Genomic DNA, 328,430 nt, shown 5'->3' on the forward strand with positions numbered 1-328,430 from the left:
CATGTCGGCATTCGCCGAAAGCGAGACCGAGGGCGTCGACTCGCTCGACGACGTGCCGAAGTATGTGTTCTCCTCCACGCTCAAAGAGCCGCTCACCTGGGCGAACTCCACGCTTGTGAGGGAGGATGCCGTCGCATTCGTGCGCACGCTGAAGGAGACCTCCGACCGGCCGCTGCGGACTCTCGGCAGCGTATCGCTGTGCCGTGCGCTGCTGCTGGCCGGACTGGTCGACCGATACCGGGTGGTCATCTTCCCCGTCATCACGGGTGCCACCGGCCAGGAGCGCATTTTCGACGGGTACCCCGACGTGCGCCTGGATCTCATCGAATCGCGCACCTTCGACGACCGCAGCCAGCTGCTCGAGTACATCCCCACGGTTCTCGACGCGCCTCCCGGAGGCTGAGTTCATGGGCATCCACGTCGACGACGAGACGCGCGAGCGGGTGCGCGCCGCCTTCGCCGAGGTCGAGCGAGCGGACTTCCTTCCGGACGAGGTGAGGCACCTCGCCGACGCCGACCGCCCGGTCATGATCGGATGGGATGCCACGAACTCGCAGCCGTCGACCGTCGCCCGGATGCTGGAACTGCTCGCCGTCCGTCCCGGTGATCGCGTGCTCGACGTCGGCAGTGGCTCGGGCTGGACGACGGCGCTGCTCGCGCACCTCGCCGGCCCCGACGGGACCGTGATCGGCGTGGAACGGGTGCCGGAGCTCGTGGAGTTCGGCCGAGGCCGGCTGTCCACGGCGGACATCGACGCCCGCATCGAGCAGGCGACCACCGGGATGCTGGGGCTCCCGGCATCCGCGCCGTTCGACCGCATCCTGGTCTCCGCCGATTTCGGACGCGTGCCGGACGCGCTCATCGACCAGCTCGCGGACGGCGGACGTATGGTCGCGCCGGTCTCCGGAGCGATGACCGTCACGGATGCGAGAGACGGCCGCGTGCGGCGCCGGCACGATGCCGGGCTCTACAGCTTCGTTCCGCTGAGGGAGGACTGAGGGGCAGCGCCGCGTGGGCGGTCAGGGCCGTACGCGGACCGTTCGGCCCTCGAAAGTGACGAGGTCGCCGTCGTGGAGTTGACGCCCGCGGCGGCGCTCCTCCTCGCCGTTCACGTCCACGTAGCCGTCGATGATGACCTCTTTGGCGTCTCCGCCGGAGTCGAGCAGGCCCGAGAACTTGAGGAATTGGCCGAGGCGGATGACATCGCCTCCGATGGATACGTCGTCGATCGGATCGTTCGTCATGGCTGAATGCTAACTTTTCCGGCGCCGTCAGACGAAGCGCACGGTGTGCTGCAGCCGGGTGCGGACGTCGAAGAGCTCATTGCCGCCGATGTCGCGGGCACCGGGAACGCCCTGGCGCAGCACCATGCTCAGTGCGCTGCGGCGCACGACGACGACGGGCACGCCGCGCACCTTGCCGAGAGCGGTGACGGCCTGGTCGAGGTCGTCGTCGGGCAGGACGATGATCGCCCCGCCGAAGCGGACCTTCGCGGCGCGGGCGACGACCCGCATGCGTCCGAGGAGGGTGGCGACCGGTGCTCGCCCGTCGACGCCGCGACCGATGATCTCGCCGCGTCGGAAGCGGACGACCTCGGCGAAGTCCTCCGACATGACCCCGTACAGGCCGGACGGGCTGAGGACCAAGTGATCGAGCTTGTCGGCGGGATCGGTTCCCACGGCGACGTCGTGCCAGACCGTGAATCCCATGCCGAGGTCGGAGACGGTGCTCGCGGTCGCCTCCTCCGCGAGGGCGTCGGCGAGCAGGCGCCGGATCTCGAGCGGCGCGCTTCGCACCAGCGCCGGGTCGTACGGGTTGGGGACGTCGACGCCGTGGCCTGCCCATTCCCGGATGAGTGCGAGGTAGCGCTCGCGGCGCCAGCCGCCGGGGTGTCCGTATGCGCGTGCCTTCGGGCGGGTGTCGGTGCGCGGCGCCGGCGCGCGCCAGCCGCTCCAGTCCTGCTCTTCGGTGGTGGTGCTGGATGTCGTGGCGAAGCCGTGGCCGCGGTCATAGGCGGCGCGCCCCTCCGGGGTGCCGACCAGTTCCCACGCCCGCTGGACCTGGATGAACGCGGAGGCGTCACCGCCGGCATCCGGATGGGTCTGCCGCAGACGAAGGCGGAACGCACGCTTGATCTCTTCGGCAGTAGCGCTCGGATCGACGCCGAGCACCTCGTATGCGGAGGCGGAGAGCGGGCTGTCGAACATCAGTCCCTATTATCGTCGGCACTGCTGATGCGCGGGTCGGGCATGATCGTGTCGATGTGCGGTTTGGCGCCCGCCTGCGCTCGCCACCAGACGAAGAAGCCGATGGCGGTGAAGACGCCGTAGAAGACGTACATGAACCCGGTGGCGTAGTACCCCGCGCTGAACAGCAGAGGCACCCCGACCACGTCGACGGCGATCCAGATGAGCCAGAACTCCGTCCACCCCTTGGCCATCCCGTAGGTCGCGAGCAGCGAGCCGACGAAGGTCCAGGCGTCCGCCCACACCGGTTCGTAGGAGCCGAGCACGCGGAACAGGGGAGTGAGGGCGACGGTGCCGATGACCAGGGTGAGGACCAGCCCGACGCGCGCGCCGTTCGAGGCCCAGCGGGGCGTGACCTGGCCGGTATCGGCTGCCGCTTGTCGCCAGCGGATCCATCCGTAGATCGCGACGGCGATGAACATGACCTGACGTCCGGCCTGGCCGAGCAGGTTCGGCAGCGAATGCTCTGGGCTGAGGATGGAGCCGAGGAAGACGGTGAGCAGCAGCAGATTGCCGACGATGCCGACCGGCCACGCCCAGATCTTGCGACGCATACCGCCGAGGGCGCTGGCGAGGCCGAAGATGTTGCCGACGACCTCGCGGATGAGGAGCGTCTGCCCGCCGGGCAGCATCCACTGCGAGTTGAAGGCGTCGACCAGCCAGCGCAGCAGTTCCATCGTGATCCCCCTCGGAGTCGTCTTCTCCGGGGGCGATGAGGGCAGTGCGTCGCGTCACCGCGACAGCTCCGCCATCGTGCTTCTCCCATCCAGACTGTGACTGTCGGTACCGGAATTCCACCGGTTCAACCTCGGCCCCGTAGGGGCCTCGGGTCGCGGACTTTGACCGCCGGTTCGGAATTTCACCGACCCCGGAGCACGTGTGTGTTCAGGGGAACTCTACTCCTTGCGGTCCGCGTTCCTGGATGGCCGGGGGCGTCTGCGTAGTGTGATCGCATGGACAAGACCGAGATGATCGCGTACGTGAGCGAGCAGCGCCACGCGGTGGTGTCGACCCTGGGCGCGGACGGCCGCCCACAGGCCGCCTACCTTCCGCTCACCGCGACGGATGCCGGCGAGCTGGTGTTCGACGCGAAACTGGACTCGCGCAAGATCTCCAACATCCGGCGCGACCCGCGCATCGCCGTCGTCATGGGGGGCGCGGATGGTGCGACGTTGCAGATCGAGGGACACGCCGACGTGCTCGACGGCAGTGAGGCCGCGCGTTATGGCGAGCAATACCTGCGCGCCTTTCCTGAGTTCACTGATTCGGTGCGCGGCCGCTCCGTCGTGATCGTGCGGGTTCGTCCGGAGTGGGCACGGTTCAGTGATTTTCGCGGTGTCGAAGCGGCTGTGGAAGAGGTGCCGCTGCCGGAGAATCGCCTCTGATCCGTGAGGAGACACGCGAGCCCCGTCACCTCCGCAACGGCTTGTCGCAAAGAAGGTCAGTGGGCCGCGACCTGCGCGGGCGACTCGCCGCCCTCGGTGAACGAGGGGCGCTTGCCCAGCATCCGCCCGATCAGGAGCACCACGCCGACGACGATCAGCCCGACGATGAGCCCGGCCACGGCGGACACGATCGTCTCGCCGATCCACGCGATCACGCCGCCCGCCGGAGCGAGGAAGTCATGGATCCCGTGCAGCATGTCGCTGAAGAACACCACGCCGACCTCGCCGAGATTCGCCAGCAGCAGGTGACCGCCGACCCACAGCATCGCGACGGTTCCGACCACGCTGATGACCCGGAACACCGCCGGCATCGATCGCACGATCCTGGTGCCCGTGTGCCGCACGCGTCGGGACGGGTTCTTGGCCATCTTCAGCCCGATGTCGTCGATCTTGACCAGCAGCGCCACGGCGCCGTACACGATCAATGTCATCAGCAGTGCGATCACCGCGAGGATGACGAGCGTCATCCCGAGGCTCAGTCCCGCGTCGAGGTTCGACAGCGAGATGAGCATGATCTCGGTGGAGAGGATCAGGTCGGTGCGGATCGCCCCGAACACGAGTTTGTTCTCGTTGCGGGGGCCGTCATCCGCGTGTTCGTGATGGAACCCGAACCACTCCAGCACCTTCTCCGCGCCCTCGAAGCACAGGTACGTGCCGCCGATGATCAGCAGGAACGGCAGCACCCACGGTGCGAACGCGGTCAGCAGCAGCGCGATCGGGATGATGATCACGAACTTGTTCACCAGCGAGCCGAGGGTGATCTTCGCCACGACGGGCAGCTCGCGCGCGGGTGTGATCCCCTGCACGTACTGCGGCGTCACAGCGGCGTCGTCGATGACGACTCCGGCGGATTTCGCGGACGCCTTCAGCGCCGCGCTCAGGATGTCGTCGACGACAGCGAGCAGACCAACCGACATGCGTCCCCCTGTGAGGCCTCACCGAACTTCAGGAAAGCAACACTACTGCCACCTCACGAGCGTCCCGTGAACTCATCCATCGACGAGTACACCTTGAACACCTGGCGGGCCAGGACGTCCCATGCCCTCGTCGGCAGAACTCCGCGCAGCGCCATCGACAGCTTCACCGTCCACGGCCGCAGCACCATCGGTGTTCCGCGCAGCATCCCGTTCCATGCGACCGCGGTCGCGTGCCGGGGCGTCATGATCGGCGTGAGCAGCGGCCCCCGCGCGCCCGCGAACATGCCCGTCGAGATGTAGCTCGGGCAGAACGTCGTCACCTTGACATGCCCGTGACCGTGCGCGGCGAGTTCGAGGCGCACCGATTCGCTCCAGCCGATCATCGCCCACTTGGATGCCGCGTACACGCTCATGTTCGGATTGGCCAGGGTTCCGGCGGCAGAGGCGATGTTGAGGATGCGCTTGGGGCGGGTCGTGTCGGCGATCATGTCCGGCAGCACCTCGCGCGTGAGCCACATCGCCGCGAGCGTGTTGATACGCATGGTCGCCTCGATGTCGCGTTCGGGATCGTGATCCCAGAACGCCTTGCCGCGCACGATTCCGGCGTTGTTGATCACGACATCCGGTGCGCCCACGTCTGCGCGCACGCGCTGCAGACCCGAGACGATCTCGTCGTGGCGCGACACGTCCACCCGGTAGGCGCGCACGTCCACGCCGGAGCGGGAGAGGTCGGCGGCGAGAGCGGTGGCGGCATCCTCATCGATGTCCCACAGCGCGACGGCGCGAGCACGCGCGGCGACCGCGCGCCGGGCGTAGAGCTCACCCATGCCGCGGGCGGCGCCGGTGATGAGGACGAGAGCGTCGGTGATCGGGTTCTCAGTCATGCGTGAAACCGTACGGGGTGCCCGCTCCCGGCCGGGGATCGTTGTGACAGACCGAACATGCCGGCGGCCTTTCGTCGGCCGTGGACGCTCGAAATCGACGAAAACCATCTCACACGCGGGCGGTCACCCGACCCGCGATCGGATGCTGAGACCGGGCTTGCGCTGATGCACCGAGAAGTAGCGCAGCCCCTCTTCGCCGGCGATGAACCTGCGCTGCGACCTCGGGGGCAGCCAGACGATTCCGCCGGGTTCGAGGGCGATGGCATCCGTCTCGGTCTCGAGCGTTCCGGAACCCGTGAGCACCACGATCAGGACGTCCAGCTCCGGTCCGGTGTGCGTGCGGATCTCGTCGCCGGCCGGCAGCGCGATCACGTTCGCGTCGAGACCGCGCTCGGCGGGCTCGAGGCGCCAGGCCGATCCGGCCTCGGCGGCGGAAGCGGTGAGGGCGTCGCCCACGATGCGGGGCATCTCGCGTGCGGCAGCAGCAGCGTCGGCATCCATGGGTGTCCTCCGATCGGGGCGTTCCTCCCAGCCTGGCATTCGAAGCCGTGAACTCACAGCGCGCGTTCAGCCCCACGGGACCAAAACCGGCACCGCTGCGGTTGCAATCAGTGACGCCGCAGCCAGCGACGCTGGAAGAGGACCGGACGAAGAGGAGTACGGTCGGTACGCAGCCTCTTCGACGCCACCACCAAGGAGAACGCAATGACAGACCCCGGCACCATCACCCGCACAGCCGGCACCGAGACCGCCGTCCTCGCCGGCGGCTGCTTCTGGGGCATGGAAGACCTCATCCGCCGCCAGCCCGGCGTGCTCGACACCCGCGTCGGCTACACCGGCGGCGAGAACGCCAACGCGACGTATCGCAACCACCCCGGTCACGCCGAGGCGGTGGAGATCGTGTTCGACCCGGCTGCGACCACGTATCGCGACATCCTGGCGTTCTTCTTCCAGATCCACGACCCGTCGACGCTCGACCGCCAGGGCAACGATGTCGGCTCGAGCTACCGTTCGGCGATCTTCCCGCTCAGCCCCGAGCAGGAGCAGGTCGCTCGCGACACGATCGCCGACGTCGACGCCTCGGGCCTCTGGCCCGCCAAGGCCGTCACCGCGATCGAGCCGGAGGGCCCGTTCTGGGAGGCCGAGCCCGAGCACCAGGACTATCTGATCAGGATCCCGAACGGATACACCTGCCACTTCCCGCGTGCGGGCTGGGTGCTTCCCAAGCGCGACGCCTGAGCCCAGGTCGCAGAAACCGCCGCCACGGGATGCCGTCAGCGGCGGTTTCTGCGACCTGAACCGCGCGCGGCGGCCATCAGCCCCGGAGCGTCTCGATGTCGATCACGAAGCGGTAGCGCACGTCGGATGCCAGCACTCGAGCCCAGGCCTCGTTGACCTGGTCGGCCGAGGTGATCTCGACCTCGGGGGCGATGCCGTGCTCGGCGCAGAAGTCGAGCATCTCCTGGGTCTCGGCGATGCCGCCGATGTTGGATCCCGCGAACGAGCGCCGACGGCCGATCAGCGTGCCGGCACGAACGCCCATCGGCTCGGACGGAGCGCCGACGTTGACGAGCGTGCCGTCGAGCGCGAGCAGCTTCAGGTGCGCGTCCAGGTCGATCGCGGCGGACACCGAATTGATGATCAGGTCGAACTCGTTCCGCAGGGTGCGGAACGTCTCGCGATCCTCGGTCGCGAAGTAGTGGTCGGCGCCCAGCTTCAGCGCGTCGTCCCGCTTCGCCTCGGAGCGTGAGAGCACCGTGACCTCCGCCCCCATCGCGTGGGCGATCTTGACGGCCATGTGGCCGAGCCCGCCGAGACCGATCACGGCGACCTTCTTGCCGGGGCCGGCGTTCCAGTGGCGCAGCGGCGAATAGGTGGTGATGCCGGCGCACAGCAGCGGCGCCGCCTTCTCGAACGGGATCGCCTCCGGCACGCGCAGCACGAAGCCCTCCGTGACCACCACGGAGGTGGCGTACCCGCCCTGGGTGATCGTGCCGTCGACGTCCTTCGCGGCGTACGTTCCGGTCGCACCGTTCTCGCAGTACTGCTCGGCCCCTGCCGCGCAGCTCGCGCACTCGCCGCAGGAGTTGACCAGGCATCCGACGCCGACCCGGTCGCCGACGGCGAAGTTCGTGACCTCGGATCCCACCTCGGCGACGGTGCCGACGATCTCGTGTCCGACGGTCAGGGGATACGGCTGCGGACCCCAGTCGCCCTGCACCGTGTGGATGTCGGAGTGGCAGATGCCCGCCCAGCGGATGTCGATGCGCACATCCTTCGCGCCGACGTCGCGGCGTTCGACTGTGCCGGTGAACAGCGGATCGGTGGCGGAGGGCGCGACGATGGCAGGAATCACAGTGGACATGTTCCGAGCGTAGACCGGATGCCGGTACCCCGGCAGTCGTCAGGTCTCGGTCGTGCTGAGGAAGGCCAGTGCAGCCTCCTTGAAGGCCCGCGAGCCCGGAGCGTTGAAGTGGTGGCGGCCGGGGATCTCGAAGAACCGCCCGTTCGGCGCGGCGCTCGAGAGCGTACGCGAGCCCTCGATGATGGCATCCTCGGATCCCGTCGCGAACAGGATCGGCCGCGTCGGGGCGTTCGCCGGGTCGGGATCGACGGTGCGAGTGGTCCGCATGCCCTCGGCGAGGGCGAGCAGGGAGCGCAGGTCGTTGCCTGGCACCCGCTCGGTGAGCGCGATGTAGTTCTGCGTCGTCCGGTCGGTGACCGACGTGCCGTCCGCGACGTACGCGCGCACCTGGTCGAGGTCGAGTCTTTCGAGCGGGATGCCGTCGGGCACGCCGCCCAGCACAGCGCGCTCGATGCGCTGCGGAAGGTCGCGCACGACCTCCCAGCCCACCCGTGACCCGAGCGAATACCCGACGTAGAACGCCTCCTCGACGAGGTAGGTGTCCATCACGGTCTCGACATCGGCCACGAGCGTGCGGATCGCATAGGCGTCCGGCTCGTGCGGCTTGTCGCTGGCGCCGTGGCCGCGCTGGTCGAGCGCGAGCACCCGGTAGCCGGCCCTGGTCAGCTCGCGCACCCAGCCGGTGAGCACCCAGTTGTCCCGGACGTTCGAGGCGAAGCCGTGCACGATGACGACCACCGGCGCATCGACATCGCCCCAGGTGTAGGTCGCCAGGCGCGTTCCGTCGGCGGCGTAGACGAGCTGCGGATCCGGCATCCGCGACAGTTCGGAGAGAGGTACGGCCACCCCTCCATCATGGCCTCATGCGCGTGCGACGGCGGTTTCTTGGACCCGTTTCAGTAACATCATCCTTTCGGCTGATGCGGGGCTGCGCCGAAGACCGTACCTTGAGAGTGACGGAGGCGACCGGGGGGGTCAGAATGTCAACGATAGGTGTGGTGCGCGACCTTGCAGAGGTCTTCCTGTGGATCGGACTGGCGGGAGCAGGACTCGCCATGCTGTGCGCGATCGCCGTGGTCGTGGCGCTCGCTCTCGGAGCCGCAGGTGTGACCGGGGGAGCGGTGGCGGTGTGGATCGGCGGAGCGATGCTCAGCCTGACGCCGGGCTTCTCCGGCCAGTGGATTCCCGCGCTCGTCGCGGCCGGCGCCCTCGTGGCGGCGCTCGTGCTCGGTGCGATCGCGCGCACGGTGGTCCGAAGGTTCGAAGCGCGTCCCAAGCCTGAACCGGTGGCAGTGACCGCGCCCACTGCGGCACCCTCCGCACCCCGGCGAATCGTCGGCGTGCGCACTGTCGCTTCCGAATCGATTCGATAGACTGGGGCGCCCGCCGGTCGCCGGCGGCCGATCCCCCGATCTCCGTTCCGGAAGCTCTTTCTCCGTATGGCCACCTCCCTCACCACTGGCCGCCCCTGGCGCGTCATCCTCGCATTCTCCGTGCCGCTGCTCATCGGCAACGTCGTGCAGCAGCTCTATCAGGTCGTCGACACGATCGTCGTCGGGCGCGAACTCGGCGTGAACTCGCTCGCCGCTGTCGGCGCCACCGGAAGTCTGCTGTTCCTGCTGCTCGGCTTCGCGTGGGGCATGACCAGCGGTTTCGCCATCCCGACCGCGCAGGCGTTCGGCGCGAAGGATGCCGCGGCGGTCCGCCGCTCGGTCGCCACCGGCACGCTGCTCTCGGCGGTCGCCAGCATCCTCATCACCATCGGCGGTCCGCTGCTGGCAGAGCCCGTCCTCGTGCTGATGCGCACGCCCCCCGAGCTGCTCGCCGAGGCGACCTTGTTCACGCAGATCAGCTTCCTCGGCGGCGGCGCGACCATGTTCTTCAACTACCTGTCCGCCATCATCCGCGCGATCGGCGACTCGAAGACGCCGCTGATCTTCCTCACGATCGCCTGCGCGCTGAACGTCGTGCTCGTCATCGTCCTGGTCGGGCCGGTCGGCTGGGGCGTCGCCGGAGCGGCGCTCGCGACCGTGGTCGCGCAGGCGGTCTCGGTGCTGCTGTGCCTCGAGTTCGTCAGGCGCCGGATGCCGGTGCTGCACGTGCGGCGCGCGGACTGGAAGATCACCAGGAACGACATCGCCGACCATCTGCGGCTCGGACTGCCGATGGGCTTCCAGGCGTCCATCATCGCGATCGGAACGCTCGTCGTGCAGGTGGCGCTCAACGTCCTCGGTGCCGAAGCCGTCGCGGCGTACACGACCGCGTCGCGCGTGGACAGCCTCGCCACGGCGCTGCTCGCATCCCTGGGCCTCGCCGTGTCGATGTACGTGGCGCAGAACTTCGGCGGCCGGCGCCCTGACCGCATCCGCACCGGCGTGAAGCAGGCGACCGTGATGGCGATCATCGCCTCGCTCGTGCTCGGCGTCGTGCTCATCGCGTTCGGCACACACCTGGTGCGGCTGTTCGTGGGCGAAGGGTCGGACGAGGTCGTCGAGCTCGCCCACCTGATGCTCATCATCAACGGCTCGACCTACGCGCTGCTGGGCGTGCTGTTCGTGCTGCGCGGTGCGCTGCAGGGTCTCGGACAGGCGATGATCCCGACCATCACCGGTGTGGTCGAGCTGTTCATGCGCGTCGGCGCCGCAGTGGTGCTGGGCGCTCTGCTGGGCTTCGGGGGCGTCGCGATGAGCAACCCGCTCGCCTGGGTCGGCGCAGTCGTGATCCTGATCCCGGCCTACGTGCGCGCGCACCGGGCGCTGGCGAAGATGCCGGTCGATCCGCTCGAGCCGACGCTGACCACCCCGATCGCCATCGTCGGACCGGACAACAGCTCGCTCAACGTGGATGTCGTGGTCACGCAGGCCGTTCCCGTGGTCGTCGAGCGGCGCTGGAAGAAGCTCCTCCGTCGCTGAGAGGGCGCCGCTACCCGAGCACGCCGCGGCCGTCGCGTAACTCGAAGACCAGCTGCGTCTCGGTGCCGCGGACGACCGGATGCACCGTGATGTGCTCGAGCACGATGTCGCGGAGCGCGGTGGCATCCTGCACGGCGACGTGCACGAGGAAGTCGTCGACGCCGGCGACGTGGAACACCCGCAGAACCCGAGGCGTCGCGACGAGTGCGTCGAACAGCGCGTTGACCTTCTCGCCGGTGTGGTTGGCCAGGCGTACCTTGATGATCGCCTCGAGCGGATAGCCGAGCGCGGCGTCGTCGAGCCGGATGCGCGTGCCGCGGATGATGCGGCGATCGCGAAGGCTGCGCACCCGGTGCGCACAGGTGGACTCGGCGAGCCCGAGCTGCTGCGCGAGAGCCTTGTTGGTCAGGTCGGCGCGCGCTTCGAGCGCGGCGAGGATCTCGAGGTCGATCTCGTCGAGTTGCGGTTTCGTCAATCTCGTCTCCTCCGTGGCGTCGCTGCCTGCTGAAGAATGCCATTCTGGCCGATTTCGTGGCGGATGCTGTCGAATTGCCCCATCCGGATTGCGGTTCCGGCAACGTGGAAGCATGAGTCTGCATCCCGACACCGTTGCCGTGCACAGCGGGCGCGATGACCTCGCCGCCCTCGGCGTGCACGCCCTGCCGATCGATCTGTCCACCACGAACCCGTTGCCCGACGTCGAGCGCGGCGGCGACTCCTATGAGGCGATGGCCGGCGGCGGCCGCCCGATCGATGACGGCAGTCTGGTGTACGCCCGCCTGTGGAATCCGACCGTCGCGCGGTTCGAGGATGCGCTTGCCGAGATGGAGCACGCCGAGGCATCCGTCGCCTTCTCCTCGGGCATGGCGGCGATGACCGCGGCGATCCTCGCGATGACCTCCGCGACGGGCAGGCGGCACGTCGTGGCCGTCCGGCCGCTGTACGGCGGCACCGACCATCTGCTCGGCACTGGCCTGCTCGGCACCGAGGCGACCTACTGCCATCCGTCGGAGGTGGGTGCCAGCATCCGCCCCGACACCGGACTCGTCATCGTCGAGACGCCCGCGAACCCCACGCTCGACCTCGTCGACATCGCGGCCGTCGTCGCGGCAGCCGGCGACGTCCCCGTGGTCGTGGACAACACCTTCGTGACGCCGATCCTGCAGAACCCGCTCGACCACGGGGCGGCGATGTCGCTGCACAGCGCGACGAAGTATCTCGGCGGCCACGGCGACGTGATCGCCGGCGTCGTCGCGTGCAGCGAGGAGATCGCCGAGGCGCTGCGCCGGGTTCGCGCGGTGACCGGTGGCCTGCTGCATCCGCTCGGTGCCTACCTTCTCCACCGAGGCCTCACCACACTGCCGGTGCGCATGCGCCAGCAGCAGGAGAACGCGCGGCAGATCGTGCAATGGCTGATCGATCAGCCCGAGGTCGACGAGGTGTTCTTCCCTGGGCTCACCGGCGACCCGCAGGGCATCCTCGATCGCCAGATGCGAGGCACGGGAGCCATGATCGCGATGCGCATGCGCGGGGGATACGCCGCCGCGAGCGCCGTGGCCTCCGCCGTGCAGCTGTTCACGCACGCCGTGTCGCTGGGCGGGGTGGACTCGCTCATCCAGCATCCCGCAGCGCTCACCCATCGTCCCGTTCCCGCCGACGCGCGTCCGGATGCCGACGTCCTGCGCCTGTCGATCGGCCTCGAGAACGCGGGTGACCTCATCGCCGATCTGTCGCATGCTTTCGCGCGGTTGTCCACCCCTGTCTCTCCCTTCGGGCAGAAGGTAGCGTCGCACCTGTAGGCCGACATCCCGCCGTCGAGCGGAGATACGCAACCGAGCAGGAGGCATCATGCGTGCAGTCGTTTTCGAGAAGTGGAAGACCCCGCCGACCGTCAGCGAGGTCGACAAGCCCACACCCGGTCCCGGCGAGGTTCTTCTGAAGGTCGCCGGTGCAGGCGCCTGCCACTCCGACGTCGCGGTCTATCAGGACTACGACGAGAGCATGGGCATGACGCAGCTCGAGCCGTCGTACATCCTGGGTCACGAGACATCCGGGTGGATCGAGGAGCTCGGCGAGGGCGTCACCGGACTGGCCAAGGGCGATGCGTTCCTGGTCTACGGTCCGATCGGCTGCGGGCACTGCGCTCCGTGCTCCCGCGGCCAGGACACCTACTGCGAGAACGTCGCGGACATGCCGTACATGGCGTCGGGCCTCGGCCGCGACGGCGGCATGGCCGAGTACATGACGGTTCCGGCGCGCAATCTCGTGCCGCTGGGCGACGCGGACCCGTACGCGGCGGCACCGCTGGCGGATGCCGGCCTCACCCCGTATCACGCCATCAAACTGTCGCTGCCGAAGCTGGCAGGCGGAGGGAAGACGGCCCTCGTGATCGGGCTGGGCGGACTCGGGCTCGTCGCCGTGCAGATCCTCAAGGCGATCACGGGAGCCACGGTCATCGCGACCGACATGAAGCCGGAGGCCATGGCGCGCGCCGAGGAGTTCGGCGCGGTCACCGTTCCCGGCGGTGAGGGGCAGGCCGACCGCATCCGCGAACTCACCGGCGGCAAGGGCGTGACGGCGGTCTTCGATTTCGTCGGCGTCGCGCCGACCATCGCGCTCGCCGCATCCGTCGTCGCGCGCCAGGGCCGGCTGACCGTCGTGGGCATCGCGGGCGGCGAGTTCGCCTGGAACTTCTTCAAGGTGCCGTACGAGGTGGACTTCACCAGCACCTACTGGGGCACGATCGAGGAGCTTCATGAGGTCGCCGCGCTCTACCGTGCGGGACAGATCTCGCCGGATGTCGAGTACTACGAGATGGATGACGCCCTCGAGGCCTATCGCAAGCTCGAGGCCGGTGAGCTCTCAGGCCGAGCCGTGGTGACCCCGAACGGCCGCGCCGCCTGACCTGAGCGCATTCCGCTGGCGCAAGCGCCTGCCGATCACGCCCTGACGCGGTGAGAACAGATACACGAGGGCGAACACGCATCCCTGCACGACGACCACGAGCCCGCCGGATGCCGCGTCGATCCAGTAGCTGAGATAGATGCCGACGACGCTGCACGCCGCCGAGAGGACGGGTGCGATCACCAGCATCCGCCCGAACCGGTCGGTCAGCAGGTACGCCGTGGCGCCGGGGATGATCAGCATCGCCACCACCAGGACGACGCCGACCACCTGCAGCGCGACGACGGCGGTGAGCGCCAGCACGCCCAGCAGCAGTGCGCCGAGCATCCGCGGTGAGAGTCCGATCGCGAAGGCGTGGGTCGGGTCGAACGCGTAGAGGGTGAGGTCGCGGCGTTTGACGACGAGCACGGTGAACGCGACGGCGGCGAGGATCGCGATCTGCAGCAGATCGGCATCCGAGACGCCGAGGATGTTGCCGAAGATGATGTGGTTCAGGTCGGTCTGGCTGGGGGTCATCGAGATCATCACGAGTCCCAGCGCGAACAGGGTGCTGAACACGATGCCGATCGCGGCATCCTCCTTGACCCGGCTCGTGCCGCGGATGAGACCGATCAGTGCCACCGCGAGCAGCCCGAACACCAGGGCGCCGATCGCGAACGGAGCCCCGAGCACGTAGGCGATCACGACGCCGGGCAGGACGGCGTGCGAGACGGCATCCCCCATCAGCGACCACCCGACCAGCACCAGCCAGCACGACAACAGCGCGCACACGACCGCGGCGATCACGGTCGTCACCAGAGCGCGCACCATGAAGTCGTACTGCAGGGGCTCTGCGATCCAGTCCCAGATCATGACGGTCCCCCCTGGTCGCCGCTCGGGTCGAGACCGAACGCCCGCGACAGGTTAGCCGGCTCCAGCGCTGCATCGACCGAACCGTGGAACAGCACCCGACGCAGCAGCAGCACGGCCTCGTCGGCGAGCGAGGGCAGCGCGTGCAGGTCGTGCGTCGACACCAGCACGGTGCTTCCGGCTGCCGCGAGCTCGCGCAGCAGACGGACGATGGTGGCCTCGCTGCGCTTGTCGACGCCCGCGAACGGTTCGTCCAGCAGCAGGATGCCGGCGCCCTGCGCGATGCCGCGGGCGACGAAGGCGCGCTTGCGCTGGCCGCCGGACAGCTGCCCGATCTGCCGGTCGGCGAGGTCGGTGAGCTCGACCCGCTCCAGCGCCTCGGCGACGGCATCGCGATCCGCCGGTCGCGCTCGCCGCAGGAATCCCTGACGCCCGTACCTGCCCATCATCACGACGTCGCGCACCGAGACGGGGAACGCCCAGTCGACGTCCTCGCTCTGGGGCACGTACCCGACGCGGCCGCGCCGGCGGGCGGATGCCGGGTCGCCGCCGTCGATCGTCACGGTGCCGGATGCCGGATGCACCAGCCCCAGGATCGTCTTGAAGAGCGTCGATTTGCCGGAGCCGTTCATGCCGATCAGTCCGGTCACGCGCCCCGATTCGACCGTCAGGGACACATCGTCGAGGGCGAGCACATCGCCGTAACGGACCGTCGCGCCGGCGACCTCGATGCTGCTCACGATCCGCTCCCCGAACCGCCTCGGCTCGTGAGACCGGCGACGATCGTGTCGGCGTCGTGGCGCAGAAGGTCCAGATACGTCGGCACCGGACCGTCGGTCATGGAGAGGGAATCGACGTACAGGATGCCGCCGAAGTCCGCGCCGGTGGCCTCGACCACCTGCTGCATCGCGCGATCCGAGACGGTCGACTCGCAGAAGACCGCCGGCACGTCGTTCTCCTCGACGAACTCGATCGTGGCTGCGATCTGCCGTGGAGTCGCCTGCTGCTCGGCGTTGACCGGCCAGATGTACGCCTCGGTCAATTCGGCATCCCTCGCGAGGTAGGAGAAGGCGCCCTCGCAGGTGACCAGCGCGCGCTGCGCCTTCGGCAGTTCGGAGAGCTCCGCGACCAGATCGTCGTGCACCCGCTGCAGCTCGCCCTTGTACGCCTCCGCGTTGGCGGCGTAGTCGTCGGCGTTCCGCGGGTCGAGATCGGCGAAGGCGGCGGCCATGTTGTCGGCGTAGATCTGCACGTTCAGGGGGCTCATCCAGGCATGCGGATTGGGCTTGCCGGCGTAGGCGTCCGCCGTGATGTCCATCACCTCGATGCCGTCCGAGACGACCACGTGCGACACGTGCACCGAATCCATGAACTGCGCGAACCAGGCCTCGAGGTTCAGCCCGTTGTCGAGGATCAGCTCGGCCTCTGCGGCTTGACGCACATCTCCGGGGGTCGGCTCATAGCCGTGGATCTCGGCGCCGGGCTTGGTGATCGACTCCACGCGCAGATGGTCGCCGGCGATGTTCTGTGCGATGTCGGCGAGCACGGTGAAGGTCGTCAGCACGACGGGGCGTTCGTCGCGCGGAGCATCCTGAGTCGAGCATCCCGTGAGCGCGGCGGTGCCCAGAAGCGCGAGCGCGGCCAAGCGACGGACAGATTTAGGCACACCGAAAATCTATCTTTTAGGCGTGACGAAAACAACTGTCGTCCACGTTGTCGGCCGTGCACCTGTTGACATGTCGTCAACAGGCTTTGGAGGGTCAGCACATAAAACGGAGTCTCACCGCTCGCGAAACTTGGTTCCCGGCGTCAAAGTCCCGGTCCGCCGCGCGATCCCGCCCATACACTCGCCGTGGCAACGACGCCACCGACCTCTGGAGCCTCAATGACGAGTTCTACGCCCCACGCGCACGGCAATGGCATGCGCATCACCGTCACCATCCTCGGACTGCTACTGGCAGCGATGGTGATCATCTTCTTCATGACCACGGGAAAGATCGCCGCGGGAGCGGCCGAGCTCTCCGACGGAACGGTGACCGCGCGGGACGGCTCATCCGACCTCGCCGCCGGTGCCGAAGAGCTCTCGGCCGGTGCCGACAAGCTCGCCTCGGGAACGGAGGAGCTCGCCGCCGGCGCGACGACCGCCCACGAGGGATCCGAGAAGGTCGCCGCGGGCGCCCTGAGCGCACAGGCCGGCGCCGATTCACTGGCCGCCGGCGCGGGCACTCTCGCCGCGGGCGCCTCGAGCGCAGAGACAGGGGCCGGTCGGCTCAGCGCGGGAGCGCAGTCGGCGCTCACCGGTGCGCAGGATCTCACGGCGGGTCTGCTCAAGGCCGACGTCGGCGCCCAGTCGGCGATCGCCGGGGCGCAGAAGCTCTCCGGCGGCGCGCAGGGCGTGGATGCCGGCGCCAAGTCCGTGGTCGCCGGAATGACCGCGCTGTCGGACGGTGTCGCGGGGGCGCATCAGTACTCCAGTGCCGTGTCCACGGCCGCGAGCGGCTTCAGCGCGCAGCTCTCGGACGCCGTCACCCCCGAGCTGCAGACTCTCGCGAGCGATGGCGCAATTGCAGCGATCACCGCGGCGGCGACCGACGCCCCGGTGAACTCGCAGAAGCTGGCCGACTCCCTCGCCGCACTCGCTGCCGCGAACCCCACAGATATGCAGCTTCAGCAGCTCGCCGCGCTTGCGGCGGGAGTCGATGCGCAGGTCGACGGCATCGCCGGAGCGGCAAAGGTGGCACCGCAGCTGGCGAAGGGAACCATCGCAGCGGCCAGCGGCGCGCAGCAGGTCGCCGGCGGGGTGAACGCGATCGTGAACGGCGATGCCTCGAAGGGCTGGCCCGGCACGGTCGCACTGGTCGACGTCAAGAAGGGCGCACCGGCGCTTCTGGAGGGTGCCAAGACCCTTAAGGCGGGCACCTCCCAGCTCTCCGCCGGTGCGCAGCAGCTCGCCACAGGCCTGCAGCCGCTCAAGGCGGGAACGTCCGAGCTCACGGCGGGCGCCAGCCGTCTCGCGGGCGGTCTCACCACGCTCTCAGACGGTGCGGCGTCGCTGCACGACGGCTCCGTGCGCCTCAACTCGGGTGCCGCCAGCCTGGACGAGGGCGCGACTCGGCTCGCCGAGGGCGCGGCGACGCTGCAGCGCGGTGCCGCCGATCTCAACACCGGTATCGGCAAGCTCTCCGAGGGCGCGGAGACCGCGGCGTCCGGCTCGAGCGATCTCGCCGACGGCGGTGTCAAGGTCAAGACGGGTGCCGCCGATCTCGCCGCCGGCAACGGACTCATCGCCGACGGGTCCGGCACGCTCGCCACGGCGACCGCCGGGGCGGCGCCGTCGATGCTGCCCTGGATGCTCGGGGTCGCCCTCATCGGGCTCATCGGAATCGGACTCTGGGTCGGTCACCGCATCAGCCACCGGCGAGCGCTCGCCGCGGCGTAGGTGACCACGGTCCGCGGGACGGGGCGCACAGCCCCGCCTGCGGACCGCCGCTCTGCTCACGGCGGAACGGCTGTGAGCAGATTCCGGCGCGGGCACTCGTGGCCAGGCGCAGGCTGAAGCCATGAGTGAAGAGAACCCCGTCCCGCAGTTCAGCCCCGAGGCCAGACGCGCCCTGTTCCACGACCGGATCCTGGTGCTCGACGGCGCCCTCGACGACGACAACGGCACGCTGCTGATGACGCAGCTGCTCACCCTGTCTGCCGAGGATCCCGCGGCCGACATCGCCCTGTGGATCCACTCGCCGGGCGGCTCCGTGCCGTCGATGCTGGCGATCCGCGACATCATCCAGCTGATCCCCAACGACGTTGCCACCCTCGCGCTCGGAGTCGCCGCGAGCGCAGGGCAGTTCCTCCTCTCCGGCGGCACGAAGGGCAAGCGCCGGGCGCTGCCCCACGCCCGCGTCCTCATGCATCAGGGCTCGGCGGGCATCGGCGGCTCCGCCGTCGAGATCGAGGTGCAGGCCGACGATCTGCGGCAGATGCGCGACACCGTGCTCGGACTCATCTCCGACGACACCGGTCAGCCGGTGGAGCGCATCTTCGAGGACTCTCTGCATGACCGCTGGTACACCGCCGACGAGGCACAGGAGTACGGCTTCATCGACGAGATCGTCACGTCGATCGCCGAGGTCTTCCCCCGCCGCCGCGCACGGGTCGGATTGGGATCGGATGCCGCGGCATCCGCCCGGGAAGGAGCGAACTCATGAGCAGCTACACGATCCCGAACGTCATCGCGCAGCATCCCCGAGGTGAGCGCGTGATGGACGTCTACTCGCACCTGCTCGCCGAGCGTGTCATCTACCTCGGCACCGGAATCGACGCCGGCGTCGCGAACGCGCTGATCGCGCAGCTGCTGCATCTGGACGCCGACAGCCCCGACACCGGCATCCAGTGCTACATCAACAGCGAGGGTGGCGACCCCGGCGCCGCGCTCGCGATCTACGACACGTTGCAGCACATCCGCCCGGCCGTCGCGACGACCGTCGTGGGCCAGGCGATCGGGCCGGCGGCGCTCCTCGTGGCGGCCGGGGCGGCGGGGCAGCGGGCGGCGCTCGCCCACGCCCGTATCGTGCTGCACCAACCGGCAGGACAGTCGCGCGGAGCGATCCCCGACCTCATCATCGCCGCCGACGAAGTCGTGCGAGTACGTTCCGATCTCGAGACGATCCTGGCGAGGCACACCGGCCGAACCGTGCAGGACCTGCGTGCCGACACCGACCGGGATCGGGTGTTCACGGCATCCGCCGCCCTGGACTACGGCCTCATCGACACGGTCCTCGGCGAGCGGACGGCGGCCTGACTCAGGCCGCGAGGGCGAGTGCGCCTCGGCCGGCGGACACGGCAGCGGATACCGGCGCCGAGACCGCACGCAGCTCGTCGGCCACGCTGCTGGCGAGCTCGATGAGCGTCGTGTCCAGGGCCCCCGCGATCGCGGCGATCATCTCGCTGGACGGCTCCTTCAGCCCGCGCTCGACCTCGGAGAGGTACTGCGGCGAGACGCCGGCCTTGGCAGCCGTCTCGCTGAGCGTCTCCTCGTTTCCGTGCCGCCGACGACGCAGCTGATCACCGAGCACGTGACGCCAGAGCGGCTCGGGCCTGCTCGGCGGGCGGTGATTCGAGGGACGGGGGAACGCGACGATCTCGGCCATGCCTCACGCTAACCCCGCGATCGGATGCCGTGACAGCGGTTCTGCTCAGAGCAGAACGCCAGGCCGCGTCAGCCGGCCAGCCGCTCCGCGAGGAACGCCGCCTGCTTCTCCCACTGCACGCCGAGGCCGCCCTCGTGCTCGTTGAAGGCGTACTCGACGATGTCCGCGACACCGCCCCAGTGGTTGCGTGCGGCATACACGGTCGACGGCGGGCACACCGGATCCATGAGCGCCACGGAGAAGAGTGCGGGCGCGGTGGCACGGCGGGCGAGGCTCACACCGTCGAAGTACGACAGCGTCTGGAAGGTGCGCTCGGCGGCACCCCGGTGGACGGAGAGGTAGCGGACGATCTCACGATAGGGATCGCGGTCTGTCAGCCCGACGGAGCGCTCGAAGTGGCACAGGAACGGAACATCGGGCATCGCGGCGATCAGTCCGGTGGAGAGCGCGGCGGCGGCGATCGTGATCCCGCCACCCTGGCTCGTGCCGGTGACCGCCACCCGTGAGGCGTCGATCCGGTCGAGCGAGCGGATCGCATCGATCGCGAGAACCGCGTCGGTGTACACCCGGCGGTAGTAGTACTCGTTCGGGTCGTGGATCCCGCGGGTCATGAACCCGGGGATGGCCGGTCCGGAGCCATACGGATCGGGAGTGACGCCGCCGGTTCCCCACCCGCTGCCCTGGCCGCGGGTGTCCATGAAGAAGTGCGCGTAACCGGATGCCGCCCATCCCAGCCGCTCGTGCGGCAGCCCGCGGCCGCCGCCGTACCCGTTGTACTCGACGACGGCAGGAAGAGGCTCGTCCACATCCGCAGGCAGCAGAAGCCAGCCGCCGATCGGGTCGCCACCGAAACCGCTGAAGGTGACGTCATAGACCTCGACGGACTGCAGCGGCGAGTCGATGCGACGCAGCCGGATGGGCTGGGCGAGCGCGCGGGACTCCGCGAGCGTCTGCTCCCAGAAGTCGTCGAGATCGGCGGGCTCGGCCACCTCGGGCCGGTAAGTGCGCAGCTCTTCTGCGGGCAGGTCGAAACGCGGCATCGCGGGATCCTTCACTCGGGGGACTTCGGCAGTTTAGCGACTGAGCAGCGACCGGCCAGGACGACGACCGGCCGCCTATCCGCCCTCACGGTTCCGATACAGAGTTGTGCTCATTAGGCTGGTGCCCGAGCCTCACGACTCGTCTCCCCCTGTCTGCTGCGAGCCGAACGCCCTGCGCCGATCACTGGTGCCATGGAGCGCGCGGCGAGCATCGCTCCGAAAGGTGTCCCATGAACGACTCCGAGAACCGCACCGACGAGCAGGGGGCGGACTTCTTCGACCAGCTCGCGCAGGGGCAGACCCGCGAACAGGGCAGCTTCACGATCGGCTTCCGCGGGTACGACCGCGGAGAGGTGGATGCCGCGATCGCGGGTCTGCGCATGCAGGTGCAGCGCGCGGATGCCGAACTCGCAGAGGCCCGCGCCGGCGTCGACCGCGACGTCGAGGCCGTGCGGTCGGAAGTCGAAGCCGTCCGCTCGGAGAGTGAGGAGCGGATCGCCGAGAGCGAGGAGCGCATCGCCGAGATCGAGAAGCAGCAGCAGGAGCGCATCGACGAGGCCCGAGCCGAAGACGAGAAGCGGATCGCCGCCCTCGAGGCCGATCTCGCCGCCGCCCGCGCGCAGGTCGACGAAGCCGAGCAGCAGGTCACCGCGCTGTCGAACGAGCTCGTCGACAGTCCGCGCAGCGAAGAGGACACCGAGGGGTCCCGACTGCAGTTCGAGGCCGTTCTCCGGGTCGCCGAGGAGCAGGCCTCCGTCCTGATCCAGAACGCGGCCGTCCAGGCCGAGCGTCTGCTGGAGGCCGCACGCGAAGAAGCCGACGGCCGTCGCGCAGAGCTCGCCGCCGAGGTCGACCGCGTCACCACCCAGGCGCAGCACGACGCCGACCAGGTGCGGCTGCGCATCGACACCGAGTACACGGCGCACGAGGCGCGCATCGAGCGCGAGGCCGCGCACGCCACCGAGAAGGTCAACCAGGCCGAGCAGGAGGCCGCGACCATCCGCACCGAGGCCGAGAAGGGCGCGGCCGCGCTGCGCTCGATGGTCACCCGTGAGACGACGCAGCAGCGAGCGGATGCCGAACGCGAGGTCCGCGAGATGAATGCACGCGTGCTCGAGTTCGAAGAGACCCTCACCCGCCGGCAGGACGACGCGCAGCAGGAGTTCCTGCTGCTGCACAACCAGGCCGTCGCGCACGCCGAACGCATCACCGCCGACGCGAACGAACAGGTCACCTCGTCGCTGGAGCACTCCAAGCGCATCTCGGCGAAGGCCGACGACTACGAGCGGCTCATGCGCTCGCAGGCGCAGGCGATCGAGGCCGACGCGCAGGTGCGCGCCCGCGAGACCCTCGATCGCGCGCGCCAGAAGGCGCAGAAGATCGTCAGCACCGTCACGGGTCACACCACCGACGTGCTGCGCGATGCCGAGGACCGCACCCGCCAGCTGCGCTGGCAGCAGCAGCAGCTGAACAGCTTCATGGCCGAGGTGCGAGAGCTGATCCGCCCGGAGGGCGTGGTCGACACGGATGCCTCTGACGGCGACACCGAGGATGCCGACGACGTGGACGCCCTGGAAGAGGGCGACGAGGTCATCGAGATCGCACCCGAGGACGAAGAGGACGACTCCGAGGAGTCCGACGACGACGAAGACGAGGACGAGGACTCCGACGAGGACGACGACTGACCGGGCTCAGAACCTCTCGGAAGGGCACCGCGGCGAATCTGCCGTGGTGCCCTTCCTATGTCCGGGCGGTACACGCCACAGCATCCGGATAATGCGAAAAACCGCCAAATAATGCGCATTATGGCCGTGACGGCGACAGCACCGCCTGCGTACGATCGGGCGCTGTAACGCTGGGCATCCGCCCTGCCTGAGCGGCGCCGACGCCGGCGCCGAAAGGAGCAGTCCATGGCCATTCGAAGACGAATCGCCGCGGCGACAGCCGCATTGGCGCTCGTCATGACCGTGTTAGTCGCCGGTGCCGGTGCGAACGCGGCATCTGCAGCGACAGACGACGAGCTGCCGGTCTTCACGACGCAGGGACCGATCATCGATCGGTTCACCGATGACACCTGGAACCCGGGCAATGAGTTCATCTTCCCCTCGGTGTTCCATGCCGGTGAACATCTCGATGATCCGCTCGGCGAGTGGTACGTCTACTACGCCCCGCACGATGCGCCGGGCGGCATAAACCTCATGTACGCCGATTCGCTGAACGGGCCATGGACGCAGTACGAGACCAATCCGCTCGTGTCGAACGTGTGGGAGGGCATCTACGACGTCTCGCATGTCTCGGCGCCGGATGCCGTCTGGAACGAGGACACCGGCCAGGTGTTCCTGTACTTCCACGGCGAGAACACCACCGACCGCTATGCGACCTCGGCCGACGGCGTGCACTTCGACTACGGCGGGGTCGTGATGACGACCGAGCAGTTCGGTCAGAACGCCACCGAGACCTCGTACAACCGCATCTTCCCGAACCCGTTCCCCGAGAACGGATGGGAGTACGCGATGTTCTTCATGGTCAACGACACCTCGAACGTGCGCCGCATCGGGCTCGCCTACTCGCACGACATGGTCGACTGGGAGGCCCAGCCCGGTTGGGTCGTCGAGCCCACCGCGGTGGAGGGCACGAACGTGGCCGGCCCCGAGATCTGGGAGTGGAACGGCGTGCAGTACGTGCTCTACGGATCGAGCTCGGGGACGATCTTCGCGAAGCGGCTGGATGAGAATCTGCGCAGCGTGGGCGATCCGATGCCCCTGTACATCCCGAGTCCGTTCCCGCCGGAGGAGGGCCGCACCAGCTCACCGCAGATCGTCGAGGAGGACGGCGTCACCCACCTGATCTTCGAGATCGGCGGACGCAGCGGCACCACGCTCGCCCACGCCGTGCTCGACCCCGACGGAGTCCGCGATCCGCTCAACACCCGCCCGGACGATCCGATGTACGAGCAGTGCACAGCAGAGGGATCCGACGAGTTCGACGGTGAGTCGCTCGCAGACGCCTGGTCGGTCGTCCGGGACGGCGCCGATCGCATCCGCGTCGAGAACGGCGCGCTCGTGCTCTCGTCGCCGACGACGTCGATCGACGGGGCGACGATCCCGCAGCTGCCCGTGCCGGATGGCGCGTGGGAGGTGACGACCGAGCTGGAGTATGCGCCGGCCGCGCAGTATCAGCAGGCCGGACTCGTGCTCTACCGCGACGACGCGAACAACGCCAAGCTCGTCTGGTCGTTCGCCAAGCAGGGCCAGCGGTTCGACTTCACCTGGAAGAACAACGGCAAAGAACGATTCGACAGCTGGACATGGGAGGACAGCGTGTTCCCGCCCGCCGACATGGGCGGCACCGTGTGGCTGCGAGTGACCGGTGACGACGAGTGGATCACGGCATCGCTCTCCACAGACGGCACGAAGTTCATCCGGATCGGGCAGCCGATCGAGACGGACGTGCTCGCACCCACCGGTGTCGGCGTGTCCGCCTTCAGGGGGGCGACCGCTGCGCCCGACATCGATGCCCGGTTCGACTGGCTCCGGTTCACCCCGAACGAGGACGAGCTGGCCGCGTGCGCAGAGGGCACGGACCCCGGAACCGACCCGGGCACGGACCCCGGAACCGACCCGGGAACCGACCCGGGAACTGATCCCGGAACGGACCCCGGAACCGACCCGGGAACGGATCCCGGAACGGACCCGGGGACCTCCGGCCCGGAGGGTGCCGTGGCATCCGCCTCGGTCGCGCAGGGCGAGACGCAGACCGTCTCGGCCGGCGGGTTCGTACCCGGCGAGCGTGTCACCGGGGTGATGCGTTCCGATCCGCTTCCGCTGGGCACGCGGATCGCGGACGCCGACGGCTCGGTGTCGTTCGCATGGACGATCCCTGCTGACACCGAGCCGACGGCTCGGTGTCGTTCGCATGGACGATCCCTGCTGACACCGAAGTCGGCACCCACACGGTGACGCTGACCGGTGCGCAGTCGGGAGCGGTGACGATCTCCTTCGAGGTGACCGGCGCAGCGGTGAGCGGTGGCGACGCGAGTCTCGCGTCCACCGGTGCCGACTCCATGCCTGCCCTGTCGCTCGGCGCGCTACTGCTCCTGCTCGGTCTCGGGGTGGCGCTGGTGGCACGTCGCCGCAGAGTCTGACCCCGAACCCGGCCGTGACGTGATGCGATGCGGATCGCCCACGCCACGGCCGGGTGGTCATAGCCTTGGGTCATGTCACATCTTGTGAGCGCGAACGAGCTGGCAGAACTGATCCGTGCGGGAGGCGTGCGCACCCTCGACGTGCGCTGGAAGCTGGGCCGTACGGATGGCCAGGACCAATATCTCGCCGGTCACGTCCCTGGTGCGGTGTTCGTCGATCTGAAGGACGAATTGTCCCGGCACGGCCGGCCGGACGAGGGACGGCATCCCCTCCCGTCGACCGAGCAGGTCCAGAACGCCGCCCGCCGGTGGGGAATCGACGACGGCGACACGGTCGTCGCCTACGATGACGCCGGCGGAGGGCCGGCCGCGCGCGCCTGGTGGCTGCTGCGGAAGGGCGGCGTCGACGTGCGCGTGCTGGACGGCGGATGGGCGGCCTGGCAGGCAGCGGGCGGCGACATCGAGAGCGGATCCGTCGAATACACCGCGGGCACGGTGACCCTCGACGACATCTCGGCCGACAGCCTCACGATCGACGACGCCGCGGCCTTCCCCGAGCGCGGCGTGCTCATCGATGTGCGCGCCGCAGAGCGGTTCCGCGGCGAGACCGAACCCATCGATCCGATCGCCGGGCACATCCCCGGGGCCGTGAACCTTCCCGACACCGTGCACGTCGCCGAGGACGGAATGCTGCGCGACCTTGACGAGATCCGCGCCGCATTCGCCGAAGCGGGCGTGACCGAAAGCACTCCGGTCGCCGCGTACTGCGGCTCCGGAGTCACGGCGGCCCACACGGCACTCATCCTCGCCGAGGCCGGGATCGACGCGAAGCTGTTCCACGGGTCATGGAGCCAGTGGTCGAACTCCCCCGACCGCCCGATCGCGACGGGGGAGTAGCGACAGCTCCGCTTACCCCTTCAGCCCGGAGTGCGCGAGCCCCTGCACGAACTGCTTCTGCGCGAACAGGAAGACCAGCAGCACGGGCACCACGGTGAGCGTGGTCGCCGCGAGCTGCACGTTCCACATCGGGCCGCCGTAGGCGTCCACGTACTGGGTCAGCGCTTGCGGCAGCGTGAACATGTCCTTGCTGGAGAGGTACACGATCGGCTCGAGGTACAGGTTCCACGACTTCAGGAACGTGAAGATCGCCACAGCCGCCAGCGCAGGCCGGGACAGCGGGAACGCGATCCGCCAGAAGATGCCCCATCGTCCGAGGCCGTCCATGCGTCCCGCCTCCTCCAGCTCGGTGGGGAGACCGAGGAAGAACTGCCGCATGATGAAGATCGACAGCACCGCAGGGGCTCCGAAGATCGGGATGACGATGAGCGGCCAGTGGGTGTTGATCAGTCCCATGCCGTTCACCAGACGGAACAGTGGCACGATCGTCACCTCGCTGGGCACGAGCAGTCCGACCAGCACGATCAGGAAGAGCGCGTTCGCGCCGGGGAAGCGGATCCGCGCGAACGCGTAACCGGCCATCGCCGCGACCAGCAGCGTCCCGACCGTGACGATGACCGCGATGTAGAGGCTGTTCCAGTACTGCTGCGCGAACGGCTGCAGCCGGAAGACCGCCCCGTACGCATCGAAGCTCGGATTCTCCGGCCAGAGCGTCGGCACCTTCCGCAGGATCTCGCTCATCGGCTTCAGGCTGGAGGTCGCCATCCACCAGGTGGGGAGGATGAACGGGATGCTGATCACCGCGAGCAGCACGATCAGGGCGACCGAGGTCCACCGGCGCTTCGTCCGGGAGGAACCTGCCGGAACGCGGCGAGGACGGTGTGCCGATTCGGTGACGACGGCGGTGGTGTCCAGATCGTCGGGGGCCGTCGGGGCATCAGTTCTCATGGAACACCCACCTCTTTCGCGTCTGCCATTGGATGAGGGTGAGGATCAGGACGATGACGAACAGCAGCACCGAGACGCCGCTGGCGTACCCGAAGTCGTTGAACCGGAACGCCTGCTGATACAGGTAGTACACGAGCACCGTCGTCGAGTTGCCGGGGCCGCCGCCGGTGAGCACGGCGATCTGGGCGAACACCTCGAGGGAACCGACGATGGTCAGGATCGACACGAGCAGGATGGTCGGACTGATCATCGGGAGCGTGATCGACCGGAACCGGCGCCATGCGCCGGCGCCGTCGATGCGTGCGGCCTCCATGATCTCCTCCGGCACGCCCTGGAGCGCCGCCAGGAAGAGGATCATGTTCATGCCGACGTTCTTGAACACCTGGACGATGATCACCGAGAGCATCGCGGTGAAGTCCTGACGCAGCCAGTTCGGGCCGTCGATGCCGATCAGCGAAAGGAAGCCGTTGATGCCGCCGTCCGCCTGCAGCAGGAAGCTCCAGACGATCGTCCACGCGACCAGCGACACCACGACCGGCGAGAAGAAGAAGGTGCGGAAGGTCGTCGTCCCCGGCAGCTTCTGATTCAGCATCACTGCGAGGAACAGCGCCAGGGCGATGTTCACAACGACCAGCCCGATCGAGAACCACAGGCTCGCGAGCAGCGAGTCGTGCAGACCCTGGTCCGACAGCATCCGCTCGTAATTGTCGGTGCCCGAGAACACGAAGGTGTTCGCCAGCACATTCCAATCGTGCAGCGAGAACCAGGACACGGCGACCAGCGGCGCGATGACGAACGCAAGCGCCCCGAGCACGGCCGGGGCGACCATCGTGTAGCCGACCACCCAGTCGCGCCGTGCGAGGGCGGAGCGACGCGGGCGACCAGCCGCGGAGCGGCGAGGACGGTCCGGCTGTCCCCTCCGCTCCGCGGTATCGGCCGTCGACCTGACGGCGGTGGAGGTCATGCGCTCTCAGCCCTCCAGCAGCGGGGTGATCGTGGCGCAGGTGTCCTCGAGCACGGCCTCGACGTCGGCGTCAGCGGTCCACAGCGCGTCGAGCTCGGCGCGGACGACATCTTGCAGCTTCGCGAAGTTCGCGTGCGTCGGCTTGGTGACGGCATCCTGGATGCCTTCGACGACCACAGCCTGGAGCTGCTCCTCGCTGAGCTTCGGGTTGGCAGCTCCCAGCGTCTGGGCGTTCAGCAGCGACTCGCGCGGCGGCGGGAAGTACGTCGCGAGCTTCTCGGCGTTCTCCGGATTGGTGAAGTAGGCCAGGAAGTCCGCGGCGATGGTGGGATGCTCCGCGTTCGCGAACACGCCGATGCCGGCCTGCCCGATCACGTTCTGCTTGCCCTCGGGCCCGGCGGGAAGCGGGACGATGTCCCAGGCGAACGAGTCGTCCAGGGCGGATGCGCGGCTGATCTGCGTGATCGTCATCGCCGACTCTCCGGCGAAGAAGTCGGCGGTCACGCCGGGGCCGGGGATCGCCTTGTCGGCGAAGACCGCGTCATGGACCCACGTCATGGCGTCGACCATGGCCGGATCCGTGAACGTGCACTGCGTGCCATCCTCGCTCCACGGGGCGGCATCCCAGCCCTCCGCGAACGGGATCGGCTCGAACGTGACCTCGGCGACGAGATCCGGGTTCTCCGCGATGTAGGCGTCGGCGATCTCCTGGAACAGGGCCAGTTGCGTCTCGTCGGCTGTCCAGACCGCCATGCGCAGGTCGACGGGCTCGTCGGGCGTCTCGGCCTCGCCCGCGGAGCCGCTGCATCCGGCAAGGACCAGGGCGACGGCGGCGATGCCGGCACCCGCCGTCAGCGACAGGCGTCGTCGTGAGGTCTGAGGGCTCATGCTTTCTCCTTCTCTGTGGTTTCTTCTGTGTGATCTCGGGTCGGGGTGCGAAGTCAGTAGGCGTACACGCGGCCGTCGGGCCAGTGCCGCTCGATGCCCGTGGCATCCAGTTCGGCCTGGTAGTCGGCGAGCTTCCCGGAATCGGCGTGCACCTCGTGCGGGGTCGTCCCGCCGGCGGCGCAGTAGGCGGCCAGGTGGCCGGCGGCCTCGCCGATGTTCCACTCCACCGGGTGCAGGCGATAGCAGCCGTTGGTGATGTGCGTGGTGCCGATGTTCTTGTTGGCGGCGAGCAGGTTCACGGTGCGCTGCGGGATGAGCGCGCCCAGCGGGATCTCGAACGGCGTGGATGCCACGTCGATGTAGGTGTCTCCGCCGGTCGAGGGGTGCAGGTCGATCCGGTACATGCCGACGCCGACCGACTCCTCGTACCTGGTGGCTCCGGCGTCGCCGCGGACCGCGTACGACACGTCGTTCTCAGTGATCGTGGTGAGGGCACGGATGCGGCGCGACTCGCGGTGGTACGGGGCCTGGGCGAGACCGTCCGCAGAGCCCATCACGTCGGGCCGGAGCCGGAGCCCCGGGAAGCCGGTGCCGCCGTCGGGGCGGGGCGCCTCGGTCTGCATCCAGTACAGCATCGACAGGCTCAGTTGCCGTGCGTCCTCGTAGCGCTCGAGTTCGGTCTCGCGCGGGACGTCCAGCACGTGTTCGAGGAAGTAGTCGATGCTGGGCCAGTTCACCAGCGAGATGTCGCTCTTGTAGAAGCCGGGAGTGAACAGGTCGCGGGCGGCGATGCGCCGGAAGAACCAGAGGTTCTGGTCGCCGGCGTTCTTGGACTGATCCGCGTCGACGGCGAGGGCGTCATCGCCCGGGTTCGGGTCGAAAGCGCGGGTGTCGATCGCGAGGGTGCGCGGGTTGGGCGCCGTCCACGACAGGAGCGGGTGCCCCTGCCACGCCGACGGGGCGTACTCGCGCCAGAAGTCGTAGCGGGCCGGGCGCTCGATCGTGTGGTCGCCTTCGATGTGCTCGACGGCGAAGCACACGCTGAGAGCCTGCACGTTGTCGGGCTGGGCGGACTCCGGTGCGCTGGGCTCTCCGGTCTCTGCCCGCGACTCGAAGCCCGTCACGTAGTCGGTGCCGGTCAGGGGCAGCAGCTCCCCGGTCTCGGTCGCGTCGAGCACGTAGGCGGCACGGACGGTGATGTCCTCCTCGCCGATCTCGGAGGCGAGAGTGACGGAGGTCACGCGCTCCTCGTTGGTCGTCGCGGCGATCGGCCGGCGGCGCCGGAGCAGCGTGATCCGCCCGGCAGAGCGGTGAGGCGCGAGCATCTCCTCCAGTACGCCCACCGCGATGCGCGGCTCGTGGCACAGCTTCGATACCCAGCCGGCGCCGGGGTTCAGGTCGACGCGGTCGCGTGCCGCGTCGATGAGCGGGTAGCGGCGGCGGTACACGTCGCGGATGCCGTCGCGCAGCGCCCGGTAGCGGGCGGTGATGCCGAACTCCTCGACCCACGGGTGCTCATCCGGCGGCACCGCCTGTGAGGTGAGCTGGCCGCCGATCCATTCGAACTCCTCGGTCAGGATCACCTTCGCTCCGCGGTCGGCGGCGGCGAGGGCGGCGGCGACGCCGCCGAGGCCCGCTCCGACGATGAGGATGTCGGTGGTGAGGTCAGGATCGGTCACGAATGGGTCCTTCGGTTTCGGTGCGGATGGATGCCGGAGCCGGGGCGAGCGATTCGCCGTCGGCCTCGGGACAGTCGAGGATCTGGTGCAGGTCGGCGTCGTCCAGCGCAGTGGCGCTCGGGCCGCGGCCGCCTCCCCTCTCCCGCTCGACGATGCGGGAGAGGAGCACGAGGGCGCGCGCGCCCATCTCCTCACGGGGGACGGTGAACCCGGACCACCGGCGGGAGCCTCTGCTCTGGTGGATCGGCTGGCCAAGCAGCAGCATCGAGATATCCCGCGGCACGTGCAGGCCGCGTGCCTCCAGCGCCTCCGCGAGCTCGTCCGGTGCGTTGTCGGGGGCGACGAGGATGCCGGTGAGCCGGCGCTCGGCGATCTCCTCCGCACCGACAGCCACGTCGTGTACGTCGACGAAACGCAGCGGCAGCCCATGAGCGCGCATGGCCTGGCGATAGCCCTCGACACGGTCCAGCGTCGACTGATCGGAGCCCTGGAGTCCCGCATACCCGATGCGCCGGTGACCCGCAGCGACGAGGCGTTCGACCTGGCGCGCGGTGGCTGCGACGTAGTCTGCGCCGACGTACGGGAGGACGCGTCCCTCACTGGCGCGCTTGCCGACGAACACGAACGGGTAGTTGGTGTCGAGCAGATGCTGGAGCTCGCCCTGGTCCTCGTGCTGTCCCAGCAGCAGGCATCCGTCGGCGATGCCGAGGCGCTGCCACCCGTCTCGGGCGAGCTGGCGCCGGCCGTCGACCACGCGTGCGGAGGTGAACAGCAGCATGTCGACGCCGAGCTGCTCTGCGGCGTGCTCGATGCCGACGAGGAACGCTCCGTAGAAGTCCTGGCCGCCGCGGGGGAACGTCGCTTCGTAGGTGAACACGCCGAGGATCTGATTGCGGCCGCCGGCCAGACGCTGGGCGACCGGGTTCGCGGAGTAGCCGGTGATGCGGATGGCGTCGAGGACGCGGCTGCGCGTCTCTTCCGAGATGCGCACCCCGGCGGGGGCGCTGCCGTTGAGGACGAAACTCACGGTGGACTGGCTGACGCCGGCCATCGCGGCGACATCGGCCTGCGTGAAGCGGTGACGCGGCATCGATCCTCCTCGATCGGACGCTCAGGGCGGTGGGGAACTCGGGTGTGACGAGAAAGCAGTCTGCTGGCGAGGCTGCGGAGGGGTCAAGCTGATAATGCGCATTATTTGCGACGAGCACGGGCGTGCGAGGCCGAACCACGGCAGCCCGAATTCGTATTATCAGGACGGGCGGAACATCAGTCCCGCTCGTCGTAGCCCCATCGCAGCACGAGCATCCCCGGTCCCCAGTTCTGGCGAACCTGGTGGATCGACGTCGCCCCGTCAAGGTCGAGCGGGGTCACGGTCGTGGCGGAGGGCGTCTCCTCGACCTCTTCGATCCATGCCGGCAGGGCGTCGGGGTGAAAGCGGGTCCACAGCACCAGTTCGCGCGCCCGGCGTGCGACGCCGTGCCCGGTCTCATGAGTGGACGGATACCCTGGCGGGAACTCCAGCTTCCACTCCAGCATGGTCGTCTGCGCCGGGCCGAGCGGACGCTCGAGTTCGAACATCGCGCCGTGCACCTCGCCGCTCGGATGGGAATGGCGCCGCGAGATGTGTCCGCCCGAGACGACACTGAAGATCGGCGCGGGGGTGCGGACGCCGGGCGTGAGGTCGAGGTATGGCACGTTCGTGATCGTGCCCGACGTGCATTGCAGCAGGGTGCGGGTGGTGCGCGAGATCACGCTTCCGTCGGCGGCGACCTCGGTCACAGCCGTGGTCGACACGTCACGACCGGGGTCCATCGCAGGGGCGCCGAGTGCGATGAACGTCTCGGTGGTCGCCTGTTCCAGGCGGGCCTGCTCGAGCGGGTACTGCGGCGTTCCGATCGGCCCGACGCGCTGGTTGGGGCCGATCTGTGAGAGCAGAGTGCCGACCTCGAGCCCGAGCAGCGTCTCGAGTTCCTCGACAGCGGCGAGGGACTGGGCGCCCTCAGGGCGGCGGGCGCCCGAGCGCCAGTAGCTGAGTGTGGCGGCAGCCACCGGGTTGCCGCTCGCCGCGAGCCGTTCCCGAAGCCACGCCAGAGTGACGCGGCGGGCATCGATCGCGGCCCGCAGGGTCGCTGAGAATTCCGGACGATGCTCCGTAGGGGTGGTGTGCTCTGCCGGCATCACAGCCCTTCCCTGGGTATGTGACGGGTGACGACGTAATCTCGAGCATACGACCAGACCAGGATGCCTCGGGCCCGAGGCGCCCTGCGCCGGTCGAGCGGTAGGACGTGGCAGTTGGGCCCGATTCTGCACACGCCTCCGCCGACGCAGCGCTCTCCTGCGTGCAATGCGGGGTTCGTGGATCGTTCTGGGGGAGCATCCGCTGAGCCCCGCATGTGCGCGCGGGGCGATCGGTCTGCCCGGTCAGCGCCCGTGCCGCTAGCCTCATGGTAGGAGGACTCACCATGAGCGCAAAGATCGTCGTCGGCATCGAACAGACTTCTGCAGGGGAGCGCGCGCTCGCGTGGGCCGCCCAACGGGCGCACCAGTTCGAACGTGAGCTGCTGATCGTCTCCGTCATCGGCGGTGCGCTGGGCGTGGTCGGCGAGGGCGAACTGCTCGCGGAATCCGAGCGACTGACCGATGAGTGGCTCACCGCTCAGGCCGATGCGCTGCGCCCGACCGGCCTCACGGTGGCAACCGCCGTGCTTCATGGCGACCCGGTGACACAGCTCGCCGAGGCCTCGGCCGGCGGTGAGATGCTCGTGATCGGCAGCGATTACCGCGGCCCCGATGAGGGTCCTGCTCGCGGCATCCGCGGCATCCGTATCGCGTCTGCCGCAGCGGTGCCGGTCGTGGTCGTACCGGATCGCGATGTCACCGGGGGCACGGGGGTCGTCGTCGGCGTGGACGGCTCGCCGGTCTCGGAAGCGGCCATCGCGTTCGCGGCCGCCGAGGCGGACCGCCTGCGCGAACCTCTCATCGCGGTGACGGTCTGGACGCCGATGGCCGCGAAGCCGCGCAACGCGCTGATGTACTCCGACGCGTACCTGGAGGCCCTCGAACACGCAGCCGAGGAGACCCTCGCCCTGTCGATCGCCGGTCTTCGCGGAAAGTACCCCGACCTCGAGATCCTGACGAAGGTGCTGCGCGGGTACCCCTCCGCGATCATCAATGATCTCGCCGCCGAGGCCCGACTCGCAGTCGTCGGCTCCCACGGCCGCGGTGCGATCGCCCGCTTCTTCCTCGGCTCGATCAGCCACGAGGTGCTCACGCACCTGCGGACGGCGACAGCCGTGGTGCGGTAGGGCCGCCTGCCGCAGCCGGTGCTCCCCCTCCGCGGCCCCGCGTAGACTGGAGGGACCACTTCGGACCGAGGAATCGTCATGTCTGCCCCAGCTCGCGCGTTCACCGTGCGCCACGTCCAATTGCTGCGCGCGCTCTTCGCAGCGGCGGCAGCGCTCATGATCACGTTCTCGCCGGATCATTCCGCCGTCATCGGCTTCTCCGTCTTCGGCGGGTTCGCCGCCGCGAGCGGGTTCATCCTGATCCTGGCCGCCTGGGTCGTGGCATCCGCCGGCAACCGTTGGCCCTTCATCCTCCTGGCCGCCCTCGACCTCGCCGCCGCAATTGTGAGCGGCATCCCGACCTGGCGCACGGATGCCGCATTCTTCATCGTCGTGATCGTCTGGGCCGCGGCGACCGGTCTGGTCGAGCTCATCGCCGGTCTTCGCGCACGACGCACCGATCCCGGTGCGAAGGATGCCATGACGATCGGTGCGCTGGGTCTGGTGCTGGCCGTCGTCCTCCTGCTCATCCCGGCCGATTACGTCCTGCAGTACTCGGTCGGCCCCGAAGCGCTGACGCTTTCCGGGATCATCCTCGCCGTCGGCATGTTCGGCGGGTACTCGGCGATCGTCGCGGTCTTCCTCGCGATCGCTGGGTTCTCGCCACGCCGCGCCGCGCCGGTGAAGGATGCTGAGACCGCCGACGCCGCGAGCGATTCGGTCGACACGGGAGGAGCCGCGTGAGCGAGAAGAAGTCCACCCGCCGGGAGCTGCTGCGTCCGCTGCATCTGCTCGGCATCGCCCTGGCCGCCGGCGTGTTCGCCACGGTCGTGACCCTCGTGTCGACGGGGGCCTTCACGGCACGCGTCAACAACGCGATCGCCAGCGGCACGTATCAGGGGCTGACGCCGGTAGGCCTCGGCCTCGTCGTCGGCGGAGGCGCGTTCATCGTGACGCTGCTGATCATGTCGATGCTGATCCTCGCCGTCGACCCTCGCGAGTATCAGGAGAAGACCCTCGACCGGCCCGTGCTGTTCGACGAGGAGTCCGACGGCACGCCGTCCTCCGACGCCAAGAGTCAGGGTTCCGCTGGCGCCGAGCCTTCGGCATCCTGACCCGCGGAGCGCGCCCTACTTAGCGAGGCGCTCGGCGATGCCCGTGTAGGTCACCGGAGTGAGAGCGAGCAGACGCTGCTTCGCGGCATCCCCGATCTCGAGGGTCTCGACGAACTCGGCCAGTTCCGCAGCCCCGACGCGGTGCCCGCGGGTGAGCTCCTTCAGCAGCGCATAGGGGTCGCTGATCGTGGAGCGGCCGGCGACGACTTCGGCACGGATGACCGTCTGGATCGCCTCGGCGAGGACCTCCCAGTTGTGGTCGAGGTCATCGAGCAGCACCTCGCGGGCGAGCGAGATCTCGCCCAGCCCGCGGCGCAGGTTGTCCAGCGCGAGCAGTGAGTGCCCGAACGCGACGCCGATGTTGCGCTGCGTGGTCGAGTCGGTGAGGTCGCGCTGCATCCGCGAGGTCACCAGCGTCTGCGAGAGCGAGCCCAGCAGGGCCGCCGAGAGCTCGAGGTTCGCCTCGGCGTTCTCGAACCGGATCGGGTTGATCTTGTGCGGCATGGTCGACGACCCGGTCGCGCCCGCGACGGGGATCTGCGTGAAGTAGCCGATCGAGATGTAGGTCCAGATGTCGGTCGCCAGGTTGTGCAGGATGCCGCCGGCGTGACGCACCCGGTCGTACAGCTCGACCTGCCAGTCGTGCGATTCGATCTGAGTGGTGAGGATGTTGAAGCCCAGACCCAGTCCCTCGACGTACTCGCGTGCGATCGTCGGCCAGTCGGCGTCGGGGTCGGCCGAGAGGTGCGCGGACCAGGTTCCGGTCGCGCCGGAGAACTTCGCCAGGTAGTCGGATGCCGCGATCTGCTCGCGCACGCGCTCCAGGCGCCACGCGAAGACCGCGAGCTCCTTGCCCATCGTCGAGGGGGTGGCGGGCTGTCCGTGCGTGCGGGAGAGCATGGCGGCATCCGCGTGCTCCACCCCGAGTTCGCGCAGCTTCGCGATCACGGCATCCAGCGCCGGCAGCCAGACGTTCTCGACCGCGCGCTTGACGGTCAGGGCGTACGAGACCGAGTTGACGTCCTCGCTGGTGCAGGCGAAGTGGGTGAGCTCGGCGATGGCGTCCAGGCCCAGCAACGACAGGCGGTCGCGCACGAGATACTCGACGGCCTTGACGTCGTGACGGGTGACGGCTTCCTTCTCCGCCAGCCAGTCGATCTCGGCCTGGCCGAAGTCGCGGTACAGGCCGCGCAGGCGATCCTTGTCAGCCTCGGCGAGCGGCGCGGTGCCGAACATCGACCGATCGGTCAGCGCGATGAGCCACTCGACCTCGACCTCGACCCGAGCGCGGTTCAGGCCCGCCTCGGAGAGGTAGTCGCCGAGCGGGGCGACGGCCGGACGGTAGCGTCCGTCGAGGGGGCTGAGCGGCTGGACGGGGAAGGCGTTCGGGGAAGTCAGGGGAATCCTCCTGATCGGGCCCCTCAGATCCGGGGCGTGGAGCGGGGCGTCGTGCGGCTCTGACGAAGCGCGGGCTCGAGCTGCCGGAACAGGCCTCGGGTCGCGGTCTCAATCATAGCCAGCACCGCGTCGAACATCGTGGTGTCCGCGTAGTAGGGGTCGGGCACATCGAGGCCGTCGGCGTCGCGATCGTAGGCGAGCAGCAACGTCACCTTGCCCTCCTGATCCTCGTCACGCGCCCACTCCCGGAGGATCCGCTCGTGCGTGCGATCGAGGGCGACGACGAGATCGTTCTCCTCGAAGGATGCCGCGGTGAACTGCTTCGCGCGGTGCTTCGAGCCGTCGTAGCCGCGGCGGTCCAGCGCCTCGAGGGTGCGCTCGTCGGCGCGCTCGCCGACGTGCCACTCGCCCGTGCCCGCGCTGCTGGAGACGATGAGCGGCCCCACTCCCTGATGCTCTGCCAGATCGCGGAACACCGCCTCGGCCATCGGCGAGCGGCAGATGTTCCCCGTGCACACGAAGATGACGCGGAAGGGATCGGACGGGGACACCCGTCCATTCTGCCGCTCACGGCCGCTTGTGCACACCTTCGAATACGTCGTCGCGTCTTCTTCTGCACATCGTCGTCGCGACCGGACCTGTACCCGGTTCGCGGATTTCGCGGTTCGGCGGGTCGCCGGGGCGGCGCATCCTGGGGGCATGCTCAACATCATCGCGGCCGACGGGTGGAGTTCGGATGCCCTCTGGTCCTGGTACTGCGCCCGTCGCGCCCTGGGCGAAGCGCTCTCCGCGCTCGAGGACGCCGGTGCCGCGCTGCTGCCCCTCGTCGACGCCAGCGAATGGCACGCCAAGGGCGTCATGGCGCTGCACGAGCTCATCGTCGAGGCGAGGGCGCGGACCGCCTCGGAGGTCGGCGAGCTGAACAGCAGGCTCTGGGAGATCGACGCCCTGGCGGCCTCATGAGCGACGGACTGGAGATCACCCACGGCGGCGCGATCGCCGTTGACCCCGAGGCGCTGCGCACTGTCGCCGACGCGCTGGTCGCGCTGGCTCCGAGGTTCGCGGATGCCGCGTCCGCTGTGCGCCGAGCGCACGGGTGCCTGGTGAATCTGCCGATGGCTGCGACCCGGGTCGACACGGTCGCGTTGTGGGGGAGCGCGGACCGCGCGGAGGAGTTGCACGAGGAGTGCCGCACGGCGGGGGAGAACACGCGGCTGATGGCCGACGTCTACGAACTCGTCGAGCGACGGGCCGAGCTCGATGCTCTCGCGATCCAGGGAGCGCCGCCGACGGATGCCCTTCTCGACCGGATCGCGGAGCTCGAGGCATCCGACCCGCGCGTCGTCGAGATGGAGAAGTGGTTGATCGCAGAGTGGGAGAAGAGGCGGTTCGAGGGGCTGGACGAGCAGTTCGATCTGGGCAATCTGTGGCCCGGTCACGGCGTGGGCTCCGACCTGGGGGTGATCATCGGGTTGGCGGCGGCGATCGGCGCTTCGGGGATGGGAAGGCTTCCGCCGAAAGCGACGCTGTCGGGCAGCGGTGGGCCGGTTTCGGTGACGCCGGTGCGGACGACTTCACCGATCGGCCCGCCTACGAGCATCGCCGAGGCGCTGCGGCGGTTCCCCGATTCGTCCGGCGCGCAGCTCAAGGTGGAGAAGTACACGATGGCGGACGGGACCAGCCGTTTCATCCTGTACTCGAAGGGCACGCAGCCGAGCAGCGTCATCGACCCGGACGAGCCGTTCGACATGCAGTCGAATCTCGAGCTCTACACCGGACAGGAGTCGGCTTCGTATGCGGCGACCGTCGATGCCCTGAAGGCGGCCGGCGCACAGCCCGGTGACGAGGTCCACGTCTACGCGCACTCGCAGGGTGCGATGAATGCCGCGTACCTGTCATCGGGCAGCGAGTTCGACGTCAGCGTGCAGGTGACCGCAGGAAGCCCGCTCCGTCCGACGCTCGACGAGGATCAGCTGCTGATCGCACTGGAGCACACGGATGACATGGTGAACAGCCTCGCCGGGGGCGGGTTGCCCGGCGGGTCGGGATCGCCCGACAGTCTCGTCGTCACACGTGTCGGCGACCCCGCTGTCCACGTGCACGACGTGTGGCTGCATCCGCACATGATGGAGGGCTACACCGAGACCGCCGAGATGGTCGACGCGTCCGACGACGTACGTCTCGAGGCCTGGCGGGACAAGACAAGAGAACTGGGCGAGGCCGTGTCGATCGAGTCGACGGAGTACGTCGCGAAGCGGGAGTGATCGCGTCAGTCGCGGCGCTTGCGCTTCTGCGGGCGCAGGATGGCTCCGAACACGGCGTTGATGATCGTGATGATGATCGCCGCGACGACGCCCCACCAGAACGACTCGACGGTCAGGCCCCAGCCGAACCCGGAGGTGATCCACGCGGTCAGCCAGAGCAGGAACCCGTTGATGATGAAGCCGATGAGGCCGAGGGTGAGGATGTACAGCGGGAACGCCACGATCTTGATGACCGTTCCGATGATCGTGTTGACCAGGGCGAAGATGGCCGCGACCGCGAGCAGCGTCAGCACGAGCTGCAGCGTCTCGCCCGGGGCGAACGGCCGGATCTGCACCTGCAGCGCAGGGATCAGCGTCACCACCCAGATGGCGAATGCGTTGACGATGACTCGGATGATGAAGCGCATGGTGCGTTCAGTCTGGCACGATCGCGTTCACAGCGGGCAGGTGCCGCAGAATCTGCGACAGTTCGAAGCAAGGAGCCGTCAGCGGATGTGCGCGCCGAACGCCTCGGCGATCTCTGTGAGGCTTGCCTGATTCTGCGCAGCGCGGAGCACGAGCGCGAACGCTGTCTCGACGTCCATGTCGATCACCACGCCGTTCAGTTCAAGAAACGTCAGAGTGATCACCCACGAGAACCGCTTGTTTCCGTCGAAGAGTGGATGGTTCTGACTCAGCGACGAGAGCAGGGCCGCTGCTTTGACTTCGAGTTCGGGGTACGCCTCGGTGCCGAACATCGAGCTGGAGGGCCGCGCGAGGGCAGACGACAGAAGTCCGATGTCGCGCACGTGAAGACCCAGCGCTTCGAGCACACCGACCGCATGTGGGAGCTCGACGTAGACGGTCATGCGTCTTCGAGCTTCTTCATCAGTTCGGAGTATCGATCGGCCACATCGAGTGCGATGGTCACTGCCTGCTCGGTCGTCACTTCCTCGCGGAGGAAACGGTCGGCAGCTTGGATGAGAAGCGCATGCTTCGACGTGTGCCGCCGAGCTGCGAGCTCGCCGAGGCGCTGATCCAGCTCTTCCGGAAGCCGCACGTTCATCGCCATACCAAAATGGTACCACCGTGAATCCCGTCGGCACCAGGCTTCCACGCTCGTAGACTCGGACTCGTGACCGAGCCGATCCTTCCCCGCATCCGCCCAGAGATCGCCGCCCTCGCGCCGTACCGGCAGGGCAAGCAGGCGGGCCCCGATGCGTTCAAGCTCTCCAGCAACGAGAACCCGTTCGAGCCGTTGCCCTCGGTGCTCGAGGCGCTTCGGGGAACGACCCCGGTCAATCGATACCCGGATGCCACTGCCACCCGCCTGCGCGAGCGCCTCGCCGCCCGCTACGGTGTGAGCCTCGACGAGGTGCACGTCGCCAGCGGCAGCGTCGCGATCCTCTACCAGCTCGTGCAGGCCGCGGCGTCCGTTGGCGACGAGGTCGTCTACGCGTGGCGCTCCTTCGAGGCGTACCCCGGGCTGGTGCTGGTCTCCGGCGCGACCGGCGTGCAGGTTCCACTCGCCGAGGGCGGCCGTCACGACCTCGACGCCATGGCGGATGCCGTCACCGACCGCACACGCGCCGTCATCGTCTGCACGCCGAACAATCCCACCGGACCCATCGTCACCGGCGCCGAGTTCGAGGCGTTCGTGAACCGCGTGCCGCAGGACGTCCTCATCATCCTCGACGAGGCGTACGCGGAGTTCGTCACCGCAGAAGGCGCTGTCGACGGGCTCGGTGAGCGGGTGTTCGAGCAGCACCCTAACGTCGTCGTGCTGCGCACGTTCTCCAAGGCGTACGGGCTCGCCGGACTCCGAGTCGGCTATGCGGTCGGTCACGCGAAGGTCCTGGATGCCGCCCGCTCCACCGGCATCCCGCTGTCGGTCACCTCCGCCGCCGAGGTCGCGGCGATCGCGAGCCTCGACGCAGAGGCCGAGCTGCTCGATCGCGTCGCCGTGATCGTCGACCGGCGTACCGCGCTCGCCGAGGGACTGCGCGCCCAGGGGTGGGACGTGCCAGACACGCAGTCGAACTTCGTCTGGCTGCCCGCCGGCGCGCGCACGGACGAGATCGCCGACGCCTTCCGCGCCGCCGACATCGTGGTTCGGCCATTCTCGGGCGACGGCATCCGCATCTCCGTCGGCGAGCAGGAGTCGATCGAGAAGGTGCTGCGGGTGGCCGCGGCAGCCCGGCAATAAGGCGCCATTCTCTGCATTCCGGGCACTTGCAAGGGCGTCCTAGCTATACGTGACGGGGCATGCGAGGGCGGCTAGCGTGGAACGGTGACCTCGTCAGAGACCTCAATCGTCCGCGTACTGGAGGCGGACGGCCGCTACGCGCCGAACGCCGCCGCCGAGCAGTACCTCCCCCTGATCGAAGCGATCAGCGATGCGGAGCTGGAGCAGTTCTACCGCGACATGGTCGTCATCCGCGCCATCGACAACCAGGCGACCAACCTGCAACGACAGGGGCAGCTCGCCCTGTGGCCGCCGAGCCGCGGTCAGGAAGCGGCGCAGGTCGGTTCGGCCAGGGCCGCGCGCGCCCAGGACACGCTCTTCCCGTCGTACCGCGAGCACGCGGTGACTCGCATCCGCGGAGTCGACACCCTGGGGATCATCAAGCTCATGCGCGGGGTCTCGCACGGCGGCTGGGATCCGACCGATCCGGTGAACGGCAACACCCGGCTGTACACGCTGGTGCTCGGTTCGCAGACGCTGCACGCCACCGGCTACGCCATGGGCCTGAACTTCGACGGCCGCTCCGGCACCGGCGACCCTGAGCGCGACGAGGCCGTGATCGTCTACTACGGCGACGGCGCCTCCAGCCAGGGCGACGTGCACGAGGCGATGGTCTTCGCCGCCAGCTATCAGGCACCGACAGTGTTCTTCCTGCAGAACAACCAGTGGGCGATCTCCGTGCCCGTCTCGACCCAGACGCGAGTGCCGTTCGCGCAGCGCAGCAGCGGTTATGGCATCCCGAGCGTCCGCGTCGACGGCAACGACGTCCTCGCCAGCTTCGCCGTCTCGCGAGTGGCGCTCGACGAGGCGCGTGCGGGCAAGGGGCCACGCGCGATCGAGGCCGAGACGTACCGGCTCGGCGCGCACACGACCAGCGACGATCCGACCAAGTACCGCACCAGCGACGAGGAGAAGTCCTGGGAGCTGCGCGATCCGATCGCGCGCATGCGTGCGTTCCTGGAGGGCAAGGGTGCTGCGGTGTCCTTCTTCGAAGACGCGGATGCCGAGGCGGCCGCCGCCGCGGACGACCTGCGCGTTCGCACCCTCGAGCTCGGCCCGCCGCCCGCGAACACGGTCTTCGACCACGTCTACAGCGAACCGCATCCGCTGATCGACGAGCAGCGCGCGTGGCGCGAACGATACGAGGCCTCGTTCGAGGGAGGAGCGCAGTGACGCTTGAGACGATGCCCTTCGCGAAGGCGCTCAACGCCGGGCTGCGCAAGGCCATGGAAGACGACCCTCGCGTGCTCATGATGGGCGAGGACATCGGCAAGCTCGGCGGAGTGTTCCGCATCACCGAGCATCTGCAGCGCGACTTCGGCGAGAAGCGCGTGCTCGACACCCCGCTCGCCGAGTCCGGCATCGTCGGCACGGCCATCGGGCTGGCGATGGCCGGGTTCCGTCCGGTGATCGAGATCCAGTTCGACGGGTTCGTGTTCCCCGCGTTCGATCAGATCACCACACAGCTCGCGAAGCTCACGAACCGGCACGAGGGTGCTGTGTCGATGCCCATCGTGATCCGGATCCCGTACGGCGGACACATCGGCGCCGTCGAGCATCACCAGGAGAGCCCTGAGGCCTACTTCGCGCACACACCCGGACTGCGCGTGGTGTCCCCGTCGACGCCGAACGACGCGTACTGGATGATCCAGGAGGCCATCGCCTCGAACGACCCGATCATCTTCATGGAGCCCAAGAGCCGCTACTGGCAGAAGGGCGAGGTCGAGATCGAGCAGTCGGCCGCGCCGCTGCACGCATCGCGCGTCGTGCGCACCGGGACCGACATCACCCTGGTCGGTCACGGCGCGATGGTCACCACGCTGCTGCAGGCCGCGGCGATCGCCGAGGGCGAGGGGACGAGCTGCGAGGTCGTGGACGTGCGCTCGCTGTCGCCCGTCGACTACGGCCCCATCCTCGACTCCACCCGCAAGACGGGCCGGATGGTCTACGCGCAGGAGGCGTCCGGCTTCACGAGCGTGGGCAGCGAGATCGCCGCCACCGTCATGGAGCGCGCGTTCTATGCGCTGGAGGCTCCGGTGCTGCGGGTGTCGGGCTACGACACCCCGTTCCCGCCCGCCAAGCTCGAGGGGACCTTCCTGCCGGATGCCGACCGCATCCTCGAAGCGGTCGACCGATCCATGGCCTACTGACTCTCCGATCGAAGGGCACCTCATGACAACGCAGAACTTCAACCTCCCCGACGTCGGCGAGGGTCTGACCGAGGCCGAGATCGTGGCCTGGAAGGTCGCCCCCGGCGACACCGTCGCGATCAATGACGTGCTCGTCGAGATCGAGACGGCGAAGTCGCTCGTGGAGCTGCCGTCCCCGCATGCGGGCGTCGTCGGCGAACTGCTGGTGAGCGAGGGGACGACCGTCGAGGTCGGGTCGCCGATCATCAGCTTCGTGTCGGATGCCGGGCCCGCGGCCACCCCGCCCAACCCCGCACCGGCGGGCGAGGAGACCGGAGGATCGGTCCTGGTCGGCTACGGCACCGGCGCCGGTGCGACCTCGCGCCGTACCCGTCCCGCCATTCGCCCGGTGCGCTCCTCGGTGGGCGTGATCGCGAAGCCGCCGATCCGCAAGCTCGCCCGCGACCTCGGCGTCGACCTGTCGTCGGTCACCCCCACCGGGTCCGATGGCGAGGTCACGCGTGACGACGTCGTGGGGCACGCGGCGCAGGCGAGCGTGTTCCGCAACATCGAGACGCCGGAGTGGGGCGACGTGCGCGAGGAGATCGTGCCGGCGCCGTCCAGCGCGCCGGTCGGGCTCGCGCGCGGCATCGCGCCGACGCAGAGCCAGATCGGAGCGGATGCCGAGCGCACCGAGTCCATCCCGGTCAAGGGCGTGCGCAAGGTCAGCGCCTCGGCGATGGTGCAGAGCGCGTACTCCGCGCCGCATGTCACGGTGTGGAAGGAAGTCGACGCGACGCGCTCGATGGAGCTCGTCAAGCGTCTCAAGGCCTCGCCGGACTACGCCGACATCAAGGTGTCGCCGCTGCTGATCGTCGCCCGCGCCGTGATCTGGGCCGTGCGCCGGAATCCCATGGTCAACGCCGCCTGGGTCGAGACCGAGAACGGTGCCGAGATCGCCGTGCGGCACTACGTGAACCTCGGCATCGCCGCCGCGACCCCGCGCGGGCTGCTCGTCCCGAACATCAAGGACGCGCAGGAGCTCAGCATGAAGGACCTCGCCCGCGCCCTGAACCGCCTCACCCTCACGGCCCGCGACGGCAAGACGCCACCGGCCGACCAGCAGGGCGGCACGTTCACGATCACCAACATCGGCGTGTTCGGGATGGATGCCGGCACCCCGATCATCAACCCCGGCGAGGCCGGGATCCTCGCCATGGGCACGATCAGCCAGAAGCCGTGGGTCGTCGACGGCGAGGTCCGCCCGCGTTACGTCACCACGGTCGCCGGATCGTTCGACCATCGCGTCGTGGACGGCGACGGCATGAGCCGATTCATCGCGGATGTCGCCGCGATTCTTGAGGAGCCCGCGCTACTGGTCGACTGACGCTCCTCGATCCGCCGGGCGTGCAGCTCCGGCTACGCGCGCACGCTGAGCCGCTGCTCGGCCAGCTGAGGAACGGCGCGCTCGCGCGCGGCGCGGCGGGCCGTCACGACCGCCCCGACCGAGACGACCTCCGCACCGAGCGTCGAGGCGAGGATCTCCGGGGCGGGCAGGTGCAGCTCCTCGGGCAGGATGCGTCGTGCGGCGGCGAGCACCGGTTCGATGCTCTCGGCGACCGCGCCGCACACGACCACTCGCGCGGGGTCGTACATGCTGCCGAGCACTCCGACGATGCGGGCGAGGGTCGCGCCGACGCGGTCGGCGACGAGTACGGCATCCGCATCTCCTGACGCGGCGAGCGTGAGCACAAGACGCGGATCGATGCGGTCTTCCGCGACCAGGCGACCGAGGGCACCGTCCGTCGAGACGTCTCCCGCGGCGACGGCGTGCCGCGCGACATCCTGGACGGAGTACGGCAGGCCGACGGCCGATCCGACGCCCATGATGTGGTCGAAGACGACACCTTCGCCGACACCGCCGTGCGCGCCGTGCAGCACATGCCCGTCGACGACGACTCCGCCGCCGTACCGCTCGCTGGCGAGCAGGGCGACGTAGTCCCGGCATCCGATCGCTGCCCCGAGCGCCCCCTCTGCGATCGCGGCGAGTTGAGCGTCGTTCTTGACCTCGACGACGGGCGCCCATGCGCTCAGCGCCTCGGCCAGGCCGGGGTTGGTGCGCTCCCAGAACCCCTCCGGATGCGGGGGCGAGATGCCGTTGCGGTCGACAGGCGCCGCCACTCCAGCACATACCGCCAGCACGTGGTCAGGGCTGACTCCCGCTTCGTCGAGCGCAGTTCTGACCTGCTCGACGATCAGCTCTCGTCGCACCGATGCCGGCTGCGTCCGGTCGACCTCGACCCGATGGTGCACAAGCGTCCGGTCGAGGGCGTCGGCGACCGTCACGGCGAGGTGCGTATAGCCGGCGTCGATGCCGACGACGGCGCCGAGGTCGGGGGAGATGGCGAAGCGTCGCGCGGGGCGGCCGGAACGGTAGCTGCCCGCGACCCGCGCGTTGGGGAGCTCGTGCAGCACATTCGCGCCGAGCAGCGTCTCGATGGCGTCGATCGCCGTCGACCGGGTCAGGGCGGTGTGCGCCATCACATCGGTCGCGGTGAACTCACCGCCCTCCCAGGCGAAGTCGAGCACGGCCCCGACGCTTGCGCGGCCGGTGCCGAGATCTGCGGAGACTTCTATCACGCCTCTTGCCTTCCTGTCACCCGAGTGAGAGAGTACCGTTCATCAGAGTAAATTCGCTCATTAGATTTACTTTGTGAATCTATCGGTCGGAAGGACGAAGGTGTCTGAGAAACGAATACGGTTGGCCCGGCTGACCGCTGGGGCCATGGGGCTCGCGATGGTCGGTGCCGCGCTCACGAGCTGCGCCGCGGGCTCAGGAGCGGAGACCATCCGCTTCACCTTCAGCAAACGCGAGGCCATCGAGTTCATGACCGATCTCGTCTCCGAGTACAACTCCTCCCAGAGCGACGTCAGGGTCGAGATCGACACATCCGGGGTCGACGTCGTCTCCGCGAGTTTCGTGCGCGGCAACCCGCCGGACATCATGCTCGGCAACTACAACTACGAGATCGCCCGGTTCGTGCAGCGGTGCGCCCTGACGGATCTCTCCGACACGGATGCTGCGGCGAACATCCGCGACGATCTGCAGCCCCTCATGGACCAGTACGGCTCCTGTGAGGGCCGCACGAGCGCCCTGCCGTACTCGGTGATGGCGGCGTCCGTCATCTACAACAAGGAGATCTTCGACGCTCAGGGCCTCGAGGTGCCGCAGACCTGGGATGAGCTCATCGCCGTCTGCGATCAGCTGAAGGCCGCCGGCATCGACCCGTTCTACGGCACCTTCAAGGACGACTGGACCGTCGGTCAGGGCTGGTACGACTACACCGCGGGCGGATCGGTCGATGTGATCGAATTCTTCGACGCGCTCGCCGAAGAGGGTGCCGAGGTCGGACCGGACTCGGCCGTGTCGTTCCAAAAGGATTTCGCAGAGCCCATGGAGCGCATGATGCAGCTCGTGGACGGCTACACGAACGCGGATGCTGCAAGCCGCGGCTACGGCGACGGCAACCTCGCCTTCGCCAACGGCGAGGCGGCGATGTACTTGCAGGGGCCGTGGGCCTTCAGCGAGATCGCCAAGACCTCGCCCGACCTGCCGCTCGGCACCTTCCCCCTCCCGATGACCGACGACCCCGCCGACCTGGGGGTGCGCGTCAACATGGATCTCGCCGCGATGATCCCCGAGGGCTCGCGCCATCAGGAGGCCGCGCGCGACTTCCTCGAGTTCCTCTACGAACCACAGAACATCGAGGAGTACAACGCCTCCCAGCTCGGCTTCACCCCGACGAAGGACGCCCCAGCCCCGGACGACCCGCGCATCGAGGGGATGATCGAGTACTACGACAACGGTCAGATCTATCAGGGGCCGTCCGTGCTCGTGCCCAAGACGTTGCCGATCTTCAACTACGCCCAGGCGATGGTGCTCGGCGCGTCCACGGAATCCACGCTGCGCACCATGGACGCCGACTGGGCCCGCATCGCCTTCCGGGCCCCCATCCCTTCCACTCAGGACAACGCGAACGGCGAAGCATCAGCGATCGGCGAGACAGAGGAGTCCGCGCCATGACCACCACGAGCACGAGCACGACCGCCATCGTGACCGGCGGTGAGCGCAAGCTCCGCCGCCACACGCGACGCGTCGAGCCGATCTACTACCTGTTCCTGCTGCCGACGCTCGTGATCTTCACTCTCGCGATCACGGTGCCCGGGGTGGTCGGCATCTTCTTCAGCTTCACGGACTCGATCGGGATCGGCGAGTGGAGCTTCAACGGTTTCACGAACTACATCGCGCTGTTCAGCGACCCGGCGATCCTGCAGAGCTACCTCTTCACGTTCGGCTTCTCGATCGCCACCGTGATCGTGGTCAACGTGATCGCGTTCCTGCTCGCGGTCGGACTCACCTCGCGCATCCGCTTCAAGACCGGGCTGCGGACGATCTTCGTCATCCCGATGGTGATCTCGGGCATCATCATCGCCTACGTGTTCAACTTCCTCTTCTCGAACTCGCTCCCTACCGCCGGGGCCGCCATCGGCATCCCGTGGCTCGAGACGAGTCTGCTGGCGAACCCCGATCTCGCGTGGGTCGCGATCGTCATCGTCACGGCATGGCAGGCGGTGCCGGGAACACTGCTCATCTACATCGCGGGTCTGCTCTCGGTCCCCGGCGAGGTGTACGAGGCGGCGAGCATCGACGGCGCGAGCAAGTCCCAGCAGCTCACCCGCATCACCATCCCGCTCGTCGCCGGTTACGTCGTGATCAACGTGATCCTCGGGTTCAAGGGCTTCCTGAACGCCTACGACATCATCGTCGGACTCACGAACGGCGGACCGGGAACCTCCACCCGCAGCGTCGCGATGACGATCATCGCGGGCTTCAACGGCGGCGACTACGCCTACCAGATGGCCAACGCGACCATCTTCTTCATCGTCGCCGTGCTCATCTCCCTCCTCCAGCTGTCGCTGACGCGCGGAAGGAACGCACTCTGATGTCGACGCAGACCATCACCACCGTCACGGCCGACGGCAAGAAGCCCCGCATGAGGATGGAGCGCGTCAACTGGTCGGGCACGATCATCCTGATCCTGTGCACGGTCACCGTGCTGCTGCCGCTGTACGTGACCATCTCGATGTCCCTGAAGACGACGGAGCAGGCGGTCGATGGCAACGCCTTCTCGCTGCCGGCGCCGTTCAGCTTCGACGGGTTCGTCGAAGCGTGGAACCTGACGAAGTTCCCCGTCGGAGCCGGCATCTCGTTGCTGGTCACCGCTGGCACCGTGGCAGCGACGATCGTGCTCGCCGCGTTCGCCTCCTACGCGATCGTCCGCAACTGGGACCGCCGGCTGTTCCGCTACTCGTTCTTCTACCTGCTGGCGGCGATGTTCATCCCGTTCCCGGTGGTCGCGCTGCCGCAGATCCAGCTCACCGGACGCGTCGGGCTCGACAACCCGCTCGGGGTGATCATCCTCGCCACGATGTTCCAGCTGAGCTTCAGCGTCCTGCTATTCACGGCGTTCCTGCGCTCCATTCCGATCGAACTCGAGGAGAGCGCTCGCATCGACGGCGCCTCCACCTGGCAGACGTTCTGGAGGCTGATCTTCCCGCTGCTCGCGCCGATGAGCGCGACGGTCGGCATCTTCGCCTTCCTCTACGCGTGGAACGACTTCATGATGCCGTCGCTGATCATCTCCGACCCGGCGCTGCAGACGCTGCCGGTGCGTCAGAACCTGTTCCAGAACCAGTTCAGCAACAACTACAACGTGTCGTTCGCCTCGTATCTCATGGCTATGGCACCCGCGATCCTGGCCTATCTGTTCACGCAGCGCTTCGTCATGGAGGGCGTCACGCAGGGCGCCGTCAAGGGCTGAGCCAGACCACCACAAGGAAAAGGAGCACCACACCTCATGACCGACTCGCTTCTCACCGAGATCCGCGAAGACGACACGACGGCAGCGTGGTGGCGGCAGGCCGCCGTCTACCAGATCTACCCCCGCAGCTTCGCCGACGCGAATGGCGACGGGATCGGCGACATCCCCGGCATCCTCTCTCGCGTCGACTACCTGGCTGAGCTGGGCATCGATGCGGTCTGGCTGAGCCCGTTCTATCCCTCCGCGCTCGCCGACGGAGGATACGACGTCGCCGACTACCGAGACGTCGACCCGCGGCTGGGAACGCTCGCCGATTTCGACGCGATGGTCGAGGCGCTGCACGCGCGCGGCATCCACGTCGTCGTCGACATCGTGCCGAACCACTCGTCCGACCAGCACGAGTGGTTCCAGGAGGCGCTCGCCGCCGGCCGCGGCTCGGCTGAGCGCGAGCGGTACATCTTCCGCGAGGGAGTCGGTGCCGACGGTTCAGAACCGCCGACGGACTGGGTGTCGGTGTTCGGCGGCAGCGCCTGGGAGCGCGTCGAGGACGGGCAGTGGTACCTGCACAACTTCGCCAAGGAGCAGCCCGACTTCAACTGGGACCACCCCGAGGTGCGGGCGGACTTCCTCGAGACGCTGCGCTTCTGGTCCGATCGCGGGGTCGACGGGTTCCGCATCGACGTCGCCCACATGCTGACGAAGGACCTCAGCGAACCGTTGCCCTCGCGCGACGAGCTCGACGCCATCGACCGCACGTCGGGCAGCCATCCGCTCATCGACCGCGACGACGTCCACGAGATCTACGCCGAGTGGCGCCAGCTGTTCAACTCGTACGATCCGCCGCGCACCGCTGTGGCCGAGGCCTGGGTCGACACCCCGGAGCGTCGGGCGCGCTACGCCTCGGCCGAGGGGCTCGGGCAGGCGTTCAACTTCGACCTGCTGGTGGCGGACTTCGATGCGGCCCAGTTCCGCGAGATCATCGTCGACAATCTCGAGCAAGCGCAGCGCACCGGATCATCGACGACATGGGTGCTCTCCAACCACGACGTGACCCGCCACGCCACCCGGTACGGCCTCGCCCCGCTGCAGGGACGCGCCGTGAAACAGGGTGCCGAGTGGGTCGCCGCCGGAGGTCCGGTCGAACTGCTCGACCGAGACCGCGGACTGCGGCGCGCGAATGCCGCGTCGCTGCTGCTGCTGGGTCTGCCGGGCAGCGCCTACCTCTACCAGGGTGAGGAGCTCGGCCTGCACGAGGTGGCCGAAATCCGGCCCGAGGATCGTCAGGATCCCGCATTCTTCCGCGGCGCCGAGTTCGACGGGCTGGGGAGAGACGGATGCCGGGTGCCGCTGCCGTGGACCGCCGACGGCGTCTCCTTCGGCTTCGGTTCAGCACCCGCGCATCTACCCCAGCCGGACTGGTTCGCCGCCCACGCGGTGGATGCGCAGGCATCCGACCCCTCGTCGACCCTGTCGCTGTACCGCGAGGCGCTGCGCCTGCGGCACCCGCTGCAGACGGGGGAGACGCTGGAGTGGATCGAGACCGGTCGTGCGGACGTGCTGCGATTCGCGCGCCCGAATGGATGGCAGGTCGTGACGAACTTCGGGTCCGAGCCCTTCGACCTCGGCGAGGATGCCGCGGACGTCGTGCTGACGAGCAGGGCGCTGGAGGGCTCGACGCTTGCAGCGGAAACGACCGCCTGGATCGCTCCGGGGTCCGATCGCCACTGATCGCATTTGATAACGGTTCTCATTAGCGTTTAGAGTGGGAACATGAAGAAGCCCGTCGTCGTCCTCGCCCTCGCATCCGTCACCGCCCTCGGGCTGGCCGGATGCTCCGCCCCGGCATCGGGGGAGGGCGGCGACGACGGTCTCATCCACGTCACCGCCAGCACCAACATCTACGGATCGCTGGTCGAGCAGATCGGCGGCGAGCGGGTCGACGTCACCACGATCATCGACTCGGCATCACAGGACCCGCACTCCTACGAGGCCACGGCCCGCGACCGCCTCGCCGTGCAGGATGCCGACCTGATCGTCGAGAACGGGGGCGGCTATGACGCCTTCATCGACACGCTGCTCGACGGCTCCGACGCGCACGTGTTCACGGCGGCGGAGTTCTCGCACGACTTCCCCGGCAACGAGGGTCACGACGAGCCGGATGCCGGAGCCGATGAGGACGCGCACGACCACGATCACGCCGATGAGGAGGAAGGCCACGAGGGCCACGACCACATCGAGGGCTTCAACGAGCACGTCTGGTTCGATCCGCACACGATGATCCACGTCGTCGAGGGCCTCGCCGAGGAGCTCGGCGAGATCGACCCCGATGGCGCCGAAGACTTCGCCGCCGCCGCCGACGAGATCATCGCCGACCTCGAAGGGGCCGAGGCGGAGCTCGAGACCATCAAGACGGAGGCGGACGGGGCAGGTGTGTTCATGACCGAACCGCTCCCCGGATACATCGCCGTGGCCGCCGGCCTCACCGATCTCACGCCCGAGGGCTTCGCCGAGTCGGTGGAGGAGGGCAGCGACGTCGCGCCGGCGACTTTGCTGGATGCGCTCGAAGTCATCGAGAGCGGTGACGTGAAGGTGCTGCTCACCAACGCGCAGACCGGCGGGGCCGAGACGGAGCGCGTCGAAGCGGCCGCTGAGGCCGCCGGCATCCCGGTCGTGGCGTTCACCGAGCTGCTCGAGGACGGATCGTCGTACTCTGAATGGATGCACGACGCGATTCAGAGCCTCGCCGACGCACTCCGTTCGTGAGTGCGGCCCTTCGGCCGCTGAGCCCGTCGAAGCGTCAGGGACCGGGAGAGAGGCCCATCCTCGAGATCGAGGGTGCGGCCCTGCGCCGCGACGACCGCGAGCTGTGGTCCGGCCTCGATCTGACCGTCGAACCCGGCGAGTTCATCGCGGTGCTCGGACCATCCGGATCAGGCAAGACCACCCTGCTGCGCGCGATCCTCGGCCTGCAGCCGCTGAGCGGCGGACGCATCCGGGTCGCCGGACAGCCCGTGCAGCGCGGCAACCCGCGCATCGGATACATCCCGCAGCAGCGTCCCCTGCCGCCCGACACCAGCATGCGCGCCCGTGACGTCGTCGCCCTCGGTGTGAACGGTACCCGCTTCGGGCTGCCGATCCCGCGCCGAGGCGACCGGGCCCGGGTCGACGCCCTGCTCGAAGGAGTCGGTGCGTCGCACTACGCCGATCGCCGGGTCGGACTCCTCTCCGGAGGGGAGCAGCAACGGCTGCGGGTCGGCCAAGCACTCGCTGACAAGCCGACGCTGCTGCTGTGCGACGAGCCCCTGTCGAACCTCGACCTCGCCAACCAGGTCGGCGTGACCGAGATCATCGACCGGCAGCGCAAGCAGCGCGATGCCGCCGTGCTCTTCGTCACGCACGACATCAACCCGATCCTCGGCCGCGTCGACCGCATCCTCTACATCGCCGGCGGCCGGTTCGTGCTCGGCACCCCGGACGAGGTGCTGCAGAGCCGCGTGCTCACCGATCTCTACGGCACCCCCGTGTTCGTGCTGCGGGCAGGTGACCGGCTGGTCGTCGTCGGCGCCCCCGACGCCGAGGCGCATCACGAACACCACGATCACGACGCATCCGCCGACTCCGCGAACGAAGGCGGATTCGCATGATCGCGCCGCTGTTCGACTGGGGGGACGTCTTCTCGTTCCAGGACTACGGCGCGCTCGTCGCGCTGCTCGCGAACTCGATCGTCGCCGGCGCCGTGCTCGGCATCGTCGGCGGCCTCATCGGCGTCTTCGTCATGCAGCGCGACCTCGCGTTCGCCGTGCACGGGGTCAGCGAGCTTTCGTTCGCCGGCGCCGCGGCGGCGCTGCTGTTCGGCGGCAGCGTGGTCGCCGGATCCCTCGGAGGGGCGCTCGTCGCGGCGATCCTGATCGGCATCCTGGGGTCGAAGGCTCGTGACCGCAATTCGATCGTCGGCGTGCTCATGCCGTTCGGCCTGGGCCTGGGCATCCTGTTCCTGTCGCTGTATGACGGACGCACCGCCAACCGGTTCAGCCTGCTCACCGGACAGATCGTCTCGGTCTCCAGCCCGGACCTCGGTTGGCTGATCGGCATCAGCGCGTTCGTGCTCGTGGGCCTCCTGCTGATGTGGAATCCGCTGCGCTTCGACTCGCTCGACCCTGTTGCGGCATCCGCCCGCGGCATCCCGACGCGCTTCGTGAGCCTGGCGTTCATGGTGCTGCTCGGCCTCATCGTCGCCGTCAGCGTTCACATCATCGGCGCGCTGCTGGTCATGGCGCTGCTGGTGACGCCGGCCGCTGCGGCGATGCGCGTGAGCGCAGGCCCGCTGGCCGTGCCGCTGCTGGCGGCGCTGTTCGGTTTCGTCTCGGCCGTCGGCGGCATCCTGCTCGCGCTCGCCGGGACCCTTCCGGTCAGCCCGTACATCACCACGATCTCGTTCCTGATCTATGTCGGATGCTGGGTCGCGCAGCGTATTCGGAACCGGGTGCGCCGTTCCGCTGCTCCCAGGACCGGCACAACGCTTCCGGCCTAGAATCTCGGGTATGGCTCAGCGGAACACCTGGCAGCGCGAACGCGTGCGCGAAGCGCTCGGCGACGCGCGCGGATTCGTCAGCGCCCAGAGCCTGCATGCCACCCTCCGCGAGGAGAACACCGGCATCGGACTCGCCACCGTGTACCGCGCCCTGTCGGGCCTCGCGGCATCCGGTGACGCCGACTCGCTGCAGAGCCCCGAGGGCGAGGCGCTCTACCGCGCCTGCTCGACCGAAGGCCACCACCACCACCTGATCTGCCGCTCCTGCGGGCTCACGGTCGAGATCGAGGCGAAGGACGTCGAGGCCTGGGCCAAGCGGACCGCCTCCCTGCACGGATTCAGCGAAGCCGAACACGTCGTCGACATCTTCGGCCTGTGCACGCCGTGCGCCAAGCAGCGGGCGGCCGCCGAAGGCTCGGCGTGAGCACCAGCGCGCCCACGCGGACGCCGCGTACGGCCCAGGCTCCGCACCCTTCGAGAGGGTCCGGGCGCTCGCCGTGGATCGGTGTCGCGATCGGCGTGGTCGTCATCGCCGCGCTCTTCCTGATCGACCGGTTCGCCCCCGCGCTGTTCCAGGATGCGCTGCCCACCCGGGCGCAGGACGGTCTCACGCTCGCCCTGAGCGTCCTGATCGAGGCGCTGCCGTTCGTGGTGCTCGGCGTCGTGCTCTCGATCGTCGTGCAGGTGTGGCTGCCGCCGAACCTGATCCAGCGCTGGCTGCCGCGCAGCGGCTGGGCGCGCAGAGCCGTGCTGTCGCTGCTCGGGATGCTGATCCCGGTCTGCGAGTGCGGGAACGTCCCGTTCGCCCGCGGCCTCATGATGCGCGGTCTCGCACCCGCGGAGGCGATGACCTTCCTCATCGCCGCCCCGATCGTGAACCCCATCGTGATCATCACGACGCACGCCGCGTTCGGTTTCGACGGCGGCATCCTCGTCATCCGCCTCATCGGCGGCTACCTGATCGCCAACCTCATCGGCTGGATCTACAGCCGTCACCCCGACCCCGACGCCATGCTCACCCGTCAGTTCACCGCGACGTGCGAGCGGGTCACGCACGAGCACGGCACACCGACCCGCCGGAGCCTGACGCAGTTCATCATCGAGCTGCGCGCGGTCATGCCGGCGCTCGTGATCGGCTCTGCGCTCGCCGGTGCCGTGCAGGTGCTCGTTCCGCGCGACATGCTCCTCGCGATCGGATCGAACCCCGTGCTGTCGATCGTCGCGATGATGGCGCTGGCGATGACGGTCGCGATCTGCTCGAACGTCGACGCCTTCTTCGCCCTGTCGTTCGCGTCGACGTTCTCGTCGGGCGCGCTGATCGCGTTCCTGCTCGTCGGACCGCTGGTCGACATCAAGATGCTCGCGCTGCTGCGCACCACCTTCACCGCGCGCAGCCTGGTGGGCGTGGTCGCGGTGGTGCTCATGAGCGCGTTCGCGATCGGGATCGGGGTGAACGTCTTTGGCTGAGTCGCGCACGATCCGCTGGTCCGCCGTCGGTACCCGCTGGCTGGGCATCGGCCTCGCCTCGATCATCGCCGTCGTCACACTCGGGCTGGGCTTGTCCGGTCAGCTCACCCTGTACATCAGCCCCGAGTCGATCTGGTTCGCCTGCGCGGGTGCGGTCGTCGTGCTCCTCGGCGCGATCTGGTCGTTCACGCTGCCGCTCGGAACCGAATCGGATCACGGCCATGACCACGGGATGCCTTCGGCGGCGGTCACTGAGCCTGTCGAAGTGTCCACGGCATCCCGCCGTCGCACGCTGACTCTCGTCGGCACCGTCTCGGCGGGCGTCGTCGCGAGCGGTGTCGTGGTCGCGGCACTCGTGCTGCCTCCCGCGTCGCTGTCGGTGGAACTTGCGATGTCGCGCGCCGATGCCGACCCGACGCTGTTCGCCGGTGCCGACACTCCTACTCTCGGCGTCGCCGACACCACCACCTTCGGCGTCGGGGAGTGGTCGAGCGTCTTCGCGACCGCGTCCCGTCCCGAGGCATACGACGGCTCGCCCGTCACGCTGGTCGGGTTCGTCACGCCGGGCGACGCGGATGCCGTCAACCTGACCCGCATGATCATCACCCACTGCGTGATCGACGCGCAGCCCGCCGCGGTTCCGGTGACGATGGATGCCGACGAGTACGGCACTGGACAGTGGGTCGAGGTCACCGGCACGGTCAAGGCGGACGCCGACGGATCGCTGCGGGTGCTCCCGACGTCGGTCGTGACCATCGATGAGCCCGGGGACCCGTATGAGTACTGAGGACCGGTCCGGGGCAGAGCCGCCGCGGACGCGCGCCGAGGCGCGCGCCGCGCGCGAGGCCGCCGAGCGGGCGGCTGCGGAGGCTGAAGAGAGGCTTCGACTCCCTTCGGTCGCTCACCCCGTTTCGTCTGCGGAGGCTTCGCCTCCTCCGCTCAACGAACCGCAACAGCAGCCCGCGCAGCCTCCGCTCAACGACCCGCGGGGGGAGTCTCCGCAGAACGACCCGCAGCCCTCCCCGCGCGACCGGCGTCGGTTCCTGTACACGATCCTCGCGGTCGTCGGCGTGCTGGCCGTCGTGGTCGTGGGCCTCGGCGCGGTCAGTCTGTTCCAGGGACCCCGGATCAGTCAGGTGCAGGTCGACCCGCGCGAGGCGATCCAGGTGTCGGGCAGTCGCGTCATCCTCACCGCGAACCAGGCGCTGGAGGAGATCGACGAGTCCCAGGTCACGGTCGAGCCGGCGGTGCCGTTCACCGTCGACGCCGCAGGGCGCAACGTCGGCATCCGCTTCACCGTCCCGCTCGACGACACGACCGAATACACCGTCAAGGTGGCGGGAGTCACCGGAAGCGGGGGCGGACCGGCATCCGACCTGTCGACGACGTTCACGACCCCCGCCGCCGAGATCTTCCTGCTGAACCGCTCCGACGATGACGACTCGATCTTCCGCACCGACCTCACCGGTGAGAAGGCCGTCCCGGTCTTCACCCACCCCCGCATCAACGACTACCGGGCGACATCCACTTCGCTGGTCGTCGCGGTCGAGGACGGCGACAGCTCCCGCATTCTCGTCATGGATCGCGATGGCGAGAACGTGCGCGAGCTCCCTCTTCCCGGCGACGGCTACGTGAGCTCGGTACAGGTGTCCGAGCGCGGCGGACTGGTCGGCTACACGTACTCCGACAAGGACCTCACTGAGGACAGCGGCCGGGCCAGCGTGCTCGTGACGCAGCCGCTGAGCGGCGAAGGCGAGCCGCAGATCGTCACGGTCGGCGAGGAGGAGGCGAGTATCGCCGAATGGCAGTTCGTGCCCGACTCGGCGGCCGTGCTGTTCATCGACTTCGCCGGCACGCTCTCCCTCGATGACCGCTCCGGCGATGCCGGGGCGCAGAACATGGGGCTCGCGATGCGTCTGCTCGGCGTCTCGCGCGGCACGTACACCGCCGTCATCGAGCGCGTCGACCAGAGCATCGTGGAGCTGAACCTCGCCGACGGCTCGGAGGAGCCGCTCGCGGCATCCGATCCCGACTACGGCCCTGCGACCGAGATCACCCCGTTCCCCGGCGGAACGCTGCGCCATGTCGTCGCCCGCGATGCGGACGGGCTGCCCACCGGGCAGGCGATCATCCGCGTCGACGAAGAGGGCAAAGCCGAGCCGCTGATGGACGTCGAGTCCGGAAACGCGATCCTGCAGGCCTGCGCGTCGCCGAGCGGGCAGTACGCCGCGGTGACGGTGGCGCCGAACCTACCCGAGAACGCCTACGACGACATGCTCGTCCCGCTGCCCAAGACCCTCGAGACGCACCTGTTCGACCTGCGAAGCGGCGAGGAGCTCGTCGCTCTGACCGGCTTCGACGCGTCGTGGTGCCAGATGGCGCCGTCGTTCTGATGACGCTGCGCCGTGCCACGAGGAGCGAGCTCGAGGGACTGCCGCTCGAGGTCGCACCGCGCCTGCTCGGCGCGGAGCTGCGCACCGTCGTCGACGACGTCGAGGTACGGCTGCGCATCACCGAGGTCGAGGCCTACCACGGCCAGGGGACGGGAGACGTGGCCGACCCGGGATCGCACGCCCGCATGGGCCGCACGGCCCGCAACGCCACGATGTGGGGCGAGCCGGGTCACCTCTACGTGTACCTGAGTCACGGCATCCACTCGTGCGTGAACGTCGTATGCGGGCCGGAAGGCACCGCGGGTGGTGTGCTGCTGCGCGCCGGCTCCGTCATCGAGGGGGCGGATGCCGCGGCGCTGCGCTCGGGTCGTGCAGGGCGCGACCTCGCGCGCGGTCCCGGCCGATTGGGGCAGGTGTCAGGCCTGCGGCATCCGGTTCATGACGGGGTCGATGCCGTCACCGGATCGGAGCTGAACGGCGCCCGAGCCGAGTTGTGGTGGGGGTCTGAACCCGCCGGCGTCGTGTCCGGGCCGCGCGTCGGCGTCGCGGGTATCGCAGGGACGGATGCCTTCCCCTGGCGCTTCTGGATCGAGGGGGAGCGGAGCGTCTCACCGTTCCGCTGGGGCCGCGGCGCTGCCGAAGCGCAGGCCATGCTAGACTGACTCCTTGTCTGTGCACACTCCTGTGCACAGTTCGTGTGCTGTCCGATTCCGCAGGGGTCGGCGGCGCGCAGACAAGGGATCTTGGGTGAGGCCGTCCGGTCTCACGGTAATGAAGGAGTAATCACATGGCAGCAGTGTGCCAGGTGACAGGAGCTGTTCCCGGCTTCGGTCACAACATCTCGCACTCGCACCGCCGGACGAAGCGCCGCTTCGACCCGAACGTGCAGAAGAAGACCTACTACGTGCCCTCGCTCGGTCGTAAGGTCACCCTGAACGTGTCCGCCAAGGGCATCAAGGTGATCGACGCGCGTGGCATCGAGAAGGTCGTCGCGGACCTCAAGGCGAAGGGTGTGAAGCTCTAATGGCCAAGAAGGCTCAGGACGTACGTCCGATCATCAAGCTCCGTTCGACGGCGGGCACCGGTTTCACGTATGTGACCAAGAAGAACCGTCGCAACACCCCCGACCGTCTCGTGCTGAAGAAGTACGACCCGGTCGTCCGCAAGCACGTCGAATTCCGAGAGGAGCGTTGATCCATGGCTAAGAAGAGCAAGATCGCTCGCAACGAGCAGCGCAAGGTCATCGTCGAGCGCTACGCCGAGCGTCGCCTCGAGCTGAAGAAGACCCTCGTCGACCCGAACGCCACCGACGAGGCCCGCGAGGCCGCTCGCGTCGGCCTGCAGAAGCTGCCGCGCAACGCGTCGCCGGTGCGCGTGCGTTCGCGCGACGCCATCGACGGACGCCCCCGCGGAATGCTGACCAAGTTCGGCATCTCGCGCGTGCGCTTCCGCGACATGGCCCACCGTGGCGAGCTGCCCGGTGTGACCAAGTCGAGCTGGTAAGCATCGCTTGAGAAGGGGCGAGGATCTTCGGATCCTCGCCCCTTTCGCGTCCCGGAGGCATCCCGGCGCAGCCCGAAAAGTGTGACTGGAGTGACGAAAGTGACTCGACACGCCCAGAAATCCTCCAAAACCCGCGAAATGACGCGGAAATACGGGCATCGGTTGATACATTCGAGGCGGTCACTCGACCAACGGGCGGCACCCGCCACCCGAACCACAACTGATGCGACGTGAACTTCGTCGCTGGAGGATGACATGGCTGACAAGTCCATCACCAAGACCGAGCTCGTCGCGAGCATTGCTTCCGCCACCGGCCAGAGCCAGGCCACCGTCTCGGGCGTCCTCGACTCGCTCTTCGCCACGGTCTCTGACGCTGTTGCCAAGGGCAGCAAGGTCTCCATCCCGGGCTGGATCTCGTTCGAGCAGGTCGACACCGCTGCCCGCACCGGCCGCAACCCGCAGACCGGCGCCGAGATCAAGATCCCGGCCGGCAAGCGCGTCAAGGTCACCGCTGGCTCCAAGCTCAAGGCTGCCGTCAAGTAAGACAGCTTCCTTCACGAAGGCCGTCCCATTCGGGGCGGCCTTCGTGCGTGGCGCTGGTGCTGCGGATGCGAGCTTAGGCTTGAGGGGTGAGTTCTCCCGGCCCGCGCACCGCGCAATCGACGAGCGCGAGCGGCGCCCCTTCGTCGTCGTACCGCTCCGCCGGCATCCTGATCCTGGGCACGAGTGCGGCGATCGCTCTCGTCGCGGCGCTCGTCTTCGGCGGCGCTGCCGCACCGCTCCTGATCGGCGACCCCGGCGACGTGATCCGCTGGAGCCTTCCGGTCGCGCGCCTGGTCAACAACCTCAGCGCCGCCCTCATGATCGGGCCCATGGTGCTCGCCCTGTTCGCCCTGCGCGCCGGTGAGAAGCCGTTCGAAACGGCCATGGACACGGCATCCATCGGCGCTGCGCTGTTCACGATCTCGTCCGCGGCGACAGCCTTCCTGACGTTCCTCGCCGCGTTCAACCCGCAGATCAGCCTGGAGGACCAGTTCGGCGAACAGCTGGGACGGTACCTGCTGGAACTCCCGCTCGGCCAAGCCTGGCTGATCACCACGATCATGGGCGCGGTCGTCACCATCCTCGCCTTCGCCTGGCGGAGCTGGACGCCCACACTCATCACCACGGTGATCGCCCTCGCCGCTCTGCTGCCGATGGCCCAACAAGGACACTCGGGGGAGCTCTCCGGGCACGTCGTCGCGGTGAACTCGATCCTGCTGCACACCATCGGAGCTGCCGTCTGGCTCGGCGGCGTCATGCTGCTCGTGGTGCTGCACTTCACGAAGGGCTTCGACGAGCAGGACCTCGTCCGCCGGTACTCAAGCATCGCGATCGCCGCGTTCTTCGTCGTCGCCGTGTCCGGCATCGTCCGCTCGACCGTCGGCCTCGGCGGCTGGGACGGGCTCTGGTCCCCGTACGGCATCATCATCATCGCCAAGGCCGTGCTTCTGGGCGGGATCGGCCTGCTCGGCGCCTGGTACCGCATGCGCCTCATCCCGCGCATGCGCGGTGAGCGCGCTTCGCGGTGGTTCTGGATGCTGATCCTCTGCGAGGTCGCGCTGATGGGACTGGCCTCCGGCGCCGCCGCTGCGCTCGCCCGCACACCTCCGCCCACTGGTGAGTCCGCAGCGACCCGCCAGACCCCCGCCGAGATCCTCACCCGCTCGTCGCTGCCGCCCGAGTTCACGCTCGAGCGGTGGTTCACCGGCTGGGACTACGACATCCTCTGGGCGCTGGCAGCCGCGCTCGGTGCGTTCTTCTACCTCGCCGGAGTCTGGCGCCTGCACAAGCGCGGCGACCGCTGGCCGATCCAGCGAACCATCTTCTGGATGCTCGGCCTCCTTCTGCTGGTCTGGGTCACCTGCGGCCCGATCAACCTGTACCAGGAGTATCTGTTCAGCGTGCACATGCTGGGCCACATGATCCTGTCGATGGCCATCCCGCTGCTGCTGGTCTCCGCGGCGCCGATCACGCTGGCGCTCCGCAGCATCCACAAGCGGGACGACGGCACGCGCGGCGGACGCGAATGGATCCTGTGGGCGGTGCACTCGCCGTTCTCGCGCGTGGTGACGCACCCGTTCGTCGCCGCAGGCATCTTCGTCGGATCACTGTGGGCCTTCTACTTCACCGACCTCGTGCGCTGGTCCATGTACGAGCACCTCGGCCACGAGTGGATGATCATCCACTTCCTCATCTCCGGCTACCTGTTCGTGATGAGCCTGGTCGGCATCGACCCCGTGCCGTACCGGCTGCCGTACCCCGGCCGCCTGATCACCCTCATCGCCGTCATGGCCATGCACGCCTTCTTCGGCATGGCGATCATGATGCAGGAGGGGCTGATGGTCGCCGAGTGGTTCGGCTCGATGGGTCGCACGTGGGGGCCGACCCCGATGGAGGATCAGTACATCGGCGGCGGCATCGCCTGGTCGGTCGGCGAGATCCCGACACTCATCCTTGCGATCACCGTGGCCATCCAGTGGAGCAGAGACGACACGAAGGTGCAGCGCCGCCGCGACCGCCACGCCGATCGCACAGGGGAGGCCGAGCTCGAAGAGTACAACGCCAAGCTCGCCGCCATCGCCGAACGCGACCAGCGCGCGGGACGCTGAGTCAGCTCTCGCCCGGGGAACCCACCCTGATCGATGCCGACCCGTCGGGGAGGATCGTGATCGTCCCGTTCACGCGGAACGGAATGTCCTCCGAGACGTGCTCGATCGAGCCGTCGAACAGCGATCGGATGTCGGCCTCGATGTGCGCGACCGCGTTGGTCGGGGGGATCATCCACTGTGCGCCGTCGGGCTCGACGGAGACGACCGGCTGCGCGGCGATCGACCACACCGGCGGCTCGACGAGCCGGTTGTCCACCTTGAGCCCGAACGGGCAGGCGGTCGGCTGCAGAACCTGCTGCGTCGTGCACTCGGTGAGGAACTCCTCGACCCGGGTCTGCACGACGTCGACGAACTCCTCGGTCGGCACGGTCTGCAGCTCGACCGGCGTCTGCGTGAGCGGCGAATCGGCGAGGATGCTGATGCCGGGCGACTTCGCGATTGCGGTGTCGACCGTGACCGAGTACAGCCCCGGGGTGAAGACCAGCAGAGGCAGCGGATCTGCCGCGACGGCCTCGGTGCCGGCAGACGACACCTGACGCCGATCGACCTCGAAGCCGTTCACGGCGAACTGGTCGGCGCCGAGAACCGTGAGAGAGACGGCAGCCAGCGGCGACTGCGTGAAGCGCCAATTCGGTGTCACACCCGCCCAACCGTCCTGCTTCACGTGGAAGGTGCTGGTGCCCGGGTGGGAGGCGACGACGTAGGACACCGTCACGGAGGTGACATCGCCCTCGGTCTTCTCGGCGACGATCTCGACATCGGCGAGCGGTGCGAGCGCCGCCTTGCGCAGCAGCGCCTCTGATGCCGTCGCAGAAATGCCCGACTCCTCGAGCGCACTGTGGTCGATCGACACCCCTGGGACCCTCAGCGCATCGGCGGCACGGCCTGTCGCGAGCAGATCGAGGTACCGGCCGACGAAGGCCGAGGGGCCGTAGAACTCCTTGTACAGCATGCTCGTGCCGGCACCGAGAGCGGCGATGAGCAGCACTCCGATGACGGCCAGGGCCGTCAGATCGAACCACAATCGGCGGCGCCTGGGCGTCGTCGAGGGCTGATCCATGGCGCCAGTCTAGGAGGGTCGGCCTGTGACAGTGCCGAGCGTCAGGCCGAGCGGCGACGTACCATGAGAGTCGTGTCTTTTCCCGCCCTCTCCGACGAACAGCAGGAGTTGTTCCGTCTCATCGAGGACACCAGGGAGCACGTCTTCATCACCGGCCGCGCCGGAACGGGCAAGTCGACGCTGCTGCAGTACTTCGCCTGGAACACGCAGAAGCAGATCGCGATCTGCGCGCCCACCGGCGTCGCCGCCCTCAACGTCGAGGGACAGACGATCCACTCGCTGTTCCGCCTTCCGATCGGCCTGATCGCCGAGAGCGAGATCGAGCAGAACGACGCCACCCGCCGCATCCTGAACGCCATCGACACTCTCGTGATCGACGAGGTCTCGATGGTGAACGCCGACCTCATGGACGGCATGGACCGTGCCCTGCGCCAGGCCCGAGGACGCCGCGCCGAGCCGTTCGGCGGCGTGCAGGTCGTGATGTTCGGCGACCCGTACCAGCTCGCGCCGGTACCGCCCCGCGGCGACGAACTGCGCTACGTGCAGGATCACTACCGGTCGTTCTGGTTCTTCGACGCGAAGGTGTGGGCCGGGGCGACCATGGGGGTCGCCGACGGACTGATCGATCTCGGCCGGCACGGCGCACCGCTGCACGTGCGCGAGCTGGTGCAGATCCACCGGCAGTCCGACGACGGCTTCAAGTCGATGCTGAACGCCGTGCGCTACGGGCGGGTGACGGCCGAGATCGCCGAGGTGCTCAATCGCCAGGGCACCCGCACGCCGCCCGACCCGGAGCCGGGCGAGATCCCGATGATCACGCTCGCGACGCGCAACGACATCGTCAACAACATCAACCGGCGTCATCTCGCCGCGCTCGCGGGCAAGGAGCAGACCGCCAGGGCCGAGATCAACGGCGACTTCGGACGTGGCGACGGCAACTATCCCGCGGATGCCGAGCTGAAGCTCAAGGTCGGTGCGCAGGTCATGTTCCTCCGCAACGACGTCTCGATGACGGGGGAGCCGCCGCGGTGGGTGAACGGCACGATCGGCACCGTCAAGCGCATCCTCGGCGGCTCCGTGCGGGTCGAGATCGACGGTGAGGATGTCGATGTCGAGCCCGCCGTCTGGGAGAGGTTCCGCTACTCGTACGACGCGAACTCGAAAACGCTCAGCCGCGATGTGATCGCGGAGTTCATGCAGTTCCCGCTGCGGCTCGCGTGGGCGGTGACGATCCACAAGTCGCAGGGCAAGACCTACGACCGCGCGGTCATCGACCTCGGCGGCGGGGCGTTCGCTCCCGGTCAGACCTATGTGGCCCTGTCCAGGCTCACCTCGCTCGATGGCCTGTACCTGTCACGCCCGCTGCGACCGAGTGACATCCGCGTCGATCAGGACGTGCGCCGGTTCATGCGCGAGGCGTGGGAGGCACGCCACTCTTCGACGCCGGAAGTGTCCGGACCGAAGGCCTAAGCGGCCAGCCGGCTCCGGTCGAGGTCCTCGAACAGCTCGGTGTTGAACCGGTAGGCCAGCAGCACCTCGTCGATCACGCGCTCGCGTTCCGCGTCATCCCACGGGGCGGCATCCAGCTGCTCGCGGTAGACGTCCTTGAACGCTGCCGGGTCGGCGATGTCGTCGAACAGGTAGAAGCCGACGCCGTTGGTCTCGAATCCGAACCGGCGCTGCATGACCCGGCCGATGAAGATGCCGCCGGACAGGTCGCCGAGGTAGCGCGTGTAGTGATGCGCGACGAAACCGCCCGGCCAGGTGGCGCCGACCTCGTTGATGCGGGCGACGTAGCGCTCGGTGGTGGGGAGCGGCGCGATCACCGAGCGCCACCCTTCGCCGAGCAGGAAGGCGAGGTCGGCCTCCAGCGCGGGCAGGCGGGTGAGCTTCTCGCTGATGAACACGGATGCCACCGGGTCGCGGCGCATGCGTTCGCCCGCGGACTCGAGCGCCTCGTAGATGAAGTAGTGCTGAGAGACGAGGGCGATGTAGTCCTCGCGCGACCCCTCACCCTTGAGCAGATCCGCCATGAAGCCGGCGTGCTCGCTGCGCGAATGCGAACCGGAGGAGCGCTCGCGGAGGGCGGCGGAGAAGGAGAGGATTTCAGCCATGGCCTCAGTGTAAGGGCATCCTTACCTAATTCGGAACCCTCGACGGCTGTTCGAGCGTCAGGCGTGCGGGCGGGGCTGGATGCCGAGCTTCTCGCATGCGGTGTCGTAGATGGCGACGACCTCGCGTCGCACGGCCGGGCGCTCATCGATGGGGCCGCTGGGCCACGGCACGCGCAACTCCTCCGCGACGCCGGCGCGGGTGATCTGCCATACGCCGCCGTCGCCGTCCAGATCGGTCATCACGGCGTCGGTGATCGGCAGGTCGGATGCCGTCGCGAACGCGCGCGCGATGAGGATGTTGTCGTCGGCGTGGTCGCCGTTCATGTGGCGGAGGATTGCCGAGACGACCTCGGGCTCGAAGATGTGGGGCATGGTCATCACTGTACGTCTGCCGGGAGCGGGCCGAACCGCACGATGTTTGCGGGGGCGCACCATAGACTCTTCTGACAGACCACCCTGGAGCTTCCTTCATGCATCTTCTCTCGCCCCGACGCTGGCGCGCCGCCGCCGCGGGTGCCGTTGCACTCGCTCTCGTCCTGACCGGATGCTCGTCTGAGGAGTCGTTCTCGTACACGCCACCCGAGCAGGTCGACCAAGCACTGCCCGAGGACACCACGGCCCAGCTGCAGGGCGCCGTCGAGAACGCCATGGCGAAGTCGGGCGCGACAGGGGCGATCGTCGGTGTCTGGGTGCCGTGGAGCGGCACGTGGGTGACCGGGCTCGGCACGCAGTCCGTCGAGGATCAGACCGAAGTGACCGCCGAGATGTCGTTCCGCGTCGCGGATGTCACTCGCCTGATGACCTGCGACGTGCTGTACGCGCTCGCCGACGAGGGCGTCGTCGAACTCGACGACCCCGTGACGGAGCACGCATCCGGGGTTGCGCAGCTCGAAGGGATCACGCTGCTCGACCTGTGCAACGGCACGAGCGGAATCGGATCCTCCGAGGCGGCCATCAAGAGCGCGTGGCTGAACACCCCTGAGCGGGTGTGGGCGCCACTCGAACTGGCGTCCTTCGGCCTCGGCCAGACCCCGGTGGAACCGCACACGACCTACCGCGACTCCGACGCCGGCTACCTGCTGCTGGGACTCGCGCTCGAGCGAGCGGCCGGCATGAACGCCGCTGAGCTCATCGCCAAGTACATCTCCGCGCCGCTGGACCTCGCTGGCACCTCGCTTCCCGGCGCCTCGCCCGCCGAACCCGGTGACAACCCCCTCAGCGGCAACTACCTGAAGACGATCGAGGGCGGCTACGACTGCACGGCGCCGGTCGACATCACGACGCTCTCCGCGAGCACGGGCTTCACCGACTCGGGTGCCGTCTCGACGATCGGCGACCTCGGCCGCTTCGTCCAGGCATCCGCGCGACAGGCGCTGCGCGAGGGCGCGGAACCGGATCAGTTCGCTTCGCCCCTGCCCACGTCTTCAGGCGCGCCGTCCTGGTATCAGGCGGCCGGCGGTGCGTTCCTGGTCGGGCCCCTGATCGGTCAGCACGGCTGGACCCCGGGTTATGCGACGGCGGCGTACTCGGACCCCGAGACGGGATTCACCGTGGCCGTCGTGCTGAACAACTCGACGGCCGGGGGCGGCCTGGCCGCCTACCTTGCATGGGAACTCGCGGCCATCGCGTCGAAGGCACCGGCGGCCGACGGGCAGACGGCACCCGAGTTCGGCCTGCCGTTCACGGCCGAGCAGTACCACGAGACGATCTCCGGCCTCACCATCTGCGCCACGCCGCCCGCAGCGGAGTGAGCCTGCCGGTCGCCCATCTACTGTGGGGGCATGTCCCAGACGGAGAAGTCTGATCGCGTTCGCCGGATCGTCGTCCTGCTCACGGTGGCCGGGTCGATCGTCGCCGCCCTGTTCGGCTCGGGTCTGTTCGGCGGTGCGGGAATCTCGGATGCTGCCGGCGGCGCGTTCGCCGCTGATGCCACCGTGCTCGCCCCCGCCGGCTTCGCGTTCTCGATCTGGTCGGTGATCTACCTCGGCCTCGTGGCGTACGCGGTCTGGCAGTTCGTGCCGGCGCAGGCGTCGAAGCCGCGGCATCGCGCGGTCGGCTACGGGGTCGCGGCATCCGCTCTGCTGAACGCCGTGTGGATCATGTGCGTGCTGGCATGGCGGATCGCCGAGTCGTTCGTCATCATCATGATCCTGCTCGGGGTGCTGCTGACGACGTTCGTCCGTGTGTGCCGGCGGCCGCGGCGCGGCACCGCGGCGGAGATCGTGCTCATCGACGGCATGATCGGCCTGTACCTGGGCTGGGTGACGGTCGCGGCTGCCGCCAACCTCGCGGCCTGGCTGGCCGATGTCGGCATCGCAGAGTGGTCGGAGGCGCCGGGAGTGCCCGGCACGCTCACGCTGATCGGCGCGGGGCTGGTCGCCCTGTTCACCGCCTGGCGCGGAGGCCGATGGGCACCCGCGGCGGCGACATCGTGGGGGCTGCTGTGGATCGCGATCGGACGCTGGGCCGAGGATCCCGCAGCGCCCGTGGTCGCGTCGACGGCCGTGGTGCTCGCCGCGCTGGTGATCCTCCTGAGCGCCGCGCGGTTCTGGCATCGCACGCGCAATGGCGATAGTCAAGGCCTTGCCGCTGACGGTGGCGACGCCGATACCGTGGCGGCCAGGAGGTCATGATGGCAACGACTAAGACAACCACGACGACGAGGCGCTCGGCACGGGGCGGTACCGGAGAGAAGAGCACGCGACGCCAGAACGCCGAGAAGGGCTTCGTCGCACCGAAGCAGCTCGGCGAGAATCTGCAGGCGGTGCTGGTCGATCTGCTGGAGCTCTCGATGCAGGGCAAGCAGGCGCACTGGAACGTGGTCGGCCGCAACTTCCGGGACACGCACCTGCAGCTCGACGAGATCGTGGATGCTGCGCGCCGATTCAGCGACACCGTCGCCGAGCGGATGCGGGCGCTGCATGCCATTCCGGACGGACGAAGCGACACCGTGGCATCCACGACGACCCTCCCGGAGTATCCGCAGGGCGAGATCGACACGGCCGAGACCGTCGACCTGATCACGGTTCGCCTCGAGGCTGTCGTCGGCACGATGCGCGAGGTGCATGACGAGGTCGACGAGGAAGATCCGACCAGCGCCGACATCCTGCACGCGATCATCGAGGCGCTCGAACAGCTGGCGTGGATGGTCAGCGCTGAGAACCGCAAGCCCGCCGCGCGCAGCTGAGCGCATGGTCACCACCGATCGCACGGCGATCGTCACGGCCGCGGACTCCGGCATCGGCCGGGCCGCGGCCGTTGCGCTCGCCGCAGACGGATTCGATGTCGGGATCACCTGGCATACGGACGAGGCGGGCGCCGAGGCCACCGCTGCCGAGGTGCGCGAGCACGGGGCGCGGGCCGTCGTCACGCACCTCGACGTCGCAGACATCCCCGCCTGTGGCGACGTCGTGGATGGTCTCGTGCAAGAGCTCGGCGGACTGGACGTCTTCGTCAACAACGCCGGCGCGGGCATCCAGACGCCGTTCCTCGACGTCGAGATCGACCAGTGGCGGCACGTGCTCGACGTCGACCTGACCGGAGCGTTCGTCTGTCTGCAGCGTGCCGCCCGACACATGGTCGCGGCGGGCCGAGGAGGGCGTCTGATCGCCGTCACGAGCGTGCACGCTCATCAGCCGATGGTCGGCTCGAGCGCCTACGACGCCGCGAAGCACGGTTTGAGCGGGCTCATGAAGAACATCGCCCTCGAGCTCGGCAGCAGTGGCATCTCCGCGGTCAGCGTCGCGCCCGGCGAGATCGCCACGGCGATGACCGGAAACGAGGACGTCGATCCGAACACCGTGCGTCGACCCGGCATCCCGATGGGACGTCCAGGCGATGCGCGCGAGGTCGCCGCACTGATCGCCTTCCTCGCGTCGCCGAAGGCGGCGTACATCTCCGGTGCGTCCGTGGTCATCGACGGCGGGATGCTGCAGATGGGCCCGCAGGCCGGTGCCGATCTCACGAGCGACGAATGGCGCACCGTCTGAAAGCCCCTTCGCCTGGCGAGATCCGCGTCGGCACGTCGGGGTGGAGATACGCGAGCTGGCGCGGCGACTTCTATCCGCGCGGGCTCGCCCAGCGCAGAGAGCTCGAGTACATCGGATCGCGGTTCTCGACCGTGGAGCTCAACGGCTCGTTCTACTCGCTGCAGCGACCGTCGAGCTACCGGCGATGGCGCGACGCCGTGCCGAGCGGATTCGTGTTCGCCGTGAAGAGCTCCCGCTACGTCACGCACATGCTGCGGATGCGCGGCGCGGAGACCGCGCTCGCGAACTTCTTCGCATCCGGAGTTCTCTCGCTCGGGGAGGCGCTCGGTCCGGTGCTCTGGCAGCTGCCGGAGCGGCAGGAGTTCGCGGCCGACGTCATCGACGAGTTTCTCGGGATGCTGCCGCGCTCGACCGGCGCCGCGTTGGATCTCGCTCGGCGCCATGACGAACGGCTGGAGGGACGCGCCTGGCTCGAGATCGATGAGGACCGTCCGATCCGGTACGCCCTGGAACCGAGGGCGGAGAGCTTCCGCGAGGCGGGGGATCTGCTGCGCCATCACGGGGTGGCCATGGTCACGGCCGACACCGCGGGTCGCTTTCCGCGTTTCGACGAGACGACGGCGGACTTCGCCTACCTCCGCCTGCACGGTGCGCAGGAGCTCTACCACAGCGGATACACCGCTGAAGAGCTCGATGGTTGGGCGCAGCTCATCGACGAGCTGTCCGGGAACGCTGAGTCACCGCGCGACGTCTACGTGTACTTCGACAACGACGCCCGAGGTCACGCACCGCACGACGCGCTCGCGCTCGCGGCCAAGGTCGCGGCGCGGCTCAGTTGAGCGGCCAGCCCGTGTACGCCTCGGCGAGGTAGGTTCGGCCGGCCTCGGAGTCCGTGACCGAGCGCAGCTCGCCGAGCTGGCGGCGACGGTCGAACTCGCCCGACTCCGGCAGCTGGTGGAGCATGCTCGTCATCCACCAGGAGAAGTGCTGCGCCTTCCAGATGCGCTTCAGAGCGAGCTCGGCGTATCCGTCGATGAGGCGATCGTCGCCCTCGCCGAGCAGGGCTCGCAGCGCGCGAGAGAGCAGTACGACGTCCGCGATCGCGAGGTTCATGCCCTTGGCGCCGGTGGGCGGCACGGTGTGCGCGGCATCGCCGACCAATGCAGCGCGGCCGCGTCGCAGTTCGTGCGCGACGAAGCTGCGGAAGCGCAGCACGTCGCGCTGGAAGATCGGCCCCTCCTTGAGCGTCGTGCCTGGCACGCGCGACTGCAGGGTTTCCCAGATCTCCGCCTCGGACATGGCGAGCGGGTCGGCATCCGGCTCGCACTGGAAGTACATCCGCTGCACCTCGGGGCTGCGCTGGCTGATCAGCGCGAAACCGTTGTCGGAGTTGCTGTAGATCAGCTCGTCCGCGCTCGCCGGTGCCTCGCACAGGATGCCGAACCACGCGAACGGGTACTCGCGGAAGTAGCCGCTGCGCGAGTCGCCGGTGATCGCAGGGCGCACGACGGACCTCGAGCCGTCTGCTCCGACCACGAAGTCCGCATCGATGATGAGTTCGCTGCCGTCGGCATCCGTGGCGATCACACGGGGGCGATCGGTGTCGATGCCTTCGACGCGGGATGCCGTGACCCCGAACCGCAGATCCTGCCCTGACGCGACCCGCAGCGCGAGCATGTCCTTCAGAACCTCGTGCTGCGGGTAGAGCCAGACGCTGCGGCCGACGAGGCCGGGGAAGTCGATGCGATGCCCCTCGCCCTGGAAGCGCAGTTCGATGCCGTCATGGCGATCGCCGACCGTGTGCACTCGGGTGTTCGGATCGATCGCGGTGAGCAGGTCGACGGTGCCCTGTTCGAGGATGCCGGCGCGGATGGTCGACTCGATCTCCTCGCGGGAACGCTGATCGATCACGACCGATTCGATGCCGGCGTCGGCGAGCAGGTGGGACAGGATGAGGCCGGCGGGGCCGGCGCCGACGATCGCGACCCTGGTTCTGATCGGCTCGGTGCTCATGTCGTCTCCTTCGACGTGTCATTCGACAGTGGATGCTGCGCACCAGTGTCCCCCGCGGAGCGATGATCGAGCCGAGAATCCCGTTGAATGGGATCCAGCAACTCCAGCATCCTGCGAAAAGTTCATCCGCGGGTCGTTGAGCGGAGCGGCCGCAGGCCGCGAAGACGAAACGGGCTGAGCGACCGAAGGGAGTCGAAGCCGCCCCCGGCGCTCACCGCCCGCTGCCCAGCTCCTGTTCGATACCCCGTGCGGCAGCCAGCAGCGCGTCGACCGCGGGAGCGGGCGCACTCTCGCGCGGTAGCACGACCGAAAGCGCAGCCACCACCTCGCCGCGGTTGCGCACCGGCACCGCGACACCGGTCGACACCCGTTCGATGGATCCGGGCGCTACCACGAAGCCCTGTCGCCGGATCGTGGTGAGCAGGCGCCGCAGCACACCAGCATCCGTCACCGTCTCCTGCGACACCGCGCGCAGGGGAAGGCTCATCACACGCTCTCGCAGCGCCGGGTCGGCATGCGCGAGCAGAACGAGCCCGGATGACGACGCGTGCAGCGGCAGGCGTCCTGCGATCCGGGTGATGTTGGCGCCGGCATCCGGGTGTGAGAGGCGCTCGAGGAAGAGCGCCTCCTCATGCTCGAGCACGGCGAGCTGGGTGTGCTCACGGATGACCGTCTGCACCTGCTCCATGTGCGGCAGCGCCGCCTGGCGCAGGCGCAGCGCGCTCGATCCACGCAGAGCCAGCTCCCACAGCCGCATCCCGAGCCGGATGCGCATCTCCTCGTCGCGCTCGAGGAGCCCGGCCGCGACGAGATCGCCGACGATGCGATGGGCGGTAGACGATGGAAGCCCGGTTCTCTCGGCGATCTCGGTCGCCGTCTGCATCGTGCGTTCCGTGGTGAACGTGTCGAGCACGCGCACGATGCGCTCGGTCATCGAGTCGCCGGAGCGGGAGTTCGCCATGGGGGTACCTTCTCATGCCGCATCCGTGTACTATCGTTGGCACCCCAACTATTTCGGTGTGCAACGTGAGCGCCCCGCAGTGATCGAAGGAGATCCCATGCAGTTCCACCGCGACGGATACCGCCCCGGCGATCCGGATCTCCTGCCGGCGGCGCCGCAGGTGAAAGACCGCACCCCGGAACTACCGGACGCCGTCGACGTGCTCATCGTTGGCACGGGTCCTGCCGGCACCGTGCTCGCCGCCCAGCTCGCGGCGTTCCCCGACATCACGACGCGCATCGTGGAGCGCCGGCCCGGACCGCTCGAAGTGGGGCAGGCCGACGGCGTCGCATGCCGGACCGTCGAGATGTTCCAGGCGTTCGGCCTCGCCGACGCGCTGGTCCGCGAGGCGTACTGGGTCAACGAGGTGCGATTCTGGGGTCCGTCCGAGGCGGACCGCTCGAAGATCGTCCGCACCGGCTGGGTGGAGGACACCCCTGAGGGGCTCAGCGAGTTCCCGCACGTCATCGTCAATCAGGCGCGCATGCAGCAGTTCCTGCTCGAGCACGCCGCGAAGTCGTCCAGCAGGCTCGAGGCCGACTACGGCATCGAGTTCGTCGGCTACGAGATGAACGACAGCGACCACCCGGTCACCGCTCAACTGCGCCACACCGACGGCACAGAGCTCGCGGTCCGCGCCAAGTACGTCGTCGGCTGCGACGGCGCGCGCAGCAACGTGCGCCGTGCGCTCGGCATCCGCCTCGAGGGCGACGCCGCCAACCACGCCTGGGGCGTCATGGACGTGCTCGCCACCACCGACTTCCCCGACTGGCGCACGAAGAACGTCGTCCAGTCCGCCGGCAAGGGGAGCCTCCTGATGATCCCCCGCGAGGGCGGCAACATGGTGCGCTGCTACGTCGACCTCGGTGTCGTCGAGGCCGGGGATGCCGAGATCCGCAAGACGACGGCGGAGCATCTGGCGGAGGTCGCGAACGCCATCCTGCACCCGTACTCCATCGACGTGCAGCAGGTCGCCTGGTCGAGTGTCTACGAGGTAGGTCAGCGGGTCGCCGCCCGCTTCGACGACCTGACGCCCGAGTCGCAGGCGGATGCCACCCCTCACCTGTTCCTCACCGGCGACGCCTGCCACACGCACAGCGCGAAGGCCGGTCAGGGCATGAACGTGTCGATGCAGGACGCGTTCAACCTCGGCTGGAAGCTCGCCGCCGTCCTGCAGGGACGATCGGATGCCGCGCTACTGCGCACCTACTCGGAGGAGAGGCAGGCGATCGCCGCGGACCTCATCGCGTTCGACAAGCACTGGTCGGCGTTCATCGCGCAGCCCGCGCTCGACCCGGAGCACCCGGAACTCGGCGGCGTCACTCCCGCCGACATGCAGGCCGAGTTCGCGCGGCAGGGCCGGTACACCGCCGGTGTGGCGACGCAGTACACGCCGTCATCACTGACCGGTGCGGCCGACTACCAGCACCTCGCCACCGGCTTCGAGATCGGCACCCGGTTCCACTCGGCGCCGGTGCGGCGGGTGGCCGACGCCAAACGGATGGAGCTCGGCCACTCGCACCGCGCCGACGGGCGCTGGCGCGTCTACGCCTTCGGCGACTCCTCGGGCGCGGCTCTGGAGGAGTTCGCGACGTGGCTGACCGAGGGGGAGGAATCGCCGGTGCGCCGGTTCACCGCAGCAGGTGCGGATATCGACAGCGTGATCGACGTCCACGGCGTCTTCCGCGGTTCGCATCGCGACCTCGACGTGACCGGACTGCCGGAGATCCTGCTGCCGACCTCCGGGCCACTCGGTCTGCAGGACTGGGAGAAGGCGTGGGCGGCGGATGCCGCGGTCGACATCTTCGCCGAGCGCGGGATCGCGGCCGAGGGCGCCGTGGTCGTCGTCCGGCCCGACCAGTACGTCGCGCACGTGCTGCCGCTGACGGCGCGGGACGAGCTGCGGGACTTCTTCGCGGGATTCCTGCTGCCCGTGGAGGTGCCGGTCGCCGGCTGAGCCGCGCCCGGTCTCGATCTGTCGCAGCAGCGCATCGCCCATGGTTCCCCGGCTGAGAGGATGGATGCCGTGATGACCATGGCCGACCTCCCCGAGCCGCAGCGCCACGTCGGCAACCTCATCCGCCGGGCGCAGCAGCTGCACTTGGCGACATGGGCGCGGGTGGCCTCGCCCGAGATCACGAGTGCGCAGTACAGCATCCTCGCGGTGCTCGCTCGAGTCGGAGAGGCGAGCCAGCGGGAGCTCTGCGATGAGGTGGACCTCGACCGTTCCACGATCGCCGACCTCGTACGCCGGATGGAGAAGGCGGGACTCATCGCGCGCCAGCGCGCGGCAGGTGACGCGCGGCGCAACGTCGTGACCCTCACCGAGCACGGTGCGGCCGAGCATGCGCGGCTCGTGCCGCGGGTGGTCGAGGTGCAGCGTGAACTCGTCGGGCACCTGGATTCCTCCGAGGCTGCAGCCCTGTTCCGGGGGCTCTGGCAGATGCTCGAGCGGTCGGACGTCACGGATCGTCCCGCATGACTCAGCAGATTCTTCGGGAAACGGCGTGACGTCGGCACGAGTGCGCCCGATCCCGGCCGGTTCTCCGGAGTTGTGCGGAAGCGGGGAGAGGTAGCCTCGACCTATGCCGTCATCCGCATCCGCGACTCCGTGGCAGCCGCTCGAGCCGACCGCGGTCGCGCAGCTGCTCGCCCCGGCATCCGTGCGCTGGTGGCTGTCCGGCGGAGCAGCCCTCGACCGCTGGCTGGGTGCTCCGATCCGCGATCGCGTGAACATAGACGTCAGTGTCACCGCCGGTGACCTCGCCGCGCTCGTCGCGAGCCTTCCGGCCGGATTCAGCGCCTGGGCGCCGGGTGAAGGCGACGACGAGATCATCCCCTTCGCGGATGCCCCTGCAGACACCGACCTGCAGCCGGTGCTCATCCGCGATGACGACAAGGGCGCATGGGTGCTGCAGGTCAACGTCGAGGACGGCGCCCCGCGCGCCTGGATGTACAAGCGCGATCCGCGCATGACGCTGCCCTGGGATCGCGCGGTGCTCGACCTCGACGGCATCCCGACCGGCGCCCCCGAAGTTCAGCTGGTCTGGAAGGCGCTGCGCCCGCGCCCGGAGGACACCATCGACAAGGATGCCGTGCTGCCGACGCTCTCCGACGAGGCGGTGGCATTCTACGAGACAGCGCTGCTGCGGATCCATCCGCACTCGACCTGGGCGATCCACGTGCGCAGCCCGTTCGCGCCGGCGAAGGCCAGCTGGAACCGCCGCAAGTCCTGACCCCGAGAATTCCCTTGCCGCCTGAGACGGCTGCTGGCAGCACCATTCTCGCCGTGCAAAGCAGTTCTCGGGCTAGATCGACCGCCGCCGGTACTCGCCGGCGGCGACGGCGTCCAGGACCACGGCGCGGAACCACTTCTGCGTCGGCGACAGGCTCGCTTCTCGCCGCGTGTACAGCGACACCGGCGTGCTCTGCGCCGGCCACGGCAGGTCAGAGATCTGCAGTCCGCCGAACCACCCGCTGAACACCTCGGCGACGTGCCTGGGCAGCAGCACCACCAGATCGGTGGCCTCGAGCACCGCCGGCACCGTGGAGTACTCCTCGACGGTCAGCGCCACCTGGCCCATCAGTCCGTGCTCGGTGAGCACCTGAAGGGGGAAGACGTGTCCGCCGCGCGCGCTCACGCGCACGAAGCGCCGCCCCGCGAACATGTCCGGCGCGGTGCGGGGAAGCGGATGCTGCCTCGACGACAGCGCCACATACTCCACCGCGCGCACGTGCGTCCGCCACAGTCGAGGACTGCCGATCATCGACACCGTCATGGCCAGGTCGATCGACCCGCGGATGAGTCCGTCCTCCACCTGGTCAGAGTCCAGCCTCGCCACCTGCAGGTGCGGGCTCGCGGCCTCGCGGGCCAGCGCCTCCATGATCGGCGGCAGGAACGTCTGCTCTCCGATGGAGGTGAGACCGAGCGCCAGCTCACCGCTGAACCCCGAGGGCTCGAACGCATCCGGATCGCTCACGGTCTGATCGATCTGCGCGAGCGCCTCGTGCAGCGGGGCAAACAGCGCCGTCGCCTTCGCCGTCGGCACCATGTCGTGCCCCTCGCGCCGGAACAGCTCGTCGCCGAACTTCTCGCGCAGCCGCCGCAGCGTGTAGCTCACGGTCGGCTGCGTGACATGCAGCCGCTCGGCGGCGGCGGTCACGCTGCGCAACTCGTAGAGCACGACGAACGTCCGCAGCTGGTTCAGATCGGCCAGGGCCATACATAGAGAATATCTATGGCAAACGGGATCGGCATCTATTGGACTGTATGAGATGGGCGACCTAGAGTCGTGAGCAACAGCATCCGAGTGACAAGGACGACACGCGTTGATCATCGACATCCACGGCCACTACACGACCGCGCCCGCGCAACTGGGCGCCTGGCGTGACCTGCAGATCGCGTTCACGAAGGGCGACGGCGAGGCGCCGAACCCCGCCGACCTGCACATCAGCGACGACGACATCCGCGAGACCATCGAGGCCAATCAGCTGCGCCTCATGAACGATCGCGGCAGCGACATCACCGTCTTCAGCCCGCGTGCCTCGTTCATGGCCCACCACATCGGCGACCTCGAGGTCAGCAAGACCTGGGCTCGCATCTGCAACGACCTCGTCGCCCGCGTGAGCGAGCTGTTCCCCGATCGCTTCCTGATGGGCGCGATGCTGCCGCAGTCGCCCGGTGAGGACCCGAAGACCACGATCGACGAGCTGACCCGCGCCGTCGAAGAGCTCGGCGCTGTCACCGTCAACCTCAATCCCGACCCCTCCGGCGGCAAGTGGTCGGCCCCCGCGCTCACCGACCGCTCGTGGTACCCGATCTACGAGAAGCTCGTCGAGTACGAGATCCCCGCGATGGTGCACGTGTCGACGACGTGCCGCCCCGACGTGTTCCACACCACCGGCGACCACTACCTCGGCGCCGACACCACGGCGTTCATGCAACTGCTCAAGGGCGACCTGTTCACGGACTTCCCCGACCTCAAGCTCGTCATCCCGCACGGCGGCGGCGCCGTTCCCTACCACTGGGGGCGCTTCCGGGGCCTCGCGATGGTCCTCGGCAAGCCCGAGCTCGAAGAGCACCTGCTGAACAACGTCTTCTTCGACACCTGCGTCTACCACCAGCCCGGCATCGACCTGCTGACCGACGTCATCCCCACAGACAACATCCTGTTCGCCAGCGAGATGATCGGCGCCGTCCGCGACATCGACCCGCGAACCGGACACTACTTCGACGACACCAAGCGCTATGTCGACGCGACGACCAGCCTCAGCGACTTCCAGCGCGAGCAGGTGTTCGAGGGCAACGCCCGCCGCGTGTACCCGCGCCTCGACCGCGCCCTGACCGCGCGCGGACTCTGAGAGGAACCACCATGAGACTGAACAACCTCGGCATCGTTCGCACGAACATCCAGCGCCCCGACCCCGACGACGTCGCACGCCTGTCGCAGTTCGGCGTGGCCACGATCCACGAGGCGATGGGCCGCGTCGGGCTCATGCGCCCCTACATCCGCCCCGCCTACACCGGCGCGAAACTGTGCGGACCCGCCGTCACCGTACTGCTGCAGCCGGGCGACAACTGGATGTTCCACGTCGCCGCCGAGCAGGTTCAGGACGGTGACGTGATCGTCGCCGGCTGCACCACCGAGAGCGAGGACGGATTCTTCGGCGAGCTGCTGGCCTCCTCGCTCACCGCTCGCGGATGCAAGGGTCTGGTCATCGACGGCGGCGTCCGCGACGTCGCCGACCTCGAGAAGATGGACTTCCCGGTCTTCTCCCGCGCGATCAACTCCAAGGGCACGGTCAAGGCCACCCTCGGGTCCGTCAACGTCCCCGTCGTCGCAGCCAACGCCCTCGTGAACCCGGGTGATGTGGTCGTCGCCGACGTCGACGGCGTCGTCGTGGTGCCCCGCGAGCTCGTCGGCGCAGTGGCGGATGCCAGCCAGAAGCGCGAAGACAACGAAGAGGCCAAGCGGCAGAAGTTCCGCGATGGCGTACTCGGACTCGACCTCTACGGCATGCGCGAACCCCTCGCGGCCGCCGGCCTGGAATACGTGGAGGACTGACGATGGCGCACGTCATTGCAAAGCACGGCGAGACCTCCGGCGACTTCACCAAGACCGAGGGCTGGCTGGACTGGTACGACGGCCCGACGAAGCCGACGTTCACGCTGCCCGAGGGCGCCGTCGACGCGCACTGCCACGTCTTCGGACCCGGTGCCGAGTTCCCCTACGCTCCTGAGCGCAAATACACGCCCTGCGACGCCTCGGCCGAGCAGCTGTTCGCCCTCCGCGACCACCTCGGCTTCGACCGCAACGTCATCGTGCAGGCCACCTGCCACGGCGCCGACAACAGCGCGCTCGTCGACGCCCTGAACCGCAGCGAGGGCCGTGCCCGCGGCGTCGCCACCGTGCGCCGCGACGTCACCGATCAGCAGCTCGCCGAGCTCCACGCCGCCGGCGTCCGCGGCGTGCGCTTCAACTTCGTCAAGCGCCTCGTCGACCGCGTGCCAACCGACTCGCTCGAGCAGATCGTCGCGAAGATCGCCCCGCTCGGGTGGCACGTCGTGATCTACTTCGAGGCCGAGGACCTTCCCGAGCTGTACGACTTCTTCTCCAGCATCCCGACCGACCTCGTCGTCGACCACATGGGCCGACCCGACGTCACCAAAGACCCGAACGGCCCGGAGTTCGAGCTGTTCCTGCGGTTCATGCGCGAGAACGCGAACGTGTGGACCAAGGTCTCGTGTCCCGAGCGCCTGAGCGTCTCGGGACCCCGCGCCCTCGACGGCGAGCAGCACGCGTACACCGACGTGGTGCCGTTCGCCCGACGTGTGGTCGAAGAGTTCCCCGACCGCGTGCTCTGGGGAACCGACTGGCCGCACCCCAACCTCAAGGACCACATGCCTGACGACGGGCTGCTGGTCGACTACATCCCGCAGATCGCGACGACCCCCGAGCTGCAGCGCAAGCTCCTCGTGGACAACCCGCGTCGCCTGTACTGGGAAGACTGAAGGAGAGACACCATGGCACTCGACAAGCCGTACAAGAACGTCCCCGGCACGACCATCTACGACGCCGAGCAGGCGCGCAAGGGATATCACCTGAACCAGCTCGCGATGTCGCTGATGAAGCCGGAGAACCGCGCGCGCTTCCTCGCCGACCAGCCCGCCTACCTCGATGAGTGGCCGCTGAACCCCGTGCAGCGCCAGGCCGTGCTCGACATGGATCTGAACACCATGATCGCCGAGGGCGGCAACATCTACTTCCTCAGCAAGATCGGCGCCACGCATGGTCTGAGCTTCCAGCAGATGGCCGGCTCCATGACCGGCATGAGCGAGGCCGCCTACCGCGACATGATGGTCGGCGGCGGACGCCGCCCCGAGGGGGCGCGCCTGAAGGACCTCGACGGGTGGACCCCGCCGTCGACCGAGAAGGCGACGACCATGCGCCCGGACGCCCCGGCGAAGTACACCTCGGCGCTGTTCACCTCGCATGTGCCTGCCATCGGGGCGGCGATGGACCTCGGCAAGACCGAGGAGCCGTACTGGAAGCAGGTCTTCGACGGCTACCAGTGGACCCGCAAGTGGGCCAAGGAGAACACTCCCGACGTCGTCATCCTGGTCTACAACGACCACGCGACGGCCTTCGACGCGAGCATCATCCCGACGTTCGTGCTCGGCACCGGTGCGGAGTACCCGGTCGCCGACGAGGGCTACGGCCCGCGTCCTGTGCCCGACGTGAAGGGATACCCGGAGTTCGCCGCGCACCTCGCGCAGTCGATCATCCAGGATGACTTCGACCTCACCCTCGTCAACGAGATGGTCGTCGATCACGGTCTGACCGTGCCGCTGTCGCTCGTCTACGGCGAACTCGGCGTCGACGAGGAGTGGCCGGTGAAGGTCATCCCGCTGGCCGTCAACGTCGTGCAGTACCCGGTGCCGTCCGGGCGCCGCTGCTACGAGCTCGGCAAGGCTCTGCGGCGCGCGATCGACAAGTGGGACGGCGAGGAGCTGAACGTGCAGATCTGGGGCACCGGCGGCATGAGCCACCAGCTGCAAGGTCCGCGCGCCGGCCTCATCAACAAGGAGTGGGACAACGCCTTCCTCGACCACCTCATCGCCGATCCGCTGGGCCTGACCGAGTGGCCGCACATGGAGTACGTCGACGAGGCGGGTTCCGAGGGCATCGAGCTGGTGGACTGGCTGATCGCCCGCGGCGCGATGGACGACCAGTTCGGCGGCGAGGAGCCCTCCACGGATCACCGGTTCTATCACGTGCCGGCATCCAACACCGCTGTCGGCCACCTCGTCATCTCGAACCCGGTCGGCAGGGCGACCGTCGCCGCCGAGGACGCGGTGGAGTCGGTGGGCGCGCCCGCCGCGGAGCCGGCCGAGACCGCAGCCGTGGCGAACGCCTGACACCTGACACCTGACACCGAATCTCGAAAGGGAGAGCGAATGAGCGACAAGATCCGCATCGCCGTCGTGGGCGCGAACGGCGCCTTTGGCATGAAGCACCTGGATGGCCTTGCCAACATCGATGACGCCGAGGTGACCGTCGTCGCGGCCACCTCGCAGGAGAAGGCGGATGCTGTCGCGTCGAAGTACGGCGTCGCGAACGCGGTCGTCGGACTCGAAGCCGTCCTCGAGCGCGACGACGTGGATGCCGTGATCCTCGCCACCCCGACGGGTCTGCACGCGAGCCAGACGCAGGCGGTGCTCGCCGCCGGCAAGCACGTGCAGGTCGAGATCCCGCTCGCCGACTCGCTGGCGGATGCCGAGGCCACCCTGGCTGCGGCCGAAGCATCCGACCGGGTCGCGATGGTCGGCCACACGCGCCGGTTCAACCCCTCGCACCAGCTCGTGCACGACCGCATCCAGGCGGGCGAGTTCAACGTGCAGCAGATGGACGTGCAGACGTACTTCTTCCGCCGCACGAACACGAACGCGAAGGGTGAGAAGCGCTCCTGGACCGATCACCTGCTGTGGCACCACGCGGCGCACACGGTCGACCTGTTCGCGTACCAGGCGGGCAAGATCGTGCAGGCGAACGCAATCCAGGGCCCGATCCACCCCGATCTCGGCATCGCGATGGACATGTCCATCCAGCTCAAGAGCGAGTCAGGTGCGATCTGCACGCTGTCGCTGTCGTTCAACAACGACGGTCCGTTCGGCACGTTCTTCCGCTACATCGGCGACACGGCGACCTACGTCGCCCGCTACGACGACCTGTTCGACGGCAAGGACGAGCAGATCGACGTCTCCGACGTCGCCGTCAGCATGAACGGCATCGAGCTGCAGGACCGCGAGTTCATCGCCGCGATCCGCGAGGGCCGCGAGCCGAACTCGTCGCTGCGTCAGGTCATCGACTGCTATCGGGTGCTCGGACAGCTGGAGGAGCAGCTCGCGTGACGCCGGTGCAGAGCGAGCCACGGACGCTGCCGCGGATGGGCCTGGGGTGCATGAACCTCAGCCACGCCTACGGCATCCCGCCGTCGCCCGAAGAGGGTCTGGCGGTCTTGCTCGGCGCACTTGACGCGGGTGTCACGCACCTCGATACGGCCACGCTCTATGGTGCAGGTCGCAACGAGGAACTGGTCGGGCGTGCTCTGAAGGGACGCCGCGACGAGGTCGTGCTCGCCAGCAAGGGCGGCATGGCGATGGTCGACGGCGTCCGTGTCATCGACGGCCGGCCTTCGACTCTTCGTGAGCAGGTGGATGCCTCGCTCGCGCGGCTCGGCGTGGAACACATCGACCTGTACTACCTGCACCGCTGGGACAAGAAGGTGCCGATCGCCGAGAGCGTCGGCGCGCTCTCCGAGGCGGTGGATGCCGGCAAGATCGGTGCCATCGGACTGTCGGAGGTCTCCGTCACCCGCCTGCGCGAAGCGCAGGAAGTCGTGCCGATCGCGGCCGTGCAGAACGAGTACTCGCTGTGGACGCGCAACGCGGAGATCGCGATGCTCGAGGCGACGCGAGAGGCGGGCGTCGCGCTGGTGGCGTTCTCGCCGGTCGGCCGCGCCTTCCTCAGCGACAGCGTGGGGGACCCTTCGAAGTTCGCGGAGAAGGACATCCGCCGGCCGATGCCGCGGTTCTCGTCTGACAACTGGCCCGCCAACGAGGCGCTGCTGCCGGCGTGGCGATCGTTGGCAGCGGAAGCAGGCGTCACCCCGGCGCAGCTCGCCCTCGCCTGGCTGCTCTCCCGGGGCGACCATGTGGTGCCGATTCCCGGGACGACGAGTCTCGCGCACGCGGTCGAGAACCATCGGGTGCTGTCGCTGTCGGTGGATGCCGGGCTGCTGGCTCGCGCGGGCGCGCTCATCAACCAAGACACGGTGTCCGGCTCCCGCTACGCTGCCGGCCCGGCCTCCGAGGTCGACGCCGAGACCTTCGAGGATGCCGCATGAAGGCGATCTCTTCGATGGCGACAAGGCTCGTGCTCGCCGACCTGATGGCAGCGGCTGCTGCCGAGCGACTGGCGCGCGTGGATGTGGAATCGGTCGGGGGAGTGGACGCCGCCGGGCGGGTGGCCGCCGGCGAGGCGTTCGACCTAGTCTTCCTCGCGTCGGGTGCTCTGTCACGCCTGGCCGCCGACGGGCACGTGGATGCTGAGACCGTGACACCGCTCGTACTGTCGCAGGTGGCGATAGCCGTGCCATCCGGGTCGTCCGAGAAGGCGGTGCGGCCGGATGGCCCTGCTTTCGCCGATGCGGCCGGGTTGCGCGATGCGCTGCGGAATGCGACCCGGGTCGGCTATTCGACCGGGCCCAGCGGAACGGCGCTGGCGAAGATGATCGACGACTGGGGCATGAGCTCCGAGCTCGGCGATCGGCTTGTGCAGGCTCGACCGGGCATCCCCGTGGCACGCTCATTGGCTGACGGCGAGGTCGATCTGGGGTTCCAGCAGCTCAGCGAGCTGGTCGGACAGCCGGGTGTCCGCATCCTCGGTGTGATGCCGGACGACTGCGCCATCGACACCGTCTTCTCCGGGGGAGTGGCGACGGCATCCGCCGACCAGGCCAGGGCGCGCAAAGTGCTGACCTTCTTCGCATCCGCGGCGGTCGCCCCGATCAAGGCTCAGCACAGCTTCGGGGTTCCTGCCTGAACTTCAGTTGCCGCGGCTGAAGCGGCCCGGCGTCTCTGACGCACCGGGTACGCTGTGAGCGCGCACCGAAGGAGCTGCCATGACCAGGACCCACATCTACGACGCCGTGCGGACGCCGTTCGGTCGCGCGGGTGGGGCGCTCGCCGGCATCCGTCCCGATGATCTCGCGGCGACGGTGATGCGGGCGAGTGTCGAGCGCGTCGGCCTTGATGCTGCGCGGATCGACGATGTGATCTTCGGCGATGCGAACCAGGCTGGCGAGGACAACCGCAACGTCGCCCGGATGGGGGCGTTGCTGGCCGGTTTCCCGACGACCGTGACCGGAGTGACCGTGAACAGGCTGTGCGCGTCGAGCGTGGAGGCGGTCGTGCAGGGTTCGCGCGCGATCGAGACGGGGGATGCCGAGATCATCCTCGCCGGCGGCGTGGAGTCGATGAGCCGGGCGCCGTTCGTCGTGGAGAAACCCGCGAAGCCCTTCCCGGCGACCGGCAACCAGACGATGTGGAACACCGCGATCGGCTGGCGGATGACGAACCGCGCCCTGCCGAACCACTGGACCATCTCCAACGGCGAGGCCGCGGAGAAGACCGCCGCCACGTGGGGGATCAACCGCGAGGATCAGGATGCGTTCGCCGTGCGCTCGCACGAGCTGGCGGCAAAGGCCTGGGCCGACGGGATCTATGACGGCGAGATCGTCCAGGTGCCGGGAGCCGAACTAGCCCGCGACGAGGGCATCCGGGACGGATCGACCGTCGAGAAGCTCGCCGGACTGAAGACGCTGTTCGCCCAGGACGGCACGGTCACCGCGGGGAACTCCTCGACGATCAACGACGGCGCCTCCGCCGTGCTGCTCGGGGCCGAGGGGGCGCTGGAAGCCGAGCCGCTGGCCCGGATCACCGGCCGGGGCGCGCACGGCGTCGACCCGGACGAGTTCCCGACCGCACCGATCGAAGCGGCGAACAAGGCCCTCGCCCGGGCCGGCCGCACCTGGTCGGAGGTCGACTTCGTCGAACTGAACGAGGCGTTCGCATCCCAGTCGCTGGCCTGCCTGCGCGGCTGGCCGGACCTCGACCCCGAGAAGCTGAACATCCACGGCGGGGCGCTCGCGATCGGACATCCGCTGGGCGCCTCCGGCGGCCGGATCATCGGCCACGCCGCGCACGAACTCGCCCGCCGCGGCACCGGCGTCGCCGTCGTCGCGATCTGCATCGGCGTCGGCCAAGGGCTCGCCGTCGTCCTGGAGCGCTGAGCGGATCCTGCGGGCGGTCGGGCGGCTTCGACTCCGGTGCTGCGCACCTCCGCTCAACCCGTTTCGTCGCGGTTGCCTTCGGCTCCCTTGCTCAATGACCCGCCCAGAAGACTCTTCCAAGAACGCCCCGCGTGGGACTGATCAGGTTCAGTTGCGGGTCGTTGAGCGGAGCGGCCGCAGGCCGCGCAGACGAAACGGGGTGAGCGAGCCGAAGGCGAGTCGAAGCCTCCACACCCCGATCCGCTCAGACCTACGCCGAAGCCTCCACCCACCCCGAACCGCTCAGCCCCACGCCGAAACATCCGTCCACAGCATCCGCGTAGGCTTTTCCCATGCAGCTGAACGAGACGCGCGCCTGGAACCGCTTCTACGCCCCGGGCACCCCGATCGACATCGAACCGGTCACCGGATCCCTCAGTGACCTGCTCGACGAGCGCGTGGCGCAGTGGTCCGACCGCCCCGCGATCGCGTTCTTCGACCGCACGCTGAGCTACCGCGAGCTCGGCGACCGGGTCTCCCGCGTCGCGAACGGCCTTCGCGAGATGGGCGTCAAGGCCGGCGACCGCGTCGCCCTGATCATGCCCAACGCGCCCCAGCACGTCATCGCCTTCTACGCCGTGCTGCGCCTTGGCGCCGTCGTCGTCGAGCACAACCCCCTCTACACCCGCGACGAACTCGAGGTGCAGTTCCGCGACCACGGCGCGGACGTCGTCATCACGTGGGACAAGGTCGTGCCGACGCTGCGTGCGCTGCCCGACGACATCCGTCCGCGCCGCATCGTCGCCGTCGACGTCACCCGCGCCATGCCCTTCGCCATGCGACTAGCGCTCAGCCTCCCGATCGCGAAGGCCCGCGAGTCCCGCGCCAAGCTGACCGCACCGGCCCCGGGCGCGATCCCGTTCACGAAGCTCGAGAAGAGCGCGCCGCTGCCGGGCGATCACCCGCGGCCGAAGGCCTCAGACCTGGCATCCCTGCAGTACACGTCCGGCACCACCGGCACCCCGAAGGGCGCCATGATCACGCACGCGAATCTGTGGGCGAACGCCCGCCAGGGTGCGGCATGGATGCCGGAGTTCACCCGCGGCGACGGGCGCATCTACGGGCTGCTTCCGATGTTCCACTCCTTCGGCGTACTGCTCTCGGTCATCTACTCGGTCGAGACCGGCTCCTGCGCCGTGTTGTTCCCGACCTTCGATCCGGAACTGGTGTCGAAGGCGGCGAAGAAGTTCCCGCCGACCTTCGTGCCGGCCGTCCCGCCGATGTTCGACCGGCTGGCCCGCGTGGCCAAGGAGGGCAAGCTCGACCTCTCCGGCGTCGTCTACGCGATCTCCGGCGCGATGACCCTCACGCCCGCGATCGTGAAGCGCTGGGAGGATCAGGCCGGCAGCATGCTCAACGAGGGCTACGGACTCACCGAGACCAGCCCCGTCGCACTCGCCAATCCGTTCACCGACCTCCGCAAGATCGGTGCCATCGGCATCCCGTTCCCGTCGACCGACATCAAGGTCGTCGACCCGAACGAGCCCACCCGCGAGGTTGAACTCGGCGAGTCCGGCGAGCTGCTGATCCACGGCCCGCAGGTGTTCCAGGGCTACTGGAACCGCCCCGAGGAGACCGCCGCCACCCTACTCGAGGGTGGCTGGCTGCGCACCGGCGACCTCGTCGTGCAGGACGAGGACGGCTTCGTCACGGTCGTCGACCGCAAGAAGGAGATCATCATCACCGGCGGCTTCAACGTATCGCCCAGTGAGGTCGAGCAGGTGTTGGCGACGGTGCCCGGTGTCGCGGCATCCGCCGTCGTCGGCATCCCGCGCGGCAGCGGAGCAGAGGTCGTCACGGCCGTGGTCGTGCTCGAGGACGGCGCGAGCTTCGACGAGGATGCCGCCCGCGAGACCGCCCGAGAGCACCTCGCAGAGTACAAGCGCCCGAGCGCCTACTCGGTGTGGGAGGAGCTGCCCACCTCGCTCATCGGCAAGGTGCTGCGCCGCCGAGTGCGCGACACGCTGATCGCCGATCGCAAGGCCACCCGCGCCGCCGAGGAGTGACCTGCCCTGGTCCCCGGACGCTTCGACAGGCTCAGCGACCGGCCTGGCGTCTGTCGCTGAGCCTGTCGGTCCCTGAGCCTGTCGGTCCCTGAGCCTGTCGAAGGGCCGACCGGCCTGCTCACCGGCCGTCGAGCACGAACCGGTCGCGCGCGGCGTACACGCCGATCCATCCCTGCAGTGTCATCGTGACGAGGAGGATGGTGAGCGCGAGCGTCCAGCTGCCGGTGATCGCATGCACTGCGCCGAACAGTGCGGGCCCCACCGCTGCGATCGCGTAGCCGACGGCCTGCGACATCCCCGACAGCGCGGAGGACGCTCCGTGATCGCGGGCGCGCTCGGCCATCAGCGTGAGCGAGACGCCGAGCGACATGCCGGAGAACACGCCGAGCGGCACGACCCAGAATCCGATGGCATCCGGCCAGAGCATGAGACCCGCGATGCCGGCGATGCCGAGCAGGGGGAGCGCCGCGGGGGTCAGACGCGCGCCGCGACCGCGCATCGCGAGGGCGACCGTGAGGGAGCCGACCAGCGAGAAGACCTGGTAGACCATGACGTCGATGCCGGCGAGAGTATCGCTGCGCCCGGTGTCCAGCGACATCGTCGCGATCCAGGTGACCAGCACGTAGAAGGTGGTCGACTGCACGCCCATGTATCCGGCGACCTGCCAGGCGACCGGGTCGCGCCAGATCCCCAGGCGGGATGCCGGCACCGGCGCCGCTGCGCGCATCGCCCTGATCTCGTGCCTGCTGACGAGCCACCACGCGAGAAGCGCCAGCGGGGCGACGGCGGCTCCGGTCAGCAGCAGTGACAGTCGCCAGCCGGTACCGGTGTCGCTGCCGGTCGCGTTCGCGATCGGAACCGCGAGCCCGGATGCCACCGCACCAGCACCGCCGAGGATCGCCGAGTAGACGCCCATCATCATCGGCACGCGCAGGGGGAAGTCGCGCTTGATGACGGCCGGCAGCAGCACGTTGCCGATCGCCAGGGCGATGCCGATGATCGCAGTGCCGATCCACAGCCAGGCGGTGGACCCCGGCAGGGAGCGCACGATCGTACCCGCGGCCAGCAGTCCCATTGCGGCCAGCACGGCGCCCCCGAGCCCGAGCCGGCGTCCGAAGCCGTGCGCGAAGGGCGAGACGATCGCCCAGGTGATCAGCACGATCGTGGACAGCGATCCCAGCAGGGCCAGCGGGATGCCGGTGTCCGCGGAGATCCGATCGATCACCGGTCCGACCGCCGTCACCGCCGGGCGCATGAGAGTCGCGACCAGACACAGCGCGATGATCGCGAAGAGCAGCGGCCTGCGCTCGCGTCGCTCGCGCTGCTTGCGCTCGGTCATCTCGGTCCTCTCACGCACGTTCAGGTCGCAGTCCCTGCCGTTACGAGCATGCCGTAGCGGCAGAAACTGCGACCTGAAGCAGGGGTGTCAGGCGCTCGCCGGCTGCTGCGCGCCGCCGGCGTTCGTCTTGGCCCGCTGGATCTCACCGTAGATGTGGCGACGCAGTTCGACGAACCGAGGGTCCGACCGCGTGGTCAGCTGGTCGCGCTCGTCGGGCAGGTCGATCGTGACGTCGTCCTGCACGACCGTCGGCCGGTTCGAGAGCACGATCACGCGCTGACCCAGGTACACCGACTCGTCGATGTCGTGCGTGACGAACAGTACCGTGACGCCGAGTTCCTTCCAGATCTTGCGGACCAGGTCCTCCAGGTCGGCGCGCGTCTGCGCGTCGACCGCCGCGAAGGGCTCGTCCATCAGCAGGATCTGCGGCCGGTACGCGACAGCGCGGGCGATCGCGACCCGCTGCTGCATGCCGCCCGACAACTGCCACGGGTACTTGTCCGCGGCATCCGACAGGCCGACGGCCTCCAGGGCCTCGCTGCATCGCTGGTGGCGCTCCGCCTTCGGCACGCCGGCGCTCTTCAGGGGCAGCTCGACGTTCGCCTGCACGCTCATCCACGGGTAGAGGCTGCGCCCGTACTCCTGGAACACGACCGCCATGGTCTTGGGCGGGCCGGTGATGGCCTTGCCCTCGAGCTCGAGGCGACCGGCGGTGGGCGGGAGGAGACCGGCGATGCACTTCAGCAGCGTCGTCTTTCCGGCGCCGGACGGGCCGACGATGCAGACCAGCTGCCCCTGCGGGATGCTGAAGGTCAGATCGCGGATCGCCTCGATGGCCTCGGCCTGCGGCGTCGGCGCGGGATAGATCTTACGCAGCCCCTCGACGAGGAGGACGGGGGTGGTGGCGTTTTCAGGGCTCACGTTGGACTTCTCTCAATCCGTGGTACCAGCGGAGGATGTAGCGCTCGGTGTAGCGGAACAGGACCGCCAGGCCGAGACCGATCAGGCCCAGCAGCAGGATGCCGCTCCACATCTCGGGGATGGCGAAGTTGCGCTGGAATTGGACGATGGTGAAGCCGAGGCCGGCAGAGGTGTACCAGAGTTCGGAGATCACCATCAGGATCAGGGCGATCGACAGGCACTGGCGGATGCCCGCAAGGATCTGCGGTGCCGCCGCGGGGAGGATCAGGTACCTCAGGCGCGCCATCCGGCCGAGCCCGTAGCTGCGCGCCGTGTCGCGCTGCACCTCGTCGGTGGCGCGCACGCCTTCGACGGTGTTCAGCAGCACCGGCCACAGGGAGCCGAAGATGATCACGAACACCTGCATCCGCCAGTTGACCCCGATGATGATCATCAGCAGCGGCAGCAGCACCGGTGGCGGGATCGCGCGGAAGAACTCGAGAAGTGGCTCAAGCAACTGGCGCAGGGGTTTGAACGATCCGATCAGCAGGCCGAGTCCGACGCCGACGATGATCGACCCCGCGATTCCGAGGAACAGACGCCCGATGCTGGGCAGCACGTCCTCGGTGAACCGTTCGCCGAACCAGGTGTCGAAGAAGGTCGTGATCAGCTCGCCCGGTGTCGGGACGAAGAAGCTCGGGCTGACGATCGTGGAGATCCACCACAGCAGGATCAGGACGATCGGAAGGGCCAGCAGGAAGAAGAGAGAGATGAGGAACTTCATCCGGCCACGTCCATTCGCACCGAGGTGTGCCACGCGAGCACGCGGCGCTCGATGAATCGCGCCACGAGGTTGATCGCGACGCCGATGAGGCCGGTCGCGAGGATCAGGGCGTACATGCTCGTGATCGCTCCGCCCTCACGCGTCTCGGCGATCTGCTTGCCCAGACCGGGAGTCCCGATGATGAGCTCGGCGGTGATCGCGAGGATCAGCGCGACCGCGGCGGCAAGGCGCACACCGGTCATGAGATACGGCAGCGCGGTCGGCCACGTGACGTGGCGGATGCGCTGGAATCTGCTGAGCCCGTAGCTGCGAGCCGTGGCATCCGCGACAGGGTCGACGTCCTTCGCGCCGTAGATGACCTGGATCAGCACCTGCCAGAACGCGGCATACACGATAAGGAGGAGCCCCGCCTGGATCTTCGTGCCGAACAGCAGCACGGCCAGCGGGATGAGGGCCACCGACGGCACCGGGCGCAGGAACTCGATGGTCGAGTGGGTCAGACGCTCGAGAAAGCGGCTGGACCCGATGAGGAAGCCGATCACGGTCGCCGCGGCGACCGCGATGATCAGGCCCAGCGACCAGCTGAGCATGGTGGATCCGACGTCTCGCCAGAATGCCCTGTCGATGACGTACTGCCCGAACCGGACGAGGACCTCACTGGCGGGTGGCACGAATCGGGTGTCGACCAGGCCGAGTCGCGAGACCGTCTCCCAGAGTCCGAGGAAGGCGACCACGCCGATGGCGCCCAGCCACGCGCCGGCTCCGGAGGAGGTGCGGCGGCGGAGCCGCCGCACCTCGCTCACAGTGTTGAGGACAGCTGTCACGGCAGCAGGTTGTCGAAGTCCGGCTCGGCCTTCAGGACGCCGTACTCCACGGCGGCGGCGGCGAGCTTCTCGCTGGAGGCGCGGTCGAACTCGGTGGGGTACGTGGGAAGAGTGATCTCGGCCAGTACGGCGGGGTCGGTCTTGGTGTACGTGCCCATGATCTCGCGGACGACGTCGGGGTTGGAGTCGGCGAACTCGAGCGACTTCTGCATCGCAGACTGGAACTTCTCCAGCAGGTCGGCGTCGACGCTGCTCAGCGCGAAGTACGCGGCGATGTCGAGCTTCGGGTCGAAGTCGGCGTATGCGTAGGTGACGACTTCGAGACCCGCCTCGGTGGCGGCGGTCACGAAGGGCTCGACCACGAACGCGGCATCCACCTGATCGTTCTCGACGGCGGCGATCGCGTCGGGGAACGGAACCTCGACGAAGTCGATCGTCGAGGAGTCGGCTCCGGCCTCGTCGACGACGGAGCGCACTGCGGTGTCGTTGATGTTGCCGACGCTGTTGCTTGAGACGGTCTTGCCTGCGAGATCCGCTGGCGAGGCGATGCCGGAGTCGGGCTTGGTGACGACCGCGCCCATGTCCTTCGAGGTGTCGCCAGTCGTGGCGACGGCGGCGCTGACCATCTTGATGTCGAGGCCCTGGTCGGCCGCGACCATGAGCGAAAGCTGGTTGCTGAAGCCGAACTCGTAGTCGCCGGAGACGACGGCCGGGACGATGGCGGCGCCACCGGTCGCGGTCTCGATGGTGAGGTCGATGCCCTCTTCCTCGAAGAAGCCCTGATCGTCGCCGACGTAGATCGGCGCGGTGTCCGCGATCGGGATCACCCCGACCGTGACAGGGATCAGGTCTGCCGAGCCAGCGGAGTCGCCGTCACCGGAATCTCCGCTCGTGGGGGCATCCGAGTCGGTGCATCCGGTCAGAACCAGCGCGGTGATCGCCGCAAGGGCGAAGAAGCCTGCCTTTTTCATGTCACTCCGTCGTGTCAATGGGGGAAGCGAGCGGATGCTGTCCCGCTCGATTGCCTGAACGTATCCACCCACATGAGCCGTTGTCAATAATGTTCGCGAGATTGATAACAATCTGCAGTCGGGGTGCCTCAGCGTACAGCGGGAGCTTCCACGAATGACCGCAGGGTGGTGATGACACTGCCCACGTGGATCGACATTGCCGCTGCGGCGCCCTCGGGGTCGCGGGTGCAGACGCCGTCGATGATCGCCAGGTGCTCTGGCAGTGACAGGCTGGGTCGGCCCGGCACGAGAAACAGCCGGAACTGGTGCCGCACCATCTGACCGTGCAGCTGCGCGAGCACCTGGGTGGCGGCGGAGTGGGCCGCGATGTCGCGGAGGCTGGAGTGCAGGGTCGAATTGAGCTCCGAGTAGCGCATGAGTTCGTTGTGCTCCACGGCGGAGCGCATCTCCTCGCCCAGTTGCCGGAGGAAGCCGATCTGCTCGTCGCTCACCCGTTCCGCGGCCCGGGCGGCGACGAGACTCTCGACGGCCTGGCGGATCTCGGTGATCTCGATCGCCTCTTCGACCGTGATCTCCCGGACCCGTGCCCCCCGGTTGGGCTGCAGCTCGACCAGCCCTTCGGAAGCGAGCTGGATCAGGGCGTTGCGCAGCGTGAAGCGGCTCGCACCGTACTCCTCGGCGAGATCGGCTTCGATCAGGCGCTGGCGCGGTGCGTAGGCGCCCCGGAGGATCGCCTCCCGCAGCTGGTCACGGACGTCTGAGTTGTCGGGCACTCGAGGGTTCCTCTCGGTAGCAAGATTGTCGACAATCTAGCCCATGCCGCCCGGCGCTGACTACGCCGGAGTCTTCGGCTCCCGCGTCAGTCCGCCAACCACGCGTCCGATGGCCGAGCTGCGCCGCGCCGCGCAGGGCACGGGCGGCGTCGCACGGTCGCCTGACGCAGAGGAAACCGGGCCCCGTCGATGACGGGGCCCGGTTGGTCCTGTTCGGGTCAGACGCGGTTGCGTCCGCCGATCACCCTGAAGAGGAAGGCGATCAAGGCGATGACTCCGACGATGAGCGCGACCCACAGCAGCCAGTTGAGCGCGGAGCTGAGGCCTCCGACGATCGCGAGGATGATTGCGACGACGATGATGACCACCAGAGCGATGTTCATGGGGAGTCTCCTTCGGTTGTGAGATACCGATGCTGGCACGCCGAGTGCTCGCTGACAGTGGGGTTGACGACCGGGTTCACGCGGTGCTAGCGCGTGCCGGGCGCACGTGGCACGCGCGATATCACGGGGAACGCCGCGTCACCTGCGGGTTCTTCAAGGTGGGGCGTATAGCTTTGAGCGCGTTCAATCGGCACACGTTCCATCCGCACAGGGGAGTGACATTGTCCAGCCGAAAGAAATCGATCACGCGCCGCAGACGACTTGAAGTCGACGACGTCCTCGTCGTCAAGAAATCGAGACTGCGAACCGCCATATCCGGAACCGTCGTCGGCAACTTCATGGAGTGGTTCGACTTCGGCATCTACGGCTACCTGGCCGTGACGCTGACGGTCGTATTCACCTCGGACGCCCCCGGAGGCCTCGGCCTGCTGCTCACCCTGTTCGGATTCGCGATCTCGTTCCTGGTGCGTCCGCTCGGCGGGTTCATCCTCGGGCCGCTCGGCGATCGGATCGGCCGGCAGCGCGTGCTGTTCCTGACGATGACGATGATGGCGATCGCGACCGGACTGATCGGTCTGCTGCCGACCTCCGACCTGCTCGGCCTGTGGGCGATCGTCCCGCTGTACTTCCTGAAGATGGTGCAGGGCTTCTCGACCGGTGGCGAGTACGCCGGTGCGACGACGTACGTGTCGGAGTTCTCGCCCGATCGTTCGCGCGGCTACTGGTCCTCGTTCCTCGACGTCGGCTCGTACGTCGGCTTCGCCGCCGGCGCGTCGACGGTCGCCCTCACCACCTGGATCGTGGAGGGCATCTCGGGCCCGGACGCGATGACCGACTACGGCTGGCGCATCCCGTTCCTCGTCGCGATCCCGTTGGGCGCGGTGGCGATCTGGTTCCGCCTGCGCATCCCGGAGACCCCGGCCTTCGAGGCCGAGGAGCACGACGGTCGCGCGGCCGACGGCAGCGATCCGCTCGGGCGCCTGGGCATCCTCGGCATCTTCCGCCACCACTGGCGGGTGATCCTGATCGGTATCGCGCTGGTGTCCGCGACCAACACGGCCGGCTACGCGCTGACCAGCTACATGCCGACGTACCTCGAGACCGAGGTCGGCGTCTCCAATCTCATGGCCGCGGTGGCGACCGTGCCGGTGCTCATCGTGATGAGCGCGTGCCTGCCGCTGATCGGAAAGCTCTCCGACCGGATCGGGCGCAAGCCGGTGTACGGCATCGCCGTCGTCTCGACCATCGTGCTGATGGTGCCGGCGTTCACGATCATGCAGATCGGTCAGGAGTGGGCGGTCATGCTGGCGCTCGCGATGGTCGCGATCCCCGTCGCGTTCTACGTCGCGATCGCGGCATCCGCTCTGCCGGCGCTGTTCCCCACCGCCTCCCGGTTCGGTGCCATGGCGATCGCGTACAACCTCGCGGTCTCGCTGTTCGGCGGTACGACCCCGCTGTTCAGCCAGGCGCTGATCGACCTCACCGGGAACACCTACATGCCGGCGTTCTACATCATGTTCTTCGCCGCTCTCGGCGGCATCGCGATGCTGTCGATGAAGGAGACCGCCAAGCGCCCGCTGATGGGCTCGTTCCCGACGGTCGAGACGAGGGCCGAGGCCAAGGAGCTCGTCGCAGAGCAGGACGAGAACGAACTCCTCGACACCGGCACGATGCCGTTGGACATCATCCTTCCGGTGAAGGAGGGGACGACGGACGCCGCGAGCCTCGGGGATGCCGACCCGGAGGCCGAGGCGTCGGGGAAGCACCCGGAACCGGTGTGACCGGGCGCGTCCAAGCGGCGTCCGGTTGACCCCGCACGCCGCTCGGGTGTTGCCTGGTGGCATGGACATCGTCACCTCCGCAGACGGAACACCGATCGCCACCCACTCGGTCGGCGAAGGCCCGGCCATCGTCATCGTGAACGGCGCGCTCTCGCGGGCGCAGGACGCCGCCGAAGTCGCGCGTGCGATGGCCGACGCGGGACTGCGCGCGGTCACGTACGACCGGCGTGCGCGGGGCGACAGCGGTGAGACGCCGCCGGCCGCACCCGAACGCGAGGTCGAGGATCTCGCCGCCGTGGTCGCGGCGGCATCCGAGACCGGGACGGAGGCCGGTGGCGGAGCTGCGGTGCTCGGGCATTCCTCGGGTGCGATCCTCGCCCACTTCGCGGCCGGAGAGGGCGTGCCGATGACGCACCTGTTCCTCTCCGAACCGCCCTTCCGCTTCGGACAGGGCGACCCGGCGGCGGATCTCGCCGACCGCCTGCGGGCGATGGCGGACGAGGGGCGTCCAGGGGATGCGGTGGTCGCCTTCCAGCGGGAGGCCGTCGGCCTGCCGGATGCCGCCATCGAGCAGTTCCGCGCCTCGCCGCTGTTCGACGCGACGGCGCCGCTCGGCGCATCCACGGTCTATGACGTCCTGGTGACGCAGCGCGCGTCGATGCCGTCGTCCGCGATGCGCGAGGTGCGGATGCCGGTGACGATCCTCTGCGGCGTCGAGACGATGCCGTTCCTGATCTCGGCGGCCGCTCGGCTCGCGGAGCTGATGCCCGATGCCGAGTACCTCGAGGTGCCCGAATCGGTGGGTCACGGCATCCATCCCGAGGCCACCGCCCGGATCGTCGCGGAGCGTCTGGAGGCATGACCGCGCACCGATTCGACGCGATCACGGAAGCCGACCTGCGGGCCGCCGGCAGCGTCAAGTGGACGATGTTCCCGGACACCATCGGCGCGTTCGTCGCCGAGATGGACTTCGGCGTCGCGCCCGCCATCACGGACGCGATCGACGAGTCGCTGAAGGCCGGGCTGACCGGATACCTCCCGCAGCATCTCGCGACCGCGCTCCAGGAGGCGACGGCCCGCCGATACGCCGAGCACCACGGCTGGAACCTCACGCCCGACCAGGTGCGCCTCATCCCCGACGTCATCGTGGCGCTGGAGTTCGCGATCGAGAACTTCACGAAACCGGATGCGGCGATCATCGTGCCCACGCCCGCGTACATGCCGTTCCTGTCAGTGCCGCCGCGGCATGGCCGCAGGGTCATCGAGGTGCCCAGCATCCAGGTGGACGGCCGCTGGGTGATGGATCACGAAGGTGTCGCGGCGGCGTTCGCCGACGGTGGCGAGCTGCTCGTACTGTGCAATCCGCACAACCCGCTCGGCACCGTGGCGACGCGTGACGAGCTGCTGCGGATCGCCGACACGGTGACGGATGCCGGCGGGCGGGTGTTCTCGGACGAGATCCACGCTCCGCTCGTCTACGCGCCGGGCGCGCACATCCCGTACGCGTCGGTGTCGCCCGAGGCCGCAGCGCACACGGTCACGGCGGCATCCGCGTCGAAGGCGTGGAACCTCGCCGGACTCAAGTGCGCGCAGATCATCTTCTCGAACGCCGAGTCGCTGGAGATGTGGGAGGCCGACGGCGGCTGGATCGGTCACGGAACCTCGACGACCGGCGCGGTCGCGAACCTCGCCGCGTACACGGCCGGCGGCGACTGGCTGGACGACGTCGTGGACTATCTCGACGGCAATCGGCGCCTCCTGGTCGAGCTGGTCGCCGAACACCTGCCGGGCGTTCGGGTGACGATGCCGGAGGGGACGTACATCGCTCTGCTCGACTTCCGGGAGACCGGTCTGACCGGTGATCTGGCCGCGTGGTTCCGGGAGCACGCGGGGGTTGCGATGACCGACGGGGCCGCGTGCGGCGAGGCGGCGATCGGATTCACCCGATTCGTGTTCGCGACGCCGCGACCGGTGCTGCGCGAGGCCGTGGAACGGATGGGCCGGGCGCTGCGCGAGCGCTGAGGTCGCCGGAGCGCTCAGGCGCGGGCAGCGATCGCTGCCGCATCCACGCCCGGAGGAAGCGCCCCATAGAGGGCGCCGCCGAACGGGTCGCCCGACAGGCGCGTCGCGCAGAAGGCGTCGGCGACGGCGTGCGGCGCGTGACGCACGAGCAGCGATCCCTGCAGTGCGAGGGCGAGCGCGCCGACGAGGCGGCGTGCCGCGGCATCCGGCTGTGGATCGGAGGCGACGTCGCCGGCGAGCCGGCGGGTGTGGGCGATCCAGTCGTCCAGGCGCCTATCGACGCCGGCGGCGCGTGCCACTTCGGCGTCGAAGGCGGCGAGGGAGTCGCCGTCCCGGCCGAGCGCCCGGAGCACATCGAGCGCGATCACGTTGCCCGATCCTTCCCACACTGCCATCACGGGCTGCTCGCGATAGCGCTTGGCGAGCGGGAAGGCCTCGGTGTAGCCGTTGCCGCCGAGGCACTCCAGGGCTTCGTAGGCGTGGCCGGGTCCGCGCTTGCAGATCCAGTACTTCGCGACGGCGGTGGCGAGGCGGCGGAAGGCGATCTCCTCGCCTGTGGCGTCGTCGTCGTGCGCGCGGGCGAGCCGCAGTGCGGTGGCGGTGGCGGCCTCGGTCTCGAGTTGCAGGTCGGCGAGCACCGTCGTCATCGCGGGCTGGTCGATGAGCGTCCGGCCGAACGCCGCCCGGTGCCTGGCGTGCCAGGCGGCCTCGGCGGTGGCCTGGCGCATGCCCGCGGTGGAGCCGAGCACGCAGTCCAGCCGTGTGCGGGCGACCATGTCGATGATGGTCCGCACGCCGCGGCCCTCCTCGCCGACCAGCGTGGCGACGGCATCCTCGTACTCGACCTCGCTCGACGCGTTGGCGCGATTTCCGAGCTTGTCCTTGAGGCGCTGGATGCGGATGCCGTTACGCGCGCCGTCGTCGAGGACGCGGGGCAGCAGGAAGCACGACAGCCCGCCGGGCGCCTGCGCGAGCACGAGAAAGGCGTCCGACATCGGCGCGGAGCAGAACCACTTGTGGCCGTTCAGCACGTACCGGTCGTCGCCGATCGGCGTTGCGGTCGTCGTGTTCGCGCGAACGTCGGAGCCGCCCTGCTTCTCGGTCATCGCCATGCCGAACAGGGCGCTGTGCTTGCCGGCTCTCAGCTCGGGGTCGTACGTCGTGCTGAACGTGCGCCGGAGCCACTCGCTTTCGTCGTGCTGCTGCAGCACCGGGACCACGGCGTGCGTCATCGAGACGGGGCAGGCGTGCCCCGGTTCGATCTGCGCGTAGAGCATGAAGGTCGCCGCCCGCGCGACGTTCGCGCCGGGCATCGGCTCGACGTACGCACCGGTGTGCGCGCCGTCGGCGACGGCTGCGCCGATGATGCGGTGGTAGGCGTCGTCGTACTCGACCTCGTCGACGCGATGTCCGTAGCGATCGTGCGTGTGCAGGACGGGCTCGTGGCGGTTCGCGCGTTCCGCGTCGCGTTGGAAGGATGCCGCGCCCACCCGCTGTCCGGTCAGATGCAGCCGATGGTGGGCCCAGGCGGCGTCGTGCCGCTCGACGCCTTCGACCAGGGCGGCGTTCGTCGCGTACTCGTCGAGGTCGACGCGGGGAGGTGGCTGATTCACGACATCGTGAGGCATGAGGCCATCGAATCAGAAATGTTCGACGAGGTGGTGTCACTTCCAAAGCTATCCCGGACTAGGGACGGGCCGACTGCCGGGTGTTCGGACCGACAATTCTGCCAGCCTGGACGGTCGTGTCGGAGGCGCTGTCCACAGCTACTCCAGACAAACCCGGCGGGCAAATACCAGATGATGCGCAATTTCGGATTGAACCGCCTCAGGTTCTCTGCCGCTCCTATGCGGGGAGCGACTCTCGGGTGAGAGTCGCGTAGTAGGCCTGCTCGAACTCGTTCGGGCTGACCATGCCGAGGCTACCGTGGAGGCGTCGGTGGTTGTACCAATCGACCCATCCGCCGGTCGCGAACTCGACGTCCGCGATCGTCTTGAACGGGCCTTCGTGGAACACGGTGGTGCCGATGCATTCGGCCTTGTAGACGCCATTGATCGTCTCCATCAGCGCGTTGTCATACGCGTCGCCGACGGACCCGATCGATGGTGCGATTTCCTCCAGTGCGAGGTGATCGGTGAGCCGAATCGAGGTGTACTGCGACCCGGCATCGCTGTGATGAATCAGCTGTTTCGCAGCGATGGCGTGGCCTTGCCGGTCTCGTTCCCACAACGCCATGCGCAGCGGGATCATGACCAGATCGACGTGTTTGCTGGTCTGCGCGTGCCAGGCCACGATGCGTTGCGAGTACACGTCGAGGATGAACGCGAGATACACCCACCCGGCCCAGGTGCGGACGTAAGTGAAATCGGTCACCCAGACGCGGTCCGGTGCGGTCGCGGTGAAGTCCCTGTTCAGCAGGTCACCGGCGCGGATGCCGTCCTTCGCGGGGATCGTCGTGCGGATGCCCTTCGCACGAGTCACCCCGGACAAGCCCAGCAGCCGCATCGACCGGTCAACGGCGCCCCAGGATGCGTCAGCGATCCGGGTGCGGCGGATCAGCGCGGTCATCTTTCGCCGCCCATACAAGCCCTCCGGGGTCATCTTCCGACGTGTCGTCCCGTCAGCCAGCGTGACGGTCATCCAAGCGGCGTCGCGGACCGCATCCACGACCAGTGCGTCGGTGACCGTCTTCGCTGAGATGGTCCCTTGTTTCCATGCCCGATAGGTGCGCGCAGCGATCCCCACGCCCTGCTCACGCAGGACACGGGTGATCGACTGAGTATTCGCTCTTCTGAGGGCCACTGATATTGCGGTTCAGGGTCACCCGCTCATCGTCGCGATCGCGTCGGTGAGGGCCACCGAATATTCGGGTTGAGGGCCATCCTTCCTAGGCTCCTTCTGCCGCGTGGCTGATCACGCGGCAGAAGGAGTGATTCGGATGGTACGCAAGATCAAGGCGAAGCTGGTGCTCAGGCTTCGCGCGGATGGGTTCACGGGGCGGCAGATCGCCGCGCAGGGCATGTCGCGCACGAGCGTGGCGGCGGTCATCGACGCCGCCGACCGGGAAGGGATGGGCTGGGACGACGTCGCCGATCTGGAGGAAGCCGAGGTGTATGCGCGGTTGTTTCCCGGCCGGGGTGAGCATGACAGTGTTCACGCGCAGCCGGACTGGGACGGGGTGCATCGGGAGCTTGCTCGTGTCGGGGTGACGTTGAAGCTGCTGCATGGCGAGTACGTCGACACCTGCCGGGCGGCGGGGTCGACGGCGATGGGCTACGACAGGTTCTGCAAGTCCTACCAGCACCACGTCCTTGTGTCCGGCGCGGCGTCCCGCGTCGGACACAAGGCTGCGCAGACGGTCGAGGTCGACTGGTCAGGCAAGACGATGGCACTGACTGACCCTGTCACCGGGGCCCAGACACGGGTCTACTTGTTCGTCGGCACGTTACCGTTCTCCCGCTATTCGTTCGTGGAGCCGACGCTCGACATGCGGCAGGACACTTGGCTGCGCGCCCACGTCGCCCTGTTCGACTGGTTCGGAGGAAGCGTTCCGCGGATCGTCCCGGACAACCTCAAGACGGGAGTGATCTCTCACCCTGCGGAGGGTGAGGTGGTGCTCAACGATGCGTATCGGGAGCTCGCGGCGCACTACTCCGCGGCGGTGCTGCCGGGCCGGGTGCGTAAGCCGAAGGACAAGGCGAGTGTCGAGAACACCGTCGGCAACATCGCGACCTGGGTGATCGCGGCGCTCCGCGACCGGAGCTTCGCGAGCCTGCCGGAGCTGCGGGCCGCGGTCTATGAGCGCGTCGCCGCTTACAACGCGGAACCCTTCCAGAAACGAGCCGGGTCCCGGCTCAGCGTGTTCGACGCGGAGGAGAAGCCGTTGCTGCGGCCGGTGCCGGCGGTTGCGTTCGAGATCTGCCGGTGGTTCTACGGGCGTCGGGTTCAGAAGAACGGGCACGTGGTGTTCGAGCGGAACTTCTACTCCGTCCCCTACGCCCACATCGGCCGGGCTGTCGATCTGCGGGTGACGGACGCGACGATCGAGATCTTCGCCGGGCAGGAGCGGCTGACCAGCCATCTCTTCGCACCCGCGGGGGTGGTGAACGAGTACCGCACCCACGACAGTGACCTGCCTGACGGTCCCCGCTACCGGCAATGGGACGCCGACCGCGTTCGCGAGTGGGTGGCCAGGGTCGGAGAGAACGCCACGACGGTCGTGAACCGGATCTTCGAGTCGGTTCCGGTCGACGAGCAAGGTCTGGATGCCGCGCTAGCAGTGCTGCGACTCACCCGCCGCTACTCTGCCGCGCGGGTCGAAGCTGCCGCCGGCATCGCCCTCGCATCCCGGGTGAGATCGCCGCGCTACGCGCACCTGTGGCCGATCCTCGAGACCCGGCAAGACGATCCCGGCAACCGCGACGCGTGGTCGACACCCGGGGCTGAGCCGGAGCCAACGGGATACGTTCACGGCGCGGACTACTACTCGGGAGCGACCCGGTGAGCCTCTTGGACTCCGAGACCAAGCGGAAGCTGCGGGAGATGGGGGTGACGTCGCTGGTCGACGCGTTCGAGGTTCAGGACGACACCCTCACACTCGGGATGGTGTTCGAAGAACGCGTCAAGCTCGCCGTCGACGACGCCCACGCCACCTTCACCCACGCCAAGGTCGAAGGGCTGATCCGGCGGGCAGGGCTGCGATATCCGAACGCAGACCTGCGACGCGTCGACATGCTCGAGCAACGCGGCCTGGACCGGGGAGTGATCTCGCAGCTGGGCACCTGCCAGTTCATCACCCGGCAGCAGAACGTCGTGTTCCAAGGGTTCACCGGGTCCGGGAAGTCCTACCTCGGCTCGGCGCTGGCCAAGCAGGCATGTCAGCACCGCTATCGGGCGCACTACGTCCGCATGCCCGACCTCGAAGAGTCCTGGGCGACAGCTCGGGACCGGCCGGCGGGGAAGGAGAAGTGGCTCCGCAAATACGCCGCGTTCACGCTGCTGGTGATCGACGAGTGGCTGCTCGACAGTCCCGATGACAGCGTCCGCGGCATGCTGCTCGAGCTCCTCGAACGCCGCTACGACACAACATCGACGGTGTTCTGCACCCAGTACGCCAAGAAGGACTGGCACCAACGCCTCGGCGGCGGCGTCCACGCCGACGCGATCATGGACCGCATAGTCCACAACACCATCTGGATCGAAACCGGCGGCACCAACATGCGCGAACACACCGCCATGACGACCTGACCGACGCCGGTGAGCGCCGCCACGACGGGTGGCGCTCACCGGCAATATCCAGTGGCCTCGAATCCCAATATCCAGTGGCCCTGAACCGCAATACTCAGTGGCCCTCACGCCTCCAAATACTCACTGGATTTCGTACCGCACCTTCCTCTGCTGAGCATTTGACGTCTTGAGCCCACGCGATCGCGCGGTTCAGAGCCCAGCGATCGCGCGGGAGGGAGCGAGTAGCGGTGTGTTGACAGCCACTGGCTCCCTCTCGCGGGCCTCACCGGTCTCACCGCCGCCGTCACCCCGTCGGAGCGCAATCTTTGACTTCTCGATCGACACGGGAGACTGGACGTGTCCGTAATATCGGACAACTAACCGATTTACTGAACAAAATGCTAGCTTGGGCGTACCTTCAAGGAAAGGAGACTCATGAGAGAAGAAGTACGCTGGGGTGTCCTCGGCGCAGCATGGATCAACGACGCGACCATTCCCGGCATCCTTTCCGCGCCCAATGCGAGTCTCGTCGGCGTCGCAAGCCGGCGCCCGGGTGTATCGGAAGCTGAGGCTCAGCGATGGGGTGCCTCGAAGACGTTCGGTGCCTACGAGGCTGTTCTTCAGGATCCGGACGTCGATGCGGTCTACATCCCGTTGCCGAACACTCTGCACGTCGAGTGGACGCTTGCGGCACTGGAGGCTGGCAAGCACGTTCTCTGTGAGAAACCCATCGCGTTGTCCAGTGAGGACGTGCAGCGGATCGCGGATACCGCGGACCGCACTGGCCGTCTCGTGATGGAAGCGTTCATGTACAGGTTCGCGCCCCGCTGGCGTGCCGCTATCACTGCACTGCGTGAGGGGCAGGTGGGGGAGCCTCGAGTTGCTCGCATCGCTCTCGGGTTCAAACAGCACTATGACGAGTACAACATCCGCTTCGACCCCGCCGCCGGTGGAGGAGTGCTGTGGGACCTCGGCTGCTACGCCATCGACATGGCCCGTGCAGTCTTCGACTGTGAACCCACCGCGATCACGGGAACCGGCTGGACGCGTCCCGGCGAGAGTGTCCTCACCTCCGCTGATGCACTGCTGTCGTTCCCGGACGGACGTACCGGGATGCTGAGCGTCTCCTTCGATTACTCGAATCCGATGAGCCAGGTAGACGTGGTGGGAACGGATGGCTGGATCAGCCTCCCTGGCAGCGGCATGCGCCGTGAGCCTCACACGTACATGATGTCGCATCGCTATGGGGACGAGCCTTACATCGACGGCATCGAGCCACGGTCGCAGAAGTTTCTGTACACCGACACCTATGCCGGCGAAATCGAGCACCTCAGTCGAGCCATTCTCACTGGACAGCCCCTCGAGCGGTCCATCCGTGATTCGCTATCAACCACTCAGACCATCGAGGCATGGATCGAGTCCGTGGAGAAGAATCTTCCAGTTACGCTGACTGCCTGATCGGACATCCTCCTCGAGCCAGGCGGATGTTACTGCGCCACCTCGCCGAAGGTCGCACCTCCGTGAACGGAGAGCGTCGTCGCCAGACGCAGCAGAGCGGTCGACACCTCGCGCACCGAGGCCGACGGTGCGTTCCGCGGAAGCATTGCCGTGACCCACACGGGGGGCGCTGTCGCTGCCCCGCGAGATATCGGCGACTCCACGACAGTCATGCCATCGGCGTGCTCTGCCACGGTGACACCAAGTTCTGGGTTGGTCTCCCGGACGCCGTCGGACGTTGAGCGCAGGCCCGGGTAAGGAGTGAGCGGCAGCGGGTCGGCCCCATGGATGACTTCGAGGATGAGATCGGCATCGTCGTGCGCCATCGAGAGGAAGACCGTCAGCCCGGACAGGATGATCGAGCCGCGGACCTGAGCCGCGAGCAACTGTACGAGGCCCTTTTCCTTGACCAGCTCATCGATGAGCTCGACGAACCTCACCCCCAGCTTGTACCGGCCGTCCGCGACGCGCTGGAGGAGGCTCTGCTCCGCGAGGGAACTGCAGAGGTCGCCGACGGTGGACTTGGGGAACGACAGAGTGCGTGCGAGATCGGTGAGCGAGCGCGCATCCTGGCTGGAGGCGATCTCGTCGGTGAGACGGGCGATCTTGTGTGCCGCGGTCACCCGATCCTGCGATGCCAGTGTTCCGTTGTTGGTTGTTGCTGTCACCACGGACGGTACTCCTCAGCGGTCTCCGGGGTTACGACGGTCGTTGCGAGCTGCATCAGCCTGTTCGTGGGCATGTTCCCTTCGCGGGTGTCCACCGCGAGTTCCAGCGCAGTCCGGACCATGGCGCCGGGTTCCTGCGCAACGGAAGCGTGCAGCATGCCTCCCGCGAGCATGTTCTCCCGAGCCCAGGATGATCCGTCGACACCGAATATCGGAATGCGGATGCCGCGCTCGGTGAGGGCCTCCTCGATGCCCTGGCTCACGGGATCGTTGATCCCGAAGATCGCATCGGGGAGCTCATCGAGCTTGTCGAGGAGTTTCTGCGTGGAAGCCTGACCCGACGCGGTCGTGTTCAGACTCGGTTCCATGCCCACGATGCGCACGCCGGGAATGTCACGCAGATAGTTCTCGAGGCCCACGATACGGTCAGCGACCGCCGTGATGGCAGTTCCCCCGATGACGGCCACTCTCCCCGTCCCGCCGAGGAGGTCTGATATCAGGCGCGCGATGAGATGACCTGCTTGCACGTTGTCTGTCGTCACTGCCGCATCCACGCCAGTCGTGCGGCCGTTCACCGAGACGAGGGGGATACCTGCCGCCCGCGCGTGCGCGGCCGCACTCTCCAATCCGTGCGAGCTGACAGGGTCGATGATGATCACCTCCACGCGTCCGTCCACGAACTGCCCGATATCGTCGCGCTGTGCGGCTAGATCTCCCGCGGCGTTGCGCACGAACAGACGGCCGCCTCGCTCCTGCGTGGCGTCTTCGAGTGCGGTGCTCTCTGCCCTGTAGTAGGCGCTGTCGGCGGCGACGGAGAAGCCGACCCGACGGACCACACCGAGGTTTCGTCGGGCGAGGGCGGCGAGTTCAATGAGGCGGGGGCCGATCTTAAAACCTCCGCGCGAACTCTGGGCGATCCAGCGCTCACTTTCGAGTTCACGCAGCAACTGCTGAGTCGTGCTCTTGGGGATCGCGGCAGAACGAGCGATCTGACTGAGCGTCAGCGGATCCGTCGAACTCGCGATCGCGTCTAGCACTGCAGAAATCCGTGGTGCAGCAGGGACCTTTGCCACTGTCGACTCACCTCCCTCCTCAGCGTCAGCCGCACGGGGACTTGACACGCTGATCATCGTCTCATTATCTTCAATGTACACGATGTCGGGCAGCGGTCCGGTATTATGAACAACTCGAATCAACGGAGATTCCGGTCTGGGTACCGCAGGTACCTTCGGAGCGGGGTGTCTCCAATAGGAGGAGCATCGCCACGATGAGGAAGTTCATCAACAACCCCGAGCAATATGCCCTGGAGACCATGGAAGGTTTCCTCGCTGTAGCAGGCGACGGTCTCGAAAAGTTGGACGACACGCTCGCCATCTACCGCACCGACATGCCAGACAAGGTCGCTGTGGTGTCCGGCGGCGGAAGCGGACACGAACCTGCATGGCTCGAATACATCGGGCTTGGGTTCGCGGACGCGATCTGTGAAGGAGACATCTTCGCGGCCCCGCCACCTGCCACCATCGTGAAGGCCGCGAAAGCTGTCGAGCGCGGGCGCGGCGTCCTGCTCGTGTACAGCAACTACTCCGGCGACAAGCTCAACTTCGACCTCGCCGGCGAACGCCTGACCGCCGCAGGTATCGAGAACCGTGCCGTGCGGATTGCCGACGACATCAGCTCTGCACCCCTCTCCGAACGAGATCAGCGGCGCGGCATCGCAGGTGTCTTTTTCTCGTCGAAGATCGCCGGCGCTGCCTCCCAGGAGATCGCCGACCTCGATGAGCTCGCCGATATCGTCCAGCGCGCAGCAGACCGCACCCGCAGCATTGCAGTCGCAAGCGGCTCCGGCACCGTTCCGGGAAAGGACGAACCGACCTTCACCCTTCCGGAGGGTCTGATGGAGATCGGCATGGGCAATCACGGTGAAGCCGGCGTCCGCCGGTCGGAGATGCTCTCCGCCGATGAGACGACCGATCAGATGATCGAGCTCCTCGAGCAGGACCGGCCGCTGCCGGCTGGGAGCCGCGTCGTTGTCCTCGTCAACGGTCTGGGGGCAACGACCCGCGCCGAGATCCTGATCGTCTCCCGCCGTGTCAGCCAGGTACTGGAAGCCAAGGGGCTCGAGATACACGACTTCATCACCGGCGAATACACCACAAGCCAGGAGATGCACGGCTTCTCGATCACGCTGTTCGAGCTCGACGAGCATCTGCAGCGCTACTACGACGCCCCGGGACGGACGACGTTCTTTAACAATGGCCACGCGCCGGTTTCGCACGGTGCCGCATGAACACCCTGACGACTGACCAGCTCGCCGCCATGCTCACGTACGCGTCCGGGGTGATCGTGGACAACGAGGACCTTCTCTGCAGCCTTGACCGCAACATCGGTGATGGGGACCATGGCCTCGGTATGGCCCGCGGGTACCGCACAGCGGCAGCTGAAATAGCCACCACCCATCACGATACCGTCGGCTCCCTGCTGAACGCTTTTGGCGAAGCGCTCGTGGACTCCATGGGGGGCGCGTCCGGCGTCCTCAACGGTCAGCTGTTCGTCGCCGGTGCATCGCGCCTCGCTGGCGTCAAGGAACTGACCGTCGACGGCTGGGCGCAGCTCGTCGCCGCCGGCCTCGCCGACATCCAGAAGCGCGGTGGCGCAGCAGTGGGAGACAAGACGATGGTGGACGCGCTCGTCCCCGCGTCCCAAGCGCTGGCAGATGCTGCAGCACAGCATGACTCCTTTCCCCAGGCGCTCCACTCGGCCGCTGGTGCAGCGCGCGCGGGAGCGGCATCCACCTCCGACTTCCGCGCCAAATACGGTAAGGCTCACGCGCTCGGCGATCGTGCCATTGGGCACGTCGACGCCGGCGCCACCTCCATGTCCCTGTTGTTCGGCGCGTTTGCGGACTGGGCGGCGAACGGGGAGCGAGCATGACCAGCCTCGGGCCGCTCCTGCGGCGGAGTGAAACGTGGCTGATCGTCCTCATTGCACTCCTCACCATCGCGATGACAGTCGCGAACCCGTCGTTCATCTCCGTCGAGCGGGTCTTCGACATCCTCAACAGCAGCGCCCTCATGGGCATCTTCGCTTTGGGAGTGCTTCTAGTCCTCATCTCCGGCGGCATCGACGTGTCTTTCCCCGCCATCGCCATCGCCGCGATGTTCATCACGACCACGGTCCTCAACGCCATCGGGTTCACCGGCGACGTTCTCGTCGCCTTCCTGATCGCGGCGGTGATCGGTCTCGCCCTCGGAGCGATCAACGCGTTCGTCGTCGTCCGGTTCGCGATGCCCACCCTGATCGCCACCCTCGCCACCGCCAGCGCGATCAGAGGACTCATGGTGACGCTGATGGGGGCCACGATCATCAGCATCCTCCCTATCGGGATGACAGCGTTCGGCCGTCTGCAGCTGCTTGAGAGCCGCAGCGACAGCGGAGAGAGATTCGGCCTTTCGCCCAGTGTTCTTATCCTTGCCGCCACGGCCATCGCAGCGTGGCTGCTACTGAATCACACTCTGCTTGGCCGGAAGATTTTCGCCGTCGGCGGAGACGCGTCAGCTGCGGAGCGGGCAGGCATCAACGTTCGCGGAGTTAGGGTGTTCGTGTTCTGCACCTCCGGCGCTCTCGCCGGAATCGCGGGCATCGTTCACGCCACCAACACCGGGACCGCCAACCCTCTCGACCTCGGCTCCACCGACCTCGTCGTTATCGCCGCGGTCGTCCTCGGAGGCGCACGTATCACCGGTGGGCACGGAACAGTGATGGGGACTCTCCTTGGCGTGTTGCTCATCAACGTCATCAACGCCGCACTCATCTCGCTGCGGATCCCCAGCTACTGGCAGACGCTCGTTGTCGGTGCCCTGCTGGTCCTCGGCGTCTCCATCACGGCACTGAGCGCCCGCTCTCCGCTCCGGAAGAAGTCGGTGCCCCAGCGTCAGGAAGAGCTCGTCGTATGAACGCCATTACCCAGTTCGCAGATCGTGTGACAGGACAGTTGACCCGTCGACGCGGAGGAGAGGGCACAACAGTCCTCACCCTCGCGCTGCTCATGGTCTTCACCTTCGTGGCCGCCAGCGTCATCCTTCCGGGGCGGTTCCTCAGCGCACGCAACCTCGAGGGCATCGCCATGCAGCTGCCTGAGTTCGCGCTTCTCGCCATGGCCGTCATGGTTGCCATGCTCAGCGGAGGCATCGATCTGTCCATCGTGGCCGTGGCCAACCTCGCCGGGGTGAGCGCCGCCCTCGTCTTCGCTGCCGACGGGTGGAGTTCGGCTCTACCGCCCATAGTGCAACTGATCGGCGTCGTGCTCCTTGCTCTAGTGATCGGCGCTGCCTGCGGTCTCGTAAATGCGCTCCTCATCGACAAGGTCGGCATCTCACCGATCCTCGCAACCCTGGGGACCATGCAGATCTTCACCGGTCTCGCCGTCGTCGTCACCCGTGGCACCACTGTCACCGGGCTCCCCGCTATCCTCAGCGAGGTCGGCACGCTCGCCGTCGTGGGGATTCCGATGCTGTTCCTCGTGTTCGTGGTCGCGTTCGCGCTCCTGCTGCTCATCCTGTCCCGGACGGCGACGGGCCTGAGGATCCATCTGTTCGGAACGAACCCGACGGCAGCACGCTACGCCGGTCTTCGGAGCACTGGCATCCTGATGCGCGCATACATGATTAGTGGCACGTTCGCCGCCGTCGCCGGTCTCATCATCGCCTCACGAGCGAACTCCGCCAGCGCCGACTACGGCTCCGCGTACCTGCTGATGGCGATCCTCGTCGTCGTCCTCGCCGGTGTGAACCCCGATGGTGGTTTCGGATCGGCATGGTCATTGCTGTTCGGGCTCGTCCTCCTGCAGGTGATCTCTAGTGCATTGAGCCTGCTCGGCATGCCGATCTTCCTCACCAACTTCGCCTGGGGCGCGATGCTGCTCGCCGTCATGGCGATCCGCTACCTGATCAGCCATCGTAGGCACCCCCTCAGACGACACGTACCCCCGGTCGATTCCACTGCCGCGATCTCCCTCGCCAGAACCACCAAGAGATAAGGAAAGCAATGAACAACGCAGAGCTCGTCGAGCACAACAAGAACCGCAAAATCTACCAGATCGCGGTTGTCACCCGCGACATCTACCGCACGATGGACGCCTGGATCGAAAACCTCAAGATCGGACCCTGGACCGTCCTCACGTTCACGAACGAAACGATGGACTACCTCCGCGTTGGGGGCGAAGAGGTCACTGAGCCCTACAAGTTTCTGATCGCCATCTCGCGGGTCGGCGACATGGAGTTCGAGATCATCCAGCCCGTCTACGGCCCCACGATCTATGACGCCTTCCTCAACGCCAAGGGCGAAGGACTGCATCACATCAAGGAACAGGTCTCCGACGAGAAGCTTCCCGGTGTGCTCTCCGAGTACGCCAGCAAGGGCATCGAGGTCATGCAGACCGGTCAGTTCGACATCGACGTGCACTACTACCTGGATAGCGCGCACAAGGTCGACTTCATCTACGAACTCGGCAACTGTCCCGTCTACGACCTTCCCGCCGACATGTACACGATTTATCCCGATCCCGGTAACTGAACGAGTTCGAGCCGAGTAGCGAAGATAGGACTGACAATGAAGACATCCGCTCGTCTGATGGCCGCTGTGGCCGCCGCGACTCTCGTCGCCACTGTAACCGCAGGCTGCAGCCAGGTAGGGCAGGGAGGCTCCGGCTCCGGCTCCGGCTCCGGTGACGCCACCCACCAGATCACGTTCGTCAACAAGATCGACGGCATCGCATGGTACGAGCGCAGCAAGCTCGGCCTCAACCAGTACACGGATGAGACGGGAAACCCGACGACCATGGTCGGCCCGGCTGGCGCGGACCCTGCCTTGCAGAACCAGGTCATCCAGCAGCAGATCGCCGCGGGCGCGGACGGGCTCATCATCAACCCCGTCTCCAGCTCCGCGAGCGACCCGGTCGCCAAGCAGGCGATGGACGCTGGTATCGCTGTGATCTCGCACGAAGCCACCGATATGCAAAGCGTGGACTTCGACATCGAGGCATTCGAAGCGAAGCCCTACGGCGAGAACATGATGAAGCAGCTCGCCGAACTCATGGGGGAGAAGGGTCAGTACGTCGCCTGGGTCGGAAGCCTGTCTTCCAAGTCGCACAACGCGTTCATCGACGCAGCCGTCGCGTACCAGAAGGAGCACTACCCGGATATGACCCTCGTCACGGACCGCATCGAAGACAACGAGGACCAGCAGGGCGCGCAGGACAAGATGGTGGAGCTCATGGCCACTTATCCCGACCTGAAGGGTTCGATCTCTTGCTCCATGTCGGCGCTGCCCGGCATCGCCCGTGCCGTGGAGGACAAGGGCAAGGAGGACCGCATCGCCGTGGTCGGGACCTCCCTCGTCTCTGTCGCCGGCCAGTACCTGAAGACCGGCGCTGCGGACCACATCATGTTCTGGGATCCCTCCGAGACCGCATTCGCGGCCGCTGCGCTCGCGAACCTGGTTATCGAAGGACGCTCCGATGAGGTCGTCAACGGCATCGACCTCGGCATCGATGGATACCACTCCGTGAAAGTCGACGGGAAGGTGGTCTACGGCGACAAGTGGATCGACGTGACCGCCGAAAACATGGACGAGTACGACTTCTAAGAAGCCACGGTGGGGGTGGGCGCCATCCGCCCCCACCGGTGAAGGAGCGCATATGAGCAACCCGGTTATCGAGATCCGCGGCATCGAGAAGTACTACGAGGGAATTCGAGTCCTCGGCCCCGTCAACCTCTCGATCAGGCCCGGCGAGGTGCACTGCTTGGCCGGCGTGAACGGATCCGGAAAGTCCACACTGATCAAAGTGATCTCCGGCGTCATCGCTCCTGAAGCCGGTGACGTCCTTGTCGGCGGTGAACCGCTGACGCTCGGTCGGCCCCGAGAATCCATCCGAGCAGGCGTGCAGGTCATCTATCAGGATGCCCTGGTGTTCCCGAATCTCACCGTCGCGGAGAACATCGCTCTGTATGACTGGCTGGACACAGGGAAAAAGTTCGTTCGGCCACGCGACGCGATCAGCACCGCGAAAGCGGCCCTCGACCTCATCGGCATCACGATGGACCTGTCGGCGATCGGGGAGGACCTCTCGGTCGCCGACCGTCAGCTCGTCGCCATCAGCCGCGCCATCCAACGCGACGCAAAGTTCATCATCATGGATGAGCCCACGACAGCACTCACCCGAAAGGAGGTCGACGGCCTACTCCGGGTGATCCGCACACTCAAGACAGCCGGTGTCGCGGTCCTGTTCGTCAGCCACAAGCTCGCCGAGGTGCTCGACGTCTGCGAGAAGGTCACTGTCCTCCGCGACGGGCAGATCGTCTCGGAGGGTCCCGCTGACGCTTACAACACGAGCACACTGTCCCACGCGATGACCGGACGCGACATCGCCCCCGATCCGTACCGACCGACGGACCTCGCTTCCCGCCCCACTGTCGTCGAAGTCACCGACCTCGTCAGGGCTGGGACGGATGCACAGGTCTCTTTCACTATCAGCGCCGGAGAGATCGTCGGGCTCGTGGGCTTGTTGGGCTCCGGGCGAACAGAGCTGGCGACTACTCTGTTCGGTCTGCGGCCCATCGACTCTGGATCGATAGTCATCGATGGCGCACCCGTCCGAGTGCGTCATTCCAAGGACGCCATCGCCGCGGGGATCGCCTACGTCCCGGAGGATAGGGCCGTGCAAGGAGTGTTCTCCGGGCAGTCGATCGCAAAGAACATCGTCGCGTCCTCGATCGGGCGTATCGGATCTCGTCTCGGGCTGCTCGCTCCTCGCACCGTCGACGGCGTCGCACGAACCTGGATCGAGAGGCTCAGCATCAAGACGCCCCATGAGAGTCTCGCCATCGAAAAGCTCTCCGGCGGGAACCAGCAGCGCGTCCTCCTCGCACGCTGGCTGGCGACATCTCCGCGCTTCCTCATCCTGGACGGTCCCACGGTAGGCGTCGATGTTGGTTCCAAAGAGGAGATCCACCAGCTCATCCGAAGCCTCGCCGCAGAAGGCATCGCCATCCTCATCATTTCCGACGACCTGGAGGAGATCGTCGACAACAGCAGCCGAGTCCTAATCATGCGTGACGGACGTATTGTTTCCGATGCGCCGGCGGATCAACTCGACGTCCTCCAGCTGGAATCCGCCCTCGTTGCCGCCTGAGATCACATCCGCAACCCGCACACCGAAGAAGGAACCATGACCACCAACACCCCAAGACTAAACCGCCTGTTTGCGAACGACGGACGGTGCCTCGATGTGGCCGTCGACCATGGCCTCACCAACGAGCACTCGTTCCTGAACGGCATCGAAGACATGACCCGAGTCGTCGACGCTCTCGTCGCCGCCGGTCCCGACGCTATCCAGCTCACCCCCGGCATGGCCCGGCATCTGCAGAACCTTCCCGGTAAGGAGAAGCCGTCGCTTGTGATGCGTACTGACTCCTCCAACGTCTACTACGACGAACTGCCGCGTTTCCTGTTCTCGCAGGTCCTGGAAGGCGCCGTCGAACGAGCCGTCGCTCTCGACGCGACCTGCGTGGTCGTCAACCTCCTGCTCCTCCCGGACCAGCCCGAACTGCATCACCAGAGCGTAACCAACGTCGCCAGGGTGCGACGGCAGTGCGATCTGTACGGGATGCCATTGATGGTGGAACCGCTTGTCATGCTCCCGAACTCCATCGCCGGCGGCTACCAGGTCGACGGTGACCTTACCAAGATCACCACCCTCGTCCGGCAGGGTGTCGAGCTCGGAGCGGACATTATCAAGGCAGACCCATGCACTGATGCCTCCGATTTCCATAAGGTCGTCGAGACCGCCGCGGGAATTCCCGTGCTCGTACGAGGCGGCGGCCTCGCAAGCGATCAGTTGGTCCTCGACCGCTCGGCGGAGGTCATGCGCCAGGGCGCAAAGGGCCTCGTATACGGGCGCAACATCATCCAGCACAGCAATCCAGTCGGCATGGTCAAGGCGTTGATGAGCATCATCCACGACGACTCAACCGGAGACCAAGCGATGAGCATCCTGCAGGAGCACTCCGCAGAGAATACAGACGCTGCGTGACGGACATGGACGAGAACCTTGACATCCCCCGCACGATGCGGGCCGCCGTGTGGGATGGGGTCGACCCCTCGTTAAGCATTGAGACGATCCTCACCCCCCAGCCGCGATCGGGGGAGGTTCTCGTCCGTGTCGCCGCCTGCGGGGTGTGCCATACCGACCTGCACGTCCTGAAAGGCGAAGTAGCATTCCCCGCACCGGCAGTCCTCGGACACGAAGTCAGCGGAATCGTCGCTGCTGTCGGAAATGGCGTGGTGGATTTCGCGCCAGGTGACCGAATCGTGGGCGCGTTCGTCATGCCGTGCGGAACATGCACCCAATGCCGAAAAGGTCGCGACGATCTGTGTTCGACGTTCTTCCAGGAGAACCGACTCGGCGGCAACCTCCTCGACGGGACGTCTCGCCTTGCACGCACGGACGGTAGTCGACTCTCCATGTATTCGATGGCCGCTCTCGCCGAGTATTGCGTCATTCCTGCGACTGCAGTGACCGCACTGCCTGACGCACTGCCTCTGGAAGAATCGGCCGTTCTCGGCTGCGCCGCTTTCACGGCATACGGTGCCGTGTCGTCCTCGGGGATGGCCGCAGGCGATGTCGTCGCTGTCGTTGCCACCGGCGGCATCGGCTCGAGCATCGTGCAGGTCGCTTCACACCTCGGCGCGAAGAAGATCATCGCGGTGGACGTTAACGATGAGAAGCTCGACGCAGCCCGCGCACTCGGGGCTACTGACATCATCAACTCGCTCACAACCGACGCGGTTACCGCGCTGCGGGATATCGCCCCAGACGGCGCCGACATCGTGTTCGAAGCGCTCGGCCGCCCGGAGACGTTCGAGCAAGCCGTATCGCTGCTCGCGGACGGCGGACGAATGGTCGCGGTTGGCATCGCCGCAGGAGCAGCTACCGCCCGCGTCCCGATCACGCCTCTCGTGCGTCGCGGTCAAGTCGTCAGCGGATCTTTCGGTGCACGAACCCGACGAGACCTCCCGAGGGTCGCCGAGCTCGCTGCCGACGGCGGATTCGATGTTGGCCGTGCCGTGACCCGCCGGTTCGACTTGGAAGACGCCGACCAGGCCTACCAGGCCCTCTCACATGGGGAGATCACCGGCCGCGCAATCGTGATCCCCGGATTCCATACCAGACAGACGGAAGACAGCAATAATGACCAGCACTGAACCCACATACACCGCGACACAGCAAGAAGCGACCCCCATTCCGCATTGGATCGATGGCGCTGCCCACACCTCCGCGTCGGGGCGTACCGCGCCAGTCTACAATCCCGCCACAGGTGCAGTGAGCGCACAGGTCGCACTCGCCGATGACGCCGAGGTCCGTTTGGCTATCGCATCCGCGCAGCGGGGCTACTCGGTGTGGAGCACATACTCAGTGGCGAAACGACAGACCGTCATGTTCGCGTTCCGTGAGCTTCTCAACGCCAGAAAGAGCGATCTCGCGGCGATCATCACCTCCGAGCACGGGAAGGTGCTCTCCGACGCCATGGGCGAGATCTTGCGTGGGCAGGAAGTCGTCGAGCTCGCATGCGGATTCCCGTCGATCGTGAAGGGCGCGTACAGCGAGAACGTGTCGACGGGCATCGACGTCTACTCCATCAAGCAGCCGCTGGGCGTGGTCGGGATCATCTCGCCCTTCAACTTCCCGGCAATGGTTCCGATGTGGTTCTTCCCGATCGCGATCGCGGCCGGCAACGCGGTTGTCCTGAAGCCCAGTGAGAAGGATCCGAGCGCGGCATTGTGGATCGCGCAACTGTGGAAGGAAGCAGGGCTCCCGGATGGGGTCTTCACCGTTCTGCAGGGCGACAAGCTCGCGGTCGACGGTCTGTTGAACAGCCCGGTCGTGCAGTCGATCTCCTTCGTGGGCTCGACGCCGATCGCGCAGTACATCTACGAGACTGCCTCTAAGAGCGGTAAGCGGGTGCAGGCGCTGGGTGGTGCGAAAAACCACATGCTCGTCCTCCCCGACGCCGACCTCGACCTCGTCGCGGACCAAGCTATCAACGCCGGCTACGGCGCGGCGGGTGAGCGCTGCATGGCCATCTCCGTGGTTCTGGCTGTCGAGCCGGTCGCGGACGAGCTCATCGAGAAGATCAAGGAGCGCATTGCCAAGTTGCGGATCGGCAACGGCGCGGCGGAGGTCGAGCCGGACATGGGCCCGCTGATCAGCGGTGTCCACCGTGACAAGGTGTCCTCGTACGTCGACATCGCCGAGGCGGATGGTGCGGACATCGTCGTCGATGGCCGCGGGTTCCAGGTGGAAGGCAATGAGGGCGGATTCTTCTTCGGCCCGACGCTCCTCGACCGCGTCCCTATCTCCTCGCGTGCATACACGGAGGAGATCTTCGGCCCCGTGCTCTCGATCGTTCGGGTGCAGTCCTACGACGAGGGCGTCGAGCTCATCAACTCCGGTGAGTTCGGCAATGGCACGGCGATCTTCACGAACGACGGCGGTGCCGCCCGGCGGTTCCAGCACGAAATCCACGTCGGCATGATCGGCGTCAACGTCCCGATACCGGTCCCCGTCGCCTACCACTCGTTCGGCGGCTGGAAGGCATCGCTGTTCGGCGACGCGAAGGCCTACGGTGTGCACGGCTTCGACTTCTTCACGCGGGAGAAGGCGATCACCGCGCGCTGGATCGACCCAGCCAAGCGCGACGAGCGCACACACGGCGGCATCAACCTCGGCTTCCCCCAGAACGAGTAGCACTGGGCGGTGGTCGGACACCGGGCAGCCTGATCAGTCAGGCCAGGACTGACAGCGCGGTCTCGGTGGGGTTGACCCATGGCTCTGCGAGCCATCGGGTGAGCGCACGCCGCTCGCGGCCTAGCTTCGCCAGTGCTGTCCGATCCAGATCTGCTTGAGCTCTCGAAGCTCGACTGCGAGCTGCAATGCCTGACGCAACTGGTCGCTTCGCTCTTGCGCGAACACGTTCGCTACCATGCGGCGATCGAAGGTTTCCGCAGGGCGCGGATCTGGGCGCCGAGCTGAGCGTCCTCGACTGCTTTCGCACGGGTGTTTCGCTCAGGGACGAACTTGCCCGGCGATCCCGCGTACAGGTCCGCAGCGATCTCAGCAAGAGGCAGGTCCGCCATCATGTCCACGGGAAGGTCGCGCTCATGCTCGCGAGCCTACGTCGTCCCTGGCGTACGGGCTCACCGGTCTCAACCAGGCGCACGGCGTTACGAATCTGACTGTCGCGCAGCTCCTGCGCGAAGTCGAGCATGTTCTGCGTCGACCGGCCGAGCCTGTCCAAAGTGGTGATGACGAGCGTGTCGCCGGTTTCGAGGGCGCCGACCGCCCGAACTTAGGCCGTGATACACGAGCCCCCGGTACCCCCTGGGTCGGTGACTCGGCTCGACTCGCCGTGGTCGATGAACACACGCGTTCGCAGCCGGCGACGCGCAGCTCGGCTTCTCGCGCCTTTGGATTCTGCTCCCGCTTCGAGACGCAGGCGTATCCAACTTTGTGTGCCGGCCAAGTCTATCTCCGGCGCGAAGGCGTCCGGTCTTGCGCACGATAGGCAAGGAGATTGCAAGCTAAGCCGTGGTCTCGGGGTGGCGTGGTCGTCGGCGGTGCTCGGGCGGAGGGTGTCCAGCACGGGGCCGCGGTCCGGCATCGTGGGCTCCGCGGGCATGGCGGCGTGCAGGGTGGCGCGGATGCGGGCGACTTCCGCGCTCTGGTAGGCGCGGAGGCCGTCGAGGGTCAGGTGCGGGTCCTCGTGGCTCCAGGCGGCGGCGAGGCCCTGGCGGGCGCGCACGGCGGTGGTGGTGAGGTCGGTGCGGGTCATGATCGTTCTCCTTCTCGGTGGTGGTTCCCTCGGGTGCGGGCGTCAAGCGCCGCCTGGAGGCGGGTGGTTTCAGCGCGGCGGGCGGCGGCCTCCGCATGCAGGGCGGCGACGTACTCGCGCACCGCGGCGGCGTGGTGCGGCGGAAGAGCGTCGAGCGCGGCCTGGTAGGCGCGAGTGCCGGAGCGCTTGCTGGCGATGGCGGCGCTCAGCACGGTGCGGCGGGGTGGGGCGTAGACCACGGCTCAGCGCTCCTCGCGGGCCGCGGGTGCCCTGTGGTGGCTGGAGGGCGTGCCGAGGCGCTGACGCGGCGCTGACGGGCGCTGAGCGCCGTGTGTACGCGCCGCGCCGGTTCCGGCTCTTGGTCGAACGGTCATCGGGTGCTCCTTCAGATCAGGTCCTGCGGGGCCATGGCGGCGTCCGCCCAGCGCTGGCCCTCGGCGCTGAGCGCGTCGTAGTCGTCATCCCCGGCCCACGGTCCGGCGTACCCGCCCCCGCGATCCATGTCGCGCTGGTAGAGGGCGACGAGGGCGGTGGCGTCTCGGGAGGTCAGGTGCGCCCAGTCGTCCACCCGGTCCGGCTCGGGGATGCCGAGGCCGCTGAGGATGTGGAGGTCCTGGAGGAGCATCACCTGTGCAGGAGTGGGGGCGTCGAGGTATCCGGAATCCGGTGTTCGATCCGCGCGGACGCCCAGCGCACGCTGGGCCACTGCTACTTGAGTTGTGTCTACTTCTGTGTCTACTTCGCTACCGGATTCCGGTAGTCCGGACACCCGCGTGCTGGGAGCCTGGGCCCGGGAATTGGGAGCCTGAGCGCTCGCCGCATCGTCAGACTCCCAGGAGGCGGGAGTCTGGGAGCGGCGGGTGCGGGCCCGGCGCTCGGACTTCGACAGCGGGCGCTCTGGCACGGGTGGCAGGTCGGGGCGGTCCACCAGGCGGTAGACGGTGGCATGGTTCTGCCGTCCCGGCTCCACGACCTCCACCAGACCCCAACCCACGAGGCGCTTCACCGTGGCCGCCGCGGTCGTCTCGCTCATCCCTGCCTCCCACGCGATGAGCGGATAGGACGGCCGGGTGAGGCCCTGTGCGTTGGACCGGCTGACCAGCACAACGTAGGCGGCGAGGTCCGCGGGGCTCATGCCGAGGGCGGGTCGCGCGTGGCGAGTCACCCAGTCCGGGATGCGGGCGAATCCATCAGCGCGGCTCACAGCGCGCTCACCAGCCCGTCAGCGGCCTCTCCAGCCTGTGCGGGTCCCGTGGTGGCTCCAGCACGCCTCGCGGCCCATCTGCGGCGGTCAGCGTCCCGGCGGCATCCGCGACACTTCCCGCCGCTCCGGCCCCACGCGATCCGGGCGTGCCCGGCCGGGCACAGCGACCAGGAGCCGCCGTGGTCGCGGAGGTTGTTGCAGGAGGAGCACAACGGGGCGTAGTCGGTGAAGATGCGGATGCTCCAGCGCACCATGCGACCGTGGTCTGGGTGCGGGCCGAAGTGCGTCGGATGGCTGACGAGGCCCCAGCCGTCAGCGAGGCGTCGGCACCGCGGAGCGGCGCACGGCTTGCCGACCGCGGAGCCGCGGAGACGCCTCAGCGCCCGGTGCACCCCCGCATAGGTCGCGGCTTCAATGTGCTCGTCCCTGTGGAGCGCCATGGTCAGGCCTCGCCGTCGAGGAGCCGCCACAGTTGCGCGGCGGGCACGCGGAGGCGGCGGCCGATGCGGATGCTCGGCAGGTCGCCGCGCCGGATGGCGTCGTAGGTGGTGGAGCGCGGTAGGCCGACGATGGCGGCCGTCTCGTCCAGGCTGTAGGTCGCCGGAGCGGTGGCGCGCTGTGCGGCCAGTTCAGCGGTGGGATTCATGGGGACCTCCTCGGTGTGAATCCGTGTGGATTGACGAGGGGAGTCCTTCTCCCGTGGGGCCCGTTCCCAAGGCTGGGGCGGGGCCTGTTCGCTGTATTCCGGGTCCGCGGTGGCCCGTGCTTGTCCGGCTAGCGTAGCATGTATGCGGAGGGCAGAATGACCCTCTGATCAGGGGGTTACATGATGACACCCCCACGAAAGGGGACATGATGGCACCGGCGCAGAAGCGGACCAGGAAGCCCACGCGAGCGTCCTTCGGCACCGTCCGGCAACTGCCCTCCGGGCGCTGGCAAGCCCGCTACCACGACGCTGCCGGAGTGCGCATCACGGCCCCCGGCACATTCGAGACGAAGCACGCCGCGGAGGACCACCTGGCCACCGTGCGCGCGGATCGGATGCGGGGCACGTACCGGGACCACCGCGCCGGGCTCCAACCCTTCGGCCCCTACGCCTCGGAGTGGATCGCCAACGGCGGCACCCGCGGACGGCTCGCCGCCAAGACCCAGGCGCTCTACGAGGACCTGCTCGCCGGGCCGCTGGAACCGCTCCAGGCCCGCGCCCTCTCCGCCATCACCCCGGCGGACGTGCGCGCCTGGTACACCCGCACCCGGAAGGCGCTCCAGAAGGCCGTCAAGAACCGGCCCGGGGCCACCGGAGAGGCCCGCCTCCGCCAGGCGTACAGCCTCCTCCGCACCATCCTCAACGCCGCCGTCAAGGACCGGCTCATCAGCGAGAATCCCTGCCAGATCGAGGGGGCCGGGCAGGTCAACGATCCGGAGCGCCCGTACCTCTCGCCGGAGCACCTGGCTACCATCGTCGGGGCCATGCCGGAGAAGTGGCACCTGCCCGTCCGGGTGGCCTACGGCGCGCATCTCCGCGTGGGGGAGTTGGAAGCGCTCCAGCGGGGCGACTACGCGAACGGGGCCCTCCGGGTGGAGCGCCAGCGCATCTACGTCCGCGGGGAGAGCACCATCACGCCCACGAAGACGGGGGAGGCGCGTACTGTGGTGCTCCCGCCCAGCATCGCCGCGGAGGTTGAGGCCTACCTGGCCAGCACGACCGGGTTTCCCAAGTCGCCGCTGTTCCCCCGCCGGGATGGCCAGGCCATCACCGGAAACGCACTCGGGCACGCCTGGCGGAAGGCGGCCCGCGGCGTCGGCCTGGGGCAGTTCCACGTGCACGACCTCCGGCACGCCAGCCTCACCGCGGCCGCCCAGGCCGGTGGCACCACGCGGGAACTCATGGCCCGCGCCGGGCACCGCACCGCACGCGCCGCGCTCATCTACCAGCACGCCGCGGAGGAGCGGAGCGCGGTCCTCGCGGAGGCCATGGATGCCCTCGCTGGAGGGGCCATCGCTGGACGATCCTCCCGGCTTGAAGCCGTCCTGCGGCTGGAGTTGCCGGGAACCTAGGCTCGGCTACGCCTTGATGTTGAGGGCGCGCCGCACGGCGATCACGAAGGCGTCTTTCGCCTGTTCGGTTGCGTCGTCGTCGTCGCCGGGGAACGTGTCCGTGAACGCGTTTAGCGCTTCGAGCACGTGGTTTGGTCCCAGGATTTCCAGCGCGGTCGCAACGTCCCCGAGTTCCTCCGTGATGGCACCCACCTGCTCGACGATGCGCGCCATGTCGTCGGCCAGGTCGTGCAACTCCTGCGCCACGGATGGGTCGCCCGTCGTTGCCGAAGCCTGAAGGGCCTCGGCGCGCGCCTTCATCTCCTCACCTTCGGAGCGGCGGCGGGAGTATCGCTCTGCGAGGGCCAGGATGCGGGTGAAGCCGTCATAGCGGCGCTCTCTGACCCAGCGCTGGTGATCCCGGCGCGACTGCCAGACGGCGAGGCCAAACCCGGCGAGAGCGGTTACCGCGGCCGCGCCGAAGATGGTGAGGAACGCGAGCATCGTGGGGTCGATGGAGGGCGTCTGCGCGGCGGCATTGGCGAGGATCACGGCTTGAGCCTAGCCATGACGCGGGGTGCTGACGGGGGCATTGGGCACGGATAAGGCACGGCCGGGCCTGGAGGCGGTGCTCCGGCTGGAACTAGCGGCCGATGGAAAGCCGCTGTGACCTGGGGATAATCCTGTGGAGGGACTGACGGGAATCGAACCCGCGCTATCTGCTTGGGAAGCAGAAGTTCTACCATTGAACTACAGTCCCGAGGCCTTGCGGCGTCTGGCCAGCATAACAAACGCGAGGGGCCCCGTGATCACCCCAGTAGGCTGAACGCGTGCTTCTCAGCGACCGCGATATCAAGGCAGAACTCGCATCCGGCCGGATCGGGCTGGACCCGCATGAGCCGGAGATGATCCAGCCGTCGAGCATCGACGTGCGTCTGGACCGGTACTTCCGTCTGTTCGACAACCACAAGTACCCGTTCATCGACCCCGCCGAGGATCAGCCCGAGCTCACCCGCCTGATCGAGGTCAAGCCCGACGAGCCGTTCATCCTGCACCCCGGGGAGTTCGCGCTCGGCGCGACCTTCGAGCAGGTCTCGCTGGCCGACGACATCGCCGCGCGTCTGGAGGGCAAGTCCTCGCTCGGGCGCCTCGGCCTCATCACGCACTCGACCGCGGGCTTCATCGACCCCGGCTTCACCGGCCACGTCACTCTCGAGCTCGCGAATGTCGCGACGCTACCGATCAAGCTCTGGCCCGGCATGAAGATCGGGCAGCTCTGCTTCTTCCGCCTCACCTCGGCCGCGGAGAACCCCTACGGCTCCGGCCCCTACGGCAACCGCTATCAGGGCCAGCGGGGGCCGACGGCATCCCGCTCGTTCCAGAACTTCCACCGCACCGACGTCGGCACCGTCGACACCGGGTCGGTCGGCGGCTGACCGGATCCGTGACTCGCGCGCCGCGCGGTCGTAGTATCGAGGCGTGACCGGCGACGAAACCGAGAACGTTCCAGAACCGACGATGGATGCTGCGCCTGCGGCGCCTGCGCCGGAGGAAGAAGGCGCCGCTCCGGTCGCGCTGACCCCAGAGGAGCAGGCGGTGCCGGACTTCGAGGTTCCGGAGCCGCCGTCGTTCCATGAGGCGGGCGGTGACCTGCCGATTCCGGCAGCCGTCACCCAGGAGCCCGTGATCCCGCCGGCACCGGTCTTCGATGAGGATGCAACAGGGGAAGCACCCGCCGCACGAGTCGAGGAGCGACCGGCCACCCGCCGCGCTGCGCAACGAGCTCAGGCCGTTCCGAGCGCTCCCGCGGTTTCGTACGTGGATGTCGCGCCGACCGCTGAACCCGGCACCGCCGAGGGGCACGCCTATCGCGGATGGACGATCGCGATCTACAGCGGCCTTGCCGTGCTGCTGTTCGGGGCCGTCGGCTTCATGGTGTTCCTCGGGTTGCCGGGCTGAGAGCGCGCTCGCGGACCCTCAGCCGGTAGACACTCAAGCCGGTATGAGAACGGCCGGTTATGAACGCTCATAACCGGCCGTTCTCATACGGCATCACCGCTCCCGGAAGGCGGGTCAACTTTCGCCGCGACCCCGGCTGAATCCGGCGTCGAACCCGCGCTCATAGGCGCCCTGCGCCATGCGTGCGAAGCGTGCCCGGCCGTGGTGGCCGTGCTGGTGAGGCGCGTGACGTCCACGCCCTTCACCGTGAGCGAACGGATGCTCGTCGTGACGGCAGTCGCCGCGCTCGCCGAAGCCGCGCTCGCCGAAGCCCGGAGCGCCGTGGCCGGCGTGCCCGCGGGCGTGCCCACCGTGCTCGAAGCCGCCGTGCTCGAAGTCGCCGTGCTCGAACCCGCGCGGGCCGAAATCGTGCCGGCCGAAGTGGCGCGGACCGAAACCGTGACCGTGACCGCGTCCGGAACCGTGAGGCCCGGATCCGTGACGGTGACGACGGCCCCGGGGGAGCGGCGTGTTCTCGTCCCAGCCGAACGCACGAGCGAGCTGCTCGAGCGTCGCAATCGTGGTGGCGAGATCGTCCGCGGGGACCGCGTCGGTGACCTTCGCGCGGATGCCGTCGACGATCGCGCCGAGACGTTCCTTGGCGTCCTGGCCCTCGTCGGTCAGGATCCAGGTGCCATCGGCATCCGTCACCCAGCCGAGCTCGATGAGCCGACCGAGCTTGTGAACCGGGATCGGGCCCGTGCCGCCGTCGACGGTGCCGTCGATGCGGTTCAGGAGACGCCAGTCGCGACGCGTGACCCCGAAGGATTCGAAGGCGGTGGCGAACTCGGCGGCCATCAGTCGGTCGACCGCCTTCAGCCAGTAACCAAACGGGCGGGGTGTCTGCTCATTTTCAGAAGTGCTGTTCATAAGGGAAGTCCTTTGCTTGTAACTATGCATGTATATGTAGTGTGACATGGAATCTGGATGCATGTCAACTCGCATGTAAAGTTGATCGTGTGAGCACCGAGAATCCAGATCCCGCCGAAGCCATCGCGCACGCGCTGTCGCGTCTGCGCGGACGCCGGATGCCGGGCGGAGGCCCGCACGGTCACGGTCACGGCCCGCACGGCGAGCAGGGGCATCCTCACGGTCATCGCCCCGGATTCGGCATGCCTCCATGGGCAGGCGGTCCCGGAGCTCCCGGAACGCGTCTGGGCGGACCGGCGTGGATCCGGATGCTGGATGCTCTCGCCACAGCATCCGAGCCGCTCAGCGTCAGCGCCCTCGGCGAGGCGATCGGCGTCGATCAGCCGCGCGCATCACGACTTGTTCAGCAGGGTGTCCAGCGAGGACTCGTCCAGCGCGAGGCCGACCCCGAGGACGCCCGTCGGACGCGGATCGCGCTGACCGACGAAGGGCGTCGCATCGCGCGCGGCATGCGCGGTGAGCGGCGTCAGGTGCTCTCGAAGGCGCTCGAATCATTCACCGACGAGGAGAAGGGCGAGCTCGCCCGGCTGCTCGGAAAGCTCGCCGACAACTGGGGGTGAACCGGCCTCAGGCCTCCTGCGGCGCCTTCACCGGAAGCAGCAGCAGGAAGCCGATCAGCAGCACGAGCACGATGCCGAGGATGCCGAACGCCGTTGCGCTGGTGAGCACGATCAGCAGCGTCCAGGCGCCCGACGCCATCCAGCTCGCCGCGCGTCCGGTCGTCGCGTAGAGGCCGAAGATCTCGCCCTCGCGTCCTGCCGGGGTCACGCGTGCCAGGAAGGAACGGGATGCCGCCTGCGCCGGTCCAACGAAGGCGCACAGCAGCAGGCCGCCGATCCAGAACACCACGGTGCCGGCATCCACGAGGAGGAACACCGCGAGCCCGGCCAAGATCATCGCGCCCAGCGCCGCCAGGATGATCCGCTTGGGGCCGAAGCGATCGTCGAGCCGGCCGGCGAGGATCGTCGACAGGCCCGCGATCAGGTTCGCGGCGATGCCGAAGATCGCCAGCTCCAGGAACTTGAAGCCGAACACCTGCCCGGCGATGATCGCACCGAAGGCGAAGATGCCGCCGAGCCCATCGCGGAACACGGCGCTGGCGAGCAGGAACCAGAACGTCGGCCGGGTCTCGGGGGAGCGGTACAGGCTGATGACGTCCTTCGTGAGCAGCACGTACGAGCGGAAGAACCCGACCCTGCGCTCGGGGCGACCCAGCGAGGGCTCCGGAACGTTCAGGAAGATCGGGATGCTGAAGATGATCGCCCACACCGCGCAGCCGACAGCGATCAGCCGGAACGGCAGGCCCCCCTCGTCGGACAGGCCGAACCAGTCCATCGCGTAGAAGACGATGACGATCACCAGGGCGACGACGCCGCCGATATAGCCGAAGCCCCACCCCAGCCCCGAGATCTTCCCGACGGTCTTCGGGTTCGCGATGCCGATGAGCATGGCGTTCGAGTTCACGGCAGCGATCTCCCCGAACACCGATCCCGCCGAGATCAGTGCGACGCCCACCCAGAACAGCGCGGGCGCGGGCTCGACGAACCACAAGCCGAACATGCAGAGGATGAGCGCACCGGTGCCGATCCCGAGCCACAGCTTCTGCCGGCCCGCCGCATCCGCGCGCTGTCCGAGAACCGGCGCGAGCACGAGGATCGCCAGCGCGGCGATGGTCGACCCGAGGCCCAGCCCGGAGGCGAGACCGGCCTCGGCGGCCTTGTAGGCACCGCTTTCCGGATCGAGTGCTGCGATCTCCGGCGGCAGGAACGCGTCGGTGGTCAGGTACAGCGCGGTGAAGATGAACGTCAGGATGACGGTGTTGAACGGCTGCGTCGCCCAGTCCCACAGCGCCCACGAGTAGACCTGCTTCTTCGGGGCGGGCGTCTCGCCGCGCAGGTCCAGGCCGATCACGGCGACGGCGCCGCTGTTCGCGGTCCCCTCGGGCGTCGGAGCAGCACTGTTCTCGGGGGCACTCATGCTTCGAAGTCTGGCCTCGTCGGGTGAACGGCAGGTGGCGGCGCGCCGGGCGCACCTGCCGTCCTCACGCGTACGACGCCGCCATGAGCTCGGCGAACAGGTCTTCCGCGTCGCATTCCACCCTGCGCCGCGCGAACCATTCGCACACGTTCACGCAGTCGCGGTGCAACAGATCCAGACCCTGCGGATTCGCGATGATATCGACGATCTGCGGCAGATCGATCACGCGAACGCGTCCGTCGTGTACCAGGAGGTTGTAGGGCGACAGGTCGCCGTGCGCGAAGCCGGCGCCCGCGAAGACGTGCATGATCGCGACGATCTGCGCGTAGCAGTCGGCGAGTACGGCCCGGTCGCCGCGCACCTGCGCGAGGCGGGGAGCGGCGGTCGCATCCGTGCCGATGAACTCCATCAGCAGCTCCGTCCCGTTGACCTGCACCGGATACGGAACCGGTGCGCCCAGCTGCCACATGCGGCTCAGCGCGTCGAACTCGGCGAACGACCACTCCGCCGCCGCCACTTCGCGACCGAACGCCGTCTTCTTGGCCAGGGCGCGGGCGTCGCGGGACTTCTGCACGCTCCGCCCCTCGGTGTAGATGCCGGATCGGTGGAAGCTGCGGTGCTCGGGGCTGCGATACCGCTTGGCCGCCAGAAGCGTGCGCTCGGCGGGGCTGTCCGGGACGGCGCGCTCGATGAGGAACACGTCCGCCTCTTTGCCGGTCTTGAGCACGCCGAGTTCGGTGTCGATCGCCCCGGCGGAGGTCACGACCCAGTCGGGCCACGGCGCGGGCCCGCGCTCGGACGGTGTGATCGCCGGCCAGGTGGACCAGCGCTGGTCCTCACCGGGATCGACGTCGGCGAAGGTGATCGATTCATCGAACTCGAGCGACGGGTCGGAGGAGTGCGAGGTATCGAACGGGACGGATGCGTCGAAGGACGCGAAGGGATCAGTCACGGTGGTTGCTCCGGAAGGGAGGCCACGCGCGGATCAGGAGCGGGCGGCCTCGAGGGGAAGGTGGTCGGCGAGAGGCGCGACAACGACAGCGTTCATGCCACAGCTCCTCTCTCGCGGACTTCTTCCGGGGCATCCCGGCGCAGAAGCGAGCATAGGCGCGTGCACGAGGCCTGTCCAGAGACCGAGTAGGTCGATTCCGCCCGGACGATCGGTCGGATGCCGCGGACGAGAGATCGGGCGCGGCATCCGTACGCCTGCGAATGTGGAACCATGACAACGACCGCGCCCATCCCCGTCGCCGCAGCGGGCCCCGCCGAACGCATCCGGTACGGAGCGCTCATCGTCGTGATGATGCTGAGCTTCCTCCTCGTCACGGCCGAGTTCCTTCCCAACGGGATGCTCACGGAGATGGCCGACGGCCTCGGCGTCACTCCGGGTCAGGCCGGGCAGACCGTCACCGTCACGGCGCTGGTCGGGCTGATCGTCGCCCCTACGGTCGGCATGGTCTTCCCGCGCGTGGACCGGCGCGCACTGCTGGTGTGGATGGCGCTCGCAGCCGCGGCATCCAATCTCATCGTCGCGATCGCGCCGAACCTCATCCTCGTGCTCCTCGCGCGGTTCCTGCTGGGAGCGGCGCTGAGCACGTTCTGGTCGATGTCGATCACGGTCGCCGCTCGCATCGCCGGACCCGAACGGCTCGGCCGAGCCGTCATGTTCACGTCCGCCGGCACGTCGCTCGCGACGGTCGCCGGCGTCCCGGTCGGAGTCATCCTGAGCGAGGCGCTGGACTGGCGTGCCGTGTTCGCGCTCGCCGGCATCGTGACGGGTCTGCTCGCGATCGCGCTGCGCACGATGCTTCCGCCCGTGCCGGCGGCTCAGGTGTCGAGCTTCCGGTTGCTGCTCGACACGATCCGCCGTCCCGGCGTGGGGCTGGGCCTCGCGGGCCACGTGCTGGTCGTGCTCGGGCACTTCCTCGCGTACACCTACATCCGTCTCGCACTGGAGCGGATGCCGGAGGTCGACGCCGGAACGATCGTCGTGCTGCTGGCGCTGTTCGGCGTCGGCGGCCTGGTCGGCAACCTCACCATCGGGCTGATCGTCGACCGGTCGTTCCGGTTCCTGGCGGTGCTGGCACCTGCCGTGATCGCCGCGACCGTCCTGGTCACCATCCTGCTGTCCGGGTCGGTGCTCGCAGTCGGGATCGCGGTGTTCGTCTGGGGCTTCTTCTTCGCGTCCTGGTTGCTCGTGGTCAACACCTGGGTCGGGCACAGGATGCCGGACCGCCTGGAGGCCGGCGGGAGTCTCGTCGTCGTCGGGTTCCAGGCCTCGATCATGGTCGCGGCAGCGGTCGGCGGCATCCTCGTCGACAGCATCGGGGTCGAGCCGTCGTACGTGTTCGGCGCCGCGGCGCTGGTGGCCGGCGCCGCGCTGTTCGGAGCGTCGAACCGGGCGCGCGGCTGACCGGGAGGCGGCCCGGTCGCTCAGGCCGGAACCGGCGCTCGCCCTCGAGACCGCCAGCGCGACGGCGTCACTCCGGTCGCCCGCCGGAACGCGCGGCTGAAGCCCTCGTCCGAGCTGTAGCCCAGGCTGCGAGACGTCTCGGACACGGAGCAGCCGGCATCCAGCATCCCCTTCGCCGTCTCCATCCGAACCTCGGTGACATAGCTCACGGGTGAGAGCCCCAGCGCGGCGTGGAACCGCTCCGCGAAGACCGAACGCGACAGCGCGGCCACCGAAGCCATCTGCTCGACCGTCCACTCGCGACCAGGGTCGTCGCCGACGGCGTCGAGGACGCGGTCGAGGAACAGGTCGCCCGTGCGCGAGGGCCAGCCCGCCGGCGCGCAGCCGAGCGCCGCCCACGCCCGGATCATCGACTGCACCAGCATCGTCGCCATCATCCGGCAGATCACCATGTCGCCGTCGCGCTCGACGTGCCTGTCCGGCACCTCGACGCCGATGTGCTGCGCGAGGGCGGCCGCCGCAGGCTCGAGTTCGTCGAATCCGCGGATCCAGGCCATCGGTGGGAGCAGTGTGCCCAGGTGCGCGGCGCTTTCGGCGAGGCCGAGGCGCGACACGAGCACCCGCGAGCCCGCCGGGACGCGGAGCGTCGCCGTGGACCGGCCCGAACTGAGCAGCGCGTCACCCGTGGTGAACTCGTCGGGGAGCCGGTCGTCGCCGAGGACGCGGACCGAGCCTGCGAGCACGTAGATCAGCGACAGCGCGTCCGGTTCGAGCGCCACCATCTCGTCGACGGGTGCGAAGATGCGCTGCTGGGAGTGGACGCTGACGGCGATGTCGCCCAGCAATCGCTCCAGGGCATCCTCCCGTGCGGCGGCGCGCGGCGGTGATACGACGAGGCTCATGATTCTGGGAACCGGTCAGCCACCCCGGCTATTCCGCGCGGCCCTCTCAGCGGCTCAGCCCGGTCCTGGTGCCCGAGGAGCGGATGCCGACCGCCCGCACCCCGCCGGCCGCGAAGGCGAGCACGGCGTCGAGCACCTCGTCGGCGACGAGGAGCCGGTTGTGCCCGAGCCCCTTCGTGAGCACTAGGCGCGAGCGCTCACCGTGCGCGGCATGCAGGGCGCGGGAGTTGTCGGCATCGAGCGTGCGGTCGCCCGCGTCGTGGATCACGAGGAGCTCGGTCGCGGTCGGCAGGGGATGGGCGAGCGAGTCGAAGCGGGCATCTGCCTCGGCGCGGTCCATCCCGAGTCGGCGGTAGAAGGCGGCCTCGAACGCGGCCTGCGCCGCCGTCGACAGGCCCATCGTGCGCGCGAACTGGGTGTGGAAGGCATCCACTCCGCCGGCTCCGGCGATGGACACGATGCGCCTCGCGTCGACGCCGTCCCGGGCCGCCGCAAGGGCCGCGAAGGCTCCGAAGGAGTGCCCGACGACGAGGTCGAACGGACCCTCGTCCCGGGCGAGGGTCTGCGCGGTGGCGATCCAGTCTCGCGCGTCAGTGCGGGCACCGGGGGAGTCGCCGTGTGCGGGAGCGTCGAACGCGTGCACGCGGAAGCCGTCGGCGACGAGGTCGCGCACCAGGGTCGCGAACTGGGATGCCCGTCCGTGCCAGCCATGCATGAGCAGCGCGGCGCGCGTGCCCGTTCCCCACTGATAGGCGTGCACGGCTCGGCTGTGCACGTGGATGACGTCGCGCCTCGCGGCGTGGTGCGTGGCTTCGTCGTCGGGGCGTACTCGCATGCGCGGGCGCGTGGAGAAGAAGAGGGGGAGCGCGATGCGACCCCCGAGCGCGGGTGACGCAGCGGCGACGAGGCGGACGCCTCCTGCGGCGAGGTTCATCGATGTCGACATGATGCTCCTATTTATACGAACGATCGTGCATAGACTATCTGAACGATCGTTCGTAGACTAGGGGCATGTCGGATTCGATCACGGCCGAGGCCGCGCAAGGCGTCGACGGTCGTCGTGCCCGCGGCGACGCCTCGCGTCGTGCGGTCCTGACCTTCGCGACCGATCTCGTCTCGGTCGAGGGGCTCGATGGGTTGAGCATCGGACGCCTGGCCGAGGAGTCGGGGCACAGCAAGAGCAGCATCGCGGGCCTCTTCCAGAACAAGGCCGGCCTGCAGTTGGCCACCGTCGACGCCGGCCGCGCCGTGTTCATGGCGGTCGTGGTGGACCCCGCCCGCGAGCAGCCGCGGGGTCTGCCCCGCCTCGTGACCCTCATGGATCACCTCATCGAGTACTCGCGCACGCGGGTTTTCGCCGGCGGGTGCTTCTTCGCCGCTGTCAGCGCCGATGTCGACTCCAAGCCGGGCCCGGTGCGCGACGCCGTGCGCGCGGCGATGTCCGACTGGTACGGCTACATCGAGGCGCAGGTGCGGTACGCCGCCGAGGCCGGCGAGCTCGCCCTGGATGCAGCCGGGATCGAGGCACTCGCCTTCGAACTCCCTGCACTCTACGAGCAGGCGAACGCCCGGTCGCTGCTCTACGGAGATGACCGACCCTACGAGATCGCGGCGCGCGCCATGCGCGAGCGGCTGGTCAGGGCAGGTGCGGATGCCACGACGCTCGCGCCTCTCGAGCGGCCGCGCACCGCGCGCTAGGGTCTTCCCATGTCTGCCGGCACCGCCCGCCGCCGAGCGTCGTGCTGTTCGAGGGCCGGAGCGACATCCTCGCCTTCCGAGCACTCGCGCGCCGCCGGGAGGCAGGGCTGGATGCTGTCGAGCTCGTCGAACTCGGCGGCATCACGAACCTCCGTGGAAAGCTGCGATCGCTCCAGGCGGACGGGCGCACTGCGGTGCTCGGCCTCTACGACGGCGCGGAGGAGCGCTACGTCAGAGGGGTGCTGCGCGACGTCGGCCTGATCGACGACAGCACGGCGGATCTGCGAACCGCCGGATTCTTCGGATGCGAGCGTGACCTCGAGGACGAGGTGATCCGGGCGGCGGGGGAAGAGATCATTCTCGAGACGCTCGCGGCGCGCGGCGAGCTGACCCGCTTCCGGGTGTTCCAGGGGCAGCCTGCGCAGCGTGGACGTTCGATCGAGCAACAGTTGCACCGGTTCGCCGGCACGGCGGCGGGGCGCAAGGCCCGCTTCGCGGCGGACGTGATCGACGCGGTGCTTCTCGAGCGGATGCCGCGTCCGCTCACCGAGCTGCTGGACGCGGCGCTGCGCGGGCGCTGATAGGACGATCGCGTACCGTGGAGCGGTACCCCCGAACAAGGAGCGCGATGTTCCGCACCCCTGCCCGCCTGTACCGTGTTCTCGCCATCGCCGAGGCGATCACCTGGACCATCCTGATCGCCGCTCTCATCGCGAGAGCCGTCGGAGCCCCCGGAATCGTGGTGACCATCGGCGGCGGCATCCATGGGTTCGTGTTCCTCGCCTACGGTGCGAACGCGATCCTCGTCGCGTTCAACCAGCGCTGGTCGATCGGCGTCGGCATCCTCGCGGTCGCGAGCGCTGTCGTTCCCTACGCGACGATCCCGATGGAGATCTGGTTGCACCGCACTGGACGGCTCGCCGGCCAGTGGCGTCTCGAAGCGAGCGACCACCCGCAGGATCGCACCTGGTACGACCGCCTCATGCGGTGGTTCCTGAACCGCGCCTGGCTGCTGGTCGCGCTCATCGCCGTCGCGGTCGTGGCGCTGTACGTCATACTGCTGGCCGTCGGCCCTCCCGGCGGCAAGTGATCCGAGGAAGGATGCCGATGCACACGCTGCGCGAGACGTTCGAGTGGAACGGCCGTACGGTCGCGTGGGATCGACTCGGCTCCGGGCCCGCGCTCGTCCTCCTGCACGGCACGCCGTGGTCGTCGGCGCTCTGGCGGCCACTCGCCGACGCGCTCTCGTCGCGGTTCACTGTGCATCTGTGGGACATGCCGGGCTATGGTCAGTCGTCGAAGGATGCCGCCCACGCCGTCGATCTCGGCGTTCAAGGAGAGCTGTTCGCCGCATTGCTCCAGGAGTGGCGGCTCGATCGCCCGCACGTGGTCGCGCACGACTTCGGTGGCGCGGTGGCGCTGCGCGCAGGAACGTTGCACGGCGCACGCTACCGCTCGCTGTGCCTGGTGGACGTGGTCGCGCTTAGTCCATGGGGCTCGCCGTTCTTCACCCTCGTCCAGCAGCACACCGACGTGTTCGCGCAGCTGCCGCCGGCAGTGCATCGCGGCGCGATCGAGGCGTACATCCGCGGTGCCAGCCACCGCGGGCTGCGCGACGACGACCTCGCGATGCTCGTCGAACCGTGGACCGGGTCACTGGGCCAGCCGGCGTTCTACCGGCAGATCGCCGAGGCCGAGGAGCGGTACACGGACGAGATCGAGCACCTCTATCCGACGATCGACGAGCCGACGCACATCGTGTGGGGAGCCGACGACACGTGGATCCCGGTCGACCGGGCGCGCAGGCTGCAGTCACTGATCCCCGGCTCGTCGTTGTCGATCGTCGAGGGCGCCGGGCACCTCATCCAACTCGATGCGCCGACGGCTCTGTCCGTCGAGGTCTCCCGCTGGCTGGACGCGCAGGACTGAGAGGGCCCGTTGGTCGCGTGATCTTCAAGGCTGGGGGCCGGGCTCGACGGCGATCACGTTCTTCGACAGCACTTCTTGCGCGGCGATGTTCACGTCCGCGCCATCGCACGTGACCACGACGATGGCCGAGTGGTCCAGTGCGACGAAGGCACGCGCGGCCACGAAGCGGCCCCAGCCATCGATGCTGAGTGAGAACTGGCGATGCGCGATCTGGGCTTCTCCTGCTTCGTGCCTGTGGAAGTATCCGTCACTGAGCAGCCCGTCGACATCGCCGAACTCGTCGCCCAGCTCGGCCGCGATCACGGCATCCGTGGCCTCCTCATCGTTCATGTCGTCGACGTCTCCGCCGGCGTCGACGCCGACGTCAGCAAGCGCGCTGTCGCGGAACGCGGCGATGCAGGTCTTGTCGGCGCGCACGAATGTCCACCAGCCCGGCTTCGGTGCGTCGCCGACTTCCACCCATCCGGGATCGTTTGCGAAGCCGAAGCCCCACAGGATCTCGGTGTCGGGCGGCAGCGTCGCACCGTCACTGAACGAGACCGATTCGAGCGCCGGGGTGCTGGCGGTCGGGGATGATGTCGGTGTCTGCTCCGCAGTGCACCCGCTCAGCGTCAGTGCGAGGACGAGCGCGCTGACGGCTGTGGCTGTGTGCAGCATCCGGTTCCGCATGGTGAGCGAGCCTATTGAGACCGGCCGGCGCGGGACGGGCTTGTGGATAAATCAAAGTTGAGCCAACTCATATCAAGTTCATTTGACAGCTCAGGACGGTCGGGGTTACAGTTGAGCCATCGCGACTCAGGTTTCCCGGGTCGCCCTCAGACTCACTCGTACTTCAACCAGAAGGAGAATCGCATGGCACGTGCTGTTGGAATCGACCTCGGAACGACGAACTCCGTCGTCAGCGTCCTCGAGGGTGGCGAGCCGAAGGTCATCGCCAACGCCGAGGGCTTCCGCACCACCCCTTCGGTGGTCGCGTTCACCAAGGACGGCGAGGTGCTCGTCGGCGAGACCGCCAAGCGCCAGGCGGTCACCAACGTCGACCGCACCGTCGCATCCGTCAAGCGCCACATGGGCACCGACTGGAACTTCGACGTCGACGGCAAGAAGTGGACGCCGCAGGAGATCTCCGCGCGCATCCTCATGAAGCTCAAGCGCGACGCCGAGTCGTACCTGGGTGACACCGTGACGGATGCCGTCATCACCGTCCCCGCGTACTTCAACGACGCCGAGCGTCAGGCCACCAAGGAGGCCGGAGAGGTCGCGGGCCTGAACGTCCTGCGCATCATCAACGAGCCGACCGCCGCAGCCCTCGCCTACGGCCTGGACCGCGGCAAGGAGGACGAGCTCATCCTCGTCTTCGACCTCGGTGGCGGTACCTTCGACGTCTCGCTGCTCGAGGTGGGCAAGGACGACGACTTCTCGACCATCCAGGTGCGTTCCACCGCCGGTGACAACCGCCTCGGCGGCGACGACTGGGACCAGCGTCTGGTCGACCACCTGATCAAGCAGTTCAAGGAGACCAGCGGTGTCGACGTCTCCGGCGACAAGATCGCGCTGCAGCGTCTGAAGGAGGCCGCGGAGCAGGCGAAGAAGGAGCTGTCGAGCTCGACCAGCACCTCCATCAACCTGCCGTACCTGTCGCTGACCGAGTCGGGCCCCGTCTCGCTGTCCGAGACGATCACCCGCGCGAAGTTCGAGGACCTCACCAAGGATCTCCTCGACCGCACCAAGAAGCCGTTCGAGGACGTCATCCGCGAGGCGGGCGTCAAGGTCGCCGACATCGATCACGTCGTACTCGTCGGTGGATCGACCCGCATGCCGGCCGTCGCCGAGCTCGTCAAGCGCGAGACCGGCAAGGAGGCCAACAAGGGCGTCAACCCCGATGAGGTCGTCGCCGTCGGAGCCGCGCTCCAGGCCGGTGTCCTCAAGGGCGAGCGCAAGGACGTCCTGCTCATCGACGTCACCCCGCTGAGCCTCGGCATCGAGACCAAGGGCGGACGCATGACGAAGCTCATCGACCGCAACACCGCGATCCCGACCAAGCGCAGCGAGACCTTCACCACGGCAGACGACAACCAGCCGTCCGTCGCGATCCAGGTCTTCCAGGGCGAGCGCGAGTTCACCCGCGACAACAAGCCGCTCGGCACGTTCGAGCTCACCGGAATCGCCCCGGCCCCCCGCGGCATCCCGCAGGTCGAGGTGACCTTCGACATCGACGCGAACGGCATCGTGCACGTGTCCGCCAAGGACAAGGGCACCGGCAAGGAGCAGTCGATGACCATCACCGGCGGCTCGTCGCTGTCGAAGGAGGACATCGAGCGCATGGTCCGCGAGGCCGAGGAGAACGCGGCCGAGGACAAGAAGCGCGCCGACGCCCTCGAGCAGCGCAACCAGGCCGAGACCCTCTCGTACTCGATCGAGAAGCTGATCAAGGAGAACGAGGACAAGCTCCCGGCCGAGGTCAAGGACGAGGTCCAGGCCGACGTCGACGCTCTGAAGACGGCGCTCGCCGGCGATGACGACGATGCCGTCAAGGCCGCGTTCGACAAGCTGAACGAGTCGCAGGGCAAGCTCGGCGAGGCGATCTACGCGCAGTCGCAGGCGGATGCCGCGGCCGGCGCACCGACTGAGGGCGAGGCCCCTGCGGACGAGGCATCCGATGAGGATGTCGTCGACGCCGAGGTCATCGACGACGAGGACGAGAAGAAGTAACCATGACAGACAAGAACTTCGACGAGAACGAGGTTCCTGAGGACGAGGGGTCGGATGCTTCGGCATCCGGCCCCGCGCCGCAGAACCCCGACTCCTCCGAGGCTGCGGCCGCGGAGGGATCCGACGACGACCTCACGGTCGACGACATCCTCGGCGCTGAGCAGACCGACGACGCGGCAGGTGCAGACGATGCGCTCGCGGACGCGGAGAACGCGCTGCTGACCGACCTCAAGCGCCTGCAGGCCGAGTACGCCAACTACCGCCGGCGCACCGAGGAGCAGCGGCACGTCGAGATCGCGCGCGCCAAGGGCGAGGCCGCCAAGGGCCTGCTGCCGGTGCTCGACGACCTCGACCGCGCCGCCCAGCACGGCGACCTCGTGGAGGGCACGCCGTTCTTCGTGATCGGCGAGAAGGTCCGCGCCGTCGTCGAACGCCTCGGTGTGGTCGCCTACGGCGCGGCCGGCGAGGACTTCGACCCGCAGCACCACGAGGCCATCTTCCAGCAGCCGACCCCCGGCGCCGAGAAGTCCACGATCCTCGAGGTCGTCGAGGTCGGCTACCGCCTCGGCGAAGTCGAGCTGCGTCCTGCGAAGGTCGTCGTCGCCGTCCCAGCGGAGTAGGTGATACATGGCCAGCCAGGATTGGTTCGACAAGGACTTCTACAAGACGCTCGGTGTCTCCAAGGACGTCAGTGACGCGGAGCTGAAGAAGACGTATCGCAAGCTGGCGCGCAAGTATCACCCCGACTCCAATCAGGGCGATGCCAAAGCCGAGGCGATGTTCAAGGAGATCAGCGAGGCGTACTCCGTGCTCTCCGATCCGGAGCAGCGCAAGGAGTACGACGAGATCCGGGCCATGGGTTCGGGCGCGCGCTTCACCGCGAGCGGTTCCGGCGCGGGCGGCTTCGAGGACGTCTTCAGCCGATTCGGCCAGGGCGGTCGCGGTCAGAGCGCCGACTTCGAGGACATCTTCGCGATGTTCAACCAGGGGCAGGGTGGCGGCTTCGGCTCCGGCCGCTTCGGACAGCCGACCGGCGGGTACCGCGGGTTCGGCGGTCCGCAGAAGGGGGCGGATGTCACCGCCCGCACCACGCTCGACTTCGTCACCGCTGTGCAGGGTGAGACGATCACCCTGCAGGGCGAGGACGGTAAGCCGTTCAAGGTGAAGATTCCCGCTGGCGTCGCCGACGGACAGAAGATCCGCCTGCGCGGCCGCGGCCGGCCCTCACCGGACGGCGGCGAGAACGGCGACATCGTCGTGTCGATCACGGTGCGCCCGCACCCGGTGTTCACACGTGACGGGCTGAACCTGCGCCTCACGGTGCCGGTCACCTTCACCGAGGCGACGCTCGGCGCCACCATCGAGGTGCCGACGCTCAGCGGCGACATCGTCAAGCTCCGCGTCGCGCCGGGGACCCCCTCGGGGCGCGTGCTGCGCGTCAAAGGCCGCGGCGTGAAGAGCTCGAAGGGCACCGGCGATCTGCTCGCCGAGCTGCAGGTGGCCGTGCCGACGCATCTGGATGACGCGTCGCGCGAAGCGCTGCAGAAGTTCCAGGAGCTGGAGCCGAAGGAGAACCCGCGCGCCGACATGATGGCGAAGGCGCGGGCCTGACGATGAGTTCGATCGGCGGAGGTGATCGCAGTGGTTGAAGACGAGGACGCCCCGGTATTCGCGATCGCCGTCGCCGCTGAGCTCGCCGGCATGCACCCGCAGACGCTGCGCCAGTACGACCGCATCGGACTGGTGGTGCCCGGCCGTACCCGCGGCGGATCGCGCCGATACTCGCCGCGGAACATCGAGCAGCTTCGCGAGGTCGCCCGCCTCTCGGCCGATGGAATGAGCCTGCCGGCGATTGCACGGCTGCTCGATCTGGAGGACGAGGTGCGGATGCTGCGCCGCCGGGTCATGGAGCTGGAAGGCGCGCTGCGCGCCGAACGGCAGAACCGTCCGGGCGTGCGCATCTTCGCCGCCGGGGCGACCGGCGTCGTCCCGGTGACGGGTGGCCGCCGCATCCGTCGCTCGACCGAGGTCGTGCTCTGGCGCCCCGGCGTCCGCGAGGAGTAACCCCCGCCTCGGCATCCCGCCCCCTCCCCGCCCCCGCATCCCTCCGCTCACAGGAGGCCGGGGCGAGCGGGTCAGTGGAACGGGCAGCGCGCGGGTGCTGCGGCCGAGCGGACCCTGCCGCCGGACTCGGGCTTGGTGGGCAACCGGCGGCGGTTCACCTCGAGCCCACTTGAGAGGATCGTCAGACGCGGATCACTCAGTACCGCGACGGCGGCTGCCAGCCCTGCGATGGCGAGCTTCTCTCCCGGGCAGCGGTGGCCGGTCGCGACGCCCGCGCCGCCATGCGGGATGAACTCCTCGATCGCCTCATAGTCCTCCACGCCGACGAAGCGGTCGGGGTTGAACTCGTCGGCGCGGTGCCAGGAGCGCTCGTCGGTGTTCGTGCCGAGGATGTCGAGCACCACCCGTCCGCCGGCTGCGACGCGCTGGCCGTCGAGCTCAACATCTGTGAGCGCCCATCCCGGCAGCATCGGCACGAACAGACCCGTGCGGCGGATCTCCTGTGCGAACGCCGTCGCAAGCGGCCCGCCGACCAGAGCGCCCCGCTCGGCGGTCTCCCCGGCGACGCGCGTGCGCCACTCCGGATGCTCGTGCAGCGCCTTCGCGGCGTACGCCACGAATCGGGCGACCGCGATCATCGGCCGCAGACCGTTCTGCAGCTCCACGCCCGCGAGCTGCGCCGGCAGGACCTCATCGTTCTCATCGCGGTGCGCAGCCCACTCGTAGAGCGCTGTGCCGCTTCCGGGCGAGAGCCGGCCGATCCGGACCGCCTCGATCAGCTGCCGTGCGTGACGGTCCGACCACCACCTGTTGAAGAGGGCTTGCGGAAAGCTGGGGGAGTACGGCGCCCCGAAACCGTCGACGATCTGAGCGAGCCTCGCCGCCCACCGGGTCTTCGCTTCGGGAGTCCCTGGCACTCCCGCCCACCTCATGATGGAGCGGCCGAACGCGCCTACGGCGGCGTCGTAGGCAGAGCGCGTACTGCCGTCGACCCATGCGTCCAGCTCTGACTGCCACTCGCGTTCGAGATGGGGAGACAAGCGTGCGACCTGCTGGTCGTCATAGGCCACCTCTACGAAGGTGGCTTTGCGGTGACGATGCTTCGCGCCGTCGAGGCTGTGCACCGATCCGTGACCGAAGAGCGTCTCCTGCACGATCGCAGGCATCGCTCCATGGCGGGCGATGCGCTCCTCATCGTAGAACAGCTCGACGCCGGCCGCTCCTCGCACGAAGATCGCGTCGCTGCCCAGCAGCCGCATCGGCGCCGAGCGCGCTCCGCGGTGCACCCGACGCCAGATGCGATCACCGAAGCCGTAGCCGCGGGTGAGGAGCGACGGGGCGTCGTCGCGGACAGCATCCTTCAGAGCAGTGAGCGTGGTGGGAAGTCGCATCTGAACACCCTGCCTCGACGCACGGGATGCCCCCAGGGGGAAGCGCACGAGATGTGTTTGTGCTAGCCGGGTCACGCAGGCTCCCTCCTGCGAGACTGCATCCCGCGGATGAGACCGCGCGCGCTTCCCGCCATCTCGGCCGCGGAATGCAATCTCGGCGGACAGCCCGCCGGAGTGTGTATTCTGTTGACAGTCGACGGGGAGGTCACGGTGACGCAGACAGTCAAGCGCGGGGAATCGCTCGGTGCTCAGATCGCGCGCGTGTTGCGGCACCGGATCGTCCGGGGCGAACTCGCCCCGGGGGAGCGCATCACCGAGGAGGCGCTCGCCGAGGAGTTCGCCGTCAGTCGCGGTCCGGTACGCGACGCTCTGACCCAGCTCAGCTTCGAGAAGCTCGTAGAGGTGCAACGGCCGCGCGGCGTGTACATCGTCGGTCTCACACAGGATGACGTCGACCAGCTGTACAGCCTGCGCGGTGCGCTCGAGCAGCTCGCGCTGTCGCGCGCCATGCGGGTGGAAGATTCTGCGCGCTGGACGGCGATGGCCGCAGCCGTCGGCCGCATGGGCGCGGCGGCGGATGCCGGTGATCACGGCGCGTTCGTCACCGCCGACCTCGAGTTCCACTCGCAGATCTACTCCCTCGCCGACCACCCGCGCCTCGCCGGCGCGTGGAATCAATACCTGCCCACATTCGCGGCGTTGCTCGAGGTGACGATCAATCACGACGAGGATCTGCGCGAGTCCGCCGGTGACCACGTCAAGCTCATGGACGTCATGCGCAGCGGTTCTCCTGAGGATGCGGCCGCGGTGCTCGCCGCTCACCTCGACGGCGCTCGCGATCGAATGCTGAGCGAACTCGAGCAGCGCCGGCCCTGACGCCCGCGCTGCGGCTCGCGTCCTGTGCCGGTTGATTGTTAACAGTCAACACTGCTACGCTGGCCGCGTCGATCAGGATTCCCTGCCTGTTCGAACCACCTGCACTCAAAGAGGAGCGAAGATGCCCATCAAGCGCATGAACCGCGTGATCACAGCTGCCGCGGTCTTCACCGCCGCAGCACTCGTGATGTCCGGATGCACGAAGGTCGAAGAGGGCGGCGATGCCGCTTCGAGCTTCCCCGAGAAGGACATCCGCCTGATCATCCAGGCCAATCCCGGTGGAGGCTCTGACCTGTCCTCCCGCGCGCTCGCCACCGAGCTCGAGGGCATCCTCGACGTCAGCGTCATCCCCGAGAACATGCCGGGCGCCGCCGGCGCACTCGCGATGGAGTACGTCGCCGAGCAGGACCCGGACGGCTACGTCATCGGATTCGGTCCCGTCGAGATCGCCATGCTCAACACCACGCAGGACGCCAATGTGCTGCCTGAGAACTACGACCTGCTGGGTCAGATCATGCTCGCGCCCGGCGTCATCACCGTCTCCGCGGCCAGCGACATCCAGACCCTCGAGGACCTGGTCGAGCAGTCCAAGACCGCCCCGGTCACCATCGCCAACTCCGGCGCCGGATCGATCTGGGAAGCGGCGAGCATCGCCCTCGGTGCCGAGACCGGCGGAGAGGTGACCCCGGTTCCGTACGACGGCGGAGCCCCGGCCGTCGCCGCTGCCGCCTCCGGCGAGACCGTCGCCGCGGTGTCCGGCCTCGGCGAGGCGCTCTCCCAGGGCAGCGCGGTCCGCATCCTGGCCGTCATGAACGACGAGCGCCACCCCGACGCTCCCGACGTTCCCACGGTCGATGAGGCCATCGGCGCCGACGTCGTCTTCGGCGGCTGGGGCGGCATCTACGCTCCCGCCGGGCTCCCGGACGACGTGCACGACACGCTCGAGGCCGCGATCAAGGAAGCCGTGGAGTCCGACTCCTACAAGAAGTTCCAGGCGGATGCCGGAAACCTTGTCGTCTACCGGGACTCGGCAGAGTTCACCACCTTCGTCGAGGACCAGTTCAGCCTGTTCCAGAACCTGCTGGGCTGAGGCCGGTGGGGCCGGGTGCGCCCGGCCCCACCTCCACCCCGAACCGACCACGTCCAAGGAAGCACATGTCGACTTCAGAAGTCGCCGAGAGCGACGAGTATCAGGGCGCGAAGCCGTCGCGTCCTCTCGAGATCGCGTTCGCGTTCGTCGCGCTCGCGGTGACCGCCGGCTACCTGGCGCTCTCCACGCAGATCGCACTGCGCCGCGAAGCGGCCCCGGGGCAGATCGACGCTCGGTTCTGGCCGATGCTGCTCGGCGTCACCGGCGTGGTCGTGGCAATCGCGATCCTCGTGATCGCCCTCACTCGACCGGCTCCGGGGCGTGAGGACATCGAGCGCATCCAGCCGGGCGGCGTGCTCCGCGTGGTCGTGACGCTCGGGATCTCGGGCGCGTTCATCGCCCTGTGGTCCCTCGGCTCCGTCATCCTGTTCGGCTACCGCATCGAGGTGTTCCCGATCGCGACGGCGCTGCTCATGGCCGCTCTGATGCTCGTGTACGGGCACCGCAGGTGGCTGAGTCTCATCATCTACACGGTGTCGATGACGGCTTTCGTCTACGTCGTCTTCGGCATGCTCCTGAGGATCCCGCTATGACTCCGCTGATGGAGGGGCTGAACTCGCTCCTCGACATGTCGATCCTGCTCTACATGGGCGTGGGTCTCGTCCTCGGCTTCATGGTCGGTGCATTCCCCGGCATCACCGCCACCATGGCCGTCGCGCTGGCGGCCGGCTTCACCATGACGCTCGAGCCCGTCCAGGGGCTCGCGGTCCTGCTCACGATCTACGTCGCGGCGAACTTCGGTGACCGGGTGCCGGCGATCCTCATCAACACTCCGGGCACACCGGCATCCATCGCCACCACGCTCGACGGCTACCCGATGGCCAAGCAGGGCAGGGCCGGGCTTGCGCTCACGATCTCCGCGATCGTGTCGGCCGTCGGCATCCTCGCCTCTCTCGTCCTCTTCTCCGTCGCCGCTGTGCCGATCGCCAGCTTCGCCCGCGACTACTTCAAGTCGCCCGAGCTGTTCGCCCTCGTCGTTTTCGGCATCGCGATCATGATCGGCATCTCGTCGAAGTCGATGCTCAAGGGCATCCTCGCGGGGCTCTTCGGGCTCATGCTCGGCACCGTCGGCACCTACGCCGCCACCGCCGACAAGCGCTTCACCTTCGGCGTCCTCGAGCTCGTCGAGGGCGTGAACTTCATCGCCGTGATCATCGGCCTGTTCGGCATCGCCGAGCTGTTCGATCAGCTGCTGACCCATCGCAAGAGCCACCAACGGCCCATCTCGAGCCTCGGCCGCTGGTGGCCGAACGGGTCAGAGCTGAAGCAGAGCGGCCGCGCGACCGCCGTCGGCGGTGCGGTCGGCCTCGGCGTCGGCCTCATCCCCGCAGCCGGCGGCGACATCGCCGGCCTCATCGGCTGGGAGCGTGCACGCAAGGCGTCGAAGAAGCCGGAGGCGTTCGGCAAGGGCTCCATCGAGGGCGTCGCGGCATCCGACACGGCATCCAGCGCCACGCTCGGCGGATCGCTCACCACGACCATGGCGCTCGGCATTCCCGGCGACTCCGTCATGGCCGTGATGATCGGCTCCATGATCATCTGGGGAATCACCCCCGGGCCCACTCTGTTCACGGAGCGTCCGGACCTCGTCGTCTCGATCGTCGGCATCATGCTCGTGGCCACGCTGCTCGCGCTGGGGCTCAGCCTCGTGCGCATGAAGGGCATGGTGAAGCTTCTCGACGTGCCGCAGCCGTACCTGTGGAGCGGCATCCTGATCTTCTGCATCATCGGCACCTACGCCACGTCGAACAGCCTCTCGACGGTCATCACGATGCTCGTCTTCGGGGTCGTCGGAGTGCTGCTCAAGCGCATGCAGGTGCCGGCAGGTCCGGTCGTGCTTGGGCTGCTGCTGGGGCCGCTCGCCGAGGAGAACCTCGCGCGCACCCTGGCGATCCTGCCGACCCGGCCGTTTTTCGAGGTCGTCAGCCCGATCGCGATCGTGCTCCTCGCGCTCGCCGTCCTCTCGATCGTGATGCCGGCGATCCGCGCCGCGCGCAAGCCCCGCGCCGAGCGAGCCTCGTTCGCGGACTCGGTGCTCGACACCGAGAGCCTCGCCCAGATCGAGAAGGCCCACGACGAACTCGCAGCCACGCCCGACCTGCTCACCTCGACCGTGCGCAACACGCCTGCGGCGAAGATCCGCCGCTCTCGCAAGAACTCCAAGGAGAAGAAGTGACCCGTTACGACATCCTCACCGCGATTCCCACCGCGTTCCAACGCGATGGGAGCCTCGACGTCGACGGGTCGCGTGCGATCTTCCGGTTCGTGGGAGAGTCGGGCAACGAGGGCGCGTTCGTGCTCGGCACGACGGGTGAGTTCCCCGCGGTGGATGCCGACGAGTTCGCGTCGCTGGTCGAAGCGGCGCTCGAGGAGCTCGCCGACAAGATGCGCGTGATCGTGCACGTGGGGCAGGCGAGCGCGTTCGAGGCGGTGCGGCTGACGCGCATCGCCCGCGACCTCGGCGCGACCGAGTTCGCCGCGCTCACCCCGTACTACCTGCGCTCGAGCGACGATGCGATCTTCGACTACTTCCAAGCCGTGTCGGATGCCGTGGGCGACGGCCGCCTGTACGTCTACATCTACCCGGCGCGCAGTGGAAACCCGGTCTCGCCGGAGCTGCTGGTGCGCCTGGCACAGCTGCCGAACGTCATCGGTGCCAAAATCAGCGAGCTTTCGCTGGAGGACATCGCCGCGTATCGCGCCGTGGTCCCGGCCGACTTCGACCTGTACACCGGCGCCGACCGCGACCTGATCGCGGCGGTCGAGGTGGGCGCACAGGGTGTCGTCTCCGGCGTCTCGTCCGTGACGCCCAAGCCGTTCCGCGCGCTGGCGGATGCCGGACGATCCGGCGATGCGGCCGCTGTTGCCGCCGCGCAGGCAGATGTCGACGACGTGGTCTCGCTCATCGGCGGCGACATGGCGCGCATGAAGGAGGCCTACCGGGTGCTCGGCGTCACGGATGCGCACTGCCGCATGGCGATCGCCGAGCCGACGGATGCCGAGCGCGAAGCCGTCGCGCAGGTGGTGGCGCGGCACCGCTGAGACCGCCCGCCCCCGCGAGAATTGCCTTGCCCGCCGAGAATGCTGCTGCCAGCACAATTCTCGGAGGGCAAGGCAATTCTCGTGTATGAGGGGGCTACGTGCCCACCGGTTCGACCGAGAAGCGGAACGCCGCACCCTGTCGGAACGGCTCGACGATCTCGAAGTTCTCGTAGGCCGGGCCGCCCGGGATAGGCGATGCGCTCGCCCAGTACGACCAGCGTGCGTTGACGAGCACTTCGAGGTCGGGATGCGGGTCATCCACCCGCCATGACTGCACAGCGCGCCGGCCGAGAAAGTGCCAGTGCTCGGCAGTGTCGTCCGAGTAGGCGACCGCAGTCGGATCGTCCTCGTCGCCGGTGGCGCTGACGATCGCGGCAACCCCGTCGCGGCCGAGATCCGCGAGCGGGAACCGGCCGTGCTCGGTGAATCCGGTGCCGGAGTGATCCGGCCACAGCTCCGCGGGCACAACTGTCCGATCGGCGAGGTGCAGCCGGCGGAGGCGCGCCCAGTTCCCCATCGTGGCGGTGAGGACCAGGTTCGACAGGGCTGCGGAGCCCTCGTTGGCGAAGCCGGCGACTTCGACCTCGTGCGGCCGATCAGCGCGGAACCGCACTCGCACGCGCACATCCGCACCGTTGTCGAAGCGCTCGACTCCGATCCACGCGGTGAGCCGCTCGACGCCGTCGACCTGGTCGATCGCGCCGCGCGACGGAGCGAGCGGATTCCGCGGTGCGAGATCGTCAGGGTCGTCCATCGACCAGAAGCGCTTGCCGTTCTCGCCAGAGTCCAGCGAGCTGGGCTCGAGCTCGGAGTAGCCGCGCTCGGTGGTTCCGACCGGGATCGGCTCGACGGCGATGAAGTTCACCAGCCTCTCCCGGGGATGGTCGAGATAGGGCGTGAAGATCCGCAGCAGGCCGCGCGGACCGCGACTGGGATGGATGCCGACCTGCAGGCCGTCGGCATGACCCCAGCGCGGTTCGGCCGGAGCATCCGCTGTCGGACGCAGCCAGTCGCCGTCGATGGAAGCGGGCGCGGCCGCGGCGAATCTCTCGGCCCAATCGGTGCGCAACGGAGTCGTCCTTTCGAGGAGATGGCACGTGAGAAATCACCGTAGTGGGTTGAAATCGATTTCGCTAGAGTGGGCTCCGATCAAGGAGGATCATGCCCCGTGAACGCCGTACGCTCACCCGCTGGACCACCATCGCGGCATCCGCGATCCTGTCCCTGTCGCTGGCGGCCTGCTCCGCCGGTGCGAGCGTGAACGTCGATCCGGACCCGGACAAGCCGTTCGTGCTCGAGGGCGTCTCCGGCGTCACCGAGATCGCGCAGCTGACCGGTCCGGACGCGATGAACGACACCGCTTCCGTATCGGTCGCCGGCACCGATCTCGGCTCGATGGTGAACGTCGGCGACCGGACCTTCTTCCTGTTCGGCGACACCTTCGGCGAACGCGATCCGGACTCGATCGGCGGGCAGGGCGGCTTCTGGCGCTCCAACGTCGCCGCATGGACGACCGACGACGACCCGGCCGACGGCATCACGTTCGACGGCTGGGTCTCCGACGATGTCGGTCTCGCCGCCGCCCTCATCGAGGGCGATCACGACGCGAACGGGTCCGGTGGCGAGGTCACGAAGATCCCCACCTACGGCTTCGCGATCGGCGAGACGCTCTACGTGTCGTACATGTCGGTGCGGCACTGGGGCGACCCCGGCGCCTGGGACGCGAATCACTCGGCGCTCATCGTCTCGCGGGACGACGGCGAATCCTGGGACCCCGTCGAGGGCGTGCAGCGGCCCGGCGACTCGAACTTCATCCAGGTCGCCACCGCGCACGTCACGGAAGACGGCCAGGACTACGTCTACCTCTGGTCGATCCCCGCGGGCCGATTCGGCGGCGTCCAACTGATGCGTGTTCCGGCCGACGAGGCATCCGTCGAAGACCAGAGCGCGTACTCGTACTTCGCCGGCGCGGACGGCGAGACGCCGCAGTGGAGCGCCGACATGGCGGATGCCGAGACCATCGTCGACGGCACGATCGGCGAGCTCTCGGTGATGTGGTCGACCTACCTCGACCGGTGGCTGATGACCTACTCGGATGCCGGAAACGCGTACATCCGCGAGGGCGTCACGCCGTGGGGGCCGTGGGGTGACCCGATCGAGCTCGTCTCGGCCGGCGAGTATCCGGGCCTGTACTCGCCGTACATGAACCCGCGGTACGTCTCGGATGACGGCAGGACCGTGTACTTCACGCTCTCGCTCTGGGGTCCGTACAACGTGTTCTGGTTCTCCGCGGACCTGGAGCGGACGCCCTGACGAGCGCGCCCTCGCTCCGACGAACGAGTGCTTGCACATGAAATCGATTTCGTCTAGCGTGACGCGTACGGCACAGTCGCCGCACACAGCCCCGACTCGAGGACGAGTCGTGTTCCTGAGGAGAAACCAATGAGAATCACACGCACACGTCGTGCCGTGATCGCCGCAGTGGGTGCGGTGACAGTCGGTACGCTCGCCCTCTCCGGTTGCGGGTCGAGCACGCCGGGAGAATCGGCGGACAGCGGCGATGAGTCCGGCGTCACGACGATCCAGTTCTGGCACCGCACGTTCACTCCGGTGGAGAACGAGTGGTACGAGAACATCGTCAAGGAGTTCAACGAGTCCCAGGACGAGATCAAGGTCGTCGACACCGAGGTCCCCGCAGACGCGTGGGACCAGAAGATGAAGGCTGCACAGGCCGCAGGCAAGGCCCCCGACGTCTACACGCACCCGGGCAGCATCCAGGATGCCGTCAATGCCGGGCAGCTGCATGAGCTCGACGGGATCGTTCCCGCCGACGCTCTCGAGGAGATCATCGACGCCGCCAAGCCGGTGTCCGAGATCGACGGCACCTATTACGCGTACCCGCTGCTGCTCGAGCCCCAGGCTGTTCTGTTCTGGAACAAGGACCTCCTCGACGCCGCCGGCGTCGACTCGGAGAACGGTCCCGAGACCTGGGACGAGCTGATGGCGGCCTGCGAGAAGATCCAGCCCACCCTCGCCAGCGGCCAGTACTGCATCTCGCCGGCGCAGGATGCTGCGACCTTCGCGTGGTCCTCGGTCGGCCAGCAGTACAACTTCGCGGGCCACACCGCCCTCACCGACGACTGGACCGCCCCGAACATCGACGACGACGGCTATCGCGCGATGATGGAGCAGTACAAGGCGCTGTGGGACAACGGCTACATGCCCAAGCAGCCGCTCGCCGCATACGTCGAGGGCAAGGACTTCGGCGAGCAGAAGGTCGCCTTCAAGGTCTCGGGCTCGTGGATGATGTCGGAGATCGGATCGGACTACGCCGACCTGCTCGGCAAGACCGGCATCGGCGCCTTCCCGAACGCCGAGGGATCCGACGGCCGCACCGCGACCACGCTCGGCAACTTCAAGTGGGTCGTCGACGCCAAGACCGCGAACGCTGAGGCCGCCGGTGAGTTCCTCAGCTGGGCGATCGCCGGTGACCCGGAGAACGTCGTTCCGTTCTTCGTCAACACGCAGTTCACGAAGGTGCCGGTGCGTCAGTCGGTGCAGGATGCCGTCGCCGACGACGAGGCCGCAGCGGACGCGCCGTGGTCGGATGTCATCGTCAACGACATCGCCCCGACGGCCATCCCCGAGCCCACCTACCCCTGGGATGTCTCGCTCGCGGTCGGAACCGCCTTCGAGTCGGTCATGAAGGGCGCAGCATCCGCGGATGACGCGATCAAGACCGCGAACGCCGCGATCCAGACCGTGATCGACCGTGACGGCCTGGCCGACAAGGCGCCGAAGAACTGACCGCGCATGATTCGGGGGTCGGGACGATTCCGGCCCCCGAATCGTGACGCGCCGAACGACGAGGTGGACATGGTCAGTCAAGCTGTGCACGAGCGCCGGATGATCCGGCAGAGGCAGAACCGGCATCGATTCCGGGACGACAAGATCGCGTACTGGTTCCTGCTGCCGGTCGTGGGTCTCCTGGGGATCTTCGTGATCTGGCCGGCGATCTACGCGGGTTATCTGTCGTTCCAGAACTGGAGCTTCTACAAGGACCCCGAGTTCGTCGGCTGGAAGAACTTCACCGACGTCATGTCCGACCCGCTGTTCTGGGCGGCGGTCGGGCGAGGCTTCGTCTTCGTCGCCATGACGGTGCCGCCCATGCTGGTCCTGGCGTTCCTGTTCGCCAGCCTGGTCGTCAGCGTCGGCAGGAAGTTCGCCAGCGTCCTGAAGGTCAGCATCTACATCCCGACGATCATCTCCGCGGTGATCACCTCGATCATCTTCGTGCTCATCTACGACTACTCGGGCGGCCTGCTCAACTGGTTCCTCGGGTTCCTCGGCGTCGATCCGATCGCGTGGATCGGAGACCCGGCATGGGCGCTGCTCGCCATCGCCGTCCCGGCGATCTGGCTGGGCATGGGGCTGACGTCGCTGATCATGGTGGCCGCGATGGTGGACATCCCGCAGGAGTTCTACGAGGCAGCGGCGATGGAGGGCGCGAACTGGTGGCAGAAGACCGCGTTCATCACCCTTCCGCAGATGAAGAACATCCTCCTCTACCTGCTGATCACCGGGTTCGTCGCCGCGATCCAGCAGTTCGAGCTTCCGCTGGTCATGACGAACGGCGGGCCGCTGGATTCAACCATGCTGCCGAACCTGTTCATTTTCAATCACTTCCGCAACGACATCAACGTCGGCTACTCGATCGCAGCCGCACTGCTGATGTTCGTCGTGCTGGGCACCGTCTCGGCGGTCGTGTTCAAATTCGTCAACTCCGAGAGGCTGGTGGACTGAGATGACCACGTTGCAGGAGACGACCCGGATCGTGCTCGCAGGCAAAGAACCGAAGAGGCCGCGGATGCCGCGCACACCCGGATCGTGGCTGGTCCTCATCGGAAAGCTGCTCGCCGGTCTGGTCTTCCTGGTCGCCGCGCTCTTCCCGCTGGCGTGGATGGTGATCGCCGGCTTCAAATCGAAGACCGAGGTCATCCAGACGCCGTTCCAGTTCTTCCCCGAGGTGTGGAAGTGGGAGAACTACGTCCAGATCATCACGGACCCGACGTTCACGCTCACGATGGGCTGGACGTTCATGGGCGCCGTGCTGTTCACGCTTCTCAGCCTCACGGTCAACTCACTCGCCGCCTACGCGTTCGCGCGACTGGAGTTCCGGTTCAAGCGGACCATCTGGACCATCGTCATCACCACGATGTTCATCCCGGCCATGACGATCCTGCTGACGAGCTTCATCGTGGTGACGAAGCTCTCGATGCTCGATACGCTCGCGGTGCTGGTGCTGCCAGGCGCGGCGAGCGCCGCGACGGTCTTCTTCATCCGGCAGTTCTACCTGAATATCCCGGCCAGCCTCGAGGAGGCGGCGATGCTGGACGGATGCGGTCGGTTCGCGATCTTCGTGCGGATCTTCTTGCCGCTGTCGAAGCCGCCGTTCGTCGTGATGGGCATCACCGCGTTCCTGGCCTACTGGAACTCCTACGTGTGGCCGATCCTGACCATCACGAGCCCGGAGCGCTTCGTCGTGCAGCAGTATCTCGCCACGTTCCGCTCTGAGCGCTCGACGGAGCTCGGCCTGCTGATGGCGGGATCCGTGCTGGCGGCTGCCCCGGTCGTGATCCTCTTCCTCATCTTCCAGCGCCAGATCATCGGCAACATCAAGATGGCGGGGCTGAAGTAGCCGATGCTCCTCCGGCGTACTGCTTCCCGATGCGCTCAGTTGGTTGTGGAAGTGACGTGCGGCACAGGGTAGTAGGCGCCCAACCTGGACGAGTGATAGCATATGCTATATGACAGTTGCTACGGGGTTGGCCGATGAGATCGGACGCGACGCGGCACGCGCCGACGCTCTGCAGCGCCAGGCACGTGATCTGTTACTGGATGCCACGCATCGCGCGGCGGCGGCAGGAATGCCGCAACGTGAGATCGCGCGAATTGTGCGTCGTAGCCAGCCCGAGGTGTCGCGGTTACTGCGACAAAGACCGCCGGGGCCGCTGGCGTTGCGCGTCTCGCAGCAGCGCCAGCGGATGATGGATGTGCTGACGAAGTACGGCGTGACAGATGCTCGGATCTTCGGGAGTGTCGCGACGCGGACAGAAGGGCCGGCATCCGACATCGATCTGCTCATCGAAACCCAGCACGTGCTCAGCCTCGGCGCACTGTCGAGGCTCGAACGCGAGTTGTCGACGATTGTCGATTCAGAGGTCGACGTCGTACCGCTGCGAGGTCTGCCCGACTATGCCCGCGGGCGCGCGCTCGCCGAATCGGTGCCGCTGTGAGCCGCACGCCGCACGAACTTCTCGGAGAGGCGATTGCGCACCTTGACGCACTGCACCGCCACCTCGAGCGCGGCACGATCGACGACGAGACCGTCGCGGATGCGGTTTCGCTGAGGCTTGCATCCATGATCGAAACACTTCAGCGCGGAGCAACTGAACTGACGACAGATCTCTTTGGAGACGAATGGTCGGTGATCTGGGCTATGCGCAATCGAATCGCCCATGGCTATGCGTGGATCGACATCGCGACGGTGAGGGCGACCGTCTCGGAGGATCTTCCCGCGGTCGAGGCCACTCTGCGCGCACTGCTTGAAAAGACGGCGTCGGACGAATCGTAAGCGAGTCGGCGCCATCCATCTCAGACGAAGCGGACCCAGTTCGCGCCGTTGCCGGTCTCGACCTGTTCGAGCAGCTCCAGCTCGTCGTCCTGCACGGCGTACAGCGAGACGGTCGTCGACCGCTCGCCCGCGGCGACGAGGTGAGCGCCGTCGGGGCTGATCGCGAATCCGCGCGGCTGCGTCTCCGTGACCGTGAAGCGCTCAGGCGCCGAAACTGAGCCGTCTTCGGCCACGGCGACCGCGCCCAGCGTGCTCTCGGTACGCTCCGAGCTCCACAGGCGGGTGCCGCCCGCGCCGAAGTGCAGGTCCGCGCCCCAGATGTAGTGATTCGCGAGCGGGTCAGCGCCGAACTCGCTGTGGCCGAGGCCCTTCGCGGTGTCGTACGCCGTGGCCGCCCCGCGCAGGGTGAGCTCGCCGGTGGTCGAGTCGCGGCCGTAGTGGAGCACCTCACCGGAGAATTCGGTGAGCACGTAGACGGCATCCTGCGCGTCATTCAGCACGAGGTGCCGCGGGCCGCTGCCGGCCGGGGCTGCCACCGTCTCGGGAGTCAGCGGCACGAGCTGGTGGTCGTCGGCGAGCGCGTACTGCGCCACCAAGTCAGCGCCGAGCGACACGAAGTAGGCGAAGCGGCCGTCTTCGCTCGGCAGGACCGAGTGCAGATTCGGGAACTCGATCTTCGACACCGGCTCGCCGACGACACCGTCCGCGATCGCGCAGCTGATGCCGTAGCCGCCGCCGTACGAGGCGCCGAGCAAGCCGGCGCCGTCGTGCGTGAGAGCGAGGTAGTTCATGCCGCCGTCCGGCAGGTCCAGTCGGGACTGCGGCGTGAGCCGGCCGCTGTCGCGATCGAGGGACAGAGTCAGGATGCCGGCGGGTTCGCCCTTCACTCCGGCGTAGACGAGGTCGCGCGCAGCATCCACGGCGAAGGTCGAGCATCCCGTGAGTCCGTCGCTGACGGCCAGGCGTTCCAGCCTTCCGCCGTCGAGGCGGAAGGTGCTGACGGTGCCGTCGCCGGCGTTGGCGACCAGGACAAGTGGGGAGTCGGTCATCCCTCGATCGTACGGGCAGTCCGTCTCACCAGACGGTGTAGCCGCCGTCGGCGATCACGTCGGAGCCGGTCATCAAGCTCGACGCCTCCGAGGCGAGGAACAGGATGATCGAGGCGACTTCGTCGGGCGTGCCCAGGCGGCCCGTCGGTGTGCGCTCACGCCACACCGCACCGAGCTCCGGTTCCCGTTCGAGCAGCGCGGCCGTCAGGTCGGTGGCGATGTAGCCGGGCGAGATCGAGTTCACACGCACGCCGCGGTCGGCCCATTCCCCGGCCAAGGTCTTCGTCAGATGCATGACCCCGGCCTTGGATGCGTTGTAGCTCACCTGCTTCTGAGGGAAGTTGCTCACCGTGCCACTCATCGAGGCGATGTTGACGATCGCTCCACGCCCGGCGGCGAGCATATGACGCCCGAAAGCCTGGCAGACATGGAACGTGCCCGAGAGGTTGACGTCGATCACGCGCGTCCAGTCGTCGGCCGACATGTCCTCTGCGTTCGCCGAGCGTACGATGCCTGCCGCGTTGAGCAGGACGTCGGGGATGCCGAGTCGAGCGGTCAGCTCGTCGGCCGTGGATGCCACGGCGCCGGCATCCGTCACGTCGAGCTCGATGAACTCGGCGTCGAGCTCGGCCTCGCCGTTCGCGAGATCCAGCACGACCACCCGCGATCCCTGCTCGAGGAACCGGCGCGCGGTCGCAAGCCCGATGCCGCGCCCTCCGCCGGTGATGACGACGAGCTTGCCGTCGAGGTCGGGATACGTCGCGTTCGTCATCATCGCGATTCAGTCCTGCGGTGCCCGCGGAGGTGTCGCGCCGATGTCCGGAACCGGAGCGGTTCCCAAGTGCACCTCCATGTCGTCGGCCGTCGGCGTCTTCGGTCGGCGCGCCGTCGGGCGGTCGAGGTAGAACATCGCGGTCGAGGCGATGTCATCCCGCAGTGGCAGGTAGCGCCACCCGCTGCGCCAGCCGAGCGCCTGAATGTCGACCTTGGGGATGCCGGAGCTGAAGTGGATCGGGTCGAGCAGATGCCAGCGGTACATGCCGAAGCGCTGCTGGCTCACGTACAGCCCGTCCGGCTTGATCACCTGCGGCATCCCGAGATACGGGGTGGAGAACTCGGTGTACCCCTTGCCGGGGATGTCGAAGTTCCAGGCGCCGCCGAAGTAGTCCTCCGTGCCGGTGCCGGCGATCGTCGGGTAGTCGGTGTCGTCGTCGAGGTAGAACTTGATCTCGCCCTCGCCCCACCAACCGTTCGAGTTCACGCCCCACGCGATGTAGGTGCCGACGTACTGCCCCTGGCCCTCGACGCCCTCGAGGATCGTGTGCGGCGTCTTGTCCTCGAGGGGGTTCGATCGGCGCCACTGCGCGTGGAAGTAGGCGTCGCCCTGGTAGTCGCCGCCGATCTCGTAGGTGACCTGGTAGTACACGCGCACGTCGACGACGGAGGTGTTCTCGACCGTCAGGCGCGCGCCCTCGCGGAACGGCATCGGCCAGTACGAGTTGAAGCCGCCGTGCGGGTTCGCGGCGATGGTCTGCGAGTTCACCTGGGAGAACACGCCCCAGCCGTTGCAGAAGAAGTCGCCGTAAGGCACCTCGACGGCGGGCTCCTCCGCGCCGTCCCAGTAGGCGCGCAGCAGCAGCGTGCGCCAGTTGTCGGTGTGTGTGGTGATCCAGATGTGGGTGATCTTGCCCGCGCCCTGGATGTTCGCGAGGTCGAACGTCTCCCCGGCCTTGATGTCGACGCTGGGGGAGATCTTCCAGCCCGGCCCGAGATCTCGGGCGCAGGAAGCGCCGGTCCCCTCAGTGGCGCGACCGCCGCCCCCGACGGAGCCGTCGAAGTTCTCGGGTGAGATCGATCGGGTCTGCACCGAGCGCAGTGCGGCGATCGATGCGAGATCAGAGGGTGCGGATGTCATCTCTTCGTTCACGTCCTTGTGCGTCTGGCCGGCGGGCGCCGGACCTCGAGGTCTCCCAAATGTAATCGATTTCAGATTCCAGCACCAGGGCGCCGTCCGGCACGATACTGTTTCAACACGACCGGGCGACCGGAACATGCAGTGAGGTGCACATGTCCACGATCTACGACGTCGCGGAGCTGGCGGGAGTCTCGCCGGCCACCGTCTCGCGAGTCTTCAACGGCACCAGCGTGTCCGACGAGAAGGTCGCCGCGGTCCGCGACGCCGCGAAGCGGCTGAACTTCACGCCCAACCGTGCCGCGCGCACTCTTCGCACGCAGAGCTCCGAGGTCATCGCCCTCGTCATCCCCGACATCGAGAACCCGTACTTCACCGAGATGGCCCGCGGCGTCGAGGACGTCGCCTCCAAGGCCGGGTACTCCGTGGTGCTGTGCAACTCCGACGCCCAGCTCGACAAGGAGTCGACCTACCTGCAGATCGCCATCGCCGAGCACATGTCCGGCGTCATCATCGCGACCGCGTCAGAGGGCTCGAACCTCGATCCGATCATCGCGACAGGGAGGCCCGTCGTCGCGGTCGACCGCCACACCGCCTACGACGTCGACGGTGTCGTGATGGCGAACCGCGCCGCCGGAACCTCCGCGACGAAGGACCTCATCCGTGCGGGCTACCGCCGCATCGCCTACATCGGAGGGCCGGCGCACATCGACACCGCCGCCGAGCGTGCCGCCGGCTGGCAGGACGCCATCACCGCGGACGGGCGGGAGATCGACGACGAGCTGCTGCGCTTCTCGACCTTCCGCGTCGACGGCGGCCGGGCCGCCATGGAGGAGCTGCTCGCGCTGCCCGAACCGCCTGACGCCGTCGTCGCCGGAAACAACCTCATCGGCGTCGGCGCGATCCAGGTGCTCACCGAGCATGGGCTCACCCCTCCCGCCGTCGGCGTCGCCGTCATCGGCTCGCTGCCGTTCACGACGCTCTCGCCGAGCGCCGTGACCGTGGTGCGGCTGCCCGCTCGCCACATGGGCGTCACCGCGGCGAACATGCTGCTCGAGCGCATCCGCGGCGATGAGCAGCCGGCACGCACGGTCGTGCTGCGCAACGAGCTGCAGTCGGCCAGCATCCTGCGCTGACCCGAGGCGCGCTCGCCGCACTCGCCAGCCCGTCGGCGCGGCAGGTGTCGCGAATGGTCGCTTCGCGCGCGGCCAGGCGACCATATCGGCCACCTCCCGGGCAGCGCGATCGCCCACCCGCGCGGGAGGGGTCGCTAATGGTCGCTCAACACCTCGCCGGGCGACAACACCGGCCACCTCCCGAGTGGGGACACTCACGTCCCGTCCGGGGCGCGGGGGCGCTTGCGGCATGAAATCGATTTCGCGTAGGCTGTCATCACAACTCGCGATCGAGGAGGACCGCCATGCGCTGCACCCTGGGCGTCGACGTCGGCACGTCGAGCACGAAGGGCGTACTGGTCGCCGAAGACGGCAGGATCGTGGCATCCGCCACCCGCGCGCACGATGTCGACCGTCCGCACACGGGCTGGGTCGAGATGGATGCGCGCATCTGGTGGGACGAGTTCACCGACATCGCCCGCGAGCTGATCGGTGCCCTTCGACAGGCTCAGGGATCGGAAGCGGCCGAGATCTCCGCCGTCGGCGTCAGCGGCATGGGCCCCTGCGTGCTCCTCGCCGACGCGAACGACGAACCGGTGCGCCCGGCGATCCTGTACGGCGTCGACACCCGCTCCGGCGCCCAGATCGCCCGCATGACCGACGAGCTCGGCACCTCGGAGATCACCCGCGTCGGCGGCTCGACGCTGACCTCGCAGGCCGGTGGTGCGAAGATCGCCTGGATCGCCGATGAGGAGCCGGACGCCTGGGCCAGAGCCGAGCGCTTCTTCATGCCGGCATCCTGGCTGGCGCGCCACCTGACCGGCGCCTACGTGCTCGACCACCAGTCGGCCAGCCAGACCTCGCCGCTCTACGACATCGAGAACGAGAGTTGGTACGAGCCGTGGTGGCAGCGCTACGCCGGCTCGATCGAGCAGCCGCGCCTCACCTGGGCCGGTGAGATCGCGGGTTACGTGACCGCCGAGGCGGCGGAGGCCACCGGCATCCCGGCCGGCACCCCCGTCATCACCGGCACGATCGACGCATGGACCGAGGCCGTCAGCGTCGGCGCGCACGAGATCGGCGACCTCATGCTGATGTACGGCACGACCATGTTCCTTGTGGCAACCGGCGAGGAGACCCTCCGCACCCCGTCGATGTGGACCACCGCGGGGGCTTTCCCCGGCACCCGCAATCTCGCCGGCGGCCTGTCGACATCCGGCGCGCTGACGGCCTGGCTGAAGGACCTCACCGGATCCGACTACCCCGACCTCCTGGCGGATGCCGAGAAATCCGGGCCTGGTGCCAACGGGCTCCTCGTCCTGCCGTACTTCGCGGGGGAGCGCACGCCCATCCAGGATCCCGATGCCCGCGGCGTCATCGCGGGGCTAACGCTCGAGCACACTCGCGGCGACCTGTACCGAGCGGCCCTCGAGGCGACCGCGCTCGGCGTTCGCCACAACGTCGAGACGATGCGTGCGGCGGGCGCCGACATCCGCCGCATTGTCGCCGTCGGCGGCGGCACGCAGGGGCAGTTGTGGCTGCAGGTCGTCTCCGATGTCACCGGGCTCGTGCAGGAGGTGCCGGCGACGACGATCGGCGCGAGTTACGGCGCCGCGTTCCTGGCGGCATCCGCTATCGCGGACCCCGGGGCGGCACCGGTGATCACCGATTGGAATCCGATCACGCAGACGATCACGCCGAACGCCGATCTGCGCGAGTTCTACGACACCCTGTTCGACCGCTACGTGCGGCTCTACGAGGGCTCCAAGGACGTCGTCCACGAGCTCGCCGCCGAGCAGAGGGCACACGAGCAGCGCGGAGCGCGCCGTGAGTGAGCAGCGCCGCGCCCGCGGTATCCCGCACACCTCCCAGGCCACCGCATTCCCGCTCGGCGGCATCGGCACCGGCAATGTCTCGCTCGGTGCGCGCGGCGAGCTGCGCGACTGGGAACTGGAGAACCTGCCCGACAAGGGCCGCCGCAACCCGCACTCGTTCTTCGCGATCCACGCCGCACCCGAGGGTGCCGAGGCCGTCACGCGCGTCCTCGAGGCGCGCCTGACCGGGCGCCACGACGCGGATGCCGGATACCCGTTCGACCAGCTCGCCGGCCTCCCGCGACTGGCCGGCGCGAGCCTGCACGGCGAGTACCCGGTCGTCGACATCGACTTCACCGACGATGACCTCCCCGTGGACGTCTCGCTCCGCGCATTCACCCCGCTCGTGCCGCTCGACGCCGATGCATCCGGCATCCCCGCCGCCGTGCTGCGCTACCGCGTCACCAACCCCGGACCAGCACCGGTCGCAGTGACGGTCGCCGGCAGCATCTCGCACACCGCCGGCCGCGGCACACCGGGCCCGGACGCGCCCTGGGGCATGCGCGCGACCCAGACCGTGCGCTGGCGCGACGAGGGCGACGTGCGCGGCCTCGACTTCGGCATCGACCTGCCCGACGACGACCCCGGCTACGGCACGCTGAGCCTGACCACGACCGATGCCTCGACCACCGTGAAACCGCAGTGGGTGACCAGCTACTGGCCCGACGGCGCCCGGCTGTTCTGGAACGACCTCACCGACGACGGGATGCTGGCACCCGAGCCCCGGCTCACTCTTGAGGACCGTCCGCGCGGGCTGTTCGCGGAGCTCGACGCCGACCCGGATGCTGCGCCGCTCACCGAGGCGGAGATGATGGCGAAGCTGCCGCGGATCCGCACCGGCTCGCTCGGCATCGTCCACACGCTCGCCCCCGGCGAGAGCCGGGACTTCGAGTTCGTACTCGCATGGAGCTTCCCGAACCGTCGTCGCGGATGGCATGGCCACATCATCTTCGACGACCCGGAGAGCGGCATCGTCCGCAATCACTACGCGACGCTCTGGCCCGACGCCTGGTCTGCGGGCACGCATCTGCACCGCACTCTTCCGGAACTCGAAGCGTCGACGGACGCCTTCGTCGACGCCCTCTACGGCGGAAGCCTCGACCCCGTCATCAGCGACGCTGCGGGCGCGAACATCGCTGCCCTTCGTTCGACGACCTGCTTCGTGCTCGAATCGCCGAACCCAGAACTGGGCGCGGGTCCCGTGTTCGCCGCATGGGAGGGCTCATTCGACCACGGTGGTTCCTGCGAAGGCACCTGCACGCACGTCTGGTCGTATGCGCAGACTGCCGCCTGGCTGTTCCCCTCGCTCGAGCGCAGCGCGCGCCGCGTCGAGTACCTGCTCGAGACGGACGACGACGGCGCCCAGAAGTTCCGCGGCAACCGTGTCTTCGGCGGCCCACCCTGGTTCATGGGCCCGGCCGTCGATGGCCAGCTCGGCACCCTGCTGCGCCTGCACAGGGAGTGGCGGTTCAGCGGCGACGACGACTTTCTCACGGAGCTGTGGCCGGCGGCATCCCGCACCCTCGACTACGCGATCCGCGAGTGGGACCGCGACGGCGACGGCCTGCTCGACGGCGAGCTGCACAACACCTACGACATCGAGTTCCACGGGATCGAGCCGCTCGCGAACGGCATCCTGCTCGCCGCGCTCCGCGCCGGCGCACGGATGGCCGCGCACCTCGGCGAGACCGATCGCGCACAGGACTGGTCCGTGCGCGCCGACCGGGCGGCGGATGCCATGGACGCGGTGCTGTGGAACGGCGAGTACTACCGGCAGGTGATCGCCGACGTCGACGAGCACCGCTACCAGTACGGCGAGGGCATCCTCTCCGACCAGCTGCTCGGCCAGTTCCACGCGTTCCTCGGCGGACTCGGACACCTGCTGCCGCGCGAGCGCATCGAGTCGGCGCTCGCCGCGATCGTGCGGCACAATCACCGCTCCGACCTGTCGCGGCACGAGAGCACCCAGCGCGTGTACGCGCTGAACGACGAGGGCGGGCTGCTGCTGGCATCCTGGCCGCGCGGCGGAAGACCCGCGATTCCGTTCGTGTACTCGGACGAGGTGTGGACCGGCATCGAGCACCAGGTCGCGGCATCCTTGCTGTTCGCCGGCCGCGCAGAAGACGCCCTGCTGATCGAGCGGACTCTGCGCGCACGCTACGACGGCGCGCACCGCAACCCGTGGAACGAGATCGAGTGCGGCAACCACTACGCCCGCTCGCTCGCGTCGTGGGGGCTGCTCATCGCGGCGGGCGGCGCGCAGTGGGACGCACCGGCGCGCACCCTCGGCTTCGCGCCGGCCACCGACGGTCCGTTCCGGTCGCTGTTCACCACGGGAACCGGCTGGGGGCGCGTCGAGCTCGACGGCGCTGCCTTCACGCTCCACCTCGACGGCGGGCACCTCGAGGCCGACGAACTGCAGCTCCACGGCGCGACCGTCGCCCGTGACATCCGACTCCGCGCCGGCGAGGCACACGCCGCGCGGCGCACAGACAACCACCCAACACCGGAGGAATCATGAGCTACACCCTTCCCACCCCCACCGCGCGCCCGGCATCCGCGCCGAAGACCGCGTACCTGATCACCTCCGGTGACCTGCGCGAGTCGGCGAACACCGGCGGCTGGCCGACCCAGGTCGCCCTCGAGGCCGGTGTCACCAACGTGTTCGAGGATCTCGGCTGGAACGTCATCCGCGCGTTCGACGTCGACCCCGAGACGGGTCACGGCTTCATCTCCAGCCAGCGCATGGGTCTCGAGGTCTTCAAGAACATCCCCACGGACGCGCCGCTGATCGTCGCTATCGCCAACTGGCAGTACTCGCACCACGTGCTGGCGGGGCTGCGCACGCACGAGGGCCCGATCCTCACCGTTGCCAACTTCGCCGGCGACTGGCCGGGACTCGTCGGACTCCTCGGTCTCAACGCGGGTCTCACGAAGATGGACAAGCCGTACGCCACCACCTGGTCGGTCGACTTCACCGACGACTGGTTCCGCGACGGGCTCAAGGAGTGGACAGAGACCGGCACCATCACGCACGACTACTCGCACGTCCGCGCGCTGCCGGCCCTGCCCGACAGCCCCGAGAAGCAGCTCGGCGAGGCGCTCGCCGCGCAGCTGCTCGATGAGAAGGCCATCATCGGCGTCTTCGACGAGGGCTGCATGGGCATGTACAACGCCATCTTCGACGACGAGCTGCTGAACCAGACCGGCATCTACAAGGAGCGGCTGTCGCAGTCCGCCCTGTACGCCGAGATGCTGCAGGTGAAGGACGCCGAGGCCGACGCCGCCTACGACTGGCTGATCGATGCCGGCATGACGTTCAAGTACGGCGAGGACGGCGCCACCGAGCTCACCCGTGAGCAGGTGCAGTGGCAGATGAAGATGTACATCGCCGCGCTCCGGATCGCGGATGACTTCGGTTTGGATGCCGTGGGAATCCAGTACCAGCAGGGGCTGAAGGACCTGGTTCCTGCATCCGACCTCGCCGAAGGCATCCTGAACTCGACCGAGCGCCCGCCGGTGACCTCGCGCGACGGGTCGCGCGTGCTGCACGAGGGCCGTGCCTTCCCGCACTTCAACGAGGCCGACGAGGGCGTCGCGGTCGACGCGCTGGTCACCGACCGCGTGTGGCGCGCCATGGGTCTCGTGCCCGACAACACGCTGCACGACGTGCGCTGGGGTGAGGAGTACGACGGCCAGTTCGTCTGGGCGTACGAGATCTCCGGTTCCGTGCCAGCCTCGCACCTCGGCGGCTGGGACAAGGCCGAGGGCTGGCGCCAGGGCCACGTGTTCTTCCCTGCCGGAGGCGCGACGCTCAACGGCACCTCGAAGCCGGGCGAGGTCGTGCTCTCGCGCGTGTTCATCGCCGACGGCATCCTGCAGGCCGACATCTTCCGCGCCTCGGTCGTCGAGCTGCCGGAAGAGGAGACCCAGCGCCGCCACGAAGCCACCAACCCGGAGTGGCCGATCGCGCACGTCGTTCTGCACGGCGTTTCGCGCGACCAGTTCATGGCTCGTCACAAGGCCAACCACGCCCAGCTCGTCTACGCGCCGGATGCCGAGACCGCGGATAAGGCGCTGATCGCCAAGGCCGCGATGTTCGACGGCATGGGCATCAAGGTGAACCTGATCGGAGACGTCGCGATCTGACGCGGGCTGCCGTGCCGTCGCGCGAGACGGGGTTTCCTTCACGAAACATGCGCTGGGAGACCCCGTTTCGTGCTGCAAACCCCGTCTCGCGGCTGGATGCCGTGCGGGGCGGGTGCGGGGTCAGGCGGGGAGGAGGCCGGCGACCAGCGCATCGACGACCTCGTCCGTGCGGGCGTCCGGGTCGATGGGGGAAGTGAGCTGGTCGAAGATCAAGCCGTCGATCGCGTAGTGGAAGAGTGCGACCTCGCGGCGCCCGCCGGGAAGCCCCGCTGCCGCGTTGAAGGCGACATCCCCCGCGAATCCTGCTCGCTGCCATTCGCTGAGCGATGCCGCGAGTTCGGGATGCCGGGCCGCCTCCAGCCGCAGCTCGAACAGTGCGAGCGTGACCTCGCGCTGCGTCAGCAGCCTGCGCACGATGTCGCGGATATAGTCCGCGAACAGCTCCCGACTCGGTGGCTCGGCCGACCGGATCTCGAGGTCATCGGGCGTCGGCGCGAGCCGCTCGCCGATCCGCTCGAAGAGCCCGGAGATCAGAGCCTGCCTGCTCCGGAAGTAGTTGGACGTCGTGCCCGTCGGCACATCGGCTTCTGCGTCGATCGCCCGATGCGTCAGGCCGCGTGACCCTTCGCGTGCCAGGACCGCGATGCCGGCATCCGCGAGTCTCGCTCGTCGCGCCTCGTTCTTCGCCACGAATCGACCCTAGCGCAACCACTGCACCTGTTGTAGTCTCCAATCACAGCATCTGTAGTGATTGGAGACTCATGCGAGACCTCACCTATTACGTCGCCGTCAGCATCGACGGATACATCGCGGGGCCCGGGGGCGAGTTCGACCGCTTCCTCGTGGAGGGGGATCATGCCGCACCCATCTGGGCGAAGTACGGCGGGACGGCTCCGACCGCGCTCGCGGACGCCGCCGGTCTCTCCGTCGAGGGCAGCCCGTTCGACACTGTCCTGATGGGCTGGAACACCTACGCCGTGGGCCTGCCGGGCATGCCGAGCCCGTATCGGCACCTGAGGCAGATTGTCTTCACGCGCGGGCACCAGGCTCCTGCCGGTGCGGATGGCGTCGAGTTCATCGATCGCGACCCGGTCGACGTCGTGCGCGAACTCAAGGCGGAAGAGGGCAAGGGCGTCTGGCTGTGCGGAGGCGGTGCGCTCGCAGCGGTGCTCCGCGACGAGATCGACCGCCTCGCGCTGAAGCGCAATCCTGTGCTCTTCGGCGCCGGCATCCCGCTGTTCGAAAGTGGCGATTACGATCCCGCAGCGTTCCGACCGACGGCCGTCACGCCCTTCGAATCAGGGGTCACACTCGCCGAGTACACCCGCGCGTGAGTGTGAGATTGCATTCCGCGGCTGAGCTCGCGCGCAATTCCCGCGCCCTCGGCCGCGGAATGCAATCTCGCGGGGGTGGAGGACGGGGGCGGACCCGCGCACGGGGCGAGCGGGTAGTCTGACGCGGGTGAGGATGACGCGTCGAGAGCTGCTGGTCGGCGCCGGAGCCGGCGCCCTCGGCGTGCTGCTGGTGTCCTGCACGCCGGAGCCGAAGCCCACGCCCACCGCGACGCGCACGCCATCGCCCCTGCCGACCACGGCGGTTCCCGCTCCGGCGGCCACCGTCCGCAGCACATGGGCGACCGACCCCTTCTCGCGCGGCGCGGTCAGCTACACCCGCATAGGCGTGCAGGCGGACGCCCGCAATCGCCTCGCCGAACCGGTCGAGGGCCGCGTGTTCTTCGCCGGCGAGGCGACGGATGCCGACAACCCGGCCACCATCCGCGGGGCGATCCACTCCGGCGAGAGCGCCGCAGTGCGCATCCGCGCCGTCGCTGCCCCCGGCGAGCGGATCGCCGTGATCGGGGCGGGTCTGGCCGGTGCCACGGCGGTGGCCGGTCTCGCGGATGCCGACCTCGACGTCACCGTCCTCGAAGCGCGCGACCGCGTCGGCGGACGCGCGCACTCTCAGCTCGACGAGGAGTGGGCGGTGCCGATCCAGCTCGGCGGCTGGTTGCTTCCAGGGCTCGCCGAAGGCGAGGAACCGGCGCGCGAGGAGTCCGGCCTGCCGGAGACCACGGAGCTGGCATCCGCTCTCTGGCGATCGCCGGACGGCGACGTCGACCCGATCGGCAACGCTCCGCTCGAGGCCGCCATCGCGGCGGCTCAAGGTTCCCCCACCGACATCGCACTCGCCGAGGCGCTCACCGAGACGGGTTCCGACCTCGAGGACCCGAGCATCTCAGCACTCCTCGCGTACCTCGCCACGACCGCGGGCGCGGATGCCGACGTCCTCTCCTCGTGGTTCCCACCGGCGCTCCCCTCCGCCGAGCTGCGAGCGGTGACCGGTGATTTCGACGCGCACCTTCGCGAACTGATGTCGGATGCGCAGCTCACCCTGTCGTCCCCTGTGACCCGCATCGCGTACGACGACACCGGCGTCAGTCTGCGCCTCGGCACCGGCGAGTCGACCTCCTTCGACCGCGTCATCGTGACCGTGCCACTCGGGGTGCTGCAGGGCGGCGGCATCGACTTCTCGCCGCCCCTGCCGTTCTCGCACCGCGGCGCGATCAACGCTCTCGGCATGGGGCACATCGAGACGATCTGGCTGCGCTACGACGAGCCGTTCTGGGAGACGGACGCCACGATCTGGCACTCCGTCGGCGGCGACCACGTGGTGCGTACCTGGATCAACCTGCTGCCCGCCACCGGCGACGGCATCCTCGTCGGGATCGTCGGCGCGGACGCGGCCGAGGGGTTCGCCGATCTCGAGGATCAGGAGGCGCTGCTCGCGGCGCTCACGTCGCTGGCGCCGTTCCTGCCCCCGGAGGCGGGCTGACCTTCTTCACGTCGCCGCCGGGGCTTGAGCCTGCCGACCCCGCTCCGGAGCGCGCCGGACGATCGGCCTTCGCCGGACTGATCCGACTGATCAGTGCGAGCACCGCCGCGATCACGGCGAAGATCACCAGCGCGATGCCGCTGGTCAGCAGGAACTCCCCGATGCCGCTGACCTGCCGCAGATCCAGGAAGTAGTACGGATACCACCCGATCATCGGGCCCCGCCACATCGTCACTCCGCCCCACACGAGCGGGAACACGAGCGATCCCGGCACGATCCACCACGGAACGGAGCGGTGTCCCGGGGTGAGCGTCCAGGCGATCGCGGTGAAGGCGGGCAGCCAGAAGTGCAATACCTGGTCCGACCACGGCACATCGACGCGGATGCCGCGGAGCCCGGCCTGCCACACGATCAGGGCGAATGCGAGGCCCGCCGTGATCGTCCAGGTGAGCACGAGCGAGAGGGCCACGCTGAACCAGCGCGGATCATCGGGGCGGCGGAATGCGAGGATGCCGCCGATCACGAGCACGACGACCAGGGCGATGTTCGACTCCACCGTGAGATACGCGAAGAAATTGCGGCCCGCGATCGTCTGCGAGCTGAGACCCCAGAACAGCCGATGCACGAGGGCGACCAGGCACGCGCCCGCGGTGAAGAGGCGAAGCACGCCGAACGTGTTCCGTGCTCTCACCGTCCCGTGATCTCCCTCCCGGCGGCCGTTGCGCCATGGTCGACGTCGAAGACGTCATCCGGCGAGTCTACGGACGGCGGCTCCGCAGACCTCCACGCTGCCGGTATATTTCACCCTTGACTTATATAAGCAGAAACGTAAATATAGACGCATGCACGCACTCGATGTCCTCGGAGATCCGGTTCGCCGGCGCATCCTCGAGTTGCTCGCCGAGGGTGAGGAGTCCGCGGGCGCGATCGGCTCGGTCATCCAGGCCGAGTTCGGCATCAGCCAGCCTGCTGTCTCGCAGCATCTGCGTCTCCTGCGTGAGCAGAGATTCACGACAGTGCGCGCCGAGGGCACTCGGCGGCTCTACGCCGTCGATGCGGCAGGCGTGCAGCGTGCGAGCGCGTGGCTGAGCCCGTTCGAGCGCTTCTGGAAGGGGCCGCTCGCCGCGCTCGACACAGAACTCGCGCGCGGCAGACGCGATCGTGCACGGGAAGGATCCGGCGAAGGAGAGGAATGATCATGGTTGATATCCAGAAGCAGATCGACGCGGTCGAGCGGGAGCTGCGCACCGCAGACATCGACGGTGCGCCGTCGAACGTCCAGAAGATCGGGCAGCGGTATCCGTCCGGAATCGATGACCTCTGGCAAGCGGTGACGACGCCCGACCGCATCGCGCGATGGTTTATGCCCGTCTCGGGCGATCTCGAACTCGGCGGCCGGTATCAGCTCGAGGGCAATGCGGGAGGCGAGGTGCTCGAATGCAGCCCTCCGGCCGATGGAACCGCTTCGTATCGGGTCACCTGGGAGTACGGCGGTGGCGTCACCTGGCTCACGGTCAGACTCACCGAAGAGAGCGCCGACCGAACGCGATTCGAGCTCGAACATACGGCGCGAACCGCCGACGTTCCGCCGGGAATGTGGGAGACGTACGGACCCGGGGCCACCGGCGTCGGCTGGGACCAGGCGCTGCTGGGTCTCTCCCTGCACCTCGGCTCGGTCGACGGATCCATCTCGCCGGCAGAGGCCGAGGCCTGGCAGCTGTCCGACGAGGGCAAGGCATTCACCCGTGCAGCCGCCGACGGTTGGGCTGCAGCGCATATCGCCGCCGGTGCCGATTCCGCGGCTGCCGCGAGTGCTGCCGAGGCGACCTATGCGTTCTACACCGGCCAGCAATGACCGGTAGTCCTCACGGCACGTCAGTCTGCCGCGAGGAGGAACGGGCGTGCGGCGTCCAGGAAGGCGCACGGGTCGTCTGCCCAGATGCGCACGGACGTGACCAGCTGTTCGCCACCGCGCGGCGAAAGGACCGGCAGTCGCACCGGGTGAGGCTGCTCCAGCTCGATCAGGATGTTGGTCTCGTGCAGGACGCGCTCCGCGTACTCCCAGCCGTCCGACCGCTCGGTGACGCGAGGCTGCTTCGGTTCGTCGATCCGCTTGCGAATCGCGACCGAGGCGACGGCGCTCCACGGGATTGCGACGTCGACCTCGAGTCCGCCCCGGATCAGGATGCCGTCGGGCGCGACAGCGTGCGGACGCATCAGCATCGCGCATAGCAGCCCGATCATCCACGTCAGTCCCCAGATGCCCAGGATGAGGAATCCGATGCGCACGGCGGGCCAGCGGTGCACGATCAGGTCGATGATCGGGATCTCGACTGCCGACAGCACGATGAAGACGATCAGGACTGTCAGTGTCGGGCGGTGGTAGCCGATGCCCGTGCCGCCGCGTGGTACCGCGGGCCGCCGCGCGATCGCCCTGCCGATGCTCGAGTACACCCGCAGCTCGGCGTGGAGCGCTCGCCGCATCATCGATGCGAAGCGCTGCCATCTGGTCGGTGCCGGTCGCTGGACCGTGGTCTCTGCGGTCATGCTCCGGACCTCGCTTCGGCATCCGTCATCTCGGCTGCGTCAGTCTCGGCGTCCGCGACCAGCGCCGCGAGGTGATCGGCGAGTGCGGCGACACCGCGCTCCACGGCGGCGCGATCCTCCGGAGTGATCGAGGCGACCAGTGTCTCGTTGAGCTCGACGTGCTCCTGCTGCATCTTCGCCATCGTCTCGCGCGCGGTCTCGGTGAGTTCGACCAGCACCGCGCGGCGGTCGGTCGGATGCGGGGTGCGGCGCACATGTCCGGAGTGCTCGAGCCCATCGACGAGCCCGGTGATGTTGCGCGGGCTCACCTCGCAGAGCTGGGCGAGCGCCTGCTGCGTCGACGGGCCGTGGTGCTGCAGCATCCAGAGCAGATGGACACGAGCGGTCGTCAGGCCGGTGCCCGCGAAGGCGCGCGCCATGTCCTTCTGGAAGAGGTCGGCGATCTGGAGAAGCCGGTCGAGCAGCAGCGGAGTCATAATCGTGATGTTACTACATCATTACGTGACTTCACTAAAGCGTGAAGTGCTCCCGAGTCAGGCGGGGTCGATCCGCAGGACGTCCGGCGACTCGCCGCCGGTGAGATCGTCGGCGATCCGGATGCTGCGGGCCAGGTCGTCGAGCGCGGGGATGAGCGTGCCGAACCTCTCGCGATCGCCGCCGACCGCGGTGACCGTGATCAGGTGCGAGCCGGTGTCCCACGTGTACGTCGCGAACGGTGGTGACTTCGGGTCGGGCGGGAGCGACATCACGAGCTTCTCGCCGGCGCCGAGCGCTGAGGTGAACGTCTCAGTGTCGTCGTACTCGATGGGCATCATGGCGCGGGCGCGACGCACGTCGTTGGTGAGCTCCTGCGTCGTGGCCATCGCGACGACCAGCTCGGGGTCGGCCTTCCACGTCCACACCAGCACGCGCCCATCCGCGCGCTTCATCATCGCCGGGGCGAGCTGGCTCAGAGCCCAGGCGCCGACCTTGGTTCCGCGGGGGAGGGCGGCGCCGCCGGCCTGCATCATCAGCATCCGGATCGCCGCCTTGCGATGGCGGCGTCCCTTCCAGCCGAAGGACTCGGTGACCGGGATCCAGAGCTGCGGGTCTGCGGAGCTGACGATGCGCATGATCACACGCTACCCGCGGCGAGGGGACCGGGGCGGCGCAGGACCCTCGGGTAGAGTTGCGAGCGCCCGGATCCGGGTTCCCGCGTACCAAAGGCTGCAAATCCGTGACCTCTCCTGACGCCCCGCTGAAGATCCTCATCGGCTGCGACACCTTCGCTCCCGACATCAACGGGGCCGCACGGTTCGCTGAGCGCCTGGCCGCCGGACTCGTGCAGCGTGGACACGACGTGCACGTCGTCGCGCCGAACGGGAAGTACCGCCGGGCGGAGCCTGCGACCGAGGTCATCGAGGGCGAGCCGATGACGCTGCACCGCCTGCCGTCGGTGCGCTGGGCTCCGCACGACTGGCTGCGGTTCGTGTGGCCGTGGCGCTCCAAGCACTACGCGCGCAAGGTGCTCGACCGCGTGAAGCCCGACGTCGTGCACATTCAGTCCCACATCGTGATCGGCCGTGGGCTCTCGCGCATCGCGCATCAGCGCGGCATCCCGGTCGTCGCCACCAACCATGTGATGGCCGAGAACATCCTCGACCACACGACCATGCCGAAGTTCGTGGACGACATCGTGCTCAAGCTCGCCTGGGCCGACGCCAAGCGCACCTTCGACCTGACCCGCGCCATCACGACCCCGACCCGACGCGCCGCGGACTTCCTCGAGCGCACGGTCGAGGTCGACGGCGTCATCCCGGTCAGCTGCGGCATCGACCGCACCCAGTACACGCCGGTGATGGGCAAGCCGGAGAAGAACCGGATGGTCTTCGTCGGCCGCCTGACCGCCGAGAAGCAGGTCGAGGTGATCCTCGAGGCCATGACGAAGCTCGACCCGGCCCTGGACGTGAGTTTCGACATCGTCGGCGGCGGCGACCAGCGCAAGAGCCTCGAGCGCCTGGCAGGCGAACTCGGGCTGGCGGAGCGCGTCGTCTTCCACGGCCGCACCACCGACGAGGAGCTGCGCGCGCTTCTGACCCGCGCGAGCCTCTTCGTCATCGCATCCATCGCCGAGCTGCAGTCCATCGCGACCATGGAGGCCATGGCCTCGGCGCTGCCGGTCGTCGCCGCGGATGCCGTGGCGCTCCCGCACCTCGTCCATCACGGCGAGAACGGGTACCTGTTCGAGCCCGGCAACGCCGACGAGCTGGCGGCGCGCCTGACGGACGTCTTCACGGCCCCTGCGGAGGAGTACGAGCGGATGCAGCAGGCCTCGCTCGACGGCGTCATCGTGCACGACATCAACCGCACGCTCGACACGTTCGAGGCGCTCTACCGCGACCAGCCGCTGCCGGAGTAGTCCGATGCACATCGTCTTCTTCGGCGATCAGCACCTGGAGTCCCTCGGCGGAGCCCAGGTGTCGATGCGGCTGCAGCGACGGTTCCTCGAGCGCGCAGGGCACACCGTGACGGCGGTGGCGCCCAGGATGCACGCCGGCTGCGGACAGGCGGATCCCGGTTACCTCGATCTCCCCTCGATCCCGATAACCGTGGACCGCGAGTACTCGATGTCCTGGCCGGGCCGCCGCACGGACCGACACCTCGATCGTGCGTTCGCCTCCCGCCCGCCGGTCGACCTCGTGCACGTGCAGGCCGACTTCTGGGGTGCGTTCATCGGCCATCGCTTCGCGGATCGCCACGGCATCCCGGTCGTCCACACGATGCACAACCGCGTCGACGTCGGAATGGCAGCGGTCACGCCACTGCACCGTCAGGCGCTGGCGGTGCTCAACATATGGCGCAGGCAGTCCATGCGCGGCATCGGGCAGCCGGTCGAAGGCAGCGACGGCTGGGCATTCCTGCGCGGCATCGCCCAGGGATCCAGCGCCGTCACCGCCCCGTCGGGGCATTTCGCGCGCCGCCTCGAGCAGCACGACGTATTCGGAGACGTCGACGTCGTCTGGAACGGCATCGACGACGACCTGCTCGCCGCGGTGCGCGACGCCGGGACATCGCCCCCGCCGGCACGACGCCCTCGCTTCGTCTGGCTCGGGCGGATGAGCCCCGAGAAGAGACTGCTGCCGTTCCTCGAGGCGGTCGTGGAGTCCGAGGTGGATGCCGACATCGAGATCATCGGCGGCGGAGGACAGCTGCGCGCAGCGGAGAGGATCGCCCGCGCTCATGCCGGCATCCGGTTCGCCGGTCGCCTGCCGTATGCCGAGACGCTCTCGCGGATCGCGGCGGCGGATGCCGTGGTGCAGACCTCGATCGGATTCGAGACCCAGGGCATGACCCCGTTCGAGGCTGCAGCACTCGGCACGCCCACGATCGTCAGCGACCCCGACATCGCCGCCGAACTGCGAGGCGGTCTGTGGGCGGTTCCCGACGGATCGGTCAGGGCGCTCGCCGCGACGCTGAAGCAGGCGGCATCCGACATCTCGGCCGGGAACGCGCCCGTCCCGGATCCCGATGTCGCAGAAGCTTTCCGTCAGTCGTCGCGCACGGCCGCGATGATCGGAATCTACGAGCGGGTGCTGCGCGCGGGCTGAGCCCCGGACGCGGCTCGTCGCCGCTCAGAAGTAGAAGAACGCCCCGGCGGTGCTGACGATGAAGCCGAAGAGGATGTTGACCACGCCGGCGATGCCGAGGCCGGTGGCGATGCCCGCCGCACCGTGCGGTGCGCTCGGGTTCCGCAGTCCGATCAGACCGAGGATGAGCGCTGCGAGCGCGGCGGCGAAGGCGAGCAGCGACCCGACGCCGCTGAACATCGAGAGGGCGCCGTATCCGCTCGTGCGGATCAGGGCCTGCACGACGAGGTTCGAGAAGATGCCGATCGCGAGCCCGATCAGGCCGACGATGAGGCCCGCCCTGCCGGCGGTGTTCGTCGCGGTTCCCGCGGGCTGAGTGATCTGGGTGCTTTGCCCGTTGAGGATGTAGCCCTGCGTCGCGTGCTGCTGCGCGTACTGCTGGTGCGACGAGTGCGGCGGCTGCGGCTGCCCGGATTGCGGCTGCGACACGTACGGCGGGATCTGATGCGGATTGCCGGGGTGCTGCTGCGGGTCGCTCATGTCGCTGAGCCTATCGGCGGCGCGCGATCAGCGGTAGGCGACGGTGGACTCGGCGTTCTGGAGGGTGTCGTGCTCGGCAACGCGCGTCCAGTCCGTTGCGACCGGGCGGAATCCGTCGCGACGGATCTCGACGAAGGTGGCGACGAGCCCGACGAGGGCGAGTGCTGCGAGAAGGATGATGATGAACATGGCAGAAAAGCTACGCCTGGTGTAATCGCGCCACGAGTGGCAGAATCGACACAGATCGTCGAAAAACTGCCAAACTGGGTGGACCGCCACGAAGGAGTGCCATGAAGACCGTCGCATGCATCATCCAGGACGGCTTCGCGCCGTTCGAGTTCGGCGTCGCCTGTGAGGCGTTCGGGCTGGATCGCTCGGACGACGGCGTCCCGAACTTCGACTTCCGCATCGTCGCCTCTGAACTGGGGCCCGTCGCGTCGAAGATGGGTTTCTCCATCAACGTCGAACACGACCTCTCGTTCGCCTACGAGGCCGACCTCGTCGTCGTGTGCCCGATCCCGCGCGAGTGGTGGGGGCGCACGGATCCGCGCGTTCTCGATGCGGTGCGGGATGCCGCGGCACGCGGCGCCTGGCTGCTCAGCGTCTGCAGCGGGTCGTTCGTGCTCGCCGAGGCGGGCGTGCTCGACGGTCGCCGGGCGACGACGCACTGGATGTACGCGGACACCATGACATCGATGTATCCGCAGATCGACGTCGACCCCGATGTGCTGTTCGTGCAGGACGGGCGCATCATCACCAGTGCCGGCACGGCGGCAGGCCTCGACGCGTGCCTGCACCTGCTGCGTCAGGAGATCGGCGCCGAGCTCACGAACCGGGTCGCGCGGCGCATGGTCGTGCCGCCCCAGCGCGATGGCGGGCAGGCGCAGTTCATTGATCGACCGATCAGCGCCGTGCAGAGCGACTCGCTGGCCGTCGTCACCGAGTGGGCGATGGAGAACCTGCGCGAGGAGCTGACCGTCGACCACCTCGCCGACCGGGCGCACATGTCTGCGCGCACGTTCGCCCGCCGCTTCAAGGCGGAGCACGGGGCGACGCCTGCCGCATGGCTCGCGCGGCAGCGGATCATCCAGGCGCAGCGGCTACTGGAGCGCACAGATCTGAGCCTGGAGGCCATCGCCGTCGAGTGCGGATTCGGATCAGCGGCGGTACTGCGACAGAACTTCGCGCGTGTGCTCGGCACGACGCCGACCGCGTACCGTGCGACCTTCTCGTGCGCGACGAGCGAGGATGCTGTTCCGGCGGCCTGAGCAGGCCCGGCTCGGATCAGCCCCAGTGGCCCGGGGCGGTCAGCTTCGACTCATCGATCTCGACGCCGTGGTGGCCGATGTCGGCGACGCAGTACAGCAGTGACTGGGTCGGATAGCCGTGCGGCCGGTTGTCGCGAATGATCGCCGCGTCGTCGGTCGGATCGAGCTCGGCGGATGCCGCGAGCAGGGCGACCCAGCGGTCCTCCCAGTCGTCCGTCCGCGCGGCGTTCGCGCGGAACTCCGGCAGCCAGCGGGCGATGCGGGCGGTGGCCGGGTCATCCAGGCCGTCGTGCGCGATCATGTGCACGCCCTGAGGCACGGGAGTCTCGGTCAGCTGCGCGCCGTCCCAGGACAGTACCCGCGCGGCATCCGGTCCGACCTCGAGCAGGTTGAAGCCATGCATCGCGAGCGGCGCCTCCGGGGAGCGCCCGGCGACCGACTCGAGTGCGAGGCTGCCGCGGCTGCGCACCTGGTCCTCCGGCAGGTCGAGGACATCGGCCCGGTTCAGCAGTACGGCGAGGCGGTGAGCCTGCCGGTCGACCGCGAGCCAGGCACCGCCCGCGCGGCGGTCGCGGATGCCGATCACTCCCGGGTACTGCTCCGGCCACCACGCGCCGAGCGAATCCCACGCGCGCTCCGGATCCTCATCGCGGACAGCGAGCAGCCGTGACCCGCCGGGCTCTGCGACATCGATGACGACCGTGCACACGCGCCCCAGTCTAGGTGTGCGACAGGTGTGCTCTCCTGCGGTCGTTGAGCGGGCTCGCCGACGCGTGTGCTCTCCTGCGGGTCGTTGAGTGGGCTCGCCGACGGGTGTGCTCTCCTGCGGGTCGTTGAGCGGGCTCGCCGACGGGTGTGCTCTCACGCGGGTCGTTGAGCGGAGCCGCCGGAGGCGGCGCAGACGAAACGGGCTGAGCGAGCCGCAGGCGAGACGAAGCCGTGCCGAGATCGTTCGGCGCTTTCGAGTCGTCGCCTTCGGCTCCTCCCTCAAGCCGTTTCGTCTTCGGCCGCGTGCGGCCTTCGCTCAACGCCCCGCGGCATGTACCCGTCGGGCAACGCCCCGCGGCATCCACCCGTCGGGCAGAATCGAGGCATGAACATCGTCGTCGGAGTCACGGGCGGCATCGCCGCGTACAAGACGGTGCAGCTGGTGCGGCTGCTGATCAAGGCGGGTCACGAGGTGACGGTGATCCCCACCGAGGACGCCCTGCGGTTCGTGGGTCTGCCCACCTGGGAGGCGATCAGTCGCAACACCGTCACGACGAGTGTCCATGACGACGTCGCGAAGGTGCGCCACGTCGCGCTCGGCCAGGCGGCCGATCTCGTGATCGTCGCCCCCGCCACCGCCAACACCATCGCGAAGATGACCGCGGGCCTCGCCGACGACCTGCTCGGCACCACGCTGCTCGCCACGACTGCTCCGGTGGCGATCGCCCCCGCGATGCACACCGAGATGTGGCGGCATCCGTCGACGCAGGCGAACATCCAGACGCTCCGTGAACGCGGCGTTCACATTCTCGGTCCTGCCGAGGGCGAGTTGACCGGCGGCGACTCGGGGCCAGGGAGGATGCGGGAACCGGAAGATCTCTTCGCGGACGCCCTCGCCCTCCTCGCCCCGCAGGACCTCGCCGGCACGCGCGTCGCGATCTCCGCCGGCGGCACACGCGAGCCGATCGACCCGGTGCGCTTCCTCGGCAACCGCTCCAGCGGGCGGCAGGGCGTCGCGCTCGCTGCCGAGGCCGCGGCCCGCGGTGCGCGTGTCACCCTCGTCGCGGCGAACATCTCCGCCGACGTGCTCGCCGCGGCGCAGCATCCGCTCATCGAGGTCCGCACGGTCGGCACGGCCGCCGAGCTCGGCGAGGCGATGCAGGATGCCGCGGCATCCGCCGGCATCGTCATCATGGCGGCCGCGGTGGCCGACTACCGCCCGGCATCCGCCTCTGACCAGAAGCTGACAAAGGAGGAGTCCGTTCTCGACCGGATCGATCTGGTCGAGAACGAAGACATCGTCGCGGGGCTCGCCGCCTCCCGCCCCGACGGCCAGGTGATCGTCGCGTTCGCCGCCGAGACACTGACCGACGCCGATGCGCGGCGCGAGCGCGCCCGCCGCAAACGCGAGCGCAAGGGCGTAGACCTGCTCGCGGTGAACCTGGCCAACGCGGAGCACGGTTTCGAGTCCGCCGACAACGCGATCGAGGTCATCGGCGAGGGCGGTGCGGTCGTGGCATCCGGCGAGGGATCCAAGCGCGAGGTCTCTCGCGCGATCTGGGATGCAGTGCTAAACTTGAGTCAACATCACTCAAGTTTGTAAGGAGTCCCCAAGGAGGAACCAATGACCACGCCCGCACAAGAGGAACAGCAGTCCGCCCTCGAGCAGTTCGGCATCAACCTGACCGACCGCGCCCGCCAGGGCAAGCTCGACCCGGTGATCGGCCGCGACAGTGAGATCCGTCGCGTCAGCCAGGTGCTCACCCGCCGCACGAAGAACAACCCGGTGCTCATCGGCGAACCCGGTGTCGGTAAGACCGCTGTCGTCGAAGGACTGGCGCAGCGGATCGTGGCCGGCGACGTCGCCGAGTCGCTGAAGGACAAGGAACTCATCACCCTCGACATCTCCGCGCTGGTCGCCGGTGCGATGTACCGCGGGCAGTTCGAGGAGCGCCTGAAGCAGGTCCTCAAGGAAATCACCGAATCCGACGGGCAGGTCATCACCTTCATCGACGAGCTGCACACGCTGATGGGCGCGGGCGGCGGCGAGGGGTCGGTGGCGGCATCCAACATGCTCAAGCCCATGCTGGCGCGCGGCGAGCTGCGCCTGATCGGCGCCACGACGCTCAACGAGTACCGCGAGTTCATCGAGAAGGATGCCGCGCTCGAGCGGCGCTTCCAGCAGGTCTACGTCGGCGAACCGACGGTCGAGGACACCATCGCGATCCTGCGCGGGCTGAAAGAGCGCTACGAGGCGCACCACAAGGTCGCGATCTCCGACAGCGCTCTGGTCGCCGCGGCGTCTCTGTCGAACCGGTACATCCCGTCGCGTCAGCTGCCCGACAAGGCGATCGACCTGATCGACGAGGCGGCATCCCGACTGCGCATGGAGATCGACTCGGCCCCGGTCGAGATCGACGAGCTGCGGCGCCACGTCGACCGGCTGAAGCTCGAAGAGCTCGCGCTGAAGAAGGAGAAGGACGACGCCTCCAAGGAGCGCCTCGCCACGCTGCGCGAAGACCTCGCTGCCGAGCAGGAGCGACTGAAGGATCTGCAGGCGCGCTGGGAGCAGGAGCGGGCATCGCTCAACAAGGTCGGCGACCTCAAGACCCGGCTGGATGCTGCGCGCATCGAGGCCGACCGCGCCCAGCGCGAGGGCAACCTCGAGAAGGCGTCGCGGCTGCTGTACGCCGAGATCCCGGCGCTCGAACGCGAGGTCGTCGAGGCGGAGCGGTCCGAGGGGGCCGATGATGGCCAGGGCCGCATGGTCAACGAGCAGGTGACGGAAGAGGACATCGCCGGCGTGATCGCCGCGTGGACCGGCATCCCGGTGGGGCGCCTGCTGCAGGGCGAGACCGAGAAGCTGCTGCACCTCGAGAACGAGCTGGGCAAGCGACTGATCGGCCAGAAGGATGCGGTGCAGGCGGTGTCGGATGCCGTGCGCCGCTCCCGTGCTGGGATCAGCGACCCCGGCCGTCCGACCGGATCGTTCCTCTTCCTCGGCCCGACCGGTGTCGGAAAGACCGAACTCGCGAAGGCGCTCGCCGAGTTCCTGTTCGACGACGAGCACGCCATGGTGCGCATCGACATGTCCGAGTACGGCGAGAAGCACTCCGTGTCGCGGCTCGTCGGTGCCCCTCCGGGATACGTCGGATACGAGCAGGGCGGACAGCTCACCGAGGCCGTCCGGCGACGCCCGTACAGCGTCGTGCTGCTCGACGAGGTCGAGAAGGCGCATCCCGAGGTCTTCGACGTGCTGCTGCAAGTCATGGATGACGGGCGTCTCACCGACGGGCAGGGCCGCACGGTCGACTTCTCGAACGTGATCCTGATCCTCACGTCGAACCTGGGATCGCCGGTCCTCATCGATCCGATGATGTCGCTCGACGAGAAGCGCGAGAACGTGATGGCGCTGGTGCGCCAGGCGTTCAAGCCGGAGTTCGTGAACCGCCTCGACGACATCGTCATCTTCCAGGCGCTCACGGAGGACGACCTCGCGCAGATCGTCGAGCTGACGATCGACCACCTGCAGTCGCGGCTGCGGGAGCGCCGGCTCACGCTCGCTGTCACGCCGGATGCGCGGTCGTGGCTCGCCGAGCGCGGATACGACCCGGTGTACGGGGCGCGCCCTCTGCGCCGGCTCATCACGAACCAGGTGCAGAACAAGCTCGCCACAGCACTGCTGTCCGGCGGCGTGCGCGACGGCGACACGGTCCGCGTGGACGTGTCGGCGGACGGCACAGGGCTGGTGATCACAGCCGCCTGACGGCCTCGGGGTCGGTGTGTGTCTCAGTAGTGGCGGGTGCGCAGGGCGTGAAGCCACCCGTTCTGAGACATCGCCCGGAGCCGTGTCTCAGAAGGTGCGGGTGCTGGGGCTCCTGACCCGCACCTTCTGTGACACGGAGCCCCGCGCACGTCTGCGCCGCACCGCTCAGGAGTTGGCGAAACGTCAAGAACGCGCCTTCTTTCGGTCAGATCGAACGAAATATCCCCTTGCGCTTCGGTCCGCCGTCGATAGAGTCTCGTCTCATGTGTGTCGACGGCGGACCGTTCCGTCTGTCGACGGGAAGACGGGAGCTGGGATGACGCAGATCGGCATCGTGCGTGAACAGGCCGGGGAGACGCGGGTCGCCGCTACGCCGCAGACCGTGGGCGCGCTGCGCAAGATCGGCTACGACATCGTGGTCGAAGCGGGAGCGGGCGTGGCATCCGCCTACCCGGACGATGCGTACGCGACCGCCGGCGCCGCGATCGTCAGCGCGGACGACGCCTGGGCGTCGCCGATCCTGCTGAAGGTGAACGCCCCGACGGATGCCGAGATCGCCAGGATCGCGGACGGCGCGACGCTCATCGCACAGCTGAGTCCGAACCTGCGCCCGGAGCTGAGGCAGGCGCTCGCGACCCGCGGGATCACCGCTCTCGCGCTGGACGCCGTGCCGCGCATCTCGCGCGCGCAGTCGATGGACGTGCTCAGCTCCATGTCGAACATCTCCGGCTACCGAGCGGTCGTCGAAGCGGCGAACGAGTTCGGCCGGTTCTTCACCGGACAGGTGACCGCGGCAGGCAAGGTCCCGCCGGCCAAGGTGCTCGTCGCGGGTGCCGGTGTCGCCGGTCTCGCGGCGATCGGCGCGGCATCCAGCCTCGGTGCGATCGTCCGCGCCACCGACCCTCGTCCCGAGGTCGCCGATCAGGTGAAGTCCATCGGCGGGGAGTACCTCGAGGTGATCGTGCCCGAGGAGCAGAAGGAGGTCTCCAGCGACGGCTACGCCAAGGCCACCAGCGAGGCATACGACCGCCGCGCCGCCGAGCTGTACTCGGAACAGGCCGCCGACGTCGACATCATCATCACCACCGCACTCATCCCCGGCCGCGCCGCCCCGCGCCTCATCACTGCCGCTGACGTCGCGAGCATGAAGCCCGGCAGCGTCATCGTCGACATGGCGGCAGTGCAGGGCGGAAACGTCGAGGGCTCGGTCGCCGGCGAACGCGTCGTCACAGAGAACGGCGTCATCATCCTCGGGTACACGGATCTCGCCGGGCGCCTGCCCACCCAGGCCTCGCAGCTGTACGGCACGAACCTCGTCAACCTGCTCAAGCTGCTCACGCCCGAGAAAGACGGCCGGCTCGTCCTCGACTTCGACGACGTCGTGCAGCGGACGGTCACGGTCGTGCGCGACGGCGAGGAGACCTGGCCGCCACCGCCGGTGCAGGTGTCGGCGGCGCCAGCACGGCCGGTCGCTGACCCTTCGACAGGCTCAGGGGGCGAAGCGTCCGGCCCGTCGAGCAAGAAGAAGGGGCTTTCCGCCGGAGCGAAGGTCGGGCTGATCGCGGCGGGCATCGCTGCGCTGTTCCTCGTGAACGCTGTCGCGCCGGCCCCGCTGCCGCAGCACTTCACGGTGCTGATGCTGTCGGTCGTGGTCGGCTTCTACGTCATCGGCAAGGTCTCGCACGCCCTGCACACGCCGCTCATGAGCGTGACCAACGCCATCTCGGGCATCATCATCGTCGGCGCGATCGTGCAGATCACCACGCCGAATGCGGTGGTGCAGATCCTGTCCGCGATCGCTGTGCTCGTGGCATCCATCAACATCTTCGGAGGCTTCGCGGTCACCCGCCGGATGCTGAAGATGTTCTCCAAGGGCGCGCCCGCCGCCACGAAGTCCGTCTCTGAGAAGGGGGCCGGCCGTTGAGCGCCGTCGAACTCTCCGCATCCGTCGCGGGTGCCGCATACATCGTCGCCGCGCTGCTTTTCATCATGAGCCTGGCAGGGCTCAGCCGTCACGAGTCCTCGCGGGCCGGGGTCACCTACGGCATGGTCGGTATGGCGATCGCCCTGGTCGCCACCATCTGGGTCACCTTCCAGGGTGCATGGGGCCAGCCGCAGGCTGTCGTCGGGCTCGTGCTGCTGCTCGTCGCGATGCTGGTGGGAGCTGTCATCGGACTGTGGCGCGCCCGCAGTGTCGAGATGACCGGCATGCCCGAGCTCATCGCCCTGCTGCACAGCTTCGTCGGTCTCGCCGCCGTGCTGGTCGGCTGGAACGGGCACCTGCACAGCCCGGGGCTCACCGGTGCGCTCGCCGACATCCACCACGCCGAGGTGTTCATCGGCATCTTCATCGGTGGCGTGACCTTCACCGGATCCATCGTCGCGTTCCTGAAGCTCTCGGGGCGGATCTCGTCGAAGCCGCTCATGCTGCCTGGCAAGAACGTCCTCAACCTCGGTGCGATCGTCGTGTTCATCGCGCTCACGGTCTGGTACGTCGTGACGCCGTCGCTGGTGCTGCTGATCGTCGTGACCGCCCTCTCGCTCGCGCTCGGCTGGCACCTGGTCGCGTCGATCGGCGGCGGCGACATGCCCGTGGTCGTCTCGATGCTCAACAGCTACTCCGGATGGGCGGCCGCTGCGGCCGGCTTCCTTTTGAACAACGACCTGCTGATCGTGACCGGTGCGCTGGTCGGATCGTCCGGTGCGTACCTGTCGTACATCATGTGCAAGGCGATGAACCGCTCGTTCATCTCGGTGATCGCGGGCGGCTTCGGCATCGCCGCGCCGGCGAAGGACGACGTCGACCACGGCGAGCACCGCGAGGTGGATGCCGAGTCCGTCGCCGACATGCTCGCGAACGCCTCGACCGTGGTGATCACGCCCGGCTACGGCATGGCCGTCGCGCAGGCGCAGTACCCGGTCGCCGAGCTGACGCAGAAGCTGCGCGACCGCGGCGTGGATGTGCGCTTCGGCATCCACCCTGTCGCCGGGCGCCTGCCAGGACACATGAACGTGCTGCTCGCCGAGGCCAAAGTGCCGTACGACATCGTGCTCGAGATGGACGAGATCAACGACGACCTGGCATCCACCGCCGTCGTCCTCGTGATCGGCGCGAACGACACCGTGAACCCGGCCGCCGCCGAGGATCCGTCGAGCCCCATCGCCGGGATGCCGGTGCTGCGCGTCTGGGAGGCCGAGAACGTGATCGTGTTCAAGCGCTCGATGGCCTCCGGGTACGCCGGCGTGCAGAATCCGCTGTTCTTCCGCGAGAACGCGCAGATGCTGTTCGGCGATGCCAAGGAGCGGGTGGACGACATCCTGCGCGCGCTCTGAGCAGGCGTCGACTCCGCTAGCCTCGGGCCATGAGGCTTTCGGGACGATTCGTTCGTGTGTTCCAGTGGATCGCTCCGGTGCTGCTGCCGGCGCTCGTCGTGTTCGGCCGCGGAATCCTCGGGGCACCGATGGGCTGGATGACACTGATCGCCCTGTTCGCCAGCCCGGTCGTGATCATCGCGATGTACTTCGCGCCGATCATCGTGCTGTTCGATCGAGATGCGAAGGCGGCCCGCAGCACCCGCCTCTTCTACGACATCGCCAGCTGGGTGACCTGGGGTGCGCTTCTCGTGATGATGTTCACGCTCGAGGATGGCGGGGACGCGCCGCCGTTCGGGTCGGTCATCTCGACCTGGGGCTGGACGAGCAGCGAGGTGTCGTCGGGCATCTTCGTCGTCGCGCTGATCGTCGCGTTCCTGGGCTGGGTGGGGACCATCACGACCGCGATCATCGGTGTCGTCCTGTCGCGCAGCGCCCATTACGCGCCGCGCGGATGACCCTTACTTCCCGGTGAAGTCGGGGCGGCGCTTCTGCTGGAACGCGGCGAACCCCTCCCGGTAGTCGGCCGTGTCGCGCAGCGACGCCTGATTGGCGTTCTCAGTAGCGACGGCATCCCACAGGGCGAGACGCTCGTCGCGCAGCCGGGCGACGAGGCGCTTGCTCGCGAGGAACGCCTGCGTCGCGCCGGCGGCGGCGCGGGATGCCGCGTCCTCTGTCGCCCGGCGCACGTCGTCCGCCGGCAGCACCTGTGAGAACAGACCGGATGCCACGGCCTCTGTGCCGCTCATGAGCCGGCCGGTGTAGATGAGGTCGAGGGTCTTGTGGGCGCCCAGGCGCTCGTAGAACAGCGCGTGCCCGCCTGAGTCGAGCGTCGCACCCAGCGCTGCGAACGGAGACCCGATCTTCGCGGACTCCGCGACGTACACGACATCGGTGGCGATGAGCAGGCCGAGTCCCACGCCGAGGCAGGCGCCGTGCGCGGCGGCGAAGGTCGGCGCGGGGAACGCGGACATCTTCTGCAGCAGCGGGGTGACGAGCCCGTCGAGGTAGCCGGTGACGTCGTCGGTCGCGGGGTCCACCCCGGCGATGTCGCGGCCGGCGCAGAATCCTGGTCCCTCTCCGCGCAGCACGAGGGCGCGCACGCCCGCGGCTTCGGCGTCGTCGTATGCGGCGCTGAGATCGGCAAGGGCCTGCACGTCGAGCGCGTTGCGCTTGTCCGGCGCGTTCAGCACCACGTGGGCGACGTCGTCGACGATGGTCAGGTCGATCATTGCGGCTCCGCTCTGTTGCGAGATCAGGCGTCGTAGTCGACGACGACTCTCTCGGTCGTCGGGTGGGACTGACAGGTCAGCACGTAGCCGCGCTCGAGTTCATCCGGCTCGAGCGCGAAGTTCTGCGTCATCCGTACCTCGCCCTCGATGAGGCGGGCGCGGCAGGTTCCGCACACCCCTCCGGCACACGCGAACGGCACGTCGCCGCGGACGCGGAGCGCGGCATCCAGAATCGCTTCGTTCGCGGGTACCGGCGACTCGACCGTCGATGAGAGTCCGTCCAGCGTGAACTCGATCGTGCGGATCGCGTCGCCCTTGTCGATGACGACGGGGCGTCCGCGGTCGACGCGCGGCCCGTCGGCGTCGCTCGTGAACAGCTCGAAGCGGATGCTGTCGGCGGGCACCCCGCGCGCCTCGAGCATCTCGCGGCAGAGAGCTACGAGGTCGAACGGGCCGCACAGGAACCATTCGGTGATGGTCTCCGGCGGGACCAGTCCGTCGAGGATCGCTCCGAGCTTGTCGGCATCGATGCGGCCGGAGAGCAGGGGAGCGGTGCGCTGCTCGCGGGAGAGCACGTGGTGCAGCGCGAGGCGAGACGGGTAGCGGTCCTTCAGGTCGGCGAGGTCGTCGAGGAACATGACGTCCTGCGTGGCGCGGTTCGTGTAGACGAGGCTGAACTGCGCGGTCGGCGAGGATGCCAGCACGTGCGCGGCGAGCGCCATCATCGGCGTCACGCCCGAACCGGCGGCGATCCCGGCGATGTGCGCATGGTCGAGGTCGGGGAGGTTTGTGGTGAATCTGCCTTCGGGGCTCATCACCTCGATGCGGTCGCCGGGCTTCAGGTTCTCGTGCGCCCAGACGGAGAACAGCCCGCCGAGGTCGCGCTTGATGCCGACGCTGATGCTGCCGTTCCCCGAGCCCGTCGGAGGGGTCGGCGGCCGGCAGATCGAGTAGCTGCGGCGCACCTCGTGCCCGTCGACGTGCGCGCGCAGGGCGACGTACTGGCCCGGTAGGTAGCGGTAGTCATCCGCGAGCTCCGGTGGCACGGCGAACGTGACCTCGATGCTCTCGGCGGTGAGCGGGCGGACGTCTGCGACTTCGAGTTCGTGGAAGCGTCCGCGGCGGCGGGTGGGCGTGGTCGCGCTCATAGGACTTTGAAGTGGTCGAAGGGCTCGAGGCATTCGCGGCACTCGTACAGTGCCTTGCAGGAGGTGGAGCCGAAGCGGGCGACCTCGCGGGTGTCGAGCGATCCGCAGCGCGGGCATTTCACGGCCAGCCGGACTTTCACTGGTCCCTGCCCCAGCGCCGCGCGGCCGGTCGGGGGAGCGATGCCGAACTCGGTGAGCTTGCGCTTTCCGGCATCCGTCATCCAGTCGGTCGTCCAGGCCGGGGAAAGAGCCGTGCGCACGTCGACGTCGCCGAATCCGGCGGCCGTGAGGGCGAGGATGACGTCGTCGCGCATCGTCTCGAGGGCGGGGCATCCGCTGTAGGTCGGGGTGAGGGTGACAGTGACGCGCTCGCCGTCGAGTTCTTCATCGACTGTGACGTCGCGGAGCACGCCGAGGTCCTCGATCGTGAGGACGGGGACTTCGGGGTCGGTCACGGTCGCGGCAATGCGCCACGCCTCTTGCTCACGGGTCGTTCCCTGAGCCGGTCGAAGGGTCACCATGTCGCCCCCAGGTGCTGCCTGGCGAGGACCTGCATCTCGGCGACGATGCGCGAGAGAGCGGGGAAGTGGATGCCGCGACGCCCACCGCCCGAGGACGGCTGGCCGTCTGGGCGTTGCAAGTCCGCTTCGGCGAAGACGGCGTCGATCACTGCGTCGAACCCGTCGCGCAGAGTGGAGGGGCGCACCGCGATGCCGTCGAGCTCGTCGATCAGCGGCTCGTCGCGGAACAGCTCGTCGACATACGGCCAGATGTCCGTGACGGCACGGATCATGCGACGACGCGATTCGTCGGTGCCGCCGGCGAGCCGCAGCGTCCACTGCACGGCGTGGTCGCGGTGGTAGTCGACCTCCTTGAGCGACTTCTCGGCGATCGCCGCGAGGGTCGGGTCGCCGGACTGGCGCAGCGCGGAGTACAGCTCGAAAAGATAGGCGGATGCCGCGAGCTGCCGCGCGATCGTCTGCGCGAAGTCGCCGTTCGGCTGCTCGAAGAGCCAAGCGCTGCGGAACTCCGGCTCGTCGCGGAAGTAGGCGAGGTCGTCCTCAGAACGCCCGTCGGCGGTGCCGGCGTAGCGGAGCAGCGAGCGGGCGTGGCCGAGCAGGTCGAGGGCGATGTTGGCGAGGGCGACATCCTCTTCGAGCTCGGGAGCGCGGGCGATCCAGGCTCCGAGCTGCTGCGACAGGATCAGTGCGTCGTCGCCGAGCCAGAGCGCGTACTCCGCGGCGGCGGAAGAAGCGACCGCGTCGTCGCGGCCGGAGAGCTCGGCGCTGAGCTCGAGCTCGTCGACCGTGACGGCCCCGTGTGTGGAGGAACGTTTCGACTCGCCTGCGGCTCGCTCAACGCGTTTCGTCTCGCTGCGCTCGCTCAACGACCCGCGGGGGGCTTCAGTTGCGGGTCGTTGAGCGGAGGCGGCGGAGCCGCCGGAGACGAAACGGGGTGAGCGAGCGGAGCGAGTCGAAGCCGCCCCTCCGCCGGAGGGAACCGATGCCGGCTCAGCAGAAGCGCTCACAGGTGTGGCACCCCCTCAGAGGCGGTGTAGTAGACGGCGTGGCGGTAGTTCTTGCCCGCGGGGCTCTCGAAGAACGATCCCTTCGCGTCGGGGTCGCTCGCGGTGATGGCATCCGACGGCACGACCCAGATCGAAGTGCCCTCGCCGCGCCGCGTGTACAGATCGCGGGCGTTGCGCACGGCGAGTTCTGCATCGGGAGCGTGCAGCGAGCCGGCGTGCACGTGGCTCATGCCGCGGTTCGCGCGGACGAACACCTCCCACAGCGGCCACGTCTCCTCGCTCACGCCGCGACCTCCTCTGCCCGTGCCGCCTGCTTGCGCGCGTACTCCGCCGCAGCCTCGCGCACCCACGCGCCCTCTTCATGCGCTTCGCGTCGTGCGCGCACCCGCTCGGCGTTCATCGGGCCGCGGCCCGCGAGCACCTCGAAGAACTCGGTCCAGTCGATCTCGCCGCCGACGTACTCGCCGCGCTCCTCGTCGAAGTGCAGTTCAGGATCCGGCAGGCTGATGCCGAGCACCTCGGCCTGCGGCACCAGCATCCCGATGAAGCGCTGGCGCAGCTCATCGTTCGAGAAGCGCTTGATGTTCCAGGCCATCGACTGCGCGGAGTTCGGGGAGTCGCCGTCGGGAGGCCCGAACATCATCAGGCTCGGCCAGTACCAGCGGTTCACGGCATCCTGCGCCATCTCGCGCTGCGCATCGGTGCCCTGCATCAGAGTGAGGAGGATCTCGAAACCCTGCCGCTGGTGGAACGACTCCTCCTTGCACACGCGCACCATCGCGCGGCCGTACGGACCGTACGATGCCCGGCACAGCGGCACCTGGTTGCAGATCGCGGCGCCGTCGACGAGCCAGCCGATCGCGCCCATGTCGGCCCAGGTCGGGGTGGGGTAGTTGAAGATCGACGAGTACCTGGCCCTGCCGGTGATGAGCTGGTCGGTCATCTCGTCGCGTGTGATGCCGAGGGTCTGCGCCGCGGAGTAGAGGTACAGCCCGTGGCCGGCCTCATCCTGCACCTTCGCCATCAGGATCGCCTTGCGCTTGAGGCTCGGAGCGCGGGTGATCCAGTTGCCCTCGGGCTGCATGCCGATGATCTCCGAGTGAGCATGCTGGCTGATCTGCCGGATGAGCGTCCTGCGGTAGGCATCCGGCATCCAGTCGCGCGGCTCGATGCGCGAGTCCGCGGCGATGATCTCGTCGAACCGGCGCTGCTCGGGAGTGAGCTCTTCGTCGACGGTGGCCTCGGGGGTGGTCATCACGACTCCTTCGTCGTCATCACGCGTCATTACTGACCGTACGTTCAGTAATTCTCGCACACGCGCGCTCGTCGCGCATCACCCCGTGCGGATTCCGGCACCACCAGTGCGTACTCGAGGGCGAGGCGATCCGGCCGGGTGCCAGCGCTGTTCGTGGTCCCACCATCGCGGCCCGCGTACCTCCGGGACGCCTCGGTTCATCCGGATGCGCCACTCGGAAAGGTGGAGGTTGCGGTGATGCCACCAGCACAGGAGCACGCCGTTGTCGGTGTGGGTGGGGCCGCCGTCGGCGTATTCGACGACGTGGTGGATCTCGCACCAGGATGCCGGCACGCATCCCGGGATGACGCACCCGCCGTCGCGGAGGGTGATGGCTCGCCGTTGGAGGGCGTTGAAGATCCGTGCTGATGTGCCGAGCGCGGCGATGCGGCCGTTCTCGTCGAACAGCACCCGCTGGATGCCGCCCGCGCACCCGGTCTGCGCCGCGATTCGCGAGGGAATCCGGTCACCGGTGTTCAGTACCGTCGCCCATCCGCTGCCGGTGGCGTAGTCTTCGGCCGTCACCGTCACGACGAGCGTGGGTGCGGCACCGCCGATGTCAGGGAACTCGCCTGCGCGTGCGGCAGCGTTCACGATCATCGCGAACGCGTCGTGCATCTTCTGCGCGCGGGTGCGGTCATCGGCCGGAGTCGCGTGCGGTTCTCCGTTGGGAGCGACCGCCTCGTCGTTGCTCTCGGTGAAGTGCACGCCGCCGGTCGGGTCGTCCGGCCCGTCGACGCGGGGGTTGAGGATGCTGTCCTGCAGCAATTGCAGTTGCCCTGCCACCTCGGGCAGGATGTCTCCGCGGATCGGGACGCGGCCGTCGCGCTCGCGCCCGATGCTGAAGCTGCGGGCCCGCGCGCCGGCGCGGTCGGACGGTTCTGCGCCGTCGGGATCGAGGTACGCGACGAGAACTCGAGACAGGAGTCTCAGGTCCTCGGGTGCGGGCAGCGGTCCGGTGCCGACGGTCCTGCCCTCGTCGTCACGGATGATTCCACGGGCGAGGTCGGCGAGTTGGCGGTCGGCCTCTAGCCGTTCGTCGTCGAGGATCCGGTCGCGGGATTGCTCCAGCGGTTCGATCGCGGCGAGGAGGCCCGCGGTGCCGATCGCCCCCGAGACCATCGCCGCGCGCAGTGCCGGGTAGCGGGCCGGCACGAACTCGCCGCTCGACATCCCGCGGGTCCGGCTCATCAGCCGCGCGGTCTTCACGACCCGGTTCGCGTCACGCGTCTCCGTGCGGGTCAGCGCCCTTACGAGGTCGACCGGGCGGGACCACCCGTACTTCTCGGTGATCTTGTCGTCTCGCATCGGCGCCGAACGTTCCAGCACCTGCACCGACGCCTCGACCTGCAGCGCCTCGATCCGTTTCTGGATGCGACCACTCGCCTCCAGAAGCGCGGAGATCTCGGCATCCGGCAGATCCGGAATCTGCTCCCCATCGAACGCACCGCGGCTCGCCACTGCGAGAGACCTGTCCAGGTCTTCGAGGTGAGCGACGATGCTGTTCATACCTCCATTCAACAGGGGGCCACCGACATTCCGGATCCACAATCCGTCCGATCAGACGACTTTTCCAGGAGGATTCTGCTCGCGCTGCAGAAACTGGCAAGCGCTACAGTTTTCGACGCCGAAGACCGTGAAAAGCCACTACTCCTTGGCGACGAGCGTCAGCACGTCGTATGTCGCGACGGTGGCGTCATCCTGATTGCGGATCACGGCATCCCAGCGCACCTCGCCGTACTCGTCGGTCTCGCGGGGCGTGATCTGCTTGGCCGTCAACTCGACGCGGATGCTGTCGCCGGGCGACACCGGAGTCACGAAGCGCAGGTCCTCCAGCCCGTAGTTCGCCAGCACGGGACCCGGATCCGGGTCGACGAACAGCCCCGCAGCCCACGACACGAGCAGGTAGCCGTGCGCGACGCGTCCGGGGAAGAACGGATTGGCAGCCGCCGCCTCCTCGTCCATGTGCGCGTAGAACGTGTCGCCCGTGAAGTGCGCGAACGTCTCGATGTCGTCGAGCGTGACCTCACGTGATGCCGAGGCGATCCGGTCGCCGATCCGCAGCTGCGCCAGCGGCTTCCGGAACGGATGTACCCCGTCCTCGCGCGCGGCAGAACCCGCATGCCACACGCCGGTGATCGCCGTGAGCATCTCCGGCGACCCCTGCACCGCCGTCCGCTGCATGTGATGCAGCACGGCGCGGATGCCGCCGAGTTCCTCGCCCCCGCCGGCCCGCCCCGGCCCGCCGTGCACGAGGCCCGGCATGGGAGATCCATGCCCGGTGGACGAGCGCGCATCGTCGCGATCGAGGAACAGCACGCGGCCGTTCCACGCCGCGACCCCCGCCATGATCTGCGCGGCGAACGCCGCGTCATGCGTGGCGACGCTTGTCACCAGCGATCCGCCGCCCCTGGCGACGATGTCGGATGCCTCTGACACGGTGTCGTACGTGAGCAACGACGACACCGGGCCGAAAGCCTCCACCGTGTGGACGGCCTCGGCGTGCGCATCGTCGAAGCGCAGCATCACCGGTGCCACGAAGGCGCCGTCGGGCTCAGTCGTCTCGGTGCTCCCGATGACGACCCGCCCTCCGCCGTCGACGAGGGTCCGCACCTGCCGCAGCACCTCCTCGCGCTGCTCGCGCGACACGAGCGGTCCCATCGTCACGCCCTCGTCGCGAGGGTCTCCGACGACGACCTTCTCTTCGATGCGCGCGCGGACCGCGTCGATCACCGCATCCGCCTGCGCCGTCGGCACGACCGCACGCCGGATCGCGGTGCACTTCTGCCCGGCCTTGCTCGTCATCTCGACGACGAGCTGACGGACGTAGGCATCGAATTCCGGTGTGCCATGGACCGCATCCGGGCCGAGTACCGAGGCATTGATCGAGTCGGTCTCGGCGGTGAAGCGCACCCCGGACGGCGTTCGCTCGCGCAGCGAGGCGGCAGTCGACGCGCTGCCGGTGAACCCGACGACGTCGCCGCGCCGCAGTTCCTCGAAGAGCGTCGGCACGCTGCCGCTCACGAGCTGCAGCGACCCCTCGGGCAGCAGGCCGGAGTCGACGAGGATCCGTACCATCGCCTCGGTGACGTAGCCGGTGGGAGTGGCGGGCTTGATCAGCGACGGCACCCCGGCGAGGAAGGCGGGCGCGAACTTCTCCAGCGGACCCCACACCGGGAAGTTGAACGCGTTGATCTGCACGGCGACGCCGGGCAGCCGGGTGTACACGTGGCGCCCGAGGAAGCTGCCGTCCTTCGACAGCGATTCGACAGGGCCGTCGACGTACACCTGCGCGTTCGGCAGCTCGCGTCGCCCCTTGCCTGAGTACGCGAAAAGCACGCCGATACCGCCGTCGATGTCGACCCAGGAGTCTGCCTTCGTTGCACCGGTGCGCGCGGACAGCGCGTAGAGCTCGTCCTTGCGCTCGGTCAGCGCCAGCGCGAACTGCTTGAGCAGCAGCGCACGCTGATGGAAGGTCAGCTTCCCGAGTGACGCCTGCCCGGCCGTACGGGCGTACTCGAGCGCACCGGCGAGGTCGAGCCCCTCGCTGCTCACGCGGGTGATCTCCTCGCCGGTCGACGCATCCCGGATCACGGTGGCGTCACCCCCAGGCGCGGGCGTCCACCACTCGCCCCGGAGATAGCTCGGCAGGATGTCGGTCGCGGTCGCAGGGTTCACGGTGTCTCCCATTTGTAGAATCCTTCGCCGCTCTTGCGGCCGAGTCTGCCCTCCGCCACGAGCTGACGCAGCAGCGCAGGCGGTGCGAAGTTCTCGCCGAGCGTCGCGTAGAGTTCCTCGGCGATGCCCAGCCGCACGTCGAGCCCGACGATGTCGGTGGTGCGCAGCGGCCCCATTGGATGCCGGTACCCGAGCTCCATCGCGCGGTCGATGTCTTCGGCGGAGGCGACCCCGGCATCCAGCATCCGGATCGCCTCCAGCGCGAGCGCGAGCCCCAGACGGCTCGACGCGAAGCCGGGGGAGTCGCGCACGACGATCGGCGTCTTACCGATCATCTCGACCCAGCCCCGTGCCCGCTCGACCCCGTCGGCACCGGTCGCCGAGCCGACGACGATCTCGACGAGCGCCGACGCGGGGACCGGATTGAAGAAGTGCAGGCCGAGAAAGCGGTCGGGCCGGCGGAGAGAGGCGGCGAGGTCGGTGATCGAGATCGAGGAGGTGTTGCTCGCGATCACGGCATTCGGTGCAGCACGCTCGATGCGCGAGAGCGCAGCGGCCTTCATCGCACGATCCTCCGGCACCGCCTCGATCACGAGCTTGCACTCCGCGAACGCCGCCGGATCCTCGCCCACTCGCAGCGCGTCCGCGAGTTCATCCGCACTCCGGCCGGTCGTGCCGCGCTCGATCGAACGCGCGATGCTCTCGCGGATGCGGTGCGCCGCGGCATCCATCGTCTTCTCATCGCGCTCGACGACCGCGACATCGCAGCCGGCCAGCAGGAACGCGTGCGCGATGCCCGCGCCCATCCGGCCGCCGCCGAGAACTCCGACCTTCACCGGCGCCCCTTCCGCTCGAGGAACTCGGTCATGCGCCGCATCTTCTCCGGACTCTCGAACAGCTCCGCCTGCAGGTCGCCGTCGATGGCCGGGTGCGCGTCGCGCGGAGCACGCAGGGCGGTCTTGGTATGCCGGATGGCGAGGGGATCGGCCGCCGCAATCCGGTCGGCGATGGCATGCGCCGCCGGCAGCAGCTCATCGGGCGCATGGATGCCGGACACCAGACCGGCGGCCAGCGCCTCGTCGGCCGTCAGCATTCGTCCGGTGAGCAGCATCTCGGTCGCCAGGCCGTCGCCGACGATCTCGCGAAGGCGCCAGCTCGCGCCCGCCGCCGCCAAGATGCCAAGGTTCGGTTCGGGATTGCCGATCTTCAGGCGAGGGGTCCCGATGCGGATGTCGGCGGCGTAGGCGAGCTCCGCTCCGCCCCCGAGCGCATAACCGTCGAGCGCGGCGATCACCGGCATCGGCAGCGCGGCGATGCGGATGAACGCCATCGCGTTGATGCCGCGGTGGGCGTCATCGGCGCGGCGGGCCCTGAGCTGGGTGATGTCGGCGCCGGCCGCGAAGTCGTCGCCGCCCGTCAGGATGAGGATGCGCGGCATCGCCTCGAGCTCGGCGCAGAGGGAATGCAAGGCATCGATCGTCTCGCGGTCGATCGCGTTGCGCTTGTCCGGTCGGTTCAGCTGCGCGGTCACGCGGTCAGGACTTCGGTCGATGAGGAGCGGCTCGTTCATCTGCCCTCCTGACCATATCGTCGGATTGCCGTATTTTCTGACCGTTCGTTCAGTAATCGATTATGGCAAGGATGCCGCGCCCCGGCAATCTCGAATGCCGAGCACGCCGCGCGTGCCAGACTGGACAGCGTGTCAGACGTCGACCAGACACCCGCACGCCGAGGACGCCCCGGCTACGACCGGGACCAGATCCTCGAGATCGCCGTGCAGGTGTTCATCGAACAGGGATACGACGCGACCTCCGTGGCGTCGCTCGCGATGCGCCTCGGCCTGTCGAAGTCCGCGCTGTACCACCACTTCGCCTCGAAGGAAGAGGTGCTCGAGGTCGCTCTCGAGGAGGCACTGGGCGGGCTCGAAGGGGTGCTGGAGGATGCCGGCGAGGGCTCTGCCCGCGACCGGCTCGAGCGCGCGCTGCACGGGGCGGTGCTGGTGCTCGTCGACAAGCTCCCCTATGTCACGCTGCTGCTGCGCGTGCGCGGCAACAGCGACGTGGAACGGGCCGCGCTCGATCGTCGCCGAGCCTTCGATCGACAGGTGACCGCGCTGGTGCGGGCTGCGCAGACCGAAGGATCCGTGCGTTCGGATGTCGATCCCTCGGTCGCCACGCGACTGCTGTTCGGCATGGTCAACTCGATCGTCGAGTGGTACCGGCCGAGCGGGTCCGAAGGAGCGCAGGAGCTCGCGCGCGACGTGCTGGCCGTCGCGCTGCACGGCCTGGCGGAGTCCTGACGTCGGAGGAGGCTTCGACTCGCCTTCGGCTCGCTCACCCCGTTTCGTCTCGCTCCGCTCGCTCAACGCCCCGCAGAAGGGGCGCCCCTGAACCATGGGCTGGTGCCGCGCGGGCCGCTGAGCGGAGGCCCGCTGCGCAGGACAGCTGCTGCGGGTCGTTGAGCGGAGGCGGCGAAGCCGCCGCAGACAAAACGCACTGAGCGAGCGCAGCGAGTCGAAGTGTCACGACGCGCTGCGAGGCCCCAGCGAGTCGAAGCCTGGACTCAGGCCGAGGCGATGATCGTCTCGTCCAGCGGCCGCCGCAGGCGCGGAGCGGTCTCGCGCTCCTGAAGCTTCTCCGACAGGGCCGATGCGTCACCGAGCTCGCCGAGGGCGATCACCGAGACGGGCGTGAAGCGCTCGTCGACGCCGGGCAGCGCACGCAGCGCCTCGCGGTCGACGCCACCCATCTGATGCGTGAACAGTCCGTCCGCGTGCGCCTGAACCGACAGGTGCGCCACGGCCTGGCCGAGGTCGTACTGCGCCCACGGGCGGGGGTTGCCGTCGGCATCCGTCTCCTCGGCGAACGCCGCGACCAGTACCTGCGCGTTCCCGGCCCACTCGCGGTTGAAGCCCACCAGCGCGCCATCGATCGTCGCGTGCAGGTCCGTCCCGCGCCGCGCGACGATGAATCGCCACGGCTGGGTGTTGCTCGCCGACGGCGCCCACCGCGCGGCCTCGAGTGCGGCCGTGAGCTTGGCCTCGTCAATCGGGCTGGTCGGATCGAACGCCCGAGGGCTCCAGCGCTCGGCGAGGACGTCGAGAAGCGGAACGGAGGTCTCAGCGGTGCGTTCGAGGACGGGAGTGCTCATGGTGCCTTTCGGGGTCGAATCCGGTTCGGACCCCGTCGTCCATCGTCCATTCAGGCTAATGCAACCGGCTGGGCGGCGGTCCCAGTGCGTAATCAGGCCATCGCGAGACGCGCGGCGCGGCGCTCCTTCTGCAGGTCGGGGTCCGGCACCGGCGCCGCCGCGAGCAGTCGCCTGGTGTACTCGTCGGACGGATGCTGCAGCACCCGCTCGCGCGGCCCCGACTCGACCACGCACCCGCGGCGCAGCACGGTCACGCTGTCGCACAGCTCGTCAACGACCGCGAGGTCGTGGCTGACGAACACGCACGCGAACTTCAGCCGCTCCTGCAGTTCGCGGAAGACATCCAGGACCTGCGCCTGCACAGAGACATCCAGAGCGCTGGTCGGCTCGTCGGCGATCAGCAGAGCAGGATCGAGCGCCACACCGCGTGCGATCGCGACCCGTTGCTTCTGGCCGCCGGAGAGTTCATGCGGGTAGCGCCCGGCACGATCGAGCAGCCCGACAGAGTCCAGCAGCGCGTCAACGCGGTCGCGGAGTTCGCTGCCCCGCAGCCCGCGGATGGCGTGGAGCGGCTCCGTCACGCTCTGCCGCACGGTGTATCGCGGGTTCAACGACAGTGCGGGATTCTGGAACACGACGCCGATCCTCCGCCGGGTCTCGCGACGGACCGCCCGGGAGGCGGAGAGCATGTCGATGCCGTCCACCCGGATCGAGCCACCGGTGACCGGCGCGGCGCCGATGATCGCACGCCCGATCGTCGATTTGCCGCTGCCGGATTCGCCGACCAGCCCCAGGATCTCACCCCGGCGCACCTGGAGGCTCACGCCTTCGACGGCACGGTAGAGCCCGCGGATGCGGCCGCCGTAGGTGACCTCGAGATCTGCGACGTCGAGCACGAGCGGCGCATCGGCGCCGCCACCCACCGCAGAAGCGACCCGCGAGCCGATCCGCGGCACGGCACTGAGCAGCTGCTTCGTGTACGGCGCAGTCGGCTTCAGCAATACCCCGCGCACGGAGCCCTGTTCGACGAGCTCCCCATCGCGCATGACCACCACACGGTCGGCGAGCTCGGCGACGACACCCATGTCGTGCGTGATGAGCAGCACGGCGCGCCCCTCGCTGCGCCCGATGCGGGCGAGCACGTCGAGAACCTCGGCCTGCACCGTGACGTCGAGTGCGGTGGTCGGCTCATCGGCGATCAGAAGTCGCGGGTCCGACGCCAGCGCCATCGCGATGCCGATGCGCTGGCACTGCCCGCCGGAGAGCTCATGCGGGTACTGCTTCATACGCCGGGCGGGCTCGGGCAGGTCGACGAGCTCGAGCAGCTCGATCGCCCGCCGCCGCGCGGCGCGGGTGCTCAGCGTGCGGTCATGTGCGCGCACGGCCTCGATCACCTGGAAGCCGATGGTGAAGACCGGATTGAGCGACGCCACCGGATCCTGCGAGATCATGGCGATCTCGGCACCGCGCAGGCGTCGCATCTCGCTCGCCCCCAGACCCAGGAGCTCGCGGCCCTGCAGAGTGATCGACCCCGTGGCGCGGGCATTCTCGGGCAGCAGCCCGATCACCGACAGCGCCGTCACCGACTTGCCCGATCCGGACTCGCCGACAACCGCGAGGACCTCGCCCTGTGCGATGTCGAGATCCAGGCCGTGGACGACCTCGATCGGATCGCGCCTGCCGAATCGCACCCGCAGATCGCGGATGCCGAGCACGGAGTCGTCGGTCGGTGCGCTCATCGTCAGCCCTTGTCTGCGCCCTCATCGCGGGCGCGCTTGTGCTCCTGCCAGTCGGCGAGCATCTTGTGGTGGTACTCCTGGATCCACTCCAGGTAGTCGCGTCCGTTGCGCAGCCGGATCTCGGCATCCGTCTCGCCCGGGTTCAACCAGCGCAGCGCACTGTCGATCGACCGGATGTGACGGTCGAAGTAGCGGCGCTCGTTCGCGAGGAACCCGCCCCAGGGGTCCTCCTCGGCCTTGAAGTAGTGGCTGCGATCGCCGGGCACGGAGTGACGCCGGATGTAGTTCGTGTCGATCAGACGCCGCGTCGCCATCGAAACCGCACCCGTGCTGGCGTTCAGCGCCTCGGCGAGATCGGCCGATGAGATGTAGGGCTTGTCCATGATCATCAGGTAGCCGAGCACCCTGCCGTCCATGCGGGACGTGCCCGTCATCTCCCAGATCAGGCTGATCTCCTCGGCGAACTCGCGCCGGTACTGCTCGCGCTCGTCGATCTCTTCGGTGGTGTCATCCGCCATATCGGATCCCTTCTCCTGCACCCTCAGCATCCCATCCTCACCGGCGCTCGCGCGGATCGAAGACGCTGCGCAGCTCTTCGCCCAGCGCGACGACGGCGAGCACGGTGAGGGCGAGCATGACGCTCGGCAGCACGAGCACGTGCGGAGAGGTCTGGAACACGCGGGAGCCCGCCGCGATCTGCAGTCCCCACGAGATCGCGGGGGAGGAGAGCCCGATGCCGAGGTAGGTCAGCGTGCTCTCGGCGACGATCACTCCGCCGATCGTGAGGGTGGCGAGCAGGAGGACAGGCTGAACGGCATTGGGGACGACGTACCGGGCGATGATGCGGCCGGTGCCGAGGCCCATGGTGCGCGCGGCGAGAACGTGGTCGGCTCCCGCCACGGATCGCACCGATGCCCGCATGAGCCGCGCCATCATGGGCCAGCCGAACACCCCGAGCACGACGCCGACCGTCAGGACGCTGCGTGTGCCGAGCATGTTCAGCACGACGATCGCGGCGAGCAGGAACGGGAATCCCAAGAACACCTCGGTCAGGCGGGAGACGACCCAGTCGGCGGCGCGTCCGCCCATGCCGGCGATGAGTCCCATGATCAGGGCGATCGCCAGCGCGATGCTCGTCGCGAGCAGACCGACCGAGATCGACGCCTGCGCTCCGTAGACGGCGCCGGCCCAGATGTCGCAGCCCTGCAGATCGAAGCCGAACGGATGCCCGGGGGCGGACTCGACCTTGCTGTTCGCGAGATCGCAGGCCCGCGGGTCCCCGTTGCCGAAGAGTCCCGCGAACGGCGCAGGAGCAACGGCGAACGACAGCATGACGAGCAGGATGACGGCCGCCATCCAGAACAGGGGCCGGCGCAGCAGCATCCGCCACGGGCTCTGCCGCTTCTGCGGCACCGCGATCCGGGTGGTCTTGGGGGCGGGGATCTTCGCGGTGGTCGGCGGGGTCGTCTCAGGCACGTCGGATCCTCGGGTCGAGCAGCGCGTGGATGGCATCCACGAGCAGCGAGGTGAGCAGGAAGATGACGATCAGCGCGGTGGAGATCCCGACCACCATCGCCGCCTCATGGTCTCGGATCGCGGTGAAGAGCAGGTTGCCGACACCCGGCAGGTTGAAGATGCCCTCGATGACGACGGTTCCGCCGAGCAGGAACCCGAGGTCGGTTGCCAGGAACGTCGCCGTCGGGATGAGGGAGTTGCGCATGACGTGCAGACCGACGACCCGGCCCTCGCCGATGCCCTTGGCTCGTGCGGTGCGCACGTAGTCGGCCTCGAGGTTCTCGATCATCGACCCGCGTACGAGCCTGGACACCGAGGCGAGGCCGATCGCCGCGATCACCAGCGACGGCAGCAGATAGGAGAGCGGCCATCCGTCGCTGATGCCGGCGACGGGGAGCCAATCCAGCCGCACCCCGAAGATGATCTGAGCGGTGATGCCGAGGACGAAGACGGGGATGCAGCTCAGCCCGATCGTGATCACGAGCAGTCCCTTGTCGATCACCGTGCCGTTCTTCAGCGCCGAGACGATGCCCACTGCGAGCCCGAGGACCACCTGGATCAGCCAGGCGGTCAGGGCGAGCGTGATGGTGACGGGCCAGCGGGCGGCGAGCTTGTCGGCGACGGCGCGACCCGTGAGATCGAGGCCGAGGTCGCCCTGCAGCAGATTGCCGAGGTAGTTCGTGTACTGCACCCACAGCGGCTGATCGAGCAGGTACTTCGCGTTGATGGCATCCACCACCGACTGCGGAAGCTGGCGGTCGCCGGCCAGCGCGCGGATGGGGTCACCGGGCAGGCTGAAGACGGCCACGTAGATGATGAAGGTCACGCCGATGAACACCAGCGCGAAGCCGGCCAGGCGCTGCAGGACCCCCAGCGCGATCCGCATCAGGGGCGTTCCAGCTGGGCGTGGGCGGCGAGGATCGCCCCGTATTGCACGCCGACGACCTGCGCCAGCGGCAGCGGGGGAGTGTCTCCGCCTGCGCGGGCCTCGGCGAGCCAGCCGTCGAAGATCGTCTGGATCTCGGCCGCCGCGCGACGAACCTCCGGTGCCGCGACGCCGGCCGCGACCTCGGCGGTCAGTGCGCGCCGCAGCATCCCGCCCCAGCGCAGCCGGTGTAGGTTCACGACGCCGTCGAGGCTGCTGAGCTCGGCCACGGTGGCGAGCCGACCGTCCTCCTTCTCTGCGCGGAGGAGATCGGCCTTGCCGGCTCCCGTCGCCATCGGAGAGAAGACGCGAGCGGCGCGCAGCAGGGGCGTGTCCATCCGCACGTGCGGGTCGACCGCGGCGATCAACTCGGTGAGAATGCGTCCGGTCTCGACGAGGCGTTCGCCGCAGCGGCGCAGGGCGTCGCGGTGGACGGTCTCGGTGAGCGACGCGTCATCCGCGGCGGGATCGCCGAACTGCGGGAGCTCGGCGATCAGCGACAGGGTTCCGTAGCGGCGGGTGTACGAGGTCGAGGCGTCGCCGGCGCTCCCGGGCGGGTACGGGTCCAGGCCCGCTTCCTCGCTCCAGTCGTAGGCATCCTGCAGGGTGCCCATCTCGTAGATCGCGTCGGCGAGCACGGTGAAGTGCGCGCCCTCCGCCTCGCCGGTGTGCAGTGGGACGCCGCAGGATGTCGTGATCTCGTGCAGCAGCGGATAGAGAGCCGGCACGGCATGCGACAGATAGAAGTAGGCCCCACCGCCCTCGCTGTTGTGCAGCGGCACGTACAGGTCGGGGGCCGTGAGGTCGATCGCCCTGGCGAGGGCGACCGTCTCGGGCATCATGGCGTCGAAGTAGGCGTCCTTGTAGGCGAACGGGAACGTCCACTCCACCTGCTCGTCGGGGGCGGGGCGGAAGAACTCGCGGGTGTACAGCGACCGGTCCGAGGGATCGGCGAACCAGCCCTCGTTCAGGCGCATCCCGTCGGGATCCGCGCACGGGACGATATGCCACGCGGTGTCGCACCCGGCGCGGAAGGCCTCGTCGGAGGCGAGCTGCTCGACCAGGTGCAGGATCGTCAGCGACCCGATCGGCTCGTTCGGGTGCACCCCGCCCACGATGAGCGCCGATCGGCGGCCGGTGCCGACGTGGTGGAGCCAGATCGGCTCGCCCAGCCGGCTCGTGCCGATGCGCTCGGACGAGATGAGATCCGGGTGCTCGGAACGCAGGCGCTCGAGGCCGGCGTTGAGCTCGTCGACGGTGGGGATGCTGGTCAGCTGCGGCACCGCACCGGCACGGCGGAGGATGTCCTCCGCCGTGCCGAGCGCAGCCTGGGGGTCGTGCACGGTGATACTGCTCCGTCCTGAGGGGTGTGCGTCGCGGTGCGTCAGCCGGCGACGGCGATCTTGGGCACGTCGATCGCGCCCGCGTTGGTGTGCAGTTCGGCGATGCGGTCCGAGGTCACGTACAGGTACCGGTTGCCGAACATCGGCACGGTCGGGAAGTCCTGCAGGATCCTCTCCTGCGCGGCCACGTATCCGGCCAGGGAGTCCTCCAGTGTGTCGGCGGCGTTCGCCTGACGCAGCAGCTCATCGACCTCGGGGCTGCTGTAGCCGCCGGCGCCGAAGTTGCCCTCGCCGGTGGCCGTGAACACTGCGGTGAGCGTGTTCTGCTGGCTGGGGTAGAGAGCACCCCAGCGGGCGCGGAACGGCCCGTCGGTCTCGCCGTTCTGCACGGCGTCGGTGAACGCGGCGAAGTCGGCCGAGGGGCTGGCGATGACGGCCTCGATACCCAGATTCTGACGCAGCTGGTTCGCGATCGCCTCGAAGTAGTCCTCCTGGCCCCAGTTGGCGACGAAGTGCACCTTCATCTCGCCGTCGAAGCCGCCGGCCTCCTCGAGCAGTGCCTTCGCGGCATCCGGGTCGAACTCGCAGTACTCGCCGCAGACGCCCTCGGGATCGCCGGGCATGCTCGGCGCGGTGAGAGATGTGGCGGGCACCTGGGAGCCGCCGAACACGGCGTCGTTGATGGCCTCGCGGTCGATGGCCATCGAGATCGCCTGGCGGACGCGGACGTCCGAGAAGCGCGGGTCGGAGAGGGTGAAGCCGAGGAAGTCGACGCCGGGGGCGTCGAGCTCGTAGACGCTGTCGCCGAAGTCGTTGCGCGCCTGTACGGCCTGGCCGGCCGCGATCGCCGCGATGTCGATGTCGCCGGCGAGCGCGTCGGTGTAGGCGGTGGCGGTGTCGAGGTACGGCACGAACGTCACGGCGTCGAGCGTGGGCGCGTCCCCGGCGTAGTCGTCGTAGGCGACGGCCTCGATCGGGTCGGATTCGCTCCAGCCGTCGGTGAGCTCGAACGGTCCGTTGCCGACGGGCGCCTCTTCCCAGGCCGCCAGGTCATCCAGCGCTTCGGAGGGCAGCGGGTACAGGCCGGTCTGGCCGATGCCGAGCTGCAGCGGGTACTGGCGGTCGGGAGCGGACAGCTCGACCGTGAAGGTGCGGTCGTCGACGACCGAGAGCCCTGCCAGCTCGGTCGCGGTCGGCTCGCCCTCGGCGGGGTTCAGATCGGCGTACCCGGCGACGTTCGCCAGCTGCGGCCCGTTCACCCAGGCGTTGGGCCCGTATGCGGCGTAGTTCCAGGTGTCGACGTAGTCCTGTGCCGTGACCGGCTCGCCGTCGTGGAAGGTCCAGCCGTCGCGGAGGGTGATCGTCCAGGTCTGGGCGTCATCCGACTCGACCGACTCTGCTGCGACGAAGGAGACCTCGCCGTCCTCGTCGACCTGCGTGAGCGGAGCGAAGATCGTCTCCAGGATCACGTAGGAGCTGAACTGGTTGCCGGGGATCATCGAGTCCGGCTGCTCGACGGCGTACCGGATCGGGTCGGCGGAGTCGCCACCGCCGTCGTTCGCCTGGCCTGCCGAGCATCCTGCGAGTGCCAGCGCCGCCACCGCGGATCCAACTGCCACCAGTCGTGCCTTGCTGTGCATAACTCCTCCTTGAGCCACACCATCTGGAATCCGTCTCGGTGCGGCGGGGACGGGCTGCTCGGGTTCGCAGCCGTTTCCCAGCACGCTAGAGGGGATCCGGTTCAATCGTCAATGAACTTTCAGTGATTACTGAAAGTTGTAATAGGAGTGAAACACGAGCGACGCGCGAGCGCAATACCCAGTCCGCCCTCCGCGCACAGCGAGATTGCATTCCGCGGCCGATATCGCCGGAAATCCGGTGCGTCTCGTCCGCGGAATGCAATCTCGGAGAGGGGAGTGGGAGGAGGTCAGCCGCGGAGGGCCTCGCGGAACTTCACCCGCGCCCCCATCTTCAGCAGCGAGTTCTCGTAGATCTTCGCGCCGAGCATGATCACCAGCGCGCACGCGACGAGCATGATCGCCAGCGACGCCAGCGGCTCCCACCACTCCGCCTCGTTGAAGAACAGCCGGATCGGCATCCCGACCGGCGCCGAGAACGGCACGTACGAGAGCACCGTCATCACGACCGGGTTGTCGCCGAAGAAGATCACCAGGAAGTACGGGATCATCGTCAGATACATCACCGGGGTCAGCGTCGCGCCGACATCCTCCTGGCGCGAGACCATCGATCCCGCGGCCGCGAACATCGCCGCGAGCAGGATGAACCCGAACAGGAAGAACACCGCGAACCAGAGCACGGGGCCGCCGATTCCCGCGAGGAAGGACGTCTGGCCCGTGACGATCAGACCGATCGTGCCCACGGCCACCAGCAGCAGGATCTGCGAGATCGCGAGGATCGTGTTGCCGATCACCTTCCCGGCCAGCAGCACTCGTGCCGGGATCGTCGAGAGCAGAATCTCGATGACGCGGGTCTGCTTCTCCTCGACGACGCTGGTGGCGATCGGCGAGCCGAAGGTGATCGCGGCCATCATGAACACCAGTCCGAACGCGATGCCGAGCAGGTAACGCAGCGGTCCGCTCGCGGCATCCGGGCTGAGCAGCTCGACCTCCGGCGAAACCGACAGCGCCATCAGCAGACTCTGCGGCGCCTCCTCGTCGGCGATGATCACGAGCCCGGTAGTCGACGACGCATCGTCGATGACGGCCGCGTCGACTTCTCCGGATTCGACGAGAGCGGTCGCCTCGTCCCGGTCGGCGACCTCGGTGACGTCATAGCCGTCGAGTTCTGAAAGGGCGGATGCTGTCGCACCCGTCGCCGCGATCGGCGTCGAGCTGGGATTCGCCGAAGAGACGCCGGCCCAGATGACGCCGCCGAGAGCGATCAGCAGCAGGATGGCGGTGGAGATGAGATACGCCTTGCTGCGCAGCTTGGTGCTCAGCTCGCGCTCCGCGACGAGCCAGATCCCCTGGCCGGTCGAGACGGCGGTGGTCGACGACGCGTTCACTGGATGACCTCCTTGAAGATCTGGGCGAGGGTGGGATGCTGCGGACCGAACCGGCTGACGTCGCCGTCCTGCAGGGCGCGCCGGAGCACGCGCTGCGCCGTGGCGGGGTCGTCGACGTCGAACACGGCGCTGCCGCCCTCGAAGTCGACGACGGTGACGCCCTCTTCGTCTCGCAGCCAGCCGACGTCTGCGGAGCCGTCGAGCTCCCAGCGCGGGGCCGAGTACTGCTCGCGCAGCTGATCCCGGGGTCCTGCGGCGCGGATCGTCCCGCCCGCGATGATGACCAGGTCGTCGCACAGGCGCTCGACGACGTCGAGCTGGTGCGAAGAGAACAGCACGGAGGCGCCCTGTGATGCGCGCTCCTGGAGCACGCCGGCGACGGTATCGACGGCGATCGGGTCGAGGCCCGAGAACGGCTCGTCGAGGATGAGCACCTCCGGTTCGTGCACGAGGGATGCCGCGATCTGCGCCCGCTGCTGGTTGCCGAGCGACAGCGCCTCGATGTTGTCGTTCAGGCGCTCCTCGAGACCGAGCTCGGTGAGAAGCGCGGTGGCCTTGGCGGTGGCATCCGTCTTGGAGAATCCATGCAGCCGCGCGAAGTACACGACCTGTTCGAGCACCTTCATCTTCGGGTACAGGCCACGCTCCTCGGGCATGTACCCGAACTGGCGGCGGATGTCGCCGGTGAGCGCGGTGCCGCCGAGCGTGACCGAGCCGCCGTCGGAGGCGAGCAGGCCGAGGACGATCCGCATCGTGGTCGTCTTGCCCGCGCCGTTGCCGCCGACGAAGCCGGTGAGTCGGCCGGCGTGTACCGGGAAGGTGACGTCGTCGAGCACGCGCCGGGATCCGTAGCTCTTCGTGACGCCGTTCAGCTGCAGGGTTCCTGAAGTCACGTCGACTGTCTCCTTCGTTCTGTGCATCGCATGACTCCACGCTACGGAGCGGGCAGGGGGCGCGGCATCCCCCGTGCGGCGGATCTCGTGCATCCTCTCGTGGGCGGACCCGATCGATCCGTCAGCGGCGGACGGTGAGCAGCCAGCGCATCAGCAGACCCGCCAGCAGCGCCCAGAACGCGGCGCTGATTCCGGCGAACGAGAGACCGGATGCCGCGATGAGGAAGGTCACCACGGCAGGCAGTCGCTCACCGGCCTCCGCGACGGCCTGATGCACTGCCGAGCCGAGCGCGGCGAAGAGGGCGACGCCGGCGACCGCGGGGATCACCGCCTCCGGCGCCAGGGTGACCAGCGCGGACAAGGCCGCCGCGAAGACGCCGAGTACAAGGTACGACGCGCCGGTCGAGGCCCCGGCGATCCAGCGCCGTCTCGGGTTGGGATCCGCGTCGGGTGCGGCGGCCAGTGCCGCGCTGATCGCGGCGAGGTTGATGCCGTGTCCTCCGGCGGGAGCACTCAGCGCCGTCCCGATGCCGGTGACCAGCATCGCCGGTCGCCACGGCACTTCGTAGCCGAAGCTGCGCATGATCGCGATGCCCGGCACGTTCTGCGATGCCATCGTCACGACGAACAGCGGCAGGGCGATGCCGACGAGGGCCTCCACGGTGAAGACCGGTGCCGTCCATTCGAGCCGGGGAAGGAGCGTCGCAGCTTCCACCGTCGAGCCGCTGCGTATCCACTCGACGCCGACGACGATCGCCGCGGCGACGAAAGCGAGCGGCACGGCCCATCGCGGCGCCAGCCGTACGAAGACCAGCCAGGTCAGCAGCACCGGCAGCACGCCCCACGGGTTCACCGCGATCCCGGTGATCGGTGCCAGGCACAGCGGCAGCAGGATGCCGGCGAGCATCGCCTGCGCGATGGATGCTGGGATCCGCGCGATCAGCAGACCGAATCCGGGCCACGCTCCCGCGAGCAGAGTGAGGGCGGCCACCACGAGGAAGGCTCCTGTCGCCGCCGGCCAGCCGCCGTCGACCGCGCCCGTGGCGGCCAGCAGCGCCGCGCCCGGCGTCGACCAGGCCACCGTGATGGGCATGCGGTAGCGCCACGCCAGGATGATGCAGGAGATGCCCATCATCAGACTCAGCGCCAGCAGGCCGCTGGCCGCCTGAGCCGGCGTCGCCCCGACGGCGCCGAGTCCCGTGAGCACCACAGCGAAGGAGCTGGTGAACCCGACGAGGGCCGTCACGGCGCCGGCCAGGATCGGCCGTGACAACGGTGCGAGCGAGTCGGTCATAACGGTGAGGTTATCGGGTGACTCAGCCCGCTCTTACATTCATCGGAATAGAATCCGTCGGGTGGTCGTTGACACCCACAGAACATCCCCGGCTCGCCCCGAGCCCGAACAGAAGGAACTTCCTGTGACCCGCACCATCGGATACATCGTCGGCAGCATCTCCAGCACCTCCATCAACCGCCGCCTCGCGCGCGTGCTGCAGAACCTCGCTCCCGAGGGCACCGAGCTCGTCGAGATCGAGATCAAGGACCTGCCCTTCTACTCGCCCGACTTCGACGGGGACTTCCCGCAGATCGCCACCGACTTCAAGAAGGCCATCGCCGACGTCGACGGCGTCATCATCGTGACCCCCGAGTACAGCCGCTCCATCCCCGGCGTCCTGAAGAACGCCCTGGACTGGTCGACCCGTCCCTACGGCGAGATGTCGTTCTACGGCAAGCCGGTCGCCGTCATCGGCACCTCGGGCTCGGGCATCGCCACCGCCGCCGCCCAGCAGCACCTCCGCGCGATCCTCGGCCACTTCAGCGCCGTCACCATGGGCCAGCCCGAGGGCTTCATCCAGGACCGCCCGGGCCTGTTCACCGAGGACGGCCAGGTCACGGACGACTCGACCGCCGGCTTCCTGTCCGGCTACCTCGAGGCGTTCAACGGCCTCATCTCGCGCGTCCAGCACTCCGCGGAGCTCGTGAACGCGTAAGCAGCTCCCGCTCGATCGGATGCCCCGCGGCCGCGTGCTGCGGGGCATCCGTCGTCTCCGTCCCTGCTATGCCAGCCCGCCCCGCAGCGCCCGCACCACAGCCTGCACACGATCGCGCGCGCCGAGCTTCTGCAGAATCCGCGAGACGTGCGTCTTCACGGTCGCCTCGCCGATGTACAGCGTCGTCGCGATCTCCGCGTTGCTCATCGCCTCGGCCATGAGCGTCAACACCTCGGCCTCACGATCCGTCAGCGGATCCGAAAGTGCCGGCGGTGCGGATGCCGCCGCCGCACTCTGCGCGCCGGGCGCCCCCGCGGCATACCGTTGCACGACCCGCCGGGTCACCTCGGGCGCCAGCATCCCGTCGCCCGCGGCGAGCACCCGGACGGCTGCGACGAGATCCTCCGGGCTGCTGTTCTTGAGCAGGAACCCGCCGGCCCCGGCATACAGGGCGCTGAACAGGTAGTCGTCTCGATCGAACGTCGTCACGATCGCGATCGCCGCGTGCACGTCGGGATCGGCAACGATCCGGCGGGTCGCCTCGATCCCGTCCATGTCGGGCATCTGCACGTCCATGCTGATCACATCCGGTTTCAGTGCGGATGCCTGGGCCACCGCCTCGGCGCCCGTCGATGCTTCTCCGACCACCTCGATGTCGGGCTGGCTGTCGAGAATCGTGCGGAACCCGGCGCGCAGCATGGCGTGGTCGTCGACGAGGAGGACGCGGATCGGCGAGGTCATGCGATCGCTCCGGCGAGATCCGCCGATTCGCGGAGCGGGACCTGCGCGCGCACCCGCCAGCCGCCCTGTTCGCGCGGTGCGGACTCGAGCGTTCCGCCGGACGCGAGCACGCGCTCACGCATGCCCAGCTGGCCCATGCCGGGACGGGGCGCGAGCACGCGGCGGCCGGTGTTGACGACCTCGAGCTCCACGTCGTCGTCGGTGTAGCGCAGGCGCACATCGGCGGTGGCGGCGGTGCCCGCGTGTCGCCGGGCGTTCGTGAGCGACTCCTGCGCGATCCGGTACAGGTTCACCTGCACGACGGAGGGCACAGGCCGTTCATCGCCCACGACGGAGAACTCGGTCGGCAGCCCCGCCGCGTTCGACGCGTCGACGAGCGCCGCGATGTCGTCCAGTCCGACGGTCGACGGTGCCTCCTCACCCTCGGCGCCGGATGATCGCAGCGTCTCGAGCAGGTGTCTCAGCTCGCTGATCGCCTCCCGGGCCGACGTCTCAATGCCGCCGAGCAGCTCCTTCGACGTCGCGGCATCCTGATCGATCACCATCCGCGCGGCCCCCGCCTGCACGCCCATCACCGAGACGTGGTGGGCGACGACGTCGTGCAGCTCGCGGGCGATCCGCACCCGGTCGAGGGCGACGGCCTGGGCCGCGGTCACCTCGCGCTCGCGCTCGAGGTCGGCGGTGCGCTGCTCCAGTGCCTGGCGTTGCATGGCCGACTTCCAGGCGTGTTCGCCGAAGTAGTAGGCCCCCGCGAAATACAGCACGTTGATCAGCAGGTTCAGCAGCATGAAGGCAAGGTACGGCGACATCGCGCCGGCGATGATGTCCTCTTCGCGAGCGGTGTCGATGGCGTCGCGGTACATCGTCACGAGCAGCCAGATGAACATCCCGGCGATGATCGCCACGCGGACGAGCATCGCCGCGCGACGGTTCGCCATCCACGCGCCCATCGTGTACAGCGAGATGAAGACGGCGATGTTGCCCGCGTAGATCTCCGGCAGATGCAGCGTGACCGACACGAAATAGGCGACCGATACGACGACCGCGACGGGCGCCGGCCACGCGCGTCGGAACGCCAGCGGTGCTGAGATGACGGCAAGATACACCAGCGCCTGCCAGAGCGGCGCCTGCTCGTCGCCGTAGATCTCGGAGATCGCAGAGAGCGCGGCGCTGATCACGCCGGTCAGGAACACGACCACGGCCAGCAGCACGTCGGCCTGACGCTGACGCGGCGTCAGCGTGCGGGAAGTAGCGGACATGTCTCAACGGTACGGGGGCGCGGATGCCGCGGCATCCGCCCTGCGGGGGACACGGGCGCGACCCATCGACAATCGTCCGCGACGGGAGGACCCTTGAGCCAAAGGTCTCACGACAAGGGAGTCAGCATGTCCACCCAGATCTTCGTCAATCTGCCCACCACCGATCTCGAGCGGAGCAAGGAGTTCTATCGAGCGCTCGGGTGCGAGATCAATCCGCTGTTCACCGATGAGAACGCCGCCTGCGTCGTGTGGAGCGAGGACGTGTTCTTCATGGTGCTCACCCGGGAGTTCTTCGCGACGTTCACCGACAAGCCGATCGTCGACCCGAACGCCCAGCTGCAGACCTCGGTCTCGTTCGCGATGGGCTCGCGCGAAGAGGTCGACGCGATCATGGCGAAGGGGCTCGCCGCCGGTGGCGCAGAACCCATAGAGGCGCAGGATCACGGGTTCATGTACTCCCGCGACCTCGACGACCCCGACGGAAACTCGCTCGGATTCCTGTTCATGGAGCCCCAGGCCGCCTCTGAGGGCCCCGAGGCGTACATGGAGGGTAGGGAGGAATCGTGACCGGACGCATCATCATCGATCTGTTCACCACGCTGGACGGCGTCGCGCAGGCACCGGGCGGGCCGGAGGAGGACGAATCGGGGGCCTTCCCGTTCGGCGGCTGGCAGGCGCCGCTGGAGAGCGAGGCCGTCGGTCGCAGCGTCATGGAGGGGATGTCGACACTCGACGCGCTGCTGCTCGGACGCCGCACCTACGACATCTTCGCCGGTTACTGGCCGCAGCACACGACCGGCCCCGAGGGGGCGATCGGACAGCTCTTCGACCGGGTGCCGAAGTACGTGGCGTCCCGCAACGCCGACATCGAGCTGCAGTGGCAGGGGAGTTCGCGAGTCGGCGCGGACCTGGTATCCGAGGTCGCACGTCTGCGCTCGCAGCACGAGGATGTCCACGTGATCGGCAGCATCGACTTGGTGCAGACGCTGTTCGCCGAGCAACTCTTCGACGTGCTGCAGCTGTGGGTCTATCCGCTCGTGCTCGGCCGGGGGAAGAAGGTGTTCCCCGATGGCGCCGCCCCGTCGAACCTAGCGCTGCTCAGCGCCGAGACCGGAGATGGCGGCATCCTCGCGGTGCGCTACGCCCCGCTGCCAGGGCCGGTGCGCACCGGAGTCATGGGCTCCTGACGCGTCAGGCGAAGATCATCGGCATGTCGTCATCGTCGTCGGCGGTGCCGAAGTCGAGGTCGACGACCACCGGGACGTGATCGCTGGGCTGCTCGCCCTTGCGCTCGTTGCGGTGGATGGATGCTCCGGTGACGGCATCCGCCAGCGCGCGCGACCCGAGGATGAAGTCGATGCGGATCCCCTCGTTGCGGGGGAACTTCAGGCGCTGGTAGTCCCAGTACGTGAACCCCTCGGGGATGAGTGGACGCACGACGTCGGTCACACCGGCATCCTTCAGTGCGAAGAAGGCGGCGCGCTCCTGCGGCGACACGTGCGTCGAGACGCCCTCGACGATCGCCGGGTCACCGTTGTCCTCGGGGAGCGGAATGATGTTGAAGTCGCCGACCAGCGCGAGGGGCCGGTCGGGCTTCGCCTGCAGTTCGGCGGCCGTCGCCTTGCGCAGCTCGTCGAGCCAGTGCAGCTTGTAGGCGTAGTGCGGGTCATCCAACGAGCGCCCGTTGGGCACGTACAGGCTCCACACCTTGACGCCGTCGATCGTCGCTCCGATCGCGCGGGCCTCGAGCGGAGCATCCGGACCCTCATGACCCTTCGCGAAGCCCGGCATCCCGGCGAACGACGTCTCGACATCGGTGATCGGCAGGCGGCTGGCGATCGCGACGCCGTTCCACTGATTCAGGCCGTGCGCCTCGACGTGGTAGCCCGCCTCCTCGAACGGTGCGTACGGGAACTGCTCGGGCTTGCACTTGATCTCCTGCAGTGCGAGCACGTCGATGTCCTCGCGGACCGCGAAGTCGACGGCTCGCGAGACGCGGGTGCGAATCGAGTTGATGTTCCAGGTGGCCAGACGCATGCATCCAGCCTACGGGCGCGGTCGGACAGTCAGCGCTCGCCCCGAGGCCGCACGCGGATCCAGCGTTAACGAGAAGTTCACGCGGGATGGTCTGAATGTCCACAATCAAATGTCAGCATGGACGCATCGTCCGAAGGGCAGCCGGAGCGCCGGAGAGCCACCCGCAGAGCAGGAGCACAGTGACCGTCACCATCGTCCTCGACTTCGACGGAACCATCGCGCTGGGCGCCGGTCCCCTCGAGGCCTTCGCCCGGGCCGTCGCCTCCGCCGCCTCCGACACCGCCTTCGCGGACCGCGCCATCGCCGCCGTCGCGGCCTTCGAGCGCGGCGAGAGCGAAGCGCGCGACGGCTACGACGTCGTCAGCACGCTCGCGGCGCAGCAGGGCGTCACGGCCGACGCCCTCGAGGCCGCCTATCAGTCGTCGCGGGCGCTGCTCGGGTCCGAGCACGCGGCGATCGCCCCTCCCCGAGGACTCGCCGACTTCCTCACCAAGATCGGCGCCGACGCCCGGGTCGTTCTCGCGACGAACGCGCCCGGTGCCGGCATCCGCCCGGTGCTCGAGGGATGGCACGTCGCCGACCTGTTCGACGCGATGCACTTCACCGTCGGCAAGCCGGACGGGCTGGTTCCCATCATTCGCGCCGCCGTCGCCGAAGGACCGGTCCTTTCCGTCGGCGACATCTTCGAGTTCGACCTCGCCCCTGCGGCGCAGCTCGGAGCGGCGACGGCGCTCGTCGGCGCCACCGCAGAACGATCCCCGGCCGCTGTGACGATGCGCGGCCGCACCATCGCCGACCTGTACGGCGACATCGAAGCCTGGGCCGCGGTCGCGGCATCCAGTACCCCCACCGGCACCACCCTCACCGAAAGGCACGATCCGCATGGGTAAGTCCCTGCTCACCACGGGCATCGCCGCAACCGCCGTACTCACCCTCGTCGGCTGCAGCAGCAGCCCGTCCGAGGGCGACACGGCGGACGAAGCGACCGAATGGCCCTCGTCCATCACCCTGTCGCTCGTCCCGTCGGTCGAAGGCGAGGACCTCGCTCAGGCCCTCGATCCGCTCACCGCCTACCTGTCGGAGAACCTCGACATCGAGGTGGAAGGCGTCGTGGCATCCGACTACGCGGCCACCGTCGAGGCGCTCGGCACCGATCAGGCGCAGGTCATCATCACCGACGCCGGCTCGCTCTACAACGCGATCGAGCGCTACGACGCCGAGCTGATCCTCCGCGACGTGCGCTTCGGAGCCACCTCGTACGCCGCCGTCGCGTACACGAACAACCCCGACAAGTACTGCGAGGGCGAGCCGGTCATGTCGACCTATGCCGCGAGCGGCATCGAGCTGTCCTCGTGCAACGGCATCGAGGAGGCCGGCGCGGAGTCGACCGGATCCGGACCCGCCGCCGTGGAGGCTCTCGGCGAGATCAACGACGGCACCAAGGTCGCCCTGCAGGCCGCGACCTCGCCCGCCGGCTACCAGTACCCGGTCGTCGCGATGCGCGAGCAGGGCGTCGACACGGATGCCATCACGCAGGTGCCGGTGGAGGGCAACAACAACGCCGTCCTCGCCGTCTACAACGGCGACGCCGAGGTGAGCTTCGGCTACTGGGACGCGCGTACGACGGTCGCCGAGGAGGCGCCCGACATCGCGGAGAAGGTCGTCGCGTTCGCCTACACGGAGATGATCCCCAACGGCGGCGTCGCGGTGACCTCGTCGCTGCCCGACGATCTCGTGGCCGAGCTGACCCAGCTGCTCGACGACTACGCGGACTCGTCCGAGGAGGCGGCATCCGTGATGTTCGATCTCGTGGGCCTGTCCGACTGGACGAGCGAGACCGCCGAGGACGAGATCACCCGCTATGGCGAGATCCTCGCCGAGTTCTCCAACTGATCCATCCCACCTGAGAGATCCGCTGGAATGCACGCTGATTCGCTCCGCGCGGAGGCCGGGACCCTGCTCCCGGCCTCCGCGTCGTGGTCGATCCGTCTCGACGACGTGTCGGTCACCTATCCCAACGGCACCCGCGCCCTCAGTGGCGTCTCGCTCGACATCGCCGCGGGTGAGATGGTGTCGATCGTCGGCCTGTCCGGTTCGGGCAAGTCGACGCTCATCCGCACGATCAACGGGCTCGTCCCCGCGACGTCGGGAACGGTCACCGTCGGTCCGCACACCGTGACCGGCATGCGCGGGCGCCGGTTGCGCGAGCTGCGCGGTCACATCGGCATGATCTTCCAGGGGTTCAACCTCGCAGACCGCGCGAACGTGTACCGCAACGTGCTCGTGGGCCGATTCGCGCACACGGCCACGTGGCGGACGCTGCTCGGGGTGACCAGCGCGCAGGACCGCGGGCTCGCGCTGCGCGCACTCGACGCGGTCGGGATGCTGGAGAAGGTGTGGAATCGCGCCGGCCAGCTCTCGGGCGGTCAGAAGCAGCGCGTCGCGATCGCCAGAGCCCTGACGCAGCAGCCGAGCGTCATGCTCGCCGACGAGCCGGTCGCGAGCCTCGACCCGCCCACCGCGCACGCCGTGATGCACGACCTCCGACGGGTCAATCGCGACGAGCAGCTCACCGTGCTCGTGAACATCCACCTGATGGATCTCGCGCGGCAGTACACCACCCGCATGATCGGGCTGCGTGCCGGCGAGGTCGTCTACGACGGGCCCGCAGGGGCCGCCACCGATCACGACTTCGAGCAGATCTACGGCCGACCGATCCAGCCGAGGGATGTGCTGGGCGCATGACGAGCCAGCCGCGGCCCCTCGTCGTTCCGGCCAAGCCCACCTCGCGGGTGCGCGCGACGCTCGTCGTCCTGGCGTTCGCCGCGTTCACCGTCGCCACCTGCATCCCGGCGATCGGCGGCATCGAACTCGACTTCGGTGCGCTCATCCGGAACTGGAGCAACGGCTCCGGGCTGCTGGCGCAGTTCCTCCAGCCCGATCTCGCGTTCCTGCCTCGCACGGTCGGACCGATGTTGGAGACGCTGCAGATGGCCGTCGTCGGCGCTGCGCTGGCAGCGGTCATCTCGGTTCCACTGACGCTGTGGGCGGCATCGCCGACGAACCCGCACGCGCCGACGCGGATCGCCGTGCGCACGATCATCAACGTCGTGCGGTCCGTTCCCGACCTCGTCTATGCGACCGTCCTCGTCGCCATGGTGGGTGTGGGCGCCCTTCCCGGGCTCATCACGCTGTTCCTGTTCGACCTCGGCATCATCGTCAAACTCGTCTCAGAGGCGATCGACTCCTCCGACCTGCCGGTCATCGAGGCGGGCCGGGCCGCGGGCGGGACGCAGACGCAGATCAACCGCCGCGTGGTCCTGCCGCAGACCTGGCCGCTGTTCGCAAACCAGTGGCTCTACACACTCGAGCTCAACGTGCGCATCTCCGCGATCCTCGGCATCGTCGGCGCCGGCGGCATCGGTCGACTGCTCGATGAGCGCCGCGCGTTCTACGCCTACGACGACGTCGCCGTGATCGTGCTGGAGATCCTCGTCGTGGTCGTGATCATCGAGATCTTCTCCAACCTCCTGCGGAGGCGTCTCGTATGAGCCTCCCGTCCTCCGCGCGCGCCATCGGACTGGATCTGCCGCGCCATCCGTCCCGCCTCGTTCCGACGGTCATCGCCGTCATCGTCGGCGTCGTGGTCCTCGGAGCCGCCGCCGCGCTCCCGATTCCGTGGGACGACCTCGGGTCGCTGCCCGGCCAGGTCGCGCACTACCTGGGGCTGATGTTCGCGGCCCCGAACTGGGAGATGCTCCCGCAGGCGCTGTTCGAGACGTGGCGCTCGATCTCGATGGCGTGGATCGGCGCGATCGGGTGCGTGATCGTGTCCATTCCGCTCGGGATGCTGGCGGCGACGGGCGTCGGACCGATCTGGGTCCGACTGCCGCTGCGCGGCCTGTTCGCGATCATCCGCGCCGTCCCCGAGGTGATCATCGCGTTGCTGCTGCTCACGGTCACCGGCCTGACGCCGTTCACCGGGGCGCTCGCATTGGCGATCGCCGGCATCGGCACGCAGGCCAAGTGGGTGTACGAGACGATCGAGTCTGTGCAGGAGGGGGCGTCGGAGGCGGTCAAGGCGGCCGGCGGCAACACGGCCGAGGTGACACGCTGGGCGCTGTGGCCTGCGGCGGCACCCGCGCTGCTGTCGTTCGCCCTGTACCGCTTCGAGATAAACATCCGCACCTCGGCGGTTCTGGGGCTCGTTGGCGCCGGCGGGATCGGCAGCATGCTCGCGAACTACACGAACTTCCGTCAGTGGGATACGGTCGGGATGCTGCTCATCGTGGTCGTGCTCGCGACCATGCTCATGGATGCCGTCTCGGGCGCCATCCGCCGGAGGATCATGCGCGGTCCGCGGGTGCGAGCGACCGCGACGCCGAGGGAGGAGCACACCGATGTGGCAAGGGTCAGTTGACGCACCGCCGACCACCCGCATCGCGATGCTCGCACCGTCGATGCAGCCCAGCGAGCGTCGCGTGGCCGAGGCGATCGCCGCCGATGCGGACGCGGCTATCGAGTGGACGGCGCAGGAGATCGCGGACACCGTGGGTGTCGGCCGGGCGACCGTGATCCGCACCGCGCAGACGCTCGGCTACGACGGCTACCCGCAGCTGCGGGTAGCGCTCGCCCGCGAACGGGCCACTGCCGCGCCGGTGCAGGAAGACTCCGCCGACCCGACGATGCTCGGAGCGCTGCGCGGTGCCGTCGACCGCTTCGCCGCCCGGCTCGCCCACACTGTCTCGGCGGTCACGGAGGAGACGCTGTCGGCGTTCGTGAACGAGCTCGATGTCTCGACGCGGCTCCTCGTCGCCGCGAACGGGCTGTCGGCACCGGTCGGCGCGGACCTCGCGATGCGACTGACCTCGGCGGGGCGCCCTGCGGAGTACGTGGCCGACACGCTCGGTCAGCAGATCACGGCGTCGCAGCTCGGGGCGGGATCCGCGTGCCTGGTCGTCTCGGGATCAGGCGTGAACCGCGCATCCATCGACGTCATCACGGCCGCGCGTGCGAGCGGCGCCCGGGTTCTGGCGATCACGTCGTTCCCGCGGTCGCCGGTGGCGGAGATCGCCGACACCGTGCTCGTCGTGGCTCCGATCAACGATTCGTTCCGCGACGAGCTGCTCTACACCTCGCGGGCGGCGCTGATGCTCGTCACGGAGTCCATCGTCGGGCTGCTCGTGCGCACGCGCGGGGAGAGCGCGACGGCGGCGCAGGTGGCCACGCTGTCGGTACTCGGCCACTCACTGACGGAATAGCCCTCAGCGCTCGGCCGGGTCCGCCGTCCCCATCAGGATGCCGCGAGCGATGGAGTGGAAATGCCGGTTGAAGCCGAGCACGGCCGGCGTGGAGCCTGGCGCGATCTCCAGAGCGTCGACGTCGAGCGCGTCGACGACGAAGAAGTAGCGGTGCACTCCGGTGCCCTCAGGCGGCGCGGCGCCGATGAAGCGCTCGGTGCGATTCTCGTTCGGCAGCACCGTGGCACCGGGCGGGAGCGCGGCGAGGTCGCCGATGCCGCTGGCGAGCGTCGTCGTGCCGGCCGGCAGGTTGTACGCCGCCCAGTGCCAGAAACCCGATCCGGTAGGAGCATCCGGATCGAAGCACGAGATCGCGATGCTCTTGGTTCCCGCCGGCGGCTGCGACCACTGCAGACCTGGCGACCGATCCTCACCGCCGCGCTTGGTCGCCCAGGCGAACAGCGGCAGCGGACCGCCGGGTTCGAAGTCGGGGCTGGTCAGCTCGAGCGGCGCGAAGTCGCGGAGCGTGGCCAATTCGGCATAGGGGTCGTACGAGAACATGAGCCTCCCTGCGTCGGTGTCCTGGCCACGTTAGGGCAATCTCCTATGCGGTCGAGTGGAAGCCGCGCCATACACTGGATGCCGTGACTCTCGACGCCGACCGCCGATCTCTGCTCGCCCTGATCAAGGACGAGGCGGTGTTCCACGGCGACTTCACCCTCTCGAGCGGCAAGAAGGCGACGTACTACGTCGACATGCGCAAGCTCACTCTCGACCACCGTGCCGCCCCCGCGATCGGCCGCATCATGCTCGACCTGATCGGTGACCTCGACGTCGTCGCGGTCGGCGGGCTCACCCTCGGCGCCGACCCGATCGCCAATTCGGTGATGCATGCGTCGGTCGCCACTGACCGTCCGCTGGACGCGTTCGTGGTGCGCAAGGAGCCCAAGGATCACGGCCGCGGCCGCCAGATCGAGGGTGCGGATGTCGCGGGCAAGCGCGTCGTCGTGCTGGAGGACACCTCCACCACCGGGCAATCCGCGCTCAAGGCCGTGGAGGCGCTGCGCCGCGAGGGCGCCGAGATCGTCGCTGTGGCCGTGATCGTCGATCGCAAGACCGGCGCCCAGGCCGCGATCGAGGCCGAGGGACTGCAGTGGCTCGCGGCGTTCGACCTCGACGACCTCGGACTCGACCCGCAGTGACCCGCTACGCGCTGGCCGTCGACGTCGGCGGTACGAAGCTCGAGGCGGCGCTCGTCACCGCCGACGGGGCCGTCGTCGACGGGTCTCGCAGCCGGCAGCCCACCGGTCGCGATGCGACGCCGTCCTCGATGGATGCCGCGATCCGCGCTGTCGTCGAGCACGCGCTCGCCGCGCTTCCCGTCGATGCCGAGTTCGCCGGTGCCGGGGTCGGCAGCGCAGGCCCCGTCGACCGTGACAGCGGCTCGATCCTCCCGGTCAACATGCCTCTCGCCCGCGGGTACGGACTGGCGGATGCTGTCCGCTCCGCGGCATCCGATGTTCTCGGCCGCGACGTCCGCACCGTCTTCGGACACGACGGCGGCGCGCTCGCGCTCGCCGAGTCCTGGCTTGGCGCGACGCGTGAGGCGCGCGCATCACTGTCGATCGTCGTCTCCACCGGCGTCGGCGGCGGATTCGTCGTCGGCGGTCAGTACGTCCCCGGGGCGTCGGGGAATGCCGGGCACCTCGGCCAGATGCGCCGTGAGGGCGGCCTGACGCTCGAGGAGATCGCATCCGGCCCGGCCAGCGCCTCGTGGGCGCAGTCGCAGGGCTGGACGGGAGCGACCGGCGAGGACCTGGCGCGGGATGCCGCAGCCGGTGACGCCGTCGCGCGCGCCGCGATCGAACGCTCTGCGCGTGCGGTGGGGGAGACCCTGGCGGATGCCGCGACCCTCGTCGACCTCGACATCATCGCGATCGGCGGCGGATTCTCCCGGGTGGCGGGCGACTACATCGACCTCGTGCAGCAGGCGCTGACGGCATCCGCCGCGCACGACTACTCGCGTGCGGCCCGCGTGGTGCGCTCGGGCCTCGGCGACGAGGGCCCGCTGATCGGAGCGGCTGCCTTCGTGCTGCGGTAGTCGGGCTGACACTTCGGGGGGACTCGGCGACGGATGTCGGATCACCTGCGGTGGATCGTCCGACATCTGTGCTGACGGCCCCCAGAGTGTCGCGCCGGACATCGTAGGCTCGAGTGATGCGCGTACTCGGTCTGCTCTCCGGCACCTCTCATGACGGGATCGACGTCACGGTCGTCGACTTCACGGAGAACGACGGGATGCTGCGCGGCGAGGTGCTGCACTCGGACAGCGTCCCGTACGCGCCGGAGCTGCGCGCGCGCCTGGTCGCGGCGCTCCCGCCCGCACCGACGACGCTCGCCGAGGTGTGCGAGCTCGACACCTTGATCGGGCAGGCATTTGCGGACGTGGCGCGGGATGCCGCAGCATCCGTCGGCGGCGTCGACGCGGTCTGCACGCACGGTCAGACCGTCTTCCACTGGGTCGAGGGCGATCACGCCCGCGGCACGCTGCAGATCGGTCAGCCGGCCTGGATCGCCGAGGCCGTCGGCGCTCCGGTCGTCTCGGACGTGCGGATCCGCGACATCACCGCAGGCGGCCACGGTGCGCCGCTCGTGTCGTTCCTCGACGAGCTACTGCTGCGCGGACGCGCCGGCATCTCGGCGGCGCTGAACCTCGGGGGCATCGCGAACATCACGATCGTCGGGGAGGGGCTCTCCGCCTACGACATCGGCCCGGCGAACGCACTCGTCGATGCGATCATCGCGGCGTACGGCCTCAACCCGCTCGGCTACGACGAGGACGCCCGCATCGCACGCGCGGGCTCGGTAGACGACGATCTGCTGCGTGCGCTGCTGGCCGACCCGTACTACGCCCTCGCCGCGCCGAAGAGCACGGGCAAGGAGCACTTCCACCTCGACTACGTGCGGTCTCAGGTGGCCGGTCTCGGACGCGACATCCCGGTCGCCGATCTGGTGCGAACGCTCACCGAGCTGACCGTCCGTACCGTGGCGCAGGACGTGCGGAATGCAGGAGTCGGGTTCCTCGCGGTGTCGGGCGGCGGATGTCACAACCCGCTGATCATGGACGGACTCCGCGCCGCACTTCCGGACACCGAGGTCGTCCTCGCCGATGAGCTCGGCGCGTCGGCCGATGCGAAGGAGGCGATCCTGTTCGCGCTCATCGGCTGGTGCACGATGCACGGGGTCGCCGCGGTCGTCCCCGGCGGAACCGGGGCGCGCGAGCCGCGCATCCTCGGCACGATCACGCCCGGCGCCGGCCCGCTGCGGATGCCGGATCCCGTCGCCGAGCTCCGCAGCCTCGTGCTCACCGCCCGCTGAGCCGCGGCATCCCGTCGGCTCAGCCGAGGCATCCCGTCGGCAGGTGGTCGAAGTTGTCGCGCGGAGTGCGCTCGAGCGGCACGAAGCGACACCTCCCGAGCCGATTGCGTCAGCCGTACGCGGGCAGGTGGTTCTTCGTGCCGCTCAAGCCACCACCGAGCGGCAGGAAGCGCCACCTCCCGCGCCGGCCAGCTGAGCGTTGCAGCGACCGCTCAGCGCTTGTCGTCGTCCCAGGGGCCTTCCCACCAGTTGCCCGAGTGGCCGTCGTCGCGTCCGCCGCGGCGGGATCGCACGAGCTGCCAGACGATGACCGTCAGCGTTGACAGTCCGATGAGGATCATCACGAGGAACAGCACGTCGCTCTGGTTCATGGGCGCTTCCCGTCCGCGGCATCCGCGACGATCTTCGCGATGCGGGCCGCCCTCGTCTCCGGTCGCTTCGCCGTCGCGATGTGCGTCAACCCGAACTTCTTCACCGACTTCGGGAAGGCGTCCCAGTTCGCGCGCGCTGCGGGGGCGGCATCCAGCGCTGCAGTGAGCTCGGGAGGCTCGATCCCGGCTTCGGGGCCGTCGAGCATCTCCCAGGTGCCGTTGGCCTTCGCGACCTCGATCGCGCGGATGCCGGCCGGCGCCAGCATCCCGTCCTTCTCGAGCTGAGCCAGTCGTGCCTTGTTTGTCGCAGCCCACCCGCTCGACGGACGCCGCGGCGAGAACCACTGCCCGTGGCCCTCCGGGAACGTGCGCACCGGCCCGTCGATCCATCCGAAGCACAGCGCCTGCCGAACGGAATCCTCGTACTCGAGCGACGAATCGCCTCCCGCGCCGCCGCGCACGTTCAGCACCCACACGCCTGCGGCCGTGGCGTGATGCGCTTCGAGCCAGGCGCGCCAGGACGCGGCATCCGCCAGCGTGATCCGCTCGCCGTCGTCGAGAACGCCCATCAGCTTCAGACCGTCTTGATGGTTCCGGTGATCGTGGGCAGCAGATCGGCGACGGAGTCGACGATCTCATCCGGCCGGAACGGGTACTTCGCGATCTCGCGCTGGTCGCTGATCCCGGTGAGCACGAGCACCGTGTGCAGGCCAGCCTCGATGCCGGCGACGATGTCGGTGTCCATGCGGTCGCCGATCATTCCGGTCTTCTTCGAGTGCGCGCCGATCTTGTTCAGGGCCGACCGGAACATCATCGGGTTCGGCTTGCCGACCACGTACGGCTCGCGTCCGGTCGCCTTCGTGATGAGCGCCGCGACCGCGCCGGTCGCGGGCAGCGGACCCTCGACGCTCGGGCCGGTGGCATCCGGGTTGGTGATGATGAAGCGCGCACCCCTGTTGATCAGGCGGATCGCCTTGGTGATCGCCTCGAACGAGTACGTGCGCGTCTCGCCGACCACGACGAAGTCGGGGTTCGTCTCGGTCATCACAAAACCTGCGTCGTGCAGGGCGGTGAGGATGCCGGCCTCGCCGATGACGAACGCCGAACCGCCCGGCACCTGCTGCTTGAGGAAGTCCGCCGTCGCCAGAGCCGAGGTCCAGATGCGCTCCTCGGGCACGCTCAGCCCGCTCGCGCGGAGACGCGCGGAAAGGTCGCGCGCGGTGAAGATCGAGTTGTTCGTCAGCACGAGATACGGGATGCCGTTCGCCTCCCACCCGGCGAGCATCTCGGATGCTCCGGGGATGGCGTCGTTCTCATGGACCAGCACGCCGTCCATGTCGGTGAGCCAGCATTCGATGTCATCGCGGTGTGCCATGTGCTCAGCCTATTGGTCGGCGCCGACCTCCACCGCGGATGCTACGCGCTGAGCCAGACGACGTCGGACGCGCCGTCCGGGAGGATGACGGGAGCGCCGTCGAGCTCGATGCCGTCGGCGGTCACGCGCACCTCGGATGAGACCGCCAGACCGAGCGCGTCGAGCGCACGCAGCAGCTCCGGGTCGACGTCGCTCACCCTCAGCACGCGACCCCGATGACCCGCCGCCGCGGCGGCGAGCAGCACGAACGGTTCGCGCTCGACCTCGCCGTCGGCATCCGGGATCGCGTCGCCATGCGGGTCGAAACGAGGGTGGCCGAGGCGGGCGTCGATGCCCGCCAGAAGCCGGTCACTGATGGTGTGCTCGAGGATCTCGGCCTCGTCGTGCACCTCGTCCCACGCGTAGCCGAACTCCCGCACCAGCCAGGTCTCGATCAGCCGGTGCCGGCGGACCATCGCGAGCGCCCGCGCCTCACCCTCGGCCGTCAGCCGCACCGCGCCGTACGGCACGTGCGAGACGAGGCCGGCGGCAGCGAGCTTCTTGACCATTTCGGTCACGCTCGACGGCGCGATGCCGAGCTTGCCGGCGAGAACCGACGGGGTGATCGGGGCGTCCTGCCACTCGGTGTGCGCGTACACCGTCTTCAGATAGTCGTCAGCTGCGGGGGATGCCACGGCTCCAGACTACGCGGGGCGGCCGGCGGCGACCGGCCCGGCTACGCTGACACAGTGACCGAGACCCCCGAGCGCAGCACTCACGGACTGGGACCCTGGGAGGGCGAATGGCCCGTCGGTGACCAGTACGACCCCGAGCTGCTCGAGCACGGGGACACCCGCAACGTCATCGATCGGTACCGCTACTGGCGCATGGACGCGATCGTCGCCGACCTCGACACCAAGCGGCATCCGTTCCACGTCGCGATCGAGAACTGGCAGCACGACATGAACATCGGGTCGATCGTGCGCAGCGCCAACGCGTTCCTCGCCGACACCGTCCACATCATCGGCCGTCGCCGGTGGAACAGACGCGGTGCCATGGTCACCGACCGCTATCAGCACATCGTCCACCATGAGGACGTCGCCTCGTTCGCCGCGTGGGCCGCAGCGGAAGGCATCCCGATCATCGCAGTGGACAACGTCGATGGCGCCGTCCCTGTCGACAAGGCCGATCTGCCGGAGCGGTGCGTGCTGCTGTTCGGGCAGGAGGGGCCGGGGCTCACCGATGAGGCGATCGCTGCGGCATCCGGGCATATCGAGATCACCCAGTACGGGTCGACCAGGTCGATCAACGCGAGCGCAGCGGGCGCCGTGATCATGTACGAGTGGTGCCGGCGGTACGCGGGCTGAATCACCCGCACGGGCGATTTCCCGGGCGAGCCGCCTGTGACACGATGGGCGCGTGCCTGAGACGAGGAGCGCGGCCGGCGGCGGATGGCGGAGCATCGGCCGCCCCGACGTGCTGCTCGCCGCGGCGCTGACGATCGTGCTGCTCCCGTCGAGCCTCCTCGCTCTCGTGCAGGGGGAGCGGCCGGCGGGCACGCCGCTCGTTCTCACGCTCACGCTGCTGTTCGCCGTGCTGCACGCGCTGTCGTTCGTGGCGGTACGGTTACCGCTGGCGGCATTCGCCGTTGCGAGCGGCGTCATGGTCGCGCTCGCCGTCCTGCCCGGTGCGGACGGCGTCCCGGCCGCGATGTATCCGTCGTCCGCGGCGTACCTGCTCTGCCTCGCCCAGGTCGTCATCCAGCGCAGTCGACTGCTCGGCCTCGGCGCGCTCGCAGTCGGCGTGCTCGGCGCGGTCATCATCACGGTGCGGGCGATGGCCGGCTTCGAACCGCAGGTGGTGTGGGGCATGCTCGTCGGCCTGATCGCCCTCGTCTGCGTCGCGTGGGTGATCGGGATGCTGCAGTTACTGCGCCGCCAGCATGCGGATGATCGCGACCGGGCGCGCGTGCAGCAGGCGATCGCCGAGGAACGGATGCGTATCAATCGCGATCTGCACGATGTGGTCGCCCACTCGATGACGGTGATGATCGCGCAGGCCGAGGTCGGCCGTGCGTATGTGCGCGATGACCCCGAGGCGAGTGCACGGGCGATGTCTGTGGTCGTCGACACGGGGCGTGACGCCCTGCGTGGGATGCGCGGCATAGTGGGAGTGGAGGCGGATGCTCCGCGAGAGCCGGTTCCTGAGATCGATGTGATCTCCGCCGATGTCGAGGGTGTCCGCAGCATCGAGACCGCAGCGGCGTTCGTCGAGGAGGGGAAGCGCGGAGAGCTCGACGCCGCGGCGCGAATCGCCCTGCGTCACGCGGTTCGCGAGGCGCTCACCAACGCGATCCGGCACACGGCGGCGCCGCGGCGCATCGAGGTACGGATGCAGTGGTCTCCCGAACACGTCGAGACCACCGTGATCGACGATGGTGGGGCCGGCGCGGGCGACGAGAGCCCTGGCGCAGGGATCGGACTCATCGGCATGGCAGAGCGGGTGCGCAGCGTCGGCGGGACGACCACAGCGCTGCCGGCCGAACCGGCCGGATGGATCGTGCGGATCGAGCTGCCACGAATTCATGCCGACACGCGAATGGACGGAACGACATGAGTGTCCGTGTGCTGCTGGCCGACGATCAGGCCCTTTTCCGCGAGGCGGTGGGGGCCATGCTCGCACGTGACGCGCGCCTCGAGATCGTCGGATCCGTCGCCTCGGGTGACGAAGCGATCGCGTTCGTCCGCGCCCACACCGTCGACGTCGTCCTCATGGACATCAGGATGCCGGGAACCGACGGCATCGCGGCGACGAGACAGGTGCTTCGGCTTCGATCGCAGACGCGGGTGCTGGTACTGACCACTTTCGACCTCGACGAGTACGTGTTCGGGGCGGTGCGCGAGGGCGCCAGCGGGTTCCTGACGAAGGACGCCACGCCGCAGGCGCTCGCCGACGCGATCGTGGCCGTCGCCGCGGGGGAGTCCGTCATGTCAGCGAGGGCGACGCAGGCGCTGCTCGGGTTCGTGCGAGAAGGGGCCCCTGCTGCGGATGTGGGCGGGGCGCTCGATGTGCTCAGCCCCCGCGAGCAGGAGGTCGCACGGATGCTCGCGACCGGAGCATCCAACGACGTCATCGCACGGCGATTGTTCCTGTCGGAGAACACCGTGAAGACGCACGTGAAGGCGGTGCTCGCGAAGCTCGGCCTGCCCGACCGCATCCATGTCGTCATCTGGGCGTACGAGCGCGGAGTCCTGCGTCCGCAGGCGTGATCCTGCCGACCAATGGATACTCACTCGTGCGGGTGAGGGAGACCACCACCGAGGGCGATGCCGGGGCACGGGGCCTGTTCATACCGTGGAAGGCATGAACACAAGAAAACGACTCACCCTGAGTCTCGTCATCGTCTTCAGCTCAGCGCTGCTGGCCGTGGTCAGCGCACTTCGGATGGTCGCTCCCGCCGTGCTCGACGGGCTGGACACGCTCGGGCCGGGCCTCGCGGAACGTGTGCTCCCCGACGCCGTCTGCGCGGCGATCGGTCTCGCCGCGGGTCTCAGCGGCGTGGTCATCGGCCTGCTCTCCCGGAGAGCGTCATCGTCACCGATGCTTCGGTCGGCCGCGATCGTCGTGACCGCGGTCACGATTCCACTCATACCGGGCGGCATGATTCCCGTCGCCGGATACACGTTCGCGATGGTCGTGATCGTCGGAGTCGTGGTCCTTGCCGCGCTGCTCGTGCGGCGGCACCTGTGGTGGGGGCTGGCGGCGATCGCCGTTCTCGTCGGTATCTTGACCTGGGCGGTCGTCCGTCTGCACGGAGCGGAGCTGGCCGGCACGTTCCTCGCCTCCCTCGTGACAATACTTCCGGGTGCGCTGCTGGCTGCCGCACACCTGATCCTGGTCGTCGCACTGATCGCGTGGGTGCTTGCGGGTTCGGGCGAGCGTCGAGGCGTCACCGCGTCGTGGGTGCTGCGCCACCGCACACCCATCACGATCGTGGCAGCGTGCTGTGCGCTGCCGTACACGGTCGCACGGGCGAGCTGGCTGACGCCATGGCCACTGCTGGCGCCGAGCGACGTGAACCTCGCTGACTTGCCGATGGTGCTGCTCACCGGGCTCAGCCTCGGCGCGGCCATGCTCGCCGGCGGTGTCCTGACGCTCGGGCTCATCCTGCCATGGGGGCGGCACTTCCCGCGATGGATGGGCGGACTCGGCGGGCGCGCAGTGCCGGTGCCTCTCGCCGTCGTGCCGGCATCCATCGTCGCGGCACTGTTCACGGTCGGGGGTGCCGATCTGGTGCTGTCGGTGCTCGATGGAGAGATCGGTGACGGCAGTCTCGCGCAGATCCTCGAGCTCGCGCTCGTCTTCCCGTTCTGGCTGTGGGGTCCGCTGCTGGGGCTGGCCGCCTGGGGCTACGTGATGGACCGGCGGGACGCCTCAGTCCCGGATCAGTTCACGCGGCCTGAGACCGCGAGTTCTGAACCGGTCGTGACGCGCAGATCGTGAATGCGGACGGAGGTCGCGCCTCCCTCGGCGCCGATCACGCCGTTCAGGTCGTAGGGCTTGCCGACGATCTCGCGGATGGGCTTGCGTGCGAACCGCAGCGCCACCGCGACGAGGGGATTGCGACTGCCGAGCGTGAACTCGTGCACGGTGATCACGGCATCCCGGCTGATCTGGACACGGGCGTTCGCGCGGGCCGACGCGACGAGCAGCTTCCATCGCCCTCCGGCGTATGCCGTGACCTGGATGCCGTCGCTTCCGTCGCTCGCGGCATCGAGCTTCACGCGGCCGAGGCGGACGCCGATCTCAGCCAGGGCCGGGCGCAGGAGCGAGGTGGCCAGCGGAACGAGATCCTTGGTCCTGATCGAAGCGGAGAAGGTTCCGCGCGCCGGGCCCACGTCGTCCGGGATTGTGAGCGAGTGGATGCTCTCGGCATGTCTCGGATCAGCGGGCTCCGCGAACGTCTGCCAGAGGATCGGCAGGTCGAATGCCTGCACGTCGATGTTCACGTCGGTCCGCTCGATGCGGATCGGCGCGGCTCGAACCCGGAGCTCTCGCAGTGTTCCGGGCTCTTCGTGGATCGGGTGTGGCTCGTGGCGATCGGCCGCTGCTTCGTCGCGCGCGGCGAGGTCGGGCGATGCGCGCCAGTCGAACTCGAGGCGCACTCGTGTGGCATCGAAGGCGAGGTGCCGCAGGTCGGTGCCTTCGAGATCGGCTGTAATCTTGACGTCGTCGAGTCCCTTGACGGTTGCCCCGCGGGAGTCGGCGAGGTCCGCGTGCAGGGTCGCCCGCAGCCAGCGCAGGACGGTCGCCGAGTCGCCAGGCCAGGATGTCGTCATGGTGACCATCTTGTCGCACGGGTCGAGCGGCTCAGTCCCGCTGGAAGGCGCGAACTTCGACGCGGACAGCAGCGCGCTACGCGTCCTGCCGCAGCCACCCGCCGGTCTTGACGCGCCATCCGAGGGTCGCGAACCGGGCGAGCAGATACACGCCGAAGAACGCGACGGCGAGCCAGGTGACTCCGGCGGTGCCGTCCACGCCGACCAGCGCGATGATCAGCAGCGTCGGGAGGAACGGCACGAGATTCAGCCCGCCCGCGATCGCCAGGTACCGCACATCGCCCGACCCCATCAGCACCCCGTCGAGCACGAACACGATGCCGGCGATCGGTTGCGCGACGGCGAGAACGATGAGTGCCGGCTGGATTAGCGCGGCAAGTGCGGGATCGCCGGTGAATACGAGGCCGATGACGCCGGAGAGTGCCCCGATCACGACGCCGACGATCACGCCGAACCAGGCGCCCCACGCGACGGTCCGCGCGAGCACGTGCTTGACGCCGGCGATGTCGCCTGCGCCCAGGCCCTTGCCGATGAGCGCCTGCGCGGCGATGGCGAGAGCATCCAGCGCGAATGCCGCGGCCGAGAAGATCGTGAACACGACCTGCCAGCCGGCGAGTTCCTCTGTTCCGATGCCGGTCGCTATGCCGACCGTGATCAGCAGGGCCGCGCGCAGGCTCACAGTGCGCAGGAACAACCACCCGCCGGAGCGTGCCGATCCGCGTACGCCGTCGCGCTGCGGCCGCACCGATGCCGCGTGCTTGCGGGCCAGCCGCCCGACGATGATCACGTAGGCGGCGACCATGCCCCACTGCGCGGTGATCGTGCCTGCGGCCGACCCGGCGATGCCCCACCCGAAGCCGTAGATGAATACAACGTTCAGCAGCGCGTTCGCGCCGAACCCGAGCCCCGCGATCCACAGCGGTGTCACGGTGTCCTGCATGCCGCGCAGCAGACCGGTCGCGGCGAACACGATGAGCATGGCGGGCAGGCCCCACATGCTGATCATCAGGTACGTGTCAGCCTGCTCTGCGACCTCAGCGGGCGCGCCGAACAACGACACCAGCCACCCCGACGACATCGCTCCGACGACGGCGAGCACGGCGCCGAGTCCCAGCGCGAGCCACATTCCGTCGATGCCGACCGAGACGGCATCCTTGTGGTCGCCGGCCCCGAACCGCCGAGCGACGGCGGGCGTGGTCGAGTACGCGAGGAAGATCATCAGGCCGACGATCGTCTGCAGCACCGCGCTCGCGATGCCGAGTCCCGCGAGCGGCACCGTGCCGAGATGGCCGACGAGGGCGGCATCCACCATCAGGAAGGCGGGCTCTGCGACCAGCGCGCCGAGCGCCGGGACCGCGAGGCGCAGGATCTCCCGATTCAGGGTCACGGGGCGCGCGGTCATCACTCGAGCCTATGGCGTGCCGGCGGGGCCGGCGTGCGGTGATGCCGGATGCTTTCGGTCGGTCTCGTGTGCCGGAGAAGCGACCGAAACATCCCGCATGGGCCGAGCCCGGCGTCGAGCCGGCGCGTAGGCTGGGCGCACCGGCATCCGGAGGTGGACTATGACTGATCCCCGAGACGCCGCGGCCCGCTATCGGGCGCGGCAGGACGGCGAGCCGGATGCCGAGAACGAACAGGCTCCGACGCAGCTCACCGCCGAGAACAAGCACCAGTTCGTCGAGACCGCGATTCAGATAGCCATCCGCCGCGGCGAGTTCGACGATCTGCCCGGCGCGGGCAAGCCGCTGGAGAATCTCGGCACGCACCACGACCCGGACTGGTGGATCCGCCGCAAGATCGAGACCGAGAACATCACCGGGCTCGGCCCGCCCGCGATCCTGCTGCGCACCGAGGACCGCGAGCTCGACGCCAACCTCGACCGGCTCGGACGGGAGAGCGACGTCGGCGAGGTGCTCGAGGATTTCAATCGCCGCGTGATCGCCGCCCGCCGCCAGCTGATGGGCGGACCGCCGGTGGTCACCAGGACGCGAGACGTGGATGCCGAGATCACCGCGTGGCGGGAGCGGCGCGCAGCACGCATCGCCGAGGCGCCCGCGGAAACCGAGCCGCCGCCTCGGCGCCGCCTCTTCCGCCGCCGCGGCTAAGCGCCCCGCTGCCCAGGCTGTATGAGTTGTGCCGGTTCTGCCGCGGGCGCAACCGACGCAAAGCATCCCGCATCGTGGGCCGGCGGCCCGACCCGCGCATAGGCTGGCGTCATGACTGATGTTCTTCCCGCCGGTCTTTCGACCGAAGAGTTCAGCTCCGACATCCGCCCCCAGGACGACCTGTACCGTCACGTCAACGGCGCCTGGCTCGAGCGCACCGAGATCCCCGGTGACAAGGCACGCTGGGGCTCCTTCCACCTGCTGGCCGAGCAGGCCGAGAAGGACGTGCGCACGATCATCGAGGAATCCCAGGATGCCGATGCCGGCACCCTCGAGCGCAAGATCGGCGACCTCTTCACCAGCTTCATGGACACCGAGCGCATCGACGCCGCCGGCATCGAGCCGCTGCGGGCCACCCTCGCCGAGATCGACGCCATCGACGGCATCCCGGCCCTGCTCGCGGTGGCCGGCGCCTACGAAAGAGACGGACGCGCGCACCTGATCGGCCTGTACATCGACGGCGACCCCGGTGACCCGGAGCGCTACGTTCCCGTCCTCGTGCAGTCCGGCCTCTCGCTGCCCGACGAGAGCTACTACCGCCTCGACAACTTCGCGGACACCCGCGCCGCGTACCGCGCCCACCTCGAGCGTCTGCTCGGGCTCGCCGGAGTCGCAGACGCCGCAGGCGACGCCGAGCGCGCCTTCGCGCTCGAGACCGAGATCGCCTCGCACCACTGGGACAACGTCGCCAGCCGCGACGCCGTCAAGACCTACAACCTCAAGGCATGGGACGACTTCCAGGCGCTCATCGGCGTCGATCTCGCACCGTGGCGGGATGGCGTCGGCCCCACGAATCCGGATGCCTTCGCCGAGGTCGTCGTCAGCCAGCCGAGCGCATTCGAGGGCCTCGGCGCGCTGTTCACCGCCGAGCGCCTCGACGACTGGAAGGCGTGGTTGCGCACCCAGGTCGTGCATGCCGCCGCACCGTTCCTCACCGACGACATCGTGCAGGAGAACTTCTCGTTCTACGGCACCGAGCTCACCGGCGTTCCGACCATCCGCGAGCGCTGGAAGCGCGGCGTCTCGATCACCGAGGGCGCTCTGGGGGAGGCGATCGGCAAGGTCTACGTCGAGCGGCACTACCCGCCCACGGCGAAGGCCGCAATGGACGAGCTCGTCGCCAACCTCATCGAGGCGTATCGGCAGAGCATCAAGACCCTGGAGTGGATGAGCCCGGAGACCCGTGAGCGCGCGCTCGCCAAGCTCGACGCGTTCACCCCGAAGATCGGTCATCCCGAGGAGTGGCGCGACTACTCGACCCTCGAGATCGATCCCGCGGACATCTTCGGCAACGTGCGCCGAGCGAACATCTTCGAGCACGACCGCAACGTCGACAAGGTCGGCGGTCCCATCGACCGCAACGAGTGGCACATGCCGCCGCAGATGGTCAACGCCTACTACAACCCGTCGATGAACGAGATCGTGTTCCCCGCCGCGATCCTGCAGCACCCGTTCTTCGACGCAGGCCGTGATGCCGCGGCGAACTACGGCGGCATCGGCGCGGTCATCGGGCACGAGATCGGGCACGGCTTCGACGACCAGGGCAGTCGATACGACGGCACGGGCAAGCTCGACGACTGGTGGACGGACGCCGACCGCTCGGCGTTCGAGGAGCGCACGAAGGCGCTCATCGCCCAGTACGACGCCCTCGTACCCCAGGGCCTCGCTGACGAGAATCACGTCAACGGCGCCCTGACGATCGGCGAGAACATCGGCGACCTGGGCGGCCTCGGCATCGCGCTGAAGGCGTACGAGCTGTCGCTGCGGTCCAACCCCTCGGTCCCTGAGCCTGTCGAAGGGCCGGTGATCGACGGCCTCACCGGTGTGCAGCGGCTGCTGCTGAGCTGGGCGCAGGTGTGGCAGCAGAAGAGCCGCGACGCCGAGACGATCCGCCTCCTGACGATCGACCCGCACTCGCCGAACGAGTTCCGCTGCAACCAGATCGTCCGCAACATCGACGCGTTCTACGAGGCGTTCGGGGTGACCGAAGACGACGCGCTGCACCTGCCGAGCGACCAGCGCGTGACGATCTGGTGACCGTTACCGCCAATCCTTGACCCGGCGTCGGTAGGCGGGGTTACGATGGCCAGTGCCGCCGGTGGCACTGGCCATCGGCGTCTCCCCCACCTTCTTGGAAGGAACTCGCGTGGGCACTCCCCCCGAGCCTGCGATGATGCGCAGATCGCAGCGCAGCAGCCGTCGACTGCCGCGCCGAGCCGCCGTGGGGCGACGTTCCTTCGTGGCGACCATGCGCGCGCTGGAGGAGCTGGCGGATGCCGGCGCACAGGTCTCGGTGCACGTCATCGACCTCGACACCGGATCACAGGTCCTCGCCGGTGACGATCACGTCACGCTCCCCGTCGCCGGGCTCGGCGTCGTGCCACTGCTGATCGAGGTGGCCGCGGGATTCGAGTCCGGCACGCTGGACCCACTCGAGATCGTCGATCGGGCATCGACGGATGCCGTCACGACCTCCGGGATCTGGCGGAGCCTGCGCGCACCGGCGCTGCCGCTCAGCGACCTCGCCGTACTGGCCGCAGCGGTCGGCGACCCGCTCGCCGTCAACATCCTGCTGGAGCAGGTCGGACTCGACCGCGTCCGTCAGCGCATCGAGGCCCTAGGGCTCAAGCACACCGCTGTGCTCGACCAGTTCCGCGACATGCGCGGCCCGGATGACGCTCCGCACGTCGCCGTGGGCACGGCCCGCGAGCTGGCCGTCCTCTTCTCGGCGCTGGTGAACTCCAAGGCCGTGGATGCCGCGGTGAGCGCGCAGGTTTCGGAGTGGCTGAGCCTCAATCACGATCTGAGTCTGGTGGCGGCATCCACTGGTCTCGATCCGTTCGCGCACGACCACGACGCCCATGGACTGCTGTTCATCAACAAGACGGGACAGGACCGCGGTGTGCGGGCCGAGGCCGGTGTTCTCGCAGGGCCTCGCGCGGGGATCGCGTACTCGATGATCGTCTGCTTCGACGACCTGTCGATCGCGCATCGCCTGCGCGCCCACGACGCCTTCCGAGTGCTCGGCGTCGAGCTCATGGAGTACACCCACTAGAACGGCCCGAACCTCCGTTGCGGGTCGAGTGCCTGGACCACGGGCTCCAGGGCGTCGGCGAGCTGATCGAGCTGCTCGGGGCTCAGCCGATCCAGCACCAGCCGGTGCACGGTCTCGAAGTGCTCGGGAGTCGCCAGCACCAGCTGGCGCCGGCCCTGCTTCGTCAGCTCGAGCAGAACGCTGCGCCGATCCTGCTCGCTCTCCTGCCGCGCGAGGAGCCCGCGCTGTTGCAGCCTGCTCACGACCTTGGAAGTGCGGGGGAGCGTGGCGTTCGTCGCAGCCGCGAGGTCGCTCAGGCGCTGCGCGCCGCCGCGCTGGAGTGCGCTGAGCAGGATGAACTCGTAGTGCGTCAGCGAGGCGTCGCGCTGCAGCTGCGCGTCCAGCGCTGCGGGCAGAAGTTCGGCGGTGCTGATCAGCGCCAGCCAGGCGCGGGACTGCTGCGGCGTCATGCGGGAGAGCGATACGGCCATGTGTCCATTCTCCGGGGAATAGTTGCCGAGACAAGCGCGTTCCACTCATTAGTTGCCGAAGCAACAAAGTGCGACGGCTCAAGAGCGACTCAACGAAAGGCTTCACAATGACTGCGATCACCGTCATCGGTACCGGAAACATGGGCCAGGCCATCGCCGGCCTCGCCGCAAAGGGCGGCTCGAGCGTGCAGATCCTGGCACGCGACCACGAGAAGGCCGGCACCGCCGCGGCATCCATCGGGGCGACCGCCGGCATCGTCGGCGACGCGATCACGGGCGAGATCGTCGTCCTCGCCGTGCCGTACCCGGCGCTCGCGGAGATCGCGAACACCTACGGTGAGCAGCTCACCGGCAAGGTCGTCGTCGACATCACCAACCCGGTCGACTTCGCCACGTTCGACGGACTCGTGGTGCCGGCCGATTCGTCGGCTGCTGCAGAGCTCGCGGCTCTCGTCCCCGGCGCCAAGGTCGTCAAGGCGTTCAACACCAACTTCGCCGCGACCCTCGCGGCGGGCGAGCTCGGCGGCGAGCCGACCGTCGTGCAGATCGCCGGCGACGACGAGGCCGCAAAGCAGCGCCTGGGCGAGGTCGTCACCGCCGCCGGTCTGAAGACCGCGGATGCCGGTGCGCTGAAGCGTGCGCGCGAGCTCGAGGCCCTCGGCTTCCTGCAGATGGTGCTCGCCGTCCGCGAGCAGATCGGCTGGACCGGCGGCTTCGCCATCCGCGCCTGACTCTCGTCCCGCACCACCACCCCGTCCGAGATTGCATTCCGCGGCCGAGATGCCCGGAAATTCCCGCGAGTTCAGCCGCGGAATGCAATCTCGCGGGGCGTGTACCCTCGTCGCATGGACGACTGGACCCCGCACCGCCGCGAGGACGGCGAGCTGCTCGGATGGATCCACCCGGCCGGAAACGACTGGACCGCCGTCGACATCCTCGGCCGCACCGTATCGGACGCCGTGGACTGGCTCGTCGCCGAGGAAGCACTCGAGGCGCACGGGCTCGCGTGGCTCGCCGAACCATGGATGCTGGAGGACGACGGCCGCCCGACCCGGGTCCGCATCGTCGAGGTCACGCCCGATCATGACGGCACCCCCGGCCGCATCGTCGTGAAGGCCGAGGATTACGGGGACGTCACTCGTCCGGCTTCCGAGCCGATCGAACTCTCCTGGCCGCTGCCCGATCGGCTCCGGCCTCCGCAGCCAGGGGACCCTGACGGCTTCACCTTCTGAGGGGCGGAACGGCTAACTGGGAAGCGAGGGATGCTTCTCGAGGGGGCGGATCTTCGGGATGAACAGCGACAGCACCAGGGCGATGACTCCGGCGACGATCGCGAGCCAGAAGCAGACGTCGAAGGCTTCCCTCGTCGGCACGGCGACGCCGTCGACGTCGATGCTCAGGCTCGCGAGCACACCGCCCATGACCGCCGACGCGCTGGACGTTCCCACCGAACGGAACAGCGCGTTCAGGCCGTTCGACGCACCCGTCTCGTTCGACGGCACCGACCGCATGATGATCATCGGCATGGCGGCGAACGTGAAGCCGATGCCGACGCCGATGATCGCGTTGGCGATGAGGATGTGGACCCACTCGGTCGACCAGATGAGCACGTAGCCGTAGGCCAGGACGATCGCGGCGGACCCCGCGGTGAACAGCGGTCGCGGGCCGATGGTCCGCTCCAGCCAGCCCGACAGCGGTGAGATCACCATCATGACCAGCCCGGCCGGCATCACGATGAACGCCGCGGTGATCATGTCGAGTCCGAAGCCCGATCCGGTCTCGACTGGCAGCTCGAGCATCTGCGGGAAGGTGACGTTGGAGGAGAACAGGGCGAAGCCCATTCCGATCGCGGCGATGTTCGTCAGCAGCACAGCCGGGCGCGCGGCCACGCGCAGGTCGAGCAGCGGGTCCTTCGTGCGCAGCTGGTACCAGCCCCACAACAGCAGCACCAGCACGCCGCCGATCACGAGGCTGAGGCCGAGCGGTGTCGTCCAGCCCCACTCCGCGCCGCGCGAGACGTAGAGCAGCAGTCCGGTCAGGCCGATCGCGAGACCGATGGCGCCGACTACGTCGAGTCGGCCGGGGGAGAGCAGCACGTCTTCGGGGACGAACAGCAGCACCAGGATCAGGCCGATGACGCCGAGGCCTGCAGCGAGCCAGAACAGCGAGTGCCAGTCGGCGTTGAGAGCAAGGTACGCGGCCAGCGGCATCCCGAGCGCACCGCCGACGCCCATCGTGGCGCTCATCAGCGCGACCGCGGTGCCGAGGTGGCGAGGAGGCAGGATGTCGCGCATGATCGCGATGCCGAGCGGAATGACGCCCGTGACCCCGCCCTGAAGCGCCCGCCCGACGATCACGCCCACGATCGAGGTCGACAGCGCGGCGATCACCGATCCAACGATGAGCATGATCATCAGCGCGACGACGATGCGCCGCTTGCCGTACATGTCGCCGAGGCGACCGGAGATCGGCGTGGCGACCGCTGCGACCAGCAGGGTGATCGTGACGACCCAGGTGGTGTCTTCGCGGGATGCGTCAAGCAGTGTCGGCAGCTCGGCCTGCAGCGGGACGACCAGCGTGAACATGAACGATGACGCGAGTCCCGCGAAGGCGAGGACGGCGACGGTGAGTGCCCGGTTGGGGTTGCGGGAGAGCCGCTTTCTCGCTCTCTCGTCCCTGTCGCCCATCCGCCAAGGCTATCGGTCGATTCCGCAGATGGCCGCGGGAGGGGCAGACTGGGTTCGTGCGAACCATCCGTGACCTCGACACCGTTGAACTGATCATCGACGCGCAGAGCCTGCTGGATTCGATCCGCGGCCCCGAGCGCGTCATCGACGCGGGCACGCTGCGCGCGCTGCAGCAGTCCGGCAACTACGTCGTCGGCCTGTTCGACGACGAGAGCGGCGAAGAGCGCATGGTCGGAGCATCCATAGCGTTCTTCGGGGCGCCGGCCAGACGCCGGATGCATTCCCACATCACCGCGCTGCTGCCCGAGTACCGGGGGCGCGGCTGGGGGCGCGAGCTCAAGGAGCACCAGCGTCAGTGGGCGTTCTCCCGCGACGTCGGCGGCATCTCCTGGACCTTCGACCCGCTCGTGGCGCGCAACGCGCACTTCTTCCTCACCGTGCTCGGCGCGCGAGTGACCGGATATTCGGTCAACAACTACGGCATCTTCGGCGGCGGGGATGCCGGGGACGAGAGCGACCGGTTGGATGTCGAGTGGGCGCTCGCCGACATCGCCAAGACCCCGGCCGACGATGCCGTCGTCGCAACTCTCGAGATCCCCTCCGACGTCGAGGCGATGCGCGAGACGGATGCGGATGCCGCGCACGAGTGGCGCACGCGTCTGCGCGGCGAGATGGAGGCGCTGCTCGCCCGCGGCCTGCGCGTCGCTGGCTTCGACGTGAAGCGCGGGTACCTGTTCACCGAGTGATCGGCTCTGCTTTCATGGTCGGATGACTTCCGAACCAGATCTCGCGCAGCATCCGGCCGACACCGAATGGCACCGGTGGGCGCCGATCGGCCAGACGCTCGACACCAGCCGGGTGCCCGGGAGCGGTCCGGCACCGAGCATCGCTGCCTTCGAACTGCTGCCGATCGAGCCGATGCTCGTGCCCGAGAAGCCGCGACACGGGGAGATCGACGCATCCGAGTGCGGGCACTGCAAGCCGTCGAAGCACACGATCTGGCACGACGACGAGTGGCAGGTGAACTCCGGATTCGAGGGCGGCGTCGGGCTCCCCTTCGTCGGATCGATCTCACCGCGCAGGCATGTGAAGCTCGAAGACGCCCCGATCGAAGTGCTCGCCGGGCTCGGGCCCGTGCTGCAGCGGCTCTCGGAGGCAACCAAGGCGATTCCCGCGGTCGCACGGTGCCACTTCTCGCGCTGGAACGACGGATCTGCGCACCTGCACCTGTGGGCGTACGCGCGACCGGCGGGGATGATGCAGGGGCGTGGCGCGATCCTGCCCTACTGGGAGCAGAGCATGCCGGCGATGCCCGAGGGCATGATGAACGAGTACATCGAGATCGTTGCGAGGTCGCTCGCGAGCGGCGGCGGAGAGGCGTTTCCGAACAGGTGATCCCGGAGCGCGGGATCGTCACGCGGATGCCGTCGTGGTCGCTCTCATGTGGGGCTGATGGACAGCAGGGGCGCGGATAGGATTGAGGTGCCCGTGTTCACGGGCGTTTTCCCGTCGCATCCGACCATTGGAGCCACCGTGGCCGAACAGTCCCGTCTTGACAAGGTCATCAGCCTCGCCCGCCACCGCGGGTTCGTGTTCCAAGCGGGTGAGATCTACGGCGGTTCGCGCTCGGCATGGGACTACGGGCCCCTCGGCACCGAGCTGAAGGAGAACATCCGCCGTCAGTGGTGGCAGGCCTTCGTCCGCGGACGCGGCGACATGGTGGGCCTGGACTCCTCGATCATCCTGCCCAAGCGCGTGTGGGAGGCATCCGGTCACGTCGCGACCTTCAGTGATCCGCTGGTCGAGTGCCTGCAGTGTCACAAGCGTCACCGCGAGGACCACCTCATCGAGGCCTTCGAGGCGAAGAAGGGCCGCAAGCCCGAGAACGGCATGGCCGACATCGTCTGCCCCGATTGCGGCACCCGCGGCAAGTGGACCGAGCCGAAGTCGTTCTCCGGCCTGGTGAAGACCTACCTCGGCGTCGTCGACGACGAGTCGGGCCTGCACTACCTGCGCCCCGAGACCGCGCAGGGAATCTTCGTCAACTTCACGAACGTGCTCACCGCGAGCCGCAAGAAGCCGCCGTTCGGCATCGGCCAGGTCGGCAAGGCGTTCCGCAACGAGATCACGCCCGGTAACTTCATCTTTCGCACCCGCGAGTTCGAGCAGATGGAGATCGAGTTCTTCGTGCCGCCCGCCGAGGCGCAGCAGTGGTTCGAGCACTGGGTCGAGACCTGCTGGAACTGGTTCATCGACCTCGGCATCGACCCCGAGAACATGCGCCAGTTCGACGTCCCCGAGGACGAACGCGCGCACTACTCCGCCGGCACCATCGACTTCGAGTACCGCTTCGGCTTCCAGGGCTCGGAGTGGGGCGAGCTCATGGGTGTCGCGAACCGCACCGACTACGACCTGTCCAGCCACTCCGAGGCATCCGGTCAGAGCCTGACCTACTTCGATCAGGCGTCCGGCGATCGGTACACGCCCTACGTCATCGAGCCGTCGTTCGGTCTGACCCGCTCGATGATGGCGTTCCTGGTCGACAGCTACGTCGAGGAGGAGGTGCCGAACGCCAAGGGCGGCACCGACACCCGCACCGTGCTGAAGCTCGACCCGCGTCTCGCGCCGGTCAAGGTCGCCGTCCTGCCGCTGTCGCGCAACGAGAAGCTCTCGCCGCTCGCCCGCGAGGTCGCCGACTCGTTGCGCGGACGCTGGGCCATCGACTTCGACGACGCCGGCGCCATCGGTCGCCGCTACCGTCGCCAGGACGAGATCGGCACCCCGTTCTGCGTCACGGTCGACTTCGACTCGCTCGAGGACGACGCCGTGACCGTGCGCGATCGCGACACCATGGCGCAGGAGCGCGTGCCCGTCGCCGAGCTGAACGAGTACCTGGCGGATCGTCTGAAGGGCGCCTGACTCTCAGCATCCCACCATGCGGAGTCCCGATTCAGACACATCTGAGTCGGGGCTCCGTCTTTTCTGCAGCAGTCGCTGCCGTGCGACGATGGCAACGTGGAGACGACGACTTTCGCAGCGACAGAAGGCTTCCCTCATACGGCGCTGGTGGGGGTGACCGGTCCGGAGCAGACTCTCGCGGTGCAGGGTGATCCGCACGCGGCGCTCGCGCTCGCGTCGGTGTCGAAGCCCATCTCGGCGTGGGGCGTGCTGGTCGCCGTCGAACGCGGTCTGGTCGACCTCGACGACCCGGCCGGCCCGGAAGGCTCGACGCTGCTCAACCTGCTCGACCACACCAGCGGGCTGCCGTTCGAGGGCGAGCAGCCGCAGGCAGCTCCCGGAACGCGCCGCATCTACTCGAACGCGGGGTTCGACGCCCTCGGCGCGCACGTCTCCGAAGCGGTGGGGGCACCCTTCGCGGAATGGATGGCTCGTGAGGTCACCGGACCCCTGGGGATGCGCGACATCGACGTGACCGGTCGCCCCTCCGCCGGGTACCGAGCGTCGATCGACGACCTGATGCGGTTCGGCCGGGAGGTGCTGCGCCCGGCACTGATCCCCGTCGAGCTGCGCGACCTCGCGCTCATGGTCTCGCGCCAGGGGCTGCGCGGTGTCGTGCCCGGCTACGGGGCGTTCGACGACAACCAGTGGGGGCTGGGGTTCGAGCTCAAGGGAACCAAGAGTCCGCACTGGCTGAGCGACACCATGCCGCCCGAGACCGCAGGGCACTTCGGCGGGCAGGGCAGCTTCCTGTTCATCGACCGCTCCCGCGACCTGGCGGCCGCCTTCCTCTCCGGTGTTGCGTTCGGCGAGGAGCACAAGCGCATCTGGCCGCCGCTCACCGAGGAGATCGTGGCGCGCTACGCCTGAGGGCGTTCGCTGCCTAGATCGAATCATCGGATGCCGGCGAAAGATCCGGCAGCGCGCGGGTGCCGAACTCGTGCCGGAGCGCGCTCAGCGCCGCATGCCAGCCGGGCAGCCCGTGCACGCCGGGACCGGGGGTCGTGGATGCCCCGCAGAGGTAGACGCCCGGCATCGGGGTGCGCCACGGGTCCGGGCTCAGCACGGGTCGGCGCAGCAGCTGCACGAGGCCGGGGCTGCCCGAGGAGATGTCGCCGCGCACGTAGTTCGGGTTGTGGCGTTCGACCTCGACGGCGGTCCGCGAAGAGGTCGACAGGATCGTGTCGCGGAAGCCGGGTGCGAAACGCTCGATCTGCCCGATGATCGCCTCCGAGCGGTCCTCTCGTGAGGCGGCCGGCACGTGCGTGTACGCCCAGAGTGTGTGCTGACCGGCCGGAGCGCGGGTCTGATCGAACAGCGAGGGCTGCGAGACGAGGACGTACGGCGCATCCGGAAGGGACCCGTGCGAGACGGCGTTCTCGGCCGCAGCGATCTCCTCGCGCGTGCCGCCGAGGTGGAGCGTTCCCGCACGATGGAGCTCGGGATTCGTCCACGGGACAGGCTCCGACAGTGCGAAGTCGACCTTCGCGACGGCATTCCCGTAGCGGAAGCGCGCCAGCGCGCGCCGATAGCCATCGGGCATCCGATCGCCGGCGATCCGGCTCAGCGCGCGAGGGGTGACATCGAGCAGGGTCACCCGCGACGGCGGCAGCTCGTCCAGGGACGTCACCTCGTGATCCGTCACGAGCTCTCCGCCGTGGGCGATGAGGTCTGCGACCATCGCGTCGATGATCGCCTGGCTCCCGCCGATCGGGATCGGCCAGCCCTTCGCGTGGGCATAGGCCGTCAGTGCGAGTCCTGCACCCGAGCCCGCAAGTCCCGGCATGGGCAGGATCGTGTGCGCGGCCACGCCGGTGAGCATGGCGGGCGCGACGTCCTCGCGGAATCGAAGATTCCACAGCGGGCTGCCCTGCTCGAGCGTCGCCAAGCCGAACAAAGCCGCGGTGGGGATGTCTCGCGGGACGCGCAGGAGCGTGTCTCCGGTGAAGTCCGAGACTCGCGTCGTGCGCTCCACCAGGGGGCGCATCAGCCGGGCGTACGCCGCGCCGTCGGTGCCGAGCCCCTCCGCCGTGCGGGTCAGCGAGCGATGCGCGACACCCGCGCGGCCTCCGTCGAGTGGGTGCGCGAACGAGATCTCCGGCACGGCGAACGGCACTCGCCGGTCCAGACCGAACTCGCGGAAGAACCGGGATTCGAACGCCAGCGGATGCACCGCCGAGCACACGTCGTGGCGGAACCCCGGCAACGTGAGCTCCCTGGTCGCCGCGCCGCCGCCGGCGCTGGACGCGCGTTCGTAGACGCGCACGCTGAGGCCGGCCCGTGCCAGGGTCACAGCCGCCGCCAGTCCGTTGGGACCCGCTCCGACGATGGTCGCGTCGATGTCGTACGAGCGCGTCATCAAGCGGTCTCCGATTCGACGTCCTGCGGCGCGGTCCCTTCGGCCAGATACGCCAGCCGATGCAGGGTCTCTGCATTGCGCCACTGCAGGATGACATCCGCGATGGTGGTCGGTATCGCCGTTGCCGGCCCGCTGACCGCTTCCTCCTGGATCCGCACCAGGCATCCTCCCGCCGCGGGTTTCACGTCGATGGTCACCCGGGCCTCGCCGAGCGGCCACCCTCGCGCGGTCATCACCATCTGGTGAGGTGGATGCCACCTCACGCTGCTCGTGGTGTCGTCGAGCAGTGCGGGCCACACGCCGACGGAGTGGTGCAGCCGCGCTCCGGGCTCCGGCCATTCGGGGTCGACATCGCGCATGCGTGAAGCCCCGACGACCCAGGCGGGGTAGAGCCATCCGTCTGCCAGGACGCGGAACACGGCTTCTGGTGTGCAGTGCAGCTTTCGGACGTTCCTCGACATGCGGCTCCTTCTGTCGGCGTCCTTCATCTTGCGACATCGAGCGAGGCGGGGCAGCGGCCTTGACAACGCCGCTGCCGGCGACCCTCAGTCGATCACGGTGATGCGGGCGTAGTCGTCACCGCCTGCCTCGGTCCACGCCAAGACGTCCTCGAGGATCGGTCGGAGCACGTCCAGGTCGACCTTGTCGAGGTCCTTGATGTACAGGCAGCCCGCGCCGACAGTATGCGGTCCGAGCTTCGCCAGCGCATCGCTGTGGCGGTCGGTGCTGTCCAGGTACAGGGTCGACGCGCCCTTGCGCGGGGCGAAGCCGAGCACGGGCATGTCGCCCTCGTTGCCGGTCGGATAGCGGTAATGGCAGCTGCCGAATCCGATGATCGTGCCCCAGAGCTCCGGTTCGCGGCCGGAGATCTCCTGCAGCAGGGCCGTCAGCGTTTCGGCATCCCGTCGTCGCACGACCGGGGTGACCTCCGCGATGAAGGCGCCGACGCTGCCACCTGTCTTCTGCATGATCAGCCCTTCGCTTGCTTTGCGGCGGACTTCATTGCCCGCTTGTGCTCTCGCACCTTGGTGAGCGATTCGGACGAGACGATGTCGGCGACGCTGCGGTACGAGCCCTCCTCGCCGTAGGCGCCGGCGGCTTCACGCCAGCCCTCGCCCGTGAATCCGTACTGCTTGCCCAGCAGTGCGAGGAAGATTTTCGCCTTCTGCTCCCCGAAGCCGGGCAGCTGCTTGAGTCTGCGCAGCACCTCCGCGCCGTCGGGGTCGCCCTGTGTCCACAGGGCTGAGGCGTCGCCGCCCCACGAGTCGACGAGCTCCTGGCACAGCGTCTGCACTCGGGTCGCCATCGAGCCGGGGAACCGGTGCACGGCGGGGGTTTCCTTGAACGCCTCCAAGAGGCGATCCGGCTCCATCGCGGCGATCGCCGTGGCATCCACCGCACCCGTGCGCTGCTCGATCTTCAGAGGACCGGCGAACGCCGTCTCCATCGGGACCTGCTGGTCGAGCAGCATCCCGACCAGGAGCGCCAGCGGATTCTCGGTGAGCAGGCGGTCGGCGGCGTCGTCGTCGGTGATGTGCAGGGCCATGCATCCAGTCTGCCAGGGACGACCGCTCTCGAGTTGCTGCTCTTTCCCCGGAATCCATAGGCGCGATATCATCATGATATGAGCGAAACACTGCGCGAGTTGCGTGAGCGAGCTGGACTAAGCCAATCGCAGCTCGCGCTGCGCAGCGGTGTCGCGCAGCCCAACATCGCCGCTTATGAGTCCGGGCGACGCAATCCGTCGGCGGCAATGGTCGGCAGGTTGCAGTCGGCCATGCGCCCTTTGCCTCACGAGGCGCTCGATCAGCATCGGGACGAGCTCAAGGAGCTCGCTGCGGACTACGGGCTGAGCAACGTGCGTGTGTTCGGCTCAGCCGGGCAGGGCACGGATACCGCGCAGAGCGACCTCGACATCCTTGTCACCCGGGCGCCGAACGTCGGATTGCTGACGATCGCCGAGTTCGCCTTCGCGGCCGAGCTGCTGCTCGGCGTTCCGGTCGACGTGGTCACAGACGGAGGGCTCCCCGCTGATCATCCGATCCTCCGGTCAGCGGTGGCCGCGTGAGCGATCGGGACGAACGGTCGCTGCGTGAGATCGTGCGGTTGTGCGACGACGGCACGCGACTCGCCGCTCGAGGCCACGAGTGGTACGTGTCGGACGATCTCAATACACCGGGGCTCGCGGCCGAATCGATCATCATCAAGATCGGTGAGAACGTCGCGCGGCTGAGCGATGACACGACCCTCGCGAACCCGCAGGTGCCCTGGTCGAGCATCAAGCGCATGCGCGATCGGCTTGCGCATCACTACGCTGCGACCGATTACGACGCGGTGTGGGCCACCATCAACGTCGATTTCCCCCGCGTGCGTGCAGCGGTCGCATCACTCCTCACCGACGTGACCGATGATTGACCGCCAAGCGTCCGATCCGGCATCGACAGGGCAACCAGGTGTCAGCGTGTCCGTACTGCTCTAGGTTTGAGCCATGGTGGGCACATTCAGCGTCGCGATCGTCGACGACCATGCGCTGGTCGGCCTGGCGATAGGACCGCTCATCGACGCCGCGGCCGATCTCGAGTTCGTCGGCGCCGTCGCATCGGTCGCCGCGCTGCGGAGCGCCGACCTGCATCCGGATCTCGTGGTGCTCGACATCTCGCTCCGCGACGGGAGCACCCCCGCCGAGAACGTGGAGCGGCTCCGGGAACGTGAGGCGGCGGTGCTCTTCCTGACCTCGGGCGAGGACCGCTTCCTGGTTCGCGAGGCGCTTCGTACCGATGCGCTGGGTGTGGTGCGGAAGTCCGCGCCGCCGAAGGCGATCCTGTCGGCGATCCAGCGAGCGGCGCGCGGGGAACTGCTCGTCGACACCGAATGGGCCGTGACGGTGGACGGGGATCCCGACGTAGAGGGGGCCGCGCTCACAGCACGCGAGCGCAGCGTGCTCGCGCTGTACGCCTCCGGCATCGGAGCCAAGCAGGTGGCGACTCAGCTGGGGATCAGCGAGAACACGGTCAACGACCACCTCAAGCGGATCAAGCTGGTCTATCAGCGGCTCGGGCGTCCCGCGCCGACGAAGGTCGAACTGTACCGACGGGGAGTCGAAGACGGATATCTCCCCGTCCCCGGTAGCCAATGAGCGCCGCTGCGGCTCTTCGAGCGGAAACCATCGAGGAGTCGCTTGCCGGACGTCACGAGCTGCTCGCTGCGCGGGTGCTGACCGCCGGCAACGGTGCTCTGGCCGCGGTCGCCGCTCTGGGCGTCGCCACCGTCGTCGTCCAGAGCGACCCCGCTGACCATCCGCCCGCGTTCCAGGCCGCGATCCTCGCGACCATCGGCATCCTGATCGCCGTCGGTCTGCTCGCGCAGTGGAGCGGGCGGCGCCTGATCGCGGTGATGAACGGCGTGGCGGCGTGCGCGTACCTCGCCGTGCTCCTGCTGGCCTGGCCGGTTCTCGCGCTCAGCGGAGGTTCGCCCAGCGGTCAGCTCTCGTGGTTGCTCACCGTAACCTCCCTGCCGGTGCTCGCGGCCGTCATCGCCTGGGGACCGGCGGGCGGATGGATCGTGCTCGGCGCGCTGGGAGTGTTCATCCCGCTGCTGCGCATCGCGATGGACGACCGCTCCGCCAATGCCATCACGAACAACGTGCAGTCCTTCGCCACCGCCGTCCTTCTCTGCGCGCTGGCGAGTGCGACGCTCGCCCGGGCGCAGCGGGCGGATACTGCGGCGGCGGTCGCGCGCGATGCCGCCGCCCGCGAGGCGGAGAGTGCCGCACGTCGCGCGGTGGATGCACGGGCTCAGGCGCTCGTGCACGATGAGGTCCTCGCGACGCTCGCGTTCGCCGCCAGGGCGACGGCCGAGATGCGGCCGGCGCTGGCGGCGCAGGCCCATCGGGCACGCGAAGCGCTGAACGCGTTGACGGCTCCGTCGACAGAGGCGGTCGCCGTCGCCGCGCTCCGCGCGCGACTTCAAGAGCTCGCCCGCGACCACGGCGCGCAGTTCAGCGAGACCCTCGAACCCGAAGGGGCCGACAGCGCGGCCGAAGTCCCCGGCGATGTCGCAGAGGCGATGACCGGCGCCGTGCAGCAGGCGCTCGTCAACGTCCGCGCCCACGCGGCGGGGAACCAGGCGACCGTGATCTTCGGCCGGATCGGGGACGGCATCCGCGTCGAGGTGCACGACGACGGCCCGGGGTTCGATCAGGAAGCCGTGGCGCCCGGCCGGGTGGGCATCGCCGTGAGCATCGTGGCTCGACTGCGTGCGGTCGGCGGGCGCGCCGAGGTGCGCAGCGCTCCGGGCGACGGGGTCGTGGTCGACGCGTCATGGAGCCCGAGCATCCCTTCGCGACCGGTCACGGTGCGGGCGATCGGCCTCCTGCGGGATCGTGACATGCGTCTGACCGGCGCGCTGCTCGCAGCCGGCCCCCTCGTGCTCGCCCTCTACTCGTTGTTCTGGCTGCGGCAGCCCCTTCCCGCGGTCGCAGCGGGGGGCGCCCTCGCTGCGGCGTTCGTGATCGTGTCGTGGCGTGCCGACCGTGCCGGCACCGCGACCGTCGCCATCGCAGGGTCGCTCGCCCTCTCGGCCGTCGGCACGATGCTCGGGGGCGTCATTGTGCCGGACACCGCGGACGCCCCCACGTACGCGGGCATGTGGCCGTACGTCACGGCATCCGTCGTGCTCGGGATGCTGTGCCTGCGGGCGCGCCCCGCGACGGCACTGATGCTCTTGATCCCCGCGACCGCGCTGCTGGCGCTCGCCGTCGTTTCCGGTCCCTTCGACGAGGTGCGTGCCGCCGTCATGCGCGCGATCGTGGTCGTGCTGGCCGCCGCCGGCCTGGCGATCTCACTGCGAGTGCTGGATCGTCACGCCGAGCGCGACAGGGCGGCCGCGCTGCGAGCGAGCAGCGAACGCGCATGGCTCTCCGAGGTCACCACACGCGCAGCGGAGAAGGTCGCGCGGTGGGACGAGGTCTTCGGGTCGCTGCTCGCCCGCATCGGCGAGGGTACCGCGCTGACCGACGAGGAGATCCGCCGGTGTCTGGTCCACGAGGGGGAGTTGCGGGACGGGTATCGCGCAGGGCGCCTCGGGGCCGCCGCCGTGGTCGCCGCCGCCGCGAGGGCACGGGCACGGGGTGTCGACGTCGTGCTGATCGACGATGTCGCAGACCGCGAGATCGACGACGAGCAGCTCGAGCGCCTGCGGGCGTGGCTCGTGGAGCAGCTCGACGAGGCGGTGGGAAGCTTCATCGCCAGGATTCTCCCGGTCGGTCGCGACGCGCTGGCGACCGCCTCGTCGGAAGCGGCATCCACCCGTTTTGGTGGCTGAAAGACCTATTACCTCTAGCCGAACGTCGATATCGTTTGATCAACGATGACGGGCCTACGCTGCTCCCGAATGGGGCACCCGGAACGGGGGGCCGGCATCGGAATGCTGGGGACGAGGCAGAGCCGGTGACCGAGCAGAGCAAGGAGCCGGATCAGTCGTCAACGACCGGAACGAAGCCGCGGTCGATGGGGGTGGCACTCGGGCACGGCGTGGGTGCGGGCATACTGGGGATGCTCGTGCTCACCGCCGTGCTGGTGGCGGGCGTCCCGCTGATGACCGGCGCGACCGCGTACACGATCGCGGACCGTTCGATGGCCCCGGCGCTTGCGGCTGGAGCGCTCATCGTGACGCAGCCTGTCGACGTCGAGAACATCGAGACCGGCGATGTCATCACCTATCACCCGGCGGTCGGCGACCCGGCGATCGTCACGCATCGTGTGGTGGGCTCCGCGGGCGACCTTCTGATCACGAAGGGCGACGCGAGCGCCCAGCCCGACCCCGAACCCGTGGGTGAGGAGCAGGTCCTCGGGCGGCTCTGGTACAGCGTGCCCATGCTGGGCTGGGTCAACGCGGCGGTGACGGGACCGTGGCGCGTCGCCGCGCTGGCTGCGGTCGTGATCGCCGTGTGCGGATACGCGGCGTGGATCCTGGTGTCGCGGTCCCGGTCGAGACGCTGACGCCGACGATGACTCAGGCGGTCGAGGCCTGCTCGCCGGCGCCTTCGGCAGCGGGTCGGATGCCGTAGATCGTCTCGAGCGCTGCGACGAAGTCAGCGCCGCGGCCGTCTGCGGCCAGCTCGTGCGCGCGCGTCGTCGGCGTGTGCGTGAGAACACCGGCGAGGTGGCGCATCGCCTGCTCGACGCGGCCGTCCTCGTCGCCGCGGGCACGGGCGCGATCGATCTCGGCCTCCATCAGAGCAAAGATGTGCGACCGGAATGCGACGACGGCGGGCGTGACGCTCTGCCGGTCGCCGACCACGTTGAACGTGTCGGCGGCGTCGCGCACGACGGTGCGGGCGGCGTCGGTCGCCTGCAGCTCCTCCAGCGGCGCGTGCAGGCGGATCGTCTCCAGGTCCAACAGCGCGACGCCCTCGAGCTGGGCGACGGCGGGGTCCACGTTGCGCGGCATCCCGAGGTCGATGACCAGCTGCGAAGCGGTCGCGCCGATCGGGCAGCCGACGGCGACGGGACCGGTCGGGGCCTGCAGGTGCTCGGGCCCGAGGACAGGCTCTTCGGCGGCGTTCGTGCAGGTGATCAGCAGGCTCGACCGCGAAGCGATGCGGGCGTAATCGTCATCGGCCACGGCGGTGAGGCCGTGCTTCTTGGCGAAGAACTCTGCGCGGCCGGACGGCGAGTAGACCGAGATGTCGGTGGCGCCGCGCTCGCGGAGCGTGGCGAGGGTGACGGCGGCGTAGGCGCCGGTGCCGACCAGCAGCACACTCTCGGCGGACCAGTCGGCGATCCGGCTGTCGGCCAGCTCGAGCGACAGCCGCACCAGCGAGCGGCCGGCGCGGCCGAGGGCTGTGACGTTCTTGACCTTGCGCTGCGCCTGGCTGGCGCGCTGGAACAGGCGCTCGAGTTCGGGGGAGGTGGTGCCCTCCTTGCGTGCCGACGTCAGTGCGCGGCGCACCTGGCCGGCGATCTCACCCTCACCGGGGACGACGGATTCCAGTCCTGACGCGACCGAGAACAGGTGCTCGGCGACCCGGCGACCCGAGTGCACGTCGTACGCGCCGTCGAGGTCGGCCGAGGGGATGCCGGTCGATTCCTCGATCGCCTCGAGCACCGCTTCGACGCCGACCGCGCCTGCGGCCGTCACCGGTTCGTCGACCTCGATGTAGGCCTCGAAGCGATTGCACGTGGAGAGCACGACGGCCCCCTGCACGCACGAGGCCAGGCGAAGGAGGTTCGGCGCGACGTCGTCAGGGGTGCGGCTCAATCGTTCGAGCATGTCGAAGGAGGCGGTCTTGTGACTCGCCGTCACACACAGCAGCACAGAGCCATTCTACGCCGCTTCGCCGAGAGACAGCTCCACGCGGTGCGGCACAGGACGCTGACAGGCGGTTCATGAGCCCAGGATGGGAGGATGGGAGCATGCCTTCCTCGAATGCCCCACTGCTTCGCGCACTCGCCGGAGACCGACCGGAGCGGACCCCGGTGTGGTTCATGCGTCAGGCCGGCCGCTCGCTCCCCGAGTACCGCGAGCTGCGCGTCGGCACCCGGATGCTGGATGCCTGCCTGACCCCCGACCTCGCAGCCGAGATCACGCTGCAGCCGGTGCGCCGGCACGGGGTCGACGCGGCGGTGTTCTTCAGTGACATCGTGATCCCGTTGCGCCTGGCAGGCGTCGACGTGGTCATCGAGCCGGGTCGGGGCCCCGTGTTCGCCGAGCCCGTCCACACCCGCGCAGACGTCGATCGCATCACGGCCATCGACCCGGAGGACCTCGACACCACTGCCATCGCCGAGGCGGTGCGCATCGTCACCGATGAGCTGGGCGACACTCCTCTCATCGGCTTCGCCGGCGCCCCGTTCACGCTCGCCGCATACCTCGTCGAGGGTGGGCCTTCCAAGGAGCACCTGCGCGCTCGGGCCATGATGCACACCGACCCCGAGGCGTGGAATCGTCTGGCCGGCTGGCTGTCGCGCGTCTCGCGCCGCTTCCTCGAGGCCCAGCGCGACGCGGGCGCAGCGACCGTGCAGCTGTTCGACTCCTGGGCGGGTTCGCTGAACCCGGCCGACTACCGTGCGCACGTCGCCCCGCACTCCAGGGCTGCGGTTACCGACATCGGCGTGCCCGTCATCCACTTCGGCGTCGGCACCGGACCCTTCCTCGCCGACATGCGCCTGGACGGTGCGGCATCCGCCGTCGGTGTCGACTGGCGTCAGCCGCTCGACGAGGCCGCGCGCATCCTCGGCCCCGACGTCACGGTCCAGGGCAACATCGACCCGGCCATGCTGTCCGCGCCGTGGGAGGTGCTCGAGGCGCACGTCCGCGACGTCCTCGAGCGCGGCCGCGCCGCGCGAGCGCACATCCTCAATCTCGGCCACGGCGTGCCGCCGGAGACCGACCCCGATCAGCTCACCCGCATCGTCGAGCTCGCGCACTCATGAGCGAGGACGGCACGGCAGACCTCGCCGCCCGCGCGGCGCACCGTCACGTCGTCGTGGTCGGCGGCGGGATGGCCGGGCTCGTCGCCGCCCGGGAATGCGCGAAGGTCGGCATGAACGTCACGGTCCTCGAGGCCGCGGGCGAGCTCGGCGGCGCGATCCGCCGGGCCGCACTCGACGGCGTGACCGTGGATGCCGGTGCCGAGAGCTACGCGACGCGCGGCGGGCACGTCCGAAAGCTCCTCGACGAACTCGGACTCACCGACCGCATCGTCACCCCGAATCCCGCCGGAGCCTGGCTGGTCGGCGCCCCGGACCTGGATGCCGCGCCGCTGCCCAAGGGCGGGATCCTCGGCATCCCCGCCAACCCGTTCGCCGACGACGTCCGCCGCATCGTCGGCTGGCGCGGCGCGTGGCGCGCGTACGTGGATCGCCTCCGCCCGCCGCTCACGATCGGCCAGGAACGCAGCCTCGGCACGCTCGTCTCGAAGCGGATGGGTCAGAAGGTGCGCGACCTGCTGGTGGCCCCGGTCACCGCCGGTGTCTACTCGGCGGACCCTGACGACGTCGACACCGAGATCGCAGCGCCCGGTCTCAACGAGGCTCTCACCCGCGCCGGCTCGCTCTCCGGCGGTGTCGCACAGCTGCTGGCCGATCGCGCCGACCGTGCGAAGAAGGCGCCAGGATCCGCGGTCGAGGCGATCGCCGGCGGCATGAGCATTCTGGTGGATGCGCTCGCCGCGGATCTCGAGGAGCTCGGCGCTGTCGTCCGCACCGGAGCGGCCGTCGACGCCATCGCGCGCGACGGCGACGGCTGGACCGTGAGCTTCCCGATCGGTGCCGAGGGCGAAGACCCGACGGTCGAGACTCTGGCGGCGGATGCGGTGATCGTCGCCACCGCCGAGCCCAGCGCCCGCGCCCTCCTCGCCGGCCACGTCACTGGCCTCGGCGCCGAGGGTGAGGCCCCGCAGATCGAGATCGTGAGCCTGCTGCTCGACGCTCCGGCGCTGGATGCCGCCCCGCGCGGCACCGGCGTGCTCACGGTGCCGGGCAGTCACACGGCCAAGGCGCTCACCCACGCGACCGCCAAGTGGGAGTGGCTCCGTGCGGCCGCAGGCGATCGCCACGTCGTGCGGGTTTCGTTCGGCGCGCAGGGCGAACCGGCGGCCACGGCCGCGCTCGACGACGATGCTGCCGCCCGGCTCGCACTGTCAGAGGCGGAGGCGCTCCTCGGCCTCACGCTGCCTGAGTCCGCACTGGTGGCCTCGCACCGCGCACGGTTCACGCAGTCGCAGCCCTCCTCGCTGATCGGAGCGGCCGACCGCCGCCGGGACGTGCGCGCCGCCGTGCAGAAGGCCGACGGCCTCGGCGTCGCCGGCGCGTGGCTGTCGGGTACGGGGCTCGCGCAGGTCGTCCCGGACGCGAAGGCCGAGGCGGACCGGGTTCGCCGGGCGCTTCTTTGGGGTGATGACGGCCCGCTGTCAACCCCCTGACCGGTAGATGCCGATTTCGGCATACGGCGTTACGCTGGAGCCCTGGCCGAGGGCATCCACGCCAGCGGCTCGACCGGAACAACGTGAGGAGACCCCATGAAGGGGAAGATCGGACTCGTCGTCGGACTCGGCGTCGGTTACGTACTCGGAACACGCGCCGGACGCGAGCGCTACGAGCAGATCAAGACGCAGTGGCTGAAGGTCTGGAACAAGGAACCCGTCCAGAAGCAGGTCGAGAAGGCCAAGGCCTTCGTCGGCGCGAAGGCATCCGAGGTGCCCGGCGCAATCTGGAACGGCGTCGTCAAGGTCGCCAAGGCCGCCGGCGACGGAAGCACCCCCGGTGAGAAGCTGGACTCGGCGATCGCAACGGGCAAGAAGGCCGTCGATCACGTCGAGGACGCGCTGGAGGACGCCGTCGATGCGGCCAAGAAGTCTTCGTCGACCAAGAAGAGCAGTTCCTCGTCCTCAACCGGCGCGAAGAACACCACGACGAACGGGAAGTGACATGGTCCGCGGATACCGTGACCGCGCCGACGACAGTCTCCTGACCCTCCTCGGCGATCTCCCAGAGCTCGTCACGAAGCTGGTCAAGGCCGAGGTCGACGCCGCAAAGGCGTGGATCTCGCGAACCGCGAAGGATGCCGGAATCGGCGGCGTCTGGTTCGTCATCGCGCTGTTCTTCCTGTTCTGGCTCGTGCCGATGATCCTCGTGTTCGCCGTCGCAGGGCTGTCGTCCTGGTGGCCGGTGTGGCTCTCCGCGCTGGCCGTCATCGGCCTGCTGCTCCTGTGCGTGATCGTGTGCGTGCTGTTCGGCCTGCTGAAATTCCGCAAGGTCCTGCGCCGTGAGAACCCAGGGCAGGCCGTCGCGACCGATATCCGACTTGTGAAGGAGGCCGGTGATGAGCATCCCTGAGTCCGCGCTGCCCCGCACCGCAGTTCCCGCCGGGATCAACGATCCCGTGCAGTCCGCGCGCGCCGAGCTGAAGGCGGCGCTGGCCGCCATCGAGATCAAGGGCAACTTCCCGCGCCGCATCGAGAAGGCGTCCAAGCGCGGTGCGGCGAAGGCGCGTGCCTTCGCCGACCGCAATCCGGTCGGGGCGATCGCCGCTGCCGTCGGGGTCGCGGCTGCCGTCGGCGGACTGGTCTGGGGCATCGCCCGCGCCATCGCCCGCTGACCGATCCGGGTCGCTGGGGCCATCGAGGGCCGCGCATTCGCTCCCCGTCCCGGAAAGAGGCAGACTGGGAGAATGTCCGAAGTGAGTGAACAGAACCCGTCCGGTTTCACCCTCTGGGCCGTCTGGCGACGAAACCCCGATGCCCCCGTCGCCGGGACGGACGCCACTGAGCTCGAGACCATCGTCGGCCATATCGAGGATGCCGGCGTCACCGTTCGCGGCTTCTACGACGTCTCCGGGCTGAAGGCCGATGCCGACCTCATGGTCTGGCTGCACGGCGACACGGCGGAAGAACTGCAGAAGGCTCTGCGCCGACTGCGCCGCACGGAACTGCTGCGCACTCTGCTGCCGGTGTGGAACGTGATGGGCGCGCACCGCGACGCCGAGTTCAATCGCGCCCACGTGCCCGGGTTCCTGCGCGGCGTCGAGCCGAAGGGGTGGCTGTGCCTGTACCCGTTCGTGCGCACGCCGGAGTGGTACCTCGCGCCTGAAGAGGATCGTCGCAAGATGCTCGCCGACCACGGCCGCAAGGGTGCCGCGTTCAAGGGCGTCATCGCCAACACCGTCGCCGCCTTCGCGCTGGGCGACTACGAGTGGCTGCTGCCGCTCGAGGCCGACGATGTCACCGAACTCGTCGATCTGATGCGTGACCTGCGCTACACCGATGCGCGCCGTTACGTGAAGGAAGAGGTGCCGTTCTACACCGGCAGGCGCCTCCGCTTCGACGAGATCGCGGACGTCCTCCAGTAGGCCCGCCATGTCCACCCCCATTCGTCTCGGCACACGCCGAAGCGCTCTCGCCCAGGCGCAGTCCGGACACGTCGCTGCCGCCCTCGAGAGGATCTCCGGACGCAGGGTCGAACTCGTCCCGATCGTCTCCGAGGGCGACACCAATCGTGCATCCCTCTCGGAGATCGGCGGACTCGGCGTCTTCGCCACCCGACTGCGCGAGGCACTGCTCGCCGGTCAGTGCGACTTCCTCGTCCACTCCCTGAAGGATCTGCCCACCGCAGTCCCCGAAGGGCTCTTCATCGCCGCGACCCCGCCCCGCGAGGACGCCCGCGATGTCGTGATCACCCGCGACGGCACGCCGCTGCACGCGCTGCGGGCCGGTGCCAAGGTGGGCACGGGGTCGCCCCGGCGCATCGCTCAGGTCCGTCTGCGCTCACCGCGGTCAGAGGTCGTCGACATCCGCGGCAACGTCGACTCGCGTCTTGCGCGCGTGGAGACCGGTGAACTGGATGCCGTCATCCTCGCCGCAGCAGGGCTGTCCCGCCTCGGCTCGGAGACCACTCTCAAGCGGGAGGAGCTCGGGCTCGCCGAGTGGCCGACCGCCCCGGGGCAGGGTTCGCTCGCCGTCGAGACCACCGTGGATGCGGCATCCGACCTGCGCGCAGCGCTCGCCGAGCTCGACGACGAGGACACCCGTCTGGCCATCACCGTGGAGCGTGCGATCCTCGAGGGATTGGATGCCGGATGCCAGGCGCCGATGGCCGCACACGCCGTCGTCACCGGCGACTCGATGCGGGTCCGGACGATCGTCTACGACCCGGCCAGCGAACGGCGGATCGGGCTCGACGTCACTGAATCCCTGAACCGGGGGTATATTCGGAGTCACGGCAGTGGCGACGATGCGGATGCTGCCGATGGTGCGGACCCGAATCGCGCAGCACGCGAGTTCGGGCTTTCTGTCGCCCGTCGGCTGCTCGAACAAGGGGCGGCCGACCTCGTACCCCGAGAGCAATCCTGATGACCACGACACCCGAATCGAAGCATGAGAAGCCGTTGAGCGGCTGGCGCGTCCTCGTCCCGCGAGGAGGCCCGTGGGGCGACGGCGTCGCCGCGTCCCTGCGTGCCCAGGGGGCCGTCCCGGTCGTCGCTCCGCTGATCAACTTCGGCCCGACCACAGACCAGGCCGCTCTCGACGACGCGCTCGAGAAGCTGGCCGCCGGCGGCTTCGACTGGCTCACCGTCACCAGCGCCACCACGGTGGACGTGCTCTTCGCGCATCGCGCCGTCGTGCCGAAGTCGACGAAGATCGCCGCGGTCGGCGAGACCACCGCGACCGCCCTCCAGGCCGTCGGCTATGAGGTCGCGCTCGTCCCCGAGACCGACAACTCTGCCGAGGGCATGGCGCAGCAGCTCATCGCACTCGAGCCCGAACCCCGTCGCATCCTGACCCTGCGCAGCGAGATCGCCAAGCCCGTCCTCACCCGTTCGCTCATCGCCGCGGGGCACGACGTGTCGAGCATCGTGGCCTACCGCACGGTCGGGGTGCCGGTCACGGATCGCATCCGTCGCGACGTCGACAGCGGACGCATCAACGCGATCCTCATCACCAGCGGTTCGGTGGCGCAGCAGGTGCGGGAGCAGTTCCCCGACATCCCTAACGAGACACTGCTCGCCGCGATCGGCCCCCGCACGGCGAAGGACGCCCGCCGGGCCGGGCTTCCGATCACCGTCGTCGCCGACAAGCAGACCGTCGACGCGCTGATCGACGCCGTCTCGCACTTCACTCTCCCGCACGCAGCAGACGAGTTCGCGCCGTGAGCTTCCCCGCTGCCGGCTTCCCCGCGATCCGCCCAAGGCGTCTGCGCCGGTCGCCTGCGGTCCGCGCGATCGCTCGTGAGACGTCGCTCGAGTCGCGACAGCTCGTGCTGCCGATGTTCGTGCGCGAAGGACTGACCGAGGCCGTGCCGATCTCGTCGATGCCCGGCGTCGCGCAGCACACGATGGACTCGTTGCGCCGTGCTGCGGTGGAGGCGGCTGAAGCGGGCGTCGGCGGCGTGATGCTGTTCGGCGTTCCCGCCGTGCGCGATGCGATCGGCTCGGGTGCGGATGATCCAGACGGCATCCTCAACGTCGCCACCCGCGCGCTGGTCTCGGAGGTCGGCGACGCGCTGGTCGTGCAGACCGACCTGTGCCTGGACGAGTTCACCGACCACGGCCACTGCGGGGTGCTCGCCCCTTCGACAGGCTCAGGGACCGACCCCGTAATCGACAACGACGCGACCCTGGAGCGCTACGTCGCAATGGCGCTCGCGCAGGCGCGCGCCGGCTCCCACCTGCTGGGGCTCTCCGGCATGATGGACGGCCAGGTCGCCGCGATCCGCAAGGGACTGGATGCCGAGGGCTTCACCGACACGCTGCTGCTCGGCTACGCCGCCAAGTACGCCAGCGCGTTCTACGGTCCGTTCCGCGAGGCCGTCGACTCGCAGCTCGAGGGCGACCGCCGCACCTACCAGCTCGATCCGGGCAACCGCCGCGAGGGCGTCCGCGAGGCGCTGATCGACGAGGCAGAGGGCGCCGACGTCGTGATGGTCAAGCCCGCGATGAGCTTCCTCGACGTGCTGCGCGAGGTGCGCGACGCCGTGCAGGTGCCGGTATGGGCGTACCAGATCTCCGGCGAGTACGCGATGATCGAGGCCGCTGCCGCAAACGGCTGGATCGATCGCCGTGCCGCGGTGCTCGAGTCGCTGCTGTCGATCCGGCGCGCCGGCGCAGACGCGGTCCTCACGTACTGGGCGACCGAGGCGGCGCACTGGCTCCGCGAACGCTGACCGCTTCTGCGGGTCGTTGAGCGCAGGCGCGCAGCGCCGAAGACGAAACGGGCTGAGCGAGCGCAGCGAGTCGAAGCCAGACACAGATCGAAGCCGCACACTTCTGAGGAGGCATCATGACTGATCGCAACGACGAGCTGTTCTCCGCCGCGCGCGCGGTGACCCCCGGCGGCGTGAATTCGCCGGTGCGAGCGTACGGCTCCGTCGGCGGGACGCCCAGGTTCCTGGCATCCGCCCGCGGCGCATACGTGACGGATGCCGAAGGTCGCGAGTACGTCGACCTGGTGGCCTCCTGGGGGCCTGCGCTGCTCGGGCACGCGCATCCCGAGGTCGTCGCCGCCGTCCAGGAGGCCGCGACCCGCGGACTGTCGTTCGGCGCTCCCACCGAGGGCGAGGTGGCACTCGCCCGCAAGATCACCGAGCGCGTGCGGCTCGGCGACCTCGCACCGATCGAACGCGTGCGCCTCGTCTCGACCGGCACCGAAGCCACCATGACCGCGATCAGACTCGCCCGAGGCGCGACCGGACGCGACCTGCTCGTGAAGTTCGCGGGTCACTACCACGGCCACTCCGACGGCCTGCTCGCCGAGGCCGGTTCAGGCGTCGCGACGCTCGCACTGCCCGGCTCGGCCGGCGTCCCTGCACCTATCGCCGCGCAGACGCTGGTGATCGGCTACAACGACCCTGCGGGGCTCGAGGCCGTGTTCGCCGAGCACGGCGACCGGATCGCCGCCGTCATCGTCGAGGCCGCGTCGGCGAACATGGGCGTCGTCGTGCCCGACCCCGGATTCAACCGGTTCATCGCCGACACCGCCCACGCGCACGGCGCGCTGATGATCCTCGACGAGGTGCTCACCGGGTTCCGCGTGCACCACGCCGGCTTCTGGGCACTGCAGGCTGCGACGGGCGAGGAGTACCTGCCCGACATCATCACGTTCGGCAAGGTCATCGGTGGAGGGATGCCGCTGGCCGCCCTCGGCGGTCGTGCCGAGGTCATGGACATGCTCGCCCCGACGGGCCCCGTCTACCAGGCGGGCACCCTGTCCGGGAACCCGCTGTCCGTCGCCGCCGGACTCGAGACGCTGCGTCTGGCCACACCCGCCGTGTACGCCAAGGTAGATGCCGCCGCCGCCCGCATCGCAGATGCCCTTGATGCTGCGCTGACCGAAGCCGGAGTCGTACACGCCGTTCCGCGTGCTGGGAACCTGTTCGGCGTGGCGTTCGCGCCGCAGGCGCCGCGCACCTACGCCGAGGCTCAGGCGCAGGAGGCCTTCCGCTACGCGCCCTTCTTCCACTCGATGCGCGAGCAGGGCGTGGCACTGCCGCCGAGCGTCTTCGAGGCCTGGTTCCTCACCGCCGCGCACGACGACACGGCACTGAGCCGCATCGAGGCCGCGCTGCCCGCGGCGGCTCGCGCCGCGGCATCCGCTTCGCGCCCCGCGTGACTCCGGAGCTTCTCGGGAATTCCGCGGCACCAGCCCGAGAACACGCTGCCTGAGGTCGATTCCTCCTGACGTGTGCGGCGGGGAGTGCGGAAACGCACAAGCCGATCGTTGCGGTCCTGTGAGGAAGTCGCAGACAGAATCGCGGCGGACGCTGGCAGACTGGACGGATGGTGACGCTGCTCCTGGATCAGACACAGCTTGAGGTTGTGCTCTCTCCGCTCGAGCGTGCGGCCACGTTCCACCGTGAGAACCTGCGTATCGTCCGCGAGACGATCACGAAGGTGCAGCTCACGGATGACGCGTGGACGTGGTTGCGCGGCGTGCCGGGGCCCGGCACGCACATCCCCGGGATACTCGCGGCAGGCACCTGGAAGGCCGCGGCGACGACCGACTTCGTCCTGATCCGGCGGCGACGTCCGAGCGTCGTCATCGATCTCGAGGGCGACGGGCAGTTCCAGCGCCTCATCTTCACGACCCGCCACGGGCTCGCGCTCACGCAGGCGCTGCGTCTGAATGTGTCCGCGGAGCCGGTCGACGTCGTCGAGATCGCGGGAACCGCGCCGACCCCGGTCGTGGCCGGACGTCAGCGACCCGTCATCCGGCCGCGACCGGTCTGACCTCAGCGCTGCTCGTCGTCCGAGCTGTCGCCGTGCTCGTCGTCCGAGCCTTCGGCGACATCCGCTGCGTGATCCGCCGGTTCTGAATCGAATGACGGGACCACGTCGATGACGCGCGTCCTGTCGAGATCCTCGGCGTCGGACTCGGCGGGCTCGGATTCGGAATCCTGTACCTCGGCGGACTCGATCCCCGCGGCGGCGATGTTGGGATCGGTGACCGGGTTGGCGAACAGGCTGGCCACCGCGGCCAGGTCCGAGATGCCGGGGAGCGGGCGTTCCTCGGCGGGTGCTTCGGCGGAGGCGGGCGCTTCGACAGGCTCAGGGACCGTGATGTCTGCGTCATCGATGAGTGGACGCTCGTCTTCGGACGCTTCGACAGGCTCGGCGACCGTGGTGTGTGCGTCATCGGTGGAGTCGCCGCTCCCTGAGCCCGTCGAAGGGTCGGCGACGGGCTCGGCGGACGCCACAGGCAGATCGAACAGGGCTGTCTCATCAGCAACAGGAGCCGGCGGCACGTACCGGTCGTGCACGAGATCGAGGAACACGTCCTCGAGCGTCGGACCCCGCTGCTGGAGTGTCGTCAGTGCGACACCGGCGCGAGCGGTGATGCCGCCGATGGTCGCGGCATCGCTGCCCCGAACAGTCAGCCCCGATCGCAGGATCTCGAACTCGTACCCGGCATCCTTCAGCGAAACCGACAGGGCGCTGCGGTCAGCGGCATCCACCACGACCGGACCGGTGCGCGGGTCGGCGAGGTCTTCCATGGTGCCGGCGAACTTGAGCTCGCCATGCGCGATCACGAGGATCTCGTCGGCGATCTGCTCGACCTCCGACAGCACGTGCGAGGAGACCAGCACCGTGCGTCCTTCATCGGCGAGGCCGCGGATGAGAGTGCGCATCCAGCGGATGCCCTCGGGGTCGAGGCCGTTGGCCGGCTCGTCCAGGACGAGGACTCCGGGGTCGCCGAGCAGGGCTGTCGCGGCACTCAGGCGCTGACGCATGCCGAGCGAGAGGGCGGCGATGCGGGTGTCCGCATCGTTCTCGAGACCGACGAAGGAGAGCAGTTCGCCCACGCGTGACAGCGGGATGCCGGCCGCCTTGGCCGCCGTCGTCAGATGACGCTCGACCGAACGGCGAGGACGGAAACCGGGGTCCTCCATCATCGCGCCGATCACACGCGCGGGGTTGCGCAGTTCGGCGTACCGGCTGCCGCCGATCGTGGCAGTGCCGCTGGTCGGGCGCTCGAGCCCGAGCAGCATCCGCAGCGTGGTCGTCTTGCCGGCGCCGTTCGGGCCGAGGAATCCGGTCACCACACCGGGATTGACGCGCGCGGAGAAGTCCGACACGGCCGCGACGGCGCCGAAGCGCTTGGTCGCGTGGTCGAACTCGATCAGCTGTCCGTCTGCCATCCGGGGCCTTTCACTGCATGGGCGTCCTCCCCATCTTGCCGGAAATCCCGCAGAATCTCGCATCGGCCGCATGCATAAAGTCCAGAACAGGCCGATGTAACGTGGCATCCGTGACTGACATCGACGCGGCCCCGACGGTTCTCATCCGCACCGAGGGAGCGCTCGGCCGCCTCACGCTCAACCGGCCGAAGGCGATCAACGCGCTCGACATCGACATGATCCGCCAGGCGAAGGTGGCGCTGGAGGCGTGGCGCGAGGACACCGACATCGAAATCGTCCTGATCGACGGTGAAGGAGAGCGCGGGCTGTGCGCCGGCGGCGACGTGCGCGCGCTCTACGACCAGATCGTCGGAGGCGATGCACAGGGCGCCTCGGAGTTCTTCCGCGCCGAGTACGCGCTGAACCTGATGATCGCCGAGTACCCGAAGACGGTCGTCGCCATCGCCGACGGGATCACGATGGGCGGCGGAATCGGCATCGCAGGTCACGCCGACATCCGCGTGGTCACGGAGCGCAGCCGGCTGGCGATGCCGGAGACCCGGATCGGATTCACCCCCGACGTCGGCGGCACGTACCTGCTCGGACGCGCGCCCGGCCGGATCGGCGAGTACCTCGGTCTCACGGGCGGCACGATGTCGGCGGCGGATGCCGTCTACGCCGGCTTCGCGGATCACTACGTGCCGTCGCAGCACCTGGGAGAGCTCCGCGAGGCCCTGGGCAAGCGCGCCGATCCGACCAGCCCGTCCGAGCTGGTGCTCCTGTTCGACGAGACCCCGGAGCGATCGGTGCTCGCGGCCGAGCGCGCCTGGATCGACGAGGTGTTCGCGGCCGACTCCCTTGCCGAGATCTCGCAGCGACTCTCCGCACGCGCCGAGGTCTCGGCATCCGCGACGGCTGCCGTGCTCGTGGAGCTCTCGCCGACGGGGCTCGCGGTCACGCTCGATGCGGTCCGCGAAGCACGCGAGGGCGACCTGCGCGATGCCCTGATCGGCGAGTACCGGCGGGTCATGTGGTTCGTGCGGCAGCATCCCGATCTCGTCGAGGGGATCCGCGCGCAGCTGGTCGACAAGGACCGCTCGCCGAAGTGGCAGCCCGCGACGATCCCGCAGCTCCCGGCGGATGCCGGCGCTGACGCCCGCGCATACGTGCCCGAGGTGCCGCTGTTCGACTGAGTCGCAACCGGATCCTTTTCTGGACCGGAGCGAAAAACCGGCTGTCATCAGCGACTCGTTCGCCCTGAGCGGATAATTCCGATCAGGTATGTGCAATGTCGGTGGGGCGTGGCACGCTATCTGGTGGCCCATTCGGCCCGCTCCCCAAAAGGACCTCACCAATGCTCGGAAAGCTCCTCTTCCGCTACCTCTCCAAATACTGGCCACTGCTGGTCGGTGTGCTCGTGTTCCAGTTCATCAGCGCGCTGGCTGCGCTGTACCTCCCCCGGCTGAACGCCGACATCATCAACGAGGGCGTCGCCACTGCCGACACCGCCTACATCTGGCGAACCGGCGTCTGGATGCTGGTCGTCTCGCTCGGCCAGATCGTCTGCTCCGTGATCGCGACCTACTTCGCCGCCAAAGCCGCCATGAGCGTTGGCCGCGACATCCGTTCCGACGTGTTCGCGCGCGTCAGCGGCTTCTCCGAGCGCGAGGTGTCGCAGTTCGGCGCCGGGTCGCTCATCACCCGCAACACGAACGACGTGCAGCAGGTGCAGATGCTGGCGATGATGGGCGCGACGATGTTCGTGATGGCCCCGATGCTCGCCATCGGCGGCATCATCATGGCCGTGCAGCAGGACGTCGGGCTCAGCTGGCTGATCGGCGTCTCTGTCCCCGTGCTGCTCATCGCGGCGGTGCTCGTCATCGGTCGCATGGTGCCGCTGTTCCGTCGCAACCAGGGCAAGATCGACGAGATCAACCGCATCATGCGCGAGCAGCTCACCGGCGTGCGCGTCGTGCGCGCGTTCGTCCGAGAGCGCGTGGAAGAGCAGCGCTTCCGGGGCGCGAACACCGATCTCATGAAGCTCGGTCGCAACATCGGCTCGTTGTTCGTGCTGCTGTTCCCGCTGTTCATGCTGATCCTCAACGTCACCGTCGTAGGCGTCATCTGGTTCGGCGGCCTCGAGGTGCAGAACGGCAACGTCGAAGTGGGAACGCTGTTCGCGTTCATGCAGTACATCGGTCAGATCATGGGCGGTGTGATCATGGTCAGCTTCATGGCGATCATGATCCCTCGCGCCGCGGTCTCCGCCGAGCGCGTGGGCGAGGTCCTCGACGCCGAGTCTTCCCTCGAACGTCCTGAGGACGGTGCGACCGACTTCCCCGTGCCCGGAACGGTCATGTTCGAGAACGTCGAGTTCACCTATCCGGGAGCCGACGCACCCGTGCTGCAGAACATCTCGTTCGGCGCGGAGCGCGGCGAGACGGTCGCGATCGTCGGTTCGACCGGTGCCGGAAAGACGACCCTGATCTCGCTCGTGCCGCGACTGTTCGACGTCACGGGCGGCGTCGTCCGGGTCGGCGGCGTCGACGTGCGCGAAGCCGACATGGATGCCCTGTGGAAGACGATCGGCCTGGTCCCGCAGCGTCCGTTCCTGTTCACCGGGACGATCGCCTCGAACCTCCGGTACGGCCGTTCGGATGCCACCGATGAAGAGCTCTGGCACGCGCTCGAGATCGCGCAGGCCAAGGACTTCGTCGCCGAGATGCCCGAGGGACTCGAGTCCCGCATTGCGCAGGGCGGCACGAACGTGTCCGGCGGTCAGCGCCAGCGACTCGCGATCGCCCGTGCCCTGGTGCACCAGCCGCAGATCCTCGTCTTCGACGACTCGTTCTCGGCGCTCGACCTGACCACGGACGCGAGGCTGCGCCAAGCGCTGTGGCGAGAACTGCCGCAGGTGACGAAGATCGTCGTCGCGCAGCGCGTGTCGACCATCACGGACGCCGATCGCATCGTCGTCCTCGAAGGAGGAGAGATGGTCGGCGTCGGAACGCACGACGAACTCGTCGCCAGCAACGACACTTACCGTGAGATCGTCGAATCGCAGCTGGGGGTGGACGCATGAGCACGCTGCCCGACCCCGTCGAGGGGGCCCCGACCAATGCAGAAGTCGGCCCGACCACGACGCTGACGCCCGACGAGCAGTACGAGGCGGAGCTCGCCGAGCAGGCACGTCAGAACTCCGGAGACTGGGACGCGGTCGCCCCCGGCAAGGCCGACAACTTCGGCCGAAGCTTTGCCCGCATGATCGGGCTGCTCAAGCCCTCCGCGCTCTGGTTCGTGCTGGTGTCGTTCTTCGGCGCGATCGGCGTCGTGCTGACGGTCGCCGCCCCGAAGGTGCTCGGCGAGGCCACCAACCTCATCTACGAGGGCTACATCTCCAAGGTGCTCGGCGACAACGGCGTACCCGCCGGCACGTCGCAGGAGCAGGTCGTCGAGATGCTGCGCTCGCAGGGCCAGGGCGACTTCGCCAACATGGTGGCCGCCTTCGACAGCTTCCAGGTCGGCGCCGGAATCGACTTCGACCGACTGCGCTGGGTGATCATCGCCGTACTGGCGATCTACGTCGTCGCCGCCATCCTGAGCTGGCTGCAGGGCTACGTGATCAACGTGATCATGGTGCGCACGATGTGGCGTCTGCGCGAGTCCGTCGAGGCGAAGATCAACCGGTTGCCGCTGTCGTACTTCGACAAGGTGCAGCGCGGTGAGCTGATCTCGCGCGTCACCAACGACATCGACAACATCACGCAGACCATGCAGCAGTCGTTGTCCGGGGCGCTGACGGCGGTTCTGACCGTGATCGGCGTGCTGGTGATGATGTTCTCGATCTCGTGGCAGCTGGCACTGGTCGCGCTTGTCGCGCTGCCGCTGATGGGCGTGATCTTCGGCGTCATCGGTCCGCGTTCGCAGAAGGCGTTCGGCAGCCAGTGGCGCAAGGTCGGCCGCCTGAACGCCCGCGTCGAGGAGTCCTTCTCCGGTCACGCGCTGGTCAAGGTCTTCGGTCGCGAGCAGGAGGCTCTCGAGAGCTTCCAGGCCGAGAATGAGGAGCTGTACCAGGCGAGTTTCAAGGCGCAGTTCCTGTCGGGCATCATCATGCCGGCCATGACCTTCGTCGGCAGCCTGACCTTCGTCGGCATCGCGGTGCTCGGCGGGCTCATGGTCGCCAGCGGTCAGCTCCGCCTCGGCGACGTGCAGGCCTTCATCCAGTACTCGCAGCAGTTCACGCAGCCGTTGTCGGAGCTCGGCGGCATGGCGGCGGTCGTGCAGTCCGGTACGGCTTCCGCTGAGCGGGTTTTCGACTTCCTGGACGCCGACGAGGAGCAGGCCGACGCCTCCGACGCGGCCTCGCTGCCCGATCCGGAGGTCGCGGGCCGTGGCGTCATCGAGTTCCAGGAGGTGTCGTTCTCGTACACGCCGGATCGCCCGCTGATCCGGGACCTGTCGTTCCGGGTCGAGCCGGGGCAGACGGTCGCGATCGTCGGACCGACCGGTGCGGGAAAGACCACCCTGGTCAACCTGATCATGCGGTTCTACGAGCTGAGCTCCGGCCGCATCCTCATCGACGGGCAGGACATCGCCGGCGTCGCCCGCTCCGAACTGCGCTCGCGCACGGGCATGGTGCTGCAGGATCCGTGGCTGTTCGCGGGATCGATCCTCGAGAACATCCGTTACGGCCGCTCCACCGCCACCGATGAAGAGGTCATCGAGGCGGCGACGGCGACGTACGTCGACCGGTTCGTGCACGCGCTCCCCGAGGGCTACGAGACGGTGCTGGACGAGGATGCTTCGAACGTGTCCGCGGGTGAACGTCAGCTCATCACGATCGCTCGCGCGTTCGTGTCGCAGCCGTCGATCCTGATCCTCGACGAGGCGACCAGCGCGGTCGACACCCGCACCGAGCTGCTGCTGCAGCATGCGATGGCGGCGCTGCGCAAGGGCCGTACCTCGTTCGTGATCGCGCACCGCCTCTCCACGATCCGCGATGCCGACCTCATCCTCGTGATGGAGCACGGTGACATCGTCGAGCAGGGCTCGCATGACGAGCTCATCGCCACGCAGGGTGCGTACTGGCGGCTGTACCAGTCGCAGTTCGAGCAGGCTGCGACCGACATCGACGCCGAAGAGGCCATGACGGACGCGGTTCCCGTCGTCGCCTCCGGCGAGGCAGAAGCGGCCGAGACAGTGGACGAGCCCGCCGAGAGGTGACTGACGTGGTGGGCCTGGGCGGCCGCCCAGCCCCACCACGTCACTTCGAGCTGAGGCCGAGCAGTTCCAGCGGGTGCGTCAGGCGCCACCAGGGACTCGGGCCCGCGATCTCCTCGGCCAGCGACGCGTCGACGGACGCCTGATCCACGGGCCCGGTAACGGTGACCGTGCCGATGTCCTCGCCCTCCTCGCGCTGGTTGCTCAGATCGAACTCGACGGCGGCGGACGCCGCGGTGCCGTTCCAGAGCACCACGGTCGCATCCTCATCCGAGACGATGTCGACGCTCGTGCCCCACGGCGTGCTGATCTCGCCGACGATGGTGCCCGCCGGCACGGCGGGCGAGATCGTCGCCAGTGCTGCCTCGGCCTGGTCGAACAGCGAACGCGTCACGGCGAGCCGCTCTGCGTCGTCGTTCTGGTTCAGCACCGACGCGTAGAGGTGCACGGTGGTCTCGCCGACTGTGACGTCCTTCGCTGTGAGCAGGTTCCAGCCGACGAGGGTTCCGGTCTTGATGCCGACGACACCGGGGTCTGCCAGCATCCCGTTGGTGTTCTCGACCAGTCCCGCGCCGGGAATCTCGGCGCTGACCGTGCCGACGATCTCCGCGAACACGGGATTCTGCATGGCCCGCTCACCGAGCCGCAGCAGCGCTTCGGGTGTGGCGACGTTGCCCTCGTCGAAGCCCGACGGCGTCACGATCGTGATGTCGCCGAGGCCGCGTTCTGCGAGCCACGTCTTTGCGGCCTGTGCGAACTGCTGATCCGAACCCCAGAGTTCTCGTGCGAGCCGGTCGATGTAGTTGTTCGCGGACCCCATCAGCGTGCCCTGCAGCAGCTGGTACTCCGTCAGCACGCCGTCGACGGGAACGTCGAGTGCGGACTGGTTCGCGATGCGGTAATCCCAGTACTCCAGGGTGTCGCCGTAGTCGAAGGCGAACTCGGGCCCCTGCTCGCCGAGTTGCAGCGGCATCCGATCGAGCACCATCAGGCTGCTGACGACCTTCGTCACGCTGGCGATCGGGACGGCCTGCGTGGCGGATGCCGCTGATGAGACGCCGGCCATGCTCAGGCCGGCACTGCCGACCGACGGCCATACGATCGCGGCGGGTTCGGGTGCCACGGTCGCGAACTCGACGGGCTGTACGACCGGCGGCACCTCGTGCAGCGGCCACATCAGCATGCTGGCGCTGTAGGCGATGGCGCAGGTGGCGATGGTGCCGACCGGAACCAGCCATCGGCTGCGCAGGACGACGGGTCGCAGCTTCGCATCCGCGAGCAGATCCGTGACCGGACCGTCCATCGTTATGGCATTGAGATCGGCGGGACGGCTGGACTCCGCGACGTCGGCCGTCTCGACCCAGCTCAGCGCGGTCGCCGGGCGCGAAGGGCCTGCCCATTCCACGACGCGTTCGGGCGCGCCCTCCTCGACGGAACCGAGGTCGTCGACGCCGAGCGCCGACAGGTCGGAAGGCTGCGCCTCGTCGACCGCTGCCGATGCGGCATCCGGCTGGGCGGGTGCGGCATCCGCCTGCGGGAGCGCGGCTTCCACCGGTACCTGTGCGGTCTCTGCCGCTGCGGGCGCAGCATCCACTTGCGTCGGCGTGGACTCCGCGGAGTCCGCGGGCACGGGGACGGGATCCTCGATCACGGCGGCGTCGGCGTCGCTGAACGGCAGCGTCGGCGTGCGCGACGACTCGGCCGCGCGACGCATCGCGCGCCGAGCGCGCCGGGTCGTCGCGCCTGCAGCAGGCGTCACATCGTCGGAGATCACCCGTTCACGCTACCCAATCGCACGCATGCCGGGTGCGAAGCCGCCTCCGACGCGCTGTGGGTATGATCGACTTCACAACCACGGGAGTCCGGGTCAGCCGGGCTGAGAGGAAGCGAACCGCGCTTCGACCGTCGAACCTGATCCGGATCATGCCGGCGCAGGGAGGAGTTCAGATGAGTACATCCATGTCCGCTTCGAGGCACGCCGCGAAGGGGCTCCGCCGCCCGGAACTGTGGCGCTGGCGCGTCGTCGACATCGTCGTGGCCAGTGTCATCGCCGTCGCGTGCGCGGTGATCTTCCTGCTGTGGAACATCGGCTACGAGGCACCGAGCACGTTGCTGAAGCCCCTGCTGCCCGGTGTGCAGGGTCTGCTCGCCGGACCCTGGCTCCTGGCCGGCGTGCTCGGCGGTCTCATCATCCGCAAGCCGGGAGCCGCCCTCTACACCGAGCTGGTCGCAGCGGTGATCTCGGCGCTCGTCGGAAATCAGTGGGGGCCGCTGACGATCGCGTCGGGCATCGTGCAGGGTCTCGGCGCCGAACTGATCTTCCTGGTCTTCCTCTACGGGGTCTGGCGGCTGCCCGTCGCCATCCTCGCCGGCGCGGGCGCGGGCCTCGCGTGCGGCATCAATGACCGCATCCTCTGGTATCCGGGTGCCGACGTGCTGTTCACGAGTGTGTACATCGCCTCGACCACGATCTCCGGTGCCCTCATCGCCGGTCTCGGCGGATGGCTGATCGCTCGCGGCCTCGCGGCCACCGGCGCCCTGAACCGCTTCGCATCGGGCCGAGCGGCGACAGCGCGGGTGTGACCATCCCGATAGACCGCGGCACGGCGTCCGCACCCGCGATCCTCGAAGCCCGGTCGTGGGGGTGGCGCTATGCCACCCGCCTGCGCTGGGCGCTGCGCGACGTCTCGCTGACGATCGAGCCGGGGGAGCGCGTGCTGCTGCTGGGAGCATCCGGGTCCGGCAAGTCGACCCTGCTGCAGGCGTTCGGCGGCGTGCTCGGCGGAGCCGACGAAGGCGAAGAGGTCGGCGAGCTGCTGGTCGACGGGATGCCGGCCGCCGACGCCCACGGTCGAGTCGGCATGGTGCTGCAGGATCCGGACACCCAGACGATCCTCGCCAGGGTCGGCGACGACGTGGCGTTCGGATGCGAGAACCTCGGAGTGCCGCGCGAGGAGATCTGGCCGCGCGTGCACGCCGCTCTGGATGCCGTCGGGCTCGAGGTGCCGCTGGATCGCTCGACCGCGGCGCTGTCCGGCGGGCAGAAGCAGCGGCTCGCGCTCGCCGGCGTGCTGGCGATGCGTCCTGGGGCGATCCTGCTCGACGAGCCGACCGCCAACCTCGATCCCGGCGGGGTCGGCGAGGTGCGAGATGCCGTGAAGAACGTGCTGGATGCGACCGGGGCGACGCTCGTGGTGATCGAGCATCGCATCGACGTGTGGCTTCCTCTGGTCGATCGCGTGATCGTCCTCGGCAGTGACGCGGACGGCGAGACCACGGCCGTGCTCGCCGACGGCACACCGGATGCCGTGCTCGGCGCCCGCGGCGATGAGCTCGCTGCCGCCGGGGTGTGGGTGCCAGGGCATCCGCCGGTCTTCCCCGCCCCGCCGGCCGCTCCGCCGGGGGAAGAGCTGCTGCACGCCGAGAAGCTCGTCGTCTCGCGGCGGCGCGGCGTGCCGGTCGCGGGACCCTTCAACCTCAGCCTGCGCGCGGGCGAGGTGCTCGGGATCGTCGGGCCCAATGGTTCCGGCAAGTCGACGCTCGGACTCACCCTGGCCGGGCTGATTCCGCCCGAGAGCGGCCGGGTGACGGCATCCGCCGCCCTCGCCGCAGGCGAGAAGACGGAACCAGGCAAGTGGTCATCGCGTGCGCTGCTCACCCGCATCGGCGCGGTGCTGCAGAGCCCAGAGCATCAGCTCCTCGGGCGCACGGTACGCGAGGAGCTGTCGATCGGCCCCCGCGCGCTCGGCCTCAGTCCCGAGGAAGTGGCTGTCAGGGTCGACGACCTGCTCGTGCGTCTGCGTCTTGGCGCGCTGGCCGAGGCGAACCCGTACACGCTCTCGGGTGGAGAGAAGCGGCGTCTGACGGTCGCCGCTGCGCTCGCCACCCGGCCGCGTGTGCTCGTGCTCGACGAGCCGACGTTCGGCCAGGACGCCGTGACCTGGGCCGAACTCGTGGCGATCATCGCGCGGCTGCGGGACCAGGGCACCGCCATCGTGGTGATCTCGCACGACGAGGATGTGCTGCGGGCGCTGCACGCGCGACGGGTCGAGATCGCATGACGGACTTCGTCGCAGACTCCGGTCGCGTTCAGCGATCGGGTCCCATCGCGCCGCGCAGCGCCCTGGCCAAACTCGCCACGGCACTGCTGATCAGCATCCCCCTCATCCTGACGATCGACGTGCTCTCGGCCGCGGTCGCGCTGGCGCTGGAGATCCCGCTGCTGTTGCTCGCGGGACTCCGCGCGAAGGAGTTCTGGCTGCGCACGGCCGTGCTGTGGATCGCCGCCCCGCTCAGCGCCGTGACGATCGCTCTCTACGGCGCGGCGAGCGGGACCGTCCACTTCGAGTGGTTCGTCGTGCGGATCAGCGACGGATCGCTCGCGCTCGCCGCGGCCACTGCGGTGCGCGTGCTGGCGATCGGGCTCCCGGCGATCGTGCTCTTCGTCACGGTCGATCCGACCGACCTCGCCGACGATCTCGCGCAGCGGGCGCGGCTGCCGGCGCGGTTCGTCATCGGGGCGCTGGCCGGGATGAGGATGCTCGGGCTGCTCGCTGACGACTGGCGGGCGCTCGCCCTGGCGCGCCGGGCGCGCGGCGTTGCCGATCAGGGGCGGATCCGGCGCGGTATCGGGATGGCGTTCGCGCTGTTCGTGCTCGCGATCCGGCGCGGATCGTCGCTCGCCACGGCGATGGAGGCCCGCGGCTTCGGCGGCCCTGGCGCTCGCAGCTGGGCGCGGCCGTCGAGGTGGGACGTCGGGGACACGGTGCTGGTGGTGATCGGGATGCTGATCCCCGCGGCGGCCATCACGGCCGCCGTCGTCTTCGGCACCTGGAACTTCATCCTGGGCCCGTCGGTCGCAGGCTGAGACTCAGCGATCGTCGAGCTGCTTCACCAGCCGACGGGGTGCCGTCATCCGATACGAGGCGTCGACGAGCTCGGCGATCTCCTGCCAGTCCGTATCCTCGTCGAGGTCGATCCCGAGCCAGCCCGATGGTCCCAGGTAGGTGGGCACCCAGAACCGTGGGTCCTGCCGCAGCGCGGGGTCGTCGTCGGCATCCGGTCGCACCATGATCGCCGCGTCGTGCGCGACCCACTCCTCGTCGATCCGCTGCGAGCCGCCGAAATAACAGAACACCTTCTGCGTGAAGAAGGCCGGGCGCCCGTGACTGACCTTCTCATCGGCCTCGGGGAATGTGAGCGCGATCTCGCGGACCCGCGCCAGCAGTGGATCGTCGGGGGAGAACATCAGCGGGTGGGTCATCAGGTCTCATTCCACAGGTCGCGGTAGTAGGCGAGCCGATCGCGGTCGGGCTCGATGCCGTAGGCCTCGATGAGCGCGTCCTCCCAGTCGCCGCCATAGTTCCACAGTGTGCTCATCGAGGCGACGGCGATGTCCGCCCATCGATCGGCGGTGCCGAGCGCGGCGAGATCGACGTGGCCGACGGGCGCACCGGCCGCGTCGAGGAGGGTGTTCGGTGCGCAGGCATCCCCGTGGCATACGACGAGTCGGTCGATCGGCGGTGCATCGCGGAGGGCATCGGCGATATGGATGCCGCGCGCCTCGGCATTCGCGATCCGGGCAGGAACGCTCCACTCCCAGGGGCACGCCGACACGGGGAGCGCGTCGTGCAGCATCCGCAATCCCTGGCCGATCGCACGCACGGCGATGGCGGGCTCGGCGATCCAGCGGGGTGCGACTGCGCTCACGCCGGTGATCGCCGCCGTGACCAGCCACTCGTGCGAGGCATCCTGGCCTTGCTCGATGACCTCCGGCACACGGATCCACCGTGCAGCCCACCGCATGCGCTCCGCCTCGTCGCGCATGTTCGCCTCGAGGTCGAGAGGCCCCCACTTGATGAACCGGCCGTCATCCGTGCGGAACGTCAGACCGCCGATCCCGTTCTCCCACGCCGGAGTGAGCGCCGCACCGCGAGCGAGCGTGCGGACCCGTGCGGGGACCGCGACATCGGCTGACGGGATCGTCACAGCAACTCGCGCAGCGCTTCTTCGAGCACAACGGCGTGATTGTGCTCCTCATCGTGCGCGGCGTAGACGAGCGTGACCACCCCGTGCTTCCTCGCCTCGGCCGCGAGTTCGTCGAGCGCTGACGCGCTCTCGCCGGCGAGTTCGGCGCGGTATCTGTCGGCGTAGGCGCCCCAGTCGTCATCGGATGCCGCGTGCCACTGCTTGCGCAGCTCGGGGCTGGGAGCGGTGTCCTTGGCCCACAGATCGATCTCTGCCCGCTCCTTCGACACGCCCCTCGGCCACAGCCGATCCACCAGCACCCGGAACCCGTCGGCGGATTCGGCGGTGTCGTAGGCTCGCTTGCGACGCAGTTCCATGGCCCCAGCCAACACCTCCGCGCGTGCGTGCACCAGAGGGCTGACACTGAGAACCGCATATGCTGAGACTGAATTGCAGAATCGTTCGAAGGAGAACCTATGCAGATCAAGGGATCCGGTGCACTGATCACGGGTGGTGCCTCCGGCCTCGGCCTCGCGACCGCACGTGCGCTCGCCGCAGCAGGAGCGCACGTCACGCTGCTCGATCTGCCGTCATCCGCCGGTGCAGAGATGGCGGCGGAGCTCGGCGGGACCTTCGCGCCGGGCGATGTCACGAGCCCCGAGGATGCCGCCTCCGCGGTGGCCACGGCGAACGAGAACGCGCCGCTGCGAATCGTCGTCAACTGCGCCGGCATCGCCCCGCCCGCCAAGGTCCTCGACCGCGACGGCACCCCCGCCGTCCTCGCGGATTTCGAGCGCGTCGTCCGCATGAACCTCGTCGGGACGTTCAATGTCACTTCGCAGGCAGCAGCAGTCATCGCGAAGAATGAGCCGTCGGACGGGTCGACCGACCGCGGCGTCATCGTGAACACGGCATCCGTCGCCGCGTTCGACGGGCAGATCGGCCAGCCGGCGTATTCGGCATCCAAGGGCGGCGTGCACGCCATGACCCTCCCGATCGCGCGCGAACTGGCGCGCTACGGCATCCGCGTCTGCACGATCGCGCCGGGGATCATGGAGACGCCGATGCTCGCCGGCCTCCCCGAAGCAGCGCAGGCCTCGCTCGGCCAGCAGGTGCCGTACCCCGCCCGGCTCGGAAAGCCGACCGAGTACGCCGCGCTCGTGCAGAGCATCGTCGAGAACGGCTACCTCAACGGCGAGACCATCCGCCTCGACGGTGCCATCCGCATGGCACCCAAGTGAGTCGGCACGGCTGCTCAGGTCGCGATCTCTGCCGTTCTGAGCACCGGATGACAGCAGAATCCGCGACCCGAAACCGAGGAGAGACATGACCACCCTGGCCGGTAAGACCATCCTGATGTCCGGCGGCAGCCGCGGCATCGGCCTCGCGATCGCATTGCGCGCGGCGCGTGACGGTGCGAACATCGCCATGCTTGCGAAGACCGACACCCCGCATCCGAAGCTCGAGGGCACGATTCACACCGCCGCCGAGCAGATTCGCGCGGCCGGAGGCAACGCGCTGCCGATCGTCGGAGACGTGCGCGAGGACGACGACATCACCGAGGCCGTCATGACGACGCAGGGCGAGTTCGGCGGCATCGACATCGTCATCAACAACGCCAGCGTCATCGACCTGTCGCGCTCGCTCGATCTCGGCGCGAAGAAGTACGACCTCATGCAGGACGTCAACGTCCGCGGCACGTTCATGCTGTCGCGCGCAGCGATCCCGCAGCTGCGCGAGGCCGCGAACCCGCACATCCTCTCGCTGTCGCCGCCGCTGAACCCGACGCCGAAGTGGCTCGGCGCGCACACCGGCTACACCCTCGCGAAGTACGGCATGACCATGGTCACGCTCGGGCTGGCCGCGGAGTTCGCATCGGACGGCATCGCCGCGAACACGCTGTGGCCGCGCACGACGATCGCGACCGCCGCGGTGCAGAACCTGCTCGGCGGCGACAAGGTGATGGCCGCCAGCCGTACCGCCGACATCTACGCGGATGCCGCGTACGCCGTGCTCACCAAGCAGGCAGCCGAGTACAGCGGGCAGAGCCTCATCGTCGAGGACGTACTGGAAGCGGATGGCGTCACAGACTTCTCCGGCTACGCCGCCATCCCCGGCACCCCCGACGATCGCTTGTTCCCCGACATCTTCCTCGACTGACCCGCGCGCCGCGCTCGAACGGCCCCCCGAGATTGCATTCCGCGGCCGAAACCGCCGGAAATGCAGGCGATCTCGGCCGCGGAATGCAATCTCGCAGGGTGGGCGGGCGTCAGAACAGCAGGTAGACGGCGCCGACGATCGTGAGGCCGATCACCATGCGGTCGAACACCTGCTGCTTCATCCGGCGAGCCAGCCAGAGCCCGGCGAACGCCCCGGCGACGACGAGCGGGACGAGCGCGGCATCCATCAGGAGCACCTGGCCGTCGAACAGGCCGATGCCTGCGAGGAACGGCACCTTGAACAGGTTCACGATCGCGAAGAACCACGCCGAGGTGCCCAGGAACACTTGCACCGGTGTGCGCATCGCGAGGAAGTACATCGACATCACCGGTCCTGCGGCGTTCGCGACCATGGTCGTGAAGCCGGCCAGCGCGCCGTAGCCGGATGCGGCGATGATGCCGTGGGCGGCGGGCGCGGCATCCGCCCTGCGCTGCCGCCATCTGCGCCACAGGGTGACGGCGATCATCGCCAGCAGGATGATCGCGATCGCGCGTCGGACGATGGCGTCGTCGCCGACGGCGAGGAACGCGAAGCCGGCGAGCAACCCCACGAGCACCGCGGGCGCTAGACGCAGCAGGCTCGGCCAGTGCGCGTGCCGCCGGTACGCGATCAACGCGAACACGTCGCCGACGATGAGCAGCAGCAGGAGCGCGGCCGTCGACGTGCGCGCCGGCAGCACGGTCGCGAAGATCGCGACGGGCAGGATGCCGCCGCCGGGGATCGCGGTCTTCGCCAGGCCCACCGTCACCGCCGCGATGCCGAGAGCGACCCAAGCCCACGGCAGCAATTCGGTCATGCTCAGCCGCGGACGGCGGAGAGCGCGGCGGCGAATCGCGCGGCGCGCTGGGTGATGTCGTCCCAGTCCTCGGCCTTGATCGACGCGGAGTTCGCCAGGTCGCCGCCGGCGCCGACGGCCACCGACCCTGCCGCGAACCATTCGGCGAGGTTGTCTGGCTTCACGCCGCCGGTGGGCATGAGCGGAGCATCCGGGAACGGTCCGCGCAGCGCGCCCAGGTACGAGGGCCCGCCGAGGGATGCCGGGAAGATCTTCACCACGTCGACCCCGAGCGCCAGCGCGCCCATGACCTCGGTCGGCGTCATCGCACCGGTCATGACGACCGCGCCGGTGTCGAGCATCGCGCGCGTCAGGTCGGGCAGTGTGCCGGGGCTCACCAGGAACTCGGCGCCGGCGTCGGCGGCGGCCTGCGCCTGCTCGGCGGTCGTGACGGTGCCGGCGCCGATGTAGGCGGCATCCCCGTGGCGTGCGATGAGCTCGCGGATGACGGACGGGGCGTCCGGGGTCGAGTACGTGACCTCGATGCCGGTGATGCCGCCGCGAATGATCGCCTCGGCGGTCTCGAGTGCGAGCTCGGGGGAGGGTGCTCGCAGGACGGCGAGGACGCCGGAGGTGCGTGCGCGGGCGAGGCGGTCGGTCATGAGGCTCCTTGATCGGGGTGCCGTCCCATTCTGCTGGATCGCAACCTGTAATGACAACCGAGCGGGATGCCAGCGCCCCAGCGCGTTCCCACCCGTGAGCCCGTACCCTGGAGGGTATGACCGAGAACTCCCGCATCCGCTCGACGGGGCCCGCGAAAACGCAGGTGCGCCCGCGCACCGAGGGCTGGACCCAGAAGACGGACGAGTCCGGTCGTCCGCTGCTGCAGTTCGCCAGCCCGAAGCGCGGCAAGCCGCCGGTGCACCTTGCCGACCTCACCCCGGCCGAGCGTGCCGAGAAGGTCAAGGAGCTGGGGCTTCCCGGCTTCCGCGCCAAGCAACTGTCGACGCACTACTTCACGCACTACACGTCCGATCCGGCGCACATGACCGACCTCCCGGCCGCGCAGCGCGACGAGCTCGTCGCCGGCATGCTGCCGCCGCTGCTCACCGAGGTGCGGCGACTGGAGACCGACAAGGGCGACACGATCAAGTTCCTGTGGCGCCTGCACGACGGTGCGCTCGTCGAGTCCGTCCTGATGCGCTACCCCGGTCGCATCACGCTGTGCGTCTCGAGCCAGGCCGGCTGCGGCATGAACTGCCCGTTCTGCGCCACCGGCCAGGCGGGCCTCACGCGCAACATGTCGACCGCCGAGATCATCGAGCAGATCGTGCGCGCCAACCGCCTCATCGCGAACGGCGAGCTCGGCGGCAAGAAGGCCGACGACCACAGCATGGAGCGCGTGAGCAACATCGTCTTCATGGGCATGGGAGAGCCGCTTGCCAACTACAAGCGAGTGATGGATGCCGTGCGCATCATGGTCGCCCCGCAGCCCGACGGCCTCGGAATGAGCGCCCGCGGCATCACCGTCTCGACGGTCGGCCTGGTGCCGGCGATCCGCAAGCTCGCCGACGAGAACATCCCGGTGACGTTCGCGCTCTCGCTGCACGCGCCCGACGACCACCTGCGCGACGAGCTCATCCCGGTCAACTCCCGCTGGAAGGTCGACGAGGCACTGGATGCCGCGCGCGAGTACTACGAGAAGACCGGACGCCGCGTCTCGATCGAGTACGCGCTCATCAAGGACATGAACGACCACGCCTGGCGCGCCGACCTGCTGGCGGAGAAGCTCAACCAGCGCGGCCGCGGTTGGGTGCACGTCAACCCGATCCCGCTGAACCCGACTCCTGGCTCGGTGTGGACCTCGTCAGAGAAGGACGTCACGGACGAGTTCGTGCGCCGCCTGAACGACGCCGGCATCCCGACCACCCTGCGCGATACCCGCGGCAAGGAGATCGACGGAGCCTGCGGTCAGCTCGTCGCCACCACCGAAGACGAGGCTGCCGCGGCTGCGGTCAATGCGGCGCAGCCGCGTTGAGGGCGGGTCGGGGCAAGGTTGAGCGAGCGCAGCGAGCCGAAACCCGAGCGGCAGCGGTCAGCTGACGGAATTCCTGAGGGCGCTCGCAGGCGTCTTCCGGCTGTCCCACAGGCGGAGTTTCCTAGTCTCTAGGGATGTCCTATTCCGCACATCGTGACGGCCGCATGGGTTCCGACGGCCGGATCTCGTTCGAAACCGACGGCCAGAACGGCCCGGCAGACGACGACATCGATTTCCTGCGCGACTACGAGCCGACCGGCAGCGAATCGACAGGCAGCGAGCCGACGGCATCCGACTTCTCGGCTGCGCACGAGCCCGAGACCGAGGAGCTTGCGGATCTGGAACGCGCTCAGGGCGCCTTCGGCCCGTCCAGGATGAAGCGGACCAAGCCGAAGCGCGCCAAGAAGCCGCGCACGCCAGGCTCGCGCCTGCGCACCATGGCGATCCTCGGCGGCGCCGACGGCGAAGTGCTCGACCGGGTCCCCGGCGAGACTCCGCGATTCGTGCAGATGTTCTTCGTGCTCGCCGGCACCGCCCTGGTCTCGGCGATCTCGATGATGTTCGCCCTCACCACCGGTGTGCAGGTGGCCATCTGGCTCGCCGTGCCGCTGGCGATCGTCTGGGCGGCGATCATCTTCAACCTCGACCGCTTCCTCACGTCGACCATGACGTCGACCCGCAGCATCGGCAAGCTGATCGGCCTCGCGCTGCCGCGCGTCGCGATGGCGATGCTGATCGGATTCCTCGTCGCCGAGCCGCTCGTGCTGCAGGTGTTCCACAACGACATCTCCCGCGAGGTCGCCGCGACGAACATCGTGCAGGCGCAGTCCGATCAGGATGCTCTGGAGAGCGGCCCGGAACGCAAGGCCCTGGATGCCGCGTCCGAGCGGGTCGCGACCCTCGAGAACCAGGCCGCGACCGGCATCGTCGCGGACACCGATTCGGGGTCGGCATCGACTTCCGCTGCGCAGGCCACCGTGGACGACGTCACCGCCAAGATGACCGAGCAGCAGAAGGTGATCGACTCTGCGCGGGCGCTGTACCAGTGCGAGCTCACCGGCGAGGGCGCGGGCGAGGTCCCGGGCTGTACGGGTGTGAACGGCGAGGGGTCGAGCTCCGATGCGGCCGAGGCGCAGCTCGCGCAGGCGCAGCAGACCTACGACGCGCTCGCAGCCCAGCTGCGCACCGCGAACGACGACCTGGCCGCCGCCGAGACGTCGTCGAAGGAGAACACCGCCTCGTCCGAGTCCGCCAACCGGCAGCAGGCCAACGACCAGTTGCCGGCGGCCCGCGACACGTATCAGCAGGCGCTCGACGCTTACAACGCGCGCGCGGACTCCGTCGCGGAGGGCAATGCCGGAGCCGTCGGGCTGCTCAGCCAGATCAGCGGCCTGAACCGCCTCGCCGAGAAGGAGCCGACCATCTGGTGGGCGCACTGGCTGATCGCGGCACTGTTCTTCATGATCGAGCTCCTGCCGGTAATCGTGAAGGTGCTCACCAGCTACGGCGATCCCTCGCTCTACGAGAAGGCGTACGCGATCCGCAAGCAGGTCGACCTGGACAGGGTGACGGCCGAAGGATTCCGTGACAGAGCGTCGATCGTGACGACCGCGGATGCCGCGGCATCCGACCCCGCGTCCGACCCCGGAGGGATCGACGCCGGCGTCCCGACGCAGCCGCTGACGCGCGCCGACCTGCGGGAATCGGTGTCGGTGTAGCGTCTCGGCGCGGACGCGGCGGATGCCGTGTTGGCGGGCGGGTGCCGTACGAGTCGTGACGATTCTCAGCGCGCAGAGCGGGCGATAGTCATACAGCATGGCTCTGCTGCCCTGCCTAGAATCGCGGTATGACCTCATCGCGGCGGGGCACCGTGCTCATCTCGATCGGCGGCGCGCTCGCCGTGGCCGCATACGCCGTGTGGGGTGCGGTGCAGATCACGATCCTGACGCCGCTCGCGGCGGCGCCCGGGCTCACCCTTCGCGAGATTCGCGAGGAGATGGCGGCAGTGGGGGAGTCCCCCTCGGATGCCGCGGTCGTGATCTTCCTCACGCTCGGTGTGGTGTTCGCTGCCGTCGTGGCCCTGATCGTCATCCGCGCCCGTGTCCAGGCCGGTGTCGCAGCGGTGCTCTTCCTCGCACTTCTGATGCTCGGCGGGCCGGCGCTGTTCGTCGCGTCGTTCGGCCCCGGGATGGCGCTCGCAGACACCTTCGGTGTCGCGGGCGGAGTCTCGGCGCCCGGAGTGGCACCGCTGTACGCGGTCAGCGCATTCGCCGGGGTCGGATGCATCGTGCTCGGAGTGGCGCTCGCGGTGCGGTCGCGCCCGATCACCGTGACAATCTGACACTCTCGCCCAGCGACCGCCTGAAGGTCGTAGCGTGGACGCATGGTCAACTATCGTCACCTCGGAAACAGCGGACTCAAGGTCTCGGAGATCACCTTCGGCAACTGGGTCACCCATGCCTCGCAGGTCGAAGACGACGCCGCGGTCAAGACCGTGCACGCCGCCCTCGACGCCGGAATCACCACATTCGACACCGCCGACACCTACGCCAACACGGCGGCCGAGGTCATCCTCGGCAAGGCGCTCGAGGGTCAGCGCCGCGAGAGCCTGGAGATCTTCACGAAGGTCTACTTCCCGACCGGCCCCAAGGGGCCGAACGACACCGGACTGTCGCGCAAGCACATCCTCGAGTCGATCAACGGTTCGCTCAAGCGCCTCGGCACCGACTACGTCGACCTGTACCAGGCGCACCGCTTCGACTACGAGACGCCGCTGGAAGAGACCTTCCAGGCGTTCGCCGACGTGGTTCGTTCCGGCAAGGCGCTGTACATCGGTGTGAGCGAGTGGACGGCCGAGCAGTTGCGCGAGGGGCACGCGCTGGCCAAGCAGGTGGGTGTGCAGCTGATCTCGAACCAGCCGCAGTACTCGATGCTGCACCGTGTCATCGAGGGCAAGGTGGTGCCGGCATCCGAAGAGCTCGGCATCTCCCAGATCGTCTGGTCGCCGATGGCGCAGGGCGTGCTCAGCGGCAAGTATCTGCCCGGCCAGCCGGTGCCGGAGGGCTCGCGCGCGACCGATGAGAAGAGCGGCGCGCACTTCATCCAGCGCTTCCTGAACGATGAGGTGCTGACGGCGGTGCAGCGGCTGAAGCCCATCGCCGAACAGGCCGGGCTCACGATGCCGCAGCTCGCGATCGCATGGGTGCTGCAGAACCCCAACGTCGCCGCGGCCCTGGTCGGAGCGTCGCGCCCCGAGCAGCTCGCCGACACGGTCAAGGCCTCGGGAGTGGGACTCGACGCCGACACGCTCGCCGCGATCGATGAGGCCCTCGGAGACACGGTCAACAGTGACCCGGAGGACACCTACTCGGTCTCGCCGAAGACCCGATTGGTCTGAGCCACGGGACGGAGCGAGGAGCTTGCGACTCGTCGCTCCGCTCCTCGCTCAAGCCGTTTCGTCTCCGGCGCTTCGCGCCTCCGCTCAACGACCCGCAAGGGAATCGTCCGCGCGCGGGGAGGTTCCCGCCGGGAGGCTCCAGCGGGAGAGGTCCCTGCGAAAGCAGCTCCTCCTGTGAAGAGCCTTCAGTTGCGGGTCGTTGAGCGGAGACGGCGCAGCCGTCGCAGACGAAACGGGGTGAGTGAGCGGAGCGAGTCGAAGCCTCACTCGAGCGTGATGTCGACCTGGAGCTCGGCGGTGAGCCGCTCCAGGTCGGCGCGCAGCGCCGCCAGATCGGCGGATGCCGGCACCGTCGCCGCCACGGACGCCTCGAACAGGCGGCCGCCGGCCATCGCGGCATCCCGCGTCTCGGTCGTCATGTCCTGGATGCTGAGCTCGTGCGCGCGCAGCACCGCCGAGACCTCGCGCACGATGCCGGGCCGGTCGTTGCCGAGCACCTGCAGCGTGATGGGCTGTTCGGCGGCGGCCTGAGCATCCGCTCCGGTGTGCACCGAGACGGTCAGCAGACCGACGAGGGTGCGCAGCGCCTCCTGCAGCTCGTTCTCGCGCTCGGGCGCGACCGACACCTGGATCACTCCGGCGAAGACGCCGGCGAGCTCGGCGAGTTGACTGCTCTCCCAGTTGCCGCCGTGGGCATCCACGATGTCGGCGACGGCCGCGACGAGGCCAGGGCGATCGGATCCGGCGACGGTGAGGATCAGAGTGGTCATGCGGCCAGCGTAGCCGCGGTCACGGCTCGGTGGTGTCCCAGACGCCGGTGGCGAGGAAACGGTCGAGGCGCGCCCGGTGCGGCGCGAGGTCCCAGCCCCGCTCCGCCACCCAGTCGTCCGAGTAGTAGGTGCCCGCGTAGCGGGCGCCGCCGTCGCAGATCAGCGTCACGACGCTGCCGGTCCGGCCCTCGGCGCGCATCCGGGCGATGAGCTGGAACGCCCCGACGAGGTTCGTGCCGGTGGATCCGCCTGCCCAGTGCAGCGTGCGCTCCTTGAGCAGCCGGATGGCGGCGACGGATGCGGCATCCGGGATCTGCAGCATCTCGTCGATCACGCCCGGGACGAACGACGGCTCGACGCGCGGCCGGCCGATGCCCTCGATGCGGCTCGGCATCCCTGTCGTGTAGTCCGCAGCTCCGGTGCTCCATCCGCCGTAGAACGCCGATCCCTCCGGGTCGACGACAGCGACGCGAGTCGGATGCTGGCGGTAGCGGACGTACCGGCCGAAGGTCGCGCTGGTGCCACCGGTGCCGGCACCGACCACGATCCACTCCGGGATCGGATGCCGTTCGCGCTCGAGCTGGTTGAACACGCTCTCGGCGATGTTGTTGTTGCCGCGCCAGTCGGTCGCGCGCTCGGCGTAGGTGAACTGGTCGAGGTAGTGCCCGCCGCACTCGGAGGCGAGCCGCTCGGCCTCGCCGTACATCTCCGGCGCGCGGTCGACGAAGTGACAGCGTCCGCCGTAGAACTCGATCAGCTCGATCTTCTCCGGGCTGGTGGAGCGCGGTACGACGGTGATGAAGTCGAGTCCCAGCATCCGGGCGAAGTAGGCCTCAGAGACGGCGGTCGATCCGCTGGACGCCTCTACGAGGGTGGTGTTCTCGTGAATGCGACCGTTCACGAGCCCGTACAGCACGAGCGAGCGGGCCAGACGGTGCTTGAGGGAGCCGGTGGGATGCACCGACTCGTCCTTCAGATACAGATCGATGCCCCACTGGGGCGGCAGCGGGAACACGTGCAGATGCGTGTCAGCGCTGCGGTTGGCGTCGGCCTCCAGCAGGGCGATCGCGTTGCTGGCCCAGGACATCATCCGAGGCCGGACTGCGCCGCCTGCCACGCGATGACTCCGACGGCCGCTGCAGCGAGCACCAGGATCACGATCACCGGGACGAACCAGCGCGCCCTCTGCCTTTGTTGACGGACCACCGGTGCCGGCTTGGTGAGCGGGCCGGGCGCCGGTGAGGGGCGATCGGTCAGGTCTGCCACCGGCGGCGGCGAATCCGTCTCGGCGTCATCGCGCTCGTCGGGCGTCCGGCTGGAAGTGGGATCAGCGTCGACCATCGTCGTCCTCTCCGAGGCGCGTGGTCACCTCAGACAGAGACTGTACCCGCCCTCGACGTGCCACCGGTGCCATCGACATGCAGAAGCGAGGCCTGGGACTGCTCTTGACGCAGCCGGAACTCGAATCTCGACCGGTCGCCGCGGTGCAGCGCGATGAAGTACTCGATCGGGGTGCCGGAGGCATCGCGGCTGATGCTGCGCAGCCGCAGCAGCGCCGAACCGGCGCTGACGCCCAGGTGCTGAGCGTGATCGTGCGTCGCGACGGTCGCCTCTGCGGATCGCACGCCGTCGGTGGCCTGGATGCCGTGATCGGCGAGCAGTCGGTAGAGGGATGCCTCGGACAGGTCGACCCCGAGGGTGACGGCGCCGACGGCATCCGGCATCCACGTCGTCGAAAGCGACCACGGTTCCCCGTCCACGTGCCGGAGCCGCTCGAGGGCGATCACGGGTGAGCCGACGGGGACCTCGAGGGCGGCCGCGACCTCGGCGTCGGCATCCTCCCGCTCGTGGCGCAGGATGTCGCTGTGCACGTGACCGCCGCGCTGTTCCACGTCGTCGTAGAGACCGATCAGGGTGTGCACGAGCGACTCGCTGGTACGCGGGCGGGAGACGAAGGTGCCCTTGCCCTTGACGCGCTCGACCATGCCCTCGTGCTCGAGCTGCGCCAGCGCCTGCCGCACCACGGTGCGGGAGATGCCGTACCGCTCGCACAGTCGGTGCTCGCCGGGGAGTGGGTCGCCTGGCTGCAGCCCGTCGCGCTCGATCCCGTCGATGATGAGCTGTCGCAGCTGGTCGTACATGGGCGCTGCAGAGTGCCGGTCGATCGCGTCTTCGCCGCGCTGCGCCGACATCTAGTACGCCACCCCTGCGTGCAGGATGACGTTGGCGTACGGCGTGAACTCACCCGACCGGATGAACGCGCGCGCATCGTGCGTGCGCTTCTTGAACTCCACGTGCGGCACGAGCTCGATCTCGATGCCGGGGAGCCTCTCGCGCAGCTGGGCCAGCACCTCGGGGCTGTGGTCGGCAACCTCGGCCGACACGGTCGCGCCCTCGACCACCATCTCGGCCAGCACGGTGTCGAGCACGTCGAAGAACGCCGGGGCGCCGGGGCGATAGGCGAGATCGATCCGCTCGGAAGCGGGCGGGATCGGCAACCCCGCATCCGTCACCACGATGAGATCGGTGTGGCCGGTCTCGCTGATGACCCGCGAGAGCGCCGGGTTGATCGTCGTCGAGGTCTTTCGCATGGTGACTCCTGATCAGGAAGCGCGCGCGGCGCTCGGCTGGGCGAGGAACGCGTCGACATCGGCGCGGACGGGAAGGCTGGGAGAGGCTCCGTACTTCGTGACCGTGAGCGCTCCTGCGGCCGTGGCCAGGCGGACGGCATCGGTCAGCGTCGCACCGTTCGCCAGCGCGGCACCGAGGTACCCGGCGTAGGCGTCACCGGCTGCGGTGGTGTCCACGGCCTCGACCGGCATCGGCGGAACGATGGTGCTGCCCTCGGCGGTCACGACGCAGGAGCCCTGCGCGGCGAGGGTGATGACGGCCGCGGCGACGCCCTGGTCGAGGAACCAGCGTCCGGCCTGTTCGGCGGTGGCGGCATCCGTCACCTCGATGCCGCTGAGCACCGATGCCTCCGTCTCGTTCGGCGTGACGATGTCGATGCTTCGCCACACCTCGGCGGGAAGGGGCGCTGCAGGTGCCGGATCGAGGATGACGGTGAAGCCGAGCTCCTGTCCGCGTGAGGTGATGTGCGTGGTGAGCGCCGACGGCGTCTCGAGCTGGGTCAGCAGGACGGATGCCGTGCCCGCGAGGTCATCCAGCGCCGCGTCGATCTGCGCGGTGTTGAGCTCGGCGTTCGCGAGCGGGACCATGACGATGTCGTTCTGCGCCGAGGCGTCCACCCGGATGTGGGCGATGCCGGTCGGTCCGGGGACGGTGCGCAGGTGCGTGAGATCGACGCCGGCGTCCGTCAGGCCGTCGACGATGAGGTCGTGGAACAGGTCGTCGCCCACGCAGCCGACGAAACTGGTGCGGGCGCCGGCGCGTCCGGCTGCGACCGCCTGGTTGGCGCCCTTGCCGCCGAGGAACAGTGTGAACTGATCACCGAGGATGGTCTCGCCCCTGGCGGGGAGGCGCTGGGAGAACGTGGTCACATCCGCTGTGACGCTTCCGACGATGACGACGCCGGTGCGTCCTTCAGTGGGGGAGGCGGGCATGGGGCTCCTTTGACTTCGCCGGTTCCTGTCATTACATTAGCCGAATCCGCACCTGTAACGACAGGTTGCGCCTCCCTCCGTTCCCGAGGAGTCCTCCCATGTCTTCTGCTGCCATCGCTCCGCGCCTGTACGTCGACAGCGCCGACCTCGACCGGGTCTCGCGGCTGCTGCGCGCCGGCGTCGTGCACGGCGTGACGACGAACCCGACGATCCTCGAGCGGGGCGGGCGCACGGCGGCGGAGATCCCCGACCTCTACGCGCGATGGGAGGGCGAGGGCGCCCGCGAGATCTTCTTCCAGACCTGGGGTGCGTCGCGCTCGGACCTGCTCCGCAACGCCGACACGATCCGCGCGCTCGGTGAGCGGGTGGCGGTGAAGGTTCCGGCCACCGCCGAGGGATTCGCCGCGGCATCCGCTCTCGTCGCTGACGGGGCGAGCGTGCTCGTGACGGCCGTGTACTCGGCGGGGCAGGCGCTCGCCGCTGCGAGCATCGGTGCGCGGTACATCGCGCCGTACCTGGGCCGCCTGCGCGATGCCGGCGTCGACGGCGATGCGCTGATCGCGCGGATGCAGGAGGTCTGCGCCGGCAGCGAGACCAACGTCCTCGCGGCGAGCCTCCGCTCGGCCGATGACATCGTGTCGCTGCGGCTGGCGGGCGTGCCCTACTTCACCGCAGCACCGGATGTGCTCGACGAGCTGCTGTTCCATGAGGTCAGCGACAGCTCGGCGGCCGAGTTCGAGGCCGCGATGGGGCGCATCGGGGCCTAGGCGGGGCCGGCTCAGCGGCCGGTGCGCGCCATCTTGTGACACACGCGGCATCGATCGATGGCGCGGATGCTGAGAAGTGTCGCGAGGCGGCCGGTCAGGCGGTCGCGGCCTGACGCAACCAGCGCTCGACGCCGGCGATGTGCGCCGTGGCGAGCGATGTCGCCAGGTTCGGATCGCGCTGCGCGATCGCGTCGGCGATGGCCCGGTGCTCGGACAGCGTACGCTCGACAGCGCCCTGCTCTGTGAGTCCGCGCCACACCCGCGCGCGCACGGTCTGGCCACTCAGGCTCTCGATGAGGCTCGCGAGGTAAGTGTTGCCGGCCATCTGAACGATCTCGCGGTGGAAGCGGATGTCGTGGTCGACGAGGTCGTCGATCGTCACGTCGGCGTCGAGCGATGCCAGCTCGGTCTCGAGTGCGGCGACGGCCTCATCGGTGCCGAGGGTCGCGGCAAGGCCCGTGGCCTGCGACTCGAGCATGCGCCGAACCGCGAAGATCTCGAGCAGCGAGTCGTCGTCGTGCATGTCGGCGACGAAGGAGACCGCCTCCAGCAGCAGGTGGGGCTCGAGGCTGGTCACGTACGTGCCGTCGCCGCGGCGCACGTCGAGAACGCGGATGACCTCGAGCGCCTTCACCGCTTCGCGCATCGAGTTGCGGGAGAGGCCGAGTCGTTCGGAGAGCTCTTTCTCGGGCGGCAGGCGATCGCCGGGGGAGAGCTCGCCGGACACGATCATCGCCTTGATCTTCTCGATAGCCTCGTCGGTGACTGCCATATCCGTCATCCTAGCGATTGGTCGGATGTCTGAGGCAGGATGGTGGGATGCGTGTTCTCGACTCTCACCTGCACCTCTGGGACCCGGAGATCCTCGACTACGCCTGGCTGGAGGGTGATCTGAATGCGGCGTTCGCCGCAGCAGAGTTGGCCGAGGATCAGCTCGAGGACGTCACGCAGCAGGCCGCAGTGTTCGTGCAGGCCGAACCCCACCACAGACAGGCGCTCGACGAGGTGCGCTGGGTCGACTCGATCGCCGACGCCGTCGGTGTGGTCGCGATCGTGGCAGGCGCCCGGCTGCATCGCCGAAGGAAGCTCGTCGCGCACCTCGACGCTCTGGCCGCGCACCCGCGGGTCGTGGGTGTTCGGCATCTTCTCCAGGGCGAGCGCGACGGATTCGCTCGGCGTACATCATTCATCCAGGGCGCTCGCGAGGTGGCCGCGCGCGGCCTGAGCTTCGACGCCTGTGTGCGCGCCCATCAGATTCCCGACGTCACGGCCCTTGCCGAGGCCGTCCCGGAACTGCGCATGGCGCTCGACCATCTCGGCAAGCCGGCCATCGGCGCACCGGAGGCTCCGCTGGCGCCGAGTGCTGAGTGGATCCGTGACCTGCGCGAACTGGCAGCCCACCCTCAGGTGTCCGTCAAACTCTCGGGTCTTCCGGCGGAGTCCGCGGGGCGCATCGATGAGGGCCAGATGGAACCGTTCCTGGATGCTGCCGTCGACGCCTTCGGCGAGGAGCGGCTGATGTGGGGCAGCGACTGGCCGGTGTCGTCGGTGGATGACGGCTCCTACTACTGCCCCGGCAATCGCGACGACTGGTGCCACACCGTCGCCGACTGGGCACGGGATCGCGGCCTCGACGTCGACGCGATCATGTGGGACAACGCCGCGCGCTTCTACCGGGTCGCGTAGCGGGTGCGGGGAGGGCCGGCTTCGACTCCGGCGCTGCGCGCCTCCGCTCAACGACCCGCGTGGGACCGAAACTGTTGCGGGTCGTTGAGCGAGCGTCAGCGAGACGAAACGGGGTGAGCGAGGAGCCGGAGGCGACGAGTCGAAGCCTGGTCTTCCCCCGCGGCTTCGACTCGCTCCGCTCGCTCACCCCGTTTCGTCTCCGGCGCTCCGCGCCTGCGCTCAACGACCCGTGAGAGGCGAACTCAACGGTTCACGTCGAGCCCCCCCGACCTACTCGGCGCGCAGGCGCAGCTGCGCCATGCCTCCGTCGACCTCGATGAACGTGCCCGTCGTCGAGCCCGCGGCCGGCGACACCAGGTACGCCACGGCAGCGGCGACCTCGTCGGGGCTGACCAGCCGGCCGTGCGGCTGCCGCGCCTCGAGCGCCGCGCGCTCGGCACCGGGGTCATCCGCCTGGTCGAGCAGACGCCCGACCCACGGGGTGTCCGCAGTTCCGGGGTTCACGGCGTTCACGCGGATGCCCTCGCGCAGGTGATCGGCGGCCATCGCGCGGGTGAGTGCCGAGACGGCCCCCTTGGACGCCGAATACAGGGCGCGCTGCGGCAGGCCGGTGGTGGACGCGATGGATGCCGTGTTGCACACCGCCGCCGCGGGCGACCGGCGCAGCCACGGCAGTGCGGCCGAGGTGACGCGAGCGATGCCGGTGACGTTGACCGACAGCACACGTGCCCACTCGTCGTCTTCGTTCGCGCTGATGTCGCCGACCGATCCGATGCCCGCGTTGTTCACGACGATGTCGATGCGGCCGAACTTCTCCGCAACGGCCGCGACCGCGGCATCCACGCTTGCGCGATCCGAGACGTCCGCGGTGAACGCGGCGAAGCGCTCATCGGCGCCCGCGATGTCGCGGTCGAGCACGGCGATCTGCGCGCCGTCCTCATGCAGACGGGCGGCGATCGCCGCACCGATGCCGGATGCGCCCCCTGTGACGATCGCGACGAGTCCGTCGAGCGCCGGTCCCTGAGCCTGTCGAAGGGTCACTTCGACGCCTCCCATGCCACGAACTCCTGACGCTGATGCCCGAGCCCGTCGATTTCGATGTCGACGACATCGCCGTCGGCCAGGTACGGGTACTTGCCCGACAGGGCCACGCCCTGCGGGGTGCCGGTGAGGATGAGATCGCCGGGCTCGAGTGTCACATACTGCGACAGGTGGTGCACGATCGTGCGCACGTCGAAGATCATGTCCGAGGTGTTCGAGTCCTGACGGGGCTCGCCGTTGACGAAGCTGCGGAGATTCAGGTTGTCGACGTCGACCTCATCGGGGGTGACGAGCCAAGGACCCGTCGGGTTGAAGCCCGCCGCGATCTTTCCCTTCGACCACTGCCCGCCCGAGACCGCCATCTGGAAGTCGCGCTCGGAGACGTCGTTCGCCGTGACATAGCCGGCGATGTGCGCATCGGCCTCCTCCGGCGAATCGAGGTACGCGGCGCGGGCGCCGATGACGATGCCGAGCTCGACCTCCCAGTCGGTCTTCTCGCTCCCGCGCGGAATGGTCACGGCGTCGTTCGGGCCGACCACGGTGTTCGGCGTCTTCAGGAAGATGATCGGGATCTTCGGCGGTTCGGAACCCGACTCCGCCGCGTGCGCGGCGTAGTTCATGCCGATGCAGATGACCGCGCTCGGCCGGGCGATCGGAGCGCCGATGCGCAGGTCCGCGGCATTCTCGAGCTCGGGCAGCTCTCCGGCCGACAGCGCCTCGGCGACGCGAGACCGGAAGTCGCCCGAGAGGAAGTCCCCGTTGACATCGGATGTAACGGGGCGCAGGTCGAGGTGGCGGTCGCCCTCGACCAGGACGGGAATCTCGGATCCAGGGGCGCCAAGCCGCGCGAACTTCATGGTTCTCCTACCTCGTTGGGGAGCCGCCGTCGGGCGGCATGTCTGATTGACAGTATAGACATCCGATGTTTACACTCCAAGGGATCCGTGCAGGAACTTCGTGCTGCACGCAGGAGAGGACCGCCGTGAGCCGCATCGTCGCACTCGACACCACCGACATCCGCTTTCCCACATCGCTGAGCCTTGATGGCTCCGACGCGATGAACCCCGACCCGGACTACTCGGCGGCATACGTGGTGATCCGCACCGACGCCGACGCCGACATCGCCGGCCACTCCTTCGTCTTCACGATCGGCCGCGGCAACGACGTGCAGGTCGCGGCGATCGACGCGCTCGCCGGTCACCTCGTCGGCCGCGAGATCGAGCCGCTGCTGGACGACATGGGCGGCACGTTCCGCGACATCATCGGCGACTCGCAGCTGCGGTGGCTGGGCCCCGAGAAGGGCGTCATGCACATGGCCATCGGCGCCGTGATCAACGCGCTGTGGGACATCAAGGCCAAGCGGGCGGGGCTCCCGCTCTGGCAGCTGCTGTCGCGCATGACGCCGGAGGAGATCGTCGACCTCGTCGACTTCCGGTACCTCACCAACGCGCTCACCCGCGAGGAGGCGCTGGAGATCCTCCGCGCCGGCGTCGACGGACGTGAACAGCGCGAGACCGAGCTGCTGGCCACCGGCTTCCCGGCTTACACCACCAGCCCCGGCTGGCTCGGTTACTCCGACGAGAAGCTCGAACGCCTCGCCCGCGAAGCGCTCGCCGACGGCTTCACGCAGATCAAGCTCAAGGTCGGTGCCGACCTCGACGACGACATCCGCCGGTTCCGCAAGGCCCGCGAGGTCGTCGGTCCCGACTTCCCCATCGCGATCGACGCCAACCAGCGCTGGGAGGTGTCCGAGGCGATCGAGTGGGTGAACGCGCTCGCCGAGTTCGGGCCCGCCTGGGTCGAGGAGCCCACCAGCCCCGACGACATCCTCGGTCACGCCGAGATCGCCCGCGGCATCGCGCCGATCCGCGTCGCCACCGGCGAGCACGCGCAGAACCGGATGATCTTCAAGCAGCTGCTGCAGGCGAATGCCATCGAGGTCATGCAGATCGACGCCGTCCGCGTCGCGGGTGTCAACGAGAACATCGCGAACCTGCTGCTGGCCGCGAAGTTCGGCGTGCCGGTCTGCCCGCACGCGGGCGGTGTCGGCCTGTGCGAGGCCGTGCAGCACCTGTCGATGTTCGACTTCGTCGCCGTCAGCGGCTCGCGCGAGGGCCGCCTCATCGAATTCGTCGACCACCTCCACGAGCACTTCGTCGTGCCCACCGACATCCAGGGCGGCTCGTACATGCCGCCTGTCGCGCCGGGTGCGAGCATGGAGATGAAGGCGGAGAGCATCGAGAAGTACGCCTGGACGGGTGCGCATGTCACGAACTGAACCGACGATCCCGCCGCTCGGGTACGGCGCCGCGAACGTCGGCAACCTCTTCCGGGCGCTCACAGACGACGAGGCGTGGGCGGTGCTGGATGCCGCGTGGGACAGCGGCATCCGCTACTTCGACACCGCACCGCACTACGGCCTGGGGCTGTCGGAGCGCCGACTGGGTGCGTTCCTGCAGACCAAGCCGCGCGAGGACTTCTTCCTCTCGACGAAGGCCGGGCGGCTGCTGCGCCCGAATCCCGCGTACGCCGGTGGTCTCGACACCGACAACGACTTCTTCGTGCCGGATGATCTGCAGCGGGTGTGGGACTTCTCGGATGCCGGCATGCGGACCTCTCTCGACGAATCACGCGAGCGACTCGGGATCGACCGGATCGACCTCGTCTACCTGCACGACCCGGAGCGCCACGACCTCGACCTCGCGATCGCCGAGGCGTTCCCGGCGCTGGAGCGGCTGCGCGACGAGGGCACGATCGGCGCGATCGGCGTCGGTTCGATGGTGTCGGAGGCACTCGCCCGCTCCGTGCGCGAGGCCGACCTCGACGCCATCATGATCGCCGGGCGCTACACGCTGCTCGAGCAGCCGGCCGCCGAAGACGTGCTGCCGGCCTGTCGCGAGCGCGGCACCGGTGTGGTCGCGGCATCCGTCTTCAACTCCGGCCTGCTCGCGAAGGCCGAACCGACCCGCGACAGCCGCTACGAGTACGGCGGGGTGCCCGACGAGATCTGGGACCGGCTGCAGCGGATCGTCGCTGTGTGCCGCGCGCACGACGTCCCGCTGCCGGCGGCCGCGATACAGTTCCCGCTTCGGGATGCCGCGACCCGCTCGGTCGTCGTCGGCAGCTCTCGCCCGGAGCAGGTGCGGCAGAACGCCGCGCTCGCCGCGACGGATATCCCCCACGAGTTCTGGGCCGAACTCGAAGACGCCGGCCTCATCCCCGCATCCACCGACTGAGGAGGAACAATGCTCGAAGGAATCAACCCGCTGCTCACCGGCGAGCTGCTGCTGCACCTCGACCGGATGGGGCACTCGGACGCCGTCGTCATCGCCGACGCGCACTTCCCAGCCTGGGCGCTGGGGGAGCGGACGATCGATCTGCCGGGCACGACGACGCCAGAAGTGCTGGCGGCGATCCGCACGGTCATCCCGCTCGACGACGCGCCCGGCCTCGACCTCATGGAGTCCGCCGACGGCGAGATCCTGGGCGTGCAGCGAGAGCTGATGGATGCCGCGGGCACCACGACCGAGACCACCCGGTTCGTCGAGCGCTTCGCGTACTACGAGGTCGCGAAGCCCGCCTACCTCATCGTTCGCACCGGCGAGACCCGCAAGTACGGGAACGCCCTGCTGCGCAAGGGCGTCGTCGGCCATGCCTCTGCGTGAGCGGGCCCGCAGGGCTGACCATGCGGGTCATTGAGCGCAGGCGGCGCAGTCGGACCCTTCGATCCCCACGCCCCACTCCAACCGCCGCTTCGCGTCGCTCGGAGCCTCCGGGGCGCGTGGGCCCGACTCAGGGGCCGACTCTTCGCTCCCTGAGCCCGTCGAAGGGTCGAAGAGACCAGACGGGATCAGTGCAGGTCGACCGTCCCCACCGCGTGCAGCGCGTCGCGGATGTAGCGGTTGGCGTGCGCGGCGAGGTCGTCGGAGTCCTGCCACAGGTTGCGCCAGACGCCCAGCGTGTTGCTGAGCTCGGCGCTCACCACGGCCGACGAGAACGACTCGAACACGACCGGTCCGTCGTACGCCACGTCGTGCAGCGCGCGGAAGAAGGTCGCGAAGTCGACCGTGCCCGTGCCGAGGTACCCGCGGTGGCTGTCGCCGATGTGCACGTAGCCGAGCTTCCCGGCCCTCGCGACGTCGTGCACGGGCTGGAAGAAGTCCGACTCCTCGATGTTCATGTGATAGGTGTCCAGGTGCACGCTGACGTCACCGGCCACGCCGTCGAGGAAGGCCAGCGCGCCGCGTCCGGTGTTGAAGACGTTCGACTCGTAGCGGTTGACGACCTCGAGCGACAGGCGGATGCCGCGCTCCGCGGCCTTCGCCGCCAGATCGGAGATCGCGGCCTGGCTGCCCGCGATCCCGCGATCGCTCGCCGGTGCCATGTACTTGCCCATCGCCGAGTAGATGACCCCGCACAGCACGTCGCCGCCCATGGTCGCGACGTGATCCAGGCAGCGTTCCAGCATCGAGACGCCCGCCGCCACGACCGCGGGATCCTCGCTGGTGAGGTCGGTCGCCGGCGTCAGGCCGAGGGATGCCGTCACTGCGAGGTCGTTGTCGCGCAGCATCCGTCCGGCGAGGTCCGAGTCGAAGCCCGCGGCATCCATCAGCGGGATCTCGATGAGGTCGAATCCCGCGCCCTTGGTGCCCTCGATGGCGCGCCGCAGGCCCGCCTCGTCGAAGGTGCCGGTGAAGACCAGTCCGTGCGCGCCGATGAGCATTTGGATCCCTTCCGATGCGCGTCCGAGCGCATGCGTGACAAGTTGTTATTACAGGTCTACCATGTGAGGAAGTCGTTAGGTACATTTAGATACAACTTGCGCAGGATCGAACCAGCCTGCACAATTGATCCGATGTTTGAAATGGATTCCACGAAGGAATCGACCCGAAAGAACCTTCAAGGAAGCAGGTGAGCACATGAGCGATCCCATCCTCCGGGTGGAAGGCATCAGCAAGGGCTTCCCCGGCGTGCAGGCACTCAAAGATGTGCACCTCGAGGTGCGCGCCGGCGAGGTGCTCGTGCTCGTCGGTGAGAACGGTGCAGGCAAGTCGACTCTGATGAAGATCCTCTCCGGGATCTACACCCGCGACGAGGGCACGATCACCTTCGAGGGCGACGAGGTGGAGCTGACCAGCCCCCTTCAGGCCCAGCAGCTCGGCATCACGATCATCCATCAGGAACTCAACCTGATGCCCGACCTCACGGTCGCCCAGAACATCTTCATCGGCCGCGAGCCCACCTCGGCGATGCTGCTCTCAGAGCGGCGCCTGAACCGTCAGACCTCCGAACTGCTGACGCGCCTGAACATCCGGCTCGACCCGCGCCAGAAGGTCGGCGAGCTCACGGTCGCCGAGCAGCAGATGGTCGAGATCGCGAAGGCGCTGTCGTTCAACGCCAAGGTGCTCATCATGGACGAGCCGACCTCCGCGCTGACGGACAGCGAGGTCGAGACGCTGTTCACCCTGATCGAGCAGCTCAAGGCGGACGGCACCGGCATCGTCTACATCTCGCACCGCATGGACGAGCTGCGGCGCCTGGCCGATCGGGTGAGCGTGCTGCGGGACGGGCAGTACATCGGCTCGCTCGAGAAGAGCGAGATCAGCATCCCGAAGATCATCGAGATGATGGTCGGACGCGTCATCGACGAGGGCACCCGCCCCGCCGCCCGCGACCACCAGGCCGACCCCGTCGTTCTCGACGTCGACGGGCTGTCGACCAAGGCCCTGCTGAAGGACGTCTCCTTCCAGCTGCACCGCGGAGAGATCCTCGGGTTCGCCGGTCTCATGGGCGCCGGTCGTACCGAGACGGCTCGCGCCGTCATCGGCGCCGACCCGCGCAGTGCCGGAACCATCCGGGTCAACGGTCGCGACGCGCGCATCCATCAGCCCAAGGATGCCGTACGGCGAGGCGTCGGCTACCTGTCCGAGGACCGCAAGCAGCTCGGGCTCATGCTCGAGCAGGACGTCACGTTCAACACCGTGCTGGCGTCGCTGGGCAACTACGCCGGTGCGCTCGGCTGGATGGGCGACGGCAAGGCGAAGAACCAGACCAAGCAGTACGTGCAGCAGCTGCGGGTCAAGACGCCGTCGGTGAACCAGATGGTCAAACTCCTCTCCGGAGGAAACCAGCAGAAGGTCGTCATCGCCCGCTGGCTGATGCGCGACTGCGACATCCTCATCTTCGACGAGCCGACCCGAGGGATCGACGTCGGCGCGAAGGAAGAGATCTACCGGCTCATGCAGCAGCTCGCAGACGCCGGAAAGTCCATCATCGTCATCTCGTCGGAGCTTCCCGAGATCCTGCGCGTCGCCAACCGCATCGCGGTGTTCGCGAACGGCCGGATCACCGGGACCCTCCGCAACGAGGAAGCCAGCCAGGAGAAGATCATGCAACTCGCAGCCCACGGGGAGGAAGACTGATGAGCACCCCACAGCAGTCCGGAGAGACGACGACCGTCATCCAGCAGGCCGTCAACGAGAACACCGACAAGCGTGACGTCACCGGCTTCCTGAAGCGCCAGCTTCAGCAGTCGCTCGCGTTCGGCACCCTTGTCGTGCTGGTGGTGTTCTTCTCGATCGCGAGCCCGAACTTCTTCACCCCGAGCAACATCGCCACGGTGCTGCTGTCCACGGCGGTGATCGGCATCCTCGCCCTCGGCACGACCTTCGTGATCATCACCGGCGGCATCGACCTGTCACTCGGAACCGGTATGGCGCTCTGTGCGGTCATGACCGGTGTCTTCATCACGAACTGGGGACTGCCGGTTTGGATCGGCGTCCTCGGCGGCATCGCGACCGGTGTGCTGATGGGCCTGATCAATGGGGTCAACGTCACGTTCCTGCGCCTTCCCCCGTTCATCGCCACCCTCGCGATGATGATGATCGCCGGCGGCCTCGCCCTCGTCGTCTCCAACGTCGCGCCGATCTACTTCTCGTCGTCCGCTCCGGACTTCAAGAAGATCGCGCTCGGCGTGCTGATCCCCGGCATCCCGAACGCCGTCCTCATCACTGCCGTGCTGGCGATCATCGCCGCGATCGTGCTGTCGAAGACGCTGCTGGGCCGCTACACGTTCGCCATCGGCTCGAACGAGGAGGCCACGCGGCTCTCGGGTGTCGACACCCGCCGCTGGACGATCCTCATCTACATGTTCGCGGGCGCCTTCACGGGCGTCGCCGGCATCATCATCGCCTCGCGCCTCGACTCGGCGCAGCCGCAGATCGGCACCGGCTACGAGCTGCAGGCGATCGCGGCCGTGATCATCGGCGGCACCTCGCTGCTCGGTGGCCGTGGCTCCATCCTCGGCACCGTCGTCGGCGCGCTGATCATGAGCGTGCTCGTCAACGGCCTGCGCATCATGTCGATCCAGACCGAATGGCAGAACATCGTCGTCGGCGTCGTCGTGCTGCTGGCCGTGTTCTTCGACTCGCTGCGCAACCGCCAGCGGACCTGATCGTTCCCTTCCCTGTCCACCACGCCGGTCCTGGCCGGCATCAATCACAGAACAATGGAGTTTCCAATGCGATTTGGCAAGAAGACCGCATTCGCGGCACTCGTGGCCGCATCCGCGCTCGTCATGGCCGGCTGCGCCGGCAGCGGTGACGTCATCGAAGAAGGTGGCGGCGCCGAAGGCGGAAGCGGCGACGGCGAGATGTACATCGCCCTCGTCTCGAAGGGCTTCCAGCACCAGTTCTGGCAGGCCGTCAAGACGGGTGCAGAGCAGAAAGCCGAAGAGCTCGGCGTTCGCATCACCTTCGAGGGCCCGGCCGCCGAGACCGAGATCGCGCAGCAGCTCGAGATGCTCACCTCGGCCATCGACAAGAACCCGGATGCCATCGCCTACGCCGCCCTCGACCCCGAGGCCTGCGTCGCCCCGCTCGACAAGGCGAAGTCGAAGGACATCCCGGTCGTCTACTTCGACGCTCCCTGCAACGGTGACGTGGGCCTGAGCCTCGCAGCCACCGACAGCAAGGTCGCCGGTGCGCTGGCCGCAGAGCACATGGCCGAGCTCATCGGCGGAGAGGGCGAGGTCGGCATCGTCGGACACTCGCAGATCAACTCCACCGGTGTCGAGCGCCGCGACGGCTTCGTCGAGAAGATCGAGTCGGACTACCCGGACATCGAGATCGTCGACATCCAGTACGGCGACGGCGACCACCTGAAGTCGGCCGACATCGCCAAGGCCATGATCGCCGCTCACCCCGACCTCAAGGGCATCTACGGCACCAACGAGGGCTCGGCCATCGGCGTCGTGAACGCGGCGAACGAGCTGGGCCTGGAGAAGGGCAAGATCAAGATCGTCGGCTTCGACTCCGGCGCCGCTCAGATCAACGCGATCAAGGACGGCACCATGGCCGGCGCGATCACGCAGGACCCGATCGGCATCGGCGCGCAGGTCGTGCAGGCCGCGTACGACGCCGCCAACGGCGAATCGGTCGAGGAGTTCTACGACACCGGCTCGTACTGGTACGACGCCGACAACATGGAAGACGAGAAGATCGCCGCAGTCCTCTACGAGTGATCCTCTCCTGACGCGGGCGGCCCCTCACCTTCGGGTGAGGGGCCGCTTCGTGTTGCGCCAGGGAGGCTCCTGTGGGTTGGATGCCAGGGAAGTCTTCTTGCGGGTCGTTGAGCGAGCGGAGCGAGACGAAACGGGGTGAGCGAGCGTCAGCGAGTCGAAGCCTCGCGTGCAGAAGTCGAGGCTTCGACTCCGTCGTTTCACGACTACGCTCAGCCCGTTTCGTCTGCGGCGCTACGCGCCTCCGCTCAACGACCCGCGGGTCAGAGCGGCATCCAGTGAACGCCGACTCTCACCCGAGGTCGAGGAGCTGGGCGGCGTTCGCGACCAGCATCCGCTCCACGGCATCCGCGCCCACAGTCGAACGCAGCCGGGGCAGGTACCGCTCGCCGAGGTAGGCGAGGCCCGGCATGCCGCCGTAGGAGATGTACCGGGTGCGGCGGGCGACGTCTCCGCCGAGCAGGATGCGATCCGCGCCGACGCCCTCGACGACCTGCGCCGTGAGCGCGAGCAGCTCGGCATCGGATCGGGTCCTCGGTCGCGCGAACCCGTCATAGCCGAGGTACGCGCCGCGTTCTGCGAGCGAGACGTGCAGCGCCGGATCGGGATCCCGGTCGGCGTGCGCGAGGACGACGCGATCGGATGCCACGCCCTCGGATGCGAGCAGGTCGAGCACTTCGTGCGCCGCGGTGCAGAACTCCAGGTGCACCATCACCGGCGCATGCGTCACACGATGCGCTTCGGCCAGCGCTTCCAGCGTCGTGCGCTCGAACGGGCTGATCCGCCAGTAGTCGACGCCAGCCTTGAGCATGCCCGCGCGCACGGGCTTCCGCTCCGGCGTCCGGGCGATGGGAACGTCGGGGCTCTCGAACACGACGGCATCGTCGGCCGGCATCCCCGCGGTGACGTCTGCGATGAACAGCTCGGCGAGCTGCTCCACGTTCCACACCTGCATCGGATGGTCATCGCCGTAGTGCGCCTCGCGATGCCGTCCGGTCGTGGCGACGACCGTCATGCCGGTGGCCTTGCTGATGCGCGCCACGGCCTCGGGGTTCCTGCCGAGGCCGAAGGGGGTGGCATCCACCATCGCGGCGAACCCGCTCGTCTTCAGCAGCCCGGCCTCGGCGGCCGAGGCATCCTCATCGTCGAGTTCGTCACCCGGCAGCAGCGGGGTGACCTGGAAGAGATGCTCGTGGTAGTTCGTCCGGCCCAGCGTCGCCGGGTCGACGTCGCCAAGCACGGTGCGGATCATCAGCGCACTCCCTCGGCGGCCTCCGCGAGCTGCTCGACGATCTCGGGGGTGAGGGTCAGCTCGAACACGTCGGCAACGACCTGCGACCAGCCGTGGATGAAGTAGCGCCAGCCGTCCACGACATGCAGCCCGCGTTCGGCCTCCTTCGCGCGTGCCTGGCGCAGGAACTCCAGCGATCCGCGGTAGTTGAACTCCCACGCGTACGCGCCCTGGGGGAAGACGACGTCATCCGGCAACGGGGATCCGGGGCGGTCCTTCCCGAGGCCGGTGGCGTTGACGATGAGCGAGCCGGCCGGTGCCGCGGCGACCAGAGCGGCGGCGTCTTCGACCGAGTCGGTGCGGACGTACTCGATGAGCCCGTCGCGCGTGCCGTGCTGGCGGTGCACCTCACGCAGGTGCTCGAGCTTGGCGTCGTCGCGTGCTGTCACGGTCACCTTCGCGGGAGCGTCGGCGCGCTCGGCGAGGGCCCAGCTGAGCGCGGTGCCGGAACCGCCGGCACCGAGGATGACGACCTCTGCGCCGGTGGTCGCGAAGTGATCGGCCGGCAAGAAGTCGTTCAGAGCGAGGTCAACGGTGATGGGGTCCTTCGCGCGACCGGAGAGAAGCGTGCCGCGCTTGGCGATGCTCGAGATCTCCGAGCACGACACCGCGAACGGGTCGAGTTCCTCGAACAGGTCGGATGCCGCGGCGTAGACGTTCATCTTGTGCGTGGTGACGAGAGCTCCGCGATGGTGTGGATCGTCGCGGATCTGCTCGACCAGCGCGCGGTACTGCTGCGGCGTCGCATCCATCGGCAGGTCGTGCCCGATCAGCGTGCGGGTCGGGAGCCCGAGGATGTCGGCCCACCGCGGGAACACCTTCATGATCGACGACGACCCGGTCGTGACGCCGACGAAGCCCATGTAGTCGGAAGCGGGGGTGGAGTCGCTGGTCATCGGGAGCCTTTCGTGGAGGTTCGGGTCGCGAATATCGTCGTCATGATGCGGGCTTTGCGGCGTTCTCTGCGACCTGAACGCGATGAGCGGGCTCACGACCCGCGAGAACCGCCAGCACGTCTTCGAGCGAGATCGAGCCCATGTTGTCGACGGCCTGCGTGGTCTGCGCACCAAGGTGCGGCGTCACGATGACGCGCTCGGCGAGTTCCGCGGCCAGCAGCGGACCGGCGGATGCCGCGGTGTCGCCGTCGAGGGTGTCGGCGGCGTAGCCGGCGAGGATGCGGTCGCGCAGCGCGTGCGCGACCGCCCACTCGTCGACGAGGTCGGGACGGGCGGTGTTGACGATGATCGTGCCGGGGCGGATGCCGTCGAGCCGCTCGGCATCGACGAGCCGCTGCCCACCGGGGGCGTGCAGCGTGATGAGGTCGGCGGTGCGAAACAGCTCGTCGAGCTCCACGGGTTCGGCGCCGAGCTCGCGGACGCGCTCGGCGGGGAAGTAGGGATCGGCGGCGAGGAGGCGCGGACCGAAGCCGCTCAGACGCCTCGCGACCCCCTGGCCGATGCGCCCGAATCCGACGATGCCGACCGTGGCGGCGCCGAGCTCGCGACCGCGGCGGACGCTCCAGTCGCCGTCGCGCACGCGCCGGTCGCCGTCCGGGATGAGGCGGAGTGCGGCGAGCATGAGACCGACCGCATGGTCGGCGACGGCATCCGCGTTGGCCCCGGGGGTGTTGGTGACCGGGATGCCGCGATCGGCGGCCGCGGCCAGGTCGACGGCCTCGGTGCCCACGCCGTACCGCGCGATGATCTTCAGGTGCGGGGCGGCGTCCAGGTGTGCGGCGGTGACCGGGCCGGTGCCGGCGATCCAGGCATCCGCCTTCGCGAGCACTGGCGCGAGGTCGTGGAGTTCGTGGTGGGCCGGGCCGCGGACGATCGCGTGGCCTTCGGCTGCGGCCCGCGCCACGAGGTCGAGGTCGCCGTCCGAGAACGACCGGCTGGTGGCGAGGATGATGCCCATCAGATCGCCTTTCGAGGTGCCGGAGCGGCCGGGACGCATGCACGACCCGGGAACAGGTGCACGACCGAAAGGGCGTTGCGGTCGTGCATCCGTGCCCAGGTCGTGCATCTGTGTCGCGCCACGTTCATCGGGACACTTCCTGGGCTCCGGCCGCGAACCAGGGTGCGAGCGCGTCGTACGCGGCGGTGAAGCGGGCGTGTCGTTCGGCGTGGATGCTGTGGCGCCCGGCATCCGGAATGAACTCCGCCGTCACCTCGCTCAGCGCACGGGCGGCCGAGAAGTCGGCGAGGCCGAGGCCGACGGCACCGGTGACGGCGGCGCCGAGGCTGTTGGCCTCTTCGACGATCGTGCGCCGGCGCACCGGCACGCCCCACACGTCGGCGAGGGTCTGCAGCAGCGCGTCGCTCTGCGCTCCGCCTCCGACGGCGTCGATGCGGTCGATCGCGGCTCCCGATTCGCGGAAGGCGTGGATGCTGGTGAGCAGGTTGTATCCGATGCTCTCCAGCACCGCGCGCACCAGGTGCCGGCGGGTGTGATGGCGGCCGATGCCGACGAAGGCGCCGCGGGCGTTCGGATCCCAGATGGGGGAGCGCTCACCGAGCAGGTAGGGCAGGAAGTAGAGGTCCTCGGTGTCGATGTCGCCGCCGGCCTCTGCGGTCAGGCGTGCGGTCTCCGGCTGTGCCGGGTCGGGGGAGAGCGCTTCGGAGATCCACTGGATCGAGGCGCCGCCGGCCTGCATGGTCGCCGTCGGCACGAACGAACCGGGAACGACGTTGTCGAAGGTGAAGGTGCGGAGGCCCGGATCGCGCAGGGGTGCGTTAGAGGCGAACGAGATCCACGATGAGGTTCCCAGGCACACATACGCGCCGTCCTCCGGCGCCACGATTCCGGAGCCGACCGCGGCCATCGGCCCGTCACCGCCGCCCATCACGACGCGCACGTCCCTGTGTCGGCCCGAAGAGTCGTGCAGACCGAGCGCTGCGGCGGCGGCATCCGTGAGCGTCCCAGCGACCGTCGTCGAGTCGAGGATCTCGGGGAACAGTGCGCGGTCCAGGCGGGCCGCCGCCAGCACCTCGTCGGACCAGTCGCCGGTGCGCTGGTCATAGGCGTTCGTGCCGGAGGCGTCGGAGCGGTCGGTCGCCAGGCGTCCCGTCAGCCCGAGGACGATGTAGTCCTTCGCGACGCAGAAGCGGCGGACGCGCGCCCACACGTCCGGTTCGTTGTCGCGGACCCACATGACCTTCTCGACGGAGTAGGTCGGGTTCAGCCGGTGCCCGAGCAGCTCGTACGCGTGCTCGGCGCCCAGCGCCTGCTCGAGTTCGCGCTGCTGCGCGCCGGATCGGGTGTCGGCCCAGATGATCGCCGGTCGCACCGGTCGGCCTTCGCCGTCGAGCAGAACGGCGCCCATCATCTGGCCGCTCACGACGAGACCCTGCACCTCGGCGGGTGCCGTGCCCGTGCGTGCGAGGAGGTCGCGGGTCGCGGTGGCGACGGCATCCCACCAGTCCTGCGGGTCCTGTTCCGCGACGCCGCCCGCGGCGAAGTGCGCGGGATATCCGACGGTCGTGGATGCCACCAGACGGCCGTCGTTGTGGTGCAGCGACGCCTTGTTGCCGGTAGTGCCGAGGTCGTGGGCGATGATCACAGTTCGTGCCTGCTTCGATGGTTGCGGTTCCGGATCGTGCTGTTTTGGAGTATACCTGTAATTACAAGTCCTGTAGTTACAAGTCGTAGGAGATCATCGTGACCCCAACCCCCGTCGACATCCCCACCCTGCTGGAGATCTCGCCGCAGGGAGGCATCGAGGGGCGTTCGCGCCGCTACGAGAAGTTCCTCGGCGACATGGACGGCGTCTACCGCGACGAGCACGCCTGGCAGGATGCCGTCGGCGAACGCGGCACCGACGACCTCGTCTACTGGGTCGACGATCACCGCTACCAGGAGGGCCCCGGCGCCCTGATCGTCGGCACGAGCACGCTGCTGCCGGGTCGCTACGGCGAGGAGTTCGCGGTCACCCGCGGGCACCTGCACGCGGTCGCCGACCGCGCCGAGCTCTACTACTGCCTGAGCGGGCGCGGGGTGATGCTGCTGGAGACCCTGGACGGGCAGACATCCGCCATCGAGCTCACCCCGGGCCAGGCCGTCGACGTGCCCGGTCACTGGATCCATCGCAGCGTGAACGTCGGCGACGAACCCTTCGTCACCCTGTTCTGCTATGCCGCGGATGCCGGGCAGGACTACGGCGTCATCGCTGAGGCCGGGGGCATGAAGAACCTCGTCATCGCAGACGGCGACGGTTGGGCACTCGCACCCAACCCCGACCACACCGGTTACCGCGCGGACTGACGACCGCAGCGAGACTTCGACTCCCTTCGGTCAACGACCCACCGCTGAAGTGCGGGTCGTTGAGCGAGCGAAGCGAGACGAAACGGGCTGAGTGGAGTCGCGCAGCGACGGAGTCGAAGCCAGGGGGTCAGCGCTGCCGCGCGCGGTACGCCGCGACGGCGTTGCGGTTCGTGCACGCGGTCGAGCAGTACCGGCGCGAGCGGTTGCGCGAGAGATCGAGGACGACGCCCTGACAGTCGTCGTCGGCGCATACCGTGAGGCGGCTGCCCTCGTCGGCGCGCACGATGTCGAGAAGGGCCATGGCGGTCTCGGCGAGGACGCGCTCGGGGAGCGGCCGATCATCGGCGACCGCGTGCAGGTGCCAGTCCGCGCCGTCGTGGCGCACGACGTGCGCGTCGAATCGCACGTCACTCAGTGCGTGATTGATCCCGTCGACCATCTCATCGCGTGATGCGAGCAGCATCCGGCGTAAACGCGGACGGAGTGCTCGGAGGGCGGCCAGCTCTTCGGCGTCGCGGTCGATCCGACCCGTGTAGGGAAACGCCTCCAGGAACGCCGCGAAGTCCTCCGGCGTTTCGAGTGTGTCGGGATCCTCGGCGCTGTTCACGAGGTGGACGGCGGCGCGCATCGCCTCGACCGTGTCATCGGTGAAGATCATGTTGACACCTTACATCCGTAGGATTAGTGTCATTGCTCATGAGCACTGTTGCAAATGACAGCGGCCTTCGCTCCGGGTTGCGGCTCGGGCTGCCCCTCGCGATCGCGGCAGCACTCGCATTCGGGATGTCGGGCGCCTGGGCACGCGGACTGATCGACGCCGGCTGGACGCCCGGCGCGGCCGTCACCGTGCGCATCTGGGTGGCCGCGCTGGTGCTGCTCGTGCCGACGATTCTCGCGCTGCGCGGGCGGTGGAAGCTGCTGCGTCGCAATCTCGGGATGATCGCCGCGTACGGACTGCTCGCGGTGACGGCGACGCAGCTGTTCTACTTCCAGGCCGTCGCCGTGATGGACGTCGGACTGGCACTGCTCATCGAGTACACCGCGCCGATCGCGGTGGTGCTGTGGCTGTGGATGCGTCGCGGCGAGAAGCCGACGGGGCGCAGTATCCTGGGCGCGCTCATCGCCTTCGTCGGGCTCGTGCTGATGCTGGACGTGCTCTCGGGGCGCAGCGTCGATGTGGGCGGCATCCTCTGGGCCTTCGGTGCGATGGTGGGCGCGGCGGCCTACTTCCTACTCTCGGGCAGAAGCGATACCGGTCTGCCGCCGATCGCGCTCGCCGGGTCCGGTCTGCTGGTCGGCGCCCTCGGACTCACGGTCGCAGGTCTCGTCGGCATCCTTCCGATGACGTGGAACACGGATGACGTCACCTACCGGTTCGGAACCGTGCCGTGGTTCGTGCCGGTGCTGGCGATCGGGGTCATCGCGACGGCCCTCGCATACGTGCTCGGGATCGCGTCGACGCGGCTGCTCGGCTCGCGACTGGCATCGTTCATCGCGCTCGCCGAGGTCGTCGCGGCGCTGTTGTTCGGGTGGCTGCTGCTCGGCCAGCTGCCGAACCTCCTCCAGGGTGTCGGCGCTGCTCTGGTGCTGGCCGGAGTCGTGGTCGTGAAGCTCGGCGAGCCCGCGGCATCCGGGTCGGGAGATCCCGCACTCGCGGTACCCGCCGAGGAGCTCGCCGAACCCTCTTGATCGCCGTCGCGTCCGGGCGGAGACTGGCCCTGCCGGCGTCCGCAGGGTGCCGGCTCGCTTGCACGAGAGGAACCGAAATGGCACACGGCGACATCACGCACATCGACATCCCGGTGAGTGATCTGGAGCGCGCGCAGACGTTCTACTCCGGACTGTTCGGCTGGCAGATCGCAGAGATGCCCGGCTACGAGGGCTACCCGATGTGGCAGGCCCCGAACAAGATCAGCGGCGGTGGACTCGCGCCGCGCAGCGACGACTTCAGTCAGCCGCGCTCCTACGTCGAAGTCGACTCGATCGACGACACGGTGGCGAAGGCTCTGGATGCCGGCGCGACGCTGCTGATGGAGAAGCAGCCGATCAGCGAGAGCAGCTGGTGGGCCGTGATCAGCGACCCCGACGGCAACTCCATCGGGCTGTACGAGAGCGAGACCCACGGGGATGAGGGGTGACTTCGACTCCCACGCATGGGACCTTGTATACGATCGCCCGGGCCTGACGCGCAGCGACTCACAATCTCGGGATTTATGTATACACTGAGGCTGTGAGCACCACCGTCGAGCGCACCAGAGCCAGTGATCGCGCCTACGCGACCCTGCTGGAGGAGATCCAGTCCGGCGCGCTCGCGCCCGGGACTGTTCTCGCGGAGGTCGAGCAGGCAGCCCGCCTCGGCGTCAGCCGCACCCCGCTCCGCGAAGCGCTCCAGCAACTCAGCGCCGACGGGCTCGTCGAGCAGCAGTCCCCGAGGGTCACGGTCGTCACCGACATCGACGCCGACGATATCCGTTCCCTGTTCGAGATCCGCCGTGCCCTGGAGGAGTCCGCCGCCCGTCTGGCCGCAGAACGCGGCGATGCCGAGCTGTTCGCGGCTCTGGCCGGCGAGTTCGCGGCAGCCGCGGCATCCCTTGACGCGACCACGGGACGGGACGACTACTACGCGCTCATCGCCCGCTTCGATGCGGCCGTCGACGCGGCGGTCGACAACGACTACATCGCCGCCGCCCTGCGGACGGTGCGCACGCACCTGGTGCGCGTGCGGCGCATGGCCAGGGACAAGCCCGAGCGGCTGGCGGCATCGGTCGCCGAGCATCGGCTCATCGCCGAGGCGCTCGCCGAACGCGACGGCGACCTGGCCGCGCACGCCACGCACGTGCACCTGCGCAATGCGCTCACGAGCATTCTCGACAGCATCCAGAACCCCGACCACACTTCGAACAGAGGGCAGTCATGACCGTCAACCACCACGTCCGCGTCTACAAGAGCGAAGAGGATCTGCCTCGCGAGGAGCAGCTGGCCTGGAAGATCGCCGAGGTCGCGACCGACGCGGTCGAGGTCGAGCAGGACGTCGTCGACATGATCATCAATCGCATCATCGACAACGCGTCGGTGGCAGCGGCATCCCTCACCCGAGGCCCGATCATCGCGGCCCGCGACCAGGCGTTCAGCCACCCGGTCTCCACCGGCGGGAAGGGTGCGACCGTGTTCGGCGCTCCGCTCGACAAGCGCACCAGCCCCGAGTGGGCGGCGTGGGCGAACGGCGTCGCCGTCCGTGAGCTCGACTATCACGACACGTTCCTCGCCGCCGAGTACTCGCACCCCGGCGACAACATCCCGCCGATCCTCGCGGTCGCCCAGCACGTCGGAGCCGACGGACGCGCACTCGTGCGGGGCCTGGCCACCGGGTACGAGATCCAGGTGGACCTCGTGAAGGCGATCTGCCTGCACAAGCACAAGATCGACCACGTCGCCCACCTCGGACCGTCGGCCGCCGCAGGAATCGGCACCCTGCTGGGGCTGCCGACCGAGACGATCTATCAGGCTGTCGGTCAGGCGCTGCACACCACCACCGCCACTCGCCAGAGCCGCAAGGGCGAGATCTCGACCTGGAAGGCGCACGCCCCGGCCTTCGCAGGCAAGATGGCCGTCGAGGCCGTCGACCGCGCGATGCGCGGCCAGACGAGCCCGTCGCCCATCTACGAAGGCGAGGACGGCGTCATCGCCTGGATGCTGGACGGCAAGGATGCCGCGTACGAGGTGCCGCTGCCGGCCACGGGAAAGGCCAAGCGCGCGATCCTCGACACGTACACGAAGGAGCACTCCGCCGAGTACCAGGCGCAGGCCTGGATCGACCTGGCGCGCAAGCTCCACAACGAAGGCGTCGACACGACTGCGATCGCGTCGGTGGTGCTTCACACGAGCCACCACACGCACTACGTGATCGGCTCCGGCGCGAACGACCCGCAGAAGTACGACCCCACCGCCTCGCGCGAGACGCTCGACCACTCGATCCCGTACATCTTCACGGTCGCCCTGCAGGACGGCACGTGGCACCACGTCGACTCCTACGCTCCCGAGCGTGCGGGGCGCGCCGACACCGTCGAGCTCTGGAACAAGGTCACCACGCTCGAGGACGCAGAGTGGACGCGCCGCTACCACTCGAACGACATCGCCGAGAAGGCGTTCGGCGGACGCGTGGAGATCACATTCGCGGACGGTTCGACGCTGGTCGACGAGATCGCCGTTGCCGATGCGCACCCGCTGGGTGCCCGCCCGTTCGCGCGCGAGAACTACATTGCGAAGTTCCGGCTGCTGGCTTCTCCTGTCCTTGACGACGAGGAGATCGAGCGGTTCCTGGAGCTCGTGCAGCGCCTGCCTGAGCTCACGGCCGCAGAGGTCGCGGAGCTGTCGATCATCGCCAAGCCGGGAGTGGTGGCATCCGAGGCCGTCACGAAGGGACTTTTCTGATGCTGTACTCCCACACCCCGCCCGCCGAGAAGCGTCGTCTGTTCCGTGAGCGTCTCGCGACCGGCGAACTGCTGCGGTTCCCTGGTGCCTTCAACCCGCTGTCGGCGCGGCTCATCGAGCAGAAGGGCTTCGAGGGCGTCTACATCTCCGGCGCCGTGCTCTCTGCCGATCTGGGGCTGCCGGACATCGGACTGACCACCCTCACCGAGGTCGCCGGCCGAGGACAGCAGATCGCCCGGATGACCGAGCTGCCGGCGATCATCGACGCGGACACCGGATTCGGCGAGCCGATGAACGTCGCGCGCACGATCCAGACGCTGGAGGATGCCGGACTCGCCGGCGCCCACATCGAGGACCAGATCAACCCGAAGCGCTGCGGTCACCTCGACGGCAAGGCCGTCGTCGGTTCCGACACGGCGGTCAAGCGCATCCGCGCCGCCGTCGACGCCCGGCGCGACGAGAACTTCCTGATCATGGCGCGCACCGACATCGCCGCCGTCGACGGGCTCGAGGCCGCGAAGGACCGCGCGAAGGCGCTGGTGGATGCCGGCGCCGATGCGATCTTCCCCGAGGCGATGCGGTCGCTCGAGGAGTTCGCCGCGGTTCGGGATGCCGTCGACGTGCCGATCCTGGCCAACATGACCGAGTTCGGCAAGAGCGACCTGTTCTCGGTGGATCAGCTCCGCGATGTCGGAGTGAACATCGTCATCTGGCCGGTATCGATGCTGCGCATCGCGATGGGCGCGACAGGCCGTGCGCTCGATACCCTGATCGATGAGGGCCACCTCACGAGCAAGCTCGGTGAGATGCAGCACCGCGCCGATCTCTACGACCTGATCGACTACGAGTCGTACAACCACTTCGACTCCGGGGTCTTCAACTTCACCATCACGAAGGAGTGAGCATGACCGACATCAAGAAGGGCCTTGCCGGAGTCGTCGCGGATGAGACGGCGATCAGCAAGGTCAACCCCGAGACGAACAGCCTGCTCTACCGGGGGTACCCGGTACAGGAGCTCGCGTCGACGCAGTCCTTCGAGGCGGTCGCGTACCTGCTCTGGCACGGCGAGCTTCCCACGGCTGCCGAGCTCGCCGAGTTTCGCAAGACCGAGCGCGCGAACCGCGCGCTCGCTCCCGAGGTGAAGGATGCCATCGACCGGCTGCCGGTGGATTCACACCCGATGGACGAGGTGCGCACCGCGGTCAGCGTGATCGGCGCGATCGAGACGGCGGGCATCAGCAATGTCCTGGATGCCGTCGGTACGCCCGAGGAGAATCTCGAGCGCAGCCTGAAGCTGTTCGCCGCCCTGCCGGCGATCGTCGCGTACGGTCAGCGTCGCCGGCGCGGGCAGGAGGCCGTCGAGCCGCGCGACGACCTCGACTACGCCGCGAACTTCCTGTGGCTGACGTTCGGCGAGGAGCCGAATGCCGTCGTCGTGGATGCCTTCAACCGGTCGATGATCCTCTACGCGGAGCACTCGTTCAACGCGTCCACGTTCACGGCGCGCGTGATCACGTCCACGCTGAGTGACCTGTACTCGGCCGTCGTCGGTGCGATCGGTGCGCTGAAGGGCCCGCTGCACGGCGGAGCCAACGAGGCCGTCATGCATATCTTCGATGAGATCGGGGGCGCCGACGAGGTCGAGGGCTGGCTCGATGCCGCGCTCGCCGAGAAGCGCAAGATCATGGGGTTCGGCCACCGCGTCTACAAGCGCGGCGACTCGCGTGTGCCGACGATGAAGGCGGCGCTCGACACGCTCGTCGAGCACTACGACCGGCCGGACGTCGCTGAACTGTACGACAAGCTCGAGAGCGAGTTCGTCGAGCGGAAGGGCATCTACCCCAACCTCGACTACCCGTCGGGGCCCGCGTACAACCTGATCGGCTACGACACCCTTACGTTCACACCGCTGTTCGTGGCGGCACGCATCACCGGCTGGACCGCGCACATCCTCGAGCAGCAGGCCTCGAACGCACTGATCCGCCCGCTGTCGGCGTACAACGGCGTGGACGAGCGGCACATCGCGGAGTACGAGCCGGACACGGCGGCCATTGATGTGCAGGAGCGGCCGGAGGAGGCGGCGGGCTGATGGCCGCGTCGCGGGACAAGGTCGCGATCGTCGCCGGCGCTCGCACTCCGGTCGGACGGTTTGGTGGCGCGTTCAAGGACACTCCCGCGCACGAACTGGGAGCTGCTGCTGCCGTTGAGGCGCTCAGGCGGTCGGGTATCGCTCCCGATCGCGTCGGCGAGGTCGTCATCGGCAACATCGGTCAGGTGGCCGGCGACGCGTATATCTCGCGTCGGATCGCGCTGGCGGCCGGGCTCGATGTGAACACTCCGGCGTTCACGGTCAACCGGCTGTGCGGTTCGGGCCTGCAGGCGATCTGGTCGGCGGCGCAGGAGCTGTTGTGGGGCGGGATCGACGTCGCGGTCGCCGGCGGCGCCGAGAACATGACGCGGATGCCGTTCTACGACTTCAACGCGCGGTTCAACGACCGGCTCGGGCATCGTCAGCTCCTCGACGGCACGATCGCGATGCTCACCGATCCGTTCACGAACAAGCACATGGGCACGACGGCGGAGAACGTGGCATCGCGGTTCTCGGTCTCGCGCCACGAGCAGGACGCTTTCGCGCTCGAATCCCAGCGCCGCGCTGCATCGGATGCCGCGCAAGCGGCCTTCGCGGAGGAGATCGTGCCCGTCACCACCTCCGGCCGCAAGCCGGTGGAAGTGTCGCGCGACGAACACCCGCGCCCGGACACGACGCTGGAGACCCTCGGATCACTGCCGGCTGCATTCGCTGAGGGCGGCTCGGTCACGGCGGGAAACGCGTCCGGCATCAACGACGGCGGAGCGGCGACGGTCCTGATGCGCGAAGCCGATGCACGTGCCGAGGGTGCACCGGTGCTCGCGACGATCGAGGCGGTGGCGACCGCGGCGTTGGAGCCGGAGATCATGGGCTACGCGCCGACGCTCGCGCTCAAGAAGCTCTTCACGAACACCGGGCTCACCCCCGCGGATGTGTCGACGATCGAGCTGAATGAGGCCTTCGCCTCGCAGGCGCTGGCGGTCATTCGGGATGCCGAGCTCGATCCCTCCCGCGTCAACCCGTACGGCGGCGCGATCGCGCTCGGACACCCGGTCGGCGCGACCGGTGCGATTCTGACCGTGCGCGCGGCGCTGACGCTGCAGCGGACCGGGAGAGAGTACGCGATCGCGACGATGTGCATCGGCGGAGGACAGGCGCTGGCTGCGCTGCTGAAGCGGGGCTGAATTTCGCCGTGTCGGGTCCGTCCGGGGCCGCACGCCGCAGCAGTGGATATCTCTCCAGGGGGCCAACCCCACGAATCAGGGGGCCGATCCCCGATTGCACCCGCCGCCCTCCGGTAGAGAATCCCGGTGGGCCGTCACTGGAGACGACCCGTACCGAGATCGGAGACAGGCATGCGCAGCACTCGAACATTCCTCGCGGCGGCAGCGGCCGTCGCGTTGGCGCTTTCACTCCCGGCCACCGCGTCGGCGGGCGAGGAACCGCCGATCCTGCAGGAATGGTCCTCGCAGCTCGGCGCCCCGTTCAGCATCGCGCTCGACGGCACCCGCGTTTACGTCGCCGACGGTGCGACGGGCACGATCGGCCAGCTGCAGCCCGACGGACAGATCGCGCCGCTCATCGAGGGCATCCCCGGTCTCACGGGACTGGCGATCCGTGGCGCGTCGATGGCGTGGGCGTCCTCCGTCGAAGACGGCTCCACCGAACCGCCGGTGATCCTGGAGAGCGGGCTGAACATCCGCGGACCCAAGGGCACGGTGACCTACGCCGATCTGCACGCCTACGAGGTCGCGAACAACCCCGACGCGGGCAACTCGTACGGCATCACCGACCCGAACCCCTGCGTCGTCGACGCGACCGGCGGCGCTCCGCTCAGCTACACGGGCCTGATCGACGCGCACGCGTACAACGTCGCATCGTGGAAGGGCGAATGGCTGGTCGCCGATGCGGGCGCGAACGCGGTGATGCGGGTGACGGATTCGGGGCAGGTCAGCACGCTGGCCGTGCTGCCGCCGGTGCCCGTGACGCTCACGGCTGAGAGCGCCGGAATGCTCGGCCTTCCCGCGTGCGCGGCCGGTGACACCTACTACGTCGAACCGGTGCCCACCGGCATCACCGTCGGCAGCGGTGGCGTGATCTATGTGACGACTCTGCCCGGTTTCCCGGGCGAGACCGCCTCGCAGGGGGCGCTATGGCAGGTGGGGACCGACGGGTCGGCGACCCAGATCGTCTCGGGACTCTCCGGACCGACCAGCGCAGCGGTCAAGGGCAGGGACGTCTACGTCGCCGAGCTGTTCGGCGCCGGGGTCACCCAGGTCACCGGCGGCACGGCGTCACCCTTTGCAGCGCTGAACGGTGCGGTCTCGGTCGCCGTGGCGTCGAACGGCACTGTGTGGGCGGCGACGATGGACCTCAGTGGAGGACCGGGCACGCTCGTCAGCATCGCAAAGGGCAAGGTGCACGTGAACGCTGCGCTCGTGCGCTGACGCGGCATGCGCGGCACGGAGGGTCCCCGTCGACTCGATTCGGCGAGGATCTCTCCGGGCGCAAACAGCGGTTCTAACGCGGAGCGGATCGATGACATTTCGAGATGCCGATGACGAAGTCGGCGTGCTCTCCCCTTGGTCGGCGAAACAGAACAGCGGCGGCGAGGTCACGTGTCTAGGCTGTGGGGCATGCCACCCTCCGCCGGCTCTCCCGCGAACCGCACGCGCCCGCGCGATCGCAAGCGCCACATCCAGGAGGCTGCGGCTGCGGCGTTCTCCCGGAATGGCTATCACGTGGTCGGCATGCAGGACATCGCGGATGCCGTCGGCATCTCGGCCCCGGCGCTGTATCGGCACTTCCCGAACAAGTACGCACTGTTCGTCACCACCGCGTTCGCACTCGTGCAGCAGCTGATCGAGGCGACCGATGAGGCCGCCGCGCAGCCTGTGGAGACCGCGACGGATGCCAGGGCGGCCCTGGACGAACTGCTCGACGCGGTGATCGCCACCACCGTCGAACTGCGCGCGGTCGGCGGTATCTATCGCTGGGAGGGGCGCTACCTGGAGGCCGAGGATCGTGAGCGCCTGACCGCCCAGTTCCGGATGCTGCGCGAGAGGTTCGAAGAGCCGCACCGTATCTACCGGCCCGAGATCGACGAGGAGCAGCGCCGGCTGATCGTGCTCGCCTCCCTCAGCGTCGTCGCCAGCATCACGGCACACCGCGCGGTGCTCGCCGCGCGCAGCCTGCGGGCGCTCCTCAAGGAGGCGGCGTGGCGCATGCTCGACGCCGACACGGCTGCCACCGCGTACTCGGGAGAGGGCGGAGACCTCATCGAACAGGTGGATTCCGGCACCGGCCGCCGCGCACAACTGCTCGACACCGCCGTGCGACTGTTCGCCGCCCGCGGATACAACGAGGTCACCATCGAAGACCTCGCGGTGGAGGTCGACCTCACCCCATCCGGCGTCTACCGCCACTTCGATGGAAAGCCCGCCGTACTGCTGGCCGCCTGCGACCGCGCGGCCGTGGTGCTGGAGCGCGCGGTCCTTCGGGTGCGCGAGTCCTCGAGCACTCCTGAGGAGGCACTGCGGCGGCTGTGCCGGGCGTACGTCGACCACTCGTTCCGCAATCGGGCCCTCATGCGCGTGTACTTCTCGGAGCTCGGCAACCTCTCACCCGAGGACCAGCGGCGCCTGCGCGCCATGCAACGCGCGCACGTCGCGGACTGGACCGCGCTGCTGCAGTCGGTGCGTCCTGAACTCGGCGGACGAGAAGCCGCCGTGCTCGTGCACGCCGGCTTCAGCGTCATCACCGACGAGATGCAACAGCTCACCGAGCGCGATGAGGCCGCAGCCGTGCGGCTCACCGCCCTCGTGGAGGCGCTGCTCGAAATTTGACCGCCCGGCGCGCAGCGTTTAACGGTTGAGAAGAGTGGACCCCCGCCGACCCGATTCGGCGGGGGTCTCTCGGGAGCTGTGCTCACCGATGCGCGGAAAGTCCTGACTACCCGATCCGGTCTGAGTTCTTCCGCGCAATTGCAGTTCTACGTGGGCCAGGTGACCGGATGGTGAACGCGCATCGAACGCGCGAAGTCGACTCGTCCTGCACAACCAGTCGTGCGTGCGTGGCTTTCCACAGGTTCGCGGAACCTCGGGGGTGCCCGGGGCGGATGCCGTTCATGATCGTGGGCATGACTGATACGAGCAATTCCCTGAGAGACCGAGTCCTCGACTGAGACGACGATCTGCGCGCGTTGGAACTGTTGCTGCAGCGTGCGAACCGGCGGCAGATGTGGCTGATGTTCATGGACGATCGCAGGTGCCTCGGTGGTCCCCTCACGCCCACGGACGACTACCCGGAGGATCCGAACGAAGAAGTGGAGGTGGACGACCTCGGAGTCGTGACCGAGGCTCATGTGCTCTTGCATCGCGCCGGCATGCTTCGCGAGACAACCGGCAACGCGAGCGTGCTGTTCGCTTGGGAGCGGATCGGCGGCAGTGCCCTGAACGCAGCAGATCGCGTCTGGGCGCGGGCGATGGCGGAGCAAGCGCGGGCGCTGGATGTGCCTCTTCGTGCGCAGTTCATCGTGCATGCCCGAGGGGGTCGCCAGCTTCACCCCGATGACTATCTGTGAGGTGTTTTCCTGGTGAGGCGAGAGATACAAGGATGCCCTAGTAAATGACGGGATGCCAGAGTAAAGTGTTCATCGTGCCAAAGGGGTCGCGAAGGGACACAGCACAATGACTCGGATAATTCCGCACTTCGTAGGCGGATCGCTCATCACTCCGAAGGATGGTCGCTTCGGCGACGTGTACGACCCGAGCACGGGCGCCGTGCAGGCGCGCGTGCCGCTCGCCTCAGAGGGTGAGGTCCGTCGTGTGATCGACGATGCGGCGGTGGCTCAGCCCGGATGGGCGGCGACCAACCCGCAGAAGCGCGCCCGCGTGCTGATGCGCTTCCTCGATCTCGTGCACCGCGACATGGACGACCTCGCCCGCCTGCTCTCAAGCGAACATGGGAAGACCTTCGACGACGCCAAGGGCGACATCCAGCGCGGGCTCGAAGTCATCGAGTTCGCCGTCGGCGCCCCGCACCTGCTCAAGGGCGAATTCTCCACCGAAGCCGGCACCGGCATCGACGTCTACTCGATGCGCCAGCCCCTCGGCGTCGTCGCAGGCATCACTCCGTTCAACTTCCCGGCGATGATCCCGCTGTGGAAAGCCGGGCCGGCGATCGCCGCAGGCAACGCCTTCGTGCTCAAGCCCAGCGAACGCGACCCCTCCGTGCCGGTGCGCCTGGCAGAGCTGTTCCTCGAGGCGGGGCTCCCGGCCGGCGTCTTCAACGTCGTCCACGGCGACAAGGAAGCCGTCGACACCCTGCTCACCGACGACCGGATCAAAGCCGTGGGCTTCGTCGGCTCCACGCCGATCGCTGAGTACATCTACACGACGGCGACAGCGCACGGCAAGCGCGCGCAGTGCTTCGGCGGCGCCAAGAACCACATGATCGTGATGCCGGATGCCGACCTCGAACAGGTCGCCGACGCGCTGATCGGTTCGGGGTACGGCTCGGCCGGAGAGCGCTGCATGGCGATCTCCGTGGCCGTTCCGGTCGGTGAGGAGACCGCCGACGCGCTCGCCGCGAAGCTGACCGAGCGGGTGGCGCAGCTGAAGGTCGGCCCGTCGCTCGCGGACGGCGTCGACTACGGACCGCTCGTCAGCCGTGCGGCCGTGGAACGCGTCGAGGACTACATCCAGCAGGGCGTGGATGCCGGCGCCACTCTGCTCGCGGACGGTCGCGGCTTCGCGGTCGACGGGCACGAGGAGGGGTTCTATCTCGGCCCGACGCTGTTCGACCAGGTCACGACCGACATGTCGATCTATCGCGAGGAGATCTTCGGGCCGGTTCTCGTCATCGCACGTGCACACGACTACGAAGAGGCGCTGGCGATGGCATCCGATCACGAGTTCGGCAACGGCGTCGCGATCTTCACGCGCGACGGCGACGCCGCGCGGGACTTCACCGCCCGCGTGAACGTCGGCATGGTCGGGGTCAACGTGCCGATCCCGGTGCCGATCGCGTACTTCACGTTCGGTGGCTGGAAGAAGTCCGGCTTCGGCGACCTCAACCAGCACGGCGCCGACGCGTTCCGGTTCTACACGAAGACCAAGACGGTGACGAGCCGCTGGCCCGCGCACGGTGTGCGCGAGGGCGCAAGCTTCGTCATCCCGACCATGCACTAGGGATCCCCGATGACGATGATCACGACCACCACAGAAGAGCGCGAGGCGATCCTCGGCGCCGTCCGCGAGTACGCCGAGACCGAGCTCGCCCCGTTCGCGTCCGAGCGCGACGAGCAGCACCTCTTCCCGCGTGAGGCGCTGCACCGCGCCGGCGACCTAGGGCTCGGGGGCATCTACGTCGGTGAGGAGTTCGGCGGCACGGGGCTCAGCCGCACCGACACCGTCGCGATCTTCGAGGAGCTCGCCAAGGGCGATCCGGCCGTTGCGGCCTACATCTCGATCCACAACATGGTCGCCTGGATGATCGACAGCTACGGCGATGACGCTCAGCGCGGACAGTGGCTGCCGCGGCTGACCGCCATGTCCGAATTCGGCAGCTACTGCCTGACCGAGCCGGGAGTCGGTTCGGACGCCGCAGCTCTCGCGACCCGAGCCGTCCGCGACGGCGACGAGTACGAGATCAGCGGTGTGAAGCAGTTCATCTCCGGTGCCGGCGAGTCCGGCGTCTACATCGTCATGGCGCGCACCGGACGCCCTTCGACAGGCTCAGGGACCGGCAGCGGCGCAGGCGGCATCAGCGCCTTCCTCGTTCCGGCAGACGCCCCCGGCCTCAGCTTCGGCGCGCTCGAGAAGAAGATGGGCTGGCATGCGCAACCGACGCGCCAGGTGATCCTGGACGGCGTCCGGGTGCCGGCATCCGCCATGCTCGGCGACGAAGGCCGCGGGTTCGCGATCGCGATGTCCGCCCTCAACGGCGGACGCCTCAACATCGCAGCCTGCTCGCTCGGCGGTGCGCAGTGGGCGCTCGACCGCGCGGTGCAGTACGTGCACGAGCGCGTGGCCTTCGGCGAGCCGCTCGCCGAGAAGCAATCGATCCTGTTCCAGATCGCCGACATGCGCACCGAGCTGCAGGCCGCGCGACTCATGGTCCGCGACGGGGCACAGGCCGTCGACGAGCAGGCACCGGATGCCACGATGCGCTGTGCGATGGCCAAGCGCTTCGCGACGGATGCCGGATTCGAGGTCGCCAACCGTGCGCTGCAGCTGCACGGCGGCTACGGCTACCTGCAGGACTACGGGATCGAGAAGGTGGTGCGCGATCTGCGCGTGCATCAGATCCTGGAGGGGACGAACGAGATCATGCGACTCATCGTCGGACGCGAGATGCTGCGACCCGCAGGGTCTGCCAGCCTGCAGCGCAGCGGCGAAGACCGGATGAGGAGGGCATCATGACACGCATCGCATTCCTCGGCCTCGGGCACATGGGGCTGCCGATGGCGCGGAATCTCGTCGCCGCGGGGCACGAGGTGCACGGTTTCGACCTGGTTCCTGCTGTTATCGAGGCGGCGGGTGCGGCCGGCATCCCGATCGCGTCGAGCGGGGCGGATGCCGCGACCGACGCGGACGCGGTCATCACGATGTTCCCGGCCGGCAGGCACGTCCTCGACGCCTATCAGGACGGGCTGCTGGCCGCTGCTCGTCCTGGCACGCTGTTCATCGAGTCGTCCACGATCGCCGTCCACGAAGCACAAGCCGCGCACGGACTGGCCGTCGAGGCCGGGCATCGCAACGTCGATGCGCCCGTCTCCGGCGGTGTCGTCGGAGCGGAGAACGGCACGCTCGCGTTCATGGTCGGCGGTTCAGAGGAAGATTTCGCGGTGGCTCTCCCGCTGCTCGAGGTGATGGGCAAGCGGATCGTGCACTGCGGCGGACCAGGCCTCGGGCAGGCCGCGAAGGTGTGCAACAACATGGTGCTCGCGGTGTCGCAGATCGCGGTCGCCGAGGCGTTCGTGCTGGGGGAGCGGCTGGGGCTCGAACACCAGGCGCTGTTCGACGTCGTCTCGCAGGCGTCGGGGCAGTGCTGGTCTCTGACCACCAACTGCCCGGTGCCGGGACCGGTGCCGACGAGCCCCGCGAACCGCAACTATCAGCCCGGGTTCGCCGGTGCTCTGATGGCAAAGGACCTCGGGCTCGCGCTGCAGGCCATCGAGCAGACCTCGACGGACGCGAAGATGGGCCGCCTCGCGCAGGAGCTGTACGCCGCATTCGCCGCCGGCGACGGCGCCGGCCGCGACTTCTCCGGCATCATCACCGACATCCGCGACGGGCGCGTCTGAGGGGGCGTTTCGACTCGTCGCTGCGCTCCTCGCTCAACACGTTTCGTCTCGCTCCGCTCGCTCAACGACCCGCACTGGAGTACTCCGGGGTGTCGGGCCTGACCCCGTCGTTGAGCGAAGGCGCGGATCTCCGGGGGTGCGGGTCGTTGAGCGAAGGCGCGGAGCGCCGCAGACGAAACGGGTTGAGCGAGCGCAGCGAGTCGAAACCTCGACAGCATCCCCGGTATCCCCGGCATCCCTGCCCCCCGGCATCCGGCAGACTGGACCCGAACGTGAGGAGTCATAGATGACCGAGTACGAGACCATCCTTGTCGAGCAGCGCGGACGCGTCGGCTGGATCACCCTGAACCGCCCGCAGGCACTGAATGCACTGAACGGACAGGTCGCCGACGAGGTCACCGCCGCAGCGGTCGCCTTCGACGAGGATGATGGCGTCGGCGCGATCGTCGTCACCGGATCCGAGAAGGCGTTCGCCGCAGGGGCCGACATCAAGGAGATGGAGGGCATGTCGGCATCCGACATGTTCGCCACCGATCACTTCGGGGCCTGGAACGATTTCGCCGGCGTCCGCACTCCGGTCATCGCGGCCGTCAGCGGCTTCGCCCTCGGCGGCGGATGCGAGCTGGCGATGATGTGCGACATCATCCTCGCCGCCGACACCGCGAAGTTCGGACAGCCCGAGATCAACCTCGGCGTGATCCCTGGAATGGGCGGCACGCAGCGTCTGATCCGCGCGATCGGCTATTACAAGGCCGCAGAGCTCATCCTCTCCGGCCGAATGATGGGGGCCGAGGAAGCAGAGCGAGCGGGGCTCGTATCGCGGGTGGTGCCGGCATCCGACCTGCTCGACGAGGCGACCAAGCTCGCCGAGACCATCGCGTCGAAGGGGCTGCCGTCGCTGTACGCGGCGAAGGCTTCGCTGGACACCGCGATGGAGACGACGCTCGCCGCAGGCCTCATACATGAGAAGAAGGCCTTCGCGGCTCTCTTCGACACCGAGGACCAGAAGGAGGGGATGGCGGCCTTCCGCGAGAAGCGCGAGCCGAACTTCACGCACCGGTAGGTGTCGCCCGGCCAGATGGCTGGCGGATCGCCGGTGTTCCGCCAGCCGTCCGTGCGAACCTCCAGCTGTCCGTACGGCGGGTCAACCGCGCAGTGCGTCGAGCACCTTCTCCAGCCGCCGAGCCCGCGTCTCGTCCTGCTTCGCCTCGGCGATCTGCCGCGCCATCTCCTTGCGCTTCGACGGCGCGAGATTCTCGAATGACGCGCGGACGGCGGGGTCGGCATCCAACGCCTCGGCCAGCGTGGGCGGGATCTCGATGACGCGTTCGTCCGCGTCGACGCGGATCGTCACCTCGACCTGCTCGTCGATCTCGACGCCCGCCTCGGCGCGCGCGGCTTTGCTGAATCCGATCAGGTTCTGCCCGCCCATGCGGGCCAGGCGCAGGCGGATGCTGCGATCGCCGAAGTCGACGACCACCGGAAACGCCTTGCCGGTGCCGAGCTCGGCGACCTGCTCGTCGGTGAGGACGATCGCCGCCGCGGGACCGCGACCTTCGAGTGTCGTGCGCAGATGCAGTTCGGGCATGGCGATCAGATTACGCGCGCCGGGCGCTGACCGAAACGGTCAGCACGTCGTTGCGCTCCTCGATCAGCCGGCGCATGTAGGCGCGCATGAAGAGCCGATCGACGAGTGCGCCGAGCGGGCCGAACGGCGAGCGGAACGTGATGATGTCGCGCATGAGCGTGCCCTCGGGATGCTCGATGAAGACGTGCTCATGATGGAAGGCGCCGAAGGGACCTTTGATCTGCCGGTCGCAGAAGCGGTGCGGCGGATTGATGTCGAAGACGACGGTGGTGAGCCGAAACGGGATGCCGAAATGACGTGCGCGCCAGGTGACTGTCGAGCCCTCGGTGAAGACGCCGTCCGCGGGGCCCTGCACCATCGTTTCGCCGTAGCGCGCCATGGTCTCGACGTGGAGCGCCGGATCGAGGGAGGCGGCGAATACCGCGGCGGGTGCAGCGGGGATCACGCGGTCGAGCGTGAAGGTCGCCATCAGCAGACCTCCGCCGTCACAGCGGGTCGGGCAGCGGCCGCGGATCGGTGAAGTCGCCGGCATCCCGGCGCAGACGCGCGACGATGCCGACGAGGTCGGCGGTGTCGGTCTCGCTGAGCCCGGGGCGGCTGAACACCTCGTCGTTGAGCGCATCCGTCGCGCGCTCGACGAGAGCCCGGCCGTCATCGGTGAGCGCCAGCATCGCAGCGCGTCCGTCGTGCGGGTGCGGTTCGCGGACGATCAGTCCGTCGCGGATGAGTCTTTCGGCGGTGCTCGTGACGGTCGTCGCGTGCACCTGCAGACGGGAGACGACGCTCGACAGCGGAAGGCGTCCCTGCCGGCTGAAGGCCAGCAGGCGCAGCACCTCGAAGCGTGCGAACGACAACGCGAACGGCTTCAGCGCGGCATCCACTCGCGCGAGCAGAAGCTGCTGCGCACGCATGATCGAGATGACCGCGGTCATGCCGCCAGCGGCATCCGTCCATCCGTGCGCGATCCACTGCCGTTTCGCCTCGGCGAGCGGATCGATCGGGAGCGGACGGGGGTTGGCCATGCTGACTACGGTATCGGGTGCGCCTCTGCGGCATTGACGGGCGCTTTGTGTATACATAGCGACCGTCCCACCGGCTCAACGCCCGATGAAGTCTCGCCGATTGGCTACATAACAATGCCTCCCGCTAGACTCGGCCCTGTCGTGAGGAGCATTCGATGAAGATCTTCGTCCTGGTCAAAGAGGTGCCTGACACCTATGGCGATCGCAAGCTGAATCTCGAGACCGGATTGGCCGATCGTGGCGCCGGTGATGTGGTTCTGGATGAGATCACCGAGCGTGCTCTCGAGGTCGCTCTCTCCTTCGCGGACAAGAACGATGGCACCGAGGTGGTGGCCCTCGCGATGGCTCCGGAGTCGTCTACGGCATCCATCCGACGCGCTCTCGCGATCGGCGCGGGATCCGCTGTGCATGTCGTCGACGAGGACCTCGCCGGCGCGGACCTGGGTCTGACGGCTGAGACGCTCGCTGCCGCGATCCGCCGCGCTGAGCCGGACCTGGTCATCACGGGAAACCTCTCCACTGATGGCTCCGGTGGTGTGATCCCCGCGATGCTCGCCGAGCACCTGGGCTTCGCGCAGGCGACGGCACTGAACGCGGTCGAGATCACCTCCGAAGGCGTCTCGGGCACGCGCGCGGCGGACGACGGCAACCAGTCGGTGTCGGTCTCGTTCCCGGCGGTCATCTCGATCACCGAGGCGCTTCCGGATGCGCGGTTCCCGAACTTCAAGGGCATCATGGCGGCGAAGAAGAAGCCCCTCGAGGTGCTCTCGCTCGCTGATCTCGGCGTCTCCGCTGACCCTGCTGCAGCGCCCCGCACGATCATGACGACCGTGTCCGAGAAGCCCCCGCGCGCGGCGGGTGTGAAGATCACCGATGAGGGCGACGCCGGTGCGCAGCTGGTCGAGTTCCTCGCGCAGAACAGGCTGGTGTGACGATGACCTACCCCGCAGACTCCGTCCTCGTCCTCGTCGACGTCACCCCTTCCGGTGATGCGGCCAGCTCGACGGCGGCCCTGATCGGTGCCGCCTCGCTGGTCGGTTCGCCCGTCGCGCTGGTTCCCGGTGGCGCCCAGGCCGCCGTGGATGCCGCGGCTGCCGCCGGCGCGCAGGTCGTTCTCACCTCGGATGCTGACGCCGAAACCCTCACGGTCCCGCTGGTCGATGCGCTGCAGGCGGCGTACAAGAAGGTGCAGCCTGCGGCTGTGCTGATCTCGAACTCCATCACCGGTCGGGATGTCGCCGGGCGGCTCGCTGTCCGCGAGAAGCTCGCCGTCTCGGTCGACGCGATCGGCGTCTCCCGTGACGAGGAGGGCATCGTCGCGCACCACTCCGTGTACGGCGGCGCGTATCTCGTCGACTCGGCGCCCACCTTCGGGGCGCCGGTGATCACGATCCGCCAGGGAGCGGTGGATGCTCGCGCCGAGGCCGTCGCCTCACCTGCTGTCGAGGCGCTTGAGGTCGCCGCATCCGGCGCTGCCGCCGCTAAGGCTGGCACGGTCGAGGTCGTCGAGGTCGAGTCCTCCCGCCCCGAGCTGCGCGGTGCCACGAAGGTCGTCTCGGGTGGCCGTGGTCTCGGGTCGAAGGAGCAGTTCGTTCTCATCGAGCAGCTCGCCGACGCGCTGGGCGCGGCGATCGGTGCCTCGCGTGCGGCGGTGGATGCCGGATACATCCCCTACGCCCACCAGGTCGGACAGACCGGCGTCTCGGTGTCGCCTCAGCTGTATGTCGCGGTCGGGATCTCGGGTGCGATCCAGCACCGGGCCGGCATGCAGACCGCGAAGACCATCGTCGCGATCAACAAGGACGGCGACGCCCCGATCTTCGACATCGCCGATTTCGGCATCGTCGGCGACCTGTTCACGATCGTGCCGCAGGTCGTCGAGGCCCTCGAAGCACGGAAGAAGTAGTCATGGCGACGCGGATGCTCAGGCGGGGCCTGCCGCGAGTGGCCGGCGGAGAGCCCTGGCCCCCGGCCGGTGATGTCGAGGTGGCGGATGCTGCGTCACCTGCTGCTGGGGCAGCTGCTAGGTCTGGGGCGGCGCCGGCGGCTGGGGAAGGCTTCGACTCCCTGACGGTCGCTCAGCCCGTTTCGTCTCCGGCTGCTCCGCAGCCTGCGCTCAACGACCCGCAAGATCAGCCCACGGGAGGGGCGGCGCTGCGCCGTGGACTTCCGCGCACTCCCGGCGGTGAGCCCTGGCCTCCCGCGGATGCCGCGCCTGCCGCCGCATCCGCTGCTGCTCCGGCCACCGCTGCTGCTCCCGCCGCCGCGGCTGCTCTCGCTGCCGCTGCCCCCGAGGGCTCCCCGCGGGTCGTTGAGCGAGCCGAAGGCGAGACGAAACGGGTTGAGCGAGCGCAGCGAGTCGAAGCCACCGCTCCCGCAGTAGCCACCTCCGGCGAAGCCCTTCGCCGCGGCCTCCCGCGCACGCCCGGTGGCGAGCCGTGGCCCCCGGCCGGCACGACCGCGGTCGTCGCTGCTCCGGTCGCTGAGCCTGTCGAAGCGTCCGAAGCTGCCGCAGCGACGGCGAGCGCTTCAACCGGCTCAGTGAGCGCTGCCCCGGCATCCACCGCCGTCGCAGCGATCGACGTGAGCACGCCGCTGCCGTTCCAGCGCACGGTGTTCCCCGGCAAGACCGCGTTCACGCGTTCCGCGCCGAACCCGGAACCGGTCCGCATCGGCCCGTTCACCAAGGCCCAGTGGGCTGGCACCGTGCTCGTCGGTGGCATCGCCCTGCTGGGAGCTGCCGCGATGGCGGTGCTGCTGGTGCGCTGGCTGCTCAGCTTCGGCGCTCTGCAGGACTTCGTCGCCACCTACCCGGGCGAGTACCACCTGCCCGAAGGGGCTCCGGTCGGATTCCCCGGGTGGCTCGGGTGGCAGCACTTCTTCAACGTCTTCCTGATGGTGCTGATCATCCGCTCCGGGCTCCGCATCCGGAACGAGAAACGTCCCACCGCGTTCTGGACTCCTCGGGGCAACGCCAAGGGCAAGGTCAGCCTGACGATCTGGTTCCACCAGGCCCTCGACATCCTCTGGCTGCTCAACGGTGTCGTCTTCGTCGTGATGCTGTTCGTCACCGGCCAGTGGATGCGGGTGATCCCCACCAGCTGGGAGGTCTTCCCCAACGCGATCTCCGCGGTGCTGCAGTACATCTCGCTGGACTGGCCGACCGAGAACGGCTGGGTGAACTACAACTCCATCCAGCAGATCGCCTACTTCGCGACGATCTTCCTCGCGGCCCCGCTCGCGGCCGTCACCGGATTCCGGATGAGTGGCATGTGGCCCAAGAACGCCGAGAAGCTCAGCAAGGCATACCCGATCGAGTGGGCGCGCGCGCTGCACTTCCCGGTGATGCTCTACTTCCTCGTGTTCATCGCGATCCACGTGTTCCTCGTGTTCGCCACCGGGGCGCTGCGGAACCTGAACCACATGTACGCCGCGCAGGGGTCTGTCGACCCCAACGCGTATGCGGACAACTGGACAGGATTCTGGTTCCTCGTGGCATCCCTCGTCGTCATTGCCGCAGCCTGGATCGCCGCACGTCCGCTGGTGCTCGCACCGATCGCGAAACTGTTCGGCACGGTCAGCAGCCGCTGACGCGGAGCGAGCGGGGGAGCGGCTTCGACTCGCTCCGCTCGCTCAGCCCGTTTCGTCTGCGCGGCCTTCGGCCGCTCCGCTCAACGACCCGCGGGAAGACCCCGCGCTAGCGGCTCAGGGGCGGACGAAGCGGACTTCGGTGAGCGTCTCGCCGAGGAACGGCTCGGTGTGCGTCGCGCCGTCGAGGTGGAAGCCGTTGCGCGTGTAGAAGCGGTGGGCGCGCGGGTTGTCCTCGGCGACCCACAGGTACAGCGGCTCGTCCTTCTCGACGGCGGCGTCGAAGAGCTTCTGGCCGAGTCCGGTGGAGTGCCACTCGTGCAGCAGGTAGATGAAGTACAGCTCGCGGAACGCCGGAGAATCCTTGTCGCGGGCAGGTCCCGATCCTACGAATCCGACGATCTCGCCGTCGACGAGCGCGGCGCTCATCTTGAAGTCGTCTCCCTGAGAGGCCCAGTGCGTCCACAGCTCGGCCATGCGGCGGGGGGAGACCCGCTCGAGCGCAGCCTTGCTGATCAGGTGGTCGTAGGTCTCGTGCCAGCACTGGGCGTGCACGCGGCCAAGGGCTTCCGCATCCACATCACGGACCGGACGGACAATGACTTCAGGCTGGGCATCGGCGCTCATGCCGCGACTCTACGCGCGCCCCGCGAGAACGGGAAATCGAGGGACGCCGCTGTCACATTCCTACAATCGTCTCCGCGGATCGTGCGCCGGTGACTACCATCGAACCTCGTGAACGTGATCTGGCGAACCCTGCTCGTGATGTGGCGTGCGCGCCGTCGGCTGCGACGCGAAGGACGCATCGCACCGACGGAGATCAGCCGGATCCGACTGACCACCCTGCCGACCGACATCGACGTGCTCCGGCACATGAACAACGGCCGCTACCTGTCGCTGTTCGACCTCGGCCGCTGGGATCTGCTCACGCGCACCGGCATGGGCGATGCGATGAAGCGCTACGGCTGGTACGGGGTCGTGTCCGCCGAGACCGTCACCTTCCGCAAGTCGCTTGAGCTGTGGCAGCGCTTCGACGTCGAGTCGCGCCTGCTCGGTCACGACGACAAGGCGATCTACCTGGAGCACCGTGCTGTCGTGGACGGCGAGATCTACGCCAGGGCGATCATCCGCAGCCGCATGCTCAAGCGTTCGGGCGGCACACTTTCGCACGAGGAGCTGTTCGGCGCGATCGGTCGCCCCGAGGGGCTCCCAGAGGTCGAGCAGTGGATGCACGACTGGGCGGAAGCCTCGTCGCTGCCGCCGACGCGGGCGGATGCTCCCAGCATCTGGAAGTGACTCAGGGGCCCTGGTGACGCGCCGGCTGACGCATTAGTGTCGAACGCTAAGCGAGGGAGCACCACATGTCAGACGAGCGTAAGAACCCCGATCCGGATCACCCTCAGTTCGGAACTCCGCAGTATCCCGATCCGGTCGCGCCGGTCGCTTACCCCGGAGCGGTCGCGCCGGGCAGCATGTCGGATGCGCCGGGCAGCATGTCGGAGCAGTACCCCGGATACACCGGACCTTCCCCGTACCCGCCGGCACCCATCAGCCAGAGCCCTGGCGCAGGAGGGCTGGCGATCGCCGCGCTGATCGTCGGCATCTTCGCCTTCCTGCTCGGCTGGGTTCCGGTGATCGGCTTCACCCTCGCCGTCGCGGGTATCGTGCTCGGCATCCTCGCCGTGCGCCGGCCGCGCGGCAAGGCATTCGGGATCACGGCGATCGTGCTGTCGGCGCTCGGTGCGCTGGCCGGTCTCCTCCTGGTGGTCGGCATCCTCGCCTGGATGCCGATCGCGAACTGACCACACCGCACCAGCACGGTCGCGGAGAGAGCCGCACAAGCCTGAGGTCGCTTCGCTGTGGCGCCTCGCCAGCGGGCCTGGGCGAATCTAGGCTGAAGACATGTCAGTGTCGCCCGCCCACGGGGCATCCCCTCTCGCCGACAGCGCGGTCGAACTCGCGCGCCGGTGGATCGTCGAAGCATCCGAGGCCGAGGTCGACCCCGCCGCCGAACGCCTCGCCGACGTCCTCCAGGACGAGAACGGCCTGCCCTTCACCCTCGGCTTCGTCGACGGTGTCATGCGCCCGGAGAGCCTGTCCGCCGCGGCGGCGCAGCTGCAGCGGATCGCCCCCATCGTCCCCGACTTCCTGCCGTGGTACCTGCGCGGTGCCGTGCGCGTCGGCGGCGGAATCGCTCCCGTGCTGCCTTCCCCGGTGGTGCCGATCGCCCGCCGCGTGCTGCGCGAGATGGTCGGACACCTCGTCGTCGACGCCCGCCCGGCCAAGCTCGGAGCGGCGATAGAGAAACTCCGTGAATCGGGCGCGCGGCTGAACCTCAATCTGCTCGGCGAGGCCGTGCTCGGAGAGGACGAGGCCAAGCGGCGGCTCGACGGCATCCACGACCTCATCCGGCGCGACGACGTCGACTACGTCTCCGTCAAGGTCTCGTCCGTCATGAGCCACCTGTCGATGTGGGCCTTCGACGAGGTGGTCGAGCGCGTGGTCGAGCGCCTGACGCCGCTGTACATCACGGCAGCGAAGACCGGCACCTTCATCAATCTCGACATGGAGGAGTACCGCGACCTCGACCTGACCATCGCTGTGTTCACCCGCATCCTCGAGAACCCGCGCCTGCAGCTGCTCGAAGCCGGCATCGTGCTGCAGGCGTACCTCCCTGACGCGCTCGGAGCCATGAGGGAGCTCACGGCCTGGGCGAAGGATCGCGTCGCGCACGGGGGAGCGAAGATCAAGGTGCGGCTCGTCAAGGGCGCCAACCTCCCGATGGAGCAGGTGGATGCCGTTACGCACGGCTGGCCGCTGGCCACTTACGAGACCAAGCTCGACACGGACGCGAATTATCTGCGAGTGCTCGACGAGGCGCTGCGGCCCGAGAACACGGCCGCAGTCCGGCTCGGGATCGCCGGGCACAATCTGTTCGGCATCGCGTACGCCTGGCTGCTCGCCGGAGAACGCGGCGTCCGCAGCGAGATCGACTTCGAGATGCTGCTCGGCATGGCGCAGGGGCAGGTGCAGGCCGTCTCCCGCGAGGTCGGACCGGTGCTGCTGTACGTGCCCGTCGTGAAACCCGAGGAGTTCGACGTCGCCATCAGCTACCTGGTGCGCAGGCTGGAGGAGAACGCCGAGCAGGACAACTTCCTCTCCGCGGCGTTCCACCTGCATGACGACGAGAGCCTGTTCGCGCGCGAGCGCGACCGTTTCCTGCGGGCGCTCGCACGCGCCGACGATCGGACTATGCGGACGGTGCCGTTCCGGACGCAGAATCGTCGGACGCCGGTGCACGAGTCGCTGCGACCTCCTGCTGCAGCGCAGGCCGAGGACGGCGACCTCACCCAGGTCGTGCTCGGTATCGCGCGCGGATCCGGCAGCGGCGATGCCTTCGTCGAGACGGCCGTCTATTCCAAGCGCGAGCTGGAGGCGGACTCGGGTGGCGCCCCAGGTTTCCGCAACACCCCCGACAGCGACCCGGCGCTTCCGGCGAACCGCGAGTGGGCCCGCGGCATCCGCTCCCGCATCGCGACCTCGACAGCGGGTCTCGACACGCTCAGGGCGGCACGCGTCGACGACGAGAGTCTGCTCGACCAGACGATCGAGCGGGTGCGCACGGCGGCTCCGGCGTGGGGCGCGCGCCCGGCCGCGGAGCGCGCGGAAACACTGCTGCGCGCCGCCGCCGCCCTCGAGTCACGCCGCGCAGAACTCATCGAGGTCGCGGCCTCCGAAACGGGCAAGGTGCTTGCCGAGGCCGACATCGAGGTCAGCGAGGCCGTCGACTTCGCCCGCTACTACGGCGTCAAGGCGCGCGAACTGGATGCCATCACCGGTGCCTCTTTCGAGCCGGCACGGCTCACGGTCGTCACGCCGCCGTGGAACTTCCCGCTCGCGATTCCCGCCGGGGGAGTGCTCGCGGCGCTCGCCGCAGGATCCGGCGTCGTCTTCAAGCCCGCGCCGCAGGCGCGCCGCTGCGCCGCCGTGATCGCCGAGGCGCTGTGGGAGGCCGGCATCCCGCGCGATGTCCTCGCGCTCGTCGACATCGAGGAGGGGGCGCTCGGTCAGCGGCTCATCTCGAGTGAGGCGGTGGACCGCGTCATCCTCACCGGCTCGTGGGACACCGCTGCGCTGTTCCGGTCCTGGCGCCCTGACCTGCCGCTGCTCGCCGAGACCAGCGGCAAGAACGCGATCGTCATCGCGCCCTCCGCCGACCTCGATCTCGCGGTCGCCGACCTGGTCAAGAGCGCGTTCGGTCACGCCGGGCAGAAGTGCTCGGCGGCATCCCTGGTGATCCTCGTCGGACCGGTCGGGCGCTCCAAGCGCTTCGCGCGTCAGCTCGTGGATGCCGTCCGCTCGTTGCACGTCGGATGGACGACGGACCCTCTGAGCGAGGTCGGCCCGGTGATCGAGAAGCCGCAGGGCAAACTCGCTTGGGCGCTCAGCGAGCTGGAGGGCGATGAGCAGTGGCTGATCAAGCCGCAGCCGGTCGCCGGGGATGACACCGGGCGGATGTGGCGGCCCGGGGTTCGCGTCGGCGTGCAGCCGGGCTCGCGATTCCACATGGAGGAGTTCTTCGGACCCGTGCTCGGCATCATGCACGCCTCGACGCTCGAGCGCGCGATCGAGATGCAGAACGCCGTGGACTACGGCCTCACGGCAGGGCTCCACACACAGGATCCCGCCGACCTCGCCGTGTGGCTCGACCGAGTCCAGGCCGGAAACCTCTACGTGAACCGGGGCATCACCGGTGCCATCGTGCAGCGTCAGCCGTTCGGAGGATGGAAGCGCTCGTCCGTCGGACCCGGCACCAAGGCCGGCGGACCGAACTACCTGATCGGGCTCGGCAGCTGGCACGCACGCAGCGGCGGCCCGGCATCCAGCACGTTGCACCTGCGCGGCCTGGACTCGCGCATCACCGACCTCATCGAAGCAGCGCAGCCCTCCCTCGACTTCGAGAGCTTCGAATGGCTGCGCCGTGCGGCGCTGTCGGATGCCGTGGCCTGGGACCGCGAGTTCGGCCAGGTGCGAGACGTCTCGCAACTCGGTGTCGAGCGGAACCTGTTCCGCTACCGGCCGTTGCCGGTGATGATCCGCGCGACGGGGGATGCCGGCTGGCACGAGCTGCTGCGCGTGGTCATCGCCGGCATCCGCACCGGATCGAAGTTCTTCCTCTCGACGCCGGTGGGCCTGCCCGCCGAAGTGCGCCGGACCCTGTCCGAACTGCGCGTGCCGGTCGCGGTCGAGAGCGACGAGGAATGGGTGGCTCGGATGTCGCGCGAGGATGAGACCGACCTTCTCGCTGCGGATGCCGCGCCGCGCGCCTCGCGCGTGCGCCTGGTGGGACCGCGGGATGCCGTCGCGGTCCTCCACCGCCGGCTCGCGGAGGCCGTCGGCGGTGATCCAGACCTTGCGGTCTACGACGGCGAGGTCACTTCGGCCGGGCGCATCGAGCTGCTGCCGTTCGTGCACGAGCAGGCGATCGCCATCACCGCGCACCGGTTCGGAAACCCGGATGACTGGAGCGCGAGCATCATCTGACTCGACCCAAGTGTAAAAAATTCTTGACACGGATGCCGTGACCGCAGTAGCTTGAAGGTGTCAAGAATCTTTTACACCGGAGGTCATCATGGTCTACGCAGAACGCACCGTCTGGGCGACGCTGATCGCCACAGCCGTCATCATCCCGGGCTATATCGTCGTGATCCTGCAGCAGGCGGGTGACGGGCCGCTCACCTCGGTCGACTGGTTCCCGATCATGCTGTGGGCGATCGGCATCAGCATCGTGGGCGCCATCGTCATCGGCATCCTGTGGGGGATCGTCATCGGCCTCCGCGATCCGAACGGCGCGACGACCTCCGACATCCGCGATCGAGACATCGACCGGATGGGCGGGCGCGTCGAGCACTCGCTGCTCGTGATCACCGGACTCGGCGTCATCGCGCTGTGCGCGGTCGGGGCCGACGTGTTCTGGATCGCCAACGCGATGTTCATCGGCTTCGCGATCTCCGCGTTCGTCGGCGGCGTGGCGCGAGTCATCGCGTACCGGCGAGGACTCGCGTGATGGTCAAGCCCACACTCGTCACCAACAGCATCCGCGCACGACGCGAGGAGGCCGGCATCACACAGGCCGATCTCGCCGGCCGTATCGGCGTCACCCGCCAGACGCTCATCGCCATCGAGCAGGGCAGGTATTCGCCCACGCTCGAACTCGCCTTTCAGATCGCTCGCGCTTTCGAGGTCGGCATCGACGACCTCTTCCAATACCCGGCCCAATCCTCAGGGGACTGACATGAGCACCACGATCACGAAGACCATGCCCGCCTGGCTCAACGACAGCTACGGCCCAGCCGCCGGCACCCGGCGGGAGACGGTGGCCACACCGCAGCCGGGACGCGGCGAGGTGCTGCTGCGCATCCGCGCCACCGCGCTCAACGCCGCCGACGTGCGACTCATGCTGGGCGATCCGCTGCTGATGCGGCTCGTGTTCGGCCTGCGGCGCCCCAAGCAGCCGATCCGAGGAAACGATGTCGCAGGCACGGTCGTCGCGGTCGGCGAGGACGTCGACGCGGCCCTGATCGGCGACGAGGTCGTCGCCGAGCTCGACAGCGGCGGGCTCGCGGCCTACGCCGTCGCCCGCGCTGACCGGCTCGTCACGCGTCCGGAAGCGCTGGCACCCGAGGCCGCGGCCACGCTGCCCATCTCGGGCGGCACGGCCGTGCAAGCGCTGGATGCCGCCGGCATCAGCACCGGCCAGCGGGTGCTCGTGATCGGAGCATCCGGGGGAGTGGGCACCTTCGTGGTGCAGCTCGCGGCCCTGCGCGGTGCGGAGGTGTGGGCGACCTGCGGCCAGCCCAACCGTGCACTGGTGGAATCGCTCGGCGCCACCCGCACGTTCGACTACCGCACCACCGATCTCTCCACGCTCCCGGGTTCGTTCGACGCGATCATCGAGATCGCGGGCTCCCGGCCGCTGCGCCGGCTCAAGCGCCTGCTGACCCCGACCGGGGTGGTCGCGATGGTCGGTGGGGACGGCGGCCACGTGCTCGGTCCGATTCCCCGGATCCTGCGCGGGCTGCTCCTGTCCATCGGCTCTCGCCGCAGCATCCGCATGGTCGCCGCCGTCGCGAAGCGCGACGTCAACGAGCAGCTCGTCGCGCTCGCGCTTGCCGGGCGGATTACGCCCGTGATCGAGCGGACGCTGCCATGGGATGCCGCGGTCGAGGGGCTCGCCCGCCTCGAATCCGGCCACACGGTCGGGAAGGTCGTGGTGCTCGGGATGCCGTGAGCTGGTGGCGAACATCCAGGGCCGGATGCCAGAATGAAACCGGCGTGCCTGCGTCGCATCTTCCCCGCCCTCGATCCCTGAGCCTGTCGAAGGGGCGAACGGGTCGAACTTCCGCCGGGCCCCTGGACAGCGTCCGCCGCATCTCTTCGAGGAGCAAGATGTCGACGCCAGAAACCGTCACCGCCCCCGCGCCCGTCCGAACCGCGCAGCACCGCCGCTACCTGATGTGCCGTCCGGAGCACTTCACGGTCAGCTACAAGATCAACCCGTGGATGGAGCCCGCCAAGCCCACCGACACGGCCAACGCGGTCGCCCAGTGGCAGAAGCTGTACGACCTGTATCTGGAACTCGGCCACGAGGTCGAGCTCATCGAGCCGCTCGCCGGCTACCCCGACATGGTCTACACCGCCAACGGCGGTTTCCTGATCGACGGTCGCGCCTACGTGCCGAAGTTCCGGTTCGAGCAGCGCGCCGGCGAAGCGCCGGCCTTCGCGGACTGGTTCCGCGACCACGACCTCGACACCATCGAACCCGATGAGGTCAACGAGGGGGAGGGTGACTTCCTGCTCGTCGGGAACACGATCCTCGCCGGCACGGGCTTCCGCTCCACCGGAGACAGTCACCGCGAGGTCGGCGAGGTCTTCGGTCGCGAGGTCGTCTCGCTGAACCTCGTCGACCCGCGCTTCTACCACCTCGACACCGCGATCGCCGTACTCGATCCGGTCGAGGGCGTCGAGAACGGCGGGCCAGAGAAGGCCAACATCGCCTACCTGCCGGGAGCCTTCGACGACGCGAGCCGCGCGATCCTCGAGGAGCGCTACCCGGATGCCATCCTGGTGTCCGACGAGGACGGCTCGGTGTTCGGGCTGAACTCCGCCAGCGACGGATACAACGTCATCATCTCCCCGCGCGCCAAGGGCTTCGAGAAGCAGCTTCGCGAGCGCGGCTACAACCCGATCACCGTCGACCTTTCGGAGCTGCTGCTCGGCGGCGGCGGCATCAAGTGCTGCACCCTGGAACTGCGAGGCGCGAAATGACCACGACGACCCCGGCGACCGGCACTGAAGCCCACGTCGCCGAGAACTATCACCCGCTTCCGGTGACCATCGCGTCCGGCGAGGGCGTCTGGGTCACGGACACCGAAGGCAAGCGCTACCTCGATCTGCTCGCGGCTTACTCTGCGGTGAACTTCGGGCACCGGCATCCCGCGCTCGTCGATGCCACGGTCCAGCAGCTGGGACGAATCACCCTCACCAGCCGCGCGTTCATGAACGACCGCCTCGAGCCGTTCGCCGAAGCGCTGGCCCGGCTGTGCGGCAAGGAGCTCGTGCTGCCGATGAACACGGGGGCGGAGGCCGTCGAGACGGGCATCAAGGTCGCTCGCGCGTGGGGCTACCGTGTCAAGGGCATCGCCGCGGGGAAGGCGCGCATCGTCGTCGCCGCCGGCAACTTCCACGGCCGCACCACGACGATCGTGAGCTTCAGCGACGACGAGACGGCACGCGCCGGCTTCGGACCGTTCACTCCCGGTTTCGATGCCGTCCCGTACGGAGACGCGGATGCCATCGCCGCAGCCATCACGGACGAGACCGCCGCGGTGCTCGTCGAGCCGATCCAGGGCGAGGCCGGCGTCGTCATCCCACCCGAGGGATACCTGAAACGGATCCGCGAGATCTGCGATGAGCGGGGCGTCCTGTTCATCGCGGACGAGATCCAGGCAGGCCTCGGCCGCGTCGGCGAGACGTTTGCGTGCGACCGTGAGGGCGTCATCCCCGACCTGTACCTGCTCGGCAAGGCGCTCGGCGGCGGCATCCTGCCCGTCTCCGCCGTGGTCGGCGACCGCGATGTGCTCGGGGTCATCCGCCCCGGCGAGCACGGCTCGACCTTCGGAGGTAATCCGCTGGCTGCTGCCGTCGGGCTGCGCGTGGTCGAACTGCTCGAGACCGGCGAGTTCCAGGAACGTGCCCGCCAGCTCGGCGCGCACCTGCAGCAGGGGCTCGAGAAGCTGGTCGGACACGGCGTCACCGGCATCCGCGTCGCAGGGCTCTGGGCCGGCGTCGACATCGACCCCGCCCGCGGCACCGGCCGCGAGATCAGCGAGAAGCTCATGGAGCGCGGTGTGCTCGTCAAGGACACGCACGGCCAGACGATCCGCATCGCGCCGCCGCTGGTGATCCGCGCGACCGAGATCGACTGGGCGCTCGAGCAGCTGCGGGTCGTGCTGGAGGGCTGAGGAGCCCGAAGAGCGGGCGGCGACGGAAAGCCACCGCCCGCTCAGATCATTTCTGAAGGTCGCCCGCCTCTTCGCCGGCCGTGAGCGTTTCGGGCAGACTGCGGATGCCGACGATACCGATCACGCTGAGCACGACGAGATAGCCGGCGACGAGCCACGGGGATCCACCTGCCCAGGCGACCAGCGCTGTCGCGACCAGAGGTGCGGTGCCGCCGACCAGGGCCGCGGGGATCTCTCGAGAGATCGCAATGCCGCTCCACCGCATCCGAGTCGGGAACAGCTCCGCCAGCATCGCCGCGCTCACGCCGATGGTTCCGCCCTGAATGACGGCCAGGCCCAGGATGAGCGAGATCCCTACCACCCAGGAATTCTCGGTGTTGAACAGCCAGAACATCGGGAAAGCGAACACCACGGCGAAGATCGCGGCGGCCATCAGCACAGGTTTGCGGCCGATGCGGTCGGCGAGCCTTCCGCACAGCAGAGTGACCGGGATGGTCAGCAGCTCGGCGGCCACGAGGCCGATGAGTGCGTGCGTGGGATTAACTGTGAGCGTGCCGGTGGTGTACGACAGCGAGAAGGTCTGGACTACGTACACCCAGGGCAGTGCGAAGACGAACAGCGCCATTCCCGCCAGCAGGATGCGCCAGTGACTGCGCACGGCCTCGACCAGCGGCGCGGAGGTGACCTCGCCCTGCTTCTCGGCCGCCTCGAATGCTGCGGTCTCTTTGACGCGCAGGCGGAAATAGAGCGCGAAAGCGACGATGACGATGCTGGCGACGAAGGGGATGCGCCAGCCCCACGACTGGAACTGCTCCTTCGGCAGCAGGCTGATCAGTGCGAATGCGACGGTGGCCAGCGCCATGCCGACATAGACGGCTGCGCCCGGGAAGCCCGCGATGAACGCGCGATTGCGGTTCGGAGCAGACTCGCTGGCCATCGTCATCGCGCCGGCGAACTCGGCGCCAGCACCTGCGCCCTGGAACAGCCGCAGCACGATGAGAAGGACCGGGGCCCAGACGCCGATCGTCTCGCCGGTCGGCAGCAGTCCGATCAGGGTCGTCGCGAGGCCCATCATCAGCAGGGTCACCAGCAGCGTGGTCTTCCTGCCGATCCGGTCGCCGAAGTGCGCGAAGATCAGGCCGCCGATGGGGCGAGCGCCGAAGCCCACCGCGAATCCGGCGAATGCCCCGAGCAGACCGGCGAGGTCGCCTGCGCCCGGAAAGAACAGCGGTGCGAACACCAGCGCCGACGCGAGTCCGTACAACGTGAAGTCATACCATTCGATGATCGTCCCGACAGAGCTCCCGATCACCGCCCGGCGGCGCTGGCTGCGGGTGTCGAGTCCCGAGCTGTCGATGTCGTCGGCGGGCACGGTGGTCATGGCACTCCTTCGTGTGACGGACGTCCGCCGGCGGGGTGAGCGCCAGCGGACACAACGAGAGCCACACTAGGAGCTAAGGAAGCGGGTTTCGATGGGCCCGTGCCACATGTTCTCCCGCCCTTTGTGGGTGGGAGGCATATCGGGGAGTTCGAGCGTCACCGCACCGGCGGAGCCTGGTCCTCTCCGTGCTCTGGGACATCCTGATCGTCGTGCGCCGACAGCTCGTCTTCCGAGACCAGCTCGTCGACGTCGAGCGTTCCTGGCCCCGCGTCGGAGCGGCGTTCCGCGTCGAGCACCTCATGACGGATCCGGATCGGGGCGGTCGGCGAGACCGGGATACCCAGCCGTTGCTGCAGATGGCGCAGCCAGCGCGGCTGCGCACCCAGAACCCCGGTCGCGTCGCGGGATTCGACCTCCAGTCCGTAGTAGTCACCGATCTTGTCGATGAGCTGAGCACGCTCGGCCCGCGCGTAGGCGCGGCGCTCGCGGGTGAACGCCACGACCGTGGACCAGCAGATCAGCAGCATCACGACGCTGAACGGCAGCGCGATCGTTATGGCCGCCGTCTGCAGGGCCGTGAGCCCGCCCGCCAGCAGCAGGGCGATCGCGAGAGCCGCGGTCACGGCGACGAAGAAGGTGCGGATCCAGCGCTTCGGGTTCTGCTGACCGCCGGTGGCGATCATGCCCATCACGAGAGCGCCCGAGTCCGCCGACGTGACGAAGAAGATCGTGATGAGCAGAATCACGCCGATACTGACGATCGTCGTGCCCGGCACGTGCTGAAGCATCTCGAACAGCGCGCCCTGCAGATCGACGCCGCCTTCGTCGTTCAGCAGTACACCGGGATCTGCGAGTTCCATCGCCAGCGCGGAGCCGCCCAGCACCGCGAACCAGAGGATGCCGAGCAGCGTGGGCACGAGGATCACCCCGGCGACGAACTCGCGCACGGTGCGGCCCTTCGAGATGCGAGCGATGAAGATCCCGACGAACGGCGCCCACGAGATCCACCAGCCCCAGTAGAACGAGGTCCATCCGGCCTGCCACGCCTCGCCGGCCTCACCTTGGAACGCGCTGACGTTGAAGGAGAGGCCGACGAAGTTCTGAACGTAGTAGCCGATCGACTGCACGAAGTCGCGCAGCAGGAACTCGCTCGGTCCCACGATGAGCAGATAGAGCACGAGGAGCCCCGCCATCACGAGGTTGATGTTCGACAGCCACTTCATGCCCTTGGTGACCCCGGAGAGCACGGAGGCGAGCACGAACACCGAGATGATCAGGATGATCACCACCTGCGTGGTCTCGTCGGGGTCGGCGATGCCGGCGACGCTGAGTCCCGAGCTGATCTGCAGCACGCCCAGTCCGAGAGAGGTCGCCACGCCGAAGAGCGTGCCGACGAGCGCGATGACGTCGATCGCGTGTCCCCAGCCGCCCTCGACGCGCTTGCCGAGCAGCGGCTCGAGCGTCCAGCGGATCGAGATCGGCCGCCGGCGGCGATGGATGGCGTACGCCAGGGCGAGCCCGATGACGACGTAGATCGACCAGGCGTGCACGCCCCAGTGCAGGTAGGTCTGGCCGAGCGCTGCTTGGGCGAGTTGCTGCGGCGTCCCGGTCACGCCGGGCCGCGGGTCGGCGAAGTGCGTGAGCGGCTCGGAGACGCCGTAGAACACCAGGCCGATGCCCATGCCGGCCGCGAACAGCAGCGAGAACCAGCTCATCAGCGAGAACTCGGGCTCGTCATCGTCCTTGCCGAGCTTGATGTCGCCGAACCTGCTGAAGCCCAGGAACAGGCTGAACACCACGAACACCGCGGCGATCAGCACGTAGTACCAGTTGAACGCGTTGACGATCGTGGTCTGAATCGCCTCGAACAGGCTTTCCGCGATCCCAGGTGCGATGAGCGTGAACGCGACGAACGCGATCACGATCACGGCGGCCGGCCAGAACACCCAGCGCTGCACCGGAGGCAGCGACCGGCGTGGTGCGGCTGTGCCGGCATCCGTCACGTCGGCGGTGGCGGATGCCGCGGCATCCCGTGACTGATCATCATCAGCCGGTCCCTGAGCCTGTCGAAGGGTCATGGCACCCACGCTAGTCACATCGCGCGCGGAGCGGCAGAGTCAGTCGGCGCGTTCGGCGCGTTCCGTCTGCTCGGTGCGGATGGGCGTGGTCGCGGCGGCGACCTCGTCGCTGAAGACGACCGGGTCGACGCGCACGACCGAGATCGGCCGCGTCTCGTCGATGGTGAGCCGGAACCGCGAGCTCTCGTGGCGGTGCAGCCGGCCGGATCCGACGATCCAGGACAGTCCGATCGCCATCGCGACGAGTCCCGCGATGCCGCCGACGAGGATCGCCGCCCTGGGCCCGGCGGCATCGGTGATCCATCCTGCGATGGGTGCGCCGATCGGCGTCGAACCCATCACGACCGCCATGTACAGGGCGAGAACGCGCCCGCGCAGCGCCGGATCGGTCGTGGTCTGCACATAGCCGTTGGCAGTGGTCAGCATGGTCACGGTCGAGAATCCGACGAAGATCAGCACGGCCGCGTAGCTCCAGTAGCTCGGCATCCATGACGACACGACGGATGCCAGTCCGAACAGGCCGGCCGCGAAGATCAGTACGCGAACGCGCGCGCGGTCGCGGCGGGCGG

General features: G+C 68.5%; 335 protein-coding genes, 1 tRNA gene, 1 pseudogene and 2 riboswitches. Of the genes and pseudogenes, 203 read left to right on the top strand and 134 right to left on the bottom strand.

Features of this window, described 5'->3' with window-relative positions; all coding sequences use genetic code 11:
* A partial coding sequence (locus tag MAE01_RS03740; protein ID WP_147038221.1) for a dihydrofolate reductase family protein occupies window positions 1–403 on the top strand: 403 nt, incomplete at its 5' end.
* A gap of 4 nt (window positions 404–407) precedes the next feature.
* Window positions 408–998, top strand: a complete 591-nt coding sequence (locus tag MAE01_RS03745; RefSeq protein ID WP_147038222.1) for a protein-L-isoaspartate O-methyltransferase family protein — start codon at window positions 408–410, stop codon at window positions 996–998.
* Between the two features lie 21 nt (window positions 999–1,019).
* Here MAE01_RS03745 and MAE01_RS03750 read toward each other — a convergent pair whose 3' ends face one another.
* Genes MAE01_RS03750 through pnuC form a run of 3 tightly spaced genes read right to left on the bottom strand, consistent with a single transcriptional unit; the run spans window position 1,020 to window position 2,923 of the window.
* Window positions 1,020–1,244: an RNA-binding S4 domain-containing protein gene (locus tag MAE01_RS03750; RefSeq protein ID WP_147038223.1), complete on the bottom strand. Its 225-nt coding sequence runs from the start codon at window positions 1,242–1,244 to the stop codon at window positions 1,020–1,022.
* Window positions 1,245–1,271: 27 nt separating this feature from the next.
* Window positions 1,272–2,207 (bottom strand): J domain-containing protein, encoded by a 936-nt coding sequence (locus MAE01_RS03755; RefSeq protein ID WP_147038224.1) that lies wholly within the window; start codon window positions 2,205–2,207, stop codon window positions 1,272–1,274.
* Complete coding sequence (gene pnuC, locus MAE01_RS03760) at window positions 2,207–2,923, bottom strand: nicotinamide riboside transporter PnuC (protein ID WP_147038225.1); 717 nt, start codon at window positions 2,921–2,923, stop codon at window positions 2,207–2,209. The genes MAE01_RS03755 and pnuC overlap by 1 nt, the downstream gene beginning before the upstream one ends.
* A 73-nt stretch (window positions 2,924–2,996) precedes the next feature.
* Window positions 2,997–3,126: riboswitch (FMN riboswitch) on the bottom strand.
* Window positions 3,127–3,199: 73 nt separating this feature from the next.
* Here pnuC and MAE01_RS03765 point away from each other — a divergent pair.
* A complete protein-coding gene (locus MAE01_RS03765) occupies window positions 3,200–3,631 on the top strand; it encodes a pyridoxamine 5'-phosphate oxidase family protein (RefSeq protein WP_147038226.1) in 432 nt (143 codons plus the stop codon).
* A 56-nt stretch (window positions 3,632–3,687) separates the two neighbouring features.
* Here the strand turns inward: MAE01_RS03765 and MAE01_RS03770 are convergent, their stop codons facing one another.
* From MAE01_RS03770 to MAE01_RS03780, 3 genes are all read right to left on the bottom strand, one after another.
* Window positions 3,688–4,608 carry a DUF808 domain-containing protein gene (locus MAE01_RS03770; protein ID WP_147038227.1) on the bottom strand — a complete coding sequence of 307 codons (921 nt, stop codon included), beginning with the start codon at window positions 4,606–4,608 and terminating at the stop codon, window positions 3,688–3,690.
* Window positions 4,609–4,661: 53 nt separating this feature from the next.
* Entirely contained in the window at window positions 4,662–5,492 is an 831-nt protein-coding gene (locus tag MAE01_RS03775) for an SDR family NAD(P)-dependent oxidoreductase (protein WP_147038228.1), read from the bottom strand.
* Between the two features lie 123 nt (window positions 5,493–5,615).
* Entirely contained in the window at window positions 5,616–5,993 is a 378-nt protein-coding gene (locus MAE01_RS03780; RefSeq protein ID WP_147038229.1) for a cupin domain-containing protein, read from the bottom strand.
* 204 nt (window positions 5,994–6,197) lie between these two features.
* On the opposite strand from MAE01_RS03780, the gene msrA reads away from it, so the two are divergent.
* Window positions 6,198–6,731, top strand: a complete 534-nt coding sequence (gene msrA, locus MAE01_RS03785; RefSeq protein WP_147038230.1) for a peptide-methionine (S)-S-oxide reductase MsrA — start codon at window positions 6,198–6,200, stop codon at window positions 6,729–6,731.
* A gap of 76 nt (window positions 6,732–6,807) precedes the next feature.
* Here msrA and MAE01_RS03790 read toward each other — a convergent pair whose 3' ends face one another.
* A complete protein-coding gene (locus tag MAE01_RS03790) occupies window positions 6,808–7,857 on the bottom strand; it encodes an NAD(P)-dependent alcohol dehydrogenase (protein ID WP_147038231.1) in 1,050 nt (349 codons plus the stop codon).
* 39 nt (window positions 7,858–7,896) lie between these two features.
* Window positions 7,897–8,703, bottom strand: a complete 807-nt coding sequence (locus MAE01_RS03795) for an alpha/beta fold hydrolase (protein ID WP_186806110.1) — start codon at window positions 8,701–8,703, stop codon at window positions 7,897–7,899.
* 152 nt (window positions 8,704–8,855) lie between these two features.
* Between MAE01_RS03795 and MAE01_RS03800 the strand changes: the two genes are divergently transcribed.
* Window positions 8,856–9,230 (top strand): hypothetical protein, encoded by a 375-nt coding sequence (locus tag MAE01_RS03800; protein ID WP_147038232.1) that lies wholly within the window; start codon window positions 8,856–8,858, stop codon window positions 9,228–9,230.
* A 66-nt stretch (window positions 9,231–9,296) separates the two neighbouring features.
* Window positions 9,297–10,769, top strand: a complete 1,473-nt coding sequence (locus tag MAE01_RS03805; RefSeq protein WP_147038233.1) for an MATE family efflux transporter — start codon at window positions 9,297–9,299, stop codon at window positions 10,767–10,769.
* A 10-nt stretch (window positions 10,770–10,779) separates the two neighbouring features.
* Here MAE01_RS03805 and MAE01_RS03810 read toward each other — a convergent pair whose 3' ends face one another.
* A complete protein-coding gene (locus MAE01_RS03810; RefSeq protein ID WP_186806111.1) occupies window positions 10,780–11,244 on the bottom strand; it encodes an Lrp/AsnC family transcriptional regulator in 465 nt (154 codons plus the stop codon).
* Window positions 11,245–11,356: 112 nt separating this feature from the next.
* Here MAE01_RS03810 and MAE01_RS03815 point away from each other — a divergent pair, with 112 nt between their 5' ends.
* Both MAE01_RS03815 and MAE01_RS03820 read left to right on the top strand, forming a co-directional pair.
* Window positions 11,357–12,568, top strand: a complete 1,212-nt coding sequence (locus MAE01_RS03815; protein WP_147038235.1) for a trans-sulfuration enzyme family protein — start codon at window positions 11,357–11,359, stop codon at window positions 12,566–12,568.
* A gap of 49 nt (window positions 12,569–12,617) precedes the next feature.
* Window positions 12,618–13,673 (top strand): NAD(P)-dependent alcohol dehydrogenase, encoded by a 1,056-nt coding sequence (locus MAE01_RS03820; protein ID WP_147038236.1) that lies wholly within the window; start codon window positions 12,618–12,620, stop codon window positions 13,671–13,673.
* Here the strand turns inward: MAE01_RS03820 and MAE01_RS03825 are convergent.
* From MAE01_RS03825 to MAE01_RS03835, 3 genes are read right to left on the bottom strand one after another with little or no spacing between them, the layout of a single operon-like run.
* Window positions 13,632–14,525 (bottom strand): metal ABC transporter permease, encoded by an 894-nt coding sequence (locus MAE01_RS03825; protein ID WP_147038237.1) that lies wholly within the window; start codon window positions 14,523–14,525, stop codon window positions 13,632–13,634. The two genes, MAE01_RS03820 and MAE01_RS03825, sit on opposite strands and share 42 nt — an antisense overlap.
* On the bottom strand, window positions 14,522–15,262 hold the full coding sequence (locus MAE01_RS03830) for a metal ABC transporter ATP-binding protein (protein WP_147038238.1): 741 nt from the start codon (window positions 15,260–15,262) through the stop codon (window positions 14,522–14,524). Before MAE01_RS03830 ends, MAE01_RS03825 begins: the two co-directional genes overlap by 4 nt.
* Window positions 15,259–16,188, bottom strand: coding sequence for a metal ABC transporter substrate-binding protein (locus tag MAE01_RS03835; RefSeq protein WP_147038239.1), 930 nt, complete (start codon window positions 16,186–16,188; stop codon window positions 15,259–15,261). The genes MAE01_RS03830 and MAE01_RS03835 overlap by 4 nt, the downstream gene beginning before the upstream one ends.
* A gap of 219 nt (window positions 16,189–16,407) precedes the next feature.
* Between MAE01_RS03835 and MAE01_RS03840 the strand changes: the two genes are divergently transcribed.
* From MAE01_RS03840 to MAE01_RS03850, 3 genes are all read left to right on the top strand, one after another.
* On the top strand, window positions 16,408–17,961 hold the full coding sequence (locus MAE01_RS03840) for a YhgE/Pip domain-containing protein (protein ID WP_147038240.1): 1,554 nt from the start codon (window positions 16,408–16,410) through the stop codon (window positions 17,959–17,961).
* 121 nt (window positions 17,962–18,082) lie between these two features.
* The gene (locus MAE01_RS03845) at window positions 18,083–18,727 is read left to right on the top strand and encodes a ClpP family protease (RefSeq protein ID WP_147038241.1); all 645 of its coding nucleotides are present in this window, start codon (window positions 18,083–18,085) and stop codon (window positions 18,725–18,727) included.
* Window positions 18,724–19,320, top strand: a complete 597-nt coding sequence (locus MAE01_RS03850; RefSeq protein WP_147038242.1) for a ClpP family protease — start codon at window positions 18,724–18,726, stop codon at window positions 19,318–19,320. The genes MAE01_RS03845 and MAE01_RS03850 overlap by 4 nt, the downstream gene beginning before the upstream one ends.
* 1 nt (window position 19,321) lies before the next feature.
* Here the strand turns inward: MAE01_RS03850 and MAE01_RS03855 are convergent, their stop codons facing one another.
* Both MAE01_RS03855 and MAE01_RS03860 read right to left on the bottom strand, forming a co-directional pair.
* Window positions 19,322–19,669 carry a helix-turn-helix domain-containing protein gene (locus MAE01_RS03855; RefSeq protein WP_147038243.1) on the bottom strand — a complete coding sequence of 116 codons (348 nt, stop codon included), beginning with the start codon at window positions 19,667–19,669 and terminating at the stop codon, window positions 19,322–19,324.
* A 68-nt stretch (window positions 19,670–19,737) separates the two neighbouring features.
* Window positions 19,738–20,709, bottom strand: coding sequence for an acetylxylan esterase (locus MAE01_RS03860; RefSeq protein ID WP_147038244.1), 972 nt, complete (start codon window positions 20,707–20,709; stop codon window positions 19,738–19,740).
* Window positions 20,710–20,939: 230 nt separating this feature from the next.
* Here MAE01_RS03860 and MAE01_RS03865 point away from each other — a divergent pair, with 230 nt between their 5' ends.
* From MAE01_RS03865 to MAE01_RS03880, 4 genes are all read left to right on the top strand, one after another.
* Window positions 20,940–22,394 (top strand): coiled-coil domain-containing protein, encoded by a 1,455-nt coding sequence (locus tag MAE01_RS03865; protein ID WP_229718111.1) that lies wholly within the window; start codon window positions 20,940–20,942, stop codon window positions 22,392–22,394.
* 276 nt (window positions 22,395–22,670) lie between these two features.
* The gene (locus MAE01_RS03870; protein WP_147038245.1) at window positions 22,671–24,668 is read left to right on the top strand and encodes a beta-xylosidase family glycoside hydrolase; all 1,998 of its coding nucleotides are present in this window, start codon (window positions 22,671–22,673) and stop codon (window positions 24,666–24,668) included.
* Window positions 24,665–24,853, top strand: coding sequence for an LAVTG motif-containing sortase-dependent surface protein (locus MAE01_RS03875; protein WP_147038246.1), 189 nt, complete (start codon window positions 24,665–24,667; stop codon window positions 24,851–24,853). The genes MAE01_RS03870 and MAE01_RS03875 overlap by 4 nt, the downstream gene beginning before the upstream one ends.
* Before the next feature lie 72 nt (window positions 24,854–24,925).
* Window positions 24,926–25,750: a sulfurtransferase gene (locus MAE01_RS03880; RefSeq protein WP_147038247.1), complete on the top strand. Its 825-nt coding sequence runs from the start codon at window positions 24,926–24,928 to the stop codon at window positions 25,748–25,750.
* A gap of 12 nt (window positions 25,751–25,762) precedes the next feature.
* Here MAE01_RS03880 and MAE01_RS03885 read toward each other — a convergent pair whose 3' ends face one another.
* The 6 genes from MAE01_RS03885 to MAE01_RS03910 form a co-directional block, all read right to left on the bottom strand.
* A complete protein-coding gene (locus MAE01_RS03885; protein WP_147038248.1) occupies window positions 25,763–26,698 on the bottom strand; it encodes a carbohydrate ABC transporter permease in 936 nt (311 codons plus the stop codon).
* Window positions 26,688–27,662 (bottom strand): carbohydrate ABC transporter permease, encoded by a 975-nt coding sequence (locus MAE01_RS03890; RefSeq protein ID WP_147038249.1) that lies wholly within the window; start codon window positions 27,660–27,662, stop codon window positions 26,688–26,690. The genes MAE01_RS03885 and MAE01_RS03890 overlap by 11 nt, the downstream gene beginning before the upstream one ends.
* Before the next feature lie 6 nt (window positions 27,663–27,668).
* Entirely contained in the window at window positions 27,669–28,550 is an 882-nt protein-coding gene (locus MAE01_RS03895) for an extracellular solute-binding protein (protein WP_147038250.1), read from the bottom strand.
* Window positions 28,551–28,603: 53 nt separating this feature from the next.
* Complete coding sequence (locus tag MAE01_RS03900) at window positions 28,604–30,229, bottom strand: FAD-dependent oxidoreductase (RefSeq protein WP_147038251.1); 1,626 nt, start codon at window positions 30,227–30,229, stop codon at window positions 28,604–28,606.
* Window positions 30,216–31,319 carry a LacI family DNA-binding transcriptional regulator gene (locus MAE01_RS03905; protein ID WP_147038252.1) on the bottom strand — a complete coding sequence of 368 codons (1,104 nt, stop codon included), beginning with the start codon at window positions 31,317–31,319 and terminating at the stop codon, window positions 30,216–30,218. The genes MAE01_RS03900 and MAE01_RS03905 overlap by 14 nt, the downstream gene beginning before the upstream one ends.
* A gap of 176 nt (window positions 31,320–31,495) precedes the next feature.
* Window positions 31,496–32,407: a hypothetical protein gene (locus MAE01_RS03910; protein ID WP_147038253.1), complete on the bottom strand. Its 912-nt coding sequence runs from the start codon at window positions 32,405–32,407 to the stop codon at window positions 31,496–31,498.
* 284 nt (window positions 32,408–32,691) lie between these two features.
* Between MAE01_RS03910 and MAE01_RS03915 the strand changes: the two genes are divergently transcribed.
* The 3 genes from MAE01_RS03915 (at window position 32,692) to MAE01_RS03925 (ending at window position 34,628) form a co-directional block, all read left to right on the top strand.
* Window positions 32,692–33,534, top strand: a complete 843-nt coding sequence (locus MAE01_RS03915) for a universal stress protein (RefSeq protein WP_147038254.1) — start codon at window positions 32,692–32,694, stop codon at window positions 33,532–33,534.
* Window positions 33,535–33,612: 78 nt separating this feature from the next.
* The gene (locus MAE01_RS03920) at window positions 33,613–34,257 is read left to right on the top strand and encodes an acyl-CoA synthetase (RefSeq protein WP_147038255.1); all 645 of its coding nucleotides are present in this window, start codon (window positions 33,613–33,615) and stop codon (window positions 34,255–34,257) included.
* A complete protein-coding gene (locus tag MAE01_RS03925) occupies window positions 34,254–34,628 on the top strand; it encodes a hypothetical protein (RefSeq protein ID WP_147038256.1) in 375 nt (124 codons plus the stop codon). Before MAE01_RS03920 ends, MAE01_RS03925 begins: the two co-directional genes overlap by 4 nt.
* A 15-nt stretch (window positions 34,629–34,643) precedes the next feature.
* On the opposite strand, the gene purB is transcribed toward MAE01_RS03925, so the two are convergent.
* A complete protein-coding gene (gene purB, locus MAE01_RS03930; protein ID WP_147038257.1) occupies window positions 34,644–36,026 on the bottom strand; it encodes an adenylosuccinate lyase in 1,383 nt (460 codons plus the stop codon).
* Window positions 36,027–36,049: 23 nt separating this feature from the next.
* On the bottom strand, window positions 36,050–36,577 hold the full coding sequence (locus tag MAE01_RS03935; RefSeq protein ID WP_267901838.1) for a low molecular weight protein-tyrosine-phosphatase: 528 nt from the start codon (window positions 36,575–36,577) through the stop codon (window positions 36,050–36,052).
* Window positions 36,578–36,725: 148 nt separating this feature from the next.
* Between MAE01_RS03935 and MAE01_RS03940 the strand changes: the two genes are divergently transcribed.
* Complete coding sequence (locus tag MAE01_RS03940) at window positions 36,726–36,989, top strand: hypothetical protein (RefSeq protein WP_147038259.1); 264 nt, start codon at window positions 36,726–36,728, stop codon at window positions 36,987–36,989.
* A complete protein-coding gene (locus MAE01_RS03945; RefSeq protein ID WP_147038260.1) occupies window positions 36,986–38,290 on the top strand; it encodes a hypothetical protein in 1,305 nt (434 codons plus the stop codon). Before MAE01_RS03940 ends, MAE01_RS03945 begins: the two co-directional genes overlap by 4 nt.
* A 5-nt stretch (window positions 38,291–38,295) precedes the next feature.
* Here the strand turns inward: MAE01_RS03945 and MAE01_RS03950 are convergent, their stop codons facing one another.
* The 3 genes from MAE01_RS03950 to MAE01_RS03960 all read right to left on the bottom strand — a co-directional run bounded on the left by MAE01_RS03950 (window position 38,296) and on the right by MAE01_RS03960 (window position 39,341).
* Entirely contained in the window at window positions 38,296–38,697 is a 402-nt protein-coding gene (locus MAE01_RS03950) for a phage holin family protein (protein ID WP_147038261.1), read from the bottom strand.
* A gap of 78 nt (window positions 38,698–38,775) precedes the next feature.
* Window positions 38,776–39,138 (bottom strand): type II toxin-antitoxin system death-on-curing family toxin, encoded by a 363-nt coding sequence (locus MAE01_RS03955; RefSeq protein ID WP_147038262.1) that lies wholly within the window; start codon window positions 39,136–39,138, stop codon window positions 38,776–38,778.
* Window positions 39,135–39,341, bottom strand: a complete 207-nt coding sequence (locus tag MAE01_RS03960) for a CopG family ribbon-helix-helix protein (protein WP_147038263.1) — start codon at window positions 39,339–39,341, stop codon at window positions 39,135–39,137. The genes MAE01_RS03955 and MAE01_RS03960 overlap by 4 nt, the downstream gene beginning before the upstream one ends.
* Window positions 39,342–39,404: 63 nt before the next feature.
* Between MAE01_RS03960 and MAE01_RS03965 the strand changes: the two genes are divergently transcribed.
* The 4 genes from MAE01_RS03965 (at window position 39,405) to MAE01_RS03980 (ending at window position 44,030) form a co-directional block, all read left to right on the top strand.
* A complete protein-coding gene (locus tag MAE01_RS03965) occupies window positions 39,405–40,475 on the top strand; it encodes a histidinol-phosphate transaminase (RefSeq protein WP_147038264.1) in 1,071 nt (356 codons plus the stop codon).
* Between the two features lie 84 nt (window positions 40,476–40,559).
* Entirely contained in the window at window positions 40,560–41,687 is a 1,128-nt protein-coding gene (locus tag MAE01_RS03970) for a thiamine pyrophosphate-dependent dehydrogenase E1 component subunit alpha (protein WP_147038265.1), read from the top strand.
* Between the two features lie 11 nt (window positions 41,688–41,698).
* The gene (locus tag MAE01_RS03975) at window positions 41,699–42,664 is read left to right on the top strand and encodes an alpha-ketoacid dehydrogenase subunit beta (RefSeq protein WP_147038520.1); all 966 of its coding nucleotides are present in this window, start codon (window positions 41,699–41,701) and stop codon (window positions 42,662–42,664) included.
* Between the two features lie 22 nt (window positions 42,665–42,686).
* Entirely contained in the window at window positions 42,687–44,030 is a 1,344-nt protein-coding gene (locus tag MAE01_RS03980; RefSeq protein WP_147038266.1) for a dihydrolipoamide acetyltransferase family protein, read from the top strand.
* Between the two features lie 32 nt (window positions 44,031–44,062).
* Here the strand turns inward: MAE01_RS03980 and MAE01_RS03985 are convergent, their stop codons facing one another.
* Entirely contained in the window at window positions 44,063–45,283 is a 1,221-nt protein-coding gene (locus MAE01_RS03985) for an ROK family protein (RefSeq protein ID WP_147038267.1), read from the bottom strand.
* A 100-nt stretch (window positions 45,284–45,383) separates the two neighbouring features.
* Here MAE01_RS03985 and MAE01_RS03990 point away from each other — a divergent pair, with 100 nt between their 5' ends.
* The 17 genes from MAE01_RS03990 (at window position 45,384) to MAE01_RS04070 (ending at window position 61,070) form a co-directional block, all read left to right on the top strand.
* A complete protein-coding gene (locus MAE01_RS03990) occupies window positions 45,384–46,727 on the top strand; it encodes an ABC transporter substrate-binding protein (RefSeq protein WP_371861758.1) in 1,344 nt (447 codons plus the stop codon).
* Window positions 46,724–47,647, top strand: coding sequence for a carbohydrate ABC transporter permease (locus MAE01_RS03995; RefSeq protein WP_186806112.1), 924 nt, complete (start codon window positions 46,724–46,726; stop codon window positions 47,645–47,647). The genes MAE01_RS03990 and MAE01_RS03995 overlap by 4 nt, the downstream gene beginning before the upstream one ends.
* Entirely contained in the window at window positions 47,647–48,525 is an 879-nt protein-coding gene (locus MAE01_RS04000; protein WP_147038268.1) for a carbohydrate ABC transporter permease, read from the top strand. The genes MAE01_RS03995 and MAE01_RS04000 overlap by 1 nt, the downstream gene beginning before the upstream one ends.
* A gap of 36 nt (window positions 48,526–48,561) precedes the next feature.
* The gene (locus MAE01_RS04005; protein WP_147038269.1) at window positions 48,562–50,253 is read left to right on the top strand and encodes a glycoside hydrolase family 13 protein; all 1,692 of its coding nucleotides are present in this window, start codon (window positions 48,562–48,564) and stop codon (window positions 50,251–50,253) included.
* A 42-nt stretch (window positions 50,254–50,295) separates the two neighbouring features.
* On the top strand, window positions 50,296–51,288 hold the full coding sequence (locus MAE01_RS04010; protein ID WP_147038270.1) for a metal ABC transporter solute-binding protein, Zn/Mn family: 993 nt from the start codon (window positions 50,296–50,298) through the stop codon (window positions 51,286–51,288).
* Window positions 51,285–52,169 (top strand): metal ABC transporter ATP-binding protein, encoded by an 885-nt coding sequence (locus tag MAE01_RS04015; protein ID WP_371861759.1) that lies wholly within the window; start codon window positions 51,285–51,287, stop codon window positions 52,167–52,169. The genes MAE01_RS04010 and MAE01_RS04015 overlap by 4 nt, the downstream gene beginning before the upstream one ends.
* Window positions 52,166–53,056, top strand: a complete 891-nt coding sequence (locus tag MAE01_RS04020) for a metal ABC transporter permease (RefSeq protein ID WP_147038272.1) — start codon at window positions 52,166–52,168, stop codon at window positions 53,054–53,056. The genes MAE01_RS04015 and MAE01_RS04020 overlap by 4 nt, the downstream gene beginning before the upstream one ends.
* Before the next feature lie 10 nt (window positions 53,057–53,066).
* Window positions 53,067–53,480 (top strand): Fur family transcriptional regulator, encoded by a 414-nt coding sequence (locus MAE01_RS04025; RefSeq protein ID WP_147038273.1) that lies wholly within the window; start codon window positions 53,067–53,069, stop codon window positions 53,478–53,480.
* On the top strand, window positions 53,477–54,523 hold the full coding sequence (locus MAE01_RS04030; RefSeq protein ID WP_147038274.1) for a permease: 1,047 nt from the start codon (window positions 53,477–53,479) through the stop codon (window positions 54,521–54,523). Before MAE01_RS04025 ends, MAE01_RS04030 begins: the two co-directional genes overlap by 4 nt.
* Window positions 54,516–55,310, top strand: a complete 795-nt coding sequence (locus MAE01_RS04035; protein WP_229718110.1) for a TIGR03943 family putative permease subunit — start codon at window positions 54,516–54,518, stop codon at window positions 55,308–55,310. The genes MAE01_RS04030 and MAE01_RS04035 overlap by 8 nt, the downstream gene beginning before the upstream one ends.
* Window positions 55,300–56,916: an Ig-like domain-containing domain gene (locus tag MAE01_RS04040; RefSeq protein ID WP_147038275.1), complete on the top strand. Its 1,617-nt coding sequence runs from the start codon at window positions 55,300–55,302 to the stop codon at window positions 56,914–56,916. Before MAE01_RS04035 ends, MAE01_RS04040 begins: the two co-directional genes overlap by 11 nt.
* On the top strand, window positions 56,916–57,578 hold the full coding sequence (locus MAE01_RS04045; RefSeq protein WP_147038524.1) for a DNA-3-methyladenine glycosylase: 663 nt from the start codon (window positions 56,916–56,918) through the stop codon (window positions 57,576–57,578). The genes MAE01_RS04040 and MAE01_RS04045 overlap by 1 nt, the downstream gene beginning before the upstream one ends.
* 125 nt (window positions 57,579–57,703) lie before the next feature.
* Window positions 57,704–57,940, top strand: coding sequence for a 50S ribosomal protein L28 (gene rpmB, locus MAE01_RS04050; RefSeq protein WP_071645079.1), 237 nt, complete (start codon window positions 57,704–57,706; stop codon window positions 57,938–57,940).
* Window positions 57,940–58,110, top strand: a complete 171-nt coding sequence (gene rpmG, locus MAE01_RS04055; protein WP_147038276.1) for a 50S ribosomal protein L33 — start codon at window positions 57,940–57,942, stop codon at window positions 58,108–58,110. Before rpmB ends, rpmG begins: the two co-directional genes overlap by 1 nt.
* A gap of 3 nt (window positions 58,111–58,113) precedes the next feature.
* On the top strand, window positions 58,114–58,419 hold the full coding sequence (gene rpsN / locus MAE01_RS04060; protein ID WP_144793638.1) for a 30S ribosomal protein S14: 306 nt from the start codon (window positions 58,114–58,116) through the stop codon (window positions 58,417–58,419).
* A 255-nt stretch (window positions 58,420–58,674) separates the two neighbouring features.
* Window positions 58,675–58,962, top strand: a complete 288-nt coding sequence (locus MAE01_RS04065; RefSeq protein WP_017203554.1) for an HU family DNA-binding protein — start codon at window positions 58,675–58,677, stop codon at window positions 58,960–58,962.
* Window positions 58,963–59,129: 167 nt separating this feature from the next.
* Window positions 59,130–61,070 (top strand): bifunctional copper resistance protein CopD/cytochrome c oxidase assembly protein, encoded by a 1,941-nt coding sequence (locus MAE01_RS04070; protein ID WP_147038525.1) that lies wholly within the window; start codon window positions 59,130–59,132, stop codon window positions 61,068–61,070.
* Between the two features lies 1 nt (window position 61,071).
* Here MAE01_RS04070 and MAE01_RS04075 read toward each other — a convergent pair whose 3' ends face one another.
* Complete coding sequence (locus MAE01_RS04075) at window positions 61,072–62,130, bottom strand: hypothetical protein (protein WP_147038277.1); 1,059 nt, start codon at window positions 62,128–62,130, stop codon at window positions 61,072–61,074.
* A 63-nt stretch (window positions 62,131–62,193) separates the two neighbouring features.
* On the opposite strand from MAE01_RS04075, the gene MAE01_RS04080 reads away from it, so the two are divergent.
* Window positions 62,194–63,600, top strand: a complete 1,407-nt coding sequence (locus MAE01_RS04080; protein WP_147038278.1) for an ATP-dependent DNA helicase — start codon at window positions 62,194–62,196, stop codon at window positions 63,598–63,600.
* Here MAE01_RS04080 and MAE01_RS04085 read toward each other — a convergent pair.
* Window positions 63,597–64,244 (bottom strand): biliverdin-producing heme oxygenase, encoded by a 648-nt coding sequence (locus tag MAE01_RS04085; protein WP_147038279.1) that lies wholly within the window; start codon window positions 64,242–64,244, stop codon window positions 63,597–63,599. The genes MAE01_RS04080 and MAE01_RS04085 overlap by 4 nt on opposite strands.
* Window positions 64,245–64,301: 57 nt before the next feature.
* The gene (locus MAE01_RS04090; protein WP_147038280.1) at window positions 64,302–64,616 is read right to left on the bottom strand and encodes a DUF2470 domain-containing protein; all 315 of its coding nucleotides are present in this window, start codon (window positions 64,614–64,616) and stop codon (window positions 64,302–64,304) included.
* A gap of 98 nt (window positions 64,617–64,714) precedes the next feature.
* Between MAE01_RS04090 and MAE01_RS04095 the strand changes: the two genes are divergently transcribed.
* The 5 genes from MAE01_RS04095 to MAE01_RS04115 are packed head-to-tail and all read left to right on the top strand — an operon-like array spanning window position 64,715 to window position 69,072.
* Window positions 64,715–65,995, top strand: coding sequence for a serine hydrolase domain-containing protein (locus tag MAE01_RS04095; protein WP_147038281.1), 1,281 nt, complete (start codon window positions 64,715–64,717; stop codon window positions 65,993–65,995).
* A 30-nt stretch (window positions 65,996–66,025) separates the two neighbouring features.
* Window positions 66,026–66,877 (top strand): TspO-related membrane protein, encoded by an 852-nt coding sequence (locus MAE01_RS04100; RefSeq protein ID WP_147038282.1) that lies wholly within the window; start codon window positions 66,026–66,028, stop codon window positions 66,875–66,877.
* Window positions 66,877–67,431 carry a Dps family protein gene (locus MAE01_RS04105; protein WP_147038283.1) on the top strand — a complete coding sequence of 185 codons (555 nt, stop codon included), beginning with the start codon at window positions 66,877–66,879 and terminating at the stop codon, window positions 67,429–67,431. The genes MAE01_RS04100 and MAE01_RS04105 overlap by 1 nt, the downstream gene beginning before the upstream one ends.
* Before the next feature lie 4 nt (window positions 67,432–67,435).
* Complete coding sequence (locus MAE01_RS04110) at window positions 67,436–68,233, top strand: SDR family oxidoreductase (RefSeq protein ID WP_147038284.1); 798 nt, start codon at window positions 67,436–67,438, stop codon at window positions 68,231–68,233.
* A complete protein-coding gene (locus tag MAE01_RS04115; protein ID WP_147038285.1) occupies window positions 68,218–69,072 on the top strand; it encodes a DUF72 domain-containing protein in 855 nt (284 codons plus the stop codon). The genes MAE01_RS04110 and MAE01_RS04115 overlap by 16 nt, the downstream gene beginning before the upstream one ends.
* Here the strand turns inward: MAE01_RS04115 and MAE01_RS04120 are convergent.
* Together MAE01_RS04120 and MAE01_RS04125 are read right to left on the bottom strand one after the other, a co-directional pair.
* The gene (locus tag MAE01_RS04120; RefSeq protein WP_147038286.1) at window positions 69,065–70,246 is read right to left on the bottom strand and encodes a 4-hydroxybenzoate 3-monooxygenase; all 1,182 of its coding nucleotides are present in this window, start codon (window positions 70,244–70,246) and stop codon (window positions 69,065–69,067) included. The genes MAE01_RS04115 and MAE01_RS04120 overlap by 8 nt on opposite strands.
* A gap of 211 nt (window positions 70,247–70,457) precedes the next feature.
* The gene (locus MAE01_RS04125; RefSeq protein WP_147038287.1) at window positions 70,458–71,207 is read right to left on the bottom strand and encodes an IclR family transcriptional regulator; all 750 of its coding nucleotides are present in this window, start codon (window positions 71,205–71,207) and stop codon (window positions 70,458–70,460) included.
* Window positions 71,208–71,304: 97 nt separating this feature from the next.
* Here MAE01_RS04125 and MAE01_RS04130 point away from each other — a divergent pair, with 97 nt between their 5' ends.
* The 3 genes from MAE01_RS04130 to MAE01_RS04140 all read left to right on the top strand — a co-directional run bounded on the left by MAE01_RS04130 (window position 71,305) and on the right by MAE01_RS04140 (window position 74,482).
* A complete protein-coding gene (locus tag MAE01_RS04130) occupies window positions 71,305–73,203 on the top strand; it encodes an FAD-dependent monooxygenase (protein ID WP_147038288.1) in 1,899 nt (632 codons plus the stop codon).
* Between the two features lie 72 nt (window positions 73,204–73,275).
* Window positions 73,276–73,728: a MarR family winged helix-turn-helix transcriptional regulator gene (locus MAE01_RS04135; protein WP_147038289.1), complete on the top strand. Its 453-nt coding sequence runs from the start codon at window positions 73,276–73,278 to the stop codon at window positions 73,726–73,728.
* 103 nt (window positions 73,729–73,831) lie between these two features.
* Complete coding sequence (locus MAE01_RS04140) at window positions 73,832–74,482, top strand: hypothetical protein (protein ID WP_147038290.1); 651 nt, start codon at window positions 73,832–73,834, stop codon at window positions 74,480–74,482.
* 72 nt (window positions 74,483–74,554) lie between these two features.
* On the opposite strand, the gene MAE01_RS04145 is transcribed toward MAE01_RS04140, so the two are convergent.
* On the bottom strand, window positions 74,555–75,469 hold the full coding sequence (locus MAE01_RS04145) for a LysR family transcriptional regulator (RefSeq protein WP_147038291.1): 915 nt from the start codon (window positions 75,467–75,469) through the stop codon (window positions 74,555–74,557).
* Window positions 75,470–75,575: 106 nt separating this feature from the next.
* Between MAE01_RS04145 and MAE01_RS04150 the strand changes: the two genes are divergently transcribed.
* From MAE01_RS04150 to MAE01_RS04190, 9 genes are all read left to right on the top strand, one after another.
* Entirely contained in the window at window positions 75,576–76,607 is a 1,032-nt protein-coding gene (locus MAE01_RS04150; protein ID WP_147038292.1) for an amidohydrolase family protein, read from the top strand.
* An 11-nt stretch (window positions 76,608–76,618) separates the two neighbouring features.
* On the top strand, window positions 76,619–77,311 hold the full coding sequence (gene ligK / locus MAE01_RS04155; RefSeq protein ID WP_147038293.1) for a 4-carboxy-4-hydroxy-2-oxoadipate aldolase/oxaloacetate decarboxylase: 693 nt from the start codon (window positions 76,619–76,621) through the stop codon (window positions 77,309–77,311).
* 2 nt (window positions 77,312–77,313) lie between these two features.
* On the top strand, window positions 77,314–78,258 hold the full coding sequence (locus tag MAE01_RS04160; protein WP_147038294.1) for an amidohydrolase family protein: 945 nt from the start codon (window positions 77,314–77,316) through the stop codon (window positions 78,256–78,258).
* Between the two features lie 12 nt (window positions 78,259–78,270).
* Window positions 78,271–79,665: a protocatechuate 4,5-dioxygenase subunit alpha/beta gene (locus MAE01_RS04165; protein ID WP_229718109.1), complete on the top strand. Its 1,395-nt coding sequence runs from the start codon at window positions 78,271–78,273 to the stop codon at window positions 79,663–79,665.
* Window positions 79,666–79,704: 39 nt separating this feature from the next.
* Window positions 79,705–80,658 carry a Gfo/Idh/MocA family oxidoreductase gene (locus MAE01_RS04170; RefSeq protein WP_222591650.1) on the top strand — a complete coding sequence of 318 codons (954 nt, stop codon included), beginning with the start codon at window positions 79,705–79,707 and terminating at the stop codon, window positions 80,656–80,658.
* A complete protein-coding gene (locus MAE01_RS04175; protein ID WP_229718108.1) occupies window positions 80,655–81,653 on the top strand; it encodes an aldo/keto reductase in 999 nt (332 codons plus the stop codon). Before MAE01_RS04170 ends, MAE01_RS04175 begins: the two co-directional genes overlap by 4 nt.
* Window positions 81,650–82,351, top strand: a complete 702-nt coding sequence (locus tag MAE01_RS04180) for a substrate-binding domain-containing protein (protein WP_147038295.1) — start codon at window positions 81,650–81,652, stop codon at window positions 82,349–82,351. Before MAE01_RS04175 ends, MAE01_RS04180 begins: the two co-directional genes overlap by 4 nt.
* 79 nt (window positions 82,352–82,430) lie before the next feature.
* Window positions 82,431–83,600 (top strand): thiolase family protein, encoded by a 1,170-nt coding sequence (locus MAE01_RS04185; protein WP_147038296.1) that lies wholly within the window; start codon window positions 82,431–82,433, stop codon window positions 83,598–83,600.
* A gap of 332 nt (window positions 83,601–83,932) precedes the next feature.
* Window positions 83,933–85,645, top strand: coding sequence for a long-chain-fatty-acid--CoA ligase (locus tag MAE01_RS04190; protein WP_147038297.1), 1,713 nt, complete (start codon window positions 83,933–83,935; stop codon window positions 85,643–85,645).
* A gap of 118 nt (window positions 85,646–85,763) precedes the next feature.
* Here the strand turns inward: MAE01_RS04190 and MAE01_RS04195 are convergent, their stop codons facing one another.
* From MAE01_RS04195 to MAE01_RS15885, 7 genes are all read right to left on the bottom strand, one after another.
* Entirely contained in the window at window positions 85,764–86,984 is a 1,221-nt protein-coding gene (locus MAE01_RS04195; protein WP_229718107.1) for an MFS transporter, read from the bottom strand.
* Window positions 86,985–87,071: 87 nt separating this feature from the next.
* Window positions 87,072–87,905: an ABC transporter ATP-binding protein gene (locus MAE01_RS04200; protein WP_147038298.1), complete on the bottom strand. Its 834-nt coding sequence runs from the start codon at window positions 87,903–87,905 to the stop codon at window positions 87,072–87,074.
* Window positions 87,895–88,668, bottom strand: coding sequence for an ABC transporter permease (locus MAE01_RS04205; RefSeq protein ID WP_147038299.1), 774 nt, complete (start codon window positions 88,666–88,668; stop codon window positions 87,895–87,897). The genes MAE01_RS04200 and MAE01_RS04205 overlap by 11 nt, the downstream gene beginning before the upstream one ends.
* Complete coding sequence (locus MAE01_RS04210; RefSeq protein WP_147038300.1) at window positions 88,665–89,492, bottom strand: ABC transporter permease; 828 nt, start codon at window positions 89,490–89,492, stop codon at window positions 88,665–88,667. The genes MAE01_RS04205 and MAE01_RS04210 overlap by 4 nt, the downstream gene beginning before the upstream one ends.
* The gene (locus MAE01_RS04215) at window positions 89,489–90,463 is read right to left on the bottom strand and encodes an ABC transporter substrate-binding protein (RefSeq protein ID WP_147038301.1); all 975 of its coding nucleotides are present in this window, start codon (window positions 90,461–90,463) and stop codon (window positions 89,489–89,491) included. The genes MAE01_RS04210 and MAE01_RS04215 overlap by 4 nt, the downstream gene beginning before the upstream one ends.
* A 128-nt stretch (window positions 90,464–90,591) precedes the next feature.
* Window positions 90,592–91,236: a GntR family transcriptional regulator gene (locus tag MAE01_RS04220; protein ID WP_147038302.1), complete on the bottom strand. Its 645-nt coding sequence runs from the start codon at window positions 91,234–91,236 to the stop codon at window positions 90,592–90,594.
* A gap of 218 nt (window positions 91,237–91,454) precedes the next feature.
* Window positions 91,455–91,619 (bottom strand): hypothetical protein, encoded by a 165-nt coding sequence (locus MAE01_RS15885; RefSeq protein WP_186806114.1) that lies wholly within the window; start codon window positions 91,617–91,619, stop codon window positions 91,455–91,457.
* 221 nt (window positions 91,620–91,840) lie between these two features.
* On the opposite strand from MAE01_RS15885, the gene MAE01_RS04225 reads away from it, so the two are divergent.
* The 3 genes from MAE01_RS04225 to MAE01_RS04235 all read left to right on the top strand — a co-directional run bounded on the left by MAE01_RS04225 (window position 91,841) and on the right by MAE01_RS04235 (window position 95,422).
* Complete coding sequence (locus MAE01_RS04225; protein WP_229718106.1) at window positions 91,841–93,400, top strand: MFS transporter; 1,560 nt, start codon at window positions 91,841–91,843, stop codon at window positions 93,398–93,400.
* A 61-nt stretch (window positions 93,401–93,461) separates the two neighbouring features.
* Window positions 93,462–94,262 carry an alpha/beta fold hydrolase gene (locus MAE01_RS04230; protein ID WP_147038304.1) on the top strand — a complete coding sequence of 267 codons (801 nt, stop codon included), beginning with the start codon at window positions 93,462–93,464 and terminating at the stop codon, window positions 94,260–94,262.
* Window positions 94,259–95,422 carry a MalY/PatB family protein gene (locus MAE01_RS04235; protein WP_147038305.1) on the top strand — a complete coding sequence of 388 codons (1,164 nt, stop codon included), beginning with the start codon at window positions 94,259–94,261 and terminating at the stop codon, window positions 95,420–95,422. Before MAE01_RS04230 ends, MAE01_RS04235 begins: the two co-directional genes overlap by 4 nt.
* Before the next feature lie 14 nt (window positions 95,423–95,436).
* Here MAE01_RS04235 and MAE01_RS04240 read toward each other — a convergent pair whose 3' ends face one another.
* Complete coding sequence (locus MAE01_RS04240) at window positions 95,437–97,050, bottom strand: acyl-CoA dehydrogenase family protein (RefSeq protein ID WP_147038306.1); 1,614 nt, start codon at window positions 97,048–97,050, stop codon at window positions 95,437–95,439.
* 217 nt (window positions 97,051–97,267) lie between these two features.
* A pseudogene (locus tag MAE01_RS04245) lies at window positions 97,268–98,200 on the bottom strand (IS3 family transposase); the annotation flags it as partial.
* A gap of 160 nt (window positions 98,201–98,360) precedes the next feature.
* Here MAE01_RS04245 and istA point away from each other — a divergent pair.
* The 3 genes from istA (at window position 98,361) to MAE01_RS04260 (ending at window position 102,106) form a co-directional block, all read left to right on the top strand.
* Window positions 98,361–99,926: an IS21 family transposase gene (gene istA / locus MAE01_RS04250; protein WP_147038307.1), complete on the top strand. Its 1,566-nt coding sequence runs from the start codon at window positions 98,361–98,363 to the stop codon at window positions 99,924–99,926.
* Complete coding sequence (locus MAE01_RS04255) at window positions 99,923–100,669, top strand: ATP-binding protein (protein ID WP_147038308.1); 747 nt, start codon at window positions 99,923–99,925, stop codon at window positions 100,667–100,669. Before istA ends, MAE01_RS04255 begins: the two co-directional genes overlap by 4 nt.
* Window positions 100,670–101,083: 414 nt before the next feature.
* Complete coding sequence (locus MAE01_RS04260) at window positions 101,084–102,106, top strand: Gfo/Idh/MocA family protein (protein ID WP_147038309.1); 1,023 nt, start codon at window positions 101,084–101,086, stop codon at window positions 102,104–102,106.
* A 29-nt stretch (window positions 102,107–102,135) separates the two neighbouring features.
* On the opposite strand, the gene MAE01_RS04265 is transcribed toward MAE01_RS04260, so the two are convergent.
* Both MAE01_RS04265 and MAE01_RS04270 read right to left on the bottom strand, forming a co-directional pair.
* Window positions 102,136–102,816, bottom strand: a complete 681-nt coding sequence (locus tag MAE01_RS04265) for an IclR family transcriptional regulator (RefSeq protein ID WP_147038310.1) — start codon at window positions 102,814–102,816, stop codon at window positions 102,136–102,138.
* On the bottom strand, window positions 102,810–103,850 hold the full coding sequence (locus MAE01_RS04270) for a substrate-binding domain-containing protein (protein ID WP_186806115.1): 1,041 nt from the start codon (window positions 103,848–103,850) through the stop codon (window positions 102,810–102,812). Before MAE01_RS04270 ends, MAE01_RS04265 begins: the two co-directional genes overlap by 7 nt.
* Window positions 103,851–104,080: 230 nt before the next feature.
* Between MAE01_RS04270 and MAE01_RS04275 the strand changes: the two genes are divergently transcribed.
* Genes MAE01_RS04275 through MAE01_RS04320 form a run of 10 tightly spaced genes read left to right on the top strand, consistent with a single transcriptional unit; the run spans window position 104,081 to window position 114,616 of the window.
* Window positions 104,081–105,100: a dihydroxyacetone kinase subunit DhaK gene (locus MAE01_RS04275; protein ID WP_147038312.1), complete on the top strand. Its 1,020-nt coding sequence runs from the start codon at window positions 104,081–104,083 to the stop codon at window positions 105,098–105,100.
* Window positions 105,097–105,744, top strand: a complete 648-nt coding sequence (gene dhaL / locus MAE01_RS04280) for a dihydroxyacetone kinase subunit DhaL (protein ID WP_147038313.1) — start codon at window positions 105,097–105,099, stop codon at window positions 105,742–105,744. Before MAE01_RS04275 ends, dhaL begins: the two co-directional genes overlap by 4 nt.
* On the top strand, window positions 105,741–106,766 hold the full coding sequence (locus MAE01_RS04285; protein WP_147038314.1) for an ABC transporter permease: 1,026 nt from the start codon (window positions 105,741–105,743) through the stop codon (window positions 106,764–106,766). Before dhaL ends, MAE01_RS04285 begins: the two co-directional genes overlap by 4 nt.
* Window positions 106,763–107,848: an ABC transporter permease gene (locus MAE01_RS04290; protein ID WP_147038315.1), complete on the top strand. Its 1,086-nt coding sequence runs from the start codon at window positions 106,763–106,765 to the stop codon at window positions 107,846–107,848. Before MAE01_RS04285 ends, MAE01_RS04290 begins: the two co-directional genes overlap by 4 nt.
* An 8-nt stretch (window positions 107,849–107,856) precedes the next feature.
* The gene (locus MAE01_RS04295) at window positions 107,857–108,384 is read left to right on the top strand and encodes a VOC family protein (RefSeq protein ID WP_147038316.1); all 528 of its coding nucleotides are present in this window, start codon (window positions 107,857–107,859) and stop codon (window positions 108,382–108,384) included.
* Window positions 108,385–108,420: 36 nt separating this feature from the next.
* Entirely contained in the window at window positions 108,421–109,455 is a 1,035-nt protein-coding gene (locus MAE01_RS04300) for a substrate-binding domain-containing protein (RefSeq protein ID WP_147038317.1), read from the top strand.
* A 52-nt stretch (window positions 109,456–109,507) separates the two neighbouring features.
* Window positions 109,508–111,001: a sugar ABC transporter ATP-binding protein gene (locus MAE01_RS04305; protein ID WP_147038318.1), complete on the top strand. Its 1,494-nt coding sequence runs from the start codon at window positions 109,508–109,510 to the stop codon at window positions 110,999–111,001.
* Between the two features lie 36 nt (window positions 111,002–111,037).
* Window positions 111,038–111,901, top strand: coding sequence for a class I fructose-bisphosphate aldolase (locus tag MAE01_RS04310; RefSeq protein WP_147038319.1), 864 nt, complete (start codon window positions 111,038–111,040; stop codon window positions 111,899–111,901).
* A 5-nt stretch (window positions 111,902–111,906) separates the two neighbouring features.
* Window positions 111,907–113,073, top strand: coding sequence for a zinc-binding dehydrogenase (locus MAE01_RS04315; RefSeq protein WP_222591654.1), 1,167 nt, complete (start codon window positions 111,907–111,909; stop codon window positions 113,071–113,073).
* Complete coding sequence (locus tag MAE01_RS04320; RefSeq protein ID WP_147038320.1) at window positions 113,060–114,616, top strand: CoA-acylating methylmalonate-semialdehyde dehydrogenase; 1,557 nt, start codon at window positions 113,060–113,062, stop codon at window positions 114,614–114,616. Before MAE01_RS04315 ends, MAE01_RS04320 begins: the two co-directional genes overlap by 14 nt.
* 388 nt (window positions 114,617–115,004) lie before the next feature.
* Here MAE01_RS04320 and MAE01_RS16260 read toward each other — a convergent pair whose 3' ends face one another.
* The 4 genes from MAE01_RS16260 to MAE01_RS04340 form a co-directional block, all read right to left on the bottom strand.
* Complete coding sequence (locus MAE01_RS16260; protein ID WP_307723742.1) at window positions 115,005–115,166, bottom strand: hypothetical protein; 162 nt, start codon at window positions 115,164–115,166, stop codon at window positions 115,005–115,007.
* A 530-nt stretch (window positions 115,167–115,696) separates the two neighbouring features.
* The gene (locus tag MAE01_RS04330) at window positions 115,697–115,939 is read right to left on the bottom strand and encodes a hypothetical protein (RefSeq protein ID WP_147038321.1); all 243 of its coding nucleotides are present in this window, start codon (window positions 115,937–115,939) and stop codon (window positions 115,697–115,699) included.
* A gap of 146 nt (window positions 115,940–116,085) precedes the next feature.
* Entirely contained in the window at window positions 116,086–116,904 is an 819-nt protein-coding gene (locus MAE01_RS04335) for a helix-turn-helix domain-containing protein (RefSeq protein WP_147038322.1), read from the bottom strand.
* A 442-nt stretch (window positions 116,905–117,346) separates the two neighbouring features.
* Window positions 117,347–117,550: a helix-turn-helix domain-containing protein gene (locus MAE01_RS04340; protein ID WP_147038323.1), complete on the bottom strand. Its 204-nt coding sequence runs from the start codon at window positions 117,548–117,550 to the stop codon at window positions 117,347–117,349.
* A 209-nt stretch (window positions 117,551–117,759) separates the two neighbouring features.
* Here MAE01_RS04340 and MAE01_RS04345 point away from each other — a divergent pair, with 209 nt between their 5' ends.
* On the top strand, window positions 117,760–118,962 hold the full coding sequence (locus MAE01_RS04345) for a tyrosine-type recombinase/integrase (protein WP_147038324.1): 1,203 nt from the start codon (window positions 117,760–117,762) through the stop codon (window positions 118,960–118,962).
* A gap of 6 nt (window positions 118,963–118,968) precedes the next feature.
* Here MAE01_RS04345 and MAE01_RS04350 read toward each other — a convergent pair whose 3' ends face one another.
* Both MAE01_RS04350 and MAE01_RS04355 read right to left on the bottom strand, forming a co-directional pair.
* Window positions 118,969–119,493, bottom strand: a complete 525-nt coding sequence (locus MAE01_RS04350) for a hypothetical protein (RefSeq protein ID WP_147038325.1) — start codon at window positions 119,491–119,493, stop codon at window positions 118,969–118,971.
* Window positions 119,494–119,627: 134 nt separating this feature from the next.
* Window positions 119,628–119,701, bottom strand: a tRNA-Gly gene (locus MAE01_RS04355).
* A gap of 70 nt (window positions 119,702–119,771) precedes the next feature.
* On the opposite strand from MAE01_RS04355, the gene dcd reads away from it, so the two are divergent.
* Window positions 119,772–120,377 carry a dCTP deaminase gene (dcd, locus tag MAE01_RS04360; protein WP_147038326.1) on the top strand — a complete coding sequence of 202 codons (606 nt, stop codon included), beginning with the start codon at window positions 119,772–119,774 and terminating at the stop codon, window positions 120,375–120,377.
* A 43-nt stretch (window positions 120,378–120,420) separates the two neighbouring features.
* A complete protein-coding gene (locus MAE01_RS04365) occupies window positions 120,421–120,900 on the top strand; it encodes a hypothetical protein (protein WP_147038327.1) in 480 nt (159 codons plus the stop codon).
* A 114-nt stretch (window positions 120,901–121,014) separates the two neighbouring features.
* Here the strand turns inward: MAE01_RS04365 and MAE01_RS04370 are convergent, their stop codons facing one another.
* A complete protein-coding gene (locus MAE01_RS04370) occupies window positions 121,015–121,809 on the bottom strand; it encodes a MarR family winged helix-turn-helix transcriptional regulator (protein WP_147038328.1) in 795 nt (264 codons plus the stop codon).
* An 89-nt stretch (window positions 121,810–121,898) separates the two neighbouring features.
* Between MAE01_RS04370 and MAE01_RS04375 the strand changes: the two genes are divergently transcribed.
* A complete protein-coding gene (locus MAE01_RS04375) occupies window positions 121,899–122,429 on the top strand; it encodes a MarR family winged helix-turn-helix transcriptional regulator (protein ID WP_229718105.1) in 531 nt (176 codons plus the stop codon).
* A 7-nt stretch (window positions 122,430–122,436) separates the two neighbouring features.
* On the opposite strand, the gene MAE01_RS04380 is transcribed toward MAE01_RS04375, so the two are convergent.
* Together MAE01_RS04380 and MAE01_RS04385 are read right to left on the bottom strand one after the other, a co-directional pair.
* Entirely contained in the window at window positions 122,437–123,846 is a 1,410-nt protein-coding gene (locus MAE01_RS04380) for an MFS transporter (RefSeq protein WP_147038329.1), read from the bottom strand.
* 64 nt (window positions 123,847–123,910) lie between these two features.
* Window positions 123,911–124,798 carry a serine protein kinase RIO gene (locus MAE01_RS04385; protein WP_147038330.1) on the bottom strand — a complete coding sequence of 296 codons (888 nt, stop codon included), beginning with the start codon at window positions 124,796–124,798 and terminating at the stop codon, window positions 123,911–123,913.
* A 270-nt stretch (window positions 124,799–125,068) separates the two neighbouring features.
* Here MAE01_RS04385 and MAE01_RS04390 point away from each other — a divergent pair, with 270 nt between their 5' ends.
* Window positions 125,069–126,259 carry an MFS transporter gene (locus MAE01_RS04390; protein ID WP_147038331.1) on the top strand — a complete coding sequence of 397 codons (1,191 nt, stop codon included), beginning with the start codon at window positions 125,069–125,071 and terminating at the stop codon, window positions 126,257–126,259.
* A gap of 20 nt (window positions 126,260–126,279) precedes the next feature.
* On the opposite strand, the gene MAE01_RS04395 is transcribed toward MAE01_RS04390, so the two are convergent.
* A complete protein-coding gene (locus MAE01_RS04395) occupies window positions 126,280–127,161 on the bottom strand; it encodes a helix-turn-helix transcriptional regulator (RefSeq protein ID WP_186806116.1) in 882 nt (293 codons plus the stop codon).
* Between the two features lie 46 nt (window positions 127,162–127,207).
* A complete protein-coding gene (locus MAE01_RS04400) occupies window positions 127,208–128,107 on the bottom strand; it encodes an alpha/beta hydrolase (protein WP_147038332.1) in 900 nt (299 codons plus the stop codon).
* A 65-nt stretch (window positions 128,108–128,172) separates the two neighbouring features.
* Here MAE01_RS04400 and MAE01_RS04405 point away from each other — a divergent pair, with 65 nt between their 5' ends.
* The 4 genes from MAE01_RS04405 to MAE01_RS04420 are packed head-to-tail and all read left to right on the top strand — an operon-like array spanning window position 128,173 to window position 130,788.
* Window positions 128,173–128,859 (top strand): TetR family transcriptional regulator C-terminal domain-containing protein, encoded by a 687-nt coding sequence (locus MAE01_RS04405; protein ID WP_147038333.1) that lies wholly within the window; start codon window positions 128,173–128,175, stop codon window positions 128,857–128,859.
* 41 nt (window positions 128,860–128,900) lie between these two features.
* Window positions 128,901–129,440, top strand: a complete 540-nt coding sequence (locus tag MAE01_RS04410; protein WP_147038334.1) for an ATP-dependent endonuclease — start codon at window positions 128,901–128,903, stop codon at window positions 129,438–129,440.
* Between the two features lie 47 nt (window positions 129,441–129,487).
* The gene (locus MAE01_RS04415) at window positions 129,488–129,949 is read left to right on the top strand and encodes a DUF3817 domain-containing protein (protein WP_147038335.1); all 462 of its coding nucleotides are present in this window, start codon (window positions 129,488–129,490) and stop codon (window positions 129,947–129,949) included.
* Between the two features lie 17 nt (window positions 129,950–129,966).
* A complete protein-coding gene (locus tag MAE01_RS04420) occupies window positions 129,967–130,788 on the top strand; it encodes an alpha/beta fold hydrolase (protein WP_147038336.1) in 822 nt (273 codons plus the stop codon).
* Window positions 130,789–130,812: 24 nt separating this feature from the next.
* Here MAE01_RS04420 and MAE01_RS04425 read toward each other — a convergent pair whose 3' ends face one another.
* Window positions 130,813–131,457, bottom strand: coding sequence for a hypothetical protein (locus MAE01_RS04425; RefSeq protein WP_147038337.1), 645 nt, complete (start codon window positions 131,455–131,457; stop codon window positions 130,813–130,815).
* Window positions 131,458–131,640: 183 nt separating this feature from the next.
* Between MAE01_RS04425 and dnaK the strand changes: the two genes are divergently transcribed.
* Genes dnaK through MAE01_RS04445 form a run of 4 tightly spaced genes read left to right on the top strand, consistent with a single transcriptional unit; the run spans window position 131,641 to window position 135,564 of the window.
* The gene (dnaK, locus tag MAE01_RS04430; protein WP_147038338.1) at window positions 131,641–133,500 is read left to right on the top strand and encodes a molecular chaperone DnaK; all 1,860 of its coding nucleotides are present in this window, start codon (window positions 131,641–131,643) and stop codon (window positions 133,498–133,500) included.
* 2 nt (window positions 133,501–133,502) lie between these two features.
* Window positions 133,503–134,120: a nucleotide exchange factor GrpE gene (locus MAE01_RS04435; protein WP_147038339.1), complete on the top strand. Its 618-nt coding sequence runs from the start codon at window positions 133,503–133,505 to the stop codon at window positions 134,118–134,120.
* 7 nt (window positions 134,121–134,127) lie between these two features.
* A complete protein-coding gene (locus MAE01_RS04440; RefSeq protein ID WP_147038340.1) occupies window positions 134,128–135,111 on the top strand; it encodes a DnaJ C-terminal domain-containing protein in 984 nt (327 codons plus the stop codon).
* Between the two features lie 30 nt (window positions 135,112–135,141).
* On the top strand, window positions 135,142–135,564 hold the full coding sequence (locus MAE01_RS04445) for a heat shock protein transcriptional repressor HspR (RefSeq protein ID WP_371861760.1): 423 nt from the start codon (window positions 135,142–135,144) through the stop codon (window positions 135,562–135,564).
* A 71-nt stretch (window positions 135,565–135,635) separates the two neighbouring features.
* Here MAE01_RS04445 and MAE01_RS04450 read toward each other — a convergent pair whose 3' ends face one another.
* Window positions 135,636–136,955: a cytochrome P450 gene (locus MAE01_RS04450; protein WP_147038341.1), complete on the bottom strand. Its 1,320-nt coding sequence runs from the start codon at window positions 136,953–136,955 to the stop codon at window positions 135,636–135,638.
* Between the two features lie 210 nt (window positions 136,956–137,165).
* Between MAE01_RS04450 and MAE01_RS04455 the strand changes: the two genes are divergently transcribed.
* From MAE01_RS04455 to MAE01_RS04475, 5 genes are all read left to right on the top strand, one after another.
* The gene (locus MAE01_RS04455; protein WP_147038342.1) at window positions 137,166–137,831 is read left to right on the top strand and encodes a GntR family transcriptional regulator; all 666 of its coding nucleotides are present in this window, start codon (window positions 137,166–137,168) and stop codon (window positions 137,829–137,831) included.
* 121 nt (window positions 137,832–137,952) lie between these two features.
* On the top strand, window positions 137,953–138,921 hold the full coding sequence (locus tag MAE01_RS04460; protein ID WP_147038343.1) for a tripartite tricarboxylate transporter substrate binding protein: 969 nt from the start codon (window positions 137,953–137,955) through the stop codon (window positions 138,919–138,921).
* A gap of 65 nt (window positions 138,922–138,986) precedes the next feature.
* Complete coding sequence (locus MAE01_RS04465; protein WP_147038344.1) at window positions 138,987–139,514, top strand: tripartite tricarboxylate transporter TctB family protein; 528 nt, start codon at window positions 138,987–138,989, stop codon at window positions 139,512–139,514.
* Window positions 139,511–141,157 carry a tripartite tricarboxylate transporter permease gene (locus tag MAE01_RS04470; RefSeq protein WP_147038345.1) on the top strand — a complete coding sequence of 549 codons (1,647 nt, stop codon included), beginning with the start codon at window positions 139,511–139,513 and terminating at the stop codon, window positions 141,155–141,157. The genes MAE01_RS04465 and MAE01_RS04470 overlap by 4 nt, the downstream gene beginning before the upstream one ends.
* On the top strand, window positions 141,154–142,023 hold the full coding sequence (locus MAE01_RS04475) for a dihydrodipicolinate synthase family protein (protein ID WP_147038346.1): 870 nt from the start codon (window positions 141,154–141,156) through the stop codon (window positions 142,021–142,023). Before MAE01_RS04470 ends, MAE01_RS04475 begins: the two co-directional genes overlap by 4 nt.
* A 94-nt stretch (window positions 142,024–142,117) precedes the next feature.
* Here MAE01_RS04475 and MAE01_RS04480 read toward each other — a convergent pair whose 3' ends face one another.
* Window positions 142,118–143,092 carry a hypothetical protein gene (locus MAE01_RS04480; RefSeq protein WP_229718104.1) on the bottom strand — a complete coding sequence of 325 codons (975 nt, stop codon included), beginning with the start codon at window positions 143,090–143,092 and terminating at the stop codon, window positions 142,118–142,120.
* A 92-nt stretch (window positions 143,093–143,184) separates the two neighbouring features.
* Between MAE01_RS04480 and MAE01_RS04485 the strand changes: the two genes are divergently transcribed.
* The 6 genes from MAE01_RS04485 to MAE01_RS04510 all read left to right on the top strand — a co-directional run bounded on the left by MAE01_RS04485 (window position 143,185) and on the right by MAE01_RS04510 (window position 148,657).
* Window positions 143,185–144,336 carry a DUF4185 domain-containing protein gene (locus tag MAE01_RS04485; protein ID WP_147038347.1) on the top strand — a complete coding sequence of 384 codons (1,152 nt, stop codon included), beginning with the start codon at window positions 143,185–143,187 and terminating at the stop codon, window positions 144,334–144,336.
* A gap of 129 nt (window positions 144,337–144,465) precedes the next feature.
* Window positions 144,466–145,830 carry an ABC transporter substrate-binding protein gene (locus MAE01_RS04490; protein ID WP_147038348.1) on the top strand — a complete coding sequence of 455 codons (1,365 nt, stop codon included), beginning with the start codon at window positions 144,466–144,468 and terminating at the stop codon, window positions 145,828–145,830.
* 69 nt (window positions 145,831–145,899) lie between these two features.
* On the top strand, window positions 145,900–146,826 hold the full coding sequence (locus tag MAE01_RS04495; protein ID WP_147038349.1) for a carbohydrate ABC transporter permease: 927 nt from the start codon (window positions 145,900–145,902) through the stop codon (window positions 146,824–146,826).
* A gap of 1 nt (window position 146,827) precedes the next feature.
* Window positions 146,828–147,721 (top strand): carbohydrate ABC transporter permease, encoded by an 894-nt coding sequence (locus MAE01_RS04500; RefSeq protein ID WP_147038350.1) that lies wholly within the window; start codon window positions 146,828–146,830, stop codon window positions 147,719–147,721.
* Window positions 147,722–147,830: 109 nt separating this feature from the next.
* Window positions 147,831–148,319, top strand: a complete 489-nt coding sequence (locus MAE01_RS04505) for a nucleotidyltransferase domain-containing protein (RefSeq protein ID WP_147038351.1) — start codon at window positions 147,831–147,833, stop codon at window positions 148,317–148,319.
* Window positions 148,316–148,657, top strand: a complete 342-nt coding sequence (locus tag MAE01_RS04510) for a HepT-like ribonuclease domain-containing protein (protein ID WP_147038352.1) — start codon at window positions 148,316–148,318, stop codon at window positions 148,655–148,657. Before MAE01_RS04505 ends, MAE01_RS04510 begins: the two co-directional genes overlap by 4 nt.
* A 20-nt stretch (window positions 148,658–148,677) precedes the next feature.
* On the opposite strand, the gene MAE01_RS04515 is transcribed toward MAE01_RS04510, so the two are convergent.
* From MAE01_RS04515 to MAE01_RS04525, 3 genes are read right to left on the bottom strand one after another with little or no spacing between them, the layout of a single operon-like run.
* Window positions 148,678–149,706 (bottom strand): lactonase family protein, encoded by a 1,029-nt coding sequence (locus tag MAE01_RS04515; protein ID WP_147038353.1) that lies wholly within the window; start codon window positions 149,704–149,706, stop codon window positions 148,678–148,680.
* 25 nt (window positions 149,707–149,731) lie between these two features.
* Entirely contained in the window at window positions 149,732–150,478 is a 747-nt protein-coding gene (locus MAE01_RS04520; RefSeq protein ID WP_147038354.1) for an SDR family NAD(P)-dependent oxidoreductase, read from the bottom strand.
* A 9-nt stretch (window positions 150,479–150,487) separates the two neighbouring features.
* Window positions 150,488–151,633, bottom strand: coding sequence for a glycoside hydrolase family 172 protein (locus tag MAE01_RS04525; RefSeq protein WP_229718103.1), 1,146 nt, complete (start codon window positions 151,631–151,633; stop codon window positions 150,488–150,490).
* Window positions 151,634–151,773: 140 nt separating this feature from the next.
* On the opposite strand from MAE01_RS04525, the gene MAE01_RS04530 reads away from it, so the two are divergent.
* From MAE01_RS04530 to MAE01_RS04545, 4 genes are all read left to right on the top strand, one after another.
* Window positions 151,774–152,754: a LacI family DNA-binding transcriptional regulator gene (locus tag MAE01_RS04530; RefSeq protein WP_147038355.1), complete on the top strand. Its 981-nt coding sequence runs from the start codon at window positions 151,774–151,776 to the stop codon at window positions 152,752–152,754.
* A 284-nt stretch (window positions 152,755–153,038) separates the two neighbouring features.
* On the top strand, window positions 153,039–154,568 hold the full coding sequence (locus tag MAE01_RS04535; RefSeq protein WP_147038356.1) for an FGGY-family carbohydrate kinase: 1,530 nt from the start codon (window positions 153,039–153,041) through the stop codon (window positions 154,566–154,568).
* On the top strand, window positions 154,561–157,128 hold the full coding sequence (locus MAE01_RS04540; RefSeq protein WP_147038357.1) for a GH116 family glycosyl-hydrolase: 2,568 nt from the start codon (window positions 154,561–154,563) through the stop codon (window positions 157,126–157,128). The genes MAE01_RS04535 and MAE01_RS04540 overlap by 8 nt, the downstream gene beginning before the upstream one ends.
* Window positions 157,125–158,756 (top strand): fucose isomerase, encoded by a 1,632-nt coding sequence (locus MAE01_RS04545; RefSeq protein ID WP_229718102.1) that lies wholly within the window; start codon window positions 157,125–157,127, stop codon window positions 158,754–158,756. The genes MAE01_RS04540 and MAE01_RS04545 overlap by 4 nt, the downstream gene beginning before the upstream one ends.
* Window positions 158,757–158,876: 120 nt before the next feature.
* On the opposite strand, the gene MAE01_RS04550 is transcribed toward MAE01_RS04545, so the two are convergent.
* The gene (locus MAE01_RS04550) at window positions 158,877–159,446 is read right to left on the bottom strand and encodes a TetR/AcrR family transcriptional regulator (protein WP_147038359.1); all 570 of its coding nucleotides are present in this window, start codon (window positions 159,444–159,446) and stop codon (window positions 158,877–158,879) included.
* 71 nt (window positions 159,447–159,517) lie between these two features.
* On the opposite strand from MAE01_RS04550, the gene MAE01_RS04555 reads away from it, so the two are divergent.
* Together MAE01_RS04555 and MAE01_RS04560 are read left to right on the top strand one after the other, a co-directional pair.
* Window positions 159,518–160,090 carry a dihydrofolate reductase family protein gene (locus MAE01_RS04555; protein ID WP_147038360.1) on the top strand — a complete coding sequence of 191 codons (573 nt, stop codon included), beginning with the start codon at window positions 159,518–159,520 and terminating at the stop codon, window positions 160,088–160,090.
* Between the two features lie 133 nt (window positions 160,091–160,223).
* Window positions 160,224–161,588, top strand: a complete 1,365-nt coding sequence (locus MAE01_RS04560) for a flavin monoamine oxidase family protein (RefSeq protein WP_229718142.1) — start codon at window positions 160,224–160,226, stop codon at window positions 161,586–161,588.
* On the opposite strand, the gene MAE01_RS04565 is transcribed toward MAE01_RS04560, so the two are convergent.
* On the bottom strand, window positions 161,548–162,255 hold the full coding sequence (locus MAE01_RS04565) for a Pr6Pr family membrane protein (protein WP_147038362.1): 708 nt from the start codon (window positions 162,253–162,255) through the stop codon (window positions 161,548–161,550). The genes MAE01_RS04560 and MAE01_RS04565 overlap by 41 nt on opposite strands.
* A gap of 175 nt (window positions 162,256–162,430) precedes the next feature.
* On the opposite strand from MAE01_RS04565, the gene MAE01_RS04570 reads away from it, so the two are divergent.
* Entirely contained in the window at window positions 162,431–162,784 is a 354-nt protein-coding gene (locus MAE01_RS04570) for an ArsR/SmtB family transcription factor (protein ID WP_147038363.1), read from the top strand.
* Between the two features lie 2 nt (window positions 162,785–162,786).
* Complete coding sequence (locus MAE01_RS04575) at window positions 162,787–163,443, top strand: SRPBCC domain-containing protein (RefSeq protein ID WP_147038535.1); 657 nt, start codon at window positions 162,787–162,789, stop codon at window positions 163,441–163,443.
* 20 nt (window positions 163,444–163,463) lie between these two features.
* Here MAE01_RS04575 and MAE01_RS04580 read toward each other — a convergent pair whose 3' ends face one another.
* The 3 genes from MAE01_RS04580 to MAE01_RS04590 are packed head-to-tail and all read right to left on the bottom strand — an operon-like array spanning window position 163,464 to window position 165,247.
* A complete protein-coding gene (locus MAE01_RS04580) occupies window positions 163,464–164,135 on the bottom strand; it encodes a hypothetical protein (protein WP_147038364.1) in 672 nt (223 codons plus the stop codon).
* Complete coding sequence (locus tag MAE01_RS04585) at window positions 164,132–164,611, bottom strand: MarR family winged helix-turn-helix transcriptional regulator (protein ID WP_147038365.1); 480 nt, start codon at window positions 164,609–164,611, stop codon at window positions 164,132–164,134. The genes MAE01_RS04580 and MAE01_RS04585 overlap by 4 nt, the downstream gene beginning before the upstream one ends.
* A 57-nt stretch (window positions 164,612–164,668) precedes the next feature.
* A complete protein-coding gene (locus MAE01_RS04590; RefSeq protein ID WP_147038366.1) occupies window positions 164,669–165,247 on the bottom strand; it encodes a hypothetical protein in 579 nt (192 codons plus the stop codon).
* Window positions 165,248–165,351: 104 nt separating this feature from the next.
* Here MAE01_RS04590 and MAE01_RS04595 point away from each other — a divergent pair, with 104 nt between their 5' ends.
* Both MAE01_RS04595 and MAE01_RS04600 read left to right on the top strand, forming a co-directional pair.
* Window positions 165,352–166,533: a glycosyltransferase gene (locus MAE01_RS04595; protein ID WP_229718101.1), complete on the top strand. Its 1,182-nt coding sequence runs from the start codon at window positions 165,352–165,354 to the stop codon at window positions 166,531–166,533.
* 4 nt (window positions 166,534–166,537) lie between these two features.
* Entirely contained in the window at window positions 166,538–167,722 is a 1,185-nt protein-coding gene (locus MAE01_RS04600; protein ID WP_147038368.1) for a glycosyltransferase family 4 protein, read from the top strand.
* A gap of 24 nt (window positions 167,723–167,746) precedes the next feature.
* On the opposite strand, the gene MAE01_RS04605 is transcribed toward MAE01_RS04600, so the two are convergent.
* Window positions 167,747–168,241: a hypothetical protein gene (locus MAE01_RS04605; RefSeq protein ID WP_147038369.1), complete on the bottom strand. Its 495-nt coding sequence runs from the start codon at window positions 168,239–168,241 to the stop codon at window positions 167,747–167,749.
* Between the two features lie 27 nt (window positions 168,242–168,268).
* Window positions 168,269–168,430 carry a hypothetical protein gene (locus tag MAE01_RS15890; RefSeq protein WP_186806118.1) on the bottom strand — a complete coding sequence of 54 codons (162 nt, stop codon included), beginning with the start codon at window positions 168,428–168,430 and terminating at the stop codon, window positions 168,269–168,271.
* 101 nt (window positions 168,431–168,531) lie between these two features.
* Between MAE01_RS15890 and MAE01_RS04610 the strand changes: the two genes are divergently transcribed.
* Window positions 168,532–169,509, top strand: a complete 978-nt coding sequence (locus tag MAE01_RS04610; protein ID WP_147038370.1) for a GlxA family transcriptional regulator — start codon at window positions 168,532–168,534, stop codon at window positions 169,507–169,509.
* A gap of 16 nt (window positions 169,510–169,525) precedes the next feature.
* On the opposite strand, the gene MAE01_RS04615 is transcribed toward MAE01_RS04610, so the two are convergent.
* Window positions 169,526–170,218 (bottom strand): NRDE family protein, encoded by a 693-nt coding sequence (locus MAE01_RS04615; RefSeq protein ID WP_147038371.1) that lies wholly within the window; start codon window positions 170,216–170,218, stop codon window positions 169,526–169,528.
* A 384-nt stretch (window positions 170,219–170,602) separates the two neighbouring features.
* Here MAE01_RS04615 and coaBC point away from each other — a divergent pair, with 384 nt between their 5' ends.
* The 5 genes from coaBC to MAE01_RS04640 all read left to right on the top strand — a co-directional run bounded on the left by coaBC (window position 170,603) and on the right by MAE01_RS04640 (window position 177,813).
* Entirely contained in the window at window positions 170,603–171,820 is a 1,218-nt protein-coding gene (gene coaBC, locus MAE01_RS04620; protein ID WP_147038372.1) for a bifunctional phosphopantothenoylcysteine decarboxylase/phosphopantothenate--cysteine ligase CoaBC, read from the top strand.
* 21 nt (window positions 171,821–171,841) lie between these two features.
* Window positions 171,842–173,983, top strand: coding sequence for an ATP-dependent Clp protease ATP-binding subunit (locus tag MAE01_RS04625; protein WP_147038373.1), 2,142 nt, complete (start codon window positions 171,842–171,844; stop codon window positions 173,981–173,983).
* A gap of 316 nt (window positions 173,984–174,299) precedes the next feature.
* The gene (locus tag MAE01_RS04630) at window positions 174,300–175,907 is read left to right on the top strand and encodes a Re/Si-specific NAD(P)(+) transhydrogenase subunit alpha (protein WP_147038374.1); all 1,608 of its coding nucleotides are present in this window, start codon (window positions 174,300–174,302) and stop codon (window positions 175,905–175,907) included.
* On the top strand, window positions 175,904–177,316 hold the full coding sequence (pntB, locus tag MAE01_RS04635; protein ID WP_147038375.1) for a Re/Si-specific NAD(P)(+) transhydrogenase subunit beta: 1,413 nt from the start codon (window positions 175,904–175,906) through the stop codon (window positions 177,314–177,316). The genes MAE01_RS04630 and pntB overlap by 4 nt, the downstream gene beginning before the upstream one ends.
* 29 nt (window positions 177,317–177,345) lie before the next feature.
* Complete coding sequence (locus MAE01_RS04640; RefSeq protein WP_147038376.1) at window positions 177,346–177,813, top strand: hypothetical protein; 468 nt, start codon at window positions 177,346–177,348, stop codon at window positions 177,811–177,813.
* 3 nt (window positions 177,814–177,816) lie between these two features.
* On the opposite strand, the gene MAE01_RS04645 is transcribed toward MAE01_RS04640, so the two are convergent.
* The 10 genes from MAE01_RS04645 to MAE01_RS04690 all read right to left on the bottom strand — a co-directional run bounded on the left by MAE01_RS04645 (window position 177,817) and on the right by MAE01_RS04690 (window position 187,805).
* Complete coding sequence (locus MAE01_RS04645) at window positions 177,817–178,587, bottom strand: enoyl-CoA hydratase/isomerase family protein (RefSeq protein WP_147038377.1); 771 nt, start codon at window positions 178,585–178,587, stop codon at window positions 177,817–177,819.
* A 23-nt stretch (window positions 178,588–178,610) separates the two neighbouring features.
* Window positions 178,611–179,735, bottom strand: a complete 1,125-nt coding sequence (gene paaE, locus MAE01_RS04650) for a 1,2-phenylacetyl-CoA epoxidase subunit PaaE (protein WP_147038378.1) — start codon at window positions 179,733–179,735, stop codon at window positions 178,611–178,613.
* Complete coding sequence (paaD, locus tag MAE01_RS04655; protein ID WP_147038379.1) at window positions 179,732–180,256, bottom strand: 1,2-phenylacetyl-CoA epoxidase subunit PaaD; 525 nt, start codon at window positions 180,254–180,256, stop codon at window positions 179,732–179,734. The genes paaE and paaD overlap by 4 nt, the downstream gene beginning before the upstream one ends.
* Complete coding sequence (gene paaC, locus MAE01_RS04660) at window positions 180,250–181,122, bottom strand: 1,2-phenylacetyl-CoA epoxidase subunit PaaC (RefSeq protein ID WP_147038380.1); 873 nt, start codon at window positions 181,120–181,122, stop codon at window positions 180,250–180,252. The genes paaD and paaC overlap by 7 nt, the downstream gene beginning before the upstream one ends.
* 137 nt (window positions 181,123–181,259) lie before the next feature.
* On the bottom strand, window positions 181,260–181,547 hold the full coding sequence (gene paaB, locus MAE01_RS04665) for a 1,2-phenylacetyl-CoA epoxidase subunit PaaB (protein ID WP_147038381.1): 288 nt from the start codon (window positions 181,545–181,547) through the stop codon (window positions 181,260–181,262).
* Window positions 181,544–182,518: a 1,2-phenylacetyl-CoA epoxidase subunit PaaA gene (gene paaA / locus MAE01_RS04670; protein WP_147038382.1), complete on the bottom strand. Its 975-nt coding sequence runs from the start codon at window positions 182,516–182,518 to the stop codon at window positions 181,544–181,546. Before paaA ends, paaB begins: the two co-directional genes overlap by 4 nt.
* Window positions 182,519–182,596: 78 nt before the next feature.
* Window positions 182,597–184,066: an HNH endonuclease signature motif containing protein gene (locus MAE01_RS04675; RefSeq protein ID WP_147038383.1), complete on the bottom strand. Its 1,470-nt coding sequence runs from the start codon at window positions 184,064–184,066 to the stop codon at window positions 182,597–182,599.
* Between the two features lie 138 nt (window positions 184,067–184,204).
* Window positions 184,205–186,247: a phenylacetic acid degradation bifunctional protein PaaZ gene (gene paaZ, locus MAE01_RS04680; RefSeq protein WP_147038384.1), complete on the bottom strand. Its 2,043-nt coding sequence runs from the start codon at window positions 186,245–186,247 to the stop codon at window positions 184,205–184,207.
* A complete protein-coding gene (locus tag MAE01_RS04685) occupies window positions 186,232–187,071 on the bottom strand; it encodes a 3-hydroxyacyl-CoA dehydrogenase family protein (RefSeq protein WP_267901841.1) in 840 nt (279 codons plus the stop codon). Before MAE01_RS04685 ends, paaZ begins: the two co-directional genes overlap by 16 nt.
* The gene (locus tag MAE01_RS04690; RefSeq protein WP_147038385.1) at window positions 187,068–187,805 is read right to left on the bottom strand and encodes an enoyl-CoA hydratase/isomerase family protein; all 738 of its coding nucleotides are present in this window, start codon (window positions 187,803–187,805) and stop codon (window positions 187,068–187,070) included. The genes MAE01_RS04685 and MAE01_RS04690 overlap by 4 nt, the downstream gene beginning before the upstream one ends.
* A gap of 129 nt (window positions 187,806–187,934) precedes the next feature.
* Between MAE01_RS04690 and MAE01_RS04695 the strand changes: the two genes are divergently transcribed.
* Entirely contained in the window at window positions 187,935–188,534 is a 600-nt protein-coding gene (locus MAE01_RS04695; RefSeq protein ID WP_147038386.1) for a TetR/AcrR family transcriptional regulator, read from the top strand.
* A gap of 263 nt (window positions 188,535–188,797) precedes the next feature.
* Here the strand turns inward: MAE01_RS04695 and MAE01_RS04700 are convergent, their stop codons facing one another.
* From MAE01_RS04700 to MAE01_RS04745, 10 genes are all read right to left on the bottom strand, one after another.
* Window positions 188,798–189,385 carry a nitroreductase family protein gene (locus MAE01_RS04700; protein WP_147038387.1) on the bottom strand — a complete coding sequence of 196 codons (588 nt, stop codon included), beginning with the start codon at window positions 189,383–189,385 and terminating at the stop codon, window positions 188,798–188,800.
* A 92-nt stretch (window positions 189,386–189,477) separates the two neighbouring features.
* Complete coding sequence (locus tag MAE01_RS04705) at window positions 189,478–191,124, bottom strand: dipeptide ABC transporter ATP-binding protein (RefSeq protein ID WP_147038388.1); 1,647 nt, start codon at window positions 191,122–191,124, stop codon at window positions 189,478–189,480.
* A gap of 2 nt (window positions 191,125–191,126) precedes the next feature.
* A complete protein-coding gene (locus MAE01_RS04710; protein WP_147038389.1) occupies window positions 191,127–191,672 on the bottom strand; it encodes a GbsR/MarR family transcriptional regulator in 546 nt (181 codons plus the stop codon).
* Window positions 191,673–191,679: 7 nt separating this feature from the next.
* Window positions 191,680–192,600, bottom strand: a complete 921-nt coding sequence (locus MAE01_RS04715; RefSeq protein WP_222591651.1) for an ABC transporter permease — start codon at window positions 192,598–192,600, stop codon at window positions 191,680–191,682.
* Window positions 192,593–193,525: an ABC transporter permease gene (locus MAE01_RS04720; protein ID WP_147038390.1), complete on the bottom strand. Its 933-nt coding sequence runs from the start codon at window positions 193,523–193,525 to the stop codon at window positions 192,593–192,595. Before MAE01_RS04720 ends, MAE01_RS04715 begins: the two co-directional genes overlap by 8 nt.
* Entirely contained in the window at window positions 193,525–194,907 is a 1,383-nt protein-coding gene (locus tag MAE01_RS04725) for a M14 family zinc carboxypeptidase (protein ID WP_186806119.1), read from the bottom strand. Before MAE01_RS04725 ends, MAE01_RS04720 begins: the two co-directional genes overlap by 1 nt.
* 41 nt (window positions 194,908–194,948) lie before the next feature.
* Window positions 194,949–196,526 carry a peptide ABC transporter substrate-binding protein gene (locus MAE01_RS04730; protein ID WP_229718100.1) on the bottom strand — a complete coding sequence of 526 codons (1,578 nt, stop codon included), beginning with the start codon at window positions 196,524–196,526 and terminating at the stop codon, window positions 194,949–194,951.
* A gap of 308 nt (window positions 196,527–196,834) precedes the next feature.
* Window positions 196,835–197,932, bottom strand: coding sequence for an ABC transporter permease (locus MAE01_RS04735; RefSeq protein WP_147038393.1), 1,098 nt, complete (start codon window positions 197,930–197,932; stop codon window positions 196,835–196,837).
* On the bottom strand, window positions 197,929–198,825 hold the full coding sequence (locus tag MAE01_RS04740; RefSeq protein WP_229718099.1) for an ABC transporter ATP-binding protein: 897 nt from the start codon (window positions 198,823–198,825) through the stop codon (window positions 197,929–197,931). The genes MAE01_RS04735 and MAE01_RS04740 overlap by 4 nt, the downstream gene beginning before the upstream one ends.
* 121 nt (window positions 198,826–198,946) lie before the next feature.
* Complete coding sequence (locus tag MAE01_RS04745; protein WP_147038395.1) at window positions 198,947–200,119, bottom strand: benzoate/H(+) symporter BenE family transporter; 1,173 nt, start codon at window positions 200,117–200,119, stop codon at window positions 198,947–198,949.
* A 124-nt stretch (window positions 200,120–200,243) separates the two neighbouring features.
* Here MAE01_RS04745 and MAE01_RS04750 point away from each other — a divergent pair, with 124 nt between their 5' ends.
* On the top strand, window positions 200,244–200,816 hold the full coding sequence (locus tag MAE01_RS04750; protein ID WP_147038396.1) for an NADPH-dependent FMN reductase: 573 nt from the start codon (window positions 200,244–200,246) through the stop codon (window positions 200,814–200,816).
* A gap of 66 nt (window positions 200,817–200,882) precedes the next feature.
* Here MAE01_RS04750 and MAE01_RS04755 read toward each other — a convergent pair whose 3' ends face one another.
* Together MAE01_RS04755 and MAE01_RS04760 are read right to left on the bottom strand one after the other, a co-directional pair.
* Window positions 200,883–201,557, bottom strand: a complete 675-nt coding sequence (locus MAE01_RS04755; protein ID WP_147038397.1) for a response regulator — start codon at window positions 201,555–201,557, stop codon at window positions 200,883–200,885.
* Entirely contained in the window at window positions 201,554–202,816 is a 1,263-nt protein-coding gene (locus MAE01_RS04760; protein ID WP_147038398.1) for a sensor histidine kinase, read from the bottom strand. The genes MAE01_RS04755 and MAE01_RS04760 overlap by 4 nt, the downstream gene beginning before the upstream one ends.
* Before the next feature lie 126 nt (window positions 202,817–202,942).
* On the opposite strand from MAE01_RS04760, the gene MAE01_RS04765 reads away from it, so the two are divergent.
* Window positions 202,943–203,383 (top strand): VOC family protein, encoded by a 441-nt coding sequence (locus tag MAE01_RS04765; protein ID WP_147038399.1) that lies wholly within the window; start codon window positions 202,943–202,945, stop codon window positions 203,381–203,383.
* Window positions 203,380–204,003 carry a dihydrofolate reductase family protein gene (locus MAE01_RS04770; RefSeq protein ID WP_147038400.1) on the top strand — a complete coding sequence of 208 codons (624 nt, stop codon included), beginning with the start codon at window positions 203,380–203,382 and terminating at the stop codon, window positions 204,001–204,003. The genes MAE01_RS04765 and MAE01_RS04770 overlap by 4 nt, the downstream gene beginning before the upstream one ends.
* A 4-nt stretch (window positions 204,004–204,007) precedes the next feature.
* Here the strand turns inward: MAE01_RS04770 and MAE01_RS04775 are convergent, their stop codons facing one another.
* Window positions 204,008–204,853: an exodeoxyribonuclease III gene (locus tag MAE01_RS04775; RefSeq protein WP_147038401.1), complete on the bottom strand. Its 846-nt coding sequence runs from the start codon at window positions 204,851–204,853 to the stop codon at window positions 204,008–204,010.
* 179 nt (window positions 204,854–205,032) lie between these two features.
* On the opposite strand from MAE01_RS04775, the gene MAE01_RS04780 reads away from it, so the two are divergent.
* The 6 genes from MAE01_RS04780 to MAE01_RS04805 are packed head-to-tail and all read left to right on the top strand — an operon-like array spanning window position 205,033 to window position 210,114.
* Entirely contained in the window at window positions 205,033–205,743 is a 711-nt protein-coding gene (locus tag MAE01_RS04780; protein ID WP_147038402.1) for an HAD family hydrolase, read from the top strand.
* The gene (phnD, locus tag MAE01_RS04785) at window positions 205,736–206,746 is read left to right on the top strand and encodes a phosphate/phosphite/phosphonate ABC transporter substrate-binding protein (protein ID WP_147038403.1); all 1,011 of its coding nucleotides are present in this window, start codon (window positions 205,736–205,738) and stop codon (window positions 206,744–206,746) included. The genes MAE01_RS04780 and phnD overlap by 8 nt, the downstream gene beginning before the upstream one ends.
* 27 nt (window positions 206,747–206,773) lie before the next feature.
* Window positions 206,774–207,598 (top strand): phosphonate ABC transporter ATP-binding protein, encoded by an 825-nt coding sequence (gene phnC / locus MAE01_RS04790; RefSeq protein ID WP_147038404.1) that lies wholly within the window; start codon window positions 206,774–206,776, stop codon window positions 207,596–207,598.
* Window positions 207,595–208,404 (top strand): phosphonate ABC transporter, permease protein PhnE, encoded by an 810-nt coding sequence (gene phnE, locus MAE01_RS04795; RefSeq protein WP_147038405.1) that lies wholly within the window; start codon window positions 207,595–207,597, stop codon window positions 208,402–208,404. Before phnC ends, phnE (MAE01_RS04795) begins: the two co-directional genes overlap by 4 nt.
* Window positions 208,401–209,273, top strand: coding sequence for a phosphonate ABC transporter, permease protein PhnE (gene phnE, locus MAE01_RS04800; protein WP_147038406.1), 873 nt, complete (start codon window positions 208,401–208,403; stop codon window positions 209,271–209,273). Before phnE (MAE01_RS04795) ends, phnE (MAE01_RS04800) begins: the two co-directional genes overlap by 4 nt.
* The gene (locus MAE01_RS04805) at window positions 209,254–210,114 is read left to right on the top strand and encodes a MurR/RpiR family transcriptional regulator (protein WP_147038407.1); all 861 of its coding nucleotides are present in this window, start codon (window positions 209,254–209,256) and stop codon (window positions 210,112–210,114) included. The genes phnE (MAE01_RS04800) and MAE01_RS04805 overlap by 20 nt, the downstream gene beginning before the upstream one ends.
* A 3-nt stretch (window positions 210,115–210,117) precedes the next feature.
* Here the strand turns inward: MAE01_RS04805 and MAE01_RS04810 are convergent, their stop codons facing one another.
* Window positions 210,118–210,654: a YbhB/YbcL family Raf kinase inhibitor-like protein gene (locus tag MAE01_RS04810; RefSeq protein WP_147038408.1), complete on the bottom strand. Its 537-nt coding sequence runs from the start codon at window positions 210,652–210,654 to the stop codon at window positions 210,118–210,120.
* A gap of 83 nt (window positions 210,655–210,737) precedes the next feature.
* On the opposite strand from MAE01_RS04810, the gene pyrE reads away from it, so the two are divergent.
* From pyrE to MAE01_RS04825, 3 genes are all read left to right on the top strand, one after another.
* Window positions 210,738–211,295: an orotate phosphoribosyltransferase gene (gene pyrE / locus MAE01_RS04815; RefSeq protein WP_147038409.1), complete on the top strand. Its 558-nt coding sequence runs from the start codon at window positions 210,738–210,740 to the stop codon at window positions 211,293–211,295.
* Entirely contained in the window at window positions 211,292–212,194 is a 903-nt protein-coding gene (locus MAE01_RS04820) for an ROK family protein (protein ID WP_147038410.1), read from the top strand. The genes pyrE and MAE01_RS04820 overlap by 4 nt, the downstream gene beginning before the upstream one ends.
* Window positions 212,195–212,310: 116 nt before the next feature.
* Window positions 212,311–213,471, top strand: coding sequence for an anhydro-N-acetylmuramic acid kinase (locus MAE01_RS04825; protein ID WP_147038411.1), 1,161 nt, complete (start codon window positions 212,311–212,313; stop codon window positions 213,469–213,471).
* A gap of 212 nt (window positions 213,472–213,683) precedes the next feature.
* On the opposite strand, the gene MAE01_RS15895 is transcribed toward MAE01_RS04825, so the two are convergent.
* From MAE01_RS15895 to MAE01_RS04840, 4 genes are read right to left on the bottom strand one after another with little or no spacing between them, the layout of a single operon-like run.
* A complete protein-coding gene (locus MAE01_RS15895; RefSeq protein ID WP_186806120.1) occupies window positions 213,684–213,842 on the bottom strand; it encodes a hypothetical protein in 159 nt (52 codons plus the stop codon).
* On the bottom strand, window positions 213,839–214,411 hold the full coding sequence (locus MAE01_RS04830; protein ID WP_147038412.1) for a YdeI/OmpD-associated family protein: 573 nt from the start codon (window positions 214,409–214,411) through the stop codon (window positions 213,839–213,841). Before MAE01_RS04830 ends, MAE01_RS15895 begins: the two co-directional genes overlap by 4 nt.
* A gap of 5 nt (window positions 214,412–214,416) precedes the next feature.
* Entirely contained in the window at window positions 214,417–215,217 is an 801-nt protein-coding gene (locus MAE01_RS04835; RefSeq protein ID WP_147038413.1) for an HAD-IIA family hydrolase, read from the bottom strand.
* 41 nt (window positions 215,218–215,258) lie between these two features.
* Window positions 215,259–215,891 carry a metal-dependent transcriptional regulator gene (locus MAE01_RS04840; protein WP_147038414.1) on the bottom strand — a complete coding sequence of 211 codons (633 nt, stop codon included), beginning with the start codon at window positions 215,889–215,891 and terminating at the stop codon, window positions 215,259–215,261.
* A 54-nt stretch (window positions 215,892–215,945) separates the two neighbouring features.
* On the opposite strand from MAE01_RS04840, the gene MAE01_RS04845 reads away from it, so the two are divergent.
* The 4 genes from MAE01_RS04845 to MAE01_RS04860 all read left to right on the top strand — a co-directional run bounded on the left by MAE01_RS04845 (window position 215,946) and on the right by MAE01_RS04860 (window position 219,699).
* Entirely contained in the window at window positions 215,946–216,563 is a 618-nt protein-coding gene (locus MAE01_RS04845) for a TrmH family RNA methyltransferase (protein ID WP_147038415.1), read from the top strand.
* Between the two features lie 52 nt (window positions 216,564–216,615).
* Window positions 216,616–217,812, top strand: coding sequence for a sensor histidine kinase (locus MAE01_RS04850; protein ID WP_147038416.1), 1,197 nt, complete (start codon window positions 216,616–216,618; stop codon window positions 217,810–217,812).
* A complete protein-coding gene (locus tag MAE01_RS04855; protein WP_147038417.1) occupies window positions 217,809–218,465 on the top strand; it encodes a response regulator in 657 nt (218 codons plus the stop codon). Before MAE01_RS04850 ends, MAE01_RS04855 begins: the two co-directional genes overlap by 4 nt.
* A 94-nt stretch (window positions 218,466–218,559) precedes the next feature.
* Window positions 218,560–219,699: a hypothetical protein gene (locus tag MAE01_RS04860; RefSeq protein WP_147038418.1), complete on the top strand. Its 1,140-nt coding sequence runs from the start codon at window positions 218,560–218,562 to the stop codon at window positions 219,697–219,699.
* Here the strand turns inward: MAE01_RS04860 and MAE01_RS04865 are convergent.
* Both MAE01_RS04865 and MAE01_RS04870 read right to left on the bottom strand, forming a co-directional pair.
* Window positions 219,642–220,535 (bottom strand): hypothetical protein, encoded by an 894-nt coding sequence (locus MAE01_RS04865; protein ID WP_147038419.1) that lies wholly within the window; start codon window positions 220,533–220,535, stop codon window positions 219,642–219,644. The genes MAE01_RS04860 and MAE01_RS04865 overlap by 58 nt on opposite strands.
* Window positions 220,536–220,611: 76 nt before the next feature.
* Entirely contained in the window at window positions 220,612–221,937 is a 1,326-nt protein-coding gene (locus MAE01_RS04870; protein ID WP_147038420.1) for an MATE family efflux transporter, read from the bottom strand.
* A 160-nt stretch (window positions 221,938–222,097) separates the two neighbouring features.
* Between MAE01_RS04870 and MAE01_RS04875 the strand changes: the two genes are divergently transcribed.
* The 3 genes from MAE01_RS04875 (at window position 222,098) to MAE01_RS04885 (ending at window position 225,755) form a co-directional block, all read left to right on the top strand.
* The gene (locus tag MAE01_RS04875) at window positions 222,098–222,640 is read left to right on the top strand and encodes a DnaJ family domain-containing protein (RefSeq protein WP_147038421.1); all 543 of its coding nucleotides are present in this window, start codon (window positions 222,098–222,100) and stop codon (window positions 222,638–222,640) included.
* Window positions 222,641–222,751: 111 nt separating this feature from the next.
* Window positions 222,752–224,737, top strand: a complete 1,986-nt coding sequence (locus MAE01_RS04880; protein ID WP_147038422.1) for a M13 family metallopeptidase — start codon at window positions 222,752–222,754, stop codon at window positions 224,735–224,737.
* Window positions 224,738–224,846: 109 nt separating this feature from the next.
* Window positions 224,847–225,755, top strand: coding sequence for a serine hydrolase (locus MAE01_RS04885; RefSeq protein WP_371861761.1), 909 nt, complete (start codon window positions 224,847–224,849; stop codon window positions 225,753–225,755).
* On the opposite strand, the gene MAE01_RS04890 is transcribed toward MAE01_RS04885, so the two are convergent.
* Window positions 225,752–226,225: a MarR family winged helix-turn-helix transcriptional regulator gene (locus MAE01_RS04890; protein WP_147038423.1), complete on the bottom strand. Its 474-nt coding sequence runs from the start codon at window positions 226,223–226,225 to the stop codon at window positions 225,752–225,754. The genes MAE01_RS04885 and MAE01_RS04890 overlap by 4 nt on opposite strands.
* Before the next feature lie 107 nt (window positions 226,226–226,332).
* Here MAE01_RS04890 and MAE01_RS04895 point away from each other — a divergent pair, with 107 nt between their 5' ends.
* Complete coding sequence (locus tag MAE01_RS04895) at window positions 226,333–226,956, top strand: NADPH-dependent F420 reductase (protein WP_147038424.1); 624 nt, start codon at window positions 226,333–226,335, stop codon at window positions 226,954–226,956.
* A gap of 114 nt (window positions 226,957–227,070) precedes the next feature.
* Window positions 227,071–227,457 (top strand): hypothetical protein, encoded by a 387-nt coding sequence (locus MAE01_RS04900; protein ID WP_147038425.1) that lies wholly within the window; start codon window positions 227,071–227,073, stop codon window positions 227,455–227,457.
* 12 nt (window positions 227,458–227,469) lie between these two features.
* Here the strand turns inward: MAE01_RS04900 and MAE01_RS04905 are convergent, their stop codons facing one another.
* Window positions 227,470–228,912 carry an MFS transporter gene (locus MAE01_RS04905; protein WP_147038426.1) on the bottom strand — a complete coding sequence of 481 codons (1,443 nt, stop codon included), beginning with the start codon at window positions 228,910–228,912 and terminating at the stop codon, window positions 227,470–227,472.
* A 56-nt stretch (window positions 228,913–228,968) separates the two neighbouring features.
* On the opposite strand from MAE01_RS04905, the gene MAE01_RS04910 reads away from it, so the two are divergent.
* The 4 genes from MAE01_RS04910 (at window position 228,969) to MAE01_RS04925 (ending at window position 232,740) form a co-directional block, all read left to right on the top strand.
* Window positions 228,969–229,658: a GNAT family N-acetyltransferase gene (locus MAE01_RS04910; protein ID WP_147038427.1), complete on the top strand. Its 690-nt coding sequence runs from the start codon at window positions 228,969–228,971 to the stop codon at window positions 229,656–229,658.
* A 22-nt stretch (window positions 229,659–229,680) separates the two neighbouring features.
* Window positions 229,681–230,307 carry a hypothetical protein gene (locus MAE01_RS04915; protein WP_147038428.1) on the top strand — a complete coding sequence of 209 codons (627 nt, stop codon included), beginning with the start codon at window positions 229,681–229,683 and terminating at the stop codon, window positions 230,305–230,307.
* 138 nt (window positions 230,308–230,445) lie between these two features.
* On the top strand, window positions 230,446–231,831 hold the full coding sequence (locus MAE01_RS04920; protein ID WP_147038429.1) for a glycine--tRNA ligase: 1,386 nt from the start codon (window positions 230,446–230,448) through the stop codon (window positions 231,829–231,831).
* A 96-nt stretch (window positions 231,832–231,927) separates the two neighbouring features.
* Complete coding sequence (locus MAE01_RS04925) at window positions 231,928–232,740, top strand: serine hydrolase domain-containing protein (RefSeq protein ID WP_147038430.1); 813 nt, start codon at window positions 231,928–231,930, stop codon at window positions 232,738–232,740.
* A gap of 13 nt (window positions 232,741–232,753) precedes the next feature.
* Here the strand turns inward: MAE01_RS04925 and MAE01_RS04930 are convergent, their stop codons facing one another.
* The 4 genes from MAE01_RS04930 to MAE01_RS04945 all read right to left on the bottom strand — a co-directional run bounded on the left by MAE01_RS04930 (window position 232,754) and on the right by MAE01_RS04945 (window position 235,775).
* Window positions 232,754–234,229 carry a phytoene desaturase family protein gene (locus MAE01_RS04930; RefSeq protein WP_147038431.1) on the bottom strand — a complete coding sequence of 492 codons (1,476 nt, stop codon included), beginning with the start codon at window positions 234,227–234,229 and terminating at the stop codon, window positions 232,754–232,756.
* Window positions 234,229–234,690 (bottom strand): SRPBCC family protein, encoded by a 462-nt coding sequence (locus tag MAE01_RS04935; RefSeq protein ID WP_147038432.1) that lies wholly within the window; start codon window positions 234,688–234,690, stop codon window positions 234,229–234,231. Before MAE01_RS04935 ends, MAE01_RS04930 begins: the two co-directional genes overlap by 1 nt.
* An 84-nt stretch (window positions 234,691–234,774) precedes the next feature.
* Entirely contained in the window at window positions 234,775–235,197 is a 423-nt protein-coding gene (locus MAE01_RS04940; RefSeq protein ID WP_147038433.1) for a DUF1801 domain-containing protein, read from the bottom strand.
* A gap of 2 nt (window positions 235,198–235,199) precedes the next feature.
* Window positions 235,200–235,775 carry an HhH-GPD-type base excision DNA repair protein gene (locus tag MAE01_RS04945; RefSeq protein ID WP_147038434.1) on the bottom strand — a complete coding sequence of 192 codons (576 nt, stop codon included), beginning with the start codon at window positions 235,773–235,775 and terminating at the stop codon, window positions 235,200–235,202.
* A gap of 78 nt (window positions 235,776–235,853) precedes the next feature.
* On the opposite strand from MAE01_RS04945, the gene MAE01_RS04950 reads away from it, so the two are divergent.
* The 5 genes from MAE01_RS04950 (at window position 235,854) to MAE01_RS15905 (ending at window position 240,228) form a co-directional block, all read left to right on the top strand.
* Window positions 235,854–236,297, top strand: coding sequence for an XRE family transcriptional regulator (locus MAE01_RS04950; RefSeq protein WP_147038435.1), 444 nt, complete (start codon window positions 235,854–235,856; stop codon window positions 236,295–236,297).
* Window positions 236,294–236,644 carry a HepT-like ribonuclease domain-containing protein gene (locus MAE01_RS04955; RefSeq protein ID WP_147038436.1) on the top strand — a complete coding sequence of 117 codons (351 nt, stop codon included), beginning with the start codon at window positions 236,294–236,296 and terminating at the stop codon, window positions 236,642–236,644. Before MAE01_RS04950 ends, MAE01_RS04955 begins: the two co-directional genes overlap by 4 nt.
* A 73-nt stretch (window positions 236,645–236,717) precedes the next feature.
* Window positions 236,718–237,365: a LuxR C-terminal-related transcriptional regulator gene (locus MAE01_RS04960; protein WP_147038437.1), complete on the top strand. Its 648-nt coding sequence runs from the start codon at window positions 236,718–236,720 to the stop codon at window positions 237,363–237,365.
* The gene (locus tag MAE01_RS15900) at window positions 237,362–239,551 is read left to right on the top strand and encodes an ATP-binding protein (protein ID WP_186806122.1); all 2,190 of its coding nucleotides are present in this window, start codon (window positions 237,362–237,364) and stop codon (window positions 239,549–239,551) included. The genes MAE01_RS04960 and MAE01_RS15900 overlap by 4 nt, the downstream gene beginning before the upstream one ends.
* Window positions 239,552–239,676: 125 nt before the next feature.
* Complete coding sequence (locus MAE01_RS15905; RefSeq protein ID WP_186806123.1) at window positions 239,677–240,228, top strand: signal peptidase I; 552 nt, start codon at window positions 239,677–239,679, stop codon at window positions 240,226–240,228.
* Between the two features lie 13 nt (window positions 240,229–240,241).
* On the opposite strand, the gene MAE01_RS04975 is transcribed toward MAE01_RS15905, so the two are convergent.
* On the bottom strand, window positions 240,242–241,546 hold the full coding sequence (locus MAE01_RS04975) for a glutamyl-tRNA reductase (protein ID WP_147038438.1): 1,305 nt from the start codon (window positions 241,544–241,546) through the stop codon (window positions 240,242–240,244).
* A gap of 98 nt (window positions 241,547–241,644) precedes the next feature.
* Here MAE01_RS04975 and hemE point away from each other — a divergent pair, with 98 nt between their 5' ends.
* The 11 genes from hemE (at window position 241,645) to MAE01_RS05030 (ending at window position 250,951) form a co-directional block, all read left to right on the top strand.
* The gene (hemE, locus tag MAE01_RS04980; protein WP_147038439.1) at window positions 241,645–242,664 is read left to right on the top strand and encodes a uroporphyrinogen decarboxylase; all 1,020 of its coding nucleotides are present in this window, start codon (window positions 241,645–241,647) and stop codon (window positions 242,662–242,664) included.
* Window positions 242,661–244,154 (top strand): protoporphyrinogen oxidase, encoded by a 1,494-nt coding sequence (hemG, locus tag MAE01_RS04985; RefSeq protein ID WP_147038440.1) that lies wholly within the window; start codon window positions 242,661–242,663, stop codon window positions 244,152–244,154. Before hemE ends, hemG begins: the two co-directional genes overlap by 4 nt.
* Before the next feature lie 96 nt (window positions 244,155–244,250).
* Complete coding sequence (locus MAE01_RS04990) at window positions 244,251–244,658, top strand: hypothetical protein (protein WP_147038441.1); 408 nt, start codon at window positions 244,251–244,253, stop codon at window positions 244,656–244,658.
* 1 nt (window position 244,659) lies between these two features.
* The gene (locus MAE01_RS04995) at window positions 244,660–245,067 is read left to right on the top strand and encodes a phage holin family protein (protein WP_147038442.1); all 408 of its coding nucleotides are present in this window, start codon (window positions 244,660–244,662) and stop codon (window positions 245,065–245,067) included.
* Window positions 245,054–245,329, top strand: coding sequence for a hypothetical protein (locus MAE01_RS05000; RefSeq protein ID WP_147038443.1), 276 nt, complete (start codon window positions 245,054–245,056; stop codon window positions 245,327–245,329). The genes MAE01_RS04995 and MAE01_RS05000 overlap by 14 nt, the downstream gene beginning before the upstream one ends.
* A 72-nt stretch (window positions 245,330–245,401) precedes the next feature.
* Window positions 245,402–246,079 carry a hydrogen peroxide-dependent heme synthase gene (gene hemQ, locus MAE01_RS05005; protein WP_147038444.1) on the top strand — a complete coding sequence of 226 codons (678 nt, stop codon included), beginning with the start codon at window positions 245,402–245,404 and terminating at the stop codon, window positions 246,077–246,079.
* Window positions 246,080–246,086: 7 nt separating this feature from the next.
* Window positions 246,087–247,079, top strand: coding sequence for a hydroxymethylbilane synthase (gene hemC / locus MAE01_RS05010; RefSeq protein ID WP_147038445.1), 993 nt, complete (start codon window positions 246,087–246,089; stop codon window positions 247,077–247,079).
* Complete coding sequence (locus tag MAE01_RS05015) at window positions 247,079–247,879, top strand: uroporphyrinogen-III synthase (protein WP_147038446.1); 801 nt, start codon at window positions 247,079–247,081, stop codon at window positions 247,877–247,879. Before hemC ends, MAE01_RS05015 begins: the two co-directional genes overlap by 1 nt.
* Entirely contained in the window at window positions 247,876–248,889 is a 1,014-nt protein-coding gene (hemB, locus tag MAE01_RS05020) for a porphobilinogen synthase (protein WP_186806124.1), read from the top strand. The genes MAE01_RS05015 and hemB overlap by 4 nt, the downstream gene beginning before the upstream one ends.
* A gap of 116 nt (window positions 248,890–249,005) precedes the next feature.
* Window positions 249,006–250,334 (top strand): glutamate-1-semialdehyde 2,1-aminomutase, encoded by a 1,329-nt coding sequence (gene hemL / locus MAE01_RS05025; protein WP_147038447.1) that lies wholly within the window; start codon window positions 249,006–249,008, stop codon window positions 250,332–250,334.
* A gap of 167 nt (window positions 250,335–250,501) precedes the next feature.
* Window positions 250,502–250,951 (top strand): hypothetical protein, encoded by a 450-nt coding sequence (locus MAE01_RS05030; RefSeq protein WP_147038448.1) that lies wholly within the window; start codon window positions 250,502–250,504, stop codon window positions 250,949–250,951.
* Between the two features lie 2 nt (window positions 250,952–250,953).
* Here the strand turns inward: MAE01_RS05030 and MAE01_RS05035 are convergent, their stop codons facing one another.
* On the bottom strand, window positions 250,954–252,360 hold the full coding sequence (locus MAE01_RS05035) for an ABC transporter ATP-binding protein (protein ID WP_147038449.1): 1,407 nt from the start codon (window positions 252,358–252,360) through the stop codon (window positions 250,954–250,956).
* Window positions 252,361–252,470: 110 nt separating this feature from the next.
* On the opposite strand from MAE01_RS05035, the gene MAE01_RS05040 reads away from it, so the two are divergent.
* The 3 genes from MAE01_RS05040 (at window position 252,471) to MAE01_RS05050 (ending at window position 257,562) form a co-directional block, all read left to right on the top strand.
* Window positions 252,471–253,532: an enoyl-CoA hydratase/isomerase family protein gene (locus MAE01_RS05040; protein ID WP_229718097.1), complete on the top strand. Its 1,062-nt coding sequence runs from the start codon at window positions 252,471–252,473 to the stop codon at window positions 253,530–253,532.
* A gap of 161 nt (window positions 253,533–253,693) precedes the next feature.
* Window positions 253,694–255,421 (top strand): ABC transporter ATP-binding protein, encoded by a 1,728-nt coding sequence (locus MAE01_RS05045; protein WP_147038451.1) that lies wholly within the window; start codon window positions 253,694–253,696, stop codon window positions 255,419–255,421.
* The gene (locus MAE01_RS05050) at window positions 255,418–257,562 is read left to right on the top strand and encodes an ABC transporter ATP-binding protein (RefSeq protein WP_147038452.1); all 2,145 of its coding nucleotides are present in this window, start codon (window positions 255,418–255,420) and stop codon (window positions 257,560–257,562) included. Before MAE01_RS05045 ends, MAE01_RS05050 begins: the two co-directional genes overlap by 4 nt.
* A gap of 40 nt (window positions 257,563–257,602) precedes the next feature.
* On the opposite strand, the gene MAE01_RS05055 is transcribed toward MAE01_RS05050, so the two are convergent.
* On the bottom strand, window positions 257,603–259,333 hold the full coding sequence (locus tag MAE01_RS05055) for a D-alanyl-D-alanine carboxypeptidase family protein (protein ID WP_147038453.1): 1,731 nt from the start codon (window positions 259,331–259,333) through the stop codon (window positions 257,603–257,605).
* A 70-nt stretch (window positions 259,334–259,403) separates the two neighbouring features.
* Window positions 259,404–259,516: riboswitch (TPP riboswitch) on the top strand.
* Between MAE01_RS05055 and MAE01_RS05060 the strand changes: the two genes are divergently transcribed.
* The 3 genes from MAE01_RS05060 to MAE01_RS05070 all read left to right on the top strand — a co-directional run bounded on the left by MAE01_RS05060 (window position 259,507) and on the right by MAE01_RS05070 (window position 262,426).
* Entirely contained in the window at window positions 259,507–260,142 is a 636-nt protein-coding gene (locus tag MAE01_RS05060) for an ECF transporter S component (RefSeq protein WP_147038454.1), read from the top strand. (Overlaps the previous riboswitch by 10 nt.)
* Complete coding sequence (locus MAE01_RS05065) at window positions 260,061–261,620, top strand: ABC transporter ATP-binding protein (RefSeq protein WP_186806125.1); 1,560 nt, start codon at window positions 260,061–260,063, stop codon at window positions 261,618–261,620. The genes MAE01_RS05060 and MAE01_RS05065 overlap by 82 nt, the downstream gene beginning before the upstream one ends.
* A complete protein-coding gene (locus MAE01_RS05070) occupies window positions 261,617–262,426 on the top strand; it encodes an energy-coupling factor transporter transmembrane component T family protein (RefSeq protein ID WP_147038455.1) in 810 nt (269 codons plus the stop codon). The genes MAE01_RS05065 and MAE01_RS05070 overlap by 4 nt, the downstream gene beginning before the upstream one ends.
* Window positions 262,427–262,429: 3 nt before the next feature.
* On the opposite strand, the gene MAE01_RS05075 is transcribed toward MAE01_RS05070, so the two are convergent.
* The 3 genes from MAE01_RS05075 to MAE01_RS05085 are packed head-to-tail and all read right to left on the bottom strand — an operon-like array spanning window position 262,430 to window position 263,903.
* A complete protein-coding gene (locus tag MAE01_RS05075; RefSeq protein WP_147038456.1) occupies window positions 262,430–262,822 on the bottom strand; it encodes an MmcQ/YjbR family DNA-binding protein in 393 nt (130 codons plus the stop codon).
* Entirely contained in the window at window positions 262,822–263,547 is a 726-nt protein-coding gene (locus MAE01_RS05080) for an aminoglycoside 3'-phosphotransferase (protein ID WP_147038457.1), read from the bottom strand. The genes MAE01_RS05075 and MAE01_RS05080 overlap by 1 nt, the downstream gene beginning before the upstream one ends.
* A complete protein-coding gene (locus MAE01_RS05085) occupies window positions 263,544–263,903 on the bottom strand; it encodes a DUF488 domain-containing protein (protein WP_186806126.1) in 360 nt (119 codons plus the stop codon). Before MAE01_RS05085 ends, MAE01_RS05080 begins: the two co-directional genes overlap by 4 nt.
* A gap of 99 nt (window positions 263,904–264,002) precedes the next feature.
* Between MAE01_RS05085 and MAE01_RS05090 the strand changes: the two genes are divergently transcribed.
* Together MAE01_RS05090 and MAE01_RS05095 are read left to right on the top strand one after the other, a co-directional pair.
* Window positions 264,003–264,767: an SDR family NAD(P)-dependent oxidoreductase gene (locus tag MAE01_RS05090; RefSeq protein ID WP_147038458.1), complete on the top strand. Its 765-nt coding sequence runs from the start codon at window positions 264,003–264,005 to the stop codon at window positions 264,765–264,767.
* 85 nt (window positions 264,768–264,852) lie between these two features.
* Window positions 264,853–265,686, top strand: coding sequence for an SDR family oxidoreductase (locus MAE01_RS05095; RefSeq protein ID WP_147038459.1), 834 nt, complete (start codon window positions 264,853–264,855; stop codon window positions 265,684–265,686).
* Window positions 265,687–265,795: 109 nt separating this feature from the next.
* On the opposite strand, the gene MAE01_RS05100 is transcribed toward MAE01_RS05095, so the two are convergent.
* Window positions 265,796–266,542, bottom strand: coding sequence for a sulfite exporter TauE/SafE family protein (locus MAE01_RS05100; protein WP_147038460.1), 747 nt, complete (start codon window positions 266,540–266,542; stop codon window positions 265,796–265,798).
* A gap of 2 nt (window positions 266,543–266,544) precedes the next feature.
* A complete protein-coding gene (locus MAE01_RS05105) occupies window positions 266,545–267,183 on the bottom strand; it encodes a bifunctional 4-hydroxy-2-oxoglutarate aldolase/2-dehydro-3-deoxy-phosphogluconate aldolase (RefSeq protein WP_147038461.1) in 639 nt (212 codons plus the stop codon).
* A gap of 116 nt (window positions 267,184–267,299) precedes the next feature.
* Here MAE01_RS05105 and rlmN point away from each other — a divergent pair, with 116 nt between their 5' ends.
* The 4 genes from rlmN (at window position 267,300) to MAE01_RS05125 (ending at window position 271,956) form a co-directional block, all read left to right on the top strand.
* Window positions 267,300–268,559, top strand: a complete 1,260-nt coding sequence (gene rlmN, locus MAE01_RS05110; RefSeq protein ID WP_147038462.1) for a dual-specificity RNA methyltransferase RlmN — start codon at window positions 267,300–267,302, stop codon at window positions 268,557–268,559.
* A 134-nt stretch (window positions 268,560–268,693) separates the two neighbouring features.
* A complete protein-coding gene (locus MAE01_RS05115; RefSeq protein ID WP_147038463.1) occupies window positions 268,694–270,277 on the top strand; it encodes a DUF4407 domain-containing protein in 1,584 nt (527 codons plus the stop codon).
* Window positions 270,278–270,405: 128 nt separating this feature from the next.
* Window positions 270,406–270,900: a hypothetical protein gene (locus MAE01_RS05120; protein ID WP_147038464.1), complete on the top strand. Its 495-nt coding sequence runs from the start codon at window positions 270,406–270,408 to the stop codon at window positions 270,898–270,900.
* Between the two features lie 42 nt (window positions 270,901–270,942).
* Complete coding sequence (locus MAE01_RS05125; RefSeq protein ID WP_147038465.1) at window positions 270,943–271,956, top strand: aldo/keto reductase family protein; 1,014 nt, start codon at window positions 270,943–270,945, stop codon at window positions 271,954–271,956.
* A 263-nt stretch (window positions 271,957–272,219) separates the two neighbouring features.
* On the opposite strand, the gene MAE01_RS05130 is transcribed toward MAE01_RS05125, so the two are convergent.
* The 6 genes from MAE01_RS05130 to MAE01_RS05155 are packed head-to-tail and all read right to left on the bottom strand — an operon-like array spanning window position 272,220 to window position 276,289.
* Entirely contained in the window at window positions 272,220–272,726 is a 507-nt protein-coding gene (locus MAE01_RS05130) for a glycine cleavage system transcriptional repressor (RefSeq protein WP_147038466.1), read from the bottom strand.
* A 19-nt stretch (window positions 272,727–272,745) separates the two neighbouring features.
* Window positions 272,746–273,816, bottom strand: a complete 1,071-nt coding sequence (cds1, locus tag MAE01_RS05135) for an L-cysteine desulfhydrase Cds1 (RefSeq protein WP_147038544.1) — start codon at window positions 273,814–273,816, stop codon at window positions 272,746–272,748.
* Window positions 273,813–274,067, bottom strand: coding sequence for a hypothetical protein (locus MAE01_RS05140; protein WP_147038467.1), 255 nt, complete (start codon window positions 274,065–274,067; stop codon window positions 273,813–273,815). Before MAE01_RS05140 ends, cds1 begins: the two co-directional genes overlap by 4 nt.
* 29 nt (window positions 274,068–274,096) lie before the next feature.
* On the bottom strand, window positions 274,097–274,918 hold the full coding sequence (locus tag MAE01_RS05145) for a GntR family transcriptional regulator (protein ID WP_147038468.1): 822 nt from the start codon (window positions 274,916–274,918) through the stop codon (window positions 274,097–274,099).
* Window positions 274,919–275,317: a D-ribose pyranase gene (gene rbsD / locus MAE01_RS05150; protein ID WP_147038469.1), complete on the bottom strand. Its 399-nt coding sequence runs from the start codon at window positions 275,315–275,317 to the stop codon at window positions 274,919–274,921.
* A 12-nt stretch (window positions 275,318–275,329) separates the two neighbouring features.
* Window positions 275,330–276,289 carry a ribokinase gene (locus tag MAE01_RS05155; RefSeq protein WP_147038470.1) on the bottom strand — a complete coding sequence of 320 codons (960 nt, stop codon included), beginning with the start codon at window positions 276,287–276,289 and terminating at the stop codon, window positions 275,330–275,332.
* A 98-nt stretch (window positions 276,290–276,387) separates the two neighbouring features.
* Here MAE01_RS05155 and MAE01_RS05160 point away from each other — a divergent pair, with 98 nt between their 5' ends.
* Window positions 276,388–277,056, top strand: a complete 669-nt coding sequence (locus MAE01_RS05160; protein ID WP_147038471.1) for a transaldolase family protein — start codon at window positions 276,388–276,390, stop codon at window positions 277,054–277,056.
* Window positions 277,057–277,150: 94 nt separating this feature from the next.
* On the opposite strand, the gene MAE01_RS05165 is transcribed toward MAE01_RS05160, so the two are convergent.
* On the bottom strand, window positions 277,151–277,828 hold the full coding sequence (locus MAE01_RS05165; RefSeq protein ID WP_147038472.1) for a FadR/GntR family transcriptional regulator: 678 nt from the start codon (window positions 277,826–277,828) through the stop codon (window positions 277,151–277,153).
* 47 nt (window positions 277,829–277,875) lie between these two features.
* On the opposite strand from MAE01_RS05165, the gene MAE01_RS05170 reads away from it, so the two are divergent.
* Window positions 277,876–278,742, top strand: coding sequence for an amidohydrolase family protein (locus tag MAE01_RS05170; RefSeq protein ID WP_147038473.1), 867 nt, complete (start codon window positions 277,876–277,878; stop codon window positions 278,740–278,742).
* 270 nt (window positions 278,743–279,012) lie between these two features.
* Here MAE01_RS05170 and MAE01_RS05175 read toward each other — a convergent pair whose 3' ends face one another.
* Entirely contained in the window at window positions 279,013–279,798 is a 786-nt protein-coding gene (locus MAE01_RS05175; protein ID WP_147038474.1) for an SDR family NAD(P)-dependent oxidoreductase, read from the bottom strand.
* Window positions 279,780–280,640: a fumarylacetoacetate hydrolase family protein gene (locus MAE01_RS05180; RefSeq protein ID WP_147038475.1), complete on the bottom strand. Its 861-nt coding sequence runs from the start codon at window positions 280,638–280,640 to the stop codon at window positions 279,780–279,782. Before MAE01_RS05180 ends, MAE01_RS05175 begins: the two co-directional genes overlap by 19 nt.
* A 125-nt stretch (window positions 280,641–280,765) precedes the next feature.
* Here MAE01_RS05180 and MAE01_RS05185 point away from each other — a divergent pair, with 125 nt between their 5' ends.
* From MAE01_RS05185 to MAE01_RS05195, 3 genes are read left to right on the top strand one after another with little or no spacing between them, the layout of a single operon-like run.
* A complete protein-coding gene (locus MAE01_RS05185; protein ID WP_147038476.1) occupies window positions 280,766–282,061 on the top strand; it encodes an L-fuconate dehydratase in 1,296 nt (431 codons plus the stop codon).
* Window positions 282,048–283,019, top strand: a complete 972-nt coding sequence (locus MAE01_RS05190; protein WP_147038477.1) for an aldo/keto reductase — start codon at window positions 282,048–282,050, stop codon at window positions 283,017–283,019. The genes MAE01_RS05185 and MAE01_RS05190 overlap by 14 nt, the downstream gene beginning before the upstream one ends.
* Window positions 283,020–283,028: 9 nt before the next feature.
* Window positions 283,029–283,448 (top strand): RbsD/FucU family protein, encoded by a 420-nt coding sequence (locus tag MAE01_RS05195; protein ID WP_147038478.1) that lies wholly within the window; start codon window positions 283,029–283,031, stop codon window positions 283,446–283,448.
* A gap of 185 nt (window positions 283,449–283,633) precedes the next feature.
* On the opposite strand, the gene MAE01_RS05200 is transcribed toward MAE01_RS05195, so the two are convergent.
* Window positions 283,634–284,506: a sugar phosphate isomerase/epimerase family protein gene (locus MAE01_RS05200; protein ID WP_147038479.1), complete on the bottom strand. Its 873-nt coding sequence runs from the start codon at window positions 284,504–284,506 to the stop codon at window positions 283,634–283,636.
* A 196-nt stretch (window positions 284,507–284,702) separates the two neighbouring features.
* Between MAE01_RS05200 and MAE01_RS05205 the strand changes: the two genes are divergently transcribed.
* From MAE01_RS05205 to MAE01_RS05215, 3 genes are all read left to right on the top strand, one after another.
* Window positions 284,703–286,205 (top strand): sugar ABC transporter ATP-binding protein, encoded by a 1,503-nt coding sequence (locus MAE01_RS05205; RefSeq protein ID WP_147038480.1) that lies wholly within the window; start codon window positions 284,703–284,705, stop codon window positions 286,203–286,205.
* Window positions 286,205–287,236: an ABC transporter permease gene (locus MAE01_RS05210; RefSeq protein ID WP_186806127.1), complete on the top strand. Its 1,032-nt coding sequence runs from the start codon at window positions 286,205–286,207 to the stop codon at window positions 287,234–287,236. Before MAE01_RS05205 ends, MAE01_RS05210 begins: the two co-directional genes overlap by 1 nt.
* A 66-nt stretch (window positions 287,237–287,302) precedes the next feature.
* Window positions 287,303–288,304: an ABC transporter substrate-binding protein gene (locus MAE01_RS05215; RefSeq protein ID WP_147038481.1), complete on the top strand. Its 1,002-nt coding sequence runs from the start codon at window positions 287,303–287,305 to the stop codon at window positions 288,302–288,304.
* Window positions 288,305–288,593: 289 nt separating this feature from the next.
* Here MAE01_RS05215 and MAE01_RS05220 read toward each other — a convergent pair whose 3' ends face one another.
* The 4 genes from MAE01_RS05220 to xylB all read right to left on the bottom strand — a co-directional run bounded on the left by MAE01_RS05220 (window position 288,594) and on the right by xylB (window position 293,151).
* A complete protein-coding gene (locus MAE01_RS05220; protein ID WP_186806128.1) occupies window positions 288,594–289,553 on the bottom strand; it encodes a phosphotriesterase family protein in 960 nt (319 codons plus the stop codon).
* Complete coding sequence (locus MAE01_RS05225) at window positions 289,553–290,488, bottom strand: shikimate dehydrogenase family protein (protein ID WP_147038482.1); 936 nt, start codon at window positions 290,486–290,488, stop codon at window positions 289,553–289,555. Before MAE01_RS05225 ends, MAE01_RS05220 begins: the two co-directional genes overlap by 1 nt.
* A 40-nt stretch (window positions 290,489–290,528) precedes the next feature.
* On the bottom strand, window positions 290,529–291,506 hold the full coding sequence (locus MAE01_RS05230) for an NAD(P)-dependent oxidoreductase (protein ID WP_229718096.1): 978 nt from the start codon (window positions 291,504–291,506) through the stop codon (window positions 290,529–290,531).
* Between the two features lie 124 nt (window positions 291,507–291,630).
* Window positions 291,631–293,151: a xylulokinase gene (gene xylB / locus MAE01_RS05235; RefSeq protein ID WP_147038484.1), complete on the bottom strand. Its 1,521-nt coding sequence runs from the start codon at window positions 293,149–293,151 to the stop codon at window positions 291,631–291,633.
* A gap of 98 nt (window positions 293,152–293,249) precedes the next feature.
* Between xylB and MAE01_RS05240 the strand changes: the two genes are divergently transcribed.
* Window positions 293,250–293,852, top strand: a complete 603-nt coding sequence (locus tag MAE01_RS05240; protein WP_147038485.1) for a glucose-6-phosphate isomerase family protein — start codon at window positions 293,250–293,252, stop codon at window positions 293,850–293,852.
* Window positions 293,853–293,979: 127 nt separating this feature from the next.
* Here the strand turns inward: MAE01_RS05240 and MAE01_RS05245 are convergent, their stop codons facing one another.
* Window positions 293,980–294,510 (bottom strand): CGNR zinc finger domain-containing protein, encoded by a 531-nt coding sequence (locus MAE01_RS05245; RefSeq protein WP_147038486.1) that lies wholly within the window; start codon window positions 294,508–294,510, stop codon window positions 293,980–293,982.
* 38 nt (window positions 294,511–294,548) lie between these two features.
* Here MAE01_RS05245 and MAE01_RS05250 point away from each other — a divergent pair, with 38 nt between their 5' ends.
* The 14 genes from MAE01_RS05250 (at window position 294,549) to MAE01_RS05315 (ending at window position 309,743) form a co-directional block, all read left to right on the top strand.
* On the top strand, window positions 294,549–295,541 hold the full coding sequence (locus tag MAE01_RS05250; RefSeq protein WP_147038487.1) for an EamA family transporter: 993 nt from the start codon (window positions 294,549–294,551) through the stop codon (window positions 295,539–295,541).
* Window positions 295,542–295,618: 77 nt separating this feature from the next.
* Window positions 295,619–295,990: a VOC family protein gene (locus tag MAE01_RS05255; RefSeq protein WP_147038488.1), complete on the top strand. Its 372-nt coding sequence runs from the start codon at window positions 295,619–295,621 to the stop codon at window positions 295,988–295,990.
* 92 nt (window positions 295,991–296,082) lie between these two features.
* Complete coding sequence (locus tag MAE01_RS05260; protein WP_147038489.1) at window positions 296,083–296,769, top strand: GntR family transcriptional regulator; 687 nt, start codon at window positions 296,083–296,085, stop codon at window positions 296,767–296,769.
* A complete protein-coding gene (locus MAE01_RS05265; protein ID WP_147038490.1) occupies window positions 296,766–298,283 on the top strand; it encodes an MmgE/PrpD family protein in 1,518 nt (505 codons plus the stop codon). The genes MAE01_RS05260 and MAE01_RS05265 overlap by 4 nt, the downstream gene beginning before the upstream one ends.
* Entirely contained in the window at window positions 298,283–299,185 is a 903-nt protein-coding gene (gene prpB, locus MAE01_RS05270; protein WP_147038491.1) for a methylisocitrate lyase, read from the top strand. Before MAE01_RS05265 ends, prpB begins: the two co-directional genes overlap by 1 nt.
* Window positions 299,182–300,372, top strand: a complete 1,191-nt coding sequence (locus tag MAE01_RS05275; RefSeq protein ID WP_147038492.1) for a bifunctional 2-methylcitrate synthase/citrate synthase — start codon at window positions 299,182–299,184, stop codon at window positions 300,370–300,372. The genes prpB and MAE01_RS05275 overlap by 4 nt, the downstream gene beginning before the upstream one ends.
* Entirely contained in the window at window positions 300,372–301,556 is a 1,185-nt protein-coding gene (locus tag MAE01_RS05280) for a thiolase family protein (protein ID WP_147038493.1), read from the top strand. The genes MAE01_RS05275 and MAE01_RS05280 overlap by 1 nt, the downstream gene beginning before the upstream one ends.
* A 171-nt stretch (window positions 301,557–301,727) precedes the next feature.
* On the top strand, window positions 301,728–302,819 hold the full coding sequence (locus MAE01_RS05285) for a ScyD/ScyE family protein (RefSeq protein ID WP_147038494.1): 1,092 nt from the start codon (window positions 301,728–301,730) through the stop codon (window positions 302,817–302,819).
* A 189-nt stretch (window positions 302,820–303,008) separates the two neighbouring features.
* A complete protein-coding gene (locus MAE01_RS05290; protein ID WP_147038495.1) occupies window positions 303,009–304,217 on the top strand; it encodes a TetR/AcrR family transcriptional regulator in 1,209 nt (402 codons plus the stop codon).
* A gap of 479 nt (window positions 304,218–304,696) precedes the next feature.
* Entirely contained in the window at window positions 304,697–304,954 is a 258-nt protein-coding gene (locus tag MAE01_RS05295; protein WP_186806129.1) for a hypothetical protein, read from the top strand.
* A gap of 106 nt (window positions 304,955–305,060) precedes the next feature.
* On the top strand, window positions 305,061–306,563 hold the full coding sequence (locus MAE01_RS05300) for a CoA-acylating methylmalonate-semialdehyde dehydrogenase (RefSeq protein WP_147038497.1): 1,503 nt from the start codon (window positions 305,061–305,063) through the stop codon (window positions 306,561–306,563).
* 15 nt (window positions 306,564–306,578) lie between these two features.
* Window positions 306,579–307,796 carry an acyl-CoA dehydrogenase family protein gene (locus MAE01_RS05305; RefSeq protein WP_371861762.1) on the top strand — a complete coding sequence of 406 codons (1,218 nt, stop codon included), beginning with the start codon at window positions 306,579–306,581 and terminating at the stop codon, window positions 307,794–307,796.
* Window positions 307,793–308,680 carry a 3-hydroxyisobutyrate dehydrogenase gene (gene mmsB / locus MAE01_RS05310; RefSeq protein WP_147038499.1) on the top strand — a complete coding sequence of 296 codons (888 nt, stop codon included), beginning with the start codon at window positions 307,793–307,795 and terminating at the stop codon, window positions 308,678–308,680. Before MAE01_RS05305 ends, mmsB begins: the two co-directional genes overlap by 4 nt.
* Before the next feature lie 286 nt (window positions 308,681–308,966).
* Complete coding sequence (locus MAE01_RS05315) at window positions 308,967–309,743, top strand: enoyl-CoA hydratase (protein ID WP_147038500.1); 777 nt, start codon at window positions 308,967–308,969, stop codon at window positions 309,741–309,743.
* Between the two features lie 81 nt (window positions 309,744–309,824).
* On the opposite strand, the gene MAE01_RS05320 is transcribed toward MAE01_RS05315, so the two are convergent.
* From MAE01_RS05320 to MAE01_RS05330, 3 genes are read right to left on the bottom strand one after another with little or no spacing between them, the layout of a single operon-like run.
* Window positions 309,825–310,268 carry a YdeI/OmpD-associated family protein gene (locus MAE01_RS05320; protein ID WP_147038501.1) on the bottom strand — a complete coding sequence of 148 codons (444 nt, stop codon included), beginning with the start codon at window positions 310,266–310,268 and terminating at the stop codon, window positions 309,825–309,827.
* A gap of 10 nt (window positions 310,269–310,278) precedes the next feature.
* Window positions 310,279–310,737, bottom strand: coding sequence for an SRPBCC family protein (locus MAE01_RS05325; RefSeq protein ID WP_186806130.1), 459 nt, complete (start codon window positions 310,735–310,737; stop codon window positions 310,279–310,281).
* Between the two features lie 16 nt (window positions 310,738–310,753).
* Window positions 310,754–311,290: a MarR family winged helix-turn-helix transcriptional regulator gene (locus tag MAE01_RS05330; protein WP_147038503.1), complete on the bottom strand. Its 537-nt coding sequence runs from the start codon at window positions 311,288–311,290 to the stop codon at window positions 310,754–310,756.
* A 155-nt stretch (window positions 311,291–311,445) separates the two neighbouring features.
* On the opposite strand from MAE01_RS05330, the gene MAE01_RS05335 reads away from it, so the two are divergent.
* From MAE01_RS05335 to MAE01_RS05345, 3 genes are read left to right on the top strand one after another with little or no spacing between them, the layout of a single operon-like run.
* Window positions 311,446–312,222 carry an electron transfer flavoprotein subunit beta/FixA family protein gene (locus tag MAE01_RS05335; protein ID WP_147038504.1) on the top strand — a complete coding sequence of 259 codons (777 nt, stop codon included), beginning with the start codon at window positions 311,446–311,448 and terminating at the stop codon, window positions 312,220–312,222.
* Between the two features lie 2 nt (window positions 312,223–312,224).
* Entirely contained in the window at window positions 312,225–313,196 is a 972-nt protein-coding gene (locus MAE01_RS05340) for an electron transfer flavoprotein subunit alpha/FixB family protein (RefSeq protein ID WP_147038505.1), read from the top strand.
* Window positions 313,197–313,198: 2 nt separating this feature from the next.
* Complete coding sequence (locus MAE01_RS05345) at window positions 313,199–314,881, top strand: cytochrome b/b6 domain-containing protein (RefSeq protein ID WP_147038506.1); 1,683 nt, start codon at window positions 313,199–313,201, stop codon at window positions 314,879–314,881.
* A 114-nt stretch (window positions 314,882–314,995) separates the two neighbouring features.
* Here the strand turns inward: MAE01_RS05345 and MAE01_RS05350 are convergent, their stop codons facing one another.
* Window positions 314,996–315,505 (bottom strand): GNAT family N-acetyltransferase, encoded by a 510-nt coding sequence (locus MAE01_RS05350; protein ID WP_147038507.1) that lies wholly within the window; start codon window positions 315,503–315,505, stop codon window positions 314,996–314,998.
* A gap of 108 nt (window positions 315,506–315,613) precedes the next feature.
* Between MAE01_RS05350 and MAE01_RS05355 the strand changes: the two genes are divergently transcribed.
* From MAE01_RS05355 to rocD, 8 genes are all read left to right on the top strand, one after another.
* A complete protein-coding gene (locus MAE01_RS05355) occupies window positions 315,614–316,174 on the top strand; it encodes an acyl-CoA thioesterase (protein ID WP_147038508.1) in 561 nt (186 codons plus the stop codon).
* Between the two features lie 65 nt (window positions 316,175–316,239).
* Window positions 316,240–316,680, top strand: a complete 441-nt coding sequence (locus MAE01_RS05360) for a DUF4190 domain-containing protein (RefSeq protein ID WP_147038509.1) — start codon at window positions 316,240–316,242, stop codon at window positions 316,678–316,680.
* Window positions 316,681–316,780: 100 nt separating this feature from the next.
* Window positions 316,781–320,422, top strand: a complete 3,642-nt coding sequence (locus MAE01_RS05365) for a proline dehydrogenase family protein (protein WP_147038510.1) — start codon at window positions 316,781–316,783, stop codon at window positions 320,420–320,422.
* An 88-nt stretch (window positions 320,423–320,510) separates the two neighbouring features.
* Window positions 320,511–320,945 (top strand): hypothetical protein, encoded by a 435-nt coding sequence (locus MAE01_RS05370; protein WP_147038511.1) that lies wholly within the window; start codon window positions 320,511–320,513, stop codon window positions 320,943–320,945.
* On the top strand, window positions 320,945–321,172 hold the full coding sequence (locus MAE01_RS05375) for a helix-turn-helix transcriptional regulator (RefSeq protein WP_147038512.1): 228 nt from the start codon (window positions 320,945–320,947) through the stop codon (window positions 321,170–321,172). The genes MAE01_RS05370 and MAE01_RS05375 overlap by 1 nt, the downstream gene beginning before the upstream one ends.
* Before the next feature lies 1 nt (window position 321,173).
* Window positions 321,174–322,169, top strand: coding sequence for an NAD(P)-dependent alcohol dehydrogenase (locus MAE01_RS05380; protein WP_147038513.1), 996 nt, complete (start codon window positions 321,174–321,176; stop codon window positions 322,167–322,169).
* 158 nt (window positions 322,170–322,327) lie between these two features.
* Entirely contained in the window at window positions 322,328–323,206 is an 879-nt protein-coding gene (ddaH, locus tag MAE01_RS05385) for a dimethylargininase (protein ID WP_147038514.1), read from the top strand.
* Window positions 323,203–324,402 carry an ornithine--oxo-acid transaminase gene (gene rocD, locus MAE01_RS05390; RefSeq protein ID WP_147038515.1) on the top strand — a complete coding sequence of 400 codons (1,200 nt, stop codon included), beginning with the start codon at window positions 323,203–323,205 and terminating at the stop codon, window positions 324,400–324,402. Before ddaH ends, rocD begins: the two co-directional genes overlap by 4 nt.
* Window positions 324,403–324,448: 46 nt before the next feature.
* Here rocD and MAE01_RS05395 read toward each other — a convergent pair whose 3' ends face one another.
* The 3 genes from MAE01_RS05395 to MAE01_RS05405 form a co-directional block, all read right to left on the bottom strand.
* Complete coding sequence (locus MAE01_RS05395) at window positions 324,449–325,783, bottom strand: MFS transporter (RefSeq protein ID WP_147038516.1); 1,335 nt, start codon at window positions 325,781–325,783, stop codon at window positions 324,449–324,451.
* Window positions 325,784–325,938: 155 nt separating this feature from the next.
* The gene (locus tag MAE01_RS05400; RefSeq protein ID WP_147038517.1) at window positions 325,939–327,861 is read right to left on the bottom strand and encodes a BCCT family transporter; all 1,923 of its coding nucleotides are present in this window, start codon (window positions 327,859–327,861) and stop codon (window positions 325,939–325,941) included.
* 39 nt (window positions 327,862–327,900) lie between these two features.
* On the bottom strand, window positions 327,901–328,430 hold a 530-nt coding region (locus MAE01_RS05405; RefSeq protein ID WP_147038518.1), incomplete at its 5' end, for an MFS transporter.

This window comes from Microbacterium aerolatum (assembly GCF_007988825.1).
GTDB lineage: Bacteria > Actinomycetota > Actinomycetes > Actinomycetales > Microbacteriaceae > Microbacterium > Microbacterium aerolatum.

What these genes read in the sequence shown, in the direction of transcription:
- MAE01_RS04570 (WP_147038363.1), top strand. Translation starts at nt 162,431, where the DNA reads ATGCACGCACTCGATGTCCTCGGAGATCCGGTTCGCCGGCGCATCCTC.
- MAE01_RS05370 (WP_147038511.1), top strand. Translation starts at nt 320,511, where the DNA reads ATGGTCTACGCAGAACGCACCGTCTGGGCGACGCTGATCGCCACAGCC.
- mmsB (WP_147038499.1), top strand. Translation starts at nt 307,793, where the DNA reads ATGACACGCATCGCATTCCTCGGCCTCGGGCACATGGGGCTGCCGATG.
- MAE01_RS05175 (WP_147038474.1), bottom strand. Translation starts at nt 279,798, where the DNA reads ATGGGAGGCGTCGAAGTGACCCTTCGACAGGCTCAGGGACCGGCGCTC.
- MAE01_RS04320 (WP_147038320.1), top strand. Translation starts at nt 113,060, where the DNA reads ATGACCAGCACTGAACCCACATACACCGCGACACAGCAAGAAGCGACC.
- MAE01_RS04610 (WP_147038370.1), top strand. Translation starts at nt 168,532, where the DNA reads ATGAAGACCGTCGCATGCATCATCCAGGACGGCTTCGCGCCGTTCGAG.
- MAE01_RS05380 (WP_147038513.1), top strand. Translation starts at nt 321,174, where the DNA reads ATGAGCACCACGATCACGAAGACCATGCCCGCCTGGCTCAACGACAGC.
- MAE01_RS15900 (WP_186806122.1), top strand. Translation starts at nt 237,362, where the DNA reads ATGAGCGCCGCTGCGGCTCTTCGAGCGGAAACCATCGAGGAGTCGCTT.
- MAE01_RS03805 (WP_147038233.1), top strand. Translation starts at nt 9,297, where the DNA reads ATGGCCACCTCCCTCACCACTGGCCGCCCCTGGCGCGTCATCCTCGCA.
- MAE01_RS04520 (WP_147038354.1), bottom strand. Translation starts at nt 150,478, where the DNA reads ATGACGAACGCGACGTATCCCGACCTCGACGGCAAGCTCGTCGTCATC.
- MAE01_RS05315 (WP_147038500.1), top strand. Translation starts at nt 308,967, where the DNA reads ATGACCGAGTACGAGACCATCCTTGTCGAGCAGCGCGGACGCGTCGGC.
- MAE01_RS04045 (WP_147038524.1), top strand. Translation starts at nt 56,916, where the DNA reads ATGACGCTGCGCCGTGCCACGAGGAGCGAGCTCGAGGGACTGCCGCTC.
- MAE01_RS04205 (WP_147038299.1), bottom strand. Translation starts at nt 88,668, where the DNA reads ATGAAGTTCCTCATCTCTCTCTTCTTCCTGCTGGCCCTTCCGATCGTC.
- MAE01_RS03750 (WP_147038223.1), bottom strand. Translation starts at nt 1,244, where the DNA reads ATGACGAACGATCCGATCGACGACGTATCCATCGGAGGCGATGTCATC.
- MAE01_RS04605 (WP_147038369.1), bottom strand. Translation starts at nt 168,241, where the DNA reads ATGAGCGACCCGCAGCAGCACCCCGGCAATCCGCATCAGATCCCGCCG.
- MAE01_RS04530 (WP_147038355.1), top strand. Translation starts at nt 151,774, where the DNA reads ATGTCCACGATCTACGACGTCGCGGAGCTGGCGGGAGTCTCGCCGGCC.
- MAE01_RS05350 (WP_147038507.1), bottom strand. Translation starts at nt 315,505, where the DNA reads ATGAGCGCCGATGCCCAGCCTGAAGTCATTGTCCGTCCGGTCCGTGAT.
- MAE01_RS04500 (WP_147038350.1), top strand. Translation starts at nt 146,828, where the DNA reads ATGACCACGTTGCAGGAGACGACCCGGATCGTGCTCGCAGGCAAAGAA.
- MAE01_RS05115 (WP_147038463.1), top strand. Translation starts at nt 268,694, where the DNA reads ATGTCCTATTCCGCACATCGTGACGGCCGCATGGGTTCCGACGGCCGG.
- MAE01_RS05305 (WP_371861762.1), top strand. Translation starts at nt 306,579, where the DNA reads ATGATCACGACCACCACAGAAGAGCGCGAGGCGATCCTCGGCGCCGTC.
- MAE01_RS04600 (WP_147038368.1), top strand. Translation starts at nt 166,538, where the DNA reads ATGCACATCGTCTTCTTCGGCGATCAGCACCTGGAGTCCCTCGGCGGA.
- hemQ (WP_147038444.1), top strand. Translation starts at nt 245,402, where the DNA reads ATGTCCGAAGTGAGTGAACAGAACCCGTCCGGTTTCACCCTCTGGGCC.
- MAE01_RS05075 (WP_147038456.1), bottom strand. Translation starts at nt 262,822, where the DNA reads ATGACCCACCCGCTGATGTTCTCCCCCGACGATCCACTGCTGGCGCGG.
- MAE01_RS04630 (WP_147038374.1), top strand. Translation starts at nt 174,300, where the DNA reads ATGACGCAGATCGGCATCGTGCGTGAACAGGCCGGGGAGACGCGGGTC.
- MAE01_RS04810 (WP_147038408.1), bottom strand. Translation starts at nt 210,654, where the DNA reads ATGTTCTCGTACGACCCCTATGCCGAATTGGCCACGCTCCGCGACTTC.
- MAE01_RS05015 (WP_147038446.1), top strand. Translation starts at nt 247,079, where the DNA reads ATGACCACGACACCCGAATCGAAGCATGAGAAGCCGTTGAGCGGCTGG.
- phnD (WP_147038403.1), top strand. Translation starts at nt 205,736, where the DNA reads ATGGGTAAGTCCCTGCTCACCACGGGCATCGCCGCAACCGCCGTACTC.
- rocD (WP_147038515.1), top strand. Translation starts at nt 323,203, where the DNA reads ATGACCACGACGACCCCGGCGACCGGCACTGAAGCCCACGTCGCCGAG.
- MAE01_RS04580 (WP_147038364.1), bottom strand. Translation starts at nt 164,135, where the DNA reads ATGACCGCAGAGACCACGGTCCAGCGACCGGCACCGACCAGATGGCAG.
- MAE01_RS04295 (WP_147038316.1), top strand. Translation starts at nt 107,857, where the DNA reads ATGAACAACGCAGAGCTCGTCGAGCACAACAAGAACCGCAAAATCTAC.
- MAE01_RS04710 (WP_147038389.1), bottom strand. Translation starts at nt 191,672, where the DNA reads ATGCTGAGGGTGCAGGAGAAGGGATCCGATATGGCGGATGACACCACC.
- MAE01_RS04560 (WP_229718142.1), top strand. Translation starts at nt 160,224, where the DNA reads ATGACGCGTCGAGAGCTGCTGGTCGGCGCCGGAGCCGGCGCCCTCGGC.
- MAE01_RS05105 (WP_147038461.1), bottom strand. Translation starts at nt 267,183, where the DNA reads ATGACCGACCGCCTCGCCCGCGCACGCACCTCCGGCGTCCTCGCCGTC.
- MAE01_RS04835 (WP_147038413.1), bottom strand. Translation starts at nt 215,217, where the DNA reads ATGGCACACCGCGATGACATCGAATGCTGGCTCACCGACATGGACGGC.
- MAE01_RS04115 (WP_147038285.1), top strand. Translation starts at nt 68,218, where the DNA reads ATGGCGCACCGTCTGAAAGCCCCTTCGCCTGGCGAGATCCGCGTCGGC.
- MAE01_RS03860 (WP_147038244.1), bottom strand. Translation starts at nt 20,709, where the DNA reads ATGCCGCGTTTCGACCTGCCCGCAGAAGAGCTGCGCACTTACCGGCCC.
- MAE01_RS03895 (WP_147038250.1), bottom strand. Translation starts at nt 28,550, where the DNA reads ATGAGCCCTCAGACCTCACGACGACGCCTGTCGCTGACGGCGGGTGCC.
- MAE01_RS03885 (WP_147038248.1), bottom strand. Translation starts at nt 26,698, where the DNA reads ATGAGAACTGATGCCCCGACGGCCCCCGACGATCTGGACACCACCGCC.
- paaE (WP_147038378.1), bottom strand. Translation starts at nt 179,735, where the DNA reads ATGAGCGCGACCACGCCCACCCGCCGCCGCGGACGCTTCCACGAACTC.
- MAE01_RS03820 (WP_147038236.1), top strand. Translation starts at nt 12,618, where the DNA reads ATGCGTGCAGTCGTTTTCGAGAAGTGGAAGACCCCGCCGACCGTCAGC.
- hemG (WP_147038440.1), top strand. Translation starts at nt 242,661, where the DNA reads ATGAGCGAGGACGGCACGGCAGACCTCGCCGCCCGCGCGGCGCACCGT.
- dnaK (WP_147038338.1), top strand. Translation starts at nt 131,641, where the DNA reads ATGGCACGTGCTGTTGGAATCGACCTCGGAACGACGAACTCCGTCGTC.
- MAE01_RS04930 (WP_147038431.1), bottom strand. Translation starts at nt 234,229, where the DNA reads ATGACGCGCTCGTACGACATCGACGCGACCATCGTCGGAGCGGGTCCC.
- MAE01_RS03920 (WP_147038255.1), top strand. Translation starts at nt 33,613, where the DNA reads ATGTCTGCCCCAGCTCGCGCGTTCACCGTGCGCCACGTCCAATTGCTG.
- MAE01_RS04235 (WP_147038305.1), top strand. Translation starts at nt 94,259, where the DNA reads ATGACCGCGCACCGATTCGACGCGATCACGGAAGCCGACCTGCGGGCC.
- MAE01_RS03755 (WP_147038224.1), bottom strand. Translation starts at nt 2,207, where the DNA reads ATGTTCGACAGCCCGCTCTCCGCCTCCGCATACGAGGTGCTCGGCGTC.
- MAE01_RS04170 (WP_222591650.1), top strand. Translation starts at nt 79,705, where the DNA reads ATGAGCGACAAGATCCGCATCGCCGTCGTGGGCGCGAACGGCGCCTTT.
- MAE01_RS05300 (WP_147038497.1), top strand. Translation starts at nt 305,061, where the DNA reads ATGACTCGGATAATTCCGCACTTCGTAGGCGGATCGCTCATCACTCCG.
- MAE01_RS05155 (WP_147038470.1), bottom strand. Translation starts at nt 276,289, where the DNA reads ATGCCCGCCTCCCCCACTGAAGGACGCACCGGCGTCGTCATCGTCGGA.
- MAE01_RS04185 (WP_147038296.1), top strand. Translation starts at nt 82,431, where the DNA reads ATGACCAGGACCCACATCTACGACGCCGTGCGGACGCCGTTCGGTCGC.
- MAE01_RS04495 (WP_147038349.1), top strand. Translation starts at nt 145,900, where the DNA reads ATGGTCAGTCAAGCTGTGCACGAGCGCCGGATGATCCGGCAGAGGCAG.
- MAE01_RS04285 (WP_147038314.1), top strand. Translation starts at nt 105,741, where the DNA reads ATGACCAGCCTCGGGCCGCTCCTGCGGCGGAGTGAAACGTGGCTGATC.
- MAE01_RS04380 (WP_147038329.1), bottom strand. Translation starts at nt 123,846, where the DNA reads ATGAGTGCCCCCGAGAACAGTGCTGCTCCGACGCCCGAGGGGACCGCG.
- MAE01_RS04960 (WP_147038437.1), top strand. Translation starts at nt 236,718, where the DNA reads ATGGTGGGCACATTCAGCGTCGCGATCGTCGACGACCATGCGCTGGTC.
- MAE01_RS04950 (WP_147038435.1), top strand. Translation starts at nt 235,854, where the DNA reads ATGAGCGAAACACTGCGCGAGTTGCGTGAGCGAGCTGGACTAAGCCAA.
- MAE01_RS05250 (WP_147038487.1), top strand. Translation starts at nt 294,549, where the DNA reads ATGAGCACTGTTGCAAATGACAGCGGCCTTCGCTCCGGGTTGCGGCTC.
- MAE01_RS04505 (WP_147038351.1), top strand. Translation starts at nt 147,831, where the DNA reads ATGACAGTTGCTACGGGGTTGGCCGATGAGATCGGACGCGACGCGGCA.
- MAE01_RS05165 (WP_147038472.1), bottom strand. Translation starts at nt 277,828, where the DNA reads ATGGCAGTCACCGACGAGGCTATCGAGAAGATCAAGGCGATGATCGTG.
- MAE01_RS04345 (WP_147038324.1), top strand. Translation starts at nt 117,760, where the DNA reads ATGGCACCGGCGCAGAAGCGGACCAGGAAGCCCACGCGAGCGTCCTTC.
- MAE01_RS03865 (WP_229718111.1), top strand. Translation starts at nt 20,940, where the DNA reads ATGAACGACTCCGAGAACCGCACCGACGAGCAGGGGGCGGACTTCTTC.
- MAE01_RS05190 (WP_147038477.1), top strand. Translation starts at nt 282,048, where the DNA reads ATGTCACGAACTGAACCGACGATCCCGCCGCTCGGGTACGGCGCCGCG.
- MAE01_RS05325 (WP_186806130.1), bottom strand. Translation starts at nt 310,737, where the DNA reads ATGGCGACCTTCACGCTCGACCGCGTGATCCCCGCTGCACCCGCCGCG.
- MAE01_RS05125 (WP_147038465.1), top strand. Translation starts at nt 270,943, where the DNA reads ATGGTCAACTATCGTCACCTCGGAAACAGCGGACTCAAGGTCTCGGAG.
- MAE01_RS03955 (WP_147038262.1), bottom strand. Translation starts at nt 39,138, where the DNA reads ATGACCGTCTACGTCGAGCTCCCACATGCGGTCGGTGTGCTCGAAGCG.
- MAE01_RS05245 (WP_147038486.1), bottom strand. Translation starts at nt 294,510, where the DNA reads ATGATCTTCACCGATGACACGGTCGAGGCGATGCGCGCCGCCGTCCAC.
- MAE01_RS05100 (WP_147038460.1), bottom strand. Translation starts at nt 266,542, where the DNA reads ATGACCGAATTGCTGCCGTGGGCTTGGGTCGCTCTCGGCATCGCGGCG.
- MAE01_RS03940 (WP_147038259.1), top strand. Translation starts at nt 36,726, where the DNA reads ATGCTCAACATCATCGCGGCCGACGGGTGGAGTTCGGATGCCCTCTGG.
- prpB (WP_147038491.1), top strand. Translation starts at nt 298,283, where the DNA reads ATGCTGTACTCCCACACCCCGCCCGCCGAGAAGCGTCGTCTGTTCCGT.
- MAE01_RS03910 (WP_147038253.1), bottom strand. Translation starts at nt 32,407, where the DNA reads ATGCCGGCAGAGCACACCACCCCTACGGAGCATCGTCCGGAATTCTCA.
- MAE01_RS15885 (WP_186806114.1), bottom strand. Translation starts at nt 91,619, where the DNA reads ATGAACATCGCTCTGGTGGTCATCATCGTCGTCGCAATCATCCTCGCG.
- MAE01_RS04310 (WP_147038319.1), top strand. Translation starts at nt 111,038, where the DNA reads ATGACCACCAACACCCCAAGACTAAACCGCCTGTTTGCGAACGACGGA.
- MAE01_RS05195 (WP_147038478.1), top strand. Translation starts at nt 283,029, where the DNA reads ATGCTCGAAGGAATCAACCCGCTGCTCACCGGCGAGCTGCTGCTGCAC.
- MAE01_RS03880 (WP_147038247.1), top strand. Translation starts at nt 24,926, where the DNA reads ATGTCACATCTTGTGAGCGCGAACGAGCTGGCAGAACTGATCCGTGCG.
- MAE01_RS04040 (WP_147038275.1), top strand. Translation starts at nt 55,300, where the DNA reads ATGAGTACTGAGGACCGGTCCGGGGCAGAGCCGCCGCGGACGCGCGCC.
- MAE01_RS03850 (WP_147038242.1), top strand. Translation starts at nt 18,724, where the DNA reads ATGAGCAGCTACACGATCCCGAACGTCATCGCGCAGCATCCCCGAGGT.
- MAE01_RS05360 (WP_147038509.1), top strand. Translation starts at nt 316,240, where the DNA reads ATGTCAGACGAGCGTAAGAACCCCGATCCGGATCACCCTCAGTTCGGA.
- MAE01_RS04000 (WP_147038268.1), top strand. Translation starts at nt 47,647, where the DNA reads ATGTCGACGCAGACCATCACCACCGTCACGGCCGACGGCAAGAAGCCC.
- MAE01_RS04135 (WP_147038289.1), top strand. Translation starts at nt 73,276, where the DNA reads ATGACCATGGCCGACCTCCCCGAGCCGCAGCGCCACGTCGGCAACCTC.
- dhaL (WP_147038313.1), top strand. Translation starts at nt 105,097, where the DNA reads ATGAACACCCTGACGACTGACCAGCTCGCCGCCATGCTCACGTACGCG.
- MAE01_RS04075 (WP_147038277.1), bottom strand. Translation starts at nt 62,130, where the DNA reads ATGGATCAGCCCTCGACGACGCCCAGGCGCCGCCGATTGTGGTTCGAT.
- MAE01_RS04190 (WP_147038297.1), top strand. Translation starts at nt 83,933, where the DNA reads ATGCAGCTGAACGAGACGCGCGCCTGGAACCGCTTCTACGCCCCGGGC.
- MAE01_RS04875 (WP_147038421.1), top strand. Translation starts at nt 222,098, where the DNA reads ATGACTGATCCCCGAGACGCCGCGGCCCGCTATCGGGCGCGGCAGGAC.
- MAE01_RS15890 (WP_186806118.1), bottom strand. Translation starts at nt 168,430, where the DNA reads ATGTTCATCATCATCCTTCTCGCAGCACTCGCCCTCGTCGGGCTCGTC.
- ddaH (WP_147038514.1), top strand. Translation starts at nt 322,328, where the DNA reads ATGTCGACGCCAGAAACCGTCACCGCCCCCGCGCCCGTCCGAACCGCG.
- MAE01_RS04775 (WP_147038401.1), bottom strand. Translation starts at nt 204,853, where the DNA reads ATGCGTCTGGCCACCTGGAACATCAACTCGATTCGCACCCGCGTCTCG.
- MAE01_RS04405 (WP_147038333.1), top strand. Translation starts at nt 128,173, where the DNA reads ATGTCGGATTCGATCACGGCCGAGGCCGCGCAAGGCGTCGACGGTCGT.
- MAE01_RS04515 (WP_147038353.1), bottom strand. Translation starts at nt 149,706, where the DNA reads ATGACCGACTCCCCACTTGTCCTGGTCGCCAACGCCGGCGACGGCACC.
- MAE01_RS04110 (WP_147038284.1), top strand. Translation starts at nt 67,436, where the DNA reads ATGGTCACCACCGATCGCACGGCGATCGTCACGGCCGCGGACTCCGGC.
- paaA (WP_147038382.1), bottom strand. Translation starts at nt 182,518, where the DNA reads ATGACCACCCCCGAGGCCACCGTCGACGAAGAGCTCACTCCCGAGCAG.
- MAE01_RS04435 (WP_147038339.1), top strand. Translation starts at nt 133,503, where the DNA reads ATGACAGACAAGAACTTCGACGAGAACGAGGTTCCTGAGGACGAGGGG.
- MAE01_RS04545 (WP_229718102.1), top strand. Translation starts at nt 157,125, where the DNA reads ATGAGCTACACCCTTCCCACCCCCACCGCGCGCCCGGCATCCGCGCCG.
- MAE01_RS05365 (WP_147038510.1), top strand. Translation starts at nt 316,781, where the DNA reads ATGTCAGTGTCGCCCGCCCACGGGGCATCCCCTCTCGCCGACAGCGCG.
- MAE01_RS04870 (WP_147038420.1), bottom strand. Translation starts at nt 221,937, where the DNA reads ATGACCGCGCGCCCCGTGACCCTGAATCGGGAGATCCTGCGCCTCGCG.
- MAE01_RS04370 (WP_147038328.1), bottom strand. Translation starts at nt 121,809, where the DNA reads ATGAACAGCACTTCTGAAAATGAGCAGACACCCCGCCCGTTTGGTTAC.
- MAE01_RS04755 (WP_147038397.1), bottom strand. Translation starts at nt 201,557, where the DNA reads ATGACCTCGCCGATCCGCGTCCTCCTCGTCGACGACCACGCCATGCTG.
- MAE01_RS04590 (WP_147038366.1), bottom strand. Translation starts at nt 165,247, where the DNA reads ATGCGCATCGTCAGCTCCGCAGACCCGCAGCTCTGGATCCCGGTCACC.
- MAE01_RS04415 (WP_147038335.1), top strand. Translation starts at nt 129,488, where the DNA reads ATGTTCCGCACCCCTGCCCGCCTGTACCGTGTTCTCGCCATCGCCGAG.
- MAE01_RS04300 (WP_147038317.1), top strand. Translation starts at nt 108,421, where the DNA reads ATGAAGACATCCGCTCGTCTGATGGCCGCTGTGGCCGCCGCGACTCTC.
- MAE01_RS05120 (WP_147038464.1), top strand. Translation starts at nt 270,406, where the DNA reads ATGACCTCATCGCGGCGGGGCACCGTGCTCATCTCGATCGGCGGCGCG.
- hemC (WP_147038445.1), top strand. Translation starts at nt 246,087, where the DNA reads ATGTCCACCCCCATTCGTCTCGGCACACGCCGAAGCGCTCTCGCCCAG.
- MAE01_RS04425 (WP_147038337.1), bottom strand. Translation starts at nt 131,457, where the DNA reads ATGCGGAACCGGATGCTGCACACAGCCACAGCCGTCAGCGCGCTCGTC.
- MAE01_RS05160 (WP_147038471.1), top strand. Translation starts at nt 276,388, where the DNA reads ATGTCTTCTGCTGCCATCGCTCCGCGCCTGTACGTCGACAGCGCCGAC.
- MAE01_RS04105 (WP_147038283.1), top strand. Translation starts at nt 66,877, where the DNA reads ATGGCAACGACTAAGACAACCACGACGACGAGGCGCTCGGCACGGGGC.
- MAE01_RS05180 (WP_147038475.1), bottom strand. Translation starts at nt 280,640, where the DNA reads ATGAAGTTCGCGCGGCTTGGCGCCCCTGGATCCGAGATTCCCGTCCTG.
- MAE01_RS05255 (WP_147038488.1), top strand. Translation starts at nt 295,619, where the DNA reads ATGGCACACGGCGACATCACGCACATCGACATCCCGGTGAGTGATCTG.
- MAE01_RS05335 (WP_147038504.1), top strand. Translation starts at nt 311,446, where the DNA reads ATGAAGATCTTCGTCCTGGTCAAAGAGGTGCCTGACACCTATGGCGAT.
- MAE01_RS04440 (WP_147038340.1), top strand. Translation starts at nt 134,128, where the DNA reads ATGGCCAGCCAGGATTGGTTCGACAAGGACTTCTACAAGACGCTCGGT.
- MAE01_RS03790 (WP_147038231.1), bottom strand. Translation starts at nt 7,857, where the DNA reads ATGTCCACTGTGATTCCTGCCATCGTCGCGCCCTCCGCCACCGATCCG.
- MAE01_RS03775 (WP_147038228.1), bottom strand. Translation starts at nt 5,492, where the DNA reads ATGACTGAGAACCCGATCACCGACGCTCTCGTCCTCATCACCGGCGCC.
- MAE01_RS04165 (WP_229718109.1), top strand. Translation starts at nt 78,271, where the DNA reads ATGGCACTCGACAAGCCGTACAAGAACGTCCCCGGCACGACCATCTAC.
- MAE01_RS04085 (WP_147038279.1), bottom strand. Translation starts at nt 64,244, where the DNA reads ATGGCTGAAATCCTCTCCTTCTCCGCCGCCCTCCGCGAGCGCTCCTCC.
- MAE01_RS04005 (WP_147038269.1), top strand. Translation starts at nt 48,562, where the DNA reads ATGACCGACTCGCTTCTCACCGAGATCCGCGAAGACGACACGACGGCA.
- MAE01_RS04915 (WP_147038428.1), top strand. Translation starts at nt 229,681, where the DNA reads ATGACTTCCGAACCAGATCTCGCGCAGCATCCGGCCGACACCGAATGG.
- hemE (WP_147038439.1), top strand. Translation starts at nt 241,645, where the DNA reads ATGCCTTCCTCGAATGCCCCACTGCTTCGCGCACTCGCCGGAGACCGA.
- MAE01_RS04640 (WP_147038376.1), top strand. Translation starts at nt 177,346, where the DNA reads ATGAGGCTTTCGGGACGATTCGTTCGTGTGTTCCAGTGGATCGCTCCG.
- MAE01_RS05045 (WP_147038451.1), top strand. Translation starts at nt 253,694, where the DNA reads ATGCTCGGAAAGCTCCTCTTCCGCTACCTCTCCAAATACTGGCCACTG.
- MAE01_RS05290 (WP_147038495.1), top strand. Translation starts at nt 303,009, where the DNA reads ATGCCACCCTCCGCCGGCTCTCCCGCGAACCGCACGCGCCCGCGCGAT.
- MAE01_RS04705 (WP_147038388.1), bottom strand. Translation starts at nt 191,124, where the DNA reads ATGAGCGCACCGACCGACGACTCCGTGCTCGGCATCCGCGATCTGCGG.
- MAE01_RS05200 (WP_147038479.1), bottom strand. Translation starts at nt 284,506, where the DNA reads ATGCTCATCGGCGCGCACGGACTGGTCTTCACCGGCACCTTCGACGAG.
- MAE01_RS04145 (WP_147038291.1), bottom strand. Translation starts at nt 75,469, where the DNA reads ATGGCCCTGGCCGATCTGAACCAGCTGCGGACGTTCGTCGTGCTCTAC.
- MAE01_RS04765 (WP_147038399.1), top strand. Translation starts at nt 202,943, where the DNA reads ATGTCCACCCAGATCTTCGTCAATCTGCCCACCACCGATCTCGAGCGG.
- MAE01_RS04745 (WP_147038395.1), bottom strand. Translation starts at nt 200,119, where the DNA reads ATGACCGACTCGCTCGCACCGTTGTCACGGCCGATCCTGGCCGGCGCC.
- MAE01_RS05000 (WP_147038443.1), top strand. Translation starts at nt 245,054, where the DNA reads ATGAGCATCCCTGAGTCCGCGCTGCCCCGCACCGCAGTTCCCGCCGGG.
- MAE01_RS03765 (WP_147038226.1), top strand. Translation starts at nt 3,200, where the DNA reads ATGGACAAGACCGAGATGATCGCGTACGTGAGCGAGCAGCGCCACGCG.
- MAE01_RS04130 (WP_147038288.1), top strand. Translation starts at nt 71,305, where the DNA reads ATGCAGTTCCACCGCGACGGATACCGCCCCGGCGATCCGGATCTCCTG.
- MAE01_RS03845 (WP_147038241.1), top strand. Translation starts at nt 18,083, where the DNA reads ATGAGTGAAGAGAACCCCGTCCCGCAGTTCAGCCCCGAGGCCAGACGC.
- rlmN (WP_147038462.1), top strand. Translation starts at nt 267,300, where the DNA reads ATGACCGAGAACTCCCGCATCCGCTCGACGGGGCCCGCGAAAACGCAG.
- rpmG (WP_147038276.1), top strand. Translation starts at nt 57,940, where the DNA reads ATGGCCAAGAAGGCTCAGGACGTACGTCCGATCATCAAGCTCCGTTCG.
- MAE01_RS04090 (WP_147038280.1), bottom strand. Translation starts at nt 64,616, where the DNA reads ATGCCCCACATCTTCGAGCCCGAGGTCGTCTCGGCAATCCTCCGCCAC.
- MAE01_RS04935 (WP_147038432.1), bottom strand. Translation starts at nt 234,690, where the DNA reads ATGTCGAGGAACGTCCGAAAGCTGCACTGCACACCAGAAGCCGTGTTC.
- MAE01_RS04140 (WP_147038290.1), top strand. Translation starts at nt 73,832, where the DNA reads ATGCCGTCATCCGCATCCGCGACTCCGTGGCAGCCGCTCGAGCCGACC.
- rpmB (WP_071645079.1), top strand. Translation starts at nt 57,704, where the DNA reads ATGGCAGCAGTGTGCCAGGTGACAGGAGCTGTTCCCGGCTTCGGTCAC.
- MAE01_RS05225 (WP_147038482.1), bottom strand. Translation starts at nt 290,488, where the DNA reads ATGACCAGCGACTCCACCCCCGCTTCCGACTACATGGGCTTCGTCGGC.
- MAE01_RS03840 (WP_147038240.1), top strand. Translation starts at nt 16,408, where the DNA reads ATGACGAGTTCTACGCCCCACGCGCACGGCAATGGCATGCGCATCACC.
- MAE01_RS05230 (WP_229718096.1), bottom strand. Translation starts at nt 291,506, where the DNA reads ATGGGCATCATCCTCGCCACCAGCCGGTCGTTCTCGGACGGCGACCTC.
- MAE01_RS05280 (WP_147038493.1), top strand. Translation starts at nt 300,372, where the DNA reads ATGGCCGCGTCGCGGGACAAGGTCGCGATCGTCGCCGGCGCTCGCACT.
- MAE01_RS03905 (WP_147038252.1), bottom strand. Translation starts at nt 31,319, where the DNA reads ATGCCGCGTCACCGCTTCACGCAGGCCGATGTCGCCGCGATGGCCGGC.
- MAE01_RS05215 (WP_147038481.1), top strand. Translation starts at nt 287,303, where the DNA reads ATGCGATTTGGCAAGAAGACCGCATTCGCGGCACTCGTGGCCGCATCC.
- MAE01_RS05400 (WP_147038517.1), bottom strand. Translation starts at nt 327,861, where the DNA reads ATGACCCTTCGACAGGCTCAGGGACCGGCTGATGATGATCAGTCACGG.
- MAE01_RS04555 (WP_147038360.1), top strand. Translation starts at nt 159,518, where the DNA reads ATGCGAGACCTCACCTATTACGTCGCCGTCAGCATCGACGGATACATC.
- MAE01_RS03950 (WP_147038261.1), bottom strand. Translation starts at nt 38,697, where the DNA reads ATGCGCTTCATCATCCGAGTCATCGTCAACGCATTCGCCATCTGGGTG.
- MAE01_RS03890 (WP_147038249.1), bottom strand. Translation starts at nt 27,662, where the DNA reads ATGACCTCCACCGCCGTCAGGTCGACGGCCGATACCGCGGAGCGGAGG.
- MAE01_RS04120 (WP_147038286.1), bottom strand. Translation starts at nt 70,246, where the DNA reads ATGAGCACCGAGCCGATCAGAACCAGGGTCGCGATCGTCGGCGCCGGC.
- phnC (WP_147038404.1), top strand. Translation starts at nt 206,774, where the DNA reads ATGCACGCTGATTCGCTCCGCGCGGAGGCCGGGACCCTGCTCCCGGCC.
- MAE01_RS05265 (WP_147038490.1), top strand. Translation starts at nt 296,766, where the DNA reads ATGACCGTCAACCACCACGTCCGCGTCTACAAGAGCGAAGAGGATCTG.
- MAE01_RS04485 (WP_147038347.1), top strand. Translation starts at nt 143,185, where the DNA reads ATGCCCCGTGAACGCCGTACGCTCACCCGCTGGACCACCATCGCGGCA.
- MAE01_RS05220 (WP_186806128.1), bottom strand. Translation starts at nt 289,553, where the DNA reads ATGATCCGCACCGTGCTTGGCGACGTCGACCCGGCGACGCTGGGCCGG.
- MAE01_RS05205 (WP_147038480.1), top strand. Translation starts at nt 284,703, where the DNA reads ATGAGCGATCCCATCCTCCGGGTGGAAGGCATCAGCAAGGGCTTCCCC.
- MAE01_RS04420 (WP_147038336.1), top strand. Translation starts at nt 129,967, where the DNA reads ATGCACACGCTGCGCGAGACGTTCGAGTGGAACGGCCGTACGGTCGCG.
- MAE01_RS04690 (WP_147038385.1), bottom strand. Translation starts at nt 187,805, where the DNA reads ATGAACGAGCCGCTCCTCATCGACCGAAGTCCTGACCGCGTGACCGCG.
- MAE01_RS04805 (WP_147038407.1), top strand. Translation starts at nt 209,254, where the DNA reads ATGTGGCAAGGGTCAGTTGACGCACCGCCGACCACCCGCATCGCGATG.
- MAE01_RS04390 (WP_147038331.1), top strand. Translation starts at nt 125,069, where the DNA reads ATGACAACGACCGCGCCCATCCCCGTCGCCGCAGCGGGCCCCGCCGAA.
- MAE01_RS04890 (WP_147038423.1), bottom strand. Translation starts at nt 226,225, where the DNA reads ATGGCCGTATCGCTCTCCCGCATGACGCCGCAGCAGTCCCGCGCCTGG.
- MAE01_RS04995 (WP_147038442.1), top strand. Translation starts at nt 244,660, where the DNA reads ATGGTCCGCGGATACCGTGACCGCGCCGACGACAGTCTCCTGACCCTC.
- MAE01_RS05210 (WP_186806127.1), top strand. Translation starts at nt 286,205, where the DNA reads ATGAGCACCCCACAGCAGTCCGGAGAGACGACGACCGTCATCCAGCAG.
- hemL (WP_147038447.1), top strand. Translation starts at nt 249,006, where the DNA reads ATGACTGATCGCAACGACGAGCTGTTCTCCGCCGCGCGCGCGGTGACC.
- MAE01_RS04625 (WP_147038373.1), top strand. Translation starts at nt 171,842, where the DNA reads ATGACCACGCCCGCACAAGAGGAACAGCAGTCCGCCCTCGAGCAGTTC.
- rbsD (WP_147038469.1), bottom strand. Translation starts at nt 275,317, where the DNA reads ATGCGAAAGACCTCGACGACGATCAACCCGGCGCTCTCGCGGGTCATC.
- MAE01_RS04260 (WP_147038309.1), top strand. Translation starts at nt 101,084, where the DNA reads ATGAGAGAAGAAGTACGCTGGGGTGTCCTCGGCGCAGCATGGATCAAC.
- MAE01_RS05285 (WP_147038494.1), top strand. Translation starts at nt 301,728, where the DNA reads ATGCGCAGCACTCGAACATTCCTCGCGGCGGCAGCGGCCGTCGCGTTG.
- MAE01_RS15895 (WP_186806120.1), bottom strand. Translation starts at nt 213,842, where the DNA reads ATGAACCAGAGCGACGTGCTGTTCCTCGTGATGATCCTCATCGGACTG.
- MAE01_RS04645 (WP_147038377.1), bottom strand. Translation starts at nt 178,587, where the DNA reads ATGATCGACCTGACCATCGTCGACGACGTCGCCCACGTGGTGCTGAAC.
- MAE01_RS05060 (WP_147038454.1), top strand. Translation starts at nt 259,507, where the DNA reads ATGAGTACATCCATGTCCGCTTCGAGGCACGCCGCGAAGGGGCTCCGC.
- MAE01_RS03745 (WP_147038222.1), top strand. Translation starts at nt 408, where the DNA reads ATGGGCATCCACGTCGACGACGAGACGCGCGAGCGGGTGCGCGCCGCC.
- MAE01_RS04465 (WP_147038344.1), top strand. Translation starts at nt 138,987, where the DNA reads ATGTCGACTTCAGAAGTCGCCGAGAGCGACGAGTATCAGGGCGCGAAG.
- MAE01_RS04080 (WP_147038278.1), top strand. Translation starts at nt 62,194, where the DNA reads ATGAGAGTCGTGTCTTTTCCCGCCCTCTCCGACGAACAGCAGGAGTTG.
- MAE01_RS03960 (WP_147038263.1), bottom strand. Translation starts at nt 39,341, where the DNA reads ATGGCGATGAACGTGCGGCTTCCGGAAGAGCTGGATCAGCGCCTCGGC.
- MAE01_RS04340 (WP_147038323.1), bottom strand. Translation starts at nt 117,550, where the DNA reads ATGAATCCCACCGCTGAACTGGCCGCACAGCGCGCCACCGCTCCGGCG.
- paaD (WP_147038379.1), bottom strand. Translation starts at nt 180,256, where the DNA reads ATGGTGACCCTTCGACCGGCTCAGGGAACGACCCGTGAGCAAGAGGCG.
- MAE01_RS05030 (WP_147038448.1), top strand. Translation starts at nt 250,502, where the DNA reads ATGGTGACGCTGCTCCTGGATCAGACACAGCTTGAGGTTGTGCTCTCT.
- pnuC (WP_147038225.1), bottom strand. Translation starts at nt 2,923, where the DNA reads ATGGAACTGCTGCGCTGGCTGGTCGACGCCTTCAACTCGCAGTGGATG.
- MAE01_RS04400 (WP_147038332.1), bottom strand. Translation starts at nt 128,107, where the DNA reads ATGTCGACATCGATGAACCTCGCCGCAGGAGGCGTCCGCCTCGTCGCC.
- MAE01_RS04450 (WP_147038341.1), bottom strand. Translation starts at nt 136,955, where the DNA reads ATGCGACTTCCCACCACGCTCACTGCTCTGAAGGATGCTGTCCGCGAC.
- MAE01_RS04940 (WP_147038433.1), bottom strand. Translation starts at nt 235,197, where the DNA reads ATGCAGAAGACAGGTGGCAGCGTCGGCGCCTTCATCGCGGAGGTCACC.
- MAE01_RS04025 (WP_147038273.1), top strand. Translation starts at nt 53,067, where the DNA reads ATGGCTCAGCGGAACACCTGGCAGCGCGAACGCGTGCGCGAAGCGCTC.
- MAE01_RS04895 (WP_147038424.1), top strand. Translation starts at nt 226,333, where the DNA reads ATGACTGCGATCACCGTCATCGGTACCGGAAACATGGGCCAGGCCATC.
- msrA (WP_147038230.1), top strand. Translation starts at nt 6,198, where the DNA reads ATGACAGACCCCGGCACCATCACCCGCACAGCCGGCACCGAGACCGCC.
- MAE01_RS03980 (WP_147038266.1), top strand. Translation starts at nt 42,687, where the DNA reads ATGACAACGCAGAACTTCAACCTCCCCGACGTCGGCGAGGGTCTGACC.
- MAE01_RS04020 (WP_147038272.1), top strand. Translation starts at nt 52,166, where the DNA reads ATGATCGCGCCGCTGTTCGACTGGGGGGACGTCTTCTCGTTCCAGGAC.
- phnE (WP_147038406.1), top strand. Translation starts at nt 208,401, where the DNA reads ATGAGCCTCCCGTCCTCCGCGCGCGCCATCGGACTGGATCTGCCGCGC.
- MAE01_RS04010 (WP_147038270.1), top strand. Translation starts at nt 50,296, where the DNA reads ATGAAGAAGCCCGTCGTCGTCCTCGCCCTCGCATCCGTCACCGCCCTC.
- MAE01_RS05170 (WP_147038473.1), top strand. Translation starts at nt 277,876, where the DNA reads ATGCGTGTTCTCGACTCTCACCTGCACCTCTGGGACCCGGAGATCCTC.
- paaZ (WP_147038384.1), bottom strand. Translation starts at nt 186,247, where the DNA reads ATGGGAGACACCGTGAACCCTGCGACCGCGACCGACATCCTGCCGAGC.
- MAE01_RS04275 (WP_147038312.1), top strand. Translation starts at nt 104,081, where the DNA reads ATGAGGAAGTTCATCAACAACCCCGAGCAATATGCCCTGGAGACCATG.
- MAE01_RS04395 (WP_186806116.1), bottom strand. Translation starts at nt 127,161, where the DNA reads ATGAGCCTCGTCGTATCACCGCCGCGCGCCGCCGCACGGGAGGATGCC.
- MAE01_RS05035 (WP_147038449.1), bottom strand. Translation starts at nt 252,360, where the DNA reads ATGGCAGACGGACAGCTGATCGAGTTCGACCACGCGACCAAGCGCTTC.
- MAE01_RS04490 (WP_147038348.1), top strand. Translation starts at nt 144,466, where the DNA reads ATGAGAATCACACGCACACGTCGTGCCGTGATCGCCGCAGTGGGTGCG.
- MAE01_RS03855 (WP_147038243.1), bottom strand. Translation starts at nt 19,669, where the DNA reads ATGGCCGAGATCGTCGCGTTCCCCCGTCCCTCGAATCACCGCCCGCCG.
- MAE01_RS04900 (WP_147038425.1), top strand. Translation starts at nt 227,071, where the DNA reads ATGGACGACTGGACCCCGCACCGCCGCGAGGACGGCGAGCTGCTCGGA.
- MAE01_RS03870 (WP_147038245.1), top strand. Translation starts at nt 22,671, where the DNA reads ATGACCGTGTTAGTCGCCGGTGCCGGTGCGAACGCGGCATCTGCAGCG.
- MAE01_RS05070 (WP_147038455.1), top strand. Translation starts at nt 261,617, where the DNA reads ATGACGGACTTCGTCGCAGACTCCGGTCGCGTTCAGCGATCGGGTCCC.
- MAE01_RS04675 (WP_147038383.1), bottom strand. Translation starts at nt 184,066, where the DNA reads ATGAACAGCATCGTCGCTCACCTCGAAGACCTGGACAGGTCTCTCGCA.
- MAE01_RS03915 (WP_147038254.1), top strand. Translation starts at nt 32,692, where the DNA reads ATGAGCGCAAAGATCGTCGTCGGCATCGAACAGACTTCTGCAGGGGAG.
- MAE01_RS05095 (WP_147038459.1), top strand. Translation starts at nt 264,853, where the DNA reads ATGACCACCCTGGCCGGTAAGACCATCCTGATGTCCGGCGGCAGCCGC.
- MAE01_RS05330 (WP_147038503.1), bottom strand. Translation starts at nt 311,290, where the DNA reads ATGGCCAACCCCCGTCCGCTCCCGATCGATCCGCTCGCCGAGGCGAAA.
- MAE01_RS04125 (WP_147038287.1), bottom strand. Translation starts at nt 71,207, where the DNA reads ATGGCGAACTCCCGCTCCGGCGACTCGATGACCGAGCGCATCGTGCGC.
- MAE01_RS04230 (WP_147038304.1), top strand. Translation starts at nt 93,462, where the DNA reads ATGGACATCGTCACCTCCGCAGACGGAACACCGATCGCCACCCACTCG.
- MAE01_RS04160 (WP_147038294.1), top strand. Translation starts at nt 77,314, where the DNA reads ATGGCGCACGTCATTGCAAAGCACGGCGAGACCTCCGGCGACTTCACC.
- cds1 (WP_147038544.1), bottom strand. Translation starts at nt 273,816, where the DNA reads ATGATGTCCTGGGCCAGCAACGCGATCGCCCTGCTGGAGGCCGACGCC.
- MAE01_RS03975 (WP_147038520.1), top strand. Translation starts at nt 41,699, where the DNA reads ATGCCCTTCGCGAAGGCGCTCAACGCCGGGCTGCGCAAGGCCATGGAA.
- MAE01_RS05320 (WP_147038501.1), bottom strand. Translation starts at nt 310,268, where the DNA reads ATGCCCGAACTGCATCTGCGCACGACACTCGAAGGTCGCGGTCCCGCG.
- MAE01_RS04880 (WP_147038422.1), top strand. Translation starts at nt 222,752, where the DNA reads ATGACTGATGTTCTTCCCGCCGGTCTTTCGACCGAAGAGTTCAGCTCC.
- MAE01_RS04470 (WP_147038345.1), top strand. Translation starts at nt 139,511, where the DNA reads ATGACTCCGCTGATGGAGGGGCTGAACTCGCTCCTCGACATGTCGATC.
- MAE01_RS04855 (WP_147038417.1), top strand. Translation starts at nt 217,809, where the DNA reads ATGAGTGTCCGTGTGCTGCTGGCCGACGATCAGGCCCTTTTCCGCGAG.
- MAE01_RS04990 (WP_147038441.1), top strand. Translation starts at nt 244,251, where the DNA reads ATGAAGGGGAAGATCGGACTCGTCGTCGGACTCGGCGTCGGTTACGTA.
- MAE01_RS03815 (WP_147038235.1), top strand. Translation starts at nt 11,357, where the DNA reads ATGAGTCTGCATCCCGACACCGTTGCCGTGCACAGCGGGCGCGATGAC.
- MAE01_RS04535 (WP_147038356.1), top strand. Translation starts at nt 153,039, where the DNA reads ATGCGCTGCACCCTGGGCGTCGACGTCGGCACGTCGAGCACGAAGGGC.
- MAE01_RS04290 (WP_147038315.1), top strand. Translation starts at nt 106,763, where the DNA reads ATGAACGCCATTACCCAGTTCGCAGATCGTGTGACAGGACAGTTGACC.
- MAE01_RS05345 (WP_147038506.1), top strand. Translation starts at nt 313,199, where the DNA reads ATGGCGACGCGGATGCTCAGGCGGGGCCTGCCGCGAGTGGCCGGCGGA.
- MAE01_RS03945 (WP_147038260.1), top strand. Translation starts at nt 36,986, where the DNA reads ATGAGCGACGGACTGGAGATCACCCACGGCGGCGCGATCGCCGTTGAC.
- ligK (WP_147038293.1), top strand. Translation starts at nt 76,619, where the DNA reads ATGAGACTGAACAACCTCGGCATCGTTCGCACGAACATCCAGCGCCCC.
- MAE01_RS05065 (WP_186806125.1), top strand. Translation starts at nt 260,061, where the DNA reads ATGGCTGATCGCTCGCGGCCTCGCGGCCACCGGCGCCCTGAACCGCTT.
- MAE01_RS04240 (WP_147038306.1), bottom strand. Translation starts at nt 97,050, where the DNA reads ATGCCTCACGATGTCGTGAATCAGCCACCTCCCCGCGTCGACCTCGAC.
- phnE (WP_147038405.1), top strand. Translation starts at nt 207,595, where the DNA reads ATGACGAGCCAGCCGCGGCCCCTCGTCGTTCCGGCCAAGCCCACCTCG.
- MAE01_RS04195 (WP_229718107.1), bottom strand. Translation starts at nt 86,984, where the DNA reads ATGACCGAGCGCAAGCAGCGCGAGCGACGCGAGCGCAGGCCGCTGCTC.
- MAE01_RS04905 (WP_147038426.1), bottom strand. Translation starts at nt 228,912, where the DNA reads ATGGGCGACAGGGACGAGAGAGCGAGAAAGCGGCTCTCCCGCAACCCC.
- MAE01_RS04830 (WP_147038412.1), bottom strand. Translation starts at nt 214,411, where the DNA reads ATGGGCGTTCTCGACGACGGCGAGCGGATCACGCTGGCGGATGCCGCG.
- coaBC (WP_147038372.1), top strand. Translation starts at nt 170,603, where the DNA reads ATGAACATCGTCGTCGGAGTCACGGGCGGCATCGCCGCGTACAAGACG.
- MAE01_RS04825 (WP_147038411.1), top strand. Translation starts at nt 212,311, where the DNA reads ATGCGCGTACTCGGTCTGCTCTCCGGCACCTCTCATGACGGGATCGAC.
- MAE01_RS04700 (WP_147038387.1), bottom strand. Translation starts at nt 189,385, where the DNA reads ATGAGCACTCCCGTCCTCGAACGCACCGCTGAGACCTCCGTTCCGCTT.
- MAE01_RS04860 (WP_147038418.1), top strand. Translation starts at nt 218,560, where the DNA reads ATGAACACAAGAAAACGACTCACCCTGAGTCTCGTCATCGTCTTCAGC.
- MAE01_RS04865 (WP_147038419.1), bottom strand. Translation starts at nt 220,535, where the DNA reads ATGACGACATCCTGGCCTGGCGACTCGGCGACCGTCCTGCGCTGGCTG.
- MAE01_RS05050 (WP_147038452.1), top strand. Translation starts at nt 255,418, where the DNA reads ATGAGCACGCTGCCCGACCCCGTCGAGGGGGCCCCGACCAATGCAGAA.
- MAE01_RS04065 (WP_017203554.1), top strand. Translation starts at nt 58,675, where the DNA reads ATGGCTGACAAGTCCATCACCAAGACCGAGCTCGTCGCGAGCATTGCT.
- MAE01_RS03825 (WP_147038237.1), bottom strand. Translation starts at nt 14,525, where the DNA reads ATGATCTGGGACTGGATCGCAGAGCCCCTGCAGTACGACTTCATGGTG.
- MAE01_RS05140 (WP_147038467.1), bottom strand. Translation starts at nt 274,067, where the DNA reads ATGGTCGACGCTGATCCCACTTCCAGCCGGACGCCCGACGAGCGCGAT.
- MAE01_RS03770 (WP_147038227.1), bottom strand. Translation starts at nt 4,608, where the DNA reads ATGTCGGTTGGTCTGCTCGCTGTCGTCGACGACATCCTGAGCGCGGCG.
- MAE01_RS04315 (WP_222591654.1), top strand. Translation starts at nt 111,907, where the DNA reads ATGGACGAGAACCTTGACATCCCCCGCACGATGCGGGCCGCCGTGTGG.
- MAE01_RS05130 (WP_147038466.1), bottom strand. Translation starts at nt 272,726, where the DNA reads ATGACCACTCTGATCCTCACCGTCGCCGGATCCGATCGCCCTGGCCTC.
- rpsN (WP_144793638.1), top strand. Translation starts at nt 58,114, where the DNA reads ATGGCTAAGAAGAGCAAGATCGCTCGCAACGAGCAGCGCAAGGTCATC.
- MAE01_RS04180 (WP_147038295.1), top strand. Translation starts at nt 81,650, where the DNA reads ATGAAGGCGATCTCTTCGATGGCGACAAGGCTCGTGCTCGCCGACCTG.
- MAE01_RS04585 (WP_147038365.1), bottom strand. Translation starts at nt 164,611, where the DNA reads ATGACTCCGCTGCTGCTCGACCGGCTTCTCCAGATCGCCGACCTCTTC.
- MAE01_RS04720 (WP_147038390.1), bottom strand. Translation starts at nt 193,525, where the DNA reads ATGCGGATCGCGCTGGGGGTCCTGCAGCGCCTGGCCGGCTTCGCGCTG.
- MAE01_RS05145 (WP_147038468.1), bottom strand. Translation starts at nt 274,918, where the DNA reads ATGTCGGCGCAGCGCGGCGAAGACGCGATCGACCGGCACTCTGCAGCG.
- MAE01_RS05085 (WP_186806126.1), bottom strand. Translation starts at nt 263,903, where the DNA reads ATGGAACTGCGTCGCAAGCGAGCCTACGACACCGCCGAATCCGCCGAC.
- istA (WP_147038307.1), top strand. Translation starts at nt 98,361, where the DNA reads ATGGTACGCAAGATCAAGGCGAAGCTGGTGCTCAGGCTTCGCGCGGAT.
- MAE01_RS05340 (WP_147038505.1), top strand. Translation starts at nt 312,225, where the DNA reads ATGACCTACCCCGCAGACTCCGTCCTCGTCCTCGTCGACGTCACCCCT.
- MAE01_RS04460 (WP_147038343.1), top strand. Translation starts at nt 137,953, where the DNA reads ATGCCCATCAAGCGCATGAACCGCGTGATCACAGCTGCCGCGGTCTTC.
- MAE01_RS04760 (WP_147038398.1), bottom strand. Translation starts at nt 202,816, where the DNA reads ATGTCCGCTACTTCCCGCACGCTGACGCCGCGTCAGCGTCAGGCCGAC.
- MAE01_RS03780 (WP_147038229.1), bottom strand. Translation starts at nt 5,993, where the DNA reads ATGGATGCCGACGCTGCTGCTGCCGCACGCGAGATGCCCCGCATCGTG.
- MAE01_RS04095 (WP_147038281.1), top strand. Translation starts at nt 64,715, where the DNA reads ATGCATCTTCTCTCGCCCCGACGCTGGCGCGCCGCCGCCGCGGGTGCC.
- MAE01_RS04945 (WP_147038434.1), bottom strand. Translation starts at nt 235,775, where the DNA reads ATGGCCCTGCACATCACCGACGACGACGCCGCCGACCGCCTGCTCACC.
- MAE01_RS04305 (WP_147038318.1), top strand. Translation starts at nt 109,508, where the DNA reads ATGAGCAACCCGGTTATCGAGATCCGCGGCATCGAGAAGTACTACGAG.
- MAE01_RS04100 (WP_147038282.1), top strand. Translation starts at nt 66,026, where the DNA reads ATGTCCCAGACGGAGAAGTCTGATCGCGTTCGCCGGATCGTCGTCCTG.
- MAE01_RS05090 (WP_147038458.1), top strand. Translation starts at nt 264,003, where the DNA reads ATGCAGATCAAGGGATCCGGTGCACTGATCACGGGTGGTGCCTCCGGC.
- MAE01_RS04575 (WP_147038535.1), top strand. Translation starts at nt 162,787, where the DNA reads ATGGTTGATATCCAGAAGCAGATCGACGCGGTCGAGCGGGAGCTGCGC.
- MAE01_RS04215 (WP_147038301.1), bottom strand. Translation starts at nt 90,463, where the DNA reads ATGAAAAAGGCAGGCTTCTTCGCCCTTGCGGCGATCACCGCGCTGGTT.
- MAE01_RS03995 (WP_186806112.1), top strand. Translation starts at nt 46,724, where the DNA reads ATGACCACCACGAGCACGAGCACGACCGCCATCGTGACCGGCGGTGAG.
- MAE01_RS05395 (WP_147038516.1), bottom strand. Translation starts at nt 325,783, where the DNA reads ATGACCACCGTGCCCGCCGACGACATCGACAGCTCGGGACTCGACACC.
- MAE01_RS05375 (WP_147038512.1), top strand. Translation starts at nt 320,945, where the DNA reads ATGGTCAAGCCCACACTCGTCACCAACAGCATCCGCGCACGACGCGAG.